The sequence below is a fragment of the Heyndrickxia acidicola genome, from assembly GCF_001636425.1.
Lineage (GTDB): Bacteria > Bacillota > Bacilli > Bacillales > Bacillaceae_C > Bacillus_AE > Bacillus_AE acidicola.
The window spans coordinates 549,204-1,010,576 of sequence record NZ_KV440953.1 but is presented as its reverse complement, the minus strand read 5'-3'; the positions used below and the strand labels follow the sequence as shown (position 1 = coordinate 1,010,576).

General features: G+C 37.8%; 436 protein-coding genes, 1 other RNA gene, 12 pseudogenes, 4 riboswitches and 1 other annotated feature (2 of these 454 running past the window's edge). Of the genes and pseudogenes, 125 read left to right on the top strand and 324 right to left on the bottom strand.

Translation table 11 applies throughout. The features are described from left to right. Positions 1-83 carry the 5' end (the start) of a DMT family transporter gene (locus A5N88_RS04715; RefSeq protein ID WP_066263655.1) on the bottom strand. It extends 886 nt beyond the left edge of the window, so 83 of the gene's 969 nt are visible here — the first part of the coding sequence; the start codon lies at positions 81-83; its stop codon lies off the left edge, out of view. 363 nt (positions 84-446) lie between these two features. On the opposite strand from A5N88_RS04715, the gene A5N88_RS04710 reads away from it, so the two are divergent. The 4 genes from A5N88_RS04710 to A5N88_RS04695 all read left to right on the top strand — a co-directional run bounded on the left by A5N88_RS04710 (position 447) and on the right by A5N88_RS04695 (position 4,031). Continuing rightward, positions 447-641 carry a hypothetical protein gene (locus A5N88_RS04710; protein ID WP_066263654.1) on the top strand — a complete coding sequence of 65 codons (195 nt, stop codon included), beginning with the start codon at positions 447-449 and terminating at the stop codon, positions 639-641. 24 nt (positions 642-665) lie between these two features. Next, positions 666-1,586 carry a Gfo/Idh/MocA family protein gene (locus A5N88_RS04705; RefSeq protein WP_232317523.1) on the top strand — a complete coding sequence of 307 codons (921 nt, stop codon included), beginning with the start codon at positions 666-668 and terminating at the stop codon, positions 1,584-1,586. 190 nt (positions 1,587-1,776) lie between these two features. Beyond that, positions 1,777-2,628 (top strand): pyrroline-5-carboxylate reductase, encoded by an 852-nt coding sequence (gene proC / locus A5N88_RS04700; RefSeq protein ID WP_066263647.1) that lies wholly within the window; start codon positions 1,777-1,779, stop codon positions 2,626-2,628. Positions 2,629-3,146: 518 nt separating this feature from the next. Next, positions 3,147-4,031: an NAD-dependent epimerase/dehydratase family protein gene (locus A5N88_RS04695; protein ID WP_066263644.1), complete on the top strand. Its 885-nt coding sequence runs from the start codon at positions 3,147-3,149 to the stop codon at positions 4,029-4,031. Between the two features lie 149 nt (positions 4,032-4,180). Here A5N88_RS04695 and A5N88_RS04690 read toward each other — a convergent pair whose 3' ends face one another. Both A5N88_RS04690 and A5N88_RS04685 read right to left on the bottom strand, forming a co-directional pair. Beyond that, positions 4,181-5,473 carry an Nramp family divalent metal transporter gene (locus A5N88_RS04690; protein ID WP_412733810.1) on the bottom strand — a complete coding sequence of 431 codons (1,293 nt, stop codon included), beginning with the start codon at positions 5,471-5,473 and terminating at the stop codon, positions 4,181-4,183. Between the two features lie 250 nt (positions 5,474-5,723). Then, on the bottom strand, positions 5,724-7,016 hold the full coding sequence (locus tag A5N88_RS04685) for an Nramp family divalent metal transporter (protein ID WP_412733811.1): 1,293 nt from the start codon (positions 7,014-7,016) through the stop codon (positions 5,724-5,726). Between the two features lie 266 nt (positions 7,017-7,282). Between A5N88_RS04685 and A5N88_RS04680 the strand changes: the two genes are divergently transcribed. Further along, entirely contained in the window at positions 7,283-8,827 is a 1,545-nt protein-coding gene (locus A5N88_RS04680; RefSeq protein WP_066263640.1) for a long-chain-fatty-acid--CoA ligase, read from the top strand. Positions 8,828-9,156: 329 nt separating this feature from the next. Here A5N88_RS04680 and A5N88_RS04675 read toward each other — a convergent pair whose 3' ends face one another. Next, complete coding sequence (locus tag A5N88_RS04675) at positions 9,157-10,131, bottom strand: S66 family peptidase (RefSeq protein ID WP_066263638.1); 975 nt, start codon at positions 10,129-10,131, stop codon at positions 9,157-9,159. 713 nt (positions 10,132-10,844) lie between these two features. On the opposite strand from A5N88_RS04675, the gene A5N88_RS04670 reads away from it, so the two are divergent. From A5N88_RS04670 to A5N88_RS04660, 3 genes are all read left to right on the top strand, one after another. After that, positions 10,845-11,312 carry a flavin reductase family protein gene (locus A5N88_RS04670; RefSeq protein ID WP_066263635.1) on the top strand — a complete coding sequence of 156 codons (468 nt, stop codon included), beginning with the start codon at positions 10,845-10,847 and terminating at the stop codon, positions 11,310-11,312. A gap of 56 nt (positions 11,313-11,368) precedes the next feature. Next, the gene (locus A5N88_RS04665) at positions 11,369-12,853 is read left to right on the top strand and encodes an AraC family transcriptional regulator (protein ID WP_066263634.1); all 1,485 of its coding nucleotides are present in this window, start codon (positions 11,369-11,371) and stop codon (positions 12,851-12,853) included. 423 nt (positions 12,854-13,276) lie between these two features. Further along, positions 13,277-13,945, top strand: a complete 669-nt coding sequence (locus A5N88_RS04660) for an MBL fold metallo-hydrolase (protein ID WP_066263633.1) — start codon at positions 13,277-13,279, stop codon at positions 13,943-13,945. 419 nt (positions 13,946-14,364) lie between these two features. Here the strand turns inward: A5N88_RS04660 and A5N88_RS04655 are convergent, their stop codons facing one another. Beyond that, positions 14,365-15,558: a class I SAM-dependent methyltransferase gene (locus tag A5N88_RS04655; RefSeq protein ID WP_232317522.1), complete on the bottom strand. Its 1,194-nt coding sequence runs from the start codon at positions 15,556-15,558 to the stop codon at positions 14,365-14,367. Positions 15,559-15,749: 191 nt separating this feature from the next. Between A5N88_RS04655 and A5N88_RS04650 the strand changes: the two genes are divergently transcribed. From A5N88_RS04650 to A5N88_RS04630, 5 genes are all read left to right on the top strand, one after another. Next, positions 15,750-16,292, top strand: a complete 543-nt coding sequence (locus tag A5N88_RS04650) for a GNAT family N-acetyltransferase (RefSeq protein WP_066263627.1) — start codon at positions 15,750-15,752, stop codon at positions 16,290-16,292. 265 nt (positions 16,293-16,557) lie between these two features. Further along, a complete protein-coding gene (gene hutU, locus A5N88_RS04645) occupies positions 16,558-18,228 on the top strand; it encodes a urocanate hydratase (RefSeq protein WP_066263625.1) in 1,671 nt (556 codons plus the stop codon). A 14-nt stretch (positions 18,229-18,242) separates the two neighbouring features. Continuing rightward, the gene (gene hutI / locus A5N88_RS04640) at positions 18,243-19,529 is read left to right on the top strand and encodes an imidazolonepropionase (RefSeq protein WP_066263623.1); all 1,287 of its coding nucleotides are present in this window, start codon (positions 18,243-18,245) and stop codon (positions 19,527-19,529) included. Further along, positions 19,514-20,518, top strand: coding sequence for an agmatinase family protein (locus A5N88_RS04635; protein ID WP_412733809.1), 1,005 nt, complete (start codon positions 19,514-19,516; stop codon positions 20,516-20,518). The genes hutI and A5N88_RS04635 overlap by 16 nt, the downstream gene beginning before the upstream one ends. 325 nt (positions 20,519-20,843) lie before the next feature. Then, a complete protein-coding gene (locus A5N88_RS04630; RefSeq protein ID WP_066263621.1) occupies positions 20,844-21,119 on the top strand; it encodes a hypothetical protein in 276 nt (91 codons plus the stop codon). Between the two features lie 228 nt (positions 21,120-21,347). Here A5N88_RS04630 and A5N88_RS04625 read toward each other — a convergent pair whose 3' ends face one another. Beyond that, positions 21,348-21,629 (bottom strand): alpha/beta-type small acid-soluble spore protein, encoded by a 282-nt coding sequence (locus A5N88_RS04625; protein ID WP_066263618.1) that lies wholly within the window; start codon positions 21,627-21,629, stop codon positions 21,348-21,350. Positions 21,630-21,799: 170 nt separating this feature from the next. Between A5N88_RS04625 and A5N88_RS04620 the strand changes: the two genes are divergently transcribed. From A5N88_RS04620 to A5N88_RS04590, 7 genes are all read left to right on the top strand, one after another. Continuing rightward, positions 21,800-25,033, top strand: coding sequence for an SNF2 helicase associated domain-containing protein (locus A5N88_RS04620; protein ID WP_412733808.1), 3,234 nt, complete (start codon positions 21,800-21,802; stop codon positions 25,031-25,033). 417 nt (positions 25,034-25,450) lie between these two features. After that, the gene (locus A5N88_RS04615; RefSeq protein ID WP_066263614.1) at positions 25,451-25,873 is read left to right on the top strand and encodes a general stress protein; all 423 of its coding nucleotides are present in this window, start codon (positions 25,451-25,453) and stop codon (positions 25,871-25,873) included. A 42-nt stretch (positions 25,874-25,915) separates the two neighbouring features. After that, the gene (locus A5N88_RS04610; protein ID WP_066263612.1) at positions 25,916-26,851 is read left to right on the top strand and encodes an NADP-dependent oxidoreductase; all 936 of its coding nucleotides are present in this window, start codon (positions 25,916-25,918) and stop codon (positions 26,849-26,851) included. 294 nt (positions 26,852-27,145) lie between these two features. After that, complete coding sequence (locus tag A5N88_RS04605) at positions 27,146-27,538, top strand: CidA/LrgA family protein (protein ID WP_066263610.1); 393 nt, start codon at positions 27,146-27,148, stop codon at positions 27,536-27,538. Beyond that, on the top strand, positions 27,513-28,190 hold the full coding sequence (locus A5N88_RS04600; RefSeq protein WP_066263608.1) for an LrgB family protein: 678 nt from the start codon (positions 27,513-27,515) through the stop codon (positions 28,188-28,190). The genes A5N88_RS04605 and A5N88_RS04600 overlap by 26 nt, the downstream gene beginning before the upstream one ends. Before the next feature lie 359 nt (positions 28,191-28,549). After that, on the top strand, positions 28,550-30,169 hold the full coding sequence (locus A5N88_RS04595) for a long-chain fatty acid--CoA ligase (RefSeq protein ID WP_083953023.1): 1,620 nt from the start codon (positions 28,550-28,552) through the stop codon (positions 30,167-30,169). 140 nt (positions 30,170-30,309) lie between these two features. After that, complete coding sequence (locus A5N88_RS04590; RefSeq protein WP_066263602.1) at positions 30,310-30,933, top strand: lytic transglycosylase domain-containing protein; 624 nt, start codon at positions 30,310-30,312, stop codon at positions 30,931-30,933. Between the two features lie 255 nt (positions 30,934-31,188). On the opposite strand, the gene A5N88_RS04585 is transcribed toward A5N88_RS04590, so the two are convergent. Together A5N88_RS04585 and A5N88_RS04580 are read right to left on the bottom strand one after the other, a co-directional pair. Next, positions 31,189-31,443, bottom strand: coding sequence for a GlsB/YeaQ/YmgE family stress response membrane protein (locus A5N88_RS04585; RefSeq protein ID WP_066263599.1), 255 nt, complete (start codon positions 31,441-31,443; stop codon positions 31,189-31,191). Positions 31,444-31,644: 201 nt separating this feature from the next. Continuing rightward, on the bottom strand, positions 31,645-31,791 hold the full coding sequence (locus A5N88_RS04580) for a small acid-soluble spore protein P (protein WP_066263595.1): 147 nt from the start codon (positions 31,789-31,791) through the stop codon (positions 31,645-31,647). Between the two features lie 114 nt (positions 31,792-31,905). Between A5N88_RS04580 and A5N88_RS04575 the strand changes: the two genes are divergently transcribed. Beyond that, positions 31,906-32,184 (top strand): hypothetical protein, encoded by a 279-nt coding sequence (locus A5N88_RS04575; RefSeq protein WP_066263593.1) that lies wholly within the window; start codon positions 31,906-31,908, stop codon positions 32,182-32,184. Between the two features lie 75 nt (positions 32,185-32,259). Here A5N88_RS04575 and sspO read toward each other — a convergent pair whose 3' ends face one another. Beyond that, positions 32,260-32,409 carry a small acid-soluble spore protein SspO gene (sspO, locus tag A5N88_RS04570; RefSeq protein WP_066263590.1) on the bottom strand — a complete coding sequence of 50 codons (150 nt, stop codon included), beginning with the start codon at positions 32,407-32,409 and terminating at the stop codon, positions 32,260-32,262. A gap of 303 nt (positions 32,410-32,712) precedes the next feature. On the opposite strand from sspO, the gene acnA reads away from it, so the two are divergent. From acnA to A5N88_RS04540, 7 genes are all read left to right on the top strand, one after another. Beyond that, positions 32,713-35,424, top strand: a complete 2,712-nt coding sequence (gene acnA, locus A5N88_RS04565; RefSeq protein ID WP_066263587.1) for an aconitate hydratase AcnA — start codon at positions 32,713-32,715, stop codon at positions 35,422-35,424. Positions 35,425-35,690: 266 nt separating this feature from the next. Then, positions 35,691-36,341: a TlpA family protein disulfide reductase gene (locus A5N88_RS04560; RefSeq protein ID WP_083953022.1), complete on the top strand. Its 651-nt coding sequence runs from the start codon at positions 35,691-35,693 to the stop codon at positions 36,339-36,341. A gap of 522 nt (positions 36,342-36,863) precedes the next feature. Continuing rightward, positions 36,864-36,998, top strand: a complete 135-nt coding sequence (locus A5N88_RS24100) for an FbpB family small basic protein (protein WP_083953021.1) — start codon at positions 36,864-36,866, stop codon at positions 36,996-36,998. 66 nt (positions 36,999-37,064) lie between these two features. Then, a complete protein-coding gene (locus tag A5N88_RS04555) occupies positions 37,065-37,208 on the top strand; it encodes an acid-soluble spore protein N (RefSeq protein ID WP_066263585.1) in 144 nt (47 codons plus the stop codon). Positions 37,209-37,268: 60 nt separating this feature from the next. Continuing rightward, positions 37,269-37,499 carry a small acid-soluble spore protein Tlp gene (tlp, locus tag A5N88_RS04550; RefSeq protein ID WP_066263584.1) on the top strand — a complete coding sequence of 77 codons (231 nt, stop codon included), beginning with the start codon at positions 37,269-37,271 and terminating at the stop codon, positions 37,497-37,499. 203 nt (positions 37,500-37,702) lie between these two features. Then, on the top strand, positions 37,703-38,119 hold the full coding sequence (locus A5N88_RS04545; RefSeq protein WP_066263582.1) for an acyl-CoA thioesterase: 417 nt from the start codon (positions 37,703-37,705) through the stop codon (positions 38,117-38,119). Positions 38,120-38,161: 42 nt separating this feature from the next. Further along, the gene (locus A5N88_RS04540) at positions 38,162-38,461 is read left to right on the top strand and encodes a hypothetical protein (RefSeq protein WP_066263580.1); all 300 of its coding nucleotides are present in this window, start codon (positions 38,162-38,164) and stop codon (positions 38,459-38,461) included. Positions 38,462-38,701: 240 nt separating this feature from the next. Here the strand turns inward: A5N88_RS04540 and plsY are convergent, their stop codons facing one another. Next, positions 38,702-39,301, bottom strand: a complete 600-nt coding sequence (gene plsY / locus A5N88_RS04535) for a glycerol-3-phosphate 1-O-acyltransferase PlsY (RefSeq protein WP_066263579.1) — start codon at positions 39,299-39,301, stop codon at positions 38,702-38,704. A 152-nt stretch (positions 39,302-39,453) separates the two neighbouring features. Between plsY and A5N88_RS04530 the strand changes: the two genes are divergently transcribed. From A5N88_RS04530 to A5N88_RS04500, 9 genes and pseudogenes are all read left to right on the top strand, one after another. Next, positions 39,454-41,166, top strand: a complete 1,713-nt coding sequence (locus A5N88_RS04530; RefSeq protein WP_066263578.1) for a glycosyl hydrolase family 18 protein — start codon at positions 39,454-39,456, stop codon at positions 41,164-41,166. A gap of 27 nt (positions 41,167-41,193) precedes the next feature. Then, complete coding sequence (locus A5N88_RS04525) at positions 41,194-41,607, top strand: CoA-binding protein (RefSeq protein WP_066263576.1); 414 nt, start codon at positions 41,194-41,196, stop codon at positions 41,605-41,607. A 257-nt stretch (positions 41,608-41,864) separates the two neighbouring features. Next, complete coding sequence (gene parE / locus A5N88_RS04520) at positions 41,865-43,841, top strand: DNA topoisomerase IV subunit B (RefSeq protein ID WP_066263574.1); 1,977 nt, start codon at positions 41,865-41,867, stop codon at positions 43,839-43,841. Further along, complete coding sequence (parC, locus tag A5N88_RS04515) at positions 43,841-46,288, top strand: DNA topoisomerase IV subunit A (protein ID WP_066263571.1); 2,448 nt, start codon at positions 43,841-43,843, stop codon at positions 46,286-46,288. The genes parE and parC overlap by 1 nt, the downstream gene beginning before the upstream one ends. A gap of 146 nt (positions 46,289-46,434) precedes the next feature. Next, positions 46,435-47,193: a YybI family spore inner coat protein gene (locus A5N88_RS04510; protein ID WP_157090599.1), complete on the top strand. Its 759-nt coding sequence runs from the start codon at positions 46,435-46,437 to the stop codon at positions 47,191-47,193. A gap of 69 nt (positions 47,194-47,262) precedes the next feature. Next, on the top strand, positions 47,263-47,736 hold the full coding sequence (locus A5N88_RS04505; RefSeq protein WP_066263569.1) for a staygreen family protein: 474 nt from the start codon (positions 47,263-47,265) through the stop codon (positions 47,734-47,736). Positions 47,737-48,637: 901 nt separating this feature from the next. Next, positions 48,638-48,910: pseudogene (locus A5N88_RS26355) on the top strand (site-specific integrase); the annotation flags it as partial. Beyond that, the gene (locus A5N88_RS25740) at positions 48,907-49,068 is read left to right on the top strand and encodes a tyrosine-type recombinase/integrase (RefSeq protein WP_083953018.1); all 162 of its coding nucleotides are present in this window, start codon (positions 48,907-48,909) and stop codon (positions 49,066-49,068) included. The pseudogene A5N88_RS26355 and the gene A5N88_RS25740, both read left to right, overlap by 4 nt. Before the next feature lie 181 nt (positions 49,069-49,249). Next, the gene (locus A5N88_RS04500) at positions 49,250-49,555 is read left to right on the top strand and encodes an MATE family efflux transporter (protein WP_496197086.1); all 306 of its coding nucleotides are present in this window, start codon (positions 49,250-49,252) and stop codon (positions 49,553-49,555) included. Between the two features lie 764 nt (positions 49,556-50,319). Here the strand turns inward: A5N88_RS04500 and ileS are convergent. The 4 genes from ileS to A5N88_RS04480 all read right to left on the bottom strand — a co-directional run bounded on the left by ileS (position 50,320) and on the right by A5N88_RS04480 (position 55,682). After that, entirely contained in the window at positions 50,320-53,409 is a 3,090-nt protein-coding gene (gene ileS / locus A5N88_RS04495; RefSeq protein WP_083953017.1) for an isoleucine--tRNA ligase, read from the bottom strand. Between the two features lie 57 nt (positions 53,410-53,466). Continuing rightward, positions 53,467-53,705: a binding site (T-box leader), on the bottom strand. Positions 53,706-53,846: 141 nt separating this feature from the next. Further along, positions 53,847-54,491 (bottom strand): hypothetical protein, encoded by a 645-nt coding sequence (locus A5N88_RS04490; RefSeq protein WP_066263565.1) that lies wholly within the window; start codon positions 54,489-54,491, stop codon positions 53,847-53,849. Between the two features lie 332 nt (positions 54,492-54,823). Beyond that, positions 54,824-55,315, bottom strand: a complete 492-nt coding sequence (locus A5N88_RS04485; protein WP_066263562.1) for an MltG/YceG/YrrL family protein — start codon at positions 55,313-55,315, stop codon at positions 54,824-54,826. Further along, positions 55,305-55,682, bottom strand: a complete 378-nt coding sequence (locus tag A5N88_RS04480; protein ID WP_066263559.1) for a hypothetical protein — start codon at positions 55,680-55,682, stop codon at positions 55,305-55,307. Before A5N88_RS04480 ends, A5N88_RS04485 begins: the two co-directional genes overlap by 11 nt. Before the next feature lie 496 nt (positions 55,683-56,178). Between A5N88_RS04480 and A5N88_RS04475 the strand changes: the two genes are divergently transcribed. From A5N88_RS04475 to A5N88_RS04465, 3 genes are all read left to right on the top strand, one after another. After that, on the top strand, positions 56,179-57,276 hold the full coding sequence (locus A5N88_RS04475; protein WP_066263557.1) for an SDR family oxidoreductase: 1,098 nt from the start codon (positions 56,179-56,181) through the stop codon (positions 57,274-57,276). Positions 57,277-57,357: 81 nt separating this feature from the next. Continuing rightward, complete coding sequence (locus tag A5N88_RS04470) at positions 57,358-58,728, top strand: aldehyde dehydrogenase (protein ID WP_066263555.1); 1,371 nt, start codon at positions 57,358-57,360, stop codon at positions 58,726-58,728. Positions 58,729-58,952: 224 nt separating this feature from the next. Continuing rightward, positions 58,953-59,792, top strand: a complete 840-nt coding sequence (locus A5N88_RS04465; protein WP_066263552.1) for an STAS domain-containing protein — start codon at positions 58,953-58,955, stop codon at positions 59,790-59,792. A gap of 114 nt (positions 59,793-59,906) precedes the next feature. Here the strand turns inward: A5N88_RS04465 and A5N88_RS04460 are convergent, their stop codons facing one another. The 7 genes and pseudogenes from A5N88_RS04460 to A5N88_RS25730 all read right to left on the bottom strand — a co-directional run. Next, a complete protein-coding gene (locus A5N88_RS04460; RefSeq protein ID WP_066263550.1) occupies positions 59,907-61,130 on the bottom strand; it encodes a threonine synthase in 1,224 nt (407 codons plus the stop codon). An 848-nt stretch (positions 61,131-61,978) separates the two neighbouring features. Further along, positions 61,979-63,172 carry an iron-containing alcohol dehydrogenase gene (locus A5N88_RS04455; protein ID WP_066263549.1) on the bottom strand — a complete coding sequence of 398 codons (1,194 nt, stop codon included), beginning with the start codon at positions 63,170-63,172 and terminating at the stop codon, positions 61,979-61,981. 172 nt (positions 63,173-63,344) lie between these two features. Then, the gene (locus tag A5N88_RS04450; RefSeq protein ID WP_066270239.1) at positions 63,345-64,232 is read right to left on the bottom strand and encodes a R2-like ligand-binding oxidase; all 888 of its coding nucleotides are present in this window, start codon (positions 64,230-64,232) and stop codon (positions 63,345-63,347) included. A gap of 260 nt (positions 64,233-64,492) precedes the next feature. After that, positions 64,493-65,428, bottom strand: coding sequence for a homoserine kinase (gene thrB, locus A5N88_RS04445; protein WP_232317521.1), 936 nt, complete (start codon positions 65,426-65,428; stop codon positions 64,493-64,495). Continuing rightward, positions 65,425-66,486 carry a threonine synthase gene (thrC, locus tag A5N88_RS04440; RefSeq protein ID WP_066263548.1) on the bottom strand — a complete coding sequence of 354 codons (1,062 nt, stop codon included), beginning with the start codon at positions 66,484-66,486 and terminating at the stop codon, positions 65,425-65,427. Before thrC ends, thrB begins: the two co-directional genes overlap by 4 nt. After that, positions 66,486-67,781: a homoserine dehydrogenase gene (locus tag A5N88_RS04435; RefSeq protein WP_066263546.1), complete on the bottom strand. Its 1,296-nt coding sequence runs from the start codon at positions 67,779-67,781 to the stop codon at positions 66,486-66,488. Before A5N88_RS04435 ends, thrC begins: the two co-directional genes overlap by 1 nt. Before the next feature lie 296 nt (positions 67,782-68,077). Next, positions 68,078-68,312 (bottom strand): annotated as a pseudogene (locus A5N88_RS25730) (Tn3 family transposase); the annotation flags it as partial. A 252-nt stretch (positions 68,313-68,564) separates the two neighbouring features. Between A5N88_RS25730 and A5N88_RS04430 the strand changes: the two are divergent. Both A5N88_RS04430 and A5N88_RS04425 read left to right on the top strand, forming a co-directional pair. Next, a complete protein-coding gene (locus tag A5N88_RS04430; RefSeq protein ID WP_066263544.1) occupies positions 68,565-68,795 on the top strand; it encodes a hypothetical protein in 231 nt (76 codons plus the stop codon). A gap of 184 nt (positions 68,796-68,979) precedes the next feature. After that, on the top strand, positions 68,980-69,636 hold the full coding sequence (locus A5N88_RS04425; RefSeq protein ID WP_066263543.1) for an HAD family hydrolase: 657 nt from the start codon (positions 68,980-68,982) through the stop codon (positions 69,634-69,636). 380 nt (positions 69,637-70,016) lie between these two features. On the opposite strand, the gene A5N88_RS04420 is transcribed toward A5N88_RS04425, so the two are convergent. The 3 genes from A5N88_RS04420 to A5N88_RS04410 are packed head-to-tail and all read right to left on the bottom strand — an operon-like array spanning position 70,017 to position 71,072. Next, a complete protein-coding gene (locus tag A5N88_RS04420) occupies positions 70,017-70,298 on the bottom strand; it encodes a hypothetical protein (RefSeq protein WP_066263540.1) in 282 nt (93 codons plus the stop codon). 11 nt (positions 70,299-70,309) lie between these two features. After that, positions 70,310-70,696 carry an SHOCT-like domain-containing protein gene (locus A5N88_RS04415; RefSeq protein ID WP_066263537.1) on the bottom strand — a complete coding sequence of 129 codons (387 nt, stop codon included), beginning with the start codon at positions 70,694-70,696 and terminating at the stop codon, positions 70,310-70,312. 10 nt (positions 70,697-70,706) lie between these two features. After that, a complete protein-coding gene (locus A5N88_RS04410) occupies positions 70,707-71,072 on the bottom strand; it encodes a DUF2089 domain-containing protein (RefSeq protein ID WP_066263534.1) in 366 nt (121 codons plus the stop codon). Positions 71,073-71,679: 607 nt separating this feature from the next. Here A5N88_RS04410 and A5N88_RS04405 point away from each other — a divergent pair. Next, positions 71,680-71,880 (top strand): cold-shock protein, encoded by a 201-nt coding sequence (locus tag A5N88_RS04405; protein WP_066263532.1) that lies wholly within the window; start codon positions 71,680-71,682, stop codon positions 71,878-71,880. A 419-nt stretch (positions 71,881-72,299) separates the two neighbouring features. Here the strand turns inward: A5N88_RS04405 and A5N88_RS04400 are convergent, their stop codons facing one another. From A5N88_RS04400 to A5N88_RS04340, 13 genes are all read right to left on the bottom strand, one after another. After that, entirely contained in the window at positions 72,300-72,797 is a 498-nt protein-coding gene (locus A5N88_RS04400) for a CarD family transcriptional regulator (protein ID WP_066263530.1), read from the bottom strand. Positions 72,798-73,101: 304 nt separating this feature from the next. Then, positions 73,102-73,404, bottom strand: a complete 303-nt coding sequence (locus tag A5N88_RS04395) for a hypothetical protein (RefSeq protein WP_066263528.1) — start codon at positions 73,402-73,404, stop codon at positions 73,102-73,104. Between the two features lie 272 nt (positions 73,405-73,676). Then, positions 73,677-74,561 carry a proline iminopeptidase-family hydrolase gene (locus A5N88_RS04390; protein ID WP_066263521.1) on the bottom strand — a complete coding sequence of 295 codons (885 nt, stop codon included), beginning with the start codon at positions 74,559-74,561 and terminating at the stop codon, positions 73,677-73,679. A 309-nt stretch (positions 74,562-74,870) separates the two neighbouring features. After that, on the bottom strand, positions 74,871-75,731 hold the full coding sequence (locus A5N88_RS04385; RefSeq protein ID WP_198160173.1) for a dimethylarginine dimethylaminohydrolase family protein: 861 nt from the start codon (positions 75,729-75,731) through the stop codon (positions 74,871-74,873). A gap of 206 nt (positions 75,732-75,937) precedes the next feature. Continuing rightward, complete coding sequence (locus A5N88_RS04380) at positions 75,938-76,162, bottom strand: hypothetical protein (protein WP_066263518.1); 225 nt, start codon at positions 76,160-76,162, stop codon at positions 75,938-75,940. A gap of 310 nt (positions 76,163-76,472) precedes the next feature. Further along, a complete protein-coding gene (locus A5N88_RS04375; protein WP_066263514.1) occupies positions 76,473-76,874 on the bottom strand; it encodes a MaoC/PaaZ C-terminal domain-containing protein in 402 nt (133 codons plus the stop codon). After that, a complete protein-coding gene (locus A5N88_RS04370; protein WP_066263512.1) occupies positions 76,871-77,320 on the bottom strand; it encodes a MaoC family dehydratase N-terminal domain-containing protein in 450 nt (149 codons plus the stop codon). Before A5N88_RS04370 ends, A5N88_RS04375 begins: the two co-directional genes overlap by 4 nt. A gap of 18 nt (positions 77,321-77,338) precedes the next feature. Further along, positions 77,339-78,103, bottom strand: a complete 765-nt coding sequence (fabG, locus tag A5N88_RS04365) for a 3-oxoacyl-ACP reductase FabG (protein ID WP_066263509.1) — start codon at positions 78,101-78,103, stop codon at positions 77,339-77,341. Between the two features lie 36 nt (positions 78,104-78,139). Continuing rightward, complete coding sequence (locus A5N88_RS04360; RefSeq protein WP_066263506.1) at positions 78,140-79,315, bottom strand: acyl-CoA dehydrogenase family protein; 1,176 nt, start codon at positions 79,313-79,315, stop codon at positions 78,140-78,142. Between the two features lie 99 nt (positions 79,316-79,414). Continuing rightward, positions 79,415-80,566, bottom strand: coding sequence for an acyl-CoA dehydrogenase family protein (locus tag A5N88_RS04355; RefSeq protein ID WP_066263503.1), 1,152 nt, complete (start codon positions 80,564-80,566; stop codon positions 79,415-79,417). Between the two features lie 29 nt (positions 80,567-80,595). Then, positions 80,596-81,762: a thiolase family protein gene (locus A5N88_RS04350; protein WP_066263500.1), complete on the bottom strand. Its 1,167-nt coding sequence runs from the start codon at positions 81,760-81,762 to the stop codon at positions 80,596-80,598. A gap of 203 nt (positions 81,763-81,965) precedes the next feature. Beyond that, positions 81,966-83,561, bottom strand: a complete 1,596-nt coding sequence (locus A5N88_RS04345; RefSeq protein ID WP_066263498.1) for a long-chain-fatty-acid--CoA ligase — start codon at positions 83,559-83,561, stop codon at positions 81,966-81,968. Positions 83,562-83,700: 139 nt separating this feature from the next. Further along, complete coding sequence (locus A5N88_RS04340) at positions 83,701-85,455, bottom strand: sigma-54 interaction domain-containing protein (RefSeq protein WP_232317520.1); 1,755 nt, start codon at positions 85,453-85,455, stop codon at positions 83,701-83,703. 256 nt (positions 85,456-85,711) lie between these two features. On the opposite strand from A5N88_RS04340, the gene A5N88_RS04335 reads away from it, so the two are divergent. Then, positions 85,712-86,572 carry a hypothetical protein gene (locus A5N88_RS04335; protein ID WP_066263493.1) on the top strand — a complete coding sequence of 287 codons (861 nt, stop codon included), beginning with the start codon at positions 85,712-85,714 and terminating at the stop codon, positions 86,570-86,572. A 17-nt stretch (positions 86,573-86,589) separates the two neighbouring features. After that, positions 86,590-87,495, top strand: coding sequence for a VanW family protein (locus A5N88_RS04330; protein WP_066263490.1), 906 nt, complete (start codon positions 86,590-86,592; stop codon positions 87,493-87,495). Positions 87,496-87,597: 102 nt separating this feature from the next. Here the strand turns inward: A5N88_RS04330 and A5N88_RS04325 are convergent, their stop codons facing one another. The 6 genes and pseudogenes from A5N88_RS04325 to A5N88_RS04305 form a co-directional block, all read right to left on the bottom strand. Further along, a complete protein-coding gene (locus A5N88_RS04325; protein WP_066263488.1) occupies positions 87,598-87,882 on the bottom strand; it encodes a DUF6509 family protein in 285 nt (94 codons plus the stop codon). 159 nt (positions 87,883-88,041) lie between these two features. Beyond that, a complete protein-coding gene (locus A5N88_RS04320; protein ID WP_066263486.1) occupies positions 88,042-88,839 on the bottom strand; it encodes a formate/nitrite transporter family protein in 798 nt (265 codons plus the stop codon). Between the two features lie 444 nt (positions 88,840-89,283). After that, positions 89,284-89,417, bottom strand: a pseudogene (locus A5N88_RS26495) (formate dehydrogenase accessory sulfurtransferase FdhD); the annotation flags it as partial. Positions 89,418-89,564: 147 nt separating this feature from the next. Continuing rightward, positions 89,565-89,939: a Na-translocating system protein MpsC family protein gene (locus A5N88_RS04315; RefSeq protein ID WP_066263485.1), complete on the bottom strand. Its 375-nt coding sequence runs from the start codon at positions 89,937-89,939 to the stop codon at positions 89,565-89,567. A 492-nt stretch (positions 89,940-90,431) separates the two neighbouring features. Beyond that, the gene (opuFB, locus tag A5N88_RS04310; protein ID WP_066263484.1) at positions 90,432-91,946 is read right to left on the bottom strand and encodes an osmoprotectant update ABC transporter permease/substrate-binding subunit OpuFB; all 1,515 of its coding nucleotides are present in this window, start codon (positions 91,944-91,946) and stop codon (positions 90,432-90,434) included. Further along, complete coding sequence (locus A5N88_RS04305; protein ID WP_066263483.1) at positions 91,939-92,904, bottom strand: ABC transporter ATP-binding protein; 966 nt, start codon at positions 92,902-92,904, stop codon at positions 91,939-91,941. The genes opuFB and A5N88_RS04305 overlap by 8 nt, the downstream gene beginning before the upstream one ends. A gap of 308 nt (positions 92,905-93,212) precedes the next feature. Between A5N88_RS04305 and A5N88_RS04300 the strand changes: the two genes are divergently transcribed. The 3 genes from A5N88_RS04300 (at position 93,213) to A5N88_RS04295 (ending at position 96,584) form a co-directional block, all read left to right on the top strand. Continuing rightward, positions 93,213-94,220, top strand: coding sequence for an aldehyde dehydrogenase family protein (locus A5N88_RS04300; RefSeq protein WP_412733807.1), 1,008 nt, complete (start codon positions 93,213-93,215; stop codon positions 94,218-94,220). 38 nt (positions 94,221-94,258) lie between these two features. Next, entirely contained in the window at positions 94,259-94,663 is a 405-nt protein-coding gene (locus A5N88_RS26490; protein ID WP_412733806.1) for an aldehyde dehydrogenase family protein, read from the top strand. Between the two features lie 676 nt (positions 94,664-95,339). Further along, positions 95,340-96,584: a DEAD/DEAH box helicase gene (locus A5N88_RS04295; RefSeq protein WP_066263478.1), complete on the top strand. Its 1,245-nt coding sequence runs from the start codon at positions 95,340-95,342 to the stop codon at positions 96,582-96,584. Between the two features lie 85 nt (positions 96,585-96,669). Here A5N88_RS04295 and A5N88_RS04290 read toward each other — a convergent pair whose 3' ends face one another. The 3 genes from A5N88_RS04290 to A5N88_RS04280 all read right to left on the bottom strand — a co-directional run bounded on the left by A5N88_RS04290 (position 96,670) and on the right by A5N88_RS04280 (position 99,197). Continuing rightward, a complete protein-coding gene (locus A5N88_RS04290; protein WP_066263476.1) occupies positions 96,670-97,152 on the bottom strand; it encodes a hypothetical protein in 483 nt (160 codons plus the stop codon). Positions 97,153-97,268: 116 nt separating this feature from the next. Beyond that, complete coding sequence (locus tag A5N88_RS04285; protein WP_066263475.1) at positions 97,269-98,477, bottom strand: MFS transporter; 1,209 nt, start codon at positions 98,475-98,477, stop codon at positions 97,269-97,271. 138 nt (positions 98,478-98,615) lie between these two features. Further along, positions 98,616-99,197, bottom strand: a complete 582-nt coding sequence (locus A5N88_RS04280; RefSeq protein WP_066263473.1) for a histidine phosphatase family protein — start codon at positions 99,195-99,197, stop codon at positions 98,616-98,618. Between the two features lie 330 nt (positions 99,198-99,527). Here A5N88_RS04280 and A5N88_RS04275 point away from each other — a divergent pair, with 330 nt between their 5' ends. Then, a complete protein-coding gene (locus A5N88_RS04275; RefSeq protein ID WP_066263472.1) occupies positions 99,528-99,812 on the top strand; it encodes a hypothetical protein in 285 nt (94 codons plus the stop codon). Positions 99,813-100,164: 352 nt separating this feature from the next. On the opposite strand, the gene A5N88_RS04270 is transcribed toward A5N88_RS04275, so the two are convergent. The 4 genes from A5N88_RS04270 to A5N88_RS04255 form a co-directional block, all read right to left on the bottom strand. Continuing rightward, on the bottom strand, positions 100,165-100,485 hold the full coding sequence (locus tag A5N88_RS04270) for a hypothetical protein (protein WP_066263469.1): 321 nt from the start codon (positions 100,483-100,485) through the stop codon (positions 100,165-100,167). 576 nt (positions 100,486-101,061) lie between these two features. Then, positions 101,062-101,292, bottom strand: a complete 231-nt coding sequence (gene brfA / locus A5N88_RS04265) for a ribosome rescue factor BrfA (RefSeq protein WP_066263468.1) — start codon at positions 101,290-101,292, stop codon at positions 101,062-101,064. Positions 101,293-101,567: 275 nt separating this feature from the next. Then, the gene (gene speD / locus A5N88_RS04260; protein WP_066263466.1) at positions 101,568-102,386 is read right to left on the bottom strand and encodes an adenosylmethionine decarboxylase; all 819 of its coding nucleotides are present in this window, start codon (positions 102,384-102,386) and stop codon (positions 101,568-101,570) included. A gap of 116 nt (positions 102,387-102,502) precedes the next feature. Beyond that, positions 102,503-103,033 (bottom strand): hypothetical protein, encoded by a 531-nt coding sequence (locus A5N88_RS04255; protein WP_066263463.1) that lies wholly within the window; start codon positions 103,031-103,033, stop codon positions 102,503-102,505. A 173-nt stretch (positions 103,034-103,206) separates the two neighbouring features. On the opposite strand from A5N88_RS04255, the gene A5N88_RS04250 reads away from it, so the two are divergent. Next, the gene (locus tag A5N88_RS04250; protein WP_066263461.1) at positions 103,207-103,482 is read left to right on the top strand and encodes a hypothetical protein; all 276 of its coding nucleotides are present in this window, start codon (positions 103,207-103,209) and stop codon (positions 103,480-103,482) included. Here the strand turns inward: A5N88_RS04250 and A5N88_RS04245 are convergent. From A5N88_RS04245 to A5N88_RS04225, 5 genes are all read right to left on the bottom strand, one after another. Continuing rightward, entirely contained in the window at positions 103,466-104,323 is an 858-nt protein-coding gene (locus A5N88_RS04245) for a deoxyribonuclease IV (protein ID WP_066263459.1), read from the bottom strand. The genes A5N88_RS04250 and A5N88_RS04245 overlap by 17 nt on opposite strands. Positions 104,324-104,873: 550 nt before the next feature. After that, positions 104,874-105,665, bottom strand: a complete 792-nt coding sequence (gene fdhD / locus A5N88_RS04240; RefSeq protein WP_066263456.1) for a formate dehydrogenase accessory sulfurtransferase FdhD — start codon at positions 105,663-105,665, stop codon at positions 104,874-104,876. Positions 105,666-105,769: 104 nt separating this feature from the next. Further along, positions 105,770-106,315 carry a helical membrane plugin domain-containing protein gene (locus A5N88_RS04235; protein ID WP_066263454.1) on the bottom strand — a complete coding sequence of 182 codons (546 nt, stop codon included), beginning with the start codon at positions 106,313-106,315 and terminating at the stop codon, positions 105,770-105,772. Beyond that, a complete protein-coding gene (gene fdhF, locus A5N88_RS04230) occupies positions 106,308-109,265 on the bottom strand; it encodes a formate dehydrogenase subunit alpha (protein ID WP_066263452.1) in 2,958 nt (985 codons plus the stop codon). Before fdhF ends, A5N88_RS04235 begins: the two co-directional genes overlap by 8 nt. A gap of 218 nt (positions 109,266-109,483) precedes the next feature. Beyond that, a complete protein-coding gene (locus tag A5N88_RS04225; RefSeq protein ID WP_083953016.1) occupies positions 109,484-110,053 on the bottom strand; it encodes a YdcF family protein in 570 nt (189 codons plus the stop codon). A gap of 442 nt (positions 110,054-110,495) precedes the next feature. On the opposite strand from A5N88_RS04225, the gene A5N88_RS26350 reads away from it, so the two are divergent. Together A5N88_RS26350 and A5N88_RS24075 are read left to right on the top strand one after the other, a co-directional pair. Then, positions 110,496-110,708, top strand: a complete 213-nt coding sequence (locus A5N88_RS26350) for an alpha/beta fold hydrolase (protein WP_367593433.1) — start codon at positions 110,496-110,498, stop codon at positions 110,706-110,708. A 12-nt stretch (positions 110,709-110,720) separates the two neighbouring features. Then, positions 110,721-111,281 carry an alpha/beta fold hydrolase gene (locus A5N88_RS24075; protein ID WP_083953015.1) on the top strand — a complete coding sequence of 187 codons (561 nt, stop codon included), beginning with the start codon at positions 110,721-110,723 and terminating at the stop codon, positions 111,279-111,281. A 230-nt stretch (positions 111,282-111,511) separates the two neighbouring features. Here the strand turns inward: A5N88_RS24075 and A5N88_RS04215 are convergent, their stop codons facing one another. The 13 genes from A5N88_RS04215 to A5N88_RS04155 all read right to left on the bottom strand — a co-directional run bounded on the left by A5N88_RS04215 (position 111,512) and on the right by A5N88_RS04155 (position 125,735). After that, positions 111,512-111,781 carry a hypothetical protein gene (locus tag A5N88_RS04215; RefSeq protein ID WP_066263451.1) on the bottom strand — a complete coding sequence of 90 codons (270 nt, stop codon included), beginning with the start codon at positions 111,779-111,781 and terminating at the stop codon, positions 111,512-111,514. A gap of 27 nt (positions 111,782-111,808) precedes the next feature. After that, a complete protein-coding gene (locus A5N88_RS04210; RefSeq protein ID WP_066263448.1) occupies positions 111,809-113,215 on the bottom strand; it encodes a radical SAM protein in 1,407 nt (468 codons plus the stop codon). Beyond that, positions 113,205-113,975: a prolipoprotein diacylglyceryl transferase gene (locus A5N88_RS04205; protein ID WP_066263445.1), complete on the bottom strand. Its 771-nt coding sequence runs from the start codon at positions 113,973-113,975 to the stop codon at positions 113,205-113,207. Before A5N88_RS04205 ends, A5N88_RS04210 begins: the two co-directional genes overlap by 11 nt. A gap of 114 nt (positions 113,976-114,089) precedes the next feature. Beyond that, entirely contained in the window at positions 114,090-114,590 is a 501-nt protein-coding gene (locus A5N88_RS04200) for a mismatch-specific DNA-glycosylase (protein WP_066263442.1), read from the bottom strand. Positions 114,591-114,882: 292 nt separating this feature from the next. Then, positions 114,883-115,125 carry a DUF2187 family protein gene (locus A5N88_RS04195; protein WP_066263439.1) on the bottom strand — a complete coding sequence of 81 codons (243 nt, stop codon included), beginning with the start codon at positions 115,123-115,125 and terminating at the stop codon, positions 114,883-114,885. Between the two features lie 461 nt (positions 115,126-115,586). Next, a complete protein-coding gene (locus A5N88_RS04190; protein ID WP_066263436.1) occupies positions 115,587-116,345 on the bottom strand; it encodes an exodeoxyribonuclease III in 759 nt (252 codons plus the stop codon). A gap of 465 nt (positions 116,346-116,810) precedes the next feature. Continuing rightward, on the bottom strand, positions 116,811-118,247 hold the full coding sequence (gene glgA, locus A5N88_RS04185) for a glycogen synthase GlgA (RefSeq protein WP_066263433.1): 1,437 nt from the start codon (positions 118,245-118,247) through the stop codon (positions 116,811-116,813). 13 nt (positions 118,248-118,260) lie between these two features. Continuing rightward, complete coding sequence (gene glgD, locus A5N88_RS04180; RefSeq protein ID WP_066263431.1) at positions 118,261-119,367, bottom strand: glucose-1-phosphate adenylyltransferase subunit GlgD; 1,107 nt, start codon at positions 119,365-119,367, stop codon at positions 118,261-118,263. Between the two features lie 26 nt (positions 119,368-119,393). Then, positions 119,394-120,536 (bottom strand): glucose-1-phosphate adenylyltransferase, encoded by a 1,143-nt coding sequence (locus A5N88_RS04175; RefSeq protein WP_066263429.1) that lies wholly within the window; start codon positions 120,534-120,536, stop codon positions 119,394-119,396. Further along, positions 120,536-122,476 (bottom strand): 1,4-alpha-glucan branching protein GlgB, encoded by a 1,941-nt coding sequence (gene glgB / locus A5N88_RS04170; protein WP_066263421.1) that lies wholly within the window; start codon positions 122,474-122,476, stop codon positions 120,536-120,538. Before glgB ends, A5N88_RS04175 begins: the two co-directional genes overlap by 1 nt. Positions 122,477-122,809: 333 nt before the next feature. After that, entirely contained in the window at positions 122,810-123,832 is a 1,023-nt protein-coding gene (locus A5N88_RS04165; RefSeq protein WP_066263418.1) for a glycoside hydrolase family 15 protein, read from the bottom strand. A gap of 709 nt (positions 123,833-124,541) precedes the next feature. Beyond that, positions 124,542-124,883, bottom strand: coding sequence for a hypothetical protein (locus tag A5N88_RS04160; RefSeq protein ID WP_066263415.1), 342 nt, complete (start codon positions 124,881-124,883; stop codon positions 124,542-124,544). 77 nt (positions 124,884-124,960) lie between these two features. Beyond that, positions 124,961-125,064: riboswitch (guanidine-I (ykkC/yxkD leader) on the bottom strand. A 242-nt stretch (positions 125,065-125,306) separates the two neighbouring features. Next, positions 125,307-125,735 (bottom strand): cell wall hydrolase, encoded by a 429-nt coding sequence (locus tag A5N88_RS04155; protein ID WP_066263413.1) that lies wholly within the window; start codon positions 125,733-125,735, stop codon positions 125,307-125,309. A 314-nt stretch (positions 125,736-126,049) separates the two neighbouring features. Here A5N88_RS04155 and A5N88_RS04150 point away from each other — a divergent pair, with 314 nt between their 5' ends. After that, positions 126,050-126,496 carry a GNAT family N-acetyltransferase gene (locus A5N88_RS04150; RefSeq protein WP_066263406.1) on the top strand — a complete coding sequence of 149 codons (447 nt, stop codon included), beginning with the start codon at positions 126,050-126,052 and terminating at the stop codon, positions 126,494-126,496. A 350-nt stretch (positions 126,497-126,846) separates the two neighbouring features. Here the strand turns inward: A5N88_RS04150 and A5N88_RS04145 are convergent, their stop codons facing one another. From A5N88_RS04145 to A5N88_RS04130, 4 genes are all read right to left on the bottom strand, one after another. Continuing rightward, entirely contained in the window at positions 126,847-129,087 is a 2,241-nt protein-coding gene (locus A5N88_RS04145; RefSeq protein WP_066263405.1) for a DEAD/DEAH box helicase, read from the bottom strand. Positions 129,088-129,226: 139 nt separating this feature from the next. Continuing rightward, on the bottom strand, positions 129,227-129,505 hold the full coding sequence (gene hlpB / locus A5N88_RS04140; protein WP_066263402.1) for an HNH nuclease-like protein HlpB: 279 nt from the start codon (positions 129,503-129,505) through the stop codon (positions 129,227-129,229). A 210-nt stretch (positions 129,506-129,715) separates the two neighbouring features. Next, positions 129,716-130,021 carry a hypothetical protein gene (locus A5N88_RS04135; protein WP_066263398.1) on the bottom strand — a complete coding sequence of 102 codons (306 nt, stop codon included), beginning with the start codon at positions 130,019-130,021 and terminating at the stop codon, positions 129,716-129,718. A 245-nt stretch (positions 130,022-130,266) separates the two neighbouring features. Further along, positions 130,267-130,890 (bottom strand): NUDIX hydrolase, encoded by a 624-nt coding sequence (locus A5N88_RS04130; protein ID WP_066263396.1) that lies wholly within the window; start codon positions 130,888-130,890, stop codon positions 130,267-130,269. Between the two features lie 417 nt (positions 130,891-131,307). On the opposite strand from A5N88_RS04130, the gene A5N88_RS04125 reads away from it, so the two are divergent. Together A5N88_RS04125 and A5N88_RS04120 are read left to right on the top strand one after the other, a co-directional pair. Beyond that, positions 131,308-131,928 carry a LysE/ArgO family amino acid transporter gene (locus tag A5N88_RS04125; RefSeq protein ID WP_328005976.1) on the top strand — a complete coding sequence of 207 codons (621 nt, stop codon included), beginning with the start codon at positions 131,308-131,310 and terminating at the stop codon, positions 131,926-131,928. A 499-nt stretch (positions 131,929-132,427) separates the two neighbouring features. Continuing rightward, positions 132,428-134,599: a serine hydrolase domain-containing protein gene (locus A5N88_RS04120; protein WP_066263394.1), complete on the top strand. Its 2,172-nt coding sequence runs from the start codon at positions 132,428-132,430 to the stop codon at positions 134,597-134,599. A 232-nt stretch (positions 134,600-134,831) separates the two neighbouring features. On the opposite strand, the gene A5N88_RS04115 is transcribed toward A5N88_RS04120, so the two are convergent. The 6 genes and pseudogenes from A5N88_RS04115 to ribE all read right to left on the bottom strand — a co-directional run bounded on the left by A5N88_RS04115 (position 134,832) and on the right by ribE (position 139,447). Continuing rightward, complete coding sequence (locus A5N88_RS04115) at positions 134,832-135,563, bottom strand: class I SAM-dependent methyltransferase (RefSeq protein WP_066263392.1); 732 nt, start codon at positions 135,561-135,563, stop codon at positions 134,832-134,834. 166 nt (positions 135,564-135,729) lie between these two features. Beyond that, positions 135,730-136,419, bottom strand: coding sequence for a CTP synthase C-terminal region-related (seleno)protein (locus A5N88_RS04110; RefSeq protein WP_066263389.1), 690 nt, complete (start codon positions 136,417-136,419; stop codon positions 135,730-135,732). A 299-nt stretch (positions 136,420-136,718) separates the two neighbouring features. After that, positions 136,719-137,234 carry a GNAT family N-acetyltransferase gene (locus tag A5N88_RS04105; protein ID WP_066263387.1) on the bottom strand — a complete coding sequence of 172 codons (516 nt, stop codon included), beginning with the start codon at positions 137,232-137,234 and terminating at the stop codon, positions 136,719-136,721. Positions 137,235-137,500: 266 nt separating this feature from the next. Further along, positions 137,501-137,971 carry a 6,7-dimethyl-8-ribityllumazine synthase gene (gene ribH, locus A5N88_RS04100; protein ID WP_066263385.1) on the bottom strand — a complete coding sequence of 157 codons (471 nt, stop codon included), beginning with the start codon at positions 137,969-137,971 and terminating at the stop codon, positions 137,501-137,503. A gap of 211 nt (positions 137,972-138,182) precedes the next feature. After that, positions 138,183-138,791: pseudogene (ribB, locus tag A5N88_RS04095) on the bottom strand (3,4-dihydroxy-2-butanone-4-phosphate synthase); the annotation flags it as partial. Positions 138,792-138,805: 14 nt separating this feature from the next. Continuing rightward, positions 138,806-139,447, bottom strand: coding sequence for a riboflavin synthase (gene ribE / locus A5N88_RS04090; protein WP_066263383.1), 642 nt, complete (start codon positions 139,445-139,447; stop codon positions 138,806-138,808). Between the two features lie 481 nt (positions 139,448-139,928). Next, positions 139,929-140,079: riboswitch (FMN riboswitch) on the bottom strand. A gap of 177 nt (positions 140,080-140,256) precedes the next feature. Here ribE and A5N88_RS04085 point away from each other — a divergent pair. The 4 genes from A5N88_RS04085 (at position 140,257) to A5N88_RS04070 (ending at position 144,286) form a co-directional block, all read left to right on the top strand. Beyond that, positions 140,257-141,069 carry a lipid II flippase Amj family protein gene (locus A5N88_RS04085; protein WP_066263381.1) on the top strand — a complete coding sequence of 271 codons (813 nt, stop codon included), beginning with the start codon at positions 140,257-140,259 and terminating at the stop codon, positions 141,067-141,069. A gap of 640 nt (positions 141,070-141,709) precedes the next feature. After that, the gene (locus A5N88_RS04080) at positions 141,710-142,162 is read left to right on the top strand and encodes a MarR family winged helix-turn-helix transcriptional regulator (protein WP_066263374.1); all 453 of its coding nucleotides are present in this window, start codon (positions 141,710-141,712) and stop codon (positions 142,160-142,162) included. A gap of 190 nt (positions 142,163-142,352) precedes the next feature. Then, the gene (locus A5N88_RS04075; protein ID WP_066263369.1) at positions 142,353-142,919 is read left to right on the top strand and encodes an isochorismatase family protein; all 567 of its coding nucleotides are present in this window, start codon (positions 142,353-142,355) and stop codon (positions 142,917-142,919) included. After that, complete coding sequence (locus A5N88_RS04070; RefSeq protein WP_066263367.1) at positions 142,919-144,286, top strand: MFS transporter; 1,368 nt, start codon at positions 142,919-142,921, stop codon at positions 144,284-144,286. Before A5N88_RS04075 ends, A5N88_RS04070 begins: the two co-directional genes overlap by 1 nt. 84 nt (positions 144,287-144,370) lie before the next feature. Here the strand turns inward: A5N88_RS04070 and A5N88_RS04065 are convergent, their stop codons facing one another. The 3 genes from A5N88_RS04065 to A5N88_RS04055 all read right to left on the bottom strand — a co-directional run bounded on the left by A5N88_RS04065 (position 144,371) and on the right by A5N88_RS04055 (position 145,410). Continuing rightward, a complete protein-coding gene (locus A5N88_RS04065) occupies positions 144,371-144,571 on the bottom strand; it encodes a YbxH family protein (protein WP_066263365.1) in 201 nt (66 codons plus the stop codon). A 17-nt stretch (positions 144,572-144,588) separates the two neighbouring features. Beyond that, positions 144,589-144,837, bottom strand: a complete 249-nt coding sequence (locus A5N88_RS04060) for a sigma-G-dependent sporulation-specific acid-soluble spore protein CsgA (RefSeq protein WP_066263363.1) — start codon at positions 144,835-144,837, stop codon at positions 144,589-144,591. 123 nt (positions 144,838-144,960) lie between these two features. Then, positions 144,961-145,410 carry an SRPBCC family protein gene (locus tag A5N88_RS04055; RefSeq protein WP_066263355.1) on the bottom strand — a complete coding sequence of 150 codons (450 nt, stop codon included), beginning with the start codon at positions 145,408-145,410 and terminating at the stop codon, positions 144,961-144,963. A 258-nt stretch (positions 145,411-145,668) separates the two neighbouring features. Here A5N88_RS04055 and msrA (A5N88_RS04050) point away from each other — a divergent pair, with 258 nt between their 5' ends. Next, positions 145,669-146,193, top strand: coding sequence for a peptide-methionine (S)-S-oxide reductase MsrA (msrA, locus tag A5N88_RS04050; protein WP_066263352.1), 525 nt, complete (start codon positions 145,669-145,671; stop codon positions 146,191-146,193). Between the two features lie 62 nt (positions 146,194-146,255). Here msrA (A5N88_RS04050) and A5N88_RS04045 read toward each other — a convergent pair whose 3' ends face one another. The 3 genes from A5N88_RS04045 to A5N88_RS04035 all read right to left on the bottom strand — a co-directional run bounded on the left by A5N88_RS04045 (position 146,256) and on the right by A5N88_RS04035 (position 147,825). Continuing rightward, a complete protein-coding gene (locus A5N88_RS04045) occupies positions 146,256-146,978 on the bottom strand; it encodes a DUF421 domain-containing protein (RefSeq protein WP_066263351.1) in 723 nt (240 codons plus the stop codon). Positions 146,979-147,114: 136 nt separating this feature from the next. Next, complete coding sequence (locus A5N88_RS04040; RefSeq protein ID WP_066263349.1) at positions 147,115-147,405, bottom strand: DUF2653 family protein; 291 nt, start codon at positions 147,403-147,405, stop codon at positions 147,115-147,117. Positions 147,406-147,417: 12 nt separating this feature from the next. Further along, positions 147,418-147,825, bottom strand: a complete 408-nt coding sequence (locus tag A5N88_RS04035; RefSeq protein ID WP_066263346.1) for a hypothetical protein — start codon at positions 147,823-147,825, stop codon at positions 147,418-147,420. 486 nt (positions 147,826-148,311) lie between these two features. Here A5N88_RS04035 and A5N88_RS04030 point away from each other — a divergent pair, with 486 nt between their 5' ends. Then, positions 148,312-149,082 (top strand): DUF1836 domain-containing protein, encoded by a 771-nt coding sequence (locus tag A5N88_RS04030; protein ID WP_066263343.1) that lies wholly within the window; start codon positions 148,312-148,314, stop codon positions 149,080-149,082. Between the two features lie 238 nt (positions 149,083-149,320). On the opposite strand, the gene hisIE is transcribed toward A5N88_RS04030, so the two are convergent. The 8 genes from hisIE to A5N88_RS03990 are packed head-to-tail and all read right to left on the bottom strand — an operon-like array spanning position 149,321 to position 155,687. Continuing rightward, positions 149,321-149,992, bottom strand: a complete 672-nt coding sequence (gene hisIE, locus A5N88_RS04025) for a bifunctional phosphoribosyl-AMP cyclohydrolase/phosphoribosyl-ATP diphosphatase HisIE (protein ID WP_066263340.1) — start codon at positions 149,990-149,992, stop codon at positions 149,321-149,323. After that, complete coding sequence (gene hisF, locus A5N88_RS04020; protein ID WP_066263337.1) at positions 149,982-150,743, bottom strand: imidazole glycerol phosphate synthase subunit HisF; 762 nt, start codon at positions 150,741-150,743, stop codon at positions 149,982-149,984. Before hisF ends, hisIE begins: the two co-directional genes overlap by 11 nt. Continuing rightward, the gene (gene hisA / locus A5N88_RS04015; RefSeq protein WP_066263335.1) at positions 150,740-151,444 is read right to left on the bottom strand and encodes a 1-(5-phosphoribosyl)-5-[(5-phosphoribosylamino)methylideneamino]imidazole-4-carboxamide isomerase; all 705 of its coding nucleotides are present in this window, start codon (positions 151,442-151,444) and stop codon (positions 150,740-150,742) included. The genes hisF and hisA overlap by 4 nt, the downstream gene beginning before the upstream one ends. 19 nt (positions 151,445-151,463) lie before the next feature. Beyond that, positions 151,464-152,060 (bottom strand): imidazole glycerol phosphate synthase subunit HisH, encoded by a 597-nt coding sequence (hisH, locus tag A5N88_RS04010; RefSeq protein WP_066263333.1) that lies wholly within the window; start codon positions 152,058-152,060, stop codon positions 151,464-151,466. Beyond that, positions 152,057-152,644, bottom strand: a complete 588-nt coding sequence (gene hisB, locus A5N88_RS04005; protein WP_066263331.1) for an imidazoleglycerol-phosphate dehydratase HisB — start codon at positions 152,642-152,644, stop codon at positions 152,057-152,059. The genes hisH and hisB overlap by 4 nt, the downstream gene beginning before the upstream one ends. A 3-nt stretch (positions 152,645-152,647) precedes the next feature. Beyond that, on the bottom strand, positions 152,648-153,949 hold the full coding sequence (gene hisD / locus A5N88_RS04000; RefSeq protein WP_066263328.1) for a histidinol dehydrogenase: 1,302 nt from the start codon (positions 153,947-153,949) through the stop codon (positions 152,648-152,650). Continuing rightward, a complete protein-coding gene (gene hisG, locus A5N88_RS03995) occupies positions 153,946-154,566 on the bottom strand; it encodes an ATP phosphoribosyltransferase (RefSeq protein ID WP_066263326.1) in 621 nt (206 codons plus the stop codon). Before hisG ends, hisD begins: the two co-directional genes overlap by 4 nt. After that, positions 154,563-155,687 carry an ATP phosphoribosyltransferase regulatory subunit gene (locus A5N88_RS03990; RefSeq protein WP_066263325.1) on the bottom strand — a complete coding sequence of 375 codons (1,125 nt, stop codon included), beginning with the start codon at positions 155,685-155,687 and terminating at the stop codon, positions 154,563-154,565. The genes hisG and A5N88_RS03990 overlap by 4 nt, the downstream gene beginning before the upstream one ends. 169 nt (positions 155,688-155,856) lie before the next feature. Here A5N88_RS03990 and hisJ point away from each other — a divergent pair, with 169 nt between their 5' ends. Next, entirely contained in the window at positions 155,857-156,681 is an 825-nt protein-coding gene (hisJ, locus tag A5N88_RS03985) for a histidinol-phosphatase HisJ (RefSeq protein ID WP_066263321.1), read from the top strand. Between the two features lie 345 nt (positions 156,682-157,026). Here hisJ and A5N88_RS03980 read toward each other — a convergent pair whose 3' ends face one another. The 6 genes from A5N88_RS03980 to A5N88_RS03955 form a co-directional block, all read right to left on the bottom strand. Then, a complete protein-coding gene (locus tag A5N88_RS03980) occupies positions 157,027-157,209 on the bottom strand; it encodes a hypothetical protein (protein ID WP_066263320.1) in 183 nt (60 codons plus the stop codon). Positions 157,210-157,292: 83 nt separating this feature from the next. Continuing rightward, the gene (locus A5N88_RS03975; protein WP_157090597.1) at positions 157,293-157,754 is read right to left on the bottom strand and encodes a (2Fe-2S)-binding protein; all 462 of its coding nucleotides are present in this window, start codon (positions 157,752-157,754) and stop codon (positions 157,293-157,295) included. A gap of 1 nt (position 157,755) precedes the next feature. After that, complete coding sequence (locus tag A5N88_RS03970) at positions 157,756-158,595, bottom strand: FAD binding domain-containing protein (protein ID WP_066263319.1); 840 nt, start codon at positions 158,593-158,595, stop codon at positions 157,756-157,758. After that, on the bottom strand, positions 158,592-160,910 hold the full coding sequence (locus tag A5N88_RS03965) for a xanthine dehydrogenase family protein molybdopterin-binding subunit (protein WP_066263318.1): 2,319 nt from the start codon (positions 160,908-160,910) through the stop codon (positions 158,592-158,594). Before A5N88_RS03965 ends, A5N88_RS03970 begins: the two co-directional genes overlap by 4 nt. A 62-nt stretch (positions 160,911-160,972) precedes the next feature. Beyond that, positions 160,973-161,584, bottom strand: a complete 612-nt coding sequence (locus A5N88_RS03960; RefSeq protein WP_066270229.1) for a nucleotidyltransferase family protein — start codon at positions 161,582-161,584, stop codon at positions 160,973-160,975. A 15-nt stretch (positions 161,585-161,599) separates the two neighbouring features. After that, on the bottom strand, positions 161,600-162,625 hold the full coding sequence (locus A5N88_RS03955) for an XdhC family protein (protein WP_066263315.1): 1,026 nt from the start codon (positions 162,623-162,625) through the stop codon (positions 161,600-161,602). Between the two features lie 471 nt (positions 162,626-163,096). Between A5N88_RS03955 and A5N88_RS03945 the strand changes: the two genes are divergently transcribed. Then, positions 163,097-163,600, top strand: a complete 504-nt coding sequence (locus tag A5N88_RS03945; protein WP_066263310.1) for an FUSC family protein — start codon at positions 163,097-163,099, stop codon at positions 163,598-163,600. Positions 163,601-164,222: 622 nt separating this feature from the next. On the opposite strand, the gene clpP is transcribed toward A5N88_RS03945, so the two are convergent. Both clpP and A5N88_RS03935 read right to left on the bottom strand, forming a co-directional pair. Beyond that, positions 164,223-164,798: an ATP-dependent Clp endopeptidase proteolytic subunit ClpP gene (gene clpP / locus A5N88_RS03940; protein WP_066263303.1), complete on the bottom strand. Its 576-nt coding sequence runs from the start codon at positions 164,796-164,798 to the stop codon at positions 164,223-164,225. A 31-nt stretch (positions 164,799-164,829) separates the two neighbouring features. After that, positions 164,830-165,510: a sigma-70 family RNA polymerase sigma factor gene (locus tag A5N88_RS03935; RefSeq protein WP_066263301.1), complete on the bottom strand. Its 681-nt coding sequence runs from the start codon at positions 165,508-165,510 to the stop codon at positions 164,830-164,832. Positions 165,511-165,790: 280 nt separating this feature from the next. Between A5N88_RS03935 and yhfH the strand changes: the two genes are divergently transcribed. Both yhfH and A5N88_RS03930 read left to right on the top strand, forming a co-directional pair. Next, positions 165,791-165,925, top strand: a complete 135-nt coding sequence (gene yhfH / locus A5N88_RS24070) for a protein YhfH (protein ID WP_083953011.1) — start codon at positions 165,791-165,793, stop codon at positions 165,923-165,925. A 277-nt stretch (positions 165,926-166,202) separates the two neighbouring features. Then, entirely contained in the window at positions 166,203-167,372 is a 1,170-nt protein-coding gene (locus A5N88_RS03930) for an alanyl-tRNA editing protein (RefSeq protein WP_066263299.1), read from the top strand. A 291-nt stretch (positions 167,373-167,663) separates the two neighbouring features. Here A5N88_RS03930 and A5N88_RS03925 read toward each other — a convergent pair whose 3' ends face one another. From A5N88_RS03925 to hpaI, 9 genes are all read right to left on the bottom strand, one after another. Beyond that, entirely contained in the window at positions 167,664-169,859 is a 2,196-nt protein-coding gene (locus A5N88_RS03925) for a type IA DNA topoisomerase (RefSeq protein WP_066263295.1), read from the bottom strand. A 457-nt stretch (positions 169,860-170,316) separates the two neighbouring features. Continuing rightward, the gene (locus A5N88_RS03920; RefSeq protein ID WP_066270226.1) at positions 170,317-170,775 is read right to left on the bottom strand and encodes a flavin reductase family protein; all 459 of its coding nucleotides are present in this window, start codon (positions 170,773-170,775) and stop codon (positions 170,317-170,319) included. A gap of 44 nt (positions 170,776-170,819) precedes the next feature. Then, entirely contained in the window at positions 170,820-171,209 is a 390-nt protein-coding gene (locus tag A5N88_RS03915; RefSeq protein WP_066263293.1) for a 5-carboxymethyl-2-hydroxymuconate Delta-isomerase, read from the bottom strand. 52 nt (positions 171,210-171,261) lie between these two features. Next, complete coding sequence (locus A5N88_RS03910) at positions 171,262-172,023, bottom strand: fumarylacetoacetate hydrolase family protein (protein WP_066263290.1); 762 nt, start codon at positions 172,021-172,023, stop codon at positions 171,262-171,264. Further along, positions 172,020-172,805 (bottom strand): fumarylacetoacetate hydrolase family protein, encoded by a 786-nt coding sequence (locus A5N88_RS03905; protein WP_066270224.1) that lies wholly within the window; start codon positions 172,803-172,805, stop codon positions 172,020-172,022. Before A5N88_RS03905 ends, A5N88_RS03910 begins: the two co-directional genes overlap by 4 nt. Before the next feature lie 241 nt (positions 172,806-173,046). Continuing rightward, positions 173,047-174,030: a 3,4-dihydroxyphenylacetate 2,3-dioxygenase gene (hpaD, locus tag A5N88_RS03900; protein WP_066263286.1), complete on the bottom strand. Its 984-nt coding sequence runs from the start codon at positions 174,028-174,030 to the stop codon at positions 173,047-173,049. A 12-nt stretch (positions 174,031-174,042) separates the two neighbouring features. Then, positions 174,043-175,518: a 4-hydroxyphenylacetate 3-monooxygenase, oxygenase component gene (gene hpaB, locus A5N88_RS03895; protein WP_066263284.1), complete on the bottom strand. Its 1,476-nt coding sequence runs from the start codon at positions 175,516-175,518 to the stop codon at positions 174,043-174,045. Between the two features lie 3 nt (positions 175,519-175,521). Further along, positions 175,522-177,018: a 5-carboxymethyl-2-hydroxymuconate semialdehyde dehydrogenase gene (gene hpaE / locus A5N88_RS03890; RefSeq protein WP_066263281.1), complete on the bottom strand. Its 1,497-nt coding sequence runs from the start codon at positions 177,016-177,018 to the stop codon at positions 175,522-175,524. Between the two features lie 64 nt (positions 177,019-177,082). After that, positions 177,083-178,015, bottom strand: coding sequence for a 2,4-dihydroxyhept-2-ene-1,7-dioic acid aldolase (gene hpaI, locus A5N88_RS03885; protein ID WP_066263279.1), 933 nt, complete (start codon positions 178,013-178,015; stop codon positions 177,083-177,085). A 160-nt stretch (positions 178,016-178,175) separates the two neighbouring features. On the opposite strand from hpaI, the gene A5N88_RS03880 reads away from it, so the two are divergent. Further along, positions 178,176-179,072 carry a LysR family transcriptional regulator gene (locus A5N88_RS03880; RefSeq protein WP_066263277.1) on the top strand — a complete coding sequence of 299 codons (897 nt, stop codon included), beginning with the start codon at positions 178,176-178,178 and terminating at the stop codon, positions 179,070-179,072. Positions 179,073-179,176: 104 nt separating this feature from the next. Here the strand turns inward: A5N88_RS03880 and A5N88_RS03875 are convergent, their stop codons facing one another. Both A5N88_RS03875 and A5N88_RS03860 read right to left on the bottom strand, forming a co-directional pair. Then, positions 179,177-179,968, bottom strand: a complete 792-nt coding sequence (locus A5N88_RS03875) for a 3D domain-containing protein (protein WP_066263275.1) — start codon at positions 179,966-179,968, stop codon at positions 179,177-179,179. A 717-nt stretch (positions 179,969-180,685) separates the two neighbouring features. Beyond that, positions 180,686-180,907: a hypothetical protein gene (locus A5N88_RS03860; protein ID WP_157090596.1), complete on the bottom strand. Its 222-nt coding sequence runs from the start codon at positions 180,905-180,907 to the stop codon at positions 180,686-180,688. Positions 180,908-181,626: 719 nt separating this feature from the next. Here A5N88_RS03860 and A5N88_RS03850 point away from each other — a divergent pair. After that, a complete protein-coding gene (locus tag A5N88_RS03850) occupies positions 181,627-181,806 on the top strand; it encodes a hypothetical protein (RefSeq protein ID WP_066263263.1) in 180 nt (59 codons plus the stop codon). 155 nt (positions 181,807-181,961) lie between these two features. Here the strand turns inward: A5N88_RS03850 and A5N88_RS24695 are convergent, their stop codons facing one another. Genes A5N88_RS24695 through A5N88_RS03840 form a run of 3 tightly spaced genes read right to left on the bottom strand, consistent with a single transcriptional unit; the run spans position 181,962 to position 183,153 of the window. Continuing rightward, positions 181,962-182,348, bottom strand: coding sequence for an IS3 family transposase (locus tag A5N88_RS24695; RefSeq protein ID WP_232317619.1), 387 nt, complete (start codon positions 182,346-182,348; stop codon positions 181,962-181,964). Further along, a complete protein-coding gene (locus A5N88_RS24690) occupies positions 182,312-182,788 on the bottom strand; it encodes an IS3 family transposase (protein WP_157090594.1) in 477 nt (158 codons plus the stop codon). Before A5N88_RS24690 ends, A5N88_RS24695 begins: the two co-directional genes overlap by 37 nt. A gap of 20 nt (positions 182,789-182,808) precedes the next feature. Then, positions 182,809-183,153, bottom strand: coding sequence for a transposase (locus A5N88_RS03840; protein ID WP_066263261.1), 345 nt, complete (start codon positions 183,151-183,153; stop codon positions 182,809-182,811). 367 nt (positions 183,154-183,520) lie between these two features. Between A5N88_RS03840 and A5N88_RS03835 the strand changes: the two genes are divergently transcribed. Both A5N88_RS03835 and hpaB (A5N88_RS03830) read left to right on the top strand, forming a co-directional pair. Next, positions 183,521-185,140 carry an ABC-F family ATP-binding cassette domain-containing protein gene (locus A5N88_RS03835; protein ID WP_066263259.1) on the top strand — a complete coding sequence of 540 codons (1,620 nt, stop codon included), beginning with the start codon at positions 183,521-183,523 and terminating at the stop codon, positions 185,138-185,140. A gap of 240 nt (positions 185,141-185,380) precedes the next feature. Beyond that, on the top strand, positions 185,381-186,817 hold the full coding sequence (gene hpaB / locus A5N88_RS03830) for a 4-hydroxyphenylacetate 3-monooxygenase, oxygenase component (protein ID WP_066263256.1): 1,437 nt from the start codon (positions 185,381-185,383) through the stop codon (positions 186,815-186,817). An 89-nt stretch (positions 186,818-186,906) separates the two neighbouring features. On the opposite strand, the gene A5N88_RS03825 is transcribed toward hpaB (A5N88_RS03830), so the two are convergent. From A5N88_RS03825 to A5N88_RS03815, 3 genes are all read right to left on the bottom strand, one after another. Then, a complete protein-coding gene (locus A5N88_RS03825) occupies positions 186,907-187,773 on the bottom strand; it encodes a DUF421 domain-containing protein (RefSeq protein ID WP_066263252.1) in 867 nt (288 codons plus the stop codon). Positions 187,774-187,788: 15 nt separating this feature from the next. Beyond that, entirely contained in the window at positions 187,789-187,992 is a 204-nt protein-coding gene (locus tag A5N88_RS03820; RefSeq protein ID WP_066263250.1) for a DUF1657 domain-containing protein, read from the bottom strand. A 74-nt stretch (positions 187,993-188,066) separates the two neighbouring features. After that, a complete protein-coding gene (locus A5N88_RS03815) occupies positions 188,067-188,273 on the bottom strand; it encodes a DUF1657 domain-containing protein (protein ID WP_066263248.1) in 207 nt (68 codons plus the stop codon). Between the two features lie 366 nt (positions 188,274-188,639). Here A5N88_RS03815 and pepF point away from each other — a divergent pair, with 366 nt between their 5' ends. Further along, positions 188,640-190,457 (top strand): oligoendopeptidase F, encoded by a 1,818-nt coding sequence (pepF, locus tag A5N88_RS03810; protein ID WP_066263245.1) that lies wholly within the window; start codon positions 188,640-188,642, stop codon positions 190,455-190,457. Between the two features lie 163 nt (positions 190,458-190,620). Here the strand turns inward: pepF and A5N88_RS24065 are convergent. The 3 genes from A5N88_RS24065 to trhO all read right to left on the bottom strand — a co-directional run bounded on the left by A5N88_RS24065 (position 190,621) and on the right by trhO (position 196,082). Further along, positions 190,621-191,966 (bottom strand): IS3 family transposase gene (locus A5N88_RS24065; RefSeq protein WP_157090593.1). Its coding sequence is split into 2 segments (ribosomal slippage): positions 190,621-191,525 and positions 191,525-191,966, totalling 1,347 coding nucleotides; the frame shifts between segments, so codons are not numbered across the junction. Between the two features lie 64 nt (positions 191,967-192,030). Beyond that, positions 192,031-194,598, bottom strand: a complete 2,568-nt coding sequence (gene mprF / locus A5N88_RS03795) for a bifunctional lysylphosphatidylglycerol flippase/synthetase MprF (protein ID WP_066263231.1) — start codon at positions 194,596-194,598, stop codon at positions 192,031-192,033. Between the two features lie 512 nt (positions 194,599-195,110). Continuing rightward, positions 195,111-196,082, bottom strand: a complete 972-nt coding sequence (gene trhO / locus A5N88_RS03785; RefSeq protein ID WP_066263226.1) for an oxygen-dependent tRNA uridine(34) hydroxylase TrhO — start codon at positions 196,080-196,082, stop codon at positions 195,111-195,113. Between the two features lie 530 nt (positions 196,083-196,612). Here trhO and A5N88_RS03780 point away from each other — a divergent pair. Further along, positions 196,613-197,221 (top strand): exonuclease domain-containing protein, encoded by a 609-nt coding sequence (locus A5N88_RS03780; RefSeq protein WP_066263224.1) that lies wholly within the window; start codon positions 196,613-196,615, stop codon positions 197,219-197,221. An 83-nt stretch (positions 197,222-197,304) separates the two neighbouring features. Here the strand turns inward: A5N88_RS03780 and A5N88_RS03775 are convergent, their stop codons facing one another. Beyond that, positions 197,305-199,494 (bottom strand): DNA topoisomerase III, encoded by a 2,190-nt coding sequence (locus A5N88_RS03775; RefSeq protein ID WP_066263222.1) that lies wholly within the window; start codon positions 199,492-199,494, stop codon positions 197,305-197,307. Positions 199,495-199,708: 214 nt separating this feature from the next. Between A5N88_RS03775 and A5N88_RS24060 the strand changes: the two genes are divergently transcribed. Both A5N88_RS24060 and A5N88_RS03770 read left to right on the top strand, forming a co-directional pair. Then, positions 199,709-199,837, top strand: a complete 129-nt coding sequence (locus A5N88_RS24060; protein ID WP_083953010.1) for a YuzL family protein — start codon at positions 199,709-199,711, stop codon at positions 199,835-199,837. A gap of 52 nt (positions 199,838-199,889) precedes the next feature. After that, the gene (locus A5N88_RS03770) at positions 199,890-200,135 is read left to right on the top strand and encodes a YkuS family protein (protein ID WP_066263218.1); all 246 of its coding nucleotides are present in this window, start codon (positions 199,890-199,892) and stop codon (positions 200,133-200,135) included. 53 nt (positions 200,136-200,188) lie between these two features. Here A5N88_RS03770 and mobB read toward each other — a convergent pair whose 3' ends face one another. The 5 genes from mobB to A5N88_RS03745 form a co-directional block, all read right to left on the bottom strand. Further along, positions 200,189-200,704, bottom strand: a complete 516-nt coding sequence (gene mobB / locus A5N88_RS03765) for a molybdopterin-guanine dinucleotide biosynthesis protein B (RefSeq protein ID WP_066263213.1) — start codon at positions 200,702-200,704, stop codon at positions 200,189-200,191. Continuing rightward, on the bottom strand, positions 200,671-201,963 hold the full coding sequence (locus A5N88_RS03760) for a molybdopterin molybdotransferase MoeA (protein ID WP_066270222.1): 1,293 nt from the start codon (positions 201,961-201,963) through the stop codon (positions 200,671-200,673). Before A5N88_RS03760 ends, mobB begins: the two co-directional genes overlap by 34 nt. Positions 201,964-202,027: 64 nt before the next feature. Then, entirely contained in the window at positions 202,028-203,041 is a 1,014-nt protein-coding gene (moaA, locus tag A5N88_RS03755; protein WP_066263211.1) for a GTP 3',8-cyclase MoaA, read from the bottom strand. Between the two features lie 478 nt (positions 203,042-203,519). Next, the gene (locus A5N88_RS03750; protein ID WP_066263209.1) at positions 203,520-205,436 is read right to left on the bottom strand and encodes a vWA domain-containing protein; all 1,917 of its coding nucleotides are present in this window, start codon (positions 205,434-205,436) and stop codon (positions 203,520-203,522) included. 16 nt (positions 205,437-205,452) lie between these two features. Then, on the bottom strand, positions 205,453-206,340 hold the full coding sequence (locus A5N88_RS03745; protein ID WP_066263206.1) for an ATP-binding protein: 888 nt from the start codon (positions 206,338-206,340) through the stop codon (positions 205,453-205,455). 227 nt (positions 206,341-206,567) lie between these two features. Between A5N88_RS03745 and A5N88_RS03740 the strand changes: the two genes are divergently transcribed. Next, positions 206,568-206,849, top strand: coding sequence for a hypothetical protein (locus A5N88_RS03740; protein ID WP_066263202.1), 282 nt, complete (start codon positions 206,568-206,570; stop codon positions 206,847-206,849). A gap of 29 nt (positions 206,850-206,878) precedes the next feature. Then, a complete protein-coding gene (gene yidC / locus A5N88_RS03735; protein ID WP_066263198.1) occupies positions 206,879-207,670 on the top strand; it encodes a membrane protein insertase YidC in 792 nt (263 codons plus the stop codon). Positions 207,671-207,730: 60 nt separating this feature from the next. Here the strand turns inward: yidC and A5N88_RS03730 are convergent, their stop codons facing one another. After that, positions 207,731-208,168 (bottom strand): Rok-like winged helix domain-containing protein, encoded by a 438-nt coding sequence (locus tag A5N88_RS03730; protein WP_157090592.1) that lies wholly within the window; start codon positions 208,166-208,168, stop codon positions 207,731-207,733. Between the two features lie 334 nt (positions 208,169-208,502). Here A5N88_RS03730 and A5N88_RS03725 point away from each other — a divergent pair, with 334 nt between their 5' ends. Next, entirely contained in the window at positions 208,503-209,987 is a 1,485-nt protein-coding gene (locus A5N88_RS03725; protein WP_066263193.1) for an aldehyde dehydrogenase family protein, read from the top strand. A 220-nt stretch (positions 209,988-210,207) separates the two neighbouring features. Here A5N88_RS03725 and A5N88_RS03720 read toward each other — a convergent pair whose 3' ends face one another. Next, positions 210,208-211,845, bottom strand: a complete 1,638-nt coding sequence (locus A5N88_RS03720) for an AMP-binding protein (RefSeq protein WP_066263190.1) — start codon at positions 211,843-211,845, stop codon at positions 210,208-210,210. Between the two features lie 233 nt (positions 211,846-212,078). On the opposite strand from A5N88_RS03720, the gene sda reads away from it, so the two are divergent. Then, the gene (gene sda, locus A5N88_RS03715) at positions 212,079-212,213 is read left to right on the top strand and encodes a sporulation histidine kinase inhibitor Sda (RefSeq protein WP_066263187.1); all 135 of its coding nucleotides are present in this window, start codon (positions 212,079-212,081) and stop codon (positions 212,211-212,213) included. Positions 212,214-212,381: 168 nt separating this feature from the next. Here sda and odhB read toward each other — a convergent pair whose 3' ends face one another. Beyond that, entirely contained in the window at positions 212,382-213,641 is a 1,260-nt protein-coding gene (odhB, locus tag A5N88_RS03710; protein WP_066263185.1) for a 2-oxoglutarate dehydrogenase complex dihydrolipoyllysine-residue succinyltransferase, read from the bottom strand. Positions 213,642-213,701: 60 nt separating this feature from the next. Then, complete coding sequence (locus A5N88_RS03705) at positions 213,702-216,539, bottom strand: 2-oxoglutarate dehydrogenase E1 component (protein ID WP_066263182.1); 2,838 nt, start codon at positions 216,537-216,539, stop codon at positions 213,702-213,704. Positions 216,540-217,341: 802 nt separating this feature from the next. Between A5N88_RS03705 and A5N88_RS03695 the strand changes: the two genes are divergently transcribed. Further along, complete coding sequence (locus A5N88_RS03695) at positions 217,342-217,851, top strand: Hsp20/alpha crystallin family protein (protein WP_066263177.1); 510 nt, start codon at positions 217,342-217,344, stop codon at positions 217,849-217,851. 132 nt (positions 217,852-217,983) lie between these two features. On the opposite strand, the gene A5N88_RS03690 is transcribed toward A5N88_RS03695, so the two are convergent. The 3 genes from A5N88_RS03690 to A5N88_RS03680 all read right to left on the bottom strand — a co-directional run bounded on the left by A5N88_RS03690 (position 217,984) and on the right by A5N88_RS03680 (position 221,422). Continuing rightward, entirely contained in the window at positions 217,984-219,381 is a 1,398-nt protein-coding gene (locus A5N88_RS03690) for a HAMP domain-containing histidine kinase (RefSeq protein ID WP_066263171.1), read from the bottom strand. Next, positions 219,378-220,058: a response regulator transcription factor gene (locus tag A5N88_RS03685; RefSeq protein ID WP_066263167.1), complete on the bottom strand. Its 681-nt coding sequence runs from the start codon at positions 220,056-220,058 to the stop codon at positions 219,378-219,380. The genes A5N88_RS03690 and A5N88_RS03685 overlap by 4 nt, the downstream gene beginning before the upstream one ends. Positions 220,059-220,783: 725 nt before the next feature. Next, complete coding sequence (locus tag A5N88_RS03680) at positions 220,784-221,422, bottom strand: MOSC domain-containing protein (RefSeq protein WP_066263166.1); 639 nt, start codon at positions 221,420-221,422, stop codon at positions 220,784-220,786. 91 nt (positions 221,423-221,513) lie between these two features. Between A5N88_RS03680 and A5N88_RS03675 the strand changes: the two genes are divergently transcribed. Then, the gene (locus A5N88_RS03675) at positions 221,514-222,785 is read left to right on the top strand and encodes an MFS transporter (protein ID WP_066263161.1); all 1,272 of its coding nucleotides are present in this window, start codon (positions 221,514-221,516) and stop codon (positions 222,783-222,785) included. 66 nt (positions 222,786-222,851) lie between these two features. Here A5N88_RS03675 and A5N88_RS03670 read toward each other — a convergent pair whose 3' ends face one another. The 4 genes from A5N88_RS03670 to cshA all read right to left on the bottom strand — a co-directional run bounded on the left by A5N88_RS03670 (position 222,852) and on the right by cshA (position 228,396). Then, the gene (locus A5N88_RS03670) at positions 222,852-223,634 is read right to left on the bottom strand and encodes an alpha/beta fold hydrolase (RefSeq protein ID WP_066263159.1); all 783 of its coding nucleotides are present in this window, start codon (positions 223,632-223,634) and stop codon (positions 222,852-222,854) included. Between the two features lie 72 nt (positions 223,635-223,706). Next, positions 223,707-225,578 carry a thioredoxin domain-containing protein gene (locus tag A5N88_RS03665; protein ID WP_083953009.1) on the bottom strand — a complete coding sequence of 624 codons (1,872 nt, stop codon included), beginning with the start codon at positions 225,576-225,578 and terminating at the stop codon, positions 223,707-223,709. 38 nt (positions 225,579-225,616) lie between these two features. Continuing rightward, a complete protein-coding gene (locus A5N88_RS26055) occupies positions 225,617-225,778 on the bottom strand; it encodes a DUF255 domain-containing protein (RefSeq protein WP_083953275.1) in 162 nt (53 codons plus the stop codon). 1,178 nt (positions 225,779-226,956) lie between these two features. Then, a complete protein-coding gene (gene cshA, locus A5N88_RS03660) occupies positions 226,957-228,396 on the bottom strand; it encodes a degradosome RNA helicase CshA (protein ID WP_066263157.1) in 1,440 nt (479 codons plus the stop codon). A gap of 1,271 nt (positions 228,397-229,667) precedes the next feature. Here cshA and A5N88_RS25410 point away from each other — a divergent pair. Continuing rightward, on the top strand, positions 229,668-229,835 hold the full coding sequence (locus A5N88_RS25410; RefSeq protein WP_198160171.1) for a hypothetical protein: 168 nt from the start codon (positions 229,668-229,670) through the stop codon (positions 229,833-229,835). A 232-nt stretch (positions 229,836-230,067) separates the two neighbouring features. Here A5N88_RS25410 and A5N88_RS03650 read toward each other — a convergent pair whose 3' ends face one another. Continuing rightward, on the bottom strand, positions 230,068-230,367 hold the full coding sequence (locus tag A5N88_RS03650) for a stage V sporulation protein S (RefSeq protein ID WP_066263152.1): 300 nt from the start codon (positions 230,365-230,367) through the stop codon (positions 230,068-230,070). A 1,654-nt stretch (positions 230,368-232,021) separates the two neighbouring features. Here A5N88_RS03650 and A5N88_RS03645 point away from each other — a divergent pair. Further along, positions 232,022-232,213, top strand: coding sequence for a hypothetical protein (locus tag A5N88_RS03645; RefSeq protein ID WP_066263151.1), 192 nt, complete (start codon positions 232,022-232,024; stop codon positions 232,211-232,213). 605 nt (positions 232,214-232,818) lie between these two features. Here A5N88_RS03645 and A5N88_RS03640 read toward each other — a convergent pair. The 5 genes and pseudogenes from A5N88_RS03640 to A5N88_RS03630 form a co-directional block, all read right to left on the bottom strand. Then, positions 232,819-234,113 (bottom strand): annotated as a pseudogene (locus A5N88_RS03640) (IS110 family RNA-guided transposase). Positions 234,114-234,410: 297 nt separating this feature from the next. Then, positions 234,411-234,953, bottom strand: coding sequence for a hypothetical protein (locus tag A5N88_RS03635; protein ID WP_066263149.1), 543 nt, complete (start codon positions 234,951-234,953; stop codon positions 234,411-234,413). Positions 234,954-235,113: 160 nt separating this feature from the next. Beyond that, complete coding sequence (locus tag A5N88_RS24050) at positions 235,114-235,419, bottom strand: GNAT family N-acetyltransferase (protein ID WP_083953008.1); 306 nt, start codon at positions 235,417-235,419, stop codon at positions 235,114-235,116. Beyond that, positions 235,419-235,532, bottom strand: a pseudogene (locus A5N88_RS26485) (DUF255 domain-containing protein); the annotation flags it as partial. The gene A5N88_RS24050 and the pseudogene A5N88_RS26485, both read right to left, overlap by 1 nt. Positions 235,533-235,593: 61 nt before the next feature. Continuing rightward, a complete protein-coding gene (locus A5N88_RS03630; protein ID WP_157090591.1) occupies positions 235,594-236,016 on the bottom strand; it encodes a hypothetical protein in 423 nt (140 codons plus the stop codon). Positions 236,017-236,234: 218 nt separating this feature from the next. On the opposite strand from A5N88_RS03630, the gene A5N88_RS26480 reads away from it, so the two are divergent. The 4 genes and pseudogenes from A5N88_RS26480 (at position 236,235) to A5N88_RS24685 (ending at position 238,184) form a co-directional block, all read left to right on the top strand. Continuing rightward, the gene (locus tag A5N88_RS26480; protein WP_437177131.1) at positions 236,235-236,381 is read left to right on the top strand and encodes a Rossmann-fold NAD(P)-binding domain-containing protein; all 147 of its coding nucleotides are present in this window, start codon (positions 236,235-236,237) and stop codon (positions 236,379-236,381) included. 49 nt (positions 236,382-236,430) lie between these two features. Continuing rightward, positions 236,431-236,568: pseudogene (locus tag A5N88_RS25720) on the top strand (SDR family oxidoreductase); the annotation flags it as partial. Positions 236,569-236,720: 152 nt separating this feature from the next. Continuing rightward, positions 236,721-237,620: an aldo/keto reductase gene (locus A5N88_RS03625; RefSeq protein WP_083953007.1), complete on the top strand. Its 900-nt coding sequence runs from the start codon at positions 236,721-236,723 to the stop codon at positions 237,618-237,620. Between the two features lie 426 nt (positions 237,621-238,046). Continuing rightward, positions 238,047-238,184 carry a hypothetical protein gene (locus A5N88_RS24685; protein ID WP_157090590.1) on the top strand — a complete coding sequence of 46 codons (138 nt, stop codon included), beginning with the start codon at positions 238,047-238,049 and terminating at the stop codon, positions 238,182-238,184. 81 nt (positions 238,185-238,265) lie between these two features. Here A5N88_RS24685 and A5N88_RS24035 read toward each other — a convergent pair. The 17 genes and pseudogenes from A5N88_RS24035 to A5N88_RS03560 form a co-directional block, all read right to left on the bottom strand. Next, positions 238,266-238,433: pseudogene (locus A5N88_RS24035) on the bottom strand (DUF255 domain-containing protein); the annotation flags it as partial. 449 nt (positions 238,434-238,882) lie between these two features. Further along, on the bottom strand, positions 238,883-238,996 hold the full coding sequence (locus A5N88_RS26475) for a PGN_0703 family putative restriction endonuclease (protein WP_412733850.1): 114 nt from the start codon (positions 238,994-238,996) through the stop codon (positions 238,883-238,885). 297 nt (positions 238,997-239,293) lie between these two features. Beyond that, positions 239,294-240,562 carry an MFS transporter gene (locus tag A5N88_RS03620; RefSeq protein ID WP_232317518.1) on the bottom strand — a complete coding sequence of 423 codons (1,269 nt, stop codon included), beginning with the start codon at positions 240,560-240,562 and terminating at the stop codon, positions 239,294-239,296. Between the two features lie 471 nt (positions 240,563-241,033). Further along, entirely contained in the window at positions 241,034-241,783 is a 750-nt protein-coding gene (locus A5N88_RS26345; RefSeq protein WP_328006989.1) for a (Fe-S)-binding protein, read from the bottom strand. Further along, complete coding sequence (locus A5N88_RS26340) at positions 241,780-242,364, bottom strand: (Fe-S)-binding protein (protein WP_328006991.1); 585 nt, start codon at positions 242,362-242,364, stop codon at positions 241,780-241,782. Before A5N88_RS26340 ends, A5N88_RS26345 begins: the two co-directional genes overlap by 4 nt. A gap of 29 nt (positions 242,365-242,393) precedes the next feature. Continuing rightward, positions 242,394-243,797 carry an FAD-binding oxidoreductase gene (locus tag A5N88_RS03610; protein ID WP_066263144.1) on the bottom strand — a complete coding sequence of 468 codons (1,404 nt, stop codon included), beginning with the start codon at positions 243,795-243,797 and terminating at the stop codon, positions 242,394-242,396. Positions 243,798-243,816: 19 nt separating this feature from the next. Next, entirely contained in the window at positions 243,817-245,106 is a 1,290-nt protein-coding gene (locus tag A5N88_RS03605) for a nickel pincer cofactor-dependent isomerase, group 22 (RefSeq protein WP_083953004.1), read from the bottom strand. Positions 245,107-245,127: 21 nt separating this feature from the next. After that, the gene (locus tag A5N88_RS25405) at positions 245,128-245,445 is read right to left on the bottom strand and encodes a FadR/GntR family transcriptional regulator (RefSeq protein ID WP_232317617.1); all 318 of its coding nucleotides are present in this window, start codon (positions 245,443-245,445) and stop codon (positions 245,128-245,130) included. Between the two features lie 25 nt (positions 245,446-245,470). Beyond that, entirely contained in the window at positions 245,471-245,818 is a 348-nt protein-coding gene (locus A5N88_RS03595; protein WP_066263140.1) for a FadR/GntR family transcriptional regulator, read from the bottom strand. 545 nt (positions 245,819-246,363) lie between these two features. Continuing rightward, positions 246,364-246,540 carry a hypothetical protein gene (locus A5N88_RS24680; RefSeq protein WP_157090589.1) on the bottom strand — a complete coding sequence of 59 codons (177 nt, stop codon included), beginning with the start codon at positions 246,538-246,540 and terminating at the stop codon, positions 246,364-246,366. A 13-nt stretch (positions 246,541-246,553) separates the two neighbouring features. Next, positions 246,554-247,351 (bottom strand): annotated as a pseudogene (locus A5N88_RS03590) (protease pro-enzyme activation domain-containing protein). 810 nt (positions 247,352-248,161) lie between these two features. Further along, the gene (locus A5N88_RS03585) at positions 248,162-249,232 is read right to left on the bottom strand and encodes an LLM class flavin-dependent oxidoreductase (RefSeq protein ID WP_066263135.1); all 1,071 of its coding nucleotides are present in this window, start codon (positions 249,230-249,232) and stop codon (positions 248,162-248,164) included. Positions 249,233-249,405: 173 nt separating this feature from the next. Then, a complete protein-coding gene (locus A5N88_RS03580; RefSeq protein ID WP_066263133.1) occupies positions 249,406-249,738 on the bottom strand; it encodes an FAD:protein FMN transferase in 333 nt (110 codons plus the stop codon). A 262-nt stretch (positions 249,739-250,000) separates the two neighbouring features. Then, on the bottom strand, positions 250,001-251,593 hold the full coding sequence (locus tag A5N88_RS03575) for a phosphodiester glycosidase family protein (protein ID WP_066263130.1): 1,593 nt from the start codon (positions 251,591-251,593) through the stop codon (positions 250,001-250,003). A 206-nt stretch (positions 251,594-251,799) separates the two neighbouring features. Continuing rightward, entirely contained in the window at positions 251,800-252,510 is a 711-nt protein-coding gene (locus A5N88_RS03570; protein WP_066263128.1) for a hypothetical protein, read from the bottom strand. A 992-nt stretch (positions 252,511-253,502) separates the two neighbouring features. Then, positions 253,503-254,348 carry a DUF7164 domain-containing protein gene (locus tag A5N88_RS03565; protein WP_066263126.1) on the bottom strand — a complete coding sequence of 282 codons (846 nt, stop codon included), beginning with the start codon at positions 254,346-254,348 and terminating at the stop codon, positions 253,503-253,505. A gap of 23 nt (positions 254,349-254,371) precedes the next feature. Further along, on the bottom strand, positions 254,372-255,016 hold the full coding sequence (locus A5N88_RS03560; protein ID WP_066263124.1) for a hypothetical protein: 645 nt from the start codon (positions 255,014-255,016) through the stop codon (positions 254,372-254,374). Between the two features lie 860 nt (positions 255,017-255,876). Here A5N88_RS03560 and A5N88_RS03555 point away from each other — a divergent pair. Then, positions 255,877-257,250 (top strand): APC family permease, encoded by a 1,374-nt coding sequence (locus A5N88_RS03555; RefSeq protein WP_066263121.1) that lies wholly within the window; start codon positions 255,877-255,879, stop codon positions 257,248-257,250. Between the two features lie 533 nt (positions 257,251-257,783). Here A5N88_RS03555 and A5N88_RS03550 read toward each other — a convergent pair. Next, the gene (locus A5N88_RS03550; RefSeq protein WP_066263119.1) at positions 257,784-258,380 is read right to left on the bottom strand and encodes a cell wall hydrolase; all 597 of its coding nucleotides are present in this window, start codon (positions 258,378-258,380) and stop codon (positions 257,784-257,786) included. 238 nt (positions 258,381-258,618) lie between these two features. Beyond that, positions 258,619-258,948, bottom strand: coding sequence for a hypothetical protein (locus A5N88_RS03545; protein ID WP_066263115.1), 330 nt, complete (start codon positions 258,946-258,948; stop codon positions 258,619-258,621). A gap of 642 nt (positions 258,949-259,590) precedes the next feature. On the opposite strand from A5N88_RS03545, the gene A5N88_RS03540 reads away from it, so the two are divergent. Further along, positions 259,591-260,955, top strand: coding sequence for a sugar porter family MFS transporter (locus tag A5N88_RS03540; protein WP_232317517.1), 1,365 nt, complete (start codon positions 259,591-259,593; stop codon positions 260,953-260,955). A gap of 229 nt (positions 260,956-261,184) precedes the next feature. Here A5N88_RS03540 and A5N88_RS03535 read toward each other — a convergent pair whose 3' ends face one another. Next, positions 261,185-261,946, bottom strand: coding sequence for a type 1 glutamine amidotransferase (locus tag A5N88_RS03535; protein ID WP_066263113.1), 762 nt, complete (start codon positions 261,944-261,946; stop codon positions 261,185-261,187). A gap of 17 nt (positions 261,947-261,963) precedes the next feature. Then, the gene (locus tag A5N88_RS03530; RefSeq protein ID WP_066263112.1) at positions 261,964-263,286 is read right to left on the bottom strand and encodes a MurT ligase domain-containing protein; all 1,323 of its coding nucleotides are present in this window, start codon (positions 263,284-263,286) and stop codon (positions 261,964-261,966) included. A gap of 1,224 nt (positions 263,287-264,510) precedes the next feature. Between A5N88_RS03530 and A5N88_RS03525 the strand changes: the two genes are divergently transcribed. Continuing rightward, positions 264,511-265,560 carry a phosphodiester glycosidase family protein gene (locus tag A5N88_RS03525; RefSeq protein WP_066263110.1) on the top strand — a complete coding sequence of 350 codons (1,050 nt, stop codon included), beginning with the start codon at positions 264,511-264,513 and terminating at the stop codon, positions 265,558-265,560. Between the two features lie 210 nt (positions 265,561-265,770). On the opposite strand, the gene A5N88_RS03520 is transcribed toward A5N88_RS03525, so the two are convergent. Beyond that, positions 265,771-267,180, bottom strand: a complete 1,410-nt coding sequence (locus tag A5N88_RS03520; protein ID WP_066263108.1) for an MFS transporter — start codon at positions 267,178-267,180, stop codon at positions 265,771-265,773. Between the two features lie 247 nt (positions 267,181-267,427). On the opposite strand from A5N88_RS03520, the gene A5N88_RS03515 reads away from it, so the two are divergent. The 4 genes and pseudogenes from A5N88_RS03515 (at position 267,428) to A5N88_RS03495 (ending at position 272,792) form a co-directional block, all read left to right on the top strand. Continuing rightward, a complete protein-coding gene (locus tag A5N88_RS03515; protein ID WP_066263106.1) occupies positions 267,428-269,035 on the top strand; it encodes an ATP-binding protein in 1,608 nt (535 codons plus the stop codon). Then, complete coding sequence (locus A5N88_RS03510; protein ID WP_198160167.1) at positions 269,019-269,747, top strand: response regulator; 729 nt, start codon at positions 269,019-269,021, stop codon at positions 269,745-269,747. The genes A5N88_RS03515 and A5N88_RS03510 overlap by 17 nt, the downstream gene beginning before the upstream one ends. Positions 269,748-270,616: 869 nt before the next feature. Next, the gene (locus A5N88_RS03505; RefSeq protein WP_066263104.1) at positions 270,617-271,534 is read left to right on the top strand and encodes an aldo/keto reductase; all 918 of its coding nucleotides are present in this window, start codon (positions 270,617-270,619) and stop codon (positions 271,532-271,534) included. A gap of 655 nt (positions 271,535-272,189) precedes the next feature. Beyond that, positions 272,190-272,792: pseudogene (locus A5N88_RS03495) on the top strand (MgtC/SapB family protein). A 928-nt stretch (positions 272,793-273,720) separates the two neighbouring features. Here A5N88_RS03495 and A5N88_RS03490 read toward each other — a convergent pair. The 3 genes and pseudogenes from A5N88_RS03490 to A5N88_RS03480 form a co-directional block, all read right to left on the bottom strand. Further along, entirely contained in the window at positions 273,721-274,455 is a 735-nt protein-coding gene (locus A5N88_RS03490; RefSeq protein WP_066263097.1) for a 3'-5' exonuclease, read from the bottom strand. A gap of 281 nt (positions 274,456-274,736) precedes the next feature. After that, entirely contained in the window at positions 274,737-275,264 is a 528-nt protein-coding gene (locus A5N88_RS03485) for a DinB family protein (protein WP_066263094.1), read from the bottom strand. Positions 275,265-275,457: 193 nt separating this feature from the next. Beyond that, a pseudogene (locus tag A5N88_RS03480) lies at positions 275,458-275,996 on the bottom strand (class I SAM-dependent methyltransferase). Between the two features lie 335 nt (positions 275,997-276,331). Here A5N88_RS03480 and A5N88_RS03475 point away from each other — a divergent pair. Continuing rightward, positions 276,332-276,526 (top strand): hypothetical protein, encoded by a 195-nt coding sequence (locus tag A5N88_RS03475; RefSeq protein WP_066263092.1) that lies wholly within the window; start codon positions 276,332-276,334, stop codon positions 276,524-276,526. Beyond that, positions 276,526-276,723 carry a YwbE family protein gene (locus A5N88_RS03470; protein WP_066263089.1) on the top strand — a complete coding sequence of 66 codons (198 nt, stop codon included), beginning with the start codon at positions 276,526-276,528 and terminating at the stop codon, positions 276,721-276,723. Before A5N88_RS03475 ends, A5N88_RS03470 begins: the two co-directional genes overlap by 1 nt. A 113-nt stretch (positions 276,724-276,836) precedes the next feature. Here the strand turns inward: A5N88_RS03470 and A5N88_RS03465 are convergent, their stop codons facing one another. Next, positions 276,837-277,484, bottom strand: a complete 648-nt coding sequence (locus tag A5N88_RS03465) for a DUF1345 domain-containing protein (protein WP_083952999.1) — start codon at positions 277,482-277,484, stop codon at positions 276,837-276,839. Positions 277,485-277,921: 437 nt separating this feature from the next. On the opposite strand from A5N88_RS03465, the gene A5N88_RS24025 reads away from it, so the two are divergent. Continuing rightward, positions 277,922-278,089, top strand: coding sequence for an aspartyl-phosphate phosphatase Spo0E family protein (locus A5N88_RS24025; RefSeq protein WP_083952998.1), 168 nt, complete (start codon positions 277,922-277,924; stop codon positions 278,087-278,089). Between the two features lie 67 nt (positions 278,090-278,156). Here the strand turns inward: A5N88_RS24025 and A5N88_RS03460 are convergent, their stop codons facing one another. The 4 genes from A5N88_RS03460 to A5N88_RS03445 form a co-directional block, all read right to left on the bottom strand. Next, the gene (locus tag A5N88_RS03460; RefSeq protein WP_066263086.1) at positions 278,157-278,612 is read right to left on the bottom strand and encodes a GNAT family N-acetyltransferase; all 456 of its coding nucleotides are present in this window, start codon (positions 278,610-278,612) and stop codon (positions 278,157-278,159) included. Between the two features lie 294 nt (positions 278,613-278,906). Further along, positions 278,907-280,283: a 23S rRNA (uracil(1939)-C(5))-methyltransferase RlmD gene (rlmD, locus tag A5N88_RS03455; RefSeq protein ID WP_083953274.1), complete on the bottom strand. Its 1,377-nt coding sequence runs from the start codon at positions 280,281-280,283 to the stop codon at positions 278,907-278,909. A gap of 307 nt (positions 280,284-280,590) precedes the next feature. Next, complete coding sequence (locus tag A5N88_RS03450; protein WP_066263080.1) at positions 280,591-281,331, bottom strand: YqcI/YcgG family protein; 741 nt, start codon at positions 281,329-281,331, stop codon at positions 280,591-280,593. Between the two features lie 235 nt (positions 281,332-281,566). Beyond that, on the bottom strand, positions 281,567-283,168 hold the full coding sequence (locus A5N88_RS03445; protein WP_066263079.1) for an APC family permease: 1,602 nt from the start codon (positions 283,166-283,168) through the stop codon (positions 281,567-281,569). 281 nt (positions 283,169-283,449) lie between these two features. Between A5N88_RS03445 and A5N88_RS03435 the strand changes: the two genes are divergently transcribed. Together A5N88_RS03435 and A5N88_RS03430 are read left to right on the top strand one after the other, a co-directional pair. Continuing rightward, positions 283,450-284,598: a histidine kinase N-terminal domain-containing protein gene (locus A5N88_RS03435; protein ID WP_232317516.1), complete on the top strand. Its 1,149-nt coding sequence runs from the start codon at positions 283,450-283,452 to the stop codon at positions 284,596-284,598. A 508-nt stretch (positions 284,599-285,106) separates the two neighbouring features. Further along, positions 285,107-285,730, top strand: coding sequence for a sterol desaturase family protein (locus A5N88_RS03430; protein WP_066263075.1), 624 nt, complete (start codon positions 285,107-285,109; stop codon positions 285,728-285,730). A gap of 66 nt (positions 285,731-285,796) precedes the next feature. Here A5N88_RS03430 and A5N88_RS03425 read toward each other — a convergent pair whose 3' ends face one another. The 13 genes from A5N88_RS03425 to ku all read right to left on the bottom strand — a co-directional run bounded on the left by A5N88_RS03425 (position 285,797) and on the right by ku (position 298,200). Next, on the bottom strand, positions 285,797-286,606 hold the full coding sequence (locus A5N88_RS03425; RefSeq protein ID WP_066263073.1) for a uroporphyrinogen-III synthase: 810 nt from the start codon (positions 286,604-286,606) through the stop codon (positions 285,797-285,799). Between the two features lies 1 nt (position 286,607). Beyond that, a complete protein-coding gene (locus tag A5N88_RS03420; RefSeq protein ID WP_066263070.1) occupies positions 286,608-287,228 on the bottom strand; it encodes an NAD(P)-binding protein in 621 nt (206 codons plus the stop codon). Positions 287,229-287,245: 17 nt separating this feature from the next. Further along, complete coding sequence (locus A5N88_RS03415; RefSeq protein WP_066263068.1) at positions 287,246-288,016, bottom strand: sirohydrochlorin chelatase; 771 nt, start codon at positions 288,014-288,016, stop codon at positions 287,246-287,248. Positions 288,017-288,031: 15 nt separating this feature from the next. Continuing rightward, a complete protein-coding gene (gene cobA / locus A5N88_RS03410; RefSeq protein WP_066263066.1) occupies positions 288,032-288,799 on the bottom strand; it encodes a uroporphyrinogen-III C-methyltransferase in 768 nt (255 codons plus the stop codon). A 158-nt stretch (positions 288,800-288,957) separates the two neighbouring features. Beyond that, the gene (cysC, locus tag A5N88_RS03405; protein WP_083952997.1) at positions 288,958-289,551 is read right to left on the bottom strand and encodes an adenylyl-sulfate kinase; all 594 of its coding nucleotides are present in this window, start codon (positions 289,549-289,551) and stop codon (positions 288,958-288,960) included. Positions 289,552-289,585: 34 nt separating this feature from the next. After that, complete coding sequence (sat, locus tag A5N88_RS03400) at positions 289,586-290,743, bottom strand: sulfate adenylyltransferase (RefSeq protein ID WP_066263063.1); 1,158 nt, start codon at positions 290,741-290,743, stop codon at positions 289,586-289,588. After that, positions 290,744-291,868, bottom strand: coding sequence for a sulfate permease (gene cysP, locus A5N88_RS03395; RefSeq protein WP_232317515.1), 1,125 nt, complete (start codon positions 291,866-291,868; stop codon positions 290,744-290,746). It lies immediately after the preceding gene. Next, positions 291,819-292,556: a phosphoadenylyl-sulfate reductase gene (locus tag A5N88_RS03390; RefSeq protein ID WP_066263061.1), complete on the bottom strand. Its 738-nt coding sequence runs from the start codon at positions 292,554-292,556 to the stop codon at positions 291,819-291,821. Before A5N88_RS03390 ends, cysP begins: the two co-directional genes overlap by 50 nt. A gap of 110 nt (positions 292,557-292,666) precedes the next feature. Then, positions 292,667-292,768: riboswitch (SAM riboswitch) on the bottom strand. Between the two features lie 208 nt (positions 292,769-292,976). Beyond that, positions 292,977-293,147 (bottom strand): hypothetical protein, encoded by a 171-nt coding sequence (locus tag A5N88_RS24675; protein ID WP_157090588.1) that lies wholly within the window; start codon positions 293,145-293,147, stop codon positions 292,977-292,979. A gap of 162 nt (positions 293,148-293,309) precedes the next feature. Continuing rightward, on the bottom strand, positions 293,310-295,322 hold the full coding sequence (ltaS, locus tag A5N88_RS03385) for a lipoteichoic acid synthase (protein ID WP_066263060.1): 2,013 nt from the start codon (positions 295,320-295,322) through the stop codon (positions 293,310-293,312). A gap of 467 nt (positions 295,323-295,789) precedes the next feature. Further along, complete coding sequence (locus A5N88_RS03380; protein ID WP_066263057.1) at positions 295,790-295,990, bottom strand: cold-shock protein; 201 nt, start codon at positions 295,988-295,990, stop codon at positions 295,790-295,792. Positions 295,991-296,614: 624 nt separating this feature from the next. Further along, complete coding sequence (locus A5N88_RS03375; protein WP_232317514.1) at positions 296,615-297,274, bottom strand: phosphatase PAP2 family protein; 660 nt, start codon at positions 297,272-297,274, stop codon at positions 296,615-296,617. A gap of 89 nt (positions 297,275-297,363) precedes the next feature. Next, positions 297,364-298,200, bottom strand: coding sequence for a non-homologous end joining protein Ku (gene ku / locus A5N88_RS03370; protein ID WP_066263055.1), 837 nt, complete (start codon positions 298,198-298,200; stop codon positions 297,364-297,366). A 228-nt stretch (positions 298,201-298,428) separates the two neighbouring features. Between ku and A5N88_RS03365 the strand changes: the two genes are divergently transcribed. Then, positions 298,429-300,267, top strand: a complete 1,839-nt coding sequence (locus A5N88_RS03365) for a DNA ligase D (RefSeq protein ID WP_066263053.1) — start codon at positions 298,429-298,431, stop codon at positions 300,265-300,267. Positions 300,268-300,499: 232 nt separating this feature from the next. Here A5N88_RS03365 and dapF read toward each other — a convergent pair whose 3' ends face one another. The 5 genes from dapF to A5N88_RS03340 form a co-directional block, all read right to left on the bottom strand. After that, positions 300,500-301,486, bottom strand: coding sequence for a diaminopimelate epimerase (gene dapF / locus A5N88_RS03360; protein WP_066263052.1), 987 nt, complete (start codon positions 301,484-301,486; stop codon positions 300,500-300,502). 100 nt (positions 301,487-301,586) lie between these two features. Further along, a complete protein-coding gene (locus A5N88_RS03355; RefSeq protein ID WP_066263050.1) occupies positions 301,587-302,834 on the bottom strand; it encodes an EAL and HDOD domain-containing protein in 1,248 nt (415 codons plus the stop codon). A gap of 305 nt (positions 302,835-303,139) precedes the next feature. After that, entirely contained in the window at positions 303,140-304,414 is a 1,275-nt protein-coding gene (locus A5N88_RS03350; RefSeq protein ID WP_066263049.1) for an NCS2 family permease, read from the bottom strand. A gap of 160 nt (positions 304,415-304,574) precedes the next feature. Then, a complete protein-coding gene (locus A5N88_RS26550; protein ID WP_066263047.1) occupies positions 304,575-304,901 on the bottom strand; it encodes a four-helix bundle copper-binding protein in 327 nt (108 codons plus the stop codon). A gap of 82 nt (positions 304,902-304,983) precedes the next feature. Then, a complete protein-coding gene (locus tag A5N88_RS03340; RefSeq protein WP_066263046.1) occupies positions 304,984-305,730 on the bottom strand; it encodes a hypothetical protein in 747 nt (248 codons plus the stop codon). Positions 305,731-306,038: 308 nt separating this feature from the next. Here A5N88_RS03340 and A5N88_RS03335 point away from each other — a divergent pair, with 308 nt between their 5' ends. The 4 genes from A5N88_RS03335 (at position 306,039) to A5N88_RS03320 (ending at position 310,030) form a co-directional block, all read left to right on the top strand. Then, positions 306,039-306,821 (top strand): undecaprenyl-diphosphate phosphatase, encoded by a 783-nt coding sequence (locus A5N88_RS03335; RefSeq protein ID WP_066263043.1) that lies wholly within the window; start codon positions 306,039-306,041, stop codon positions 306,819-306,821. Between the two features lie 14 nt (positions 306,822-306,835). Next, positions 306,836-307,432, top strand: coding sequence for an undecaprenyl phosphate transporter UptA (gene uptA / locus A5N88_RS03330; RefSeq protein ID WP_066263041.1), 597 nt, complete (start codon positions 306,836-306,838; stop codon positions 307,430-307,432). Positions 307,433-307,709: 277 nt separating this feature from the next. Beyond that, positions 307,710-308,273: a GNAT family N-acetyltransferase gene (locus A5N88_RS03325; RefSeq protein WP_066263039.1), complete on the top strand. Its 564-nt coding sequence runs from the start codon at positions 307,710-307,712 to the stop codon at positions 308,271-308,273. A gap of 401 nt (positions 308,274-308,674) precedes the next feature. Beyond that, the gene (locus A5N88_RS03320; protein ID WP_066263037.1) at positions 308,675-310,030 is read left to right on the top strand and encodes an MATE family efflux transporter; all 1,356 of its coding nucleotides are present in this window, start codon (positions 308,675-308,677) and stop codon (positions 310,028-310,030) included. A 191-nt stretch (positions 310,031-310,221) separates the two neighbouring features. Here the strand turns inward: A5N88_RS03320 and A5N88_RS03315 are convergent, their stop codons facing one another. Then, positions 310,222-310,914, bottom strand: a complete 693-nt coding sequence (locus A5N88_RS03315) for a CAP domain-containing protein (RefSeq protein WP_066263028.1) — start codon at positions 310,912-310,914, stop codon at positions 310,222-310,224. 477 nt (positions 310,915-311,391) lie between these two features. After that, complete coding sequence (yoyC, locus tag A5N88_RS03310; protein ID WP_066263026.1) at positions 311,392-311,673, bottom strand: protein YoyC; 282 nt, start codon at positions 311,671-311,673, stop codon at positions 311,392-311,394. Between the two features lie 84 nt (positions 311,674-311,757). On the opposite strand from yoyC, the gene A5N88_RS03305 reads away from it, so the two are divergent. Then, positions 311,758-312,003, top strand: a complete 246-nt coding sequence (locus tag A5N88_RS03305; RefSeq protein ID WP_066263023.1) for a DNA alkylation repair protein — start codon at positions 311,758-311,760, stop codon at positions 312,001-312,003. A gap of 68 nt (positions 312,004-312,071) precedes the next feature. Here A5N88_RS03305 and A5N88_RS03300 read toward each other — a convergent pair whose 3' ends face one another. The 4 genes from A5N88_RS03300 to deoD all read right to left on the bottom strand — a co-directional run bounded on the left by A5N88_RS03300 (position 312,072) and on the right by deoD (position 316,963). Further along, positions 312,072-312,494 carry a MarR family winged helix-turn-helix transcriptional regulator gene (locus tag A5N88_RS03300; RefSeq protein WP_232317513.1) on the bottom strand — a complete coding sequence of 141 codons (423 nt, stop codon included), beginning with the start codon at positions 312,492-312,494 and terminating at the stop codon, positions 312,072-312,074. A gap of 752 nt (positions 312,495-313,246) precedes the next feature. Continuing rightward, positions 313,247-314,734, bottom strand: a complete 1,488-nt coding sequence (locus A5N88_RS03295) for a lmo1851 family serine protease (protein WP_328006986.1) — start codon at positions 314,732-314,734, stop codon at positions 313,247-313,249. A gap of 507 nt (positions 314,735-315,241) precedes the next feature. Beyond that, positions 315,242-316,030: a M15 family metallopeptidase gene (locus A5N88_RS03290; protein WP_066263016.1), complete on the bottom strand. Its 789-nt coding sequence runs from the start codon at positions 316,028-316,030 to the stop codon at positions 315,242-315,244. A gap of 231 nt (positions 316,031-316,261) precedes the next feature. Beyond that, complete coding sequence (gene deoD, locus A5N88_RS03285) at positions 316,262-316,963, bottom strand: purine-nucleoside phosphorylase (protein ID WP_066263013.1); 702 nt, start codon at positions 316,961-316,963, stop codon at positions 316,262-316,264. Between the two features lie 190 nt (positions 316,964-317,153). Here deoD and yoyE point away from each other — a divergent pair, with 190 nt between their 5' ends. Beyond that, positions 317,154-317,276, top strand: coding sequence for a protein YoyE (gene yoyE, locus A5N88_RS26050; protein ID WP_260525540.1), 123 nt, complete (start codon positions 317,154-317,156; stop codon positions 317,274-317,276). A gap of 55 nt (positions 317,277-317,331) precedes the next feature. Here the strand turns inward: yoyE and A5N88_RS03280 are convergent, their stop codons facing one another. The 5 genes from A5N88_RS03280 to A5N88_RS03260 all read right to left on the bottom strand — a co-directional run bounded on the left by A5N88_RS03280 (position 317,332) and on the right by A5N88_RS03260 (position 321,621). Beyond that, the gene (locus tag A5N88_RS03280; RefSeq protein ID WP_066263011.1) at positions 317,332-317,652 is read right to left on the bottom strand and encodes a YodL domain-containing protein; all 321 of its coding nucleotides are present in this window, start codon (positions 317,650-317,652) and stop codon (positions 317,332-317,334) included. A 508-nt stretch (positions 317,653-318,160) separates the two neighbouring features. Continuing rightward, the gene (locus A5N88_RS03275; protein ID WP_066263009.1) at positions 318,161-318,340 is read right to left on the bottom strand and encodes a YozD family protein; all 180 of its coding nucleotides are present in this window, start codon (positions 318,338-318,340) and stop codon (positions 318,161-318,163) included. Positions 318,341-318,615: 275 nt separating this feature from the next. Next, positions 318,616-319,563: a germination protein YodN gene (gene yodN / locus A5N88_RS03270; protein WP_328006984.1), complete on the bottom strand. Its 948-nt coding sequence runs from the start codon at positions 319,561-319,563 to the stop codon at positions 318,616-318,618. A gap of 331 nt (positions 319,564-319,894) precedes the next feature. Continuing rightward, positions 319,895-320,122 carry a YozE family protein gene (locus tag A5N88_RS03265; RefSeq protein WP_066263007.1) on the bottom strand — a complete coding sequence of 76 codons (228 nt, stop codon included), beginning with the start codon at positions 320,120-320,122 and terminating at the stop codon, positions 319,895-319,897. A gap of 74 nt (positions 320,123-320,196) precedes the next feature. After that, on the bottom strand, positions 320,197-321,621 hold the full coding sequence (locus A5N88_RS03260) for an aldehyde dehydrogenase family protein (RefSeq protein ID WP_066263005.1): 1,425 nt from the start codon (positions 321,619-321,621) through the stop codon (positions 320,197-320,199). A gap of 209 nt (positions 321,622-321,830) precedes the next feature. Here A5N88_RS03260 and A5N88_RS03255 point away from each other — a divergent pair, with 209 nt between their 5' ends. Further along, entirely contained in the window at positions 321,831-323,636 is a 1,806-nt protein-coding gene (locus A5N88_RS03255; RefSeq protein WP_066263003.1) for a methyl-accepting chemotaxis protein, read from the top strand. A gap of 220 nt (positions 323,637-323,856) precedes the next feature. Here A5N88_RS03255 and A5N88_RS25710 read toward each other — a convergent pair whose 3' ends face one another. From A5N88_RS25710 to msrA (A5N88_RS03245), 3 genes are all read right to left on the bottom strand, one after another. Continuing rightward, the gene (locus A5N88_RS25710; RefSeq protein WP_083952996.1) at positions 323,857-324,015 is read right to left on the bottom strand and encodes a YjcZ family sporulation protein; all 159 of its coding nucleotides are present in this window, start codon (positions 324,013-324,015) and stop codon (positions 323,857-323,859) included. A gap of 133 nt (positions 324,016-324,148) precedes the next feature. Next, positions 324,149-324,586 carry a peptide-methionine (R)-S-oxide reductase MsrB gene (gene msrB / locus A5N88_RS03250; protein ID WP_066262996.1) on the bottom strand — a complete coding sequence of 146 codons (438 nt, stop codon included), beginning with the start codon at positions 324,584-324,586 and terminating at the stop codon, positions 324,149-324,151. Beyond that, positions 324,583-325,125 carry a peptide-methionine (S)-S-oxide reductase MsrA gene (gene msrA / locus A5N88_RS03245; protein WP_066262994.1) on the bottom strand — a complete coding sequence of 181 codons (543 nt, stop codon included), beginning with the start codon at positions 325,123-325,125 and terminating at the stop codon, positions 324,583-324,585. Before msrA (A5N88_RS03245) ends, msrB begins: the two co-directional genes overlap by 4 nt. A gap of 353 nt (positions 325,126-325,478) precedes the next feature. Between msrA (A5N88_RS03245) and A5N88_RS03240 the strand changes: the two genes are divergently transcribed. Further along, positions 325,479-326,192, top strand: coding sequence for a DUF4397 domain-containing protein (locus tag A5N88_RS03240; protein WP_066262991.1), 714 nt, complete (start codon positions 325,479-325,481; stop codon positions 326,190-326,192). A 120-nt stretch (positions 326,193-326,312) separates the two neighbouring features. Here the strand turns inward: A5N88_RS03240 and A5N88_RS03235 are convergent, their stop codons facing one another. The 14 genes from A5N88_RS03235 to A5N88_RS03170 form a co-directional block, all read right to left on the bottom strand. Continuing rightward, positions 326,313-326,897, bottom strand: coding sequence for a YpmS family protein (locus tag A5N88_RS03235; protein WP_083952994.1), 585 nt, complete (start codon positions 326,895-326,897; stop codon positions 326,313-326,315). A gap of 88 nt (positions 326,898-326,985) precedes the next feature. Further along, positions 326,986-327,717: an SGNH/GDSL hydrolase family protein gene (locus A5N88_RS03230; protein WP_232317512.1), complete on the bottom strand. Its 732-nt coding sequence runs from the start codon at positions 327,715-327,717 to the stop codon at positions 326,986-326,988. A gap of 156 nt (positions 327,718-327,873) precedes the next feature. Further along, positions 327,874-328,851, bottom strand: coding sequence for a nucleoside hydrolase (locus tag A5N88_RS03225; RefSeq protein WP_083953273.1), 978 nt, complete (start codon positions 328,849-328,851; stop codon positions 327,874-327,876). Positions 328,852-329,217: 366 nt separating this feature from the next. Then, on the bottom strand, positions 329,218-329,712 hold the full coding sequence (locus A5N88_RS03220) for a dihydrofolate reductase (RefSeq protein ID WP_066262982.1): 495 nt from the start codon (positions 329,710-329,712) through the stop codon (positions 329,218-329,220). Beyond that, on the bottom strand, positions 329,709-330,503 hold the full coding sequence (locus A5N88_RS03215; protein ID WP_066262979.1) for a thymidylate synthase: 795 nt from the start codon (positions 330,501-330,503) through the stop codon (positions 329,709-329,711). Before A5N88_RS03215 ends, A5N88_RS03220 begins: the two co-directional genes overlap by 4 nt. Positions 330,504-330,867: 364 nt before the next feature. Beyond that, positions 330,868-331,458 carry a YpjP family protein gene (locus A5N88_RS03210; RefSeq protein WP_066262977.1) on the bottom strand — a complete coding sequence of 197 codons (591 nt, stop codon included), beginning with the start codon at positions 331,456-331,458 and terminating at the stop codon, positions 330,868-330,870. Between the two features lie 760 nt (positions 331,459-332,218). Then, positions 332,219-332,995, bottom strand: a complete 777-nt coding sequence (locus A5N88_RS03205) for a class I SAM-dependent methyltransferase (protein WP_066262975.1) — start codon at positions 332,993-332,995, stop codon at positions 332,219-332,221. A 71-nt stretch (positions 332,996-333,066) separates the two neighbouring features. After that, on the bottom strand, positions 333,067-333,504 hold the full coding sequence (locus tag A5N88_RS03200; protein ID WP_066262973.1) for a BrxA/BrxB family bacilliredoxin: 438 nt from the start codon (positions 333,502-333,504) through the stop codon (positions 333,067-333,069). A gap of 117 nt (positions 333,505-333,621) precedes the next feature. Then, positions 333,622-334,758 carry a conserved virulence factor C family protein gene (locus A5N88_RS03195; protein ID WP_066262971.1) on the bottom strand — a complete coding sequence of 379 codons (1,137 nt, stop codon included), beginning with the start codon at positions 334,756-334,758 and terminating at the stop codon, positions 333,622-333,624. 37 nt (positions 334,759-334,795) lie between these two features. Continuing rightward, positions 334,796-336,682 (bottom strand): ABC-F family ATP-binding cassette domain-containing protein, encoded by a 1,887-nt coding sequence (locus A5N88_RS03190; protein WP_066262970.1) that lies wholly within the window; start codon positions 336,680-336,682, stop codon positions 334,796-334,798. Beyond that, positions 336,663-337,322 carry an HD domain-containing protein gene (locus A5N88_RS03185; RefSeq protein ID WP_066262965.1) on the bottom strand — a complete coding sequence of 220 codons (660 nt, stop codon included), beginning with the start codon at positions 337,320-337,322 and terminating at the stop codon, positions 336,663-336,665. The genes A5N88_RS03190 and A5N88_RS03185 overlap by 20 nt, the downstream gene beginning before the upstream one ends. An 86-nt stretch (positions 337,323-337,408) precedes the next feature. Further along, entirely contained in the window at positions 337,409-337,918 is a 510-nt protein-coding gene (locus A5N88_RS03180; protein ID WP_066262963.1) for a hypothetical protein, read from the bottom strand. A gap of 110 nt (positions 337,919-338,028) precedes the next feature. Next, positions 338,029-339,714, bottom strand: coding sequence for a formate--tetrahydrofolate ligase (locus A5N88_RS03175; protein WP_066262961.1), 1,686 nt, complete (start codon positions 339,712-339,714; stop codon positions 338,029-338,031). Positions 339,715-339,896: 182 nt separating this feature from the next. Continuing rightward, a complete protein-coding gene (locus A5N88_RS03170) occupies positions 339,897-340,583 on the bottom strand; it encodes a class I SAM-dependent methyltransferase (protein ID WP_066262958.1) in 687 nt (228 codons plus the stop codon). Between the two features lie 455 nt (positions 340,584-341,038). Between A5N88_RS03170 and A5N88_RS03165 the strand changes: the two genes are divergently transcribed. Continuing rightward, positions 341,039-341,257, top strand: coding sequence for a DUF3892 domain-containing protein (locus tag A5N88_RS03165; protein ID WP_066262956.1), 219 nt, complete (start codon positions 341,039-341,041; stop codon positions 341,255-341,257). A 219-nt stretch (positions 341,258-341,476) separates the two neighbouring features. Here the strand turns inward: A5N88_RS03165 and mntR are convergent, their stop codons facing one another. Then, positions 341,477-341,902: a transcriptional regulator MntR gene (gene mntR, locus A5N88_RS03160; protein ID WP_066262948.1), complete on the bottom strand. Its 426-nt coding sequence runs from the start codon at positions 341,900-341,902 to the stop codon at positions 341,477-341,479. A gap of 722 nt (positions 341,903-342,624) precedes the next feature. On the opposite strand from mntR, the gene cspD reads away from it, so the two are divergent. Then, positions 342,625-342,831: a cold-shock protein CspD gene (gene cspD / locus A5N88_RS03155; RefSeq protein WP_066262946.1), complete on the top strand. Its 207-nt coding sequence runs from the start codon at positions 342,625-342,627 to the stop codon at positions 342,829-342,831. A 178-nt stretch (positions 342,832-343,009) separates the two neighbouring features. Here the strand turns inward: cspD and A5N88_RS24015 are convergent, their stop codons facing one another. After that, positions 343,010-343,189, bottom strand: a complete 180-nt coding sequence (locus A5N88_RS24015; protein ID WP_083952993.1) for a zinc-finger domain-containing protein — start codon at positions 343,187-343,189, stop codon at positions 343,010-343,012. A 28-nt stretch (positions 343,190-343,217) separates the two neighbouring features. Beyond that, positions 343,218-343,877: a reverse transcriptase-like protein gene (locus A5N88_RS03150; protein ID WP_066262945.1), complete on the bottom strand. Its 660-nt coding sequence runs from the start codon at positions 343,875-343,877 to the stop codon at positions 343,218-343,220. A gap of 374 nt (positions 343,878-344,251) precedes the next feature. Between A5N88_RS03150 and A5N88_RS03145 the strand changes: the two genes are divergently transcribed. Together A5N88_RS03145 and A5N88_RS03140 are read left to right on the top strand one after the other, a co-directional pair. Continuing rightward, positions 344,252-344,653: a reverse transcriptase-like protein gene (locus tag A5N88_RS03145; RefSeq protein ID WP_066262943.1), complete on the top strand. Its 402-nt coding sequence runs from the start codon at positions 344,252-344,254 to the stop codon at positions 344,651-344,653. Continuing rightward, on the top strand, positions 344,646-345,569 hold the full coding sequence (locus A5N88_RS03140) for a DMT family transporter (RefSeq protein ID WP_066262941.1): 924 nt from the start codon (positions 344,646-344,648) through the stop codon (positions 345,567-345,569). Before A5N88_RS03145 ends, A5N88_RS03140 begins: the two co-directional genes overlap by 8 nt. Positions 345,570-345,958: 389 nt before the next feature. On the opposite strand, the gene A5N88_RS03135 is transcribed toward A5N88_RS03140, so the two are convergent. After that, entirely contained in the window at positions 345,959-346,240 is a 282-nt protein-coding gene (locus A5N88_RS03135) for a DUF6123 family protein (protein WP_232317511.1), read from the bottom strand. Between the two features lie 354 nt (positions 346,241-346,594). Here A5N88_RS03135 and A5N88_RS24665 point away from each other — a divergent pair, with 354 nt between their 5' ends. Next, on the top strand, positions 346,595-346,747 hold the full coding sequence (locus tag A5N88_RS24665) for a hypothetical protein (RefSeq protein ID WP_157090587.1): 153 nt from the start codon (positions 346,595-346,597) through the stop codon (positions 346,745-346,747). Between the two features lie 227 nt (positions 346,748-346,974). Here A5N88_RS24665 and A5N88_RS03130 read toward each other — a convergent pair whose 3' ends face one another. The 4 genes from A5N88_RS03130 to A5N88_RS03115 form a co-directional block, all read right to left on the bottom strand. Then, positions 346,975-347,841 (bottom strand): 5'-3' exonuclease, encoded by an 867-nt coding sequence (locus A5N88_RS03130; protein WP_066270189.1) that lies wholly within the window; start codon positions 347,839-347,841, stop codon positions 346,975-346,977. A gap of 138 nt (positions 347,842-347,979) precedes the next feature. Continuing rightward, positions 347,980-348,813, bottom strand: a complete 834-nt coding sequence (locus tag A5N88_RS03125; protein WP_066262938.1) for a sulfurtransferase — start codon at positions 348,811-348,813, stop codon at positions 347,980-347,982. Positions 348,814-348,815: 2 nt separating this feature from the next. Continuing rightward, on the bottom strand, positions 348,816-348,998 hold the full coding sequence (locus tag A5N88_RS03120) for a hypothetical protein (RefSeq protein ID WP_066262936.1): 183 nt from the start codon (positions 348,996-348,998) through the stop codon (positions 348,816-348,818). A gap of 2 nt (positions 348,999-349,000) precedes the next feature. After that, complete coding sequence (locus A5N88_RS03115; RefSeq protein ID WP_066270187.1) at positions 349,001-352,615, bottom strand: dynamin family protein; 3,615 nt, start codon at positions 352,613-352,615, stop codon at positions 349,001-349,003. A 908-nt stretch (positions 352,616-353,523) separates the two neighbouring features. On the opposite strand from A5N88_RS03115, the gene A5N88_RS03110 reads away from it, so the two are divergent. Then, the gene (locus A5N88_RS03110) at positions 353,524-353,976 is read left to right on the top strand and encodes a chemotaxis protein CheX (RefSeq protein ID WP_066262931.1); all 453 of its coding nucleotides are present in this window, start codon (positions 353,524-353,526) and stop codon (positions 353,974-353,976) included. Between the two features lie 339 nt (positions 353,977-354,315). Here A5N88_RS03110 and A5N88_RS03105 read toward each other — a convergent pair whose 3' ends face one another. Both A5N88_RS03105 and A5N88_RS25400 read right to left on the bottom strand, forming a co-directional pair. Next, a complete protein-coding gene (locus tag A5N88_RS03105; RefSeq protein WP_066262929.1) occupies positions 354,316-355,086 on the bottom strand; it encodes an SDR family NAD(P)-dependent oxidoreductase in 771 nt (256 codons plus the stop codon). Between the two features lie 263 nt (positions 355,087-355,349). Then, a complete protein-coding gene (locus A5N88_RS25400) occupies positions 355,350-355,493 on the bottom strand; it encodes a hypothetical protein (protein ID WP_198160165.1) in 144 nt (47 codons plus the stop codon). A 195-nt stretch (positions 355,494-355,688) separates the two neighbouring features. Between A5N88_RS25400 and A5N88_RS03100 the strand changes: the two genes are divergently transcribed. Both A5N88_RS03100 and A5N88_RS03095 read left to right on the top strand, forming a co-directional pair. Further along, on the top strand, positions 355,689-356,087 hold the full coding sequence (locus tag A5N88_RS03100; protein ID WP_066262927.1) for a VOC family protein: 399 nt from the start codon (positions 355,689-355,691) through the stop codon (positions 356,085-356,087). Positions 356,088-356,354: 267 nt separating this feature from the next. Beyond that, on the top strand, positions 356,355-356,576 hold the full coding sequence (locus A5N88_RS03095; protein ID WP_066262925.1) for a spore germination protein: 222 nt from the start codon (positions 356,355-356,357) through the stop codon (positions 356,574-356,576). A gap of 354 nt (positions 356,577-356,930) precedes the next feature. Here A5N88_RS03095 and A5N88_RS03090 read toward each other — a convergent pair. The 3 genes and pseudogenes from A5N88_RS03090 to A5N88_RS03080 all read right to left on the bottom strand — a co-directional run. Continuing rightward, positions 356,931-357,371, bottom strand: a pseudogene (locus A5N88_RS03090) (solute carrier family 23 protein); the annotation flags it as partial. 194 nt (positions 357,372-357,565) lie between these two features. Beyond that, positions 357,566-357,841, bottom strand: a complete 276-nt coding sequence (locus tag A5N88_RS03085; RefSeq protein ID WP_066262921.1) for a group-specific protein — start codon at positions 357,839-357,841, stop codon at positions 357,566-357,568. A gap of 176 nt (positions 357,842-358,017) precedes the next feature. Beyond that, positions 358,018-358,305, bottom strand: coding sequence for a hypothetical protein (locus A5N88_RS03080; RefSeq protein WP_066262919.1), 288 nt, complete (start codon positions 358,303-358,305; stop codon positions 358,018-358,020). Positions 358,306-358,503: 198 nt separating this feature from the next. Here A5N88_RS03080 and A5N88_RS03075 point away from each other — a divergent pair, with 198 nt between their 5' ends. After that, positions 358,504-358,656, top strand: a complete 153-nt coding sequence (locus A5N88_RS03075) for a YjcZ family sporulation protein (RefSeq protein ID WP_066262917.1) — start codon at positions 358,504-358,506, stop codon at positions 358,654-358,656. Between the two features lie 158 nt (positions 358,657-358,814). On the opposite strand, the gene A5N88_RS03070 is transcribed toward A5N88_RS03075, so the two are convergent. Genes A5N88_RS03070 through A5N88_RS03060 form a run of 3 tightly spaced genes read right to left on the bottom strand, consistent with a single transcriptional unit; the run spans position 358,815 to position 361,196 of the window. After that, entirely contained in the window at positions 358,815-359,300 is a 486-nt protein-coding gene (locus A5N88_RS03070) for a hypothetical protein (RefSeq protein ID WP_066262912.1), read from the bottom strand. Positions 359,301-359,311: 11 nt separating this feature from the next. After that, positions 359,312-359,917: a replication-relaxation family protein gene (locus A5N88_RS03065; protein ID WP_157090586.1), complete on the bottom strand. Its 606-nt coding sequence runs from the start codon at positions 359,915-359,917 to the stop codon at positions 359,312-359,314. Continuing rightward, positions 359,847-361,196, bottom strand: coding sequence for an FtsK/SpoIIIE domain-containing protein (locus tag A5N88_RS03060; protein ID WP_066262910.1), 1,350 nt, complete (start codon positions 361,194-361,196; stop codon positions 359,847-359,849). The genes A5N88_RS03065 and A5N88_RS03060 overlap by 71 nt, the downstream gene beginning before the upstream one ends. A 273-nt stretch (positions 361,197-361,469) precedes the next feature. Here A5N88_RS03060 and A5N88_RS03055 point away from each other — a divergent pair, with 273 nt between their 5' ends. The 3 genes from A5N88_RS03055 (at position 361,470) to A5N88_RS03045 (ending at position 362,265) form a co-directional block, all read left to right on the top strand. After that, on the top strand, positions 361,470-361,679 hold the full coding sequence (locus A5N88_RS03055; protein ID WP_066262908.1) for a helix-turn-helix transcriptional regulator: 210 nt from the start codon (positions 361,470-361,472) through the stop codon (positions 361,677-361,679). 68 nt (positions 361,680-361,747) lie between these two features. After that, entirely contained in the window at positions 361,748-362,008 is a 261-nt protein-coding gene (locus A5N88_RS03050; RefSeq protein ID WP_066262906.1) for a hypothetical protein, read from the top strand. Positions 362,009-362,022: 14 nt separating this feature from the next. Further along, complete coding sequence (locus A5N88_RS03045; protein WP_066262903.1) at positions 362,023-362,265, top strand: hypothetical protein; 243 nt, start codon at positions 362,023-362,025, stop codon at positions 362,263-362,265. Between the two features lie 99 nt (positions 362,266-362,364). Here A5N88_RS03045 and A5N88_RS03040 read toward each other — a convergent pair whose 3' ends face one another. From A5N88_RS03040 to A5N88_RS02935, 22 genes are all read right to left on the bottom strand, one after another. Next, positions 362,365-363,138 carry a DUF5776 domain-containing protein gene (locus A5N88_RS03040; RefSeq protein WP_066262899.1) on the bottom strand — a complete coding sequence of 258 codons (774 nt, stop codon included), beginning with the start codon at positions 363,136-363,138 and terminating at the stop codon, positions 362,365-362,367. A 17-nt stretch (positions 363,139-363,155) separates the two neighbouring features. Beyond that, the gene (locus tag A5N88_RS03035) at positions 363,156-363,518 is read right to left on the bottom strand and encodes an EMC3/TMCO1 family protein (RefSeq protein ID WP_066262896.1); all 363 of its coding nucleotides are present in this window, start codon (positions 363,516-363,518) and stop codon (positions 363,156-363,158) included. Between the two features lie 19 nt (positions 363,519-363,537). Further along, positions 363,538-363,786, bottom strand: coding sequence for a hypothetical protein (locus A5N88_RS03030; RefSeq protein ID WP_066262894.1), 249 nt, complete (start codon positions 363,784-363,786; stop codon positions 363,538-363,540). 55 nt (positions 363,787-363,841) lie between these two features. Then, complete coding sequence (locus A5N88_RS03025) at positions 363,842-364,138, bottom strand: type 2 periplasmic-binding domain-containing protein (protein ID WP_066262891.1); 297 nt, start codon at positions 364,136-364,138, stop codon at positions 363,842-363,844. A 15-nt stretch (positions 364,139-364,153) separates the two neighbouring features. Then, the gene (locus A5N88_RS03020; RefSeq protein WP_066262890.1) at positions 364,154-365,344 is read right to left on the bottom strand and encodes a hypothetical protein; all 1,191 of its coding nucleotides are present in this window, start codon (positions 365,342-365,344) and stop codon (positions 364,154-364,156) included. Positions 365,345-365,590: 246 nt separating this feature from the next. Beyond that, on the bottom strand, positions 365,591-365,986 hold the full coding sequence (locus A5N88_RS03010) for a hypothetical protein (RefSeq protein ID WP_066262886.1): 396 nt from the start codon (positions 365,984-365,986) through the stop codon (positions 365,591-365,593). Between the two features lie 94 nt (positions 365,987-366,080). Next, a complete protein-coding gene (locus tag A5N88_RS03005) occupies positions 366,081-366,311 on the bottom strand; it encodes a hypothetical protein (RefSeq protein ID WP_066262884.1) in 231 nt (76 codons plus the stop codon). Then, on the bottom strand, positions 366,308-366,484 hold the full coding sequence (locus tag A5N88_RS24660; RefSeq protein ID WP_157090585.1) for a hypothetical protein: 177 nt from the start codon (positions 366,482-366,484) through the stop codon (positions 366,308-366,310). Before A5N88_RS24660 ends, A5N88_RS03005 begins: the two co-directional genes overlap by 4 nt. Before the next feature lies 1 nt (position 366,485). After that, the gene (locus A5N88_RS03000; protein ID WP_066262882.1) at positions 366,486-369,533 is read right to left on the bottom strand and encodes a phage tail spike protein; all 3,048 of its coding nucleotides are present in this window, start codon (positions 369,531-369,533) and stop codon (positions 366,486-366,488) included. Between the two features lie 18 nt (positions 369,534-369,551). Further along, on the bottom strand, positions 369,552-371,258 hold the full coding sequence (locus tag A5N88_RS02995; RefSeq protein ID WP_066262880.1) for a distal tail protein Dit: 1,707 nt from the start codon (positions 371,256-371,258) through the stop codon (positions 369,552-369,554). Continuing rightward, entirely contained in the window at positions 371,255-376,531 is a 5,277-nt protein-coding gene (locus A5N88_RS02990) for a phage tail tape measure protein (RefSeq protein WP_066262879.1), read from the bottom strand. Before A5N88_RS02990 ends, A5N88_RS02995 begins: the two co-directional genes overlap by 4 nt. 192 nt (positions 376,532-376,723) lie before the next feature. Then, the gene (gene gpG, locus A5N88_RS02985; RefSeq protein WP_066262876.1) at positions 376,724-377,041 is read right to left on the bottom strand and encodes a phage tail assembly chaperone G; all 318 of its coding nucleotides are present in this window, start codon (positions 377,039-377,041) and stop codon (positions 376,724-376,726) included. A 99-nt stretch (positions 377,042-377,140) separates the two neighbouring features. Then, a complete protein-coding gene (locus A5N88_RS02980) occupies positions 377,141-377,713 on the bottom strand; it encodes a major tail protein (protein WP_066262873.1) in 573 nt (190 codons plus the stop codon). 26 nt (positions 377,714-377,739) lie between these two features. Beyond that, a complete protein-coding gene (locus A5N88_RS02975) occupies positions 377,740-378,126 on the bottom strand; it encodes a DUF806 family protein (RefSeq protein ID WP_066262871.1) in 387 nt (128 codons plus the stop codon). After that, a complete protein-coding gene (locus A5N88_RS02970) occupies positions 378,123-378,551 on the bottom strand; it encodes an HK97-gp10 family putative phage morphogenesis protein (RefSeq protein ID WP_066262868.1) in 429 nt (142 codons plus the stop codon). Before A5N88_RS02970 ends, A5N88_RS02975 begins: the two co-directional genes overlap by 4 nt. Next, positions 378,548-378,880, bottom strand: a complete 333-nt coding sequence (locus A5N88_RS02965; RefSeq protein ID WP_066262865.1) for a phage head closure protein — start codon at positions 378,878-378,880, stop codon at positions 378,548-378,550. The genes A5N88_RS02970 and A5N88_RS02965 overlap by 4 nt, the downstream gene beginning before the upstream one ends. Further along, positions 378,844-379,179 carry a head-tail connector protein gene (locus A5N88_RS02960; RefSeq protein WP_066262863.1) on the bottom strand — a complete coding sequence of 112 codons (336 nt, stop codon included), beginning with the start codon at positions 379,177-379,179 and terminating at the stop codon, positions 378,844-378,846. The genes A5N88_RS02965 and A5N88_RS02960 overlap by 37 nt, the downstream gene beginning before the upstream one ends. Positions 379,180-379,195: 16 nt before the next feature. Next, positions 379,196-380,398 carry a phage major capsid protein gene (locus A5N88_RS02955; RefSeq protein ID WP_157090584.1) on the bottom strand — a complete coding sequence of 401 codons (1,203 nt, stop codon included), beginning with the start codon at positions 380,396-380,398 and terminating at the stop codon, positions 379,196-379,198. Between the two features lie 2 nt (positions 380,399-380,400). Continuing rightward, positions 380,401-381,153, bottom strand: a complete 753-nt coding sequence (locus A5N88_RS02950; protein WP_232317509.1) for a head maturation protease, ClpP-related — start codon at positions 381,151-381,153, stop codon at positions 380,401-380,403. Then, the gene (locus A5N88_RS02945; RefSeq protein WP_066262858.1) at positions 381,125-382,357 is read right to left on the bottom strand and encodes a phage portal protein; all 1,233 of its coding nucleotides are present in this window, start codon (positions 382,355-382,357) and stop codon (positions 381,125-381,127) included. Before A5N88_RS02945 ends, A5N88_RS02950 begins: the two co-directional genes overlap by 29 nt. Positions 382,358-382,372: 15 nt before the next feature. Continuing rightward, positions 382,373-384,172 carry a terminase large subunit gene (locus tag A5N88_RS02940; protein WP_198160163.1) on the bottom strand — a complete coding sequence of 600 codons (1,800 nt, stop codon included), beginning with the start codon at positions 384,170-384,172 and terminating at the stop codon, positions 382,373-382,375. Then, positions 384,153-384,605 (bottom strand): phage terminase small subunit P27 family, encoded by a 453-nt coding sequence (locus A5N88_RS02935; protein ID WP_066262856.1) that lies wholly within the window; start codon positions 384,603-384,605, stop codon positions 384,153-384,155. The genes A5N88_RS02940 and A5N88_RS02935 overlap by 20 nt, the downstream gene beginning before the upstream one ends. A 262-nt stretch (positions 384,606-384,867) precedes the next feature. On the opposite strand from A5N88_RS02935, the gene A5N88_RS02930 reads away from it, so the two are divergent. Next, positions 384,868-385,764 carry an HD-GYP domain-containing protein gene (locus tag A5N88_RS02930; protein ID WP_066262853.1) on the top strand — a complete coding sequence of 299 codons (897 nt, stop codon included), beginning with the start codon at positions 384,868-384,870 and terminating at the stop codon, positions 385,762-385,764. Positions 385,765-385,914: 150 nt separating this feature from the next. Here A5N88_RS02930 and A5N88_RS02925 read toward each other — a convergent pair whose 3' ends face one another. After that, positions 385,915-386,229 (bottom strand): HNH endonuclease, encoded by a 315-nt coding sequence (locus A5N88_RS02925; RefSeq protein WP_066262851.1) that lies wholly within the window; start codon positions 386,227-386,229, stop codon positions 385,915-385,917. Between the two features lie 254 nt (positions 386,230-386,483). Between A5N88_RS02925 and A5N88_RS02920 the strand changes: the two genes are divergently transcribed. Then, a complete protein-coding gene (locus A5N88_RS02920; protein ID WP_066262849.1) occupies positions 386,484-386,669 on the top strand; it encodes a DUF8096 family protein in 186 nt (61 codons plus the stop codon). Positions 386,670-386,797: 128 nt separating this feature from the next. Here the strand turns inward: A5N88_RS02920 and A5N88_RS24655 are convergent, their stop codons facing one another. The 9 genes from A5N88_RS24655 to A5N88_RS02875 form a co-directional block, all read right to left on the bottom strand. Beyond that, the gene (locus A5N88_RS24655; protein WP_157090583.1) at positions 386,798-386,965 is read right to left on the bottom strand and encodes a hypothetical protein; all 168 of its coding nucleotides are present in this window, start codon (positions 386,963-386,965) and stop codon (positions 386,798-386,800) included. 396 nt (positions 386,966-387,361) lie between these two features. Beyond that, positions 387,362-388,177, bottom strand: coding sequence for an NPCBM/NEW2 domain-containing protein (locus A5N88_RS02910; protein ID WP_066262843.1), 816 nt, complete (start codon positions 388,175-388,177; stop codon positions 387,362-387,364). Positions 388,178-388,646: 469 nt separating this feature from the next. Next, on the bottom strand, positions 388,647-388,832 hold the full coding sequence (locus A5N88_RS02905) for a hypothetical protein (RefSeq protein WP_066262841.1): 186 nt from the start codon (positions 388,830-388,832) through the stop codon (positions 388,647-388,649). Beyond that, positions 388,829-389,038 carry a hypothetical protein gene (locus A5N88_RS02900; protein ID WP_066262840.1) on the bottom strand — a complete coding sequence of 70 codons (210 nt, stop codon included), beginning with the start codon at positions 389,036-389,038 and terminating at the stop codon, positions 388,829-388,831. The genes A5N88_RS02905 and A5N88_RS02900 overlap by 4 nt, the downstream gene beginning before the upstream one ends. A gap of 62 nt (positions 389,039-389,100) precedes the next feature. After that, the gene (locus tag A5N88_RS02895; protein ID WP_083952990.1) at positions 389,101-389,832 is read right to left on the bottom strand and encodes a hypothetical protein; all 732 of its coding nucleotides are present in this window, start codon (positions 389,830-389,832) and stop codon (positions 389,101-389,103) included. A 284-nt stretch (positions 389,833-390,116) separates the two neighbouring features. Then, on the bottom strand, positions 390,117-390,956 hold the full coding sequence (locus A5N88_RS02890) for a hypothetical protein (protein WP_083952989.1): 840 nt from the start codon (positions 390,954-390,956) through the stop codon (positions 390,117-390,119). A 410-nt stretch (positions 390,957-391,366) separates the two neighbouring features. Further along, positions 391,367-394,273, bottom strand: a complete 2,907-nt coding sequence (locus tag A5N88_RS02885; RefSeq protein WP_066262838.1) for a hypothetical protein — start codon at positions 394,271-394,273, stop codon at positions 391,367-391,369. 181 nt (positions 394,274-394,454) lie between these two features. Continuing rightward, positions 394,455-395,411 (bottom strand): hypothetical protein, encoded by a 957-nt coding sequence (locus A5N88_RS02880; protein ID WP_066262835.1) that lies wholly within the window; start codon positions 395,409-395,411, stop codon positions 394,455-394,457. Between the two features lie 545 nt (positions 395,412-395,956). Then, complete coding sequence (locus tag A5N88_RS02875; protein ID WP_066262833.1) at positions 395,957-396,349, bottom strand: hypothetical protein; 393 nt, start codon at positions 396,347-396,349, stop codon at positions 395,957-395,959. 292 nt (positions 396,350-396,641) lie between these two features. Here A5N88_RS02875 and A5N88_RS02870 point away from each other — a divergent pair, with 292 nt between their 5' ends. Next, positions 396,642-396,860, top strand: a complete 219-nt coding sequence (locus tag A5N88_RS02870; RefSeq protein WP_066262830.1) for a helix-turn-helix domain-containing protein — start codon at positions 396,642-396,644, stop codon at positions 396,858-396,860. A 26-nt stretch (positions 396,861-396,886) separates the two neighbouring features. Here the strand turns inward: A5N88_RS02870 and A5N88_RS02865 are convergent, their stop codons facing one another. The 14 genes from A5N88_RS02865 to A5N88_RS02805 all read right to left on the bottom strand — a co-directional run bounded on the left by A5N88_RS02865 (position 396,887) and on the right by A5N88_RS02805 (position 413,413). Beyond that, positions 396,887-397,699: a helix-turn-helix domain-containing protein gene (locus A5N88_RS02865; RefSeq protein WP_066262828.1), complete on the bottom strand. Its 813-nt coding sequence runs from the start codon at positions 397,697-397,699 to the stop codon at positions 396,887-396,889. Positions 397,700-398,047: 348 nt separating this feature from the next. After that, positions 398,048-399,061: a tyrosine-type recombinase/integrase gene (locus A5N88_RS02860; RefSeq protein ID WP_066262826.1), complete on the bottom strand. Its 1,014-nt coding sequence runs from the start codon at positions 399,059-399,061 to the stop codon at positions 398,048-398,050. Between the two features lie 107 nt (positions 399,062-399,168). Further along, entirely contained in the window at positions 399,169-400,470 is a 1,302-nt protein-coding gene (locus A5N88_RS02855; protein WP_066262824.1) for a nucleobase:cation symporter-2 family protein, read from the bottom strand. Continuing rightward, positions 400,467-401,057 carry a xanthine phosphoribosyltransferase gene (locus A5N88_RS02850; RefSeq protein ID WP_066262821.1) on the bottom strand — a complete coding sequence of 197 codons (591 nt, stop codon included), beginning with the start codon at positions 401,055-401,057 and terminating at the stop codon, positions 400,467-400,469. The genes A5N88_RS02855 and A5N88_RS02850 overlap by 4 nt, the downstream gene beginning before the upstream one ends. 143 nt (positions 401,058-401,200) lie before the next feature. Next, positions 401,201-401,302: riboswitch (purine riboswitch) on the bottom strand. Between the two features lie 54 nt (positions 401,303-401,356). After that, positions 401,357-402,874, bottom strand: a complete 1,518-nt coding sequence (locus A5N88_RS02845) for a carboxypeptidase M32 (protein WP_066262819.1) — start codon at positions 402,872-402,874, stop codon at positions 401,357-401,359. 406 nt (positions 402,875-403,280) lie between these two features. Continuing rightward, positions 403,281-405,209 carry an ATP-dependent DNA helicase gene (locus A5N88_RS02840; protein ID WP_066262813.1) on the bottom strand — a complete coding sequence of 643 codons (1,929 nt, stop codon included), beginning with the start codon at positions 405,207-405,209 and terminating at the stop codon, positions 403,281-403,283. Between the two features lie 352 nt (positions 405,210-405,561). Continuing rightward, positions 405,562-405,723, bottom strand: coding sequence for a hypothetical protein (locus A5N88_RS24650; protein WP_157090582.1), 162 nt, complete (start codon positions 405,721-405,723; stop codon positions 405,562-405,564). A 66-nt stretch (positions 405,724-405,789) separates the two neighbouring features. Continuing rightward, positions 405,790-406,929: a THUMP domain-containing class I SAM-dependent RNA methyltransferase gene (locus A5N88_RS02835; protein ID WP_066262811.1), complete on the bottom strand. Its 1,140-nt coding sequence runs from the start codon at positions 406,927-406,929 to the stop codon at positions 405,790-405,792. Positions 406,930-407,191: 262 nt separating this feature from the next. Continuing rightward, an RNA gene (gene rnpB / locus A5N88_RS02830) (RNase P RNA component class B) lies at positions 407,192-407,601 on the bottom strand. Positions 407,602-407,688: 87 nt separating this feature from the next. After that, positions 407,689-407,991, bottom strand: coding sequence for a cell division regulator GpsB (gpsB, locus tag A5N88_RS02825; protein WP_066262808.1), 303 nt, complete (start codon positions 407,989-407,991; stop codon positions 407,689-407,691). 77 nt (positions 407,992-408,068) lie between these two features. Continuing rightward, complete coding sequence (locus A5N88_RS02820) at positions 408,069-408,620, bottom strand: SLOG family protein (protein ID WP_066262806.1); 552 nt, start codon at positions 408,618-408,620, stop codon at positions 408,069-408,071. Between the two features lie 276 nt (positions 408,621-408,896). Further along, on the bottom strand, positions 408,897-409,175 hold the full coding sequence (locus tag A5N88_RS02815) for a CotD family spore coat protein (protein WP_066262803.1): 279 nt from the start codon (positions 409,173-409,175) through the stop codon (positions 408,897-408,899). A gap of 698 nt (positions 409,176-409,873) precedes the next feature. Further along, positions 409,874-411,130 (bottom strand): ribonuclease H-like domain-containing protein, encoded by a 1,257-nt coding sequence (locus A5N88_RS02810; protein WP_066262800.1) that lies wholly within the window; start codon positions 411,128-411,130, stop codon positions 409,874-409,876. Positions 411,131-411,142: 12 nt separating this feature from the next. After that, complete coding sequence (locus tag A5N88_RS02805; RefSeq protein WP_066262796.1) at positions 411,143-413,413, bottom strand: DEAD/DEAH box helicase; 2,271 nt, start codon at positions 413,411-413,413, stop codon at positions 411,143-411,145. 138 nt (positions 413,414-413,551) lie between these two features. Here A5N88_RS02805 and A5N88_RS02800 point away from each other — a divergent pair, with 138 nt between their 5' ends. Then, positions 413,552-414,022: an Hsp20/alpha crystallin family protein gene (locus A5N88_RS02800; protein ID WP_232317508.1), complete on the top strand. Its 471-nt coding sequence runs from the start codon at positions 413,552-413,554 to the stop codon at positions 414,020-414,022. Positions 414,023-414,189: 167 nt separating this feature from the next. Here the strand turns inward: A5N88_RS02800 and A5N88_RS02795 are convergent, their stop codons facing one another. The 5 genes from A5N88_RS02795 to A5N88_RS02775 all read right to left on the bottom strand — a co-directional run bounded on the left by A5N88_RS02795 (position 414,190) and on the right by A5N88_RS02775 (position 418,536). Next, positions 414,190-414,672, bottom strand: a complete 483-nt coding sequence (locus A5N88_RS02795; protein ID WP_066262785.1) for a C40 family peptidase — start codon at positions 414,670-414,672, stop codon at positions 414,190-414,192. A gap of 276 nt (positions 414,673-414,948) precedes the next feature. Beyond that, positions 414,949-415,467: a YppG family protein gene (locus tag A5N88_RS02790; protein ID WP_066262783.1), complete on the bottom strand. Its 519-nt coding sequence runs from the start codon at positions 415,465-415,467 to the stop codon at positions 414,949-414,951. Positions 415,468-416,059: 592 nt separating this feature from the next. Further along, positions 416,060-416,431, bottom strand: coding sequence for a YppE family protein (locus A5N88_RS02785; protein WP_232317507.1), 372 nt, complete (start codon positions 416,429-416,431; stop codon positions 416,060-416,062). A gap of 126 nt (positions 416,432-416,557) precedes the next feature. Next, on the bottom strand, positions 416,558-416,815 hold the full coding sequence (locus A5N88_RS02780; RefSeq protein ID WP_066262774.1) for a hypothetical protein: 258 nt from the start codon (positions 416,813-416,815) through the stop codon (positions 416,558-416,560). Between the two features lie 719 nt (positions 416,816-417,534). Beyond that, positions 417,535-418,536, bottom strand: a complete 1,002-nt coding sequence (locus tag A5N88_RS02775) for a DUF2515 family protein (RefSeq protein ID WP_066262772.1) — start codon at positions 418,534-418,536, stop codon at positions 417,535-417,537. A gap of 112 nt (positions 418,537-418,648) precedes the next feature. On the opposite strand from A5N88_RS02775, the gene recU reads away from it, so the two are divergent. Both recU and A5N88_RS02765 read left to right on the top strand, forming a co-directional pair. Then, the gene (gene recU, locus A5N88_RS02770; protein WP_066262771.1) at positions 418,649-419,260 is read left to right on the top strand and encodes a Holliday junction resolvase RecU; all 612 of its coding nucleotides are present in this window, start codon (positions 418,649-418,651) and stop codon (positions 419,258-419,260) included. A gap of 453 nt (positions 419,261-419,713) precedes the next feature. Continuing rightward, positions 419,714-422,545: a transglycosylase domain-containing protein gene (locus tag A5N88_RS02765; protein ID WP_066262769.1), complete on the top strand. Its 2,832-nt coding sequence runs from the start codon at positions 419,714-419,716 to the stop codon at positions 422,543-422,545. Between the two features lie 52 nt (positions 422,546-422,597). Here A5N88_RS02765 and A5N88_RS02760 read toward each other — a convergent pair whose 3' ends face one another. The 17 genes from A5N88_RS02760 to A5N88_RS02675 all read right to left on the bottom strand — a co-directional run bounded on the left by A5N88_RS02760 (position 422,598) and on the right by A5N88_RS02675 (position 438,660). Further along, on the bottom strand, positions 422,598-423,107 hold the full coding sequence (locus tag A5N88_RS02760) for a YpoC family protein (protein ID WP_066262767.1): 510 nt from the start codon (positions 423,105-423,107) through the stop codon (positions 422,598-422,600). A gap of 3 nt (positions 423,108-423,110) precedes the next feature. Continuing rightward, positions 423,111-423,761, bottom strand: coding sequence for an endonuclease III (nth, locus tag A5N88_RS02755; RefSeq protein WP_066262766.1), 651 nt, complete (start codon positions 423,759-423,761; stop codon positions 423,111-423,113). 309 nt (positions 423,762-424,070) lie between these two features. Beyond that, complete coding sequence (locus tag A5N88_RS02745; RefSeq protein ID WP_066270176.1) at positions 424,071-424,772, bottom strand: DnaD domain-containing protein; 702 nt, start codon at positions 424,770-424,772, stop codon at positions 424,071-424,073. Positions 424,773-425,013: 241 nt separating this feature from the next. After that, on the bottom strand, positions 425,014-426,192 hold the full coding sequence (locus tag A5N88_RS02740) for a pyridoxal phosphate-dependent aminotransferase (RefSeq protein WP_066270174.1): 1,179 nt from the start codon (positions 426,190-426,192) through the stop codon (positions 425,014-425,016). 37 nt (positions 426,193-426,229) lie between these two features. Further along, a complete protein-coding gene (locus tag A5N88_RS02735; protein WP_066262763.1) occupies positions 426,230-426,709 on the bottom strand; it encodes a cell wall elongation regulator TseB-like domain-containing protein in 480 nt (159 codons plus the stop codon). A gap of 12 nt (positions 426,710-426,721) precedes the next feature. Further along, the gene (locus tag A5N88_RS02730; protein ID WP_066262761.1) at positions 426,722-426,892 is read right to left on the bottom strand and encodes a YpmA family protein; all 171 of its coding nucleotides are present in this window, start codon (positions 426,890-426,892) and stop codon (positions 426,722-426,724) included. Positions 426,893-427,192: 300 nt separating this feature from the next. Continuing rightward, complete coding sequence (gene dinG / locus A5N88_RS02725) at positions 427,193-430,003, bottom strand: ATP-dependent DNA helicase DinG (protein ID WP_066262759.1); 2,811 nt, start codon at positions 430,001-430,003, stop codon at positions 427,193-427,195. A gap of 417 nt (positions 430,004-430,420) precedes the next feature. Beyond that, positions 430,421-430,807 carry an aspartate 1-decarboxylase gene (gene panD, locus A5N88_RS02720; RefSeq protein ID WP_066262757.1) on the bottom strand — a complete coding sequence of 129 codons (387 nt, stop codon included), beginning with the start codon at positions 430,805-430,807 and terminating at the stop codon, positions 430,421-430,423. A 12-nt stretch (positions 430,808-430,819) separates the two neighbouring features. Then, a complete protein-coding gene (panC, locus tag A5N88_RS02715; protein ID WP_066262754.1) occupies positions 430,820-431,677 on the bottom strand; it encodes a pantoate--beta-alanine ligase in 858 nt (285 codons plus the stop codon). Between the two features lies 1 nt (position 431,678). After that, positions 431,679-432,512 (bottom strand): 3-methyl-2-oxobutanoate hydroxymethyltransferase, encoded by an 834-nt coding sequence (panB, locus tag A5N88_RS02710; protein WP_066262752.1) that lies wholly within the window; start codon positions 432,510-432,512, stop codon positions 431,679-431,681. Between the two features lie 527 nt (positions 432,513-433,039). Beyond that, positions 433,040-434,023, bottom strand: a complete 984-nt coding sequence (locus A5N88_RS02705) for a biotin--[acetyl-CoA-carboxylase] ligase (RefSeq protein ID WP_066262750.1) — start codon at positions 434,021-434,023, stop codon at positions 433,040-433,042. Further along, positions 433,993-435,201, bottom strand: a complete 1,209-nt coding sequence (locus tag A5N88_RS02700) for a CCA tRNA nucleotidyltransferase (protein WP_066262745.1) — start codon at positions 435,199-435,201, stop codon at positions 433,993-433,995. Before A5N88_RS02700 ends, A5N88_RS02705 begins: the two co-directional genes overlap by 31 nt. After that, positions 435,194-436,354, bottom strand: a complete 1,161-nt coding sequence (bshA, locus tag A5N88_RS02695) for an N-acetyl-alpha-D-glucosaminyl L-malate synthase BshA (RefSeq protein WP_066262737.1) — start codon at positions 436,352-436,354, stop codon at positions 435,194-435,196. The genes A5N88_RS02700 and bshA overlap by 8 nt, the downstream gene beginning before the upstream one ends. After that, positions 436,339-437,058, bottom strand: coding sequence for a bacillithiol biosynthesis deacetylase BshB1 (gene bshB1 / locus A5N88_RS02690; protein WP_066262736.1), 720 nt, complete (start codon positions 437,056-437,058; stop codon positions 436,339-436,341). Before bshB1 ends, bshA begins: the two co-directional genes overlap by 16 nt. After that, positions 437,055-437,465: a methylglyoxal synthase gene (gene mgsA, locus A5N88_RS02685; RefSeq protein ID WP_066262733.1), complete on the bottom strand. Its 411-nt coding sequence runs from the start codon at positions 437,463-437,465 to the stop codon at positions 437,055-437,057. The genes bshB1 and mgsA overlap by 4 nt, the downstream gene beginning before the upstream one ends. A 36-nt stretch (positions 437,466-437,501) precedes the next feature. Next, positions 437,502-438,302 carry a 4-hydroxy-tetrahydrodipicolinate reductase gene (dapB, locus tag A5N88_RS02680; RefSeq protein WP_066262730.1) on the bottom strand — a complete coding sequence of 267 codons (801 nt, stop codon included), beginning with the start codon at positions 438,300-438,302 and terminating at the stop codon, positions 437,502-437,504. 19 nt (positions 438,303-438,321) lie between these two features. Next, a complete protein-coding gene (locus A5N88_RS02675) occupies positions 438,322-438,660 on the bottom strand; it encodes a nucleotide pyrophosphohydrolase (RefSeq protein WP_066262723.1) in 339 nt (112 codons plus the stop codon). A 995-nt stretch (positions 438,661-439,655) separates the two neighbouring features. Here A5N88_RS02675 and A5N88_RS02670 point away from each other — a divergent pair. Beyond that, positions 439,656-440,528 (top strand): YitT family protein, encoded by an 873-nt coding sequence (locus A5N88_RS02670; protein ID WP_066262720.1) that lies wholly within the window; start codon positions 439,656-439,658, stop codon positions 440,526-440,528. Positions 440,529-440,667: 139 nt separating this feature from the next. On the opposite strand, the gene A5N88_RS02665 is transcribed toward A5N88_RS02670, so the two are convergent. From A5N88_RS02665 to A5N88_RS02560, 21 genes are all read right to left on the bottom strand, one after another. Next, on the bottom strand, positions 440,668-441,855 hold the full coding sequence (locus A5N88_RS02665; protein WP_066262718.1) for a DHH family phosphoesterase: 1,188 nt from the start codon (positions 441,853-441,855) through the stop codon (positions 440,668-440,670). A 315-nt stretch (positions 441,856-442,170) separates the two neighbouring features. Further along, positions 442,171-442,857: a zinc metallopeptidase gene (locus A5N88_RS02655; protein WP_066262716.1), complete on the bottom strand. Its 687-nt coding sequence runs from the start codon at positions 442,855-442,857 to the stop codon at positions 442,171-442,173. Positions 442,858-442,912: 55 nt separating this feature from the next. Beyond that, positions 442,913-443,710, bottom strand: coding sequence for a sporulation protein YpjB (ypjB, locus tag A5N88_RS02650; RefSeq protein ID WP_066262714.1), 798 nt, complete (start codon positions 443,708-443,710; stop codon positions 442,913-442,915). An 86-nt stretch (positions 443,711-443,796) separates the two neighbouring features. Next, positions 443,797-444,393: a lipoprotein heptaprenylglyceryl N-acetyltransferase LhaT gene (lhaT, locus tag A5N88_RS02645; protein ID WP_066262712.1), complete on the bottom strand. Its 597-nt coding sequence runs from the start codon at positions 444,391-444,393 to the stop codon at positions 443,797-443,799. Positions 444,394-444,884: 491 nt separating this feature from the next. Next, positions 444,885-445,652, bottom strand: coding sequence for a menaquinol-cytochrome c reductase cytochrome b/c subunit (locus A5N88_RS02640; protein ID WP_066262709.1), 768 nt, complete (start codon positions 445,650-445,652; stop codon positions 444,885-444,887). 50 nt (positions 445,653-445,702) lie between these two features. After that, a complete protein-coding gene (qcrB, locus tag A5N88_RS02635) occupies positions 445,703-446,377 on the bottom strand; it encodes a menaquinol-cytochrome c reductase cytochrome b subunit (RefSeq protein WP_066262707.1) in 675 nt (224 codons plus the stop codon). A 13-nt stretch (positions 446,378-446,390) separates the two neighbouring features. After that, positions 446,391-446,900, bottom strand: coding sequence for a Rieske (2Fe-2S) protein (locus A5N88_RS02630; RefSeq protein WP_066262705.1), 510 nt, complete (start codon positions 446,898-446,900; stop codon positions 446,391-446,393). Between the two features lie 147 nt (positions 446,901-447,047). After that, complete coding sequence (locus A5N88_RS02625) at positions 447,048-447,512, bottom strand: YpiF family protein (RefSeq protein ID WP_066262702.1); 465 nt, start codon at positions 447,510-447,512, stop codon at positions 447,048-447,050. Positions 447,513-448,194: 682 nt separating this feature from the next. Further along, positions 448,195-448,737 (bottom strand): ReoY family proteolytic degradation factor, encoded by a 543-nt coding sequence (locus A5N88_RS02620; protein ID WP_232317506.1) that lies wholly within the window; start codon positions 448,735-448,737, stop codon positions 448,195-448,197. Positions 448,738-448,889: 152 nt separating this feature from the next. Further along, positions 448,890-450,149, bottom strand: a complete 1,260-nt coding sequence (locus tag A5N88_RS02615) for a tetratricopeptide repeat protein (RefSeq protein ID WP_066262697.1) — start codon at positions 450,147-450,149, stop codon at positions 448,890-448,892. A gap of 20 nt (positions 450,150-450,169) precedes the next feature. Next, on the bottom strand, positions 450,170-451,051 hold the full coding sequence (locus A5N88_RS02610) for a hypothetical protein (protein ID WP_066262695.1): 882 nt from the start codon (positions 451,049-451,051) through the stop codon (positions 450,170-450,172). An 81-nt stretch (positions 451,052-451,132) separates the two neighbouring features. Next, on the bottom strand, positions 451,133-452,422 hold the full coding sequence (aroA, locus tag A5N88_RS02605; protein ID WP_066262687.1) for a 3-phosphoshikimate 1-carboxyvinyltransferase: 1,290 nt from the start codon (positions 452,420-452,422) through the stop codon (positions 451,133-451,135). 35 nt (positions 452,423-452,457) lie between these two features. Further along, on the bottom strand, positions 452,458-453,561 hold the full coding sequence (locus A5N88_RS02600) for a prephenate dehydrogenase (RefSeq protein ID WP_066262684.1): 1,104 nt from the start codon (positions 453,559-453,561) through the stop codon (positions 452,458-452,460). A gap of 17 nt (positions 453,562-453,578) precedes the next feature. Beyond that, positions 453,579-454,667 carry a histidinol-phosphate transaminase gene (gene hisC, locus A5N88_RS02595; protein WP_066262681.1) on the bottom strand — a complete coding sequence of 363 codons (1,089 nt, stop codon included), beginning with the start codon at positions 454,665-454,667 and terminating at the stop codon, positions 453,579-453,581. Between the two features lie 342 nt (positions 454,668-455,009). After that, entirely contained in the window at positions 455,010-456,074 is a 1,065-nt protein-coding gene (gene aroB, locus A5N88_RS02590; protein ID WP_066262677.1) for a 3-dehydroquinate synthase, read from the bottom strand. Continuing rightward, the gene (gene aroC, locus A5N88_RS02585) at positions 456,074-457,243 is read right to left on the bottom strand and encodes a chorismate synthase (protein WP_066262675.1); all 1,170 of its coding nucleotides are present in this window, start codon (positions 457,241-457,243) and stop codon (positions 456,074-456,076) included. Before aroC ends, aroB begins: the two co-directional genes overlap by 1 nt. A 604-nt stretch (positions 457,244-457,847) precedes the next feature. Next, positions 457,848-458,624 (bottom strand): CheR family methyltransferase, encoded by a 777-nt coding sequence (locus A5N88_RS02580; protein ID WP_066262673.1) that lies wholly within the window; start codon positions 458,622-458,624, stop codon positions 457,848-457,850. A 382-nt stretch (positions 458,625-459,006) separates the two neighbouring features. After that, positions 459,007-459,453 carry a nucleoside-diphosphate kinase gene (gene ndk, locus A5N88_RS02575; RefSeq protein ID WP_066262668.1) on the bottom strand — a complete coding sequence of 149 codons (447 nt, stop codon included), beginning with the start codon at positions 459,451-459,453 and terminating at the stop codon, positions 459,007-459,009. 169 nt (positions 459,454-459,622) lie between these two features. Then, a complete protein-coding gene (hepT, locus tag A5N88_RS02570; RefSeq protein WP_066262666.1) occupies positions 459,623-460,585 on the bottom strand; it encodes a heptaprenyl diphosphate synthase component II in 963 nt (320 codons plus the stop codon). A gap of 16 nt (positions 460,586-460,601) precedes the next feature. Then, complete coding sequence (locus A5N88_RS02565; protein WP_066262664.1) at positions 460,602-461,309, bottom strand: demethylmenaquinone methyltransferase; 708 nt, start codon at positions 461,307-461,309, stop codon at positions 460,602-460,604. Between the two features lie 7 nt (positions 461,310-461,316). Further along, a protein-coding gene (locus A5N88_RS02560) for a heptaprenyl diphosphate synthase component 1 (RefSeq protein WP_066262661.1) crosses the window boundary here: on the bottom strand, positions 461,317-461,373 show its 3' portion. Its footprint extends 765 nt past the window's final position; the window shows 57 of its 822 coding nt (coding positions 766-822); its start codon lies off the right edge, out of view — the gene reads right to left on this strand; the stop codon is at positions 461,317-461,319.

The window sequence follows — 461,373 nt, the reverse complement described above, 5'->3', positions numbered from 1 at the left end:
CCGGATGATTCCATTGACCGATTTAGAATAAAGGTAAAGGCAAAAAATAATGCCGATGCCAATCCAAGTCCAATTGCCCTCAAACCCCATCTCTCCTTTACATTACTACTTCATTACATCGAAAAAAATAAAGAGCTTATGTACTAATCTACATTGCTGCAACATCTTAGGAATGTTTTTTTAATATTGATTTACGTTTAGCAACACTTGCATCCTATTCAGGTTTACTTGTCACAGTACTTAAATCCTGGCTTTATAAAAAAACGCTTTATGGGAAAACAAATATAAGGATGCTTGCATTGAACCTATATCAAAATGGTATCATGATTCGAATAAGAATGGATGTTTTTTGTTTTTCTCTTGATAACAAATTGGTAAAATAAAGAAAACTCACTTTGGTGTATCTTTAAAGTCAAACCATCCTGCTTAAAAAGGATAAAATAGAAGTGGGGAAGGAATTAATCCTTGAATTGGATCGAATAAGAGCCATAGAAAAAGCAATTATTCAGGCAAAGCAGGAGGATATCATATTGATTGCCGAAAAAGGGCATGAAACCTATCAAATACTAGGAAATACTACTATTCCCTTTGATGATCAAAAGGCAGCAAATTCAGGCAATCCAGAAGCTGTAAACCAGTGAGAATTGATTAAAAGAAGGGTGTTGATGAGCATGTTAAAGCTAGGAGTTATCGGAATAGGTGATATTGCACAAAAAGCCTATCTCCCTTTATACGCAGAACGGGAGAAGATAGAATTCCATTTTTTTACGCGATCAATGACGAAAAGACAGGAAATTAGTGAGAAATATCGTTTTCCTTATATTCACAGCAGCCTGGATTCTTTAATGGAATCAGGTGTCAAAGGGGCTTTTGTTCACTCTGCTACAATCTCGCATTATAGTGTGATAAAGCAGCTTTTAATGCAAGGTATTCATGTATTTGTAGATAAACCCATTACCTATGAAATTGAAACGGCTAAAGAGCTTTCCGAGCTTGCGCGTAGCAAAAAGCTTATATTAATGACTGGATTTAACCGAAGGTATGCTCCATCCTATCAAAGCCTAAAGGATTTGAAACAACCGAATATGATTATAATGCAAAAGAATCGGAAAAATCTCCCGGCCGATCCGAGGACCTTTATTTTTGATGATTGTATTCATGTTGTCGACACAATCCGTTACCTTTTTCCGTACGACATTGATGAAATCATTGTCCATGGTAAAATGAAGGAGAAATTATTATATCATGTTACCATTCAATTTTTATCAAAATATGGAACAGCGATTGGTATTATGAACAGAGACAGCGGGACAACAGATGAAAAACTAGAAATCATGAGTACACAAGAAAAAAGAGCAGTATTTGATGTTTCCGATGTGTATATCTACCAGGGCAGCAATGTAACGAGAGTTAAAAGCAGTGATTGGGAGCCAGCACTTCACAAAAGAGGATTTGACCAAATGGTAAGTGATTTCATTCAAGCAGTGAAAGAACAAACTAAGCCAATGATCTCCATACACGATTCTCTTGCCACTCATGAAATATGTGAAAAAATAGTAGAATCCCTTTTAAAAAAGCTTTGTTAATCCGGAACTGTTCTTCCCCGTTAAAGAGTAAACCAGTATAAGGATGAATTTAAAATAGATTTAAAAACTATTGCTGAGTATGTGAAATCCTATTTTTCAATCTCTTTTAACCTATTATCCTTGAATTCTTAATAAAACATGTTATGATAAACTACATTGTAAAAAAGACGGACAAGATAGGATGATTCCCATGTTAAAAGATAAGAAAATAGCCTTTTTAGGAGCTGGACCAATGGCAGAAGCAATGATTTCCGGCTTGGTTCAATCGAATAAAATTCCTTCTAATCAAATCTATGTTCAGAATTCAAGTAATCGGCAAAGGATTGAAGATTTAAAGAAAAAATATCAAATAAGCGGGGGAGAGGCAAATTCCATCGACCTTTCCAGTATGGATTTAATTGTACTTGCCATGCAGCCTTCCCATATTATAGATGCATTAAAAAATTTAAAAACCAGTATAACCAAAGATTCGTACATTATTTCAGTCGTGTCGAGTGTTTCGACCGAGTTCATGGAAGAGCATCTTCACGAAGGCCAAAAAGTGATACGTGTTATGCCCAATACCTCCAGTATGATTGGAGAATCCGCTACAGCTATTTCGCTCGGTAAATATGTTCAGGCTGACGAACTCCAGGATATTAAAGAAATGCTTGAAACAATTGGACAAGTTTATATTTTAGAAGAAAAGCAAATGGATCTGTTTACAGGCATTGCAGGAAGCGGCCCTGCCTATTTTTATTCATTAATGGAGCAAATGGAGAAAGCAGCTATTGAAAATGGTATTCCTGCAACCATGGTCAGGAGCATAGTTGCCCAAACGGTTTACGGTGCAGCAAAAATGGTGCTTGAAACAGGAGAAGACCCGGCTCAGTTAAGGGAAAATGTTTGTGCTCCCAATGGTCCTACAGAGCATGGGTTAAAAGAATTAGAGCTTTATGGAGGCAACCAGGCCATTGTGAAAGCAATGTTTGGCACTGCAAAACGTTCAAAAGAAATGGGAGAGCCATTTCAGACCAATAAAAAAACTAGTGTCCATCGATAATTTTTTCTGAAGAGGAGGGTGACTCAAAAAGCGGGAATATGCCGCTTTTTGAGTCACCCTTTTTTTACGACTGAATAAAAAAAGGTAAAAAGGTAGGGAGATTTTTCTATTTAGTTTTATACTAGGCTACCTGAAAATTACTTTATACGAGTTCAAAAATCAAACCTAATCGACCTATCGCAATCCATATTGCCTTAACGATTAGGAAGAAAGAACATATTGGATGGCCACTGAAAAAATCGATGCTGATCTTACACTCATTTTGATTTATGGAAGTGAACAGGCAGGACAAACAACAGTACACATATCTGAGTAATACCCAATGGTCGTTTTCAATTCATAGGTACTAAAATGTAATAATTTAAACTGTAATATGATTGTGTGATAAAAAGGTTTTTATCTGCAACTGTCGAATAATTATAAAGAACCTTGATATCAAAGTATTAATCAAGATTAATGTATATATTAAAGGCTTATTTAATTACAGCCTTTAGCCTTATAAAAAGGAGGTCTTTTAAATGAAGTCAGCTCTTGTCCTAGGTGGAACACGATTCTTTGGGGTTAAATTGGTACAGGCATTATTAGAAAAGGGTGTTAAAGTAACTGTGGCCACCCGCGGGAATACTGAAGTGCCGTTTTACGATCAAGTGGAAAAAATTCAATTCGACCGTTCGAATTCTGCATCCTTTCATTCTGCCTTTGAGGGCAGAAAATGGGATATAATCTATGATCAAATCTGTTACTCATCTAATGAGGCTAAGAATGCTATTTCGGTTTTTTCAAATAAAACAGACAAATATGTTTTTACTTCATCATTATCTGTTTACGAGTTGAAGGACAAGATTTTAGAGGAAAGCGATTTTGATCCTTATACTTATCCTGTCCGGTATACAGAATCTGACGAGGTAACATACAATGAAGGGAAGAGACTTGCCGAAGCTGTTTTCTTTCAGGAATCTCCTTTTCCAGTTACTGCAGTCAGATTTCCCATTGTACTTGGGGAACAGGATTATACAGAAAGAATGCTTTTTTATATTCGTAAAGCCCTTCATGATGAGGTGATCTACCTCAGAAACCCTGACGCCTCTATTTGCTTTATTTCTGAGGAAGAAGCAGGTGATTTTCTGGCTTGGATTGGATTACAATCTTATTCAGGACCTATTAACGCATGTACAAATGGAAGTGTACGGTTAAATGAATTTATTGAATATATAAACGAAACAACTCATAAAAGGGCTCACGTTCAACAAAGCAGTGATGATAGCCGCTCAACACCATACTCCATTCCAGGGAATTGGGTCATGTCAAATGAAAAGGCTAGATCTCTTGGATATCGTTTCAAGGAATTAAAAGAATACTTGCCAGACATTATACAAACTGAAGTCCAGAAGCTTAAAGGATAAGAAGAATATATGATTTCACCTAAAAAGAGGATGCCAGGCATCCTCTTTTTAGGTGAAAAACTTCAGGGAATTGTTGTGAGTCTAGCGTAGAGCTGCTTCAAGATGCAACAGTACTATTAAGATTAATGCTAAGTCTAAGTACATTACCCTCATGTAAATAGTGATTGGAAAAGAAGAAATATATTTAAGGAAATGACAAGGGCAGCCACAATCCATCCAAGAGCGGTAACCCATTTTTGATTCACAAGCGTTCCCATAATGTTTTCTTTACTTGTAAATAAAATTAATGGGACCAAAGCAAAAGAAATACCAAAAGATAAAACTACCTGGCTTAATACAAGTGCTTTCGTTGGATCGTACCCCGAAATAATAATTAAAAGCGGCGGAATCATGGTAATGGCACGCCGTACGTATAAATTAATACGTTTATTAATAAATCCCTGCATGACAACATCACCTGCCAGGGTTCCCACGCTGGAACTGGACAGTCCCGCAATTAAAAGTGCAAGACCAAAGGAAATGGCGGCAACAGGGCCTAAATACGTAAAAAATTTATGATAGGCTACCGGCAAATCCTGTACTAACATGCCTTTTTCGTAAAATATTGTTCCTGATACGACCAGGATTAGCATGTTAATGACACCTGCAATGATCATAGCTATCAAAATATCGATAAATTCAAATTTAAATATTCTCCTTTTTTCTTCTTCATTTTTAGCTTTAATCCGGCTTTGTGTTAAAGAAGAATGCAGATAGATGGCATGCGGCATGACCGTTGCTCCAAGGATACCTGCTGCAAGCAGGATACTGTTCACCCCTTTAAGCCTTGGGACAAATAGACCATGAAAAGCATTACTCCATTGAGGCTGTACAATGATTGTTTGTACGACAAAAGCTAATACCACTATGAATACCATGCAGGCAATGCCAATCTCAAGCGGGCGGTAGCCTCTTCGTTGCAGCTCCAATATTCCGAATGAGGCTGCTGCAGTAATGAGGGCAGCAGGGATCATAGACATTCCAAATAATAAATTTAACCCTAATGCAGCTCCGATAAATTCTGCCAGATCGGTCGCAATAATTACTAGTTCACTTTGAACCCAAAGAAAAATGGAAGTACCCTTACGGTAATTTTCTCTTGCCAGTTCGGGCAGATTTTTGCCTGTTGCAATACCAAGCTTTGCAGATAAGGATTGAATAAGTAATGCCATCAGGTTGGAAATAGCAATAACCCATAATAAAAGGTAGCCGTACTTTGAACCGGCCGTTATATTGGTAGCAAAATTTCCAGGATCGATATAGGCAACCGCTGCAATAAAAGCAGGTCCCAGAAAGGGAAGAATCTTTTTTATTCCTTTTACTTCTCCCTGCAATACCTGTTCTGGAGCAGATGATTGTTGGGACTGTTCTGAGATGCTACCTTCATCTGTGGTTTTAATCACGACAACAAGTTCCTCCTTAATTTTTATTCCTAATTATTACGATTGCTATAAGGAAGAAGACAAACATGAAATGATCTTTCTTTACTTATGCAAACCATATACCTCATTTTTCCCCAATTTGAGATAAACTAACTTCTGCGTTCGCTTGATTTACCAATATTTACTGTGAGAAACAACTTTAACAAACAAAAAAGGGACCGAAGCTCAAAAATCTGAATGAAGCGATTTTTGAGCTTTGGCTCCTTTTGTTTTAGTTAATTGAATTAATGACAAGAAAGATATTTAAACCTACGATTAAGATGGCAACACACCATCCGATAAAGGTCGTCAATCGATGGTTGACCAGTCCTCCCATAATCTTTTTATTGCTTGTAAAGACGACAAGCGGTATAAGAGCAAAGGCAATACCAAACGAAAGGATGACCTGGCTGATGACAAGAGCATCGGTAGCATTGACACCTGATATGATAATGGCAAGGGGCGGTATCATGGTAATGGCTCTTCGGACATATAGATTAATCTTTTTATTGATAAATCCCTGCATAACGACATCGCCTGATAAGGTGCCGACGGAAGAACTTGAAAGTCCAGCAATTAATAATCCCAGTCCGAATGACAAGGCAGCAAGAGGACCCAGATAATGTTTAAATTGGGTATAAGCAATGCCAAGGTCTTCAATAGTCATACCTCTTTGGAAAAACAACGCGGAGGCAACCAAAAGCATACAAACATTTATTGTACCGGCAATCAGCATAGCGATGATAATATCGATAAATTCGTATTTGAAAATTTTCTTTTTTTCTTGGATATTCTTTCCTACAATCCTCTTTTGTGTAAGAGACGAATGCAGATAAATTGCGTGCGGCATTACTGTTGCACCCAGTATGCCTGCTCCCAGCATAATGCTGTCGACTCCATTAAAACGGGGGAGAAGAAGGCCTTTTAAAGCCAATCCTCCATCAGGTTTAGCTAAAAAGGTCTGAAATGCAAAGGCTAACACTACCATGAGAACCATACCGGCAATAACTGCTTCCAAAACTCTATGGCCCCTCCGCTGGAGTTCCAGAATTAAAAAGGAAGCAACAGCGGTAATAACAGCAGAAGGAAGCATTGGAATACCAAAAATGAGATATAATCCAAGTGCCGCACCGATAAATTCAGCAAGGTCTGTAGCTATAATCACAATTTCACTTTGCAGCCAAAGAAAAATGGAAATTCCTTTTGGAAAACGATCCCTGGCAATCTCGGGCAAATTTTTTCCTGTTGCAATCCCAAGTTTTGCGGATAAAGACTGTATAAGCACTGCCATTAAATTGGATATCACAATTACCCAAATGAGCATATATCCATATTTTGAGCCTGCGGAAATATTTGTAGCAAAATTTCCTGGATCTATATAAGCGACTGCCGCAATAAAAGCCGGGCCGAGAAAGGGCAGAATCCTTTTGATTCCCTTTACCTCTCCTCTGAGGACAGCATGAGCAGAATTTTCTATTCGCGTTATTTTAGGAACTAATTCTTTTCTGTACGTTTTTTCAGTCAGCATTTCATTCCCTCCACTAATTTTAAACCTGCTTCAAAAAAGTTTCCTTAAGGAAAAGATTATTCGTTACTATTCTATTCTTACAATTAAAAAAAGTAAACCATTATTTTGCCTATACGCAACTTTATTTGTCTATTTAAAACATTTTTACCCATCATGCGTGCTTTGGCTAATTCAGCCATTCTTCTAACTAAGTTGTAGTTTCCTTGGTATGCAGGAAATCATACAAGCATATCTTGAATTAAAGATGAAAGGGGGCTTTGGACATGGGACTTACGATTTCTCATTTATTCGAACAAACTGTTTTAAAATACCCTGACAGGGAAGCATTGGTGGACTGCAGAAACAGCAAAAGATGGACTTATAAGGCATTCCAGGAAGATATTCATAAAACAGCAAACGCTTTTCTACGAAGGGGAATTCAAAAAGGGGACAAGGTTTCAACAATCCTTTACAATACAAGCGAATTAGCCATCATCCTATTTGCCTGCGCAAAAATAGGAGCAGTATTTAATCCTATAAATTTTAGGCTGAAATCAGCAGAAATTGCTTATATATTTAAGGATGCTCAGCCTAAAATAGTAATTTTTGAAAAAGCGGCGGCTGAGCAGGTGGCTGAAGCACGCAAGCAGTATGAATGCGGTGCAGAGTTTTGGTCAATTGATAATGAGTTGACAGATTATGCTTATTGCTACTCAGAAATCCTATCCTCAGAACATACTAACTTAGAAGACATAAACATAAAAGAAGATGATGTCTATGCCATCATGTATACTAGCGGTACCACAGGCCGCCCTAAGGGAGTGATGCACAGACATTTTGAGATGGTAGAGCAGGCACTGATTTGTTCAAGCATACTAAAATTGGGTCCGCTCGATCGCGGCCTCGTTTGCGCCCCCATGTTTCACTGTGCTGAACTACATTGCAGTTTTCTTCCTAGAATTCTTGTAGGTGCATGCAATATTATCCTCCATGAATTTCAAGCCCATCAGGTCCTTCAAACAATTGAAAAAGAAAAAATAACAACTTTTTTCTCGGCCCCTACAATGTGGAATATGCTTCTTCAGGAAGATTTCCTCTCATATAACCTCTTCTCACTGCGTATAGGCCTGTATGGAGCTGCTCCTATGGCACCAGTTTTAGTCAATAAAGTAAAGGATGCATTTGAAATAGAGCTGGTTCAAGCTTATGGCCAAACAGAAATGGGTCCAGCCGTGTCTTTTTTATTGGACCATGAGCAGCTGATAAAAGCAGGATCAGCAGGCCGAGCATGCTATGGACATGATATTCGGGTAGTAAGAAAAGGAGAAAACAATCCTTCAGAGCCTGAAGATATTCTGCCACCATTTTCGATAGGGGAAATTTTGACGAAAGGCCCTTGTATGATGGCAGGGTATTATCAATTGAAGGAAGCAACAGAACGAGCTATGTATAAAGGGTGGTATCACACAGGTGATTTAGGCTACATGGATGATGAGGGGTATCTTTATATTTCAGATAGAGCAGATGACATGATAATAAGCGGAGGAGAAAACATTTATCCGCGAGAAGTCGAAGATATTCTTTTTGAACACGAAGGAATATTAGAGGCTGCAGTTTTTGGATTGCCTCATGAGCACTGGGGAGAGCAGGTGGCGGCAGCAATTGTTAAGAAAAAGCCCCTTACCGAACAGGATATAGAGCAATTTTGCAAAGAAAGTCCGAAGCTGGCAGACTACAAAAGGCCAAGACGCTATTTCTTTCTGAAAGAATTGCCAAAAAATGCAAGTGGCAAAGTGCAAAAGTTTATTCTCCGCGAGCAATTTAAATAAGAAAAGCGGAAGCGCCTTGTTCATCGGCGTACGGATTTCGGAGTCTTCGACTGAGATAAAGGAAACTAGATGTTAACTTATCGCAGGGAGAAGACGGAGAAATACGCTAGCCGATAGGCGCTGGAGTTAGACAGTGGCCACAGTGGTTAATTAATTTATTTTTGGCTTTGTTAGAGGACGCTGTAGTTTTGTAGCGCATTCGTGTGAAGCAGCTGTTTCACACGCCTTTCAGCTCAGCTGAAAAACGAGCAGTTATTAACATAGAAATTTAACAAAGCCTTATTTTAAAAAAATTTATACTTTCCTTCAAAAAAGAACCATGAGTTTTTTCATGGTTCTACAACGATTTCAATCATTTCCTGGGTGGCGTTTACATAACCTTTAGCCCCTATTGGAATGGTTGCAGTCGGATCGGTGTGTCCAAAATTAACGTTAGCTACAATCGGAATGCCGCAAAGCTCTTTTTTGGTTTCAATCATTTTTATAAGGGCTTCTTCCGTCATATTTGACCCCTTTTGAAATCTGCCGATCAAGATTGCTTTTATGTATTTGGCGTCAGGGAGCTGAAGTACAGATTGCAGATCTCTGTCAAAGGTCAGAGGATGAGATTCTTCGTCATCTTCAATAAAAAGAATGCTATCTTTTAAGGAAGGAAAATAATCTGTACCCTGAAGTAAATTAAGTGTGCACAAATTACCTCCAATGAATGTCCCCTTTGCTTTTCCTTCGTTTATTAACAGATATCCATCCTGCTTATGATAGCTTCTGGCCTCCTGGTCCAAATACCACTTATCGTCACTCCAGGTTTCTGAAGGTTCCAGTTCATAGGGCGCATCATTGGTTAATGCCGCTAAAAAGGATTGGATGGTGTAATCAGATTGCTTTTTCATACCAAATGTTGAAAAATGAGGACCTGAATAAGTCACTAAGCCTGTTTTTCGATAAATGGCCAGTTGTAAAGCGGTGATATCACTATAGCCGCAAAGAATCTTCGGGTTTTGGCTGATTAATTGATAATTTAAATAGCTTAATAGCTGATTGGAATTATAGCCGCCTATCGCAGTAAGAATGGCTTTGACATTTGGATCCAAAAAGGCGGCATGCAAATCGTTAAGCCGATTCTCAATAGATGTTGAAAAAAAATCATTATGTTCATCAACATGCTGGCCAAATGTAACATGAAAGCCTAGAGCTTCTAATCTTTCGGTTGCTATTGCCAGCTGTTTTCCTTTAATGACAGCCATACTCGTAGATGGAGCAATTACTCTAATTTCATCACCCGGTTTTAAGCGTTTAGGTATCATAAGTATCCTCCTTTTGCAATGTTTTATCATAGACTTTTATTAAGGGATCTTGGTGTTTTTAGCTCATTGAAGGCCATTTCATATGTATGTTATAGCAGATTTTAGGCAGCGCGTATATAGAAAAAAAAAGGGAGGAAAGCATTCAGCATACTCACTAACAACCTGTTCCTGCAAGGGACTCGTGCCTTTCGTTTCTATCTCCTTATAATTCATTCCTGATTAAGAATGTAATTGAGATATGAGGTGTGCTCCTATTATCCTGATTTCCGCTTAAGGCACTCGCTTTCCGAGGCGGCTGTGGAGCCCTGCGCTCATCAAGCTTCAATCAATATGGGTGTAAAATCAACTACGAACCTATACAAAGCTAATATTTTAAATAGTATCAAAGGTTAGGGGAAGAGCCTAGATAAAAAAGACATCGGCTCAATATGCGTGATATAATTTACTTATAAATTAAGCACTGTTGACTTAACTCCAGAGCGGATCACGAGCCTTCATGGGCCTGTTAAGCATTTGGGGCTCCTTTGAAGTGTATCAATGGCATTGCCATTTGCTCAAAATATCGTCATTGAGCTGTAATAGAGCATATAAATAAATTATGACTTTGAAAATTTATTTATATGAAACACTGCTGTATAAACGCTGCAGATTTATTCTAGAGACAACGTAAAATAGAAAGTAAAAATTTTTATTAGCCAGAGGAGGAAATAAGAATGGAAAATAGGGTATTCCGGGATACAATGGGGAAATTTGCAACGGGTATAACGGTTGTTACAACAGAATCAGAGGGAAACATTCATGGCATGACAGTAAACTCGTTTATGTCTGTTTCCTTAGAACCAAAGCTTGTAGCGATCTCAATTGATGAAAAAGCGTCAATGCATACACTTCTCCCTCAAACAAGAAAATTTACAGTCAGTTTCTTAAAGGATGACCAGCAAAAGCTATCCATGATTTTTGCTAAACAGCTGATTGAGGAAACCTCTATCGAATTTGACCGCTTAGATGGCCAGCCTGTTCTAAAGGATGCACTTGCGGCTATCTCCTGTGAAGTCACAGATAGCTTAAAAGCCGGAGACCACACAATTTTTATAGGAGAAGTAACGGGTCTAACAAAAAAAGATGGTGACCCTTTGCTTTATTTTGGCGGAAAATATCGAAATCTGGAGAAAATCGAGTAAAAAATCGGAAGTTGCTTTTTATATGAAAATGTTCTTCAAAAGGGGTTCTTTTCTTCATGAAGATACTAATTGCCAGCCAGGATCAATTTGAAGCAAGGGGGATACAATGGTTATTAGAATCCTCGATAAGAGATATACAGGTGGAGGTTGCCCATCATGCAGGTGAAGCCATTATTACTCTCGAAAATAAATCTCCAAACCTGTTAATTTTAGAAATGAGTATGGGGCAGGAAGAAGAAGCTGAAAAGCTTTTTTCCACCATACGGATCATTAAACCAGTTATTTTTTCCTTAACAGCAGAGGCAACCTTTGAGGCTGCAAAAAAAGCTATTGATATTGGAAGCAGAGGACTTCTCGCTAAGCCGTATCTTCCCCAGGATTTAGTACAGAAGGTTCTGGCCCTTGTAAAGGAAATACGTGAGAAGAAAGGATCGAAAGAACAGGATCCTTTAATAAAATCTCCAATGATTGAATACAATAGCCTATTTTTGCCATCATACAAAGATCCAGCGCAATGTGTTTTAGCCATCATCCAGCCTGAAAATGCATCGGAGATATCAACATTGTTTCAGGTAACACAAGAATATCCTTTTCCTGTTAGGCCAAAGCTATATCCTCTCAGCAGCAAACTTATATGCCTGTTTGAATGGAAAGAGGAAGCGCAATGGCCGGACATATTTAAACGTTTTTTGCTTGATTGGGGAAATCATTCTTCTGAAAATTTATCTGTTTTTATTAACGTGGATATTCAATCTGGTAAATCCGTTCATCAACGATATTTAGACACGAATAAGACAGCCAAACTCACCTTTTTTACTGGTTACAGCCAGGTACATACAATTAGTGAGCCCATTGATTGGGAGTTTATTGATCCCTTTTTAACCCCTTCGGAACAGAAATTTTGGATACAGTCACTAAATGATGGGAACAAAGAGGAGATACAGGCCTTCTTATTTAAAGAATTTTTGCGTTTTTCGAGTCCGTATCCTGATCCTGAATTATTAAGAATAAGACTGACTTCCATCCTTGCTCAAATACGCCGTTACATGAAAACCTTTAAGCTTCAGGAGAACCAACATGAGAAGGAATATCTAAGGATATTTGATGCTATTTTAAAAGAAACTGTTATATATCGCATTGTTCAAAGGCTGTTTATTTTTATCACAAATATCATTGATGCTGTCCATACTGAAACCAATCAATTGCAGCATTTGGACATCATTGAACGATGCCTCCATTTTATTGATTTGAACTACTGGAACAAACAGCTTGATCTTCAGGCTGTTTCTGACTATGTGAAAAGGAATGCTTCTTATATTAGTCATCTCTTTACTGAAAAAAGAAACACAACCTTTCGGGATACACTTAACTCTGTAAGGGTCGAGCATGCCAAAAAGCATTTATTCGAATCAGACATGTCAATAAAAGAAATTGCTGCCATTACAGGTTTTCAAAATCAGCAATATTTTTCGAAGATTTTTTATAAGTGGACGGGACAGACCCCTACGCAATATCGTTCATCAGGCTTAAAAACTAAATGATTAGTTTGAAGAAAAATTAAACAATATATACGATAAATGGGAAAAGGATATAGTTATAGGTTTTAGCAGCGAGTCTATGCCAGGACTGTCCAATCTACCGCTGCAGTTTCACAGTATTATGAGAAGGGCAAAAGAGTCGATGAACCAAATCCTAATTCTGAGTTAAAAACAACACGAAATGAACTCTTTCGTGTTGTTTTTAGGCTTACCATTCAAGAAAGCTTTGAACAAGCAAAAATGAAGAGGTCATATTAACGTTTTCACGAATTTTTTTCTATACCTTGTATGGGATTACAGCAACCTATTCCAATTCTGATGAATCACCTGAGGAACTAATGAATCGGCTGCAGCCTGCATTTGATGAGGCAATTGAAATTTTAATAAGAGGTTTTAAAGTGAATATGAATCAGGGAGAAGAAAAGAATGAAAATTGAACAAATTTCGAAGCATATTTGGACCTTAAAGTCTTGGATGGGTTTTACAATTCAAGTATGGCTTGTAGCAGATGATAATGGACTGACGCTTATTGATGCCGGAGTTTCTTCTATGGCAAAAGGAATATTAAAGTCCATTAATGACATCCAGGCTGGTCCTCTTCAGCGGATAATATTAACTCATGGTCATGGTGATCATGTAGGTGCTGTAAAGACCATTTTAAGTAAAATAAACGTACCGGTATATGCACACTCCATTGAAATTCCCTATATTGAAGGGAATCTTCCCTATCCTGGCCGAAAAAAAGCAGTGGAACTCCTTGCGCCTTCTATCACTCAGCCTCTTTCAGCGGATAATGAAGGGCGTCTTCAGCCTATAGGCAGTTTGACTCCTTACTTTACACCAGGCCATTCACCAGGCCATGTGGCATATTATCATGAAGAGGATGAGGTATTGCTTGCAGGTGATCTTTTTACATCAAAAAAAGGGAAATTAAGAAAGCCTATACCGATGTTTACAGCTGATATGAGGGAAGCGCTAAAAAGCAGTGAAGTTCTAAGAGTCTTAAAGCCTAAACGTTTAGAAATATGCCATAGCAGCGCGGTATTGAATCCTGAAGCACAATTGGATGAGTATTTAGAAAAAAACCGCTCTTAGTTCAAAAAAATATTGGTAAGAGAATTTCAGTGAAGTGTTTATATGATGTAGAATGACTTGGAAACTGGGTATAAGCCATTCACCCTAAAAAGCCGCATTCAACTCATTGAATGCGGCTTTTTAGAAAAGGCTTTTTCATCCTGCTGGGTGATTTCCGCTGCAGGCTCTCCCTAAGCCTTCTTTTCCCGCAGGAGTCTCGTGCCTTATGCTTTAATTAAAAAAAGATTCAGTTTCTAAATTAGGCTTACACAAAGACTTAGGCATCGTCCTGGTCATCCTGCTGGGTTGAGTTCATTACATTTATCATAGTGTAAAATTAACCTGAATTTTCAACAAGCCTTAATGAAATGTATAAATTTCTCCATTAAATAGCTTATTAAACCAGTGTAATCTCTGGCCAGCTCCAGGGCCATTCTTAATCAGTCTTTTACAGCTAACAGTGTATAGGTTTTTGGGAGGCCGATATCATGGACTTTATGATTAGGTTCTTCTTCTAATTGAGTGATTCTCAGGCCAGACTGTCCTACAGAAGTTATAATTTCTCCTAAGGTCCATTTTCTTTGCCAAACCTTTTTTAATTCAGGCTGAATGCTTTCTTCCATATGCTTTGAAAAAGCAACTTCATGGCTTTCAAGTGCGGGATCAAAATAATTTCCCGTTACTTTATGCTTCTTGCCTGAAGATGTGATCAGCTTAGTCGATACAGGATGGAACTCATGCAGGAGAAATTGTCCTGCGGGCTTTAAATGGGTTTTGATAACCTTGCATAATGGCTGTAAATCGATAAAATAATGCAGAACACCCAATTCCATTATCACGATATCATACTCGTTTGTTTTAATAGAGTCTGGCAAATTTAGTACATCAGAAACGATATATTTTAGTTCAATCCCAGCACTAGCTGCAAGCTCATTTGCAAATTTTTCATTTTCCCTGGAAAAATCTACGATGGTTACTTCCGCTCCTAAACAGGCTAGAGCCGTGCCCTTTACTCCATTTGATCCCATTAGATGCAGAATTTTTTTTCCTTCAACTTTTCCCATATACTTATAAAATGGGTGAAGGCGCCATTCGGGGTTCTGTTTAATCTTTCTGGCAGCATCTGCAGGCTCCCCAAAGCGATTAATTAATGCAAGATAATTATGCTGGTTCCAGGCTCGATTATTGACTTCAGTTACTCCATTTTGCTGATCAAGCAGATAGGAATGAATCTTGTCTTTCATCTCTTCCTCTGTCAGGATATCAAACAAGTAATAATATAACGAAAGACACCAAATATCAGTCTCCTGATATGCAGCCATAATACGGTATGGATTTGTGCGAATGGTAGTATTAAATATACACTCAATGCTCACTTTTTCACTATTTAATTCGAAGGAGAATGAGGCTTTTTTTTCATCCTTATTGTTAACGGACGGCTTGTAATCACTTAATAGGGTATAGGCTGTTTCAAGCAAATCCCATTGTATTTCAAGGGTCCACTCGTTTAAATTCATTAATTTTACACCCTGTATAACAAGTGCAGCAGGACCTGTAAATTGGTAAGGGATGCCGGCTTTATTTAAAATAGAAGCCAGCACACTTGGTGTTTCCCATTTCTGTATTTCTATCAACTAATACCCCTCCGGAACATGTATTCTTTGAACAGTATAAACAATAACACCGCTAATTGCCAACAGACATTCCGAGTAGAGAGAAAAACACCTTATCATTTTTTCAAGTAAAGCTATGGGTTATCTACATTCGGAATTTAACGGAATCATTATAAAAGCTTATAATTAAGATGTGAAATGGAGGTAGAAACGTGATTAGAAGAGCAGGCAAGAAGGACGCAAGAGCAGCAGCTCTTCTTTTGTATGACTGTTTAGGGCCCATTGCTGAGAAAATGACCCACTCCCGTGATCCTAAAGATGTCCTAAAAACGTTAGAAGAATATATAAAAGAAGATGAAAATCGATTAAGCTACAGAAATGCCTTAGTAAAAGTAGCAAATGATGAAATAGCTGGAATTGCGATTCTTTACCATGGAAAAGATGCTGACAAACTGGACAGGCCGATCATTAAAAGAATTGGATATAAACTTGATCAGGAAGCAGATGCTGACGAATTTTATTTAGATACTCTATCTGTCTCTGCAGAATTTCAAAATCAAGGGTTTGGGACAGAACTTATCGAGGCAATGGAAGCAATTGCAATTGAAAAAGACTACTCAAAGCTCGCTTTAAATGTAGAGTATGAAAATAAAGGCGCTAAACGATTATACGAAAGAATGGGTTTTAAAACAGAAAAAACTACTTTTATCATTGAAAAACCATTTCATCATATGGTGAAAACAATTAATAGGTAGTTTTATTTTGATATAACATTATTTTCGCATTTTATTAAGTTATTAGGAGCGGCTTTTTAATCGCTCCTTTCTTTTTGAATAAATCTAAAATAAATCTAAAATAAATATAAAATAATAAAATAAATATAAATCCCTCAGATGAAACACTTTTTTGTTATCTGAAAATATAAAAATATTATAAAACAGCCAAAAATATTATGAAAATATTATAGGTATTCACCTTTTATAATGAGGATGTAGAAAGATTGCATTGGAGGAGTCCTATATGAAAACAAATCAAAAAAGAGTTATTCAACAATATACTGGTACTGAATTGCATGCAAAGGGTTGGGTCCAGGAAGCAGCACTGCGTATGCTCATGAACAATCTAGATCCGGAAGTGGCTGAAAGGCCGGAAGATTTAGTTGTATACGGAGGCATTGGAAAAGCTGCCCGCAACTGGGACTGTTATGATGCTATTGTGAAAACACTCCATGAACTCGAAACGGATGAAACGCTGCTTATTCAATCAGGAAAGCCAGTGGCAGTGTTTAAAACACATAAGGATGCCCCAAAAGTCCTGATTGCAAATTCAAACCTTGTTCCTGCGTGGGCGAATTGGGAAACCTTTCATGAGCTGGATCAAAAGGGATTGATGATGTATGGGCAAATGACAGCAGGAAGCTGGATTTATATTGGCAGCCAGGGAATTGTACAAGGAACATACGAAACCTTTGCTGAGCTTGCCAAACAACACTTTGGCGGGTCATTAAAACAAACGATTACGGTTACTGCTGGACTTGGGGGCATGGGTGGTGCACAGCCGCTTGCTGTTACAATGGCAAAAGGAGTGTGTATTGCAATAGAAGTGGATGAAACACGAATTGACCGAAGAATTGAAACCGGTTACTTGGATGTCAAGGTAGCGTCACTGGATGATGCCATCCGTATGGCATTAGAAGCGAAATTTGAGGGCAAGGCCTTATCGATTGGACTATTAGGAAATGCAGCAGAGCTTCTGCCGCAAATGCTGGAGCGCGGTTTTATTCCAGATGTCTTAACAGATCAAACATCTGCCCACGACCCTCTTAATGGCTATATCCCTGTCGGTTTTTCCCTTGAAGAAGCGTCTGTTTTGCGTAAAGAAAATCCGAAACAATACATTAAGTTGTCAAAAGCGAGTATGGCGAATCATGTAAAATCCATGCTTGAAATGCAGGAAAAAGGAGCTGTAACTTTTGACTACGGCAATAATATCCGACAGGTAGCAAGTGATGAAGGTGTTGCAGGCGCCTTTAATTTCCCTGGCTTCGTCCCTGCCTACATCCGCCCGCAATTTTGCGAAGGAAAAGGTCCTTTCCGATGGGTAGCTCTGTCCGGGGATCCAGAGGATATCTATAAAACAGACGAAGTAATTCTAAGAGAATTCAGCTACAATCAGCATCTTTGCGAATGGATCAAGATGGCAAGAGAAAAAATTCACTTCCAGGGTCTTCCTGCAAGAATTTGCTGGCTAGGGTATGGTGAGCGTGCTAGATTTGGAAAAATCATTAATGACATGGTGGCAAGCGGTGAATTAAAAGCTCCTATAGTCATTGGAAGAGATCATCTGGATTCCGGTTCTGTCGCCTCGCCTAATAGAGAAACCGAAGCAATGAAAGATGGAAGCGATGCTGTAGCAGATTGGCCAATCTTGAATGCCCTAATCAATGCGGTTGGAGGTGCCAGCTGGGTTTCTGTCCATCATGGTGGCGGCGTAGGAATGGGCTATTCCCTTCATGCCGGAATGGTCATCGTAGCAGACGGAACGAAAGAAGCAGAGGCAAGAATTGAACGAGTGCTCACAACAGACCCGGGCATGGGAGTGGTACGCCATGTGGATGCTGGCTATGACATAGCCGTTCAAACTGCCAAAAATAATGGAATGCTGATTCCGATGCTGCCATCTGAACAATAAGGGAGGAACCGCCAATGAATGCGAGACCCATTTTTATAAGGAATGCCAATCAAGTCATAACGGTAAGCGGGGGAACAGATGCTCCCTTATCAAAGGAAAGAATGAGAGAGCTGCATATCATTCCGCATGGAAGCGTGTGGATGGAAGATGGAAGAATTCAGGCAGTAGGGACGGATGAAGAATTGGCAGAAGCCTATTCTTCACGTCTTCAAGAAGCTAAACAAATAGATGCGTCCGGAAAGATCGTAATGCCTGGACTTGTAGATCCACACACACATCTTGTTCATGCCGGCACACGTGAAGACGAATTCAATATGAGGCTGAAGGGTTCAACCTATATGGAGATAATGAACAGCGGAGGAGGCATACATGCTTCCACATCTAAAACAAGAAGCGCTTCCCCTGATCACCTTTTTCATAAAGCAATGAAGCATCTTGACTCTTTCCTTCTTCATGGTGTGACAACAGTAGAAGCCAAAAGCGGCTACGGATTGGATTGGGAAAATGAAAGGAAACAGCTTCAGGTAGCCTTGCGTTTGCAGGAATCCCACCCGGTTGATGTGGTCAGTACATTTATGGGAGCGCATGCCATCCCGCTTCAATACAAAGAAAATCCCGATGCCTTTGTCGATTACATTATTCAGGAAATGCTGCCCAAGGTAAAAGAAGAAAATCTTGCTGAATTCAACGATGTTTTTTGCGAGGAAGGAGTCTTTACTCCTGAACAAACAAAAAGGATATTAGAGGCTGGCAAGAAATACGGTTTAATTCCCAAAATCCATGCTGATGAAATTGAACCCTATAAAGGAGCGGAATTAGCAGCCGAAACAGGAGCAATTTCAGCCGATCATTTATTAAAGGCATCAGATGAAGGTATAGCAAAAATGGCGGAAAAGAATATTGTGGGGGTTTTACTGCCTGGCACAGCCTTTTTTCTAATGGCCGAATTTGCAAGAGCCAGAAGAATGATCGATTCAGGGGTGCCCGTTGCCCTCGCTACAGATTTTAATCCGGGATCTTCACCGACCACTTCGCTGCCATTTATTATGAATCTTGCTTGTTTAAAAATGGGTATGAGTCCAGAGGAAGCAATTGCCGCATGTACGATAAATGCAGCACATGCATTGAATAGAGCTTCTGAAATTGGCAGTCTGGAAAAAGGAAAAAAAGCCGATGCGGTCATTTTAGATGTGCCGAATTATGTCATGCTGCAATATCATTATGGAATGAATCATACTCATACTGTTATTAAAGCCGGAAGAATAGTAGTGGATGGAGGCAGACTATGCGGAATGAACTAATGAGTTTACCGATTGATGCTCCCCCTTTTTCTTGGAGAAAGAAAGAATGGGAAAAGGATTTAAAGGTTCACGATTGGATAACCTCTTATCATCATGTTCAAGAATCAGATGAAAAGGCCTTTTTTGATGTCATTTTGTTAGGGGTTCCATTATCCCGTTCATCGATCAGTGCATCCGGAGCCTCTGAATTTCCTAATGCATTCCGGCGCTCCTGGGAAGGATTTACAACCTATAATTTAGAGGAGGAAGTGGATTTAAGGAATCTTTCTGTTCTGGATATCGGAAATGTAAAAATGCATGTAACAGACGTCGCTTTATGCCATCAACATATTAAAGAAGCTATGCAGGGCCTTTCAGCCTTGTATCCAGATTCTTTTATCGCCAGTATTGGAGGTGACCACTCTATCACAGCGATGCTGGTAAAAGGACTTAAAGCCGCTAACAGCAAGGAAACGATTGGAATTCTGCAGCTTGATACCCATTTAGATTTGCGGGATACCAAAACAGACGGCCCAACAAATGGAACACCTATTCGCCAGCTAATCGAAGCTGGAGCTGTAAAAGGAGAGAATGTTCATAATATTGGCCTTCACGGTTTTTTTAATGCTCCATCTCTTGTGGAGTATGCCAGGGATTGCGGCTTGAATTATACCACTTTAAAGAAGGCGCGTATGAAAGGGATAAAAGAAACGGTCCAAGACGCGTTAAAGGATCTTGAAAACAGAGTAGACCGTATCTATTTAACGGTGGACATGGATGTACTGGATATCGCATGTGCACCCGGAGTACCAGCATCCACACCGGGAGGAATGAGAACGGAAGAGCTGCTGGAGGCTGTTTTTGAGGCTGGGCTTCATCCAAAAGTAAAGGCAATGGATATCGTTTGTCTGGACCCTTTAAAGGATACGGCTGTACAGACAACGGTAAAAGCAGGTACCCATGTCTTTCTATCCTTTATGACAGGCCTTTTAAAGAGAATAAAACGGTAAGAGAATAAGTCATTATTATTCTGGAAAAAGTTTTTAGTGGGATTTTTTTGATAGGTTTAATCATTGAATAACGAAGCATATTTTTAAAAATATAATTTTTCAAAATAACGCTTCCAGAGGATATTATTCATTTTCAATGTAATATTATTCTTGATTACCACATTATGGTAAGTGAGAATAATAAAAGGAATGTGCCGATTAGACCACTAAATGCACCCGCGTCCAAGGAAGTTATTTTATCTTTCTTGGTACGGGTGCCTTTTTATTCATTTCATTTAAATTTAGAGAAAAAGCGACAGGACTCTATCAATAGGAGGGGGAAGAAATGATGAAAAAAATAGCATGGGCAGGGTTAATCGGTTTATTCATTGTTTTTCTTTCGGCATGCAGTACAAAAACGAGCAGTGGGGAGTCTAATAAAATTATCATTGATTCTCAGGGATCTGATGCACAAGTTTGGAACTTTATTGCAAAATCAAAAGCGGCTAAAAAAGCTGGTGTGGTGATTAAAGTGAATCCAATTAACGATGGAAGAAGATATAATAACACCACAAATAAAATTGGAGGAACCCTTAAATGCGATTCCTCCGTTAAGCTTTAAAAACCGTCCATATCCAGCCCATATTGAAAGCTTTTCAAATATCCCAAAAATAGTTTTATTCAAAAACAACATTAGAACTGAAGTATGATTAGTTTTTGCGATAAGAACAAATGTTTGGTATCGGCGTTTTCATCACTAAGCAGGAAATGACATTCATGTTTGTTAGCTTACTTTATTGTCTCTATCGCTTTCATATTGACAAGCAATTAATACATAAATTTCTCTGAGTTATTTTCTTTGCTTACTCAATTGCTCCTGGGCCATTCTAATCATTTCCTTTACCATGCTTCCCCCTATCGGTCCGCCGACCTTCCCTGCTTGTTCAGCGCTCAGATGTCCGTTATAGCCCTCTTTTAACGGGACTCCTTGTTCACTTGCAACTTCGTACTTTACTTTATTTGGCTCATTGGGATTTACTTTATACCCCTGTTTTGCCATTACCTGTCCTTTAAATTGGTCTAAAGCTTCTCTTGTTCCAGGAACAAGAGTACGTCTATTTCTTGAAGCCATATTTTTCGCCTCCTTTTTTATAGGTTATCCTTCACGTGTAAAAGTATTTATTGCCTGTTCTTCAAAACCAGGAAATAGGAATGAGAGGGAAATGCCCTATACTTTAATTTCTTCTTCAAAACGTTATATAATAGAAAAAGTTCAAAAAAACACATAGGAAGATGATGATTTTGCCTACTTCTTTTCTTTCAAAAGACGAGATTAAAATATACTATACAAATCAAATATTTAAGCGGGGCGAGTCTTATTTTTACGAAGGCCGGGTTGCTGATATTAAAGAAGAACCCGAGGAACATTCCTGGACTGTAAAGGTGAAAGGCAGTGAAATGTATATTGTTTCAATTACTTATCACCGTGGAAATCTCAGTACCTATTGTGAATGCATGGCTTATGAAAAATATGGAGAATGCAAACATGAGGTTGCTGCCCTGCTTGGCATCAGCCAATTGGAAATGGGATTAAAGAATGAATCAATCCTTCATTCTATGCAATATGAAAAAACGGACAAATTTATGGAGCTGTTTACAAACATTCAGCAAACTGCCATTGAAACAACACAAAAAACAGCGAAAAAACCTTTAACAGTAGAATTTATATGCACGCTGCAGCGGCGAGGCTTGTCTAACTCTTCTGCATTATTAGCCATACAAATGAAGGTAGGGGTTGACCGGCTGTATGTAGTGCGGAATATGAATGATTTTTTACAGAAAGTGGAAAATGGACAGGAGCATGAATTTACTAAAAAGTTTTCTTACGAGCCGGATGAGCATTATTTCATAAAAGAAGATAAAGAAATCCTCTCACTTTTACAGGGAATTCGTGAAAATGAAAACCTCTACAGCCAAACAAGCACCTTTTACTGGGCAAAGCAAAGTAATAATGACAAAGAAATGATTATTCCTCCCCTTGCCGCGGATACTTTATTCGCTAAGCTGATTGATAGGGGCTTTGTATTTGAGTATTTCCAGGAAACATTTGAGTCAATTAAATTTAAGGATGGAATGCTGCCTTTTTCTTTTGAAATACAAGCACTTGAAGGAGATGAGGACTTTCTTTTCAGCTTCGATGAATTGAAAGACATGACCTATCTTCATGCATATGGATGGCTGTTTTATAAGGGCAGCTTTTATCGTCCGGATTCAGAGAAGAAAGACCTGATTAAGGAACTGCTGGAATTCCAAACTCACACATACATTCCTGAGCTAAGGATCAATCGCAGCCAAATGGGCTCTTTTCTTTCAAATGTTTTGCCGGGCTTGCGTACGCTCGGAAAGGTGGAGCTTGATTCAAAAATGGCAGAACATATTCAGCAGCCTGCACTTCACACAAAAATTTTTATCGAAGAAAAGGAAAAAAAACTTTACTTGAGGCTCGAATATCATTATGGGGCATTTGCTTTTAATCCTTTTGATGAGGAGCAGAAGGATCCTGCCGGTAATGTCATCTTAATTAGGGATTCGGAAAAAGAACAGGAAATCATGTCTATAATTGAACACTCTTCCTTAAAATTTAATGGAAAGCAGCTGTATTTAGAAGATGACCCAGATTCCATTTATGAATTTATGTATTATATTCTTCCAGAACTCCAGGACAAAGCAGAGATTCTTATGGCCGGAGAAATTGAGTCCTATTTTAGGCAATCAGAATTCACTCCAACGACCACTATTGATGTGGGAACTCAAGGAAATTACTTGGAAGTCAATTTTGATATACAAGGAATTGATCGTAAAGAAATTGACCTGATTTTACGTTCGATTGTAGAAAAAAAACGTTATTACAGGCTTTCGGATGGACAATTTATATCCTTGGAGAACGAAGAATTTAGAAGCATCGATAAACTGATAGAGGAATTAAACATCAGAAAAAAAGAATTTAACAGCCAACAGATCTATGTACCACTCTACAGGGGACTGCAAGTAGATGACGTCCTGAATACTGGCAATAAGTATGCAGTTAAAATGGGCAAAGGTTTTCGTAAGCTCATTCATCATTTGAAAAATCCAGAGGATAATGAATACGATATACCGGATAGCCTTCAAGCCACTTTAAGGGAATACCAAAAAACAGGTTTTCAATGGTTAAAATCATTATCCCATTATCAATTTGGCGGAATTCTGGCAGATGATATGGGACTTGGGAAAACACTGCAAAGCATTTCCTTTATCCTGTCGTTAATGAAGCAAAACAACCATTCAGCATCCTTTCTTGTGGTGGCGCCCGCATCCCTTGTCTACAACTGGAAAAGCGAATTCAATAAATTCGCACCCGATATTAAGACAGAGGTCATTGCTGGCGGTCCAAAAGAAAGGCGCGCATTACTTGAGAAGAATGACAATGCAGATGTCCTGATTACTTCTTATCCAACTCTCAGACAGGATATTGATTTTTATGAACATCGAGTGTTTGATACTATTATTCTGGATGAAGCACAGGTGGTAAAAAATCCGATCACAAAAACCGCTGCAGCAGTTAGACAAATTCAGGCAAGACAGAAGTTTGCATTAAGCGGTACACCTATTGAGAATTCCCTTGATGAACTGTGGTCCATTTTTCAGATTGTGCTGCCCGGCTTTTTTCCGAGCCAGCTGGAATTCAGGCGAATGCCTCAAGAAAAAATCTCCCGAATGGTCCGTCCCTTTATTCTAAGAAGATTGAAGAAGGATGTTCTAAAGGAGCTTCCGCCGAAAATAGAAACTAACCATTATTCTGAACTGACAAAATCACAGAAAGAGCTCTATCTTGCTTATTTGGATAAAATTCAAAAAGAGGCTGTAGAGTCAATGGAATCAGACGGTTTTAATAAAAATAGAATTAGAATACTTGCAGGATTAACAAGACTTAGGCAATTGTGCTGCCATCCTTCGCTATTTATAGAAAACTACCAGAAGGAGTCCGGAAAACTAGAAGCACTTCTGGAAATTGTGAAAAATGCCATGGAAAGCGGCAAAAGACTTTTGATTTTCTCTCAATTTTCAAGCATGCTTAAACTCATTGATCAGCGATTGAAACAGGAAGGAATCGCTAATTTTTATTTAGATGGACAAACACCTTCTCAGGATCGCCTGCAGATGGCTGACCGATTTAATTCAGGTGAGAAAGACGTATTTTTAATTTCTTTAAAAGCAGGCGGAACAGGGCTTAATCTAACGGGAGCTGATACAGTGATCCTTTATGATTTATGGTGGAATCCCGCAGTGGAGGAGCAGGCTGCAGGACGGGCGCATCGCATTGGACAGAAAAATGTCGTTCAGGTCATCCGATTAATAGCGAGAGGCACGATTGAAGAAAAAATTTACGAGATTCAGCAAAAGAAAAAAGAATTAATTGAAAAAGTTGTACAGCCTGGTGACACGATGCTTTCCAGCTTATCTGAATCAGACATTAGAGAACTGCTGAGCATTTAGTCATGTTAAATGAATACAAGAGTACAAAACTAAAAACATACCACTTTGTTGTTTTTTAGCTATTCGGGCCTTTCAGCTGAGCTGAAAGGCCTGTGAAACGTTATTTTCATAAGTATGAGCTAAAAAACGAGCAGTTTACAACATAGATTTTGGCTTTTTTCTCATAGATTGTTGCTTTACGTACAAAGGATTATTCCGTATGTTGTCTGTCTTCATGGCATCTTTTCGTGTGCTTTTCACAAGTTTTAATACTGAATATATATAATGATGTTTTTGTGTCCAATAGCAACAAAGTTTACGAAAAGACCCTAGAATTTTATCAGATCATATTTTTTTAAACCGTTTCGTTAATCCTTAGTTTGATTCCACAGTTTAAGGGAATTCTGTACCTAAGTAACTAAAAATGGAGGGATAGAAATGACCAAGCAGGTTCTGGGAGTTTACAAAAACGAAAGTGAAGCCACTGAAGAAATTAACCGATATATTGAAGATGGCTATGATTCAAAGAGTTTTTCCATTTTGGCAAAGGATGAAGAGTCTATGGATCATGTGGCAAGCGAAACAAAAGTACAGGAAGAACATCCTGTCAATGAAAATGCATTTGGGATGTTTGGCCGCTTTTTGGCTGGCTTCGGAGGCGGAACAATTGTGCCTGGTCTTGTCACTCCAGGCATGGGAGCATTAATTGCGGCTGGCCCAATCTCTTCAATGGTTAATCATTATTCATATGAAGATGTAAAAGATCTTCTCCTTGCGTATGGAATCGGGAAAGAACAGGCGGATTCTTATACGGAAAGCTTTGAAAGCGGAAGCATTCTTGTCCTATATGAGAACAAATAAGAAGTGTTTCCTAAAGTAGAAGTTTAAGGAGGGGGCAAGTATATGAAGGCAGTAGTTATTGAACAATATGGCGGAAAAGAGAACCTCAAAGAAATGGAAGTGCCAGCTCCCAAGATACAGGATGACCAGGTATTAATTGAGATAAAAGCAACCTCGATTAATCCCATAGATTGGAAGTTGAGAGAGGGATATTTAAAGAACATACTGCCGTTTGACTTTCCGATTATTCTTGGATGGGATGCAGCAGGGATTATTCTTGAAACAGGTAAAAATGTGAAGGAATTTAAAAAAGGGGACAGGGTATTTGCAAGACCGGAAACAACACGGTTTGGAACATATGCAGAGCTCACCGCGGCTGATGAAAACCTCCTCGCAAAAATACCGGATAATATTTCTTTCGAAGAAGCAGCCTCGATTCCATTAGCAGGTCTCACAGCCTGGCAGGCATTATTTGACACTGCCCATTTACAGCAGGGAGAAAAAGTATTAATTCATGCAGGCTCCGGCGGGGTTGGCAGCCTTGCCATACAATTTGCCAAACATGCCGGAGCCTATATTGCTACAACAGCGAGCGAAAAAAATATCGATTTTCTAAAAGATCTAGGGGCTGATGAAGTCATTAATTATCGTACCACCGCATTTGAAGACGTTTTGTCTGATTATGATGTGGTTGTTGATACGATGGGTGGAGAGATACAATTCAAGAGCTTTCAAGTCTTGAAAAAAGGAGGCAGACTGGTTTCCATCGTTGAAGAACCGAATTCAGATTATGCAAAAAAACATTCTGTAAAAGCGGAGTCAATCTGGTTAAAGCCGAATGGACATCAGTTGAGTCAAATTGCACGCTTATTAGAAACGGGCGAAGTAAAAGCCATCATTGGCGAAACGTTTCCTTTTTCAGAAAAAGGAGTAAAGGATGCCCATGCCCTAAGCGAAAGCCACCATGCCAAAGGAAAAATTGTTATTCGATTTGAATAACGGAAAATAAACGGAGCCGTCCTTATTAGGTCGGCTTTTATCATTTTAGGCCGTGTTAAAGGACACTGTTGTTTTTTAGCTCATTCGAGTGAAACGGCCATTTCACACTCCTTTCAGCAAAGTTGTAATTTTACTGTAAAATGAGCTGAAAAACGAGCAGTTATTAACGTTGAAATTTACCACATCCTAATTTTAAGAAGCAATTATAGATGGGAGGAGTTTTGATGATGTTTAAAGAAATAGTGTAAAAACGACCTATCCTACTATTTTTTAATTAAGGGAGGGAATGGATACGTGAAAAAATGGCTTAAATTCATAGGACAATTTGCAATTCTTACGATAATTAATGAAGCAGGTGCACTGCTCATGGAACTTCTCCACCTTCCAATACCCGGAAGTGTAGCCGGAATTCTAATACTGTTTGTTTTACTGTCCGCGGGGTTAATACCGCTAGAATGGGTCGAAGGAGCAGGCAGTTTTTTATTAAGGCATTTATCTTTCTTTTTCATCCCGATTGCTGCTGGCCTTATGACCCTTGGGCAAGTTTTCTTGACAAGCGGGATAAAAATTATCATCACGTTGATGGTTAGCACGATGACAGGTATGGCAGCCGCAGGCATATCTTCACAAAGCATTGCCAGAATGAAGGAGCGGAAGAAAAATGAACAGCATCATCACCATTTATAGCATCGTTCTAACAATTATTCTCTACATGTTCTCTCTATATATAGCCAGAAAATTTCCTTCTCCGCTTACTGCGCCTGTGTTTATTAGCACGATTCTTCTAATTTCAGGATTAAAGACAAGCCACTTAACATACCATGATTTTTCCACAGCAAAACATTGGATTACTTCCATATTAGGACCAGCAACGATCGCTCTCGCCATTCCTCTTTATAAAAATAGGAGGTTAATAAATAGTTATCTATCTTCAATTGGAATTGGTATCGTACTGGGTACTTCCACTACCATAACTACAGCACTCCTGCTGGCATACTGCTTCCGGTTCCCTCTTTTTTTTATTAAATCCTTCAGTGTAAAATCCATTACTATTCCAGTTGCTTCAGCTGTTGCAAAGGAGATTGGAGCAGATCCTGTGTTGGTTGGTGCATTAGTAATGATTACAGGGATGATGGGAGCGATGTTTGGTCCTTTTTACTTAAAACTAATGAAGGTTACTCACCCGGTTGCAAGAGGACTCTCAATCGGAACGATCTCTCATGGTATTGGGACCAGTGCCGCTGTAAAAGAAGGAGACCTCCAGGGAGCTGTATCTGGAATTGGGATGGGGCTTTCGGCAATTTTAACTTCTATTCTTGTTCCTTTTCTTTTTCATTAAGACTGTGCTTTCGCTATTGTAAAAGTTAATCCGTATGTTCCACGTCTTGGCAGCATCTTTTCATAGGTATTCAAAACTTGTAATGTTCATCATTTTTTTGTGTCAAATGGCAATCAAGTTTGCAAAAAACATTAACAGGATTTTTTTATTATATTGGAGTTGATGCAGCAGGATTGTTAAGGAGGAACAGAGAAATAGGTATTAGGAACGATGAAAGGTTCAAGCATGTAGTTTTGGTATAAGCTTTGTTAAGAACTCTGCTGTTTTTTTAATCATTCGTTTGAAACAATCTTGCACACGCCTTTGAGCACAGATGTTAAGGAACTTGTGAAAGAATTTTGTTTAAGGAGGCTATTATGATGATGGATACACCGCTTTTGTTAACCCCTTTTTTGGAGAGAGCAGAGCGTTATTTCCCCAAAAAGGAGATTGTTTCCAGAACCCATTCCGGTATTCAAAGAATCAACTACCGTACTTGGGCTGGAAGAACGCGAAGCCTTGCAAGTGCTTTGGATAAACTCAACATGAAAAAAGGTGACAGGGTTGGGACACTGGCCTGGAACCATCATCGTCATTTAGAAGCTTACTTTGCAGTACCGTGCCGCGGAGGCGTTCTGCATATGGTCAATATCCGTTTGTCTCCGGAACACCTTGTGTATGTCATTAATCATGCAGAAGATCGCATTCTGTTAATCGACATTGACCTTCTTCCAGTTGTTGAAAGCATTAAAGATCAATTAACCACTGTTGAGCACTTTATTATTATGAGTGATGAAAGCGTTTTACCAGGAACGACGCTTTCTCCAGTATATTCGTATGAAAAATTAGTAGAAGAAGGAGACCATTCATACCCTTTACTGCACGATTTGGATGAGCAATCTCCTGCTGCTATGTGCTACACTTCTGCAACCACGGGCAATCCAAAAGGAGTGGTCTATACTCATAGAGGCATTTATCTTCACAGCATGGCACTTGGGATGGCTGACTCTCTGGGACTGCGCGAAGAAGATGTAGCAATGCCGGTTGTTCCTATGTTTCATGTAAATGCATGGGGAATGCCTTTTGCTGCTGTATGGTTTGGGACCACACAGGTTCTTCCTGGACCTTCTTTTACACCGAAAATTCTTGCTGAGTTAATTCAAAGTGAGAAGGTAACCATCACCGCAGGCGTTCCAACGATATGGATCGGATTATTAAAGGTATTAGAGGAATATAACATTTCTATTTCCAGTTTACGTGCATTAGTAAGCGGCGGTGCGGCTTCCCCCCGAGGGTTGATACAGGCCTATGAAGAAAAGTATGGTGTCCCTTTTATTCAGGGGTATGGCATGACAGAGACAAGTCCAATTGTCAGCCTGTCTAAATTGAAAAGCTCTATGAAAGAATTTGATCTTGCTGAAAAAATTAATATTCGAACCAAAACAGGGCTTGTTGTGCCTGGCTTAGAGGTCATGGTTGTAAATGAAAAGGGAGAGGTACCGTGGGATGGCAAAACAATGGGTGAGCTTATTGTAAAAGGTCCCTGGATTGCCAGCGAATACTATGATGATACGAGGACACAGGAAGCTTTTAAAAACGGATGGCTGTATACCGGTGATATTGCTGTAATGGATGAGGAAGGCTATATTAAAATTACGGACCGCACAAAGGACTTAATAAAAAGCGGCGGAGAGTGGATTTCATCCGTCGACCTTGAGAATGCTTTAATGTCGCATGAAGGAGTGCTGGAAGCTGCAGTGGTCGCCATTCCCCATGCAAGTTGGCAGGAAAGGCCATTAGCCTGTGTAACCCTTAAGGATGCTTATAAAAAACTTGTCACAGAACAAGAACTGAAGAATTTTTTGAAAACGCAATTCGCAAACTGGTGGATTCCTGATTCCATTGTTTTTATGGATGAAATCCCAAAAACCTCAGTAGGAAAGTTTTTAAAACGGGCACTTAGGGAACAGCTGCAGAATTACTTTATGGATACCGAATAAACAGGGGTTTTGTCTGACAACTTTACTTGCATTACTTGTATAGTCAACAAAAAAAAGCTTAGTATGGTATAATTCGTTCCAATTAGGAGATGATAAATAAACTAGTGCATCAGTGTCGTTAGGAAGGATATACGTTTTTTATGAGCAAAGGCAAAAAGAAATCAAACAAGAAGAAAAAAGCGCCTGTTTCTAAGCAATCACCCCTTATTATATTATCCATACCAATTATTATCCTGGCAATCTATGCAGGGCTTACTATGAAGAAACACGAAGAGGTAAAGCCTCCAGAAAAAAAGGGACCTGTTCCAGCGGAATATATCCCCATTTATAAAGCAGCAGCAAAGAAGTATGATATACCGTGGTATCTGCTTGCAGCCCACCATAGAGTAGAGACAAGATTTTCAAAAATGACTACCATGACTTCACCTGTAGGAGCTGAGGGGCCAATGCAATTTATGCCCTGTACTTTTGTAGGATGGAAGTATCCATCCTGTGAAGGACTTGGAAAGGGGAGTATACCCAAAGTAGACCTTGAAGATCCGAGTGTGATTAAAAAATATGGCGGTTATGGGGTGGACGCAAACGGGGATGGAAAGGCTGATCCATGGAACCTGGAGGATGCTGTGTTCAGCGCAGCTAAATTTTTATCAAAAAATGGTGCTTCTAAGGGGAATATAACACAGGCTGTTTATACCTATAATCACAGTGAACGATACGTTAAAGATGTTTTATATTACGCTGATCTATACAAAAAGCTTTACTAACAAATAGTAAAAGGTTTTTGTATAGATGACTGCCTTACACTGAGAGGATAAAGCCTTATACTGTCGGGGATTTCAAAAGCTTTTTATCATTAACTTGCGAGCGTTAATACAAAACGTGTTATTTAATTATTTTTGGAAACAAAAATTGCTGGATTATTATGCAAAACAAAGGAAAAGGAAGGCCCAGGCGCTATTTAAAGCTCCCGGAACCTCCCTTAATCCTGTTTAGACAATTCTTCAACATGTTTTAGATTTTCAAGCCCTATTGCTTACACTGCGAAGGATAATACTAAGAATAAACACTAAAATTATAGCTCCAATTAAGGCTGGCAGAATGGCTATGCTGGCAACAGTTGGTCCAAAGTTTCCAAAGATAGCGCCGCCCAGCCACGCTCCTACAATTCCTGCAATGATGTTACCAATAATACCTCCCGGAACGTCTCTTCCAATAATCATACCGGCTAACCAGCCAATGATTCCTCCTACAATTAAGTACATGATAAAACTCATTTAAAATTCCTCCAATCTATTTATTGTTTCTATCAATCTTGTTATTATTATTGCCATTATTCATTACGGTTAAACTACAAATTTAGCTAAAAGTAGAATCTGGCAAAATTTTTTTGGACATTATTTTAGACTTGAGTGATAGTCAAGCGGATCAGACCAACAGATGGAAATATTATCTGTTCGATCTGATCAAAAAGGGCTCTACATATCGTGCCCGGAATTATGTTTTTGTCGAGAATGGTTACGGTTTTTTACCTTTTTAGAACCACTTAAAGGCTCAGGCTGACCCGGATGCGAACCCTTTGGTGCGTTTTTTCTCATATCTTTGCCGTTATTTTTATTTGTCAACTTTCATCCCTCCTGGTTTTATGATGTGTGTTTCTAGAATATTTATACTGAATATTCTTCTGGAAATGGAGCATGCTATTCTTGCAGGAACCATAGAAGGGAGCATTAAAGCCAATGAATCCGACACCTTACCATAAGGATAAACAGCATGCGTTTCAAGCTGTTGAAAAGGGAATGAAGCAAACCAAAGATGCCTATAGGGATTTTCAAGTGGATGGAGAAGACGCCGGAGGACAGCTGAAGCGTCTAAGGGAAGAAATTAATGAAACCACTCAACAGATTGAAAACGCAATGGAAGTTGCGAGCGAGACGCAGCGCTTACAGCTGGAAACCTTTAGAAGTGATATTGAACAAATCGTTCATGAAGTCAAGGAGCTTTCCGATTTATCCTAAATGAGGATTATAAAAGCATAAAACATGTCAGCGCATGTATAGCAGGGAACCGCAAAAAGCGGTCCCCATTTTACATTACTGATTCTTTTTTCGTTTTTTATTATTTTGCCTCTGCGCTTCTGTCAGCGGTTCATTAGCAGTCTCTTCGTTATAGCCTGCGCCGCCTCCCTGTGACTTTGCAGCATTCATGCCTGGAATGACATGATTTGCTTTTCTTTTCGTCATCATTTTCACCCCCAGTAGTATGTTATGCCTTTTTGAGGAAACTACTCATAGTATCTTAAAATAATGATTTTTCTTGCTTGAAAATAAAAATGAACCAATTAGAATCAGGTTTAATCGTATTGAAAAGGTAAAAAATGCTGATTGATTTGCTATTGATAAGGAAAACTTATTGGAAACAATAACATTCTTGTTATTTACTTATATAAATTGTTGTATTAAGATTGAAATTGTGAGAAAAGTAAATTGCTATAATTCGAGCTTTTCGTCAAAAATCAATTGAGATGTTGTAGAGGGGGAATCGCAATGGCTAAACACGATGTATTTAACGCACGCTCTTCATTTGAGGTAAATGGCAAGCGTTATCATTACTATCGTCTTGCGGCTCTTGAGGAAGCTGGGGTAGCGAAATTATCTCGTCTGCCTTATTCCGTAAAAGTATTACTAGAATCTGTACTTCGCCAATTAGATGGCCGTGTAATTACTAAAGAGCATGTTGAAAATCTAGCGAAATTTGGATCTGAAGAAGTGAAGGATGCTGAAGTTCCATTTAAACCTTCACGTGTTATTTTACAGGACTTTACAGGAGTGCCAGCAGTGGTTGACTTAGCTTCCTTGCGTAAAGCAATGGCTGATATCGGCGGAAATCCTGATAAAATTAACCCTGAAATACCGGTAGATCTTGTAATTGATCACTCTGTTCAGGTAGACAAATACGGAACACCTGATTCCTTGCAAACTAACATGGACTTTGAATTTGAAAGAAATGCTGAACGCTACCAGTTTTTAAGCTGGGCTCAAAAAGCATTCGACAATTATCGTGCTGTTCCGCCAGCAACAGGTATCGTTCACCAGGTTAACCTTGAGTATCTTGCAAGCGTTGTCCATGCAGTTGAGAATGAAGATGGAGAATTTGAAGCTTTTCCTGACAGCTTAGTAGGAACAGATTCTCATACAACAATGATTAACGGCATTGGCGTTCTTGGATGGGGAGTTGGAGGTATTGAAGCAGAAGCAGGAATGCTTGGGCAGCCATCTTATTTCCCAATCCCTGAAGTAATCGGTGTTAAATTTACAGGTGAACTTCCAAATGGAGCGACTGCGACTGACCTTGCGCTTAAGGTAACTCAAGTCCTTCGTCAAAAAGGTGTAGTTGGCAAATTCGTTGAATACTTTGGACCTGGTGTAGCAACACTTCCGCTCGCTGACCGTGCTACAATTGCCAATATGGCGCCAGAATACGGAGCTACATGCGGTTTCTTCCCGGTAGATAATGAAGCACTTTCTTATTTGGAATTAACAGGACGCCCTGAAGAGCAAATTCAGCTTGTAGAAAAGTATCTTAAAGAAAATGATATGTTCTTTACGGTTGATAATGATGAGCCGGTTTATACAGATGTTGTTGAAATCAACCTTTCTGACATTGAAGCAAATCTTTCAGGACCTAAACGTCCACAGGACTTAATACCGCTTTCAGCTATGCAAAAAGCGTTCCAGGAAGCTGTAACTGCACCTGTTGGAAATCAAGGCTTTGGATTAAATGCTAAAGAAATCAATAAAGAAGCTACAGTTGATTTTAAAAACGGTGATTCTACTACAATGAAAACAGGCGCTGTTGCCATTGCAGCCATTACGAGCTGTACAAACACTTCTAACCCTTATGTCATGTTAGGTGCCGGCCTTATTGCTAAAAAAGCTGTAGAAAAAGGCTTAGAGGTTCCTAAATTTGTGAAAACTTCCTTGGCACCAGGTTCAAAAGTAGTAACTGGTTACCTGCGTGATTCAGGCCTTCTTCCATACCTTGAAACACTAGGTTTTAATCTAGTTGGTTATGGATGTACAACATGTATCGGTAACTCAGGTCCATTAAAGGATGAAATAGAGGAAGCGATTGCTAAGAATGATTTACTCGTTACATCTGTTCTTTCTGGAAACCGTAACTTTGAAGGACGTATTCACCCTCTTGTAAAAGCTAACTACTTGGCTTCTCCTACCTTAGTAGTCGCCTATGCTTTAGCTGGAACGGTTAATATCGATCTTGTTAAGGATCCAATTGGAAAAGACAGAGACGGAAACGATGTGTTCATGAAGGACATTTGGCCATCTACTGAAGAAGTAAATGCTGTCGTTAAACAAACGGTAACGCCTGAACTATTCAGAAAAGAATACGAAAATGTATTTAGCGACAATGAACGTTGGAATGAAATTAAAACGAGCAATGATCCGTTATATACATTTGATGATCAGTCAACTTATATTCAAAACCCGCCATTTTTTGAAAACTTGTCTCCAAATCCAGATGAGGTAAAACCACTAAAAGATTTACGTATCATTGCTAAATTTGGCGACTCCGTTACAACTGACCATATTTCACCAGCAGGCGCAATCGGAAAAGACACTCCTGCAGGAAAATATTTACGTGAGCATGGTGTAGAACCGCGCGAATTTAACTCTTACGGTTCACGCCGAGGCAACCACGAAGTTATGATGCGCGGTACTTTTGCAAACATTCGTATCCGTAATCAGGTTGCACCAGGGACAGAAGGAGGCTATACAACTTACTGGCCAACAAACGAAGTAACATCCATCTATGATGCTGCAATGAAGTATAAAGAGGATGGAACAGGACTTGTTGTTCTGGCCGGCAAGGATTATGGAATGGGTTCTTCTCGTGACTGGGCTGCAAAAGGTACAAATCTTTTGGGAATTAAAACGGTTATCGCTGAAAGCTTTGAGCGTATTCACCGTTCAAACCTTGTGTTAATGGGTGTACTTCCGCTTCAATTTAAAAAAGGTGAAAGTGCTGAAACACTTGGCTTAACTGGTAAAGAGACGATTGCTGTCCAACTGGATGAAAATGTTAAACCACGTGACATCCTTAAAGTTACTGCAACAGATGAAGATGGAAACAAAAAAGAATTTGATGTTCTTGTTCGTTTCGATTCAGATGTTGAAATAGATTATTACCGTCATGGCGGAATCCTGCAAATGGTTCTACGCGACAAACTTAAAGGATAATAATTATCCCTTGTAAAGCCCTCTTATTTTCAAGAGGGCTTTTTATATATGTTGCAAATTGTAAAAAGCATAACGTGTGTGTTTTTTTACTTGTCCTCCTTAAGGCTCCTTACGCTTTCCTTAATGCCAATTTTCTTTTTAACTTTACAGGCAATCCTGAATGGAACCTCCAGTTCTTACAAAAAAACTCCTTCTAAAACAAAAAGAAAAACATAAAATTACCATAAAAGTACAAAGTATTGTTAGAAATAATCGAGGAGGACAAGATGATAAAACGGAACATTGCTATTTTGCTCATCTTCTCACTCATTTCCATTATGGTTGTACAAGCTATTGAGAAAAAGCAAAAAGAGCAATCACAAGAGTACAGAAAATATATTCAAATGATGTCTAAACAATTCAATTCAAGTCCTCAGGATATTCCTGCACAGACACAAACACTCACGGATAAGCAAGTAGAAAGTTTATATATTCAATCTATGGAATCAGATGCGGATGAAGCTCCTGAAATTGAAATAGGATCATCTGCTCCAGACTTTCAATTAAGAGCATTAAATGGCAAAAGTGTTAGCCTAAAGGAGCTCAAAGGGAAAAGAATCCTTCTAAACTTTTTTGCAACCTGGTGCCCTCCCTGCAAAGCAGAAATGCCTGAGCTTGAAAGCTTTTATCGGCAGCACAAAAGAGATGTGGAAGTAGTAGCTGTCAATATCGATAGTCAATCAGATGTTAAAGGCTATGCCAAAAAATTAGGTATTACCTTTCCTATTCTTCTGGATAAAAAAAATGAAGTATCTAAAGATTATGGGGTCTTATCGATTCCGACTACCTACCTTCTCGATAAAGAGGGCAAAATTATCAGTCTCCATATAGGTTCCATGACAAAGAGGGAATTGGACAAGCTTTATAAGACGAAATAACAAAACACACGAGGACGATTCCGATGACTCAGGAAAGAGAGTGTATGGAGTAATATCCATCAGCAGGATGATCAGTCTACTACCCATGTCTCAATTACAGCCCATAAGAGATTTAATCCCTCAGTTGATTGAAGCGAAAGTCGAGAGACTCCTGCGAAAGCGTGTAAGGAGAGACCCCGCAGGAGCATGTGACGAGGAGACTCCACTACCGCCCGCGGAAAGCGAGTGCCTGCAGCGTAAATCAATCTGCAGGACGTATATAGCAATATCCATGTCTAAGTAAAAGCCCAATGTTAAATGGAACCTAATGTTGACTGAAGAGAAAAGAAAGATACTCATACGAAAAAAAGAGTTTTAGCGAGACCATACAAGAGCAAAGCAACCAAGAGGCTCACGTACTAAAATAAAAATCATCATTCATGAAATTCTCAAAAAAATGAAAAAAACAAAATATTTCATTATAATTTTTTCTTCGGTTGACCATACTGAACTTAAAATAGTCAGCTATGGAGGAAAAAACAAATGAGAAAATCACTAAAAAAATCGTTTTCTGAACTTGTAAATGAAAATAAACAAGAGCTATTAATGGATAAAGAAGCTCTTGAAAGAATTGAAAACAAGCTTGATTCGAAGCATGTCATGAAGTTAGCAGAATAAACCACTATGATTTGCTCATATTCTTTCTTTTTTCAGGTGAAACTGTTCATAAGGGGGGAGAAAGCATTGAGTAATCCAAAACGTGAAACAAGCCAATTTCAGCCAAACCATATTGGAACAAAGTCCCGTTCTTTTGGGGGAAACAAAGGCAAGACAATGCAGGATAAATCGGGTAAACACGCTCAGGTTATGCAAACAAAAGGAGAATAAACGATTTCTTCTTTTTTCTGTACAGCGTTTTGACACTTTTACATCAAGGAGGATATCATAATGGCATGGGATAAACCGAATCCGGATGATCGCAGTGATAACGTTCAAAAACTGCAGGAAATGGTGCAAAATACAATTGGAAATATGGAAAAAGCGGAAGCAACTGCTGAGCTTTCCACTGATGAGGAAAAAGCAAACATAGAAGCAAAAAATGAGCGCCGTCGAGAAAGCATTGAGGCAATGCGCAGTGAAATTAAAGATGAAGCTGCTTTTCAACGTGAAGAGCAATAAAAACATGAAGCCGGCAAATGCCGGCTTTTATAATGCTGTTCCCTGAAAAGAGGGTGTCTTCCACTTTCCTTTTGAGCAATCCCTTTTCCTATTATTTATATGAATGGTAATATAGATTAAACCAAAGGGATGCCAATCTAACACAAATCCTGCAGGCGTCTTTATCAGAAAATCTTTTTAACATATACAGAGGTGGAGTATGAATGCAAATTTCAGAGACTAGTGTTGATGTGCGATATGCAGAAACAGACCAAATGGGAGTCGTGTACCATGCCAATTATTTAGTATGGATGGAAATTGGACGAACAAGGCTTATTGAAGATTTGGGCTTTCGATATGCCGATATGGAGAAGGAAGGCATACTATCTCCCGTTATAGATATAGAAATATCGTACAAGATGCCTGTAAGGTATGGAGAAAAAGCGTATATCAAAACGTGGGTGGAAGAATATGATGGGATACGTGTTACATACGGCTATGAAATCACTACTGAACGGGGCGAGCTTTCTGTTAAGGCCCTGTCAAAGCATGCTTGTGTGAAAAAAACTAATTTCCGGCCAGTCTCGATTAAGAAGGTGTTTCCTGATTGGCATGAAGCCTATGAAAAGGCCAAAAAATAAGAACATACAGGAAGTGCTCATGGCAGTAAGGAGTGATGAGAAATGGCTTTTGGGATATCTAAAGAACAGGTTAGACAGTGGAAAGCTGCCATCGATCGAGGAGAAATTGCTTTTTTGACCCATTACTGGATTGATGACCGCTTTCCGGATTCAAAGTCTGTTACAAAGGCGGGCTGCAGGGATTTGGGGAAATTGGTAAATTGGGGAGCACAATACGGGCTTAAAAAAGAATGGATTCATCATCGAAAGGATGGGTATTCCCATTTCGATTTACTTGGTGCAAAACAAGAAGAAATTTTGAAAAAAGAAGGAATGGAGCACACTTTAAAATCCTTTTTATAAGATGAGATTTTTATCAAGGCAGAATGAGTATACAGGTACTCGTTCTGTTTTTTTATAGCTGCCTTCATAGCACGTTGTTTATGTCCTGCTGTCTTCTATATATCAAATAGTCCCCCTTACAAGGCTTTTGATAAGACTCCATTACATAAAGCTATGATTATGCTGATACTCTAAACATATCTGAATTCAAACGATGATCGGCCAAACAAAAAAGCGAATGGAGAGCATCCATTCACTTTTTTAAATCCATGTAACCTTAGGTTCTGTTTTATTTTTTATTCTTGTAATATTTGCCCGGTGCCTGTAAATCACAAATGACGCTAAGGCGAGGCCGACTATAAATAGTACCCAGTCCCCCGTGAAAATCATATTTACGAATGTGTAAACGGCTGTAAAAAGGCCAGCAATGATTGATGATAAGGATACGTATTTGGTCAGTTTAAGACATAATAAAAATACAAGAATCAATAGAATAAATAAGGGGTATGTATATCCGAGCAAGACTCCTGCAGACGTGGCAACGGCTTTTCCGCCGCGAAAACCTGCAAAAATTGGATACATATGGCCGATTACTGCAAAGAGGCCAGCTGCCAAAGGATGAAAGTGCGTGCTAAAGCTAAATATAGCAGGGAGAAGCGTAGCAAGCGTTCCTTTTAAAATATCAGCTGAAGTAACAACAATTCCTGCTTTTTTTCCGAGTACCCGAAAGCTGTTCGTACCACCTAAATTCCCGCTCCCATGCTGCCGAATATCGATACCATAAAAGAGCTTTCCAACAATCAATCCGAAAGGTATGGAGCCTATTAGATAGGCAAGAACAATAATAAGTGCATATACCATAAACAAATCTCCTTTAAAATCCCTTCATATCAGTAGGTTCTTTCATTGTATCATGCGAGAGAAAGTTTGCGTAAAGAATTTTTCTTTCCTATGGATAAATTCTTCTTTTCTTCCATCGCTACCTCCTGTACGATAGAAACAGGAGGAACAAAATGGCGAATATTCAATTAAATGAAACAGCTCCCCGATTTATCAGAGAACATCTTCTTCTTTTTGCTATCATTTTCTTTATAAGCATATTATGTGCTTCTCTATTGTTTCTATATCCTTTTGCCTCTAACAAGAAGGTTCCTTATTTTACAAAAAGTCATGAGATATTAGTGAATAGCAAACTTACAGGACAAAAAGCATTGCTTATAAAGGATCAGGTATATCTTCCTGTAATGGTTGTTCAAAACACTCTGGGGGGATGGCTTTACCCAGATTCAGGACAATTAATTATGACAACAAATCAGGATATCTTGCGTTTTCTTTATGATAAAAATGCATATTACATAAATGATCAAAAAATAAATCCTTCTTCTCCTTTAATTATTAAAAATCAACAAGGTATATTCCTATCCATTGATGTAATTAAAAAATATTATCCTTTTCGCTATCAAATCCTGAAATCGAATGGAGCGGTTTGGATTGAACAAAACGGGAATACATACTTTAAGGGCAAAATCACAACCAGGACTGCTAAAAGGGATTATTTACAGCTAAGAACAGACCCTTCACTCCAAGCTCCATATACAACCAATGTCATACCCGGAGAAAGCATCCGTATTGAAAAACAGGTGAGAGGATATGACTATATTCGGAGATCGAATGGAATCGGAGGTTATATTAAAGCTGACATTGTGGATAAGCTGCAAAAGACAGCAGTAAGGGTTTCGTTTCCAGAAGATAAATTTTCCCTGCCAAGCATTACATTGCCCATACAGTTATCATGGGAAGCCGTATACTCTAAGACTCCAGATACAAAAGAGCTTCCGAGGATGCCTGGTGTTACAATCGTTTCACCCACCTGGTTTCAATTGAAGAATGAAAATGGCGAACTTACAGACAAAGGGGATTCCGCTTATTGCATCTGGGCGAGAAAACAAGGGTATACCATCTGGCCGCTTTTTTCTAATGCTTTTAATCCGCAATTGACAAAGAATGCTTTTAATACATTTGTTAAAAGGCAGAAAATTATTACCTCACTGCTTGCTATGTTGGAAAAGTATCAATCAGAAGGACTAAATTTGGATATTGAAAATGTTAACAGAGAAGATGGCCCTCTTGTAACGGAATTTGTCAGAGAAGCAGCTGCCCGTCTGCACCGTGCTAATAAAATCGTTTCCATGAACATCACCTTTAAATCAAAAGGGAACTGGTCAGAATTTTATGAACGTCACGCGCTTTCTGAGTCTGCAGATTACCTGATTGTCATGGCCTATGATGAACATACGAAAACGATTGGAAGTGTCGCTAGTATTCCATGGGTCAGAGATAATGTAAAAGCTCTCCTAAAAGAGGTCCCGGGCGATCGGCTGATACTTGGAATTCCCCTGTATACACGGCTTTGGAAAGAGAATACGCGTAGTGGAGAGATATCATCTGCTGCTCTTACCATGAATCAGGCGAATCAGTGGGTGAAAAATCATAAGCTAAAACCTGATTTGGATAATGACACAGGACAGTATTATATTCAGTATATCGATAAAGCACATAACGAGAAATATAGTATGTGGCTTGAGGATGATTATTCTTTACGGGAGCGCGTCCAGATAGCAGAATTAAGCCATTTAGCAGGCATAGCAGTCTGGTCAAGATATTTTGCCAATGAACAAGCTTGGGCGTCTTTGAAGACATCGCTGGCTGCGTATCACCATCAGTAATTACTATACCAATAGGAGGGCTAATCAATGGCCATTCAAAATCCAGACAAAAATGAAATCAGAAACATCCTTAAGAAAGCCAAACGAATTGCTGTGGTGGGATTAACCAATAATCCAGAAAAAGCATCCTATTACGTTTCTGAAGCGATGCAGAATGCAGGGTACGAAATCATACCAGTCAATCCCAATGAGCAAGAAGTTTTAGGTGTTAAAGCTGTGGCATCTTTAAAAGAGATTGATGGGCACGTAGATATTGTGAATATTTTTAGGCTCCCTGAGTACCTGCCTGAGATTGCAAAAGAATTTGCAGAAATAAATGCAGACGTTTTTTGGGCACAGCTTGGGATAGAAAATGAAGAAGCATACCAATACTTAAAAGACAAGGGATATACCGTTGTCATGAATCACTGTATTAAAGTCGAACACGCTCTCTTGCTTTAAGGATTCAAGCAGTCGTTAAGAACTTTTGCGGCTGCTTTTTTTATGGTGAAACAAAGGATAAAATTGGAATGTAATGAAAAAGTCATTTGCTAAATCAAATTTTAAAGCTAAAATAGTGCATAGATGTTTGTTCGGGTTATGTTATAATAAAGTATTGATGTAACGAACGGATGTTTGTTATTCCTATCTCTAATCATACAAACTGTATTTTGGTTTGGATACAGAGAGAGTTGCGTATTGTTGAAAGGGGAATCTTTGTGGTCAAAAAACAGAACATAATTGAGTATAATGATGATGCTATACAAGTACTGGAAGGTCTGGAGGCTGTACGGAAACGGCCGGGCATGTATATCGGTTCCACGGATTCACGGGGGCTGCATCATCTTGTATATGAAATTGTCGATAATTCTGTTGACGAAGCATTAGCTGGATACGGAGATCATATTATCGTACGAATACATAAGGATAATAGCGTCAGTGTAGAAGATAAGGGGCGAGGAATGCCTACAGGAATGCATAAACTCGGAAAACCGACTACTGAAATCATTTTTACTGTGCTTCATGCCGGTGGTAAGTTCGGGCAAGGAGGATATAAAACAAGCGGGGGCTTGCATGGTGTTGGTGCTTCCGTAGTAAATGCACTTTCAGAATGGGTCGTTGTTACCATTAAACGTGATGGTTTTGTATATGAACAGCGTTTTATCAATGGAGGAAAACCTGAAACGACACTTGAAAAGGTTGGCAAATCAAAGCAAACCGGCACTGCAATTCATTTCAAGCCGGATCCGTCCATTTTTAGTACAACTACCTTTAATTATGATACCTTATGCGAGCGTTTGCGGGAGTCTGCCTTTCTTTTAAAGGGGCTAAAAATTGAAATCATAGATGATCGGAGCGGCGATTCCGAGATTTTTTATTATGAAAATGGCATTGAAGCCTTTGTTGGTTATTTAAACGAAGAAAAGGATGTTCTTCATCCGGTTGTGTTTGTTGAAGGTGAAGCGAATGAAATTGAAGTCGAATTTGCATTTCAATTTAATGACGGTTTTTCTGAAAATATTCTCTCCTTCGTTAATAACGTTCGGACAAAAGATGGCGGGACACATGAGGCAGGAGCAAAAACTGCGCTTACCCGCGTTATGAACGAATATGCACGTAAGGTGAGCTTATTGAAGGAACGGGATAAAAATCTAGAAGGGACAGATATTCGTGAAGGCCTATCGGCTGTAATATCCGTCCGTATTCCCGAAGAGCTTCTGCAGTTTGAAGGGCAGACAAAAGGAAAGCTCGGCACCAGCGAAGCACGTTCAGCTGTAGATGCCGTTATTTCAGAACATTTATCATACTTCCTGGAAGAAAATCCGGAAACAAGTACGTCTTTAATTAGAAAATCCATCAAGGCGGCTCAAGCACGTGAAGCTGCAAGGAAAGCGCGGGAAGAAGCGAGAAGCGGAAAGAAACGAAAAAAATCAGACAGCCTTCTTTCTGGAAAGCTCACCCCGGCGCAAACAAGAAATCCTCAAAAAAATGAGCTCTATCTTGTAGAGGGTGATTCTGCAGGCGGCTCTGCAAAACAAGGCCGTGACCGACGCTTCCAAGCAGTACTTCCGCTTCGTGGTAAAGTCATCAATACAGAAAAAGCAAAACTTCAGGATATTTTTAAAAATGAAGAAATTAATACAATTATTCATACGATAGGTGCTGGAGTAGGGCCGGATTTTAACCTTGAAGATGTGAACTATGACAAAATTATTATCATGACCGATGCCGACACAGATGGCGCCCATATCCAGGTCCTCCTGTTAACCTTCTTTTACCGGTATATGAAGCCGCTGGTTGAAGCCGGAAAAGTTTATATAGCTCTGCCTCCGCTTTATAAAGTAAGCAAAGGAACCGGAAAAAAAGAAACGGTGGAATATGCCTGGACAGAAAATGAATTGCAAGGTGCTATTAAAAAAGTTGGTAAAGGCTACATCCTCCAGCGATACAAAGGTCTTGGAGAAATGAATGCTGATCAATTATGGGAAACCACGATGAATCCCGAAACAAGGACATTGATTCGTGTACGTATAGATGATGCTGCAAGAGCTGAGCGAAGGATTACAACGTTAATGGGTGACAAGGTTGAACCACGGCGAAAATGGATTGAAAGCCATGTAGCTTTTGGTCTAGAGGATGATCAAAATATCCTTGAAAATGAAAACATTATTGTGGAAGAAGGGGGACTTGAATAGTGGAGAGTTTAGAACGTTATCAGGATCTTCCCTTGGAAGAAGTCTTAGGCGACCGTTTCGGCCGCTACAGTAAATACATTATCCAGGATCGTGCCTTGCCTGATGCACGTGACGGGCTAAAGCCTGTACAGCGAAGAATCCTTTATGCTATGCACGTAGAAGGAAATACAGCCGAAAAAAACTTCCGGAAATCAGCCAAAACAGTAGGAAATGTCATCGGTAATTACCACCCTCACGGTGATTCTTCGGTTTATGAAGCAATGGTTAGGATGAGTCAGGACTGGAAAGTGCGAAATGTGTTAATTGAAATGCATGGAAACAATGGAAGTATTGACGGGGATCCGGCTGCAGCAATGCGTTATACGGAAGCAAGACTATCTTCCATTGCATCTGAGCTTCTTCTTGACATTGATAAAGATACAGTTGATTTCATATCGAACTTTGATGATACTTCCAAAGAGCCTACCGTCCTGCCTGCCCGTTTTCCTAATCTTCTCGTAAATGGATCAACAGGAATTTCAGCCGGATATGCAACGGATATTCCTCCTCATCATTTAGGGGAAATCATTGATGGAACCATTATGCGAATGGACAATCCTGAGTGCAGCATTGAAGAATTAATGCAAGTCATTAAGGGGCCTGATTTTCCAACCGGCGGAATTATCCAAGGGGTAGATGGAATAAAAAAAGCCTACGAAACAGGAAAAGGCAAGATGGTTGTCCGTGGCAAAACGAGCATTGAAGATATGCGGGGCGGACGCCAGCAAATTGTCATTACTGAGATTCCATTTGAAGTGAACAAGGCAAATCTCGTCAAGAAAATGGACGAATACAGGCTTGACCGCAAGGTGGAAGGCATAGCTGAGGTTCGTGATGAAACCGACCGTACAGGCCTCCGTATTGTTGTAGAGCTTAAAAAAGATGCAGATGCTGTAGGAGTACTAAATTATTTATTCAAAAATACAGATCTCCAGGTCGCATACAATTTTAATATGGTAGCCATACATAACCGCCGTCCAAAGTTAATGGGTCTAAGTGAGCTATTGGACGCGTATATAGAGCACCAGAAAGAAGTTGTTACAAAACGATCTGAATTCAATTTGAAAAAAGCCGCTGAACGCCAGCATATAGTGGATGGCTTAATCAAAGCCCTCTCCATTCTGGATGAAGTAATTGCTGTCATCCGAGCCTCCAAGGATAAAAGAGATGCAAAGGATAACTTAATTGCAAATTTCCAGTTTACTGAGGCGCAGGCTGAAGCTATTGTGTCGTTACAGCTTTATCGTTTGACCAATACAGACATAACAGCCCTTCAAAAAGAGGCAGAAGAGCTCATGAAAAAAATTGAAGAGCTTACTGCCATATTAGAAAGCGAACGAAAACTAGTCGGCGTTATTAAAAAAGAACTTAAAGAAATTAAGAAAAAATATGCCGACCAGAGAAGAACAGACATTGAAGCAGAAATAGAAGAAATTAAAATCAACTTAGAGGTTATGATTCCAAATGAAGAAGTAATGGTGACAGTTACTAGAGATGGATACATAAAGAGAACGAGCCTTCGTTCCTATTCAGCCTCTAATGGGCAGGATCTTGCCATTAAGGAAACAGACAGGATCCTGTTCCAGCAGGAAGTCAACACTACCAATGTCATTCTGCTTTTCACCAACAAAGGCAATTATTTATATTGTCCTGTACATGAGCTTCCTGATATACGCTGGAAGGACTTAGGACAGCATATTGCCAACATTGTGCCGATTGAACGAAATGAACAAATAATAAAAGCCATCATGATAGAGGATTTTAATAATCCTGCATATCTTATGTTTGTGACGAAAAAGGGCATGGTTAAAAAATCAGAGCTTGCCAATTATAATGCACAGCGTTATTCCAAACCTCTTGTTGCTTTAAATGTAAAAAACGACGATGAAGTCGTAGACGTCCACCTAACGGATGGAAATAATGAAGTATTTATTGCTACTCAGATGGGGTATGGTTTATGGTTCCATGAAGAAGAAGTAAATGTAGTTGGCGCACGTGCAGCAGGTGTTAAAGGTGTTAATCTCAAAGAAGACGATTGCATAGTCGGTGGAAAGATTATTAAGGATATCAAGAAAGAAGCAATATTTATTGCCACTCAACGCGGTTCTGTGAAGAAGATGAAAATAACTGAGTTTGAAAAAACCACACGTGCCAAACGGGGTGTAGTCATGCTGCGGGAATTAAAGAAGAACCCTCACAGAGTGGTTGGGCTGGAAATTGTAAAGGATTCCGACGAAATAATCCTTAAAACCAGCAAGGATTATACCGAATTGGTTAAAATCTCAAACCTCAGATTAAATGACCGATATTCCAATGGTTCCTTCGTAGTCGATGAAAATGAAAATGGACCGATTGTGGAGGTTTGGAAAGAGATTACACCTTCACTTACTCCGGAAGATAATAAATAGCCATTTTACAAATGGATAAAAAAGTGTACCTAAGCAGGTACGCTTTTTTATTTTTGAATTATGCTGGAAGGTTCTCCAATTTTTACATAAATGAACGGAAATTGGTCATCCTAGTAACATATCATGGGAAAAGGAGAACATGTCAAATGAAAAAAGAACTTTTGCTCGGTCTTACGGCTTTTTTCTTTATGTCTCTTGGTTCGGTAGCCCTTACGCACGCAGTTGAAAAACCCTCTTCCGGGTTCATCACATTACATACTTACCATGAAGATGTCACAGGAGACGGAAAGCAGGATAAAATTATCCTTTACGCCAGTCCTTATGAAGAAGGCAGCCAGTATTTTAAACGTATTTGGGCAGATATTTTGACTTCTCATCATAAGAAAATCCGTCTGCAATTTGCTGCTGGCTATCAGCCGGAAATACGGTTTAAGGACTTAAATCATGACGGTGTAAAAGATTTATTGGAGTCCAGCAACACAGGAGGAAGCGGAGGGATTTATTCCTATTCACTTTCAACGGTTAAAGACCATAAGCCTCTTTCCTTGCCGCTACCGCCACAATTAAATATCGAAGGGCGGTTTACAAAAGGATTCAACGCAAGAATTGACATTCCAACTGTCCAGAATTCAGTTTTATTGAAACTTCAAAATCGAAAATCTGAATATATACGGCTTGGAATTTATCAGGAGAACGGAACTTTAAATGAACAAACCGAGCTAATGATTGATCCTGTTTCTATTTTAAAGCCTGTACGAATCCCAGGGAAACAAGGGTATGGATTAATAGCGTATCGGCAGGTTAGCGGTGCCTATCACGCTGATCGTCTTGGTACAGTAAAATCAACCTGGTACTGGGAAAAAGGAAAGTGGAATCTCTTAAATGCAAAATGGGTTACAAAGTAACAAATGATGGGCAAATATCATACAATGGAACCAGAAAGTGCTCTATACATTAAAAGGGGGCAGCCTCCTATGATGAAAATGGACTCTGAGGATTTCACAGTTGCCATTATTCCGCCTGCTTCTGCATTTTATCCACTAGAAGGCCGCAGATACACACTTTGTGAGCTTATCTCTACTGGAGAGTTAACATTAGCAATAGGGAACCAAAAATCATATTTTTCCACAAGCCCTCCATCACAGCTATTACTAACTGCAGAATGGATAACGAATCTAGGGGAATATAGACTTGATTGTCATGTATTTATTGATGAGGAAGAGGAAAATAAACATTTGGCAAAGGTGCGCTTTATGATTTTCCAAAGAGAATTAACTCGTTTGCTGACTGCGCTTATTAACGGAGATAAAGAGATTTACACGTATAATCCGCTTCTTTTAGATGCTTCTATTCACATTCAATATCATTCAAGTCATGAAAATTTAAAGCAATCTGCTGTTGTTGGGACACCCAGGTATTACTTAAAAACAAATAGTACGATCTCTTGAAACAGGCTCTCAGGCCTGTTTTTTTAAGAAACCTTCTGGCTTCAGATCGTATAGATGGTATAAACAGCAAGAATAAAGAAGAGGGAAGGGAAGAACAATGAGACAATCATATTTATAATGCATAACTGGATAATACCATTATGAGAGCACAGATTAATATCCACTAAACGCTATTCAGTCGATTAAAAAGTGCAGAAGACCAAACGTATATTGTGAAGTGCGGCGTTAATTTATGAACGGCATTAAAATTACCAAAATGAACGCTGAAATTATATTATTTATTTTACAAAAAGGAACGAAGAGTTTACAAAACAATGATAAAAATTAAATCCTCGAAAAAATAGATATGTATTATGTAAACAAAAAATGACCGGTTTGAGATTTAAAATATACCATTAAATCCATTTTTAAAGGCTATAAAAAAATTAAAAATTAAACGATTTAACATTTCATCAATTATTTTGTTGCTGTAAATTTACTGTGAATTTGAAATACGAAATATGTAGTGAATTTGAATTTAAAAATTATAAATTAATATGAAGAAATCAATTTCGTCTCAATATTTTAAGTATACTTTTGATATGAGATAAAGTTTCAATTCTCTATTCGACTTCCTATAATATATATTATGTAAACTAGAAAAGAACATAAGTGGTTCAAAACTTCCCCGCCCCAAGTTCTTTTAAGATTCATTATGGTCCACTAATTTACCTCAAGTTGACTATAATACTCCGTTGCTTTCCAATAAGTCGCCTAAAAAACATAGTTGATGGTTTCGAAACCTAACTCCCAGGGATTGACCGTATAATTTTTCGGAGGTCTTATAATGATGAAATCAGTTCAAGTTGTGGATGATTATCTAATGTATTTACAAATCGAAAAAAATTAGTCCGTAAACACGTTAACCAGTTATACATTTGATTTAAAACTTCATGGTGAGTATCTTAAAGAAAACGTTCGTTCCTTAGACCTAAATGACCTCACAGCGTCCAGTATACGCCGTTTCGTTCAAGATCAAGTCATTAACCATAAAATTAAGCCAAGAACTCTACAACGCCGGATTTCGTGCTTAAAATCATTCAGTCAATACTGTTTTAAAAAAAATTATACAAAAAACGATTTTACAGCAGGTATTCAAGCTCCAAAATCTGAAAAAAACTGCCGAGATACATGAAATTACAAGAATTAAATAAATTATTTTCGTTTTTAGAAAGTGATTCTCGACCGCTAGGATTAAATAATGAATTGATGTTTAAATTACTTGCTACGACTGGGATGAGACGCCAAGAATTAGTGGATCTGTTGTGGGAGCAAGTGAATCTAAATAATTAAAAGGGAAAAAAGAGCGTCTCCTCCCTCTTCATCCCATTGTAATCCCTTTATTGAACCAGCATATGAAGTCACTTTCTGAAAAACAAACACATTATAATGAACCTATTGTTAATGTTATCTTCTTTACTTAAACCAAGACCCTAATACAAATTCATGGCTAACCCAACAATTAATTGGCAGCATGATAAAATTTGTGATTCCTTCCACTTTAGAAAGATTAACAATGCGTTTAGGACAAGTCCTCTATTTTGGGTTATTTGTACGTATGGGCATGGTTGTATATGCAACACATAACATTCCGGGAACTTTAACAACATTTGCTTCCACCATTGGTGGCGTGTTCGCTGTTGCCTCCAGCACCTTAATCGGGCAAGCAATTGGGGAAAAGAAGGGGCAGGATATAAAGGAATATAGAAAATGGGGCTATATTTTGTCTGCGGTATTCATGACCTTTGTGACCGTTACTTTGGCAGTAACAAGTCCATGAGTTGGACTGTTATTTACACATAATGGTAGTGTCCTTCATTTACTCATGATTATTTTATTTATTATGAATGATTCAAGATTTTATATGTTAAGATTTTTTAAAGGTTGATATGAACCCTAAGATAATTACCGTGTTAGGAATACAACTTAGTCCATATGCCTTCTGTTTTTGTTTTTTTAATATAGTATATTCTGGTGGAAATGAAAAAAATTACGGGTTTAGACTTAGAATTTATTATTTCAATAAAATAATAATCGTATTTATCAAAGTATTATAGGAATCTTAGGAACTGGAGAACGAATTCCCTGCTCATGATAACATCCAGCCATGTTGAAGTGCTCCCTGTCAAGTATACTGGGTTTTATTATCTACAATATGATTCAATTGCTTAATGGCAAGAGGAAATCCTTAACCATAAATCGCTTTCTATGAACCTAAAGTTTTCCTGTTTGAAATTCTTCCAAAGAACTACATACAAGAAAATCATCAGATGCATGATGAGCTCAACCGGTTTTTTTAATCAAACGAATTGTGTTTATGGGTAAAAAGAGGAACGTTCATTGTCGCTACAACCGCTTCTTGTGAAATAAAACAAGGGCACAGTTCTAATTTTTCTTTATAACTGGACCTTTTCTTTATATATTAAACTTATTGTCATGTTTCTCTCCATTTGGTTTTCTATCTTCTTTCTTGACAAAAAGATAGATAGAGCAGGTTTTAGTCTGCTCCCCCTATCCTTCTTTTTGTGCTTTTAATACGTAAAACTAAAACTCTAATGAAACCAGAATGATTTCATTAGCGAATCTGATTTCAATTTGCTTTTCTGAATAGTTCAATTCTCCAAATAAAATGTCATTAACAAGTACATTTTCTGTTATTAGTTCTTCAAATCGCTTGATTTGATCCTTCGTGCCTTCTGAAGCAGATATATGGAGTGTAATATATTTTTCAATTGGGAGATCAAGTTTTTTTCGAGCATCCTGAATAGCTCTGATTAATTCTTTAACCTGACCTTCTTCTATAAGCTGAGGTGTTAACGATATATCTACTATCACCTTTAATTGCTCATCTCCAGCCATCTCAAAGCCTTCCGCCATTCGATATTCTGCTATAATGTGTTCCTTTTTAAGTGTTAGTGTTTGGCTTTTAACGTTAATTTGCAGCTGTCCGTTGTCTAATAACATCTTCTGGTCGCAGCCTGAGATTTGATCAACATATTCCTTTACATCGTTTACCAGCTTGCCGAATGCAGTGCCAGCCGTTTTAAAATTTATTTTTAAGGTCGTAGTCTGGTAAACAACTACATCATCCGTAAAAACAACATTTTTAAGATTTAGCTCATCTTTCATGATGCCTGAATAACTGTTCAAATCACGTTTTTTTTCACCTTGCCAGATGATTATTTGCTGCAAAGGCTGCTTCACCTTTAAATTTTTTACATTGCGGATACTGCGCCCAAGCTCCACTATTTTCAGAACGGTTTTCATATCCTCCTCTAATGAAGGATTTATCAATGAATCGTCAGATAGAGGGGAATCTTGTAAATGAACACTCTCCTGATGGAGCTTTAAATAGATATCTTCCGACGTATATGGAACAAAAGGAGCCAGCAAGCAGCATAGTGTAGAAAGCGTTTCGAACAGCGTTGAGTAAGCCGCCAGTTTATCTTCTGATAGTCCTGAAGCCCAAAAGCGACTTCTCGATCGCCGGACATACCAATTGCTTACTTCATCCAATAATGCCCCTATTTCTCTTGCTGCTTGTGTAAATTGATAACTGTCCATATAGGAATTAACCAGTTTGACCGTGCCATGCAGTCGCGAAAGGATCCACTGATCCAGGATGGTTCTCTTTCCTGTTTGATGTCTTTTGTATTTATATCCATCAATTTTTGCGTACATATCAAAGAATTTAAACGTATTATCTAAGGTGTCGACCAATTTTGATTTTGCATCCTGTACAACCTTTTTTGAAAAACGTTTTGGATTCCAGGGTGAACTATCGACTAGGAAAGCCCATCGAAGGGCATCTGCCCCGTATTCTCCGATTAAGTCAACAGGATCTAGAGCATTTCCTTTGCTCTTGGACATTTTTTGGCCGTTTTCATCGAGTACATGCCCAAGTGACAAGACGTTTTTATAGGGTGCTTTTCCTGTGAATAGAGTAGATACAGCGAGCAGGCTGTAGAAAAATCCCCTTGTTTGATCAATTCCTTCAATGACTGCATCTGCTGGGAATTGGGATGTAAATAGTTCATTATTTTCAAATGGATAGTGATACTGTGCAAATGGCATCGAACCGCTGTCAAACCAGACATCAATCACTTCTGGGGTACGTTTCATTTCACCATTACATTTCGGACATGTACAATGCACCTTATCTATATAAGGCTTATGGAGCTCCATGTCATCTGTTATTGGAGCTGCCGTAAGCTTTTGCAATTCCTTGATACTTCCAGGAGCTTCTTCATGATGGCAGGCAGAACAGATCCAAACGTTTAGAGGTGTACCCCAATAGCGGTTTCTGCTTATGTTCCAATCCATAAGATTCTCAAGAAAATGACCAAAACGCCCATCCTTAATATGGTCTGGATACCACTGAACGGCTGCGTTGTTCACAAGCATTTTATCCTTTAAAAAAGACATCTTAATAAACCAGCTGTCTGCAGCATAATAAAGTAATGGTGAGTCGCATCTCCAGCAATGAGGATAGCTGTGCTCATATTTTTCCTTATGAAAAAGCGTGCCTTGATCAGAAAGCATTTTAATAATATCCACATCACACTCCTTCACAAATCTTCCGGATAGTTCTGTAACCTCGTCAGTATAGCGTCCTTGTTGATCCACTAGATTAATAAAAGATAAATCATTATCCTTAACTGTTTTATAGTCATCCTCGCCATATGCCGGAGCTATATGGACAATTCCTGTACCGCTGCTTTCCGTGACATAATCCGCTGTTATGATATAATGTCCTTTCTCTACGGCCGCATAATGAAATGGCGGTGAATAACACACTCCTTGAAATTCACTGCCAAGATGCTCACTTAATACCTCAGTATGATCATCAAAGATGTTATCCAGTGAGGCTTTTGCAACAATATATACATCATTATCCTTTTGTACGCGAACATACGTGATTGCAGGATTCATAGCAAGAGCGACGTTTGCTGGCAGCGTCCAAGGCGTTGTGGTCCAGCCTAGGAAATATTCGTTATCTGCATCAACACGCTTGAATTTAACGGTTGCTGACAAATCTTTTACATCTTTATATCCTTGTGCCACCTCATGCGAACTTAGTGTCGTTTGGCAGCTGGGACAGTATGGTGATACCCGATGGCCTTTATGCAAAAGACCGTCTTTATGAACTTTGCTTAGAATGTTCCATACACTTTCAATATAATCGTTACTTAAAGTTAAATAAGGACTGTCCATATCTACCCAATAACCTAACTCTTCTGTGAATGAACGCCATTTCCTTTCATAGGTAAATACACTCTCTTTACATTTGTTAATAAACGCCTCCACACCGTATTGTTCAATCTCCTGCTTTCCTGAGATGCCAAGCTGCTTTTCAACACCCAGTTCAACAGGAAGACCATGTGTATCCCATCCGGCCTTTCTTTTCACGTAAAATCCCTTCATGGTTTTATAACGTGCTACAACATCTTTGATTGTTCGTCCGAAGGCATGGCCTACGTGTGGCAATCCATTTGCAGTGGGGGGCCCCTCATAAAAAACAAAGGGTGCTTTACCTTCTCTTAATTGAACAGATTGTTGGAAAATACTGTTTTCTTTCCAATATTGACGTACACGCTCCTCACGTTTGACAGCTGACTCCCTGTTCTTCTTCATCGATATCGCTCCCATACATAATAAAATGGATAAAAACATACAAAAACCCCGTCCCAAGAAAGGGACGGGGTAAACCGCGATACCACCCTAATTCTATTGATCCGGTCAATAGCACTTAGCAACGTACAATCATACGTGTTCTTTGTAACGGCAGACACCCGGCTGGACTTACTGAAGGATTCAGCCCAGCTTCTCAGAGAGGATTTTCACATAACACTTGAACACTGACTTGCACCAATTTGTCAGCTCTCTGGAGATCAAGAAGTAAGGCTACTCTTTCTCATCAACGAATTTGTATGCTTTTATTGGAATTTATTGTAACAGGCTGCATAGCCGCTGTCAATTCCCTAAATTTTTATTTTTTGGATTTAGGCTATTATGGAAAAATAAATCAAATCCAAAAAAGAAGCGGAGCCATTTCCGCTTCTTTTTTGCTATTAATCAATTTTAATGTTCGTTTTTGCTTCTGGATGCAATATTTTATTCGTAGAGGCATCTTTAACAGCGTCAAATACAAGAGTTACTTTATGAATGTCTTGCTTGCCGCCTCCCAGACAAATTCCGTAAATATCATCTTGAGTCCCTTTACCCGTAATATCATGATTGTAGTTGGACGGTAAAATGTTTAAATGCGTATCCAGATCTTCTCCTTGGTCCGTTTCAATTTGACTAAGCGAATTAAAGGTTAGATGCTTATTGGTCGTATTTTCAATGGATAACCGAACCTGCACATAATACACCGCACCTTTCACCCTGAGCTTGTCCGTCATGTTACTGATTTCCTCAAGCCATTGAGGATTAATATCGGTCAACTTAATGATTTTGATATCTTTAACGTTGACTTTGATAGGATTAAGGTCTACTGTTGAATTCACCTTTTTGTATTTCACTAATTCCTCTGTTCCTTGTTCGTTCTTCACCTTTTGGCCAATTTGATTTAAATCTTTATTTTCATCCTGTGATGACTGTCCAGCAGATGGATTTATATTCTTTGCTGCTCCACCCTGCTGACCATTTCCGCAGCCAGCCAGCAGTCCGCCTGCAAGCAATCCGGAGAATAAAACCTTAACAAGCTTATTCATTTTTTATCGTACCTTTCTTCTTCTGTTTTTATTTAATAATACTTCTAGTATGTACTAATCTAATATACTCCTTACAGAAAACTTTTCAATGACTAAGCTCAAACCGTCACGAATCCTTCACGAATCTACCTACACATAATACTACTTCCCTTTTTGCTTGAAATATTAGTATGACAAGTAAAGAGAACACTAAAAAAAGAACAAGTGTCTTTCTGTTAATTACGCATTGACAAATTAAATGAGATAAAAAACGAGCAGTTATCAAACAGCAAATAATAAAAGACACTTTCCAATGCGAAAGTGTCTTTTAATCGTCAAAACAGGTCATTAAATCAAGATCCAAAAATAGCCGATATCACTTGATCGTAGGACATTGAGCTATCCACTATGTAAGTACCTGGACGTAAATGATTTTCAATCCCTTTATTCTCAACATCTTTTGAAAATTTGAAAGCATCCGTAATGATATGTCCTCTTACAAGCCAATTGCCTACATCAATACTTGTCATACCTTGTGTTATACGTACGGGAACTCTGTACACAATTTTTTGGCCATTGGCAGGCGGTGTGCTTTTTGATCCGCTTTTTGCTTCTGCTATTGCTTTATCGTAATCGGATTTTGTTTGGACCACATAGCCTGCAGAAGAAAGCTCGCTTTGCATCTCTTTTTTAGTGGGCTGTACTTTTATTGCTGTTAGGCTTTGCTTTGTTTTGACAGGTGCTTTTGATGCATTGCTGCTTTTAGTTGCAAAGAATACCGCTCCGCTGATACTTGTAGCAATTAGAAGTCCGGCTGCAAAGCTGCCCAATAAATTAGATCTCATTTGCAACCTTTCCCCTTTCTTCTTTTGTTTCATAACGGGCAATTACCTGCCGTATATCGTTTTCTGACACTTGCTTTTGAGCTGCTATATTTTCAATAGAGTATTTTCGTTTATATAAATCCAGTACATCACGAATAAAAATTCTGTCATTCGTAGAAAGCTGGACTCCTGCTTCTCTTGAAATTACTTCTAAGTCAAGCTCCATATTTCGCAATGATTCTCGCATTTCATTGATATCAGTCATAACTGACATATGTACCATATCAATTTCCTTTTGCTCAGCTTTTGCAGCTTTACGAGTTCTTGCCATTGAAACAATAAGCAGTAAAGCAGATACTGCGAATAAAATGGCTAATGTCCATTCCATCAATAATTTACCTCCTTTATAAGAATAGATCTACCAAGTTATTATTATACATCTGAAATTGACATTTTTCGATTTAAATATTTTAAATATGTCAAAAGTCGTAGAAATTCTACAGAATCAGCCACTGCTTCATATGATAACCAGTTAGTTTAAGCTTTCCTATAAATATCCAATGTTATAAGGTGCTATAACTGCTCATAGAAATATAGAAAAAATAATTAAAATGCATGTGATGAATTACGAAAAGGGAAAATGGACAGGTACCTCGAAATAATTTAAAGATGGCACGGCTTTAATGTCGAATGAACATTTCGCTTTAAAAAAGGGTGTTTCGCATAGATTGCTGCTTTACATAGAAAGAATTATTCCGTATATCGTCGATCTTCGCGTCGTGTTTTGTAAGTTAGTCACAAGTTTTAATACTGAACCAGGATTTTCAATTATGTCAATTAGCAATAAAGATTACGAAAGAGCCTAAATAAAGGAGTGAATTTTTGTGGCTAACAGTTATTTTTTCACTGGTTTTCCGGGATTCATTGCTACCTCCCTAATAAAACAGATTATACGGGATCGTTATGAATGGGAACATATGTATTTGCTTGTATTACCTAGCCTGCTTGAAAAGGCGCGCTCGGAGATGAATCAAATTAAGGAGGAGTTTGCCCTATCGGAGGAATCATTCATTTTGATTTCAGGTGATATTACAAACAAAGACTTAGGTATACCACCTGAATTGAATGAACAACTTCAGCATCAAATCACACATATCTTTCACCTAGCAGCCATTTATGATCTGGCGGTTCCAAAAAATCTTGCCTTCCAGGTAAATGTAATTGGAACATCAAATATCAATAATTGGATCCTTACCTTGCATAATCCAGAAAGATATATTTACTTTAGCACCTCTTATGTAGCTGGAGACCGTGAAGGGCGTATACTGGAGACTGAGCTTGAAAAAGGCCAGGGATTTAAGAATCATTATGAACAAACCAAATATGAGGCTGAGATTTCAGTTCGAGCAATAATGAATTCAGTTCCAACCACTATTATCCGGCCTGGCATCGTTGTTGGAAACACCCAAACGGGCGAAACCATTAAATTTGACGGCCCTTATTTCATCTTGAATTTTTTTGATAAATTGAGATTTCTCCCTTTTTTGCCCTACCTCGGCAGCGGAAAAGCTGAGGGGAATTTTGTTCCAGTGGATTATATTTTTAAAGCAGCGAATTATCTGGGACATGCTAAAATTGGAATCGGAAAAACCTATCAATTAACGGACCCTAAACCCTACCCAATTAAAGAGGTATATCGGATGCTAATGGCCGAATTACTTGGACGAGAGCCTAGTGGGAGCATTCCCCTCTCTTTTTCAAAATGGCTGCTTTCTATTCCGGCGTTTAGAAAATGGACAAGAGTTGAAAAGGAAGCGCTTGATTACTTTACATGTATGGCGGAATATGACTGCTCCCGAGCACAGGAGGATTTAAGGGGCTCTGGTATCTCATGCCCAGACTTTAAGGAGGTCATTCCTGCTATGGTGGATTTTTATAAGAAGCATAAAGATGATCCTGAAAAGCAGCTGAAAATTCACTAATGTATAGTATAAATCTTCATAAACCTAGTAAAATACCTTTAATAATCATATTCGTTTTCTAAATGTAAACTGGAGGTCAGTATGGAAAACTACCATTCACTGGTTAAACGGCAAAAAGCCTTCTTCCAATCTAATCAAACAAAGGATCTTTCCTTTCGTATGGCTGCTTTGCAAAGCTTAAGGACGTCTATTCAAACGAATGAGTCCGAGCTTATGGCAGCGCTAAAATCAGATTTAAATAAGTCAGAGTTTGATGCTTATTCAACTGAAATTGGTGTTGTCCTGGAAGAAATCCGCTTTACACTGTCCCGGCTGCGTTCATGGGTTAAACCCAAAAAAGTCAGGACACCGCTTACTCACACTGGATCGAAAGGGTTTATTTATCCAGAACCATACGGAATAGCTTTCATTATTTCACCATGGAATTATCCTTTTCAGTTGGCTGCTGCTCCACTTATTGGTGCTATAGCAGCGGGAAATTGTGCAATTATAAAACCGTCGGAATTAACGCCGAATACCTCCGAAATTTTTGCAAAGCTGATTAAGGAAATATTTCCAGAGGATTATATTGCTGTAGTTGAAGGGGGTATCGATACAAGCGAAGCTTTGTTGCAGGAAGACATGGATTACATTTTTTTTACAGGGAGCGTCCCTGTAGGAAAAATCATTATGGAAGCAGCTTCTCGAAATTTAACACCCCTTACCCTTGAACTGGGTGGAAAAAGTCCATGTATTATACACGAGGATGCTAAAATAAAACTGGCTGCTAAGCGGATTGCCTGGGGGAAATTTATGAATGCAGGTCAAACCTGTATTGCCCCTGACTACTTATATCTCCACGGTAGGATCAAGGATGTGTTTTTACGCCATCTTAAGGAAGCGATTAAAGAATTATATGGTGTACGGCCTCTTGAAAATCCAAACTTCACCAGGATCGTTAGTGAAAAACATTTTCAAAGACTTTGTTCCTTTTTATCCAATGGGGACATCTATTCTGGCGGGAAAACAAAAAGGGACAAATTGCTGATAGAACCGACCGTTTTAACAGATATCACCTGGGACGACCCTGTCATGGAGGAAGAAATATTTGGCCCGATTCTTCCAGTTCTAGTTTATACAGAGCTTCCTGAGGTAATAGAAGGCATTCGTAATCATCCAAATCCGCTTTCTCTTTATTTATTTTCAGAAGACAAAAGGGTTCAAAAGGAAATTCTTGAGAGTGTTTCTTTTGGGGGAGGCTGCATGAATGATACGGTTTATCATTTTGCATCTCCATACCTGCCCTTTGGAGGCGTAGGGGCCAGCGGAATGGGAGCCTATCATGGGAAGGGTAGCTTCGATACCTTTTCCCATCAAAAAAGCGTCTTGAAGCAAACCACGTCGTTTGATATCCCCTTCCGATATCCAAATATAAAAAACGGTTTACAGAAAATCAAACGCTTCTTAAAATAATCATTCATTTATTTCCATCGTCTATAATACTCAGCTGTATTGAATGAAGTTTGGATCATCATTTCCATATAGGGATTTTTACTTTGCAAAAGAGTTTGTAGACTATCTTTTTACATTCTCTTTATCTGGTATATTTTTAAAGCATCATTGTATTAATCTGCATTTCTCCCTAAAATAATATGAAAAAGTTTCATCTACTAGTGGATTACGGAGGGAGATCATTCATGAGACAGGAGCTATTGTACATTGGGAAAAAAATAGTAGAAAATCAAGTTCAAATTGCCGGGAAGCTAATTGATTTTCAAAATGTACATTACAAGCACATTTTAGAACATTCAGATGAAAGCTATGAGCAGTTGATCGAATGGCGTGCGGAATTAATTCAGGCACTAGGAAAATCTCTGTTTGGCGACTCAGAAGAAGTTCGCAAGGAAATTCATCAATGGGCAGAAAAAACAGGAGACTTTTCTATCCGAAATCAAATCCCTTTAAGCGATACTCTTAGAGCATTAACCTGTTACCGCTCTGTCATTTGGGAAGTATTTACCGAGGAATTAGAAAAGCGTGCATTCCAAGCCATTACCATGCTTCACGTAGGGAAAATCATCGATCCACTGCTGGACGAGATCAGTAATATTTTTGGTTTGATGTGGGAGCAGCATACGAATAAATTGATGGATAATGCCTATTCAGCCTTGGATGAAATATCTGTTCCCCTTGTACCTGTGGATGAAGGCGTTGCTATCATTCCTGTTGTAGGAAACATAGATGAGCGGAGAGCACAGCTCATTTTGGAGAATTCTCTGGAAAAAAGCCAAAACTTTGAAGTAGATCACTTAATTATGGACATATCAGGAGTCCCGACAATAAATGAAGCAGTTGCTGATAAGCTTATTAACATAACAAAAGCTCTTTCATTAACAGGTATACAGGCTCATTTAACTGGAATTAGGCCAGAAATCGCACAGACCCTTGCCAGTCTGAACATTCCGTTCCATGACCTTAAAACCTCGGGCAGCTTAAGGCAGGCATTGCACAAAATTAGAAATAGACAGGGGCTCTAAAAAACAAAAAGCTGACCATTGAGTTCAGCTTTTTATTTTATATTTTTTTCTTATATTAAAAGCTTTCAGATTAAGTTATCACATATCTTTCTCCACACTTGGTTACACCCATATTTACAATTCAAGAGAAATTTGTATCCGGTCCTCTGGCTGGAGAATAGGAACCTGTCTCTGGACTGTATTGGGATATTTTATCCCGGCTCCCGTGTTAAGTGCTACAACGCAATCATCTTTTTTTATCCAGCCCGTTTCTCTTAGTCGTCTAGCAGCCACAAAGGCAGATGCTCCTTCAGGACAGATAAAAGCTCCTTCATAGGTTGCGATTTTCTTTTGTTCTTCCAGTATTTCTTCATCATCTATGGAAATCGCACAGCCTTTTGTTTGATATAAGGCTTCTAGTACCAGGAAATCTCCCAGTGCCTTGGGAACATTTATTCCGAAAGCAATCGTTTCAGAATCAGGCCAGAATTCTGAAGAAGCCTTACCTTCTTCCCAGGCCTTTACGATGGGGGCACAGCCTTTTGCTTGAACAGCCACCAGCCTTGGGAGCTCTCCCTCCACCCAACCAAGACTTTTTAATTCATTTAATGCTTTATATATACCGATAAGACCGACTCCTCCCCCAGTTGGATAAAGAATGACATCCGGCATTTTCCACCCCAATTGCTCAGCAATTTCAATACCCATGGTCTTCTTGCCTTCAATACGATATGGTTCTTTTAATGTCGAGGCATCATATAACCCTTTTTCCTCTATCACCCTGGCAACAATTTTTCCTGCGTCGCTTATGAGCCCGTCTACCAGATATAGCTTGGAGTCTGCTGCTATGCATTCATTCCTTGTGATGGCAGGAGCATCAACAGGCATGACGATAGTGCACTGTATACCAGCTCTGGCAGAATACAATGCCCATGCCGCACCAGCATTTCCGTTTGTTGGCATAGCCAGTTCTTTTACCCCAAGCTCCTTTGCTTTGGATACACCAACTGCAGCACCGCGAGCTTTAAATGTCCCTGTAGGTATAATTCCTTCATCCTTCATAAAAAGCTGAGGGATAAACATATCCTTGCCGATAAACGGCATGCTGACTAAGGGGGTCATTCCTTCTCCCAATGTTACGACATTGGAGGGGTTTTGAACCGGGAGCAATTCGTGGTATCTCCAAAGATCTGAGCTTCTTGTTAATAGATCTTCCCGTTTTATCTGTTTCTTCATTTTTTCAAGGTTATATTTCACCAACAGCGGAGAGCCGCAAGAACACAATTGGTGCTTTTCATCTGGAAAATATTCAGCTTGACACTTGGGACAGGCAAGGTGAGAAATAAAACTGTATGCCATTTAATACATCCTCCTTAATAGGAATACAATGATTTTTAATAGTATACCAAATTAATAGGAATAATAAGAATTAATTCGATCGAATAATCAGTTTTTTATTCAGGGAAAACGCTAATCGATAGGCGCTGGAGCCTTAATAATATTATTCAATAAAAAAACCTGCCATTTCAACAAGCAGGCTGTCCTAAGTATTTTTACACTTTAGCATATTCTTTTGTTACTTCTTATCCTTGGTCATCAATCGTATCTTTAATAATATCAACTGTAACGGTTTTTTCATTGTACATAACATCAACAAGTGGGTGTGATAAGTGGACGATTACTGATTCTACTCCCTCCCCCAGCAGATTTCATCTATTGCTTTTACACAATGACTGCAGAACATGCCGCTAACTTTGAATTAATATAAAAAGTACCGTGAAATTTTGTTAGCGGTGATTTCTGTGTGATCCAGACAGGCTCCAAAGTTAGCCCTTTACTTTCTATTATCAGTAAAGCAGAAAAAATGACTGAAATTACTTTAAAACTCCATTGCTCAGGGCCGAGGAAAAAACCACTGGAGGATTGGATATCTACAGATGATGGTCAATCGCAATATTGGATTAACGTTTGATACTCGGTTATAGTGAGTTGTTAATCTTTTAGAAGGCTTCTGGGATTCAGATAGGTTAGCTACCGTACGTGAACATGTCTGCAGCTTATTGAAAAGGCAGCTATGCAGCTGCCTTTTCATTCTAGCTTTTTGAATCTGTTTAACCTTAAATGCAAACTGTGTACGGAGCGGAGTTAAACTGCAGGATGAACGGAACACTCTTCCAGAAACAGCATTACCTTCCGTTTCTCACTTCCTATGAAGGGACAACCTTTTGTCCAATCGTTTCAATGAGCTGAGTGGACATTGGAAAATTGATCGCTGAAGGGTCTGCGGCTACTGCAGCGGATGCTTTTTTTAATGATTCTTCAGGGATTTTATAATTCGAAAAATCCTCCGGCAGCCCGGTTAAAAGCCTTAATTGGCGGATTTTTTCAATGGAACGATGAAGAAGCGTTTTCTGATCGGCTCCTGCTGTATGAATGGCTAATGCTTCTGCCAGCTGTCCTGCCTTTTTTATATACAAATCAGGTAAGTGCTCCATCACCACAGGCAGAAAGACGGCATTGGCCAATCCATGAGGAATCCGGAATAAGGCCCCATACGCATGGGCAAAATTATGAACTGGAATGGCATGTAATGCAAAGCTAAATGCTGTTATTCCCATTAAGCTTGCTTGGAGCATTTCCATTCTCGCCTCAAGATTTGTACCGTCATTTACCGCTATCACAAGATTCTTCTCAATTAATCGAATCGCTTGCAATGCATATGCATCAGTATGAGAAGTAGCATTTGGAGAAGCTAAAGCTTCGATTGCGTGAGTCAATGCATCCATCCCTGTAAATGCTGTTATGAAAGGCGGCAGGCCCACTGTTAATTCCGGATCCAAAACCGCTATATCTGAACTGATAAAAGGATTGATGATATTTGCCTTGACCTTAAGATCTTCATTATAGATAACTGCAATAGGCGATACCTCGGAACCCGTTCCTGCCGTTGTAGGAATGGAAATATGGGGTATGCCCATTGCCTTTGCATGTGGAAAGGTTTCTGCAAGAAATCCTCTTGAAATGGATTCCTTTATATCATCCAGTCCTTTGAACAATGAATATTTAACTCCCTTTACGGTATCCAGCACACTTCCTCCGCCTACAGCAAGAAGCGCATCAGCACCTTGTTTTCTTGCATATTGTACAGCAGCATTTACACAGCTGCTTTCTGCATCCTGAGAAATATCTAAATAAATCCCGGCAAGTTCTGGTCCGCTTCCCTCCTGCTTCATTGTAAAAGCCTCTTCAACCATTTGGACAATCCCTGCTTTGTCCAGTCCTCTGTCGCTAAAAAGGACAACTCTTGTTGCTCCCATGCCTCTAAATAGCTCTGGAATAAGCCCTCGTGAATTTACTCCTGCATGAATGGCTGTACGCAGCCAGAAACTTGATTGTTTCATTTTTGATTCAACCCTCTCCCTATTCGAATTGGACTTGAATTAGACAAAGGCTGCAAAAAAATTGTTGTTTTTCTTACAATGAATCAACCCGTTTTTTATTGTCGACTAAAATAACTAACGGATACGTTGGTGTTAGCAGGAATTTCACAATTCAAGCTAAGTGGTGAGTAGTTCAAACGATATCAAAATCCTTCATTTGCTGTTTATAGATTTCATCTATTTTTTTGCTTTTTGCTCTTGCCAAAATTTCCATGCGGACGGAGAGCTGTCTCATTGTAAAATTCATGGTTTGTTTAAAACCGTCTTCCTTGCCAAAAGGATTATCCTCTGTCTTGCCTTCTTGATTAAGCTTTATTGCAAGTGGTGCCAATTGTTCCATTTTCTTTGCCACTATATCAAAAATATGTGGATGTTCACTTATTAAACGCTGTAAAAGAAAGGTTCCATATGCGATATGGCGTGACTCGTCTCTTTTTAAATAGCCTATACCCTTTAATAAAGACGGCATCTTACCCGTTTCTTCAAGTGATTGATAGAATCCAAAGTATCCTGTCTCAGCAAGGACTCCTTCTACAAACATATTATATACAGTAGAAGCCTCAGCTATAGCCTCAGGCGAGTGGTCTTTTTCCAAACGCTCCATTGATGCCGGCAGTATTTCATTAAAAATAGTATTGTAGGTATCACTGTGATAGCGGGTAAGATCTCCATTTTCACCTAATGCATTCAAGACAATCCTGAAAAACTCCGTATGCTTTGCTTCTTCAAACAAGAATGTAGTCAAAAACATCTCCTCTTCAAGACGGCCTTCTTTTGCAATGACCATCATAAGAGGGAGCAAATCCCTGGTTACAGCTTCTTCGCCACCCTGGAATTGAGAAATCAGTTTCAATATTTGCTCCTTTTGCTCCTCGTTAAAGGTTTCCCAGTCCTTTACGTCCTGAGTAAAATCCAAATCAGCTGGATTCCACACACCCAACTTTTTTGCTTTTTGATAAAGCTTATAAGGGAGGCTCTCTTCAGCCAGTCCTTTACTGCTTGTCGTTTGAATCATTCTCATTTCCAATCATTTCCTCCTTTATTAGCAATTGGCCCGTACAGTATGCTAACAATCTATCAGAGGGAGTATTTGTAAGGGCTTCCAATATATTATATTATGAAAAAAATAAGATTAAAATGACTATAATGATAGGAAGGAATTATTAAGCTGCTGCTGTCTGCCTAAAATCGTAAAAAGTATCATAAAGACAAACACGTAAAAAGGAGAGGCAGCTATTTGCCCTCCCCTTCTTTTCATTCATTCTGGGAAAAATACGGATTTTATATGACGGCAGGACCGGATAACTGATATCCTTCCTTTACTACTCTTACACCATGATTGTCAATACTCAGCTTTAGAACATTAAAGCCGGAAAACGATGCCGTTAATCCATTAACAATTCCATCACATAAACCCTTTTCACTAAAGCATACAATGGTAGGTCCAGACCCGCTTAAGGCAGCACCAAAAGCACCCAGTCTCAAGGCTTCTTCCTGAACAATCGGGAAATGCGGTACAAGATTAGAGCGGTAAGGCTGGTGAAAACAATCGTTTTTCATCATTTTACCCGCTACTTCCCAGTTACCTGTCACGAGAGCTGCAACAAGTGTGTTGGAAACAGCAGATGCTTTGACAGCTTGCGAGAAATTCATCTGGGCAGGCAATACTCCTCTTGCACTTTGTGTAAATAGCTCGGTTTGAGGAACCACAGCAATCACTTCGAAATTAAGGTTCTCAACCTTTATGATGTCTACACTTTGTTCCAATTGGCTCCCCACCACAAGCCCTCCTAAAAGGGAAGCACCTGCATTATCCGGATGGCCCTCTAATTCAGTTGCCATTTCAAGCTTTTGCTTTGTGCTTAATTGAAGGTTAGCCATATGATTCGCTAGTTCAATTCCTGCAACAATGGCAGCAGCACTTGATCCTAACCCTTTGGCTAGTGGAATGTGACTGAGGATTTTAATGCTGCAAGGCGGCAAATCTCCATTAAATTGTTTGGCTGTACGAAAAGCCGTCTGACAGATAAAATGCTGTTCATCTGTTGGCAGATCCCCTAATTCCTTTTCAAATGAAATTACTTTCCATTTATCGCTTTTTTCCACCTCTATGGTCAAATACAAGTCCAGTGCGAGTCCCAGTGAATCGAAGCCTGGGCCAAGATTTGCAGTACTGGCAGGAACCTTAATAGTATATTTTTCACACCCATGCATCATATCCGAACCACATCCCTGATATAATCCGCTACAGCTCCTTCGCGATTAGGTAAAACAACGGGAGCGATTCGGCTGTTTTCGATTGCAGTTACCGGATCCTTTAAACCATTCCCTGTTAAAACGGCAACGATTTTGCTGCCCTGTCTTATTTCACCGCTCACAACCTGCTTGTAAATACCCGCGATTGGTGTACAAGAAGCAGGCTCTGCAAAGATTCCTTCGTTTCTTGCAATCATGCGGTATGCATCAAGAATTTCTTCATCGCTGACGGCTGCAATCCTTCCATTAGACTGTTCCAATGCCTCTACAGCCAGATTCCAGCTTGCAGGGTTTCCAATTCGTATAGCAGTTGCAATGGTCTCAGGGCACTCGAAAACTTTCCCTTTTACAAGAGGTGAAGCACCCTCCGCTTGAAAACCATGCATGGAGGGAAGGGCAGTCCCTTTATGTTTATGATATTCTTTAAATCCCATCCAATAAGCACTTATATTCCCTGCATTTCCAACAGGAAGAGCCACAATATCAGGAGCATCACCAAGTTCATCACAAATCTCAAAAGCAGCCGTTTTTTGACCTTGGAGACGGTATGGATTCACTGAGTTCACCAATGTAATAGGCTCCGTTTCGCTTAAGTTTCTTACCATTTGCAGAGCTTGGTCAAAATTCCCTTCAATTGAAAGAATGTTTGCACCATACATAGCTGCCTGGGCCAGTTTCCCAGCTGCAATTTTCCCTTCTGGTATAATGACAATTGACCGAATTCCTGAACGCGCTGCATATGCAGCTGCAGAGGCGGATGTATTGCCGGTTGATGCACAAATGATGGTCTGAGTCCCTGCTTCTAAAGCTTTTGCAACAGCCATTACCATTCCTCGATCTTTGAAAGACCCTGTAGGATTCACTCCCTCCGTTTTTACGTATAGCTCCACTCCCCATTCTTTTGAGAGCTTCTCTAACTTTATGAGAGGCGTATTTCCTTCATTTAGGGATAGTAAGGGAGTATGTTCATTTACAGGTAGATAGTTTCGATACTTTAACAGGATTCCTTTTGCAATCATTATCTTCCTCCTCCTTCTACCCGATAAATGCTTTTTATTTCCTTGATTTTTTCTAAACCTTCAAGATTCTTTATAATATCTTCATAGTCTTTTAGTGATGTTTGATGAGTAACAAGAATGATTTCAGCCAGACCGGACTCTTTTAGAGGTAGCTGGAGAATTTTTTCAAAGCTTGCTCTGTGCTGTGCAAATATTGCAGTTATATTTGAAAATACGCCTACTTCATCTTTCACGTGCAAACGAAAATAATATTTAGAATAAATAGATTCTTTCGGTTTTAACTGTTTCGTATATTGAGGAGTCAATAAATTTCTCCCGCTGACTCCAAGACGCATGTTTTTTAAGACACAGACCAAATCAGATACAACAGCGGTGGCTGTAGGCAAACTACCGGCACCTGGGCCATAGAACATCGTTTCGCCTACCGCTTCACCATAGACATAAACCGCATTAAATTCATTCTGAACAGAAGCCAGCGGATGAGAATCTATTAAAAGCGTTGGCTGAACACTTACTTCCACTTTTTCATTATCACGATGTGCTGTACCAATTAGTTTCATGGTGTATCCCAGCTGTTTTCCATACTTAATATCTTCCTCTGTGATGGAGGAGATTCCTTTAACCAAAACATCATCTAAATCTATGTTCATAGAAAAGCCCAGAGAAGCCAGGATGGCCATCTTTCTCGCAGCATCCAATCCTTCTACATCTGAGGTAGGGTCTGCTTCAGCAAAACCGAGGCTTTGAGCTTCTTTTAAGACCTGATCATAGGGAGAACCCTCCTGGCTCATTTTTGTCAGGATAAAATTTGTTGTACCGTTCACAATCCCCATAATTTTGGTTAGCTTATCTGAGGACAGCCCATCAGCAAGACTTCTAATAATAGGAATTCCTCCGCCTACACTTGCTTCGTAGTATAAGTCACAGCCATTTTCAGAAGCAGCTGCTAAAAGCTCTGACCCATAGAGAGCCATTAAATCTTTGTTAGCCGTTACAACATTTTTCCCTTTTCTTAATGCTTCCAATAAGTAGGCTTTTGTATCTTCTACTCCCCCCATGACTTCTATAATGACGTCAATGGTTGGATCATTAAGAATTTCTTCTGGATTTATCGTTAATGTAGCTGCATCCACTCCAACGTCTCTGCTTTTGGAAGGATTTTGTACAAGAATTTTCTTTACCTTTACTGGACAGCCTACTTGATGAATCAATGTGTCCTGATGATTTTCAATTATTTTTACAACCCCGGATCCCACTGTCCCTAAACCTAATAATCCAATTGATATGCTATCCACTAAAAGTCCCCCCGCCAGTTTGTATTCCCAGAAAGAACAACTGTACTTTCTTTGTAGACATTATATGGCTGTAATATCAATTATGCAATAGGCCTTTTAATAGATATAATGTTATGTAAACGCTTAATAGCTTGGTATAATTAAGTTTTTTTAGAAAAATTTTTTTCATTATTTTCTAAATTCATGAATGCTTCATTGGAAACTGCTCGTTTTTCACCTCAGTTTCAGCTGATCCGAAAGGGAGACCGCCAACTTTTGGTGAAATTTCTACGCTAAGGAATTTGGTAAGTTTTTTTTCAATCTTTATTTAACGATCTAAATTTATATTCTCCTAGGAAATTAATATGTTCCCATCTTAAGGAAGAGACGTGTAGAAGTAACTCTTCTTTTAAAACCCTTTTTTCTGAAACTCTTTTGTTACGTCACTTAAATATACAGTGTTCAATACCCTTATCGCATTATTTATAATATTTAATGTACTAGCTTTTGTAACTGATCTTGAATCCCGCGTTCTCTGAACTCACCACGTTTATCTTCCGATAAGATGCTAAACTAAGGCGAAGTTATAATTTACAAAAATGGGAAGTTTTCGGTTCTTTCTATTTAGAAGGGAATTGGATATTTATGTTAATGCAGAAGTAATATTAGTAGATTTACACTTAAACTAAAGATTCAGGTTAATGCAATAAGGATTTAATACCAAAAAAAGATAATATATCCAATAAAAAATCAAAATATGTTAATGTTTAGATATAGGTTTTATAAAGGGGGCTCTAACTAATAATGAAACGATTAATCACAATTATACTTACCTTATTTGTTTTATTAGGCTTAATTTACGGCATTACTCACTATACTCACACGAAATTTATTGATTATTCATTTTTTATTGGAATTGCAGTCACTGTTATTATTGGTTTTTTTACTTCAAAGGGAGGAGGGTTTTGGAGTAAAAATGTAGATATGATAGCCCAAGCAAACATCGGGATACAAGGTGGAAGAACAAAAATCTGAGTTTTTACCGAATGTTGCCTTTCTTACTTCCTTGGTTTATACAATTATTTGCCTTGCAGCATTGTTATTACAATACAGAAGTTATTTCTAAAGTTAAAATGATCCCCGTATTTGAAAGCTTGAAGGTGTGAACTAAAGATTAATGCAAGAGAGGCTGTGAAGTAGTTTGAGAGGTTATAAAGCAATGCTATTTGATTTAGATGATACCTTACTTAATAGGAATAAGGCAGTAGAGAAAATGTTTTTAATTATTTTAGAAAAGTGTTATGAGGATGTTAAACATTCAGTCAAAAAAGAAATGTTGCAAAAATTTAAGGAATACGATCATAGAAGCTATGGCTATAGTGATAAAATAAAGGTTTTGGAATCATTTTTTGATGAATTTCCACCAAAATATAGATTGCCACGTAATCACATTCAAGATTTTTGGAATAATAATTTTCCTCATTGTTTTTCTATAAACCAAAATACTATGAATATCGTAAATACTATAAAGATGAATGTTAAAGTTGCAATTATTACAAACGGCACAACTCAGAGACAAAAAGCTAAAATAATGAACACTAATTTAAATAGATGTTTTGATATAATAATTATTTCTGAAGAAGTGGGATTTAGTAAACCTGACAAACGCATATTTGAATTAGCATTAAATAAGCTAAATGTGCATCCGGAAGCGGCATTATTCGTTGGAGATGACATAGAAAAGGACATTGGTGGTTGTCAAAATGCAAATATAAAGGGCATATGGTTCAATCCTCATAAAATTAAGAATGATACCGAAATAATCCCCTATGCCGAGATCAATTCTTTTGATAGATTATTAAGTTATCTTACATAATAAGAATAATCAAAAATAGTTTTACTTCACAATATTTTTATAATGAGTAAAAACAATAATAACGATTATCGAAAAGAAGAAAAAAAATAGAACTTAATAATATTTTAAAAGATGTTTAATGACTAAATCGTTGTTGGATTAAAGAGCGTTAGTTTACCATAACATTATTTGGACATTAAAATTCGAAAACAATAAAGCTAAATACAACCCCTAATTCATTTTCTTAGCGTAGAACATCAGGGGTTGTAATCTTAGAAAATGGCTTATCGTACAAAATTTCCGATATCTTGGCGGTACCCCGAAAGTTGTGCAAAATCGCTGTTTCCCGAATGAGTCCTTCTAAAAATGCCTGCTGCTAATTAAAAACGAGAAGTTTAATTTTATAGCTTAATTTTGACTTCAGAACCATCTTTGGAGGTAATGTGTACCAACGTTAAACCTTTATGCCTTTTCAATTCTTTTAAAATGGGTTTAAGCGTTTTCTTATTTAAAGCTGGTAAAAGAAGAACTGTGGGATTGTCTTTCATTTTCATCTGTGTCCAAATGGTAAGCCTTCTTTGAAGTAATTTTGAGGAAAAAAGGGATATGCCCATTTCTAATATTAGATAGGGGACCGGAATTTTAACTCGCACATCCTTTGTTTTCACGTTAACATCCAGCACGGAAGTACCTCCTATTCGATTCTCACACTAACTGTATCCCCATCTGCAGACCGAACGTCTATAATTTGACCATCCAATTCATTTTCTATCGCTTCAATAATGAGGTCTACATCAATATTTTTTACATATTTTTCAGATTGAGGGATACTTGATGCAATATTATGTCCAGCGAGCAGGACAACTTTCACCAGCTTTATAGGCAGATTTACATTGACGTTATCATCCACAGAAGATTTCACCTGAATTTTTAGCATTTTGTCTGCGTACTTTGAGGATTTATTGATCACATGTTTTTCTGTATCCTTTTGTTTCAATACCTCAATTAATTCTGATGCTTTTTCCGAATCAATTTTTCCTTCCTGGACCATGGTCAACACTTTTTCAATTTCCGCTTTCATGTTCATCCCCCTAGTTTTCTTTTAATAGGCGGATGGCTTCATCAGGTGTAATCTCACCCGTTTCTACCATCGCAATAATCTTTTTTCCATCAGTTTCAGTTTTCTTTTTTTGTTCGTATCCCAGTACGGTTAGGAGTTCATTTAGCTTCCCCCGTACAGTAGGATAAGAAATGCCAAGTTCTTTCTCAACTTCTTTGATATTTCCTCTGCACATAAGAAATACTTCTACAAATTGAAGCTGTTCTTTCGAAAGCGAGGCTAATTTAGATACTTCAAATTCATTTTCAATGGTGGTCTGGCAGTGGGTGCAATGAAGCCTGGTAATTTTTAAAGTGTGGGTACAGACTGGGCAATTTGTTAATAATTCATATGGCATGTTGTTGACAATCCTCCCCTTCGATTAATGATATTATACTTAATATTTCTTAAAAAATATACACAAAAAATTAATTTTAATAAAATTTATTTTTGATTATTTAATTGGATGTTTAATTTTATTAATATTCAATTGCGATTTAAGTTTTCACTATGTGAAAGATCAAGATACAAGTGTTCATGACATTTTCAAATGTAGTATCCTTATACTATATTTAGCTCTGTTAATTTCCGCTGCAGTCACTCGCTTTCCACTGCATTCAACATAGGGAAAAATCATATCAATTTTCAATAGAGACCACCCTGCTAAATCATATTCCCACCATGGTGTATGAAAATGTGTACTCGTTCATAACTATAATGCAAGGATTATTATCAGAGGTCGGTTTAGATTGATGATTCGAACTCGTAATAGAAGTTCATTTCAGGGTAGCCTATAAAAACCCATTATTCTTTATTTGCAAACTTATTATCTTTACTGTTATAATAAGATAGAATTATTTTTGTTCGGTGTAAAGGATAGTATAAGTATTGACTTTTCGTCTTGATGATCACTTTGGGCAAGGATAGTAATACAATGTGTGGTTACACACTAGGAGGCAACAACAATGGAAAAAGGTACAGTTAAATGGTTTAATGCAGAAAAAGGTTTTGGCTTTATCGAACGTGAAAATGGAGACGACGTATTCGTTCACTTCTCTGCAATCCAAACTGAAGGCTTCAAATCATTAGACGAAGGTCAAAAAGTAACATTTGACGTTGAGCAAGGTGCTCGTGGTGCTCAAGCTGCTAACGTACAAAAAGCTTAATTAAACTAATAGATAAAAACAGGCTCTTTTCAAAAGAGCCTGTTTTTTTTGATCTGTTTTCGCATTAAAAAACCCTGCTTAGCGAAGGAGCAGGGTGTTGAGACAGGTACTATAAAATGATTACACACTTAAAAGGTTAATTTTAGTATACCATATAAATTTAATTATGCGGAGTTTATATCATTCATGATCTTATTATAGAAAATAAAAAATATGGATGAAAATTATTTATATTCGTCTTAAAAAACGTATTCCAAGACAATCTTCTATATCATAGGCTCTCAGTTCCCAAGTGTATGAAGAGGGATAGATCATAACTGATTTTCACATTACATTGGTCAAAATTAGTTAAATAGAGAATATTTCGCATTTAGCGACGAATATAAAGATGAGTATAAGAAGTTGGGTAAGGAGTAATTTTAACAGAAGCTTCTAAATTGTTGTTCTGAAATCCCTTCGATTAATTCCAATTCACTAATCAAAAACTCGCGTGCGTTAACCAGCATTTTTTTTTCACTTCCATTAAGTGCTTTTTCTTTCTGCATACGCATTAAATCGCGTACAACTTCAGCACCCTCTTGGATTTTTCCTGTTTTAATTTTTTCACTGTTTACTTTAAAACGTTGCTTCCAAACAAGTGACCGATCCGACTCTCCATGTTTAAAGATTTCTATAATATTTTCTAATGCCATCAAATCAGTTACTGGACGTAAACCGGAATTAATTATATTACCTGCAGGAATCATTAAATGCAAATTACTAATGGACATTTTTATTACATAATACTGTTGTTTTTTTCCTAAGACTTCCTTTTCTTCGATTGCTTTAATCTTACCTGCTCCATGCATCGGATAAACAATGTTATCACCTATCTGAAACAAAAAAACACCCCCATAAATGTTACCATACTTAATCATAACACTCCTGATGTTTTTTATCAAATTAACAATAATAACATAGGTATATTTTTGAGTCAATCTTTTTTGTGATTCTAAATGTAAAAAACATATTATTTATCCATAAAAAGGAAAGGCATCATCCGTTTCATATTTACCTTGTATTACTGAATGAGTATTTCTACACAAGGATTTTCCTCAGGCAGATAATCTGCAATCCCCTTGCTCTCGTTCCTGCACTATCCCCCTATATTTTCCCTACTACTCTATATAAGGGGATAGTAGCCCTCTCTTGGAACACGCAAATTAAATTTTTTCTTTTGTACTAAGACTTTATTACGTCTTTTTTTGTTCTCAATTCGTTGTTAATATACTTTCTATTCTTATATAAAAATCGAATTAATTCTTGGCCTTTTAATTCCACTTCATTATCATCACAATAGGCTGAACCTTTTCCGTGAATTGTCCACTTTGCTTTAGTTACATAATGCATTAATGTCCAATTCCCTGCTCGGATATAATCTTGAAATACAAAATAATGCTTATTTCCTTGTTTATCATATGTGGCTATGTCTAAGAAGTTATTTAGAAAATATTCAATATCTTTCTTGTAAACAATCAATTTCATATTTTCTACTCCTCATCTTATTGTTTTTGACATTTTAACATAATATGTTAATAGTCTGATAGAGTTTATTTTTTGTTTTCCCTATTTAATACTTGGTTTAAAAGCTTATAAGAAGTGGGATTGTTAGAATAGCTAAGGTAGGATTCTGGATGTGTTCTTTATTATTGCAAATTTAGAACATAGATATGATAGAACAAAAAGAACCATCATTCTTGACAAGGTCTACGGGTTAACCATTATCATTTCTCTTTATAGATTTCGGACAGTGGATGTCATTTCCCTGGAGGTTTATCCACACTGCTTAAAAATTCACGAACCACTCTTACGTACTCTTCTTGTTCCTCAAAATATGGCATATGAGCGCTATTTTCAAATACGTGAAACTGGCTTCCCGGCGTAAGGCTGCTAAAATATTCTGTTGATTCAGGAGTGGCTTCATCAAATCTCCCGCAGGTATATAGTGTCGGAACGTCAATTTCTTTTAATTTGGATGTACAATCAAACTCCTTTAAGTTGCCGGTAACGTGAAATTCTGATGGGCCCCACATGACATTATAAATCGTTGTATTTCTGTATTTAGCTCCTTTTTTTAAAAACTCTGGATCTGAATCAATCCTGCAAACGAACTGCTTATTAAATTCGGCAGTCGCTTCTTTATATTTCTTTGAATCTGTTGTTCCATTTTCTTCACATGCTTTTAATGTGGCTTGTACGTCCTCCGGTAATAGCTCTCTGTTCCGCCGCTGGTCTTCTGCCCAGAGAGGTGCACTTAAACATGGACTGGAGAAAATGACACTCTCTACACCATCTGGTTTGGTTAACATATAAGCTGCAGCAAGAGTGGTCCCCCAAGAGTGGCCTAGAATATGTATTTTCCCTAGGGATAATTCTTTTCTGATCTGCCCCAGCTCCTCCACGAAACGATTTAGCGTCCATAGTGACAAATCGTTTGGCCAATCTGATTTCCCGCACCCTAATTGGTCATAAAAGTAAACCGCACGATCTTCTGAAAGAAGCCTTAAGTCCTGAAGAGAATAGTGAGATGAACCAGGTCCTCCATGAACGATCATTAGCGGTGTTTTTTCCGGATCTCCCTCATGGTGCTGATACCATACTTTTCCGCCTGTAACCTCTACAAAACCTTCTTGTATCGCCATTCATATCCCTCTTTTCTGAATTCTCCTACTATTATCCTTTAAAATATCTTAAATGGAAAGATAATATAGAGGCTGTCCTATATTAATTGATGAACGGCTCTCAGATAGGCAGCGATTGTAACAGCAGCCAGCGCTCAATTTCCGCCTAAAAAGTACTGCCTTAACACTATTTTCATGGATAACAAAGGAAAAGAAGGACAACCTCTTTTCCATTATGCGTTTTTCTTATTAATACTGTTTTCCAAAACTATTTTCGGGTCAAACATCAAAGTGAATGATTGGAGATATCATTCGGAATCACTACCTTATCTAAACGGTATGCTGCCTAAATACAGGTAGAGTACAGCATCGGAAGGAACCGCCGCTTTTAATAATTTCAGTAATGTCCACTTCAATGACTTCAAAACCATGGTCTCTAATCTGTTGATTGACTATTTTGTTTATCGGGAGGCTCAAAATTTTATTATTTCCGATAGAAAGTACATTCGTTCCAAGCGTAAATTGCTCATCCTTAGTTACTTCAATTAAGTGATATCGTTTTGATAAAATATCAGCTTCCTGCTTTTGGAATGCTTCAGGGAAATACAGGGCGAGCTCCGGTGAAATAACATTGAACACACAATCCAGATGTAAGTATTTTTCTGTAAAAGGAACGGGAACGACTTCAAATTCTTTTAAAAGACTTTGCAAATGTTGGACAGCTCCAAGATTTGTCCGATTACTTAAGCCGACATAAACAGTATCACGGTCAACTATGACATCGCCTCCTTCAATAAAATGCCCAATCAGATTATAATACGAGATTTCTTCATCCTCGAGCCATTGCTTTAAGACATCCTGCTCTCCTCGCCTAACATCGCTGGCCATTTCTGCAACAAAGATCGTCTTACCCAATGTGAAGCCAATATCCCGTGTAAATACCTGCTCAGGATACTTTTTATGATATGGAAGCAATATCACTTCAATTCCGTGGTCACGTAAGACATTCACCATCTTCCCATGCTGTTCAAGCGCTTTCTCAATGTGTATCCCTTCATCCTTAAAATGCTCCTGTGTTTCGTTTATAACCTCTCTTATTGTCATATATTGAGGCTGGCAGACAACGACCCTTTTTAATACGTCAAACTCACTGTAACAAAGCGTTTTATGCTTTTCTTCTGGATTTGTCATACATTTCTCCATCCTATCAGTGTTTTAATGTATAGGTTGCCCTAAAGATACAGATAAAACACTAGGATTGAAAATGGAAGCTATCTTTCCATAAAATGAGAAATAGAGAAAAAAACAAAAGAGACTATTCCAAATGGCGCAATGAAATAAAGTGACTTTGGCTAGAACTGTTTTTTTGCTTGTTGGTTTCCACTGCAAGCATTTCTTTACTCTTCTATCTGATCCTCCTGCTGGGTTGATTTCAGCTGCAGGAGCTCGCTTTCCGCGGGCGGCCGGGATCCTCGTCGCAAGCTCCTGTTGGGTCTCCCAAAGGCCAGCTGATCAAGCAAGAGTCTCGCGTATCCGCTCCAATGAACCTTTGAAATAAATTCAAAATGGGATTGTACATGGACATAGGCAGCGCTCTGATCGTCCTGCAGGTTGATTTTCACCCCGAATATTCGATTTTCGTGGGTGGTTGTGGAACCACATCGGTTGCATGATTTTGCTGAATCCCCACAATAACTTGCAGGAGTTATTTGCCTTCCAATCTAATCAACGTTGAATCCATACAATCTTTGGGTATTACTAGACTCTGCGCTATTCGTCCTGCCTGTTGTTATCTGCTCAAATAAATTTTTAACAGATAGACACCATGCTATTATTCGCAACAATTGTTCTTCTCCTTATTCCTTTTTCTATAAAAAAGAGGTGGCTCAAAAGCACGCTTAGAATGCCTTTTGAGTCACCTTCTTTTTAAGTCTAATATAAAGTATATTGAATGGTTCCTGCTATTACATCCGTACCTTTTTGATTTTGAGCTGCTACTTCAAAATGAAGATTTCGTTCATTTTTTTTCTTAAGCCTTGCTTTTAAGGTAATGACATCGTCCAAAAAAACCATTTCTCTGAAACGGATGGAATAATCATTGATGAAGCCTTCCTCATAATAAGAGGTAAAAAGCTTGGACAGATTGCCCATTGTCCACATGCCATGGGCAATAATTCCCGGCAATCCCGCTTTTTTAGCCTCTTCATCAATTGTATGGATAGGATTATAATCCCCGGATGCACCAGCATATTTAATCAGCTCCAGCCTTGATACCGGTGGAAGTTCAATTTCCTGCAATGAATCCCCTGGAATAATTGAAGCTATTTTGCTCATACACTCATCACCTTTCGAACCGCTTCATTAATAATGACAACCTGTTCGTCTGTGAATATCAATTCACCCTTTGGCGTTTCACCATATCTTTTTATCACAAGAAAACCCATATAGCCCTGCTTTCCTTTTCTCTCATAATACTTTTTAACTTCCTGAAAACAATAGATTTCTTCCCCCACATAGAGCGGCCTTTCATAGTGAAAGGTTTGCTCTCCATGAATGAGTCCTTTTTCCGGCAAAGATAAGTCTTCGATTATACCGTAATCAAAGACACGAGGAAAAGTAGGAGGGGCAATATTTCGACCATATCTGGATTTGATGCCTGCTTCTTCATCAATATAAATAGGATGTACATCTCCGATAGATTCTGCAAACTTTTTGACAGCCCCGCGTTCCACTATACATTTCATTTTTTGTGAGCGCTTACCAATTACTTCAGAAAACATTTTTATCCCTCCTTTTAATCAGTTTTTTGGCCCCCCGGCTACATACATTACTTGCCCATTTACGAAAGAAGATTTTTCATCGGCGAAAAATGTAACAGCATTTGCGATATCAGCTGGTTTTCCGCTTCTGCCAACAGGAATTTGAGCTACACTTACCTGAATTAAGTCTTCGAATGAAATGCCAATCCTTTTTGCCGTATCCCTTGTCATCTCTGTTTCAATAAATCCAGGAGCAACCGAATTGGCCGTTATTCCGTATTTTCCAAGCTCAATAGCAAGCGTCTTAGTAAAGCCCTGTAAGCCTGCTTTCGCTGCGGCATAGTTAGCCTGTCCGCGATTACCAAGTGCTGAGGTAGAAGATATATTAATAATTCGACCATACTTATTATTAACCATGTGCTTTTGGGCGGCCCGAGCAGCATTAAATGAGCCTTTTAAATGGACATCCATAACCGTTTGCCAGTCGCTGTCTGTCATTTTAAAGAGCAGATTATCCCGTATTACCCCAGCATTATTGACAAGAATATCAAGTGAACCAAAGCTTGAGACTACTTCTTCCATGGCATTTTCCACTTCCTCGGCCACAGTGACATTTGCTGCTTTTGTATAAATGGCATATCCCTTTTCGCGTAATTCATGAGCCGTTTGGCTTAGTGCCTCCTCATTGACATCGATAATGGCTACCTTTGCTCCTTCCTCAGCGAACTGCTCCACAATCGCTCTGCCAATTCCTCTGCTTCCCCCAGTAACAAATGCTGTTCTTCCCTCAAATCGTAATGTCATTTTGTCTCCTCCTCTTTCTGTAATCTATTCTTCTATTTATATATATTGTCCAATCTTTACATGGCCTTTAAGAAGATTTCTTGAAATAATTAATCGCTGAATTTCATCGGTACCATCATAAATTCTCCAAAGTCTTGCTTCGCGGTACCAGCGTTCGATTGGAAGTTCTCTTGTATAGCCCATGCCGCCGTGAATTTGAAGTACTCTGTCCACCACTTTGTTTCCCATATTAGCTCCGTACAGCTTGGCCATAGAGGCAAGATGGCGGTTATCCTCGCCATGATCAAGTGTAAAAGCAGCATTTAAAACAAGCCATTTAGCTGCTTCTATTTCAACGGCTGAATCGGCAATCTGCCACTGTATTGCCTGTCTATCTGCAATTGGACGCCCGAAGGTTTCACGTTCTTTCGAATAATCTATGGCCATTTGCAGCAATCTTTCGGCAGCTCCAACAGCACGTGCGCCTACTACCCACCGGGCAAACCCAATCCATTCTAGCCCGAGTTTATACCCTCCGCCGACTTCGCCCAAAATATTTTTTTCAGGAACACGAACATTATCAAAAATTAATGACGCAGGACCCCATTCACCCATCGTATGAATATATTCTGATTTCCAGCCCATATCCCTGTCTACAATAAAGCATGTCACACCATCACGGCCTGTAGCTTCATGTTTTTCTTTGTCTGTTATGGCGATGACCATGACAAAGTCAGCTTCATTACCGCCTGTTATAAAAGTTTTTTCACCATTTAATATCCATTCGTCCCCATCTTTTACAGCAGTCATTTTAATATTTCTGGTATCTGATCCAGCACTGGGCTCCGTCATGGCAAAACAGGATTTTTTCTCCCCGTTAATAGTAGACAGCAAATATTTTTGCTTTTGTTCTTCGTTTCCGTAATATAAAATGTTGTCCGCAGAACCGCCAAAGGTAAAGGGAACGAATGTTTTGGAGACTTCCATAAGCACAATGGCCATCATCATTTGACCAAGCTCAGCTCCTCCATACTTCGCAGGTGTATTAATCCCCCAAAAACCCGCTTCCTTTGCCTTCAGCTGAAGCTCCTTCATTTTTTCGGCTGGGAGACTCGGTTTTCCTTCTCTTTCATTGCGGAGGACTTCGTTTTCAAGCGGCATCAATTCTTTTTCTACAAAACGGCGAATCGTTTTTTGAACCATCTTTTGTTCATCGGTTAAGCGCAGATACATGTCCTTCACTCCGTTCCATCAATTTAAGTTCAAAGCGGCTTTTATCTATTTCTCTCGATTCTCCACTGTATATAATTCTATTAATAGAGTATTTTCCCTCTACTTGCTGTATTCTTTTTTTAATTGGGCGGCAATAATATTTTTTTGAATTTCAGAGGTTCCTTCATAGATTCGTGTAATTCTGGCATCTCGGTAAAACCTTTCAATTGGATAGTCCATGATGTAGCCCAGGCCGCCGTGAATTTGTACAGCCTTATCTGCAACCCTGTTATACACCTCAGACCCAAAAAGCTTCAACATGGCAGCTTCTTTGACGACATTTTCTCTTTTGTCAACCATCCAGGCTACACGGTATGTGAAAGACCTTAATGCTTCAATGTCCAATGCCATTTCAGCAAGCATGTGGGCAATGGCCTGGTGTTCAATAATTGGAACATGAAATTGCTCCCGTTCTTGTACATAATCCATGCACATATCTAGCAGTTTTTGAGAGGAGCCCAGATTTCTTGCTGCCAGCCCTGCTCTTCCATTAGCCAGAATTTTAAGGGCATTTACATAGCCCTGGCCAACTTCACCCAGTATATTTTCTTCTGGAACCTCACAATTAGTGAAAATGCATTCGGCTGAATGTGAGCCTCTAAGTCCCATTTTCCTTTCTTCTTTTCCCACTTTAAATCCCGGGAAGCCTTTCTCTACTATAAATGAAGTGATTCCTTTTGCTCCCTTTTGAGGATCTGTTACAGCCATTACGGTAAAAATATCTGCGACCGTTGCGTTGGTAATGTAATGTTTCGTTCCATTTAGGATATATTTGTTCCCCTTTTTCACTGCGGTCGTTTTAAGATTTGTAGCATGTGAACCTGCCTGTGGTTCGGTAAGCGCAAAGGCACCCAAGCGTTTGCCGCTAGCCATATCAGGCAGATATTTTCTTTTTTGGGCTTCTGTCCCCATTTCTACAATCCCGACTGAACCGATTCCCGTATGTGCCCCAATCAAGGTAGTATATCCGTTATGTGTTTTACCGATTTCTTCATACAATGCACATTTCCCGACCATGCCAATTCCCAGACCGCCATATTCTTCCGGGATACTTAAGCTAAACAACCCCATTTCTCTTGTTTTTTCAATAAGTTCAATGGGAATATCATTTTCTTCTTCAATTTGCCTCGCATACGGTTCAACTTCATTCTTCACAAATTCCTTAATATTATTTTTTAATACTTTAATGTCCTCATCCAGCTGAAAATCCATTTTCTCATTTCCTTTCCTGTAAACCTGGATTACGCTCTTCTTTCAAGAGCTAGTGCGATTCCCTGGCCACCGCCAATACAAGCTGTAACAAGTCCTTTTCTTACTTTTCTCCGTTTCATTTCATAGGCAAGCTTTGTTACAAGCATGGCACCGGTTGCGGCAATTGGATGTCCGTGGGCTATGGCACCCCCGTTTACATTAACTTTATCCATATCAAGGGATAATTCACGGGTACATGCCAATACCTGTACCGCAAAGGCTTCATTTATTTCAATAAGATCAAAATCATTAAGCGTACTGCCAGACTGTTTTAAAAGCTTTTCAACGGCAGGTACAGGTCCGATGCCCATTAGATTCGGATCAACACCCGCAATGGCCCAATCAGTAATATAAACAAGCGGCTCCAAATCTCTCTTGATTGCTTCCTCTCTTGACATTAAAACAAGAGCTGCTGCTCCATCATTTATTCCTGAAGAATTACCGGCTGTTACACTTCCTCCATCTTTAAAGGCAGGCGTCAGCTGTGCAAGGCTTTCCATGGATACGTGGGGGCGCGGATGCTCATCCCTTGAAAAAAGCTCGTTCCCCTTTTTGGTTTGGATGGGAATTGGGACAATCTGTTCCTCAAAAAGATTACTCTCCATTGCTGCTGCCATTTTATGCTGGCTGCGAAGCGCAAATAAATCCTGTTCTTCTCTTGAAATTCCATACTTATCTACCAGATTTTCAGCTGTGATTCCCATGGGAGGATCTCCGATAAATTCTGGAGAAAGCTGCCTTTTAACGAATTTTGGCGGAAAGCGATCATATGCTTTTTCCTGGGGAGCCAGCAGATATGGGCTTCTCGACATGCTTTCTGTCCCCCCTGCCGCTACTACGGATGCATGACCAGCTATTATGGCTTGTGCAGCCAGGGCAACGCTATTAATCCCGGATCCGCATTGACGATCGATTGTGATACCTGGAATAGTATATGGCAAACCCGCTTCCAAAAGGGTTAAACGAGCAATATTCCCTCCGCCCGATAAGCAATTTCCAAAAATGACATCATCTATTTCCTTCCCCTTTAATCCAGCCCGTTTTATTGATTCCTTTAACACAATAGCACCGAAAACGGATGGATGCAGTGCAGATAATGCCCCCCCTTTTTTAGCAATCGGCGTCCTTACTGCAGATACGATAACGGCTTCCGTCAACCGTAAACACTTCCTTTCTATGAAACACGTAGTTTCCCATTCTTATTCCTTGCAAGTTTCATGCCAAAAAATTGGGAACGAAAAGTAAGACGTTTTTATTAATTGGACTCAAAAAAATACATATTTGAATCAAAAGTAATCCAGCCCGCAGTGAAACCTTAATACAAAAGTGAATTAGGGATTCATTTTTGTATCAACTTTGTTTAATTTCTGTTTTCGGGAGAATATAACTCTTTTAACTTTCTTTTAAGTATTTTTCCTACAGCTGTTTTTGGCAGTTCATCTACAAAGTCTATGGAGTTTGGAACCTTATATGCCGAAAGCCGATGACGGCAAAACTGAATAAGCTCCTCCTCATAAGCTTTATTAACTTCTCTTAAAACAACAAATGCCTTTACTGTTTCTCCTCTGTATTCATCTGGTATTCCAATAACTGCGGCTTCCAATACATTGGGGTGGCTGTATAAAATATCCTCCACCTCAATTGGATAAACATTGTAACCGCTCGCCAAAATCATTTCTTTTTTTCTTCCTACAATATAGAAAAAACCATCTGTATCCATAATGGCCAAATCTCCAGTAAACAGCCAGCCATCTCGTATCGTGCGGGCTGTTTCATGCGGCATTTGCCAATATCCTTTCATAATCTGGGGTCCGTTGATTACTAACTCTCCTACCTCTCCAGATGGAAGCTCCACTGTGCCAGTAGCAATATCCACTATTTTGGCATCAGTATTTGGCAATGGAATGCCGATGCTGCCGCGTTTTTGAAGTCCAGCTACGGGATTCCGGTGTGTCACCGGCGAAGCTTCAGATAGTCCGTAGCCCTCTGCCACTGAGGTGCCGCTAATTTCATTAAAACGATTGATTACTTCAACAGGCAAAGGAGCAGAACCGCTTGTACATGTGGTAAAGCAGCTAAGGTCAAACGGATGAGTATGATAATAATTCAAAAGAGCAATATACATGGTCGGCACACCAGGAAAGGATGTTGGCTTGGTCTTTTCTATAAGATTCACTACCTCGTCAACCTGGAATCTGGGAACAAGAATTAAATTTCCTCCTGTATAAAAGGTACAATTCATTGCGCTTGTCATCCCGTAAACATGGAACAATGGAGATATGGACAATACTCTTTCTTCCCCTAAACGAGTTTTTATGAGAGAAGTGGAAACACATTGCAGAGTATTGGCAACAAGGTTATAATGTGTCAGCATTGCCCCTTTTGCCCTCCCCGTCGTTCCACCTGTGTATTGAAGTACAGCAACATCCTCTTTTGGATTTATTTCCACATTGGGAACGTATCCATCGGACTCATTGAGCATTCTTTGGAATCTATTTTTATTTTCTGCAGAAACCGGAATGATCTCTGAGATAAAGGTTTCCCCGACTATATCTTGTACAATAGGGAGTAAATCCTCCAAAACAAACAAAATCTTTGTTTGGGAATCCTTTAAGACATGGAGCAATTCTAAGGATTTGTACATTGGATTAATTTGAACAATCACAGCTCCCAGGCTTAAAGCCGCATAATAAATCATTGGATATTCCGGACAGTTCGGAAGCATGATGGCTACTTTGTCTCCTTTGTCCGTTCCCAGCTTATAAAGCTCTACTGCGATTTTTTTTATGGCGCCAGCCAGTTCACTGTACGTAAAGGTACGATTATAAAAGGTCACTGCTATATGGTTATGATACTTCTCCGATGATTGGCAAAAAAGCTGGTTCAATGACATTTCAGGAATATGAATTTCAGTTGGATTTCCTTTTGCAACGTGTTTTAGCCAAGGTTTTTTCATCTAATATACCCTCCATGCAGAAAGAATCATTACATACAGAATAAAAGCAAGAAGTATACCAAAATCCGGGAATAACAAAGTTATTCCCGGATTTACATAATAAAAGTGTACATTTCCTAGTAGAAACAGAATGGTACACTTATTCCGTTAATTTGTATTTTTGAAGTTTTCGAACAATGGTAGCCTGACTTGTTTTAAGCTTTCTTGCTATTTCGTACGTCGTTCCATAGTGTACCAAGGCTTTTTCCAGCGCTTTTTTTTCAGCCTGCTCTGCTATCTCCTTCAGTGATAAATCAAGAGAGGGTTCATCTGCCAATTTGCAGAATGACTTATAATCATCTGGTAAATCATCCATTCCTAATATGTCTTTTGGGACCGTTAAGAGCATACGTTCCATAAGGTTGGACAGCTCCCTTACATTCCCGGGCCATTCATAGTGAAGGAGAAAGTCATGCAATTTTTGATCAAGCTTTTTTGATAAATAATATTTTTGGTTATAGGCATTTAATAAAAAGTAAACAAGCGGGAGAATATCATCTTTCCTTTCCCGTAAAGGAGGAATACATACAGGTACAACGCTGAGCCTATAATAAAGATCTTCTCGGAATTCTCCTTTTCTCACCATTTCCTTTAGGTTTCGATTGGTTGCAGAAACAATCCTTACGTCCACTTTCTTTGTTTTTGTTCCACCGACTCTTAAAATCTCTTTGTCCTGAACAGCACGGAGAAGCTTAACCTGTACGGATAGAGGCAATTCTCCAATCTCGTCCAAAAATAGAATACCTTTATGGGCAAGTTCAAACAACCCTGCCTTTCCAGTCCGGTTTGCACCGGAAAATGCCCCGCCTTCATACCCGAATAATTCAGACTCAATCAGTTCCTTAGGAATGGCGCCGCAATTGATCTTGACAAATTGCCCTTTTTCAAAACGGGAGCTTGTACGGTAAATATATCTAGCTAGTATGTCTTTTCCCACACCGGTTTCTCCCAGTATAAGAATTGAGGTATCAAAGCGAGCCATTCTCTGAGTCATTTGGTAAAGGTCCCTCATCTTTTCACTTTCAATAATGATATCGGGCTCAAGAGAGGAAATGGACTTGAGCCTGCTGATTTCCTTCTCATATTCCTTGTTAAGCAACATCGCTTTCTGTAATTCTTCATTGAGTTGATTTAACTCTGTCAAGTCTCTTATGTTCGTCACAATTTTATCTATTTCACCCTTTTCATCGAAAATGGGGCTTCCGGTCATTAAAGTTTCTTTATTATTGTAATTTTTCTGCACTAAGGAAACAGTCCTTTTTTGCTCTATTACATGTTGAGTGACAGATTCCTGCAGAATCCCTCTTTTTATTAAATGGGCAATATTTTTTCCTAGATAATAATGCTTAGGAATTCCTGTAATTCTTTCAATAGCGGAATTTGTTTTTAGGGTGTTTCCGTATTTATCCGTGATATAGATTCCATCATAAGAACTTTCGATAATGGCATCCAGCTCATGGTTCGCTGTATCCAGTTCCTTCACTCGTGCTTCTAGTTCAAAGTATTCCTCTCCAGGGCCAAACATGTATGCTTTTGCTTGTTCTTCATTATAAAAACATTTCTTCCAAAGAAGAATGTATTTTTCACTTCCCTTAGAAGCACAAACCATATTTTTTCTTTTTGATGACCAACGATCAAAAGCACCTTCCAAAGAATCACCTATGTTTAACGTATGAAAAACACCGCCTTGTTCTTTTTGATGGATCCCCATCCAGATAATCATATTTTTTTGATCTGTAATAATGATTGTAAATGGTACGTCTGCAATCCCATCTATCAATTCCTCACCCCATTTGTTCACCAGGCTGACAGAGCCATAAGTAAATACCAGCACCAGTACTAGAAGTGCTTTCATTTTTATTTTTATAATAGACTATTTATTTGTAAATAATCAAACTATTGCGTTTCAAAGCAATTATTAAATCTAATGCTTTGTTAAAGGGCCCTGTTTTTTTTAGCACATTCGTTTAAAACGGCAGTTTCATACGCCTTTCAGAACTGCTATAAAACGTACTGTTATCAAGTCTAAGTGAATTTCCAAATTTTATAAGCTATTCACTTGCCAATATTGTACATTCTAAAAATGAGGAACACGAACGGAGTTGATTACTATGCTTAAAAAAGGATGTAAATGGCTTTTGGTGATTGCTTTTTTATTTACTTTGTCACAACCAGCTTCTGCTTCTGAAGGAGAAAAAGACAAAACCTGTTCATCCGGCCGTATTAGAATTGAATTGCTGCAATGGAATGAAGTGGATAAAATCATTCCCCGTAATGCAATTTTTACGGTTATTGATATAGAAAGCAAAAAAAGCTTTCAGGTTCAAAGAAGAGCAGGAAGCAGGCATGCCGATGTTCAACCCTTAACTGTAAAAGATACAAAAATTATGAAAAGCATTTATGATGGAAAGTGGAGCTGGAAGCGGAGAGCTGTATTAATCTCTGTAGGTAATCGATTAATTACGGGGTCTATGCATGGAATGCCTCATGGAGCTGGAGCACTTCAAAATGATTTTCCCGGTCATTTTTGCATTCACTTTGCCGGAAGTACGACACATAAAACAAGAAAAGTGGATCTTTCTCATCAAATTATGATTTTAAAAGCCGCCGGGAAAGCGAATGATTATCTTAATTCCCTTTCCTCTTTTGATTTAACCAATGCAGCATTGATTTTAATTAAGAATCAAGAAAAAACCTTGACTCGCTCTTTAATCATTTCAAAAATTGAAGACAAAAGAGCCCTTTTTGAGCAGCTGCAAAAGATTGAAGCGATTCAATGGAAAATTCTGAATGAAACGGGTGATACACCAGACTCACTCGTTTCCCATACATCTGCAGATATTAAAATGATTGTAAAAGGCCATGGTAGGATTAATAAGGTTGTACCCTTTACCTTGTTAAGGACCTCTCCATTATCTCCTTGGAAAATAAATATTGACCCTTTATTGCAAATGATCAATCAAGATAAATAAGGAAGGAGGTAACGATCATGAAATCACTAGTCTCGTTATTGTTAGGCTTAGTTATCAGCCAGCCAGGAAATATGATCCTTCAGCATAACGGAGACGTTTTAGAAAATATACATCGTTCGGATTATGATAAGGTCCCTTTTGAACAAATGATGGTGGATACACATAAATTACAAACACTTTTAAATCGTTTGGAGAAAAAGGTTTATGTAAGTCCACTAAATGCCACTGTTGACTCCCAGGGAAAATTAATTAGTGAAAAAGCAGGGCAAAGACTTGATCGTAAAGAATTTATTCATCAATTTTATTCCTATTATTATCAAAAGGGACAAACCATTCTATCTGTACCACTAAAGACCATCTATCCAAAAGTGGACAGCGAGCTCCTTTCCAGTATACAAAGTAAACAGATTGGCCAGTATATAACATATTTCAATAGCCTTAATAAAGAAAGAACCCATAATATCCAATTAGCCGCCACCGCAATCAATGGACAAACCGTTTTACCTGGAGAAACTTTTTCTTTTAATAAGACAGTAGGAAAACGAACAAGTGCAAAAGGATATTTGAAAGCGCCTGTAATTGTAAGAGGAGAGCTGTCAGAGGGAATAGGAGGAGGTATCTGTCAGGTCTCCTCTACTCTTTTTAATGCGGTAGACCGAGTGGGAGTTACAATTGTGGAAAGGTTTTCTCATAGCCGAAGTGTTCCCTACGTTCCTCCTAAGAGAGATGCAACAGTCAGCTGGTATGGCGCTGACTTTGTTTTTAAAAATCCGTATAGCCAGCCTATTTTGATAAGGGCAAATGTTTATGGCGGCCAGCTTATTGTACGAATTTTATCTTCAGAAGAACTTGTCCATCACAGCAAGTCTCTTCCGGATGCTCCAAGCAAGCTGCCGGTTGAAATCCTTTCAGATAAACAGTAGGCTGAATGGATTGGTCGTTCTCATTATATATTGCTGCCTTTTATTAACGACGATAATGTAAAAGCTTAACCAAATACAAAGAGCAGGCTAAGCCTGCTCTCACTATCCTTCAAGATGGTTCTGGCAAAAATCAAGAATCATTGCTTCTTCATCTTCTTCCAATTCAAAATCCAATAATTGGTCTGATACTTCTTCATAAATATGATATTGTGCTATTCTGGCACCCTTTGTATCTACTGCAAAGATTACTTTTGCATAGATTCCATTTTCAGAATATAGCTCATCTTCTTCATCTACCTCTATGTAAAGATAGAATTCATAGCGGTCTCCTTCTAGAATTCCTGTAGGATCCTGCAGCTTATCTACTGAGTAGCGTGTAATTTCCATATTTAATCGTCCTTTCAATGAAACATGCTAATTATATCTTCATAATACTTCTTCATTATTATACACATCCTTTACGTTTTAAAAAGAAAAAGGCCAAATTAATTACCTGCATTCAGGACTATACAGGGATCATTCTGATTAAAGCTTTTTTAAAAGCAGTTAAGATTGAGTCATTTCCTTTTCTTTTAAATGATCGACATGGAAGCATTTGAAATAGATGAATCCAACAAAGACAGCACCGCCTACAATATTCCCTAAATAAACGGAAATAATGTTTTGTATGAATTCCAGCCAGCTAAAGTGACCTGCAAAAATGGCTGCAGAAATAATAAACATATTTGCAACTACTTGTTGAAATCCAATAGCGACAAACGTAAAAATTGGAAACCAAATAGCCACTATTTTACCGAAAATATCCTCAGAGCCTAAAGCAAGCCATATTGCAATGCATACGAGCCAATTGCAGCCAATAGCCGAAAGGAAATTTTGGAAAAAGGAGTGATGAATTTTATCGCTGGCAAAAGAAATTGTTTTTTCTAGATATGGCCCCTGCTCAGTGAGGCCTGTAATATGTCCAAAAACGAAAGCAACAAATAACGCTCCCAAAAGATTAGAAAACGTAACCCACATCCAATTGCTAGCCAAATGCTTAAACGTAATTTGTTTTGCGTATAGTGCCATGGCTATAGACAGCATATTGCCTGTAATAAGCTCTCCGCCTGTCAATACGACTAAAATTAGCCCTGACGGAAACACTGCTGCCCCCAGCAAATTGGATAAACTTCCCCAGCGTGCAGGCAAACCACTTACTACTCGGAGATCAAGCAAGTAACCAAATGAAATAAAAGCTCCACCTAAGAACCCAAGCATTAACGTAACCGGTAAATTTGCATTCACTTTTGTTGTTGCAGATTCAATTGCAACCTTTGCAATTGTGGCAGGTTTATGAAACACCATTTAAAACTCCTCCAAATACTCATACAGCTTTTTTAAAATTTTATAATACGGGTTCCTTAATACTCAATGTTAATATGAATTCAATTTTGAGTGTAGCGAGAGGCGCGAGACTCCTGATTAGAACACTGCGTCTGGGAGCCAAAAAAATAAAAAGCAGCATTGTAAAGCTCTCGCATAAGAACTTTAGAATGCTGCTTAACTTCCCCTTCCAAACCCAAGAAGAGAAAACAAATCATCATTTTATGTTATTGAATAGAGAATGCACAGACCTTGCCCATACTCCATTCGTCATTAAAAAACATTAATAATATTACCATGTGCCATTAAAAAATGCAATATTTTTTTGGACGTCACCAAGTACAACTTTGTGGACGCCGCCTGTTTACTGAAGTACATCAGCATTTTATTGCATTTTGTTCATAGGCTTAAATTAAGTTAATGAAAGTTCACAAAAACAAATCCTTGCCTGCTCACTTCACAGCAGGAGGTAATGTATCGATTGCTTTAAAAGCTCTGGTATAAGGATTCATTTTTTTGGTTTTCACATGAACATAGCCTTCCTTTTCCTGCATCCGTATTTTTCAAGAAAACCCATTCACCATATCCTCTTTGAATTAGAAGTACAGACCATCATAGCGAGTTACTGTTCGTTGACTTTAACTGTGATAGGCACCTTTGTTACACAATATAATCCTCTACTTCAATCATTCTGCCATCTTTATATTTCATAAATCGCCTTCATGGTTATCCTTTTCTCTTTCTATATTTTGATCGAAAACAAAAACAGATACAGCAATGTCCTCTTCAACCTTTATATCTGTGAAAAGATGAACCAATTTTGCTCCTACAACCTCTTCCAAATGGTGTGGAGGGTTTGAAGAATAAACTTCCTGAATCATTTTTGTCCTGGCAAGATGAACCATTTCCTTGCCATTCTCTGTTTTTGCAATGAATTTCTCCGTTGGTGTCAGATTGCCATATAATGTTGAGATGGCCATATTTTCAGCAAATTTTGTATGAATTCTTTCAGGCCCTTTTCCGAATTGTTCCTTCCTCAACTTTCGTATAAGGTCATTGAATTCATGTATTCTTTTTGCCATATTTATTGCCTCCATCCTTCAAGTTCCATCCAGTCTATTTTACCCTTTCCAATTTATTAATCATAGATTTGCCTGTGCTTTATATTTCAGGCGTTTACCATGGTGGTCTCTCATCCTTTTGCTTTTGCGTGGTCTCCTAGAGCTCGTTTTTCCCTCAGAAATCCTACACTACCTGCGTTTTAATTAACTTAGGATTCAGATCATCATCCGGATTTTCCAGAGATGCCGGTTGTGCTATTATGCTATTTGTAGCCATACATCCTATAATAAAATCCACTTTTTTGTTATCCATCTTTTCTATCATTTCCTTTTCTCATCATTACTTTTAGTATCCAAATAGAATATCCTCTTTATTGAATAGTCTGCCAGCATGTTGATTGATGAGATACAGAAGCCTTTTTAGTAAAATTTGTTTAGACAGTAAAAAATACGGGCCATGCCTTAAGGACCCGTGTTTTTTTGGTAATAAAATATAGATGAAATCAAAATTCACTAAAGTAATCCATGCTTTTTAAGATAATCTTTTGCAACCTTTGAAGCACTGATTCCTTTAACATTCACCTCATAATTCATTTCACGCATTTCGTCATCTGTAATTTTTCCGGCAAGCTTATCAAGCGCCTTTTTAATCTGAGGATATTTTTGTAAAGTTTCTTCTCTCATTAGTGGTGCCCCCTGGTAGGGTGGGAAAAGATGCTTATCATCCTGTAATACGTGTAAATGATATTGCCTAAGCTCGCTGTCTGTTGAATAAGCGTCCACTAAATTTATATCTCCTCTGTTGACGGCATCGTAGCGGAGCTTCGGCTGCATGGTTATCAGATTAGAGAACTGAATGCCGTATTTCTTTATAATTCCGCGATATCCGTCCACTCGATCTGAAAATTCAAAGGTAAATCCGGCCTTCATGGATCCTTCAACGGCTTTCAAATCCGAAATCTTATTTAAATGCTGCTTTGCTGCCAACTTTTCAGGTATAGCCAATGCATACGTGTTGTTATATTTCATAGGGTCTAGTAATTCCATTTGATATTTCTCAAGCATTCCCTTCCTCGCTTGCTCATACACCTGCTTTTTATTCGTACTGTCAGCAGTCTGCTTTAAGAATTCGGATATGGCAGTGCCTGTAAATTCAGGATAAATATCAATACTTCCCGATTTTAACGCATTAAAAACAAAGGAAGTCTGTCCAAGTCCCGGTTTTAATTGAACATGTAAGTCTGAATTCTTTTCAATTAATAATTTGTACATATTGATCAGAATTTCCGGCTCTGATCCCAATTTTCCTCCTATAACAATTTCCTTTTGATTAGATTGAAACGCTTGAGGAACTACCATCATCAGCAGGACAGCGGCCACTATGATTCCTGTAAAAACAGATGTTTTTTTAAAAGAAACTCGTTCAAGGCCTCTAAGCAGTACATCAAATAGTATTGCCAATAAGGCAGCTGGAACAGCCCCAAGAACAATAAGGGTGGAATCATTACGATCAATTCCAAGTAGAATAAGGTCTCCCAGCCCCCCTGCACCTATTAAAGCAGCAAGAGTGGCAGTGCCGATAATTAAAACCATCGCCGTACGGATACCTGCCATAATCACTGGCATAGCCAATGGCAGTTCAACTTTGATTAAGCGATGCTTAAAGTTCATTCCCATTGCTTTAGAGGCTTCTATTAAAGAAGGATCCACTCCCTTTATCCCTGTATAAGTGTTTCTAAGAATAGGAAGTAAAGCATAGATAACAAGAGCGATAATGGCAGGAACCTTTCCAATCCCGAATAATGGGATTAAAAGGCCCAGCAGTGCCAATGAAGGAATGGTTTGCAGGACAGCTGTAATCCCGATAATTCCTTCGGCAATTTTTTGTTTTCGGGTTAAATAGATCCCAATAGGTATTGATATGATAACTGCAAAAAACAAAGCGATAAATGAGATTTGTATATGCTGCAGCAAGGCGGTAAACAGCTCACTTTGCCTGTCTTTAAAAACGGCTGCAAAATTACTCATGGCTTTGCCCTCTTTTTTTCGTTTGATCAGCCATATATTCAATTACAGCCTGACGATTAATGGTGCCAACCTTCCTTCCATTTTTTTCAACCGATATGACCTCTTCAACAGACAAACGTTTTAAGGTTTCTGGCAGATTCGCATGAATTGATATCGTTCTGGTTTCTCCGGATACACCGTTCTGTTCTGATCTTCTTAACAAATCTTCTAAATTAAAAGGTGTTTCAGGGACTTCAGAGTGTACACCAATAAAATCTCTCACAAACTGATTTTTTGGATTTTGAATGATTTCCTCTGGTGTGCCCAGCTGAACCATTTCTCCTTCGTTCATTATACATATACGACTGCCAAGCTTTAGGGCTTCCTGCATATCGTGTGTAACAAACACAATCGTTTTCTTAATCCTTTTTTGAAGATCTGCCAAATCTCCTTGAAGCTTTTCTCTGCTGATTGGATCAAGGGCGCTAAAAGGCTCATCCATTAAAATAATCTCTGGATCTGCTGCGAGTGCCCTTACCACACCCACTCTTTGCTGCTGGCCGCCTGAAAGCTCGCCTGGTTTTCGGCTCCGATATTTATCAGGTTCAAGACCTACCATTTCAAGTAACTCACTAACTCTTTTTTCCACTTTATACCGTTTCCATTTTTTCAGTTCAGGGACGATTGATATATTCTCCTCAATGGTCATGTGCGGAAACAATGCAATTTGCTGAAGGACATAACCGATATTCCAACGGAGTTCATGGATATTATAATCACTTATTTTTTTTCCATTGATCGATATAGTCCCTTCTGTCAATCCTATTAGGCGGTTAATCATTTTTAGAGTGGTCGTTTTCCCGCAACCGCTAGGACCAATTAATACTAAAAATTCTCCCTCCTTTATTTTCATAGTAAGAGAGTTTACTGCTGTTGTTCCATCAGAATATTTTTTCGTTACATGATCAAATTCAATCATTCGTTTTCTCCTTCGTTCACCTTGTATCAATATTTTGTACATCATGAGTATTTTGTAAAATGTTAAATTTTCAGTTAAATTATGTATGTATTTTTATTTAGTATGTACCAAGAAATTGTTTAAATGAAAGCTTTAGCTATTTTTCCTCTGCCAAAATAAGTGGAGTAGGTAAGGTTTTATCCAAATACCCATAAAGAATCTCTTTAAACCTCTGACAAACTTTTTCCTAAAGGCTTAGTTCTATATATGAAGGATAAATAGAAAAAGGATGTAAAGTAATCGTTATTTCTTAATTGGAGGCATGAAAAATGGATCAGTTTAAAAATCAATTCATTAATGGCCAATGGAAAAAAGGATCAAGTGAAAAGGAATTAGAAGACTTTAATCCATTTACAGCAGAGATTCTCTTAAACATTTCATCTGCTAATGAAGAAGATTTGGACGAAGCGTATGAGGCTGCTAAAAACGCACAGAAGAAATGGGCACTTACCACTCCAGCTGAAAAACAGATGCTTTTCGTCAAGTTAGTACAAGTAATGCAAGAACAAAAAGAAGAAATCATTGACTGGCTGATTAAGGAATCAGGAAGCACGCGATTAAAGGCGGAATTGGAGTTTCAATCCTCCATCAGCATTATTACAGAATCCTCTTCCTTTCCTCATCGTATGGGAGGAACCATTATCCAATCCAATTACCCAAATAAAGAAAATAGAGTTTACCGCATGCCAAAGGGAGTAATAGGCGTGATTGGCCCTTGGAATTTCCCTCTTCATTTAACCATGAGATCAGTAGCACCTGCGCTGGCAACAGGAAATAGTGTTGTCATTAAACCAGCGTCGGATACTCCAGTCACTTCAGGTCTGCTTGTAGGAAAACTGTTTCATAATGCAGGGTTTCCTGATGGGCTTGTTAATGTGGTTGTCGGCAAAGGTTCTGAAATTGGAGATGCCTTTGTGGAGCACCCGACACCAAAACTCATCTCCTTTACTGGTTCTACCGAAGTAGGAAAAGGGATTGGAGAAAAAGCGGGCAAAACGCTGAAGGAAGTAGCACTTGAACTGGGCGGAAATAATGCAATGATTGTTCTAAAAGATGCCAATGTAAAAGAAGCTGCAAAAGCAGCTGTGTTCGGGAAATTCTTTCATCAGGGTCAAATTTGTATGGCATTAAATCGAATTATAGTAGTTCAAGAGGTCTACGATGAATTTGTCCAGAGCTTTATCGATTATACTAGCAAACTCAAAACAGGTAATCCTAATCAAAATGACACCTTTATCGGACCGCTTATTAACAAAAATGCTATTGAACGTATCTAAAAGGATGTAGAGGAAAGTGTGAAAAAGGTGCTGAAATTGTGCTAAATGGAGATGTTAAGGATTTAGTTATGGAACCGGTTGTACTGACAGCGGTAACCAACGAAATGCCTATCGCCAAAAATGAAATATTCGGGCCTGTAGCACCTATTATAAAAGCGAGGGATGTGGATCATGCCATCCAAATTGCAAATGATTCTCTAAATGGCTTGAGCGGCTCCATCTTCACGGAAGATCGCCATTTGGGATCAGAAGTGGCAAAGAAAATCGAAACCGGCATGATCCATGTAAATGATCAATCTGTTAATGATGAATCACATATTCCTTTCGGCGGTGAAAAAGAATCAGGGATTGGACGATTTAACGGAGAATGGGCGATAGAAAAATTCACGACTGTAAAATGGATTGGAATACAAAATGGATACAGAGACTTTCCAATCTTTTAATTAGATTCTAACCGAAAATCTTGTTGTAATGACTTAAAAAATGCAGAAAATTAGCATACTCTGTATTATAAGAAGGGACAAGCCTCTTAAAAAATGCCGTAATAACCGGTAAAATTGAGACTTTCGGTTCTCCATAATGCAACAAATCTATGTTTTATGATAGGCAAGAGAAATCCCTTCGAGTGGTATCAGGAGGGGCTTCTCTTTTTCTAAGGAAAGGATAATATTTTTTAAAATAAATTATGTAACCCATGTAATCTCTGTCAGTTCCTGCGTCTATCGACTAACGAATGTCTTACAAGCAGGATTCATTTTTGATGCCAATCATTTGAGAGTTTCTCTTCATTCTGCCAGTGAAATACTAAAATCCTATTCGTTTTCAACTTCTTCACTAATAGAAGGATAGGAAAATATGTTATTAAAGGGTATAATACAAAAACGCAAACCTTTTTTGCACTCTGATTACTTTAATCAGCTCTGTTAATATCTCTGTAACCATACAATTGTTGAAAGGCATGTAAAACAGCTTTTTCAATAGAATAAGCTAAAAATAACAGAGACCTATAACAAGACATTTTTCAATAAATACGTATCTATTCAATTAAATCTAAGGGTAATCTCAAGCCAATTTCCTTATTTGAAAAAGCCTTAGAAGTAAAGAAAGAAGTGAACCTAAATGACACAATTTACACAACTGGGTATCGGAAAAGATTTAAGCAAGAAACTTCAAAGCCAGGGTGTGCTTTCACCCACTCCTATCCAGAATCAAGCTATTCCCCCATTGCTTGAAGGCAAAGATATACTTGCACAGGCTAAGACAGGGACAGGGAAAACTCTTGCTTTCCTGCTTCCTATACTTGAAAGGATAGATGAGGGCTCAAATAAATTACAGGCACTTATATTAAGTCCTACACGAGAATTAGCCATCCAAATCACACATGAAATTAACAAAATAAAAGAAGAACAGATCTCTGTATTGGCTGTATATGGCGGACAGGATGTAGATAGGCAAATAAAAAAGCTGCAGGGAGCGGTCCACATTGCTGTTGCCACACCCGGAAGGCTGATAGACCATTTAAAACGCGGAACGATTGAGCTTACCGAAATAAAAATGCTTGTTCTGGATGAAGCAGACCAAATGCTCCACATCGGCTTCTTGCCTGAAGTAGAAACGATCCTTCATCAAGTTCCCCAAAACCGTCAAACCATGCTATTTTCTGCCACATTTAATGAAAAGGTCCAGTCTTTAGCAAAAAAATATATGGACAATCCCGTTTTAATTAAGGTAAAAGAAGAACAGATCACGGTCAAGAATATCAAACAGATTGTATATGAAACAACTGACAGGGCAAAGCAGGGAGATCTCTGTAAAGTACTTGAAGAAGAAAGACCTTTTCTAGCTGTAATTTTTTGCCGTACAAAAAGGAGGGTTTCAAAGTTAAATGATGCTCTCGTTTCGATGGGCTTGAATTCGGATGAGTTACATGGCGATCTTTCACAGGGCAAACGCGAAAAGGTTATGGAGCGCTTTAGAAAGGCTGAGTTACAGTATCTTGTGGCTACGGATGTAGCTGCCAGAGGCCTGGATGTTGAAGGTGTTACACATGTCTTTAATTATGATATTCCAGAGGATACTGACAGTTACGTCCACCGCATTGGAAGAACCGGCCGTGCAGGTGAAGCTGGTATTGCCATTACCTTTGCTGCACCTAAGGACATGAATGAATTACAGGCAATAGAAAAAGGAATTCAAATGAAATTGACAAGAAAAAGGATATCAGGAGAAGAATTGTCTGAGCGGAATACAGAAAAGGCTGTTAAAAAACACACTGCAAAGGCAAAGCCCGCTGTGGCAAATAAAAAGAAAAAAACAAATAAATTCTCTGAGCGATCAAACGGAAGAAAAAGCAGAAGCAGATAATGCTGTTCCCTATTCCTTTCTTTCATAAAATAAAAAAACTAAGCAGCTTGTCAGCAGCTTAGTTTTTTGTTTGAGAACCATGCCATTACTTTCTTAAAAGTGAAAAGCCTTCTTCCATAAGATATTGTTTTGCTTCATTATAGGATGGAAATGTACCGTCTAAATTCAATCCGGCATACACATTCCACATGTCGTCTTCTTCTAACAAAATCAAGGTATGGCCATCTTCATTCATCCAGCGTTCTTCTACATTGCCGTCAATAATAGCTGCTTCTTCCTTTGCATTTTCCTTGAGCGATGCTATGGATTTTGAAATCATATTCCTCAGTTCCTGCTCTGAGAATTCACGGATATTAATCATACCCTTACCGTCTGTCCGATAGCCATATTCATCAATTTTTTCAGCATATACAAATCCGTTGCCATTTGGATGAAGATGATAGATAACATTTTTTTTATCGGATACGCTGTCTTCATAATGATAATTAATACGTCCAAGTGAAACATTTTTCTTTTCTAATTCATGAAACGATTCGATGATCGCCATTTTTTGCTCGAAAGTTAACATATTTCCTCCATGCTATATAAATTAAATACTGTTCATTATATCATTTAGTCACGAGAACAACCAAACCATAATTTCAGAATAACCAAAAAGACCACATATCTACGAGGTCTTTTTGGTTATTTATGTTTCACCCTAGCCGCGAGTCTTACCCTGTCACTAGGTAAAAAGACTGCAAAAATAGCAGCAATGAAAGGAAGAAATGATAGAATGGTAAATACTGTTGAAACACCAAATGCATCTGAAATACTTCCCATTAATACTGAGCCGATTCCCCCAGCACCAACACCAAAGCCAATTGCGAGACCCGATGCTACTGCTACGTTTCTCGGCAGTAAAAGCTGCATGTACACAACCCCGACAGAAAACGAGGAAAGTACACAAAAACCAAAAAACAATAAGTCAAGTACAGAAAGAAAACCATGAAGATGCGGGAAAAGAAAGGCGAACGGAGTTGCTAGGAATAATGAAACGATAAGCAATTTCTTCATACCCAATCTATCCGACCAAATCCCTCCTAAAAATGTTCCAATTGCACCTGCCCCAACGAAAATGAAATTCAGCGTCTCCGAGGCCCCGATTGATAAGTGCTTTAAATAAAAAGGCAAAAATACGACTACACCTATTTGGCACCAGGAGCGCAGAATAATAACACCGCATAACAGTACAACCCCCAATATGTGGTTTTCGCCGGGAATTTCCTTTTTCTTTAATGCCGTTTCTTTTACCCTATCCCCCATCCAACGCAACAGTTGTACGGTTAAAGGAATGGACAGGAAAGCAAGCACAAGGAACCATATAAGACCATGCAGCCCGGTATGGACAAGAAATAGAGGGATCATTAATGGCCCGAAAGCCTGGCCGGCATTTCCTCCAACCTGGAATATTGCCTGAGCCGTTCCTTTTTTTTGTCCTGAAGCAAGATGTGTCCCACGCGAGGCTTCTGGATGGAAAGCTCCTGACCCTAGTCCCGAAAGAGCAATAAACACTAAGAGCCAGTTAAAGGACGGGGCAATACCTGTCAAAGCCAAGCCGGTTATGGATAGAAAAACACCTGCGCTAAACAACCATACCCGTGGCCTGCGGTCTGTTATGACACCAAAAAATGGCTGTGAAACTGAAGAGGTAAGATATGAAATAAGAACAATTAGAGTAGACTGAGTATAATTGAGATGAAGAGCATGTTTGTACAAAACAATTAAGGCAGGGACAATCCCTGTTGTTACTAAATCATTCAAAAAATGGGTTCCGCTAAACGTAAAAACAGCCCGGCGGTTTATAGGCTGCAGTTTAATCGAATCTGCTTGTGTACCTGAATCACTTGCCATTTCTTCACTTCCTAAATCTGAATTTACAAAAACATTACAAATCAAACTATATTAATATATTATTATCCTGTCAAGAATGTAATGGAGCATCTAGGAGAGACTCCTTCATTTTTTTGTCTAGGCTATGAAGTGACATGATTATTTTTCCGATGTAAATTCCAAATGTTCAATATTGTTGTACTCTATAATATTCCACTTGTTATCTCTATAATGAACATGACTAAAGCAAGCATTGTTTAGATGGCTGACTGTTTGAAAACGCCCTTCCGAAAGCTCAGTTAAAATTCGGTGGATTACTGCACCATGAGCGACAAGTAAAACTCTTTTATCCTTAAAGTTTTCGTTAATTTTATTCATTCCCTCTACAACTCTTTTTGAAAAAGACAGGCTATCTTCCTGATTTGGATACTCTCTTGTCGGATAATGGACCATTCTTTCTTGGAGTGTCATTCCCTCTGCATCCCCAAAATAGCGTTCCGCAAAGTATTCCATCTCTACAATCTCCATACCCAAAGCCTCATTTATGATTGTTGCTGTCTGCTTTGCCCTGGTCAAAGGACTTGTAATGATTACATCCCATTCGCCTGCTTTCAAAGCATCCCGGCATTTTCCCGCTTGTTCCATCCCTTTTTCATTAAGAGGAATGTCAGTACTCCCCTGTATCCTTCCAGTTGCATTCCATTCTGTTTCGCCATGGCGAATTAAGCAAATCTTTGTCATTCTTCCGTCTCCCCTTTCATTTATCTCTCTATATTTTTATTATACTCTCTTTTTTCACATTTTCATGAGGATGTAACAGCTTCGCAGGTTTGAATGTATTCCATCTTTTATGAATGTGAGAAATAAAGACTAAGTGATTCCAAAAGGGGCACAACATATTTGGATTATTATGAAGTCTGTCAAGCTCATTAGCTGCAATCATAGTATGTAAATTATGGTACCTGTTTTAAGATCCTGCACTTAAAAAGATGAAAAACATACACTATAGTCCAAACCTTTCCCTAGTGGCCACATACACTATCCTGAAAATAAAAATTAGGAGTGAGTCAATTGGCAGATTCCAGACAAATGCAAGGCGGACATCAGTCTCATCACCATACTCATCATCACCATTACCATCACCACCATCATCATCATGGCCACACAGGCTATCATCACACTGGCCATACAGGCTACCACACTGGGCATATGGGCCATACTGGGCATATGGGCCATACTGGGCATATGGGCCATACTGGGCCTATGGGCCATACTGGGCATACAGGATATCATACCGGACATACAGGTTATGGTACTCATACAGGTTATGGTACTCATCCTGGAACTCATCAGTAATGAAATGATATTTTTTAGCATGCTAACCCCCGAATGGCGGGGGTTAGTTAATTGGTAGACATTATAGCATGACTTCTGGCTTTGATCCTAATTTCAAAGGTTTGTTAAATTTAGATGTTAATAACTGTTCGGTTTATAGCTCCTTAGTTTAAGTTGACCATCAAGGCGTGTGAAAAGGAAGTGGCAAAATTTGAGATAAAAAAACAGAATTCATTAACTACAAATATTTAAAAATGACCTGGGAGACTATGTGTTATAAGGCCTTCGTCTTTTCTTCTACTATAAGCTTTTAAAAAAATGGTTATATTATTGCATACATAGTATTTACTATCGTTATTTATAGGATGTTTGTTCATTTATTGTTTTCTTTAATTTGATTCCTGATTTTTTCTAGGTCTTTAAGAGGCAATTCACTCAAAGATTCTTTAATTTCTTTTTCAATTAATTTTCTATTGCTTTCCCTATACTCTTCCCACCATTCTCGCAATCCTTCTGTATGATCGAGTAAATATTCCATGTCTATTTCTTCTACGTCGTCATCTGATATGTAGTCCAACACAGAAGCTAGCATACGATTCAAGTCGCCGATTGAATTTTTGTTTTCTTTATTTGGTGTAGAATGATTTTTTTCTTTGTCTGTTAACTCATTAATGGGAATGGCTTTCCTTGGCATTGGTATTACTCCTTTCATTGCAGGTTTATGATTACTAGCTTTTAGTATTCCCTAAAAAATGTGTCAGCTATCTACCTAAGCTTTTAGGAAAATATGCTCACTGTACCAGGTTTTTAAATTGTTCTTTTCTTCCTGCTGGTTGATTTAATTGCAGGTACTCGCTTTCCGCGGGGCTGTAGGGAAGCCTCCTCGTCGCAAGCTCCTGCGGGGTCTTCCCTTACACGCTGATCCCGCAGGAGTCTTGTGCCTTCACTGCAATCAACTTTGGATTCACACCACCATTGGGCTTGTACTATGACTGGGATATCAATCTGTCATGCGCTAGTTGTAACAATGTATCTAAGATGCACAGGAATTAGCTTGCAAACTAAATGACTTTAGACGAAAAGATGCCACGATGACTCACTTTATAGGGATATAACACTTTTGCGAAAGCAACTCTATGCAAAAACAGCCTACAAGAATGAATTAAAATACGAGCAGTTAGCAATATAGAAAATTAACGGTACCATGCAAGAAAAGAGCAAGGCTCCTGCTTATTGGCGACAAGAACTGGACAAGAAAAAATCCCCAGGTTTAGCATTTTATCATTTCCTGGTAAACGATAAAAAAAGGGCTATTTGATCCATCACCTGAATGATCAAATAGCCGGTTTTTGTATTTAATTTGGTTCATTTTGTCTTTTTTTGTTTTTGTAGTCCGGGTCCTCATATCTGCCATTGCAAATATGCCTCGATTTAACTCGGGATTTCTTACTCCTTCACGTTCTAACTTGTTTCGACTTTTTTTCACTTTGCTTTTTGCCATCTTTACTCACCTCTTATACATATTGTCTAATCATTTTAACACATTTCGTAATCTTTCTTAATCTTTCGTAATCTTTCTTAATGTATCATAAACCCATTTCTAAGAGCGGTTCTAGTTTGTATTATTTAATGGCTTTGTTCGTTCCCATTTGGCTTTTGCTTTTCACTGGCAGGTTAAACATCACAATACACTTTTAAAATCAATATTGGGTTTTAACAAAAGAAACACAAAAATAAGCATGACAAAAGCGCTTCTCTAGAGAAACGCTATTTGAATTATTCCTTATCATTTCGTATATTCTTCCCATAAAAAATTTCGTCCATCTCCATTTGAAGCCTTTCTGTAATTTGTTCCTGCTCGTCCTCGTTTAGTATGTTCTTTGAGTAGCCAAAAAGATAATTATTTAAATCAAATTCCTTCAATTTACACTTTGTATGGAATATATGTTCTTGATAAATATTTACATCAATCATGTCATAAGCTTCTTTTATATTTTCAGGGATATAGTTTTGAATAGAATGAATATCATGGTCGATGAAAAGCTTTCTTCCTTTGATATCCCGTGTAAAGCCGCGTACTCGGTAATCTATCGTCATGATATCCGTATCAAAGGAATGGATAAGATAATTTAAAGCTTTTAGTGGTGAAATTTCACCACATGTAGAAACGTCAATATCCGCCCTGAATGTGCTTATTCCTTCATAAGGATGATATTCAGGATAAGTATGAACTGTAATATGGCTTTTATCCAGCTGCATGACCACAGAATCCGGAAGAGGCCCTGGGGATTCTGTAAATGATTCTGTAGGAACTTCTACAACTGGCCCCTCAGATACAAGTACGGTGACACTGGCACCTTGAGGCACATAGTCTTGCTTAGCAATATTTAATACATGTGCACCAATAATATCGGATACATCCGTTAAGATTTTTGTCAAACGCTCAGCGTTGTACCGATCATCTATGTATTCAATATAGGCTTCCCTTTCCTCTTTTGTTTTTGTATAACAAATATCAAACATATTAAAGCTAAGGGATTTTGTCAGATTGTTAAAACCATGCAATTCAATTCTTTCTTCGTGTGTCAGTTTCATTTCAGCATTTCCCCTTGTATCGAATTACTATTATTCTTCCCTAATGAAGAATCAAAAAAACCATCTCATGATGCTGTCATGAGATGGAAATGACTGCTAAAGCATTAAAATAGTGATTAATGCTTTTTGCTGGTAGAAGATTTTGTCTTTGGAGAGCCCGTAATTTCTTCTGCCATTTCTGCTAATTTCGGGTCCTTATCCAGCATTTCCTTTACATTCGGTTCGTTATTTCTTGCTTGATGAGACGGAGCTGTGGATTTGGTTGTAATCCCCAATTCTTTTGAAAGCTCTGGCATATCTGCCATTTTTGACAACTGTGGAATGTTTTTGAACATATTGGCCAGATTTTCACCGGCATTTGTATTTTTTTTAGGAGCTACATGACCTTGTTCATTTCCTGGCTCCTTTGTTGCCTGGGAGGTACTTCTTTTCATATTTGCCATTTGAGGAATTTTGTTTAGCATATTGGAAATTCCTGTAGCTTGTGAAGTTCTCTTTTCACTGCGATTTTTATTACCGAACAGAAAAGCCCCAATCATCATGCCTGCAATGGATGCCCATACCATTCCGCTGGTATTGTTTTTTTTCTTTTGAAAAAGGCTTAAAAAGGGGTTTCTATTGCTAAACATCGATAACCATTTATCCATTTTCAGCACATCCTTTTAGCAATTAGGAGAACTTTAGTCCTGCCCACTTATAATTTTTACCTTTTAGCTCTTCTTTATGTTCATTAAAAGTTTCATCTCTCTCCAAGAAAAGGCACCTATTCTATTCTGCAAGTAGGAAAGAATAAAAATAAACTGGAAGGAGGTTAAGATTAATGAATAATGTAACCCAGACTTCTTTGGAATCAATTTTAGAACAAAATTGGAAACGTGCATGCGGATCATGGAGTAGCTGTAATGCGCAATCCATTGAATCCTTTTTAAATCTCTGTTTAGAACAAAACGTGGATCCTCAATTTTGCATGAGCTGGGTAGAAAAACATAAAGATAAAATAAAGGATTGGAATGAGGTTTCCAAAACATCATTGGAATGGATAGATGCTCATACTTCCGGCGGTTCAGCGGTTGCTTTTTCTACGGAAGATCAGTAGAAGATGTAGAATTCCACCAACTAATAAGCTCGGCGATTTCTTCTTTATGGGAAACGCCCTGCTTAGTCGGAGTTTCTAAGATAAAAGGTACTTGTCTAAGCTCTTTTGTTTGAAGGATATCGTTAAATTGATCTTTTTGAATACATCCTTCTTTAAAGATATTGGCATGCCGGTCCTTGCCAAGACCTGACTGATATTTAGAATTATTAAGATGAATGGCTTTTACATAATCAAAATATCCAAGCCGTTTTCCTTTTAGTAAAACTTCTTCCCAGTTTTCTCCACTCCATAATCCTGATGCAAATGCGTGGCAGGTATCCAAACAAAACCCAATTTTTTCTGAATATGAGCATAAATTTCTTACTTGAACAAGCTCCTCAAAAGTGGTTCCCATGGTTCCAGGTACTCCTGCATGGTTTTCAAGAAGTATTTTGGAGTTTCCATCCCATTGGCTAAGTATGTTATTAAGCGTCTCTATCATTAACTCATAAGCGTTCAATGGATTAGTAAAGCCTTTCCTGCTTCCGAAATGCACAACCACGCCCTTGGAACCACAGGCATCCGCTATTTCTAAGTCATTAAGCAGCGAGTATATTACAGCCTGTTTTTGTTCATTTGCCGGTGTCAGATCGGTAGGATATGGAGTGTGGGCGATGGATACCATCCCGTATTTTTCACAAAACACTTTGCACCTAGCTGTATCGACAGGATCATAATCTTTTATAGAAAGGCTTCGCGGATTTTTGGTGAAATATTGAAATGTGTTTGCTTTAATGTTTAAAGCCTCTTCAGCAGCGCCTAAATAACCATTTTTAATACTGATATGACATCCAAAAAACATATGGGTTTCCTCTTTCTATTTTTTTCTGTTGGCCTTCAAAAAATGCTGATTTCCCCCATGTTAGTAAAAAATAAGTGATTTTTACAAAGTGCCCAAAAGACAGAACGCACTGTGACCTAAAACATGTTTTTGCCTGGTAATTGAACAAGAAAAAATATATCAGTGAATTGCAAGATTCTCTTTAAGTAGAAAACACTTTCTTTGCATATTTTAATCATTTACTTAGGCAGTTTTTTGCATAGATGTTGCTATATGTACAAAAATTCACTCCGTATGTTGTCTGCATTCGTGGCTTTTTTTCGTAGGCTGTTCACAAGTTTTAATTCTAACCTGAATTTTTAATCATTTTTTTGTGACAATTAGCAAAAAAGTTTACGAAAGGAGCTATTACTTATTTCCATTATGTTATTGTATCTAATCTGCTTATTTTTAGTATGTAAAGCTTTGTATTTCACAAAAAGAACCTGCATATGCAGGCTCTTTTTGTGATAGCTTTGAAAGACTCTTTGTTGAGAAACAAAAAATGTCCCTCAAATATGTTTTACTTAGTTTAGCTGATTATTCTCTCGATATGCGTGTACACATTCATAGACTCACTCCGTATAAAGCCGACAGTGGTTATACCCAGTTCTTCCGCTAAGCTTAGTGCCAATTCAGTAGGAGCTGATTTGGAGAGAACAATAGGGCACCCAATTTTTGAAACTTTAGAGAGTATTTCAGAGGAAATTCTGCCGCTGAACACAATGATTTTATCACTCATGGAAATATTATGTTTTAGACAATGTCCGTATATTTTATCCAATGCATTATGTCGTCCTATATCCATCCTGCTTATTATTATGCCGTTAACATCGCATAAAGCTGCATTATGAACGCCGCCTGTTCTTTGAAATAAATGTGCACTCTTTTGCATTTCTTCCATTAGGCGATAGCAATCATCTGCAGATAGAGAAAGCTTTATGCCATTCATTTTTTTTGCAGTCAATGCATCATTTGCAAAAACAAAACCATGTCGGCTCATACCGCAGCAGGAAGTAATATACCGTTTTCCCTGTAATTTTGAATAAAAAGGATTAACTTTTTTTGTATGAATATGAAAAAAGCCTTCTTTTTCTTGAAACCAAATTTTTTCAATATCATTAAAGTTTGTGATTACCCCTTCAGAAGCAAGGAATCCGACCACCATCTCCTCAATATACTCAGGAGAACAAACCATCGTAACAAATTCTTGCCCATTTAATTTAATGGTTACAGTATACTCCGTCACAATGTTATCTTCTATTCTTTCGGCTTTTCCATTTCGAAAACGCACTATTTCCCTTTTAACTTGTACTGCTCTCATTTTTTCACCTGCATTCTTGAAATAACTGAAAGAGTGCCACGATAATAGACGAACAGCATACCTAAATGGCATGCTATTTGCACATACTATACAATCAATCGTTTTTATTCAGGATGTCCGTGTATTTTTTGGCGGTGAGGCTCTTGTGTATTCCGTTCATTGTGAGCAGTATCCTGCCCCATTCCTTTCAGAAATGTCAGCAGCATGGTGATAGAGCGATTCACATCGGGATCTTTGATAGAACGGATAAGATCAAAATAGCCGGTTTGTTCATTTCTATTTTCATCCTCATTTCTTTTTTCTGCCAGTCTCGCTATTCCGGAATTGACTTTGAGAATGACGGGCTCCAGCTGTTTCACATCAACCGTTCCTAAAGTTCCAGCCATCAATAAGATATTTTTTATAAAATTTGTAGTTTCTGGATGGTTCATTTTTTTTACAATAACATCCAATACTTGTTCACCTTGGCCAAACAATCCTCTTAAAATGGCTAATATACCTTTATCCTGCATATGCTGAACAATTTGGAGAACTTCTAGAACTGCATCCTTATGGCTTAAAAGAGCATCTTCAATTTGCTTTATTTCATTCTTTCGAATTTCTTCTTCTGTCAGTTCGATCCGCTTGATGGTTTTAACTGCTTTAGCCATGCTGCTTCCTCTCCTTTTCAACTATTTCTGCTGGGAAGGTATAGTCCGTGCGCGACCATTTATCCTGAACCTGTACACCCATTTGAGGCTGCGGATTCCCGTAACGGAAATTGATTCTTGGTAATGGGTTGACACCCTCCTCTTTCAGAATTTCAAGCTTAGCCTGTGTTTCCTTATAGGCAGGGGTATCCGTGTCCTTATCCGCAAAACTGCTTGTAAGCTTATTAATGGCGCCTTCATCTGAATCATTCATTGGAAGATAAACTTCTTTGCCTTTAACTCTGTCTGTAATGACACATTTTACTTTGACGTTTCCATATGGGGATGTAAGCCGTACAAGAGTACCGTCCTTAATTCCTCTCTCCGCGGCAAGTTCTCTGGAAACCTCAAGGAATACGCTTGGAGTCTTTTCAGATATGCCTTTTGATTTATAAGTCAAATTGCCTTCATGGAAGTGTTCAAGCAAACGGCCATTATTCACGTGGATATCATATTCTTCACCAAAGTCCAGAGGAATGGTCCATTTCACAGGGTGAAGCCTCGCTTTGCCGTCCGGAAAATGGAATCCATCCAAATATAATAGCGGCTGATCCTTTCCGTCCTTTGAAACTGGCCACTGAAGGCTTTTATATCCTTCAAGACGTTCGTAAGTAACACCTGCATAAATAGAGGAAAGCATCGCCGCTTCATCCATAATATCAGAAGGATGACGGTAATCCCAATTTGCACCAAGCCGGTTCGCAATTTCAGTAATAATTTCCCAATCAGGCTTTGATTCACCCAGCGGCTCAAATACTTGATATAGACGCTGAATTCTCCGTTCAGTATTGGTAAATGTACCTTCTTTTTCAAAACTTGGACATGCCGGAAGAACGACATCTGCATACTCTGCTGTACGTGAGAAAAAAATGTCTTGGACAACTAAAAATTCCAATTTTTCATATGCATTGTGGACAACATTAATATTTGAATCCACTAATCCCATTTCTTCTCCCTTGATATACATAGCCTTTAAGCTTCCGCCATGAATGCTTTCAATCATTTCATGGTTATTTAAACCTTTTTCCTTCGTCAGCTTGACTCCCCATGCTTTTTCAAATTTAGCCCTTGCTTTATCGTCATACACCTTTTCGTAACCAGGAAAACTATCTGGTGCACTTCCGAAGTCTCCCGCTCCCTGTACATTATTATGTCCTCGAAGCGGATATGCTCCCGCGGCAGGTCTTCCGTAATTTCCTGTAACAAGCAGCAAGTTTGAGATGGCTGTACTTGTATCCGATCCGCCCATATGCTGTGTGACACCCATGGCCCATAATATACATACACCGTCAGATTCATGAATGTTTTTAGCTATCTGTATTAATTGTTCCTGTGGTATACCTGTTGTTTCTTCAGCATATTCCAAAGTGAAATCCTTTAAGCTTTTCGCATACAGATCAAAGCCATTCACTTTATCTGCAAGAAAGCTTTCATTAGCCCATCCCTGGTCGATGATATATTTCGTAATGGCCGAGAGCCATACTAAGTCTGTTCCCGGTTTCGGGTGTATAAACAAATCTGCCCTTGCTGCCATTTCATGCTCCCTGAGATCTGCTACAATCAGCTTTTGGCCATTTAATTTTTGCGCCCTTTTTACTCTTGTTGCGAGAACCGGATGGGCTTCTGCAGTATTGGATCCAATGATGATAACAAGTCCCGCGTTTCCAATATCTTCGATCGAGCCGGCATCACCTCCGTATCCAACTGTTCGGAATAGTCCCATCGTTGCAGGTGTCTGGCAGTAACGAGAGCAGTTATCTACATTGTTTGTGCCAATTACCGCTCTAGCAAGCTTTTGCATAACATAGGATTCTTCATTCGTACATTTAGAAGAAGTAATGAAGCCCATCGAATCTGGTCCATACTGATCCTTTAACTCTTTAAATTTACTAGCTACTAATTGAATGGCTTCTTCCCATTCTGCTTCCCTAAAATAGTCCCCTTCACGAATAAGCGGTTTCGTTAATCTTTCTTCACTATTTACAAAATCCCAGCCGAATTTACCTTTTACACAGGTGGAAATTCCATTTGCAGGCGATTCTTTTTGAGGATCCACTTTTAAAATATGACGTCCTTTTGTCCATACATCAAAGGTGCATCCTACACCGCAAAAAGTACAAACCGTTTTGGTTTTCTTAATTCTTTCACCGCGCATGGCTGATTCGACATCTGAAATTGTAAGGATAGAACCATAACCTGTTTCTACACCCTTTGTCACTTCTATCATTGGTTTCAGTGTTTGGTCAGGAATGCCCGTCATATAGCCAGCTTCACCAATCATGCCTTTTTCCATCATCGCATTACAAGGACATACGGTTGAACAATGTCCGCATGAAACACAGGAGGACTCATTTATGGGGACATCATTATCCCAAATCACCCTCGGCCTTTCCAATGTCCAATCAATGGAAAGCGTTTCAGTAACTTGTACATCCTGACATGCTTCTACGCATCTTCCGCATAAGATACACTGGTCAGGATCATATCGGTAAAATGGATTAGATAAATCCTTCTGATAAGGCTTGGATTCCCAGGGGATACTCTGGTGATTAATGTTCATTTGCTTAACGGTATTATGTATTTCGCATTCGCCGTTGTTGTAATCACAAACTGTACAATAAAGCTCATGGTTGTGCAGAATTTTATCCATTGCCACAGTTTGAGCTTTTTTCACTTCATCTGAACTTGTAATAATATCATCCCCATCTTTTAAAAAAGTGGAGCAGGATCTCACCATTTCTCCATTTACTTTTACAAGACATGTATCACAAGTTTCAATAGGGCCTAAATTTTCATGGTAACAGATATGAGGGATCTTTATGGAGCTATTGCTTAAATAATTCAGAATGGTTGAACCGGCTTCCGCCACAGCTTCTACTCCATTTATTTTTACGTTTATCTTTTCCTGCACATTGGGGCACCCTTTCTCTATAAAGTTTTTTATAACAAAAAAACTAGCAGATTTATCATTCCGTACCCTTTAACTAAAAAAGCCAAACGATTATTTTAAAAAAAGGCCATTATTAAAAAGATCTTTTAATGGATGATTTTGTTATTTATATATGAAGAAATTGGCCTAATCATACTCTCAATACTTCATCCTGCATGAATGTAAGAAACCCCACAAGATCATCTTCCTGTAATTTTCCATTTAATAATTGCAAGAAATTCTCTTGCATACAGCTTGGTTTTAATAGAAGATGGTGTTTTTGCTCCCAACGGATACGCTTTTATCCCTTGTGCTCTCGCAACCTGGACGGCACGAAACACATGAAAATCATTACTGACAATGATGGCTTCCTGAATATTGAAGTTCTTTTTGGAAAAAGCTATATTTTCAAAGGTAGTTTCAGATTTATTTTCAATTAATATTCTATTTTGATTAATACCATTCTTCATAAGGAAGAGAGCAAGCGCCTCCCCTTCTGATATTGACTCATCAGGGCCTTTTCCTCCTGAAACTACAGCTTTTGTATTTGGATTTTGCTTTAGGTAATCAAGTCCTTTTACCGCTCTCTGATATAAAGAGTTTGATAATTTGTATCCATTCACCTTTGCACCGAGAACAATTATAAACGGTACATTACTCGGTGGCCTTTTAATCGCAGCCAATTTCATTTTTCTATATAAGATTAATAGAGTCATAATGAACCCAGCTAAGATAAAACCAGTACCCCATAATACTATTTCTGTTAACATATATATGTTTCCTCCAAAAAAATTTTTTTTAATCAATTTTATACTGTATGTGGATTTTTGTTCTCATCACTTTTTGATTAAAATCCACATGAAACAGAAATCATTTTTTAATTGTATTGATAATATTTAAAGGAAATCATCGCTCTTTGTGGAAATATAATATAGATTCTTATTGTTATTAAAATGTATTTTTCCTTGCCTGGGAAGATCAAAATATGCATTTGTTAAAGAACTCAGTTGATTGTTAGGTCTAAAACGGCCGTTTTTCACACGCCTTTTTGCTTATAAAAACAGGTTTTTATCAAAATATATATTTAACAGAGCTTAAAATATATAAATTGGATGTGAAAAAATGAGTTTACAAGTTCGTAAATCAATGTTTATAAACATCGACGAGAAGGAATTACATGTTTCCCAATGGGGATAAAAAGGAAACCCAGCGATTATTTGTTTACACGGCCTTACCCGAAATGGGCGAGATTTTAACTGCCTTGCTGAGTCGCTGGCACATAGCTATCAAATCTTTTGTCCAGATTTAATCGGCAGGGGATTAAGCCAATGGAGTCAAAATGCCGATATTGAATATTGCTCTGACTATTATCACAAACTTCTAATGGAGTTTGTTGATACACTGCAGCTGACTGAAATGATCTGACTGGGCCCTTCAATGGACGGGGCGTTAGGAATAAAACTGGCGGGAGGCAGTTTAAAAAATCGAATTACTCATTTAATTTCAAATGATATTGGACCTGGCCCATCCAAAAGTGCAATAGAAAATGTACGCTCAGAATCCGCAGAAGCTATTCAGCACATCATTAAATTTACAGGTAATCCTCCCGCCTATCCTGCTTTAACTGATTTAAAAACCTATTATAAAAATATTTATCAAAGCTTTGGCCTTACAAACGAGGAGGAATGGGACTTTTTCACTGAGAATTCTGCCCGTAGAACGGACATTGGATTTTTTTCTCCTGATTATGACCCTGCCATCGTTCAGCAATTTAATCATGTGAATGATTTGCTACTGTGGGACTATTGGGACAACATACAAGCGAACGTTCTGGTGCTAAGGGGAGAAGCTTCAGGAGTTCTTCCTCGTGAAACGCTGGACGAGATGAAGCATCGGGGGCCTAAATTTATGTGTAAAGAAATAACAGGGCTTGGCCATGCTCCTGCTTTAAACACGAAAGAGCAGCTTGATTTAATAGGCAGCTTCATTCAAAAGTGATGGCGCAGGGAAATAAAAACAAGGCTTACGTCTAGCAAGCCTTGTTTTTTATAGGCTGTTTTTCCATAGATTGCTGCTTTACGTACAAAGGATCATTCCGTATGTTGTCTGAATCCGCGGCAATCTTTCATAAGCTAGTCACAAGTTTAAAACCAAACATGGGTTTAAATCATTTTTTGTGTCAACTACGTTTACGAAAAGAGCCTTTATAGGTTTCCATCCTATTTGAATCAGCGGAAACTTAAGATTAAGCCATAACAGGCAGCAATCAGCAATAGCGCTATACCAGCAAAGATTAAGAGGCCAATCCCCGTAAACTTATACTTTCTTATAAAAGCGAAAATTATAGCACAGATATGGACAAGAGGAGCTAAAAAGATAAAACGGTACATGCCAGGAAACTGGGACACTATGATAAACATTATAAGATAAATGAAAAACCCTATAGAGATGCCTAACCACACACTGCCTTCTTTCCTTTTGTCGTTTTCGTTTGTCATTCTCATCTCCCCTTCAAGCGCCTCTATCTATCTGGTAACTAAAATCTCTTCTCTTATTTTTATTAACTCTTTTTCCAAAACGTCGCGATAAAACAGATTATAGGTATCAAATGGAATGATCCTTCCATCCGGATGAGCAATGTGTACACATGATTTTTTTACAGAGCGGATATCAAAATTATGAGCATCCTGGAATTGCATTATAATCACTCGAAAAACATTATCATAACCGATATAACCAGGCAAATTGACTTTTGGAAGGCAGCAAAGCAAATCTTTCAGAGACAGTGCAGATGAATCGGGAGAATGATTTAAGGAAAATAATTTAAAAATCATTTGACGTATATTCTCATCCTGTTCAAAAACTATTGTATTTCTATCACCTTCCAGTAAAATTGCTGGATCAATCATACCAGTTAAAGGAGTAATGGATTCTTCCTGCTTAAAGGCATACCCCATTGCAAGTGAATCAGGATGGCAAGGAACAGGCACAATATCCTTTTCTCCAAAGATTTGTGACTGTTCAATAATCATTTTGCGAACCTCACTTAAGGTCAAGCGATCCGTTTCCGGATTAAAGTCTTCAAGTCTTCCCGCACTTTGTATTGGCTGGAGTGTAACACCCCGGACACACTTTTGTTTCGTACCAAATCGAATAATATCACCCACTTCATGATCGTTCAGCCCTTTTTTGAGAGTCACAACCAATGTAGTGGATATATTGTATTCATTTAAATGTTCAATCGCTTTTCTTCGAATATGAGTGAGGTCCACTCCACGCAGTTCTTTCAAAGCATCGCCATTGAAACTGTCAAACTGCAAATAGATTTCGAACCCCGGGAGATAAGTGGCCAAACGTTTTACGAATTCCTTGTCATTTGCTATCCTGAGACCATTTGTATTCACCATAATGTGTTTAACCGGCCTTGTTTTCACCAAATCCAGGATATCAAAAAAATGGGGGTGGATAGTTGGTTCACCGCCGCTTATTTGAATGATATCAGGTTCCTTTTCGTTAGCCACAATCGCATCCAGCATGAATTCTATTTCTTCCATCGACCGGTATGTACCTTTATGGGGTGACGACTCAGCATAACAAATAGGACATTTGAGATTGCATCGCTCGGTAATTTCAAGCAGCGTGAGGCAGCTATGCTGTTCGTGATCGGGACATAGACCGCAATCATAAGGGCATCCGTATTTAATCGGTGTGTTCCACTGATGAGGCATTTCGGAAGGTTTAATAAAATCTCTGCACCACTTATAATATTCGATGTCATTTGAAATCAAAACCTTTTCTCTTCCGTGTTTCATACAGGTTTTGACCATATAAACATTCCCATTTTCAAAGATAATTTTTGCTTCGACCTTTCTTAAACAAACAGAACAAATGCTAAGGGTTAGATCGTAATAGGTATATGGCCTATTCGGCATACAGGCTCCCCGTTTCTTTAATAGAATTGATAAATTGGTGCCTTTTTTTAAACATTAATTGTACATAATAAACAATACCTGCAATACATGCGAGCTGAATGTTGTTTAAATAAAAATAAGGGTGAGGAGTTGGCTTGATAAAGTCAATTAGCAGTCTGAAAGATAGATAGCCCAGCATAAATAATTGAAATAGGTATCCTTCCCACAACATTTTTGAGGGCGCTGTTCTTATTCTTAATAAAACGATTCCAAGAAGAAACAAAAATGCAATTTCATAAAGCTGAGTCGGATGCCGTTTTATACCATCCCCAAAATCAACTCCTGTAATCCAGTTTGTAGGAGTACCATATGTATGATCGCTAAGACCAGTAAGAAAGCAGCCAACCCTTCCGATCATCATGCCTACAATAAGCGGAAACACAAAATCATCCCCAGTGGAATGCTCCCATCCGATGATTTTTTTTGCCGTTTCTACACCGATTAGTCCTCCCAGCAAACCGCCAACTATTGTTTTTCCCTCTAATAAATACGTCAGTCTGTTCCATTCATAGATTGTTTTAAGCGGGTTTTCAAACCAGTATACCGCCTTTGACCCAATATCAGCTCCAAAAATTGCTCCTACCACAATCCATAATGCCTTTTCGACGGGTATTCTTTCTTTTCTCCGTGTCCATAGATAAACCCGAAAGCCTATAAAGTACGCAAGTGATTCAAACAAAAGATGCGGATGGATTCCAAAAATATACACAGGGAATTTCATATCAGCCTCCAGATTGGTATTTATTTGTAACTTATTCTCTGAACGTGCTCAAATTCCCTTCTTAAGCAGCTGATTGATTCATTTAATTTAACCTGTTCAGTTTTTCCTTCTGGATTATTTAAGGCTGTTTAGCTGCTTGTATATATCGACCACTTCATTTATTTTCATTCTTACCAGGCCGCTGGAAGAAGGAGCAACAAAATCAATTGTACCCGGAACAACAGGTTCGGTCTGTTTCCCCCAGGGTATCTGTTTTCGTCTGCTAAATTCCTTATAAACTCCCTTTCCTACATAACAAATAATATTCGGTTTAAAGTACTGTATCTTCTGTTTTAATACTTCGCTTCCCTCTCTGTAATCTTGTTTTGTGATTTGATCTGCGGCTTTTGTAGGTCTTTCAACTATATTAGTAAGCCCATATCCAAATCCAAGCAACCGATAATCTTCCGAAGGATCAAGTATGCATGGAGTAAGGCCGGACTTATATAAAATTTTCCAGAAACGATTATGGGGATTAGCATAATGATGGCCGGTCTCGCTGGAGCGCATACTGGGGTTAAAACCCACAAATAAAATATCTAACCCGCTCACTATATGGTCTGGAATAGATTTCACAAAAAACCTCCCATTATCCTATATTCTGAAAAGCCTTACCATTAAAATACTGGGATGCATTAGAATTAAACATAAGCTGTCCATGTATAATTATTTCCATGTTTTAAATAAGATATAGCAAAAATAGGCTTACTCTATGTATTGTCAGGAATTTAACCCAAAAATATTATACTTTTATTAACACTTAGATATGTTGTAATAATGGTCTTCTTTTATTAGCTCACTCAAGAGAAAAGAGGTATTTTTATAATCCTTTCGGTTCAGCTGAAAATAAGCTTAAAACAAGCAGTTATCATTTTAGAAATTTACTTGAGTCAATGATTAAGTAGTTTCGATGCGATACAACGGTTAAATTATTATCATATCCCAGCAACATCCCCATTTTGGGAGAAAGTTCAACAATTACCGAGTTTTCACGTATCGTAATGACCGTCCCTGTAAACGTTTTATCCTTTCGAATGAATCGAACAACATCTCCTATTCTAGCTTTTTGTTGTGTGGTAACTTTTGCGTTTTCTTTTACTGCTGCATTCACGTCGAATGCCTCCTTTAAAATGGATATTTTATGCAAGTAGTTTTCTAGTAATGTTTCCTATTAGTCTCTTCTCGTAAATGTTGCAAAGGGATGTCTAAAATTGTTGACCGAAAAAAGAAATGAAGATTTAAAATGATTATGGTATCCATCATGTATTAGAGTCCTTTTCATGCGAGAATACGCCTTGTTTTTACTTACTTGCTAAATTTTTAAATAAAATACCCTATTTGTTGTTTAATAAACCTAGCACAAATATAAAAAGTCCCCTGTATCAACAGAGGACTTTCGGATTTCTATCCATTTTCATTTTTAATAAGACTCTTTTCGTAAACTTTGTTGCTATTAGACACAAAAAATGATTAAAAACTCATGTTCAGTATTCAAATTTTTGAATAGCTTACGAAAAGATGCCACGAAGGCAGGCAAAATACGGGATAATCCTTTGTACATAAAGCAACAATTTATGCGAAAGCAGCCTTTAATAAAACGGGGCAATGGTCACTGCCTAAAACATGGCTGTGAATTTCAGCATCTTCAATTAAAGAGCACAACTTGCTTGAAACGATAAAATAATCTATTCTCCATCCTATATTCCGTTCTCGAACTTTATTCATATAAGACCACCAGCTGTACGCTTCCGCCCTTTCTGGATAAATCCAACGGAAAGAATCAACGAAACCTGATTTTAGCAAATCCGTCATTTTGCCGCGTTCTTCTATTGTAAAGCCGGAATTGCCTAAATTCGATTTTGCGTTTCTCAAGTCGATTTCCTGATGAGCCACATTCAGGTCACCGCATAATATGACGGGTTTTATGTTATCCAGGGTACTTAAGTATTCCCTCAAACGATCTTCCCACTCCAGCCTATAGCTTAACCGTGCAAGATCTCTTTGTGAATTTGGTGTATACACATTGACTAAATAGTAAGATTCAAATTCAAGAGTGATAATCCTTCCTTCAGGCTCTTCTTGAAATTCTCCTACGCCATAGCTTACGGAAAGCGGCTTAATTTTTGTAAAAATGGCAGTTCCTGAATAGCCCTTTTTATGAGCATAATTCCAAAACTGATAATACCCGTTCAGTTCTAATTCAATTTGTCCTTCTTGGAGCTTTGTTTCCTGAATACAAAATATGTCTGCATCCATTTCACGAAAATAATCCAAAAATCCTTTTTTCACACAGGCTCTTATACCATTGACATTCCAGGAAATTAACTTCATAAAACCTTTTTTCTCCTTACTATTCTATTACTTTTATTTTTCGATTTGTTAAACCGAATAAATTGCAAGCGAACACTTATCCATCTTGTTTGACCCTCATTCAGATCAATCGTTTTCCCCCTCAGTAATGAAGATTCCAGCATATTTTTATGTAAATCAGCATGGAACTATAACAAAGTTTATCTCTATAGCTTAACTATACAGGATGGCATCCTTCAATTCACTCATTTGGCTCGTTTTGCAAAAGAAAAGACTCTTTTCATAACCTTTGTTTTGATACAAAATAACGATTGAAATCCAAGTTCAGTAATAAAAAGCGTATTAGCATACGAAATGATGTCGCATAGACATACAACTCACGGAATCATTCTTTGTACGTAAAGCAACAATCTATTCGAAAACAGCCTATGCCAAAAACAAGTCAACAAAAAACATGTATCTCTTACAGAGATACATGTTTTTTCGTCAAGAATGAAAATAAAGCAGCTTTTCATATAACTTTTTGTATTCTTTAGAGGATTGGTTCCAGCTGAAATCTAATTGTAAAGCCTTTTCCACGAGCATGTTCCACTTATTTGGCTGAAAACGATAAAACCAAACAGCTCTTTCTATTGTATACAGCATATCGTGAGCATTGTAATTTGTGAAGGAAAAACCGTTGCCCTCATTGGTAAATTCATTAAATGGCTTTACAGTATCTCTTAAACCACCGGTCTCTCTCACAATCGGTATTGTTCCGTATCTGAACGCTAGAAGCTGGCCGATTCCACAGGGTTCAAACTGTGATGGCATAAGAAATAAATCGGAGCCAGCATATATTTTTCTAGCGAGTTCATCATTAAATAACGTCTTAATTATGACTTTTCCAGGATATTGAGCAGCCAATTCATGAAAGGCATTTTCATATTTTTCATCTCCAGTGCCCAATACGATGAATTGGACATTTTGCTTCATGATTTCATGGAATACATGCAGAACTAAATCCATTCCTTTTTGGTCTACCAGTCTTGTTACCATTGAGATAACAGGAATATCATCCTGCACAGAAAGCCCAAATTCTTCCTGGAGGCTTTTTTTGTTCTGTTTTTTCCCCGTAACATCCTGATATGGTGTATAAATTGATGAATCCGTATGCGGGTTATAAAGGTCTATGTCAATTCCGTTCACAATTCCTAATAGCTGGTTTTGTCTCTTCCTTAAAAATCCATCCAAATTCTCCCCATAATAAGGTGTTTGGATTTCATTAGCATATGTAGGGCTGACGGTAGTCAGGAAATCAGAAAATGCCAATCCGCCTTTTAGGTAGCTGACATTCCCATAATATTCAAGTCCATCTTGACTAAAATATAATTCACTCAAATCAAGTAGATCATATAAAACCGATTTTGAATAAACTCCCTGATATCTCAAATTATGAATGGTAAAGACGGTCTTAATATCCCGATAAAAAGGATGATTCTTATAATGGGCTTTTAATAATGCAGGAATCGGACCAGTTTGCCAGTCATGACAGTGAATGATGTCGGGCTTGTTTTCCAGGAAGGGCAACGCCTCTAAAACAGCCCTTGAAAAAAATGCAAAACGTTCGCCATCATCATAAAAACCGTAGCTCCCATGACGTTTAAAATAATATTCATTGTCTAAAAAATAATAATTAATATTGTCACGAGTTATCTTTTCAATTCCACAATACTGCGTTCTCCAGCCGACCGGGACAGTCAAACTGCCAACATGATTCATTTCTTCCTTAATCGATGATGATAAATCACCAAATTTGGGAAGGATGACATTTACTGACACATCCTGTTCAAGCAGTGCTACGGGCAAAGCACCTATCACATCGCCAAGCCCGCCTGTTTTAATGAAAGGTGCACATTCCGATGCTGCAAATAAAATATTCATGAGGGTTCCTCCGTTAAATAATCTCCTCTTTTCTGACAACTTCAGGCTGGCTATGCCCAATGATCATTTTATCCTTAGTAATTTTAACCTGTTTATCCGTTATGACATTTTCGACATAGGCTCCTTCCTCAATTTCTCCTTTTTGCATGATAATACTGTTTTTAACAACTGCGCCTTTTTTTATTTTCACTCCGCGGAAAATAATGCTGTTTTCAACAATCCCTTGAATATCGCATCCATTAGCGACTAAAGAATTGCTGACACTGGATGATGCAGCATATTTAGCAGGTGCTTCATGTTTTTTCTTTGTATAAACATTCCATTTTTCATTAAAAACAGAACTTAGTACTTCTGGATTAAGGAACTCCATATTGCTCTCATAAAAGCTTTCCACAGAGTGAATAAATGGCAGTCTGCCCTTGAAGTGAAAACCTTTCACTTTGTAGGTTGACAAATGGGCTTTTAATGCATCCTTTAAAAAATCATATTCGTCATTTGCACGGCAATTTAAAATCAAATCAATGAGAAGCTGTTTATCTATAACAAAAGTTTCAAGGGAAACGTGATCCCCTTCTTTAGGGGAAGTATACAGCCCAATGTCCGTAACATTTTCATTTTCATCCAGCTGGCATGTATGGTAAACCAGTTTTTCAACAGGCTTTCCTTCATAATCCTTATACACCATTGTAATATCTGCACCAGATTTACGGTGATAATCGACAATTTCATTGTAATCCATTTTGCATACATGATGTCCAGGTGAAATAAGAACCGTATCCTCATGCGATCTGCGAAACAGCTCTAAATGATCATAGAATTGCTGAAGGTCCCCCTGAAGCTTTTCGTCGGGATGAATCGGAGGCAAAAAGAATAGCCCTCCAATACTTCGATCCAGGTCCCATTCCTTCCCTGAGCCGATATGGTCCATTACCGAGCGATATTTCTCTTTTGTAAATACGGCCACTTTTGTGATATTGGCATGTACAAAGTTTGATAAAGTAAAATCAATTAATCGATAGCGTCCGGCAAACGGAACGGATGCCAGCACCCTGTGTTGTGTAAGTTCCTTTAAAAAAGGTTTTTCATTAATTAAATTGATTACGCCCAGGACATTTTCCATACTCTCCGCCTCATCTCATTTTTCTATTAATTATGAAGGTATTGCTGATTACCGCAATAAAGGACTATATTCTCGTTTGGATCAGAGGATCCTATGACCGCACCATCTTCAATGATCGAATTTGGTGGAATAATTGCCCTCTCAATTTTCACATTCTTTCCAATTCGAACATCCGGCATTATGACCGAATCCTTTATCGAGCTGCCTGAATCTACATGTACATTATAAGAGAGAACCGAATTGTTGATAGTTCCATTAATCATGCACCCTTCATTCACAAGAGATTGTGTTATTTGAGCGCTGGAGGAAATATATTGCGGCGGATGATTGGCATTACCGGCAAAGATTCTCCAATCGGCATCATTTAGGTCAAATGCAGGTTCCTCTTGAAGAAGATCCATATTGGCCTCCCACAGACTTTGAATTGTTCCGACATCTTTCCAATAGCCGTCAAAACGGTAGGCATACATTTCATTGCCATCCTGAAGCATTTTAGGAATGATATCCTTGCCAAAATCATTTGTTGACATAGGATCTTTCTCATCTTCAACTAAATATTCTTTTAACTTTTTCCAATTAAAAAGATATACTCCCATTGAAGCTAGATTGCTTTTAGGCTTAGCCGGTTTTTCATCAAATTCGACTACTCTGTCTTCTGAGTCGGTATTCATAATTCCAAAACGGCTCGCTTCTTCCCATGGAACCTGAATTACCGCAATCGTAGCAGCAGCGTCTTTTTTTACATGAAATTGAAGCAGGCGGTTATAGTCCATTTTATAAATATGATCACCAGATATCACAAGAACATATTCAGGATCATATTGTTCAGCGAAATGAATATTCTGATAGACAGCATTTGCTGTACCTTTATACCATTTCCCGCCTCCATTGCTTTGATAAGGAGGGAGAACAGAAACACCGCCGAAATTACGGTCTAAATCCCATGCTCTTCCATTGCCGACATAATCATTTAATGCATGCGGCTGGTACTGGGTTAAAACTCCTACTGTGTCTATACCTGAGTGAGTGCAATTGCTTAATGTAAAATCAATAATTCTGTATTTTCCTCCGAATGGGACAGCTGGTTTTGCCAATGCCTTTGTCAAATCTCCCAATCTCGTTCCCTGTCCGCCTGCAAGCAGCATTGCAATCCATTTTTTAGATGCCATTATTCCGTTTTCCTCCCTTGTCTTTTTTTCGTTTGCTTCTTAAAAATTACAATCCCCAGTGGAGGGACTGTGACTTCTATACTAAAGTCCTGATTATGGTATGCAAGATTGTCGGCCTTAATTGGTTTGGAATTTCCTTGTCCTGAACCGCCAAAAGCTTTTTCATCACTATTAAAAATTTCAATATAATTTCCCCGTGCCGGGGCACCTATACGGTATTGCTGATGAACAGCAGCTGAGAAATTGCATACGATTATGGCATAGTCGCCTTTTCTCTTGCCTTTTCTGATAAAAGCAAGAATACTATCTTTTGAATTGTCGGGATCAATCCATTCAAACCCATCCTGTTCATGATCCAATCTCCATAAAAAAGAGGATTCCTGGTATAACTTATTCATCGCTTTTGAGTATTCGTAAAATTTTTTATGGTATTCCAATCCGGCTACATCCCAGTCCAACTGTGAAAGATCCTTCCACTCATCAAACTGGCCAAACTCTCCTCCCATAAACAAAAGCTTTTTCCCCGGATGAGTCATAAAATAGGCATATAAAACTCTTAGATTAGCAAACTTTTGCCAATAATCACCGGGCATCTTGTTCAGAAGTGATTTTTTCCCATACACAACTTCATCATGCGAAAAGGGAAGAATGAAGTTTTCTGAGAAAGCATAGAAAAAGGAAAAGGTTAATAAATTATGGTGGTAAGGCCGTTCGAATGTTTCCAGCTGCATATATTTGAGGACATCATTCGCCCATCCCATATTCCACTTATAATTAAATCCCAGTCCACCTGAATCTGTAGGTGCTGTGACAAGGGGCCAGTCTGTCGCTTCCTCAGCAATCATCAGAACTCCTGGATACCGCTTAAATATTTCTTCATTCAATTTTTTGAGAAAGGAGATTGCCTGAAGGTTCTCTTCTCCTCCATATTCATTTTTAATATGAATATGGGAACTATTGTCATGGTTAAGAAAAATTAGATACGATACGGCATCGGTCCGAAAACCATCGATGTGATATTCTTCAAGCCAAAATAAAGCATTAGAGGTCAGGAAGCTTCTTACTTCAGGTTTACCAAAATCAAAATTATAGGTTCCCCAATTCTCCCTTTCAGCTTTAAGGGGATCGGACGGCTCGTAAAGTGCAGATCCATCAAATTTCCCAAGTCCATGACTGTCCTTGCAAAAATGGACTGGCACCCAATCAAGCAGGACACCCAGCCCCTTTTGATGACATTGATCAACAAAATACTTGAAGTCATCTGGTGATCCAAACCGGCTGGTTACAGAAAAATACCCAGTAATTTGATACCCCCATGATCGATCAAAGGGGTGTTCCATTATTGGCATTAACTCGATATGGGTAAATCCGCTGTCTAACACGTAATCAATCAATTCATCAGCAAGCTCACGATACGTAAACAGACTCCCGTCTTCTTTCTTTTTCCAAGTGCCCATATGAAGTTCATAGATCAACATAGGCTTGTGATAAACATCACTTTTTTCTCTTGCATTCATCCATTTTTGGTCATTCCATTGGTAATTGTTAAGAAAATGTACCACAGATGCCGTTTTAGGACGTTTTTCAGAATAAAATGCATATGGATCTGCTTTGAGAATTACTTCATTTGACTGCGTATGTATTTCGTACTTATAAAGCTCACCTGGTCCAAGTCCTTCTATAAATGACACCCAAATCCCGGAAGCATTAACCCTTTTCATTGGATGAAGAGAACCATTCCAGTCATTAAAATTGCCTACAACCGAGACGCTTGCGGCATTCGGCGCCCACACGGCAAACCGTATTCCATCCGTGCCTTTGTATTGAACTGGATGTGCTCCAAGCGTTTTGTAGCTTTCGAATAATGTTCCCTCATGAAAAAGGTAAAGCTCAAAATCACTTGGAAGGAATTTTTTCTCGCTTTCTAACAATGCCTTCAATTTCTCCACCTCCAACCTAAGCTTTAATCTGTCTTTCGAATAAAAGTATTCTAAAATATTATTCGATATAAAATAAAAAATTCCTCCTATGTAAACTGAATATTCTGCAGGCAGTAAAAATTATTTTTCATTTTCATCTAGACAGTTCTTTATACCCTGTTTAAGGAAACATTAATCCTAAAAAGAGCGCCTATTCCTTGTAGAATAAGCGCTCTTTATCAAACCTGCATTTTGAGTACTGGTTTAAGTTTATATCCTATTGATAAATTATTATTGATTTTCAACAAATAGGATGTATGAAATTAAATAATATTTTTTGATTTAATCAATTTTTCAACCAAGTTTTGTTATTTTCAACCATTCACTGTCTTTCATTCGGTCTAATAAAAGATAAGACATAGACACAGCCCAGGCAAGAGGAGTATTCCCGTTTGGCACATTGCTTCCTCCTATGAATAACTCTGGTATTTCCCAATTATCAGGAACGATTTTATGTGTTTTTTCTGCATATTCTTTTGCCTTTTCATGCATACCTAAATTTGAATAGCATAATCCAAGCCATGGAAATCCGAAGCACCATTCAGCCTCGCTTCCTTCGTTATAATACAGGTCATTTTTATAGCGGATGCATCCATAGGTTCTTTCCAATTTTCCTGTAACATCATCTAAAATCCGTTGGGCATTTTCATGATCTACAACCATAAATGGATAAATTAGGGATAATAAAGCAAGATCTGTTTCCTTCGTTTGACTTTCGCGCGGAAGGAGAAAGCGAAGAGTTTCCTGCCCATGCTTAATGATTTCATCCTTTACATTAACAAGGGGCTTAACGGACAAAAGACCTGCAACACAAGCACCAACACTAGAGGCGTGAACTTCCATGTTTTCTTCCCACATTCCATTGTCCTTAGAATCCCAATATTCCAAGCATTCCAGATAATCGACAAGTTTTTGAACAATTTTTAAGTCTTCCTGATTTCTAATCATTTTTTTCCCATGCTTAATTCCCTCTCCCACTCCCCATAAGAAAACACCGACTGCATCATTTTGAGCGTGGCCCCATTCCTGATTTATTTCTTTTAATTCTTTTGAATACCTGGCATGGATATATTCATACAGATAAACTGGTTTTTTCTCCGTATGGATGGTCAACTTCCACTCATATTCCTTAAAGAGATCAAATAGTGCATAATAAGCTTTTTCGTATTGATCAGAAGATGTATGCAAATAAGGGAGAACGGTATAACAAACATCTCTAATCCATACAAAATCGTAGTCTTTAGATAAGCTGGCTGTATAGGCTCCGTTTGGGAGTCTCATCCGTTCAATTACTTCAAGCGCTTTTTCAATATTCATCTTTTAATCCCTCCCATAGGTTTCATTTAGCTTCATCCTTAACAAAACTAATGGATTTTAAAACAACTCAATAATTTAAAGCGTTTACAAATCTAATTTCTTTCCCGCTTTTCCTTCTTCCCAGTCTTTATATAGATATATACTATGTCTGTAAGCATGATTTTGATAATCAAGCAGTCATTTTCAATCAAAGACGCCTGCTGCAATTTAAAATCTTAATGGCAAATGGATATTTAAAATAAACTAAGGTGCAGGAAATTATTTTTGTAAAGGCTTTGTAAAAGATAGGCTCTGTTAATCTTGCCTGATGATTCCGCTCCATGAGCCAGCTTTTTAGCTCTCCTCGGCGCTTCTAAGCCTGCATAGTCTTCTTAGCTTTTCCCACTCGAGATAGACAGAGACTACATAGGTTAAATAATTTATTAAAAAAAGATGAAAATAACAGGTTGTGCATAATAGCTTGTAAATAAATGACGAAATGATACTACGAAGACAGACAACATACGGAATGATGCCTTGTACGTTAACAAACTATGCGAAAACAGCCTTTATAAATGAATAAATAAATCTGAATATTTTTGTGAAAAAAGGAAAGTTAATTTTACTTTATTATATGCCCATGGTGTTATCGTAATCTCTGATGCTTGTTTTTGAGGGGAACGATTTAAAAAATCCCCCCTCAACAAGTATTTCTGATAACCAGGACTTTTCATTTTTTTTGCTTATCCACATCATTGCCCTTATTTAAAAATATGCGCTGCATCCATACATCCAATTTTTCAACCTGTTTTTTCCCAAACGTAAAGCCATAAAGGAGTAATAGCACAATGACAAAAGTATAGATATCCAGTTTTCCTGACACTGCAAAACTAATGATTCCCATCGTAATCTGGGGAAAAACTCCCGTAATAGCCAAAAGAATTGCAGCGGCTTTAAACCAAAAGGACGACTTCATTGCATATCGGGCATAAAAAACAAAGAAGGTTGAAAGCCAAGCGAGAACTTCCAGTCCAGCTAATATAACCCATTTATGTTCCAATAAGAAATTCATATCCATCACTCCCTAACTTTTCAGCCTTCCTTCATGAAAAAAAGCCAGTGAAATACACCGCTGCCCTGCAGCGACATATCTCCCAGGCTTTTCTCCCTCCGTGTTACACAAACGATTGTGCGTTTTCCCTCGGACCAGCAAAATGGCTCATTCCATTCACGGAACCCTAGAAAACTGAAATTCTATTCATTAATTAATCGTATCAGACTCATCCCTTTATCACAAGATTATTGAGGTGAAAAAACGCTGTTTTCCCATTGATCGCTTACTTTTAGTATAATGGACAAATCCTTATTTAATCAGGCATCGAGGCATCTCTTCATCTATTATTCATTCGCTTGCATATTGATCCAAGTGTTACATCTGTTTTTGTGCACAAATAGCAACAAAGTTGAGCCTAAATAAAAACAACGAAAAGCTTCTTTAAAAGGTATTATAAACATTTTGACACGTTTCCGCAGTTGGCTGAAAAAAGCAATGAAGTTTATAGCGTCCGACAAAGGGCTGATTATACCATTTTGAAGGGCAATTTCCCGGCGGTTTAAAATACCAAAGGCTGTATTTGGCTGGCCAGTGATAATATCCATTTACAGCCTTGCGTGCCAGCCTTTTTTCACTCTCTCTCGCTCTTTGATAAAAATACCCATGGATTACTGCTTCAAAAGCATGTGGTTGAAAAACCATTTGAGGAATGGTCCGAAGCCCTTTAAAGTCAGAACAATTTGCCCTTATCCGATTTATTCCAACATTTCCGACAAGCTGCATGCCTAATGTTCCTTCACCTTCTGCTTCTGCCCGGAGCAGTCTTGCTAAAAGCGCGATATCTGATTGCCTAGCTTGAACAACCGCCATGAGGTCACCTCCATTTACTTTCACCTATATAATATGCGGTTATTCCATTTAACATGATGAAAAGAAAACAGCTGAAAATAGTACCCACAAAATAACATAAAAATAAAGGAGAAAAATTGATTTCAGGGAATTGTACAGTAATTTAAATGTGTATTTTTACATAATATATTTTATTGTAAGTTCATAAAAATTATCTAAAAATAATAGATACTGTAATTCTATGTAATTAAACTATTGTATTCTATATTAAAAGGACAAATGGTTTATTCAATAAAAACTATAGCAGAATATTTATAGAGTAAGGGAGTGGTAATATGGAGTTGCAATTTAAAAAAGCTACTGAGATAGAAATTAAAGAAATATATGAATTTGCAGGTATAAACCGTAAAGAAGCAACTAATTACTATTCAGAAGATAATAAGCAAAAAATGATTGAAGCCTATCAACATTCCGCAAAATATAATGCTTATTTTATTTGTTTAATGAATGGAAACATACTAATTGGGTGGGTACAAATTGACAAAGCAATTGATTTCTTATCTGGAAAAGAAATTGGCTGGATAAATGATGTATATGTGAAAGCACAATACAGAGGCAGGGGGTACTCCAAATTATTGATGGAGGAAGCTTTAAAAGAATATAGAAATAAAGGGTATAGTGCTGTAAGACTGAATGTATATTCACATAATCAAAAAGCAATGAATTTATATAAAAGAATGGGTTTTAAAGAGATTAGCAAATTTATGGAAATCTCTCTATAAAAGAAATTTTTTTATTCAATTAAAAGATGCTTTCGGAAAAGAATGATCAAAAGAATAAAAATGGTCCAGAGAAAAACTCCAGGCCATTTTTATTTGATGATAATTAAAAATAGGGCTTTGTTAGAGAACTCTGTTGTTTTTTAGCTCATTCGTGTAAAACAGCTGTTTCACACGCCTTTTTAGCACAGCTGAAATAATGAGCTGAAAAAAGAGCAGTTATCAACATAGAAATTTAACAAGTCCTAAATTAAAAAATACACGCTTTAAGTCAGCGATCCAAAAGATTTTGAGATGATGTGAATGATAATATAAAGATGAAATGCGTAGCGTATTTCAAAACTCCTATTCTTTTATATAGGAAGTTCCTTTAAGAAGCCTTCCATGAATGCAGGAGCCTCTAGTCTTAAAGTGACAAAAGGCGGCTCCAGCCTTATGATGCCTTCAAAATACACTCCCAGCCACATTATTTTACTGTCAATCACTACAAAGCTGAAAGGCAAAGAAGCTTCCATCCAGCTTGAATGGGGTACACCCAAGGGTCTCGATGGAGTGATAAATGTTATGTCTGCAAGATGACTTTTTTTATTTAAAAAAATATGCCATTCATCCGAAAGTATTGCCCCAGCAGGAATTGATACCAGAATGGAAGTCTTGGCATTTTCCATATCCTTAAACATTCTCTCAAGTTTTTTAGCATGCATCCACTGAAGGTTCGGATGCTGATGTTGTATCCATTTTCCGATTTCATGTATTTCGAGAGCTTGGTCATTGGCAATCTGGTAATCTGTCAGCTGCCTAAGCGTTTTATCTGCTTTTATTTTGCACCTAATGTATTCAGCATTCGCTACATGGACAAACTTCCCTTTGGTTCTAGTTATAGCAACATTTACCAGTCTTTCACTATCCCTTCCTGCAAGAAGCATTCCTGGCCTTTCCATTGGATATCCATCCACAGAATCAAAAACCATGATATCCCTTTCACTTCCTTGAAAACGGTGGACGGTAGCTGAAATAATGTCTGCGTTCAGAAGTTCCTTTCCATATAGCTCCCTTAATAATGTCTCCATTAACATAGCCTGTGCTCTATAGGGAGTGACAAATCCAATCGAACGGAAGCCACCAATATAGGCTTCGTGTATGACTTGAAAAGAAAGAAGCAATTGCCAAATATTCATCTTTGATTTTGTAGAACGCTGAGTTGTACAAAAGTCACCTGATAGTTGTGTATCTAGGAGAACGGAAGCACGATTAGCAAAAGGCTTCTTTTTTGCAAGATCCTTTCTGCTTTCTCTAACACTTTCATGGTCACTGACAAGAGAATGATAGATATATTGATTTGTAAAAGAAGAGATATCAGGATGCATTCTTCTTTGTTCATTTAATAAAAACAAATGTGGATGTAGATGGCCATTTGCTACTGAATTTATAATACCTGCACTATGGAATATATCTTCCCGAAGCCATTGATTTACAAGAGGATGGTTGGAAGAAGCAATGGGAGAAAGCTGTTTAAAGTCACCACATATAATCGTATGCTTTCCAAGAGAAGCAGCAAAAGCAGCCTGAGGTACATATGCCATACTTGCCTCATCCAGGATGACAATATCAAACTGGCTTTCGTATATGGCAGGATCACTTGCTGCCTTTGCCAATGTCGCCCCTACCACAAGGGCATTTTTTACGAATTTAAGCTCCTTCTGCCTGACTTTCTCCATCACACTTGTCAGCTTTCCTTCTACCTCCAATAGTTCTTCGGTATCTCTTCTGCTAAAAGAAAGAGATAAATCCTTTTTCAAAAGCTGTCTCTCATACTCCAATATCTTTTTATTTTTTGAAAGTGATGGATGCTGGTGTTCGATTAATTGGGTGATTGTAATATCTTCATGATGAACCAGGCCTTCTCCACCTGTAAATCCATAACGAAGGATATCACCTTCTATGAATCTCTTTTTTCGTTTTAAGAATCCTGCCAATTCAGCCATTAAAACATCCACCGCCTGATTGCTATGAGACAGGATAAGTACCTTTTTGTGAAGAAAATAATGATTGGCTGCTGCCCTTGCCAGCGTATAGGTTTTTCCCGTTCCAGGAGGGCCCCATACATAAGTGATTGGATTATACTTTGATCTAACACGCAATTCGTGTGCCGCACTTTTGAAAGCAATAGTTGGATGTTTTGGTTCCATAGTAGGATACATTAGCCTTTTGACTCTTATTCTCTTTTGCTTGCTTTTTTTTATTTCATCCAACCGCATAATTAATTGTTCAAGCAGCTCCCATGGATCATGAAGAATAAATGCCTGAGAAACCTTATCCCCCAACGTTTGGTTAATGGAGAGAATGACGCCATCTCCTTCTGAAGATAGTATTCGCCCGGCTATATTTGCTGAGCCCCATTCCACACGAATAGCAGAGCCAGCAGGAATCCGCACAGGAAAATTCGATTCAAAATAATAGGTAAAAACTTCGTCATTCGCTGCCAGCCTGCCATTTTTAACAAGATATTTTGTACTTCCTTTTGTTTTTAAATGCATAATTTCAAGTTGGAGGGATTTTTGCCAATCTTTTATATAATTAATTTTCCTATTCATTTTAATACATTCCTTACATAGATCTCTAATTATGATAAACCCTGATACAAAAAACTCAATCCCTTAATGAGATTGAGCTGCTGCTTAATTGTTATATAAATATAGCACTAATCTTTTAGTGTTTCCAGTAATCTGAAGGTTATTTTCTGCGCTTCTTCTTAGTTCTCACTGTTTTACTTGAAGGCTGTTTTTTTATCCATTTTAAATATCCCTTCATTTCTTCATCATCTTTTAAAAGAGGGATGGAATACAAACGCAAAGCAATTTCTTTATTTGAATACAAGGTATGAATTTGTTTATGACATGCCTTACATAGGAGGGCTGTTTTCAGAAACGCTCCCCCCTCCTCTTTTGGGATTAAATGATGAACCGTCAGCTCAATTTCTTTTCTCTCACAAAGCTTACAAGTGCCCAATATTACAGCATCCCCCTAACAGAATTCTTCAGGCTGCGTGAATCTCTTCTATATATTGCACTATTAAAGTGTGCGTATTCTATACTTTCAATTAACTTTTGACACAAAAAAAAGATTAAAAATCGAGGTTCGGTTTTAACTCACCTAAAAGTAAAATGAGCTAACTAACATTAATTTACAATCAGAATCTTTTTAGAAAGACGGCCTTCTCCCTTATTTCGCACCATCATAACTATTTAATATTCCCATCCTAGCAATATGTTTTTTTGACTCTTTATTTCCAAGCTCGTACAGCATCTTGTAAATCTCTCTCAGTTTATCGTCGTATTCATCATTTTGGGGATCATGATGGTATTCAAGAAATGGAACTTGTGCCCGGCCGTAAGTTTTCCAATCCGCTTTATTTACTTCATGAAAAAGCTCATTTAACTGTCTTAATTCTTTATCCGTAGCCTGAATTTGATAATGCCCTTCTGCTTCCTTGCCAGCTTCTGCCGAAAGTATTTCCCTGCTTTCCATGTCAGCGAAATACAGATTTTTCCATCACTCATGCTATCACATCCACGCCGTTTTTATCTATTTACCACTAGTAAATTCACTTCAATCCTAAGCTGGTATTTCGTATTCATTCACCTGTTACAACAGGTTATCCAAACTAGCTGATGCAAACCCAAAACTGTAATTACCCAGGGAAGCGCAGGATGTGACATCTTTCTTTAGTGTATGAGCTAAAAATACCAGAGCCCTTTAACAAAGCTATTCATTTAAGTGGTTTTCACTAAATCCAGGAAATGCTTTAATAAACTAGCTGTAAGTCCCCATATTACCCGATTTTCCCATTGATAAAACAACTCATCAACCTGACGTATTTGCCAGTTGTACTCTTTTCCCCCGTTAATTAAATGGAAAGGAAAGTTTTCCTCAGGTTTAATTTGAAAGCCAATTTTATATACCTTTGGTGTCATTTCCATTAGCTTTTCTACAGGAATGGTAAAAACCTCTTCAACCTCTTCTGGATTTGGTTGAATCTCCGCAGTCTTTTTAATCATTCCAGCGCAAGGATAAATCAATCTTGATCCAAATGCAGACAGCATATGGTCCAACGGAATAACATTAGTAATATCCTGACTTAAAATCCCCAACTCTTCACTAGTTTCTCTAATGGCTGCATCAATTGGGGTTGGATCAGTTTCCTCTATCCTGCCTCCTGGAAAACATATTTCACCCGGCTGCCTTCTCAGATGGGAGGATCTGACTTCAAACAAAACATGATCCTCCCCGTTTTTATTTATTAGAGGAATTAGAATGCCAAACTTTGAAAAGTCTTCAATCCCTAGAATATCCGGTTTTCTTTTGCTAAGTTTTTTCATTTGTTGGTTAATATCCAATCAAAACACTCCCAGATTTATAGTTTTATTTTTTAAAAATTCAAATAGCAATCACAATCTATCAATATACGTGTTCTGTATGATTAAAATGGTTTTTTAAATAGGCTCTTTTCGTAAACTTTCTTGTAATGGGACACAGAAATATCATTTTATATATATACAGTATTAAAACTTGTGAAGGGCATACGAAAAGATGCCACTAACACAGACAATACACGGAATAATCCTTTGTACGTAAAGGACCAATCTATGCGAAAACAGCCTTTAAACAAACTTACCTTAACTATTTTTTCCTGATATCTTTTTAGTAACCCTTCTTTTTATAAAGTAATCAAATGCAAACCTAATAAAAGTTCTATCTCTCCTATATAATTTATGGATAGTAAATTAACATTCATTACAATCGGGGGTATCAGCTTGATATTATCGGTAATCATTCATGGGGTTATTTTATCCATTGGTCTAATACTCCCCTTGGGAGCGCAAAATACTTTTATTTTTCAACAGGGAATCTGTCAAAAAAGATTCAAAGATATACTGCCTGCTATTTTAACAGCTTCTCTTTCCGATACACTTCTTATTATTATTTCCGTTACTGGTTTTTCTGTCCTTGTACTTGCTTCTCATTGGATTATGTTCTTACTTATGTCAACAGGTGTTTTGTTTCTTATTTATATGGGTGCTTTAGCCTGGAGAGCCAATACCGGAAAACAACAAGATGTTATGAAAAAATATTCTTATAAAAAACAAATCCTTTATGCTGCATCAGTATCAATATTAAATCCGCATGCACTATTGGATACAGCAGGAGTAATTCGTACAAATTCCATTGAACACATAGGAATTTTAAAATATATTTTTACTTTAAGCTGTATTTTCATCTCATGGAGCTGGTTTTTTCTTTTAGCTTTTTTGGGAAGGTCATTGGGAAGAGTAGGTAATTCAGAGAGTTTTCTTCGATTACTAAATAAGATTTCTGCCGTAATTATGTGGGGTGTTGCTGTATACTTATTCCTTCTTTTACTTAAACTATCATAGCATTCTATAGCTGTTCACATCAGCAAATATGTCAAAATGTCTCAAACCATATCTTCCCTTACTCTGTTTAATGAATATAATGGCTCTTTTCGTAAACTTTGTTGCTATTGGACACAAAAATATCATTTTACATATATGTTCAGTATTATATCATGTGAACATATATGAAAAGATCCCACAAAGACAGACAACTCACGGAATAATCCTTTGTACGTAAAGCAACAATCTATGCGAAAATAACCAATATAATATACTAAAAATGCATTGGGCTGCCAACCTGCTATTTATTTGAACGCCAGACTTATTATTAGTTGCTCATTATAAATGTATGTCCTCTTACAAGTTCTTTTACCCAATAAATCAATGCTTTTTTATTTAACTGGACGCATTACCATAAGAAAATTAATAAAAAATTAATTGTTTTTAATCATTGTTTAATACTTGGTTATGATTTTACCTATATAATTAAGGTCAGATAAAAACGTAAAGGACTGTCGATATGATGAATAAAAAACAACCACAACATACACCTAAAAAACGATTATCGCCATTGTTTACCATTAGTTTTATCATGTTGGCAATAGCAGCTGTATTTATTTATAAATTGTTTAATCCAAATTTCCTTTCCAACACCCATTCTGCAGAAGCAGATGCTCACAATGGGAGTGTGTCTCTGAGAAAGGTAGGGACTACCAATTGGCTGGACCAATATTTAAAACAATCTGGTTTTAAAGGGACGGCTTTAATTGTTAAAGATGGAAAAGTCCTCTTGAATAACGGCTATGGATATGCAAACAGAAATAACAAAATCAACAACACTGTTAACTCAAAATATTTAATTGGCTCCATTACCAAAATATTTACGTCAACAGCCTTTATGCAGCTGGAAGAAAAAGGTGTTGTGCACCTCAATGATCCAGTTTCAAAGTATATACCATCGTTTCCTCATGGGCACGAAATTACTTTATACAACTTACTGACGCATACTTCCGGAATACCAGTTAGAGTTGAGACAAAAGCAAAATTAACTCCTGAACAACTCATTCGTGAAATTGAAAAAAATTCGAAGACCCTTGCTTTTCAGCCGGGAACAAATTGGCTATATAATGATGCAAACTACTGTGTACTTGGTTATATTATTGAGAAAGAAACGAAAGAGCCCCTTTCAAAATATATCCAAAAGCACATCTTTAAACCTGCAGGCATGACGGGAGCCGGATTTGGCGCCAGCTTCTATAAAAATGTCTACCATTCTATAGGTTATAAGCCATCAAACAACGGCAACATTTATGCAGCCTCTCATCCAAGCTTTTCACAGCTTTTAGGCTGTGGGGATATCTACATGACAACCGAGGATATGTACAAATTTGATCGAGCGCTGATGGAAGGAAAGCTAATGTCAGCAAAAAATCGTCAGATCGTATTTAAACCATTCCTTCATTACTACGGAATGGGCTGGTACCAAACATCAAAAGGAGTGTATTCTCACGGCGTTCTGGCCGGTTTCGATACACTGAACAGTATGGCTCCTAAGAAGAAAGAATATGTCATTTTAATGTCCAACTTTTATTCCAGAAGCATTGATACCAGAAAAATGAAAGATGATATCTATACCTATCTTGATCAGGTTCCAAACGTTAGTAAGCAAGCATCAGTTAAAACCTTAGCTATGAGTGACCAATTTACTCCAACACAAGTGGACTCAAGGCTGGAGCAATATTTAAAAACAAGCGGCTTTAGCGGTACAGCGCTTATTATGAAAAACGGAAAATCCTTGATTAATCAGGGATTTGGGTTGCAAAATCGCAATGAATACATTCCTAATTCAGTGAACACGCAATACTTTATTGGTTCCATTACTAAGTCGTTTGTTTCCACTGCCTTTATGCAGCTGGAGGAAAAAGGTCTTGTTAAGGTAAACGATCCCGTTTCAAAATATATCCCTTCTTTTCCTTTTGGCAAAAAGATAACAATAGATGATTTGCTGACACATTCCTCCGGTATTCCTTTAAGGGATGAAACGTCTGTCAACATGACACCTAACCAGCTCGTGAAAGCTATTGAAAAAAACACGAAGCACTTGATGTTTAAGCCGGGCACCGGATGGTTTTATAATGATGTGAATTACGCTCTCGTAGGATATATTGTTGAAAAAGTATCAGGACAGCCGCTTCATCAATATATTCAGGAACACATCTTCAATCCAGCTAACATGACTGGTGCTGGATTCGGCGATAGCTTTTATCAAAGCCCTGATCATTCTGTTGGTTACAAGCAAAATAGCAAAGGTATATGGAAAAAGCCGGGATTGCCAAGCTTTACTCAATTTTATGGCTGTGGAGATATTTACGTAACAGCAGAAGATATGATGAAATTTGATGAAGCAATGAAGGATGGAAAACTGGTTTCTTCCAAAAGCCGTGCTATGATTTTTACGCCTAAATTCAATTCTTATGGAATGGGATGGTATGTTACAGATCAATTCGTTTTCTCCCACGGGGTAGTTCCTGGCTGGAACGGAATTAACAGTTATTCACCTAAAAATGATGAATATGTGATCCTTCTTTCCAACTACCAAAATGCCATGAATATTAAACAAATTAAGGATGATATTTACACTCTTTTAAGCGAAGAAAAGCAAACACCTGCAAATGAAGTCAAGGGTTCTTGAGGCAATAGTCCGATATATAAACCTGAATGAAGTCATTCAAGCACAAAGCTGAATAAAGGCAAGAATTCATGCAATAGACCGGAATTCTTGCCTTTTCTTTTTGACTTGATTTTTTGTTGTTAGCCTTGATCAAAATAGATAAGCTGGATTCCTTCTAAAGTATCAAGGTTCAAGATACTATACTTATCTATTTAAAAAGGCTTTGTTGTTTTTTATCTCTAAGTTCATCTATTCATTTCTTACATGAGAAAGCTAGGACGAGCGGAATTCTTTGTCTTCTTAAGAATTCTTCCTCACTGGTGAAATGTTCTCGTTGTGGTGCTCCTTCCCGTAAATCTGTAACTGAAAAACCAGATCCAGTAAGCGCATGAAAGTAATGTTCTATTGTTCGATGATATTTTACTACGATTTGTTCAATCCAAGGTTCCTTTCTTTCTCCCTCAAAAAAATAGTCATCAACTATCCAGTTCCCGCGCTTATCTCCTGTTTTTTTGCTAATAAAAGAGGATGTTGTAAGGGGGTGTTGAACGCTGAACACAAACTTACCTTGTTCTTTTAAGGTATTATACACATTCTTAAACAATAATTGAATATCAGATACATAATGTATTGCAAAACGTGAAGTAACAATATCAAAATTCTCTATTGGATAATGATAAGATTCTATGGTCACATTACTAATTTTCCCATTTTCGCTTTTAATATTATGCTGTGCTGCTGCTGCCATTTGTTTTGAGCCTTCTATACCACTATAAAATCCTGCACCTCGATTTAGTAATTCCTTTCCAAATGAAGCATCACCACAACCTAAATCCAAAATAATCTTATTTTGAAAATCACCAATCAGTTCATCTATGATTGGATTTTCGATTGCATTATTTGGACTATCTTTTCTGTTCCTTCTCTCATTATACTGTGTAAGAAAATCCTCATGATCATAAGCACTTGCCCCTCTGAATTCCATACTAATTCGATTCAACCCTTTCGCACTTCTGTCGATATTTGTGTAATTAAGTGTATAGCCTTAAATATTTATAAAAGAAAAGCGGAATATTCAAAATTTTATGTAGTCAATATTTACAATGGGCTTATCTGAGCCTTTCTTTAATCTTATCTAATATTTATTCAATTCATTCACTAATTAATAATGCCCTAATTAATGGGTGTACACTTTTTTTAAAGGCAGAACGCTCAGGTTGAAAAAGTGTACCAATGAAAAATGGGTGGCTGGTAAGTTCCAATATTCGTGGTTCACCATTTGTATCAGTTCCTGAAATTCTCATACCATTTTTTTGCAGCAAAGTTGCAAATTTTGTATTTAAACCATAATTACAAATACCATACTGTTCGGTAATTTCAATATCGTTGTATATTTCCGCAGCTTTGGATCCTTGTTTAAGAGTAAAAACATGTGTCATTTCACTGACTGAACATCTAAGCGGAGTTACCAGAAGCTTGGAGGAAGCCGGGTTTTCTTCTGCATGGTCTGCATTTGAAATTCCCAGAACATTTCTGGAAAATTCAATAATCATGTGCTGGAATCCTCCACAAGTTCCTAAAAAAGGAACACCATGTTCTCGAGCAAATCGGATTCCATTTAAGGCACCCTGCATACTTGTATATGGACTGGCTGGCACTGCCCATAGAGCATGAAATTTTGCCAGCTTTTGCTCGAATTCTAACTCTAAGGAAGATGTAGGAACCCACTCAATATCGACATTAACATTTAGCTCAGCCGAAGCTAATTTTATAGCTTGTGGGATAGCTCTATGTGCTGCAGCCTTTTCTTTAAAATCTCCAATTAAACCTATGATTCTCAAATTTACCACCTCCAACAAGGTATGCACGTTCCTTATTAAAGCATGCCTTTTTTTAATCCCTGCTTAAACCTAATAGTATCATTCATTAATATTCACTATTCCTTTAAGAATCCCCTTTAGGCCTATAATTCTAATACGATTGAAACTTTCAAGAAGGCTGTTTACCCATAGATTGTTAGTATTTGTATAAAGGAATCTAGGATACATAGGGTTCAGGCTTGTAACAAAATGACTGAGGACGAAAAACTGCCCCGATGCCTTACTTATAACGGATTATCACTTTTGCGAAAAGCAACAATCTATGAAAAACAGTCAATGTTTAAAACCATTAGGTCTTCATCGAAGTACTGCCCGTTAAATTTTAGAGCATTTCTCTCTAAGCCATATACCTGAAAGCCAACGGATTTGTAAAGTTTCTTTGCTGTTTCATTGATAGACACAACTGTTAAATTTATTTGCTCCAAGCCTGGGCATTTTTTTGCCATTCTTATTAGTTCAATTAACAGTAATTTTCCCACACCTTTGCTGCGCGCCTCAGGAGCGATAAACATCCCGTAAACATTCCCTTTATGAGCAGTTTTAAGACTTCTTTCGCGTACAAAAACAGCCATCCCAATTAATCGTTTTCCCTCCTCAAAAGCCCCTAGAACAAATTTATCTTCAGATGGCTTAATACGGTCTTTTACGGCTTCTGGTGTAAAGCTCGCTTCTCTTTCATACGTAGAACCAAATGCTTCCGGATTAATTTTTAAAGCTCTTAATCTTAATTCCTGGTATAGAATTGCATCAGACTCATTTAAAATACGAATATTCATCGGTATCTCCTCTTCCTTTATTTGCAGCACACAGACTTCATTCATAAACTAAACATCACATTGATTAAGCACTCGTTATAAAGTTTGTGATTTAACACTTTTCTTAATTGTACAATATTTATTGTTCGTTTCTTAGAAAATTTTGTTAAGATTCTTGCTACTATTTAGGCGTTTAAAATTTATAAACAAAAAGAAAGAACGTGTGCTAATAAACACATGTCCTTTCTTTACTGTATATTGACCCTATATCAAATTTCACTTTTGGTTTATCGGGAAATTTCTCTGCATAGGTTAGCCATTTCAATAGCTGATACAGCTGCTTCATACCCTTTATTTCCTGCCTTCGTCCCTGCACGTTCAATTGCCTGTTCGATCGAATCTGTTGTCAAAACGCCGAAAATGGCGGGAACACCCGTTTTCAGTCCTATGGAAGCAACTCCTTTTGCTGCTTCATTACATACATAATCAAAATGCGGTGTTGCCCCTCTTATGACAGTACCCAATGTAATAACAGCATCATATTTGCCGCTATCAGCCATCTTTTGAGCAATTAAAGGAATTTCAAATGCTCCAGGCACCCATGCAACATCTATATCATTTTCGTTCACGCCATGTCTTATCAATGCATCTTCTGCTCCGCTTAAAAGTTTTCCTGTTATAAATTCATTAAACCTTCCAACAACCATTCCAATTTTCAAACCAGTTCCAACTAAATTACCTTCAAATGTTTTTGTCATTGCCCTTCACTCCCACGAAATTTATTGTTTTCTTTTTATATAAATTGGCTATTGATTTCCGCTCTAGGTACTCGCTTTCCACTCCAATCATCAGAGTAAAAACATAAGTTCAACCTATCTAGTCACCTGTTTCTTCTTTTCAAAAGAGGAACAGCCTAATAGAAAAAACCGAATTTTATCAAAAAATAGAACTTTACTTATTGGCAGTTTGCAAGCTCTGTCTTTGTTTTCGGTACATTTGCAAATCTTTTATTGTTACCATTTTTAATGAGAACTTTTTTGCCAGCTCCTCAAGTTCTGGAAGCCGTGCCATGGTACCGTCTTCTTTAAGAATTTCACATATCACTCCAGCTGGCTGAACGCCGCATAATTTTGCAAGATCTACAGCAGCTTCCGTATGTCCTGGTCGCTCCAGTACACCGCCTTCCCGGGCAATCAATGGAAAAATATGTCCCGGTCTTTTAAAATCTTCCTCCTTTGATTGGGGGTCAGCCAGTTTTTTGATGGTTTCTGACCGTTCATATGCGGAAATTCCCGTAGTAGTGCTTTGATGATCAACACTGACAGTGAATGCAGTACCTAATTGATCTGTATTCTTTGCAACCATTGGAGTCAATCCTAATTTCTTTGCCAGTTCAGCCTCAAGAGGAACACAGACTAATCCCCTGCCGTATGTAATCATAAAATTAATACTTTCAGGCTCGGCCTTCTCTGCTAATAAGATAAAATCACCTTCATTCTCCCGGTCTTCATCATCGCAAACAATAATGATTCTACCTTGCTGCAGCTCAAGTAAAGCTTCCTCTATTTCTTGAAACATGTGTACGTCCTCCCTTATAAAAATCCCGCATTTTCCAATAAACCTTTGGAAATGCCGCCTTCATTCTTTTGCTGCTTTACAAAATGTTCAACGTACTTTCCAATCATGTCACATTCAATGGACACAATGTCACCAGTCCCTTTTTCACCTAAAATCGTTTGGGAAGCTGTATGAGGAATCAACGAAATAGTAAAACGGCTGGGAGTAACTCCGAATACAGTCAGGCTTGTTCCATCAACCGCTACTGAGCCTTTTAGCAATACATATGAAAGAACTTTCCTGGAAGTCTCGATTTCATAATATATGGCATTTTCTACAGCTTTTTTACTTTTAATAATTCCTACATCATCAACATGGCCCGTTACATAATGACCGCCATATCTGCCTCCTGCTGCCATCGCCCTTTCCAAATTCACCCGGGACGAAGGAGCTAACCGTCTCAGTCCTGTAGAACGAAAGGTTTCAGGCATCACATCCACCGTAAAAGATTTGGAAGTAAAGCTTGTAACAGTTAAACAAATACCATTTACTGCAATACTGTCACCGAGTTTAATATCCTCCAATATTTTTTTTGCCTGAATGGTTAGGAGTTGAGAAGCACCCGACGTCTGAATACTTTGTATAGATCCTATCTCTTCAACGATTCCAGTAAACAATTTTGCACCTCCTGCAGCTGTATAGTTAGACCTGGATGGAAAAAAGGAATTGATCGGGGGGATTTATTTTTTAATTTTAGTTCTGATAATCCTGCCTGTTAATATCCTCTCCAGGGGTTCGTATTTCGAACAATTACGGGAGCCTTTTCGTCGCTTTTAAGGCTGCAGGTCCCTTAACCCCGCTTTTCTGGAGTCCCGCATATCCGCAGCAATCCCCATCTGGTTGGTATCAACATTGAACGATAACAGAGCTTTAAAATTAAAGTCATAAATGAGTATGAATACCAGCAAATTTCACTAATTAGCCTTACCCTCTGCTAGACATTTAAATAATATATCACAATTCTAATAAATGATTCTGGCAAGAATACAAAAAGCCCCTGAATGTAAAAGCACTCAGGGGCAAAAAATGGCAATGCAAATAAAAGGTCAAAAAAGGCATAGTAATCCCTTTAAATCAACCCATTCTTTCAAAAAAATACTCTTCCTTCTCCCATCCAGACTTTCACTGTCGGCTCTGGATTTGCACCAGATCCACCGTTTAGCACATCTATTGCTAAACGGGTCACGGACTAAGAAGCCTCTGCTTCATCACCGCCGGTAGGGAATTTCACCCGCCCCCGAAGGAATATTCAATTTATTCACTATGTTACCCTATAAAAGTGTTTTATGCAATCATTCTGTTTTCTAATGTCATTCATTTATGAAAAATACAGGTAAAAGATTGACTAGCAGTGATGGCTGAATAATAATAGTCACAAGCAGGTGAACAGGATGCCTGTACTTTTAAACAAATCGGGTGAAAAATGATGCATTTTATAACAGATAAACTTATAGTTATATCTCTTTTTCTTTTGCTGATCAGCACTATTGAAACTCTTGCTTATGCCACGAGGCTTTCAGGTGTGAGAGTAGGCTTAATTGCTTCCGCATTATCCCTCTTCAATACCATCGTTCTTGTTTCCAGATTCTCCACAATGTTTCAGCAGCCAATGACGGGGAAGCTCATTCAGGAAGCTCCACATCATGACAAGCTCCACTTTTTAGCAGATCAATACCGTATTTTAATTGGAACCTCTTCCATCGGAACATTAATTGGGATACTGCTTCTTCCAACCTTTATTGCTTTGTTTTCCCGGGCCATCATTCAATTATCCGCTGAAAAAGGCTCCGTTCTGAACCTAACGAAAAAGTGGGGAAACGTAAAAGGCTTAAAAAGAGCTGTTTTCTATTTCCGATTTCCTCGCTTCCATTATCTGAAGGGCTTGAAATTGAAACTCTTTCCAAGAAGGCTGTTTATTTTTAATGTTTTGATCACAGCAATCTATACAGTTGGCGTGTTGTCTTCCTTGTATGCCTCCGTTCTTTCTCCGGAGAACGAAGCTGCAGCCATTATGTCATCCGGAATTATAAATGGAGTAGCTACGATACTTTTGTCTTTGTTTGTAGATCCGAAAGCCTCGGTTTTAGCAGATTCTGTAGCAAAAAAACAAATAAGCTATGTTTACTTGAAGAATTATTCTGTTGCTATGGTAAGCTCAAAATTTCTCGGCACGCTATTGGCCCAGCTCTTGTTTGTACCTGCAGCCTACTATATTGTCTGGTTTTCTAGTTATATCTAATATCTTTTTTTCATTAATGGCAGCTTTGGCTGCTTTTTTTAAAGGATAAGTATAAACTTTTTATTAAATATTTATTTAGCTAGTTAATCATTGTCTGTGTTTAGCGCCTATCGGCTTCTGCGTCTCCTCCCTGCGATTAGTCAACATCTAGTTTCTTTTATCCATGTCGGAGACTACGAAATTCGTTCCCAGATGTGACAGGCGCTTCGCATTTCTTATGCTGTAAAATGGCTTCAGCTAAGACTTCTGCTTAATACTTGCATTATGCAATTAAATATTTGTATAATGATTTTGCTTTTCTATGTTTCAAATCTGTTAAGGCTCGATGAACGAAGCAGGAAGCATAAATGTTATTTCTTTACAGAGGATTCTTTAATCGCAAAAGCATTGAAAATAAGCAACACGTCTTTTTATAAGATGGCTCTGTTAGTTTTGCTTGTTCATTTACTGCAATCAACGTTGAATTCAAAAGACATTGGGTATTACTCAAATATACGCAGCCCTGTTTGTTTGTCCTGCCCGATAAGTTCTGCTCAATCAATATGCGTGAAAAATCTACTTAGAGTTTTAACAGTGTCCAGAAGATAAAAAAACAGCAAGATTTATGATGTATGAAGGATCGCAGAAAAGGATGGATAAAATGGCCAAGAATGAAAAAGATAGCATTGAGACAATAGAGCTTGAAATTGTGATGCTTCTGAGAAGAGCTGACTTTAAAAAAACACTTGATGGAAATAAAAACAGTCTTGACCGTTCTGGTTATCTTCTTTTAACGTTACTTGCAAATGAAGGCCCGCTATCGATCCGAGTTATGGCTGATCGGTTTCAGCTTAATATGTCCACCATTTCCAGACAAGTACATGCCCTTGAAGTGAACGGCCTTATCCAAAGAAAAGAAGATGAACTGGATGCCAGGGTAAGTTTAATTTACATTTCCGAAAAAGGCCAAACTGCTTTAAACGCTTCTAAAAAATATCGAATAGAAAGCTATGAAAATATACTTGAAGGCTGGACAAATGATGAGAAGGGAATTTTTGCGGATCTATTAACCCGCTTAAACAGAGCTATTGAAAAACGCAGAAAACTTCAATAAAAAGTTAATTTATCTAGGATTCCCCTATCTTAGTTTGCTATTTTGAGCAGCGTAGAAAATTTTTCGTTTTCAGTTCCAGCGATTTTTTAAAAGCTGATTATGAGATTGTTTTCTGGTCATTTTAATGCATTATTTTTAGCAGAAATTGCAGAAATAAAAAGATTTATCAAATATTTGAGGAGGAATTAATATGACAGATTTAAATATTAATTTTAACAAAACAGCTCTTGTATTAATTGATTTGCAAAAAGGAATTGTGGCCATGCCTGGCGGAAATGAAGTTGTGGAAAAAGCAGAAAAACTTGTTACTCTATTTAGAGAAAACAACGCCTTTATCAGCTTTGTTAAGGTAGATTTTCTTGATGGAAAAGATGCCTTGAAGCCAAGCCTGGATGATCAGGCAGGAAGCAGCTCAGCAGAACGACCAAAGGATTGGGCAGTATTGGATCCCCGTTTAAAGGTTCAGGAAAATGATTATGTTGTAACAAAACGGCAATGGGGGGCTTTCTTTGGTACGGATTTGGACATTCAGCTTAGAAGACGCGGAATTGATACCATTGTGCTTTGCGGTATTGCAACAAATATCGGTGTTGAAAGCACTGCCAGGGAAGCGTTCCAGCACGGGTATAACCAAATTTTTATTACAGATGCAATGACAACCTTCAGCAAGCAAGAACATGAAATGACATTGCGCTTTATATTTCCGAGGATCGGTAAATTACGCACAACAGAAGAATTTCTTGAACAGGTGAAATAATGAAGGATTGGAGAAAAAACCGGGGGCTATTCTTAACAGCAGTTGCAACTGGAACGATGCTTAACCCGCTGAATTCATCCATGATTTCTCTTGCCCTCCACAGTATTCAAAGGGATTTTCATCTGTCTTTTACAACGGTATCCTGGCTCATTTCTTCCTTTTACCTGGCAAGTGCAATAGGACAGCCTGTTACTGGAAAGTTGGGTGATTTGCTTGGCCGCAAAAGCATGTTTCTCATCGGCTTAATTTTAGTTGCTGTTTCCGCAGTGGGAGCCCCACTTTCTCCTACTTTTTTCGTTTTATTGATAATGAGACTGTTTCAGTCAATTGGAAGCAGCGCCATTTACCCATCTGGAATTGCTCTTGTCCGCACACATATACACGAAAAACAAGCTGGAGCGCTTGCCGTGCTCTCCATTTTTGCTTCAGCTATGACGGCTTTAGGGCCGACACTCGGAGGAGTTTTAATTGTTTGGGGCGGCTGGACATCAATCTTTACTGTTAACTTTCCTTTCATCCTTTTAAGCTTTTTGCTTGGATGGTTCATGTTTCCGAAGGATTCGAATGAAAAACGGACAGAGTTTAAAATGCTTCTAAAACAGCTTGATTTATTAGGAATACTTCTCTTTGGCACGGGGATGGTCTTGTTGCTTTGGTTTTTACTATCATTTAAAACATCTGTACATTATTTATCAGGAATACTTGGTATTGTATTTATCGGGCTTTTTATTTGGAGAGAACTAAAGGCAGCCATCCCGTTTATAGATGTTCGTCTCTTTAAATCTGAACCAATTTTGACAAGGGTTTACCTGCAATTTATTGTTTTAAACCTTTTTAATTATTGCTTGTTTTTTGGACTTCCTACCTACTTTCAGGACGAAATGCATCTGAGCGTAAAAATGAGCGGGCTTCTTATGTTATTTATGTCAGGTGTAAGTATTATCATCTCTCCCATTACCGGTAAATGGGTAGATAAATACGGTCCGAAACAGCCGATTGTCTGGGGTTCTGTGTTCATGCTTTTAGGAGCTGTTTTCTTAACCATATTCTTCGTGCACGTTCCTATTTTATTAATGGGCTTAATTTTATCATTATTAGGCGTAAGCTATGGGATTGGCAATGTTGCCTTGCAGGCAGCTATGCTTGATGCTTCTCCGCCAGAAATCGCAGGAACCACATCAGGTCTGTTTCAAACCTGCCGTTACCTGGGCTCAATTTTGTCTTCTGTAGTACTTGGATTGGTATTCGGCAAGGAAATCACCTCCGGACATCTTCAAATACTTGGTTCTATCTTGATAGGCGTTAGCATTATCAGTGTAATGATGAATGCAGGACCCTTCAAAAAGCAAACAAAAGTGAGCTCTTAAAAGCTCACTTTTGTTGTCTTTCAATAGTTGAATAACCCGAGAAGTTAATCCCCAAATTATAGTTTACATAATATTTTTATAGTATCATTCAGTTTTAAAGGAATGTCCATTGCAATAATGATTGACTAATTCTTCGATCAAATTATGTTCTGGAAAAGGGCCACGAAACTCAAATGGGATTTCTTCCAGAAAAACACCATCTGTATACACATGAATAGCCCCTTTTTGACTTATAGCACTGAATTCAGGTTCAAAAACCTTTCCGTCCCTTTCAATGGCTCCCATCTCACTTCCTCCTCTGGCTAAAATAAAAGCTCATATACTTCATTTAGCTCTTTTGTTCGTTTTTCATCCTGCTCTTCCATCGCATAACGGATTTCCTTTTTAAGAACTTTATTTAAAAAGGTAATTTCTAATTCATCCAAATCTCTCACAAATTCTTCTTCGTTTTCATAATGATTGACCAGCATTTTTTTGTAGATGCTTTTACCGTATTGGTCTTCAAGATGATTGGAAAGAGACTCTCTTAAGTAACCTAACGTATAATCCATTGCTGCACCATCCTTGCTCATAAATTTTCATTTATACTGTTAGGTTGCTAAGAATTCAATTTAACATGCGCAAAATAGAAAATTATCTTTAAAACTCCCTACATGAAAGATTCGGCACAAATTTTATGTTCGAGTGAGCTCCAGAATTTTATTGGCTACAGCTTCAGTAAATTCTTTAGAGATTATAGGAAGCCTGGAATGTAAAAATGCATTTATCATAGGGCCTTTTGCACCTTTAGCATTCATTTCCAAGCACCCTGTCATAATTGTCTTGTTCGGTTCTGCATCGTATGCTTCAAAAAAACCCGTCCCCATCAGCTTTTCACTTTTATCCTTTAATGAAAACCGGACTGTGTTAGGTGCCGAAAGGCTCGTAATAAAGACATTCAAATCTATTTTTTTTCGTATAAGTCCAAATTCCCCTGTAAAGAGCCACCTGGACTCTTTCTCGCTCACAACTTCGTGTGCAATATATCCGGGAACTAAAGGAGCCCAATTATCCATTGATTCAATAAACCTCCAAATTGTATCTATAGGTGCCTCAACTTCAATTTGGGTTATGCTGTCTGCCATCTGTGCAATTCCCCCTTACTAACATAATTAAAAAAATATACATTTTCCTCATCAAAAATTTGAATTAAAAAACAATTGGCTTATTAGGATAAATTTATAGGTTTAAGGATATTCACATAATCTTCAAATATGTTTGGCACAATACGAATAGCTAATTTACACTATATAATTATAGTAAAGCAGAAACGTGAAAATTGTCGAATTGATAATCACATGTTACTATCGAATATATCATTTAAATAAATGGAGGATTACAAAATGGCAGGAAAATTAGAAAAAGCTACCTTTGCGGGTGGATGCTTTTGGTGCATGGTAAAACCCTTTGATCAGTGGGAAGGTATTCATAAGGTTGTTTCAGGATACGCTGGAGGCCACATTGAGAATCCAACCTATGAGCAGGTTAAGACAGGAAAAACTGGCCACTACGAAGTCGTTCAAATAACATTTGATTCTGAAATATTTAAATATGAGGATTTATTGGAAATATACTGGAGACAAATTGATCCTACGGATGAAGGCGGGCAGTTCCAGGACCGCGGTGATCAATACAGGACTGCTGTCTTTTATCATTCCGATGAACAACGAGAAAAAGCTGAAGCTGCAAAAAAAGCTCTTGCTGAAAGTGGCAAATTTAAAAAACCGATCGTTACTAAAATTTTGCCGGAAGCTCCTTTTTATGAAGCAGAGAATTACCATCAAGACTTCTACAAGAAAAGTCCTGTTGAATACAAAGAAGATAGGGAAAAGTCAGGTCGCGACGAATTTATTAAAAATACGTGGTAAACAGAGCAAAATTTGCTCTGTTTTTTGTTTGACATTTTTAAAGGTCTTTATAACATCCTTCGTTAAAAATCCTTGTATGTATCAATAAAAAGCTTTCCTTTTGAATTTAAAACAGCATAGTTGACATCTTTTACTTTAAGTCCTCTATCCTTTAATTGTCCTGTGATCCATTCTTCTCCGTTATTTATCCTACCCAGGTTAGATAATAGAATTTCCCCATCCACAATAATTTCAATTGGCATCTGAAAGCTTTCTGGCGATATGTAACCAAATTGGTGGTTGACTGGAATTCGATAGGGAAATTTTTTTAAGGCTGACAATTTTCCGTCATTCTCGAGAAAGGCATACTCAACCTCCTCTATATCAAAGATGCCATTCTCTCTCAGAAATTGGTTCAGCATCTCCGTTGTTAAAAAAGCCTTCGCAAGATTCCCCTCCAATATTTTACCTTTTTCAACCAGCTTTACAGGTTTTCCTGCCACCCATTTCCTGATACGTCTATTTTTTAAAGAAACATAAGAGGTAACTAAGGCAATGGCAACCAACGTTATTAAGGAGGAAAGCATAGAGAAAAAGTTTATATTTAAATCAAAGCTCATATTAGCAATAACCGAGCCTAAGGTAATGGCAACTGCAAAATGGGAGTGTGTCATTTTAGAGTTAATAAGCTTGCCAAGGGTATAGGTAATTACCATTAACAAAGAGAAGGAAAGTGCCGTTCGAAAAACTGTTTCCATTATTCCACCTAAATGTATGTACAAACCATCATCTCCCAAGCCACTCATTTCCTGCCTCTTGAATCCAAGAAACAACCATGATAACAGTTTTTACAATCGTTCCTTGATTTATAAGGGAGATTGCCTAATAAAAAATATCGAAAAATCTCAGAGTAGATTAACTACCCTGAGGCATTAGCAATCATTATTTTACATATGCAACGATACCTTCCTGATCGTCCAGTTCCAGTTGTAAACCCGCCGAAAAAGGATCAAGGCCATGCTGGAATTGCACCCATTTTCTTAAAGCCTGTATCATAACAGGCTCTTTTAAAAATTGGCGCTGCTGCCGGAACTCTGCCTCCACACTAAAGCCTGTATCATCATCGAATAATAGCTCTACCATGACTTCCTCAGGAGATATACTCTCCTTTCGGCTGATATAAACACAAAGCGCATTTATAACTTCTTGTTCAAAAAGCTTAACAGTAGTCATTTTTTCTCCTTTCTAGTACCTTCTTCTAAAACGGAAAATTCTGCTGATAATGGCTATGATCACTGCAATAACAAGTAGATTAATGAACAGTGAAAAAATGATGCTCAAGAATCCGAATCCATAGCCTGCGCCGCCGAATAAGTGGCTAAAAAGCATACCTCCTAATCCTCCAAGAAACAGTCCTTTCAAAAATCCGCCATTGTTTCGTTGAATATTTTTATTTCCAAATAGTGATTTGGAATTAGTTGGATTATTCATAGTCGAATGTTGATTGTAATTGGATTTTTGCTGATAGTGAGGCGTAAAAGAACGCGGTGTAGATCTATAGGATTTAGCAGAGACATTTTCTGCTGTACCATTTCCCATTGCAATGAACACCAGCATTACAGCAATGATAGCTGACGTGATTTTTTTAATCATTTACGAATCTCCTTTTATATTTTTATTATTTCAAGTTCTTATGAACCTATTATATGAACCTGAAACAATTTTATCAAGTGTTTTTTCGTAATCTTTGCTGTTAATGGATACAGAAAAATATTAAAAATAGCTTAATTTTTAATAAGCCTTGTAAACTCCGTACAAAAAGCTACCATAAAGACATTCAACATGTAGATTTATTTTTTGTACGGACAGCAGCAATTTACCGGAATACACTCTTTTAAAAAGGCTCTTTACGTAAAATTTGTTGCTATTGGACACAAAAAATCATTTTAAATATATGTTCGGTATTAAAACTTGTGAAGAGCTTACGAAAAGATGCCACGAAGACAGACAACTCACGGAATCATTCTTTGTACGTAAAGCAACGATCTATGCGAAAACAGCCTTTAAAAATGATTTGACAATCCGTCAGGCTCTTCATAAGATTAGGTCATATAAATTGTTTAGAATGAGGCCATATTAATGAAAATATTTCAATTAACCAGGAAAGAAATGTCGGAAATTCTCCTTGCATTAAAAGGGTGGGAATCCAAGCTACCCGTTCAGATACTTCAGGAAGCATGGATGATGCGCAACCCGGACGCAGAAGGGATGGAAAAGCAGTTAAGTGCTCTCATCACTACTTCTTTGCCACCTATTTTTATAAAAATAATGAAAACCACAAAAAAAGAGAATGGTTTTTCATTAAATGAAATCGTACAGCTTGGGATGCAAATTGAGAACACAAACTTCTCATTAAGCGCTATTCAAAATTGGGTGAAACGTGATATTAAAGATATAGTGGTTTCGCCGCATCAGGGAAAAAAGTATTCTCTTGAACAAACTGCATTGCTCTTTTTAGTAGAGGATTTAAAAACAGCCTTGGATTTTGAATCCATCCGCAAATTACTCAAACTTATTATTAATGATCCGGAAGATGCAGATGATGATCTAATCAATCCTGTTTATTTATACGCAGCTTATTCCACATTATTTGAAGACCTTAATAAAAAAGGCATCGGTTTTACGGCTTCATACAAAGAATTGCCTTCCATCGAGCTTGTTGAACAAATGATTAGAGAACGGGCAGAAGGTATTATTGATCGGTATCCTTCCCTGCCTGTCCAAAAGCGCGAAGCCATTCGAAATGCCATAGTCATTGCCACATTATCTGTGTTTACGGCCTATTTTCAAATGCTTGCACGGCGCTATTTATCTGCAACACTATTTTTAAAAGATATAACGAATGAATAACCCGATTCGCACAACGCTCTTTTCTTGAATCGTGAAATCATTTTTTCTGGACGGGTAAAACATCCTTTTCATCTATAAGCCATATATACAGCAGGCTAATGAGGGGGTATCTTGTATAGAAATTACAGTCCCAAAGCCGCTAGCCGCTAGCCGAAAGGTGCTGGAGCAAGACAGAGACTACATTGGTTAATGTATTTAATCTAATAAAATTTTATATCTTCATCAAAAAAGGTGGCCGTCACCACTCTTCAATAGTTGGACGGTCACCCTTGTTATTTCCCTTTTTTATTGAACGCTTTCTTAATTCTTTTTCCACTTCCTGCAGTGGAATATTTTGTTCTGATAGGAGCACTAAGCAATGATATACAAGATCGCTTAGTTCACTTACAATTTCATCTTTATTTTGGTTCTTAGCAGCAATAATCACTTCTCCTGCTTCTTCTATAACCTTTTTCGCTATTTTATCTATTCCTTTTTCAAATAAATAATTGGTATATGAATTCTCTTGAGGCTTTAATTTCCTTTCTTCTATTTCTTCTATGAGCTCATAAAGAACATAGTCCTTTTTTATATTTAAATTTCTCTTTATTGGTTGAGAATCAGCGAACTCAATGGAGCGATAGAAACAGGATTTTTCTCCAGTATGACACGCAGGCCCATTCGGATTTACCCGAATAAGAAGACTGTCTTCATCACAGTCGACCTGTATGGACACTACCATTTGTTTATTGCCTGATGTTGCTCCTTTATTCCACAACTCTTTTCTTGAGCGTGAGTAAAACCATGTTTCTTTTGTTTCAATGGTTCTTTGATATGCTTCTTCGTTCATATAGGCAAGCATTAATACCTCATTCGTTTGATCGTCTACCACAATTGCAGGGACCAAGCCCTTTGTAAAATTAACATTCACGAATGTTCACTCCCCGATTTAAACAGTCTGCTTTTACCTCTTTAATGGTAAAGGCTCCTTCATGAAAAATAGATGCAGCCAATCCTGCCGAGACTCCTGTTTCTTTGAATACATCTGCAAAATGCTCTGGCTTTCCACAGCCGCCAGAAGCAATTACTGGAATGTCAACAACGTCCACTATTGCTTTCGTCAATGCAAGGTCGAATCCGTCCTTACAGCCGTCCGTGTCCACACTTGTAAGGAGAATTTCCCCGGCACCTAATTTTTCGGCCTTTTTTGCCCATTCTACCGCATTTATCTGAGTGTCCTTTCGTCCGCCATGTGTCATGACATGCCAGGTACTATCCTCCGACTTTTTAGCATCGATGGCAACGACAATACATTGTGAGCCAAAACGTGAGGCAGACTCTGTAATTAAGGAAGGATTTCTTACTGCTGCAGAATTCATTGCCACTTTATCTGCACCTGCTTTCAATAGCCGTGTTACATCATCAATAGTGCTGACACCGCCTCCAACGGTAAATGGAACAAAAACATGCTTGGCTGTATTCTCGACCATTTCTACAACGGTATTTCTTCCTTCATTTGTTGCCGAAATATCCAAAAATACGAGTTCATCAGCACCATTTTGTGAATAAAGAGTCGCCATCTCTACAGGATTCCCCATGCTTCGTAAACCAACAAAATTAGTCCCCTTTACAACCTCCCCATTTTTGACATCCAGACAGGGAATAATTCTTTTTGCAATCATCGGTTATCCTCCTGCAGAGATACTCTTCCCTCGTAAATGGCCTTTCCTACAATGGCTTCCGTTATTCCTATATTCTCTAAGGTTTTAATATCCTCGTTGCTGCTTATTCCTCCAGATGCAACAATATGGCAGTCAACTTTTTTCAAAAGCTGCACCAATTGTTCAACATTTGGACCGGACATGGTTCCGTCTCTTGAAATATCTGTAAAAACAATCGTTTTTGCCCCCTTATCTGCTAATTGTTTTGCGAATTCCAAGAAATCAATTTTTGAAACAGTTTCCCAGCCCCGTACAGCTACTTTACCATCCTTTGCATCAATGCCAATCACAATATGTTCAGGGTATCTTGAAAGAGCTTCTTCTACAAAATTCATATTCTCAAGCGCAGCGGTACCCAGTACAATTCTTGACACTCCAGCATTTACATACTTTTCAACTGAATTGATATTTCGAATTCCCCCTCCAACTTCAACAGGGATACTGGATTGGGAGCACAGCCGGCTGATTAACTCGTACTGGACCGGCTCTCCAATCCTTGCACCATCAAGGTCCACGATATGAATAAGCTCTGCTCCGTCTTGAATAAACCTTTTTAATTGGGATTCAGGATCTTCCCCCACCTGAGTCGACTGTTTGAAATCTCCCTGATATAGCCTAACGCATTTTCCATCTATTAAATCAATTGCCGGTACAATTCTCATTTTTATTCCTCCATAACTGCTATTTGAACTGCTGGATAAACGTTTGTATTAATCCAAGCCCTGTATCCCCGCTTTTTTCTGGATGAAACTGCATGCCTACTACTTTACCATTCTGCACCACGGCAGGAATATCTGATCCATACTCAGTGGAAGCCACTATATATTCTTTTGGAGTATTCGCTCTATAGGAATGCACAAAATATACATGCTTAGATTGAAAGCCTTTAAACACATTCTGTTCACCCATTATTTCCAGCGTGTTCCATCCAATATGGGGCAATATTAAATCTGTCTCTATTTTTTCAACTGAACCTGGAATGAGGGACAGCCCGCTGCTGTTTCCTCCCTCGTTTCCTTTTTCAAATAACAACTGCATTCCTAAACAAATACCGAGAAACGGTTTATCTTTTGATAATCTGCTCAGTATTGGCCTTAGCCCTCTCGTGTCGATTTCTTCTACAGCTGCCTGAAAGGATCCGACACCGGGTAAAATAATATGTGTAGCCTCTTCGAGCACTGAAGCCTGATCAGTTATACAGTTTTCATACCCCAGTGATGTAAGTGCATTAGAAACACTCGCAATATTCCCCATTCCGTAATCTACAATTGCAATCATTCCAGCAGCCCCTTTGTGGAGTTTACACCTTTAATAGCAGGATCAATAGTGACGGCCTGTGCAAGAGCACGTCCCAATGCTTTAAAGAGAGCTTCAATTTTGTGATGTGTGTTCTGCCCGTATAGAACTCGTGCATGAAGCGTTAATCCCGCCTGGAAGGCAAATGCAGTGAAAAATTCCCTCACAAGCTCAGTATCAAAATTTCCTAACGAAGGGTTATCAAAAGCCGCATCAAAATGCAGAAATGGACGACCGCTAATATCCACTGCCACAAAGCCAAGGGATTCGTCCATTGGAACATAGGCAGAGCCGTACCGTGTTATTCCCTGCTTATCGCCTAGAGCCTCCTTCACTAATTGACCTAAAACAATCCCTGTATCTTCTACAGTGTGATGGCTGTCGATATGCAAATCTCCTTCTGTTTTTACCGTCAGCCCAATCCGTCCGTGTCGGGCAAACAACTCCAGCATGTGATCAAAAAAACCTACTCCAGTATCAATACTGACTTGAGATGGATCGTCTAAATCGCAGGTAATAGCAATAAACGTTTCATTTGTTTTTCTTGTTTTTGAGGCACTTCTCATGGTCTACATTCCCCTTTCTGTATGCTGCTTCATTCTGATTCCAACTGCTCGTGCATGCCCGTCCAACTGTTCTGACTCAGCGAGATTCATAACATGTGGTGCTGCCTTTTCCAATGCTTGCTTAGAATAATAGATATAGGTTGTTTTTTTCACAAAATCATCAACAGATAATCCAGATGAAAATCTGGCTGTATTGTTTGTCGGCAGTACGTGGTTAGGTCCGGCAAAATAGTCTCCCAAAGCCTCCGGTGTATGATGACCTAAGAAAACTGACCCCGCATTTTGGACCTTCCCCAAGTATTCTAACGGATGATCCAGCTGAATCTCTAAGTGCTCAGGAGCTAATTGATTGGAAAGGTAAAATGCTTCATCAATCGTAGCCACTTTCACTGCAGCACTTTGAAGTTTTAACGACTTTTCTGCTATTTCTCTGCGGGGAAGTACGGCACATTGCTTTTCAAGTTCCAGCCTGGTCTCTTGAATGATATTTTCTGATATAGAAAATAAAAAAGTCCGGGCATTTGTATCATGCTCTGCCTGAGCAATTAAATCAGCAGCAATGAAGCACGGATTTGCCGAATCATCTGCAATGATGACAACCTCAGAAGGTCCTGCAATCATATCTATTCCAACATCGCCATAAACAATGGACTTTGCTGCTGCAACATATGCATTTCCTGGTCCCACAATCTTATGCACAGCATTAATTTTTTCGGTACCATATGCAAGTGCGGCGATAGCCTGAATCCCCCCAATTTTAAGGATTTTATGAACTCCGGCAATATCAGCTGCAACCGACAGGATGGGTGCAATTTGAACAGCATTTCTTGCGGGGGTTACCATGACAACCTCTTCTACTCCGGCCAATACAGCAGGTATCGCATTCATTAACACAGTAGAAGGATAGCAGGCTGTCCCACCAGGTACATAAATCCCTACACTCTTTAAAGGACGGAAAAGCTGGCCTGTCATGATATCAGAAGACACTTCCATCATTCTTGATTGCTGCAGCTGTTTAGAGTGAAAACCTTTGATATTGTCAGCAGCCTTTTTAAGAGAAAGGATTAATGATTCCGGTACCTGATTCCATGCCTCTTCACGTTCTTTACTAGTTACTTCCCATTCCTCCGGTACAACTCCGTCAAATTTCTCCACATATTCTTTTAGTGCTTCTTCTCCTCTGACCCTAATGGAATCTATCACTTCGTTTGCTGCCTTTACTATGCTTTCATCCAGGGCTTTTCCTTTCTTCGTCCCATTTAGAAAAGTATTGATAAATTCTCTTGATGAGAAAGATCGGATCATTTTATTTCCTCCTTAGACTGAAAAGCTTGTATTATAGGCATCAATTCATTTCTTTTTATCTTTAAGGCAGAACGATTTGCAATACAACGGGCAGAAATCCGATGAAGTTCTTCATAGATAACAAGGCCGTTTTCTTTTAGTGTGGTTCCGGTTTCCACTAAATCGACGATTGCATCTGCCAAGCCTAAAATAGGAGCAAGCTCCACAGAACCTTCTAGTTTAACCACATCAACGGATTCGCCTTTTTTCCGAAAATAAGCTGTTGTAATGTTCGGATATTTGGACGCAATTCTTCTTTTCTTATCTGCCGGTTGTTGATTTTTTTCAGCTGCTAAAGCAAAACGGCAGTATCCGAATGGAAGAGGGAGCAAATCAAATACGTCCGGCTGATATTCCAGAAGAATATCTTCCCCAATAATTCCGAGATCTGCAATTCCATATTCCACGTATGTAGCAACATCTACACCCTTTGCGAAAATGAATTCAAAAGGGCCGGATTGCACGGTTAGCTTTCTTCCTTTATTGACCAATGGTTCTATATCAAAGGAAAGTGAGTGGAAAAAATCCAGGAACTGCTTTTCAAGCCTCCCTTTTGTTAATGCAATGCATACTGTCATTGTTCAATCACCTCGTAGTCTTCCGATGTCTTTTGGATTATTATTACTTTGTCGTAGACTGCTTCCGAATTCTGTTCATATCGCACATCTACAATGTAATCTCCATATTGTTTTCTCAGTTTCTCTGCATACGCCAGACTGTCATCTGAAGCAATGACCAGAAGCTTTTTTGGGGAATCTTTAAACTCCAGCTGTTCAGCCAGAATATCAACATCAAAGGCTAAGCCCACAGCAGACACATTTTTTTGAAATTGATCATACAGGTGATCATAACGTCCTCCGGAAAAACATATCGCACCGCTCTCCTTAAAATACCCTCTAAACATGGTTCCTGAATAATACGGCAGATTTTTCACTCTTCCTAAATCAATTAATAAATCGTTAATACCCGATTCTTTTAGAATATGAGCCAGTTTCTTTAAATGCTGAATTACATTGAGCAGTAATGGCCGGTCTTTCCATCGTTTTTCATACTGATTAATCATTTCAAAAGGTCCATATGCGTGGACAAGTTCTGAGAGCTCTTCAGCTGCTTCCTTGGAGTTATTTTCCATTACAATCCTGTATACTTCATCCCTGCGTTTATCATGCATCGCCAATCGAAGACTCTCAGCTTTTTCCTCAGATAATACTAAAGAGCGGGATAACTCTTCAAAAATCTCTGTATGCCCAAGCTCTATAATAAAATCTTTTGCTTTAAGCCTGCTAAGAAAATGATTGGCCATCAGCAGGCATTCACTTTCTCCTAATAAAGATGAAGTACGGATTAATTCAATACCTACCTGCCTGCTTTCTATTCCAGGCTTTTCTCTCCGAAAAACCGATCCCTGGTAGGCCCATTTTTGCTGATCGCCTTTATGATTTCTCAAGGCTCTAGATATAGCAGTAGTCCAATCTGGCCTAAGAACTTCTATTTCGCCGTCTCCATTAAACCATTTCAGCATTTCTTGAAGCTTCATTCCGACGTAAGGATTGGTAAAAGTATTTGCATATTCCACTACCGGTGTTGAAATTTCTTTATATCCACGCATTGTGGCCACATTGCGAAAAATCTCATACACTGTATTTCTGCTGCTGACCACTCTGCCGATATCATCCTGGCTTCCTGATGGTAAAAACACTTGACTTCACATCCTATCTTTTCTATCCTTTAGTATATTAATACTCTACTAAACTAAAGTATTTTGAATTGATAATACAATAACATAACCGAAAAGAATCCGTCAACTTTGTAATTTTTAAAGTGAGATGTCCTGACGAGATGAATCTTATAAAAAGGAGCAAACACTAATGTTGGTTAATGGTGACTTTCATGTCCATACACAATACTGTCCACATGGTTCAAAGGATGCAATGGAGTTATATGTGCAAGCAGCCTTAAAAAAGGAGCTCAATTGTCTTTCTTTTACCGAACATGCGCCGCTTCCTTCCGGCTTTAGAGACCCGGTTCCCAATAATGACAGCACTATGCAATGGGAAGATGTTCCAGCCTATTTAGCTGAGGCAAACCTTTTGCGTAAAAAATATAAAAAAGAGATCGAGGTAAATACCGGATACGAGGTAGATTATGTCTTGGGTTACGAAAATGAAACAATAAAATTGCTGAAGCTGCTTAAGGCAAATCCTGTTTATTCAATTTTATCTGTACATATGCTTAGAGCACCTGGAGGTGAGTATGTATGTATAGATTACAGTCCTGAAGAGTTTTCAAGAATTATTCAGTTATTTGGTTCTGTTGAAAAAGTGTATGAAGAATATTTTCAAACATTAAAACGAGCCATTCAAATGGATCTAGGCCCTTATAAACCGAAAAGAATTGGACATATTACCCTGATTGATAAGTTTTCTGCCCTATTTAAATCAAATTATGATTACTCAAGTGATATAAATGAAATCTTATCGTTAATAAAAGAAAATAATTATTCATTGGATGCCAATACTGCCGGTTTTTTTAAGGAATACTGCGGGATATGCTATCCTCCGCCCTCTATCCTCGAAAAGGCCGCCAGTCTGGATATTCCCTTAATACCTGGTTCTGACAGTCATGCTGCAAATGATATTGCAAAGGGCTTCGGCCTTCTGCCTGCTAATCTCACGTACAGCAAGCCGCTATAGAAAAGCACCAGCGCCTATCCGCTAGCCGAGAGGCGCTGGTGCTAGGCTGAAAGTGCAAATATTTCTTACCGCTTCAATTAACCTTTAAGTTAAATCAAATTGGAGTTTGTACATAGATATAGGCAGCGTTCTGTTCATCCTGCTGGGTTGATTTCCGTTACAGGCGCTCGCTTTCCGCGGCCGGCCGGGAGCCTCATCATAGCAAGCTCCTGCGGGGTCTCTCTAAGGTCAGTTGATCCCGCAGGAGTCCCTTTTTTGTCCAAAAATATAAAAAAGGTGACTCAAAAGGCCGCTTATAACCACCTTTTGAGTCAGCCTCTTTCATATTTGAGCTCTGATAAATTTTTAATCATGATTTTTTAATCTGGATTTGTTCGTATCGCTGTAAACAGAGGTTCCCCTGCCGCCAGTTGTTTGAGCAAGCCATTCTTTTACTTCATTATAAGACATACCTGATTGTGCATTTTTCATTTTCACATCATCAATATTTGTTCCGGCAATGGTATATTTACTCTTGTTATGATTCATAGTGTATTCCCTTCATAATTTTTTTTAGTGTTTGTCAACTCACTGCTTTTATACTATGAAAGGGGCTTCGCTGGCAGACTTTTTTATCGATTTTCCTGATATTGAGCTAGTACTGATTTTACGGCAGCTTTTATTTCCTCATATCCTGTACATCTGCAAATATTGGATTCAAGCCATTCTTCTATCTTATAATCTGAAGCTTGCGGATGATGCGAGATTAACGAATGGCAATTCATAATAAACCCAGGTGTGCAGTATCCACACTGAAAAGCAAACTTTTCAACAAACGCCTGTTGGATGGGTGCATTATTGAGCCCTTCGATTGTTGTGATTTCTTTATTCATTGCTTCTACTGCCAATATTAAACAAGATTTTATAGGAATCTTGTTCATAATGACTGTACAGGCACCACAATCACCGTTCAAGCAGCCGGGTTTGGCTCCTGTCAATCCAAATTGTCGCAGAATACCCAGTAACGTATCTGCCGGCCTCGCTGCCAGTTCGTGAATCTCATCATTCACCTTTAGGGTTATCATTTTTTTCACATTATCCACCCTTACCTTCTAGTTTTCCCACCATATCCAGCAATGTATTTTTTAATACAAAAATTCGATAATCAGAACTGCCTTCAGTATCATCTAAGATTGGACGTGGAAGTTTCTTTATGGCATTTTCAATTCTCTCTTCAGCAGGGACATTTCGCTTATTCAGTTCATATTCAATTTCCAGAAGCCTGAAAGGAAATGGACAGACGCCGCTAAAAGCAGCCCTGATCTTTTGGTTATCCACTAACATAGCGATTGTTGCAAGTGGATATCCCGTCTTCCATTGTCTTCTTTTTTTGACAGTTTGGTGAGGAGCAGATAAAAATTTCTTGGGCGTTATCATTTGATAAAGAAATTCACCCTCATGCATTTGAAGCTGTTTGTTGAATATTTGATTGAGTGGAACCGTTCGATATCCATGGGGTCCAGCCAAAGCAGCAGTGGTTTCAGCCAGCAAAAAGGGCAAAACGGCTTCCCTGTAATAGATTTTCCCGCAAATATTACCGCCAAGAGTAATTTTATTGCGGGCAGTATGATCCGCAATTTGACTGGCCGTTTTAGTCAGAAGCGGAAACAAATTAGCCTCTTCTATAGTTGTCAAAGTAAGAGCAGATCCAAGGACAAGCTGTTCTTCTTGAAATTCCATTATATTGCACTCAGGAATTGCTTTGATATCAATTACAGCTCCAGGTTTTTCAATATTCAATCTTCCCATAGTTATAATTTCAGTACCCCCAGAATATATGGCGGGCCTTTTTCCCTGGTGTATGAGTTTCCGGTATAGCATGACAGCCTCAGGAAGTAAGGACGGCATATAGTAATCAAAATCGAAAGGAATCATCCCATTCCTCCCTTCGTTCGCCAAATGAGTTCAGGTGTTAGCGGCAAATGATGGAGAGAGACTTCTGCAGCAATGGATAAACCATTGCCTAGTGCTGCAGGCATCCCGAGAATCCCATGTTCTCCCACTCCCCTGGCACCATAAGGGGCATCTTTCTGAGGTGTTTCCACAAAATCAATCAAATAGTGCGGGTTTTCTCCATAATGAATGGGACGATAGGTTCGAAGCTGTGGATTTAATACTCTTCCCTGCTGGTCAAAGATAAACGACTCACGTCCTGCATATGCAAGGCCCATGCTCATAGCTCCCATAACTTGGCCTCTTGCGGCTTTTTCATTTAGAATTCTTCCGATATCTATAACTGAAGCAGCCTTAATAATCCTATAGGTATAATCTCTCCTATCAAACTCAATTTCTATGGCATGTGCACTGACTGTCCATTCTGGGCCAGGTTTGCCTGCTCCTGTTTCAGGGTCCAAGTGGGTAAGCCCTCTTAAAATATAATGGCCCTTGCCAATTATTTGTCCCCCGATTGAATTTCCATTGGGATACTGATATCCGTATACTATTCTTTCAAAGCCAATTCCAATAGCAGGGTCATCTCTTAGATAAACTCTGCTATCTGCCACTTCTAAATCAGATGTTGGTGCTTTTAGAACAACAGCAGCAATGTCCTTTAGCTGTGTAATTACATCTTCTGCAGCCTGAAGAACAGCATTGCCAGCCATAAAGGTTCCCCTAGAAGCCACCGTTTTCCAATGTTCCGGTGTGGTTTGAGTATCTATCTGCATCCTGACATGGATTTTTTCGATATCCATTTGCAATCTTTCAGCGAGAATTTGGGCAAGGACAGTTTTGGTCCCTGTGCCAATTTCAATTACACCAGACATGAGATTAATGCTGCCGTCTGAATTAAAGGTCAAAATAACCCCTGATGAGGCATCTGTTTCGATTGTGGATGTCTTCCAGCTGCAGCTAACACCCTTCACTCTCACTTTTCTCTCATCTACTTTCACAATCTGGCCTTCATCCCATTGGATAAGAGCTTTAAGCTTATTGATGCATTCTCTAAGATTTCCTAAATTACTTTGATTAAATACTACTTGGGTAGGTGAGGTATGGCCAGGCAATATTGCATTTCGATACCGGAGTTCGAGAGGATCCATTTTTAGTTTCTGAGCTAGAATATCAAGTGTCCGTTCGATGGCAAAAGAAAGCTCTGAATGGGAAAACCCTCGAAAGGGCCCAGCATAAGGATGGTTTGTATACATACAATAGGAATCGCACCATACATGGTCGATCTGATATGGACCAGTACAATCTACTGCTGCTGCACGGCTAAGGTCGACCGATTTATCTGAGTAGGCTCCGCCATCAAAAAGAAATAAAATTTCTGCAGCTCTAAGCTTGCCATCACGGGTACAGCCAAATTTTACATTTGCATGCAATCCAATGTGGCAGGAAGCCGTTACCAAATCCTCTTCTCGTGAATACAAAAGTTTTACAGGTTTCCCGCCAACAGCTTTCGAAGCAAGATAAGCAAGGATCTCCTGCTGTACAGAAGCTTTTCCGCCATATCCTCCTCCAACTAGGGGCGTTTCCACAATGATATTGCCGAGCGGCTCTCCAAAATACTCATTGATCAGATTTTTCACCATATAGGGCGCCTGGGAAGAAGTTATAATAACAATCTCGCCATTAGGACGTATCTCAGCAATTGCACATCTAGTTTCCATTGCGGCATGATCAGACGGTCCAAAAGAAAAGCTGGCTTCTGCCGTTACCTCACTCGCTTTCCAACCTTCTTCCATGCTGCCCTTGCGAATTTTTGATCGGTGAGCGACATTTGTTCCCGGAATCGGATAAATTCTTTCTTTCCTTTGATAAGAATCCAATTTTTCATGTACTAATACAGATCCATCCTGAAAAGCGTCAAAAGCTGAATTCACAACAGGGAGAGGTTCATATTGAATCTTTATTTGATTAGCTGCTTTTTTTGCTGTTACTGGGGTATCTGCTACAACTAATGCCACAACCTCTCCATAATGCCTTACCCTTTCTACGGCGATAGGAGGCCGGTCTCTAATTTCCTCTCCGACTAGAGGAAATTCCTCTCCTGCCAGAATAGCTCTAACTCCTTTTATTTTCCAGGCAGCTGATACATCAAAATCAAGTATTCTTGCATGAGCATAAGGACTCGTTAATATAGCAGCGTGAAGCATACCTGGAGCTTGAAAATCTGCCGTGTATTTAGCAGCCCCTGTTACCTTGCTGTATGCTTCTTTTCTTATGACGCTTTTTCCAATGGTCCCCATCTTCCTCCGCTCCATTCCTGAAAAGATTGACCGGTATCATGGTGCCGGCAGATTACAGGCAATTATTTGAATTGCATATAATCTTCCATGGTATCAATATCAACAAATAAAGAAAAATCATTAAAATAAATTAAGTTCCCTTTAATACCGGCTCCTTTTCTAATCAGTTTCCTTGCACCTTCGTCCCCCTCCAAATCTAATAATCGGTCAAATGTTGACTTCGTGAAGAGAACTGGGGGCCTGGGAATCTCTTTAAAAACGGCTGAAATAAATCCATCTTCAGTACTGGACAAATACTTTTCAATAAATCGATTAATCATTTCTGAAGTGACAAATGGCTGGTCTGCAAGAAGGATAAGAACTGCTTCATAGCCAAGATGAATGGCTTTTCTTAAACCTGATTTCAAAGAGCAGCTTTGTCCTTTATAAGCATCCCCGCATGTAACCAGCTCCCATCTATGGGCATAATCCTTTTTTAGCAATTCGGAAATCCATTTTGGACAGTCTGCCTCCTTTGTAACTACAATCGTACTATCAAGCTCTGATTCTACAGCTGCTGTAAGACCCATATTGCCTACTGTACTGCCTTTAAAGGGCAAGTTGAGTTTCTCCATTCCCATCCGCTTACTATTTCCAGCAGCCAGGTAAATACCTAATACTTTATTTCTATTCATATCCAGCTCCATTCTCTAGACTTCTTCTCGAATTTGTTTAATTAGCTCTGCAACTATACTGACAGCAATCTCTTGAGGCCCTTTTGCTCCAATGGAAAGTCCAACGGGAGAATGTACCCAATCCGGTATTTCTTTTTCTTCAAAAAGTTGCCTGGTTCTCTTCCTTGATCCCAAAATACCGAGATACTTGATTTTTAGTGTCAGGATGGCATTCAAAATTTCTTTATCTTTTTGAAAATGATGAGACATAATGACCACAAAATCGGATGAATTCAATTGGAGTTTCCCGAACCATTCACCTGGAGCTGTCAAAATACATTGTGATACTTCTGGAAACAGGTGCATATTACAAAGAGCAGGTCTCCAATCTAAAAGTATTATAGTAAAACCCACATTGGCGGCGAGTGAAACCAGCGGCTTCGCATCCTCACCGGCTCCAAAGATTACCAGCCTGGGCTTTGGAGAAATGAGTTGTGCAAAAACTGGCTCCTGAACGTTCTTTAGTATGTATAGCCCTGGTTTCCTTGTCGAAGGTGAAACTTCTTCTAACATGTGATGATACGTTAATTGCCGTCCCTCTATCCACGTGCCAAATCTTTTTTCATCTTCAGATAAAAAAATGTAAGGAGTGCTAGAACAATGAGAAGAAAGATGTTTTAAAATTAAAACAGATTGACCATTTTCCAAGAGCTCTTTTAATGCATGCAGATCTTTTTCTTGTTCCTCAGAAACAGGCTCTAAAAGAATGGTGATAGTGCCTGTACAGCCATTCTCCATGCCAAAGGGATCATCTTCTTCATCCCCCATATTGTAATGGAGCAAGAGAGATTCGTTTTTTTGGCAAATCTCCTCTACACGCGCTCGAAGATCTTCTTCTAAGCAGCCACCGCTTAAAAGACCTATTTGTTCTCCGTCTTCTAAAAATAGCATGCAGGATCCTTCTTTTTTATAGGCAGAACCTTCCACATTGATAATTGTAGCCAATACTTTCGTGCCTCTCGTTGTTTCGATGGCCTTAAGGATCGGAATAATATCTTCCATTAAACTCTGGCCTCCCTTAAGGAAATAGTAAGAAAAATTCAAAGTGCCTTGCTCAACGGCTTATAGATTTCGTAGTCTTAGACTGAGATAAAGGAAACTAGACGTTGACTTATCGCATGGAGGAGACAAAGAACTCCACTAGCCGATAAGTGCTGGAGCTAGACAGAGAAACAGTGGTTAAATAATTTTTTAATGAAGAATTTTATACTTTCCTATAAAACTGAATCCTCGGAAAAAGAGACAGTTCCTATACATACATACTCCGAAATAATAAGTTTGATTCCATTATCTGAATTGCTGTTAATAAGTGATGCATCTTTAAAGGACACATGAAAAGAAAAAGAAAAGCTGGCAATAATATAGGCAACAAGAAAAAACTTTTGAAGCTGAGTTCTGACAGGTGACCACTGAAACCATTCTCGAAACGCAAAGACAACCATATTTACAATCTTATTTATGCAGAGGTACTATATGAAAACTTTAGAACAAAAAGAATTAAATAATAACATTGCCATTTTAATTTGGAATATGGCTGCTGGATCTGCTTTAGCCTGGTATGTCTCAAATGGATTAGGCTCTGCTCATCCTTACCTGGCTCCCCTTTCGGTCATACTATGTCTTCAATCAACGTTTTCTAAAACTTTTTTACTCTCCCTTAAACGTATTATTGGAACGGTAATTGGCATTTTGGTCTCCGTTTTAATTGCAAGCTATTTAACCTTTAATGGGTGGGAGCTTGGACTCCTAATTCTAATTGGCTGCTACATCACAAAATGGTTCCGTTTTGACAGAATCGTCCTTCACCAGGTTGCCCTTACTATCCTATTTGTTTTTGCTTTCGAACATAAGACCAGCCACTATGCGACCGATAGAATGAGAGATACAATCGTCGGTGTAGCCGTTGCAATTATCATCCAATACATTTGGTCACGAGTACGTTGGAAGAACCAATTAAGAACGAATAAATTGCCTTAGTTTTTTAATTTTAATCTATATGGAAAGTTATCATATAAAAATGGTCTGTTCATCCAGCCTGTTGACTTCCACAGTAGCGACTCACTTTCCGCGGTCAGCAGGAAAGCCCCCTCTAGGCAGTTTCTGCAAGATTTCTACTGACCGCTTTTCTAAGCAGAAAACTCGTATACGCTCTAATCAACATGGAGAAAATCAATATTGTTCTTTAACAAAGGCTCTTTTCGTATACTTTTGCTATTGGGCACAGTATTATCTTTATAAATATGTGTTCAGTATTAAAACTAGTGAAGAGCTTACGAAAAGATGCCACGAAGACAGACAACTCACGGAATAGTCCTTTGTACGTAAAGTAACAATCTATGCGAAAACAGCCTTATCAAACAATAAATAAGTCCTTCCCTTTAACTAAAGAGAAAGACTTATTGAAGGTAATAGGTGTAGGCTCTTTTCGTAAACTTTATTGCCATTGGTAACAAAAATAGCATTTTAAATATGCGTTCAGTATTAAAACTTGTGAATAGCATTCGAAAAGATGCCACGAAGACAGAAACACCGGAATAATCCATTGTACGTAAAGCAACAATCTATGCGATAACAGCCTAGGTGAAACTACCTGAATGTTTTAGGCAAAAAGTTTGTCAATAATACCGTATTCTTTTGCTTCACTTGCGGACATAAAATAGTCTCTTTCCGTATCACGAGCTACCTTTTCAAGTGGCTGCCCTGTCTTTTCAGAAATAATGCGGTTTATATCTTCTCTAAGCTTTAAGATCCTTTTTGCCGAGATATCAATATCAGTTGCCTGCCCCTTAGCGCCCCCCAAAGGCTGATGAATCATTATTTCACTGTTCGGAAGGGCAAACCGTTTGCCTTTTTGTCCTGATAATAGCAGCATAGCCCCCATGGAAGCTGCCATTCCAATGCAAATGGTTTGGACATCTGGCTTAATATGCTGCATTGTATCTATAATGGCAAAGCCTGCTGTTGTTGAGCCACCTGGACTGTTTATATAAAGAGAAATATCCTTTTCCGGATCTTCAGCAGCCAGAAATAAAAGCTGTGCCACTACACTGCTTGCAATTTGATCATTTATCTCATCACAAAGCATGATAATTCGGTCCTTTAATAATCTTGAATATATATCATAGGACCTTTCCCCTTTTGGAGTTTGTTCAATAACATACGGAACTGTTGTCATTATTAAATCCCTTCTTTCAACAATTTGAATTCTACGCTGCTTTTGCCTGCATGTTCATCATTGGAGCCTGGAATGGAGAAGATTGACCTTTAAGTCTGTGGCTCTTCAGCACTTTTAATAAAATTAGCGGTTCATCCAATTGCAATGATTCTATAAAGGAATGAAGAATAGAGGAATCATTTAAATTATTTTTCTTCCCTTCTTCTTCCATCGCGAGAATGTCCCTCAGCCGATTGCGAGTGCGAAACAATGAGGATTTTACTGCTCCCTCTGATATTCCCAATTCCTCGGATATTTCCGAAAGACTAAAGAAAAAAATATCCTTCAGGAGAAAAATAGCTGCCTGATTTATTGTTAAATGAGCAAGAAGCGTTTCAATCATTGCTGAAGTCTCAGCAAAATGCTTAAACGGTTCATAAGAGGGACTTTTCTTACTTTCTTCCTTTTCCCTCTTCATCTTTCTTACATGGTCTAACCATTGATTTTTGGCCATTCTATACAAAAGCGCCATACTAATCTCTTGTTGTTTGTACCCTGGTTTTAAATAATGCCGAAACACTTTTGCAACGATCTCCTGTGCAAGATCCTCTCCATCCCATTGGCTCCGAGTTAGATAGCAGCAATAGCTTTTTAACCCAGGATATAATCCGAGGACTGCTTCCATCCCCTTTTTTCTACTGTATTCAGATTCAATACCAAGCTTGGTTTTCAAAGTGATCACTCCTTTTGAACCTCTACTTATTAAACGAATTAGCGCTTTAGAAAGTTACGGGCCATTTAAAAATTTGTTTTGCAAAAGGACATTGATATTTTAGTTTATTCATGAAAAAGTCCGGTTCAACGCCCTCAACTCAACTTAAAAAAGGAATGCCTATATTCAAGAATAGGATGGTTTTTATTAACACATAAATTATTTCAACTCATATACTGTACCATAACAGAATACAATTGTATTAACTGTATTACAAAAAAAGTAAAGGGAGATGTTCATCATGCTGCAAAGCCCAGTCGAGTTTTTTAGAAATATGCCAGAAAAAATTTGCCCAGAGTGTGGAGAATGTATTGAAGATCAGGCAGAATCTTACCTTTTGGAATGTGACCGATGTTTATCTAAAAGGTATGAATGATTTAACAAGATCTGGCTTTCTCTGTCCTGCTTTTAGCCTTTACAGTCAAAGTCTATTTTTCCATCTTTTTTATGTGTCTGTTAAATTTCCATGTTGATAACATCTCATTATTTAGATGTGCTGAAGGGCGTGTGAAACAGCCCTTGCACACGAATAGGCTAAAAAACAACAGACTCCTTTAACAAAGCCTTTTTTATAACAGGGTATATATATTTCTTTTATCTCCATCCCGCATTCACTATAATTTAACTATTGACTCAAAAAAGGTGGAATGATGGTGACTGAGAAATTATATTATACTTCTCCTGACATATCCGAATGGAGAACAGACATTACCAAAATTATCGAACAGGATAGTACTATACTCGTTACTTTAAAAGAAACGGCTTTTTACCCAGAAGGCGGAGGACAGCCATGGGATTTGGGAACAATTGATGGGATTGATGTCCTGGAGGTTTTTGAAGCGGATGAAGAAGTTTTCCATAAAATCGCCAAGAAGCCATTACAGACTTCTGTAAAATGCCAAATTGATTCCTTTAGAAGGCTAGAACACACCCAGCATCATACAGGTCAGCATTTACTTTCTGCTGTTTGCAGCGAATTATACGATGTCGAGACTGCGAGCTTCCATCTTGGCAGCGAGTATTGTTCCATTGACTTGACTGTGCCTTTTCTTCACGAGGAACAATTAAACAGAATTGAACAGCGTGTAAATTACCTCATTTATCAAGATAACAAGGTTAAGACCTATTTTGTAGATAAAGAGAAGCTCCATGCCATTCCTTTAAAAAAATGGCCAAAAGCAGAAAGCAATATAAGGATTGTTGAAATTCAAGGAATTGATTTTTCTGCCTGCTGCGGTACACATGTGAAAAGCATTGGCGGGATAGGTCTCATAAAGCTTTTAAAAACAGAAAAACACAAAGGAAATATCCGTCTTTATTTTACATGCGGGAGGCGGGCTCTTGCGGATTACAAAGAAAAGCACGACACTCTCACGAAACTGTCTGCTGCATTATCAACGTCCTATTCAGAAGTGGAATCCCGCGTAGCAAGACTTGAAAAAGAAAAGAAGGATTTACAAAAACAATTGGAAGAAATAGAGGTATTGAATGCGAGGTTTCATGCAAAGCAATTGCTAGAGAATAGCCCGGAAACGCTTGTCGCTTTTGTATTTCAGGATAAAAATTATAAAGAATGTGAACGTATTGCCAAAGAGGCGGCAGCCATAACCAATCAGGTAATTTTAGCTGCGACTGAAATAGAAAAACGCATAATCCTTACCCATAAAGGGAATTCTCCATTTGATTGTGGTGGGTTCTTCAAGGAACATTTGAAAAAGTATTATGGCAAAGGTGGAGGAAACGGTTTAAGCGCTCAGGCTGCCTTTCCTTCACTAGAGAATATGCAAAACTTTATACAATTTACGGTAGGCCAATTGAATTAAGGTTTAATTTTATAGTCAAAAGATGCTGTACCAAAAAGGGCCAATGATATCAGGTAACCTTGGATACAGCATCTTTTTTCCTGCTTTTTAAAGGAGTCATTCTCATTTTGTATGGCGGCAGAGAAGAAATTAGAAAAAGCTTTCACGATGAAACAATTAAAGTATGGAAAAATAGCTTTATATGCTATTCCATATTCCTTTCGGCAGCCCTTCCTCTGAAGAAGATTTCCTTGGCATTAAGCTTTAATGGATTATTTAGGATATCTTAAAGTATCTATGATGTTTGTTTCTTCAATTTAAATGATCCGCTGAATGTGCTGCTTTCTGCTTTTGATTAGGGGCAAATTCCATTTTCCAACTAAAAAATTCATTATCAGGATTTTTTTCGTACCGTAAATAAGCCTCAAATTTATTGCCCTTTTTGCTCGTAAGTCCTTTGACCAATGCTACTCCATTTTTCAACAATGCTTTCACCATTGTTTTTGTAGGTTTTTTCTTAAGAGCACTCAGGAACTTATCATTTTTCCATACGACAAACTTGCATCCGCTTTTCCAGTTGCTGCAGCCAAATCCCTTCTGCCCTTCTATAACATCATGACCGCATACAGGACATTTTCCTAAGACCTCATTCGATTTTTTTCCCCTTGTTACTTCGTGAATGGTAATGTCTTTTTCACTTTTTATTGTAGTGACAGATTTTGCAGTAAACTCAAAAATCAAATTAAGAAAGCCTTCCTTCGTATATTTTTGCTTTTCAATATCTGCAAGTGTTTTTTCCAGCCGTCCCGTAAATTCCAAGTCAAATAATTCCTTTACCGGAAAGGTCTCAACCAGTCTTCTCCCAAGGTCCGTGCAAAGTAAATATTTATTTTGAGTGGTGATGTATCCAACCATCTTTAACTTTTTAATCGTCTCTGCCCTTGTAGCAGGTGTACCAATACTGTACCCGCTCAGTACAGCCTCCATCATCTCTTCTCCCTCTTCTTTCTCAATGCCCTTTCCCGCTGTCTCCATTACTTTTAATAACGTTTTTTCGGTATGGTGCTTTGGAGGCTTTGTTACATGTGAAGTCAGACTGCAGCTGACAATTTGTACAGGATCACTTATATTTACGAAGGGCAGCAGAGTATCTTTGGATTCCTGCTTTTCAACCTTTTTCCAGCCCTCTACTAATTGCACTTTACCTTTAGAAACAAATAGTCCTTTAATTTCTGAACTTGATATTTTGGTTAATATCTTGGTTTCTTCATGCTCAGCAACCGGCATAAATTGCATGATAAATCGGTTTTTTATAGCAGTATAAACCAATTGTTCATCAGGCGTCAGAGATTTGGGAATTAAATAGGTTGGAATAATAGCACTATGGCTTTCAACTTTTGAATTATCAAACACTCTTTTAGATTTTGTAAACCTTATTTCACTTTCGTAAGGCAGCCCTTTCTTGATTTTTTCCAGAACATTTGCCGCTTTGCCTGCAAGACTTTCTTCCAATACACTGCTGGCTGTTCTTGGGTAGGTAATATACTTCTTTTCATATATGGACTGAGCGATCTTTAAAACTTTATCAGATGTCCATCCTTTATATTTGCTAGTGATATATCCCTGAAGGTTTGAAAGGTTAAACAAATAGGGAGGGTACTCTCTTTTTCTTTCAACCTGCTTATCTAATATGCTTGCATGTTTTTCTTTTAATTCCTGTTCAATTTGTTCAAGGCAGGCTTTATCTTTAAATTGAGACTCACCGTTTTCCGAATACATTCCTTCATATTCATTTCCATCCTGTGTTTTGAATTGAGCAGCTAATTTAAAATAATCTTCAGGCACAAACCTTTCAATTTCCTTATCCCGGTCATAAATAATTTTTAAAGTAGGAAGCAAAACTCTTCCAATATTTAAAGCCTGTCCTTTCCCCTTTTGATATTTTAGCGTTGCGACGGAAGTTAAATTTATGCCTATTACCCAATCAGCCCACTGCCTGCCTATACCCGCATCCTGGAGAGGCTTCATTTCAGTATTAGGCTTTATATTATCAAGACCCTTTAAAACTTCTTCTGGTGTCCACTCATTTAGCAATAATCTGTACACCTTTTTTCCAGTTTTCAAATTATAGATGATCGTGTCGCCAATAAGCTGACCTTCACGATCATAATCACAGGCAGATATAATGGCATCCACATCCTGCCTTTTTAATAAAGTGTATATAATCTTTAATTGTTTTTTTGCCCCCAGATCTTCCTTCCCCTTCTTGCGCGGGTCACTTTTAACTTTGTATCGAAACTGGTGTGGTATAAAAGGGAAATTTTCCATATTCCATTTTGCCATTTTATCATCGTAATCCTTTGCATCAAAAAGTTGCAGCAGATGGCCGAAAGCCCAGGTGATAAGATAACCGTTCCCTTCAAAATATCCATCTTTCTTTCCTTTTATTTTCAGAGCATCCGCAATATTTTTAGCTACAGATGGCTTTTCGGCAATAATCACTTTCATGTACTATGCTCCTTATCTAAAAAACTGGCTTATAAACTATTATAACGTTAGATGCAGGATGTTTTAACCGATTTTACTTAATTCCGGCACACTCCCTCCTTTCCTCCTAAAATCTATTACAGTGTTAAAGTAATGCTTGATTTCCTTCATTGCATTTATCATAATGCGTCCTAACTGCATATATATTTTGCTATTGCAGATTTGGAACATAGTTTTAGATGAAAAAATTGATTTTGTGTACAGTTGGTTATAACTGGTTAGGTTATTATTTATTGTTGAAGATTTGGAACATAGTATATGAATTACACCGTTTTCGAAAATAAAGAATACCGCCTTAATTGCTGGTTTATTCAATTCATTCCAACTTTAACGCAATAAAGGGGTCAGACCCCTTTATTGCGTTAAAGTTTTAAAAAAAAAAAATCACCCGTATTTGGGTGTTTTTTTATCATAATGTTCAACAAATATCAACGTACTTTCCATTATAATAGGTCAGTGGAGTCCCTTCTGCTATTTGCAGGTTATTAACTTTTCCAATGAATAATGTATGATCTCCTGCCTCAGAGACTGAATCTACACTACACGAAAGATGAACGAGAGAATTCTCAAGAACAGGTATGCCATCATACCAATGAAAATCAATGTTCTTTTTTTCCTTTAATTGACCGGCAAAATGCATGGACATTTCTTTTTGGGATTTAGATAAAATGTTGACAGCAAAGGCACCGGCTTGCTTAATATATTGATTCATATGTGCTTTATTTGCCACTGATATTAGAATTAAATGTGGATTTAGCGAGAGTGACATAAAGGCGTTAGCCGTCATTCCATAAGGGTTTCCATCCACCGAAGTTGTGATCACAGTGACCCCGGTTGGAAACTTTGCCATCGCTTTGCGAAATAGATGATCTTCCATTTTCATTATTCCTCCTTATTTCACTTAACAGACAGACCATATCATTATTCCTGCTTAAAACGTGCATGAATATTATTATGTTTAAGACTGTATTTTTCGGGAAACTCATATAGCTCAAGCGATAATGCCAGATACCTGCTTTGAAATAAGGGCTCAAAGACGACGCTAATAGTTTTAAAGATTTCCTCTGTTATTTCCTTTTTTATTTCTTCAGAACGCCCCGCCCCAATTTTCAATGTTGTATGGACGAAGGCATCATTTTCCTTTCCGTCTGCAACCCGGTAATGATTCAGTTCGATCGCTCTGGACCGGATTCCACCTACAGGAAAAATTTCAGAGTGACGAATAAGACAAGAATGGATTTTCTCCATTAGCTCCTGTAAATTAAATTCATCTTTCAGATTATCCGTGTACTCAATAATAACGTGGGGCATGCATTGAAACCTCCAGACCACTGTGCTATTTCAATCACTTTATTACACGCTTTTATACTGTCCGATAAAAACAGGCATCGTCTATTATTGTATTCACAAGCTTTCCAATTCCTACAATCTCTGTTGTCACAACATCTCCCGGTTTTGTATCAACCGCACCTTTTGGAGTTCCTGTTAGAATCAAGTCACCGGGCTGAAGAGTCATAAAGCTGCTTAAGTACTCAATGAGAAAAGGAACGCTGAATATCATATCCCTTGTCGTTCCTTCTTGCTTTTTTTCTCCATTAATATAGGTTCTGAGTACCAAATCCGAAGGATCTGGTATTTCGGATATATCTGCAAGCCATGGTCCAATTGGTGTACTGCCATCGCGGTTCTTTACGCGCAAATTCGGGCGATAATAATTTTCCAAATAGTCTCGAAAGGCATAATCATTGGCAATGGTATAACCGCTGATATAATGGTATGCGTCTTGCGATTTCACCTTTTTCGCCTGTTTGCCAATTACAACAGCCAATTCACATTCATAATGCATAAAGGTAATATCTTTTGGTCTTCTTGTTTCTGCACGGTGGCCAATCAGTGTATTAGGGCCTTTTAAAAAAACAAGAGGCTCTTCTGGTGCTTTAAAAGATAATTCCTCCGCATGATCAGCGTAATTTAATCCTAAGGCAAATATGGTACCTGCTTCCACTGGAGGAAGCCACACTGCATCTTCTTCCTTTATCCGTCGGCCATCCGTCAGTCTTAAGTATCCATCCTCTTCATGCGCTTCATGAACTGCCCCCTTATAGGCAACCCTCGCTTTTTTCATCCTTTTACACCTGCCATCCACTCAAGCTCTGGAACAAGCTTGTTTTCCAGCTCTCCAATTTCTTCTATTTTTATCGTAACAGTATCGCCAATTTTTGCGAGAGGCGGATTTGACGATACACCCACAAGTACTACGTCCCCTTCATTCAAGGTCATAAATTCACTTATTTCAGCTATCAGTCCGCTCACCGAACGAACCATTTGATTAAGATATGTCTTTTGCTTGAGTTCATTATTAATAAAGACGGAAACCGTTAATGAATGAACATCATTAACAGCATCCTTTTCAAGAATCCATGGCCCCATTGGACAAAACCCATCCCTGGCTTTTTTGTTTACTGCAGGCCGGTAAAAATCTTTATGAGGAATACTTACATCATTTACAATGGTATATCCCGCAACATAATTCATCGCCTGCACTTCTGCAACATTGGATGCTTTCTTAGATATGACCACTCCAAGTGCCCCGCCCATTGACAGTTCCTCTGCCTTTTCAGGCACAGGGATGCCAAAGAGATGTCCGCTATAAGTATTTCGAGGTTTAATATACAGGACTGGTGCCTTGGGTGGAGCATCGTACGGCTTCTCATTAAAGGAGATTTTATAGGCATCCAAATCTTCGTTATTATTTAAAAGGACACCGTAGACGGTTCCTTTCACAGGGGCGGCTAAATCCAGCTCCTTTACAGGTCTCACCTTGCCCAATGATAAAATTGTTTGGTCCTCTGGATTTACTGAGACATTTAGCATGTTGGAACTGCCATTAAGCTTTAAACCACCCATGTACACATTTCCCACTCCTTTTACCAAAAAGCAATTTGTATATGACTCTGTTTTTATATACATTGTGGCTTTTCGTAGAATAGATAAATTCCATTTTCGCAGCATCTTTTCGTAAACTCATTACAAGTTTTAATACTCATAGAAACAAAGTTTACGAAAAGAGCCTCACTTTGTATATATTGAAGCCATCAATATCAGATATTTTAAAATCCATTAACAATCAGATTCAAAAGCAGATATACTAGATAATAAAAGTAGGTTTTCTCTTTTCAAGTACGGGTGAAGCAGAAACAACTACCTCTCCTGTTTGAATATCCAATACACTTGACGCCTCGTTAAACCAGCGGTCTGGTGCAGCATTTCCCCAAAACGTCTGCCTTCTTGGATCATCAAGATCCCAGCGTATCGGTTCAAAATCAGGGTCGCATGTTAAATAATCCCCGTTATAAAGCTCAATTCTATGTCCGTCCGGATCCCTTAAATAAAGGAAAAAAGCATTGGATAGTCCATGGCGCCCGGGCCCTCTCTCGATACTTGATGCATAGCCGAGGGATGCCAGAACATCGCACGTATGAATGACGCTCATAGGATCACTGAGCCAGAACGCCACATGATGCAGCCTTGGGCCTTCGCTATTCATAAAGGCAACATCGTGAACGTTTCCTTTTCGGTGAATCCACGCTGCCCAAACCTTTCCGTTTTCTGTTGTGGTATATTCAGAACACCGAAATCCAAGCTCTTTTTTATAAAATTCAAAGGTTTTTTCTGTATCAGATACGGCACAATTAAAATGGTCTATGCGCTGAATGGCTGCGCCTCTGTATAAATCATAGCGCTGAAGATACCTTTCCACCTTATCCATTTTAAAGAAAAACTCTATTGGAAACCCGGCAGGATCCTGTACACGGAGAGCCCGGCCCAGCGCTAATTGCGTACCCGCCTCCATCCATTTCGTTTTAAGCCCCCTGCTTTGGAAAAGCTTTTCCAATCCCTCAAGATCCTTTTCGGATTGAACTTTGTAGCTAATGACTTCCAAAGCGGGCTTCTCACTCTTTTTTAATACAAGACTATGATGGCAATGTTCTTCCAGTCCCCGCAAATAGATGGATTCACTATCTGAATATGTTTCAATAAAACCAAGCGCATCGACATAAAAACGCCTTGACGCTTCCAGGCTAGTAACATGCAAAACCGCACGGGCAGATCGAATAATATTGAAATCCATGCTATTATCCTCCTAAACATTTAAATATGCAGGGTTCCCCTTGCTTGATTTACCTAAAAAATCTTTTACAAATTCTTTATACGTATCTTTTTCATAGGAATCAAAATAGGCCATTCCCATGCGAATTGGATCACCAAAGAAATAATATTCATAATGCATTTGTCTGCTCCCAAAGGAACTCATGGTCATGTCCCATGCAAGGCGGAACAACTGGACTCTCTCATAACCATGCAGATTTTTCCCTTGAAGTGCCCGGTGAAGAATGGGTCCCAGCTCTTGATGGTGGAAATCGGCTTCAGTGGGAATCCCCATCAGGCCTGATGCTCCCAGTATTCTTAAAATCTCCACCATTCTTGGATAAATTCTAGGATACCAATTTCGCGCAGCATCCAGTGCTTTGAAATCAGGGGTCATTGTCCCCCATTTATCCGTTTTTGCATTATGCTCTGCACGGAAAAGATGGGAACGCATCGTTTCAAGAGCAAGCATGATTTCCGCTCCTTTTTCCTGTACATGCTGAAACTGATCAATTCCAATGGAGTCCATTATACAGAGAGCAATCCCGAGCAAGAATTCAGTTTTGACAATATTTTTTGCTACTACTTGATGGGACATATGAACCACTGCATTGGTTTCTCTAAAGGTTCTGTTACAGATAGAGGAGTTTCCGCAAACAAAAACTCGTTCCCATGGAACAAACACATTTTCAAAAGAAACAATGGCGTCCCCTTCCTCAAATCGGGAAGACAATGGATGATCCCAATGATTTTTCCCGTAATCGAAGGATTCTCTGCTGATAAATTTTAATCCTTCTGTATTGTTTGGCAATGCAAAGGCTATAGAATATGGATCATCAAGTTCTCCAGCTTTTTTAACGGTAGAAGGAAATACCAGAATTTCATCGGTTATTCCTCCCTGTGTTGCCAGCAGCCTTACTCCGTCAACAATGATTCCGTCTTTGTTTTTCTCTACCAGATGAAGAGCTACATTGGCATCCTTTTGCTCACTCTGTGCCTTTGCCCGATTCACCTGTGGATGAATGAGGGTATGTGTTAGGCTGATATCATTTTCCCGGGCATATTCATAATATTTTCTGGCATTTTCAGCAAACATGGGATCCGCTTCTGCAAATAATTCATTGGATACCCCCATGGCCATTACCTCAGCATTTAAGTAATCCGGAGATCTTCCCATTAAACCGCCTGAAAGCTTCGCCCATTCCGTAATAGCCTCGCGCCTTTTTATTAAATCGTCTATTGTTTTAGGCTGCAGAAAGGTCATACCGACTTTATCTCCCGTTGAAGGGGAGGAATAAAGCATTTTGTCTGGAATCTCATGCTGCCGGTCATAGAGCATGGCCATGGATTGAACCACATTTTTAAACGCGGGATGTGAAGTCACATCATCCACTTTGCTTCCATCAATATAAACATTGTTGTGTGCTTTTTTCAGTCTTTGCATGTATTGCTCTCCTGTTTTTGCGGGCATCTATTATTCCTCCTTTTCTTTCATACCGGCTTTTCCAAACTGTGGGATCGGATGCTGATTCAGCGCAAGATGTATGACTTGTGTTTCTGTATAAAATTCAAACGCATAGTGGCCGCCCTCCCTGCCTATTCCGCTTTGTTTGGATCCGCCAAACGGAATGCGCAAATCCCTGACATTTTGGGAGTTAATCCAAAGCATGCCGCTCTCCAGCGCTTGTGCAACCCGGTGTCCGCGCTGAATATTATTCGTCCATACATATCCAGCTAGTCCGTATCTGCAATCATTTGCCTTTTCGATAACCTCTTCTTCCGTTTTAAATTTCATGACTGTCAGGACAGGGCCAAAAATTTCTTCCTGGGCAATCCTCATATGATTTCTGGCTGAAAGAAGCAGGGTCGGCGAAATATAATGTCCATCTTTACATTCATCCGGCAAGGCGGCACTAAATACTTCGGCACCTTCTTCCTTCGCGATTTTTATGTAGCGTTTCACATTTTCATAATGTTTCAAATGAATAAGCGGCCCGACTTCCGTCTTTTTATCAAGCGGGTTTCCAACGACAATTTGGCTGACTCTTTTTTTAAGAGCTTCGACAAATTGATCATAAATATTTTCATGAAGAAATAATCTTGAATTCGCGGTACAGCGTTCCCCATTAAAAGAAAAAATCCCCCAAATGCATGCGTCAAGAGCACGTTCCATCTCTGCATCCTCAAATACAATGATCGGGCTTTTTCCCCCAAGCTCCATGGAAACCCGTTTCAAAGAAGCAGCTCCATTTCTCATAATTTCTGAGCCTGTCGTGGTTTCCCCTGTAAAGGAAATCAGTTGGACATCAGGATGTGCAACGAGTGAAGCACCAGCTGTTTCACCATAGCCGTGCACTACATTAAAGACTCCATTGGGGAGCCCTGCCTTATGAATGATTTCAGCAAGTTTATTCGCTGTGATGGGTGACCATTCCGCCGGCTTTAAAATCACAGCGTTCCCAGTAGCCAGTGCAGGAGCAATTTTCCAGGTTTCCAGCATAAAAGGAGCGTTCCACGGAGTAATTAAGCCAGCAATCCCTACCGGCTTATGAATGGTATAATTTAAAAAATCACCATCTGCCTGATATGCTTCGCCAATAAGGCGTGTCTCCACCATCCTTGCATAGAAGCGGAAATTTTCTGCTGCCCTCGCCACCATATTTTTGGTTTGACTGATTGGAAGTCCTGTATCAAGAGATTCCAAAGGCGCAATTTCATCAATATGTTCATCAATTAGTTCTGCAATTTTATAAATATATCTTAATCGTTCACTTACCTTGATTCCTGCCCATTCTTCCTTAAAGGCACGCTTTGCAGCAGAAACTGCCCTATCAATATCCTCTTTTGTTCCTTCCGCTACCAGATTGATGGTTTTACCCGAAAAAGGATTAACATTTTCAAAGGTTTTTCCCTCTGCAGCATTCACGAACTCTCCGTTTATATACAGCTGTATATCTTTCTGTTTCTCCACCCGCTACTCCTCCTTTACTGGTTTTATCTAATGTTGAACAGTTTTCAGGAAAAATGTTAACCTGTTAATTTGAACTGGTTTGCATTTGTTCAGGAAGAGGCACATATTTGCTTATTACTTCTCTGATCTCATTCTGAAGCTCGGCTTTGGGCAAATCCATTGGAAGCCTTAAAACTGGCTTTATTTTCCCCATCATCCCCAATGCCGCTTTTAAAGGCGCAGGATTTGTATCTTTAAACAAGACATCATTCAATTCCATAAGTTCGTAATGAAGATTTTGAGCCTTTAAGTAGTCCCCTTTACTCCACTCATCGTAAATCTGAGCCACTTTTTTGGGAGCTATATTTGCCGTTGCACTAATATAGCCTGCCCCGCCAATCGCCAGCATGGGATAGCAAAGCAATTCAATCCCTGAATAAAGAAGAAAATCTCTTCCGCACTTTAACAGAACACGGTTTACGTGTTCAAAGTCCTTATTTGATTCTTTAACTCCGATAATTGTTGGATAATCCCTGTGGAGTTTTGCAAGGGTTTCAACCTCTAAATTTACAGCTGTTCTGCCGGGTATGTTGTAAACAATAATAGGAATATTCACTGACTCAGCCAAAATGCTGAAATGTTTATACAGGGCATGCTGAGAAGGCTTGTTGTAATAAGGGACTATGACAAGTGCTGCATCAGCCCCTATCTCCTCTGCTTTCTTTGTGAGCAAAAGGGTTTCATTATGGTTGGCTGAACCTGTTCCAGGAACAAACGGTACCCTTTTATTGACCGTCTTAGCTGCAAACTCCATTACCTTAATTCTTTCTTCAATTGTTAAAGAACTGGGTTCACCCGTTGTACCTGTAACGGAAATTCCATGGGTACCGCTCTCAATGTGCCAGTTAATCAGCTGGCCAAGTGCAGGAAAATCAATCGATTCATCTTCATTAAATGGTGTAACAATGGGAGCGATGGAACCGCGAAGCTTTTTTTTAAGACTGTTTAAATATTCCATATTTAAAACTCCTCCACTTAAACATTTTAAAAATTATGAAAACCCTTTCAATAAAAATATACCATGTGGTAACATATAGGAAAAATATTATTAAAATTGGTTATCCATACAAATTTAATATGGATTTTTATGTTACTACATTGAATTCTGGAGGGTTTTTGTGGATATTAAACAGCTCCGTTACTTTACAGCGATTGTACAGGAAGGCCAAATTACGAGGGCAGCCAAAAAATTGCATATGGCTCAACCGCCTTTAAGCCAGCAGTTGAAATTAATGGAACAAGAGCTGGGTGTACCATTAATTGAAAGAAAAGGAAAACGATTAGAACTGACAAAACCGGGTAAAGTTTTATATGATCGGACAATTCCTCTTCTCCAATCACTTGAAGATGTGCTGACAGAAGTAAAAGAAACACACGATGGTCTAAGAGGAGCACTTACATTTGGAGCTGTTAAATCGTGTTTTGCGAATTTGCTGGAACCCATCCGATTGTATAAAAAACAACATCCCGCTGTATCTTTTCAAATAAGGGAAGGAGACTCTTTTCTATTGGGGGAATATTTAAAAAATAGAGAAATTGAATTTGCGGTCATCCGCTTGCCGATAGATATGAATCATTTTTCTTCCATACACTTACAATCGGAGCCATTCGTAGCCGTAATACCGGAAAGCTGGATTTCAAACAAGTTGAATAAGTCTTCTATTCCATTAAATGAGCTTCAGTCAATGCCGCTGCTATTGCTGCACAGGCTGTCTGGAGTTGGACAATTCGAAATGATTGTTGAGGAATTTAAAAAACAGGGTGTTGATCCTATCATCGCCTGTGAATGTCCTGATGTAAATATACTGCTTTCACTAGCATCCATTGGCATAGGTGCAGCTATTGTTCCTCAGTCTACCTTGCGCTCTCTTAAAATATCAAATGTAAAAATGATGGAGATCACAGACTTTCATGTAAAGGCTGAATCTGCAGTCATTTGGCTGAAGGATCGTTATTTGAGCAGGTCTGCTGAGGAGATGATCAAACAAATTAAAAGCAGCGCTGGAGTAATATGAAAATAATTGATTTAAATAGCTGAACTCACTTTATATGGCAGGGATGCTCATCCAAGCTACAAACAAAAAGCCTGGAGCTATTAAAAGTCCAGGCCTTGTCTCTATTAATTTATAATGGTTACTTTAATATGGCGTACGCCCCATTGCATTGCTTTATCATTGCTTGAAACTAATACGTCAATGCGGTTTCCTTTGATAGCACCGCCAGTGTCGCCAGCAATCGCATATCCATAGCCCTCAACATAAACTTTTGATCCAAGAGGAATAACCTTCGGATCTACAGCAATGACTTTTGCATTACTGTTATCTTTTACGTCCATTCCAGTCGCAGTGGTGCCAGAGCAGCCGGCACAATCGGCTGTATAAGCAGTGGCTTTAACGGAAATCTCTTTGCCAGAAACGGATTGTTGTTCAGGAGCTGCTTTTTGCTCAGGCTGAGTTGCTGGTGCAGCAGCCTTTTCTTCTCCAGCTTTATCTGAAATGGATGCACTTGTTACTTGAGCTGCAGCGTGTTCATCTCTATCATCCACTTTAGATACAGAAGAGTAGATATCTAATTTGTCGCCTTTTTGGATAAGATCTGTCTGAAGATGATTCCATTGTTTTAATTGGTCAACAGTAACATGATAGTTCTTAGCAATACCCCAAAGAGTATCATTATCCTGTACTGTATATGTATCTTTAGGCGATACGACCAATTTTTCATTTGGGAATATCATATCGGAATATAAATGGTTCCATTGTTTTAAGTTATTGACAGTGGTCTTATTGTCATGTGAGATTTTCCAAAGTGTATCCCCTTGCTTAACCTCGTATTTTTCTGCTGCGAAAGCATTTCCAGTCATGACCGTCGATAATGTTACTGCGGTTGCCATTGCTGTTACTACTTTTTTCATCAGTAAATACCTCCTTTGGTTAGCTCTTTTTGCTAACAAAACAAATAGTAACATATAAAAATAACAGCCATATAACTAAAACATGTTGGTTTCGTTACAATGTACCTATTCGGATTGTAACATTCCGTTACATTGTAATAATTTGTGTTGAAGGAATATTCCCAAAACTCTTGAATACGGAATCTTTAAAACAAGGCTTTCTTGCCTCGTTCATTTCTCTAATTGCACCGAAAATTTCATTTCAGTTTGATAACAATTATATCCGTCCACAAAAATAGGGCCTTTTAAAAAAGACCCTGACCTATTTTTATTTATTTACTCAAAACCCCCTTTTCATTCTTTTTAAAGGCTTTACAGCCGGCCCATCGACAACTTCTTCTTAATAGGAGAAACGTGATCCATGACATGCGCAATCCCATGTTTTCTCCCCTGAATTCCATTTCATAGCCTAAATGAGTACAGGTTATGTCTGCGATGTGTAATATACCATCCGTATCCTTATAAGCACCTGCCCGTTTCCCTTTCAAGGTAAACACTGCCCCTTCATCGTTTCGTAGATCTTCCGAGGATTTGTCGGGTTTTTGTAATTTTCCCTTAAAAAATGTTTGGCTACATTCATATTTTCCATAATAAAATTTTTAACCATAAGATCACTTTCAAACCTTGATGGTGAATACACGCTCTCATACGGGCTCTCTCCGGTTAAAATGAGGTCCTTTAGCAAGCATGGCGGCTTGAGTCCCATTTGTCATTCCCCCCCCATTTCTTAAAGCCCGTTGCAACGAATACGTTTGGATGCGCGCTTGTAATCCAGCTCACATAAGGCACTTTATCTAATGTTGACAGATCCTGAGCAGACCATTGATAAAGGTATTTTTTAACCCACAAGGTTTCTTCTGCATAGGTTTTTAATGCCTCGTAATGTCTATCGTTGGACATCCCTTGTCCTGTTTTGTGGTTTTCCCCGCACCTTTTCACCATTTAGGAATGCATTTCTTAAAGAGCGGGCCCTTTGATAAAGCATCTCCGGAAATGGGTATTCCTTGGCCACAGACAGCAAGAGCAGAATTTAAAGAAGCCAGTTTCTCTACAGAAACTTTCGCTGCCTCCCAATCCGTTTTTAAATAACAAGGCGGTCCATTTACCTCCTGTGTTTGGGAAAGCACTTTAAAGAAGGAATCCTGCCTTACCTTTATAAAAGCATCGCAACGACCCAATATGCTCAAAATGGGCATGTGTAAGGTGGATAGCCTTGGGGTGCATCCAGTGCAATAACGTTCTTCTGTATGAGAAAGTATGGTTCGCATAATGAGGCATCCCGGCATTGACTAGTACCCAATCAAATTTTTTTCGGGATTTCCCACAAAACATACATTGACTATTTGTATGGGCAAGTAATAAACATCTTGCAAACAAGCCTTTCCAATTCCGCTGGTAATAGACGTTATGGGAATGAATTTATCTTCCATTGAATTTTTCATTTTATCCCTTCTTTCAACGGTTTTATTCTTTAGTATCTCATTCCCATCCTTCTATATGCCTTGCCATCTCGAATGTATAATATCTGCGGAGTGAGAAATGCTAATCGGGATTTTAGGATGTATTACTACTCCCCTCTTTCATTAAAAAATAAACCATAAATTGTAAAGGAGATTACAATGAAACCGAGAAAAGAAGTGCTGACAAATGCACCAATCCAAAAAAACATCGTCATCGAATCAGCGTTAAATGAGAAAAAGCCCTTCCCGGGTGATTCTGTCGATGGACATAAAGAATTGGAAGAAGTGAACCATTTTATTACAGGTGAAGAAATTAAGCAGCAAAATAATAATTTATAAAAGCACCTTTGTCGCACTCTCATTGTGTAAACATTTCACGGCTTTCGGCTGGATTAAAGCAAACGGCGCCGAGGGATTAACGACTCTAAGGTATTATAATTGGAAAAAGACTGGGCCTGGACTTACCCCTGTCAAGTAGACAGACTTAAAAAAGCCTATGCAGCCATCGTGATTCGGAATTCTACTGGTGCACGATGGTTAAGTCTTTTTTGGAACCTTTTGTAGTTATATGTATACATGTAAGTTTCGATGGCTTGTATTAGTTCTTCTTCTGTTTTACAATCGGATTGATACAACATTTCCGTTTTAAAGTGGGAAAAGAACGACTCCACGCAAGCATTATCTAGGCAGTTTCCTTTGCGAGAGTGGCTGCCTAGTATACCGTATTTGTTAAGTCGTTTGTTGTATTTTTTGGACGTGTACTGGAACCCTTGATCCGAATGGAGGATGGTTCCATGCACGTTTCTTTTATGATTTAAATCTTCAATGGTATCGAGAACCAATTTCATGTTGTTTCTGTCTGAGACTTTCCAAGAAACGATCTCGTTATTATAGAGGTCCTGAATAACTGACAGGAATAAAATTGATTCTGGAAGGGTATGTAAGTAATATCTGTTACCAGGACTTCGTTTTTCTTTCTCTCTTTAAACTCCCTATTGACCAGATTCGGAAATACTTTGGAACCCTTCTTGCCAAAGTATCTCCACTTCTTTCTGATAACCGACTGGATTTCCATTGCCTTCATTAATCTGTAAACTTTTTTATGGTTCACTACAAACCCTTCTTCTTTCAGAGCCACCACCATTCTTGGATAGCCATACTCTTTATGCTGGGTGTGAATGGAAAGAATCTGATCCATTAACCCTTTATCCTGTTTCTTTCTCTGCTCACGAACTCTGATTGCTGTTATCCATTTGTAATAACCTGAGCGTTGCACCTCTGCTATTTCGGTCAGCCAGGTAACAGGGTATGACCCTTTCATTTCATGAATGATCTCAAACCTTATTTCTTTTTTGATTTCACCTCCCCGTGTAGATTTGGATAACGCTTTTTTAAGTATTCTATCTGCGCTTTATAATAATCTCTCTCTTCCTCAGCACTTTGAAATCTTGTCCTTGGTCGGCTCTGCAGAGGACTATTATGAGGTGAAGAGGTTCTTCCTCTTTGATCAACAAGCGTCTGGTTTTCTTCATATTTTTTCACCCAGTTCTTTAACTGAGTTGAACTTCGTATGACAGGCTTGTCAGAAATCTTTTTATAACTGCCCTCTTTATTCAGGTACATATTGATTGCTTTTAACTTAAATTCTTCTGAATAAGATTGAAATGTATCCCCTTTTTTAACCATAGAAAATCCCCTCCAAGTAAAGTGTACCATCCAATTATCTCAATTGGGCTTTTTAACACTGTCTACTTAAAGGGGATAATATCAGCCATTATTTTGACCGGTCTTTTTTGGTTTCTTTTATAACCTTTCTTTTAATTTACGACCTTTTTTCCTTAGTCCTTGTACAATCTATGCTGCTTTAAAATTATAGGTATGAGGTCTTCTGATGCCATGATGAGGGAGAACTATCGATAGTCAATAAGATCATATCAACATGAACGAACAATGTAACGTCTGTAAAAAAAATTCTTGTACATGGAAATTCGCCCTTTTTTGTTATTACATGATATAATTTATTGCATATTATTGTTTGGAGGTATCTATATCATTGATTACAGTAAATAATGTAGGTTTACGATATGGTGAACGTAAGCTATTTGAAGATATTAATATTAAATTTACACCTGGAAATTGCTACGGCCTGATTGGTGCAAACGGAGCAGGAAAATCCACCTTCCTCAAAATCCTTTCCGGTGAAATAGAAGCACAAACAGGAGATATCCATATCACCCCCGGTGAACGATTGGCCGTCCTTAAACAAAACCATTTTGAATATGAAGAAGAAGAAGTATTAAAAGTCGTTATTAGAGGACATGCTCGCCTTTATGAAGTAATGCTTGAAAAAGATGCTATATATATGAAGGAAAATTTCAGTGATGAGGATGGCATTAAAGCGGCTGAGTTGGAAGGTGAATTTGCAGAGCTGAATGGCTGGGAAGCAGAGCCTGAAGCAGCTATATTGTTAAAGGGTCTTGGAATTGGCGAAGAGCTTCACACCAAAAAAATGGCTGAATTAACTGGTTCAGAAAAAGTGAAGGTTCTTCTCGCACAGGCTCTATTCGGAAAACCGGATATTCTTTTATTGGATGAGCCTACTAACCACTTGGACTTAAAAGCAATACAATGGCTGGAAGAATTCTTAATCAATTTTGAGAATACTGTTATCGTCGTATCCCATGACAGGCATTTTTTAAATAAAGTTTGTACACATATTGCCGATCTTGACTTCAGCAGAATCCAGCTTTTTGTAGGAAACTATGATTTCTGGTATGAATCCAGTCAGTTGGCTCAAAAATTGGCACAGGAAGCAAACAAGAAAAAAGAAGAAAAAATCAAGGAGCTGCAAGGATTTATTGCCCGCTTTAGTGCGAATGCTTCCAAATCCAAACAAGCTACCTCAAGAAAAAAACTTCTTGATAAAATCACATTGGATGACATTAAACCATCATCAAGAAAATATCCGTATGTTCATTTTACTCCGGAAAGAGAGATAGGAAATGATCTATTAAGAGTAGAAGGTTTGACGAAAACCATTGATGGTGTCAAAGTTTTGGACAATATAAGTTTCATAATGAATAAAGATGATAAAATCGCATTAGTGGGGCATGATGAGCTAGCTAAAACCATCCTTTTCCGCCTGTTAGCTGGTGAAATAGAACCAGACAGCGGAACGATTAAATGGGGAATAACCACAAGCCAGGCATATTTCCCAAAAGATAACTCAAGCTACTTTGAAAATGGCGATCTTACTCTTGTAGACTGGCTCCGCCAGTATTCCCCTGTTGATCAGAGCGAAAGCTTCTTACGAGGCTTTTTGGGAAGAATGCTTTTCTCTGGAGAAGAGGTTATGAAAAAAGCGAATGTACTCTCCGGCGGTGAGAAGGTACGCTGTATGTTATCGAAAATGATGCTCAGCGGTTCAAATATATTACTTCTGGACGAACCAACCAACCACTTGGATCTTGAATCCATTACTGCTCTGAACAATGGATTAATCCGCTTTAAAGGTTCTATGATCTTTGCATCACATGACCATCAATTTATCGAAACGATTGCCAACCGTATTATTGAAATTACACCTAAAGGTTTAATTGATAAGCAAATGTCTTATGATGAATATCTAGAAAATGAATCCATCCAAAAACAAGTAAACGAAATGTATGCATAATGGTAAAGGAGCTAAAACAATAAGTTTTAGCTCCTTTTTCTTTCTCGTTTAAATTGCAGTTTTTAAAAATTAGGCTTATAAAAGGAACCTGTTGTTTTTAGCTTATTTTGGCTAACCTGAAAATTAGCTAAAAAACGAGCAGCCCAACATAGAAATTTATCAAAGACAAAAATCAAGTAAATGTTCGCCTATATTTGCATAAAATGAAAGGAATAGAAAAAATACAAAGGTGTGAGGAAGATGACCATTTCGGGAAAGGACTATATTGACCGGATAGACCAATTAAAGAATGAAGTCTGGATAAATGGTAAAAAAATTCAAGGCAAGATCTCCAGACACGATGCCTTTAAAGGGGTTTTAAAAAGCAAAGCAGCCTTATATGACCTGCAGCTCCAGCCTGAATACGAGGATATTCTTACATATCCTTGCACTGAAACCAATTCCCGGATCGGATTTTCCTTTCAGCAGCCTGTTGATTTAAACGGACTTGAAATAAGAGAAAAAGCCACTAAAATCTGGGCTAGAACGAATGCTGGCTTATTGGGCCGTTCACCTGATTATGTCAATACAGGAATAATGGCACTTGGTACGGCCAGTGCCTTATTTGGAGAAACAGAATCGAAATACGGAAATCAAATGGCTGCCATTTATGAATCGGCAAAATTAAAGGATATATCTTTTACGCACACCTTGATTAATCCTCAAGTCAACCGATCTATTACATATTTTGAAGATTCCAGCAAAAAAGTAATTGCTGCCAAGATAATTGAAGAGAAAAAAGAAGGGATTATTATTCATGGAGCAAGGCTTCTAGCTACACAGGGCGGAATAACAGATGAAGTATTAGTCCTGCCTGCAGGAGGAAATTTCATAGACGACTCCTATATTTACGCTTTTACTATTGCCTCTAATACACCAGGTATAAAATTTATTTGCCGAGAATCCTTTGTCCTGGGTGATTCATCCTTTGATTATCCTCTTAGTTCACGATTTGAAGAAATGGATACCATTGTCGTTTTTGATCACGTACTTGTTCCTTGGGAAAGAGTTTTTCTTTATAAGGATATGAATATTGCCGTCAAAATGTTTGGAGAAACCAATCTCAATTCCCTCCTCTTGTATCAGGCCGTCTCCCGTATGATTGTAAAAACAGAATTTATTCTAGGCCTGGCAGAAAAAATAGTGGATGCTATTCAAATTGGAGATTATCAGCATGTTAAAGACAAAGTCAGCGAAATCATTGTGTCATTGGAGATCTTAAAAGGGCTGCAGCTTTTGTCGCGTCATAATGCAAAACCCAATAAATGGGGTACTATGATTCCGGATACGAAAGCTTTAAATTCTGCAATTCTATTTTTCCCTAAAATGTATCCCCGCTTCGTGGAAATCCTTCAGTTGATTTCAGGCAGCGGTCTTATTACACTGCCTTCAAGCGAGGATTTCTCGTCATCGATTAGAGGATATTTGGATTCATATCTTCAGGGAGCAAATATTGAAGCAAAAGACCGAGTACAATTATTTAGATTGGCTTGGGATTTAACAATGAGCCCTTTCGGCACACGGCAGACACAATATGAAAGGTTCTTTTTCGGAGATCCGGTTCGTTTATCCATGAGCCTTTATAATTCTTACCCTAAGGAGGAGTTTTTAAAGCAAGTGGAAAGTCTCTTATTTTAATATATATTGGCTTAAAAGGCTTGGAATGGCTAAGATGAGACATCGTCTTAGAGCTTTATTCGCTTTCTTCCTCCCTCCACCTTTTTATATTATTCCTGCAAAAAAGGACCTGCTTTTCTTATCATTTGTGCAACCTTTTTTGCATTGCGTTCATACATTGGTTTGGCATCAGCCGACCGCGTTGCTAATGAATACAGTTCAAGATCAGCCTGACACTTTTTTAGGGTTGCTAAAAGAAGAGATTTCTCTTGCGGCTGAGGCAGCTGTATTTTATCATCATAAATATCGATTGCCAGCTTGCCAAAAGAATCCACTTGTCCAATAAACACATTTGCCAATGATACATTCAGTTTTTCCAGCTCTGTCAATAGCCAAGCCCGGTTATAACCGGTCAGCCCGAGTGGTTCATCCAAAATTTTTCCTTCAAGAATGACTGTATGGGGCTCCTTTTCTGGAGCTACCCTTAAATGAATATCCTTTGGGGTAAGCGGCTGTTTTTCTCTTTTCATCATAACGTTTAAATCTCCGCTTGCTTCCAAGATGGCAAATTCCACATCCGCAATATTAAAAGCATTTTTTTGCCTGAGAAGCTCCATTAAATCATCTGCAGAATATTTTTCCTTTGTCAGGTTATCCTCCTGAATTTTCCCATCTTTAATCACAACAGTCGGTTTTCCTTCAATAAAATCCCTGAATTTTTTATTTTTTAACGAAATCATTGTAATTCCAAAGGGAACAAGAGTCCATACGAACAAACTAAGAAGCCCCTGAACTAAATTACGTTCAAGACCTGTAGAAATTTCCGCTGCAATACTGCCAAAAGTAATTCCTACAACATATTCAAATAGTGTAAGCTGTGAAACCTGCTTCTTTCCCAATAGTTTGGCTAAGAAAAATAAAATAATTAACATTGCAAACGATCGAATAATAATGTCCATCCAGGAAGGCAAGTTCATTGTTTCTATTCCTTTCTACCCTTTATATTGCGGCTCTTCTCTTTCTAAAACCGCCAATCTCTTCTGAAGCTCACTAATAATTTCTTCTGTTTCCATCATGCATTCATGAAACACTTTTTGAGCACTATCATCCCTTGACATAAGAGCAAAACGGCTAAAATTTTGCTGAGCCCCTTTAAGGCTGGCTATACAGGTTTTCACATCTGATGCAATGGTCATTTTTCCAGCTCCTTACTCTTTACTCTATAGGGGAAGGATGATATGAAATATATCATCCTTCTCCCTGGATATAACTATTGTTGAGTATATTGTGGCTCTTCTTGCTCAACTTCATTCATTCTTGGTGTTAAGGTGTTAACGATTGCTTGAGTCTGCTGAGCAGCATCCTGGTATAACTGTTTTGCTTGTTTATTATCCGTTGCTAAAGCAAAGCCTTCTAAGCTTGCTTGAGCACTTTTCAAACCTGCAACTGTTTGCTTTATATTGTTAATAACTGTCATAAGAAACCCTCCGCTTCGTGTAAGTAAGTTCATTTAATGAACGAGTTTATTTTATGAAGTATAAAATGAATTATAGGTGGTAAAAAAAGCTAATTCACAAAAAGCTTCTCTCATCCAAAACCATTCTACTTTTAGAAATTCCACTATAGCTTCATCATATAATTTAATACCAACCTCTGCACTCAGTTTTTTGCGTCTTTTCATATCTTGCTAGCTAAAAGGTTATTCCCTGAAGAGCTAAACGATGAAAACCGTCAACTCCTCCAAAATATATTAAAAATTAAGAATTTTGGTTTCAAAAGAAAAGAAAATCTTATATAATTGCTTTGTTCGGGTTGCTAAATAAATGACTGGGAGTGAAAAGTATTGGAGAAAATTATTGAAAAACGCTTTGCTCGTTCTGAAGTGCCCGCTGAACAAACCTGGAAGCTTGAAGACTTATTTCATACACCGGAAGAATGGGAATCTGAGCTGTATGCTTTGGACAAGGATTTAGGGACTGTTACTTCTTTCAAGGGAAAGCTTGGCAATGGCCCAAAGGTCTTATTAGAATGCTTTAACGCCTTGGAAGCATACTATACACGAATCATCCGTGTCGCAACCTATGCATCTTTGCGTTCCTCCGAGGATGGCACTAATCCACAAAACCAGGCTGATTCATCAAAAGTTGGAGCTTCTCTTGCTGCCATTGAAGCATCCCTGTCTTTTTTCGAATCTGAAGTACTCGGGCTGCCAGAAGGAACAATTGAACAATACATACAAGAGGAGAAAGGTCTCAAAACCTACCAAAAGGAATTAAAAGTTCTGCTAGATAAAAAAGCTCACATCCTGTCTCCTGAAGCAGAAGCGGCTCTGGCATCACTTGGACATATCCATGACGCTCCTTATATGATTTATCAGCGAAGCAAGTCATCAGACATGGAGTTTTCAGCAATAGAGGATTCTGATGGAAACGAGCTCCCTTTGTCATTCGCTCTTTTTGAAGACCGGTATGAATTTTCTTCTGATACAGAAATCCGGAGAAAAGCCTATTCATCCTTTACCAACGGGCTGAAACAATATAAAAATACATTTGCTGCTGCTTATTCTACAGAAATCTCCAAGCAGGCAGCACTCTCTAAGCTAAGAAATTATTCTTCTATAACTGAAATGCTTCTTAAACCCCAGCAGGTGACTACGGATATGTATATCAATCAGCTGGATGTTATTCAAAAGGAATTAGCCCCTCATATGCAGAGATTCGCTAAATTAAAGAAACGTGAGCTTGGTCTTGATAAAATGCTATTCTGTGATTTAAAAGCTCCCCTTGATGCTGATTTCAACCCCAAAACAACCTATGAAGATGCATGTAAACTCATTATAGATTCATTGGAAATTATGGGGCCGGAATACAGCCAAATGATAAAAACCGCTTTATCAGAACGCTGGGTTGATATGGCAGACAATGTTGGAAAATCCACTGGTGCTTTTTGTTCAAGCCCTTATGGTGTACATCCCTATATTTTGATCACATGGACAGATACAATGCGAGGAGCTTTTGTTCTTGCGCATGAGCTTGGGCATGCCGGCCATTTCTATCTCGCCAATAAGCACCAAACCGTGCTCAATACTCGTCCGTCCACTTACTTTGTTGAGGCTCCCTCAACATTAAATGAACTTTTGCTTGCAAATCATGTACTGAAAACGAATTCAGACAAGAGGATAAGAAGATGGGTCATTTCCCAGCTCCTTGGTACTTATTATCATAACTTTGTTACTCATTTGCTCGAAGGTGAGCTTCAAAGAAGAGTGTATAATCTTGCTGAAAAGGGCACACCGATAACAGCTTTAATTCTCTGTGAACAAAAGCTGGAGATTTTAAAAGACTTCTGGGGTGATGCCGTGGAGATTGATGAAGGTGCCGGATTAACGTGGATGCGCCAGCCTCATTATTATATGGGTCTTTATCCATATACGTATTCAGCTGGACTTACGGTCTCTACTGCGGTTTCCCGCATGATTTTGGATGAAGGACAGCCAGCTGTGGACCGCTGGCTTGATGTGCTAAAAGCAGGCGGTACTTTAACACCTCTTGAATTAATTAAGAAAGCCGGACTTGATATGTCCAAACCTGATGCCATTCACACGGCAGTTGCTTACGTTGGAGAACTCATAGATGAACTTGAAAGAAGCTACGAATCTTAAGAAAAGCGCAAGCGCCTTGTTCATCCATTTATACTTTACTTTCTTATTCTTTGGCTGCCCTAAAAATAACTTTATTACAAGTTTTTAAACATTAAGCCACCTTTAAGAAAGTAAAAAACGCCCGTAATGAAGTGACCCCATAAAGTTAGACACGGTTATTCCCTTAGGCAACTTGTTGGGCATGAACTCGGTATTGTACCGGGCTCATGCCTTTTAGTTTTGTCTTAATCCGTTTGTTATTGTAGTAATTTATATACTTATCTAGTTCTAGCTTTAAGTGTCCCACACTGTCGAATTCTTTTAGATAAAGAAATTCTGATTTCTTAATGCCAAAGAATTTTTCTATTACAGCGTTATCGTAACAGTTACCCTTGCGAGACATACTTTGCGTAATCCCATGTTGTTTCAGGGCATGTCTATACTGTTTCATTTGATAGTGCCAACCTTGATCAGAGTGAATTAGAAGCTTAGCTTTATCTGTTACTTTTTCAATTGCTTGATCAAGCATTGTAGAAACAAGTGAATAAACAGGCCTTGAACCAATTGTGTATGTAATGATTTCACCATTATATAAATCTAAAATTGGCGATAAATACAATTTCTCTCCAAACAATTTAAACTCCGTAATATCAGTTATCCATTTCTCATTTGGTTTTTGAGCCTTAAAGTTACGATTTAAAATATTAGGGACAATTTTCCCCATAGTTCCTTTATACGAACGGTATTTTTTCATACGGACTAAGGATTTTAATCCAAGTTCTTCCATTAAACGCTGCACTTTTTTATGATTCACTTTATGTCCGCGATTTGTGAGTTCATCACGAATACGGCGATAGCCATACCGACCTTCATGTTCGTCATAAATTGATTGAATTAACTTTTTAAACTCAATATCTCGATCAGGACGATTGCGGTTTTTCACCCAATAATAATAGGTACTGCGCGGGATATTTGCGAGTTGAAGAAGTGCGATCACCGGGAATTCTGTCCTTAGTTCATAGACTACTTTCGTTTTATCTTGTTTGGTGATTTTTCCCTGTTTTGAACTAAGGTATTCAACTTTTTTAAGTAAGCATTCTCCATTCGCAGACGCTCTACCTCTTCTTTCAAAGCTTCAACTGATCCGTCAACTGGCTTCTTTCGATTGTCTTTTTCCATGGATGAACGCCCCTTTTTCTTCATTTTCAGGCCATCTAATCCTTCCATTTCTAATTGCTTTCTCCAATTGGTAAGTGTAGAAGGAGCTGGAATGTTAAAAATCGCAGCTGTTTCTCTTATAGACGTCCCGTGCTCATTCATATAATTAAGTACGTCTAGTTTATACTCCCAAGTGTAGGTTGCATAGACTTTTTCAAAAGCTTTTTCTCCATGATATCGGTATTGTTGAGCCCAGTTTAGAAAAACCGATTTATTAACCCTAATAGAATCAGCGATAGTCTGTAGACTTTCTTTTCCACTTAGATAGCGTTTTACTGCGTTTATTTTATCTATGTCTGTAAATTTAGTCATAAGAAAAGCACCTCCAATTGTTAGACTGGTGTCTAACAATTGGGGTGCATTTCATAATTCCCTTTCAGGAATTGGGGCGTTTCTTTGAAATAAGCAATAATATTTGAATCATTGTGATCGGCAAGGAAGTTTTCTTCCTGTATGCTAAAAATTTGGCCTCCCAGGAATCTGCATATTTTTCCATGAATTTCTTCAAGCCTTGGAATTGATTCAGATAGTCTCCATGTGTAAAAATTTGAGAAGCTATTTTTTCTCCTAAGAACGAATATTTCGATAACCCTACATTGGCCAGCGGTGCCATTCCAAGATTGAAATATTCGTACCCTTTTTTATTTGCTGCCTCAAAAAGCTGTAATAGCAAAAAGTCCGTTACACCCTCCGGTGACTCCGGAGAAAACCTCAGTAAATCAACCGATATCGTTTTATTCTGATCATATTTAGGCATTAGGCTGGCAAAGGCTATTATTTTTCCATTATGATCTCTCACAAGACTAAGAGGAGATAAATTCAAATAATGTTCATTAAAAAAACCAAGAGAAAAACCTTTTTCACTCTTCCCTTCAAGCCATTGGTCAGAAATTTCGCGCAGCTGATCCATAAGACCTTTGGAAAAAGGCGGCTGATGCAGGGAAAAATCATACCCTGATTTCTTCATTTGGCTATTGAGTTCCCTGGAGTTGTTCATTCTTTTGCCAAAAAGAGAAAATTCTTTTAGATGAACAAATCCTTCCTCCCCTAATTTAAAAAAGTCATAGCCGTTCTCATGCAAAATAGGCAGCAGGTTCCCATTCACCTGATAATAAACCGGAGTGTATCCATAACGGTCAGCAAGATTTTGAAACTCTTCAAAAGCCTTTCCAAAAAGTTCTTCATTGCCTATCGGGTCTCCCAGCACAACCAGCTTATCCGCATATTTTTCAAAAATAAATAAAACTTGTCTTTCCTGCCCCCAATAAACATGCTTATCATGAAGGAAAACAAGATGGGATAAAACTGTTCCTCCGTAGCGCTCCAGGTGCTGCTTTATATCTTTTACCTGAGTGTAGGACGACTGAAACCGAATGGAGTATGGCCTTCTCATTAAATAGACAAACAGCATGACAACCAATGCCAATATGAGTCCGATAAACGCACTTCTAAACAAATCGTGGGATTCATAAATCATATACTGGCGGAAAAAACTCGGTATTTTAACATTTGCCATTGGTAAATTTGCATAACCGATGACTAAATAGATGATCACGAAAAGAAGAATAACCGTTATGTCAAAAGCTGCCTTCCCCCATGTAATGACAAAATTCACCCTGTAAAATCTCTTCTTGGAGAGCCATAGCATGACCGCTACAAAAAACAGGAAAATGGCTTCTTCATAATCCAGTCCCTTTGCAAGCGACAATATTCCCGCTAGAATAAGGACAAAAATGGTGGCATGATAAGCCCATTTTACCTTGTACTCTATTCCTCTTGATAATAAGATCAGCAAAAGTCCTGCTGTAATCGATAGCTGTAGGGATAACTGCATGATGGGCAGTGACAGAAATCCTTTCAGAAATTTAAGTCTGTCAAGGACACCAGGCAGAGCAGCCGACACAAGTAGAATAAACCCTGCCGAAAAGACTAAGATGGTTAAGATCCAGTGGCTGACAGTTGTCGCTAAATCAAAGATAATCTGCTGGTATTTCCTGCCGATTTTTGTCCACAAAGTCTTTAATAGTATCACTGTTCCCAAGAGAAAAGGGATAAGATAGTAGCTAATTCTGTATAGTAGAAGAACCAGGAGAATTTTCTCTGATGAATGGTGATAGTATTCCAAACCCATAATCAAGACCAGGTCAAAAGAGCCCAAGCCTCCCGGTATCATGCTGATAATTCCTGCACAGGCCCCTACTATGAATATCGGGAATAAATGCAAATAGGTAATATGTAAATGAAGCAAATGGCAAATAATATAGAACAAGATTGACGCAAACGTCCATTCAAAGATAGAAATGACCACTAGTGACAATAAATGCTTAGAGCCAAAATGCAGGGAATCTTTTTTCTTTTTTTTGCTTATATAAAAGCTGATCAAGAGAAAAGGGATATACAGGGAAAGTCCCCACACAGCAAAGCGCAGCCATACAAGTCCTGAAAGAAAATCCGTCCTGAATAATCCGAACGAAACCAGCCAGCTTAATACCGATAAACCCGCTAAGTAAAAGACAGATACTTTAGCTATATTTTTTATTAACTGTCCTTTATCTCTGTATAAATCCTTTAAAAAAAAGGTTCTCAGGCTTAGACCTGCAACGCCGCCAAAACCAATGAAATTTGAGTATGTATTCGTTGTAATGGAGTACAGAATAATATCCTTGTATTTCATCTTTATATTTAATATACGATCTAAAACGATATCATAAAACACCATTGGGGAGGTAGCAAGAACTCCAGCTGCAATTATAAAGGTGCTGTTACGCCAGTTTAGCTCGTCCAAATGCTTTTTTAATAAATGAAAATTAAAATCCTTTACAACACTTTTGGATTCAAAATAAATAAATATAAGTAATGCAATGGGAATCACAATTTTTAAATAGGATAGATATTTTTTGTTCAGCTTAAACTTCACTTTTTGCACCGTCTTTCTAAAGCTCATCGCAAAGGTCCTTTAGTCCTGCCCTCTCTTAAAAGAACTTTCCATTTTGGCTGAAGTTCTAATTAATTACATTTAGATTTACACTTAGTCTCTAGAGAACCATTTATTCCACAACTGGTGGAAAACTGGATTTAGCTTAATTGTGTACGCCCAGCCAAATGCAAGGATAACAATAGACACTGGCTTGATGGGTACGTGCAGAATCAAATTGGCTCCCATAATGTAGGTGAGAGTGAAGGTAAAACAAATGCCCAGGATGTGAAGGTATAATATGATTTTTTGAATGTCCATAAAATTCCTCCTTTCTATAAGCATAACAAATTTAAAATAGACTTAACATCATTTTTTGCTGCCGAGTAGTTATTATTCCTTGGCATAGATAATGAATAAAGGCTGCTTAGGAATGAACAAAGCTATTTCTTGATAAAACCATACATCTCTTTCTCATTACCCCTTATGGTGTATATTTTATCCAATTTAACAAAAAAAGATAGCCTGAGGCTACCTTTTTTTTATTGCTGAACGAGTCTCTCTTCTTCTAATTTGCTGATTCGATCTGCAATTTCTTGTTCAGTTAAACCATGTTCTTTCACATACATGTTTCTTGGATGAACACGGCATTCGTCTGTACAGCTTCTCATATATTTATGTTCATTATCTTCAGAACATAATATTTGCTTATTACACTCTGGATTAGCGCAATTAACATATCTTTCACAAGGCTCGCCAGTGAAGTAATCCTTCCCTACAATCACGTGATCCTTGCGATTAATTGGGACAGCAATTCTGGAATCAAATACATAACACTGTCCGTCCCAAAGCTCACCCTGCACTTCGGCATCCTTGCCATAAGTTACAATACCGCCGTGAAGCTGAGAAACATCCTCAAAGCCTTCTTCTAAAAGCCAGCCTGAAAATTTTTCACAACGGATGCCGCCTGTGCAATAGGTTAGAATTTTCTTTCCTTGAAATTCTTCTTTGTTTTCTCTAATCCAATCAGGAAGATCCCGGAAGGTTTTTATGTCAGGTCTTACCGCATTGCGGAAATGACCTAAGTCATATTCGTAATCATTTCGTGCATCTATAATAACTGTATCTTCTTTCTGCATTGCCTCAAAAAACTCTTTTGGACTTAAATACTTTCCTGTTACTTCATGCGGATTAATATCATCTTCCAAGCGCAAAGTAACGAGTTCATTTCTAGGTCTGACATGCATCTTTTTAAAAGCATGAGCATCTGATTCATCTATTTTAAATACCATATCGGCAAATTTAGGATCACTTTTCATTGTATCCATGTACATTTGCGTTTGCTCTTCCGTGCCAGAAACAGTACCGTTAATTCCTTCTTTTGCCACTAAAATACGGCCCTTTAATCCAATTTCTTTACAAAAAGCAAGGTGTTGCGCTGCAAATTCCTCTGGATTATCAATCGTTACATAATTATAATACAATAATACTCTGAATGGTTTTGTTTCTTCCATATTGTTTACCACCTATCAATTTATATTTGCAAGATATAAATGTACGAAGGAAGTATATGTGATACACTTTTTCTCTTACAAACAAATATTTTACAAACTTTAAGGAAAAAAATCAAGTATAAATCTTTACAAAGGGCTCTTTCTGTAAATTTTGACGCTATATAAATTTCTTATAAATTGGATTTTGATTTCTGCTCCAGGCACGCGCTTTCCGCGGGGTTAAGGGAATTTTATCGGCGCAAATTCCGCCTGCAGGGTCTCCCTTTGCCGGCTTGTCCCGCATGAGCCTCGGCCCTTCCGCTCCTGTCATCAAAAAAACTTAAATAAAACATATTTAGACCATAAAAAATAATAATAGAAACTTGTGAAAAGGTTACGAAAAGTACCGGGAATACGGATCCATTTTGGGAAAAAAGCAGCAATCCATGCAATAATAGTCATACTCAAATAACAATAAAATCATTCCACTAGGGAATTCACACTTAATTCGCTATACTGTTTATAAAAGCATTTAGGAGGTTTTTAACAAAATGACCATCGCTACAGGTGCCGTAGTTGATATCGAGACAACCGGCTTATCACCTGCAACCCATGAAATCATCGAGATATCCATAATAAAATTTTTATTTCATCAAGATTCAGGAAGGGTAATTGAGGAACTGGGAGAATACCATGCTTTCAACGAGCCGTCTTTTCCACTCCCATCTTTTATTGCAAATCTCACTGGGATAACAGACGGCATGCTGAAGAATAAAACGTTTGACCTGACAGAACTTCGTACATACTGTTTTGATATTGATTATTTCATAGCCCACAACGCTTCTTTTGACCGCAGCTTTTTAATTGAACTGATGCCCGAGCTCACAGAAAGAAAATGGTATTGTTCTATGCGGAATATTAAATGGAAGGAGTACGGATATGCTAATAAAAAACTAAATACTTTGCTTCATGGCCATGGTATACACAATGTACACGCCCATAGAGCAGACAGTGATACAAGATCCACCTTTGAGTTATTGCAAAAGCATAATCCTGACGGTTCTCCTTATTTGCTTGAAATGTTATCAAAAAAACCAATGAGGAAGCCGCAGCATAAGAAAACATATTACCCAAAAAGCAAGAATGTTCCATTCTCCTGATAGTATTACGAATAAAAGCTATCGCTTAAGCTTTTATGCCTTATTTTTTCACACAAAAGGAGCCTGTTCGGCTCCTTTTTACATTAGTCTAATTTTAAATTTTTAAATGCTTCAGCAAATGCATTATTTAATGGTTCTTCCTTATTTTGCTGCTTATTTAAATACTTTTGAACCTCTCGTTTCGATACTTTTCCATTTGATTCGCTTTTTCGGCGTTTTTCAAAGGCAGACAGCTTCTCGCGATACCCGCACTTACAGGCAAAAATTTGGCCTTCCCCTTCTCCACGGAGCTCCAGCTTTTTCATGCATTGAGGACAGCGGGCATTGGTAAGGCGGGCCACATTTTTTCGATAACCGCATTCACGATCTTGACAAACAAGCATCTTGCCTTTTTTTCCGTTTACCTCAAGCATTGGTTTTCCGCATTCAGGACAACACTTTGTTGACAGGTTATCATGCTTATACTTTTTATCGCTTGATTTTATTTCGGAAACAATTTCTATTGTATACTGCTTTATTTCATTGATAAATACTTCTTTTTTAAGCTTCCCTTTTGCTATCAATTCAAGCTTCTGTTCCCATTCGGCTGTGAGCATAGGGGATTTCAACTCTTCTGGTACTAAATCAAGCAATTGTCTGCCTTTTGACGTAATATGAATGTCTTTTCCTCGTTTTTCGATCAAAAAAGAATTAAACAGCTTATCAATGATGTCTGCACGCGTTGCTACAGTGCCCAGCCCCCCTGTAGATTTTAATGTATCTGCAAGCTGTTTATTTTGTGTATTCATATACTTCGTTGGATTTTCCATTGCAGAAAGCAATGTGGCTTCATTAAATCGAGCAGGAGGATTTGTTTGACCGGTTGTTTGCGCAATGAGCTTTACCTGTAAGCTATCTCCTTTTTCAATTCGGGGCAGAATTTGTTCTTTTAGATCATCTGCTGTATCGTCATCGTCAAATCGATTTTCATAAACTTCCTTCCAGCCCATAGACAAAATATTTTTTCCTCTGGCAACAAAGGTTTCCTCCCCAATTTTCGCATGAAGGGTCAATTGATCATATTCGAATGCAGGGAATAATACGGATAGGAACCGTTTTACCACCAAATCATATATTTTCCTTTCCCTATCAGTAAATGCAGATACATTCACATAGCTTTCTGTTGGAATGATAGCGTGATGGTCAGAAACTTTTGTATCATCAACGAACCCTTTTGTGATTTTAAGAGGCTTTTTCAAAATCTTATTTACCAAAGATCGATATTCACCCGCTCCGCACGCTTTTAAGCGCTCTTGTAACGTACCAACGATATCTGAGGAAATGAACCTTGAATCGGTACGCGGATACGTTAAAACTTTATGCTGTTCGTAAAGCTTTTGCATGATGTTCAACGTTTCTTTCGCAGAATAGCCAAAAATGTTATTGGCATCACGTTGAAGCTCTGTTAAATCATAAAGACCCGGAGAAACGGTTTTCTTTGTTTTTTTCTCAATTTCTTCAACGGCTGCATTTTGTGTTCCCAATTTCTTTATGATAGCTTCGATCTTGTCTTTATTAAAACTTCGTCTATTGCCGTTAGAATCAATCCAGGCCAAGGTTAGGTTATTTGTTGTTTTAGCCTCAATTCCATAATAGGTTTGCGGTTTGAAATGCTTAATTTCGTCTTCTCTCGAAGCAATAATTGCAACGGTAGGTGTCTGTACACGTCCACAGTTAAGCTGTGCATTAAATCGAGTTGTGAGGGCGCGCGTTGCATTAAGACCGATATACCAATCCGCTTCTGAACGAGCTACAGCGGAGGCATACAAGTTTTCATAAGCTTTTCCGTTTTTTAATTGTGAGAAGCCTTCTTTAATCGCTTTATCTGTAACAGAAGAAATCCACAGCCTTTTCATCGGCTTTTGGACTTTCGCTTTATCTATAATCCAGCGTGCGACTAATTCTCCCTCTCTCCCGGCATCAGTAGCCACAATAATTTCATGTACGTCCTTTCTTGACAACTGGCTTTTAACCGTATTGAATTGTTTTCCTGTCTGCTTGATTACGGTTAATTTCAAATGCTCCGGCATCATAGGCAGATCTTCTAATTTCCACGTTTTATATTTGATATCGTAACTTTCAGGGTCCGCTAATGTGACTAAGTGCCCAAGCGCCCATGTTACAATATACTTATCTCCTTCAAAATATCCATTTCCATTTTTATTGCAATTCAGTACACGCGCTATATCACGTGCTACTGAAGGTTTTTCAGCAATTACTACACTTTTTGCCATACGTAAAACATCCTTTCCAATTTCCATATGTTAAATATAACATAAGATTCCCTAGTATTCATTTGTGCTTAAATGGCTTATACAAACTAAAGATAAAAGCAATTTACTCAAAGATACATACTTTCAAGGTAAAAACAAAAAGATAAGATTAGCTTTTTAAGTTTCTCCAGTGCAACACTTTCTTTTAAATAGTCAAGTAAAAGGAGGCCCCTAAATGGCAAAAGTAAAAAAAGATCCATCCAAAACTGGTTTAAGTGCTTCTAAAGTAAAAGGACAAGGTACAACAACAAAAGAAACGGGTACCATTGAAGCGGATGCATCCAGACAAAAACACGGAAGATAAGGGCATATTATTAAGCGATTAAGGCATGATAATGAAGAGGAGGTGTTAAAGAATGGCAAAAATTGGTGTAGAACAATCTTTAACAAATGTCCAGGAAGTACTTCGTGAAAAAGGATACGAAATTAAAGAATTAAAAAATGAAAATGATGCAAAAGGCTGTGATTGCTGTGTCGTGACAGGCGGAGACGAGAATGTCATGGGTATTCAAACAATTACTACCGAAGGCTCAGTCATTGATGCAAGCGGTCTTTCTGCAGAGGAAATCTGCCATCAGGTCGAAAGCAAATTGCAGCACTAATACGCAAAAGGCTAGAGGAAAAATTTCCTCTAGCCTTTTCATTATCATTTGTATTATAAACTTTCCAGCATATCCTCATAAAACCAGTTCAAAATCTTTTCCTCTTCTTTTATGAAGAAAATAGGATATGCCCCTTTAGATATAAGCGGATACCATGAAATAACAGCCTTTATATTGTTCAATGCCGACAGAAGCACCTCATCCTCATGCTCCCGAATCAGTACCACTTTAGGAAGCGCTGCATTTTTATACCCTTCAATTAAAATAATATCAAGATTAAATTGGGCATAAACATCCAGAATTTTATCTATTGTCCAGTTATCTTTTCCCCATGAAAGCATAAGATCTCCATTTCCTTCGACTGCTGTTAGCATAGCTCCTGCCTCCTGATGCCTTTGTGTATCTTTTTTTGAAACTGCGGTATCAGGAGCTCCTCCATGTCCATGGTGTTTGATAGTGCCCATTTGAAAGCCGATCCGGCTGCCCATTTGAAGGATTTTTTGAATTAAGGTAGTTTTTCCGCTATTTTGGTAGCCTACAATCTGGAGGATCTTGGTTTTTCCTTCCACGGTTCCTCACTTCCTGTCTGGTCATCTAAAAAGAGGACATCCACTAAATCCCCTTTTCTGTAACCCCGTGTTCCCCCAGGGAGTACCATTAAACAGTCCGCAAGAGAAAGCGAAGTAACAACACTCGATTTGTCCAACCCAACTGGATGTACGTGTATTGTACCTCCTTCAAAGGTTGTTTTACTGCGGACAAAGCGGTTAAAAGGGTTAGATTTCGGAAAATCACTTTTTAGAAATGCTTGTCCGGCCCTTAAAAACGGCCTTGAGCTATGAAGCCAGTACCGAATTACAGGCCGAACGTACAGCTCAAATCCGACATAACAGGCAGAGGGATTTCCAGAAAGACCAAAAAGCAGCTTTTCATTTGATACAGCAACTGAGGTCACGCTGCCCGGTCTCATCGCTATCTTGTTGAAAAGGATATCTGCCTTTAACCGTCTATAGACCTCAGGAAGATAATCAAAATCACCTACTGATACCCCTCCTGTTGTAATTACAGCATCACATTCGTCCATTGCTTTTTGTACGGCTGTATGTAGAGATTCCAGATCATCTGCACAGTTTTGGTATTTTATTACGCTTCCTCCGGCACGCTTGATCTGCGCTTCAATCATATAACCATTACTGTTCCGTATTTTTCCGGGAAGCAGAGGTTCATCTATTTTCAAAAGCTCGCTCCCTGTCGCGATAATGCCAATAACAGGCTTTTTAGAGACGGGTACACGATGATAGCCAAAGGTGGCAAGAAGGGCTTTAACTCCAGGGTTTATGTACGTACCTTTTTTTAAAAGGACCTCCCCTTTTTGAGCATCTTCCCCCTGAAAAGATACATTTTCATCTTTATCCACTCTTCTTTTAATCCAAATAAAATTGTGATTCTCTAATCTTTCTTCCTTTACCAATTCAAGCATGATAACAGCATCCGTTCCAGCTGGCAAAGCTGCTCCTGTCATAATGCGGACAGCCTGGTTTTCGCCCACAATCTTGCGGCTCACCTGGCCGGCTCCTATTTCATCAATCACGCTCAATTTCAAAGGCTGCTCTCTGGATGCTGTTTGAGTATCCTCAGATCGAATGGCAAAGCCATCATAAGGAGAACGGTTAAATGGAGGTACATCATGATCTGCGTTTAGCGGCTCAGCCAAAAACAAGCCTTCACAGTCATCAATTGAAATCCATTCAACCTCCCCTCTTTTCTTCCACTGCATTACTTTATCAACTGCATCCTTCACCCATATCGGCTGACGGCGTTCTACCATTTTCATAACCCCATCTCTTTTTTACTCGCTTTCCTTTTTGGATTCCAAACATTGCTGATTGAAGTCAGCCTCCAATATAAGACATTTCAATTTTATTGCGTCTTGGAGACCCCTTTACGGCTCTTTCATCTGAATAACGGTCATTTCTGTTTTCCCAAACCTGCTTTAGTGCCTGTTTACATTCATCATAGGTTAGATTTGCACGCAAAAGGGATTTCACATCAAATCCCTGGCTTGCGAATAAGCAGGTATAGAATTTCCCATCGGCAGAAATCCTGGCTCTTGTGCAGCTGGAACAGAAGGATTCTGATACAGACGTTATAAATCCGATTTCTGCATTGCTTCCTTTATAGCGATATCGTTTTGCTACCTCCCCATAATAAGCAGCATCTATAGGCTCCAAATCAAAATGTTCGGTTAACATGCCAAACATTTGTTTCTTGGTCAGCACCCTTTCCCAATTCCATCCATTCGAATTTCCTACATCCATAAATTCTATAAATCGCAGCGGAACCCCAAGCTCTTTAAAATACTCTGCCATGGGCAGGATTTCCTGTTCATTTACACCCTTTTGGACAACCATATTTACCTTTATTTCAAATCCCGTTTCAAGAGCAGTGTCAATTCCCTTTAGCACCGTTTTCGAACTGATTCCTTTTCCATTCAATTTTTTAAAGACTTCATCATTTAAAGCATCCAGACTAATATTTAATCGCCTTAGCCCCGCTTCATATAATAAAGGCGCCTGTTTTGTTAACAGCACTCCATTTGTCGTAAGCCCAATATCCTCTATTCCATCTATCGCGGTTAATCTGCCTATTAAAACAGGTAAATCTCTCCTTAAAAGTGGTTCTCCTCCTGTTAAACGCAGCTTTCTGACACCCAAGTCCGCAAATACACTGGCTACCATCTCAATCTCTTCAAAAGAAAGGACCTTGTCCTTAGGAAGAAATTGAAAATCAGGTCCAAAAATTTCTGCTGGCATACAATACGCACAACGGAAATTACATCGATCGGTAACAGAAATTCTTAAATCCTGCAATGGCCTTTTTAACTGGTCAACTACTCTATCAGCCACAATCTCATCCCCTTTCTCCTTACTCTAGCTCTCATTTTATGCATATAGGCTGACCTGAAAATAACTTTATTACGAGTGCAAAGCATCAAGTCAACACCAAGCTCTGGTGATAACGATTGCCTTATCGTTATGGGAGAAAGAACACCTTTTCAAGTGCCATAATGCAAATTTTATTAGAATGGTGGTCTCTGTCAAAAATCAGGTTGATTTAACTCATATTGATTGTGCAAGAATTCAACAGGCAAGAAAAACAGAAGACATACACTAATAAAAAATGTTCAAAGTAAATTAGATTATCCCGCATTATTACCTTTTTCATATGTATTAGTTCACAATTTTATTGGAAAAGGAGAGTGTTACACTCTCCTTTTCCATATCCTATTAATCATATTTTAAACCTATTTTCTAAATATACAAAACAAACTGGTTTAAATGGCATACGTTACAATCGGTTATCCTATCGGCTGTAGGCAACGATTTAAATACTTCTATAAAGAAGCCTTTTTAATAAAGGAAACAATATCTCCGGAAGTTCTTCAATTTCAGGTACCAGCATGCTGAAATGACCATATATATTCTTTAAGGTATTCCTTTGGCTTTCCTCGATATGGCTATTTGAAAGAAAAATATTGATGACTTCAATTCCATTTTTCCTTGCTTCAAGTACAGCCTCATGGGTATCCACGATTCCATTTTGGTTGTAACCAAAAGCCGCAGGCTCACCATCCGAAAAAACGAGCAAAAATTTCTGCGTCTCCTGCCGCGCTTTTAATCGTTCAGCCATGTGCCTAATGGCAAACCCATCTCGATTGTCCTCTTCCGGTTCAAGCTGCAAAATTTCAGGACCTGTCTGTTTTTTTAATGAAGAATGAAAGTCGATGACCGTTTTAAAATAATTTGGCTGCCTTACTTTGGTCGCCTCACTGGTATCCTCCCAAAACCCTACCACTTCGTGAGCTACCTTGACGGATTTAAGCGATTCATGGAATAACGTAATTCCTCGTTTCGTTTCATCCATTTTATCGTACATAGAAGCAGAACAATCAACCAGTAATGAAAAAACCGCGTTGATTTCTTTTGAAGGCTCCTGTTTTTTATGAAACAATCTTGGATTTTCCTCAGTAAAAAAAGGTATTAACCTTTTATTCAGTCTTCCAAATTGAATATTTGTCCGTGGTGCATTTCTCTTGTGTTCAAGTGTTTTCTCAATAAGCTTTGTCAGCTTTCTCTGAAGGGCCTCAATTTCAGAGCGGTAAAGTGAATATTTCTTGATCTCATCTGCAAGTGGAGAAGCAGGCTTTAATTGAATAGAAACAGCATATTTATTTTCTTTTCCATATTCTGTTCTGTCCGTTCCGGTATCGTCCTTCTTTTGCTTTTGCGCCTCCATTTTAGAATAATCATTTTTGGCGGTTTTTTGCATAGAACCCTGAACGATGGCAAGCGCCTGGTCTCCCGCTTCCCCCTCTCGTACTCCTTCTCCCAGCAAATCGGTCTGAGTCCCCTGGTCGAGATCAAACTGAAGAAAGCTTTTGCTCATATCACTGGTTTCTCTATGCCAGGTTCTCATTTCCTCTTCAAAAATTTCTTCTTCACCGCTTTTTTCTTTAGATGAAACATCCTTATTTTGCAGCGGATCCTTTCTTTTTAAATCATCAAAATCCAATCCATTCTCCTTATCCTCCGCTGTTAAATCTGGAAAATGAAAATATTCATTCAGCATATCAGGGCTTATGATATCTGAAAGCACTTCAACAAGCTCTAAGCAGATTTTTGCGATGCTGTTTGTTGATTTCGCATCGTAATATTTGTATACCTGGCTTTTAATATAAGGCATAGCCATGTCAACAGAAGGCAGGATGGATGGCACTTCCTCAAGTGGAGACTCAGAAAATAACATCAAATAAATCGTATTAAAAAGGGCGTCTGTATGAATACTTTTTACTAGGTTTGTATTTCGTTGTGATGCAAAATAGTTTCGGTAAACCGTCCGGCGGATGCTGAAGCTTTTCTTGATTCCGGGTCTTTCCTTTTTGCTCAGTTCTTCCACACGGGCATCTTCCATCATCATAAACAGCTGTTTTGCAAAGCGCTTTAAATGCGTTTTTTCTATTTGATGTAAATAGCGTTTGGATTCCTCGGTATCGGAATAACCGAAATTCCCTATTGCTCTTAGAAACACATCGCTTTTCAAGCCTGCTCTCATAATTTCTTCTGGCCTATGATTCCAGAAGTGGCTGATATAGATATTCTTTTCCTTTTTGTCCAAATACGAATGAACACTAAAACGGACTTCATATTCCTTGTCACGGGTTAAGGTTTTAGCCAAGTCCTCGAGCTCCATGAGCAGCATGGAGTCAATTTTATCATCATTAAATTGTATAAATCGCTCCATATAAATCCCTAGCCTCCTACTCAAACAGCGTTTCAGCAATGTTTTTTACGGCGGCTTTTTCACGGTTATCTTCAAGCTTGTCAATAATTCCCCTTTGGATTGCTCGAAGAGGCGGCAAGTAGACTGCAAGATCACATGTATCAAGCAATGCCCTTATAGAAGCCGCTTCCTCCGATATTTGTCCATTTTGCACCTGTGTAATTAAATCATGTGATAGCAAGAGGAATGTATCAAGTAATGAATCATCCTTTAATGCACTTTGTGTTTGTAAAACCGTTTTTAATGTAGGGCCTTGAATATATGGAACTTCAATGACTACAAATCTATTTTTCAACGCTTCATTCAACGGCACTGTCCCCACGTAGCCTTCATTTACTGCTGCAATGACACCAAAATTGGGATCTGCATGGACAACTTCACCTGTAAAAGGATTTGTAATCATTCTTCTATAGTCCAAAACACCATTTAATATAGGCAATGTTTCTGGTTTCGCCATATTAATTTCATCTATATATAGGAGATGTCCATTATCCATTGCTTTCACAACTGGACCAGGAACAAATTCAATGGCACTCTTGCCATCTGACTGATGGATTGTTTTGAACCCTAAAAGCCCTTCAGCGTCTAAATCCACTGAACAATTAATGCTGTGCATAGGCTGGTCAAGAGTTGCAGAAAGTGTTTCAGCAAGCTTTGTTTTACCGGATCCCGTCGGCCCTTTTAGCAGCACATTCTTTCCTAAAAGAAGCGCTGTCAATGCATCACTAAATATAGAATCATCAGAAGGAATGTAGCCACCCTTGCCTATTAAGCTCTTGTCTTCCTTCGTAACATTTTCTTTTGAAGTGCGTTTAAATATCAGTTCTTTTATTGCTGGAGATAAATCAATTTTAAGATCTTCCATAAATGAATATTCTCTTCCCTTCCTTGCAGTTAATTCTGAAGTATTGGTTTATTATACTAAATTGTTTATATTCTGTATCATTGTGATGCGTCAAATAATATAAAGAAATCTGAAACCATGGATTGCTTCATAAGTATATGATAAAATAGTAACAATGCATTGTAAAATGTAAGAAAATACGGTATACTTCTTTTCTAATGTGTACATAAGGTGTGTGAAGTAATTCAATGCAATATATTCTTGATTTCACAAATGATCCGCTGATTTGTTCCTTTTATGTCAGTATTATTCTGGCAATTGGACTTGCTTATATTTGCAATCGATTTATTTTCAAGCCATCATCCTATCTGTATACAAATCCCAGCTCGTTAATGATTAATGGCGAAAAGAAAAAAGATCTGCAGAAAAGTCCAAATCACCATCCCATTATTCTGTGGATTATACAGTGTGTAAGGCGTAAGGATTGCCCTCAGGAAGATCCAGCCCATCTTGTATCCATTATCATCTAAACTATTTATCATTCTAAGGGGGATATTTGATGAAACGTTTTACACGATTATCTTTTTTGTTAGCAGTAGTCCTGCTGCTTCTTTCTGCTTGCACGCAAAGTAAACCGACTAGCACTTCCAACAACAATGGATTCTTTCACCATTACTTTGTAAACCCATTTGCTTCTGCTATCCATTATACAGCCCATGTCCTTGGCGGGAATTATGGTTTTGCAATTGTGGTTGTTACGCTGATTATCCGTTTGATTTTAATGCCGCTTACATTAAAAACATTTAAAAATCAGCAGCAAATGAAAGAAAAGATGGACAAAGTAAAACCGGAAATGGATGCTATTCAAGCAAAAATCAAAAAAGCAAAATCCAAAGAAGAGCAAATGAAACTTCAACAAGAAATGATGGGCTTATATCGTAAACACGGTGTAAATCCTCTTAACATGGGATGTCTTCCTGTTGTCATTCAAATGCCGATTTTAATGGGATTTTATTATGCTATTCGTGGTTCGAGTGAAATTGCAAGCCATTCCTTCCTATGGTTCAGTCTTGGAAAAGCAGACATTGCTATGGCGATTATTGCCGGAATCATCTACTTCTTCCAATTCAGAATTTCATTGCTTGGAATGCCTGAAGAACAGCAAAAACAAATGAAATTTATTGGTTTATTATCTCCAATTATGATTTTATTTGTTTCATTTAGTGCCCCTGCTGCCCTGCCGCTTTACTGGACTGTAAGTGGAGGATTTCTGGTTATCCAAACCTACATTTCAAAAAAATTCTACCAGACACAACCTGCTGCCCAAGTAAAAGGTTCGAAAAATAAGTAGGAAGTTTGAATTAAAAAGACAAAAAAATCCGGATAATGATTCCGGATTTTTTTTGTCTTTTTATCTTTGCGCCATGTACTGATACAACCCACGGTAAGGCTTTTGAATATTTGCATCTGCCTTTTCCACGGTTTTCATAAAAGTAGTCATATTAGCGATTTTTAAACCTGTTGTTTCTTCGATCATTTTTTGCAGCTGAGAGCCTTTTAACGGTTCGCGATGTTCTTTTAAAATACGGATAGCAGCTTCTCTCATCTTACTGGATTTACTTCTTCGTGATGGCCGTCCAATGCGCAACTTTCTTTCTCTTAGCTGGCTATCTTCCGTTTTTGTTTCTTCTTTAGCAGCCTCTTTTTCTTTTGTCAGATCCTCTAATTTGATAACAAAATCTGAATTCGTTTCATCAAGTTCACGCAATCTCTTAAATATGCTTTGCCTTTCCAGGTGAAATTCTTTAATGACTTGAATCTCTGCACCATTTAATTGTTCTAATCTCATTTTCAAGGCCATTCTCTCATTAATCATCTAATTCCCCTCGTTTTTTCCCTTTTTATATCAGAACTATACCTATCCACCTACATTATAATATGCCAGAAAAAAAATAAAAAGCTAAAAAGCACTTCTTTTTACCTATTGAAAATAATTAAAGAATAAAACTATGTCGAAGAAACAAAAAATTCCCCGAAAAATTTTCATAATATTTAAGACAATTATGTTGAATTCAAGAACATTAACCTGTAGGATATTGTTGTAAGCGTTATCAATACAGGATTGTTACATATCCTGTTAATGCTGCTTTTGTTCCATTACTTTTTCTTAAGGGGGATATTTGATGAATCAAGCAACTGCTCAAATCAACGAGAAAGTAGAAAAGTTTTTACAGGGAACGAAAAAACTCTTTATTAATGGTGAATTTGTCGAAAGTGTCTCCGGAAAAACCTTTCAAACACCTAATCCGGCAACTGGAGAAGTTTTAGCCACCCTCTACGAAGCTGGCAAAGAAGATATTGACCTTGCGGTTAAAGCAGCACGGAAAGCATTCGATGAAGGAAAATGGTCAAAAATGAGTGCTGCCTCACGGAGCAGATTGATGTATAAGCTGGCAGACCTTATGGAAGAACATAAGGAAGCACTCGCACAGTTGGAAACGCTGGATAACGGAAAGCCAATTCGTGAAACAGCCAATGCAGATATTCCTCTGGCTATCGAACATATGAGGTATTATGCAGGCTGGACTACAAAAATCACCGGTCAAACCATTCCTGTAAGCGGACCATTTTTTAACTACACACGCCATGAAGCGGTGGGAGTTGTTGGTCAAATTATACCATGGAATTTTCCATTATTAATGGCTATGTGGAAGATGGGTGCCGCTCTTGCAACAGGCTGCACAATCGTCTTAAAGCCTGCCGAACAAACCCCTCTTTCCGTTTTATACTTAGCAGAATTAGTAAACGAAGTGGGATTCCCTCCTGGGGTCATCAACATCGTTCCTGGATTTGGAGAATCAGCCGGCCAGCCGCTGGTTGACCATCCTCTTGTAGATAAAATTGCCTTTACCGGCTCAACTGAAGTAGGAAAACTGATTATGGAACGTTCTTCCAAAACACTGAAAAGGGTTACCTTGGAATTAGGGGGAAAATCACCAAATATTATTTTGCCAGATGCTGATTTAACGAAAGCCATTCCTGGAGCATTAAATGGTGTTATGTTCAACCAAGGCCAAGTATGCTGTGCAGGGTCTCGTGTCTTTATCCAGAAAAAGCATTTTGATAATGTTGTTGCGGACATGGCATCTCATGCTAAAAACATAAAGCAGGGTACCGGCCTGGACTCTGGTACCGAAATGGGGCCGCTTGTTTCGAGCGAACAGCAAAACCGTGTACTTCATTATATTGAAAAAGGGTTAAGTGAAGGGGCTGAGCTACTAGCAGGCGGAAAGAGACCTAGAGAAGAAGGGTATTTCGTAGAACCGACTATTTTTGCTGATGTTCGGGATGAAATGACGATTGCAAAAGAAGAAATTTTTGGGCCCGTAATAGCTGCCCTTCCATATGATGATATAAATGAGGTCATTGACCGTGCTAACAACAGTGAATACGGATTAGCTGCGGGTCTGTGGACCAGAGATGTTGCTAACGCTCACTATATTGCTAACCGCCTTCGTGCCGGTACAGTTTGGGTAAACTGCTATAATGTCTTTGATGCCGGTTCTCCATTTGGCGGTTATAAGCAATCTGGTATTGGACGTGAAATGGGCTCGTATGCATTAGACAATTATACAGAAGTAAAGAGTGTCTGGATTTCTATGAAATAAAAACAACAAAAAATAGTCTGGTTAAAATACCAGACTATTTTTTATTATTCTCTTTAATGTCAGTAAATTGTTTTCTTCTAAATACCAACTGGAAATGGAATTTCCAAATTTATATCACTTTAAATAGGTACTCTTCATCAGTTTTTTTGTAATCCACTCCGGCAGTCCTTGTTGGCATCTTCCATCCTTAAATTAATATTTCTGCTGGTTATTAAACCTATTATCTTGCCAAAACCTTTTTTGATTCCACTCTTAATTTAAACTTTTGAACTTTCCCAGAAGCTGTCATAGGATAAGAATCTATAAATTCTATGAATCGTGGAATCTTATGTCTAGAAATTCTTCCAGCACAATACTCCCGAATATCCTGGACCGAAAGAATTTCACCCTGCTTCGGAATAATCCAAGCCATTACCTCTTCTCCATACACTTCATCCGGAACACCAATTACCTGTACATCGAGTACCTTTGGATGCTGATAGATAAACTCCTCTATTTCACGCGGATAAATATTCTCACCCCCTCGAATAATCATATCTTTTAATCTTCCGGTAATTCTGCAGTAACCGTTTTCATCCATGACCGCAAGATCTCCCGTATGAAGCCAGCCTTCCTCGTCAATTGCCTCTTTTGTGGCTTGGGGGTTATTATAATAACCTTTCATCACATGGTACCCTCTCGTACAGAGCTCTCCTTGTACGCCATAAAGCACTTCTCTATTGGTGCCGGGTTCACAAATTTTTACTTCTACCAACGGCAAGGCACGCCCCACTGTTTCCACTTTTATTTCAATAGAATCATCCGTCCGTGTTTGGGTAATGCCGGGAGAAGATTCCGTTTGACCATATACAATAGTTATTTCATTTGCCCCCATTTTATTCATTACATCTTTCATTACTTCTATTGGACAATTAGAACCTGCCATTATGCCCGTTCTGAGGGAAGAAAGATTATAGCTATTAAAATCTGGCAGATTAAGCTCTGCAATAAACATAGTAGGAACACCGTGCAATGCTGTACATTTTTCATCCTGTATCACCTGCAGCACTTCTTTAGGGCTGAACTCTTGAATAGGTACCATGGCAGCTCCGACAGATACACAGGCCATCGTTCCGAGAACACAGCCAAAACAGTGGAAAAATGGGACCGGTATACAAAGTCGGTCGATTTCCGTTAACTTCATGCACTCTGCTATGTTAAAGCCGTTGTTTACAATGTTATAATGAGTGAGCATGACTCCTTTAGGAAATCCTGTGGTTCCGGAGGTATATTGCATATTGATCACATCTTCAGGTTTTAAGTCATTAAGTCTTTTATCCAGCTCGCTATCTTCTACTAATTGACCAAGATGAATAATATCGTTCCAGCAATATGTTCCTGGATATGCATGCTCACCAAGTATAATGATATTTTTTAATAAAGGCAGTCTCTCAGACGATAATTCCCCTGGTTTACTTGTCCTTATTTCCGGACAAATTTCATAGAGCATTTCAATATATGACACGTTCCGAAACTGCTCCATTAATATAATGGTAGTCGCATCAGATTGCCGTAGGAGGTACTCTAATTCAGCTGTACGGTAATCCGTATTAACTGTGACTAAAACAGCTCCCATCTTGCCTGTTCCGAATTGGCATTCGAGCCATTCGGGTTTATTTGAAGACCATATTGCAATATGCTCACCTTTTTTTATCCCTAATCCCATTAACCCTTTTGCCACCGTACGGCAAATTTGATTGAATTCTTTATAGCTCCATCTAAGATTCCGATCTGCATAAACTACCGCTTCGCGATCACCGTGTTGTTCAGCCCTCTCCTCCAGAAGCTGCCCAATTGTTTTATTTAATAGTACCGGCATATGTAAATCTCCTTTTCAACATTACTCACTGTCTCAAACAACAGCATACCCTAGAATTAAGTTAACATATATTTCCGAATATTCAAATACAATTTCATTACGTTTTTTCTATTTTTTTCGACAATATTAATATTTTTTTGATTTTTTTGCAAAAAACCCTTTTCTTTTTTCAATAAACAATGTATTATTATTTAAAAATATAGAAAATATTAATTCCACTAGGAGGTTGTAACATGAAAATTATGAGTAATGAAATGTTGGTAGCAGCCTATCGAGACGCGAAAAATAAAGGTCAAGATCATGAGTGGATTGAAGTGTTAAAATCTGAAATTCGGAAGCGCGGTTTAAATCCTATTGTTATTCGATGATGAGTTGAATTAAAGTAAATAGAAAAAACGTGTACTTCCAAAAGTACACGTTTTTTTTTGAAGTTAGCAGTCTTGCTCATAGATCAAAGGGAAGAATTCTTTCCCTTATGTAAAAGGCAGGAAAAAAGCAGTCTCTGAAACCAGAAACTGCTTTTATCTTTCTAATCCTTAAGATTCCAACAATAGATCTTCTGGATTTTCAAGTAGCTTTTTAACCGTGACTAAGAAACCAACAGCATCTTTTCCATCAATCACTCGGTGGTCATAGGACAAGGCAACATACATCATTGGGCGATTTTCCATACGCTCTGCATCTATTGCAACAGGACGTGTTTGAATGGTATGCATACCTAAAATTCCTACTTGCGTGCCATTTATGATTGGAGTAGAAAATAATGATCCAAATACTCCACCGTTCGTGATCGTGAAAGTTCCGCCTTGAAGATCGCTCAAAGCCAGTTTATTATCACGTGCTTTCTTAGCAAGTTCTCCGATTTCACCTTCAATTTCAGCGAAATTTTTGCGATCGCAATCACGGACAACTGGTACGATTAATCCTTCCTCAGTTGAGACAGCAACACCGATATCATAATACTTTTTAAGGATTAATTCGTTATCCTGAATTTCTGAGTTTACATAAGGATACTTCTTCAATGCAGCTACGACTGCTTTTGTAAAGAAGGACATAAATCCTAACCGAACATCATGATCTTCGTAGAATTTATCTTTTTTGCGTTTACGCAGAGCCATAACGTTGGTCATATCAATTTCATTAAATGTTGTCAGCATCGCTGTATTGTGCTGCACTTCAACTAAACGCTTTGCAATTGTTTGGCGTCTGCGAGACATGCGGATACGTTCAACAGGCTTACCATCTTCCACTGAAGCCGCAACTGGAGCTTTTGACTGGCCAGCAGATTTGGATTCTTGTTTTGGCTGATTTTGATAAGCATCTACATCTTGTTTTCTTACACGGCCTAAAGGATCTATAGTTGGAACTTGTCCTAAATCAATGCCTTTTTCTCTAGCAAGCTTGCGTGCTGCCGGAGAAGCAACCGGACGATTCTTTTTGTCTGTTTCGGGAGCTATTTCTTCCTTGTCAAACTTAGCATCCTGTTTCACTTCCACAGGCCGGCTTTCTTGTTTTGGTTCTTCCGATTTTGGCTCCTGAGCCACAGGTGCTGGTGCAGCTCCCCCCTCGGAAACAACAGCAATTACATCTCCTACCTGAACAGTATCGCCTTCTTCAAACTTAAGCTCTTGCACTACCCCTGCTTCTTCAGAAATCACTTCAACATTTACCTTGTCGGTTTCTAGCTCGACAATGTATTCCCCTTTTTCGACTTGATCGCCTGGTTGTTTTAACCATTGAGCAATGGTACCTTCTGTAATAGATTCTGCTAGTTCAGGCACTTTTATTTGAGCCACGATGATATCCTCCCTTAATTCAAAAGCCTTTATATTTATCAATTTATTTTACAATGAGTGTTACCTCGCCAATGCATCATTCAACAGTTTAGCTTGCTCTTTCTTATGGACAAGCGGATCTCCTACAGAAGGGCTTGATCTTCTTGGACGTCCGGCATAATTGAGGGTCACACCTGATGGAGCCATATCACGAAGATAAGGATCCACAAATGTCCAAGCACCCATATTTTGCGGTTCTTCCTGCATCCAAACAAGCTCCTTGAGGTTTGGATATTGTGAAAGAATGCCTTTAATTTCTTCCTCTGGGAATGGATATAATTCTTCTACCCTTAATACATGAAGCCAATCCAATTCAGCTTTTTGATCTTGAATTTTTTCTTCAAGATCAATGGCTACCTTTCCACTGCAAAGGACAATTTTCTCTACCTTATTCTTCTTCAAGCCTAAGCCCGATTCTTCAACCACCGGCAAGAATTTTCCTTCTGTTAAGGCTTCTGGTTCAACAGATGCTAAGCGATGGCGCAGAAGGCTTTTTGGTGTCATGATTACGAGCGGACGAATTCCTTCTTCCTTAAGCATGGAAGCCTGCCTGCGCAGGATATGGAAATACTGTCCTGCAGTTGAAACATTTGCAACTGTCCAGTTGTTTTCAGCAGATAATTGTAGGAACCTTTCCAGCCTTGCACTTGAATGTTCTGGTCCCTGTCCTTCGTATCCGTGTGGAAGCAGCATAACAAGACCTGATTTTTGCCCCCATTTTGCACGGCCGGCAGAAATGAACTGATCGAACATTACTTGAGCCACGTTGGCAAAGTCTCCGAATTGCGCTTCCCAAAGGACCAATGTTTCAGGCGAAAAAACATTGTATCCATACTCAAAACCTACAACTGCAGTCTCAGTCAATGGACTGTTATAAATGGCAAAAGAAGCACATGCATCTTTAATATGATGTAGCGGAATATATTCTTCCCCTGTTTTCTCATCATGAAGAACGAGGTTGCGCTGAGCAAAAGTTCCACGCTGCGTATCCTGTCCTGTAAAACGGATTGGGGTGCCGCTCTGCAGAATAGCTCCAAAAGCTAGTGCTTCTGCGTGTGCCCATTCAATCTTCATTTCTCCGTTAAAGATGTTTTCTCTGCGTTTTAAGATTCTTCCCAACTTTTTAAATACATTAAAGTCCTCTGGCCAATTGACCAATTCTGAATTTAACTGACGCAATTCTTCTTCCGAAATGGATGTTTTCATTTCAGGGAAGCCATTCACGACATATTCTGGAGGATTCATGGTGATATCTGGATCTTCTTCCTTACCAGGTACCAAATCATACGCTTTTTGCAATGAATCGACAATATCCTGGTCAATCTGTTTCAACACATCCTGGCTTATAACTCCCTCGCTGATCAGTTTCTCAGCATAGAGAGATTTAACCGTTAAATGCTTATGAATACGGTTATACATGGTTGGATTTGTCGTCATCGGTTCATCTGTTTCGTTATGGCCAAAACGGCGGTAACCTATTAAGTCAATCATAAAATGCTTATTAAATCTCTTACGGTACTCATAGGCAAACATGGCAGCTGATATACAAGCCTCGGGATCATCCGCGTTTACATGAACTATTGGAATTTCAAATCCTTTTGCCGTATCAGAAGCATATTTGGTAGATCGTGAATCATAGCTTTCTGTAGTAAATCCAATCATATTATTGGAAATGATATGAACAGAACCACCAGTGCTATAGCCTTCCAACTGATCAAGGTTAAGGGTTTCAGCGACTACTCCCTCTCCAGGAAAAGCAGCATCTCCATGCACACTGATTGAAAAAGCCTTTTCTGTATCCTGTTCAGGGTAACCAGCTTTTGTACGATCATCCTGGGCAGCGCGAGTATAACCTTCGACAATAGGGCTGGCAACCTCCAAATGACTAGGATTATTAGCCAATACGATTCTAGCATTCAAAGTGCTTTCCTGATTTGAACGCCTATCAGCACCTAAGTGGTATTTTACATCGCCTGTCCAGCCATACGTAATGCCAATCGAACCCTCTGAAGGAATCAAATCTTTATTTGGTGCATGCTGGAATTCAGCAAAAATGAGTTCATAAGGTTTTTCCAGGATATGTGCAAGCACATTCAGACGTCCTCTGTGTGCCATGCCGATATTCACTGTTTTTGTACCCGCTTGCACAGCAGAGCTCACTAATTCTTCCATTAAAGGAACGAGAGTATCAAGACCTTCAATGGAGAAACGTTTTTGCCCTACAAACGTCCGGTGGACAAACTTCTCAAAACCTTCCACTTGTGCCAGCCTTTTTAAAATCTTCAGCTTCTGGTCTTTGTTAAAGGAAGGGCTTACTTTTCCAGATTCAACAGTACGAAGAAGCCAGTGTTTTTCTTCAATGTTATGAACATGGTCGAATTCAAACGCGAGCTTCTTTGTATAGATTTCTTTCAAGTAATTAATCGCATCCAATCCATTTGTCACTTCAGCAGGTGCATCTGGACAGATAAAGGAAGGAGATATTTGTTTTAAATCATCTTCAGTCAGGTCAAATTCACTTAATTCAATCCGCCTGGTATCCTTTTCACGATCATTCAAAGGATAAATATCCGCGGCTAAATGACCGTATGCACGGATATTGTCGGCCAGCTTGACTGCAGCAACAATTTTGCTGGTCATCGTTGGATTTGCAGGCAGTTGGAAAGATACATCTGCTTGCCCGTGTGTCGATTCAGACGAGTTTGAAACTACTGGTGCTCCCCATTGTTCAAAAAGCGCCCTCATTTCAGGATCTACACTATCAGGACTATTTAAATAATTTTCGTAAACCTCCATGACATACCCAAGGTTGGGGCCTGAAAATCGGTCCCAGAATCCTCTTGATGCTTGTTGATTCATCTTGAAAAACCTCCAGCCATTAAGCCTTAATATTTTTCTGCAATATAATTGTCGAAAAAAGATTAGCGATTGCAGAAAAGAAAATTATGTAATGATAATAAAAAGGATAAGCTATAACGCTTACAATGACAATTTTATCACTGTAATGTAATAAGTTAAAGGTGTAAAACTTATTTTTTTAAAAAATGAATGAACAGCTGCTCATTTCCCTTATTTCCACATCCATGAGAATATATTTGGACAAAATAGTCGAAAAATGAACCGCTTACTCTCTGCCTTCTTAGATCATTAAAAATTTCCATATTTATCTTACTACTTATTCCAGCAAAATCAAAATCTTTTGCTGATAAATTTCTCTTTTTTCTAATGGCTACCCTAAAATAATCATTTCTGCGAGTTTGAAACATCAAGCCAAACTGACCTCTGTTAATAATAATTACCTTCTCGTTATGGGAGTAAGGACAAATTTTCATGAGTAATGGTGCGGATTTTATTATGATGGTGGTCTTTGTTAAAATAACCTGTTGATTTCAACAAAGAAATTTAACTGAGCCGTTCTCATCATATCATCTTTTCCCGTCTTACAACTTTACCGTTATGATATTCCACATGCTGTTATTTGTTACTTTCCCTTATCAACTGTGCTCTTTTCTTTCTATAGCCCGGTCTAATTGAACACTCCGTTTTCATGAAGCATATACTGAAATGATTAATAGCGGCAATTCTAAATTGCGCATTTATTGAATCGGAATTTTCTAACACTATTTTAAATGTTTATATGCATTAAGAAGGGAGGATTCACATGTTTCCTTGGAATATGTTCCCGTTTAATAAGGAATCATCCAACTGGATGGGTCAAATCAAACCTCAAGATATTGAAAAACATGTGCAAAACATGCTCTCCCAAGTGATGCCTGATCAATGGCAGGGCCTTTTTAATCAGGATGGTCTAATGAAAAATGCCTCGTCCATGTTTCAACAGCAGCCTCAAGGTGAACAGCAAATGGAGGACACTAGAGGAGTTCAGCAGCAAACAATTCAAGCCGCTGTTTTTGAAACGTTTGATGATATTTTTGTCCGTGTTCCATTAAAAGAGGAAGAATGGGCAAAACAGATTCGAATCTTCCACACTTCAAATCAGGCAATTCTTGAAAATATACCTTCCCAGGGTGAACGGCAAATTATTACTTTGCCGTGCCTTGTAAAGAAAAAAGGTACCACTGCACAATTTAGGGATGGTATATTGGAAATCAAAATGCCTAAAAATACAGATATGCAATACACAGAAGTAGATGTATCGGAAAGACGATAACAGACAAACCAATATTTAGGGGCCTGACCCATTTTTTGCTTTAAAGCACAAAAATCCCTTTTTTTCAGCCATGGCCTGACTTACTTACCTTTTAAGATGCACAAAAAAGCCGATGATTGTTCATCATCGGCTTTATCGTATTTTCGGCAATATAAAGGTAATTGTGGTTCCTTCCCCTACCTTGCTCCTAGCGTAAACCTTGCCTGAATAACTCTCAATAATTTGCTTGGCAATGGCAAGGCCCAGTCCATTCCCTCCTTTTTCCCTGCTTCTAGCTTTATCAACCCTGTAGAAACGATGGAAAATATTAGGTAAATCCACACTAGGAATACCGACTCCATAATCTTGAATATCAATATGAAGGAATTGATTTTCCTCTTTAAGCGTTATATTAACCTTCTGAACATCATCTGAATATTTAACGGCATTATCCAGAACGATAATCATAATTTGTTCAAAATGGTTTTCATTTATTTTTACATCCGTATCCATTTTGGGATCACAATGCAAATTAAAAATAAAATCTTCATGAATAAGTTCAAAGTTTTTTATGATTTGCTGCAATTTGTGCAATGCATTAGTATTTTGATCCCTTATAATCTGGTTCGGCTGCTCTGCCCTCGATAAGTCCAATAGCTCCTGTACAAGTTTTTTCATACGATCCAATTCCTGCAAGGAGGCGGATAAGGATTCTTCCAGTATATCTGGATTATTTTTGCCCCATCGATTCAATAGGTTCAAATGCCCTTCCATAATCTGAACGGGTGTACGCAATTCATGTGATGCATCTTCAACGAATTGTTTCTGCTGGATAAAGGACAGTTCGATTTTATCCATCATTTCATTAAAGATATTCGTTAAGTCCCCCAGCTCATCGTTTGAACCGTTTGGCTCCATTCTGGCTTGAAACCCTTTTTTCCGTATGCTTTGCATGGCAGAAGCAAGCTTCTGCAAAGGCTTTAAAAAATTTTTAGCCATGATAAATCCAAAAAGGCCGCTCAATACAAGAGAGATGGCACCAAAAAATGCCATGACAACTAATAAATTGCGCATGAGGCGGTGGTAGGTATATAAAGGATAGACCACTTCTACATAACCGCTGAATTTCCTCGTATGAATAGGTCCACGTCCTACATAAATCTCATCTTTATCGGTTTTAATTAAAACGGTGGTATTCTTTGAAACAGGCTGAAATGGGATATAAAATGGGGAAGAATCCTTGCTTTTTACAGACAGAAGCTCCTTTCCAGATTTATCCAGAATTCGAATGGTTTGGTCCTTCTCCATTACCTGCTTAATGATATCCTTGCTGTCCAATAAATCATCCATTGTGATAAATGGTCCCCTGTTTTCCAATTCATCCAGTACTTCATTCACACTGGTTTGTTCCTCATGAAGAAGCCATTTACTGATAAAATTGTATTGAAGGCAGCTAAATAAGAAGAATGTGATAAAGATGGCAGAACTTGCACCAATGGACCATTTAACTTTTAAAGAACTTCTTTTAACCCATTTTTGTATATGACTCATTCGCGCATCACGTACCCGGTTCCGCGAACCGTTTGAATATAGCTGTCTTCACCCTGTGTATCAATCTTATTCCGCAAATACCTTATATACACATCTACTACATTTGTTTCAACTTCGGTCTCATAACCCCACACTTTATTCAACAATGCTTCCCTCGTCATCACGATATTTTTGTTTTCAAGCAATGTGAGCAAAAGATCGTATTCCCTTTTTGTTACTTCTATAATCTCATTTCCTTTTCTCACAACCCTGCTTTCTTTTTCAACTACAAGATCACGGAAAGTAAAAGTGGTGAAGCTTGTCTTTACATCCTTGCTTTCAATCCTTCTGAAAATCGCTCTCAGCCTCGCCAATAATTCCTCTATAGCAAAAGGCTTAACGATATAATCATCTGCACCGTGGTCAAGTCCGGATACCCTGTCCATTACGCTGTCTCTGGCTGTAAGCATAATAATAGGAGTTTCTTTTTCAGCCCTTATCCTTCTGCATACTTCAAGTCCATTAAGGCTTGGAAGCATTAAGTCCAATAGGATAACATCCCATTGTTCATTAATACCAGCTTCTAATCCTTCACGTCCATCGTAGGCCACTTTGATTTCGTAACCCTCATGCTTTAATTCCAATTCAATAAATCTTGCCAGATTTTTTTCATCCTCAACTAAAAGTATCTTTTTCATTATCTATCACCTGCTTAGAACCAAGTTTAACTAAAATCGGGAATCATCCCCTTCAGTTATTTTTATTTTAAGGGTTAATGAGACATTTTAAAAATTTTATGGCATTATATTTTAAACAGAAAATGGAGTTTTTATAGCATGGTTTACAATTGCATTTTCAAAATGATATCAACGGCAAATGAGAATTGGATTAAAAACCTATAAAAACAGGCTAAAAAAAAACCGGCTCCATGGCCGATTTAAAAAAGGAACTTTATAATGAGTAATATAAAAAGGGGGTAAAGGTTGGGGCCAACGATAAAATCGTTCTTACCAGCCATTTCCATATTACTTCAGGTTTCCTAAATCCTCATGAAAATAAGATGAGAATTCCATTAAAAATGAAAAATTTCTCAATTTTCAAGATCTTCCGCCATGTTTAAGGTTGTTTTTGAATAGAATATACTGTATGTACAAAAAGATACCTATATAATATGTGTTCACAAAATAATACACAAGTTTTATTACAATGCATCTTTGTGTCGTTAGCAACAAAGTTTACGAATAAGCCTTTTGTTGAAAAATTGGCACTCGTATACGTCTTTTTAAAAATAATAGAGTCCTTTAACAGAGTAAAAAAGAAATGCTTACATACTTTGTGTGATTCATTAAATTTTGTATTTGCTTTTAAATGAGCATTCCCGCTAGTGCCAATGAAACAATAATGATGAGTAAACATTTTGTAATTAGCTGGATGGAGTACGTTTTTTTTCTAGCATTTGCCGCATTGCAGGTGCAAGCGTATCTACCTCGAGGATCGAGTCAACGGCTTCCTTGTTTCTTGCATCATGCATATACGTATGGAGGACATTAAAAACAGTGATTTTCTTAGGTGATTCTTCCAGTTTAACAACCTTAGAATCCGAAAAAATGATTCCTTCCTGCAACACCCTTGTAAAATATCCAGTAAAACAGGTATGAACCAATCTTTTTAATAAAAGAGTATTTTTATTTTGCCAGGATATTGTGGAGCATGGCACACGAGGCTGTGTAATTTGCAATATGGTTTCTCCCACCTGAAGAATGTCACCAATATAAAGATCCTGTTCCACCATGCCTGTAACCGTCAGATTTTCGCCAAAAGCAGGTGGATGAAATGGAACATTGAATTCTCTCTCCCACTGTTTATAGTGTTCAAACGGATAAAAGCACACAGCTCGATCGGGCCCACCATGAAAATTTGTATTCGCTACCCCGTCCTCATTAAATCCATCCACTGTTAGAACTGCTTCTTGAACAGTCTTCTTTTGAATCCCTGTAGTTACCATAAGGCCGTTATAGTCAACTTCTTTTGGCATTCCAATACTTAAGCTTATAATTTCCATTCCATAGCCTCCAAAAAAATAAATTTTTTAATAAAAAATTAAAACCAGCAAATATTAAAATGTAGACACAACACAGAAAGGAAAAAGGACAATGAAACAAAATGACTCCCAGATAGAGACAAACGGCAGCGGAGAATCAGAAATCCATCAAAAGCGCTGGGCAATTGTTGCTTTATCCTCCATTCCATTAATTATGACATTGGGGAATTCCATGCTCATTCCCGTCCTGCCCCTAATGGAAAAAAAGCTTGATATTTCCAGACTGCAATCAAGCTATATTATAACTGTTTTTTCTGTCGTTGCCATATTCCTTATTCCAGTTGCGGGTTATCTTTCCGATAGGTTCGGAAGAAAAATTGTCATCATTCCTTCATTAATTATCGCAGGATTGGGAGGCCTTCTTTCCGGATGGGCGTCATGGAAGATGGATAGCCCGTATGGTTTGATTTTGACTGGACGAATTTTACAGGGAATTGGCGCCGCTGGAGGGGCACCGATTGTTCTTCCGTTAGTAGGCGATATGTTCAAAAAAGATAAAGATGTTAGTTCTACACTCGGAATTATTGAAACCTCTAACACCTTCGGAAAAGTCCTAAGTCCGATATTGGGATCTTTTTTGGCAGGATTTATTTGGTTCCTACCCTTCTTCGGGTTTCCTGTATTTTGCCTTATCTCCGTTTTGTCAATTATTTTTTTGGTCAAAAAACCTTCGAAAGAAGAAAAAGGTACAACCTTTAAAGAATTTTTAAAGAATACAAAGGAAGTTTTTCATGTTGAAAGCAAGTGGCTTTTATCGGTATTTGCCATTGGAGCGATTTTAATGCTTATTTTATTTGCCGTCCTTTTCTATTTGTCCAATGTTCTTGAGGACAATTATCATTTCCACGGGGTGAAAAAAGGCTTTTTGTTAGCCATCCCTCTTGCTGCATTATGCCTTGCCTCGTTTATCGCCGGAAAAGTCATAAACGACAACATGGTTGTAATGAAATGGATTACGTTTTCAAGCATTATACTGACTGGAATTTCTACACTGGCTGTCAGTTTTTCAGACCAATTCATTTATCTTTTAATTGTCTTTTTAATATGCGGGATAGGCATAGGGGCAAGCCTGCCATGCCTGGATGCCTTAATTAATCAAGCCATTGAAAAGGAAGTCAGGGGAACCATATCCTCCCTTTACAGCTCGATGAGATATATCGGTGTAGCAGCAGGCCCTCCTTTAATGGCTTATTTCATGAATCATAACCCCACCCTTTTGTTTATCATCTTTGCTGTACTATGCTTAATTGCGGGCGGCCTAACCTTCAAAGCGGTAAGACCGGAAACAGATCCTAACAAAAAAACAACTGCTACTTCCAGTTGAATGCTTTAGCTGCCATAAAAAAACAGTGTATCCTGCATACACTGTTTTTCATTTTGTTCATTTGGTTTACATAATATTTTTATCGTTAAATAATTCTTGGTTTTTAATAAACTGGTCAATAAACTGGTTGACCTGCAATGATTTTCTTGTTGGCAGCTGATGTTCTGCATGTGGAATAAAAATGATTTCCGTATCGATGATATTCGGATAGAATCGAGCATGATAATTAACGGAGTCTGCTTGTGTGCCATATAAAAGCATCATTCGTGCCTTGATGCTGCTGATTCTGTCAAGGCAATCATACTGAAGCGAAATTTGATAAAATTGCATCCATACTTGCGGATCGGTTTTCAGCATTTGCTGAAAGATTTCTTTTTGCCGTTCCTTTTCACTAAAATGGCTGTATGATAACAGTCGTGATAGCCATACAGGATGCTTTTCGGCCATCCAAATTCCGATATGATGCTCTGCTTCCAGACGTTTTGACATGACTTTTGGATAACCTCCTGATAACATCAGCCCCTTGACTCTATTCCTAAATTGAATTGCATATTCCTGAGCTACTATTCCTCCGGCAGAATATGCAAACAAATAAAAGTTCTCTATATTTAGGTGGCTCCTTATTGCTTCAACATCATCAATAAAGGTTTGCAAAGTCAGCCGTTGAGGACACGAGCTTTCCCCATGCCCGCTCAAATCCATAAAAATCAACCGATAAAACGCTTGCAGGCTTTCTTGTTTTTGAAAGGTTTTCCTTCCCATGCCAGGCGGGTGAATAAACAGTATAGGGACTCCGCTTCCCATTATTTCATAAAATAGCCGCCGGTCATCATGCTGTACATAAGGCATCCGTTTCACTCCTTTAAAAAAGCGAAGCTTCCAGCTTCGCTTTTCCTAGGATGCACTTTTCATTCATTTTTATTAAGGTGCCAGTGTTTTAAGGCCTTCTTCTAAAGAAGTGAGAGGAAACTGACAAGCATAATTTTCACAAATATATAATGCAAATTCTTCTTTTGGATTCATTTTATCTTTCCAAGCACTAATAACAATATTTGCTTTTGGATCTACTTCAACGCAACTGTCAAAAGGAAAAAAAAAGGATTTGAATTCATTCAAGAATTGCTCCCTTTTAACAGGATCATTGCCTGACACAAAAATCTCTTTGCCGCCCCCAAACATGGAAAGTGGTGCTTGCAGCATATAGACCATTCCGCCAGGATAGCTTTCCATTTCCTTTTGGAAAGCTGAGAGCAGATTTTCTACTTTTCTGAGCAGATCTTCATCCCCTATCAGCTTCGAAAGCTTCCACAGCTGCAATGCAGCTACGCTGTTGCCTGAAGGCAAAGCTCCGTCATATCCCTGTTTTTCTCGGGATATGAGTGTTTCCGAGGTATCATCTGTAAAATAAAAACCGCCTTCTTTTGCATCCCAGAAACGATCGAACATTATTTCCTTCAGCTGTATCGCTTTTTCCAGAAAACAGGCATCACCAGCTGCCTCATAAAGATCAAGATACCCCCACAATAAGTAAGCATGATCATCCAGATAGGCTGCATACTTGACCTCCCCATCCCGGAAACGGGCATATAATTGTGTTCCTGTCCACAAATTTGATTCAATAAATGCAGCTGCTTTGCTTGCTTTGAGAATATAGGATTTTTCCTGAAAAACCGCACCGGCCTTTGCCAAAGCAGCCATCATGAGACCATTCCAGGAGGTTAACACTTTATCATCCAAATGCGGGTAAACACGCTTTTCTCTTTCCTTTAATAGCTGCTTTTTGGCATTTTCCAATTTTTCTTCTAGTTGCTGAATCGGTTCATTTCTAGCTGCCGCTATTTTTTCTATCCTCGAGCTGATTTTATTTGGGATGCTCTTGCCTTCAAAGTTTCCTTCTGGTGAAATATCATAAACCTCACAAAATAACTCAGCCAAAGTATTATCCAAAATAGCAAAAATATCGTGTTCATCCCACACATAATACTTGCCCTCTATTCCTTCACTATCGGCATCAAGTGCAGAGTAAAAGGAACCGTTTGGAGATGTCATCTCTCTCTCAATAAAAGCGACCAGTTCAGTAGCCGTTTTTTTCAAGCGGGGATCCCTTGTAATCTGGTACGTTTCTGAAAGAGTATAAAGTAGCAATGCATTGTCATAGAGCATTTTTTCAAAATGAGGAACTAGCCACATCATATCCGTCGAATAACGTGAAAACCCGCCTCCGATTTGATCATAAATGCCGCCATTCATCATCGAGTCAAGCGTCCTTTCTACCATAGTCAATGCAAGCTCCGTCCCTGTCCATTTAAAATAGCGAAGCAAAAACATCAGTTGATGGGGCATTGGGAATTTAGGTGCTGGCCCAAATCCGCCGTATATTGTATCAAAGCTTTGAGCTATTTGCTGATAGGCCTGATGAATTGTCTCCTCTGCAACATCTGTCCCTGGCTGGAGCATAGAGCGCTCATTTAAAGCATTCGTAATCTTATCAGCAATTCGGACAATGTCCAGTAGATCATTTTGGTACCTTTCCGATAATTGAGGTAGGACATCCATTAATCCGGGACGGCCATATTTGCTTTCCTTTGGAAAATAAGTCCCGGCATAAAAAGGCTTCTGATCGGGTGTCAGAAATACATTTAACGGCCATCCTCCCTGCCCGGTCAACATCTGGCAAACGTTCATGTATATCGAATCAACATCCGGACGTTCCTCTCTGTCTACCTTTATCGAAATATAATGTTCATTTAATACATCTGCTACTTCCTGGTCCTCGAAGGACTCCTTTTCCATCACATGGCACCAATGACATGTAGCTTTGTGATACCAAACTAGGAATACCCAATAGATACGAAAACTGGCTTGTTCTCGCGTTTAGCTTTATCAAAAGCCTCTTCTCCCCACGGATACCAGTCAACGGGATTATGTGCGTGTTGAAGTAAGTAAGGAGATTTTTCAGCGATTAATCTATTGGGTTTATTGTTAGTTGGCATTTCATCACCTTCTTCCTTTTTCATATAGTTTTTCATTATATAAGAGAATAACTCCATACTTTTTTACCTTACCACATTTTACATAAATAATTCTTTATTCGTTTGCCTAAACGTAAAGTAGGAAGCCATCGAAAAATTTGTGAGCAAATGTGAGCAAACCATCTTTTAAGCGATCAATGGAGTAAATCACAAAAAAAATAAAAAAAGCCTGCACCCCTTGATACTCAAGCACTACAGGCCTTTCATTCGGCATGATTCTGACTGGGCTCGAACCAGCGACCCCCACCCTGTCAATTTTGTGTCACAGAATCAAACTAGTTCAGTTAAATTAAATGAGAGTAAGAAAGCTTGATTTAATAAGGTTTTTCAGGGGTGAGAAAACCAACTTAGTTAAATAAAATAAGCTCAGGAAAATAATTATGTGAGCAAACGTGTTAGCAAATTGGTGAGCAGGTGGTCTGTTATAGTATCCAGAGCTAATACAGTTAGAACAGTGACACTAAAGTACGTTGCCAATTGTAACTTTCTTATTTAACTATAGCACCCGTTCGTTTATGAAAAAATTATTAGTTCTGATATGTCCGCTCATGTAAAGTTTCTCAAATTATCTACTCTAATAGCAGAAATAGAAAGGAGATACCAATTTTCAAGCTTAACTGAAGAAGAAAAAAGAGAAAAAACATCTATCATAGCCTTATACGAGAAAATTAATCTAAGTAAAAAATCGTTATAAGGTCCTTTACCTTTTTTTGTTTTCGGGTGGGAGAGGGTTAGGGATTTTAGCGTATAAAGCATATAAAATTTTTAAACGCTCTTATTACATTTTCTATAAATATACTCGTAAAAAATGCCTTGTTTTTCCCCTTCTACATAGGTGTCTAGAGTATAAGCACCCATTTCCCAGTCTCTAGCAGCATATTTGAAATCCTACGAATAAGACAACAACTATCGATCCTGGCAGTGAACTAAATATTAACATTAAAATAAAGCAGCAAGTGGAGTAGCAGATGGAGTTTTTTGGAACAGTGAGCCTCCATTTCTCCTTATGTGACCCTGGCTATTAAAAATAATAGGGCCTATATAAAAAGGGCAACCAGTAGATTGGTTAACCCTATAATACGAAGCATTAATTATATCTGCGACTGTTTACTTCCTTTATTAACTCCATCATTGTATCATCATGATTTCTTTTTTCGAGAGGACCTGGAAGTTGATTTAGATTTACCATTTCCTCCCTTTCGTTCATTCCCTTTATAGTTTCTCTTCGATTTCTCTTGTATCCTTTTTTTAGGTTTGGCATGTTGCGGTGTCTCAGAAGTTAACTGAACGGGAATTCCCTTCTGTTCCTTTGATAACAATTTCAAGGCAACGGATACTAATGCTACGGAATCGTATTGATCGAGCAATTCGATTGCTGCTTGTTTAAATTGTATGTGCTCCTCCCCTTCAACCAATTGAATCATCTTTTCTAGTGCTGCTCTCTGTATAGACTCCATTGCTTCTGCTATAGTTGGAATTGATTTGCGCTGGATCTTTCCTTTCGAGGCTCTTTCAATACTGTGAATCTGTCCGGTTTCTCTCGGTGTAACAAATGTAATAGCTAACCCCGTTTTCCCCGCCCGCCCCGTTCTGCCGATTCGGTGAACATAGCTTTCCGGGTCTTGAGGAATGTCAAAATTGTAGACGTGGGTAACTCCTGAAACATCAATTCCTCTTGCAGCTACATCGGTCGCAACCAAAATATCAGTATTTCCCTCACGAAATTTATTCATCACAATATCTCGCTGTCGTTGATTTAAATCACCGTGCAACCCATCAGCAAGATACCCTCTTTTATTCAAGGCATCACTTAATTCATCCACTCGTCTTTTGGTTCTTCCAAAGATCACAGCTAATTCTGGATTATCCACATCCAGCAAACGGCAAAGTACTTCAAATTTATCTCGTTCTTTAACCTCATAATAAATTTGTTTTACTGTTGGTGAGGTAACTTCCTTCGCTTTCATCTTTACTAACTCTGGATCATGCATAAACCTTTCCGCAAGATTTTGGATCGGTTTAGGCATGGTTGCAGAGAACAACAAGGTTTGTTTTTCCTCAGGGGTCTCTTTGAGAATTCGTTCGATATCCTCCACAAAGCCCATATCTAACATTTCATCAGCTTCATCCAAAACCACCACTGAAATGTGATTTAACTTAAGCGTTTTTCTTTGAATGTGGTCCAAAAGTCTTCCAGGTGTTCCCGTAATGATGTGAGGGCCCTTTTTCAAGGCCTTGATTTGACGATCTATAGACTGCCCCCCATAAATCGGAAGAGATGTTATACCCATGTATTTCGACAGCCGATTGATCTCTTCTGAGACCTGAATAGCTAATTCTCTTGTCGGTGCAATTGCGATAGCCTGAACATATTTTTTGCTCGTATCCACTTTCTCCAAGATCGGTATGGCAAAAGCAGCCGTCTTTCCTGTACCTGTTTGTGCTTGACCGATTATGTCCTTCCCCGTTAGAGCTACAGGTATGGCTTTCTCTTGTATCGGGGATGCCTCTTCAAATCCCATATCGGTTATTGCTCTTTGAATGGGTTCACTTATGCCCATTTCATGAAATGTTGTCATAATCATATCTCCCTTATTTGATTATAATTTTTTATATTGGACAAAATCCTTGATGAAATGCATAGATTATAAAATTTTTTATAAGTTAATTTTGAAATGATGCAATCCCCATTTATTTTGCAAGTGATGAATTATTGTTAACGTTTGGATGTCTACCAGTAAATAAGCAATAGGTAAGAGAACGTTCAAGGCAACCGCTTGGGGCTTAATCCTCCATTCGCGGCTCCCCATTTCCACGTACTCGTAAATTAATCTCCATTATAATGAATTCGGGTTTTAACATTGGGCTTTGATCGGGTTTGCCCCGAATTCTGATTTTTGTATCAAGTGGAAGGGATTACCTTAAACTTAAGTTAACTGCATTTGTGACATACTCACACGGAAAACAGGGACTCTGCAAGCTTTAATTATGATTCCCCTCCATTTAAAGGTCGATACGAGTAAGAGCTTCCCGTTCACAAAATTCACACTAAATCCTAAAAGTGAAATAGAATCTACTCTAACTAATATTGTAATTACTTTGAATACAACCTTCGCAGCTGATTCTGCACCTTTTGTAGAAATCATTGATTTAGCTGATAGTGCATTTTATACCTCGAATTTATATCAAAAAAACTTTATTCCCTCAAAAAGACAAAATAGAGAAATACGTCAATCTAACACTTACTTTTAAAAGGGTTATGTTTACCATTATTACAGCTAAACAAGGGTGGGAATTTAATAAATACTGGCATTTGCAAATCGCACCATTTCTTATAGCCGCATACTATTCCAAGAAAAGTCCATCTCTTTCCCATGAAAATGGAACAAACAGATGCATGGTTGTACAAAAAAGTTGTAAAACTAAATATTTGGTTTTTTGTTTCTATATTAGAGTCAACAAAGTAATAATTAAAAGTACTAATGACCTCTATACTAAAAACTATTCCATGTGTCATGAACATTAGCAATTTATTTTCCTTCAAAACACTGCCTGGTAATGGTTTCAGGGTCATGAGCAATTTTTTTAATTCCTGCTTTACATATCCCTGCCACGTGATGAACAGTGGTACATTCGCAAACCAATACGTGAGCGTTCAACTACTTGATCACGGATGAAGTAGAAAGATTGTGCAGAAGTAACAGTAAAATTTAACTTTTGTGTCCAAGATATTGAGCTTTTATCACTTATATTGATCAAAAACAGCTAATTCAACCTAAATAACTGGATAATATTGAAAAGCACTGCCAAAATTATATTATAAAGTATGGATTAAAGAGAGGGTGAGAGAATGAGGGAAAGTGGTTTTACTATTGGGGAAGAAGTGAAAATTAAATCGTCCGGCGAAGCAGTAACAATCTATAAATGCCAGTATGTTAAAAATATGAAAAGGTACTCTTACATTGTGAAAGAATATCCAAATACCTTTTTCTTTGAAGAAGAATTAAATAGGGTATAAAAAGAGAAAAAATGACAACAAATTCCATGAAGATGGTTGAATATATTTACCACAGCATAATGGAACATAAAAAAGTGGGATTACTGAGTTTATGCAAAGTTGAGTCGTTTGCTTAGACAGGAAATATAGACAGGAAGCATAAAGATATATTTTTAAAGCAAAGCATCGTACCATTGCTTTTTACTTTACACCCGTTGTACAACAAGCTAACAAATTTAGAGGAATTTCCGAATTATCGTTTATATGGTTTCATCGCATAACTATCTTTTTTTCTAGGACCAATCAATAATTTGATTCCTGTTCTATTTTCATAATTGATTACTACGTCTGTAAATGCAGGAATTAGTACCAGATTCAGACCACTAGGAGCTAGGAATCCTCTTGCAATCGCAATGGCTTTAATCGCTTGATTTAAAGCACCTGCTCCGATAACTTGAATTTCTGTATTTCCGTTTTCTCTTATTACGCCTGCAATTGCACCTGCAATAGAATTCGGGTTTGATTTTGATGATACTCTTATTACATTATTCATAAGTTCCCCCTGTTTTTTAAATTGCTTTACTTGATGAACACTGGCAAAGATGAATGCAATCTTAGCCTTACTTCAATAATATTCACATTAAAGCCATACAGAACTTTTGAGCTTATTATACTTTTTTGTGCAATTAAACTTACTTTTGTCATAAGCCTCCAAATATTCATCCGTATCTTTGGCTCTTACACCCGTTCGTAAGAAAAAAGCTGCCAACAATGATAGTGGAATTCTTAGTTTTTGGTCCTACTAAAGTACATAGTCCCACAAACTTAATGCCCTTTAGTGAGATAAATAAAAAGAAGCCTGAAGCTAGATACTCTAATTTATAATTTTTTATATTTATCAGTCGTATCAAGATCGGCACATTCAACGTTCGTTTTACAACTATCTGGCGTTAATACAATTCAAATGTTTGTGAAAATGGTTGAATGATGGATCGAATTAAATGATAATGAAGTCCACTATGGTATTTATGAGCTAATCTTATTATTCGTTTCCAAGCCCTAAGTGTCCATCTCTGCTTAATTGGAGTTGTACCATATAGTGAGAGGAATTCAACACTTTATTTCTTTGATATCTAATAAAATTACTCTCACAGGTTATTTGTCTGCCTTTTCTAAGTCCTCTAAATCATCAAAATCAGGAGGTTAACAAGTATATTCATCCACACCGAGTTCTACTTTTAACACTAATACATATCCTCAGGACAATATTTCATTATACTGAAAAAAATACCTCTTCTTGTGCTAACCTACCTCGTTACTGCTTATAGGCTGGATACGAAGTAGAGACAAATACGTAGTTCCCAATTCAAAAACATCTTTTAATTGATTTGTTATTCTCACCAATAGTATTACCCTTAACCTGCATGAGTGTTTAGTCCTATCTGAAGTAGGCTACAGCACTATGATGAGTAAATGGGAATATTTACTCATTGCAAGAGATAAGTATTTTGTAGCGATATCCTGGTCAAGCACAACATTCATCAAGATATTCTTCTACTCCTTGATGCTCATTAACATTGACTGCTATTTTAATTTAGCAGTTTTTTTAAAGACAAAAAATGTTCTACAAGTGCAATTCGTATAGTAATATACATCTTGTGGTGCTTGGTGCAATATAAAGGTTCGAGTCCTTTTCCTGCAGGTAGCAGTATAAGTTTCGGGCAAAAGCCCTTATGTGGGTTCGATTCCCACCGCCACATTACAAAGTTTGTTCTACTATTAAAAACTTCAACTACATAATTGTAAAACTCTCCTATAGAGAGGGGGGATTACCACCCTATAGTTTAAGTACAATATTTCACAATCTCAGGAGATATTGTACTAAGCACCTGTTAGCCACCTATGAACCACACAAATCAGCGATTCACCACAGAGAATGAAAATGGTTAGGCGTGTCAATACTGATACTGACCTTAATACAGTCCACCCAATCCATAGGATTATTAAATTAACGCTCTCCTCTATTTTTTGAAGATTGAGCAGAGTCTTCTTAGTCATTGCCTTTTTTCCAATATAGAGGAAAAACTATTTTCATGGTTGAAGAAGATGTGTAGTTTGCCGGAGAAACAGGACTAAATTTAGATTACCTGATAATGTTAATGCTATACTTGATAGCATATATGGGATTGAAAGGAGTTAAATATCACTTGAAGTACATTAAATCGCAAATGAAACAGCTCATCAAAGAAAATAAAGAATTGCAAAACCGTTTAAAAGAAATGATGGAACAACTCGACCTTGAGAAAAACTTTGCCCTTAAGGCTTTGTACCATGCAGAAGTTGCTGAGGGAGGAAAATATCAGTTAGCATACCAAGCACTTGACTTGCCTAAGGGGTAGGTCTTTTTTTATACACTTCAAGCGCAATCTGCCCGACCCCTTCTTGGCTTCAAGCACCCGCAATAACCCCCTTGTGCTTCTTATTCGATCTTTATTTACTTGTTAAAAGTGTAATTTCCGTTAAAGTTCTTCCATTAGGAGTTAGGTCAATCTTCTGACATACTTTTTTGATGTTGAACTAACCTCCCTCAATAAAAGAAGCGAAAACGCCGATTTACTCATGTTTTCTTAGAATTTCATAGTTGTTTACCAAACGGTAAATGCCTTTATAGCTGGAGGATCTTCACTTGAAAGGATATTTTTGGACAGAGTGAGAAAAAAGAGCTATAATCCATTAACCAATCCATTACAGAAAATGGTGGATGAGTGAAAAAATAACTGCACTGGTGGATGTCCACATTTACTCATGGAGGTCAACCCTCCCATGCCTCACAGAGTCTTCGCTCTCAAATTCCTTCGTCCAACCTTTCCATGAGGTGGATGTCAGCCATGCTGCCCCACAGGGTCCAAGCCCGTAATTTAGTTGCTTTGCCGACTAATCCGTGCTTCAAATGTCTCCAAAATCTATAAAACAAGAACTATTAGTTTTCTACACTAAACCAGAGTCATGCTGCCATTTCCGTCTTCCCGGGTAATGCCAAATGAGGAATGTCCTTTAACATCTTATCTTCATTAAATTCAAATTGCTTTTTACCAATACTGAAGAGAATCCGGATTAGTTTGTTACACAAAGCGATCAGGGACTGCATCTTCTTTAATGGATTATCTGGACGTTGAGTATAGTACGCATGTAATGCCTTGAATGCGGAATTTTTGGCAACGAGAATCATACAAACCCTGAATAACAGGGCCCTCAGTTTCTTCCGGCCTCTTTTTGTGATGGTCGTTTTTCCTTTGTGCTTACCGGATGTATTTTCTTTTAGGCTTAAGCCGGCCAGCTTGATAATTTGCCGGGGATGATTGTATTCGCCTAAATCCCCTACTTCAGCTAAGAAGCCGGCAATTGTATCCCTGCCCACACCTTTTATCGCCAACATTTGTTGTACGCCTAGTATTTCATCAAGCAGACCATCTATTTTTGCATCCAATTCTTCGAATTGAGATTGGATTAATTCGTACTTAGCCAAAATGGTTTTTAGCTCAAGCCTGGCCATTTCAGCACCTTGTCGAAGTCCGATGGACTTACTGGCTGCCTGCTTTAACTCCCGGATCTTGTTTAATCCAACACTACGGGATACGGATTTTCTTAAATGAACGAGCAATTCATCTTCGGTAAATTCAACTATTTCATGTGGTAAGGCATAAAGCTTTAAGAATTGTAACGCGGCCTTGCCTTCCCACTTCTTGAACACCTTCAGAAACTCCGGAAAGTACCTGTCAATCCAGTTGTGTACCTGTCCTTGGACCGTTTGAAGGTCTTCAGTTAAAAGATCGCGTATTTTCTTTGCCACACGGAGTTCTGCAAAAACCCTTGCGGTATCGTAGGTTCGGCGTATCTTCCGTCCTTGACCAACTGGGCTATGACCCTTGCATCTTTCACATCATTCTTGGTAGGTGAGTTATCATCCAACTCCTTGCTTTTCTTGACGTGCAAGGGGTTTACAGCGACGAATTTAATCCTGTTTTCTTTTAACATATGAGCGAGATTAAACCAGTAGTGACCCGTTGGCTCCATGCCAACCATAACTTTTTCCATTCGCTGTTCTTTTTTGATTTCCATAATCCATTTTAGAAAACACTCAAAACCTTCCTTTGTATTTTCAAATTGAAAAGGAGATCCAAACTCTATTCCCCTGAAGTCCTGGGCACGTGCTACGTGCTTGAACTTCGCAATATCGACTCCTATAATAAGAGTTTGAGAAGTGATTTGAGCAATCTTCTTATTCTGGTTATAATTCATCTTAAAGCCTCCTGGTGTTTGAGAAATTGTCCTTTTTGCTTGCCGGCGTCAGGACTCTCTCATTCTACCAAGAGGTTATTTTTTTGTTCAAACTCCATTTTCCTTCATTACAGGAATGCTGCCCCTTTAGTTCAAAAAGAAAAAACGCTGCCTCAGCAACGCTTAATTGAGCTCTTGCACCCTTTAGTTGAAGAACGATAATGAAAAAAGGACTGCCGAAAAACAGCCCCGTTTTTGTGAAATTATAGCCCGTAAAAATAAGGGGCAATACTGAAAACTATTAACGCAATAGGTTTTTTATTTTATTTTGAAAAAATAGTAACCATTTTCATCTGTAAGATTAATCAATCTTTTATCGTTCTTACTAACTTTTAGAAAACGTACATATATTTTGTCCCCCTCTTTAATCTGGTCATATATGTAGGAATCGATTAAATATCCTTTTTTATCGTTGTTTAGATAAATATAATAATCAACCCCTTTTCCTGCTGTGTCTTTATGTTTCATTGTAATCGTAGCATGCACCACTTCAATGTTTTTTTCGTTGTAATGACTATATTCATTCCAACCCGAAATAGCACAGAAAATTGTTAAACATATAGATATTACTAATGCTAGTACCAACAGTATAACTGCAACTTTCTTTTTAATTTTAACAAAAAGAAAAATAAAAATACTGCAAGTGACAGTTAAACCTAATCCTGACAATAATGGAAAAAATGCTTCGTTTAGAACCATAGAAAACTCAGTTCCTTGACGGTGCATGTAAATATTAAACCATGCAATAAAAATCCATAAAATAAAAGTTGTGCAGAAATATTTCCAAATTTTTACTTTCATTTTATTCCCTCTTTTACATTCCCTTTATAAAAATAATTCTAGACAATCTGTCACTTCCCCTCTTTCACTAAACTGCTCCGTTAGCGACATAAGAAAAAAAGCTCCCAGTTGTGGCAGCCGATTTACTCTTGGCATTGAATAATGGTTATCTAAATATGTATTAGAACAAATTTGGATTTTCCCACTCATAGATAATTAAATTCAGTTCTTCCCCCTGTATAACAACAGTTGTTTTTCCCGAAAAAATTGCATTCATTTTTTCATAAAAGAACCGGGATTTATTATCCTCTAATATCTCTACAAAAACTTTTTGGAATCCTCTCTCCTGAAAATGAGCAACTAATTTATCTACAAGTTTTTTCCCTATTCCTTGTCCTTGGTATTCTTCAAGAACGTAAATAGAGGTTAAATCACCTGAATTTTTGACTTGATTTGTTTCTCTTTTTCCTCCATCAGCGAATCCAATTCAAAAGCCTCAGTTCCCCAAGGGAACCAATTTACCGGGTTGTATGCATGTTGTAAGAGATATGGAGATTATTCATGTATAAGTCTATTGGCTATTTTATTATTCTTAGTCATGGTGGCATCACCTTCTTTCAATTGAATTTTTTAGGTTGATTTTTATTGGCTTCAATAGGGCTTAAAGAAAATTTTGTCCTTCATCTTCATTTGACACTCTCGACAGTTCCACATGACTTATTATAGATTTGAACAGTTTGTTTATATCCTGCTCTTCCACAATTTTATTAAAGTTATTTAAAACCAAATCCAATATTTTAACTTTGTCTTTATCAGCGATAGAATCTTGATTTTTGAATTGCTTCCGTAAAATTAGCAACTCACTTTCAATATCTTTTTGTTTGTTTTTTAGCTTTTCTTTCCTTTCAATATACTCCTCTCTAGAGTATACTCCGTCTTCTAAAAGGTCGAATATCCTATCAAACTTGATATGAATCCCTTTTAGTTCTTTCTCTAATAATGTTATACTTTTCTGAAGTGCAATCTTCTTCTTATCATTCCCCACTTCCTTATTAATCAAAGCAGCTAATTCATTTCTATACATTCTAATCTCATTAAGTATACTATCAATAATTTTACTTTCTGAAATCCCTTTATTTTCACACTTATTCCCGTAAGGGTCTCTATACCAACAGTTTCTGATAATATTTTTATTATTGCAGGGGAAGGTGCAATGGGTCATTTTAGTGACTTACCTGTTGCGGATGTTAGAGAAGCGTTTGATAGTAAGTTTTTGGGGCAGTACTAGCGGTTCGTGCTGCTATTTCGTACTTAAATGATACCAGTTCTATCACATTGACCTCTGGTGTTTATGGAGTCCGTCCACCACAGGAGGCAACAACACTTGCTTCGATCAATTCAGCGATCCATGGATTGGTTAGAGGGCTTTCAGTAGACCTGGTATCGTAGACACTCCACTCTATGGAGGATTGCCTGACGAGCAAAGACAAATTTATACAGCAACATTGCACAGCAGTTACCTGTTAATCGCGTGGCACAGCCTGAAGACATTGCTGAGGCCTACGTGTACTTAGTGAAAAATGGTTTTACAACTGGTACTGTTCTTCTTATTGATGGCGGGGCTCACTTGGTGTAAGTGAGCATTATAATGTTATTTTTGTGGCTATACTACAACAATGTATAGCCACATTTATTTTTTAAATAACAATCCAATTTTTCAATAAATGTTAATAATTGAAGAATTGCAGTGCATGAAAAACAAGCTGAGATATGAAAGGAATGATGAAAATGAGTTTACGTGACCATGAAAAAATATTGAGAATTAAGCATTCAATTGAAAAACGTGTAGTAACTTTACCTGATGGAACCTTTCTTCCAAGTATTGGCCAAGGAACATGGTACATGGGTGAAAATCCTCAATCGAAAAACAAAGAAATCAAAGCTTTGCAACTTGGAATAGAACTAGGCATGAAGCTGATCGATACGGCTGAAATGTACGGAAATGGCGATTCCGAACGTTTAGTTGGTGAGGCAATCAAGGGGCGTAGAGATAAAGTTTTTATAGTATCGAAAGTATATCCTCATCATTCCGGGTTAAATTTGATTGAAAGCGCATGTGAAAATAGTCTAAAACGACTAGGAACAGATCATCTTGATTTGTATCTTTTACACTGGAGAGGTCGTGTTCCTTTGGCAGAAACGATTGAAGGAATGGAGAGACTGCGCAAGGATGGTAAAATTGTAAGATGGGGAGTTTCTAATTTTGATACGGATGATATGTTAGAGTTGTGGGATACCGCTAACGGAAAAAAGTGTGTGGCAAATCAAGTGTTATATCATCTAGGCTCTAGAGGAATTGATTATGATCTCCTACCATGGCATCATGAACATAACATGCCAATTATGGCCTATAGTCCCCTGGCTCAGGGAGGGAGCTTAAGAAGACAATTACTAAGCGATCCAATCATCATTGAGATTGCAGAAAAATACAATGTGGAGCCATTACAAATTGCTCTTGCATGGGTCATTCGTTCAAACAACGTAATTGCTATCCCAAAAGCTGTTAAGGAAGAACATGTTTTAGCCAATGCTCAAGCTGCTACTATTCAATTGACCATAGAAGATCTGAACAGGCTTGACGAGGTATTTCCAAAACCAACAAGAAAAATACCTTTGGATATTATATAAAATGAATGGGGACAAAGGATCTGTACTCTTTGCCTAAGAAAACCTGTCAATGTCCCTTCTCAAACTCTGATTTGTCAACAGAGTCCTAAAGTTATCATGAACGAAACTAGCTCCTTACTCGTAACACCGTAGGTTTATTTGGTTACACTGTTTACTGGAAAAAACAAACCAAATCAGAGCTACATTACGAAAGGAGCTAGCTATTATGAATGATACCATAAAACATATCAAGTATTTCTTCATCTCTGTGTGTAAGATACATATTGTCTTCCTCCTGTCTCTTTTCTTTTAAATTTCTTAAGGATTGATTAGTCCCATGACTTAGCATTAAGTAACTTAAGCAATCTCCTGTGTTCTAGGCAGCTGCTCTTTCTCAAGGATTTGTGTCAAATCAAATACTTGTTAGCACATAGGTGCGGTAGTGGTATGGCTGCTGGGCACGCAGTTCTTAATGGTATAGCAGGTGCTGGTACAATAATAGGCGGAATAGAAGGAGCCACATCAATATCATCTGGCAAACACAAAGAAAAAGTAGTATTAAAAGGTTTTCAAGCCACTAATTAATTTTATTTTTAAAGGGATCTTGTTGAATGGTCCCTTTTTTTAAATGGTTTAATTAAAGTGTCCCTAGGTTACGTGCCATCAGTGGCAAGTTGAGTACCCGATACTCACAAAAACGGGCCTGTTTTCCTGTCTTGCTTTTTCAAAGGCTTCTTCTCCCCAAGGAAACCAGTCAACTGGATTGTGTGCGTGTTGTAATAAATATGGGGATTTTTCATCGATTAATCGATTGGCTTTATTGTTCGTTGGCATTGGATCACCTACTTTTAGTTATAGTTTGTGATATGGATAAGTTTACCCTAAAAAAGAAAAAGACACTAAATAAATTAGGGTCAAAATTTGAAATCAGTTCTGTTTGTTATTTTCTTACAACTATTACTCAAAATCTTCTTCTATGTCATAATCCCGAATTTTATCCATAAAAAGTCAAAAATGCTCTTTGCGTTTTTGATCTACACAGTCAAAAAGCTCTCTATCAACTGTAAAGTTCAAATCATTGTCTTTCTTTTTTACCCAATAACTTATCAATATGTAAAAGACGATATTTCAAGGGCAAATTTCACCATTTCACTTGTTAATTTTCTATCGTACTTTGCCATTTGAATTTGTTTCTTAGCGGCAAAGAGCAATACACGCGACCATTCCTAAAAAGCGATTTTTATATATTTTTGTATACTTTTCTCGTTAGGTTTCACTATCCGTTACTTTACTTTTCCAAATTTATCTTCCATATATTTAATTTCAAAAAAGATTTCCTTCCCAGAATTAAATTTAAAATAAAAATCAAAGTTAGTACCTTCTTCCTTATTAACCACTTTTTTAAAATTCACAACTCACATGAATTTCATTCTCAAACATTCAAAAACCCTTGAAATCAAGGGTTTATAAGATGTATTTTACAAAGACAATGAAAGGGCTCAACCTTTTTTCTATTTTTTAAATCTTTAATTGAGTCCAGAATACCAATCTAAAGGTGGTGCGTTATCTTTCCATAATTGCCAGTACAACACAATTAATTAACTCAAAATATTTTGCTTTTGTAGAACCGTGGTAAAGGGGAAGTAAACATATTTAACTCTCACATGTTCACTACCCCAATGTTTTTACAAAAATCAATATCCCTTTTTAGCAAGAATTAACCCGCTAATCCCGCCAACAAAGGCAAAAATAATTAGGTAAGGGAATCCAATGTTAAAGGAAATACCTAAAATATAAGTTCCAACTGCGGCGATAATATTTTCAAGACCATTTAATAAACCAGCACCTGCCCCAACATTTCGGCTTGGGAACATTTTTTGAAGGGAGCTCCAAACAGTTGGTAGAACGACTCCATTCATTGCACTTGAAATAGAGATTAAGATCATGGCTATTACCAAATTATTCGTATGCGTTCCTAATAATAAACCAATTCCAGCGACAAACGTTCCTATAGATGCAAAGATCGATCTTTTCATAAATCGGTCACTAGCAAAGGCCGTTAAGATAATACACACTGTCATCATTATATAAGGAAGCATATACCAAATTCCAGTCATTTTAACTGAAAGATGTCGAACTTCTTGAAGATATGAAGGAAGCCAGAATAATATACCGTAAAAGATTGTTGCCATACCAGACCAGTTTAATAACAACAGCCAAAAGTCACCTTTTTTAAGTATACTTCCAACGGTGACTTTCTCTGGATTATTATCGTCATCTTTTTCTTTATCAGCATTAATATATTCAAGTTCGGCTGATGACACATATTTGCTTTGTTCAGGACGGTCTTTTATAAAAAAGAGTATAATAGGAATCATTACGATTAAACCAACTAAAGCCATAACAATAAAAGGAGTTTTCCAAGTACCAGAAGAAACAATTAAATAAGTTATAAATGGTCCGGCAATAATTGGACCCATCGTTAATCCAAACTCCCAGAACATATTGGCCCTAGCCCGTTCATGCTGTGGAAACCATGCTTTCACCCATTTTGAATTTAGCGGCCAATGCATTCCCTCTCCTAACCCAAGTAGAACTCGTGAAAATACTAGGGCAAGCGAACTCCAGATTATACCAGTAAATAACGTCATAACAGACCACCAGGTTAAAGCAAAAATCGCTATTTTTTTTGCCCCAAATTTATCACTTAAATATCCACCAAAGATGTTAGATAAACCGTACATGAAAAGAAACAAACTATTTGCAAGCGCTAACATCGCTGGGGTTACAACACCCGATTTAATCATAAAAGGTCCCGCAATAGAAATGTTAGTTCTATCGATGTACGAGACAAGTAATAAGAACCACAATACGACAGCAAACCACCAACGAAAGTTTGTCTTGGTACCTGTATCAAGTTTCACATTATATTGATTACTTTCTTTCTTGTTTATAGCATTCAATTCAGCCACCCCATTGTTTTGAAATGAAAATCCCAAAATATTTCTTAGACTAAAAATGCCAAAAATCACAAACATGATTAATATGATTAGAAAAATATTTTATAACAACCTTTTTAATAATCGGTGAATCAACCTCTAAATTAGTCCATTTTAAATTACCCAGATTCTTTCTAGTTCCGTTTAATTCCAGTAATTTATCAAACTTAAGATTTTACTATTAAATAGGGTGATATCTAGGAATCTGTTCTAGGAGAAAAAATTTATCCGCTGCTGTATGCACCCATTAAAGCCTTATATACCCTACTAAATCCACCTGACAATATTTATTCTTGTCAGTCTTGGATAAAACCACATGGTTTGGGAAATAAGATTACCATTTGTTCTCCTTTTCTTTTATAAGTCCCACCTCCTTAACATAAAAATGTAATGATTGTAACTACCCCTTTTACCAGACCATTTATTTGAAAATATCTATGAAATACCAGCCGCTTCAGCCAGATATTCAACAAGATGGAGTGTTCTCACTTTGTCGGATAGCCCTTCCCTTTCAATACCTAATTTCATCTGAAGAAGACATCCTGGATTTGTAGTAATGATCGTGGTTGCCTTTGTTTCTTTTACATTTTCCATCTTTCGATCCAGAATTGCCATTGAAACATCATAATGGACAATGTTGTAAACTCCAGCGGAGCCACAACACATTCCCGCTTCATTCATTTCAATTAATTCCACATTTGGGATACTTCGAATAATTTGTACTGGTTCTTTAGTTACTTTTTGAACATTGGTCATATGACACGACGGTTGATACGTGACCCGCTCAGGTGAATGGTTCATACCGCGAATACCGCCGCATAACACTAAAATTTCTGATATATCCTTCGATTTTTTTACAAATCTTTTTGCACGTTCTGCCCACTCAGGTTCATCCTCAAGAAGGTGGTCATACTCCTTGAGCATAGCACCGCACCCACCCGCATTATTTACAATAAAGTCCACATTCTCCTTTTCAAAGGCATCAATATTTTGCTTTGCAAGGACTTTGCTTTGAACAGGATCCCCGGTATGAGCATGAAGTGCTCCACAACATGTCTGATTATCTGCCACCACTATCTCACACCCTACTTCAGTTAGGAGTTTTATACTCAATTGGTTAATGCGCCGAAACATTACATCCATAATGCAGCCCGTAAAAAAGGCAACTGTATACTTTTTAGTCATAGTTTCAGACTCTCCTCGCTGTTATGTTTAGGGGTTCTATCCCTCTCGTTGTCAAAGGTCCCCTTTACCTTTACCCGCTTAGGCAGCTTTGCACGTTCCCTAGGTGATACTGCTGATGGGATAATAGATTCAAAGGTACCAAGGTGAGCAGGAAGTTTTTTCAGGATTCCAGACTTTCGAATCATTTTCTGTAATCCGCTTTTCTCATATATCCACAGAGCATTTCCAATCTGGTTCATGATATTATGGCTTGGTATAACCCTTTTCAAAAGGGTATTTTTTAAAATTTTGGTAGAGAAAGAGTCCTTTCTTGTCTTAGCGAGTACTGCACGGGCAGCTTCCAGAATTTGTCCGTACTCAACTCCAGTTGGACATGCCGTTTCACATGCTCGGCAAGCAAGGCACAAATTCATTGGTTCTTCAAGAACAGACAAATCTGTAATCCTTCCTTCGCCGACCATCTTGACCAAATTAATTCTTCCTCTTGGGGAGTGAGTTTCCTTACTTATTGTGACATATGTTGGACAAACAGGCAGACAGTAACCACATTGGACACAATTCAATGTTTTTTCATATTTCATTTCTTTTTTAAGTTGTTCCAGGTCTTTTATCATTCACTTAACACCAGCTTTTGCCCCGGTTCAGGGAAAATTTCCCCAGGATTAAGTATATTATTTGGATCCCAAGCTTCCTTAATCCGCTTCATCATTTCTAAACCGATTTCACCTAATTCCATCTTCATAAAAGGGGATTTCATTGTCCCAATACCATGCTCGCCAGATAGTGTCCCCCCGAGGTCTATTGCAGATTGAAAAATTTCCGTTACTGCCTGTTCAACCCGTTTCATTTCTTCTTTATCTGATTTATTAGCTATAATATTTGGATGTAAATTACCGTCACCCGCATGGCCAAAAATGACTAGATGTATATTATATTTTTTCTTAATCTCTTGGAGACGCCGACACATCTCTGGAATCTTACTGCGAGGAACGGTTGCATCCTCGGATATTTTGGTCGGTTTGATTCGTACAATAGCTGGGGAAACCAGCTTTCTCGCTTTCCATACTTCATCCTTTTCACTTTGTGACTGCGGAATTTTTACTTCTCTTGCACCTACATCCATGCAAACTTTGGATACATGTTTAGCTTCATCACGAACAGCTACAGGATGTCCGTCCAACTCAATTAATATCATCGCTTCAGCATTAATTGGTAAGCCTAATGGTTCATAATCTTCTACTGCTTGCATGGATGCTTGGTCCATTAACTCCAATTTTGAGGGCAAAATCCCCGATATTAAAATCTTTGAAATAGCTGCTCCAGCATCAACTAGACTATCAAAGATAGCCATTACTGTTTCTGATGCAGGTGGTTTGGGAATTAAGCGTAATATGGCTTTCGTAATAATGCCAAGAGTGCCTTCAGATCCTACAATGAGTTTTGTTAAATCATATCCAGTCACGTTTTTGACAGTTCTACCCCCAGTTTTAATAATTGCTCCTTGGGGTGTAACAACCTCTAAGCCAATTACATAATCTTTTGTGACACCGTATTTTAATCCACGGGGACCGCCAGAGTTCTCGGCGAGGTTACCCCCAATTGTTGACACATGTGAACTACTAGGGTCCGGTGGGTACATCAATCCAAATTTCTCAGCAGCCTTATGAATGTTTGAAGTAAGAACTCCTGGTGAAACAATTGCCACTAAATCTTCAGCATCAATTTCCAAGAGATCCTTCATCGTTGACATATCTAGAACAATCCCTCCTCTTACAGGTAAAGGGCCACCACTTAGACATGTTGCTTGCCCCCTTGGAGTAATCGGAATAAGTTCATGATTTGCAAATTTAACTAACTGTGCTATCTCCTGCACATCTTTTGCTTGAACAACGACATCTGGAATATATGTACCAAAAGAACCATCAAAAGAGTAACTATAAAGATCACTGGAATCCGTTAAAACTCTTCCCTTTGCAATTATCTTCTTTATTTCTTGGATCTGCCGTTTTTCCATTTCACTGTACGCCTCTTTTCTATTCCATCAAAACCAAGTTACCCTCTGAATCAAACGGGATAGAGGGTAATTCCTCTACAAACTCTATTGTTTCATCCACTTTTAGTTCATCAAAGATTGCCTTTGTTACCCACAACTCATCTATATTCAAAGTATTTTTTATAATAATTAACCTTAGACTGATAACCCCATCGTACTTTAATGCTTGCAAGGCACCTTGCACCAATTCCCGATCAGTTTCAAAGTTCATTGGTACAGATGCCCGGATTACAAATCCACTAGTTAAACAGTTCAGATAAGTAGATTTCGAATCGATTGCTTTAGCCAGTTTTTTGGTTGTGAAATCGGCCAGCCCAATTCCTGTTGCGTTTCCATGTGAAGGTTCCGAAAGTCTGAGGACTCCTAGATATGTAAAATGTGGTGCTGTTGGTTCAGGTATTCCTTGAATCCTTAGGCGGCCGATAATATTTGTATCCATACCCGTTCCACTAAAATTTTTACCCATCTCACAAACTATACATATATCAGCTTTTTCTATGGGTAGTTTTGGCATTTGTTTTTTTGCCTCAATTAACAGTTGCTTTTCCTCTTCAAAAATCCGTTCAATTGGTATTCCACTAATGATAGCCGTTTGTTCATTGGCATTTTCTACGATACCAATTCCCCCGATAACCGGAGCTAGTTTTAAAATACGGCTGCCAATAAGAGGAACAGCTTCAGCAAGGTATTCAGCTCCTAAACTATGAAAAACGTCAGCTCCTTTAGCACGGCCCATACCCACGGTCATCATCTTCAATAACCCACTCTCATAGTCGCCATGAAAAGATGTATGGGGCTTAATCCGGTTAACAACAAGGATTCCATCTGCTTCCATTGCTTCCTTTGCACAGTAGACTGGAATTTTCTTACCCAATCTATCAAATTCCTCCAACAACCTTACCTCACCTGAACAAGATACAGGACAACCCATTGTACTTGGAGTAATCCCTAGGCTTTGTAATATTTTCTCTTGACCCTCTCCGGTTCCTCCTCCGTGACTCCCCATTGCCGAGAAGAGGAATGGCTGAAACCCCAGATCTCGTAAAGCTGCAATAATTGATTTCAATAAAGTAACATTATTTGCCATACCTCTGCTTCCTGCCGTGACGGCAATAGAGGCCCCACGCCTCAGGTTTCGAAACCGTTTACCATCGGTCAATTGAGTAAGCGCAGACTTTGCTTTTGATGGAATATCATATTTATTGATAAAAGTAGCTTTTCTGTGCACTCTAATACGATATAAGGAGATATTTTCATAATCTATTGACACTTTTTTCGCCTTCTTATTATTTTATTTATTTTGAATCTTTACATTTTCAAGGTGTTCAAACATTAATTTACTGGCCAGATCTGCATTTTTATCGATGATTGCTTTCATAATTTCTCTATGTTCTACAAGAACCAGTTTAGCTCGTCTTGGTTGTCTTAAGGATTTACTTCTACTTTCTTGAATACCAACTAGTAACCGATCTGACAATAAACGGATTAATTCCATAAGTGTTTCATTTTTACTTGCCTGAAAAATAGCTTCATGAAAGGAAAAATCTTCTTGTGCAGCTACTCTTTCTTCACTTACAGCTTCCGCAAGGGATGTGAATGCATCTTCTATTTTTTTAATATCGGTCGGTGTAGACCTAAGAGCAGCTAGATACGCCGCTTGGCACTCTAGGTCTGACTTCTAATAACTCTTGTAAACTAGCCACATCCTTTTTAAGCGCTCGATCCATCCTTCGAACTAAGCTTGACTCGTCATCGGCAGCAATAAAGACGCCAATTCCAGGCCTTATATTAAGAACACCACTTGCTTTTAACACTGTCATAGCTTCTCGGATTACACTACGGGAAACATTGAACAATACAGCCAATTCCCGCTCTGAAGGGAGTTTATCTCCTGCCCTTAATTGCCCAATTTCCAAAAGATATTTAACCTGCTCAATAACTTGTTCATAAACACGATTTTTTTTGATTTCATTAAAATTCATGAGAAAAAAGCCTTTCCGATTATTATCCTGGTATCCAGGTGGTCTGGACAGTTCCTAATTAATTTAAATTTAACTAAAATTCTGTAAAATGTCAACGCTTACATAAATGAAATACTGGACTGATGACAAAAAGATATTGATGATCAAAAAGACACTATTGAAGCGGTAGGAAACGGAGTCGGTACTGATATAGGTGGTGGTACACTTGGTTCTATTTTTGGTCCAATCGGTATGGTTACAGATGCAATTACTGGTGGCGCGCTTGGCGACAAGGAGGTAGAAAGTAACAAACAATAGGGATTCCCGCGAAGAGTAGAACTAAATTACTCAGCATTAAAACGAGCCTAGAACGTAAGTCCCACTCATTAGTACATTATATGTATCACCTAAAACTACATTTGTCCCGGTTGGTGGTGGAAACAGACATTACTGATGTTGCTACTTTTGCTTCCAAAGATGTACGTGAACTTTTCTTTATATCAGGTGTCCGGTGAAAAATCCCATTCAAAATTGGTGTCTTTCTCTACTCGTCGTGTTCGAAATGTTTAAGGGGATAATGACGTCTCTCCTGGAACACCAGATGATTCTCCAAACGCACGGGCCGCATCATAGGCCCCTTCGGCAAACATGCTGATTCCTTGAGAAACCGCCTGCATGAACAGCTGATTGAACACTTCCGCATACTGAGGAGCTTCTTCCTTCAATTGGCTAAAATAATTCACCTCAGTCTCGCTTTCACCCAGCTAACCGAGATCTGCTTTGCCTGGTTTTCATCGATTGCCGTTGCAAATGCATCGGCAAATCCTGTATCCGTGTTCGGCCTATAAACACATGGATATCTGCCTGAGGCGCCAGAGCACCAGACTGCTCCACGTCTAAGCTTGTTTCATCGTATCCATCCCATCCAGAACCACCATCAACATTCGTTTTGGTAATACGGTTTTTTTTCACATTTATACCTGCCTTTTGCCAGTAAGTGTAGGCATCATCTGTGTTAAAGTCCGCAAGCGTCACGATACCGATCGTCTGTCCTGCACCCGCTGCCCCTTTGTCATAAAGAGGCTGTACGTGGTATTGGTTCACGAGATCCTTGGTTCCGAGGCTAAGCGGCCCGTTTGGAACGCTGCTGTCCGTTAAGGGCTGTTTCACAGAATGAGCAGTGAAACTGGAATAATCGGAAAGCCCCAAGATACAGAGCAGTTCATTTCCGATGGATGCCGGAAGGGTCTGATTATCTTTGGTTCCATGAAATACCTTTCCCTTGTAGCTTTCTTTTTTCAAGGTCACATTAAAGGCTTTGTTGAACGCATCCGCTGTTCCGTTTGCTGTTACGATGAGATTATTTGATGCTTTGCTTGTGGTAATTCAAAAGCTCTGCAGATACTGGGTTAGCTTATTAATGCTTTCATCATTAGCTCCATATTGCTGGCGGAAATCGTTAACAGTTAGATATCTCCGATAATTCTTATTGCCGTGCGTGGTCGAATCCTGGATGAAACGCTGGAGCTTGTCCTTGTTGTGAATTTTAAACACAAAATCCACGGATTCGAATTAGATCCTTTTTTTTAAATAGATTATTTTCTTTCTACTCAGGGTGAGCTTGAATTTTAAAAGCAGCTGGAACAAACGGTTATGTTCCCAAATCATATTCCTTTGCTTACTCCCCCATCCTCTGAAGATTAAAACCACCAATCATAGTATATTAATATTTTTGTTTTTAGTTAATCTCTATTTTGATCCAGTCTCAACTTTACAGTATTTAATAGGATTATTGGCATGTGGGAGAAGATAGGGAGATTGAGGTTAATCTATTGGGTCTATTATTGTTGGCATATACTTACCTTATTTCATGAAACACGATCTTTTTGTTAATTTTTATACTTTTAAAAAAAGAAACCACTCAATAGTATGTGTCTACATCAAAATTTAAAAACCACATGCAAAATACGTTCATGTTTGGATTGTAGGAAGGAAGGAAAAAGTTATAGAGATTTGAGGATTGAGAATCAAGGTAAAAGTTAAGTATCTTTTAGAGGCGATGAAGGTCAACCCACAGAGAAAAGCGAGTGACCTGTCCTTCACAGAGAAGATTTCCGCTGTATAACAAGGCTGTTTTCGATAGATTGTTTTTTAAAATAAAAATGTTAAATCTGTATATAGTAAGTCATCGTGGCATCTTTACGTCTTAATTCACTAAGTTTGCATGCTTAAACCTTGTGTTTCCTATATTTCTTTTACACTAACAGCAACACAGTTTACCGAAAAAAGCTTATCAAAAAACCTTCCGCGTTTTCTAATGCTATTCACATTTCTTCTATTGAAAACATAACTTTGGAGTAATAATCACTTACTTGTTTCTTTCCGAACAATTGGAGCAATTTCAGCCCCCAAGAGTTCAATGCACTCGGCTACTTTCTTAAATGGTACACCGCCTATGTCTATCTGAGCCAGGAAACGCTGGTGCCCAAAGAGCTCATGCTGCTGGAGAATTTTCTCAACAATCTGCTGCGGACTGCCTACGAATAAAGCGGTTTCCGGGCCGGTCATTTGGTCGAATTCTGATCTTGTTAAGTGAAAGCTCATACCATGTTGCCGTTTAACATATGCCCAATAATTTGAATAATAGGGATAGAATTCATCTCTCGCTTGTTGGGTTGTCCTTGAGAAAAAACCATGTCCCGTAACTCCAACTTTTAAATCCTTTAAATCGTGCCCAGCTTCCATACCGGCTCTAAGGTATAGATCAACCAACGGCTTATATTTTACGGGATCACCACTGAGAATAGCTATGGCCATCCCAACCCCCAGCCTTCCTGCACGGATTGCACTTTCTGACGTGCCTCCCACACCGATCCATAATGGCAGCTCCTTTTGCAGGGGGCGGGGTGCTATTTCGGCATTTATTAATGAAGGGCGAAATTGTCCATCCCAGGTCAATCGCTCGTTTTTGTTTAGTTTTAAGAATAATTCCATGTTTTCCATGAATAATTCGTCATAATCGTTTAAGTCATATCCAAAAAGGGGAAAGGATTCAAGGAACGCACCACGGCCTGCCATTATTTCTGCCCGGCCATCGGAAAGCAAATCCAGGGTAGCGAAATCTTCGAAAAGCCTAACGGGATCTACCGTGCTTAACACTGTGGTGGTACTTGTCAATTTTATTCGTTTGGTAGCTTGGGCAATGGAAGCCAAAACAACTGGCGGTGCAGAAGTAGCATAATCTAATCGGTGATGTTCGCCTATTCCAAACACATCAAGTCCAGCATCATCAGCAAGTTTAGCTGCTTCAATGATCTCCTTTATTCTTTGTGCAGCACTAATCTTTTTTCCCGTATGTGGATCTTCCGCTATCTCCCCCAGTGTATATAGACCTATTTCTATTCCACTATTTTTAAACCCATTCTTATTTTGCATAGGTGTATATCCTTTCATCTATGATGTAAAATTAACCCGCAAGCAATGGAATTGTCACTAATATTTGGAGATAACAAAATGAGATATCTTTATGAAAATGCACATCATTAACTCAGCGTGTCTTTTTTCATAATATGTATCTGGAGTTTTTCTGGTGTTTCATAATATTTATATTAAGGCTTCTTTAGATGGAGTAAAGAGGAAGATTCGGTTCTAGCCCTGCTGCTCCAATGATTTTTTAAATACGGAGAAAACCTGTCATTAGTAAGAATTCGGTATTGGTCGACTGCCAGCAACACATCATATAAAGGCGGCGAAAGGATAAGTTCTGTTCCTTTCGGTGCTTGATTAATTTGATTAAGTTCATTCCTTTTTTGAAATCTTGACCATTGAGAATCCACATAATAAAACCATTCTTTTACGTGCTTCTTCCAATCTTCACCGGTTTGATCGGAAACCTCTATATAAAATTGAGTGTTCATAAATTCTGCAGCATAAGACGTCATACCCTTGTCCCCCTTTTTTTCCGAAAATAGAATGAATGTGCTGCAATAAAATAGTCGGTTGGCAGCAATATCTTTCGTTTATCACTACCTTGAAATGAAATACGTTTTCATGATTTTTGTAATCCAAATGTTATAGCTTTAATGTTGATTTGATTATAGAAAGGAATTTACAAGGAATTATCAAGCTAATGTGTGAAAATTATGTGATAGAAAAAATCAAAAAAGCTGCCTGATTGCTAAAAATTCAGGCAGCTTTTTTCCATTATGGCATAATTAATATGGCATCTCCGACCGGGCGTTCCCCCTTTGGATCGGATGGATGCATGACGAGCTTTGAACCGATTGTCATGGTAGTTGAGCCCCCGCCGTCAAGATTAACCGCATCAACAGCACCCAAGAATTTCATTATTTCTGCACTTTCCTCTAATGTTGTCCCGATACTATTTCCAGGATAGCGGCCGTCAACCGTAACGAGAAGGATACTTCCATCCGCTTTCACTCCCATCATGGTGCGAGGATGCCGGCGGATTCCAAACCGGTAATAGGACTCTGGATTCTTTCGCCAAAAGAATCCTTCAGCAAATGCAGGGATATCAATTGAACCATTTCGAAGCAAACGAGGACCTCCATTAATAATTCCTGTGGTTTGGTCAATTGGAAGCTCCTTTCCGTCGGCTAAAATGGTCGTGTTTACAGCCAGTTTCATTCCAGCCTTTGCATGAGACTTCAGCCAATCAGATGCATCCTTTGTCCCTGAAAGGACTGTCCCGTTTCTTGGAATAGCTCCACCGCGGCGATTCCTTAATTCCGTTACCATTCCTTTAGAATTCAGTACTGCCTCTGTTCCTTCTCCAGCTTCTGTGAATTGTCCAAACACAGGAGTAAACTGTATGAGTTCATTGGTATTTGTACAAGGGATATGTTGATAACCCAGATTTGAACTTATTGTATTCCCATCATTTCCGCTGCGTCTATGGCGTAGTTTTCTGTTTAAACCATCAATACACGTTTTTGATCCATCTGAAGAAACGACAGTTAACTCCGTCTTAACACCTGAAATTTGAACATTTCTTCCTAACCCTTTCAAAATAACGCTTGTTCTGCCCTTAAACGCCTCGCTGATTAAATTTCCCTTTATCATAGAAACGCCTGCTAGGTCTCCAACCGTCCCTGCCGAGGCTCCCATTACAAAATAGCCGCCATTAATTGCTGCAATGGCCTTCGATCGTGCTGCTATACTGCTCACTCTTTCCCGCCCAGGCACAATTCCTGTACCCAGTATTGGGACAATTTTACCTTTGAATATTTTAGGGGTTACTTCGAGAACATTTACAATCCATGGCCCGGTAGTGTTTCCTCCATCCTCTTCAGAATTTACAACAATTAAATTTTTATATCCTTTAGTAGAAAGCTTTTTCCGAAGTGTTTCTGCGTCCTTTTCTAACGGAAAAGCTCCCATACGGACAAGATATCCCAGCGGCCTTCGATCCGGGTCATCATTTGCTCTTTTCGTTATAGTTTCTATTGTTGGATTAAATCCATCAGATTTCAAACGTCTAGCAATGGCGTCGGCTTCGCTTCTTTCAGATCGAAATGCAATATCCACTATGTAAACTGCTTTGTCTGATTGTTTCCCGTGCACAATGTGAGTATAAATCAGTCCCTTCGCAATCCTTTTTTTCACTATTTTTCCATTAAGGTCCAATTTTCCAAGTGGCAGGGATTTTACCGTGGCTTCCGAGGCTTTTACATTTAATTCAAATATCTTTGGAGATACTTTTGGAGCTGATGAGGTTGAAAGTAATGCTGTTAGGGCAAACACAATAAGAATGGATTTAGAAGTGTCTTTGTTCATATACCTTACCCCTTTCTTATTTTTGGATTGTGGAACTAGAAAGTGACACCATTGGCATATCCCTATTTTCATGTTCCTTCTTCTTTAACAGTTAGTTTGTGCAATAAAAAAGAAAAGACACAAAATAAATTCGTGTCTTTTCTTCTGATAGTTTTGCCATTTAAGTTCGTTTACAAGTCTGCCTTTAAGGGATTGTCCGCCAATTATTATCCTAATGTTTTGGCTTTATTGGTTAACCGTATTAACGGCACAGCAGCAAATATCCCGACTACGGCACCCACGATACCCAATAAAAGCGGCCCTGGAAGATGGAGTCTAAAATGTCCCCAGCCTTCTGCATATAGTGGAAGCAATACAATGGCAGCAATTGTTCCTGCTGCTAGAGCAGTTAGATTGACTATAATACGTCCTTTATTTCCATTGTTTTGGTTTTTCGTTTGATTTCTCCAATCGGATGCGATGAGACGCGGAACTCTGCGAATATATACATATGCATGGATAGCTGTCAGTGGAATCCATAACGTCACACTAACCGAGTGAATTTTACCGAACAAACGATCATCATGTCCAAAAGCCAGCCCAAACCCACTGATAAAGACCAATATGGTTGATAATACAAGAAAAGGTGCTAATATCCTTAGGATAAAATTTGGCGGACCATTTTGTACAAACTCATTTGATTTTGTATAATACCGAAAAAAACGATAGCCTGTGCTGTAGATCTTAATAAGAAGGGGCCCTGATAAAAGAATACCAACAAAAATATGTTCTGTAATCAGTCCATGCAAGCTGGCCGTAATCAGCAGCTCTGCTATGATAAAAACAAAAAGGACTGCGCCGGCCCACGCTGTCATTTTCTCATTTCTATCAATCGCTGAGTATTTGTTTTTGTCATAGATTTCTTTTGGATTCATCATTTTACTTCATTCCAATCTGCCATAACTACATTCTCCTTTAATGTCAAGATCATTGATGATTATTTTGCTGCATCTTTTTATGATAAAGGCCCTAAAGATTTCTTTATTACTATCTGCTCACATGATGAACCTATAAACAATAGAGTCCTTTAATAATGCCATTATAAAAAAGAAAAATTAGAATTTATTTTGAAATGCAAAACAAACTTTATACACCAATGATAACGTCGGTGAATTTTATTAAGAAATCCAATTTTCACATCAAAAACTACCTTCTTTTGCCTCATGATTCGGGTTACCTCTCCTTTAAAAACTATCACCGTAAGTAGTTAGATATTATAAAGGATCTTAAACATTACCATTAAACTCCAAAGTTCAACCTTTTTAAATTTAATTCTGATTAAATGTTTGTTGTTTACCCCTATTTCTATAATTAACTTCTATGCAAAAACAGCTTATACAAACAAGATTAATCCGAAACACAACCAGGGCAAGTTATTTTATTTTATCTGGTTGACTAACAAGAGCTAATAGAGTTGTGTTGTTCTATGTAGTTATAAAAGGGTACTGGAAACTGCACTCCAATTTTTAAAAGGAAAGGCTCTTTTCGTAAACTTGGTTGCAATTTAATACAAAAAATAAGGAAATTCACAAGCTTTGTTGTAAATCTGTGAATTGCTTACGAAGAGATGCCACGAAGACTCACATCACACTAATTTAACACTTTTGCGAAAAACAACAATCTATACGAAAACAGCCAAAGGAAAAAACCCCTACTGAAAAAATGGTAAGACAGGGGGCTTAATGGCTTGATCAAATTATTCATTTTCATCCGAATTTTTTTACGGAGCTCTTTGGAGTAGGCCCTAAAAATAAGAGGCGTACTGTTCTTATAATTATTCAATCATAACATTGAATGGAGGATATACGGGATTCAAATTTCTCCTTCCGGAATAAATAGTCATCCATAACGAACAGCTATATTGTCTTTGCTAGATATACAAACCAGGTAAACTTCTCTTTGCCTTAAGGGCCATTCTAAGGCAATACTGCCTGACCTCAATGGAATGGATATCGTCCAGCATGGAGTCATATTTTCCATCTCCGTATTGAAACTTTGAAAATAAGTTATCAGTGTGCCAGCAATGGATATGGGGATGATGATAAAAAGAATTCGTCGAGGTACTCGGAAAATCAAGGATATCTGGTTCTATATTCAACCTATCCACCAAGTGATTGACAGCTATTTCAGTACTATACATCGAAGTAACCCCACAAAACCAATCCGGCCAGTCCCCTCCATCCTGTGCAAATTCCTCAGTTAGTAAATAATAAGCAATTTGTTCACTTAGCTTACAAACCTCCATCACTTTAATGGCACCACCATAATGAGTAGAGCCAATATTATGAAGGCCCTGATGTCTTAACCCAAATTTCTCCGATACACGTTTAATATTCTTTAATACATTTTCTGTGTTGCAATACGCTCCTATTCCCACTGTATAAAAATTTGGCAAGTACGGATTCCATGCTGGTGTTAGGAATGTATCAACGTCAGTCCTTAATAAGTAATCATACTCAGCAAGGAATTCTGATTTATCACTGCTAATGCAATGCAAAGAATTGATAAACCGGTAGCTTTTCCATATACCTTCAAGTGGATTCAGTTCGACCTTAATACAATCATTGGGGACCAGATCTAAAGATGCTTTTGGTCCAAAAACAACCAAGTCCGTGTTATCACTGCAGTCAACATATTTAAAGGATGTATATAAGCATGCAAATTGCTGAAGTAATCCACGAGTGTAGTCCAAGTAAACAACGATAGCTCTTTTCACTTTAATCACCTTTTTTTATATTGTTATAATGAAATAAAGCTGCCGGAATGGGACTCCCAGCCGCTGACCCCAATTTGATCTTTATAGTATAAAGGCTTTTCCATTGTGGTTGGCTGGATAATCTCAAGTGATTCTCCTTGTTTAAGGACAGGAAAGCTTGTTTTCAATGAATCTCTCCAATTACTATATAATCTTTTGGGAAAACCATACAAAACAGTGAACAATCCTCCATAATAATCTCTTCCGGTGTAACCGTCCGCAGTCCACTCATTTTCATTAAAGTGTTCGTTTAGATAATACCTACCGCTTAACTTGTAAAAGTAATCTGCTTCAAAGGATTGAATGGCACGATTAGCTAAGTAAAGTCCAAGAGCTTCCCCAAACCCTTTAAAGGGTCCATCTGCAGCCTCTCTTATCATTCTTTTGTTGCCCAAGTACAAATATTTATCTGCCATTTTTTCTATGTCATAAGGAAGATCTTTTTTCAGCCCCATTTCTATCAAAAGAATTTGGGCTTCCGGCATGGATGTTTTAATCGATTGGATGGTTTTTAAGGTTTGACGAGCCCGCTCATCATCATTAAAGGCAGAACGTGTGGCAGTGTAGCTCAAGGGGTTGGAGGTAATGTACACCGCAGAGGATATAATAAATAAAGACTTTCTATTCAAATCAAACAACACCTTTCTGTTAAAATTAACATGCAAGTATCGTGCTCGATTTTTCTGCGTCCATTCTTTTCATTCCGGTCTCAAAGATTGGCAATCCTGAACTTCAAAAAAATCAACTCTAGCAATCACTAGCTTTTTCTAATTCACTATTTACATGAATAACAAGTTTCTTCCCTATCGCTTTCGTTATTTCATCCCCCTTTAATAGAAGGATCCAATTCACACAATCTTTGAATGTTCGTCTAATGCGCTTAATATACTATGGCTTGAGGATGATGAACGTATGGGTACTTATCTTTAAATCAGCAAAAAAGGCAGTGAATTTTAAAGATTATGTATTCCATTACCCTCGTTTAAAAAAGGGGAATTATTATTAAAATTTAAGGAAGAAAGTGATACAACATAACGAATGATATATAGATAAACTGCCACTTCCAAATCATATCCTTGGAACCCGACTTACACCAAACATGCAGAAGAGCGCTGGACTCTCTATATTATTTTCCAAGGATTTTTAATGCTGATCATTCCTTTACTAACTCCAACTGCCATAGTCATTAAGGGTAAAAAAGGGACCTTCCACCCTATTCAGTGTTGTTGCCCCTTTTTTAACTTTAGGCTCTGTTGATTTCCAGTCAAGATTCTCGCTTTCCGCGGTCGGTCGGAAACCTTTGATCCCCATTATTTTTCCACATGGCCTTTTGTACATTTTTCAGAACACTTATATCTTTTAGTTTCTCTTTTTACATCAACTGAAAAATACTTTAAAACTTTTGAGTCGCAAAATTTTTTTAAAATTAAACCTTTAATGTATATCGAAAATTCGGTATATTAAAAACAAAAAAGCGAGGAGATTATTCATGGCTAAAAGCAACGAAAAAGGCACATTTAAACCTGTAATAGGTCTGCGCCAAGTGCTGGGAATATCCATTGCTGCGATTTCCCCTACAACTTCAGTTTTTCTTGTTTATGGCGATGGTTTACATGCTGCTGGAACAGGTGTGTTTTGGGCATTTATCATCGGGGCTTGTATTGCCATCTCCATGGCATTCTGCTATGCGGAATTAGGTTCTATGTATCCTGGGGCGGGCGGTGCCTATACCATTATTCGAAAAAGTTTAGGAAAACCAACAGGGTTTATTGCTGTTCTGTTATTTCTATTGCTGGGGATTGTTGTGACAGCAAGTATTCTCGTTTCATCTGCCACTTATTTGAATTCACTTGTTCCACAAATTCCCGTAAATTTGGCGGCTGTAGCCATGATGGCATTGATCACCTGGTTCTCTCTTGAACGAATTGGAACTGCAAGTTGGATCGCCATTGCTATGCTCATCATTGAGCTTGCCGTCATTCTTTTATTTATCGTTATCTCTTTTACAAACATGAGCCACCCTATTCGTTTTATCCTTCAACCGGTAAATATCCATTCGCACAGCGTAATGAGTGGGATTAATTGGAGTGCCATGATGGCGGCCGTCGTACCCGCTTTGTTTGCATTTAATGGGTATGATTGGCCACTCTATTTTTCAGAGGAAACACGTGATCCGCGCCGTGTCTTGCCTAAGGCCGTTATGATTTCAGTATTTACAGCCGTCGTAGTGGAAGTGCTTGCAGTTGTTTCTGCTACCCTTGCGATTCCAGATTTCGGTACAGCAATGAAATCAAGTGCACCGCTGACCTATATTATTCAATCAGCAGCGGGAAATGTTGGAGCATCCATTTTAATTATCGGTGTCATTATTGCTATGTTTGATACAGGGTTAAGCGGAAATCTTGCGTATGCACGTATATATTTAGATGCAGCGCGTAATGACAGCTGGCCTTCTCCCATCAATAAGTTCTTCAAAAGTATGAATCAACACAACGTACCAAAATGGGGATTTGTGTTCCTTGGCATTGGAAATGCGTTTTTTTGCTACTTCACCTCTCTTAACAGCCTCATTACGTTTACAGGTGTTATTATCGTAACCATTTATCTGCTGATCGCCATCTCGGCCATCGTAAGTCGGTTTCGGAGTGAAGCCAATCGGCCATTTACAATGCCTATTTGGCCTCTTCCTCCCATCATCGCCATCATTGGAGTAATCATTGCTCTAACTCAACAAGCTGCAGGAGATATTATTAAGACGGGTGTAGTGATTATCGCAGGCATTATATACTGGCTTGCGTATTTGCGGACGAAGGAATTGAAAAAACAAGTTTCAGAAAAATCCCAAAGTGACTATACATTATGAACAGGGGGCTGCAACGAATCTTTTGAAATGCTGGATTCGCATAGGCTGTTGCTTTACAAACAAAGAGGCATTCCGTATATTGTCTTTCTTCGAGACATCCTTTCGTTCATTTTTCATACAATATATACGTGCCTGTCGCTTTTCCGCTTTGTTAAATGACTCTGTTGTTTTTTATCTCATACGTGTGAAATGGGAGTTTCACACGCCTTTCAGATCAACTGAAAATGAACTAAATAACGAGCAGTATTCAACATAGAAATTTTATAAAACAAAATAAAATAGTAATAAAGATTTTAAAAAGAGCCTTCTCAAACCATTTTTCATACCAAAATTCATTCAATTACTTTAGATGAATATTTGATTCAAAAAACAAAAGGGAAGGAGCATTTCACTTATTACCTATCAAAGACATGTGTGGTTTGAAAATTGCTTCCTTTCCTGTAAAGAATGATAAAGTAAGGTTGTAAAAACGCTATATTAGCGTTCATATAAAAAACACCTTCATTATTAAATGAACGGTGCTGTAAAATTCCTTATTTAGCAAATACATGATTTCCAATTCTTTTTAATACAGTTCTTGAAAAAATCCAGGAGCTAGTTGAAGTTTTAGGATTAAAAAAATATAATGATCCATTCCCCTTCCCCATTAAAGCAAGAGCTTCATTTACAGCCTTCTTGGAATCTGAATCTGCCGGCTGATTAATTCGGCCATTTTGTACAGGCTGGAAGGCATAATGGCCATCCGTATTCTGGAAGATGACACCAGGTACTGAATGAGGAAATTGTGAACTGCTCATTCGGTTTAAAACCACCGCTGCTACTGCCACTTTGCCTGCGTATGGTTCACCGCCTGCTTCTGCATGAACAAGCCGGGCCATTAATGATTTATCAGCAGAAGAAATAGGAGAATTGGGAATCACAATATTCTTACCTGGATAAACATGTGACCAATGATTTACTGCTTCAAGGCTCTTTAATGGGACCCCGAAATTTTTGGCAATACTCCAATAGTTTTGCCCATTTGACACTTTATGAGTAAAGGCGGCTGCTTCAGACTTTGTATTTAAAGTTAAGGCTGACATTGATATAAGCAGTCCGCCTGCAATGATTAATTTTTTTAGTTTTTTCATACTTATAAAACTCCTTTATTCTACTTGTATGCCCTACTGATAAGCTACCAGATGTAATATTTCTTTTCATTGTCCAATACCTGGAAAACGTATAGAGCGGCATAGAATCCTATAATAATAGCGGATAAAGCGATTTAGTTAAAAAATGTAAATATCATATCATTTCCAATTTTAACACCAGGAGGAAATTTAATGTTCAATTTTTACAATAGCTTGTCAGAGATGTAACAATGCTTCTTTATTCTTGAAAATGTTCTACCTCTTTCAACAGCCATTTATTTTGCCCTGTTTTATCATACACGGCTATATAATTTCTATTTACCTCAATTAAATTCCACGCATTCAAATCATCAATATCAATTTTGAACGCCATACTTTGAGTCTGTTCATTAGGGTCATATGCTTTTATATAATACTCCTTATAGTCCTTTGAGTGACCTTTCCCAATGACCTTAAGATCTGATGTAGTGCTTGAACTCCTTCCATTATTTACAACTATATTGAAAACTATAGGAGTGATTGCTAGTATCAGAAAAGCAGTAAAAGTAAGCCATCTTTTTTTGGACATGTTCGCATCCCCTTTTATCAAATTAATCTGATTAAAAAATACTTGATTCTTATTTATATTAATTAAGCATGTGAACAATGAATGTAACTGAGTTTTTAACCCATAATAAACAAAATAGCTGCTTTTTAAATTATATTTAAAGCTTCTGGCTGATGGTGATTTGTGCGAAAAACAAAAGGTAGGTAGAACAAGGCTGCACAGGTCGGCGTTATAGCCCTATGCTGATTTAAATCCAACGTTGATTGCAGCGAAAGGAGCGATACTCGTGCGGGGTAAGCGAGTTTGGGATGACCTAGCAGGAGCTTGCTATGATGAGACTCCACTACCGCCCGCGGAAAGCGAGTGCCTGCAGCGGAAAACAACTGGCAGGATGATAAGTAACCTATAGAAAAATCAGAATAATGCCCCGATATCTAAAATAAATATTCCATTTCAGCATAAAAAATGACGGACCTTACAGGATCAACTCATAAACAGATCCACTACTGAACTTTCACTATTAAATTATCTATTTTTATTTAATTTTCAATATAAACTTAAAACAAAAAAATCGTAATTTAAATTTGGAAAACCTCCGCTAAACTGATATATTAAAATTTGTCTTGTTTTTTTATGGCTTTTTTATTGAAAGGAGAAAACGCAATGGAGAAATCTTCAAATGGAAACGTTGGATTTGTAACATTAGTTTCCATTGTTGCCGCAGTCGGCGGTTTATTATTTGGTTATGATACATCTGTGATTTCCGGCGCTATCGGTTTTATTCAAACCAAATTTGGATTCGGTAACGCCATGCAAGGATGGGTTGTATCATGCTTAATGATCGGTGCAATTATTGGAGCTGCTTTCGCTGGATTCTTAAGCGACCGCTTGGGAAGGAAAAAAATGCTGATTGCAGCTGGATTATTATTTACAATAGGTTCAATTTCCTCAGCTGTTGCATCAAACATAACTATTTTTGTAACCGCTCGTATTATTGGTGGGATCGGAATTGGTGTGTCTTCCACCCTTGTCCCGCTTTACATTGCAGAAATAGCCCCTTCTAAGCATAGAGGGCGTTTAGTTTCATTAAACCAATTAGCAGTGGTCATTGGTATTTCAGCTATTTACTTCGTGAATAGAGCGATTGTTAACGCTGGCAGCCAGACTTGGGATATAAATTATTCATGGAGATGGATGTTTGGCTGTGGTTTAATCCCTGGAATCCTCTTTGTCATTTTGCTTTTTCTAGTACCTGAAAGTCCAAGATGGCTACATAAAAAAGGTTTAGAAAAAAAATCCTTTACCATTCTAGAAAAAATCAACGGTACTCAGCAAGCCAAAAAAGAATTAGAAGATATGAAAAAATCCATTCAAAAAGAAACTTCTGGTTCTCTTAGTCTATTATTTAAATCAGGTTACCGTACTGCTCTTCTTATCGGTGTTGTTCTTGCCATCCTGCAACAGGTAACAGGTATTAATGCCATCATGTATTATGCACCTGAAATATTTAAAAAGGTTGGCGTCGGAACAAATGCTTCTTTTACGGAAACTATTATCGTGGGGCTAGTGAACTTTGTTTTTACAATCGTTTCGCTATGGCTGATTGATAAGGCAGGAAGAAAGACCCTGCTAGTCATCGGAGCTGCGGTTATGACTGTCAGTCTTGCTGTAGTAGGCTTTGAATTTAACGCCGCCCATCCGAATGGAACATTAATTTTGATTTTCATTTTACTTTTCGTAGCAGCATTTGCCGTTTCTTTTGGCCCTATTGTATGGCTTGTCATTGCAGAAATCTTCCCAACAAGTATTCGCGGGCGTGCTACTGCCATTGCATCTGTTGCCCTTTGGCTGGCAGATTACGTTGTTTCTCAATTTTTCCCTGTTCTTCTTGGAAAAACAGGAGCTTCGATGACATTTTATATTTTCGCCATTCTCGGAGTAGTGGCATTTATTTTCTCCCTAACAGTTGTGAGAGAAACAAAAGGAAAGACACTCGAAGAAATAGAAACAGATTGGCTTAAATCATAGAATTAAATTAATTTAATCTAAGCAAAAAAGTCCCAGCAGAGAATTCTCCTCTTGGGACTTTTTCTTTCTAAGTGTTTTTTCAAAGCAGGATAACATACTGGAAAGAATTTAAATGACAGATCGAATTTGAGGAAAAAAGGAGGAACTCGAAGAAATTATTGGCTCTTTAAAATAGTTGGTATTTAAGCTGCTCATAAAAGCTTCATTTTATTTGTTGCCAAAAAAAGCTTTATTTAGCATGTATGGAATATTCAGCTTCATTTTTATATTTTTTTCTTTTACTGCTTATAAACCTATCCCAAACCGTCCGGTTCGCTTCCATTTCCATTGTATCATCAAGCGGATCCAGTTTTCTTCCAGTTTTTCGTTCATACGCCTTTTCAATTAGATAATCAGCAATGCGGGGATTTTTAGGAAGTATAGGACCGTGTAAATACGTTCCAATCAGGTTATTGTAATGAAGTCCCTCTTCTCCGCTCTCACTATTGTTCCCAAAACCATTAATTACCTTTCCTAGGGTATTATTGTCATGATAGGTTTGTCCGCTATGGTTTTCAAAGCCAACAATATTCCCAAATTGCTCTGATTGAACAAGAAGATTCGTCATAAGCCTGTCTTTCCCGGCTTTTGTGTAAAACGGAAAAATACCCATTCCTTTTAGTTTATCACCATTTTTCAATTCATAATAATCTCCTAAAAATTGATAACCCCCGCAAATCGTCAGAGCGGATACCCCATCTTCAATCCATGCTTTAATTTCCGGGATCATCGGGCTAAGCCTTTCTGTGGCGATAAATTGCTCCCGATCGCTCCCTCCCCCGATCATGAACATATCACAGCCCGAACTGATGGCATCATCCTGTTTTTTAATCTCTTCTATTCGAACTGGAATCCCTCTCCTTTCGCAGCGATTTTTTAAGCAAATGATATTACCGCTGTCCCCATAAAGATTAAGGGTATCTGGACAAAAATGGTAAATTAAGAGTTCCATATTCCGCCTCCTTCCTTTTATTTTTTTGTTTCCCTTGAAAGGATGCTGATCATAGGTGAAAGACAAGTGTAGGTAGCCATTATATAAGAAGGATATCCCTTCTGTTTGGCGAAGAGAAACGCTTCTTTCAAATCATCCAAAATAGTGATTTTTTCTTCTGGGATCCCTGCATACTTTAATCTTAGTGCTGCATCATGGGCCCTTTTTCCACTTGCAATAAAAGACTCTATTTCTTCTCGATTGGCTGCTTCCATATCGATATCCCATATCCATGAAACATCTTCACCATCCGCAAGACAATCATTTAAGCAAAAGATCAGCTGTTTTTTTTCATCGGTCTGCAAAAACTCCGATAATGTTACATTTGCTCCAGCTGGATTTTTTACCAAATTGAGTTTCCAAACCTCTTCTCCAATAAGAAAATCCTGCATTCTTCCATCCGTTTTTTGAAAGGACAACAAGCCCTGTCGAATCTGATTTGTATTAAGACCTAATTCTTTACATATAGAAATGGCTAATACTGCATTATAAGCATTATACATCCCTTTTAAATTCGTAGAGTAGTTCTCTCCATTTACAGTAAGACGAATTCCTTTTTCCTCCTGGTAAATGTTTTGGACTGAAATGTTTGTAATCGGCCGGGTAAACCCACAGGTGCATTCGTAATGGCCTAAATGACCAAAATGGACAGCTTTATATGTGAATTCTTGCTGGCAGATTGGACAATATTTAGATTCATTCATCCTGTAAGTCGGAAATCTGCCTGCTTTTTCATCTAAACCAGCATAAATCATTTCTGTTGGAAGATCTGAGAAACGATGAACAAAAGGATCATCCGCATTTAAAATTAATTTAGCCTCTATTGTTTTTAAACTGTTCTTCATTTTTTCAATGAGTACATCCAATTCTCCATACCTGTCCAATTGATCGCGAAAAAAATTAGTTATAATAAGGTAATCAGGCTGACACTCTGCTACTACTTTTGGAAGGCTGGCTTCGTCTACTTCAATTACGGCTGTATCATATTCGTTCCATCCCACCATAGGGGTGCTTTGAACCAAAGTAGCCGTTATGCCAGTGACCAGGTTAGAACCCTCCCGATTGGCGATCACCTTCGACCCGGCAGTTTCTAATAAACATGATATCAAGTTTGTTAGTGTAGTTTTCCCATTTGTACCGGTAATATATATTATGGTCTTGGAAATTCGCCTTAGATGCTGTAAAAATTGGGAATCCATATTTCTTGCTACAACCCCCGGAATTGTACTTCCGCCGTAGCCTAGCATACGGCTTAGTTTTCCCGCTGTCTTTCCAGCCCATATAGCCAGTTGTGATTTCATACTAATTCCTCCATGATCGTTCAGAAGTCATTATTTAATTCCCAGATAGATAAAAAATTAATCCAATACACCCGCCCGGAAACAATTATAGTATGCACTTAAATAAAATTCTTTTGTAGCTAATAGAAAATTTATATTTGTGTTGATAACCCTCATTTTTTGTACCGTAAAAAGCAAATTATTTATAGTCTAATTTCTTTCCGTAAACTTTGTTGATATTTGTGACACGAAAAAATGTTTAAATTAAATTCAGTATTAATACTTGTGGATAGTTTACGAAAAAGATGCCGAGATATAGACAATTTACGGAATTATTCATCATGCGTAAAGCAACAATCAATGCAATAATAGCCTTAGTCTAAGATTATTTCTGGAATCACTATAATAAAAAGACACACTGTAACTGTTTTTAGTTCTTCGGCAATAATTTCCCAAAATGCAGTTTTCTATTTCCGCTTCTATTCATTGCATTTGTTGTAAAAAACTGATAACTATCCAACCAAATGTAAAAATATGTATAATTAAGCTAAACAATTCTTCAAATACCGACATTTTCACATTGAAATAATTCGAATATCTGTTTAAACTAAAGGTCTGTTAGATTTCTATGTTGATATCTGATTTTTTTAGCTCATTTTCATAAACAAACTTAGCTGATGGGCTGACAACAGGGTAAATTTAGCACTGCCTATAATAAAAAGTATTTTATACAGATATCATTAGAACCATGAAGAGATGTAAAAAATTTGTACTCGGTTCTAAAATTTCTAGCGTCCTACACACTTTACAATCATTTTTTAGGAAGATCATGAGCCCCTCGTTCAAATGCCTATTAGGTTAATCTCAGCATTAGCTTAAACAAAACTCATATTTTACAGCAGCTGCAGCTTTAATTCACCTTTTAAAAAACTCTCCTTTCTTTTTAAGTAGATACTAAACAATTAAAAAATCATCTGACTAAATTTATCATGCTCTTTTCGTAAAAAAAGAGATAAAGCACCAGGTTCCAGGCTGACTTTTTAGTAATAGACGAAAAGATACCACGGCAACAGACAAAATAAGCTTTTTGTCCCTTGTCTAAAAGCACAATCTATGAGTAAACACAGCCTTTTATAAATATAACAATACACTTGTAAGAAAATAAAAAAATATCTTGTCAATCAATTTACTTTCACTGTAAAATTAATTCAGTTTATATAAAACTAGTAAATAAGGAGCATTCATATGAATTTACACACAAAAGACTCCGCCAATATGTCCCGAATGAATAACAAAAAATTCCATAAGAAATCAAAGCGCAGAAAATCCAGTAGAATATTCTTGGTTTCCCTTTTGCTTTTATTCCTAGGCGGCGGAAGTTTTCTATATGGTACGAATATGGGGCTGCAGTTCCGGAAGATGATGGTTGGTTCCGTACTTTCCTCACAGCACCCGCAATATGTTAAATATATGGGGTTTTTGCTTCCTCAATCCGAAATTAATGCATTGTATGCTGCATGGAAGCATCCTCCAACTGTCCAAACTACTATTAATCCCCAATTATTGGCCCACACAAAGTCGAGCGAAGGGATTCGTGTAGATACAGTTGAGACACAGAATTATACGGCAAAAATTATGGTAATTCCTGATCCAACAACGGTTCATCTAGTTGCATCACAATTCACAACAAAGGGACAGGCTTTATCCGATTTAATAAAAGAAAATAATGGAGTTGCCGGTATTAATGCGGGCGGCTTTGTGGATAAAGGAGGAGACGGTTCAGGAGGCCAGGTAATTGGTATTGTTATCAGCAATGGCCGGCTCTTGTCAGTTCCAAGTGCAGGCAGAAACTCCAAGCAGTTGGTAGGAGGTTTTTTAAATGACGGCCAGTTTATTACAGGACGCTATTCAGTTAATGAATTACTCAATTTGGGTGTAACAGAAGCTGTAAGCTTTGGGCCGCAGTTGATTGTAAACGGCGTAAACCGGGTAACACCTGAAATTGATGGTGCGTGGGGCTGGGCTCCTCGGACTGCCATCGGGCAAGAGAAAGACGGCAGTGTTGTCATGATTATTACTGATGGACGCTTTTACTGGAATAAGACCCATCGTGGCGCCTCAATGTCGGACATGGCAAAATTATTTGAATCCTACCATGTTACAAATGCCATTGCAATGGATGGCGGTGGTTCTACGACTATGATCAAAGACGGTCAGCTTCAATTAAAACCTGCAACCAATACTGCAGTCGGCATGCGATACTTGCCAAATGGATGGGTTGTTATTCCAAAATAAAGAAGGCTTAACTTATGCGAAAACTGCCATAAAATAAAACACATCTTCCAGTATTTTGGGAGATGTGTTTTATTATTAGATGAAACAATCTTTATTTTTATCATTATTAAAATATTAATTTACCAATCACAGCAAAAGATACAGAGCCTTCTTCTGGTTAATACTAAATTATTAAACTGGTTATCTGCTTTTTGAAAGGTTCAACACACATCAAGGGTGATCATGAATCGTTGTTTCATTAACATTTTCAAGAGCTAAGCCCGTCGTTTTTGGACCAAAGAAACCAATATCAATCATGATAAGAACCATTGCACACGCAACTATCTCAAACATTTCAGCTGCTCCATGCAGCTTCAAAACCGGAAGCAGAATAAATGGCATTAACCCACTCATAAGTCGGCTTAGACTATACGCACTTCCCGTTGCTGTTGCACGAATAGACGTTGGAAAAATTTCTGCTTGGAATACATGGTAAGCATTTGAGAAAATGTTACTGACTAGAGTATATAGAAAACCAAGAATGAGAATGGATGCAGGAGATACCGATAATCCAAAAAGAATACCAAATACAGCCATACCAAAAGCAGCGCCAACAATCAGCCATTTTCGGTGCACACGTTCAATAATCGGAATAGAAATTAAAGATCCTATAGGATAACCAAGAAAAGAAATGGTTGTATATTCAAGCGAATGAATAACAGTTATCCCCTTTGCAGCTAACACAATAGGAATTAATGTCCCAAAACCATAATATCCAATTGTTTGCAATATTTGAAATACCCATAACATTGCAGTCCGCCCAATAAATTCTTTTCTAAATAATGCTACTGAGGGTAATTTTGCCGGATTCGAATTTGGCAGCACTTTTGTGTTGGAATTGGGCTTACCGGCAGAAGGATGTCCCGCCTGTTTTTCGAACATTTGAACCACTTGTTCCGATTCCTTTACTTTTCCTATACTCATCAGCCAACGGGGAGACTCAGGCAAATATTTTTGCAAAAATAAAGCTGTAAAACCTCCAACCGCACCGATAATAAATACCCATCTCCACCCTGCCATTCCTGGATGTAACGGTACAAGCCAGCGTGCCAGAAAACCCTCAACCGGTACAGCACAAACCTGAATAGTATACGCCCAAGCTGTAAGCCGGCCGCGTTTGCTGTTAGGCAATAGCTCGCTTAAATACGTATCACATAACGCCGGTTGAGAACCAATACCAACACCTGCTAAAAATCTGAAAATAATAAGTGTTGTTATGTTATTACTAAAGGCTCCAAGCAGTGTGAAGACTGAATAAATGATGAGGTTTACAATGAATGCTTTCTTTCTTCCGATGCGATCCGCCAGATTCCCGATTATTAAGGCACCCAAAAACATCCCAAGAAATGCCGATCCTAACAGTAAAGGCTGCACCGCGCTTGAAACGTGGAATTGCTGCGTCAGCACCGTACCTAAAACACCCGAAAGAAACACATCAAAAAATTCAAAGAATAGAGCAAATCCGATTATAAGGATTACCTTTTTGTGAAGACTTGTCACGGGCAGCCTATTTAATCTATCCGTGATGGATGCATTAGATAAAGGCAGTATCCCCTTTTCGCTAGTTTCATAACTTCCCATGGATGAACCTCCCCTTTTAATACAATTATGTTTTTTGTTAACGCTTTCATTTTAACGTGGTTTTCACCACACGTATACTTTGTGTAAATAAACTATATAAAATACATAAAGTTTATTTTGTGCATTTTGTTCACGAAACATGCAATACTCCCCTTTTGATTTTTTGATTTATTAATTGCTGATATTATGTAGTTTGCTATAAACTGTTATTAAAACATTTAAAAACAGAGTCATCTGAGGGATAATCATGCGCTTTCAATTTAAATTAATCGTATTTATCGGCATCCTGCTCCTTTCTGTTATTGCTATTTTGGTTTTGTCATTTCAATATATGGCTGCTTCTACCTTAAAACAACAAATCGGTGAAAGGGCTTTAAATATTGCAGAAACCGTTGCCATTAGTCCAGATATTATTGAAGGTTTTCAGCAGCAGGATCCTGCCAAAACAATTCAGCCCATAGCCGAAGACATTCGCAAGAAGACAGGTGCACAATTTGTGGTTGTGGGAAACCGGCAAGGTATTCGATATTCTCATCCAGATCCTGACCGTATTGGGGAAGAAATGGAGGGCGGCAACAACCAAGCTGTTTTAAAAGGTCATACTATTCTCGAAGAAGCTGTCGGTACCCTCGGGCTTTCTTTAAGAGGAAAAGCACCGATTATTGATCAAGAAGGCAAGGTAATTGGCATTGTTTCAGTTGGATTTTTGACAAAAGAAATAGATACAACAATTTCTACTTACCTAAAGCGAATTATTTATTTAGGGATCGTGGCTTTTATCATAGGTGTTTTAGGCACCCTGTTCATTTCGAGCAGAGTGAAGAATGCAATTCTCGGACTTGAACCGGAAGAGATTGGGCGTTTGTATCAAGAGAAAAAAGCTATACTTGAATCCATTCGGGAAGGAATTGTTTCAATTGATTCAAAAGGGCTGATTACAATGGCAAATCAAACAGCCTGCAAAATGTTTGGGTATTTGAGTGAAAAGGAATTATTAGGAAAAGCCATACAAATAGTCTATCCAAATTCCAGTTTGTTGAAGGTGCTACAAACCGGTATACCTGAATTCGATCAGCAATCGAGAGTAGAGGATCAAGTTATTATCATAAATTCCCTCCCCGTCTTTAATTATCAAGGCAAAATATTAGGTGCAGTATCCAGTTTTCGTAATAAGTCAGAATTGTATCATCTGATTGAGGAATTATCTCATGTAAAACAATATGCAGAAGCACTCCGGGCACAAACTCATGAATATTCAAACAAACTGTACATGATTTCCGGCTTATTGCAATTAGAATCTTATCAGGAAGCCATTGATTTTATTACACGTGAATCTGATGTCCATCAAAATCTTATCCATTTCATTATGGAACAAATTCCCGATCCCATGATTGGGGGCCTACTGATAGGTAAATTCAATAGAGCTAGAGAATTGAAGGTAGATTTGGAAATTGATCGGGAAAGCAGTTTTTCTGATGTACCCGAATCCATCGATCGTAACGAATTAATTACTATAATTGGAAATTTAATTGATAATGGCATTGAGGCCGTACTCCCTTCTTTTGTCACTAGAAAATTGGTACAAGTGTCTTTAATTGACTTAGGAAAGGATTTAATTATCGAAATTGAGGATTACGGAATGGGAATTCCAGATGAAATTTCTGATAAAATATTTGATTTGGGATTCTCTACAAAACTGGAAAAATCCCATGGGATTGGTCTTTCATTAGTCAAATACTCAATAAAAGAATTACATGGGTACCTCACATTTACAATCAAGCCTTCGGGAGGCACTATTTTCACTGTGATGATTCCTAAAAGAAAGGAGTTTGGAGTAATTGAGCAAAAAGTTTAATCCATTAGAAAATATACAAGTACTAATCATAGATGACGATGTGCGAATTTCTGAGATTAACCGCAGATTTGTTGAAAAAATCGAAGGTTATACAGTAATAGGAATTGCCACAAATAAACAGGAAGCAAAGGAACAGCTAGAAGTTCTTTGTCCTGACCTTGTCCTTTTAGATATTTATTTTCCTGACATGAGCGGATTGGATTTTCTTCGTTTTATTAAGGAAGTCCAACCTGATACAGATGTAATCATGATAACAGCGGCTAAGGAAGTTAGAGCTGTAAAGAATGCCATTAGAAGCGGTGTGTATGATTTTATCGTGAAGCCAGTAATTTTTGAAAGATTTCAAACTACACTATTAAATTATAAAAAATTTCGAAATAGATTAAATAAGTTGGCACAGGAAAACCAGAAGATTAATCAACATGAAATTGACGAACTGTTTATTAACACTGATGCCTCGGCCTTTAAACGAAAGGACAACTATCATTTTCCTAAGGGAATTGATCAGCTGACATTAGAAAAAGTTAAAGCTGCCGCTCAGGAAATGAATTACGGTTCCTCTGCAGAACAAATTGGCAGTAAAATAGGAATAAGCCGCACAACTGCCCGTCGTTATTTAGAGTACTTAGTTTCGCAAGGTGAAGTAGAAGCCACCCTTTCTTATGGTGATGTAGGACGTCCGGAAAGAATTTACCAAAGTTTTAACAAATGAATGAGTAAATATCTTAAAGGACTCCTTCGCCTTTGAGAGTATTACGTGAAAAACCGGTTTCTCTTTCATTACTGAAACTATTAAGCCATAACTCAGAATCATCCGTATAATCGATCTGAGTGTACACATTCATTACTTTAATTCATTGATTTTTCGTTCGAAAAAGATCGATTCAGGAAACAGAGGCAAATTTAGTTCCTTTATCTGTATGTATCCAGCCTGGATGTATTATTGTATGTCCCTTCTCCAACAACTACTTTTATTTCCTCTTGCTTTCCCGCTTTTCCCCTTTTAAACAAATGGATTTTTTTACCGAAGGTTAAAGAACACTGTTGTTTTTTAGCTCCCTCATGTGAAACGGCGGTTTCACACGCCTTTCAGCAAAGCTGAAAGGTTACAGTAAAGAAAGAGCAGTTATCAACATTTAAATTTAGCACAACCAAAATATTTATAGCAATGGGTGAAGATAAAAAGTAGAGTTACTGTGTAATGATATTATGTAAATACCTCTTGAATTCTTTGATTGACAAACACTCATTAAGGTACCTGTGGGGATCCGCCCTGCCACTTTTCTCATCAGGAGTCTCATGCTTATCGGTGCAAAGAATGTTAAACCTAATAAATAGTAATGTTAACTTATATGAGCACCACTATTTGTCCTGCATGTTATTCTTGTACATATAATCCCAGTTGAATGATGAATGGTTATCTATGTAGAACGATTAGGAGAATGGTTCAAAAAAGTTGAAGATTTAATTGGTTATGTGTCACAATGAAAGTGGATACATATTAAATCCTGTAAAGCTATTCGCCAGTTGATTGCATCCAAGAAAAAAGGTAATCAAGAATGCAAGGGGAGGAAACAACACATGAGAACTATGAAACTTGGAAAAAGTAATTTAGAAGTACCCGTCGTTGCTGTCGGCTGCATGCGTATTAATTCATTGGAAAAAAACGCGGCTGAAAAATTTGTACAGACCGCACTGGAACATGGTGCAAATTTCTTTGACCATGCAGACATTTATGGCCGCGGTGAATGTGAGAAGATTTTTGCGGATGCTATCCATATGACTGATTCCGTTCGAGAAAACATTGTTTTGCAATCGAAATGCGGTATTCGGCAAGGGATGTTTGACTTTTCTAAAGAGCATATTTTGAATTCAGTCGATGGCATACTAAAGCGTTTAAATACTGATTATCTGGATGTTCTTCTCTTGCATCGTCCCGATACATTGGTCGAACCTGAAGAAGTCGCAGAGGCGTTTGACATTCTTGAAAGCTCAGGTAAAGTTTTACATTTTGGTGTATCAAATCAAAATCCCATGCAGATTGAGCTTTTAAAGAAATCAGTAAAGCAAGAAATAGTTGCCAATCAGCTTCAATTAAGCATTACAAATTCCACCATGATATCAAATGGTATCAATGTGAATATGGAAAATGACTCTGCCGTAAACAGAGATGGGAGCATCCTGGATTATTGCAGACTAAATGATATCACCATTCAGCCCTGGTCACCATTCCAATACGGATTCTTCGAAGGAGTATTTATAGGTTCTGATAAATTCCCTGAGCTTAATCAAAAATTAGAAGAAATCGCTGAAAAATATGGTGTAACAAGCACAACAATCGCCATTGCCTGGCTTTTGCGCCATCCTGCAAAGATGCAGCCAGTTATCGGGACAATGAATGAAGAGCGGTTAAAAGATTGTATAAAAGCCAGCCAAGTTCAGCTCGATCGCGAAGAGTGGTATGCTATTTACCGGGCAGCAGGAAATATCCTTCCTTAAGAATACACATTGAATTTTGTTGCACCCTGGTCCGTATTGGCCTAGGGTGCTTTGTTATAATGGCTAATTATTTTTCATTTATCGCTTCGATTAATTGTCTTTACGGTTTACTTCTTCTCAGTTTATTTGCCAATACGATATTGGTTCTCCCTCCTTTTTTTCTGCATCTGCATTATGTAATAGGAACTGATGCTCAATTAAAAGAAAAAAGGGAAATAGTAAATAATGCTCAAAATTCTCGGTATTAAAGGAGAAATTCGAGAAAATATTGATGTTGTTGTAATTATACGCCTATAGAAAACTTAAACTAATGTAATAAGCTTTACTGCAAAAAAATTAAGACCATTTATTAAAAGCTGTTTTACTAAGGATTCTCAACAGATCCCTTTAAGTGTGGTGTCTCCCCTTTTTGTGCCTACCATGAAGGAGTCACATGCCTCCCATTTCAAATAACTATGTATGGAATTAACTGAGACATGGCGCGTATTCTGGCCTTCCTACTGATTGATTTCCTCCCGGTGCCTGAGAGTCTCTTCTTCCTTGAGCTCCTGCTGGGTTTCCCTCAGGGTTCCCGTGCTTTCCGCTTCAATCATTTAGCAATCAATATTAAAATTGAGCTTTTAGTAAAGAAAATATAGAATAAGGGGGTGTCTAAATGATAGAAATGGAACTTATTGCAAGATTTTTAATTGCTGGCATTCTAGGAGCATTAGTCGGTTTTGAGAGGGAAAAACGTTTTAAAGAAGCTGGCCTTCGTACACATTTTTTAGTTGCTGTCGGCAGTGCCCTTGCGATGGTCGTATCTAAGTATGCATTCGATGATGTTGTGAATAATCGTACGATTGAATTGGATCCCAGCCGAATTGCTGCAGGTGTTGTAAGCGGAATTGGCTTTTTAGGAGCCGGTACAATCCTTGTCCAAAGACAGTCTGTGCGAGGACTAACGACTGCTGCTGGCCTTTGGGCTACTGCTTGTATTGGGCTTGCAATTTGAACAGGTATGTATATAATCAGCATTTGCGGCACAGCCCTTGTCCTTTTATGTCTGGAAGCACTAAGCCGATTATTTAAACCGGTCTTTAGCAAATATCATAAATTATCCGTTCATGTTCCTTCAAATCAAATTATTTCAGAAATCATAGACATATTAACCATACATCAACTTAATGTCATCACCTATCAAGTGAAACTAAAAACTAGCGATGAAGTTTCGTTCTATAAACTGGATTTTCAGCTTCAAGCAAATGGTTCCTTGTAGCAAAATGACATTATCAAAGCACTTCAGTCAGTGCATTCAATCGAAAGGATAAAATTTGATTGATCAAGCTTTCTTGCTTTATATGCTGGTCCTATCTTTGAGAAAGAATTTATATGATAATGAGATCATTGTGAACAAAGCCCCTAAATTTACCCCATGTTAATAAAAATCATACTGAACGGCAAACGATATCCTTCATAATATCACTTATATAGAAATATAAGAGATGATACTTATTGTGTTTATTTTTCGATAAATCAGCAATTGATTAATTAAATGGAGGTAATTTGATGATAAGAAAGGATATGACCATTTTTTTCTTGTTGCCGGGCTTGCTGACTTCAGTTACATGTTTTTGCGCACGCATAGGCTTGGACCTACACTATACTTCCTAGACATTATTTTATTCCTGGCAGCCCCATTATTACCTTCCTTATGCCGAAGGGCAAAGCTAAGTATTTTTACAATGACCCTATCATTTGTTTGTTTGCTCTGTTTTGCAGGATTTACCGCATGGGTTATACATGCACTTAATCATATTGGACCAAAATAAACTGCGATGTAATAATAAGCTGCCAGTTTTGAATGGATACAGACTACTGCCTTCAAGGAGTGTCTTTTTTTATTTGCTTTGATAACCTTATTGTTGATATTGAACAAATGAGGATTGGAGTGGAAGAAAGGAGACTCCGAGGGGAAAATGTGCTTTAAACCTACCAGACTCAAAGCGCCGAGGGAAAGCTCATTAACCGGACATGGAAAATGAGCGCCTGGATAGGAAATCAACAAGCAAGATTAACAGAGCTTTGCATTTGCAATTTCCATAATTTACCTATACGTGATTTTATCTGCCATTCGAATTGTTATAAAAAGGTGTAATGGTTGTATAATCCGTTCAACACCCATCGAAGGATAAAGGCTTAATACTTCAAATCTTGGATTCAGACTTCTTGCTTAGCAAAAGCTGCTTCCTTTCAGAATGTAGTTTCTTTTCCGTTTCACATGGAATGCAAATATTCATTTTACTATTAAATTGATTATGATATTTCGTTTCTCCACATACTCTGCAGGTTTTAAATAGCGGACAATGGAAGATGGAAAAAACCTCAAAAATAGACTTCTGCTGCAGCAGAACATTCTCTTTGTATTTAATAAGCAGTCTTGCCGTATTAATTGCGTCTGATAATCCGCTGTGCCATTTCCCTTCTATTGGAATTCCCCCTAATTCTATTGCTTTTTTCAGCCCTAAGACACCATCCATTCCTGTCAATGCTTTAGAAATAGGCAATTGAATATCATTATAATTCTTAATCCAGCTCACGTTAAATCTGTTAACATCATAATTATGCTGAATGATATCTAAATCTGACCTGCTCCATGTACACAAATAGTAGTCATCATTCTCCAGCCATTTTATGAATTTTTTAATTGCTTGCTGTAAAGGGATAGATTTATACATATCTTCCTTTTCCATCCCAATCATTTTTCGGGAGCTTTTAGGAATATATTTAGTTGGAGGAATAATATATTGTTGAAAAGTATCAATTACACTTGGTTTTTCATCATTTAAGTCTACTTTTACTGCGCCAATTTCAATAATATGTCTTTCTTGTCCCTTTTGATGTGTCCTAATGGTTTCTAAATCAAAAACAATCGCTAGCATCATTACAAACTCCTCATATATGCAGATAAAAGCCTTACGGCAAAATAAATTAATAGTTGAATTTAACTATACTATACCATACCAATTGCATTTGTTATCCATTCTTCTTACGATCTCATGTGGCACAAACACAAAAAATGAACTCATTTCCATTTTGATTGGCCATCTCTTTCTTGCACTTTTCTATATGATTAGGGAACAGAAACATGTTATTTTTATTTATTTTAGAGTTACAAAAAAATCCAAAGCTGTTTTAGCTGTGGATGTAAGAAATGTTCCCTTCAAATTTTTTTCAAGATTCCCAAATAGTTGCTCCATTCCCCAACGTCTTCCCGATATCTTTCAGCCATGACCCTTACAATTTGAGCCATGTGGGTTAAATCATGTACTACCCAAGTTGAAAGGAGCTCCCTTGCACTAACAGAACCAAATTCAGGATGCTGCCCTGTTAACTTAAGCTGCACTTCATCTGTAATTAGTTCCTTCAGCTTTATAAGGTTTTGTTTTCTAACCGATTTAAAAACAAATAATTTTTGCTGCATGGACATTTTCAGATCATCATTTAAGTGAGAAAACCGGTTAAAAGGTGGAAATGGTGTATTTTCACCTTTCTGAAGAATAATTTCCAGCCTTGGAATCCAGTTGTATTTTTCTGCGTCTATCAGGTGCCCAATAACTTCTGTCACATTCCAGGTGCCCTGCCCCTCATTGCAAAGAAGCCAATCTTCTGATAGTCCAGATAAAAAATAATCCAACGTTTGTGGTGTCCGTTCAAGAATCTCTATAGCTTCCTTCAGATTAAATTGCATATAACGACTCCCTTATACTAAGTTTAATAATAATCTCGCTTCCTTGATGCTGCTGCTTTTAAAAAAGCAGGATAAATATTTCCATACCTTTACATCCGGAAATGAGTTAATCAAAAAAATATTATGTAAGCGCCACCTAAATCTGTTTAACTTCTCTTTCCCAAAATTCAGCTGTCCCTATGTAAATATAATTCTAACCTTTAATCGCATCGATCATTAATGACGGGAATAACGGTTTCTCACCTTGATTTCTTGGATCGATTTTTTTAGAACGATAGATAACTCCATCATCAATATCCCAGTCATTAAAGTGAAAAATCCCTTTTTCATCACAAAACTCGATTAATCGGATTTGAAATCCGGCAGCTTCGAACATGTCTGATAATATTTTATAGGTAAACACGATTTTATGATCCGAAGCAGGATGGTCTTTCGGGCCCGGCCCCCCTATTTTAACATTGTTTTGATAGTCTAAATCCGGAAAATAACCATCAGGAACAGCACAGCGAACGTATCCATTTGGTTTTAAATACTTGTAGCATAACTTTGCAGCTTTTAATCCTTCTTGATAAGTAAGGTGTTCCCAGACGTGTTCTGCTAAAATAGCAGTTAAAGAATTAGGCTCAAATTTGTTTTCCAGGTATTCAGATCCAATAGATTCAAATCCTCTTCCTGTGTGTGTATCCAGCCTGGATTATTATTGTATTCCCCCGCTCCAACAACTACTTTCATTTTTTAAAACTTCCTCCCCTTTTTCATAAACATGTCTAAAATGCTTTTTTATTCATTTCGATATACTCATCTAGATTACCTTCTTACTTCCTTTTCACAAAAGTTCAGCTTCTCCATTCATTATTCGAATTGAGAAAAAAACAGGATTATTCCCTTTTGATTTCCAATTATATAAATTACAATTCTTAAAAATGGCTATTGATTTACGTTGCATGCACTCTCTTTCCGCTCCAATCATCAGGTGAAAACTTAAATTCAACATATATAGTTCTTTTATAAATCACGTAAATAGATTATACTAAGTTAACGATTAAAATAATAAAGGAGCCCTATTAATGACTGTAAATAATGAGTCTGAAGCACAAAAAAAGAAAATGAGCCTTCAAGAGGCAATGAAACTGCACCTCGAAAATAAAAAGAAACAAGCTTCTTCTCCTAAAGGAAAAGCGGATCCTACTCATTCCGCCAAGAAAATGAAAAGTCAGCAAACGAAAAAAGCAAGTAATACGCGAAGAAAAATGGGAGTCTAATGAACGGAAATAATCGGAAAGACATAACTCCCGGGATATCTGTAGAAATTGTTTTGAAAGCTGATCAAAAAACGGGCAATCTGACCAAGGGAATCGTGAAAGATATCCTTACCAACTCAGCTACACATCCGCATGGAATCAAGGTCAGATTAACTGACGGACAAATCGGCCGTGTACAGAAAATATATCCAAAATAGCAGAATGAAAAGCGAAAAGCATTCAGGTTGTATCCATGAATGCTTTTCGTTTTTCATTCAAGCCTTCTTTTTCGCTTATTCCAATAAGAAACCATATATTAAGGAATGCCTAATTAAGCAATATTAACCGCCCGTGCAGCGACCACAGCTACAATAAGAAGAGAGATAGAGGACTGTACCATCATAAAAATTTTCGCCTTTTTGGACAGTACCAGCGTATCCGTAGGGCTGAAGGCTGTATTTGTATTGTAAGCCAAATAAAAATAATCCAGAAAAACAGGGGTCCATTCTTCAATCTCTTTTATGTCAAACGTCATTTGAGGAAATAAAAAATCAGGTGCTTCACCTTTTCCACTATGCCTTTTTAATGGACCTCCCCGATCCATTTCCCAGTACCACACAGCAAATACTCCTATATTGATAATCCAAAGCAAACAGGCACTACGGAATAAGCTGGCAGCACTCGCAGAATGATGGAATAATGCATGAATGAGAAATGCCACACTTGTGATAAGGCCTGCTGTAACCACACCTGCTAAGCTAAGAGACAATATCCGAGTCCTATCGTGATTGCCCCTTACCACACTTATCTCCATTGGCACAAGCAAAATTGCAATGGCAAAAAGAATGGTCCATCTTGGTCCAACTGTTAACTTGTCCGATAAAATACTCAGTAAAACTCCTATAATAATCAAAGTAAGGATTGATGCTCCCCTGGGAACATGCATTTTTTTCTTTGCTCCTATGTGAACATTCCGCAAAACAATTATTCCTCCCTGAAAACAGTTAGTGTGCGCTTTTGATACCTATACCCTATTTTCCCCTCATTTGCTATCTAAGGATAACGAGATTCTATATTTTTTTATCTGTCTATTCTATATGCAGATGAATATCTTTTTTAGACTCTGTTAATCATTCTGTGTTGTTAACTGCTCGTTTTGCAGCTCATTACTTCAGCTGTACTGAAATAATGAGCTGCAAAACAATACAGTCCTTTAAAAAACCTTTTAATGAGTTGTTCAAAATCAAGTATAATGCATTAAAGCATTTTTGTTTTTTGTCGGTTGCTAAGATTTATTCGAAAATTTTTCAAGTGAAAATTGACAAAACTGTGAACTTTAATCCTTTTTTATTTTTCTTAAAGTATGACATGCAATAATGAACATCTAATAACTTTTTGTAATTAGGAGAATTTTACATGGCTATTTTATTCGAAGCAATCAAACTAAACAGTCAAATTAACCAATTAAGGCAGAAGCTAATAAAGGTTGGTAAAAAGAAGGGATTCACACACCCGGAAACAATAAAGTATAGTCAGGATTTAGACAAGCTAATTATTGAATTTCAAACGATTACTCTGCAGTAAGCATGAGAAAAGAAGCGCCATTTTTAATCGCTTCTTTTCCCATGTTGCTATCGATACAAACGCCCCTTTACAAATCTTTTTTCATAAAGACACTATTTGGATCTAGTTTGTAATCTGAAAAAGGCCCGCAATATTGAAAACCAAAGCTTTCATACAGCCTTCTGGCAGGCTCAAAAGCCTTCATCGAGCCCGTTTCCAAACTCAGGCTTTTATATCCCCTTTGCTTAGCTTCATTCAAAATATGACGAAGGATCCTGCCTGCTACACCTTTTCTTAGGTGCTTCTTTGATGTACGCATGGATTTAACTTCTCCGTGCTGGCAATCAAGCTCTTTAAGTGCTCCGCACCCAACTAATTCCTTTCCCTCCCATGCACTCCAGAAAGTGATGTCAGGATTTTGCAGTTCTTTAGTGTTTAATGCATGAATACTTTCCGGCGGTGAATGAACTGCCATGCCATGAAGATGCTCTTTTACTAACTCTGCCACTTCAGAGCTTGTTAAATCATCAATTTTTATTTCCAACCACCCTTGCCTCCCTCTTTTTCAAACCACTTCTGTTACCAATCATTTTAGTAAATCGCCAATGTTTCATCTTCCATTAGATTAAAATAAAATAAGCTGCTCGCTGGTTTTTAAATTTACATTATTACTTTGACTAGGAGCCTCTTATTATCATTTTATTTATAACGTTGTAGTACGTAAATCTTTTTTTAAATAAGAATTTCCGCATAATAAATAACCTGAGTCCCTCTTTATTGGACTCAGGCTTTCTTTAATTGCCTATAACTTCATACTTTTACACAATAGCGTAAGCTTTTAATTATTTTCTTTTAACGTTAGCTGGGCTACACACTCCACATGAACCGTGTGAGGGAATAAGTCTACTGGCTGTACAACATTCAAGGAATAGCCAAATGCTTCAAGCTCTTTTACATCCGTCGCAAATGTATCTGGATTACAGGAAACGTAGATGATACGTTCAGGCTTTGAACGCCCGATTCTTCTCATCACTTTCCCTCCAGCTCCTGATCGAGGCGGATCAAGCAAAAGCAACTCTGGCTTTCCGAAGCTTTCCAAAACCTCATCAATCCCTTTCCTGGCATCTTTCGCCAGGAAATAAGTGTTGGTAATTCCGTTATCTTTCGCATTTCGTTTTGCCGATTCTATCGAGGTTTCAACTATTTCAATACCCGCAAGCCTTCCTACTTTATTTGCAAATGGAAGCGAAAACGTTCCTACACCGCAAAATAGATCAATCATACTTTCTGTTTCCTTAGGCTTGGCCATTTCTATAGCAATATCAACAAGCTTTTGTGCCTGTATCGGATTTGTCTGGAAAAAGGTATCAAACCATAGGCGGAAACGATAACCGGACATTTCATCATAGATATAATCACGGCCTGAAAGAACATGTTTTTTTTCTGATTGAGCCCGATCTGCCCAATCTGTATTTTCAAGCCACAGCAAGCTTTTAACATTGACAAAATTCTGTTCAATCCTCTTTATTAAATCCTGCACTGCTTTTTCAAGCTCACCAACAGGTGCTTCAGTAGCAAAAATCCCCAGCATCATTTCACCGGTAGCAAATGACTGCCTTACCATTAAATGTCTTAGTAATCCTTCATGAGTATCCTTGTCATAACCGCGTAACTGATAATCACTCACCCAGCGTGCTACTTCCATGGCAGCTTCAACCATTTCTTTTCCTGCAATAAGGCAGGTTTCCAATGAAATGATTTTACGGAAATTCCCTTGTTCATGCAGACCAAGGGAGCCATCAGGTGAAAAAGTAAACTCCATTTTATTTCTGTAATGCCAGGGATTTTCCATTCCGATTGTATCCTGAACCAGATCTGGGCTAAATCCTTGTTCTTTTATAGCTTTTTTCACGTGGTCCGTCTTTTCACTTAATTGGCCTTCGTATTGCCAATGCTGCCATACACATCCTCCACACCGGTCAAAATGTGGACATAGAGCCTCCACTCTCTCAGGATGAGCTTCCACTATTTCTTCTGGCATTGCTTTTCTTCTTTTACGTTCTGGCCGGTCAACTATTACTCTTACCTTTTCTCCTTTTAATGTCTGTGGAATGGTAAGTTTTAATTTTTTGGGGTTACCCAGTTCATTATCTCTCCAAACTGCAGCCTGACCTGATCCTTTTTCATCAAGAAAATCTATCTCAGCGGTAAACATTTCTCCTGTTGTATTTGTCAATTCTTGTTCCTCCTTCAACAACTTAACTACTTCTTTATACAAATCCCTTTAAATGGATTTAGAATTCTCAATTCAATAAATAAAGATTTCTGCATACTTACTAAGTATAAATGAGGATAGACAAAATGGGAATCATCATCTCATAATAGATAGTAGCAAGCTTATTTAAACAGTCACAATACTCGCATGGAACAGCTAGTAAGAACTTTAACATACTTAAGAAGTCAATGATAATAACATAAAACGCATGACCCAGTCATGCGCTTAATACTTTGTTGTCATTCAACTATTTTTCAAGGCTATAGAAAGGGCACTTGGATAAAGTAGAATCATCATCCCGTAAGAAGTATTGCCTCCACTCAAAATTATCATCATTTCCATAGCTGTTTAAATCAGGATGGATCGGTATTGCATCATAATTGCTTAATCTCCTGCGAACCTGAGATTTTATCCTCGCTGCATGACTTTGGGAACGATTAAATTCGTTTAATACCCAGCGTGGTGTCACAGCAAGCATAAAACAATCAAAGTGCCTGCTTTTTCTATTTAAATGGGAAGGGGTAGCACAGTACATAAAATAAGGTTCTCCATTAAAGCAAAATTCCCAGGCAGGACTATGCGGATCTCCCGGAATATTATACGGCCATTCTCTTTCGTCCATTTTTGCGAGTACTCTTAATTGCTGCCAAAACATCCCTTCAAAATTTTCCACAGTATAAGTGTCCATTACAGAATCAGGCAGCTGATAAAAAATTATGAGAGAAGTATAAGGACCAAACTCTCTGCAATGAATTGTAAACTCCCTCAGCATTTCATTTACTTCCTCTTGCGTTGTAATCTCACTGGGATCACCTGTAAATCCATAGCGAAATTGATTCAAATTGAATCCTATTGTAGCTGGTATGCATGGGAATGGTTTTACTTTGTCATTCATTATTGCTTCAAATTTTTCCAGCACATTCCTTTTCCATGCGTGAAGACATTTTCGATTGTGTGGACTATCCGTATACAATGATTTAATCTTCATCCCCTCCTCATGACTTCTATACTATATTCACCTTTTTTATTAATGGGTGAATGTCCATCATAAAGTGGGCTCAAAATTAAGTATCACGCTTCCAGTTTGGAATAATTGACACAAGAAAAGCGAAATGGCCAGTAGCAGGAAAAAAATAATTCACAAGTTAAGCCTTTTATATTTTACTAGTAAACACTAAAAAAAGACCTCTGCAAAACATTTCGCAAAGGTCTTCTTTCCTTAATTAAAGATTTGCTGCTTTCAATTCTTCATCCGACTCGTCGTCTGCATCAATTTCAGGCTGTGCCATTGCACTGTTCACACCCCAGTAGTAGAAAATGAGAGCTCCAACAGCCACTATTACACTGTCCCAAGGAGAAGCAATAATCGGCTTGGCTCCTGCAGGAAGCTGATAGTTGCCCAAACGGGATACAATCAGCATAAAGACGAAATATACTACCAGCCAGCTTCCAGTTTTCCAATCAGAACGAAGACGTTGACGCAAGCCATCCTTATCCATAAAGGCAAAATAAAGAACTAAGGAAACTAATGTCATACCTAAAATTTCAAGGTTTGTTGTCCAACCGCTCCAGAAAATAATTAGTGAAGCTGCGATAAACGCCAACGGTGATAAAAAGCTCATCGCTTTTAAACGGAATGGCCTCTCCAATTCAGGAGATGTTTTTCGCAAGGATGCAAGTGAAATAGGACCGATCATATAGGTTAAAACTGTAGCCGAAGTAACATTTCCAACAAGTCCCTGCCAAAAGCTTAAGTGTGCAGGAAGGATCCAAATAACCGACAACACAAGTGATAGCCATAGCGCGCCTCTAGGAATACCTGTACGGGCATCAACCTTTTGGAACCATGAGTAGAAAAGTCCTGTCTTTGCCCAGGCAAATAGTACACGAGTCGTTCCAGATAGATAAATATTTCCTGTTCCAGATGGAGAAATAACTGCATCAACAAAGATGATATTCATTAACCATAAAATGCCAAGTGATTTTGCCAAGTCAGCATATGGCGCCTGTACGAATGACAGATTCGCCCAGCCTTTTGCCAGTGCAGCTGCAGGAACCGCACCAAGGAACGCAAACTGCAGCAACAGGTACATAACAGTTCCAAGCAGAATAGCAAAAATAATGGCAAGAGGAATATCCCTTTGCGGACGTTTTGCTTCGGCCCCAAAATCAACTGCCTGCCGAAAGCCCAGGAATGCAAATGCAATACCGGATAACGACACTGCCTCAAAGATTCCGGATGCTCCGCCTGGATTTGCCCCTTTAACAGATAGGTTTGCAGGATGAAAATGAGTAAATAAAACAATAACAGCAATAATCGGTACCAGGAATTTAATCGTTGTGATAACTGTATTAAACTTGCCGAAAACATTAACACTCCAATAGTTCAATAAAAGGAAGAGTACTAAAAGTGCAATTTCAAACACATAGCCAATGAAAGTAGGCCCTGCCGTCTTGGTGCCAAGTGCTGTCCACCACGTTGCAGCATAGCCGCGAACTGCTTCTACTTCAATACCTGCTACACTTGAGTAAGCAAGCATTGCGATAAACCCAATCAGATAACCTACCAGAGATCCATGTGTGTATTGCGGATAACGAACAAACCCTCCAGAACGCGGCATCATGGAACCTAACTCCGCATACACAAGACCGATTAAAATGAAAGCAAATGCACCGATAAGCCAGGAAACCCAGGCGTAGCTGCCGGCAAAGGCCGCTGCATTGGCTGCTGCAAAAAGCCAGCCTGACCCGATAATCGATCCAAGCCCCAAAAATGTAAGATCCAGCAAATTCAAAGACTTTTTAAAACCTCCAGGTCGTCCCATATTCTATCCCCTTTCTTTTCTAAAAAATTATAATATTATGACACTAAGTATAGATTATCATAAAAATCTGAAAAGTAAAATAAAATTTTCTTATTTCTACTATGTTTAGAATAAAAATTAATTTTTTATAAAAAATAGATTGCTTTTTCATCCTATTTACAAAGAAAATATTACATTTAGGATTTTTCCAAACACTTTCAAAGGGATATTGAGGCATAATGTCGAATAATACCATTAATTATCCTGTGTTTTAATCAACATGAAAGAGGTGCAAAAGGAAAGTGGATATCTCGTCCCAAATTGATTCAAATAAAGCTGCTTTAATTGAATTTTTAGATCTCCATAAATCAAAGTTTTTAAACGAATGGCTTAAATCCATTATTGTAAATGGGATAGATGTATATAATGAGAGAATCTTCGTGAATGGCGGTCTTATGTATTCTTTAATAGAAAAAGCAATAGTTGGATCATTATCCGAATTAGAGCTCCAGCAGCTGGCTTATAAAATTGCAAAAGAACGTTTAGAGGCGGACATTAATATTGGAGATTTTGTATACAACGTAAACTTAGGGCGCAGTATTTTAGTGAAACATGTGCTGCAGTCTGAGCTCCCATTAAAGAACCTTCAGGTCATAATAGAGGATATAAATAATCACTTTGACCAGTTTTGTTTTCATGCTGTATCCCAATATACTAATTTAAAAAATCAGGAGCTTGAAGATCAAAAATTGTTTATCAGCGAGAATCACAAAGATAAGTTAGCTATTTTGGGACAAATCTCTTCAAGCTTTGTTCATGAGTTTAGAAACCCATTAACTGCTGTCATTGGTTTTAATAAATTATTGAGAAATGAATACCCTGACCTTAAATATATTGATATAATCGAGCATGAGCTTCAACAACTGAATTTCAGGATTACTCAATTTCTTCATACCTCTAAAGCAGAAATCAATCTAAAACAAAATGAAGAATTTTCTATCAAGAGCTTATTTCATGAATTACAGCCCCTCATATATCCAAGTATTGTTGATATTGATGTTAATTTAACATCTAAAATAGATGACGATCTGATCATCTCATCGAATAAAGATGAAATAAAACAGGTTCTCCTTAATTTGCTCATTAATTCAATTGATGCCTTGAAAGAAAAAGATAAACCGAGAAATATGATTATAGAATCATTTTGTTCACAGAAAGGAATTTTCATCAATATTTCCAATAACGGACCTGCCATTGCAGCTGAATTTCTTAAAACCATTTTTGAGCCGTTTTTTACGACAAAAGAGCTTGGCACTGGAATAGGACTTTTTGTTTGCAAAAAAATTATTGAAAAACAAGGCGGTTACATAACTTGCCAATCCTTGGAGGAACTAACCACTTTTAGCATACATTTGCCTAACAATCTTGTATGTATAAAAACGGGATCCTGAAAGGTAAAACATTACTTAATTATTAAACAGCCCTGAACTATTTTTGGGCCTGTTCATTCTGCCTTTTTATAAACGCAGCAGGCTTTTTAACGGGCGGTTCGAAAAATCCTTTGCCGTTCTAAGCCTGCGTTCCTCCCTTAACCCGCTTTTCTTGACAAGTGTCCCACACTTTACTCTTCTATCAACCGTGTGTCCATATGAACCTTTGCTTTAAGAAAATATTGGCAGCGTCTTGGACATCCTTCCGGTTGATTTTACTCTCAAGAAGCTCGCTTTCCGCGGGCCTCCGGGAGCTTCCTGGAATTTGCCCTGCACTCTTTTCCTACAGAGACAATCCTCTCTATAGTAGAGTCAATCAACTTTAAGCTTAACAGAGACATTATTTATTAAAGGCTGTTTAGAAATGAGGGTAATCGAAAGTCATACTATGTCCAGAAGAGTACTTTTACTCGTCATATTTTCCTCATAGCAATGTATATATGGTATAAACGAATGTGGAGGTATATGGATGAAGAAAACCTCGATGAATGAATTTTATCGTTTTCCTGATATTCAAATTACATTGGTCATATTTTTTTGTGCATTAGGCTATACTTTCATATCTTTTTCCGGCTACTGGACCATTCTTTCAGTATTCATTGGGATGATTGTTTTTATCATAAGCGAATATATGACTCACCGCTTCGTTTTCCATCAGAAGCCTCCAAAGAATCCTTTTCTGTTAAAACTGATGAAACGGCTTCACTATGACCACCATACATACCCGAATGATCTTCATCTTTTGTTTCTGCCTCTTTGGTACAGCATTCCCAATTTTCTGGTTGTCACTTTGATTTATTTTTTGATATTTGGAAGTTTAAAACTTTCCGCTGCCTTTTTCACAGGTGTGTTAGGTTATCATCTTTTTTATGAATGGAAACATTTTAGAGCCCACCGTCCAATACAGCCAAAAACGAAATTAGGTAAAAAAATGAAAAAAATTCATCTCTGGCACCATTACAAAAACGAAAATTATTGGTATGGCGTAACTACATCCGTGATGGACAAAACACTGGGAACCTTTAAAGATGTTACACTTGTTGAAAAAAGTGAAACGGCTAAGCAATTGGAAAAGAAAAAAAACATGCTCTAATGATAAAATAAAACAAAAAAACCATCCAAAAGTCTATTTCGGACGATTTTTCAACTAAGTCATGGTTTATTCAGTACATAATGTATTATAATGCTCACTAAGCCTTACAATCATTTCTCCCATCTTTGCATTTTGTGGCTGCAGGCAGGTTTTAACACCGTTTTTCTCTACCTCGTATGCTGTGATTTTCCCGATGGCTGCGGCTACTACCCTCCCATTAAACGCTGAAGTCAGCGAAAGTGCGTGCTCTTGCTTCTGAAACAAATTTTTAACCTGCGTTTTGCTGGTAAACACTACTGCGTCCACTTTTTCCGATTTTATTTTTTCAATCAATTCATTTAGTATGCCTTGCTTTGGCTCTTCATACCAATAAGGCTTTGATAGATAAACATTAAACCCTGCATTTGCCAGTGAGCTTTCCAGAAGAAGATCATCCTGGTCAAAAAGCTGCATGAAAAGAGTCTTCCCTTGTGGATAAGATTGTTTGGCAAGCAGATAGATTAAAGATTCCATCGTTCCGTCATCGGATATTAGTTCGGGTATTAACCCAGACTCTTTAAGCCAGTTTAACGTCTTGCTCCCTCTTACCGCAATTTTAGTTTTACTCAATGCTGCAAAAAATTCATTTCTCATATCCAATTCTATTGATGCCTCTTCCAGACTTTTGGCCCCTATTCCTGTAGTAAGCACCACCCAATCGAAAGCCCCCTTGATTAAGGCAAGCACATTTTCTTTGCAAATAACCTTGTTTAATTGCCATTTTCCTTGTATGGGATATATGAGTGGAGAGCCGCCCTGTTTCGATACCAGCACGGAAATCGCTTCTGATTGGCGGTCTGCAGCAATAGCAATTTTTTTATTTAAAAGACCTTTCATCTCATGGCTCCTTTTGTAAAGTTAGTATCTTCGCAAGTATTTCCTTCTGTTTTTCAATGCTTTTATAATCGTCCTTAAGAATTTCTTTTAATAAAATTGTCTTTTCAGCAGAAGAAATAGTCGTTTTCTTCAATAATTGCCTGCACTCATATAAAAAATCAACATACACACCATATTGCTCATCAAACGTTTTTTCAACTTGATTCTTTATTTTTGCGGCAAGATAAGGGCTTGCTCCTCCTGTCGATACACTTACAGTAAGTCTTCCTCGTTGAAAAGAAGCGGGAAAATGAAAGTTTCCCCGCTCTGCACTTTCTGTATGATTTACAAAAGCTGATTTTGGTGCCGATTCCCTAACGTATTGATTAACAAAGGGATTATTCGTGGCAATAATGATGAATTGTGCATTCACTGCATCCTCGGCCTGGTACTTTTTCTTTTTCCAGTTGAAGAGTTTGCGCTGTTGCATTTCTTGAAGCTCCGGAAGCAGTTTAGGGCTTACAATCGTAATCTGTGCACCTGTGTTTGTAAAAAGCTTCAGTCTCCTTTTCGCAATCTCTCCTCCTCCGACTATAACTATTTCTTTATTTTGAAAATCCATCATGATTGGAATTGACCCCATAAATTGTCTTCCCTTTCTTATACTCCTTGGTAAAAATATTCATTTACGTTGAATTCTGCCGTTTCCATGACACGATTGATCAGTGCAGCCACAATGGCAGGATGATTACCAATTTGGCGGCATAGAATGACCTCTTTCCCATCACTATTCAACGAATCAATTTTTTTCTGCATTGACTGCATTAAAATACCAGTAAACCAAAGATAAGGTACGACAATGACAGGCGAATTAGTTTCACTTAAAAGTTTATGCAATGCTTGTTCAAAACGCGGCTCAAGTGCCGCCAAATACCCTGTATCAATAGACTGCACCTGGAGCTTTCTTTTCAGTTTATCAGCAATACTTTCAATATCTCTTCGTGTTTCGTCATTCCTGCTGCCTCGTCCAACCAACAAAATCCTTATATCTGGAGAAACCGTTGTTTGCTTTTCATGTATTCTTTCTGCCAATATATCAATCAATTGATCCTGTACACCGATTGGTTTGCCTAAGCAAAAATATATATTAGGAAAGCGCTCCTTCGCCTTTTCCAATTCATATGGTATGTCTTTGTAATAATGCCCTGCACTTAAAAGAAGGACAGGCACAACCGCTATTCTCAAAGCCCCCTGGCTTACCAGCAATTCAATTCCTTCTTCAATAGATGGCTTTGAGATTTCTATGTACACAATCTCCTGTAACGGAATATCTATTTTCTTCATTGCTAGCTGGATGCATTCCATCGCTTCCTTTGTCGCTTCCGGGACACGGCTTCCATGGCTGATATATAAAACTCCCTGTCTTTCCATGTGTGAACCCTCCCTTTAAACATGCACAACATGAGCTACTTCATTTTTTTGAACATCTTCAAACCATTTTAATTGACTTCTTAACCGGACTACTTCACCTACTATGATCATCGCTGGGTTTTTTATTCCTTCAGCCACATTGCAAATCGTTTCCAATGTGCCTGTGACAGTCATTTGATTTACAGTTGTTCCCCAATGAATTAAAGCAACAGGCGTTTCAGGACTTTTTCCATGCTTCATCAATTGGCTGCAAATAACAGGTAGGTTCTTTACGCCCATATAAATGCATAAGGTGTCTATTCCTTTAAAGCGTGACCAGTACTGATCAATATCATCCTCACTTTGTGTCATCCCCGCAATAAAGGCAACATTCGAGCTGTATTCCCTGTATGTCAGCGGAATTCCCGCATAGGCAGGAGCTGCTGCACCTGACGTAATACCTGGGATAATCTCAAATGGAATCATCCTGGCACCCAGCTCTTTTGCTTCTTCGCCGCCCCTTCCAAAAATGAAAGGATCTCCGCCTTTTAATCTTGTCACTACTTTCCCCTGAATTGCATACTTGCAGATTAATTGATTGATCTTTTCCTGAGTATAGGCATGGTGCTGAGGGCTTTTACCACAATAAATCATTTCCGCATCTTTTTTTGCGTATTCTAAAATTTCAGGATTCACTAGACGGTCATATAGTATCACATCTGAATGTTTAATTGCTTTTAACCCTTTTACTGTGATTAGTTCAGGATCACCGGGCCCTGCACCCACAAGGTATACTTTACTCATTATCCCACCTCATTTTGGAGTTCTGATTTACCACAGCTGCCATCTCCTAGCCTTTTTACTGTTCTATTATACTATGTCTTTTCTTTGAACCCATTTATTTTCTATATCAAGCTTTATACATAACGCCCTGGTAAACACTAAATTATCATGATTAAGTTTTATATCCACTTCCTTTCTAATAATAACTCAATAATCTGATCTGCACATTGCTCAGCAGTATACTGCCCGGAATGTAAAACTAACTCCGGTGAAACCGGTTCTTCATATGGTGAATCAATCCCAGTAAAAGACTGTATTTCACCTTTGCGTGCTTTTTCGTATAATCCCTTAGGATCTCTTGCTTCACATTCAGAGATTGGACATTCAACATATATCTCTAAAAATTCGTTTGTTTCAAGCGACTCCCGAACAAGATCTCTGTCTGCCTTGAATGGTGATATAAGTGCAACAAGCACAATCGTTCCGCTGTCGACAAAAAGCTTTGCAACTTCACCAGTTCTGCGGATATTCTCTTTTCTGTCGTCTTCGCTAAAGCCAAGACCTTTATTTAATCCATGTCGAAGATTATCGCCATCTAAAAGATAATTTCGAACTTGTTGATGATATAGTTTTTTATTTAATATGTTTGCAATCGTGGATTTCCCGGCACCTGAAAGGCCCGTAAACCAGATAACTCCACTTGAATGCCCTGCTTGAAGGCGATAGTTCTGTTTTGTAATTGTCATATCATGCCAAACAATATTTGCTGTCAAGTTTTATTCCTCCAATACTCCAAATTGCATCCTATTATTTTTTTAATAATTCCTCTTCATGTTTCTTAAGCCCTGAGATTAATACATCGACCACCTCTGGTCTGCTAAAGGTAGCCGGAGGCCTTTTTCCGCTTCTTAACAACTCACGCACCTTTGTACCCGAAAGAATAACATGGTGTTCACTGCTGTGAGGACATGTTTTGTGAGATGCCATCCCTCCGCATGCTTCACAATAAAAGCTGTGTTCAAAGAACAGTGGCTTAATTTCCAATTCACTTTCTTTAAAACGGCTAAAGATTTTTTGGGCATCATACGTGCCATAATAGCTTCCAACACCCGCATGGTCCCGGCCTACTATAAAATGAGTGCATCCAAAATTTTTGCGTACAAGAGCATGGAAAATGGCTTCCCGAGGGCCGGCATAGCGCATAGCTGCATTAAATACCGATAAGAATACTCTGTCTTCGGGATAATAGTTTTTAAGCAGAACCTGGTAGCTTTCCATTCGGACATCACCCGAAATGTCATCACTTTTGGTTTCGCCAACAAGAGGATTTAAAAATAGTCCATCAACAATCTCAAGTGCTGATTTTTGGATATATTCGTGAGCACGATGTACGGGATTCCTTGTTTGAAATCCTACAACCGTTTTCCATCCCTTTTCTGCAAATTTGGCCCTTGTTTCTTTGGGATCAAGAAAAAATTCATTGCTATGGTCCCTCTCAGGACGCCTTACAAGCTTCACTTCGCCGCCTGCATAATATTCATGCCTGCTGAATAGTTTTCTTACGCCTGGATGGGCTATATCTGAAGTTAAATAAACGTTGGCTGCCTCTTTTTCTTTATCCGGTTTATACACCTCATTTATTTCGATATAGCCATAGATAATTCCATCCTTTTTCAAAACAGCGGTATCACCCGGCTTTAAAGCCCTGGCTTTTCCTTCTGCAACAGGAAGGGTGACAGGAATACTCCAAGCAAGCCCTGATGCTAAGTGCATCGACTCAACTACAGCCTCGTAGTCATCCTTGTTCATAAATCCCTTTAATGGGCTGTAGGCTCCATTTGAAATTAGCTCCAAGTCACTTAAAGCCATTGAATCAAGCTCAATGTCATGCTGTGCGAATGGACTGTAGCTTTCCTCTGCAATCTGGTTAACTAATTTTCCGCCATGTGGTTTGATAAATGTCATTTATAATGCCTCCCTTTTTTTCATATCGCTTTTCAATTGCTTTGAACCGGTTTTTGCAAGGCTTGCTGTGAATAGAGTAGCCAGGATAACGGATAGGACAACAACTGTTGTATAAAAATTATGCCGTAAACAAAGCTGTATCAGAAAATATGCAGTAACCATCGATAATACTGGAGATACGACCCAGATTCTTACAATTAAAAACACAATGGGCTGCTTCCAAATCTCCTTTCCATTTTTAGCAGCACTTACTCCTGCTATAGCTGATGTGGTGACCTGTGTAATCGGAATAGGCAAACCATAGAGTGAAGCAAATGTGACCATAATGCCTGAAACACCTGAAATGGCAATTCCATTAGGGACTGATATCTTGACAATTTTTTTGGCGCTGGTTTCAATCACACGACCTCCAAGAGATAATACTCCTAAGACCATAAAGATGGCTCCTGTAAAAATCCCTGTTTTAATCGGTACAAGGCCTGCCCCAACTAAAGGACCAATCGCATTTCCGACATTATTCATTCCTGCTGCATATGCTTCAAGGCTCCCAGCCAGTATTAAAAGAATAGAACCAGCTCTTCTCCACTTTGGATTGACTTCCTTTGGGATATTTATAAACCTCCCGCCTTTTACAAGTAAGTATGTGACAAGCATTGCTGAAACAGGTACTGCAATCCAGAAAAAAACAATCGTCAATAGCTTTTCTGCGTGAAGAGATTGAAACGCCAGTCCCGCACCCACAATTGCCCCTACTGTTACTTCACTGGTTGACAGAGGGATACTTAACAGGTTTGCGATAAATAGGGTTCCAGCTGAAGAAATTAAGATGATTAAAACAACTTCCGGTGTAATAACTTTCTCCGGAATGATAGACTTGCTCAGCGTTTTTACAACCGCACCGCTGCCAAAAATCGCTCCCGCAAACAGTGCAAGAGAACATACAAGCAGAGCAATCATCTTCCGCTTAATCACCCCAGAACCATAGGATACACTCATAGAGGCTGCAGAGCCGCTTGCTCCAATGTTATAAGCAAAGAAGTAAGCCATCACGAAAGACAATATCACCACAAGCATTTTATTGTCCCTCAATAGGTGCTGTATGTAAGCCGCATTCCGTTTTGCCAATCCCAGCCCATCTTCCTTCACGGGTATTTTCACCGGAACTCACTGCACGAGTGCATGGAAAACAGCCGATACTTGGATAGCCGTTATCATGCAATTCATTGTAAGGCAAGTTGTTTTCTCGGATATATTTCCATACATCACCCCATGACCAATGAATCAAAGGACATACCTTGATAGAGTGAAAACGTTCATCCTTATTTACAAAATTCGTTTTGCCTCTGCTAACGGATTGATCTCTTCTTAGTCCCGAAATCCAAGCGGCAGCGCCCTGCAGGGTTTCTTCCAACGGTTTAATCTTACGAATGTTACAGCATTGATCAGGATCCCTAAGCCATAAAGCAGAACCATACTGCTGGGCTTGCTGATCGAGAGTCAAATGAGGTTTTTTTAACTGGATATTGAGCTCTGGGTACTTTCCTTTCACCTTTTCAATTAGGGCATAGGTTTCTGAAAAATGTACATCTGTATCCAGGAATACAATTTTGGCATCTTTCTTTACCTTTGAAATAAGATCAATCAGAACCATCCCTTCAGCACCAAAACTGCATGAATAAATAATGGATTCACCAAATTCCTTATAAGCCCAGTTTAAAACCCTTAAGGCTCCTTTTGTAGCATCTGTCGGTTCCAACTCTTGGAAGGGGTCTTCAAGAAACCTGTCATAAGTTAACGCTTGTTCATTTCTCAATGCATTTTAACCTCTCTTTCATATTTGTTTACTAGGATTTTGATAAATAAAAACGTCTTCTCACCCAACAGTAAGAAGACGTCATCCACATTTTAACAGTGATTTTCATCCGCTTATCTCTCAGGAAAACCTGTAGGAATTGGCACAGTTTTCAACAAGAATCTGTTGCCGAGGTTTCGCAGGGCCTATCCCTCCACCTCTCTAGATAAGGTATATATTTTATTCAACTTGTTGATATTTTATATCCTTCTGTCAATTCAGTCAATAATAAATTTGTATTATCTTCATTTTTGCCTAATTCAGTTAATTATACGTTTATAAGAATAAATAAATGCAGCACAATAAATTTATTTCCATGCTTACTCGTTACTAGTCCAAGTCGTTATCTACCACCAGCTTTTAACCTAAAAGACTGAACTTTTATCGTTCAGTCTTTTGCTGTGTATTGCTAGATAATGAATGGTTTGACTTTTCACCTTGATGACCAAGCCTTTCAACTTCCTCCAAATCATCCATGAAGTGCCCTTCCTGAGTTGGATTCCATAAACTGTTTAAACTTTCCTGCCTTATCTTTCGTTTGTTTTTACCCACGATGGATCCCCCCTTTCTTGTCCTATGTTTTGCTTTATGGTTTATCCTTAAACTCTCGAACCTCCCATTACCCTCTAAAATCTTGGGAAAAGGGATTCGATTTATATATTTTTATTCATGTACTAAATTCAAAAAAGCAGCTGCCAGTGCAGCTGCTTTAACTTATTTTTTTGTAGTCGAATGTGGCGAATTGTTTTTATTAGGAACTATTGTTTTTTTAGAATTTATTTGTCCTGGCACAGGATTTATCCTTTGATCAGAAGTGTAATCATAATCTTCCCGGTTTATCGGAGTGAATCCCGGCGGCGTATAAAAACGAAGCAAGTCATCGTTTACAACTTTATCAGACATATTAAGCTTTGTTTTGATAATGTTGTCATTTTTCAAACATTGATTCGGATCCACACTGGCTCCGGTCGAATTACTATAGCAAATTCCTTTTACCTGTGTATAATTCGGTGAAACATAGTCACCATTCCTAAAAGGTACAACCTGGTCATGATCTTTTGATAATAAATCGGAGCCAAAGTCGATGTAATTCTTCGTATCTATTCCAAGTAAATGTAAGATTGTAGAACGTACGTCCACTTCTCCGCCATAGGTATGTTCAATTTTTCCCTTTACTCCAGGAACATGAATGAATAATGGTACACGCTGGAGCTGTGCACTATCAAAAGGACTAATGGTTTTCTTGCCCAATACCTTTGCCAAAGCAGCATCATGGCTGTCAGATAAACCATAATGGTCACCATACATGACAATGACGGTATGGTCATACAAGCCTGATTGCTTTAAATACGTAAAGAATTGTTCCAAAGACTGATCCATATAGTTGGCAGTTTTGAAATAATTATCAACAATTGAATCACCTGTATTGGCAGAAGGGAAAGATGATTTATCCCTTAATTCAAACGGAAAATGATTCGAAAGTGTAATGAATTTTGTATAGAATGGCTGAGGGAAGTTTTTTAAATAAGGCATAGCCTCTTTGAAGAATGGCTTATCTTCCATGCCATAATTAATCGTATTTTTTGTGCTCATATCAAAGTAGCTTGCATCAAAGAAACGGTCGTATCCAAGCGATTTGTACATTTCATCCCGATTCCAGAATGTTTTATAATTCCCATGAAATACAGCAGAGGAATATCCCTTTGTATTGAGTATGGCAGGAGTCGCCTGGTACGTATTCATCGCTTTCAAAGTGAAAACAGCACCGTTTGATAATGGAAACAAGCCATTTTCCATCATGAATTCAGCATCAGATGTTTTACCCTGTCCGGTCTGATGGAAAAAGTTATCAAAATAAAATGTATTTGGGTCATGAGTCAATTTATTTAAAAAAGGAGTTACCTCTTGTCCCCCTATTTTTTGGTTTATCACAAAGTTTTGAAAGGATTCCATTGATACAAAAATCACATTCATTCCTTTTGCTTTTCCGAACAATTTGGGATTTGGATCGGTCTTATTTGCTTTCAAATAATTTTGCACATCTACAATATCGCTGCTGTCCGCAAAAGCCCTTTGAGCGGACGTCATTGTCGTCTGAGCAGCATCATAAATTGTATAGTTGTACAGCCCTAGATACTTTACAATGTAGTTACGGTCAAACGTTCTTGATAAAAGCTCTGGACGATTAATTTCGGCAATGCCTAAATTAACGATAAAAATAGAAATAGCTGCAGCAAAAACTCCAGTAATCATACGACGATTCAGTTTCCCAGTATAATTTTCAACTTTTTTAAATATCAATAAAACCAAAAGGATAATGGTATCTAAAAAGTATAATATGTCGTATGGTTTCATTAATGCTACTGCACTGCCGCCAACATCTCCATAGTTCTTGGATTGTGCAAGAACCGGCAATGTAATAAAATCGTTAAAAAAACGATAATAACATACATTTGCGTAAAGAATAATGGATAAAAATAAATTAATGACTATAATAGCAACCGTACGCTTTCTCCCTTTAAATAGAAGCGCAATCCCCAGAAAGAATAATGCCGAGCTGATTGGATTTACGAATAAGAGAAAAGTCTGTACAATATCCGTAATGCCAAGATTAAATTCTGCCAAATAGACGGCATAGGTCTTTAGCCAAAACAGTATAACTGCTAAAAAGAAGAACGACAGCTTCTTATTTAGCAAACTTTGAATCTTAAAAAAAATGTCTTTCATAGTACTGCCTCCTATTCGTCATAAAAGACGCTAAGGTTTCAAGTTGTTCGCTTCTAGTTATAAATAAATTCGAAGATCTGATACATACTGAACCATTTTAATACTTTACGGTGAAAAATCAAGTTTCACACGAAAGACTCAGGTTGTCAACCCGTCCTTGCATAATATGTATATTCCTGCCTGCTATGTATCTCCTCAAGATAACTCCAAGCGACTATCCTTATCTCCCCGAACAGGTTTTAGCTTTAAACCATTATATCCATAAAACAGAAGAAATATAATTTTATGTTTCCACATATCCTAATTATAATACGATTAAATACGATTAAGAAAAAAATATAAATCGGACAGTCCAGAAATGTTTACCAGTTAGAGAACCTATTTAATATTACCATAGATCCATTAAAACTTGTTTAAATTATGCACAAAAAAGCTGCCTTTTTAAAGGGCAGCTTTACATCAAATAATTAAAGTTTTACTACATTGTCCGCTTGAGGTCCGCGTTGGCCTTCAACAATATTAAATTCCACGCGTTGGCCTTCTTCAAGTGTTTTGTACCCTTCTCCAGTAATGGAGCTATAGTGTACAAACACATCATTTCCACCTTCGACTTCAATAAAGCCAAAGCCTTTTTCGCTGTTAAACCATTTAACTGTACCTTGAGTCATGAATAGACAACCTCCAAAAATTTTTTAATATGGAACTAATATCTACTGAGTAAATAAAAATTCACATATTATAGAGAGCATCCACATAGGAGTAGAGACTCTTTATAATATGTGAACGATTCCTCCTTTTCCTGTCACTCAGGAAGAAATAAATATAGTAGATTGCATAACTCATTTTTTCATTTATCAAGTTATTGCAAACGCTTTATATTGCTTTATCTGTATTTTAATTAAATTAAGGAAAAAAATCAAGGTTTTTGACTAATATTGTCTACACAATTATGACAAGAATGAAAATAGTTAAATAAATACAGGAACAGTAAAAAACAGGGCTGTGTTAAATTTAATGTTGTTAACTGCTCGTTTTTTAGCTCATTCGTGTGAAACGGTCGTTTCACACGCCTTTCAACATAGCTGGAGGGTTCCTTTCTTTACTGTAAAATGAACTAAAAAGCAATAGTGTCCATTAACAATCCCAACAAGAAAAAAGATGAGCCAAGTATAAACTGACTCTTCCTTTGATCATCAATCATTCTCTAATTCCTCTCTCGAGGATATTAATCGAATGACTTAAAGATATGAAAAATTAACGCAAGACTAACCGGCCTATCCTAAAAAAAATTTTCATCTATGGTTCTGCCTTTTTTCAAAAAAGATGAAAGCGACAATTGATATGATAACCCAAACGGCACCTGCAGAATAACCCCCAACAACATCACTTGGGTAATGAACCCCTAAATAAATTCTGCTTATTCCAATACAAATTATAAGTAGGAGAGCTATTACTGCTCCTAAGATTTTTGCCCAGAGATGTTTGTACAGCTTAAACAGGATAAAAGCCAGGCTACCGTATAATATCATCGAACCCATGGAATGCCCGCTTGGAAAGCTGTAGCCCTGCTCTTGAATGACACGATGTATATCTGGTCTGGCACGCTTAAAAATATATTTCAAGACCTGATTAAATAATCCGGCACCTATAGCAACCGTAAGCGCTAAATAAATACTGAGAAGCTTGTGGCGCATAATAAATAAAAGGATAACCATCAGCAATGTAATAATAGCAACCCATTTTGTAGAGCCCAAAAACGTAATCCACAGCATCACTGTTGTAATTGGAGCCGATATGTATCCCTGTACATAGCCAATGATTACATTATCAAAATGATGAATTTGGCTTGAATTAAAATTATCGGCAATATCAAAAAATCCCCACGTACAAATAATAATGATGATTAAAAGCAGTATTGAGTACCATAAAGAACGTTTTTCCAATTTTTCCATCCCTCCCCTCTCTTTATGCTAACACAGAAAAAGAAAAAGACAATTCCAAAAGAAATGTCTTTCTTACATTCAAATTATAAGGTTTGCCTTTACTGTGCCTTTTTAGCTGCAGTAGATCTTTTTCTTTTAGCTGGGGGTTTTTTGTCTTGTACCGGTTTGGTGCGGTCAATCGAAGCCTGAAGCGCGGCCATAAGATCCGTAACATTCACTGTGCGGTCTTTCGCTTTAGGAGTAACTAGTTCTTTTCCTGTGCGCTTTGATTCGATAAGATTCATTAATTGAGTACGGTAGTCATCTGTATACTTTTCGGGTTTAAAATCCGTGGTGAGTTGGTCTATCAACATGATGGCCGTATCAATTTCTTTCTGAGTCACTTCATTTTCAAGCGGGACATTCGGAACATCCGCTGCCTTTCGAACTTCGTCAGGATAATGGATGGTTTCCATAACAAGTGTGTTCTCAAAAACACGAAGGACTGCCAGCTGTTCCTTTGAACGCATAACGATTTTAGCAAGGCCGACCTTGTTTGACTCCAATAAGGCTTTTCTAAGTAAACCGTATGCTTTTAAGCCGCCCTCATTAGGAGACATATAGTAGCTCCGATTAAAGTAAATCGGATCTATTTCTTCCATTTTAATGAAATCTATGATTTCTACTGCTTTTTCCTCTGATGCTTTTTTAAGCTCTTCAAGTTCGGAATCCTCAAGTATGACGAATTTCCCTTTAGCTATCTCATACCCCTTTACAATCTCATCCATAGCCAGTTCCTTTTCGCAAATTGGACATATCTTTTCATATTTAATTGGGGTATGACATTCCTTGTGAAGCGAACGCAGCTTTATATCCTTGTCTTCAGTTGCTGCATGGAGCTTTATTGGTATGTTGACTAAACCAAAGCTTATACTGCCTTTCCATATTGTATGCATTTCAATCACCCTTTCTTACTATTCATGTTTCGAATAAAGATGGACTTTCATGCAATTAAAGTTATGGAAAATTAACAGCAGGATTGGCCATAATAAAATAGAGAATGTGTTTGAAAAACACTATTCCAACCAATAGCTTTTACTGAAGCCTTCAAAAAGGATCTAGAGTTAACCCTCTTCGGTAAAGCTGTTCATCATTGCAAAGGGCAAAGTGTGGTGGATATTCAGATGAAGCCTATGCTTCCTACATTAAAATCAGCAATCCCACCTAATAAAGAGTGGGCATATGAAGTAAAGTATGACGGATTTAGAGCCTTGCTTGAATGGAAACAGAATTCGCTTCACCTATGGAGCCGTAATGAAAAGGACTTATTGCCGCAATTTCCCGAAATTGAATCCTTTTTACTTTCTATTAGAGAGAAAATTGGTCCGTATCTTCCTTTAACATTAGACGGTGAGCTTGTTCTGCTTGAAAATCCTTTGAAAGCTAATTTTGGCCAGCTGCAAATAAGAGGGCGAATGAAATCCGCTTCCCGTATTAAAGAGGCTTCAGCTGCAAGGCCATGCCGCTATCTGGTCTTCGATCTTTTGGAAAAAACTGGACAAGATGTAAGAAACCAGCCCTATATAAAAAGGAAAAAAGACTTGCATCAGCTTTTTCAATCCGCGGGACTGCCTTTGTCACCGAAAATAGGAACAAATGAGCTTCTTCAATATATCCCCTTCAGCCGAGAATGCTCAAAGCTATGGAGAAATATTGAAGACTTTGAAAGTGAAGGTATCGTAGCAAAACAAGTTCAAAGCAAATGGGAAACCGGGAGAAGGACAGAAAGCTGGTTAAAAACAAAAAACTGGAAAAAGGCTTTTTGCTTTATTACCGCTTTTGATTCTGAAAATGGTTATTATGATGTAGGTGTGTACAGAGGGGACAGTATCTTTTCTATAGGACTTTTTCTTTTTAGTATTCAGGCAGAACAAAAGCAGGCATTAACGAAGGTAATTAAAGACAACTCTTATCGTACCGATAAAAACAAGCTCTATATTAAGCCATCTATCTGTGTAGAAATCGATTATTTAGAATGGTACGAAGATAAGATGCGAGAGGCACATTTCCATTCCTTCCGGTTTGATCTTTCTCCAGAAGACTGTACATATGTGCAATTTCTGTTAAATCAGGCAGATATACCAACAGAAATAGATATTACTCATCCGAATAAGCCATTATGGGAACGCCCCCCTATAGAGAAGCTGGATTTTATTTTGTATATGCGCAAGGTTTTTCCATTCATGCATTCATTTTTAGAAAATCGCACCTTGACCGTCATTCGTTTTCCCCATGGTACATTTGGCGATCCTTTTTATCAAAAAAATTGTCCTGAATATGCACCTGATTATGTACAGACAGTACGAAAAGATAATATAGATTATATCGTTTGTAATGATTTAAATACCTATATATGGCTGGCGAATCAATTGGCTGTAGAGTTTCACATCCCCTTTCACACCATTACCAGCAAGAGCCAGTATGCCAGTGAAATTGTGTTCGATTTAGATCCTCCTTCACGGCAGGAATTTTATTTAGCTATAGAGGCCTCATTGATAATGAAGGAAGTTTTTGATCAGTTAAATTTAATAAGCTTTATAAAAACATCAGGAAATAAAGGGCTTCAAGTCTATATTCCTCTGCCGGAAGAAACATTTACATGGGAAGAGACAAGATTATTTACTGAATTTGTCGCTGACTATTTGATTACAAAGGAGCCTGATAAATTTACGGTTGAAAGGTTAAAAAAGAATCGGGAAGGCAGATTATATATAGACATTGTTCAGCATGCCGAAGGAAAAACAATTATTGCCCCCTACTCGATGAGAGGAAATGATGAAGCGTTAATTGCCACACCTTTATTTTGGGAGGAAGTAACGGAAAGCTTACATCCAGAGAAATTTACTATATCGGTTGTTAAAGATCGGTTAAACGTTATGGGTTGTCCTTTTGCTTTTTATTTTGACTCCAAAAATATTCAGCCATTTGCACCCGTTTTATCGTTTTTAATGAAAGAATTTTAATTAATGATGTTACTTGATCATGGCTGTTTTTGGATGAAGAGCTGCTTTTCGTATCGTTAATAAATCAATATAGACAGATATCTTTGCATCTTTTCGTCCCTTATTTAAAAATTGCCTGAAAGCAATAATCTTTACGATAAAAACGTAATAAAGAACCGGTATCTTGACCGGTTCTTCAACCCAAAAAAGGTAATGATATTAGCATGTTGTTTAAGCAGCTCATAAACATGAATTAAGAAAACACTTTTGTCACAACTTCTTTTGAATGTTCTTCCAGCTTTTTATACAATTCTTGCTCCTCTAAATCATGCTTTGATTTAATAATGAACTCTTGAGGTCGATCAACGTTGACATTAATAGACGCATTGTATAAATAAGTGGCATTACCTATTAAATCAATAGTATAGTGTTGTTCTGCATGCTGATGAACGATGCACCGGACTTTCCCGCCGTTATTGAAAACATCAATCGGTTTTTCAATTTCATTAATATCCAGCAAACAAGTGACAAGGCTCGAGGCTGACATGGCAGTCCCGCAAGCATTGGTAAATCCAACTCCACGCTCATACGTTCGAACATATATGGCCCGATCCTCTAATATATGGACAAAACTTACATTGACCCCATCTGGAAAAAGAGGATTTTCACCGTTCACATATTCCGAAATTCGTTCCTGTTCATTGGATTGAATTTGCTCAGGGCTTACCAGTGTGATTAGATGCGGATTTGGCACTGCAAGAGCTGTAAAATTCAACTCACTTGATAACTCCTCAATTTTCTCATTAACCAGGGTTTCTTTTCCGATATACATTGGCAATTTATCTGCCATGAAAATAACAGGAGAGATTTCAACTCGGTAAGTGGGGATATTATCATAAATAGACTCTGTTTTTTTCGCATAAAGATTGGCTTTCATGGTTTCGATAATCATATTATCTTTTCCCGTTAACTCGTTTACATATCTTGCAACACATCTCAGTCCATTTCCACACATTGAAGCTTCTGAACCATCCGCGTTAAATACACGCATTTTTGCATCTGAATGTTCGCTTGACATTACAAATAGAATGCCGTCTGCCCCCAGCTGGGTAGAACGGTCACATAAAGCGATTGCCAACGCTTTTCTTTCTGTTTCGCTAAAGTTATATGAATTGGAAATCTCATCTATAATTAAAAAGTCGTTGCCTGAACCATGGCATTTTGTCACATCTATATTCATGTAATCCACTCCTTGCTGTATATCTATTGGCACATCTACTTTAGCTGAAGTCTTAAAAGGGGTTCCGTTCTTATGTTAGACCGGTAAAAACAGTTTGCTTTCAGCCCTGAATTAACTCTACTTCCTCTGATAGAATTTTTTCAGACCAGCTGCAGGCATCATAATAAATCCTATGAAGACTGTTCAATGGAAGGCCCAGCTTAAGCATCAGCGCATCTGTCTTATCCCAATCTGCTCTTTCAACCGATATGATTAAAAGAAGAACAGAATGCATGATACTCTCTTTGCCGCATAGAGCATCACAAATATCATCCTCTAATGAAAGTTTATTCAATATCTTTTCCATTGGCACAGAAAGTATGGTTTCCATCAGAGAAAACATGCCGGCTAAAAAGTAATTAGGAGCTGGACCGCCTGTCAGTTTTTCTCCAAGAGATTCCGCCATTTTTGCACGAATTAAAGTTAATTTAATTACTTCATCCTTGATACGATAAACAGGTCCTGTATTTTCTCTTAATGATAATATATATATCCATTTTTGTATTTCTTTCAATCCTAACAGAATAATTGCCTGCCGAATAGATTGTATCTTGCGTTTCGGCCTGAATGCTGGTGAATTGATCAACTTAAGTAATTTGTAGGAAAGTGACAAATCGTTTTCTATACGCTCTGATATTAATCTAAAGTTTGGTTCTTTTTCAAAAAGCGCCCTTAAAATTTGATAATAGGAAATAAAAAAAGACGGAACATCCTCAGACGCTATCGTGACGGGCTGACTAAAGAAGAATCCTTGAAATAGAGAATAGCCAAGCTTTCTTGCTTCTAAATATTCTTCTCTTGTTTCAATTTTTTCAGCAACAAGCGTAAGATTAAACTCTTTTGATATGGTTTCAATGCGTTTCCTATTGAGTGCACTTGTATTAACAAAGTCCACTTTAATCATATCAACATATTTAAAAAGTTCATAAGAATATGGATTATGTTCCTGGAAGTCAAAATCATCCAATGCCATTTTGTAACCCTGACGTTTCAATTCCTTGCATATAGCTACCAGTTCGCTGGAGGGTTCAATTGTTTCCAAAATCTCTACAACAATTTCGCCGGGATGAAAATAACCGGGAATTTTTTTTTGCAATAAGCTGAAGGTGAAATTTATGAAACAGGGATGCCCGCTAGACAATTCTTCTATACCTATGTTTAAAAAACTGTTGATGAGCACATCTACAGTTGCTTGGTCGCCATTAAACTGGCTGTATGTACTTATGCTCTTCTCTCGATAAAGCAGTTCATATGCTGCCACTTCTTCCCTTCGATTAAAAATTGGCTGGCGGGCTACAAAAACCTCCATTCCTTTCACCTCCATGATTTCCCTTTTTTCTATCCTTCCTTAACAATACCAAACTGTAAAGTTAAAAGTCTACCATATTATGAAAGCAAATTCATTATTTTGACATGGAATGGCGCATGGATGGAGGTATTTGGCATATCCGAGAATCATTCGGAATTATTTCCTCTTTTATTGTCCTTTATTTAAAATTCTGCACTATTGAGCTTCTTTGCTGCTGGTTTTTAGCTCATTTTAACGAATGAGCTAAAAAACCACAATGTTGCTTTAAAATCGGTATAAAAAATGACGGCACGAATGCCGCCATTTTAAAGCAAAAAGTACAGTAAAAACAATAAAGCAATCAAATATAATAAAGCTGAAACTTCCTTCAGCCTTCCTGTGAATGCTTTTAATATCGGATAAAGAATAAACCCCATTGCCATCCCATCCGCAATACTAAATGTAAAGGGAATCATTCCAATAATTATAATAGCAGGAAGCGCCTCAGTCAGATCGCTAAGGTCCATCTTTGCCATGTTCTGAATCATAAGTCCGCCAATCAGTATCAAAATAGGTGCAATGGCATTATCGGGAATGTACTGAATATAAGGAATAAAAATAAGTGACACCAAAAATAGACAGCCTGTAAAACAAGCAGTAAGCCCTGTTCTTCCTCCTGCAGCAATTGCAGCAGTAGTCTCAACCGTCGATACCGTTGGACTCGAACCGAACAATCCGGATAAACAAGCGGAAAGGCTGTTTGCCTGCAGGGAACGCCTAAATTTTTCCGGCTGCTTTAATAACGCAGTATGACCATGTACTAATCCAATATTTTCAAATACAATGACCATCGTCACAGAAAAAACTGCCATCCAAAAAGGAACTTCCGTCATTTTCCCAAAACGTAAACCACTAAAAACAGAAGTATAGGAATGAAACGAAAAATTCGGACTGCTTCCTTTTGGCAGCACTCCCATTAAAGCCCCTATTCCTGTCCCCAAAAGAATGCTCCATAAAAAGTTCCCAGGAACATTTTTTATAAACAGCCCTATCGTAATCAGAAGGGTGAGAATGGTGGCTAACATCTTGGGATCGCTTAAATCGCCTAAAGTCATTAAGGATGCTGAACCTTTTACAACAAGCCCTCCCTTTTCAAGGCCAATCAGCAAAAGGAAAAAACCTAAGCCAACTGTAATGGCGTCTTTTAAAGAATGAGGAATGGCCTTATTTATTGCCTCCGACAGTTTAGTAAAAGCAATTATGGATAATATTATTCCCGAAATAAAAACGACAGCCAAGGCATCCTGCCATGACAATTTCATTGAATGGACCAATGTATACGTAAATAATGCATTGATTCCCATTCCAGGCACTAATAAAATGGGTGCATTTGCCCATAAACCCATTAAAAGGCAGCCCGCAAAGGATGTAAGTACTGTTGCAATGACGGCACCTTCAATTGGTATCCCTGCCTCCGATAAAATAGAGGAGTTAACGGCTATAATGTAGATAACCGTCAGGAAGCCAACCATCCCTGACACAAACTCTCTCTGTACGGTGGTACCATGCTCTTGAAGTTTAAAAACCTTAAAAATATTCATGTTAACCCTTGTTTTTAAATGTCCCTCTCCCTACCCGCTTCTCCCTGTTTTAGATGCCCAATTTAGAATGGACAATGTTAAAACAAGTAAGCCACAAAATCATATTATAACTAATAATTACCTGGCTGGCAATTTTATGAAGCGAGTTAAAATACAGAGATTAACAGGACACCTTTCCACATTCTTCTGCAAAACGAAGGCAGGCATCTGCACATTTTTTACAATGAGTATATCCATGTTTGGTACACTCGGCAGCGCAATGATCACAAATCTTTCTGCAAAGCTCCAGGATTTTTTTTGAAAATTGGCTGCTTCTTTGTATCATTTGAATGGCGAAACTGCACGTATCAGCACATTCTCTAACTAGTTCAATGCACTTCGTCAGCTTTTCTGAATGTTCTTCTTTCAGGCATGCATGATAACAAATATTACACGCTTCCATACATAATAAGCCTTTTTGGATACTGCTTTTAAAATCAGCATTCATCTCTCATACCTCCGCTTCAGCTCCAGATGCTTTTATTTTGTAATGTATTAATAGTGTTTGTATTGGAGTGAGCAGCCATACATTATCCTTCTTGCTTAAGTTTCCCAATAAGCAGTGTGAAAATTACAAGCAGATCTTTTAGCTGGCTTGTATTTACATGTAGTATGGGAGTATTTGGCGAAAAATTTTGCTGCCAGCTAAAGGGCATCCAACCTTTTTCATAGCAAGCAAGCTCGATACTGTTTTTGTAAATTCTGGTAGATTTCCCGCTTCGCATAACCGTAAATTCATCCTTTCCGCAAAAAAAACAGCTTTTACTCTTTTCCATCGATTGGAGTTCTATACGTGCCAATTCTTTTTGGCCCGTTTGAACAACCGCATAATTAGATGCAGCATTACTGCAAAAAGCTGCTTCTGCTTGAATGGGACGGTTTTGATTGCTGATGGTGTAGATATCAGATTTCACAGCATTGTTTTTTTGTTTGGATTGTACACGATGAATTGACCATTCACTGATCCCATTACTCATAAAAAGCTGAATTCGATCCTCTTCTGAAGGCATTGCCATTACCATAAAGGAGTGAGGTTCCTTATAATCACTTTTATACGGCATTTTATAGGATGATTGATTCTTTCGATAATGATAATACAAATATCTGGATAAAAAATACAATACAATAACGAAGACTGCAAGAAGAACCCATATCATATAAAAAAGACGTCCTATGGCCGAAAGCACAGTCAAAAACACGGACAAAAAGAGGCAGATCCAAATTAGCTGCTGAAGATAGACTGCAGACATTTCATCATAATACTCTCTTATGTTCATTTCACTTCACCCTATTCTAGCAGTTTCACTACAATATATGAGAATAAATAGATTTCATGATTCTAAATGCAAGAATAGAGAAAAATATTAATAATAAAAAAAGAGATTTCTAAACTGTCCTTTACTACGTTCAAATAGAACCACAATTCTTCGATTAGACACAACACTATTAAAAGAAATGAACATAAATTCAAGGTGATTCATAATTTATTTATTTTAGTCAAGCCTTTCCTTTTCTTCGCATATGCTTGTATAAACTGATCCTTTATTGGCAGTTTTCTTAAACATAAGAATAGAAGGTGAGTATCATGTTATCCAACTTACAGGCGTTCATACTTGGCATCATTCAGGGGCTTACTGAATTTCTGCCCATTTCCAGCACTGGACACCTATATATAGGAAGACATTTATTTGGATTAGACGAGGCTGGACTATTTCTGGATACCATGCTCCATGTTGGAACATTTTTAGCGGTGCTTGTCGTCTATAAAGATGAACTGCTTGGAATGATCATCAAACCCTTTGGTAAAAGAACCCTTCTGATGATTATCGGGACCATTCCTGCTGTTGCAGCTGGCCTCCTATTTAAAGACTTCTTTGATGAAATTTCAAAAACAGGTATAACAATTGGCTGGGAGTTTCTTGCAACTGGCTTTATTTTATGGTTTGCGGAAAGCGTTAAAAAAGGTGCGAAGAAAATAGAGGATATAACCTATACCGACGCTCTTATAATAGGGACATTTCAGGCTGCAGCCATCTTTCCGGCACTTTCACGTTCTGGATTGACCATTGCGGCGGCACTTTTTCGAAAAATTGATCGGGAAACAGCTGCGTATTTTTCATTTCTTCTTTCCACTCCTGCCATGTTAGGTGGAATTATTCTTCAGGGTAAGGACCTTTTTACAGGGCATACAGAAGCTGTTACGTTAACAAGCCTGCTATTCGGCACAATTGCTTCAGCTCTTTTTGGGTATTTTGCTATTGTAGGAATGATTAATTTCTTAAAAAGAAAATCCCTGAAAATTTTTGCCTACTATGTTTGGATATTGGGAGCCTCCATACTGGCATTACAGCTTACAGGCCGTTTTTAAGGATGGTCAAAATAATGGAAGCTAATACGATTTTGAATATTTTAGAATTCCTCGGTCATTACGGTTTCATTGGCATTGCTATTGCCCTAATGATAGAAGTCATTCCAAGTGAAATTGTCCTTGCGTATGCCGGTTTTCTTGTCGCATCCGGCAGGATCTCTTTCTTTTCCGCCTTAACTGCAGGTGTGATAGGCGGAACACTTGCCCAGGTATTTCTTTATTTACTTGGTAAATATGCTGGAAGAACTTTTTTTGAAAATTATGGAAAGTATATACTCATTCATCCAAAACACTTAAATAAAGCGGATAAATGGTTTCAAAGTTATGGTCCTGCTACGTTATTTACTGCCCGATTTATTCCTATAGTAAGACATGCCATCTCTGTACCTGCAGGAATTGTAAAAATGCCGTTTGTACCTTTTATTGTTTACACTTCTGCAGCAATATTGCCTTGGTCCCTTCTATTTCTATTAATTGGTATTCAGTTAAATCAACACTGGAACCGCATTGGCCAGGTTTCCGGACCCTATATAAAGCCTATTATAATCATTGCCTGTACAGCTTTGCTGATTTATGTCCTGTACAAACACTTTTTAAACAAAAAACGATAAAGAAATTTGTCGAATTGGCAAGAATTGAGTCATAAAATATTCGTATAAATCCTATTTTCTTTTTTACTTTTTTATTGTAAGATACAAAAAGAAACGTTTGTTTAAACTTTATAAAAAAGCAATTTAGGGAAGGCAAATGGTGCGCCACCAGCTCGTTTCTTGACTGGTCCTAGTGGGTTCGATTCCCACCCCGGAATTTTTTACGCAACTTTAAAAAATTTCGAGGGTGGCAGGTTCTATTTCTTATGGAATCATTACCCTCATGGAGGGATGAGAAATGCTCAAGAAACGTGATCTAACAGGGCAAGAAAGCCATGTTTTATATGATCTTATGGTACACCCGGATGTCTTCCCTTTCGTGCGCCATAAAGCCTACTCTGCGGATGAGTATTTGTTTTTAACTAAGCAGACGATTGAAGCAGAGGAACGGAACGAGCTAATATCAAGAACAATATTGGATGAATGGGGAAACCCTATTGGCACAATAAATCTTTATGATATTGAAAACGGTGCAGGATTTTTGGGTACCTGGCTTGGGAAGCCATATCATGGCAAAGGCTATAACAGCATTGCAAAAGAAGCTTTCTTTCAGGAATTATTTTTTGAACTTAATATTGAGACAGTCTTCATGAGAATTAGAAGAGTCAATCTCCGTTCACAAAAAGCCGCAGAAAAATTACCATACGTTATTAAAGCGAACGACACCCGAAAAGAACTCTTCAAAAAAATTAATTCAACCGAATATATATACGATTTATATGAAGTTTCAAAGGACTTATATTCCTTGCATTACCTGAGACAGCAAAATGCTGAAGATAGTGCTCAAGCTCTTGAAGCATAAAAACTCGCCATTTTGGCGAGTTTTTTTATTTTATCCGTTCGTCGTTTTCTTTACCATAAAAACCTTAAGCTTAGGCTTACACAGAAATTCTTTCGTGTTTTCTGTTTTTTCATAGTGATTAAGACGAATTAGCAAGAAGCTATACATAACAATACGGCTTATATTAATGTATTCATCTGCAAGTTCATATATGCTATTTCATAATATTTTCAAACGAATATTAAGTTTGTCTAAATATAGTCTGTTTCAAATAGATTGGTGAATCTGGTATTTTATCATTTTTTATATTCATAGCAACAAAGTTTACTAACAGAGGCTAAAATAAAAGCAGCTAAAAATGCAAATCAATAAACCATATGGTATAATTTCAGGAGCTTTCAGATTGGATATGGGGTAAAAAAATGAGAAAAACAGAAACTATGAAACAAAAATTACGCCAGTTGTTCGTAATATTGATCCCGATTCTTATTACACAGCTGGCTATGTATTCAATGAATTTTTTTGACACTATGATGTCTGGTAATTATGCACGTGCAGATTTAGCAGGTGTGGCTATCGGATCTTCATTATGGGTGCCTGTCTCCACAGGACTGGCGGGAATACTCATCGCCCTTACCCCTATAACGGCCCACTTAATAGGAGCAAAAAAGAAAGACGAGGTTCCATTCTCCGTAATTCAGGGAATCTACGTGGCCATAACCATGGCAATTATTGTCATGGCTGCAGGGAAACTGTTGTTAAATACGATATTGAATCATATGAACCTGGAACACCATGTCGAATTGGTTGCAAAACATTACCTTTATTTTCTTGCTATCGGTATAATTCCATTGTTTATTTATAATGTATTAAGATCCTTCATTGATTCTCTTGGTATGACGAGGATATCCATGGTCATAACCCTTAGCTCCCTCCCTGTTAATGTTTTTTTAAATTATATTTTCATCTTCGGCCATCTGGGATGCCCTGCTTTCGGAGGTGCAGGTTCTGGACTGGCAACGGCTATTACCTATTGGCTCATCACCATATTTGCAGCAGTTGTGATCCACTTTCGCCATCCTTTTTCAGCATACAGGATATTTACAAAATGGACTGCGCCATCCTACACAAAGTGGAAAGAGATCTTTTCACTCGGTATTCCAATGGGGTTATCGATCTTCTTTGAAACCAGTATTTTTTCTGCTGTTACCTTGTTAATGAGCAGCTTTGGAACAGTTGTCATTGCTGCTCATCAGGCTGCTATGAACTTTGCTTCTTTTTTATATATGCTGCCACTTAGTATGTCAATGGCAATGACCATTGTAGTCGGCTTTGAAACAGGTGCATCCCGTTTTAAAGATGCCAAAGATTACAGCAAAATCGGGATTGCTTTTGCCCTGCTTCTTTCTGCTTTTGCAGGATTCATGCTGTTTCTTTTTCGAATTCAGGTGGCGGGTATGTACAGTACTGACCATCAGGTAATAAAACTAACTGCCCGGTTTCTCCTTTTTGCTGTTTTCTTTCAATTATCCGATGCTATTCAGGCTCCTGTACAGGGAGCACTAAGGGGGTACAAGGATGTGAATGTAACCTTTTTAATGGCTTTAATTTCGTACTGGGCTATTGGCCTTCCCCTTGGCTGTTTGCTTGCGAATGAAACATCTCTCGGAGCATACGGCTATTGGATCGGCCTAATTACCGGTCTCGCTGCAGGGGCAATTACCCTCAGCAGCAGGCTATATATCATTCAAAACCGTACTTTACAAAAAAGTATATAGTGCGCTGCATTTTGCCCGTGGACGTATAATGAAATTGGAATTTATATCCAGCGTAGCGTATCACCAAAATCCTGCAAATTAGTAAAGGGCTGAAGCTAGACAAGAAAAATATTCCACAGGTTTAGCATTTTATCATTTCCTAACCAAAAACCCGGACAGGCCTCTGCCTTTGTCCGGGTTTTTAGGGCTATTTATTTTCCAATAAATTCTTGAGTCCAGTAGTTGCCTGTTGCATCGTAGCCTACTCCAATGCTTGTATAGCTCTTATTTAAGATGTTTGCACGGTGTCCAGGGCTATTCATCCATGCATTCATTACTTGTTCTGGTGAAGTTTGGCCCATTGCAATATTTTCACCAGCAGAAGAATAAGTTATGCCAAATTTCTTCATCATATCAAATGGTGAACCGTACGTTGGGCTGGTGTGGTCAAAATAGTGATTTTTTTGCATATCTTCTGATTTTGTTCTTGCCATTTTGCTAAGCTGAGGATCAATTTTTAAAGCTGGAAGACCATTTTTTGCGCGTTCCTCATTAACTAATGCTACTACTTTTTTTTCTGCAGCATTTAATTGAGAGCTAGTTTGGTTAGATGCAGAAGATGTCTTACTGGCATCTTTATTGGCTGTTGCAGTTTGCTGTTTTGGCGCTGATTGAACTGGAGCTTTAGCTTGTTCATTTCCAGCAGCAGGGTTGTTCAAGGAAATGTGATATTTTGAAGAAAATTGATTTATGAATGATTGTAAGTCTTGCATATTATTAAACTGATAATATTTTACATCAGAATTTTGAGGAGTATTTTGCACAGTATCTGCCTTAGCGCCATGAAGCATTGGGACTGCCATTAATGCGAATGCTGTTGCTGTTGTGATAATAGTTTTTTTCATGAATTTCGTCCTCCTTTTATCTATTAAACTGACATAACGTTCGCTGTTGTGTCTTGCAAACTCATAGTAACATACGTTTTTTTGTCATATTTGTGGATTAATAATCCAGTTCAAGTTATTTAGATATTTAATCCATAAATTTCATGTTACTGGAAAAGAATCGCTTAAATTTCGACCATTTTTTTATTCAGTTTCCATATCTATTCATTTATCAGTTCCATTTCAATGCTTGATTTCCAGCTTTTTCAGTTAAAAATTCATTGACAGGTTTTTGAAATCCATTTACTTTGACATTTTTTGCTCCAATATTACAATTGTGAAAATATATGAAGAAGAATTTTTTATAAAAGTACAAGTGCCTTACTCATCGTAAAAGGTTAGCTCATTTGTGTAAAACGAGTAATTTCACACGAATGAGCTAAAAAACGAGCACATTTCAATATAAAAAAATATTACAAATCAAAAAACCTGAGGCTGCTAATTTGCCTCAGGTTTTTTTAATTCTTCCATTATTTTTACAAACTCATGAATAAGCTCCAGTTTTTCTATTTGGGATAAGTCTGTGTTTATTATTCTTTTGACAGCTTGATAAAATTTGGTCTCTGGGACAACCCTTAACCTTGGATGAGTAAGCTTATCGAGGAGCTCTTTCATAATTAATTGAGTAAGCTGATCACCATTTTCATCATTTGTTCCTGCATTCATTGAACGATTATTCCATATGGAAAGATAAGCTTCTAATAACTGAGTTTTGTTCATAAATAAACCCCATAGTAATAATTTTTCGCCGGCAATTGGAAACACTATATATGCATAACAAGCAGTATATAAGGAGGAAAAAAAATGACCGGTCCTTACCGATGCCCCAATTGCAAAACGAACCGAACACGCTTTAATCGAATTCTCCAACAGCCTGAGGCAGTTAAGCTGGATCCAAAAACGGGCGATGTTGTTGAATCATATACAAATTCAACCCCCGACCCGTTTCACATCCTATACAAAGGTCCAGAATACCGAATCCAATGTGCAACATGCGGTTTAATTGAAGAGGAAAAGACTTTCCTGAAATTTGGAGAAAACGATTATTGAAACTTCTTGGCATATGGAGGAGAAAGAAGCTTCCCCGCAGACTATGCATAGCTTCAGTCTCCTCCCTCTTATTTGGTTAATTCGTTATCCAGCTTTTTAAATAAATCGATTAAAATTTGAATTTCATCATGGGAAAATACTTTGAACGTTTCTTTAAAAAGATCTGATTTCACCTTTATCAGGTCATGTACTAAAGCTTTTCCCTTTTCATTAATCATCAAGTCAACTACCCTTCTGTCCTGTGTTGACCTGCTTCTTTCAATCAGTTCTTTTTCTACCAATGAATCGGTAACGGTAGTGATATGGCTTGCAGATACTTGCAGCTTTTTTGAAAGTTCTGATGCCCTCATTGGTCCCTCTAATAAATATTTTAAAACGATAAATTCATTGGGAGACACATGGCTCCTCATTGATTTTTGTACTTTGTCTTTTAGTTTCCTATACACCTGGCGAAATACCATTTCTAGCTCTGATAATTCTTGTACATCCACTTCTATCAGCCCTTTCAAACCTTTCCAGTCACTAATGACATTATTACTATTATAGCACGAAAATTGTTGGAGTTTTTATTAATGTGATAGTGTTTTCCAAGAGTTATCACTGGGGAAAATATTGTTGTGGATGAGTGAAGAAGAAATCGTGCTGCTACATCCAGGGAAACGTCCTTCATGAGCGTGATGAAGGACAATTCGTGCTGCTATATCCGGGGATACGTCCTTCATCAGCGTGTTGAAGGACTTTTCGAGCTGTTATATCCAGTAAAAAGTCCTTCATGAGAGCAATGAAGAACAATTTGAGCTGCTATATCCAGGGATACGTCCTTCATCAGCGTGTTGAAAGACTTTTCGAGCTGTTATATCCAGTAAAAAGTCCTCCATGAGCGTGATGAAGGACAATTCGTGCTGCTATATCCAGGGATACGTCCTTCATGAAAGCAATGAAAGACAATTTGAGCTGTAATATTCAGTGGAACATCCTTCATGAGAGCAATGAAGGACAATTTGAGCTGAAATATTCAGTGGAACATCCTTCATGAGAGCAATGAAGGACAATTCGTGCTGCTATATCCAGGGAAACGTCCTTCATGAGCGTGATGAAGGACAATTTGTGCTGCTATATCCAGGGAAACGTCCTTCAGTAGAGTATTGAAGCAAGTTCGAGAAGGAAAAATCAGTAGAGTCCTTCACGATGGGAGAATGATATTAAAAAAACCTCCATAAAAGGAGGATTTTTTTAATGATTTTTATCTTTGATCATTTTTCAATACTTCTACAGCTTTATTCAATTGAGTATCATTGTTCGCAATCAGATTCTGCAATTTACTCATCAAGAGAAGTGTTGTCTGCCCCTCTAAGACACCTGTAGGTTTTTGCTTTTGATCCCTTTGGAATTTTATAACCGCATTTTCTGTAGCTTGATCAAAATAACCGTCTACATGACCGGGGTTATAGCCAAGCGCTTTTAGCATTTCCTCTGCTGTCTTTACGTCTGAAGAGATGGAATAAAGCTTTAATGCTTCGGATGGATCAATGACAGGCAGATTTGCGTAGGCTGGCAAATCAACCTTATATTCTGGCTGAATTCCTTTCTTATGAATCCATTCGCCTTTAGGCGTGAGCCATTTATCTGTTGTAAATTTTAAGTCAGAGCCATCATCAAAGGTCGTTGACGTTTGTACGGTACCTTTTCCGAATGATTTTTCCCCAATTAGAGGCACATCATCTGATTCACTTAATGCTGCTGAAAGAATTTCAGATGCACTGGCACTGCCATCATCGATTAATACTGCAGCAGGTATGTGGAGTTTGTTTCCCCCATCCGCAGTAATCTGGTCACGCTTGCCATTCCGGTCCTCTACCTGAACAATCATTTTTCCTTCTGGAACAAATAAATTAGCTATAGCGATTGCCTGGTCAAGGAGACCGCCCGGGTTTTGCCTTAAATCAAGAATCATCGATTTCATGCCCTGCTTTTTCATATTATTAATAGCAGCAACCAATTCTTTTGAGGTATTGGTTGAAAAAGTAGTGATTTGAAAATCTGCTACACCATTTTTTAGCATTTTTGCATATACAGTATCGACTGGAATCGTATCACGCTGAATTTTCACATCTCTTGGGTTGGTCGATCCAGGACTTAAAATCGATAAGGTAACACTCGTTCCTTTTTTGCCTCGAATTAACAGTACGACATCATTCGCACTCATTCCATGAACGCTTTTTCCATTAACAGCCAGTACCTTATCATTTGGCTTCAGCCCTGCTTTATCAGCAGGAGATCCCTTTATTGGGGATACGATTGTTATGTATCCATTTTTCTCCTGCACTTCTGCCCCTATCCCTTCAAAAGAAGAAGAAATCGTTTGGTTAAATTTTGAGGCTTCATCCGGAGGCATATATACTGAATATGGATCTCCAAGTGCTTGCACCATTCCATCAATGGCTCCATTTACCAGCTTATTTGTGTCAATTTTCTCATAATAGTTTTGCTTTAGATCATCATACGTATTAAACAATTTAGTAAATTCTTTTCTTTGGGGTACACCTGCTACATTGGCAGCTTTGTCATCACCAAAAGCCATTACAAGTGTTGTAATGCCGGCTGAAGCGAATATTAAAAAGAATATCAACATGATAAACCGGAATTTTTTAATTTTTATATATCCATTCGTCTCGTGATCGAGATCATTTTCTTCAAGCTTCTTTTGATCATCATTATCCAAGGCGCTCACCACTTTCGTTCCCTATAAACTTTCTTGTTCTCTCTCTATTCTCGCATGTAACTTCTCTATTCTATCAGTTTTTTTCGAAATTAGAAAGAAAAGCTTTTCTCATAATATATTGATTTTTCTAATCAAAATCTAATCATTTTGACAATCATTGCCTTTTATGGATGTCTTCAGCCTCATACAAATTGTAGTAATGAGCCAGGCTTCCTTTGATTTTTAGGCTGTGATATTTATGCTTAATCTTGTCATTAAAATCGCTTTTCTTCAGTGAAGTCCCCTTTTGCATAATGGTCTTTACCTTTGACTTTAGCTGAGCTCTGGCCTTACTGTTGGTGGATCTGCAATTGTGACACTCGCTTTCCGTGGATCTTGGGAAATTTCATCGTCGCATCCTGAGGGAGGTTTCCTTTGACTGTGCCTTACACTTCAATTATCAGCGAATTATTATATTAGGTATAAAAAGGTTCAACCTAAAAAGGCTTGTTTTCTGTAACAAGCCTTTTTGGTTCATTAGATTTTCTTAACATGCTCAAAATATTCTTCAAGCGTCCAATCATGCTGGTACATTACATTAGCTGCTTTCGTTCCCACATAACGATAGTGCCATGGCTCGTACTCATAATGGGTAATATTTATTTTATTCTTTGGATACCTAAGAATAAAGCCATACTTGTGAGCGTTGTCCATTAGCCACTTGCCTTCTTTATCTTCACCAAAGTGGTCTGTCAGCAAAAATTGTTCTGATTGGCAGGTAATGTCCATTGCTAATCCTGTCTGATGTTCACTTGAGCCCGGAATGGCAACGGCCTGATCTGCTTGTTTTTGGCCTGAGTTGTCAACCTCATCTTTAAATACAGACATTTGGCGGGTATAAGAGCGGTAGCCTGAGGCAGCATAAAGAATGATTCCATCCTTTTTTGCATCGTTAAACATTTTAGCCAAAGCAACCGCTGCTTCTTTTCTCATATGGGCTTTTTCAACATCCGCATTCCCAAAAGAAAAGGCTACATTTGGCCTAACAAGATCTTTTGGAGCATAATCACTAGGCAAATAATTATCTTTATTAACCAGGGCAAGGATGTTTGCTGGATTTTCGATGGTGTTATGGCCTTTCCCTTTCTGAACTTTATTAAAATATTGGGACTGTAGGGTTAGTCCGTTATCACCATTATTTGCTGTTGATTGAATTGTATTCGACTGATTCCCGGTTTTAGGCTTCTCAGTCTGATTGTGGTGTTGGGCAAAGCTGCAGCCGCCTAATAAAAAAGCAATGGCTGATATTGATAGAACCTTTTTCATGGTCTCACCTTTCTTTAATCAAAATCACGTTAGAGCATGGCGATGCAAGGGTAAAATGCTAACCTTTGTATTGTCTGCACCTTTGCAAGTTTACCAAAAACCGACGCAATACGATAGTGAAAAGATGAATTTCCAATGAAACTTATGGTAATGAAAAAATATGTCATACAGGGGAAAAAAAATACCCATTTTAGTCATATAAAAAGTCCCGTTCATGACGGGACATTAGCTTTATTGTACAGAAGCAGAAAGGGCTACTTCAATCATATCATTAAATGTCGTTTGACGTTCTTCAGATGTAGTTTCTTCACCCGTTAAAATATGATCGCTTACTGTTAACACTGAAAGAGCATTGCGATTAAATTTAGCTGCTAATGTATAAAGAGCGGCTGTTTCCATTTCAATGGCCAATATACCATAGTCAGCCCATTTTTTATGATCCGCATTGTCATTATAAAACATATCGGCTGTGAAGACATTTCCTACTTTTAAATTCAATCCCTTTTCAATTCCACTGTCATAGGCTTTTTTAAGCAACTCGAAATTGGCTGTCGGGGCATAATCAATCCCATTAAAAGTAAGGCGGTTCATTTGGGAATCAGTTGAAGCTGTCATAGCCAAAATAACGTCACGGACTTTAACATCTTTTTGGATGGCACCGCATGTTCCCACCCGGATAAGGTTTTGGACATTATAGCTTTGCATTAGTTCGTTGATGTATATAGAAATTGATGGGACTCCCATACCCGTTCCTTGTACGGAAACTCTCTTGCCTTTATAAGTCCCTGTATAGCCAAACATGTTACGGACTTCATTATAACAGGTGACATCATCAAGAAATGTTTCTGCTATGTATTTGGCTCTTAACGGATCACCGGGAAGGAGCACTGTTTCAGCAATGTCATTTTCTTTTGCATTAATATGTATACTCATAAAAAGCCTCCTATTGCTTGTTAGTGTTAAGAATGCAGCCATTTTGCCGCATTTCCGGAATATTGCCAGATTTTCTTAGCATGTCCATTTTAATGCTTATCAGGACAAGATGCAATCACTAACATGTTCTTTTTCTTTTCGGAAATACTATCTATGAGCGATACTATTCACTTGAAAGGAGAAGGAGCTTATGGGTAAAAAGCACCGAAATAGAGTAAAGGGACAAAAGAAAAATAACCATATTCCTGCAGAACAAATTGTCGCGGAGCATGAAGCACACGCAAAAGAAAACTCTGCACAAAATCGAAAATAATTTGCAGCTTGCTGTATAGCCAGGCATCAGGGGATTGCCCCCGGTACCTGGTATTTTAATGGAGCAAAATCCTGTTGATGCTTTTCCATCCTCCTGACTTTAATTGGTAATAAAAATGCCCTTTCCTTCCTTCGTCAATAAAAATAATGTCTCCTGTAGACACAAACCGTGCTTTACAATCCTTAGGCATGCTGTCAGGATGATTGAATAAAACAAAAAGCTCATTCAAGGCTTCCATATGGTTTTTGGCCGGTACATCCAGCCTATAGACCTTCTCAAACCCCCTCTTGCCACCGTAGGCGGGTGTCTGGAAAAGCGTTGCGTCATATATGTTGTATTCCTTTTTTATATGCTTTATTAGCTGCATAAACTGCATGATACATCACTCCTTACAAAGCTCTTATTATATATTTCATGACAAAATTGACAAATCCTTCTTAAATAGGCCACTAATTTTTCATTTTATATGGGTTTGTTTTTGTTAAGCTCCCGTTCAACTAACAAATAAAAATGTATTTGGTATATTCCTTGCAGATTTGCGTCTTACCATAACTGTATTTATTTGACATAAGCGTACATTAGCCTTGTAACAAAGGCTGTTTTCGCATAGATTGATGCTTTACGTACAAGGCATCATTCCGTATGTTGTCTGTCTTCGTGGCATCTTTACGTAAGTAATTCACATATTTTAATACTAAATCTTGATATTAAATCATTTCTTTGTGTCAATTAGCAACAAAGTTTACGAAAAGAGCTTTAACAAAAGTTCAGGCTCCATATCTTTCGTTAGCAGCCTATTTGTATAATTGGCCATAAAAAAGAAGCCGTCCGTCTCGGATAGCTTCCATTTATGTTGATTAGTATCTGCCTATACTTATATACCCTTAATAGGAGTCCTCCTCCCACTCTTCATCGATTATACATTTCGCTATTAAATAATCAAATGTAATGTCGGCGATTTCCTCAAGTTCTTCTTCACCGGGGACGTACCCGCGTTTAATTAACTCCTGATAGAAAAATTCAGCAATTTCTTCAGTGTCAATATAGACTTCAATTTCTCTCATTTAAAATCGCCTCCTTTTTTTAAAAAATGTATGTTTGGAACCGTAAGATATGCAAGTTCTTTTATCCAGCTGGCATTTTTTTAAAAGACAAGCATAAGCATGAAATATACGTTGAATGAGGTGATGAAAAATTGAATTCTGTACAATTTGAAGATCAAGATACAGCAATAGAGCAATCGCCTTTTGAAGAAGCGTTTCTTCGGTTTATGCAAATTACTTTAAAATGTGTGTTCGGTTTATTTTCATTTTTCGCTATTGTGCTGATCATAACTAACTTATTTTTCTAATCTTTCTTTTCTAGAATTTGATAAATCTACAAGCTGTTTTGTGATGGTTTGAAGGGTTGAAACGTAAAATTCATCCTTAAAGGTTTCATACAGAATTTTATAATCATTATATGCATCAAGAAGACGGTCAATTTTTAAAGACAGGTTATCCCTTGGAGGGGGCAGTGAAAGTGAAGGTTGTTGATGTTTTGAAAAAGAATATCCATATTTTTTCAAAAAAACATCAGCCTGGTCTGCATCTGCAATGAGGAGAAGCTCTTCTTCATCAGCCTCCAGCCACTCTCCATCGGTAACCCTTGTCAGTTCATAAATGATATCTTCCCAGGCATCATCCTGATATCTCCATATTTCAGTACGAAAACCCACCACTTTAAACAATTCTCCTTTGTATCCATTTACTTGGACTAGATCACCGAAAAAGAACTTGTATTCTATATCAATTTGTTCCTTGTCCGGCATTTCCCCCCGATATTCTGCCAGCAATACCAAACAATTCTCATTATATAAACCGTGGCTTTCATTTACTTCGTATAAATATTGTTCATCTATATGCTTAATTTTAGTAATTTTCCCAACTGTGCCATACAAAGTAATGACAACGGTATCTCCAATGTTAAACTTTGGTTTATCGTTATACTTCATTTCCTCCCGTCTCCTTGAAATATAAGAGTTGTTTTCTTTTAGTATATGCAAAACATTTTTAAAGGTATCGAATAAAGGCAGTTGTTTACTTTGGTGGTTTTCATATTGATATCCTGCAGGCAGCTGGTATTTTATCAAGCGGTTTTTCATACACCATGGTAGCATTTGCACAATTTGAGATTTTTTCATATAGATTGTATTTGAGGTTTTCTTATAAATTGGCTTTTGATTCCCGCTCCAGGCACTCACTTTCCGCGCTACAAACAGGAAGCCTCCTCTTCGCAAATCGCGCATGTAGGATCTTCCTTTGCCAGCAGAACTTTCCTTTATCCATTCCAACCATCAAAGTAAAAAGTTTGAACTAATATTTACCAAAAACGAGCAAAAACTTATGGTATGAAAATAAAAAACCCTCAGCAAGCAAACGCTTGTCCAGAGGGTAAAAGACGGATCTTTATTATTGGCTGTTTTCGCATAAATTGTTGCTTTACGTATAAAGGATTATTCCGTATGTTGTCTGTCTTCGTGGCATCTTTACGTAAGTTATTAAAAGTTTTAATACTGAGCCTTGGTTTATACCCCTTTTTTGTATCAAGTAGCAACAAAGTTTACGAAAAGAGCCTTATTATTTTTGATTTTTCTCAGAAATATATAAATCCCACGCCTGATCAAAAATAGCCATTGAGGGCAGATAAGGTCCGTTTAATTCAAGGTAATTGCTGATTTCGTGATACTCTGAAGACATTTTTGGAAAGCTGTGATCATCATAGGCTGCATTTGCAAAAAAAGTTAAATCGTCTTTCAGCTTTGGATCACGATATTTCATTAAATAATGATAAAAAGATTTTTCCATATACTTCGCCTTTCTTTACATTTAGACTAATGGCCAGGACTCTCTGCAAGCAGAAGCTGCGGCAGTTCATCGGATTACTGCTCAAGTTTAAAGCTGATAAATTTCAACTCTGTCATTTCGTCCACCGCATACTTAATTCCTTCCCGTCCCATTCCGCTCATTTTAACACCGCCATATGGCATATTGTCAACTCTGAATGTAGGTATTTCATTTATCATAACCCCTCCGACATGGAGCTCCTGTGCTGCTTTAAATGCTTTATTCACGTCTTTTGTAAAGATTCCTGCCTGTAATCCATACTTAGATTGGTTTACCATGCTGATCGCCTCGGAAAATTCTCCGAATGGATTTACGTGAACGACAGGAGCAAAAACCTCCTCGCACGAAACCTCTTGATTTAAGGGGGTATGTAACAATATGGAGGGCTCTAGCGCACCTTCCTTTACTTTTCCGCCCACAGCCAAAGCAGATCCATTTTCAATTGCCTTGTTAATCCATGAAAGGGCCCTTTTTGTATCTTTTTCAGATATCATTGGGGAAACATCTGTATCCATGGAAAAAGGGTCTCCAATGGTTAGTTTTTTGGTTTCTTCAACCATCGCTTTCACAAAGGCATGAAAAATAGATTCTTGGACAAATATTCTTTGAATGGAAATACAAACTTGACCCTGGTATGAAAAAGCTCCAGTTATGACTCTAGGTACAACAGATTCTAAGTCAGAATCCTTGTCCACAATAACGGCCGAGTTAGAGCCAAGCTCAAGGGTAACTCGTTTTAATCCGGCATGATTTCTTATCGATTCACCCACAGATGGGCTTCCTGTAAAAGTAATCATTTTTACTCTGTCATCCTTTGTAAGGATTTCCCCTATTTCGCTTCCGCTTCCAGAAATGACATTCAATGCCCCAGCAGGCAATCCCGCCATATGAAAGTATTCTGCTATTTTAAAGGAGGAAAGGGGCGTCTGGCTGGCGGGCTTAATGACAATGGTATTTCCACTTGCAATAGCAGGTCCAATCTTATGAGCGACTAAATTCATTGGGAAATTAAAAGGAGTAATACCTGTTATAACACCGAGAGGTTCCTTGACAGTATAGGAAACTCTTCCCTCGCCTCCAGGAGCTGCATCAAGGGGCACTGTCTCACCATACAGCCTCCTAGCCTCTTCTGATGCAAATTTATACGTCATGATGGTTCGGTCCACTTCGGCTAAGGCATATTTTAGCGGCTTGCCGGCTTCTTTTGCTATCAATTCTGCACATTCTTTTCGATCTTGTTTAATGAAATCAGCAACTTTTTCCAATATATCAGCACGTTGATGGGCAGGCATTTTCCTTGTGATTTCAAATGCCCGGCTTGCAGATTCAATCGCTGCATGAACCTGTTTTACATCAGCCCTTGCCACCTCCGCAATCTTTGTATGTTTATAAGGAGAAAACAAATCCGTATAGCCTGCTCCCTCCACCCATTCACCATCAACCCATAATAATTGCTTCATCCAATAATTCCCTCCTAAACAAATGAATCTTTTCTTAACTATTACCCTTTAAATCTATCTTAACTCTCCAAACAAAAAAGAATTATTATGAACAGCTGCATGTGACTTTTTTCTCACTAAAAAGATTAAAATTTTAGGAAAAACTAGATAATTCAGTCTAAATTTATTACTATTAGAGTAGGTCGAATTATGTACCAGGGGGTCGGATTATGACAAAAAAAACAAAATACAAAGAAACCAGAAAGCCATTCTTTAAGAAAAAGGAGAAAAAATCAAAAAACAATGTGATGAGCAAGCAAAAGATTGTGATCGGCTACTCAAGAACAATAAGAGGGAAAATTACTATATCCTTTGGTCTGCTGACAATTCTGTTAATGGGTCTCACGATTACCTATTATGTGAATATGAACAGCCTGGAAAATGAGATTACTCATATCACCAGCCACGATCTGGTTATCCATGACAATGTTCAGCAGCTCCTCACAGCTTCTGTCAGCCTGGAAAATGCAGAACGTGGTTATGTAATTTCAAATGATACCGATTCACTTAATGAATATAACTCCAGCAAAGGAAAAGTTGAAGCTTACATAGCTAATTTAAAGAAAATGCTTGCATCTGAACCAACAGAACAAAAACAAATGGATAATGTGGAGTCAGCCTACAATTTTTGGAATGGCTATATTGAAAATGTTGTTCAATCAAGAGAATATTCTTCTTTTCAGGAAGCTGCGGATGCAGTAAAATCTGCGCAGGGAAAAAAATATATGAGTCAGGTCCAAGAAAATCTGCAACAGCTTTTGGCGGCTGAAACATCCGTCACAAATAAAAGGATTGAAAATCTGCATACACAAGTGATGATTTCAAAAGTGGCAACAATTTCCCTCTCTACACTGGCATTGGTATTATCAATCGTATTAAGCTTGATGCTTTCAAGAAGCATTAAATCCAATGTTAGAAGAATAAGCCGTTCCATTCTAGAGATTGCAAGTGCAGGCGGTGATTTGACAAAGCGAATTAAGATAAAAAGCCACGATGAGCTTGGAAGTCTGGCAAAGGATACCAACATGCTTATTGAAGGAATTGCCAATTTAATCAAAGAAATTTCTTTGATGGCTGAAAATGTATCCATCAGCAGTGAAGAGCTCCTGGCATCCGCTGAGGAAACAAGCAAAACCATTATGTCCATAGCTGAAACAACAAGTGAAATAGCTTCAGGGAGCGAAGAGGCGTCCATTCAGATGGACAGCTCCATGAAAAAAATGAGTTTATTGGAGAACGTTATTATCCAATTACACTCACAGGCAGAGACAGTTAAATCTTCAGCCATAGCTATGAAAGCAGCTGCAGAGGAAGGAAGCCGATCTGTCAAACTTTCCTCCAACAAAGTTTTGAATATCAAGGATATTATGGCACGCACCACTGACACAATCGCTTCATTAGGCCAAAAATCCAGTGAAATCACAAACATTATTAATACCATTACCGCTATTTCTGAACAGACCAATCTATTGGCTTTAAATGCTGCCATTGAAGCAGCAAGAGCAGGAGAACAAGGCCGTGGATTCGCTGTTGTAGCAGATGAAGTACGTAAATTGGCAGAGCAATCACGAGTGGCTGCAAAAGAAGTCACGCATATTATTCATGCTATCCAAAGTGAAGTTTCAGCTATTATCAGTCAAAATCGACAAGGAGCAGAAGAAGTCATTACAGGAGTGGAAATATCGAATAAAACCAATGCTTCCCTTCAAAAAATTATGGAACACACGAATGAAACCACAACTGTAATTGAAGGAATGGCTGATCAGATTAACCATACCTTTGTATTGAGCAAGGATGTCACTCAAGCCTTCAGCCATGTCAATGGAATATCTGAGAATACTGCTTCTCATACGGAAACCACGGCTGCCGCTTCAGAGCAAGGGTCAGCTGCCATGGAAGAAGTTACAGCTGCAGCTTCCGAATTGTCACAGCAGGCTGAAAAATTAAGAGCTCTTATCAGTAATTTTAAAATTTAATCGGCTTTTTAAGACCCCAGACATTAAGAATAGCTCAAGCAGTTAGGTGCTCGGCCTTGGAAGATAATACATTGTTCAAATACTTTTTTTAATAGGCTTTTTTATCATTCTCGGTCAAAACAACAAAGTCCTTAAACAAAGCCATTTTAAAAAATGTTTTACTTTGTGTACCCGCAAAAAAGAGGATCCATTTATTGGATCCTCTTTTTTGTATTCATATTTAGTTAATCCAACAAGCACCTATAATAATAAGCAAAATAAACAGGACAACAATTAAAGCAAAGCAGTTCCTGTTTCCGCCGACAAAGCCGCCGTAACCACAGCCTCCATAATTGTATGTTGGGTAACAGCCGCAGCCATCATATCCTCCGTAGTACATACCTTTCACTCCTCAAAGTTGTTTTATCTTTACAGCATAAGATATGTAAACGTCTAATAGGCTGTATGTGCATTAGCCCAAATTTCAGATAATTTTTTCCGCAGCTGCCCAGCTCTATCTTGAGAGATGTGCTTTAACCTTCAAAATGTTTAACCCAGTCCTCGTAGCCTTCAGATGCTAATTTTTCTTTCGGAATAAATCGCAAGGCTGCTGAATTGATACAATAGCGCAGCCTTGTTGGGCCTGGTCCATCATCAAAGACATGTCCCAAATGAGAATCTGCTTTCTTGCTTCTAACCTCAGTCCGCAGCATTCCATAACTTGTATCTGTTTTTTCAATTACTTCGTCTTCAATTAAAGGTTTGGTGAAACTTGGCCAGCCGCACCCAGCATCAAATTTATCTTTCGAACTGAATAAAGGCTTTCCGGAAACGATATCTACATACAGTCCCTCTTCCGTATAATTCCAAAATTCATTTCGGAAAGGAGGTTCTGTTCCGTTCTTTTGGGTCACTTCATATTGCATTGGATTTAATTTTTTCTTAGCCTCTTCAATATTTACTTTAGTCATCTGCTCTCATCTCCCCAATGATTCTGCTTAAAAGCATTTCGGCCGGATCCTTCCTGGTAGGCGTGATAACGAAGAGTATTCTTTTTATAGTAATCCTGATGGTAATCTTCAGCAGCGTAAAATTCGCTTGCCGGTTCAATTTCGACAACAATGGGTTTTTTAAAACGTCTGCTTGCTTGAAGGTTTTCCTTAGATTCTAAAGCAATCTTTTTTTGCTCATTATTATGATAAAAAATGGCTGGACGGTAGGATCTCCCTCTGTCAAAAAACTGACCTCCTGCATCTGTCGGATCAATTTGCTGCCAAAAAATTTCTACAAGCTTTTTATATGGAAAAACAGCGGGATCAAAGGTTATTTGAACAGCCTCCGTATGGCCGGTTCCTCCCCCGCAAACCTCCTCATAGGTTGGGTTCTTGGTTATTCCGCCTGTGTAGCCTGATATAATGCTTTTAATCCCGGGAAGCTCATCGAACGGCTTCACCATACACCAGAAACAACCGCCTGCGAAAGTAGCTTTCTCAAAATGATTATGGTCCATTACAGCCTCCTAAAATTCATTTTCATAATCCCTTTAAAGCATTTTAACTCTTTTTATTCTGGATGTATACTAAACGGCTTCACCTATGAGGCAATCAAACGTGGGGTGGATAGTGTGAGTCTTAGTTTAGGCGAGCAGACTCCCCTATTGCCCGCCGAAAGCGAAAGCCTGCAGAGGAAATGAACAGCCAGAATTCAAGCATTCCCTTTAATTGCTGTAATTCCCTCTAAAAATGCTGTCCCTATGTGAACTGGTCATTGCAAAATCAACCATTTATGCTAAAACATTCTCAACCATCACCTCCTATGTAACATGGGCATATTTTATAAAACTAACTGATGAGGAGGAGAAAGATGTTCCCTGATAAATTGCCGCTTGATACCACTGCTGTATTTAATAGTTGGTCGCGACATTATCCCTATATAAGCTCCTATGAATATCCGTATGATTACCTGCAGCATGCATTCTTTGTAAATCAGATGCAAAAAGAAAGGCGACAATCATCTAAACAGCCATTGTTTTATTATGTACGATTCTTTCATGCAGCTTCAGGGCATGAAAATGTAGATATATATATAAATGGAAAAATGATATTTAAGGCTTTCTCCTTCAAACAGTTAAGTCCATATTTAACATTTGCAGCTGGACTCTACCGAATTGAAATATACCCTGCAGGAACACAAGAGTTCCCTCTGATTATAAAAGAAATACGGCTGCAAAATGGAGCCTACATTACCGTGGCTTTATCGGGCATAAAAGAGGAAATACAGCTGAATTCCTATGTCGATCAGGCTCAATTCATTCTTCCCATCAGCGTTATTCGCTTTCTTCATCTCTCAAAGGGCTCCCCTGCCATCGATGTAAACATTAAAGGAGGAGTCACCTTATTTAACAGAATCTCTTACCAAAATGCCTCGAATTTTCTCAGCTTTGTCCCCATGACCGCCACATTGGAATTGAGAGAGTCAAATACAAAGCGATTAATATCCGCTTTTCCCAATATTACTTTTAAGCCTGATCAATCCCATACCATCGCATGGGTAGAGAATGATCTTAAAATGCTTTGAAACCGCCGATTTTGCTTTAGCTCACTAAAGGGGTCAGACCCCTTTAGTGCATTAATTTATTAAAGTTATTCATTTAAAAAATCAGCGGCTCATAGATTGCCGCTGTTTGGGATTTTTGCTTTATTTTCCTGGAAAGAGCAAAGTAAAAGCTATCTTATCATCATTTAAATTAAACTCATCAACTTTTACTCTGGCATTGTTTGAAAGCTTCATACGTGTTAAAGCAACATAAATGGATTCCGCATTTGGATTAACACTTACCCAGTCCGGTAAATCATAGGAACTGCTGACAAATTTCAAAATATAGGATGCAGGCAGATTCATATTCCCAAAGGATAAGGACTTTTCTTTCAGAATTAAGTCGCCGTTTCTGAGTGATTTTGGTTCAAAGGTCATTTTCAGTTGAATATTTTCGGTAAACACATGGACAGTACCATACAATTCCACATCATGATTTAAAACCACATTATAATGAACAGGTCCTTTTTGGCCTTTTTGCTTTAAATAATGTGCAATGACCTGGTTTAAATCTTCTTTATTAGTATGCACATGGAATGGAACATACTCTCCATTATTTGTCGGCAATTTGGGTATAGATTTTTGAGAAGAAGGGAATAAAACGAATCCGATTAATCCTGCTGCCACGCATAATTCCACAATCACAAGTACAAAAAAAGCACGCTTCCAACCATTTTTTATAGTCATTTTATCACTTTCCTTTTACGTTCCCTAGAGCATCAAAGCTGCATATCGTTGGCAGGATATGAGCGTTTCTGATAGACCGCTGGAAAATTTATTTTGTCAGAACATCAATTTGTTTATTCTGCATATATCGAAAAACCCTGTTAGCTATTAGCTTATACCCTTTATCGTTTGGATGAAAATAATCAGTGTATAGAAGATCTTTCTCATGATGATTGAAAATGTCATATACCGGAACAAACTCTGCATTTTTGTATCCGGCAACTACCTGCATGCTGACATTATTCCAGTTAGCTACAATTTCATCAAGCTCCTGAACATTGGAAAACCACTCCATAAAAGGATTATAAATTCCAATGAGAATGATACTGGCATGCGGGTTCAGTGTACGAATTGTCTTCATTAACTCCTGAAGGCGGTGTTCATACCCGAATATGGCTGTTTGAAATTCACCAACCTTAAGATCACTAATATGGTCTTCGAACACCTTCATCACATCATTTCCGCCTATTGTAATGATGACCGCGTCAGAATGAGAAATACTTTTTCTCAAGCTCGATTGACTTTGGAGTCTTGACAGCAGCTGATCCGTTCTATTCCCCTGTATTCCGTAATTTGAAAAAGATGCTGTACCCACACCTTTCAGGCTTTGCAAGTCCTTTTTCAAATAGGGTATATACCCTCCGCTTTTAGTACTGTCACCCACTCCCTGCGTAAGTGAATCCCCTGCAGCCGTAATGGTAATATTTTTAGGAATAAAATCACTTGGAGGATGCGGTTTTTTCTCAACCTGAATCCTGCTTTGAGAAAATTGTTTTATCACTTGAGAACATCCGGATTCGCATATTATTAGGATACAAGCTAAAAGTAAGGGGACGATTTTTTTCAAAGTAGTCACCCCGCTTTACAATTCCTTTTATTATATCATGTTATAAAGCAACTAAAAAATTTTGTGATTTTTTAAGATTTATAGACATATTTAATGTTCATGATTTATAGGAATCGATTTAAATGTTTGAATCACTTGAGAAATAAACTGAGAATAATCAAACTCTTTGGCAACATAGTGAACAGGCCAAGACGCTTTCATTAATATATTCCGAAAATCCCCCAGGCTTTGGCCAAACCCTTCCCCTTCTTCAACCAAAATACGTACGGGCACAGGTTCAAATACAATTTTCTCGCGATTCTCGAGTGACCATAGTGCTAGTAAATCGTGCATCGGACTGCCTTCTATTTGAGGTGACCTGCTTTTATAAAACCGATAATAAAAGTCAACCATTGGCTTAATAATCATCCCAACCTGATTATTTGTAAGCCTATAATAACGATCTAAATCATTTACCATTTGCGGAGTCAAAATGGCATGACTGGTTACATCGAGAGGCACGATATGGGTTTTAATTGGAGATTGTTCCAGTATCAGATTTACTGCATAAGGATCACTATAAAAATTTGCTTCAGCCTTAGGTGTTACATTCCCTGGGGAGTGAAACGCACCTCCCATTATGTAGATATCTTTAACCTTTTTCATCATTTCCGGATACAGTATAAACATGGTAGCAAGGGATGACAGCCTGCCAGAACAAAAAAGGATGATCTCATTTTCATACTTTTTAATAAGAGAATTAATCTCATAAAAATTTTCAAAGTCAAAGGTGAACATATCAGGGCTAGGCACAATGGGGCCTAATCCTGCAGGTCCGTGAATATCAGGATAATAAGTAGGACTCTTACCTGTCAAAGGAACCGCTGCACCTCCAAAGGCAGGAATATTCTCTTTCCCAGTCAATTTTTTTAGAAACCGCACATTGCGGAGAGCATTTTCCTTTGAGATATTCCCATAATCTACCACAATGCCCACCATGTCAATTTTGGTGCTGAAAAACGCATATAGAACGGCTAATATATCATCAACTCCAAAATCACTAAAGAATAGCAGCTTTTTTTTGCCCAAACCGCTCAATCCTTCCGAATTCAAATAATAGGGTTTTAAAATAGAGAACATCCTTGGAAATAAATTCCTATACCCTAATAAATATGAATAATTTTTTAAAAAATGCAGTAATGATGAATAGTGATTCTCTATAATGAAGCGGTTCAATCATACTAATTTCTCCTGAATGCTGCCTTAATAAAAAAGTCTCTTTTCGTTGTTAATTGACACAACTAAAATGATGTATTATCAAGATAGGATTAAAAGATGTGAATAGCTTTGGAAAAAATCCCACGAAGACAGACAACATAAGAAATGATGTGTTGTACGTAAAACAACCTTCTATGCGAAAACAGCGTAAAAAAAAAACGGATCTAAAAGATCCGTTTACGGGTTAGAAACTCGTTCATATACTTGAAAAAAGTAATCATATGGATTTTCTGCATTGCGCGTTCCTTTTTCATTTGAAATCAACGTCCAATCTGTCCAATCAAGAATTGGGAAATAAGTATCTCCTTCAAATGTTTCTTCAATTTTTGTCACATACAAGCGGTCTGCTTCAGAAATAAAAAGACCAAATATCTCAGCTCCGCCTGTTATAAAAACTTCTTGCCGAGTTTCTTCTGCCCATGCTAACAAATCATTTTTTGTATGTAAGACAAGGCATTCTTCTGCATGAAAATCAAGGTCTCTCGTTAAAATAATATTTTTTCTTCCAGGGAGAGGTCTGCCGATCGATTCATATGTCTTCCTTCCCATTACAACCGCATGGCCCATTGTAGTGTTTTTAAAATACTTCAAATCTTCAGGCAGTCTCCATGGAAGGTGATTGTTCAATCCAATTACTCCCTTTTTGTCCTGAGCCCATAAAAACGATATCATACACTTACGACCCCCTTAATATGCGGATGAGGATCATAGTTCTCAAGTTGGAAATCCTCAAAGTTAAATTCAAGTATGTTTTTAATATCCTCATTTATTTTCATCTTAGGAAGCTTCCTTGGTTCTCTTGTTAGCTGCTCCTTTACTTGCTCCAAATGATTCAAATAAATATGGGCATCACCTAAAGTATGTATAAATTCTCCAGGCTGAAGACCGCACGCCTGTGCCATCATCATTGTTAAAAGGGCGTAAGAAGCAATATTAAAGGGAACTCCAAGAAAAATGTCTGCAGATCTTTGATACAATTGGCAGGAAAGCTTTCCATCTGCAACGTAAAACTGAAAAAAGCAATGACATGGAGGCAGAGCCATTTGATCAATTTCACCGACATTCCATGAGCTTACTATTAAACGTCTGGAATCAGGATTACTCTTTATCTGCTCCACGACATCCTTAATTTGGTCAACATTGCTTCCATCAGATACAGACCATGATCTCCACTGATGTCCATAAACTGGCCCCAGTTCACCTTTATCGTCAGCCCACTCATTCCAAATACGTACACCGTTTTCCTGAAGGTAACGGACATTTGTGTCCCCCTTCAGCATCCAAAGCAATTCATGAATAATGGATTTCAAGTGAAGTTTTTTTGTCGTTACCAGTGGAAAACCCTTTTGTAAATCAAACCTCATTTGATATCCAAATACACTGATCGTTCCAGTTCCTGTCCGATCTCCTTTCTTTATTCCGTTTTCTAGCACATGATGACAAAGGTCTAAATATTGTTTCACCTTCTATCCCCCTTATTTTTCTTATGTGTAAATATAAAGCATATACGTTATTTTAACATATCAAGCTTTATATATGTTTTCTCGTTTCATTTTCATTTACATAAAAAATTGGATAATAAGAAGAAGACTGTGCGAAAAAATCTTAGATTTGACTTTTTCCTTAGGAGAAAGAAATAGGTTTTGTTAAAAGTCTCTGCTGCTTTTTAGCTCATTACTTTTAAGGTGAGCAGAAAAAAGGGAATGAACTAAAAAAAGCACAGCAAAAGATACTGCTTCATGCTCACCCCTTTGCCGCACTTGTTTTTTGCTCTTTAACTCTTACCTGTTGTATTGCCCTCCAATTGCCCATATGCAAAATTAAATTTTATACGCTCATCCACTTTGGAGGTGTATTTTTATCCCAATATATCGACCCTAAATGATTATGGGCTTGATACTGATCGAATTTAGTATGGTAGTGAAAATTAAAATAGTACCCATCTAACGGAGGATGATCCCTTCTCACATGAAAACGAATGACATCATTCCCATTTTCACGATCATAAATATGAAAGATTTTTTCTCCATTTCCGCCGCTTGGATGTTCTGTTATCTCAAGAGAAGCCAGCTTTTCTGTCGGATATTGCTTTATGGTTTGGTTAATCGCCTTCTGAATATTAGGTAAAATCATTTCCCTGAACTCATCTTCTATAACAGGTTTAATCTTCGGGCCAAATTTATCATATGATTGTTTTTCAGCAGCGGTCATCATTTTGTCCAATAATTCTCGATGGTCTAATGTGTTTTCCTTCGCCGTTTGAATGGCACTATACTGATCATTATTAAAGTAACGATTATAGTTTTGCTGGTCTGCTTGTTCATGTTTTTGGTTCCATATCGCATGTGAAGGTGTCACTATTCCAAAAGATAAAATGGAAACTAATACAACCAGCGATTTTTTTGCCCATTTTTTCATGTGAATCCCCTCAAATCCCTTGAATACTTCCAACTTTTCCGAAATTAAAAATTTCTTTTATCCCCAAAAAAATTTACAATATAGATTGGATATAAGCTTTTTATAAATTGGCTATTCATTCCCGCTCCAGGCACTCACTTTCCGAGGTGCAAACAGGGAGCCACCACTGCATAAATCATTTGCGGGGTCTCCTTTTTCCTGCTTGTCCTGCCGGAGTCTAGTGCCTTCCCCTCCAATAATTAGAGCGAAAACCACAAATAACCATTTTTTAAATCAATATATATTTTTATTAATTGTACACTTGTCTTTATGAATTTTAAATTAAAAGGTTTCATAATCTATAAATAAGGTAAAAAAGTAATAGAATTGCTACAATATCATAAAAAATCATTCAAGATGGAATACTTATTATACAGGGTGAAATTTTGTATAAAATAGTTCTTTAAGCCTGCCAGCAGCGGAAATTAACTTGGGGGAACAACATTAACTTTGATTTTTGTTGTAGGCATAAAAAAAGAAAGTTAAAGAAGTATAACAGGAGGTTCCAAATGGTATCCATTCTTATTCTCATAGGAATAGTTATATTACTGGGATATTTCACCTATTTAACAATCACTGATTAATTAGAAAGCCAAGCATTATGGCATTCGATGACCAAAAACCAAAATCTATCTTTCTGCTTCTTTCACCAAGGCTCTTTTTCAATTTATGCGAAAACAGTCTTCACCAAAAAAGGAGGAAGCACATTGCATTCCTCCTGCTATACATCCATATATCCAAAATGGAACTTAGAGCTTTTCCTTTTCATAACATGAAAACCGAGTTCAGCAAATCGTTCAGATTTAAAATGATCCTTAAGTACAATTCGTTTTTTAGCAACCCTCTTGGCTTCCATAATAACATCATTCGTTAGCCCGCCATATAAAGCGAGCTCCCTTATCCCCTCGATCCCTTTTGATTCTGTGATGGTCTCTTCAAACATAGGATCAAGATAAACAACATCCACTGAATTTTCCGGCAGCGTTTTTAACAACTCCTGATAGGTAATGTGAAGTGGTTCTATCCTTTTCATGGCCTCATTCATTTCCATTAAATCTGAATTCCAGCTCTGCAGTCCCTTTTTCACAATAAAGTGGAGATACTTATTTCCTTCTGCTGCTAGAATTCTTCCTTTTTCCCCAACAATAAATGAAGCTACAATACTATCAGAGGCAAGTCCCATTGTACAGTCGAGCAGACTCATCCCGTTCGTCAATCCTGCTGCCTCAATAAATGGGTCCTTTTCCCCCATTAAGAGCCTTTTAATTCTAAAACTGGCTGAGTTGGGGTGAAAAAAGAAAGGATATTCTTTATTTTTAAAATAAAGCTCTATCCTTTCCTTTCCTACCACCATACTTGAACTGGAAGATGCTTTTACCATCAACTTCTCAATAGAAATGCCGTTCCTAGGCTGAAAAGGAATGCCTAACTCACCAGCTGCCTTTATTGCTTCATTAATTAGGCGGGTGTTAAACCTGCCTGCAGTCGTAACAAACATCCTATTTCATCACCTTAAAATATAGGCTGACACCCTTTTAAAGCTTTCGGGCTGCCAGCCAGTGGTTGTTATTATTTACAATATTTATTTAATGCACCTGTTATATTCTCAACAATTTCCTCAACATCATGGCCTTCAATTTCATCTCTTGGAATAAAATGCAGCACTTCTTTTCCTCTCACCATTGCCATAGAGGGCGATGAAGGTTCATAACCCGTAAAATATTCTCTCATTTTAGCCGTCGCTTCTTTATCCTGACCTGCAAATACAGTCACTAAATGATCCGGTTTTTTCTCATTTTCAGTCGCAGCCATTACGGCAGCAGGTCTAGCAAGGCCGGCTGCACACCCGCATACAGAATTCACCACAACAAAGGTAATACCTTCAGTAGACTCCATGAAGGATTCTACTTCATCCGGTGTAAGCAGTTCTTTAAAGCCTGATTGAGCAAGCTCCTCTCTCATTGGTTTGACTATTTGTTTCATATACTCTTCATATGCCATTGACATTTTATTTTCCTCCAGTTCATTTTATTATTTTGGCTTTGCTCATTACATTTGATATCATGCACATTTGGCATGATTGAGTATTGGCAAAGCTCCATTTCAACAGGCTATTTCAGTAGTTTAAATTTTCTCTTCTGACAATTTATTTCGAGCCTGTGTCATTTGTTTCCAAACAGATCCTTTTGCTTCTTCTCCTCCTTTAATTCTTTCTATAGCCATTTTGACTTGAAGCTGTACTTCAAACTCAGAATCGCTTTCAGCAGCTTCTAACGCAGGCAAAACAGATTCATCGCCTTCTTCGTAGAGAAACATGGCAGCTCTCCACCTGACAATTTTGCTTTTATCTTTTAATGCGTCTGCCATCGGTTCCATCGCTTCTTTAAAACCAAGGTCAGAAAGAGCATCACCAGCTGTTCTCCGGACTGTTACCACTTTGTCCTTCAGTCCGTAATATAATAATGGGAGCACTCTTTTATCTTTTATCATTCCAAGATAGACAACAGCCAATCTGCGGATGGATGACTTTTGATCCGTGATGGCCTTTTCCAGTACAGGCAGATCTTCAATAGAAGGATCCTCCATTTGTTCAAGAAGCTGATATCTCTTTCTCCAATCCTCTTCCTCTAGCATTTCAGGAGTAACCTTCAGCAATTTCTTTCTAGTCATACTGGCATTGGAATGTTTTGCTGTGTCAATGATTGCAGCCAGACGCTTTTCAGGATAAGCGGCAATAAGCTCCTCTGTAACCTCCTTGCCAATTTGATCTAAATCACCGTATCTTACCCCGAGTTCTTTCCATTTTCTTAGTAAAACATAATTGTCACCTTCCAGCTGGGCGTCCTGCATGGCTGCTGTAAAATACACGGGGAGCCCGAATCGGCGTTCTTGCTCTCCATCTGATAGCTTAATTTGTAAAGGAATACCTTTGAACAGCTGTACAAAAACGTTTACCTCACCAAAGTGCTCATTTACTTTGTGAGCATTCCTGTCGTCTTGTTCCTCTTCGCCAAATGCACTTCGAACTTTGGGCAGAATTTCCTGCCAGTCAAATTTTCCGTTCCGTTCAACCGCAAGAAAATCAGCTACATGGTATACTCCTTTTACACCTTCAATCTGCAATATTGCCTGAATAATGCCGGGTGCACCAGATGCTGTCTCTTTTTTATAATTGGAGCTTTTTCCCGGAGGCAATTCCTCCGTCAAAATTACTTTCATTGTATTGGGACTTGGAGTAGGTTCAATTGCCTTTATATTCACATTTTATCCACCTTTCTCTAAGGTCTGGCTGATTAGCTTATCCCTCTGCTACTTCAGAAAGATAGCTCCACCTCTCTATTAACTCTTCTAAAAGTTCATTTTGCTGATTCATTTCTTCCATTATGGATTGAGCCCTTTCAAAGTCACTGCCAATCGAATTCAACTCATTTTGAAGGGCCTCAATCTTCTCTTCCGTTTCCAGAATTTTGTCATCAATGCTTTCCCACTCAAGCTTTTCCTTATACGTCATTCTTTTCTTCTTAGGTTCTTCCTGTTTGGAAAGAGAATCAGCAGGCTTGATTTTTTCTTTTTTCGGTTCCTGCTGAAGAGCTGTTTCCGTTAAATAATCACTATATGAACCGTAGTAATGGTCAATGATGCTGTTTCCTTTAAAAATGATCAGCTGCTCAGTGGATTTATCCAAAAAGTAACGATCGTGAGATACCGAAATGACGACTCCCGGAAATGTTTCTAAATAATCCTCAAGAACGGTTAATGTTTCTGTATCCAAATCATTGGTTGGTTCATCCAATAGCAGAACATTTGGCTTACCCATTAAAAGCTTCAATAAATAAAGTCTTCTCTTCTCGCCGCCTGAAAGCTTGCGGATCGGGGTGCCGTGTGCTGATGCTTCAAATAAAAAACGCTCCAGCATCTGGGTGGCAGAAATGGTTTCCCCTTCCTTCGTAGTCACTACTTCCCCGAATTCACGAATATACTCAATCATTCGTTTGTTTTCATCCAGTTCTTCATTCTCTTGTTTATAATAAGCAATTTTAACCGTTTGTCCAATAATCAGCTCTCCTTGGTCAAGAGTTAAATTACCTGCTAATAAATTCATAAGCGTAGATTTTCCGCTGCCGTTTTTCCCTACAATTCCAATTCTGTCTCCAGGCTTGATGAGCCAGTTAAAATCAGAGAGTATCGGTCGTTCATCGAATGACTTATAAGCGTGCTTAAATTCAAAAACCTGTTTCCCGAGGCGGCTGCCTTGAAGCGAAATATCCACATTTTCTCTTTGTGCAAGATTACCCAGATTTGATTCTAAATTATTAAATCGCTGAATTCTTGCTTTTTGTTTTGTCGACCTTGCTTTCGCTCCTCTGCGTATCCAGGCAAGCTCACGCCTGTACAAATTTTCCCGCTTTGCTTCAGCCTTCGTTTCCTCTTCTATTCTAAGAGCCTTTCCTTCCATAAAAGCTTGATAATTCCCCTTATAGGAATAAAGCCTTCCATGATCCAATTCAAATATCCTGTTTGTCACATGATCCAAGAAATACCGGTCATGCGTTACAAGAAGTACTGCACCAGCATATTTTCCAAGGTAATCCTCAAGCCACTTAATGGTTTCATAATCAAGGTGGTTAGTAGGTTCATCCAGTATTAAAAGCTCTGGTGTCTCAATCAACACCTGGGCTAATGCCACACGTTTCTTTTGCCCTCCTGATAATTCAGCTATTCTTTTGGAGAATTCCTGAATTCCCAGCTTCGACAAAATCGTTTTGGCATTAGAGCTGGCATCCCATGCATTTGCAGCATCCATTTGCCGTTGTATGTTAAAATAGTTTTCCTGAAGACCGGTGTTTGAAGGGTCCTTTTCTAGCTGTATGAGAGCCTCTTCATATTGCTTTAATAATGTAATGACAGGTGCTTTACTTTGGAATACCTGTTCTAATATGGTTAAATCCAAATTCAGATTTGGATTTTGTGATAAATAAGCAATTGCATAATCATTAGGGTGAATCATTTGACCGGAGTCCGGGTCATCGATCTTGGCAATGATTTTTAACAGGCTGGATTTTCCGGTTCCATTCACACCGATTAAACCAATTCGTTCTTTTTCTTCTATGTGAAATGAAATTCCTTTAAACAGTTGTTTTTCACCGTATGATTTTGTTACATCTTCAACTGTCAGAGACCTCATATTGACCATTCCATTCTTTATAAAATTGCGATAAAAAATCTCCCATAAATTGATGCCGCTGCTCAGCAAGCTCCTTTGCCGTTTTGGTATGCATGCGGTCTTTTAACAAAAGCAGTTTTTCATAAAAGTGGTGAATGGAAGAGGATTTTCCATTTCGATATTCCTCAACACTCATCCGTACTCTTACACCAGCTTCCGGATTATATACGGGGCTTCCTGCTTTCCCTCCATAAGCAAAGGTTCTTGCAATCCCTATTGCACCAATAGCATCAAGCCGATCTGCGTCTCGAACAATTCTTGCCTCAATCGACTGAAGCTCTGATTCATTGCCTCCCTTAAAGGAGATTGTCTGGATAATCTCTTCAATATGCTTCCGTTGAATTTCCGTAAGCGGTATTGACAACAGGAAATCATGAAGCTTTTGTTCCCCTATTTCCCTTGTGTCATTCAGCTTTTCATCTGTGATATCATGGAGGAGAGCAGCCATTTCAATGATAAAAGCGTCACCAGCATCTTCTTTTTGACGTATGTAATTCGCCAGCTTTCTGACACGGTCAATGTGGAACCAATCATGACCGCTTGAATCCTTTCCAAGCTCGTTATGTACAAATTCCTCTGCTTTCTGAATCAATAATTCCATAAGAGTCTCCCCCTCCCTTTCATTTTAACATGAATCCTCGTGGGAAAGTTTGGACATGTATATTTATCATAAGGGTCTATTATCTTTCAGTCAAAAAATCGGTAATCCAACTTTTGAAGGGTTTTGACTACATGATGAAGCACATCCAGCAGGTCATCCATCATAGCTTCTGTAAATAATCGGTTAAAAGAAACAATGAGAGCCTTGCTTTCTCCATTGTGAGAAGATACTCTTTCAATTTCTTCATAGATTCTCTCCGGTCCCCACAGCTGTTTTATTAATTGGCTGTATGAGAGGGACTGATTTTGATTTACATGCCAGGAGAATTCAATTGTAACATAAGCCCCTTGGTCCAAATGACCAACTGCAGGGAGAAGCTCTGCAGCAATATGTTCCAGAGTTGAATCGACCCGAATCTCTGCCGAAACATTGGAAAAGTGAGTGAGGGCGATTCTTATGCTAAAATTCCTTGACATCGTGGCAAGATCAATCAGATCTTTCCTGCCCTTTACAACCGCTTCACCGCTCATATCCAAATCATACGCAGCTCCATCCAAAACGACTTTCATATTATCGAACGCAGTAGGATCATACATCCATATTTACCTCCTGTCTCTTTTTTGGTCTTCATTCTAATAATCAAGAAAACAGGGAGAATGATGCAGCCCCCTGTTTTCTCGTATCTTTCCAATCAATGCATATGACCTTAAAATAAACCTATTGCTTTACCTTCTTCTGACACATCCATTTGATATGCTGCAGGTTTTTTCGGCAAGCCAGGCATTGTCATAACTTCGCCGGTTAGAACCACAATAAACCCTGCTCCAAGCTTGGGTTTCATTTCCCTTACGTGAATTGTAAAATCACAAGGCCGCCCCAGCTTTACAGGATCATCAGAAAGGGAATATTGGGTTTTCGCCATACAAACTGGTAAATGGCTCCACCCTATATCGTTAAATTGTTTCAGCTGCTGTGAGGCCTTTACAGAAAATTCAACATGCCTGCCTCCGTATACCTTTTGTACAATTGTTCTTATTTTTTCATCCAAAGGTAGATCTTCATCGTATAAGAAGGAAAACGTGCCTGAATTATTTTGAATTGCCTCAAGAACCTTTTCCCCCAAATCCAATCCCCCTTTTCCGCCTTTTCCCCATACTTCTGTGAGAGAAACAGAAATGGAATGCTTTTGGCACCATTCCTTTAACAAAGTAATTTCCGAATCCTTGTCACTAGAGAAGCGGTTGATTGCAACTACAAAAGGCAGATTGAAGTGGCCGATTGTTTCAGTATGCTTCTTAAGATTCTCCAGGCCTTTTTCCAACGCGGATACATTCTCTTTTTGAAGCTCGTCTTTAGCAACTCCCCCATGCATTTTTAATGCACGAATCGTTGCCACAATGACTACGGCTGAAGGAGAAAGCCCCGCGGCCCTTGACTTAATGTCTAAAAACTTCTCGGCACCTAAATCTGCTCCGAAACCCGCCTCTGTTACAACATAATCGGCAAGCTTTAAAGCGGTCTTAGTAGCGATAACACTGTTGCAGCCATGAGCGATGTTGGCAAATGGGCCGCCATGCACAAAAGCTGGAGTATGTTCAATCGATTGGACAAGATTAGGTTTAAGCGCATCTTTCAAAAGGAGCGTAAGAGCACCTTCCACTCCCAGATCTTTAACCGTAATAGGTTGTTTATGTATGTTATAGGCAATGACCATTCTTGACAATCTCTTTTTTAAATCCTGTAAATCAGCCGCTAAGCATAAAACTGCCATTATTTCAGAAGCAACAGTGATATCAAATCCGTCTTCACGTGGGACTCCCTGGCCTGGTCCTCCAAGTCCTACCACAATTTGGCGAAGGGCACGGTCGTTTAAATCCACTGCCCGTTTCCACAATATTCTGCGCTGATCCACTTGCAGCTCATTCCCCTGATGAATATGGTTATCTAATAAAGCAGATAATGCATTGTTAGCAGTTGTGATCGCATGAATGTCACCTGTAAAATGCAGATTTATTTCTTCCATAGGTACGACCTGGGAGTACCCTCCGCCAGCTGCTCCGCCCTTCATTCCCATGGTTGGTCCAAGAGAAGGCTCCCTTAGAGCAATCATCGTTTTTTTTCCAAGTTGCTGAAGTGCATCTCCTAATCCGATGGTGACTGTTGACTTCCCTTCACCGGCGGGAGTAGGATTAATTGAAGTAACAAGAATAAGTTTTCCTTCAGGCTGAGATTCAACCTCTTTCATTTTTTCGAATGATATCTTTGCTTTATATTTTCCGTAAAACTCAATATCGTCTTCGCTTAAACCAAGCTTTGCAGCAATTGCACCAACTGGCAGCAATGCAGCCTTTTGGGCAATTTCAATATCCGATATTACTTTTTCATTTGACATTTTCTTCCCTCCAAAAATGACCGCCATGCTAACTATATAAATGATTTCATTATATACAAAAAAAGTGCAAAAGGGTATCCTTCACTACGTGATTCCTACACGAAAATTCGAAAATAACACCCCTTATGAATGAGGAAAAAGCATATCCTATGAAGAAATATGCCAATAAACTGTTGTATCAGTTATATTCTTTTAAACATAAAAATCGTCAAAAAAGTTAGGGCCTGCTTTAATTCATTCGAGAGGTCCTTCAGCATCTGAGGATCAACCCCTCTTTTAAAAACATGCTTTTCCGCTGTTTTCTCCCATCCTGTCTCCGTTGCCAGTCTTTCAAATTCCCATGGCATCATGGTATTGCAGATAACATCGGTGCCCACTAATCTTTTATAGCTATTGATCCTTGGCATAGCTGTAGGTCCCAGTATGGCAAAGCACCCAAATCCTCCTTTCCTTACAATTCTTTTCATTTCATTAAGCCCATCTAAAGGAAATTCAATCCACTCTAATGAATTTATCGCCATTACAGCGTCAAATGACTCTTCAGGAAAGGACGTATTTGTGAAAGAGCCTTCTAAAAACATTGGATGGTTTGACTGCATTTGTTTTTCGTACAGCCTTGCTTTGTCAATCATTTCCTTTGAGAGATCTATTCCGGTAACCTTATATCCTTCCCGGCTAAGCAAAAGTGAACCGTAGCCATCACCACACCCCATATCTGCTACAGACCCCACTGGAATGTACTGTTTTATAAAAGGGACAATTTCTTTTCGGCTGCCCTTTGTCCAATTGTTTTTGCTTGCTGCATGCCAGTCATCTGCCTTTTCATCCCATTGTGTTTTTGCTGCTTCACTCCAGGAAAAACGATTCATACATATCCTCCCAATTCAATTTTTGTTTCTTACTGTAACTCTTGAAAAATGGCACTGTTTATCTGCCTTATGATTTTGGCTACCTACTTTCAAAGGATTATTCCGTGTGTTGTCTGCCTTCACGGCAACAGAGCAAAAATTTAACATTACATGTTTGTTTTTTACTCAGATGTAGAAAACTAATGAAATATTATTTTTTGGCTTTGTTAATCTTGTGTGTTGATTTCTGCTGCAGGCACTCGCTTTCATCGGGTGGCAGGGGAGCCTCCTCGCCGCATGCTCCTGCGGGGTCACTCCCACTATACTTAGCAGAAGTTTTGCGTATCTGCTCAAATCAACATAGGTTTAAAACTCGCATTGCTTTTTAACAGAGCTATTTTTTAAAAAAGGATCTGCTAAACCTCCATGATTTTGATTGGAGTGGAATTAAGTCTGAGAAAAAGGAGAATAAAAGAATGGAAAGCATTGAAAAAGTACAAAGAAACCTTCATGGAGATATTGTTAGCTTCCAGACGTCACAGGGACGAATCATCTCTTACCAAAAAGCCTTAATTGAAGCAGAAAACAGACTATTAAGCGGAATAACAATAGAGAAAGATTCCAACGGTGCCGTGCATCTGGCTAATGCGCAGGATGGAGATGAGGACTTTTTGGAATATCCTCCAATTTTTTAGATTGTCTTTGTCAAAATATATAGTAATAACTGCTTTTTTTAGTTCATTTCCTTTTTGAAAGGGTGTGAAACGGCCGTTTCAAAGGAATGAACTAACATGAAAAAAAATCCTTTAGCCGATACTCGCTGGAGCTAGACAGAGCCTACAACGATAAGTAACATATAATAAAAAATTTTATACTTTTTCCTTCAAAAAAGAACCGTTTCATAACGGTTCTTTCTATATTCCTTCTTCATTTCTTTGCTGTATCAGCTTCAATGTTTTAATTTGATCTGGATTTTCCTCGAAAAATTGCAATAAATCACCGATGCGGTCAATAGAATTCCAGCTTAAGTGATGCTCAATTCCTTCAACATCCTGATAGATATTTTCTTCAGCAACCCCAATCATATTGAGAAATTGCTCCAATAAATCATGGCGGTCCACTAAACGCTTACCAACCTTTTTCCCTTTTGACGTCAGCACCAATCCTCTATACTTTTCATAAACAAGATAATCATCTTTATCCAGTTTCTGTACCATTTTTGTAACGGAAGAGGGATGGACAGACAGCGCTTCAGCTATATCTGAAACCCGCGCATATCCTTTATTCTCAATTAATAAATAAATTTGTTCAATATAATCTTCCATACTTGGTGTTGGCATCCCTTAACCCCCATTAAACCTTAAAACATTAATAAGTACCGGCTTTCTAGCCAAAAAACTTTTCAGTATTCATGTGTAAATAAATGCTTTATAACAAAAAGTACCTAAGCTGGTTATGTAACTGAACCCCTTACATACAATCATCATAGTAAAGTTTACTATAATTGCCCGATTTGTACAAGAATACTCGAAAACAGGGTGAATTTTAAACCTATAGTCTCTATTTTACAACAATAGATTTTGTATTAGAATTTGTACATCTTAGGAAAAGATGATGCGATGACTGACAACATAAAGTTTTATCTTATAGGCTCTGTTATAGGACGCTGTTGTTTTTTAGCTCATTCGTGTGAAACGCCGTTTCACACGAATGAGCTAAAAAACGAGCAGTTATCAACATTAAACGTTAACACAGCATCTTATAAAGATAAAGCAGCAAATTCTTGCGGAAACACTCTTATGCCAAACTGCACACCTTTCACTCAATTTAAATTATTATTTAATTCTAAAAATTAAAAAATATTGATGCTGAATTCTTGACTCACCGTATGGGATATTGTATGCTATTTCTAACATTAATCTATCTGAATTGTTTTCTTATTTCTTTAAAAAACCCGATTTAGGATGGCCTTACTAAAATAACAGATCAACCAGAAAACATTCACGATTAATGTCAATTTAGACGGACAATTTGTCCTTTTGATTTAGGAGGATTAAGAAACATGCAAAACGGTAAAGTAAAATGGTTTAACAACGAAAAAGGCTATGGCTTTATTGAAGTTGAGGGTGGAGACGATGTATTTGTTCATTTCTCAGCTATTCAGGGAGAAGGCTTCAAAACCTTAGAAGAAGGCCAGGAGGTTTCTTTTGAAATTGTCGAAGGAAATCGCGGACCTCAAGCAGCTAATGTAACAAAACTTCCGCAATGATAATATGAACAAGGCTGACTTTGATGTCAGCCTTTTTTTATTAGGCTGTGTTAAATTTCAATGTTGATAAATGCTCGTTTTTTGAAAATAGCCATAACCTTCTGGGGCATTAAATTTTTATCGTTGAGATGCAAAATAAAGAAAAATGTCTGTCAGCAAAAATCTATGAAAACAGCCTTTATGATTTTAATTTTTCTCCATAATCCTTTAATTTAGATCCCACTGTACATTGCGAAATGCAAAAACGGTGTGCAAATTTCTTCCCATTCTCCTTGCGAAAATGAGCTTTTAACAGACAGTCTTCACAATATGTTGTAAGTACCTCATCCAATTCTTTTATTATTTCTTTTCGATTCATTTAATCAGACCTTTCATCTTTAACACGGTTATTCGGTTATAGTAGCATGACTATGAATGATTTTATTATTTAATGCCTGAGAGGCCAATTGATCCGCTTCTTTATTTTCTTTTCTTGAAATGGGTGTATAGGAGGCCTTTAACCCCAGCTCCTTTATTTTTTTCTCAATTCGGTCCAGCCAGCGGTTTAAATTCTCCTCAAGACACGGCCATTCTCCCTCAAGCTGTTTTAACACACCAAGTGAATCTCCTTTAATCGAACAAGGAGTATGTTTAACACCAAGTTCCTCCAGCAACAAGATGGCATTGTACAGAGCTGCATATTCTGCTTCGTTATTTGAATCCAGTTCTTGCAGGATGGAATTGCTTCTAATTCTATATGTTTTTTGACCTTTTTGATAGTATATTACCATTCCAAGCCCTGCTTTTCCTTGTTCAAGATCATAACCGCCATCAAAAAAAACGACAATATCATGAGGCTCTTCTTCAAGAACTACCTTTAATTTTAAAAATTCTTTTCGATTCCACTCATTCCCCATTTCATCTATTACCGTCAAATTTGCAGCTCTTCCGGTACGCAAGAGATCCTCCAAAATGCGTTCCATTGCATTTTGTGACGTCCATTCCGATTCAAAAACCAATGCCTCTGTTTTAGGGCCTTTATAGATCCATTTAAGCTTAACTCTCATACACTTTCCTCCTTCTCTTTCTATTTCCAGCATTTTTGTTTGCGTAGTCAAAAACAGCTAAGCTTATGCAGACCTGTCAGTTCATTGTCCGTTTATTATTTATCATTCCACTTCTTGGCTTTTTATAAGCTTGCTTCCTTCATATTTTTGCACTGTGTTTTTCTTCTGAATATCGTGTTGAACTCAGCTCCAATCAACACTTTATTAAGGAGCTCCGTTTTTTAGCTTTTCACAACAATGTGCTGTAATTGAACTGTGATCAACATAAAAAGAGCCTTTTCAAAGAACACAATTGTTGAAGAAACGCATTTTTTAAAAATATATCAATTCCATGTGGTAAACTCTTCATATAACATTCTAAGGAGTTGTCAGCTTTGGCAGAACTTTATATTGACGGGGCAAGCGCGGGTGATCCGGGTCCAAGCGGTGCTGGAATATTTATAAAGAACAATGGGCAGGTTCAGCGATACTCCATTCCACTTGGTTTGATGGAAAATCATGAAGCTGAATTTACGGCATTGATAAAGGGGCTTGAAATTTGCCTGGAACAAAACTTTACTTTTGTTTCTGTCCGCTCTGATTCATCAGCTGTTGTAAATGCGGTTGAAAAGGGATTTGCAAAAAAAGAAAAATATCGAGCCTTACTTGAACGCACATTGCATTTAACTGAAGCGTTCGAATTGTTTTTCATTAAATGGATTCCAGGAAAAGAAAATAAAACAGCCGACGAGCTGGCTAAAAAAGCTGTCCGAATGAATGAGGTGGGGCATGAATAAAGGAAAGATTTATGAATGCTTATTACTATTTATTGCATTCGTTTGGGGCGCTACCTTTGTGATTGTTCAAAAGGTTGTGGCAGCCATTCCCCCGCTCACCTTTAATTCAATCAGATTTTTTCTTGCCGGGCTTGCTATGCTTCTAATTTATTCACTCTATGAAAAAAACAAACCGCCATTTTCCTGGAAATCTCTGTTATCAGGTATCATTCTTGGCTTTTGCTTATTTATAGGATATTCTTTTCAAACCATCGGACTTTTGTATACAACTCCAGCCAAAGCTGGCTTTATTACAGGTCTGAGTGTTGTCATGGTCCCATTAATCAGCTTCCTTTTATTTAAAAGGCGTCCATCGGGCATAGCCGTTTTGGGATCAATCCTTGCTGCCGGTGGACTTTATTTACTAACCGCAGCCAATGTATCTCTGTTCTCTCTGGGGAATTTTCTGATGCTAATATGTGCCATTGGGTTTGCCTTTCATATTGCATTAACGGATCGCGCCGCAAAGAATAATAACGTATATTTTATCACAACAGTACAAATATTTACCGTTTCGTTTTTATGCGGGATTGGAGCCATCTCTTTTGAAAAATGGCAGCATGCTTTTCATTATGAAAATATTAGTACATTGGAAGTACTATTTGCATTTGCAACCACTGCCTTCATCGGAACAGCAGCTGCTTTTCTCATTCAAACCATTTCTCAACGGCATACTTCACCCACCAGAGTCGGAATTATTTTAACAATGGAGCCTGTATTTGCTGCTATTACTTCCTACCTTTGTATCGGGGAGACATTGACGCTGTCAGGATTACTGGGCTGTATCATGATATTCCTGGGAATGATGATTTCAGAATTACAAGGCTTTATTAAAAAGAGCAGGAAGAAGGCAATAAATGAGAAGAAAGCTGTATAAACGTCCGTGTTTTTCGTAAAGTGGATAAATTTATAATGATCCGTTTTCATGACATATTTCGGTATGTTATTTACATAGCTTATGTTTAATCTTATATACAATAGCAACAAGGGTAACGAAAAGATCCTATCAGAATAATTCTAAAAATAAGACTTTGATATAGGACTCTGTTGTTTTTTGCTCATTTTACAGTAAAGAAAGGAAAACAACGCAAACAAGTTTGCGTTGTTTTCCTTTCTTTACTGAAACCTATCAGCTGAGCTGATAGGCGAGTGAAACTAATGTTTCACTCGAATGAGCTAAAAACGAGCAGTTTTCAATATAGAATTTTAACAGAGCAAAAAGTAAAACAAAGAGATTCTACTTTTGAATGCTCGTTTCCTTCCTAACTAAGCAGGCAATAACCCTTTTTCACGAACAAAGCGGTATGCCTGTTTTTTATTTTCGACATGATTCTGCTGAAAAAATTCTAAAAGCGACATATAAAAGCTTCCGTCAAAGGTCTTCTGGGTCTTTAGCGTAATCTCAATTGCTGCCTTAATCAGTGAATCCTGAGCCTGAGTATACTGTTTCCCAAAATAAATAAATCCGATGACATCCTCTTGAAATTTAAAGCCTTTTTCACGAAGATAGAGTAAATAATCATCCAGTGACAATTCCCCGTTGCTCAATTACATTCCTCCGCTCCCTTGAACTCAATTTTATTTTACACTAGTATCAGTCTTATTGCCAAATAGTTGAAACTACAGCCGGTATTTTAAATTGGCTCTTTTAATAAACTTGGGTGCTATTTGGCACTAAAAATGTTAAAAAATTCATGTTCAGTATTAAAACCTGTGAATTGTTTACGAAATAATGCCGCGAAGACAGACAATATCCGAAAAATTCTTTGTACGTAAAGCAGCAACTATTTCAAACTGCTTTTTACAATTTTCTTAAACCAGCCATTAAATAACATTTCTTAAAATAAGGGCTATTAATTTTTGCAAATGGGGAATATAGTAAGGATAATGGAGGTGAAAAATATGGCTATAGGAAAACGCCGAACCTACGGCAGCATTTCGCCTGGTGCCCACCCGGAAGGATGGGGGCAAGATACTGAGTTTGCTGAATTATATGAAGCAATTAAAAATGATTCGGAATCGTCCGCAGCTCCTGAGGAACCACTAGAAAAATAAAAGTCATATTTTTCACTCAAAAAAGCAATCGGCCTCGCCGATTGCTTTTCTCTACTGCATAAACAAATAAATTTTGTTAACCAATGCAGTTTGTGATCATCTCCAGCGCCTCTCGGTAAACGGATTTCTATGTCTCCTCTCTGCAATAAGTCAACATCTTGTTTTCTTTATCTCAGTCGAAGACTCCGCAATCCGTACGCCGATGAGCAATGCGCTTGCGCTTTTCTTTATGCCCGTCCCATGGTAAGAAAATAATTGGATTGAATCATGTGCCTGCGTATACTCCTTAATTCCATATCATGAAGATAATCATCAAATGTATCTGGTACATTCGACCAAACAGCATGTTCAAGTGAATACACAAGCGGAACCTCACAATTGATTTCTGCCAATTTCCTTGACAAATGAAGCATGTCCATATCATCTTCTATTTTCTTACGCTGGGAAGGGGATAAACCAGTAAGATTCAAAAGCAAGCCATCTATATGCTCATATTGTTGAATGAGCTTTAAAGCGGTCTTTTCTCCAATTCCTTTTACACCTGGATATCCGTCGCTTGTATCCCCCATCAGTGCTTTTACATCTATAAATTGCTTAGGTGTTACGCCAAGCTCTTCTATAAAGAGATCATGAGTATAAGACTTGTAGTTGCCAAACCCCTTTTGAAGAATTCGCACTTCAATTTGTTCATCCAATAGCTGCAATAAATCCCTGTCACCTGTAACAATAATAACATTTATGTCGCGATGTACCGCTTTGGCAATCGTTCCGATACAATCATCTGCCTCAAAACCAGCGATACCAATATTTTGAATTTCACATGCATCGACGACTTCTTTTACAAAGTCAAATTGTGGAATCAGCTCGATTGGAGGGGCTTCCCTATTCGACTTATACCCTTCAAACAATTCATTTCTGAAGGTTTTGCTGCCCATATCCCAGCACACCATTACATGTGTAGGCTCTGTATCTTCGATTGCCAGAAAAAGGTGCTTCATAAAGCCCTGGACCGCATTTGTCGGCATTCCTTTTGTATTCACCATGAATTGGCCGGTAACAGCAGTCGCATAAAAGGCACGAAACAATAAAGCCATTCCATCTATCAATAATAAACGCTGATTTGCAGATTGCACACAATCACCCCAAAAGATTTTGCCTAATCCAATAGAAAGAAGGATTAGGTCATTTATATCATCTATTATACCATGATAGATGGGTTTATGTTCGTTATTCTATGATTCACTGCTTTCAACAGGGTTTTCATGGTAGGAAATCCAATCAGAGTAACTGCCGGGATACAGCTTTACATGATCATATCCTAATTCAGTAAGGGTTAAAACATTGGGAGTTGCTGTAACCCCTGACCCGCAGTATACAATAATGGTATCCGAAGGCTTTAAATCCCTAAACCGTTCTTTTTGTTCCTCAATACTTTTCCAGTATCCATTTCTCAGGTTCTCAGTCCATACTTTATTAATAGCCCCGGGTATATGTCCGGGTTTTTTATCAATCGGTTCTGTTAGGCCCATAAACCTGGCAGATTCACGTGAATCCACAAGCACTGCTTCCCCTGCTACCACTGCTTTTTTTACTTCTTCATAAGTAGCTGCTAAATCAGGCTGAAGGTTTAACGTATAGGATTCCGTTTTAAATTCAGGAAGGTCTTTTGTTACAGCAAAATTTTTATTTTGCCATTCTTTAAAACCACCGTCCAATACATAAACCTTATCATGTCCCAGATATCTTAGGATCCACCAAAGCCTGGCCGCAAATGAACCTTCTCCTGAGTCATACGCAATGACGGTGGATTTATTATTAATTCCCGCTCGTTCAAGTTTTTCCTTTATTATCTCCGTATCCGGCAGCGGGTGCCGGCCTCCATGCTCCGTTACTTTTCCCGAGAGATCTCTTTCCAGGTCAAAATGAATGGCACCTGGAATATGTACTTCATTATAAAGTTTTTGTCCGAGCAATGAATCACTTAATGCAAAACGGCAATCAGCAATACGAATGTTATCGTTATATAACTGATTATTCAGCCATTCCGCCTGCTTCACAAACTTCATGTTCATCTCCCCTTTTCTTTTTCCATTAATTTCTTTACTTTCTCCTTGGGCTCCCAGCAGTTAAATTTATATTCCGGCCGTGTTTCATATCCAAGGCGGGTGCACTTATACAGCATTCCTGCATCGGTTTTTTCTGTAAAGAAATGAATACAGGAAGCGCAGGCTTGAAAACGATTTTCGTTCATTTTCATCCTCCTTGATTTAAAGAATTTCCCAATTGAGCTTTGATTTCTGTCCAGGCATTAAGATCTATGGTTTGGGTCAGCGCACTTAGCCAGCCTTGGAATTGGTCATAAATGTCCGCTTCCATTTCTCCTAGCATTCTAGAAAACTCCTGATGAATAAATGTTTCAAAGTGATTTGAAAGCACGAATGTCTGTTCTTCAAGATACTTATCTGACATCGGCTTCAGCAATGATTCCAATTCATTCTGCATCAATTGCTTTTCATTTTTTTCGAAAAAGGCCCGTGCGTTTTTAAAGTACTTAAACGTACTTTCAAGATTTCCCCTTGGTTGATTTTCAAATGCCTTTGGAAAGTCCGGCGTTGCCAGTGCTGCTGTTTTAAATTCAGATAACGTAATATCCTCGTTCAGTTTAGAGAATTCTCCGCTCAATTGATTGAAAGACTCCTGAAAAAGCTTATTCACATGATTTTCAAGTCTGACAGTCGTCGCTCTCAGCTCCTGGGAAAAATCAAAGCCGAGGCTGTCAAGAAGCTCCTCCAATGCTTGTTTCAAGCTGCTTTTATCATTTTTTTGCAATGTTGCAGGATTAAATGCCTCTTTAAAAAAGTCAGAGAATCGATAAAACACACGCTGCTTCACATAGAATAAAAGCTCCTTTAATTCCTGTTGAAAACCTGCAGCTAACCATTCAGGTTCTGCCTTATGAAGTATTTTTTGCATTTCCATTTGCTGTGATTCCAGCAAGGAAGCCTTTCTTTCCTTTTCCTCCCGGCTTTCTTTTCCCGATTCAATAATGGCCGTTACCATCTGTAATGCCCTTTGCAGCTCCACCTCAGCTGACTTTACTGCCATTTGAGTTAAGTCCTGTTCAAGAAAATCATGAAATGCCTCTTTAAAGTCCTTCATTCCAGGAGCCCTATCAGGATGCTCGAGTGCCAGTAAGCTTGAAACGCCAAAAAGTCTCGGAAAGCGAATGCCGTACTGCGATAATTGTGCACGAACGTAGGATAGAACATCGTTCAATTCTTCCTCTGATTCCGCCAAATCCACTGCATTTACAAGAAAAAACATTTTATCCAGTTCAAAGGCATCCTTTACCCTGCCAAGCTGTATTAAAAATTCACGGTCAGCCTTTGAAAAAGCATGATTATAATAGGTTACAAAAAGAATGGCGTCCGAGTTTTTAATATATTCAAATGCTACGCCGGTATGCCTGGCATTAATGGAATCTGCACCAGGAGTGTCAACAAGCGTAATGCCCTGTCTTGCCAGCAATGAATCAAAATAGAGGTCAATCGATTCTACAAAACAAGACTTGGACTCATTTGCAACAAATTCCTGAAACCCCTGAATATCCGTTTCTACATTGGTTCCCATCACAGATTCAAAAACAGAAAATCCTTTCGCAAATGCATTTAAGAAGGATAAATGGACTTTTGACCTCCCGTCTCCCTCCTCGCTTCCAGCCAGTTCTTGAATAAGTGGAAGAGAAGATGCAAGATCTCCGCATTCCTTGCCAAATACTTTTAATGAATGCTTTACATCGGCCATCATCTGTTCTCTGGATTTCAAATGAACTACCGCTGTCCTATGTTTATGAACACTGTTGGGAGGACAGATTCGATTAATTGCAGCAGTTGTAGGATTAGGTGAGACTGGCAGGACTTTTTCTCCCATAAGCGCATTAGCAAAGGAAGACTTTCCTGCGCTAAACGCCCCGAACAAGGCGATAGTAAAGTCTCTGCTTTCTAATCGTGCAGCCTTTTCCAAGAGGTTTGCAGCAAAACGCTGAAAACCATGCTTATCCTTTAATAATTGTACTGCTGATTGAAGATTAGCAGCCATTTTGTCTGGCGGAATTAAATTAAAAACCTGATCTCTTTTTTCACCAGGTGCAAGAGGGCTCTCATTCTTGTCTTCAGACAATTGGGCCGACATCGATTCTGAATAAATCACGCGATTTTCTTCTTGATCCTGCCATTTATCTATGTACTTTTGCATTAGATTATGAGAGTCCATTAAAGGATCATGCAGATTCTCTTCTTTCTTTTCCCTGATTAAACGAATATGGTCCAATTCGCGTAAAGCTTTAGACCCCTCACTAACCAATTTAAGTTCACGTTCAAGCTCCTGCTTTTCCTTACTGTCCCTTGCTTTTATTTGATTAGCTGCCGCCTGCTTTATTTCTTCGCAAGCTTTTTTAGCTGAGAATTTCAATTGATTTGCTATTTCATCGCAATAATGTAAAATGTATTCCCCAGTTACCATGGCATTCTGCTTTACAGTTGATGTAACCATCTCACGATTAAAAGGCACTGAAAGCGTTTGTGCCTCTTTAAGAAGCTGGCTGTTTGTATTATTTGCGGTACGCAGTGCTTTTTGCGCAAATTCTCGTAAATGCCAGTCCAGCTGTGACTCCACCAGTGTTTTTACATTATGATAAAAAGCATCCAGACGTTCTTTTCTCTCCAGCTCTGTTTTCTTTTTGCCAAACAACAGCCCCACTTTAAATTCAGGCTGTACAGATTGTAGAAAGGCCTCTGCCAGTTCCCTAGTCTGATAAGGCATAAGATAAGCACTTTCGACCAATTTATCCAGCTCATCCGTAAATTGTTTTGTCCATTTCTCTTCCCGTATATCAATTTTATCTAATTGCAGCTTTATCTGTTCTTCTTTTTCTGTAATCTCGGCTATTTCTTCCTCATTATAACCAGATAGCACTTCTTCGAATGGAATGGAGTCCATTTCAAGCTGTTCATCCAACCATTTTAGATGTTCCTTTAATAATAGATTGCCAGCAGCCCGTGCAGACTCAATTATTCGCTCTTCCTTCTCCATTAAAGCAGTCAGCATAAGCTTCTTTACGGCATCAAATTGATTGCTGTGATGAACCGGGTTCTTCAGGCTTGTATAGTAAATCCCTTTTGGATAAACATTCCAGGATGCGAAGGATTCAGAAACAGAAGATTCGAAATCCTCAAAGGATAGCTCCTCTTCTTTGTGTTTATCTATTTGGTTAATGATTAAATACAGTTCCACACCGTGCTGAAGTAGGTCCTTTGTATACATGAAATTCAATTCAGACTGGACGTGGTTGTAATCCATTACATAAAAGACGATATCCGCTAAATGGATAGCAGATTCTGTTGCAATCCGGTGAGCGTCATCTGTAGAATCTACCCCAGGTGTATCCATAACGGTAACGCCTTCAGGCAAATCCGTTTGACTTTTGCCAATTTCAATTTCCTTTACATTTCCATTTTTACAAAAGTCTTTTACCGTTTTAAAATCATAGGGAGCCTTAAACAAAAGCTGCTCCTTATCATAACGGATCACCGCATAATTATTATTAGATTTTGTGACCTTTACAAGATTTGCACTTGTTGGAATAGGACTGGATGGAAGTACATTTTCTCCCAAAAGCTTGTTAATCATTGTTGACTTGCCGGCTGAAAAGTGTCCGCAAAAAGCCACAATAAACTCTCCATGATGCAGTTTTTTTAATAGACTTTCAGCTTTTTCTGCCCGTTCTGTATCTCCATTTTCTTTAAAGTGCTGTACTAATTGTAAAACATAACTGATTGTTTCTTTTTGAGTTGTTGATTCCTTAATCATGTCAGCCATGGTGAACTAGCTCCCTAATTTTTATCATTTTTACTCATTGTAACGGATTTTTTCATTTTTTCATACTCTTTATGATCGATGTATAAGAGCGCTATCATAAATTCTTTTTAAAACGTTCCCGTCATCCTGCCTGTTAATTTCCAAGCACAGGCACTCGCTTTTTCGCGTGCCGCTGGGTGCCTCCTTGTCGCTGTACTCCTGCGGGATTCTCCTATTGCCTGATTTTACCGCAGAAGTCTCGTACCTTATGCTCCAATCAGCTTTGGATTCAAATTAACCTTAGGTTTAACTAGTACATTGGTATTGTTCTGTCCATCCTGGGATTTGTCTGCTTCAACATCAATTTCTAAGAAGGAGTATCGTCTCTTACAATCAACATGAGGTTAAAAAACTATAAAAACCCTTTTAAATTTACTATTAACACTTTTGTTTAAAAAGTGGCTCATATACTATTCAAATGCTTACATATCCTTCTCAATGACGTTTCTACTATTTTAGGTGGTTTCGCATAAATTGCTGCTTTTCGTAGAATGGACAAACCCGTCTTTGTTCGTCTTTTTGCTTACGGAGAAAAGAAAAAAGCTCCAAAAATATTTTGGAGCAAGTAACGTTTTGAAGGTGTTGCTGTGCTTCTTTATTATAACGAGTTTAATCAAAAGTTTGGATATCAATTATTACCATTTTGTTTATCCCTTACATTAAAGGAGGCATCCGCACCAGATTCTGCAGGCAATTAATCTTTCAAACCCTTTTCTAAACAAAGAATAACATTGAATCATATTCATACATCGGCCTTTTCTATCGGAATTCAGATAAGATTCATATATTTCTTAATAAAAGGATGACAGAAGGAATCTTTATGCTAATATAAATTTATATACTTCCAGGAGGAACGAACCATGACTTTTAACTCTTCCATCAATACACTTTTGGATAGTACCATGGAAGCCATTACATCTGTCATACCACTTAAAACCGTTATAAAAACTCCCGTTCTAAAAAATCCATCCAGTTCTTATCAATGCTTCGGAGTTCAAATTACCATAACTGGCGACTTTACAGGAAAAATGCTCATTGAATCTGACAAAGATGTATTCTCGAAATTAGGAATGTCTATGTTTGGAATGCCTCTTCCTGATGAAATGCTTGCATCCTTTGCAGGTGAAATAGGGAATATGATAGCAGGAAACCTTTCAACCAATTGTTCAAGAAAAGCTTTTATAATTGATATATCTACCCCTACAGTTTTTGAGAACGCACCTGTCTATTCTGCCTTTGCTCATGTCGTATCCCTTCCCGTAGAGCTGCACGAAACTGGAAGGCTATCCATCATACTGGCAGCCGAACAGTAATAAGAAAGCCCAAAGCCTTTCTTTACTGTAACATGAGCTAAAAAACAAGCAGTTACCAGCAATAAAATTTAACACATTAAATAAAGTATTTTAAATGATGTAATTTCTGTCTAGCTCCAGCGATCGGCTAGAGAATTACTATGTGTCATCCCAACAATAATTATACAAAAGGAACCAAAAGCAATCTTGTTTGCTTTTGGTTCCTTTCTTTACTGTAACCTTTCAGCTTTGCTGAAAAGGGGTGTGAAACAGACGTTTCACTAAAAAACAATTGTGTCCGTTAACACAGCCTATTTAATAAAAAATTTTATACTTTCCGAATTAATTTGCTTAAAAGCTTTAAAATCCATGAATGGTCATCCCGCCATCCACGAATAAGGTCTGGCCGGTGATATATTTGGAAGCATCTGACGCAAAAAATACTGCAGGTCCTACTAATTCTTCCAATTCTCCAATTCTTTTTAAAGGGGTAACCGCTAGAATATCATTTACATACTCTTCATCCTCTAATAATGCTTTTGTTAAAGGAGTCCTAAAATACCATGGTCCGATTGCATTAATATTCACATTATACTGCCCCCATTCCAGGGCAAGCACTTTTGTCATTTGAATCAGTGCAGCCTTTGTTGCCGCGTATACAACACCGGTTCTTAAGGCAACATGTCCTCCTACTGATGTAATGTTGATGATCCTGCCGCCACTCTGTTCTTTGAAATACATTCCTGCTTCCTGTGATGCCATAAAAGCTGATTTTAAATTGGTATCCATTATGGTTTGCCATTCTTCATCTGTTGCTTCCAAAGCTCTTGACCGGATATTCATCCCAGCATTATTCACAAGAATATCAATCTTGCCTGCCTCTTCTGCAACAAGAGCTATGGCATTTTTCACTTCATCTCTTTTGGTTACATCACAAGGAATTATGTATGCTTTTCTCCCAAAGCGTTCCACTTCAGCGGCTGTTTTTTTCAGATCCACTTCCGTTCTAGAAAGCAATGCCACGTCTGCGCCGGCTTCAGCAAATCCAATGGCAATTGCCTGTCCAATTCCTCTTCCTGCACCTGTTACTATGGCGATCTTTCCGTCTAAACTAAATGAAGGTAAATACACCATTACTCCTCCTTCGTCTAAATATTCATTATTATTTTATCACATTGGATTAATATAGTAAGAAAAGAGAAAGCGCCTTACTCATCGGCGTACAGATTTTAGAGTCTTCGCCTGAGGTAAAGGAAACACAGCGAGGCACGAGCTGATGCTGACTTATCTTAGTGAGGGGACGCAGAAATCCGCTAGCCGATAGGCGCTGGAGTTGAGCAGAGACAACATTAATTAATAAAAAAAATTTATAGTTCCCTTTATAAAAAAGCGGATCAATCCTCCTCGGAAGTTGTTCCATTGTTTACTTGATATTGAACCTGAATAAGAATCTTCCGTTCAACGTGATGGCCGCAATGCTCACATTTTCCAGCTTTATCCGTTAAAGTTCTGCAGTGTTCGCAATAAAATTTTTCCATATTTTTTCACTCTTTTCGTATATGCTTTCTAATAGTCTATGAATGATATTCTAATTTGTGCTAGTTATTTCATGGAAATATTTCATTATTCACTTTTAGTAGTTATAAAACACAGATTATGCTTAATAGCATTATGCCTGCTTTATGGTAAAATTAGTATACTTCAAATAGTTTTCAATTAAGGAGTTGTTAAAAATGATAGAAATAGAGTCATTGCATCATGTAAGCTTGACGGTAAGAAATCTTGAGAAAGCAAAACAATTTTATAGCAGCATTCTCTGTTTAAAAGAAATTAAGCGGCCCAATTTTGACATTTCTGGGGCTTGGTACGAGGTTACCCCTAATCAGCAGCTTCACCTTATTGTCTATCCTAACGCAGAAACATTTCGTGAAGACAAAAGCCTTAACAGTGATGAAGGCCACTTTGCGCTGCGGGTAAAAGATTATCATAAGACCCTAGAGTGGCTTAAAATGCATGGAATTGAAACATTGGAAAAGCCTAACAGTATCAGTGGGTTCGCTCAAATATACTGTGCTGATCCCGATGGCAATTTAATAGAACTCAACGTAGATCAAAAGGATTTAAAAGCATAATTCATGCATACCTTTAAGGGCAATTTTCAGCCTTCAGATCCTCAACAGGCTTAAAAACACCTCAGCTATGCACCTAAAAAAAGATACCATAAGCTTCTATTTTTTTTATTAAGGAAACAATTGTTTTTTATAAATCTCTTTTTGTCAAAATTGTTGCTATTTAACATTAATGAATAGCAACAATCTATTTTAACAGGCTTTTTTGCCCTTCACATTTCATTATTATAAACATACATTAGCGTATGACTGATTGGGAGGCTGATAAGGATGCCGTCATTTATTAAATCCGTACAAATATTGCAGGCAAGCGGAACTGCGGGGGTTCATTTTGGTAATTCATCTTTCCTTTCACCTAAAGAGGTGTTTAAATTCTCTTACGGTGCCGGAGGAATAAACGTTGGTGCATTTGTGACTGCAAATACAATTAAAAGTGAAAATCCATTAATAGATACTGCGGATTTGCAGCAGCCTATTATTAAAAATCGTTAGCATCTAGCTGACTTTTCTAAAGCAAAAAGGGCAGGATAGATGCAATAAAAAGCCTGCATTATTTCTCACTGAAACAAAGCAGGCTCCATTTATTTTATTTATTTTGGCTTTGTTAAAGGACTCATTTGTTTTTCAACATAGAATTTTAACATAGCCTTTATTTTATCCTTGGGTGTTTTCGCATAGATTGTTACTTTACGTACAAAGGATTATTTCGTGAGTTGGCTGTCTTCGTGGCATCTTTTCGTAAGCTTTTCGCAAGTTTTAATACTAAACATATATTTACAATGATATCTTAGTGTCCAATAGCAACAAAGTTTACGTAAGCAGCCTAATCCATTGTTGTTTTAAACACTAAGATGCCTTGCTGGTTAATGAGCTGGCTTTTTCTTTTTGTTTAGCTGCAGCATTAAATACCAGATTTAATAGGATTGCTGTTAAGCTTCCTATTACGATTCCGTTGCTCGTCAAGATTTGAACGCTTTGAGGAAGGTGGGCAAAAAGATTTGGCACGACCGTCACACCAAGTCCCATCCCTACTGAACAAGCTATAATCAGTAAATTTTCATTTGAAGTAAAATCGACCCTGCTTAGCATCTTGATCCCGGATGCAATAACCATTCCAAACATGGCAATCATGGCTCCGCCCAGAACGGCTGAAGGAATGATGGTAGTCATAGCACCTATTTTCGGGATCAGGCCTAATATGAGCAAAAAGCCGCCAACCAAATAAATAATTTGGTTTTTCTTAATGCCGGATAATTGAACAAGCCCGACATTTTGAGAAAAAGCCGAAGAAATTCAATTATCTAAGAAGCTTGGTATTATCACGTTTTGATACAATTAATACTCCCACATATTAATTAGTCATCAACATTTTATGAACTTACTTTGAATTATAAGGGCTATTTCTAAAATTTACAACATATAATGTATATTTAAACTTTATTAACCTTTAAAAACGTACTCTGTATCGTATTTTTTCTATATCATCTTCTCTTCTGTTCCTCAATCCACATCAATAAAAACTCTCTTGTCTTCTTAGCTGGAAACATCCATTTACGTCCCAACTTATATTTAGGAAAACGCTCATCATAAAAAAATTCATTCTGAATAGTGCTCCAACTTAACATTGTTTGTCGTTGCAGTTCCTTTGTATCCCAAAAGGTGCGTTCTTTATCGATTTTCTCAATATGCTCGTCTAGTTTTTCAAGATATAATCTTCTTATTTCTTTTTCATCAACTTTCAATTCAATATCAAGCATAACTAACCTCCCGTTCACATTTAACTCTAAGCACTAATTATATCTATATATCTTTATTTGTCAAATAATTCAGATTAATTATATTAAATAAGTTAGTATAAGCTTTTTTCAATATAATTTGTTTAATAAATAGAAAAAGATACAGGGAATACCCTATACCTTACGTTTATATAACCTTATCCTTGTGAATTAACATTGTATTTCTTATCAATTTTATCTGCAATAATACTTAAAAATTCCGAGACAGTCATTTTCTCCACTTCCTGTGTATACCATGAAAGTTTTGCTTCCTTAAACTCTCCGTCATAATATACTTTTAATGGCTTGTAGCTTTTCATTGGAGAAGTTTGTGTATAATCAAACAATATTATTAGATATTTCCCTTCAGGACTTTCAAGTTTTACTTTGTACCTTGGATAGGTATATTCTGGTAAGTACTTTACACCCTTTATTTTAGATAACAATTTAAATCCCTCCAATATCTATATAAGTATATTATCGGAATGATTTGAATATGATTCAGCTATACCTTTTATACTGTTTTCCCTACCTGCTCCACCATCTTAATAAACATGGGAGATAGCTGGATTAATACGGAGCCCATACCATTTCAGTCAATTCAGCATAATGTACACTATCCCAACCAAAAGGTGGTGAAATGTATGTTTGGTGGAGGCTTCGGCGGCTATGGTGGCTGTGGCTGTGGCGGCGGTTATGGCTACGGCGGCGGCTACGGTGGTGGTGGCCAATGGTTCGCTTTAATCATCGTTCTTTTCATTCTGTTGATTATTATTGGTGCAACAATTTGCTTTTAACTGACCGTTAGTAAACGTATTTCTGTTGATTATCCGCCATTAATCAATAGACCGCCTAAAAATCCGTACGTGTCACCTTTTACCTTTTTGAACGTATACCTAGAGCGCTATAATAAGCGCTTTTTTTATTTCTCCACTTCTTGCATTTACCACACGGATTATACTGCTTTCCCTACTTGTTCCAGTACCTTGATAAACAACGGACTCAACTGAATCAATACATAACCTAATCCTGCATTCTGAATTGCCTGCCATGCCTTCTCTGGTTTACCTAATAAGAAGTAAAAACAACCACCAATCATTACAACTGATGCAACTGGAAGGGATATTGCAACAAGGATATCAATAAGAGGATCTAAAGCGTGTGCTAACGTTCTGATTGTATTTTCACCTAAGTATTCATTGACACCAACTGGAACAGCTACAGCTCCATTTACAGTTACTGAGTTTGTTGTAGCAGCGACTGTTTTTACTCCAGCCATTACTAATCCAACTGCACCAACTCCACCAGTAAGCAGAAGGGGAATTGTGACTGAACTTGCAATGCTAACTGTATTTTTAATGATTTTATTTCTACGTGCTTTCTTTTTGGCCTTATAATCTCCACTCATAAAATCATGAAATTTAATTGTATGCGCCGTCATTGTAATTCCCCCTATTTAATGTCATTGATTGTATACACACTAACTTTTATAGGAAAGTCCTTACATAGTTCTCTTAGTTGTTGTCTTCTTAATTCTGTAGTTGTAATCCAAATTAAGCCTGGATTATGACTAAATAAATTCTTTAATGAATCACTTCTGTAAAGCCCTAAATACTGCTTTACCTTTTCACGGTTAATTTTCATCTTCTGTGTAGAATCAACTTCAAGAAAATATTTACGGTTAAGCTTTGTAAATAAGGAATCACAAATAACTGAATGTTCCTCATCTTTTACTTTAATTTCATTTTCCCAATGTACAGGACACTTCATGTAAATGTAAAAGTCATTCCTCATTAATACATGGTTAACAAATTGATTCTTCCTTCTTACTTTTTCTGAACCAACATAATCACGACCAAGAGCATTGAGATAATAAACTGTGGAATATTCTTCTCTGTAGGATGATAGGAAGATGGATAAGTCTTTGAGGATTCTGTTAGTATTTCTTACTTTGCCTAAATTGTGAATTGTGGCTATTTGATCCCTACTAAGAAAGTCGAGTTCTTTCAAGGACAGCAATATTTTTTCTTCTCTCTCCGTCAGTCTTATTGTTTGCAATCTTATTAACCCCTTTCTTTACAATGTGAGGTTTGATTGTATCTTGAATTGTCTTATCATCAATTTTTGGAACTTGAATAATAACTCTTTTTTCAGCCATTTGATAAATAGCCCTACCTCTAATTGGTGGAAGGTCTTCTGCTCCTGTTTCATCTAAAACAACTTTTGAAGCTGTTCCAGATTGAACACGGAAACATAATTTTGCATCGCTATTTTGTTTACATTGCCGTGGGACAATATCACCAGTTGGATATTGAGTAGCAAGTATAAGCCTAAAACCTAACCCTGAACCTAACCTTGCAATTTGACTCATTAACTTTTTACATTCAAGTTTAAGAGTCTTTTCACTCATTTTAATTATGTTTCCAGCAGTATCTTTCTCATCTTTTTTATCAACAGCTTCCTCAGGATTTAACTCTCCCACTTCATCAATAATAATAAAATGCCTTTCCTGAATATTAGTATCCTGTATTTTCTTTTTACCAAGCTTTCTTATCCTAGTTTGCATTTTTTTCATTTCATCATAAGCATTTGATAACACTTTATAAGCTTCTTCTGGCTCATAGGCAATGTTTACACACTGTTTTATATTTGCATAATCACAAAGTTCAATCCCACCTTTTAAATCAATTAGATGCAATTTAACGCTGTTTCGCTTCTGTTGAATTAAAGATGTAATTATGACGTTGATAAGATTAGACTTACCATATCTTGCAGTGCCACCTTCTACAAAGTTAGGAAACTCTTCAAAATCGTGATATATTATTTTATTTTTCTCCCTTGTCATTCCAAAGGCTACTTTCCATCCAGTACCTTTAATAAATGGAATTTCTGTTGGTAATGGCTCATTGTATACACGAATATTCAACATACCATCCCAAGACAATTCAATTTCCTTATTATCAGTCATTTCTTTGACGTATAGATCCTTAATATTTTCAATTATGTTCTTATCAAACTTCAAATCCTTTAACTGCTTAAGATTGAATTTATACCCTTTAGTGTTTAATCCTGCTTTAAGCACGTTTATCTTTGCTTCATAGTCCTCAAAACTTCTTCCTCTTGGTATTCGATATTTGTACTCTGTTCCCCAATCATGATTTATCTTCCTTATCAATTGTGATGTGTAGGTTTGGTTTCCGTCTTTTACATTCAATCCAGAAACAGAAAATAATTTTTGAATTTTTTGTGAGTCATTTCCTCCTATCCCCTCTTTCTTCAAATGAGCTTTCAAAGCCAAGCCCCCAAAAATAGCACTAGTCAATGCTTCAAAAATCATAATGCAAATTCTCCTCCCTTCAACGCCACCTCATTAGAACTTATAGAATAAGTTATCTCTGTAAATTAGCATTTGAAAACAGCTTAAACATCTATTGATAGGAAAGGATCTGGCATATTCCCGAACAAGCTACTAGGTTAGCAAGTGATTTGGTATTTGATATAGCATACTAACAGGTATGATTGTCTTATAACATTTTTATGTGATATTTCCAAATTAAATTGTGAAAGGGAATAATTATGTTTATCTAGAATATTAATATCAGGTGATGATATGAGAAAATTGAAGAGTAATATTGGATGGCTTGTCCATAAATCAGATTACAATAGGGAGTATTTAAGAAAGAGGTATAATAAGACTGCCAATACAATATCTAATTGGTGTACAGGTAAATCTTATCCTTCTCCTCCTGAGTTATGGGATTTAGCTGAATTATTAGAAGTCAAAGTAGATGATTTATATGAGTGGTCAGAAAACACTTGATAACGTAATGTATTCAGCCTAATGTAGTATTCACCAAATTATCCAGGTAAATCAAAGGAGAGGATTAATTGGGAACGCTATTATTAATTGTCTTAATTGGAATTGGGATAGCATTTGCAGTGTATTCCATAGGAATTGCAATTGTCTTATTGCCATTCTTCTTAATGTTTATGGGATGGTTTTCTGGTGAATGGTGGATTTTTTGGGTAGGTTTAATAACATTACCTTTTTGGTTCTGGTTAATGAAGAAACTTGGTGACGCTAAAGAAGAAAGAGAAGCTAAAGCTGCAGCACGTAAAGCACAAAAAATGAATAAATACATGAAATAAATAAGGTTATTTTAATGGTTAAATGTCTGTACTGTGCTCGTAAAGAAGGAACATACCCTGTTAAAAAGTGGAATAAAGATGAGATTCTTTATTTCTGTGAAGACCATTATAAAGAAGCAGCTAAGTATGAGCATGATAATAAAATGCAGTTTTATAATCATTACTCGAATGAGGTTGCCAGAAAGACACTTCCTGAAGAATCCTTGCAGAAGTGGAATAAAATACATGAAGAAATAAAAAATAGCCCCTCTCATTAGAGAAGGGCTTTACATCTTGTAAAAAATGAGTAATAAAGTAAAGAACAGAGTTACCATTATATTACCATGTAAATTTTTCCTAGTAAACTCTCTTTATTTCTAATTTGTATATTTTACGTATTGTGGATTTGCAGTTATGTAATTGCCTGATTTTAATTTATACATTTTGCTGCCATTTACTGTCACTGTATCAACAACTGTAAAGGCTTCTCCTTTTGTTACAGTACCTGCTTTTGCGTTCCAATCTGGCTTATTATAATAATAAAGCGAAGAAGCTAATACTGTAACCAAACCAGATGCTGATGAGTTAGAATTACTTGAAGGTGCTTTCTGTGGAACTGTAGCTATGCTAACATCCATAGCATTATATTGTGCCTTAACATCAGAGACTAATTGGCTAACTGAAACACCATGACTTTGTAGATATTCAACTGGATCAGTATGTGTTGTATCTTGTGGCCATGTGGCGTGTACATCTGCATGAGTCCAAAATGATGCTTTTTCTGATACTCCTAATTTCCTATCATGAAGAATTTTAGCAAGAATCCATACATAACGGCTGTATGATTCTTTGAATTTGTCAGGATCATTCGTTTCACATAATTCCACATGAACAAAGCGCTGATTTGCATTATAACCTGCGCCATACGCTCCGTAATTCGTGTCTGCAAATTGTATTATACATGTCCAATCTACAGCAAATTGAACAAAAGCATTGTTATATGTTCTCGCTTCAAAATCATGGATATTTTGTGCTGTAGCATTTAAATCATCTGTAGAATGAGCTACTACCCCTTCATAAGCTCCTACACCATTTCTATATGGATTTTTAGGCAATCCTGGAATAAAACTTTGTGTAATTGGATAACTCATTTATAATACCTCCTTTATTATGCTTGTGGATTTTCCACTTTAGCTTCTTTTTCAGCTTGTATTTGTGCTACTGCTTCTTTGATTTTGTCAATTTCCGCTTGTTCTGCTGCTAGTTGTTTAGATACATAGTCATCAGCAATAGCTTTTGCTTCTTGTTTACTACGATCAGTCAAGTATGTATTGATAAGAGTCGCCAAACATCCTACAAAGAAGACACCGAAAGCACCGATAATTGAAACTACAGCATTTATTGAATTTGCAGTGAGCCATTCGAAATGAATATTCAATAAACTTAAAGCACCCAATACTGAAGTTAAAAAGCCACCAACTTTTAGACTAGTTTGTTTCCACCAATTTGTATCTGATAAATATTTCATCATTTTTAACACTCCCGTCAATTTATCTTAATTTAAGTATTGTTAATCCGATTGTTACTAAAATTGTTATAATGCTCATAATTAAAGCTCCATTAGCACGCTTATTGTCCTTTGCGTCACTCATGTCTTTTTCAATTGATTTAAACCTAAGTTCTGCCTCATTTCTCGGTAAAAATGTACCAGTCAAGTTGTCTAATTTTGATTCAATTCGAGTAAGCGTATCTAACTTGCTTTCTAATACTGCAATACGCTCTGTATCCTTTGGTTCCACGTGCTCACCTCCTTCAGAAATTAAAAAGACTCGGAAATAGAGTCCGAGTCCAAATTTAAATCTTTTCACCAATTTTTATATAAACAATATCGCTGATAAATAGGCTTCCTGATGCTTCATAAACTGTTCCTTGCAACTCATATACTCCTTCTTCTGAAAGATCATCGGAAGTTAACGTTACCTGGCAAATTCCGTTCACATCATCTGTTATTTGAGCTTGTTTTTCAAACCTTCTTTTGCTAGTTTTAAATACTACTGTAACCGTAGATCCAGTAAGAAGTACAATTTCTCCATCACAGGTAATTGGATGTTCGAGTATAACTCCGTTACTACCAGCTTTAATTTCAGACATAGAATATCACCTTCTTTATACCTTCAATGGTACAGATACTTTTTTAGTAATAGATAATGGTACAGATATTTTTTTAGTAATGGACAATGGTATTTTAATGATCTTCTTAAAGATAAGATAATCAGCAGAAATGTTTTGCAATGTGTTAAAACTGGCTACATCCAATTTGAAAACAGACTGCTTTGTCTGATTATTAATAGAAAATGTTTTATAAGTGATTTGAAGGGTATTTATAGGGATTTTATTAGTCTTATAGACTATTTGCTTTGTATTGAATAAAAGCACCTTTCCAGAAATAATATTTTGCTTTGTGGTAAAGAAATAATTTGTTTGTTTGAAAACGGACTGTTTTGTACTACAGAATAATAATCCCTCTTTATAAATAACCTGTTTTGTACTCACTGCAAATGAGTTAGATTTATGAATTATCTGCTTCGTATATTCATTTTTAATCCCAAAACGGTATAGTACTTGCTTTGTATTGAAACAGGATTGTTTGCTACTATAGATTGCTTGTTTTGTGTTTTCAAGGAGTGTACTCAATCTAAAAATAGTCTGTTTTGCAATATTTGAGATCGTTCCCTGTTTATAGATACTTTGTTTAGTATTATATGTTTTAGTTCCAGGTGTTCCGGTGGTTAGCGATTCAACTTGAAAATCCTCAAAGGCTGTATTTGCATAGTACCCCATTACTCCATAACCTGTAGCCGTTTGGTTAAATGTATCTGTAACAGTACCTTGTGAAACTCCATTAACAGACCAGGTGATTGAATTGCCATTTAGGCTAACAGAAGCTATATCTCCATTAGCTGTAATTCCGCCACTGGCGATAGTTGAAGATGCTCCATTTGCTACTTTCCAAAGTTGCCATTGTCCCGAATAATTGACTATCATCCAGTAATTAGAATTATCTTGATATCGGAAATAAAGACGATCATACCCTTGCAAAGTAACAAATGTTAACTTTACCGTACCATCAGAATTTCCACTCAGGTATTGAATAGCTGATGCTCTAGGATTGTTCGCTACTAACGTATTTCCTTTGATATAAAAAACATCCAAAGAGTTATTACTAAGGGAAGATGATGGCGTTATATTCTTTCCTCCGCCATTTTGTCCAATCAACCATTTACTGCCTATATCCGGAGTATGGTTATTTAAGTCTGTGTTATTATCTGTGAATGAGTCTTTAAACACTACTGTCACTAGCTACCACCTACCCGCTACAATGCCAAGATTGAACATCTTCTATATTTAGATTTCGCTCATTACAGGCTTGTTGTAAGTCTGGAACAGGAGTTAAAGATGAGGAAAAAACAGGAATAGCCATTAAAAATAATCCCATATATCCGTCATCAGGATTCCAAACATAGGAACCGATATAATTCGGCCTGAATGGATCAGTATCCGTTCCACTGCCGATTTTAGAAACAAGATAATAAAACATAGGCATTAAACCGCAAATTCTGTAAAGGATACATTTAATTGAATATCAGTTTTATTCTGTGAGTCTGTAAGAGTAGGCGTGGTACATTGATACCAGAAAGCATGCGCTACATTTGAATCATTAATATCTGCCATTGATAAAGCAGCACTTCCAGCTAAATAAGTACCTGCATTACCAGCATTGTCAGGAGCAAGCGCAATCCATGAACTTTCATCTGAACCTGTTGTGTCAACTGGATCAATTGTAATTCCAGTGTATTTCTTTGTAGCATCATCATTCCATAGATAAAGCGTGAGAGGGACTGTAGAACCAGATACTGGATGTGTTGTTGATATTGGATTGGTGGAACTGACTTTTGTTGTTGATAAATTGTTTTTATCCGTTGATATTTGTAATGCCATGAATGATTCACTCCTTTTATTTAAAAAAGCGACCTTATAGATCGCCATTAATGTTTTATATTTTTCCAGTGTTTTTAAGCATAAAAAAAACACCTTATGCTGTAGGTGTTGTGCTGTTCAAGTTAGTAATAATTTGTTGCTTAATTAAATCCGTAAGTTTTGCGGAATCTCCGTCTGCAGTTGCGTATTGATCATTCGTAACAGTAATGTAACCATTTAAATTGTAAGTTGTACCCGAGCTATTGAAATTAAGATTTACTCCTGTATAAGCAGCGTTCAAGCCATTAGCGTAATTAAAATTAATACCTGTTAAAATAATATTCATTCTTTATTTTCCCCTTTCTTATTACCTTCCAGTTCCTTTATTCGCTCTTGAAGCTTAGTAATCTCATTTTGTTTCATGATATTCAAAGCCACTTGTACGGCTTTTTGATCTGACAATAGGGCTAGTTGTTCTTTTAAATCAGTAATAACTAATTCATAAAATTCATTTCCCACTTTAAGCACCTCCTGAAGTTTGTTCTAAAGTAGCTATTCTATTTTCTAGATTAGCATTTTTTGTAATTAATGAGTTATTTTGCTCTAAAACATTGTCCATATTTTGTTTAAGTTCTTTCACAATAGGAATTAACAATGTCCATAAACGGTCATACTGTACACCTTCAATTTCACGATTGCCATTTGCATCAGGATCATTATAAACAACATACTGAGAAAGTCCTGCTGCTTCTACATCTTCCGCTACAACTCCTGGTATTCTTTCGATGAATGGAACATTATCCCACTCTTCTTGTGTTACAGTTTCAGGTGTAGTAGTTGTTCCATCAGGATTTACGCCCATTTCTTTGTTCAACAAAGCAGTATATTGTTCTGATGCATTTCGATCAAACCAAGTTTTTGGAACAACATCTAATATTTTATAAGCTATTGAATTGTCAACTGGTTGCTCATCTAATTTATATTTCCTAGCTGATGTTGATTTAGCAAAGTTACCAGATACAGTTATGTACATGTTTGCGCTTGATGTTGTGGTATTGTTGACTGTTCCAGTACTATTCATTACACCACTAAAACTACTTGTTCCACTGACTGATAAACTACCAGTAGAAGTATTGCCACCAGTTGAAAAACTACTACCATATACAGTACTGTTAGAACTAATAGTGCTTGTAGTGGTTAAACTTCCAGTTATAGCCGTATTTGAACCGCCTACATTTAAAACGGCACTACCACTGGTATCCGTTATTTGAACACCACCATAACCATTTGCATATAGTTTGGTAGATGTATTTGTAATAGTATTGTTGTTTATGTTTACATTTCCAATTCCAACCTGAGAACTGAAAAAGTGACCATTTGCACCTTGAAAGTCAATCGGGCCCAGTGAAGCCCCGAAAATCATTCCATAATCACAATACATTGAAATTCCAGAAGTGCCATTCATGTTCAAATTAAAGTTTGAGTGATAATTTGAAGGGTCAGCATAAGAAATACCTTGTGCGCTAATCGTCATTCCTTTATTCGCACCCCAAGAAGTCATCGAAACATTGACAGAACCCGCATTCAATGTACTTATCATTCCATTTGAAGATTGACTTGTAAAAGAACCAGATGCCGTAACCCCATTCAATGAACTAATGGAACTTGCAGTAAGGTTTTTTACTGTTACATAATTAGCATCTATTGTTCCTGTAATAAGACTGTTTGCATTCAAACTTCCAATGATTCCGTTATATGCAGTTATTGAACCAGTTTTTAATACACTTGCATCAATACTATTTGCTAAAAATCTTGATGCTGACAGGTATCCAGTTGTTATAGAACCAGCATCAATATTACCAACTGCAAGACCTTGGAATTGTGATAATTGCCAAGTTGAACCATCCCACACGCTTGCACGATTTCCATTAGATGTATCAAACCATATATCTCCTGTTGTAAATGTTCCTGTAGGTTGATTGGATTGACGATATACTGTATTTTTCCCATTCGCACTTGTTTGTGCATCACTTGCTGTCTTACTAGCATCTGAAGCTGCCTTTTGTGCATCTAATATGCCTTGGTCTATATTACTCTTCCACTCTGTACCATCATATTGTAAGATGGTTACTCCTCCACCACTAGTCGGTTGAAACCATAAGTCACCAGATATTGGATTTTCAGGGGTATCAGCACCATAAAAGTTAGTGTTTTTTCCATTAGCAGAAGTAAGTGCATCAGTAGCCTTTTGTTTAGCATCACTTGCATCTGAAGCAGCTTGATTAGCCGTACTTTGAGCACTACTTGCCGTACTTGCAGCACCATCTGCAGTGGACTGCGCTTGGTCTATCCTGCCTATTAAACCGTCAATTTGAGAAGGTGTATCACCAAGAGAAAGTTCAATATAATCACCTAATACAACCTTGTTTTGTGAAGGGTCACTATAACTGATATCCATTTCAATAACTCTGGCTTCTAATACAAGAGGTGGATTCATAGACAAGTCTAATACCCTTACATTGTCTCCAAGTCTTACTTGTTCAGCAGTAAATCCATAATCTTCTAACATAACAACATCTACAGTATAGGTATATTGTGGATGGTTAAATTGCTTTAATTTGTTATTTCCCCAATTCAATAAAGCTTGAGGTTCAGTAATTGTACTGTTTGTTGCAATTCCCATTAGATAACCAGTACCACCAGGATTATAAAGCTCATTTGCCACATCATCATAAACATAATCAAGATGATTGTTAACTGAACGTACTGTAATTGTAGTTGGGTTTCCGTCTGCATCTAAAACATCTGTGTCAGTATATTTTTTATCAATATCAGTACCACCAACAAGTTTGAGAGCTGTATAAAGATTGCTAATATCTTCTGTTCGAGTTACACCCGCAATGTCTTTTGTATATTCAAATCGCTTTCCTGTATCTTCACCGCGTTGAACAAATAAATCAACACAATAATCTGTGATTTGTCCACCAGCCATTTTAATGTAGAACTTAGGCTCACACACAAAGTTTGTTATGTCTGTAGCATCTAAACCACTATTCGGGTCTGATGCTGTGGAACTTCTTACAAAAGCTTGCATAGCAGCCTGTGCAGTTGTATTTTCCTCAATGGTAAAAGTACTTATAGCCCCAATATACTCTTCTCTATTTACAACCCATCCTGTACCTTCAAGGATATGGTTAAAAATATCTCTACCTAGTCCATTAGTGAAAGTCTGTGGACTGACAAAGGTATTAACTAGGTCAAAAATATACTGGTCAAGACAGGTTACTATTTTTGTATGTGCCCCACTAGTCGAGTCTAATATCCCATCTTCAACTTGTGTAATTCGGTAAAGAATTAAGTCATCATCTAAATCAGGAATAACGATCATGTTACCTGCTATAAGTAGGTTGCTTTCTTCATGATTACAAGGAACTGTAAATGTGTAACTACTGTCAAAGTCAGTTAACTTTTGTATTTGTAAATCATTCCAAAATGGACAACTTAATGTTGAGTCGTTAGATAATGAACCGATAACTTCTTTCTTAGGATTAAGTATCCATATATTCAATAGTCCTCACCTCCTTTTTTATAACATTTTAGGTCGATAAGATAAATTCCAAGAAGCACTATCAAATGGTGTTACACTAACTGTGGATGTATCTCCACCTTGAAGCTTCAACCATTGTGAGTTTAGAGATAATGGAGTCATAAAACGTGCTCCATTTTTAAACACTACTCCACTTTCACAATCAATTTGAATTTCATCCCCTGCATGAGCGATAACAGGTGGATTGTTATTCGTGTTTCCTGAGTTCTCTCTATACACTTTTAAATCTGTCCATTTCATCCAATTGGTTGGTGGAATTGTAGCATTCGCTGCAGTCCATATTGCTACACCTGCTAATTTACTGGTGTATTGATTATTTGTGTCATTAAATACCCATCTATAAGACTTCTGTTCTGTTAAATCTTGATTAAGCCATACAAATCCTGCTGTAAATTTTGTACCTACTTTTTGAAGTTTCATAACTCCGTAAACATTAGCGTATGAAGAGACAGCAGGTATTAAGTTACCGCCTTGTGGATTGTTATCGGTTACTATTTCATAGTAAGGATCATTGACATAATAAGTATCCGTTGTGTAATAAACGTCTGGAACAGTTTCCCACTTCCCACGTACTTTCTTTTTAACATAGGTTGTATGCTTTACTTTTTCTGTTTTAGCTACTTTTCTATACTTTAATACTTGATGAGTATACTGAGCATCTGAAGAACCACCTGAGTAAATTATTTGTCCTTGACCATTTGAGCCACCAATACTAATGGCAAGATTAACATCTTCCCTCATATCAGCATCTTTAATTTCAAGTAAACCAATAGCTTGAGCATTCTCCCCAAGTAATATCAAACTCATTTTTCCTTGTTCAGTTGCTGCAGATGGAACAAAGTTTATTCGTGCTTCAATACTCCAATCATCTACAGATTGGCTTAACATTCGTCTAATACATGGGCCATGCCAACGTGAACCTGAACCATAACCTACAGAACCTGTTGCGTTTTTATCTACATAGATAACATCTGTGGTTTGACTAAATCCCCCATCAATAGTTCCATTAATGGTAACAAAAGTTTTATCATTTTCAGTAATAACATCCCATAGTGCTAAATTGTTCATAGCATCATTAATTAAAACTGTTTCTGCTGCAAATGGAGTTTGAGCTGCATCCAAATCTATATTCTGACCTAGATAAACATAACGGTCAGCAGTAGAAACACCTAAAAACGTAATATCCTGATTAACAACAGCAGAAATAACTGGTTCTGTAGGTTGAGTACCTTGAACATCAATATTTGTACTGGTAGCTGTCAATGGCATGTCAACCTGTGGTAAATAAGCGTAAGGATCATTGGCAATGAAAGTTAGTGTGAAGGTAGCTCTTGCGTCTATACGTGCCCATTGTGGTGGAGTTGTAAATTGTCCATAATAAGTAACTTCAGGGTCATCATCAAAGACTAGTTCACCGTCACCGTCCGAAGGGGTAAATAAAGCATCTGCAACAATACTTCTAAAATCATAACGTTCAGCATCCGTTGTAGACATTAACGTAACATCTAAATCTATTTGTCTATAAGTCATTTTGTTTTGTAATTTGTAACGTCCAACCATAGCAGGTATTTCTTGTGTAACTTGCTCTGAAGTTGGAGCAACGTACATTTTTACTTCATTAACAACCAAATGAAGGTCTGAATAAGCATCCAGACCCGCAAAGGTAAAATTATTAGGTATTATCAAGTTGTTCTCACTCCCATAACCATGTTACTGCGTGAAGTATTCTTTGCTTGCTCTTGTGTTACTACAGGTGTAATCATTTTACCGACTGGAATTTTATCCATTATAATCTGTGCATTCCCCCATTGATTAACAAGAGTCATAAGTAATTGATTTTGTTGAAGTTGAGCTTCTAACTGTTGTTGTTGTATTGCATTGTTATCAGTATTAGTACTTTTTGGCTGAACATGATTAGCACCACTATTAGGAGTTGATACAACTTTATATAAGCCATTTATAGCATCCGTATTTGTCACTGGAACAATATTCCTTGTAATATGCCCAGCAATGATTTTAGAGGCTGTAACAACCCGGTGTGCATTATCTATTAAACCAGTAGTTATTCCATCAATAGTAAATCCAGCTAAAGTTTTCATTACTCTTGAAGGTGAATGGATTCCTAGCGTTTTCTTTATGGTATTTATCAATGTATGTCCTATGCTTGTAGTAGCAGACTGTAAAGCTCCACCCATAGCATCAAAACCACTTACAATCCCTGAAACAGTGTATTTACCAATGGAAAAACCACTTTGATAATACTTAGATGCATCAGCCTTTAAATTAGCTTTAAATGTTGCTGTTGCTGTATCCATTTGAGACTTTGCAGAAGCAATATCAGCATGTGACATATCAGTTGCAATTGTGTTGGATACATCATTCTTTTTCTTCCACAAGCTAACATAATTACTTAATGCTGATTGATTCATTCCAGCAATAGCAGAAGCTTGAGGTAAATTTTGAGCACCCATTTGTTCAATTTCATCAACAAGTGCAGATGACATACCTTTTCTTTTTCTTAACTTAGCAATAACAGAGTTAAATTGGCTCAATTGTTGATCCTGTTGCATAAGGTTGTCAGTAAGGTTAGTTCCAGATGCCATAGGATTAGCTTGAACAGAATCAAATAAACCGTATGTACCATATACACTGGATTTATTACTTGCAATTGTTGATTTTAAATTATCAGATATGGATTTAATGCTGTTGTAATATGTGGTAGCTGCACTCTTGATTCCATTATTAAAATGGTTAAGTTTAGCTTGTGTAGCTCTTGAAGCAACTCCAATTGCTGAAACAATACTATTCCTTTGTTGTGTGGAAAGGTTATGATTCTTTTGAATAGCATCCAATCTTGCCTTTTCCGTTTTAGCATTAATTTTCCCTGCTCTGTAATCCGTGATAACAGTTGCAATCATATCTGATACTTTCTTACTTTCTGCAGCCGCTTTCTTACGTTCTGCTGTAGCTTGTGCAGATGATGAACCTTTTTCAGCAGAATAGATATTATTCTTAATCGTATTTCGAGTTGTATCAGTAGAACCGTGTGCATTTCTAAGTGAATTTAATTGAGATACATAACTTTTTAGACTAATAGCACCTATACGGTAATCTGTCTTTAAATCTGCAATACGTTGTTTAAGTGCGGTAGTTGCATCATTTGCTGCTTTCTTACGTGCAGCCTCTGCCTTTTTACTTGCTTCTTCTTCTTTCTTACGTTCTTCCTGTGCTTTCTTTAACGCATCTGAAGATGTACCATTTGCAAAGAAAGGAATATCCTCTTTCATTTTTGTAAGTGATGACCATACTTTTGTTCCAGCAGGTAAGTTTTTGAATAATGTTGGTACATTAGGACTGATACCAAACTTTCCTTGTGGAGTTAAATAAGGCTCATATTGTCCACCATCACCTAGAATTGCATCTCCACCTGTATGATATGGAGTTCCAGTTGCGTAACCAACATACTTTCCACCCTTAGATAGAGATTTAAGACCAGGAACATTATTTATAGAACCATAGCGTGATTTAATGTAACCAATATCAGAAGCTACTTGGTCAATTGGATTCATCCAACTTGTATGACCTTTTACAGCATAAGACATGAATGTAGATTTAATCATCTGCATTAAACCAGCAGAAGGATGTCCTGCTTTTGCATTAGAATCCCATAAATTTATAGCGTTTGGATTACCACCACTTTCTTTCATAGCAATAGTACTTAATCCATTAGCCCAATTTGAACCACTAACACCAGCAATGCTCATACCGTTTGCAATCCATGATTTTACATTCCCAGGTACATTTACACTACCTTGAAATAAACCAGTTATACCCTTTTTAGCACCATTGATGACTAATTTTGTAACTCCTTTAGCCATATCTAGGAATGTTCCACTTAATTTAGCAATTGAACTTCCTGCAAACTTTGCAACAACTGTATTCAAAAGTTTAGTTGGGTCTACTAAATAAGAACCAATATCCTTAATTTTATTAATACCACCTGCAATAAAATCTTTTGCAGAACCTAGCCAAGTACCTAAAGAAAACTTAGGAACTGAACCAGATTTAAACAATTGTTCTGTTTTATCTCCACCTAATATAGATGTACCATGAGGCAAATTAACTAAAGTGTCTTTATTTGGAGATACAGCATATTGTCCATTAGGGAATCTAATTAATTCATGTTTTCCACCATCTCCAACATGAGCCAATCCACCTGTAAACGCATATGGATCTCCTGCCCATGTACCTTTTGCAAAGTAGGGAATATGTGGCATATTAACACTTGGAATTGTAGGCATATCCACTTTTTTCAGTATCCAGTTGACTCCACTGATTACACCATTTGAAACACCCTGAACACCATCAATGAGTTTATTTCCTATAAATATTCCTGCATTACCTAAATCTTTAGCTCCTGCTCTAATTCCATCTGCCATTTTTCCAGGTAGAGTTTTGAAATAGTTAATAACTTTCCCACCAATACCAGAAACACTATTCCACATTTTACCTAATGTTCCACCAGTTAAATCATTGAGGTAGTCAAATTCAGTTTTAAAGATGGATTTAATAAGTTTCCAACCATTCGAGAAGATTGTTTTAATATCCCCAAACAATTTACTCCATTTTCCAGTGAAAAGATCTTTCCAAAAATTAAATTCACTTCCGAAAAAGCCTAAGACATTCTTGAAAACATTCTTCATGTCATTCCATACATTGCTAAAGTAGTTACCTAACTCTTTTAATGCTTTTGTGCAGTATTCAACAGCAACTGAAAATGCCTTTTTAATACCACCCCATACCTCATTCACTATATTACGGAATGTCTTAGAATGATTGTAGGCAATAACAATAGCTGTTACTAATGCTCCTAGAGCTACTACAGCAATTCCAATTGGATTTGCATCCATCGCAGCATTAAATAGCCATTGAACTCCTGTCCATACTTTTGTAGCTGCAGCAACTAATTTTTCAGAAGTAGCAAGCCTTATTATTCCACTGCTTAATGCCCTAACCCCTGAGATAGTGAGGTTAACTGCTTTAAACACCGAACCTACACCTATTGCAAGTGGGGCAAATGCTGCTGCTCCTAGTGCAAATCCTGCAAATACCTTTTTCGTTGTAGGACTTAATTTATCAAACTTAACCATTAATGAATTTAACTTTTGAACTACACCTGTAAGTGTTGGAAGCATAGTTGCTGATATATCCATGGAAAAGTTCTTTAACGATTCTCTGAATTTGTTCAATTGGTTTTGTCCAGATTGCATCATACGTTTAGTAACAGTACCTGCATAATCCGTTGATTCAGCCTTTTTAATCTTTGCTGAAAATTCATCCAACTGCTTACCAGATTGTGTCATTAAAGCTGTTATCGTAGGAAGAGATGTACGTCCAAACATTTTTGAAACCAGTTTGGCACTATCTGCATCTAAAGATATATTTCCATTTTTATCTTTAGTGAATTTAAGCTTTTCCCTTAATTGTTCAACAATACCCGATAGCTTCATAAGATGACCAGTTGAGTCTTTTGTTTTTAATCCAATATCAGCCATTGCTTCTGCAGATTGTTTAGATGGTTTAACTAGACTTGCCATTACTCCCCTTAAACCTTCACCTGCACTAGTACCTTCAACTCCACGCCTAGACATAACTTCTAAATAAGCAGACATATCTTCCATGGAGTAACCAACAGCTTTTGCATAGTCACCAACATAGTTCATGGAATAACCTAATTCAACAAACTTAGCTGAACCATGATCAGCAGCATAAGCCATTGCGTTTGTAACTTTTGTTGTATTTTCAGCAGTTTTAGAAGCTGATTTAGTTTTGTCAAAGAATTGTTCCATGACGTTCATTGATACTGTTGTAGTTTCTTTAAAGTCAGATCCTGCAGCAGTAGATGCTTTAATCATCTTTTCAACTGCTGCCATTGCTTGTCTACCTGTATCGCCTTTACGCACCATTGTTTCATAGGCATCACCAATAGATTGTATAGATACACCATATTTATTTGATAATTCTTTGGCTTGAGTTGTCATATCTTTAGTGATTTTTGTAGCTTCCTTAGTGGATTCACCATCCGAAATCATTAAAGACTTAATATCATTCAATTTCTTTTCAAATTCAACAGCTTGTTTAGTACCATACACAAATCCAGCACCGATACCCAATGTAGCCATTGTCATAGAGTGTCCAGCATTAGTTATTTTATCACCCATGCTAGATATAGAGGATTGAAGTTTATTTATATTCTGTCTAAAGGCTAGACTCAAATCTGAAGATGATCCTACTTCACGTTTAAGTGTGTTATAACGTGAAAGTGCGCTTGATTGTGCCGCTTCTAACTCCAAAATAGCCACACGTTGATTTTTTGTTGCAAGGCTATCTGCACCTTTTTTATCAATCAACTCTTGAAGCTTCAATTTTTCTGCATCAATAAGTCGAGTACGTTCTTTCATCTGAGCACTAAGACCAATATACTCCTGCTTATTGGCTCTTAATGACTTACCTTGTGCAGTTAACTTATCAATCATTGCATTAGTTTCCCGTGTAGCAAGAGATAAACTGTCTCTGATTCCATTAGTACCACGTTTAAAATCATTCATCGCAATTTCAGTATCTTGTAGTTGCTTTTTAAATGATTCCTGCTTTGCTCTGGCACTGTTAATCTGGTTTGCATATTTCATTGTAGCTTCAGTATTACCATTTGCCTGTTCTTTGGCTTTTTTATATGATTCAACTAATTTTTCAATTTGTATATCCTGAGCTTTAATGGTACGTGTTAATCCTTCATGTTTAGCAGATAGACTACCTAGCTCATCGCCAGCATTTTTAAATATCTGCATTTCTGCTTTCATCTGGCTAGTACTAGCTGCCACTGTTGCTTTTAGGGCTTTTAAACTTTGAGTTACCTTAGAACCATCTAAGCCAACTCGAATAATTACGCCTTCTGACATATGCTATATTCCTCCTTTCTTAGATAGTTTTGAAGAACTCTGCACCTGTCATAACGTCTTGTTTTTCATTTGATGATAATAAATCAATAAGACCATAATAGTCGGCTTCATCAATATCGTTAAACGACATAGTACCTGACTCAATTAAATCCATATACATTTTATTCAAGTCCTTTAAAGCCTGACCAGCAGTTATTTTTGGGCTTTCTTTGCCACTTCCTTCAAGCCCTGTTCCTCGTTTCCCATTACTTGAGCTACTACTTTTGCTAATGTATCCATAAGTTCAGGCGCAGCAATACCGTCTAAAATAGCGTCAGTTGTTACTTTTTCTCCAAAACAACCAGCAACAAATTCTAACATTTTATCAAGTGTTTCAGTTTGTGTTATTTCAATATTTCTTTCAAATTCATCCTGCATTTTAAGGGCTTCACGTACTCTTCTCCCTGAAATAAACGGTTGTTCATGTACTACTTTTTCGCCTTTTTCATTAAATAATTCAATTCTTAACATTTGTCATATCTCCTTCGATTTAAGTTTTAGTTGTTTTTTTGTAAAAATCATAAAAAAAGACTAGGAGATTATTCCCCTAGCCTTATGAGTTATTAGTTATTATGCACCCGCAACTGGACGTACAAAGGTTTCCCAAATTTCAGCTTTGAAGTCTGTATCTGCTTCATTAGCTTTACCATATACATTACCATCTGAGAAACGAGAAATAAATTCACCTGAAATTTTATCTTGAGCAGTTTGAACGTTAGCATCATTTGATTTCAAATCTGAATCAGGAGCACCAAACATTCCTTTAAGAAGTGCAATGTGAAGTACGTTACCATCTACATCTGAAGTAATGAATTCAGCAGATACATAAGGTGCTTGGTTATCTTTACCCATTTGATAAATTCCATTTACTTTTTGCATTCCAGTAATAGCTGCCATACAATCATCAGGCAAGTTGAAAACTGATAAATCAACTTTAACGTCACCAGTACCTTTTGCAGAAACGTCAATAGCCATGTTTGAAGCATAAGATTTAGTCATGGTTGGAGCTAGACCTGTAATAGCTGCTTCAACAACACCATTCTTGCTGTTCTTACCATCTAAAGTAAATTGTTTTGCTGGAACTGCTTTTTCATTTTCATCTAAAACTGTTAGAATTACTTTATCAAAACCTACTGTTGCCATTTTATAATCATCCTTTTCTTTTTAAATTAAAATTTTGTTTTCCTAAACTTTGCGGTTAAATATAATTTTTCAACATCTGGATCTTTAGCTATGTAGCTTGCATCTGTAGAGTAAAAACTATTGTTTTCCATATAGTCGTTAAGAAGGTTATCATAAGAATCTGCTAATGCATCATCAACGTTATACCAAACCTGTATCTGAACTTGTGTTGAAAGGGAATTACTATGGTTACTTGCAAAATTGCTACGTGCATTTTGAAGATGTGTTATTTTTACCAAGATTGGAGCATCCTCACTTTTTGTATCATCTTCCATGATTTCAGGAACAGAATGTAAAAAGACAAAGTTTTCTTGGAAACCCATTGGATTATTTGGAGCACAAATAAGGTTATAAGCATCCGTTAAAATACTCATAACCCATTCACTTCCTTATTAATAATCTCTTGCATGGCAACTCTCACTGGTTCATGTGTTTCAGTAACCGTTTTTTCAGCAAAATGTTGTCCATCCTGCTTAATTGTTCCATCATTTACGAACCTAGAACGCCATGCAGTATCTTTACCATATTTAACTTCAATCTCACCCAATTCATTAGGAGCAGAAAGGGTAATATCATCCTTCATGTGTTTAAACTCATGGGTTACACCGTTTTCAGTTTCCCATTTACGTTGGGCTTTCCATTTACGGTCTGATGTATACTCAATTGGTGTATTTTCTTTGAGTTTTTCAGCTACAATAGCTGCACCAACACTAGAAGCTTTTTTACCTCCGCTTTCAGTCTGGTAAGCTAGTTTTCTAAACATAGCATCTAAACCACTCATGTCCACTTCTACACTCATAGCTTACTCACCTCACAAATGATGGTCATCCACTTTTTATGTACATCATGGTTAACATCTTTTATTTCGTAAGTTAAGCCGTTATAAGAAATTGTCATATCGTTTGTAACATCAAAGTCCTGATCTTCACGAATAATAAAAGTAACGGCATGTGCTGTACCGTTACCTATATTCGTAATTCTATCTTTAACGCTTTGTGTCCAAACTGCAGCATATATACCTGAAGCAACTGGAACATAATTTGTCTTAGCAACACCATTGATTTTTGTTGATACTTTCTTATTAAAGTTAATTAACTCGTTGAGTTGGCCTGTGTTTGTAATTGCCATGCATAACTCCCCTTTAACTGAAGAATAAGGGATTTTACCCCAAAGGGAATTTCCACAACTTGCATCTTATTAGATGCATCAGTTACAGCAGTACGATATTTGTAATAATGGTCTGTCAGCATGATTACTACAGTGTCAAATCTAGGATTCTCATCATAGAACCCTGGAAGATTGTCTTCACTTCCTACAGCACCTTTTACATAATCAGATGCAGCTTGCATAAATGTAAGAAGCATAAAATCATCTACAGAAGTATTAATACGCAATGCTGTTTTAATATCATTTAATTGTAAGGTCATACCTCATCATTCCTTATTATGCAGATGGTTTTTCATCAGCGATAGCACCAAATTGAGCAAATACAACAGCTTCTGAATCAGCAAGTGCAACATCAAAACGGTCAATAACACGGACAATAGTTTGATCCTTTTCAAATGCACCTGCACCTTCCATAGTTGTTGCAAGAGACATTTGTTCTCTGTCAAATAGAGTAACAGCTTCATTCAAGTCACCAATGAAAAGTGGATACAATGGAGCTTGTGCTGTTCCAGCAGGTGCTAACCATTTGTCAGAAATTACTTTTACAGGTTTACCAAACAATAATTTTTGAGTTGGTGCAGATGGATCTGGTTGAAGCAAATATCTTCCGTATGCATCTTTAACTTTATCTAAAATGTTGAATCCAGATTGAGAAGTGATGAAGATAGAGCTTACTTGAATAGCAGGGTCTAATTGAACATTGTAGATATCTTTAATGTCATCTACAGACGTAATAGGTTTCTTTTGTGCTGCTGGTAATGAATTAATTACACTAAGAATTTTAGCGTTTCTTGTTACAGTGGATTTCTTAGCAATCCATTGTGTGATATAAGCAACGATATTTTCAGCAGTATCTTTCAATAAGCTGTTTGTGATAGTGGAAAGTCCACCATAACGAGAAATAAGGTATTTGATAACAGTTAGTTGAGGATCATCATTGTTTCCAAGAACTTCATCTTCATTATCCAAGTTTTGTAATGCTGTTACGTCTGTCCATTTTTCTATAACCCTAGATCCCGAAAGTGTAGTTACTGGTTCTACCCGTACATACTGCTCAAGAGCATCATATTGACGCTTTAAGTTACGAATAGCAGTTTGGATATCTTGTGGAATAGTTAAGCCAATACCATTTCCGTTAGAATCAAGTTCAGAGCTAACTAATGCTTTAACAGCAGGATCACCTTTAATTAGACCTTTGAAATCAGCGATAAATTTAGCTTTTTGATCTTGTTCTTTATTTGTTAACGGTTTAACTTCAGTGTTCATTACCAAAGTTGCTTGTGCATTTAATTGAGCTTCTTCCATTTGTTCTTTAGCAACATCACGTTTAAGTTTTGCAGATTCCAATTTAGATTGTAGTGCTTTAACTTCCTCTGCAGTTACTTCGTCATTCATAACAGCCATAGAAAGTTCATTTTGTACGTCAGATACTTTTTGTCCTGCAGAAATCCATGCGTTTTTCATTGTTTCGATATTCATAATTAGTTTAACTCCTTCAAAAGTTTTAGTTTTTGTTGTATTAGATTTGGTTTTTCTTCTTGCTTTTTGTTGCTAACTTCGTTATGTGTAATAACAGGTTCTTCTTTATGTAGTAATGACTTAGGTACATTACTGTATCTGGCAAACAAATCTTCAGAAATGCTTGCTGCTACTTGATTTGCTGGTAAAATTTCATCTGCTAAACCGTAATTAATACAATCCTGAGCAGATAACCAAGTTTCATTGTTTAGTAGCGTGTCTAATGTTTCTTCATTCAACTTGTCACCAGCTTTAAATAAGTAAGTTTGCTTCATAGATGCACTAATTTTATCCAGTGTATCTGCTTGTTTTCTCATTTCTTCTGCACTTCCGATTACCATCGACCACGGCTGGTGCACCATCATCATTGCGTTTGAAGGCATAAAAATAGTGTCACCGCTCATAGCGATCACACTGGCAATTGAAGCTGCAAGTCCATCAATATAGACGTTAACTTGAGCACTATTTTGTTTTAACATTGCTCCAATAGCCATTCCATCAAATACGCTTCCACCTGGACTGTTCAAATGTAAATTGATTGTACTGACACTACCTAAAGCATCTAAATCATTCTTAAAAGTCATTGCTGATACATCTGAATCTGCATATTCATAGCCACTTGATACAACTTCACCGAAAATGTAAACATCGGCTTCATTATTACTTGTAAGTTGCATGTTCCAAAATTTAGTTGGTGTTTTGTGTTGTGCTTTCACTCTGTTTCTCACCTCCTTTACGGTCTGCAATAGGAGTATCTATAGGATATAAATCCCCACTCATAAGCAATGTATTGGCAATTGGACTTGGAAATGGTGTGTTTCCTTCTAACATCCTAACTTCATTTTGAGTCATCCATCCATTTCTTATAGCCGCCTGATAGTACGCTGTGCTTGTTGCAAGATCAGCTTTCAGCAGACTACGATAATTAACCCTAAAATGATACCCTTTTGCCCTTTGTGCATCTGTTAGACATTTCCTACTAAGCTCTTGTTCGTATTGTGTAAGGGTAGGTCTAAGGTTTCCAGTTAGAAATTCCAAGTTTAATTGTTCAAGAGAAGCATAATTTGAATTAGCATCACCTAAGAAATGTTCCGGAAGATTATAGACCATGGCGACTTTAGATCTAGTAACCTTATCCACGTTAATTAAGTTAGTATCAACTAATTCACGTTCAATACGTTTAATTGTAGTACCATTCTCTTCAATGAGAATTCCACCATTTTCTTTATAAAAGCTTGCTATATTCTGAACTAATGCTTTCTTTGCATCATCATCCATTTGGGTTTCAAAGTTAACAATAAATCCTTCATTATTACCAATAAGCTGATCCAAAGAGATTTTACGTATTTGTTGGTCATAATCTAATGTACCCTGTAATAGTTTAATTGGATTAATACCCTTCACTCCATTAAAACGCATGTGTTTAAAGTGAAGAATTTCGCTACAATGTACATACATAGTTTGTTGAAATAAACGATTATCAACAGCAGAAATTGAGTACCATAATTCACCACTATTTAAATCTATTAATGGCTCACATGCATCTGAGCGAATTACCCCCCAATCCACGACTTGTCCATTAACATTTCTAAATTTCATCATGTATGCATTTCCAGTTAGATTCCTCATAGTTTCTACATCTTTTAGCCAATCAAATTGAGTAAAATAACGAAATCCATTACTAAGTAAATTATATTCAGGGCAATCAGTAGGCTTATTATAGTTACCGTCATAAAGTTCTATTGGAAGACTCGCTAACATATTTGACATTTTATTTACAGCACTAAATATTGATTCATGCATTTCTGCAGCCGAACCGAAAAAGTAACTCCCTTGTAAATTAGTGAAATCCAACCTATTTACAGGACTTTTTATAAAATTCTTAAAGATTCTTTGCTTCATTTTGCTCCACATACTCATTTAATCACCTCCTTTTCATCGCATATTTCTTAAATCTGATACAGATATAAAGGTTACTTTTGGTTTTCCAAGAGGTTTAATGAGCATAGGAATAACGAAAACATGACTGTTTAAACTAGCTGCAAAACCATCAATTTTCCTGTTTTTACCTTGTTTTTTAGGCAACCAGTTACGATTTCTATCTTCAACAAGCTTTACATTGTTCAAATACCATCTGAACATCTTGTTATTGTTAAAAACAACCTTTCCATCAAGCATCAATTCCTTAAAATTTTGAACCGCTCCCCCTAAAGTAACAAATCCCTGAACGACTTGTTCAGTTACAAATCCATGTTTTTCAAGATGACCATTTAGGAATAAGGCTTTAGCTCTGTCATATGCAATTTTTCTAATGTTATATATCTTTGATTTCTCTTTAAACCATTCAAGAATTGGCTCATAATCAACATAAGCGCCTGGAAGAACAGTTAAATATCCATCTTGTATCCACTCATCTAATCTTTGTTGGTTATTATCACGGTCATAACGTGCCTGTGGTATCCACGAATGAGACAATATAAAAATAGAGCCATCATCAAGTGGAAACTCTAAACATGCGCTACTGAAGTCCTCGGTTTCTCCAAGATCGTAGCCCCCTACTGCTTCTCGTCCAACTAATGTTTCAATATCAATAACACGGTTGTTCTTATTAATTGTTGCTATGTCTACAAAGGACATTTCACTAATATCACTCATAATATTGAACTGTTTTGTTAACCAATCCGCTTTAGATTGAGGTACTTTTTTATCTTGCTTCCAATCCATTACCAGTGATACAAATTGCATCAAACCAATATTAGGATTTGCTTTAATCCACATCTCAGGATCATCAGCTTCTTTAGGGTCATCCAATTTTGCTACATAATAAAATGTACGTTCATCTGTATCTTCTTCAATATTATCTAAGCATTCTTTAGCGTTTTCTAAGTATTGCATAAGAGGCCCATCTAAAACGTAACCACACGTTGTTATATACATGATTAAAGGCTGTTTTCTTGTACCACGTGATTTCTTTATTACTTCAATTAGTTTGTAATCTCTAAACTCATTTATTTCATCGAAGATTGCAAAGTGTGTATTCAATCCATCAAGTTTTCTAGAATCTGATGCACGTGATTCAATCTTTGAAAAGGTTGCTGGATGCTCAATAGCTGACCTTTTGTTCTTAAACTGCTTTAATACTTTTGGTGATGACTTTAACATTTCACCAGCTTTATTAAATAGTAAGTTTGCCTGATCCTTTGCATTTGCTAAAATATATACATTTGCACCTTTTTCACCATCAAATCCAGCCATGTATATAGATAATCCAGATTGCATTGTTGTCTTACCATTCTTCCTGCCTACAATTTCTACTGCTTGACGATATAACCTTTCTTTTGTAGTTGGATTGATCCATCCAAACAGTGAACCAATGATAAAGTGCTGCCAAGGTTGAAGTACAATCGTGTCATATTCGCCTTCAGGTGGTTTACAGTAAGTTTCTATAAATCTAATAGGTCTATGTCCTAATTCCTCATCAAATACCCAAGGAAAGGCTTCTGTACCTTGTCTAGATAGGTTAAACATGTGCCGTTTAGCAGCTTGAATGTTTTCTTTAGAAGCTGGAATAGTACCATCAATTAACCTTTCTGCATACCAAGTTGTCAGTAATTCAGGATAAGGTTCAACTAATATTCCGCCCCAAGATTTTTGTTCTTTCTTATAATCCTCCCACCATTGAGTTAATTCGGTAAAATTCATTTCTAAGATTGGTTTAGATGTCAATTTCATCATCTTCTTCTGTGCTCAAGTTGATTGCTAATCTAGCTCTTGCAGAAGGTGAAAGTCCTAAATCAGCAGATAATACCCTCATTTGAGCTGCAGCATCTTTCTTCCGTAAATAAAAAGGACTTGGCTTATTGTCGATCCATTTTCCTTTAGCTTTAATTTCACGTTTACAAGCAAGATATTCTGATAAAGCATCGCAATATAAAGCAAGTGTATTTATGTCTGCTTCATTGATCAATTCAATTCCGATTAACAATTTAGCTAGTCGATTGAATTCCTTTTTAGCTGTTGCATCTAGCCAACTTGGAGGAACAACATTTTCAGCACTCATTTTTAGCTTTTCTTCATTTGCAGCGCGTTTTTCAAGCTCTTCTACATTTTTCTTTGCTGGATTACCTTGTATAAGTTGAAGTTTAGCCGGCTTTGCTGGCGTTGGCATATTATCACCACCCTAAAAAAATAGATTTTTTAGAATAATATTTCTAGATTGATATTTCCTAATAATTTTAAATATATTACTTTTTAGATGTTTATTTCCTGCTCACAGTAATTATGGTAATTTACAATAAGGTGCTATTTTCACTGTAATTACCATATATACAAAATTGAGAGAGGATATGGTGAATATTTCATACCAATGGTTAAGTAACCCCTTATACTATCGCTACGGATTTTTTATAATTTTATTAGGAAGTATTTTATTGAACAATTTTTTTCTGCAACACGAAAATTTCTTTATACTCTATGTTTTGTCAACAATATTTTTAGGTATTGGCTTCTACAAGAAACCTACTTGGTTTTTAATTTTTTTCACATTAATTATTGTTATATGCAGATTTTATCCTCTACTAGATTCCTCTTATAGCTTAGTAACTTTTTTTATTTTTTTATTAACTTATCTATTAATTACCTTTATAACTGTTGGTCTAGTCACTAATATTCAAAAAGTTAAACAAGATAATTTAGAGTTAGTTACTGCTCTTTCTAATGCTTTGGATTCTAGAGACTCATACACAATGAATCATTCAGAAAATGTTGCTAAATATGCGGTTGAAACAGCAAATAAAATGAGACTACCAAAAGCCATTTGTAACAATATTCAAATAGGTGCATTATTACATGACATTGGCAAAATTGGGATTTCGGAACGAATTTTAACAAAGCCCGATCAATTAACTAATGAGGAATACAATTATATAAAGTCTCATCCAACTATTGGTTTTGAAATGCTTAAACATGTATCAAGTTTTAAAGATAATGGAATTCTGGATATTATTTTATTCCATCATGAAAGGTATGATGGCAAAGGATACCCATTACAAATAAAGGGAGATCAAATACCGTTAGCAGCAAGAATTGTTGCAGTTGCAGATACTTTTGATGCTATGACTTCTAAACGTGTTTATAGAAATGATCTAGACTTACAAGATGCTTTAAACGAGATACGTAATAATAAAGGAACTCAATTTGATCCTGAAATCGTAGATGTTTTTCTGAGCCTTTTTGAAAAAGAAAATAATACAAAAAATTTTTCCGGTGATTTAAATCTTCAAAGAGTTTTTCATCCTTTACAAACTGATAACTCCAGTGTAGGATAAACCTTACAGCACCAAGACTTTAAGCCGTGGTGTTTTTTTTATTTTCAAGATGTCAAAAATATTGATCGGCGGTATTATTATAAAGGAATGTCCCCACCGTTTTTCAAACGAATAGTTTTAGATATTTTAAAGGTAGGGGCGGTATATTTTTCAAAATTCATCGTTATTCCCATAAAATTTGTAAACTTCTGGAGAATTTTTAACTTTCTTCTTTCCACCAGACTTCTCAGGATGTTCCCTGTTATGACATTCCATACAGATTGTTTCTAAGTTATCCAATTCAAATGCTTTACTGAAGTCCTCACGCAATGGAATGATATGATGAACTGTATTACCTTGAGTAATCAATCCTCTTCTTAGACATTCCTGACACAAGTAGTTATCCCTAACCAATGCAGTCTTACGTGCTTTTTTCCATCTTGCAGTATTATATATCTTATCTAATTCATCACGTTCTCTTGCCATTATGAATCACCTTAAATGATTTAATATATTTTATTTATTTAATTTGTTATTTACATTATATATATTGCTTTATCTTATATATAGATAAGTACATACTTGATTTCGTCAGGTAGATCATGCTGCTTCGTTTAGATATGATACTCAATCAGTTTTGCATGTCGCTCAACTAATGGATCGTTCATTTCCTTCGCTTCTCCCTATTTCGATTCCATTCTGTTAAAATATAAAAGTTGAATCAAAAGAGGTGAACAACATTGGCAGAAGAAACTAAAGAAGAATTCAATGGTTATGACACAACTATTGTTTATGACTTTAAAGAATATCCAGATGTATCTCCTGGACGTTGTGATAATTGCGGAAATGCCCACTTTCAAAGTAAAGTTGGCCCTGAAGGATTTCTTCGTAAGTGTCGTAAATGTGGTATGACAAAAAGTATTTAGTCCTAATGATTTAGGGCTTTTTTTATTTCCTTCTCACAGTTCCATACCTACGCTTATAAGTGTCACGATTCATTCCCGTCTTTTTATGGAATGAAAAAAGCACCCAATAATGGATGCTTAATTTCAATTCAATTATTTAATAACCTTCTATATTCTTCTTCTGAGACATTTAAAGCAATTTCATGGTTATCACATTTTTGTTCAAACAATTTTTCATTTGTAATTCTATGTCTGATTACTCCATAAATGCCATCTGGACGTTTTTCAGATTTAGGACGATACTCTTTAAGATCCATTCTTATCACCTCACATTCATCTACACAATTCGATAATATGAGTGATAATTCCTTTATTCATTGCCTCCATATTTCTTTTCCTTAACGTAATTCTCCAAAACAAATGAACCGAAAAGTATTAACACAAAGAATGTTAATGACAGATATATACTTATCTTTAATGCCAATATAAATATTGTTGCCAATAAGATTATAAAAAATAATTGGACTACCAACTGTACTAATGACTTAGTAAATAACTTTAACCATTTCATCTTAGACATCCCCTTATGATGTTTTTATTTTTGATAAAAAAGAAAAATAAAAAAGCACCCCATAAAGAGGTACTTTATAAATAATTATTATCTTTTTTTGGTTTAAAACTATAATTTATCTGCTACTCTTATAAGAAACAACTTAATTAACAATTATATTTGCAAAGTCAATTTGCCCAGCATCAACAGATGTAATTTTTAGGTTTTTTACCCCTGCTATATTTAAATCAATTCCAACAGGTAATTCATCTTTATTTAAATCGAATGTCCCCAGTAATTTGTCGTCACCATAAATACTAATTTTTGTATCATAATTTTCTGCATTGTCTTCAAATCCTAATGTTCCAGTAAGATGTGAGTATTTATTATTTAAATTGAGCGAATATCCGGTATCATCTCCACCAAAATACATACTATATCCCTTAGTATAATTTTGACCACCCATTGTCATTTTTTGATTTACAGCCATTGTGTTCCAAGACTCATAAGGACTTATTAGGTCAGACAAATAACTTCCACTTGGAACAGCTCCAAAGAATACTGTATCACTTGATCCATTATAACTTGCACTATCTCCCAGTAAATTCCCTACTAGATTGACCGGTGCATAGCGAACTCCATTATAGCTGAATAATGCAGGTACAGATGAATTCCCTACTTGATAATTACCGCTTAATACATTTCCTTGATAAGCAACCTTTGTTTTTAAAGGTGTAACAGCATAGGACTTATAATAATTAACATCCTTATCCTTTGAAGCAATTTGATTTTTATAATCATTAATTTGCTTCTTATAGCTGCTAATTTGCTTATCTTTCGATGCATTTGAAGCTTGTAAAGTTTTAATTTGTTGTTCCAAAGACTTTACGGACACACTTGCTCCAGCACCTACAGCAGAAAATAATGAACCTGCAATAATTGCTCCTGTTAACCCTAATGCTACTTTTCTCTTTTTCATCCCTTTAACCTCCTAGATGTATTCACCTAGTTTATCGGCAAAATCTGGAGATTTTTTAGTAAATGATACCAATTATTTTCTTCTATAGTTATAAAATGATTTTTGACTTTGCTGGTTTAATGACTTATACTCTAATCTTAATGATTTAATATGAGTTTTAAACAAGCGAATTATAATATGTAACAATATTGTAATTCCTAAAAGTATTAATAAAAAAGCACTTATTTTTATAGGTGGTATTAATGATCTTATAAAGACTGGAACGGTTACAATCCAACTCAAAACTAGAAAAACTAATAAAATTCTGCATATTTTTACTATACGGATAATTTTATTGCTAAGTTGACTTAAGCGATTATATTTCATATTATCCCTCCAGAGGATAATTATATATAACCTTCTATAATCTGCAACTATTTTACTATTTGACAAACAAGAAAGCACCCTTTTACTGGGCGCAGCGATTAATTTATTTAATAAATACTTTCATAGTAAAATCACGATAAATCACTTCAATTTCTTTGAAGCAATCTTCTTTTGTATATCCATTCTTACCAATTTTCAAAAATTTTGTGAAGACTGCACCTAAAGCCTCTTTTGCCTCCATATTATCCATTTGATTTACATATTTTATTACTTCTTTTTCAAAACTCATTTAATCCCCTCCTCAATTTCTTTCTTTTGAGGAGAAACAATTTTCTGCTTATAAATTGAACGCAGTTGTTTGAACTGGTCACTTTCACTTTTTCCACCTATACCCACATGTGCTATGTTAGAAAACAATTCAAAAAGTAAATCTCGTACTTCTTGTTCATTCATTAATTCTATATTTTTGAGTATGCTGTTATCAATGTTATTCATCAAAATCACTCCTATCCAAATATTTACCATTTACAATATTCTTCAAGGAAGGCAAAAGTCCTTTAATTGTTAAATCGTTCTTGGACTTTAAAAGTTAACTCACTCTTCTTTTGATTTAATATTTCCAACTCAATCAGAGCATCTTTATGAATATCCATTTGTCGTTTTTTAAACCAATTATGAAAATCTTGTACAAGTCTTGAATAATCATCTACAAGTGTTATTAGACTAATTTTATCATCTTGTTTTTGTAAAAATTCTTTACCCCCACTTTTCCAGCCATCCCAATCTAGAAGAGTACTTTTAAGTAAGTAAATAGTATGTGACGGATTTTTGTCTCGGCTATATGTCAAAGTAGCTCCTGTAATAGGTAGTGCTCTGTGAACACTATAATTCCTAATATCTTTTATAAAACCGGCTAAAGAATTTTCAACAAATGTCTTGTTTTTCATTTCATTATACTCTTCATCAAAATGCTCACCCTGGTATTCATCTTGATAAAATTTTCTTGTATGATCAACAAGAGTCATAGATGCAGCAAGATAGTTATGAAAAAGCCTAGAAACTTCATCTAAAGTAGTCTCAAATTTGCCATCCCTCTTTGGAGCGGACATTAACTCCATCGCAAAGGCTGTATCTTTTTCAAATCGATTTAATATCGCCAACAATTCAGCACCATTCTTATTAAAAGTATATAAACTAACACCCAATAATCTAATTTTCATATGAATCCTTTGGCCTTCACTCTTTTTAATTTTATTTAAAATATATCTAATTTCTTCTCCTATGTTCATAAACACCATCTCCAATTTATTGTATACTCTAATTATACAATAAATTGGAATAATTTTGATTTAACAGAGAGGATTTTCTGAATACAGATACTAATTTATTTTGCTAGGTTCACCCTAAACCCTACAAACAGAAGTTCATTGTGAACCATCGTTTTGTAATAAAGTAATTTTCAAGTTATGTAGGCGTTTCCAACTCTTCATTTGTTTTCTTACTTATACTTGTCTTTGATATTTATACGTGTTATTATGTATTTGAATTAGGACTAATATCTATTGGCGTAGGATTAGTCGTTTATTGAAATTTTGTATGAAATCATTGCACGATAGAGGTTTTCAGGAATCCGACTCCTGTAAGCCTCGGCTACTTCTTTAATACGCTTTTCTTTGTATGATTTATATGCTTTAAATGCTTCTGCAGGAGTTTCAAAAAGACCTATATACCCTCTTTTATTATTCCCTTCTCTACATTGCGCTTCAAATTTATTACCTTTTCTTTTTACTCCAATTGGTAACGAACCCCTTAAAGATTCACGTCTAACGAAAAGTAAATTTATGTCATGCGGAACAAAAACACATGTATCTGGGCTATATATTCTATTATGTTTATGTAGAATATCTTTGTCTAAATCCATTCTTTTTTGACCTTCAATAGCGTAATAATTCTCATCGTACCAAGCCGCGAAGTTTTGAAAATTATGCCACTCATCAGTAACTCTACAATCTTTATATGTAGGTTGTTTTTCTTTGACTCTCTCACTATAGCATCTAGTCATCATTGCATGCCAAGTTATATAGGTAGATGTAGGCTTTCCATTTTCGGAGATCTTATATTTTCCTCCCCCGATAAATCCAACATTAAAAACACTCTTATCCCATACATTCTTTACATTCCCTGATAAAAACTGTTGCCAAGTTGACTTAACCAAATTTCCTTGTGGGAATCTTATCCATACATCAGTAGAACTGTTATATTCGTCAACTACCATCAAACTTCCCATGTTATTCATTCTAACTTGCCCTGTACGCTCGATAGCTTGCTGTTTAAATATTTGCCTTCTTTCTTTCTTGTCTGGTTCAAGGATTGGTAATAACCCTAATTCCTCAGTTAATTGTATTGTTTCCATATAGTCTCCTTCGCTTTTTCGGGAAGCTTAACCTCTGTATTTTTTATAAATTGGACGCTACATTTCACAACGTTGCTGTTTAAATCTCCAGAAAACATAAACCAAAATTTTTACGCTTTATGCAAATTTAAACTTGCAAAATTAAACAACACTAGTTATACTTATGTTAAGTAGGATAGTGGAGGTCACTTGATGGTCTTTTTTTAGAATAAAAAACAAAAATAAGAGACCAGGCTTGAGTACCCGATCTCTTACTCTTATAAAATAGGAGAGAATAATAATGAAAAAAGGGAAAAAGTCACTTACTTCACCTATGTGTTCAGTGCCACGACTATGCATGCTTCGTGTTCCAGTTCCCCCTCATATAGCCACTTGTAAAATCCTAACAAAACCTTGATATTACTAGCTTTCTAGACTGCTTGGTGTACGTTTTTTGTATTACTTTTAAAAGTTGACAAGAATAAGTCTGGATATGCCTTATAAAGGTGTAACATGATGCGTAGGTTAGGATATGTTGTTCCATCTTTACGAACGTTACTTTCTTCCCCTTCCGTACGTTTGCTTATTTTAGCTAATAAGGCATACATTGTATTTCTATCCATCTTAATTTTACTTATTTTTCTATCGTACTTTTCCATAATGAATTCAGCTTCTCTAACTTGTTCTTCTTCCTCAAGACTCAGTACATAAAGTTGATTTTTTTCTTGTTGAGATTCAGATGCTAATTCCTCAATGATATGCTGTTTTCTTCTATCTCCGTCTTTAATCCGACCATCAACGAGTAAAGCAATCAACTGTTTCGGCTCATCTACACCATTTCCTCGTTTGATTTTAGACATTTGAAAAACTAACCAATCCATCGGAGTGTTGTAGTATTCCTCTTTAGATGGATCTCTCCAAACTACTCCATCCACTTCTTTTTTCTTTTTCTTCTTGTCTTCTTCCTTAACAAACTTCCAAAACTTCGGTTTAAATTTGATTACTCTCTTTTTAATTTCCTTAACAGTTTTAGTTTTGTCTTTTTTATCTTTAACCTCTCCTTCTTGTTCCATTTCATAAGTAAGCAACATGCCATTTAAAATTTTATTAAAATGTCTTATTTGTTTATCCAAATCCAAATCATACTCACGTTTTGCTCCATCAATAGCAAGCCCAGAACAAACAGCCAATGCATTAACGATATTCAATAACCTATTTACTTTTTTTCCGTCTTTTTTATGTTTTTCATTCCACATAATCGAAGCAGCTAATTGCCCATTGTTAGTAATTTTCCCTATTCTCCTTTGACTAAGGCTTAGTTTACAATCAATTCTTGCTTTATCTTTATTATTTAAACGATACTTCACTTCAGGGCTATTTGGTTTTAATGGAATATTGTTAACTGGAACAAGGTATTTATTTTTATTTTTCATAATTATTTCTGTTAATACTTTATCGTTTGTGAAAAGACAGGTATCCGAGTCATAATCACAACCATTTAACGTATCATTTATTGCAAATGCAATTGAATTAACAATTGCTATGTTATCTGTAACTCTGAAAAACTTTATGTATTTAAATCTTTCATCAGGATTTTCTTCTAAGTCAGGACGAACATTAACAACATGTAAGCAGTTTGCAGGAGATACGTGCGGGTTACGGAATCCAATTACATCCCCAGCAGGTAATAATGTAGTGAATATTTCATTATCTTTCAATGCAAGAGGATCATTAATTTCTCCTTTAACTTCCCCAACTGTCGCAAGTAGGTACTCAACTAAGTTACCGCCCATCACACAGTAATCACCAGGAACTCTAATTTTTCCTGATTGTAATTGTTCACGATATTTACGAATAACTTCTTTTTTGAAGTTACGGAAAATCATGGTGTCAACAATGTTTGGTTCTATATTATAAATATCAACAAACATTTTATTTGAATTTGTGTTATTTTGAGTTCTTTCTAGGTATTGCATTAACTTTTCAGGATTATTTTTAAGTTGACTTATATAATCCTTCTCGAATGTAGTTAACTTTTCTATTTGCTTAAAAGACGCTGGTAATGAGTTAATCATCTGGTATGAAAGTTGCTGATATTTAATTCCATTTTTCTTATCATCTTCATCCATACGTTTTGATTCCTTCTCATATTTACATACACCAAACAAACTGCGCATTTCATCTTTAACAAACTTCTTCCAACACCCCCACATAGCTTCTTTCCCGCCAGTGGCATAGTCAAACTTAAGACATTTTAAATCACTTGGATTTATTACTAACTTAATTGATTTAACTGGTACATCGTTATTCCACATATCTTTAACTGTTGCGGTTTCATACGCATCATCACCATAATACTCCTTAAAGAAACCTTGTAAGTCCGTATTAAAAGCTGCAGTTTTGAAAAACGCATTTCTCAATAATAAGAACCCTTTATCTACAAATTCACCTTCAAATAGGCTGGAATCCATTAATGAGCTGCCGTCAAATAATTCATTTTCAATTGTATGTCGTTTCGGTTCACTATGTAGCATTCCATCTTTAAGACCAATAACATTTACCTTTTTCTCAAATTTACTAACCACTTTATCAATAATTAAAATTGAATCTGGATCAATCTCAATCGTATCAATCAAACTACTGGTGACTAAGCTTTCATAGGCCATTAAACCACTTAAATCAAGATTTTCTTTATCAAAATCTAATCTCATATTTGACCAAGTAGACATTTCTTCAAATAATTCTTCTCGGATAAACCATGCTTCACCTTTGCGACTTTTAGAGGTGCTTCTTTTATAAAATTTAAAGTGTACTAATTTATTTGCTTTAGTCTTCTTATCAAATATTTCAAGGTTAAAACCATTCTCATATAAATCATATCTTAGAGTATCTAATTTCACTTCATTCCACTCTTCAGATAAATTAGGTTTCTTTAATTCTTCTTTTAGTTGAATCAATGAAGACAATTCATTTTTTAGATCTACTAATTTATTTTTCAAATTAACTCTTGTTTTAACTTTCTTCTCTTTATTTAGTTTTAATTCAATTGCTTTAATGCTGTTCTCTTTATTTGCAATCCATGTGTCAACATTATTTTTTATTTCCTCACCAGGCCTTACCTTACTTTCAAATTTAACATTGACAACATCATAACTGATTTTTCTATTTTCATTTAAAGGTAACACATGCATTCCAGTCTGCTTAAGTTTAATTGATTCTAAACTGTAAGGTATCATTCCCTTAAATTCCGTTTCTCTAATAGGACGGTTTTTTCTATGATTAGCTTCCCAAATATCACTTGCTTGTAAACTTTTAATATATACTGAATAATTCGTCATTATATCTACTCCATTTCTGTATATGATAAATTTGATTATCCAAAACCCCCTTTTTTTGCGGTATATATAACATAGATATATAGATTAGTTATTACTTATATAATACTTAGACGTTACATTTAAAGTTTTATATTATATGTTATATGTACCGCAATTTTTGGGGGTTTTATGTCTTTAAATCTTACGCAAATAGTTCATCTAAGTTATCCAGGGCATCTTCAACTTGTTGCTCTAACTCAAGTTCCTTTTCCTTTTTAAGTTGTATAGCTGCCATATTTGTTACTTTTCGTTTTTCGTATGTAATCTCTATATCAGAGAAAGATGTAAATTTATTCGTTATGTATGTGTTAGCCTTTCCTTCACCTTCAAAATCAATAATGAACTCTTGGTTAACTATTCCTTTAATCATTCTGTGTCTTCTGAGGGCATCTAAATAGTTATCAAGTGTTCTAGGTTTAATTCCTGTTTCTGCTGCTAATTTAGGTAAAGAAACATCATATCCATTGCTAAATAGTTGATTTTTGCATTTTAAGTATCCATATAAATAAAATCCTGTGCAGCCTATATCCTGATTCGTCATGCTAAATAAGAACACTTCAAATGGTATGTGATGGGTATTAGAAACATCATAAAACACTCCATCTTCATAACCATCCTCATTTGATTCAACGCTTCTATGTACGTGTTTGACTGGTATCTTAACTTTATAATTAGCTCCCAGACATTCTCCAAGTGATTTGACTTCTGCGTCTAATTCACTAAGGAGAACAAACTTTAAATTCTCCCATTCATCAAATTCCCAATAAGCTGGGTAGTTTGTTGTTGTCTCTGTATAACTAGCATTGTCAAGGAGCCCATTTTTCTTTATTATGTAATCAATTTTTTCATAATCAGGCTTATAACCCAGTACTTCTTTTATGTTTCGAGTAAGTATTTTGGTATGCTCAAACTTAGTGTATCTGTATAACCAAGTAATGAAGTAATAATATGTATAGGTAAATGCCAGGTGTGGAGTTGGCTTTATGTTGAGACTCTTTAAATCATCAAATATTTCATTCGGCATATACAGATTGGTTTCTTCGTCATTAAACTTTAGGTAATCAACCAATTCACTGTAGGTATAACTTTTTTTCTTCATTATTACTCCCTTCTGTATATTTGCATATTTGGATACTATTTATGATTACTCATGATCTGTTGGACTTGTGGTGTACGTTGGTAAAGCCAGAACTTTTTATTTTGTAGGCTTACGGCTTCTGTGAGTAGTGGCAAGTTTAAACTCTGAAGTTTTCTATGTAGGGTGACATCGTATATAAATGCTAAATCAAGTACTAATTTCCATTTGTTTCACCTCCCTTCAAAAATTTATAAATTAGTACTTGATTTTTAAATATCCACTAAGTATAATAGGGACATAGATTAACTGTTATCTAACCGAAATTAGATACTAGATAAGCAGTCATAAATTGTAAAATAACATAGTTTTTAAAAATAAGGCATAGATAATGCCTGTTTTGTGATTTGTAAATTTGTTTCTTATTTCCATATTATCCGTTATGTCAAAGATAGTCAATGTTTTTTTGACATTTATTTGTTAATTTTACATAATTATATTTATAACATGGTGATTTTTATGAGCATCCGCCCGCCAAAGCAATGCTTATAAAAATCACCATTTTTTATTTAGATAAAGAATGATTCCCATTCAATTTTAGCTTGATCAGGAACTTCGCATAGTGTTAGATTTCCAATGATATCAGTTAGTACAATATAAGGTAATCTTATATTCAAATCATTTAGTTTTGAATTTGCCTCAAATAATGCCGCACTCTCATCTAAGCTTTCCACTGGTAATGATATTGATAAACTTACCTCTGCCTCACTCACATTCGCTTTGGCCTCTATGAACAAGTCTTCAACATTTACCATAAATGATTGCTTTGAAGTATTCGAGATTAACATATTAGGTTCCACTGACAAGAAGTAATCATCTATAAAAGATAAATTCGATACTGATTTAACATCCAACTTTAATTGACCATAAACTACACCATTAGTTGCTGTTTGAGTATTCATTTTATATTCTCCCCTATTCCGTTTCCGTATTTTAAAATATAAATTTTAAATCAGCCTCCTATTGTGTAGGACGGTCAATTAAAGGCTGGATGTTGTATGTACCTGAAGTTGCAGACTTTCCTTTTTATGTTCCAATTAAGGCTCTAGCAATGCTTGTAACACTATTTCTATTTAATAACACTTTACCTTTTACTTCCTAATTCAATAATACGATGACTAAATAACGTAGTCAATAACTTTTTGAAATATTTATGGTATTATTATTTTATCTTGGAAATAAGGGTGGATTTTAATGGGGAAACGTGTGAAATCAGAATTAAAAAGGCTCTTAGATGAAAAAGGCATGTCGATAAGAGCTTTGTCTGCTCAGACAGAAATACCGTTCGAAACGCTAAGAAGATTATATAACGACACTACAATTAGATATGAGAGAAGTACACTTGGTAAAGTTTGCGAAACACTTAATATTGAATTAAGTGAATTACTGGTGCTGGTTGATGGAGGAGAATGACTGCACAAAGCTGCGGTCATTTTTTATTAATTATTTAGCAACTGACTACGAATATATATCCCCTTCATTTTCTTCTGCAAAATTCTTGTATAGAATCCAAAAGGATTATTTATAGTGGACCTCTTCATTTTACGGATGAGCTGCCTAAATGAATCCAATGCAATATTGATACAGTAACTTTCTTGTTGATTGTATTTATCACAGACCAGCATGTAACATTTGTAGAATTCATCAATCTGAAAAGCCTTATTGAAATAATAGCTCATCAATTTTACAAACTCTTTTGGTATTCGATCAGAACAAAATTCTACAGGTAGATCATTGAATGAATTTTTATCGTTATGTTGTATAACAGTTTCGTATGTACGTAATCTATTAATCTTTTGTTTTAGAGTAGTAGTTTTTGTTTTAAATAAGGTAGGACACTTATCTCCCTTTTCAACAGTATCCTTGTTGGACACTTCTTCTTGGATAGGTTGAATGATGATTGCGTTAGACGTTTGCAGCATACTTTTTTTCCGTTTCATAGCTATTTGACGGATAATGCCAAGTTCTTCAAGCTTCTTCATTAACCGTTGTACAGTTTTATAAGACAGTTCCATTATGTTTGCTATTGTGTTCTTACACATATAGCTCACACCAATTTGCTTACAACTGTGGCGTTTTAAAAGTTCCAGTAAGATTATGAGTCTACCCTTTAAATCAGAACGCTTTACAGAAGCTTTAATGAGATCACGATATTTTCTAACAGTCTTATTAAGATCCTCTATACAATCGAAAGATGACAAATTTTCATAACTACTGGTATCTGCTATTACTTTTATTGCTTTTTTAGACATAAGAAAACCTCCTACAATTTTTCCTGTAGAAGGCCATACTCAAATAAGCCTATCACTTGAAATTTCTAAAAAATGTGTTAGACTATGTTTAGGGTTGTATGGGCCTTCTATAGGTTTATACAAAGAGAGGTTCTGTGTTACAGCACAGGCCTCTTTTTTATTTTCTTGTTTTATGAATCTCCTTATAAACGATGTTTAATAAAGCTCTACTTAATTCAATCTCTGAGTCATCGGGACACCCTTTAAGACTTATTACCGACTGACAATGTTTAATTACCTTACTCAAAGCAATGGATTTCCTGGTAAGCTTGTCTAAGTTGTTTAAGTACACCTTCATCTCTCCCCTTGTTATTTCCTTTTGTTGTTAATACGCATTTTAACCACTGGACTATATAGTTCATGCTGGTTCTTGATTGTCTGTTCATCGAAATGTACGTATTTCTTGGTTGTAGTAATCTGGCTATGGCCACAAATAGATTGAACAGCCCATATCGAAGCTCCATTCTTTAACATTTCAGTTATCGACTGTCTTCTAAAGTCATGACAGGAGAATTGTTTATCGATATTAGCCTTATTTAAATACCTCTTCAAATTTCTTCTAAAGGTATCTTCATTCAATTGCTCACCGTACCAGTTCAAAAAGATACTCTTATTTTCAAAGTTAGCTTCATTTTCACTTATCAGTTCAATTAACAGTTTGATTACATGGTTCGAAAGAGGAATAATTCTTGTCTTCCTTCCCTTAGTTATTTCAGCAGGCAAAAGAATTCTTCTGCCTTTTAAATCGAGATCATCAACAGTTATGTGAACTGCCTCAAAAATCCTCATCGCTGTATCGTATAAAAGATTCATCAAAACGAAATCTCGAAATTGAGGATATTGTTTTTTGTCAGGAATACTCATTAAACGAACCATTTCTTCTTCTGTTAAGGGCGTGAACTTTCGCTCATCCATTCTAATTAATTTGATTTTTTCCGCTGGATTTTCAGAAACGATATCCTCTTTGTGAAGAAAGTTATAAAATGTTTTTAAAAATCTTAACCTAGCATTCAGGGTTTGATCAGACAATCCATATTCTTTAGTTTTTAGGTTAAACCTTTCTTCTTTTAAGTAATTTAGATATTCACGAATGATTGGAGTCGTTAAATCATTTGCTTTTGTATAATCAGGATATTCATTTCTAAACCACTTGCTAAATATCCCAAAGTTTTCATAATATATTCGAACCGTATTTTTTCTTGTACCCTCTGCTTTTTTAGCTGATACAAAATAGTCAAATGCCTGTTCAAGTGTAAAATTATACTGTAAATTTTCATCCTCATTAGTACCTGTATTTCTGAGTGTTATTCTTTTTTTCTTCATAAAAAAAGTCACCACCATCTTCAAAAATTGCATGAAAATGCTGATGACATTCTTACATTCTTATTCAATTAAAATGTGGGAGTTGTATTACTTAAAAGTTTTAAACACTAAGATGCCTTGCTGGTTAATGAGCTGGCTTTTTCTTTTTGTTTAGCTGCAGCATTAAATACCAGATTTAATAGGATTGCTGTTAAGCTTCCTATTACGATTCCGTTGCTCGTCAAGATTTGAACGCTTTGAGGAAGGTGGGCAAAAAGATTTGGCACGACCGTCACACCAAGTCCCATCCCTACTGAACAAGCTATAATCAGTAAATTTTCATTTGAAGTAAAATCGACCCTGCTTAGCATCTTGATCCCGGATGCAATAACCATTCCAAACATGGCAATCATGGCTCCGCCCAGAACGGCTGAAGGAATGATGGTAGTCATAGCACCTATTTTCGGGATCAGGCCTAATATGAGCAAAAAGCCGCCAACCAAATAAATAATTTGGTTTTTCTTAATGCCGGATAATTGAACAAGCCCGACATTTTGAGAAAAAGCCGTGTAAGGGAAGGCATTAAAAAGTCCTCCCAGAATAATGGCAAGCCCTTCCGCTCTATAGCCCCTTATGATATCTTCTTCGCTTAACCTCTTGCCTGTAATGTCGCTTAAAGCAAAGTAAACGCCAGTGGATTCAACAAGGCTGACCATCGCAACGAGGATCATTGTTAAAATTCCTGTCCATTGAAACGAAGGTACTGCAAGAAATAGAGGCACCGGAATATGGAACCAACTGGCACTTGCTACCGGAGAAAAATTAACTTTTCCTAATAATTCTGCAGCAGCAGTTCCTGCAATGAGCCCAAGTAATATTGAAACGGCTCGAATAAAACCAGTGGAAAACCGTTGAATAAGAATGATAACAATCAATGTCCCGAATGCAAGGGAGATGTTGGATACGGAACCGAAATCCTTGCTTCCTTGTCCCCCAGCCATATTACTCATGGCCACAGGGATTAATGTAATGCCAATTATCGTCACAACAGAGCCTGTTACAACAGGAGGGAAAAACCGGACCAATTTACCAAAATACTTGCTGATTAATATGACAAACAGTCCTGAAGCCAGAATGGAACCATAGATGGAAGAAATACCATACTCATGACCAATGGCGATCATTGGACCTACAGCAGTGAAAGTACAACCCAAAACAACCGGCAGCCCCACTCCAAAAAATCGATTTTTCCAGACCTGTAAAATAGTTGCGATACCGCACATAAAAATATCAATAGATACAAGATAGGTTAACTGCATGGGCGAAAGTCCAATTCCGCCGCCTACAACTAGGGGAACGACTACAGCACCCGCATACATCGCCAGTACATGCTGAAACCCCAGTGCAACGGACTGAAATGACTTTTTCATATACCGACAGCCTCCTCTTCAAGAAAAACGACTTTCCCATTTTCAAGAGACTTTACTCGAGCGAGTGATTCTACACGAATATTCATTTCTTCCAAGAGCATTCTACCGTTTTGGAAAGATTTCTCAATGACAATACCAATACCAGAAAGTGAAGAGCCAGCCTGCTGAACAATATTGATCAGCCCCAATACAGCCTGTCCGTTTGCAAGAAAGTCATCAATCACCAACACCCGGTCTCTTTCAGTAAGATAGTGCTTTGATACAGCTATCTTATTTGTTTCATTTTTTGTAAAAGAATGAACTTCTGCAGTCCATAAGTCATTGATTAGTGTTAAAGAGGTTTTCTTACGGGCAAATATAACAGGAGTCTCCAAATATAATCCTGCCATTAACGCAGGTGAAATCCCAGACGATTCAATGGTTAAGATTTTTGTAATCCCTTCATTGGCAAATCTGTATGCAAATTCCTTGCCAATCTCTTTCATTAATTGCGGATCTATCTGATGATTTAAAAAGGCATCAACCTTTAAAACATTCGATGATAATACAATTCCTTCTTCTTCAATTTTTTTTTGCAGCAGTTTCATTCCTATTTCCTCCTCTAATTCCTTGGTGAGACCTGAAAGGAAAAATAAATAAGCCCTCAGGTCATTGCATTCATCATTAAAAAAATGAGTGAAGCAATGCCTTTAGGCTTTATGCATAAAGGAATAATGAAATGGGATGAACCAATTCGCCATTGCTCACTCATAGTCAGACTATTTACGGCAGTCTGGTAGATACTTGCAGGCCATATCCCCGCGATTATATGAGTGAATGCTATCTTGTTGTATCATCGATGTTATCATGCGTTCAGCGATTTTGTAAAGAGAATATTGGAAAAAGATTATTCTTGCAGTTGATAAACATTTGTATATTTTTCCTGCAGATACTCGATTAAGTATTTTGCGTTTAGTCCTTCACCGGTCACATCCTTTAGGATTTCAAGCGGCTTTTTCAGTTTTCCATATTGGTGAACTTTTGCAGTCAACCACTCTCGGATCGGTTCCAAGTTGCCATTGGCCAGATGCTCATCAAAGCCAGGAACATCCTTCAGCATCGCGTGTTTAAGCTGCGCTGCATACATATAGCCAAGTGCATAGGAAGGAAAATAACCAAAATCTCCGCCTGCCCAATGGACATCCTGCAAGATTCCTTCAGCATCATTAGACGGCCTGATTCCTAAATATTCTTCATATTTATCATCCCAAATCTTAGGCAGATCTTTTACTTGAATTTCATCGTTAAAAATTCCTTTTTCAATTTCATAGCGAATGATAATATGCAGGGGATACGTCAGCATATCGGCTTCTATTCGAATGAATGACGGCCGTGATTCGTTTATTGCATGATAAAATTCTTCAAGAGATACCGAGTCAAACTGGCCGTTTGCATATTCCTTCAGTTTAGAATAATTCTTCTTCCAGAATGAGTAATCCCTTCCAACCAGATTTTCATAAAACAAGGACTGGGATTCATGGATACCCATTGATGTACCGCCGCATAGAGGAGACCCTATGAGCTCTTTTGATATATTTTGTTCATAAAGTGCGTGGCCGCCTTCATGAATCGTACCAAAAACAGCTGTTCTAAAATCGTTTTCATCATAACGTGTTGTAACCCTTACATCCCCTGGATTCAATCCTGTTGCAAAAGGATGTATAGTTTCATCCAACCTGCCCGAAGCAAAGTCGTAACCCATTTGACTCAGAATTTCCAAACTGAAATCGCGTTGGTTGTCCTTAGGAAAGTGGCTGTAAAGGAACTCTGTATCCGGCTTATTTGGAGATTGCTCAATTTGATTTAATAACGCAACAATGGACTTTCTCAAATCATCAAAAACCTGATCCAGTATGGTAACTGTCATACCCGGTTCGTACATATCCAAAAGGGTGTCATATTTATTTTCACCGCTCCCCCAGTATCCAATAAATTTTTTCTTATAATCGATTATTTTCTCAAGGTAAGGCTCAAACAATGAAAAATCTGCTTTTGATTTTGCCTCTTCCCATACACTTTCTGCTTTAGATTGAAGAATGACATATTCCTTAAATTCATTTACAGGTATTTTTTTATTGCGTTCATAGTTTTTCTGGCATTCTTCCAATGTCTTCTGAGTAATTTCTGATAGTTGCTGTTGCTCAGTTGAAAGACTTGCTATGTATGCTGCCATTTCCTCTGAAGTTGACATATGGAAAACCTCAGAAGATAAAATGCCGATCACTTCAGCTCTTTGCTCTACACCATTTTTAGGAGCACCAGTACGCAGATCCCAATAAATCAAACCAAGCGCTTCGGTATAAGCCTGTATTTTTTTTACATAACTAAGGAACTCCCGTTCTATCTCTTGTATTTGTGCTGTCATCGCTTCGCCCCCCTAAATTAGTCACTATGCTTCATTTTATCATACTGTTCTGAAAAAAGTGAAGAAAAGCATAAGCTCCTTGCTCATCGGCGTAAGGATTTTATTGTCTTCGACTGAGATAAAGGAAACATAGCGAGAGGTATTTCTCGAACTGATGTTGACTTATTTTAGTGAGGAGACTAAAAAAACCGATAGCCAATAGGTGCTGGAACTAGACAGAACCTTAGTCCCCTAATTTATTTAATAAAACATTTTATGCTTTCTTATACATGAAGAAAGGCCAATCCCAGAGAATGGCCTTCTTTCCTTAAAAATATCCGAGTTGTACAGTATTTTACGCTTTTTACACTAAAACTGATAGTGCATTATGATTGAATAGTAATTCGCTTGTGTCCTTTAACTAAACCTACTTTACAAAAGTTGGTTGAACAGGAAAACTGTCTAGAACAGCATTTGAAACTTCTATAGGCTGATTTTTTTCAGTCCAAATATGGACTTCCCCCCTGTCGGCTGAAGTGCGGATTAATCTTCCAATCCCCTGTTTGAGTCTCAAAAGCATGTATGGAATGTCCACTTCTTCAAAAGGGGAAACACTGTTCTTCCTCCTTGCTTCGAAAACAGGATCATGGGGAGGAAATGGAAGACTATATATCAGAACATTAGACAAAGATTCACCTGGTATATCGAGCCCTTCCCATAAATGATAAGAGCACAAAACCGTCTCTTTCTCCCGTTGAAACTTTTCTACTAATCGGCTGATCTCCGAATCTCCTTCAAATAAAACGCTAAAAGGCAGATTCCCTGCAGCAGCTACATATTCCTTGAATTGCTGCATGGCTTGTTTAGTATGGAACAGAATAAGACTTTTGCCACCAGCAGAATTTAATTGACTTAGTATCGCATTCCATTTTTCTTCCAAATTAGCTTTTTCATGGATAAAGATTGACATATTCTCCTCATAATCAAATGGGGAATCAACCGTAAATGAGACATAATTATCAATGCCCAAGCTTTTGCTTATATAAGAGAAATCTCCCTTATTTGATAAAGTGGCAGAAGAAAAAACAAATGGAATGTTTTTAGTAAAGACCTCTTCTCTCAAAATATCTGCCACGAGTCTTGGCATGATCACTAGCGTCTGGCTTGAAGAGTTTTGTTCATACCAAACAATTCCCTTATTATCCTCAATGAAAAGCTTTAAAGAGTATAAAATTTGATCAAGATACTCATCTACAATTTTGAGATCGTATTCGTTTAAGACAAATAATTCACTTTCATACACCAATTGATTTGTAAGAGAATCAATTGTTTTGCGCAATGAATTAGCGACTTCTAAAAGGTGCTTCGATTTGCCCAGTTCAAACCGGTCGGATCCCTTAATTTCTTTCGCTTCGTATGACATTTGCCGGAAAAAATCCTCGTTTAGCTGCAGGGCGTCTTCAATTAAGTACAATGTTTCATCCCGTACTTCATTTCCTGTCAATCGATTTAAAAGCCTGTCCAGCATTTCAGAAGATATTCGATATGTGAGTGCTTTTTGGCTGGCAATTTCCAACAAATGTCCTTCATCAAAGACCACACAGCTGGCCTCAGGCAATAACGGAAGCTGGCCCTCCCGTTTTCTGGCCTCTTTTGTCCAAACATTCTCCATATAAAAATCATGAGAGCATACTATAATATCCGCAGATTTACGATAATGTTCCCGGTGAAGTGTTTGGCCGCAACGATGTCTTAGTTCACAGGAGAAACAATCCTGCAGCGGATCCCATGCGACAGCGTTCCAATCATTTTCGGTAAGCTCAGGATAATCTCTGCGATCCCCGTAACGATCAAATGACAGCATTGACGCCTGTCCATAAACAAATTTAGGCAAGCCGCGCTGTATATCCTTGAATTTTTCTTCTTGAGATTTTCCCGCTGCATGCTCCAATTTTTTCAAGCACAAGTATTGATCTCTTGATTTTGCCAGACGGACATCCATTTTAATGTCAAGCGCTCTCTCAAGCTTTTCAATGTCCCCTTCTTTTTTAACAAGCTGTTCTATCAGCGTTTCATCAGCACAGGCAATTACTGCAGGCATTCCTTTATATCTGGCATAACAATAAGCATATAAGAGATAAGATATGGTTTTTCCTGTCCCTACACCTGCTTCAGCGAAAATAACTTTTTTCTCTTTAAACGCTTTTTCTAATTGAAAGGCCATATAGACCTGTTCATCTCTAAGTTCAAAACCTTTTTCTGGAAGGATGTCGTAAAATACATCCCCAATCCAATCTCCTAAACGTTCATAAAATGATTCATTTTTTGATATAGTAAATGGTAAATTCCGATTCATGATGTTCCCCCAACAAATTACTCATGGCATTATATAAACTGGTGATAATGGAAACATTCCAAAACTATATATGTTGAACTTAAAATTGGATGGTTTGTGGTTTTTGTTCTATTGATTAGAACGGATATCAATAGCCAGTTTATAAAAAAACCATAAGTTCAATCTATACTCATTATGAATGTTTCATTAACCCACAATCTTTAGTTCATATGTTTATTGCCACATCATTCTATACTCATACTTTGTTATTGTGTAACCTTTATTTGATCCTCTAACATGTTAAAAGCAATCCTGACAATCAACATAAAAACGCAAGTGTGGATTCATCACTTGCGTTTTTAGAGGAAGCAGCTTAGTTTCTTATACTCACATATTTTATTGCAGCCCTCAAGCTCTGTTCCGCTTCAAGAATGGATGCTCTGGCTTCAGCTGATACCGTTTCATCCTCACTGAGAATTTCATAAGCGGACTGCAGAGCTTTTGATATTCTGTTGTAATCAAAATACGTTTCCACGTTAAACACTCCTGACATTTTCAAATATGTCATAGTATACTCAGGAGCATAATTAATTATGCAGCGCTATTGAAGTTTAGGCGGTCTTTTTCCCCAATATTGATATAAATCTGTACGAATAAAGCCATTAAATAATTTTCGTTTCTTAGTAGCCTTTTTTCCATACAATTCTTCAAATTTTTCATTTGAAGTTAGAATATAGAAGGACCAGGTATCGAATGGTTCAAAAGCTTTTCCCATTGCTTGATACATTTTTTCGACTTGCATTCGGTCACCGAGCCTTTCTCCGTAGGGCGGATTTCCAACAAGAACGCCATATTCGTCTTTCGTTGTAAAATCGGTCACCTGCATTTGCTTAAATTCAATCATGTCTCCAAAACCAGCTTCTACAGCATTTCCTTTTGCCGTTTCAACCATTCTGTGATCAATATCTGTTCCAACGATATTTAAGGGCTGATCATATTTCGCAAGGTCTTCCACTTCCTGCCGGGCACGATTCCAAACTGAATTGTCAATCCAGTTCCAGGCTTCAGAGACAAAATCACGATTAAAGCCTGGGGCAATGTTTTGGCCAATTAATGCTGCCTCAATCGGAATGGTTCCTGAACCGCAAAAAGGATCGAAAAAAGGACGGTCAGGATGCCAATTAGTCAGCTGAACAAGCGCTGCGGCAAGAGTTTCTTTTAAAGGTGCCTCCCCCTGACCGACACGGTATCCGCGCTTATGCAAACCTGTCCCGCTTGTATCTAACGTAATCGTAGCAATATCCTTTAAAATGGATACTTCTATCTTAAATAATGGTCCAGACTCTTCAAACCAGGAAACTCTTTTATAATGAGATTTCAGCCTTTCTACAACTGCCTTTTTAACAATGGCCTGGCAGTCCGGGACACTGTAAAGCTTTGACTTAACTGACTTCCCCTGAACAGGGAACTCCGCATTTTCGGGTAAAAACTGTTCCCAATTCAATGCTTTTGTTTTTTCAAATAGCTCATCAAATGTCGAAACCCTAAATTCACCGACCTTAATTTTTACTCGGTCAGCCGTTCTGAGCCACAGATTGCTGCGGGCTATCGCTGCGTGGTCACCTTGGTAGATAACCTTCCCATTCTCAACCTGGCATTCATATCCCAGTGCCTTTACTTCCTTGGCAACAAGAGACTCCAAACCCATTGCAGCTGTAGCAATTAATGTATATGTAGACATGTTTTCCACCCTAACTTTGTCCTGATTCAATGCGTATACCATTCAACTATTTTTTATCATCACCCAGTTTTTAAGGGTGTATACTTTATAAACATAGCGTTTTTTAACGAATAGCTCTGTTAATTTTACCTGTTGCTCCAATCACCAGAGCAAAAACTTACATTCAACATATATAATTGAAACTAAATTAAAGACAATAATAAATGCCCCCCTAAAAGGAAGGAGAGCATTTTCGATTTGTATACTTGTACCCAAAATAACGTTCTGTAAGCCATGTTTTGTTCCATTGTATTACAAACGACCAGGTACGGTCTCATACTCCGGTGGTAACCATCTATCTACAAGCCAAAGGCTTGTCCCTCTCTCCGTTCAAATTCCATCAAGAGGATGCCCCTACCATTATTTGGGTTGCTCACTCGCGGGGTTTACCTCGTTCCACCTTTATGATTTCTCATAAAGCTACGTCACTGTGGCACTTTAAAGGTAGTCACACCATATCAAAATGACTTAGGTGTTTTCCCTGCCGTCAATCCAGTAGAAATAGAGTCAATCTATTCAAACCAGAATGCCCTAGCTTATGAATTCGCTAGGCACGAACACTACGGGCATCTCAGCACCGTGTGAGCATGGACTTTCCTCTACAGCGCGAAGCTGCAGCGATTACCCGAACGTTATTAATTAACTTAACCGCTTATATATTATATATAACTTTCCTTTTAATTTCAACTTGAAATTTTTTCAACCATTTCCATTCAAATATCAGTCATTTAATTTGCTGCCGAAAACATGTTTTTCAAGATTGGACAACCTTTTTAAAATATCAAAATTGGTTGTGCCTGTCATTGGCTGTGATGGCTGTCTTCTCATCGGTTCATCAGCTTGTTTTTTCAAACGCATATTCTCTTGCTGCAAATCCTCAATCAGTTGATGAAATGTTTCATAATCTTTAATTACTAAATCCAAAAATTTGTCTACATCTTCCTGCCTATAACCGCGGACAGCCGTTTTAAACTCTTTTTCCAAAATGTCCTTTGCTGTCAGCTTCACTTTATCCGATAACATATTCAGTTCACCTCAACTTCACAAGACATCATTCTTTATTTTTCCATAAAATAAATTTGTTTGTCAATATGTATAGTTTACATATTCCATTGGTCTTCTTCCATTATGACCTGTAATTCATAAAAGTCAATTATCCTAATATCATATTGGATAGTATCCTTATACTTTCTTGCTTCCTCCAAGAAATATTTTGGGGATCCCTCCTGCTGTTCATCATACATCATAATTAGGCAATCGCTTTTATGTAGAAACAGCCTGTTTTTCACTTGAAATTGACTGGGACTTTGATAAGGCTGCCTTGAAATGGATTCATAGAAATCAGCCTGGGCTGAAATCATTTCATAATACTCCTTGTTTTGATCGCTCCATTTTTCCTCCTGCTCTAAAAATGGAGTTAATATAGCCAGTTTTAAATCGGGATATTCATCCTGAAGCTCAAGCACTACCTCGGCAGACCAGCACTCTACACCTAATTGCCCCGATATTAATACCCATTCTAAGCCCTCGTCAAGCAAATTCAACAAATGGCGTTTAATCGCTGTTTTGATATATTTCACTGCAGGATGGTCGTTTTTATAAATTCCCAGTTCAAAGGGCTTGTAACCAGAAATCGCTGTTACCTTTGCCAACTTTTATACTCTCCCATGCCAGTTATATATTAATGTTTCTTAGAGACATCTTTTTTATCCTGCTAATGCTGTAACTTTAATTAAAACAGTTTCTGTTTTCTCTTCTATATTATAGCCTTTTCATTAAAAAAGCATTAAAACACTTTTTCTGGCTTCTCTCGTTATTTTAAAAGATGTTTTATAAAGGCTCTTTTCGTAAACTTTTCAAAGCCTAATAAAAAAATTTATTCATTCCAATAAAATACAAGGATGGAGACCCATCCTTGCTAAACTTTACTATCCTCTTGGAAATCCTCCTGGAAATCCACCTGGATAACCGCCAGGGAAAAATCCAGGACCTGCCATAGGAGGCGCCGCTACTTGATTTACCTCATTTACAAAAGAATCTGTATGAGGAAAATAGTTTTGATGCTGAATGACTTGATGGTTCACATGTGTTGTGTGAGATGGATAAATATGAGGCTGGATAAAAGTCTCTTGAGAGTGCGTCACACAGCACTTTGTAGGATGAACAACCGCCGGCAATACTTTTGCTCCGCAATGATGAGGGAACATGAAACAAGCTCCTTTCAAGTTAATAGTCTTTTGTCTTTCTACACTAATAACCTATGTGAAAAGGAGGGAACATGTACTAATTAAAATACCTATTTTTGCAGAGATTCTTGTTTCTTTTAAAACATAGTAGTGACACTAGTACGTAAACTTGTAAAAATAATGGCAGTCAATCCAATTAATAAAAAGAAGAGAAAAAATAACGCACGGTACATTTACTCAGCCCACCCAAATAAAATAATATATTTCAGAAAATTGGTTGTAAAATGATCGTGACCGCGAAAAGCGCAGGGCGACGTTTAACGGCGTACAGACTTTTTAGGGCTTCGACTGAGATAAAGGATACACGAAAAGCGATATATTTTGATGGAGACTTATCTCAGGGAGAAGACCGGAAGTCTACTAGGCAGCGGAGAAGGAAGAATTGATTTTTTTATCTTTCCAACCCGAGCTGGACAAGAAAATATCCAGATTTAGTATTTTTTAACTTTTTAAACGAGAAACCAAAGACTTTTCAGCTAATTTTTCAAAGCGACCTTTACAAACATTACTGATTCCTTCATATTACTACAGATTAAATCATACTTAAACAATTGCCAATTTGAAAATAAATATTAATTTTTAATGACAATTCAGTGAAAAATTAACAGTATTTTGTTTTGCGAAAGTCGAATACTGCGCTTACCCAGGAAATACAAAGATCATTTCCCCTTTCTTTGAAGCCTTGCCTTCCTCTTTTCAGCGTCTTTTTTAAAGCGCAGCCTTGGTTTTAGAGGTTCATTGATTTCTGCATCGTTTATGGCCAATGCCAGGCTCGTGTAATCAAGGGCTTTTTTTAACTCTTTAAATTGGTGCTCATATAGCTTCGCAAGCTCAATGCAGGCTTCTTTTTGGATTGGTCTTTCGCCGCTTTCTGAGACTTCCAGCCAAAGCTTTCCTGCTTCTTCATACTGCCCCGCTCTTTTTAAATGGAAAGCAAGATCATGCTTTGCAGGTAGATCCTGTTCATCTGCTGCTTCCTTTAATGCGGCAACCGCGGTTTCTTCTTCCCCAATGTAATGAAACCATTTGCCTATCAGTCTTTTTTCCACCGTTGTTTGTCCGGGGTCTTTTTGCAAAATTTGAAAAGTCAAATGAGTATATAAAGTAATGAGGGAAAGAATATCATGCTCATTATGCTTTATAACTCCCAATAAACCCTCAGGATCCTTCCGTTCGACGAAGTCAAAATAGATAATGGGAGCCAAAAAACCGGGAATATCTCCATCCCTTTCAAACTTCAAAATTTCCTTTTCCACATTGGAGAGTTTTACCGACTTCATGCGGTCTTTCCAGAGCCTTCTGGAAGCGTGAAATAAATCAAAATGACCAAACTGAGGGAGTCTGGGTACATGCTCTCTTACAAGGGTGTGCCTGGTTTTAACCTGAGGCCAGTCAAACGCTTTGCCATTATAGGTCACAAGCGTGGTGTAGTTTATGTTCTCAAGAAAGCTTTGGTACAATGGCACCTCCGAACCCGGCTCGTAGAGAATATGCTGTTTCAAAATAATTTTGTCCTGCCTAAAAAAAGCGTATCCGAGTAGAAAAATAGTATTTCCGGCTCCGCCCCCTAATCCTGTTGTCTCTGTATCAAAGAAAAACAAATCAGAGGGTTTAAAGCCTTTTGCAGATAGTGGATGGCTGCCGGAAAAGGCCTGCCAATGACTCATAGCTTCCAAAAAAGCCTTAAACGAATATCTTCCATGCTGATGAGTAATAGGATAGTGTACTTCTCTGACCAGGCAAAAATTATCATCAAAATAATATGGCTGGACACCTTCCTTTTCCCAAACACTTAAAAAAGGAATCTCTTTTTTTTGATTGGCTGGTATTAAAGATACTTCCCCCTCAGGCAGTGAATCCATTTTTCCCCTGGCTATGTGCGGCTTTAAACGACTTAGTTTATTCTTTAATGACAATTTTTATCACCTTTACTCCTTTGCAGCATCTTTCATCCATTCCAGAAGCTCAGATGCAGCCACCTTTGCCTGATTTCCGTTTGCTTCCAGGCCAATACAGGATGGACAGCCATCTGTACATGGACAGCTATCAATCATTTCCTTTGCCCTAGACCCAATTTCAGATAAATTTTCATATACTTTTTGGCTTAAGCCTATTCCTCCCGGGTAGCGGTCATACAGAAAAATCGTAGGCGCTTCGTTATGTGTCGCCTTTACTTGCGGAACGACATGAATGTCGTGAGGATCACACATAACAAAAAGAGGAACAATCGCCTTTAATGCATGTGCTGCTCCCATCAAACCCTGTTCAAGATGCTCCTTTGGCATCTCCTTTTTCAGTGAGAACCATGTTCCATTGGTATGAAGCTCTTGTTCAGGAAGATGAATGGGACCGGATCCGATATTTTCGTGGGTATTAAATTTAATTTTTTTAAAAATGGTTGCCATAGCCCGTACCATTACGTCTCCATACCCAATATCAGAGAAGGAGGAGCTTGCTTGTTTATCAATTTCCAGTACACTTAGATTCACCGCAAGATTGGCATCGGTATAATAATCCGTATCGATTTCCCTGACAAATGCTTTTTTTTCTTCCCAATCAAGCTCTTCAACCTGATATTGTATTCCCTGATGAAGATAGATGGCTTCATCATGAAGCAGAGTCATCGCGCTGAATTGATCCATTTCTCCTATTACTTTCACATTGGCTGTTTCAGAAATATCCACAATCACAACATTTTCCTGTGAGGCAGAACGCAAACTGATGTTGTGTGCGGGGAAGGCATCATTCATCCAATGCCATTTAGTACCATTTCGATGAAGCACTCTTTCCTCTGTTAAAAACTCCAGTATATCCTCCAATTCCACATCACCAAAACGGTCCCCTTCCTTAAAAGGCAATTCATATGCCGCACACTTTACATGATCCACTAAGATGACAAGATTATCAGGGTTGATTCTGGCCGTTTCAGGTGTTTGTTCAAAGAAGAATTCAGGATGGTCAATAATATACTGATCAAGAGGAGAAGAGCTTGCGACCATTAAAACAAGTGATTCACCGTGGCGCCGTCCCGCTCTTCCTGCCTGCTGCCAGGCGCTCGCAATTGTTCCGGGATAACCCGTCATGATACATACCTGAAGCTGGCCAATATCCACTCCGAGCTCCAGTGCATTCGTGCTGACTACTCCGTAAATATCCCCGTTTCTTAAGCCTTCTTCTATTCTCCTCCTTTGGGTAGGAAGGTATCCGCCGCGGTATCCCATGATGGACTTTGCGCCCAGTTTATTTTTAATTAATTCCTGAAGATATGTCAGGATAATTTCCACTCTCACTCTGCTTCTTGCGAATACAATGGTCTGTATTTTATTTTTTAAAAGTTCTCCTGCAAGGTCCCTTACCTCTAAAGTTGCACTTCGCCGGATGTTTAAAGGCTTATTGACTACAGGAGGATTATAAAAAACAAAATGCTTACGCCCGCTCGGAGCCCCATTATTATCGACCAATAACATAGGCTTTCCGGTCAGTTTTTCCGCGAGCTCCAGTGGATTCGCTATTGTTGCGGAAGTACAAATAAAAATGGGATTGCTTCCATAATAATGGCAAATTCTTTTTAGACGCCGAATTACATTCGATACATGGCTCCCAAACACTCCTCTGTATATATGGAGTTCATCTATAATGACATATTTTAGATTTTCAAAAAAAGCCACCCATTTGGTATGATGCGGTAAAATTGCCGAATGAAGCATGTCCGGGTTTGTAATAACAATTTGGCCTGATTTCCGGACTTTTTGCCGGATGTTTGAAGCTGTGTCTCCATCGTATGTATAGCTGTTGATTGGGACTCCCGCTTCTTCAATGATTTCATTCACTTCACTTTTTTGATCCTGTGCCAGAGCCTTTGTTGGAAACATATATAAGGCACGGGCGTAGGGATCTTCCATAATGGATTGAAGGACCGGTAAATTGTAGCAAAGTGTTTTTCCAGAAGCGGTTGGAGTAACGGCTACAAAACTCTTCCCTTCCATTGCATAACGAAAGGCCGTTTCCTGATGGGTATAAAGACTGTCGATGCCTCGGTGCATCAGGGCATTTTTTATTTTATCATGGATAAAATCTGGCAATTTAACTGTTTGAGAAGGTCTCTCTTCAATCGTTTGCCAATGCCGAATTTTATTTTTAAAAGCTGAATCTTCTTTAAGAAAACGCAGCATTTCCTGAAGGTTTTTTTTCTTCATCATTCCTTCACCTCATATCATCCATTTTAACGAATAAACGTTCGTTGTTAAAGAGAAAATATTGGAATCTGTAAAAACACCTTTCCGCCTATTTCCTCATAGAATAGAGTGTAAATGCCCAAACGGAGAGGAGAATTAAATGTGACAGATAAATTGCCTGATGAGCAAAAGAAATCTTCTATACAGCAGCCTTTTCAGGATTTTATACGCAGTATGAATTATTTATTTCAAGAAAAACCTGTAAAGGGATTATTTCAAAACATGGACGATTTTTTTTCTTCCCCTTATCCTTTCAATGGTTTCCCTATTCAGATGGATGAAAATGAGAAAGAATACATTATTTCAGCTAAATTGAGCGGGGTAAAAAAAGATCATATAGATATTGATGTATTCCAGCAATATATTACTATTACCGTTCAAAATACTGAAACCGAGGTAAACGAGGATACTGAAGAAAAATTTATTTTCAAGAAAAACTCTTTACAAAAAACATCGAGGACCATTACGTTAGCCAAACCCATTGACGAACAAAAGGTAAAGGCTCACTATGAAGATGGTTTATTAACCATTCGCGTAGGAAAAGAAAAAGGGAAACGATTGCGTATAGAATAAATTCTTAATTTCGTCTTGGACAAAGAGGTTAAACTGCTCCAGAATGCATATAATCCCATGTCTTATTAAGAAGAGGGCATAACCATTCATGCCCTCTTTTTATATAACGAAAGGCTGCTGTCCTATATTTTTTTACCTTAAATTTATTCAGTTCAGTAGAACAATAATCATAAAGGAGCAATTTTAATCAAGCTTTTAGATACAGCCAGATCGGCAGGTGACGGGTACTTTATTCCTGGACATAAATCAATCCCTGCTGCTAAATAAGCATCCGACCAGAGCGTGGAACAAATACGGCTTTTCATTTCTTTATACGGCAATAAAACATGAGTCACATAACGAACAGCTTCCCACAGTATCAATAAGTAGTCATAACGGCCGCCCACTTGTTGTATGGCGTAGTCCACTATGATTCCGCGCTGTTCATCTGTTATAGAAGGACAGATAAAAATATCCGCCATCCCCTGATAATAATCCAACCCCTGATATCCTGTTTTCCTAAAGCCTGCTGCTTCAATGAGTTCATTGGGTTTAACTACCCCTGCAACGTGGGAGTATTCGCTTTTTGTAATACTTTCAATTTCTATTCCTATCCACGTCAATCCCTTTACAACAATTAAATCGCCTAAGCGCGGAACATAGCTGACCACTGCTCTCCCTCCACCCATCATTTTGCTAAGGATGTTATTTATCCATTAATATCACTTGAAGATCAAGCTGCATGCTTTTTTATTAATACTGCTCCTCTCACCTTTTTTTGCAAATAAAAGCAAAGAGTTTACGAAAAGATTCTTAATAAAAAGTATACAGGATAAACCTGCGCTTTTGATGTTTATTTATTTCTATAGTAGCAAAGAATGGAAAAAAATGATGCTAGAGTATGGGAACACATGTGGATATCGTTCCATAAAAACAGGCCCGAAAGCCTATGTTTTAAACAGACCTCCGAGCCCTTTGAACATGGATGAAAACTGATTGACGGCATTCATCATCTGTCCTGCAGTGTTCATCATTTTATTAAAATCAAGTGAACCATCCTGAGACTTAAAAGAGTTCATGACATTGCTAAATCCTCCTTGAGGAGGCCGCGGACTATAATTCCCTTTTGGATAGGGATTGGCTGATTGGCTTACATAGCCAGAGCTTGGATTGCTATCGGCTATTGGGTGCAAAGGATTGTCAAAAATAGGCGGCATGTATTGATTGTTAAACCCCTGATCCGGTGTCTGCTGATAATAAGGAAACTGTCCATGTCCCGCCTGATTACCAGGCATCATTTGATAAGGCTGCTGCATGGAAGGATGCGAATAGGGGTTTGGGGGCATGGGCTGCTGATACGGCTGATATGGTGGCTGTGGATATCGATGATAGCCGGTTTGTTCGCCTCGAAGAGAGTAACCATTATGATTTATTTGTGTATTATTAGTATGATTTTGTCCTCTCATACTCATTTCCTCCATCTAAACAAGTCATCATTACTTATACATTATGTTCTATTTAAAAAATGGTGAAATGTCTAGCATCACTTAGTAAACTCCATTGATTAAATATTTTTTTATGTTCAGTTGATCTTGCCTATTGAAACACTTGCAGAGTCTTGTGCCTTTCGCTTCAATTAACTTGGATTCATTTCTGCTTTAGGCTTTATATGAGGTATGGATAGTATCCTGATCCTCCTGCTGCTTGATTTCCTCTTCAGGCACTCGCTTTCCGCGGGCGGCCGGGAGCCTTCTCGGCGCAAGCTCCTGTGGGGTCTACCTTTGGCCAGATTTCCCGCTTAACCAAGACCACCATGCTAATCAATTTCTCACAGAGTGCATGAAAAAGTGTTCTTTCACCCATTACGATAAATCAATAATTATTATCAGAGGTCGTTTTGCCTGATGTTTCAAGCTCATAACAGAGTTATTTCCAGAGTAGCCTTCCTAATAAAAAATTATATTCTTGGCTATAGGAAAGTACTTTTGGCTCTTTAAGCTCCCTTTTGTTGTGGTAATGAACATTCTGAAGCCTGCATAACGCTGCCGATTTACTCTTTTACTGTTTTGAATAAGCCTTCACCTCTTCAAGAAACCTTGTTAAGACATAGCGAATGGACCCTGTATGGCTGTTGAATTGTTTTAAACTAGTTTCTGCATAGAAACAGCGTATAGAGACCATTTGAATATTTTCCGCCGTATTTTTCAATTGTATTGTATGCAAATGCTTGGGTCTTACAGAATCAACCCAGCTAATGGCTGCGGGAAGCCACTCTTTGCACAGTTTTTGTACTCTATCCGCAAATGGTTTTACATCTGCAAAAAAGTCAGATGAATTTCCTTGCTCTCTTGCTTTTTGATACGTTTCAATAGCAAAATCATTACATGCAAGCAGTTTTTCGGTTGTGTCAATTACATTAGTATATTCCAAAGACATAAGCCTCCATATTTGTTAGTGTCTTTTTATGAAAATTGATCTTCCAGGAGTACAAAAAAGAAAAAACCTCCTTGGCGGAAGTTATACTTTAATGTATATAAATTCATTTTAAGTAGTCCTTTAGTTCAATTCAAGTGTTAAGCTTGAAAAAGCTGGTAATCTTGGATTTAAATTTTCTTGCGAAGAAATTCTCTGGATTTCCTTTACTTTCATTTCCAGCATGCTAAGTTTGGCATCGACTAATAAATGATGTTTAATTGCTTGTTTTTCTCCGCTTTGTATTTCTGCATTTATTCGACTGGCCAGAGTTGAATCAAGTTTTTCCAATTTCCTTTCCATTTCCATCAACTTCAATAAAACATCACTTTTTCCATACATCCACATCATCCTCCCGCCATTTTGCTTACTAGTATATTCTTTGGTTGATTGCTACTTCCTTCTCATATGACAAAACTAGAAGAAATTCGGCAAAGTAACAATCCTTATCCTGCAACCTGCTCATTTTCGACAGAATGAATGAGATACATTGCTTTGTAAATACTATGATAAGCGGCTGGATTTGACCATTTCATTCCTGCAAGCTAATTGTTCCAGTAGGAGGCGAAGAGAATGGACAGCAAAGAAAAAAAACATCAGGAACAAGAGAACAAAGGGAAAAATAAAGAAAATCAAGCAGGTCAGGGCAACCCTAAAATATCTGGGCCTAACCGCCCCTCCATCTAACCCTTTTTAAATTCCTTCGTGTGAAGATTGAAGAATTACTTCACACGTTTTTTTATGCATGTATTATGGCTTTGTTAAAACTCTGTTGTTTTTAAGCTAGGCTGTTTTCGCATAGATTGTGCTTTACGTACAAAAGATTATTCCTTATGTTGTCTGTCTTCGTGACATCTTTTCGTGTGCTATTCACAAGTTTTAATACTGAATATATATTTATAATATATTTTTGTTTACAATAGCAACAAAGTTTACGAAAAAAGCCTTAAGCTAATTCTTTTGAATCGGCTGTTTCAAAAGCCTATTAGCACAGCTGAAAAATGATCTAAAAACGAATGATTATCAGCATAGAACATAAACAGAGCCTTTATAATAGTCCCTTAACAATCCCCTAATATTCCTCTCTTTAACAAAACCATTCTTCTCATTTTCTTTTGTTTTTCTAAAAACCAGTCTGTTACCTGAATCGGATGCAATACAGATATGGGAGGCAGTTTTTGTTCTTCAGTGTTTTTCTTTAATGACCAATCCATCTGCTCATGCAGGTGATGTTCGATAATTGGATAAACCGTGCGCAAATAGGGTGTGTCCCTTTTCTTTATTTCCATATACTTTTCATAATCAAAGCGGGAGCCTGTATGTTCAGTGTGGAACGCAAAATCATAAAAATAAGGATAGAGATCTGGATGAAATAAAATGGAAGCCAGTCTTCGTCCAAGGTGAATTCTTTCTTCTAACTTCCTGAATTTATCCACACTTGCGCCATATAAACAGCCGTTTCTTGTAGGAAACAAAACACAGCTAAAATGAAATAATTCTTGTAATTTGAACAATTTCGTACTGAATACCCTCTTTTTAAAAGTAGAATGGTTGATAACAGGTAAGTGAATGATATTTTGTTCATTTATAATCAACGCTGTCATCAGTTTGTCCTCATCTTTGGAGCATAGGAATGACTTCCATTCCTCCACCATAAAATCAGACACAAAAAAATCTTTTAATAAATGAAGCAATGGACGTTTCAGGAGCTTTGAATAATGATAAAGAAGAAGCTGAGGATATGCATCGTGAAAAATAAGCCAATTTGCTCGTTCATAGGTTAAAAACAAGTCGGTTCTGCATTTTTTGCTAATTAGAGAAGGCAGGAAATCCCCTTCTAAATCCCCCATATTCCATCCAGCATTGCGGGATACCATTGAAGCTAGAAAAGACCACTTAATTTCAGGATGAAGTAAATAAAAGTTTTGATACTCTTTTGTTCGTGATATATTATCAAGATTAGCCTTATAGGTCTGCTTCCTTATTTTTTGAATAATTTGCTGATCTGACAAATTAAACGAGATATTCGGAAAAATAGTTTGAAAAAGAGGGTTTTCCTTCATAAATTGAGCTCCATTTCTTGTTGTAGGTTTATCTTGACGGGAAATCAAACTTTTTATTCACTCATCCTTTGTCTTTTTCTGCTATGATATAATTTAGTTTGGGGTGAGATAAATGTACTTACGTTATCCGAATGGCAAGCAATTCGACCTAAAGGAAACCGTCATAAAGAAGGCTGAAAGCACGAAAAGTATTTCATACAGCAATAGAGGGATGACGTTGGAATCCGATTTGAATATTACCAATCAATACTATTTAGAAAATGGTATAGCCGTTATACATAAAAAGCCTACACCTGTTCAAATAGTTAATGTGGATTACCAGTCACGAAGCACAGCTGTTATTAAGGAAGCCTATTTTAAACAGCCCTCTACAACGGATTATAATGGAGTTTATAAAGGGAGATATATTGATTTTGAAGCAAAGGAAACGCAAAACTCAACCTCATTTCCCCTGAAGAACTTTCATGAGCATCAAATAACTCATATGAGGCAAGTAGCAGCGCAAAAGGGAATCAGCTTCGTCATTCTCCGCTTTTCTAAAACGGATGATCTTTTCCTCCTTGAATGCCATCATTTATTTACCTTTTGGGAAAGAATGACGGCAGGAGGCAGAAAGTCCATTACCAGAAAAGAAATTGAACAATTGGGGCATGCCATTTCAATCGGATTGAACCCCAGAATTCCTTATCTTTATATTGTTGATCAGCTATTTTTTAAAATATAGCTGATTGCTTCCGGTTTCTTAAAAGACATATGTCCGGGTCAGGCAGAAACTACAGACGTGTGTAAAGAAAGGACTTTTTCACTGCAATCATTATACTATTTAAATCTTATTAAAGTCTCTTTTCGTCCACGATGACCGGCAAATAGGATCTGACCACTGACTATTAAAAAGGCAGCTATCAATGCGGTAACAGCCTTTTAACAGAAAAATTAGTGCTCATTTTAGACGTATAAGAGAAAAAGATTTACAATATTATAAATGGTTATTTGTTACCTCTAATAGAAATTACCTAATCACATAGGAAACAATAGAGATTTTTCTCTCTCTGAGTTAAGATAAAACAAATGCATAAGCATTAACATGCTTATGCATTTGACCTGCAAAAAAACGAATGGTAATCTTTTCTTTGTTTTTCCTCTTAAACTCCTGATTAGGTAAGAAAGGAAGTATTATATGCCAGAAAAATATCAAACACGTGAGGAGCGCCGAAAACAAAATCATCAATCGGCGAATAAAAAACCAAAGGCTAAACGCAAAAAATGGACATTCTTCAAGCGTTTGGTCCTTGCAGTGTTTCTCCTAGGACTTATAGGATTAATTGCAGGCATTTCGACTTTTGCCTATTATGTGAGCAGCACTCCAAAATTGAGCTCCATTGTATTAAAGGATCCCATTCCGTCCCAGGTATATGATGAAAACGATAAACTGATCACAACCATTGGATCAGTGAATCGCAAGTATATAACCTATAATCATATCCCTAAATTATTGGAAAATGCTGTTCTTTCAACAGAGGATGCACGTTTTTATGAGCACCATGGAATAGACCCTATCCGTCTTGGAGGTGCAATCCTGGCCAATTTCAGAAGCGGTTTTGGATCAGAGGGCGCAAGTACGCTTACCCAGCAGGTCATAAAAATGTCCACTAAATCCAGTGAAAAGACCCTTAAACGTAAGGCACAGGAAGCTTGGCTTTCCCTTCAGCTTGAAAAGCATTATACCAAGCACGAAATCTTTGAAATGTATGTAAACAAGGTGTATATGTCTGATGGAGTTAATGGCATGGAAACAGCTTCTGAACACTATTTCGGTAAAACCTTAAATCAGATTGATTTGCCTGAAGCAGCTTTACTTGCAGGTATGCCGCAGAGCCCTAACAATTACAATCCATTCCTGCATCCGGACTATGCAAAGAAAAGAAGGGACATTGTCTTATCCCTAATGCTTCGCAATAAAAAGATTACCAAAGAACAAATGCTTAAGGCGCAAGCTGTTCCTATTACTCACGGACTTGTAAGCAAAGATCAGCGTCAAACACCTCATAATAAGTACGATGCATTTATTAATCTTGTCATAAATGAAGTGGAAAAAATGGGAGATTACAACGTTTATTCTGACGGTTTGAAAATTTACACAACGCTGGATCCAAAAGCTCAGGCTTACACAGAAAAAATGCTCGATACCAATGATGTGGTCGATTTCCCGGATAAAAAATTCCAGGCTGGTATAACCCTTTTAGACACTAAAACGGGGGAAATCAAAGCTGTGGGGGGCGGACGTAATGCCCAGGTTCAAAGAGGATTTAGTTACGCATCAGATATTCAGCGTTCTCCTGGATCCACAATCAAACCGATTCTAGATTATGGTCCAGCCATTGAATACTTAAAATGGTCTACGTACCAACAGACACAGGATACACCTATGAGCTATTCGACAGGACAAAAGCTTAATGACTGGAATAAACAGTTCATGGGGCAAATGTCAATTCGTAAAGCATTGTATTTATCAAGAAATATTCCGGCTGTACGAACTTACCAAGAAGTTGGAGCTGATCATGCCAAGGAGTTTTCAAGTAATCTTGGTTTCAATTTTAATACGCTGCAATATGAATCATCTGCTATCGGCGGAGGACTTGGTGTCTCACCACTTCAAATGGCAGGAGCTTATGCTGCTTTTGGCAATAATGGAATTTATAATACACCACATGCAGTCAGAAAAATTGTCCTTCGGGATGGCGATACCGTTGTGAAAAACAATCCGGATCCTAAAATTGCCATGAAAGACTATACTGCCTACATGATTACCGATATGCTTAAAGATGTGCTTACGAAAGGAACTGGGATACAAGCCAATGTTCCTGGCCTTCACATTGCAGGTAAAACAGGGACAACCAATTTCTCTGATGCTGATGTACAAAAATACAATATTCCTGAGGGAGCTGTAGAAGACTCCTGGTTTACAGGATATACAACAAATTATACGATATCCGTCTGGACCGGATATCCAGATAACCATTATATACCAGCAGGAAGTGAACAAAAGATATCACAGGTACTATTTAGAAATTTGATGTCCTATGTTTCTGAAGGCAAAGATACACCTGACTTTAAAATGCCAAGCAGCGTGGTAAGTGAACCGATTGTAGATGGATCCAACCCGGCTCAATTAGCAGGCCCTAATACCCCAAAAGACAAAATTGTCAATGAATTATTTGTAAGGGGGCAGGAACCAACTCAAGTATCTCAACAATATTCTCAGCCGGATGCCCCTCAAATCAGTGGACAATATGATAAGAATAAAAATGAAATAGATGTAAAATGGAGCTACTCGAAATCGGGTGCACAATTCAATTTATCTGGAAGCATTGATGGTTCGAGCCAATCGTTTGGCACAACTAGCAATACATCCTTTACCATACCAAATCCTAAGCCTGGTTCTACCTATACCATTTCCGTCACAGCGGATGTAAATGGCAGCGAAAGCAAACCAGGGAGCGTAACGGTAAAAGTACCAGATCCAAATGCAACTAAAAATAATAGCCAAGGCAATAACAGCGGTCAAGGCAATAACAGCGGTCAAGGCAATAACAGCGGTCAGGGCAATGGCAATGGTCAAGGCAATAACAGCGGTCAGGGCAATGGCAATGGTCAAGGCAATGGCAATGGTCAAGGCAATGGCAGCGGTCAAGGCAATGGCAGCGGTCAAGGCAATGGCAGCGGTCAAGGCAATGGCAGCGGTCAAGGCAGTGGCAACGGCACTGGCAACGGCCCTGGCACTGGCAACGGCACTGGCAACGGCACTGGCACTGGCAACGGCACTGGCAACGGCCCTGGCACTGGCAGCGGTCAAGGCAATGGCAGCGGTCAAGGCAATGGCAGCGGCCCTGCCACTGGCCCTGGCAGTGGCAGCGGTCAAGGAGATGGCAAAACTCCAAAACCTCCTAAAAATGACGGCAAAACAAGCCAGCCAGACCAGCCTGCAAATGTTAATGGTCAAAACGGCTGATATTTATTAGAAAACCAAATAAAAAGACATCTTCTTGAAAGAAGATGTCTTTTTACTTGGTTAAGTTTCTTTTTCTCATTACTTTCTTTTTGGCACATTGCTTTAATTGTTCTACAATTAATTCATTTAATTGAATAAACGCTGTAAATGATTGGGCATTCTCAAAGATAAAACCCAGCCTTTCCTCCATATTTACTGCCTTCCACTGAAATCCTTTTATTTTTTCTCTCCAGCTTAATGGAGTTACCGGTTCAGCATTATACCAAAACAAAATGGTCAAAAGGAAAGCCATTCCGCATCTCATTCCTTCATATGTATCCTGCCGACGGGATCGAAAGGATACCTTAAGCTCTTCTCTTATAGCATTCCACTCATTTATAAGAGGTTCGATCCAAGGCTCTTCATCTTTCCAGGGCTGAGAAAATTTCATGTTATGAAAAAACATCAACTCATGAGGAAAATATCCTCTTTCCTTCAGTCCTTTTCCTTGAATTTGAATATCCACATAATCATTAGGAAAGAAAAAGGAATTCTGAAGTTGGCTTGGTACTTTTGCCTTCATCTCCTATATTCCTTTCTTCATCCGTTTTTTACCTTCCCTGCAAAGGTCTAAAAGAGGACAAGACGGACATTGAGGAGATTGCGCCTTGCAATGATAACGTCCAAAAAAAATAAGCCGATGATGCGATACAGCCCACTCTTCCTTGGGAAGCTTTTTCATCAGAGCATTCTCTACCTCCAAAACACTATCTTTCCACCTGCATATCCCAAGACGCTTACTTACACGTTCTACATGGGTATCTACTGCTATCGCCGGTTCACCATATGCAACAGATACTACTACATTGGCTGTCTTCCTGCCTACCCCGGGAAGGTTTATGAGTTCATCTCTGTCCGCAGGTACGTGACCGCCATATTTATCAAGAATCATAGCACTCAATTTTTGTATATTCTTCGCTTTATTTCTAAACAGTCCAATGGACCGAATATCATTTTGCAGCTCTTCCAATGGGACTGCAAGATAATCCTCAGGTTTTTTATATTTCTGAAATAGACTGACTGTCACTTTGTTAACGAGCGCATCCGTGCATTGTGCAGATAGCAAAACAGCTATAACCAATTCAAATGGGTTGGAATGATTAAGTTCACAATGTGCATCTGGGAACATTTCTCCCATTTTTCCCAGACAGTATTGTACTTGCTTTTGATTTAGCATGCGGCCCCTCCTTATTGAAGATTTTTACCAGTTTCTTAGGAAAAATTAATTAAGCTATATAGATGGAACTTGCGTTTTTCTTATAAATGGATTCAGGCACTTGCTTTGCGCGGGGCAAACGGGAAGCCTCCTTGAAGCAAATTGCGCCTGTGAGGTCTCCCAATACCTGCTTGTCCCGCAGGAGTCTCGTTTACCCGTTGCCATCACCAGAGCATACACCACGACTATTGCAAATTCAAACCATAAAAGTAAGAAAAATGTTCTTGAAACAGGTTCAAGAACAAGTAAAGCTAAAAATAAAAAAAGTGCCTATTGTTCCAGCCAATTGTAGAACGGCACAGTTGCAGAGCTTCTTTGAGCTTGATTTGATTTTGACCGTTTTTGCCTAAAGTTTTCTCCGTAATTACGGGCTTGGTCCAGTGTTTTGATCCCGTTCTTTTTCCATTCAAATAGGATTCGATCTATATAACGAAAATTCAGTTTACCAGAAATAACAGCTTCTTTTAACGCTGCTTTAATAATGGACGAATCATGTTGGTCTTGATCAAGCCACATTGACAATGTTTCACATTCAAGCGGTGATAATGGCCGTCCAAATTCTTGCTCAAATGTTGTGTACAGATTAGATTCCTGTGTAAGACTTTTTTCCAGCTCATCCTGTTTGCTTTCGTAGATCAGCTCGTCTACAAGTTTTAACCAGAGAGGTTTAAGTGTATATTTCTCAAAGCCTATCGAATCCTGCTGTACCCCCTCATCTATACCAATAAATTGATTCTGTACTAATTTTTTAAGTATGGATACACAAGTATTGCCTGAAACGGTCATTCGCTCTGCAAGTTGTTCAGGAGTTGGAAAAAAGACTCCTTTTTCCATAAAGGAATGGACATGAAGCAGCAGAACCAGTTCAGTCTCATCAAGCCCTATCTGTTTATATTTTGACATAAGCAACTGAGGAACCTGTATCGTTCCTTCCTCTATCCATGTCATCATAATTTCTTTTTCTTTCACCATATTGGACACCTCGTACTCAGTATACCATTTTAAAACTCCAAAAAGGAACGAAATTTGATTTCCATATATCAACATTCTTTTTCTCTCTCAAAGTCCCCTAAACAGATATTTCATTAAACAAAGAGCTTGAAATTTGAGTTTCAAGCTCTTTGTTATTGGGTTTATGCATATAAAAGGCTTTACGCTAAAATTTTAAAAGTAATCATTCGGGAATAGATTAGTATTCGCAGCTTCTCTTTTTTTAACGTCCGCTTACAAATACAGCCATCCGGTCAATTGCTTTTTCTAAAAGCTCAAGCGATGTTGCATAGGATAAACGAATGTAGTCAGATGCACCAAAGCCGGATCCTGGTACGACTGCTACTTTTGCTTCCTCTAATAGTGCAGCTGAAAAATCATCAACTGAATCATACCCCAATGTTACAGCTGCCTCCTTAACATTCGGGAACAAATAAAATGCTCCCTGAGGCTTTATACAAGTAAAGCCGGGAATGCTGATGAGCTTATTGTAAATAGTATTCAACCGGTCTTCAAAAGCTCTTCTCATCTCTTCAACAGGCTCTTGTGATCCATTATAAGCAGCCAAAGCCGCATACTGAGAGGACGTAGTTGGATTAGACGTAGAATGACTGGCTAAATCCGTCATTGCTTTAATAATATCTTTATTTCCAGCTGCATATCCTATTCTCCAGCCAGTCATGGAATGGGACTTGGAAACCCCATTAATAATAATGGTGAGTTCTTTCAGTTTATCAGATAGTTGAGCTATGGAAATATGCTTGTTTTCCCCATAGATTAATTTTTCATAAATTTCATCTGAAACGATTAATAATTCCTTCTCAACACAAATTGCTCCAATCGCTGCAAGTTCATCTTCGGAATAAATCATGCCCGTAGGATTGCTAGGAGAATTAATGATAATGGCCTTTGTTTTTTCAGAACATGCTTCTTTCAATTGTTCAGGCGTGATTTTAAAGTTATTGTCCTCTTTACCCTCTACAAAAACCGGTACTCCACCAGCCAGCTTTACTTGTTCCGGATAGCTTACCCAGTAAGGAGTAGGAATAATGACTTCGTCTCCTTCATTCAACAATACCTGAAAAAGAGTGTATAATGCATGCTTGGCTCCATTTGTAATGATTACTTCGGGCTTAGTATAATCGATTCCCTGGTCATGTTTAAATTTTGCAATAACAGCTTCCTTTAGAGAATCCAATCCACCAGCAGGCGTATATTTCGTTTGTCCCTGTTTCATGCTTATATAAGATGCCTCAATAATGTGGGATGGAGTATTAAAATCAGGTTCACCTGCACCAAGACCAATCACATCAATACCAGATGCCTTCATTGCTTTTGCTTTAGCAGTAATAGCCAATGTTGTGGAGGGTGTTAAAGTGCTTACCCTCTTTGCCAGTTTAATCGCCACTTAAATCATCCTTTCATTATGCTTGGAGTTTTTAAATGTTCTCAATTAATTTTGTATAGTTGCCGGTTTTCAAAAAGCTTATATAAAAATAATTTAACTGTGAGGAGCTATCCAAAAAGGAGATTTCCCATACTGGTTCATTATTATCCAAACCAAGGCTTACTCCCATTATTTTTTTAGGGTGTTTTTGTGACTGCAATGCCTGTAAAGCAGCCTTCTCTGATATCCCATCTGACCATTTATAAACGACAGGATTGGAAGGCTGCTGTCTTGGAATCATGACCGCCACTTTCTGCCCGCTTTTTTGTTTACCAACAACGGTTAAATAAGAATTAGTACCATTATATAAATAAAATTGTTCGATGTCTTTTAAATCCGCTTTGGATTTTGCTATTTCTTCTGCCTTTTTCTCAGCGGCATTGTAAGGTTTTCTCGCCTGGATATAAACATTAATGAAAAATCCCAAAATAATTAAAAACACCACAATTAGACTCAAAATCCATTTTTTCATCACTATACCTCATTATGTACGATAAATTGTAAAGATAGCTTTTGTTTTATCCTGTTGATCCAGTGCCAATCCAAACATAAGATTGTTCCGCTTCAGAGTCCTGTTTAGTACATCGACAACTTTATACAGGTTTTCTTGGTAATCCACTGTAATAGTCGATAAAATTTCGATATCACTTTCCATGTTTATCCCCCTTTATAAACAAATTTTGTTACTAATATAGCCTAATTTGAAGGCTACACTATTATTAAAGAAACATTCTTTTTCATTATAACAGTAAAAATACCATTCAATATGTGCTATGGCATACAAAAATCAACGATTTCTAGTCCACACTTCTTTGCGCTCTTTTTAAGAGCGCATTTTTTAGAAAGACTGTTGTCAGTTGTTGCATTCTATACAAAGGATAACTCCTTATGTTGTCTGTCCTTCGCGGCATCTTTTCGTAAGACTCTCTTTAGTTCTAATACTGAACCTGGTGAATTAAAGCCAGGTATCGACAATTTCCAGAATTTCATTTAATGACGAATGATGTATGGAAACAGGAGGAATGGAGCGAATAAATTCCTTTCCATATGCAGTGGTTTCAATTCTTCTGTCAAAAACAATCACTAGGCCTTTATCTGATTCAGTTCTAATAAGTCGGCCGAAGCCCTGTTTAAACCTTAGGACCGCCTCAGGCAAAGCGTATGCCGAAAATGGATTTTTCCCCAATTGCTTCATATATTCATTTTTAGCTTCAGTAAGAGGTTCATCCGGAGGGGAAAACGGCAGCCGTACCATAACAAGGCAGGATAAATCTTCTCCTGGAATATCAATCCCCTCCCAAAAACTGTTCATCCCAAAAAGAATGGACTTTTCAAATCGCTGAAAGTTTTTAGTCAATTTCGTTCTGCTTCCTGCAGAGATTCCCTGTGCAATCAACAAATAATCATCCAAAAGGCCGCTTTGCTTCATCAAATCATACGTCAGCCTCAAAAGGTCATACGCAGTAAATAAAACAAGCATTCTGCCTTTTGTTGCCTGAGCAATCGGGATTAAATGACTGGCCATTGCTTCCGCATATTCTAAGGTCGATACCTTCCTGATTTCAGGAATATCATTCGGTATGATCAGCTTGGCATTTTTTTTATAATTAAATGGTGAGTCAATTTGTTTGATTATAACATTTTGAAAAGAAGCCAGGCCTATTTCGTCCATAAAGTAACGAAAAGAATGGTTGATAGTCAATGTAGCCGAAGTTAATACGGTACTTTTCATTTTACCGAAAAATTTTTCTGCCAAAGTATCTTGGACTGTAACCGGCTGTGATCGAATATAAAGACTATTGGGAAGAGAACGCGTATCTCCTTCCAGCCATATCACGGTCCCTTTTTCCGGCATTACAAATAGGTGGCGTACATTCTCCTCAAGCTTTGTCCATTCCTCCATAAACGTGTATGCTTCTTCAATGAGCGACTGATGCTTCTCGCTTAACGTTTTGTTATTTTTCTCGGCCTTCTTTATCCTTTCGTAAATGACACCCCGTGAAGATTTTAGTGAAGACACCACTCTTTCAGCACACATTTGTACTGCCTTCCAACGCGGTTCCTGCTGTCTGATGGAATCAAGGCGAATCTGAAGCTTTTGAAATTGTTTTTGTTTTGCTTTAGTTGATTTTAGAAACAGCTGTGAAAGCAACTGGAATAAAACATCCAAATCCTCTTCAAGGGAAATTAGAATTGAATTCAGGTGAGCCGCTTCAACCTCCTCTATGCTTTCACTTTTACTCAATAAGGAGTACAATCTTGGAAGCAATGATTGGTTATCAGATGATTTTGCTTTTGATAATAAAAATTTGCATGCCACATACTTTAAAGACAATCCAAAATACTGCCTGGCTGACCTTTCAAAATGATGTGCCTCATCAATTACCGCATACTCATAATCAGGAAGGATTCTATTATCCTTTTCGATATCTGCAAGAAGCATGGAGTGATTGGTTATGATGATATTGGCTTGTTCTGCATTTTGTCTTGCCTGGAGATAAAAATCCTTATGCGCCCAAGGATCACGCGTATGAGAAAGGTGCCAGCCATCTTGTTTAATGCGATTCCAATATATTTTTCCACCGCTGGACAAATTCAGTTCATCCATATCGCCCGTATTGGTTTTGGTAAACCATACCAAAAGTTGCATCTTGGTCAATACAGAATCATACTGCAGATCTTCCTCCTTCAAAGATTGTTCGAACTTAAACATATTGGGATAATGGTTTCTCCCTTTTAACAAAGCCGCTTCAAAGGGGAGAGAAACCATCTTTTTCACTGCATTTATTTCATTTTGAAGCAGCTGCTCCTGCAGTTGAGTCGTATAGGTGCTTATAATGACTTTTTTCTGCCTTTGGACAGCAAAAAAGATGCAGGGAATCAAATATGCCAAAGACTTTCCTACTCCTGTTCCTGCCTCTATTACTGAATGCGTGGATTTCTCAAATGAATCATGTACAGCATCCATCATTTCAAACTGTCCATTACGTTTCTGGTAATTTTTTATGTACTTTGAAATGACTTTTTCCTTATCTTCAGGTGTGTAAGGATAAGAAGAGTTAACACGGTATTCGTGGGGAGCAGCTTTTAATGAGTCTTTACGTATTGCTATACCCCGGAAAACCTCCAAATCAAGCGGAAGGTCAGATATTTGATGCCTTTTTTCCTTCAATATTTCCCGAAAAAACATGTCAACATTGCTTTTTAATGCAGGAGAAAGTTCAGTAAGCTTTTCAAGTGTAACTAACGGAAGAGAGCGGGCTAATTCTGTAAACTTCAGCAAAATTTCTGCTGTCACATAAGCGTCGCTGTCGGCTTGGTGAGGTCTGTCATGAACAAAAGAAAAGTACTCTGCCAGGTCTATCAGTTTGTAACTATAAGCAGTTGGGAGAAGTATTTTAGCCATTTCAACTGTATCAAGCGCGGAAACATGGAAAGCCGGATATCCTGCATTTTCAAACTCACCTTTTAGGAAATTGAGATCAAACAGCACATTATGTGCCACAAAGATCCTGTCATGTAATAATGAGTATATTTCAGCAGCTACTTCCTTGAAAGTAGGAGCATCGTTAACCATTTCATCATGAATCCCCGTTAATTCCTCAATAAAAGCTGGTATGGGTATTTCCGGATTTATAAATGTAGAATATTGGTCTATAATTTTTCCCTCATCAATAATGACTGCCGAGAATTGTATAATTCTTTCTCCGCTTTTTGGGGAATTCCCTGTTGTTTCTAAGTCTACTACTGCAAATTGATGTGTCATCTCTATCACCTGTTTTAATTAAGGCTGTTTTCGTTTTTTAATTAAGGCTGTTTTCGTTTAAATCATATGTATCCTTGGCAATTTTTTAAAATAACCGCTTTATTTGCAGGCGAACCATTCCCAAAAAGTTTTTTCTATGAAATCAGGTGAATGAGGGTGAACGTTATGTCATTGATCTATAGAAATTTTTGATTTAAGGTACTCTGCCTTTTTATATTTATTTAGTTTATCACACACTATACATTAACATCTACTTTACCACACAGAAGTATAATGCCGAAAAATCATTTTTCAAAAGTACTGCGTGCTGAAATATTTTTATTCAATGAACTTATCGTAGTATTAAGCTGTTTAACCCTTTATAAAAACTGTAAAAACAGCTCCTAACCATTTATTAGGAGCTGCACATCATCATATTTACACCAAAACAGTGGATTCAGGCTCGTATGATATCATTTCTTTAATCGAGTTGTTCTGATCCAATAAGGCAATCCGTGGTTTATGTTCACTAACTTTTTCTTCTGGTACGAGTGCATATGAAATGATTATCACTGTATCACCAACCTGAACCAACCTTGCTGCAGCACCGTTCAGGCAAATGACTCCGCTTCCACGTTCACCAGAAATGATATAGGTCTCTAATCTCGCTCCATTATTATTATTTACAATTTGCACTTTTTCATTAGCAACCATTCCAACAGCATCTAAAATATCCTGATCGATCGTAATGCTGCCGATATAATTTAAATTTGCTTCCGTAACAGTAGCTCTATGAATTTTTCCATTCATCATTGTGCGAAACATTGGTGTGTCCTCCTAAAAGTCCATATTTAAAATCAAATTATCGATTAATCTTGCTTTTTCAAATTGAACAGCTATTGCTATAATGGCTTTTCCTCTTATATCAAAAAAGTCAATGGGTTTAAGTGATGGATATGCATATATTTCAACGTAATCGATTTTTCCGTTAGTCGACATGGAAATATGACTTTTCACGAGTTCTTCAATCTTCGCTGTAGACTTTTCCCCTTCGGCTACGGCTTCCTGTGCCTTTTTAAGAGCCTGGTAAAGCTCAGATGCATCTTTCCTTTCCTTTTCGCTTAAACGTACATTTCTTGAGCTTTTGGCTAATCCATCCTCTTCACGGACAGTCGGGATTTCTACAATTTCAATAGGAAAGAATAAATCATCAACAATTCCATGTATCACTGCAACCTGTTGAGCGTCCTTTAAACCAAAGTAAGCACGGTTTGGCATAACCAGATTGAAAAGTTTGATTAGGACAGCTGCCACGCCATCAAAATGTCCTGGCCTTTTTTTCCCGCAAAGTACATCCACTCGTTCTATCACTTTTATATCAAGAGATAAGGGATTCGGATACATTTCTTCAACGCTTGGAATAAATAAACAATCTACACCTGCTGATTCCGCTAAAGCTGTATCCCTCTCTGTATCACGGGGATAGGATTCAAAATCTTCTCCTGGACCAAATTGCAGAGGATTCACAAATATACTCATGACAACAAGGTCATTTTGCTCACGCGCTGCTTTTGCGAGTGTCAAATGTCCTTCATGCAAATATCCCATTGTAGGTACAAATCCAATGCTTTTTCCCTGTTTCTTATTTTCAAATACAAGAGATGCCAATTCCCTTCGAGATGTAACAACGTTCATGTTATTTCCCTCCATACAAAGCAGTCAATTCTTCTTCTTTCATTGTGTAGGTATGTTGTTGTTCCGGAAAAAGGCAAGCTTTTACTTCCATTACATATTGTTCAATTCCGGCAAGCATTATTTCATTTGCATTGCTGTACTGCTTCACAAATTTGGCAACCCTGTCCACACCATATGCCAGAAAATCATGATAGACGAGAACCTGGCCGTCTACACTGCTTCCTGCGCCAATTCCAATTGTTGGAATGTCGAGTTGGTTCGTTATTCTTTCAGCCAGCTGTCTTGGCACGCATTCCAAAACCACTGCAAATGCTCCAGCCTCCTGGCATAATATAGCATCATCTAGCAATTGATTGGCTGCCTCAGCTGTCTTTCCCTGAACCTTATACCCGCCCAAGACACCTGCCTTTTGAGGTGTTAATCCAAGATGAGCCATAACGGGAATACCTGATGAAGTTAAGGCCCTTATCATGTCTACCACTTCTCCAGCACCTTCCACTTTTACAGCATGGGCTCCGCCATCCTGGACAAGCTTCGCTGCAGATTTCAGGGTTTCCTCACGATTCAGGTTGTAAGTCATAAAAGGCATATCTGTTACGATAAACGTATTTTGGCTGCCTCTTTTTACAGCTTTTGTATGGTGTACCATGTCTTCAATTGTAACTGGGACAGTGGATTCGTAACCCAATACCACCATTCCGAGTGAATCGCCAACAAGAATCATATCCACGCCTGCTTGTTCTGCAAGCTTAGCAGAAGGAAAATCATAAGCAGTAATCATAGCAATTTTTTCACCGGACAATTTCATTTTCAAAAAATCTGTCGTTTGTTTCAATTCGTTTATCCTCCATTCTTTCCTCTTAGAAAAAATATTTTTCGTTTTTCCAAGATTCATAATTTCAGAGGAAACCGAAACAAAAACTCATACAGAAAAGGAGCACTTCCACAAAGGCAGAAGGCTCCTGAATAGTTGCACATTTTGTTTCGACCCTCTGTCCCCGTCCTTAGCGGATCAAGGCAGAACTATTTAATTAATTTCATACATTGCAAGGTGCAGTTCCATGTGGATACTACCCAAAGAGAGTATAACAAATATTCATATATCCCGCCATTATTATTTATTAGCTCTGTTAATTTTCTATGTTGAAAACTGCTCGTTTTTTAGCTCATTCTTTTACCTGCGCTAAAAAGGCGTGTGAAACGTAGGTTTCACACGAATGAGAAAAATACAACAGAGTTCTTTAACATTAGCCTATTTATTAAAAATGAGTCCGAAAAATGTGTGATGCTGCTCATTGGGAAAATCGCTTTAATGGCGAAAACATCCTGCAAATCAAGATTGAAAAACTCTTCATATTTTTTTTAGGGCATCATTTCAATATCCGCAGAATAAATATCATGTATTTGTCCGTTCCCATCCTCTACTTTAAGGACGCCTTCATCAGATATACCTACAGCACGCCCAGATATTTTTCCAGTCAGAGTGTGGGCAATAATGTTTTTCCCTAAGCTTAGTGCGTAGCTTTCCCAAAGTATTTTTAAAGGAGCAAAGCCTCTATCCATATATATTTGATAATATTTTTCAAGCTTTAATAAGATGCACTGGACAAGTCCGGCTCTTGAGATTTTCTCTCCTTTTTCTACAAATAAAGAAGTCGCAATGTGGCGAAGCTCTTCTGGAAAATCTTCTTTTTCCTGATTTACGTTGATGCCGATCCCAATGATGATTGCGTTAATGCGGTCAGAATCTGCCTGAAGCTCTGTAAGAATACCGGTTACCTTTCGGCCGCCCATAAGGATGTCATTCGGCCATTTGATACCAGGATAAAGTCCGCATACTTCTTCAATAGCCTGCACCACCGCTACTGCTGCAATAAGTGTGAACTGAGGAGCCATAATGGGAGGAAGTTTGGGCCGCAGCACAAGGCTCATCCATATTCCTGTGTACTTTGGAGAATACCATGTCCTGGTTAATCTGCCCCTTCCGTTCACTTGTTCCTCTGCAATGACAAGCGTTCCTTCCGGGCACCCTTCCATTGCAAGCTGATGGGCAATTTTTTGGGTGGATTCTGTGGACTCCAAATAGTGAATAGACTGTCCAAGAACTTTTGTTTGCAGGCCAAGCCTGATTTCATTTTCATTTACTTTTTCAGGTGTTGTAATAATTCTGTATCCCTTCCTACGAACGGCTTCGAGTTCAAAACCATCTTTTCTTAACTCTTCGATATGCTTCCAAATCGCTGTTCTTGAACATCCGATAATTTCTGCCAAGGCCTGTCCAGACAAAAATTCGCCATCTGCCGCAGAGAAAGCCTCTAATAATCGCTTTCTGGTGGTTGACTGCATGTTTGAAGCCACTCCTTTATTGCACCTTTATCGTTTTTTACTTTTTTCAAAAGAATGCTCCTTTGAATTTCATGTAACGCTTTTTTTATCCAAGGACCTGCAGGCTTATTGTACCAATCCATCAAATCAGTCCCAGTTACTGTAATTTCACTTTTATCCTTAATGACCATTTGATTAAACAATTTCTCAATACTGGGCAGCAATTCTTCAGGAGATTTTTTCTGAAGGATTGCATAGACAGCCTCAATATCCATTGCGGCTTCCCTTTTAACTTCAAACAACGCTGGTATCGTCCACTCTTTTTTCATGCGCAGTTTTAACCCTCTTGCCAAACTGGAAAGATACTTTATCTTCTTAGACGGAAGCTTCCACTTCTTTAAAAAATCCATTGGATCCTTGGGATTCATTTCAAAAAGCAGCAGCAGCCAAAGCTGGTTTTCATTTAATAGATCCATTTGATAGGCAGTACATGTTTCCAGAGCTGTTTTGCCCTCTTCCATACCAGGAAGCATTGTGGACAATCCAGTTTTTGCCAAGATTTCATATGCCTGCTTTTTATGGGGGCCTTTAAGAAGCTTTTGAAATTCTGCAGTAATCCGTTCTATTGATATGTTCTTTAATAGCCAGGCATTTTTGCAAAGTGCCGCTTCCGTTTGAGGATCGAGTATAAAGCCCAGCTGGCTTACGAATCGGACTGCTCTCATCATTCGTAAGGCGTCCTCGTTAAACCGTTCATCAGCAGGTCCCACTGTTTGAATACGCCTTTTTTCAAGATCTGCCTGTCCATTAAATGGATCTTGTATTTCGCCAAAACGATTCATGGCGATGGCATTCATGGTAAAATCCCTGCGTCTTAAATCCTCTTCCAAAGAGCGGATAAATCGAACCTCACCAGGGTGTCTAAAATCCTGATAATCAGATTCAGAGCGGAATGTTGTCACTTCATAGGTTTCTCCATTTTCCTGTATCATGATGGTCCCATGCTCTATCCCCACATCGATGGTTTTCGGAAAAATGGACTTTATTTCAACTGGAGTTGCAGACGTAGCGATATCCACATCTGCTATGGGCCTATCTAAAAGATAATCCCGAATGGAACCTCCTACAAAAAAGGCTTCATAGCCTGCCTCTTCCACTTTTTTTAAAATAGGAATTGCTTTTTTAAACTGTTCATGCATAAGGATGCCTCACCTTTGGTTCACTTTTTAATAAACGATTATAAATATCTTCATACTGATTGATTATTTTATCTGAGCGGAATCGTTGGTGAACCATTTCCATAGCGTTTTGCGAGAACTGTTTATGGATAGCGTCATCCTGTAAGAGGTAAAGTGCCTTTTCATAAAAATGATCAATATCTCCCAGGTCACAAACAAAGCCATTTTTTCCATTCTCAATAACTTCAGGTATTCCCCCAATATTCGTACCAATGCAGGGTACTCCGCATGCCATGGCTTCAAGTGCCACCAGTCCAAAGCTTTCCTTTTGAGATAACAGAAGCATAAGATCACTCATAGAATATAATTCTTCCAGTTTGTCCTGCTTTCCTAAAAGCAATACATATGGTTCAAGATTGAGCTCTTTCACCAGGCGGCAGACCACCGTCATTTCCGGTCCGTCCCCAACAAGAAGAAGCTTTGAAGGAACCTTTTGTATAACTTTCGCAAACGTTTTTACAACATCCTGTACTCTTTTCACAGCTCTAAAATTTGAAACATGAATCAATACTTTTTCATGAGGCAGGATTCCATATTCCTCACGCAAATGCTCGGAGTCCACCTTTTTGAATACCCGCTCGTCAATAAAGTTATAGACCGTTTCAATATCCTTATCAGGATTAATCAATTCACGTGTCTGTTCAATCAGGGCATTTGAAACAGCTGTTACTGCATCCGATTTCTCAATCCCAAAACGGATTGATTCGGTTAAAGATGGATCATAGCCAAGTACGGTAATATCCGTTCCGTGAAGCGTCGTCACAATTTTAAGATCTGTTCCGGCCATTTGTTTGCCCAGTATGGCACATATGGCATGCGGGATTGCATAGTGAACATGCAAAATATCCAGTTTTTCCCTTTTGACAACTTCTGCCATTTTACTTGCAAGTGCAATGTCATATGGAGGATATTGAAAAACAGAATAGTGATTGACTTCTACTTGATGATAGTAAATATTATGATACATTCGGTTCAGTCTAAATGGCATACTGGAAGTAATAAAATGAATTTCATGTCCTCTTTCAGCCAGAATCTTTCCGAGTTCTGTCGCGATTACCCCTGAACCTCCGACTGTTGGATAGCAGGTAATCCCGATTCTTAGTTTCTTTTCCATTCGTTAATCACATCCAGATCGACTAATAATGGCTTTTTAGAAAGAAAGCCTTCTGCGTATTTTACATTCACTTCTTTTCCAAATAACCTTTCGCGTGCTTTGACCGATTCTATATACCCATCTGTAAGCGGCGTTTTCACCCCATTTTCAGCGAGTTGAAATTGGCTTTCATAAGCGTTCAGGCTATTAATTTTTATATCCATATAATTTGTTACGTCCACAACAAAATCAGGATGGTGAAAGCCATTTATCATATAGTAATAAAGGCTTTGCGGTCTGTAATATTCATAATTTTGTTCGGGAGCATATTTGCGGATCCCACTTGAGAAAAAGGCTTCTTCTACTAACCGGCCGCAATGGCCGTGATCAGGGTGCCTGTCTTCAAAAAAAGGGGCAAACACCGTTAAAGGTCTGTACTTTCTTATTATTTCAACAATCTCTCTTATGTACTCATCCCTCAGAAAAAGACCTCGATCCGGAATGGTAAGGCCAATGCGTTCTTTGACGCCAAGCAGTTCGGCTGCTTTCTTCGCCTCGTCTTTCCTTGAATCGACTGTGCCGTTTGAGGATAACTCTGCCTCTGTTAAATCACAGATCACCACCTCTTTCCCCATTGCTGCCCATTTAGCAATGGAACCGCCCATGCCGATTTCGACGTCATCAGCATGGGCTCCAAAAGCCAAAATATCAATTGAAGGCTTCATTCCTTTTTTTCACCTCTTGCCACCTTGCGCCAATCCAAATCACCTTTTTCAAGTCCTCTTATCAGTACTTCTGCTGTACCCAAATTAGTTGCGAGAGGAACACTATATACGTCACATAAACGAAGAAGAGCGGATACATCAGGTTCATGCGGCTGTGCTGTAAGCGGATCTCTCAGAAAGATAATCAGATCCATTTCATTTTTAGCAATTAACGCCCCAATTTCCTGGTCTCCCCCATAAGGGCCGGATTGAAAACGATGAACTTGAAGACCTGTTGCATCCATTATTTTTTTACCGGTTGTGCCAGTTGCAAAAAGCGTATGTTTGCTGAAGATTTGTTTATATGCTGTCGAAAAACGGATTATATCATCCTTTTTTTTATCGTGGGCAATTAGTGCAATATTCAAGTGGATCACTCCTTTAATTTCTTTTGGTCCTGCGTTTTAATCTAATATATTCTCTAATCCATACACTAAAGTATCCAATTTCATTACTGTTTCAACACATACGCTAACGCCTGACATAAAGGAATCGCGATTATATGAATCATGGCGAATGGTTAACGTCTGTCCATCAGCGCCAAACAACACCTGTTGATGGGCGATTAATCCCGGCAGCCTTACACTGTGAATATGCATGCCATCGACATTTGCTCCTCTTGCTCCTTTTATCGTTTCTTTTTCATTAGGATGGCCCTGCTCCTTATTTCGGCGTGCTTCTGAGATCATTTCAGCCGTCTTCACTGCGGTTCCTGATGGAGCATCTAATTTTTGATCATGATGAAGTTCAATAATTTCTATATCTTGGAAATACTTTGCCGCCATTTTTGAAAATTTCATCATTAAGACGGCACCAATGGCGAAATTAGGGGCTATGATGCAGCCAATTTTCTTCTCTTCCGCTATTTCTTTCAGCTCATTTAGTTGGTGGCCAGTAAAACCGGTTGTTCCGACGACAGGACGAACGCCATATTGTAATGCTGTTTTTGTATGTAAATAACCCACTTCAGGAGTAGTAAGATCAATCAGTACATCTGCATTGCTTTTTTGCAGACATTCTTCTAAATTGGTATAAATAGGTACATTTGCGTATGCATTTTCGTCTACCTCAGAAAGAAGCTTGCCTTCATGCTTGTGATCAAGTACGCTTATTAATTCAAACCCTTCTGCTGCCATGACCATTTTTACAGCTTCTTTTCCCATTCTTCCACGCGGCCCTGCAATAATTACCTTCGTAAGATTCATTTCAATTCCTCCTGCTCCATTATAACTGTGTATCTTTTTTCGTCCATCTATCCTTATCTCTTGTGCTAAATTTGTGCATAACCCGGTCGTGGGCCTTTTGCATGTCAATATCCAGCGAATTCGCCAGGCACATTAGAACAAATTGGACATCACCAAGTTCTTCTTCAATCGTTTTTTCTTTTTCAGTTGATTTTTTGGTTTTTTCTCCATAGTAATGGTTAATTTCCCTGGCAAGCTCGCCCAATTCTTCAGTCAGTCTTGCCATCATGGCAAGCGGGCTAAAGTAGCCTTCTTTAAATTGACCTATGTATTGATCCACTTCCAATTGCATTTGCCGGATGGATTTATTCTCTTCCATGTCATACACCTCACACTAATGTTAGCTAAATACTACAGGAAAAACAAATGGTAGCTCTTAAGAAAAGCACAAGTGCCTTGCTCATCGGCGTACGGATTTCAGAGTCTTCGACTGAGATAAAGGATACACAGCGAGGTCACTCACGAGCTGATGTTGACTTATCGCAGGGAGAAGACGTAGAAATCCGCTAGCCGATAGGCGCTGGAGCTAGACAGAAGAAAAGCACAAGCGCCTTGCTCATCGGCGTACGGATTTCAGAGTCTTCGACTGAGATAAAGGACGACACAGCGAGGTCACTCACGAGCTGATGTTGACTTATCGCAGGGAGAAGACGTAGAAATCCGCTAGCCGATAGGCGCTGGAGCTAGACAGAAGAAAAGCACAAGCGCCTTGCTCATCGGCGTACGGATTTCAGAGTCTTCGACTGAGATAAAGGACGACACAGCGAGGTCACTCACGAGCTGATGTTGACTTATCGCAGGGAGAAGACGTAGAAATCCGCTAGCCGATAGGCGCTGGAGCTAGACAGAAGAAAAGCACAAGCGCCTTGCTCATCGGCGTACGGATTTCAGAGTCTTCGACTGAGATAAAGGACGACACAGCGAGGTCACTCACGAGCTGATGTTGACTTATCGCAGGGAGAAGACGTAGAAATCCGCTAGCCGATAGGCGCTGGAGCTAGACAGAAGAAAAGCACAAGTGCCTTGCTCATCGGCGTCGGATTTCAGAATCTTCGAGTATGATAAAGGAAACACAGCGAGTATACTTTCTGGTCCTTCAAAAAACAGGAATCCTCCTTATTGCCACTGCTCTTTTCTTCTTATATAATAGGACCCTGTGATAAACACCGCAATATTAACACGAGTTAAGTATATACTAAGTACCACAAAAGAGTGAAATCTGATATCCTTTAAATGAGAGGACTTAAATATACACATTTAATGAAGAGAATGTTTTATACAACAGATAAAGAAATTCACACAGGGGGACAACATATGTTATCAGGATTAAAATTGAAAAACATCTTTTTTATTTTATTGGGGGCAGCAATCTTTGCATTTGGTGTTGTTCACTTTAATATTCAAAATAAATTAGCAGAAGGCGGTTTTACCGGTATCACACTTCTTCTTTTGAATTTATTTCATATAGATCCTTCATACTCCAATCTTGTACTCAATATTCCTGTCTTTATAATTGGCTGGAAGCTTCTTGGCAGAAAGTCATTTCTTTATACAATCATTGGAACAGTAGGAACTTCTCTTTTCTTATGGATCTTTGAACGCTATCATTTTCATATTCCTTTAAGTGACGATATGTTCCTGGCCGCTTTATTTGCAGGGGTTTTTATCGGTATTGGACTCGGAATTATCTTTCGATTTGGAGGTACTTCAGGTGGAGTAGACATCATTGCGAGGGTAGCCTTTAAATATAAAGGATGGGCAATGGGCAGAACAATGTTTATGTTTGATGCATGTGTAATTATCCTTTCCCTTCTGACTTACTTAAATTATAGACAAGCAATGTACACACTGGTTGCTGTTTTTGTTGGAGCCCGTGTAATTGATTTTATGCAGGAAGGGGCCTATACCGCTAGAGGAGCCTTTATCATTTCTGAAAAACATGATGAAATTGCTACCCAAATACATCAGATTATGGACAGAGGCGTAACCATTTTAAGAGGTCATGGCTCTTTCAGCAAACAAGACAGAGATGTTCTTTATTGTGTAGTCGGCAAAAACGAAATTGTCCGTTTAAAAGGCATCATCAGTTCAATTGATCCGCATGCTTTCGTTTCCGTTACTGAAGTTCATGACGTACTGGGTGAAGGCTTTACCCTTGATGAGAATAAAAAACCGATTGAGGTATAATTAGTCATACCATGGTTCAGCCGACTAAAAATAGGCACTGCATAAATTGCAGTGCCTATTTTCTGGAGTTAGACGAAGACTTCATTGGTTGATGAACGGAAACCTATATTTATGAAGAAAATGTCTTTATAATTAATTCTTATTCATGGATCCCTATCTTTGCTTTAATCCCAAGCAAGTAGCTTACAAACTTATCATCTGTAACCAGGAAAGCAGCATGATGAAGCTTTATATCCTTTTCCGCTTCATAAAAGGATGTATACCAAGAGATTTCCTTATGTTTCTTTTCAATTCCCCAACCCTTTTCTTCCTGATAAAAAATAAAAAAGGATTCACCTGAAGGATTGCTGTACAGGCTTCCTGATTCATTTTCTTTTATATTAAACCGATTTTTATGCGCATCTTGTCTTAAAGGCTCTGAATGAAAGGTCTTATCCACGAAAGAAACAAATGCTTCCGGTGTTAATTGGCAGCCTGATGCCTTTTTATGGCCCCCGCCTCCATATTCCCCTGCAATCTCAGAGACGTCTACGTGGTCATGAATTGTCCTAAAGCTTATCTTTTTCCTTCCAGCCATAATAATGGCGATATAATCCAGATGAGGAAATTCCTTCGAAAGCTCATTCCCCAGTTCCGAATGATAGGATTCAGCATGTACGACTCCGGCATTATAATTGTGGATTAGAGCCTGGTACACTTCTCTTTTCTTCCCTCTTATGTAGCGCTCAACTCTATTTTCCTCAATATCCAGAAGTTTTGTTTCCAATTCATCAAAACAAAACTCTCCCTGCATACGAAGCTTATTCAGCATTTTTTCTTCGAATTCCTCTATTGAAAACATATAAAATAAGTCATTCAGTCTTTTGGCTTCCAGGTTTTGATTCTTTTCCCATTCCCACGTATCATATAACCTGACCAATTCAACAAATTGGAACAGTGCAGATGTGAAATGTATATTATGCTTTTCTTTTAAATAATGTAAAAATAAAGAAGTGGCAGAAGCGAGTTTTCCCTCTTCCTCCTGTGTCTGAACATGCGCCCAATCATGGCGGTTAAGGTGCTCAGCCGTTTTATGATGATCAATCAATACTGCGTTTCCTCCAGCCTGGACAAAAGCAGAAATTTTTTCTTCATTTTTTTCGCTTACAGATAAATCTGTCACGATTAACGTGTTCTCTTGATTTTCCTGTTCCAAGAACATCTCCACGCGGGAATTCAGATTGGAAATAGAACAATAATAGACATGAATCTGTTCCCCAAAGGCCAGTTTAGCAAGAATACCGCATCCTATACCGTCTAAATCATTGTGTGTAAAAAGCGTGTACATATATAAATCCCTCCATCACTATGTATAAACATAACATTCCCTTTTTGTTTATGATATAAATACTAAAAATAATTTACCCATTCTTAACCTAGTTCAATGGCTGGTATTCCGATGCACAGTCTGCTTTCAGATTCATTGCTGCTTATGAACTATTTAATAAAATCCTTCCTTTTTTCAGTCTGCGCTGCATTTTTTCGTAAACAAATCACTTGCTTTTATACTAATACTTTAATCATTTATTTATGGCAACAAAGCGAGAAAAAAGGTCCGATTCAAAAAGGAAGGGATGATTCTAAAATCATCCCTTTTCCAGAACTATTGTCTATTATTATTGGACATATTTGAGAATATGAAAAGCAGCCTTAAAAGCTCTAATACAGCAACTGCAGCAGCAGCAACATATGTCAGGGCAGCTGCATTTAATACTTTCCGCGCCTCATGCTCTTCGCGGTTATTAATAATCCCAAGTGTCACAATTTGGTCCATAGCTCTGGATGAAGCATTGAATTCTACTGGCAGTGTAATAAGCTGAAAGAGCACTCCCAGAGACATAAGAATGATTCCCAGGAGGAGCATTCCCGACAAATGGGAGAACAGGCCAATCATAATGAAGATCCAAGAAGCATTTGTCCCTATATTGGCAACAGGCACTAGAGAATGGCGAAAACGAAGAGCGGCATAGCCTTGTTTATCCTGTATTGCATGGCCAACCTCATGAGCAGCAACCGCTGTTCCTGATATTGAACCTCCAAAGTAGTTATCTGTTGACAGATTTACCGTTTTATTTGCCGGGTTATAGTGATCACTTAAAAATCCATTATGTTCTAATACTCTGACATCATATAATCCGTTCTCGTCAAGGATTCTTCTCGCCACTTCTGCGCCGGTCATCCCTGAGGTAGATTGCACCTTTGTATACTTATTAAACGTGTTTTTAACTTTAAACTGAGCCCAAATTGGTATGATTAATATGATAATATAGTAAATCAAATATGCTCCCATTTCAGCCTCCGTGTTCATGTTAATACAACCATTTTATTAGAAAGATCGAAAATGGTCAATCATTTCGATTCTTCTGATGGCGATCTAGTTTTTGTCCTAAATATTTTCTCCATCCGACATAAGATAAAGTCAGAATGATGATTCCTCCAGTGGTGAAAATTACCCACCATAAAGAAGGATCCGTTTGATCTTGCGACATCTGGTTAAACACATCTTTAAGATCAGTCCCAAGCTGATTCATTTGTTTCAGCTGTCTGTCCGTACCTTCACTAGTTCTATAGTTGTCAAGATAGTTAACTTCCGCATCCAGCCTTTGAACAGTTTCAAACGGAATATCCACTTTCAAGGATGGTTCAATAATATTGTATTGAACCAGAAATTGATTTAGCCGAAAATAGTATGCCTCTATATCTCCTTTTTTAGCCGCAGCCTTCGCTTCATCAAAAGCGGACATGACCGGTGATTCCATATCCGTCCAGAGAGGCTGATATCTGGAGTTTAAGGCATCTGTAACGAGACGGAAAGTAGTGACTTTATTGAGCTTATCCTCAGGGGAAGACTGCATACTCGTTACAGATCGTAAAGCCGAATCGTGCGAAAGAGTCAAAACACGCAATTCATCCATTGAAAACTGGCGCGCCTTAATCGTTTCACTTGTAAAAATGGAAGAAAAGTAATCCAGAAGCTGTTTTGCTTCGTCGTACCTTCCCAGCTTTGTCATTTGCAGTGCTTCATCAGCTACATCATCAAGCTTTGTAAGCGGCGGCGACTGAACACTTGTATTCGCAGCATATACATTTCCGAACGCCAGCAAGAAAATGGCACACAGAAGAAAAACGACCTTTACTTTCATTCTTGTCCCCCCTCAAACTACTAGTAAAGTGTATGATAAGTAGGACAAGAGTAGACCACTTTTGTCTAATCAAAAAGAACCCCTTTTTAAGGTAATAAGGACCATTTTAGGCGTCCTTTTCTGATAGTCAAATAATACGTAATTCCAATAGAAGCAATACTTAGCCAGAAGGTAAAATATCCTATCTCCCTTATGTACAAATACAGACTTTCATATCTTGGAAACTGCATATAAACATAGTCAATAATATCATTATGTAAAGTCCAAACAGCAGCTACTGCTAAATGTCTTAATCTCAACCTATAAAAAGGAGAATAGAGCAGACCTTCTAAAGACATACAGGCATGCGAAAAGATAAGCATATAACCCTGCCAGGCTAAGCTGCCGTCAACTATACGTGTCAATATATTCATTGCAACCGCCCATACCCCATATTTAAATAAAGTCACAATAGCCAGAGCTTCAATATATGGCACGTTTTTTTTCAGAAGAAAAGAAACAAGAACAATTACAAAAAACAAACTTGCTGTTGGACTGTCTGGTACAAAAGCCAGAAATTGGACAGGAGTGTCTGCCAGCTGCCAGCCGTACCAGTAAAACCCATAGGCTGTTCCCAATATATTAACGATTAATAAAACTAAGATGACTAAGCGATTGGAAAGCAGATAATATAAATAGTTCATAAATACCTTTCACCTCAAACCTAAGTATGCAATGGATTAACCTCATTAGTAAGGATTGCCTCTTTTCCCATAAAATCAAACATATGAGTAAAGCTTTTTATGTGCATATCCGTTCCAACCAATTTTTATTTTTAATTAACTTGGGACTTTACCGAGAGATCGATATTTTCTCTATTCTTCCTTTCGGTTGTTTTCCACTACAGTTGTTCTCTTTACGGAAGGGAACGGTGGGGGTTTTCCATGCTGTTTTCCTTCTTAATGCAGCTTCCTCGAGACGTTTTTCCCTCAGATGTCTTTGCCCTTCCCCTCAAATCATTAGGGGGGTAAAACTTCACACTGAATCCTAGAAAGCCCCAAAGCGAAAAAAAACTGGCACCATGGCCAGCTTTATTGAGAACGTCTTTATTTACATATATTGAAGCAGGTATATACCTAACAGGGCTATCATGCATGGCAAAAATAGCGGAAATAGAAAATAATAAAAGCTTTTATTATTTATTACTTTTTAAACCTGCAATAAAGTCTGCCAGCTTTTTAAGATCGGCCTTGGACCCTTTAAATTGGTTAGGAGGCATTTTTTGATATCCATGCTGAGCAATATCCTCAATTTTTGCCGCATTAAATGGTACATTTGTGAGGGCTGGAGCAACTGCACCTCCCTGAAGATTATCTCCATGACAAGTTATACAGGTTTGCTTCGAGAAAATTTTATAGCCATCCGAATTTTTGTCGATCGTAACCTGGGGCCTGATTGCTCCTTGCTCTGCTGCTTTCTTCCAGTCATGGTGCGCTGCCGCCTCCCATGTTAAATAAAATACTGCACTTACAGCCAACAGCATAAAGCCCGTTGCGAGCGGCCTTTTTAACGGGCGGCGTTCCGGACCGCGATCAATAAAAGGAGCCAGAAGCAAGCCTACGAAAGCGATACCCGGAATAACAAGGCCGATTAAATTATAAGGTCCAGAGGCATATGAATACTTTAACATTTCATATAAGAACAGAAAGTACCAGTCCGGCATTGGGATATACCCTGTATCAGTCGGATCCGCGATCCTTTCCAACGGTGATGGATGTGCAATAGTTAAGCAAAGAAAACCTACTAGAAAGACCGCACCCACCATCCATTCTTTTAGCAGAAAGTTTGGCCAGAACGCTTCTGTTTTGCCGGGATATTCCGAGTAATCTTTTGGAATATTTGGCTTTCGATTGGCTGGAACACGTGAGTCCCCAACAAATTTCATTCCCTTGCCACGATGCATGTCGTCCCCTCCTTTTGGTTAAATTCGTCATCATTTCCTCAGCTAAAACATTATAGCGGACCGGAAATCCCCTGTTTACGAATCATTAAGAAGTGAGCTGCCATTAAGGCGAGCAATACAGCCGGAAGGAAAAATACATGGATAGCAAAAAATCTCGCTAATGTCTGTGCCCCTACAATATCAGGGCTTCCAGCCAACAATGTTTTTACATAAGGTCCAATTAATGGAACAGAATCAGCAATCTGAAGACTTACTTTTGTAGCAAATAGCGCTTTCATATCCCATGGCAGCAAGTAGCCTGTCAAGCCAAGACCAAGCATAACAAAGAAAATGAGAACTCCAACAATCCAGTTTAATTCACGTGGTTTTTTATAGGCGCCCTGGAAGAAAACACGCAATGTATGTAAAAATAACATTACAATGACTAAACTTGCCCCCCAATGGTGCATGCCGCGGACGATTTGGCCAAACGCAACTTCATTTTGGAGATAATATACCGACTCCCAGGCATTTTTAATATCAGGCACATAGTACATAGTCAAAAACATACCCGATAAAATTTGGATGACTGTAATGAAAAACGTCAATCCTCCAAAACAGTAAACAAAAGCTGAAAAATGATGTGCAGGGTTTACATGTTCCGGTACTTCATGATCAGCAATATCCCGCCACAAAGGCGTAATATCCAAACGCTCATCAACCCAATCATATAGTTTATTAAGCATACTTACGCCCCCTTTACTTTACGTATGGATTTGGAATCGGCTTGCCTAAATACACGAAACCGTCTTTAATCTTGGTTGGATAGGCATCCAAAGGTTTAGGAGGCGGTGTGCCCGGAATATTTTTTCCATTTTTCTGATAACGGCCTCCGTGACAAGGACAATAAAACTGATTAGGGAAACTCTTGTTGTCATTCCAGCCGACTGTACATCCTAAGTGCTTGCATGTTGGTGAAAGTGCTACAATCTCCCCTTTGTCATCTTTGTAAACCCATGCAGTTTGTGTCACATTGGATTTGTACCAGCCATCGGCCTCTTCATAGGTAAAGTTTACGCGCACTGGATCATTCGTTAATTTTGAAGCTTCTTGCTGTGTCGCATGAAATTGGCCGGATGCCTCGACCTTTAAAGCAGGATCAACCGCAAACCGCAGCATCGGCATAAGAATTCCGGCAGCCATAAATCCACCAACACCCGTCAGCGTATAGCTAAGAAATTGTCTTCTTGTTACAGGATCTTTGCTCATTCCATTCCCCCCTATGGCAGTTACCCACCTTAAATGGACAAAATATTCACAAAAAACAGACTAGGACATTTCAATAATATATCAATCTTCCAATTAGGTCAATATCTTCCTTTTCCTGTACTTTACTGTGTTTTTACTATGAAAATCCTAAACACCTCTCTGCCATTTTTTCGCAATAATATTTATTAGCTGCTTCACCTGGTCTTCCATTATCGAAAACTTGTAATTCTCTTCCATATGCTCCAATGGAATGGACGGAAGCCAAAATACATCTCCTTTATACATATGTTCACATGTTTTCCAATAATGATCAGAAGTTAGATAAAACAAATGTGCAGCATCACTCTCCAATATTTCTTTTTCCCAGTCAAGCAAATTCAATTGTTTCCTTTGCTCATCCTGCTGTGCTAAATATGTATAGGGCGGGAGCAAAAACATTCTGCCTCTGAACTGTGTTTCGAGCATGTTTGTTAACAACTGAATAAACTCTCCCTGGGATGCCAAGAGTTTGATGTTTGTTCCAACCGAAACCGGCACCAGGGGGACGATAATCGTATCGATATACTTCTTTTGTTTTAAAAAAACATCAGCATCTTTTGCAGTCCAACGCATTTTGTCACACCTTCATACTTTTTATTTTATCTTATCATGTTAACGAAAGCACAGCCATCCTACCAAATAACGGGTTATGAGTGAACTCTTGTAATTTCCTTAAAACTCCTGACTGCGACTTTTATATAGCAACCTTTTTTTAGAGAACTGCAAGCGCCTTGCTCATCGGCGTAAGGATTTTGCAGTCTTCAACTCGAGATAAGGGAACTAGATGTTGACTTATCGCAGCGAGGAGACCAGATATCCGCTAGCCGCTGTACTTTATCTAATAAACTATTTTAAACTTCCCTTTGGCTCTGATAATCTTTCTTGTTGATTTCAAATCAACATAGGGTATTACTACGATATGCATAACTGTGTTTGCCCTGCCTGGTAATTTTCTCGCCAATCCAATATGGATGTAAAAACAACTAAATTGGTAACAGACTTTAACAATGAACTGCAGTCCTCCTTGTTGTCTGTTTACTTAGGCTCTTTTCGTACCCGCCATAAAGAATGATTCATACAGCAGGTCTTATATGAATATTTATGATTTGCTTACGAAATGATACCGCGAAGAACGCATCCGGATAAATCCATTGTAAATAAAGAAGCAACCTATACGAAAAAATACGTTTGTCTATGTCGGCACTAACAAATAGGTGCCGCATTTTGAAAGAAAAAACACCTTAAAGAGGTGTTCTTAATTCAGACTATTTAGTTGGTCAGTCAGCAGTTGAAATGTTTTTTGATCCTGTCTGTCCAAGGCATCATCAATTGCTTTTAAAAGCTTTTCTCGCTGAAAGGTATCTATGCTGTGTTTTAGAAATTTTTCAACGGTCAGCCTGTCTTTATCATTCATATATAAATCTTCCGGCATAAATGGATTTTCCTCAAGTACAGCCGCATATTGATACGATAAATTTGATGACTTAAAGTTTAATTGAATATATATATCCTCTTCCCGATTCAATCGAATATCATGAAACGATTTTTCTGCATCGGTTGTCATTATGTTTTCTTTATAAAAACGGAACGGTACATTTTCCACACAATGTGTCGACATGATCAGCCCTCTTGGACAATAATGAGCTTCTTCAACGAAGTGAACTTTCCCCATTAATTGGTCATGGCTCATAAGATAGTTTAAAATCCACACAGATTCTCTTCTTTTTAACTGATAGTGATTTAAAAACCAGCGAATAAATTCCTTTTTCTCGTTGACAGAAACAGGGGTGGCAGCCAATGTAAATCCCTCCTCAGCCCACATTTTGAAAGACTTGCATGCCTTCCTTTTTTGATAAATGATCAACCATTAATAAAAAAAGGCTTTCTTCCTTCATCCATTAAAATACTATTATGACTTGTTTGGTTATTACAGGGAAGTATTTGGATTCCCTAATCGTTAAGACGCTCCAGAATAAGAGACCATTCTTCATTTGCAGGTTGTTCTTGAAGCAGTTTGCCAAAGATCTGAGCTGCTTTTTTTCTATCCCCTTCCTCAATCAGGAAGTATCCATAATCCGACATAAACTCTTGGTTGTTCTTTAAATCATTATATGCTAACTCATAATGTTTTAATGCATTTGAATAATTTTCTGATTTCTGATTTGCGACTGCGCAATCCCAATGAAGTTCGGGATCCAGATCCCCTTCTTGCTCCATTAGTTGTATAATTTCCTGAACGTCTTCATATCTTTCCTGATGCAATAATAGCTTATTCAAGGCTAATGCTGCATCCAAATAGCCTGGATCTAATGTTAAAGCTGTCCTGAAATATTCTTCTGCCTGTTCCTCATCCCCTGCCTTTAAGGCAAGTTTTCCACCAAATTGGTACAACTCCTTATTAAAGTCGTCCAGTTTAATTCCTTCCTTAACAGCAGAAAGCGCATGATCAAGGTTTTCCTCTTGTTCATATGCTTTTCCCAAATACAAGTACAAGGAATGATAGTCCGGGTCGAGCTCCTTTAACTGGTTAAACAATTGAATGGCCTTTGCATAGAAGCCTGCCTGGTAAGCTGTTAATGCATAGCCGAATAAAGTATTTATTTCCACCTGGTCCTCTATAGCTTGTTCGTAATAAGCAAGCGCTTCTTCAAAAGATCCTGCGGCACTATATACCTCTGCCAGGCGGCTATTAATATTTACTCCTTGAATTTCCTCTTCTTTGGCTTGTTTCACTGCCTCGTAGCATTTTGCCGCTTCATAGTAACGGGCTATAGATGCATATAGTTCTCCAAGAGCAAAATCAATGACAGGCTCTTCGGGCATTAGTTCCTTTGCTTCCAACAGTTTTTTTTCGCTTACTTCAAATAGTCCCTGCATTTGATAAAGATCTGCTAAAAGAAGAAGCGCACGGGGATATTCAGGATCCGTCTCCGCAATAGAGTCAAGTAAAAGAATAGACTCCTCTTCCTTATCCATATCAATATATATTTCTGCAAGAGCAATGAGAATTTCACCTTCATCAGGATAGCTTTCAAGCAATAGTTCGTAAAGTTCTCTTGCTTCCGGCATAAACCCGAGCCTGACGAGCTCTTCTGCTAACATATATTTCTCTTCATCAGAACCATATGTTTTGATTTTTTTGTATTCTTTTTCTGCCTCGGTTAAGTTACCGCTCTCTAAATGCTCTATCACACGTTCTAGCTGTTCCATAAGATGTTCCCTTCCCTATACTAGATAAATAATGCTGGCTTATGAATGACAATTTCTTCCCCATATCCAGGCCTGAAAAACGTCTGTTTTCCTGCTGCTGCTACCTGTCCTTTATGAACCATCACTGCAAGGCTTAATTCGTCAGGCTGCATTTCTCCTAACCCCCCTGAATGTTCGTCTTTTAGATATAAGTTATAATTAATTTCTCCTCCTATATGCAAATCTCCTCTTTTTGGATACAGCCCAAATTTCTTCAAATTATGTAGGGGTATTGGCGAACTGTCAGGAATTTCGTCAAAACACGAAGGAAGCTTTTCGGCATCCATCACTTTTTTCCACTCTTTGATAATTCTTTGCTTATGGATCTCGTTCACTTTAGAGACAAAAGGGACAAGAACTGGATTATAAGGAAACATAGATTCCTTTATCCATCCCCAGGGTATCAGATGAAGGTCGGCCCCATCTTCAAGTCGCAAAAAAATACAAGGTATTTTAAACTTTTTACATTTACGGATGAAAGTTGTCGAAATTCTTTTTAGAGGAATTTTTACACCGAGAACATAATCTATGGGGCAATTTAATAAGGATTGTCTTTTTTGGGCTAATGCTTCTTCGAATTGTGTCTCACTATTCATTTCTACTACAGATACTACTGTTGAGCATCCTTTAAGCATAAAATTTTCTGCAAAGTGCTGCTTGAACTGTTGAAATGTACCGCCTGGTGTGTTCATATCAAGCATAACAAGCGTGGGGCCGATTATAAAAGAAGAAACATCCATTCTCATATGTTTGTCCCTTCTATAATGAGGCCTCATTCCGTAAATCATATTTTCCTTGATAAATATAGAAGATTTTTTCAAATGTTCTTCTACTATAATATCTGCTTCTTCAATAATATACAAACCTTACCCCTCCTAAAGCCTGTTTACTTTTTTAACAAGCTATGAGGGGAAGGCTGGAAAAATGCCAAAGGAATTGAGCTGTTACTTAGTTAATGTCTCCAGATCTTGAAAAAATTCCGGATAGGACACCTTAATGGCTTCCGGTCCTTCCAAATAAATGGTATCACTGCTGATCAGCGAAGCAATAACTAACATCATTCCCATTCGATGGTCACCGTAGCTTTTAACCTTTCCGCCAAGAATGGTAGATTTACCGTGAATGATCATGCCATCCTCCGTTGCTTCAATATCAGCTCCCAAAGAGGTAAGCTCATTTACCACTGCGTCAATTCGGTTTGTTTCTTTTACCTTTAACTCTGCAGCATCTTTAATAATGGTGGTTCCTGATGCTTGGGTAGCAAGCAAGGCGATAATGGGGAGTTCGTCAATCAGCCTTGGAATAAGCGAGCCCGATATTTCAATCCCCTTAAGATCGGAGGATTTAACTACAATCGATCCCTTTTGCTCGCTTTCTCCTGTATTATCAGGTTCAACCTGTATGTAAGCGCCCATCCTTTCAAGAACTTCAATGATACCTGTCCTGGTAGGATTTAAGCCAACACTTTCAATAGTTACCTCACTATTCGGTGTAATCGCTGCGGCAACCATAAAAAAAGCAGCTGATGAGATATCGCCAGGGACATCGACGGACGCATTTGAGAGATTTTGCCTGCCTCTTAGTAGAATTGCACTTTCATTTCTATCTACTTCACCCTCAAATTGGCGTATCATTCTCTCTGTATGATCACGTGTTGGTACAGGCTCCATTATGGTCGTTATGCCATCGGTTTGCAAACCCGCAAATAACAACGCTGATTTTACCTGTGCACTCGCTACTTTCATAGTGAAATCTATCGCTTGCAGCTTCCCTCCCCGAATTGATAAAGGGGTATATTGTCCATTTTCTCTGCCATCAATAATTGCCCCCATGTTCCTTAAAGGATCTGCTACCCTGCTCATAGGCCTCTTGGCAATTGAACTGTCACCAATAAGGATAGAATGAAACGGCCTTCCTGCGAGAACCCCCAGCAGCAATCTTGTTGTTGTTCCAGAGTTCCCTACATCTAGGATGGAAGCTGGCTCTTTTAAACCGTCCCATCCCTTCCCGTTTACAATAATTTCTTCCTTCTTTTCTTCAATTTCAACTCCAAGCTTTTTGAAACAAGAAATTGTGCTCAAACAATCTGCACCCTTAAGGAAATTCCGAATAACCGTTTTTCCATTTCCAATGGCTCCGAACATAATAGCCCGATGAGAGATGGATTTATCGCCAGGTACTCGAAGCCTCCCTCTAATGGATGGCTGCTTTGCATCAAGCTGAATGGTGTTCATTGATTTACCTCCATTATCAAACCATTTGCATTTTTTCAATCTCTGTAAAGTTCGTAAGTGGTTTTTTGCTTTAGGCAATGAAAGGCCCGCTCACGGTCTTCTTCCGTTTGAAAGCTTACCCTGAGAACTCCGTAGATATCTTCCCTGGTTTCAAGGATTCTAATATTCGTAATGCTGATTTTTTCGTCTGCAAAATGCCCCGTTATTTCCGAAATGACACCCGGATAATCCGGAACATCAATAAATAAATCATAAAAGGAGCGAATAGCGCCAGGCTCACTCGATGGCAACTGATCTCGGTACTCTTTGGCCAGAGAAAAAAAGGTATGCAGACCATTATAGTCCTCTGAATGAAGAAGCGCTGTTATTTTTTCCATTTCCTCCATCCATTTGTCCATTAATTCTAATAGGACTTCTTTATTCCTCAGGCTGATATCAGACCACATCACTGGGCTCGAAGATGCAATTCTTGTAATATCGCGAAAACCGCCTGCAGCCATTCTTTGAAGCAAAGGAAATTTGTCTTGATTCTCTTTTGCCTGGCCAACTAAAGAAGCAGCAATAAGATGAGGGAAATGGCTGATAATTCCGGTTATGCCATCGTGTTCTTTTGCAGAAAGCGTAATAAACTTAGCGTGTGTACCGCTTAGCCATTTCTTCAATTTGTCAACTTCAACTGATTGCTCACTGTGAAGAGGGGTAAGAATATAAAAAGCATTTTCAAATAACCTTTCTTTTGCAGCAGCCACCCCGCTTTTATGGGAACCAGCCATCGGGTGTCCGCCAATAAAACAAATGTCTTTTTCCACTAAAAGAGCTGCCTGATCCACTACACTTTTTTTAGTGCTTCCTGTATCAGTGATTAAGACATCCTTCTTTAAATTCATAAGGGCAAGTCTTTCGATCCATTTTTCTGTTTCTATTATCGGCGCTGCCAATATCACCAAGTCAGCTCTTTCCGCATCAGACTGAAAGTTTTCCGAGCACTCATCGATCACTCCCAGTATTTTTGCCAGCTCCATTTCATTTTTTTTTACATCATATCCGATAATGGTGGCTTTTGGATGCTGCCTTTTAATTGTCAGAGCTAACGATCCGCCTATTAATCCAAGACCAACAATAAAAACATTTCCTTGCATCAATACTCCCCCTGTACTCACTGTTTCTCTATAAATTCCGTCATTGCAGCAATTAAATCGTCATTTTGCTGTTCAGTACCCACCGTAATCCGCACGCTTGTCGGTGCTCCCAAAGCTTTACCAGAGCGGACAATAAAACCTTTTGTTAAAAGGTACTGAAAGACTTCATCCCCATCCCGTTCAAAATCAATTAAAATGAAGTTCGTTTGAGAAGGATAGTAATTGAGGCCCTTTTCCTCACAAAAAGCATAAAATTTCTCTAGGGCTTCTCTCGTTTTAGTACGGCACTCTTCTACAAAAGCTTGATCCTGAATGGCGGCAGCTGCTGCTATTTGTCCAAGTACATTTGTATTAAACGGAGGCCTTGCAGGCTCTAATGCATTAATAATGTCGGGAGATGCAATACCGTATCCTACCCGGAAGCTCGCAAGTCCGTATATCTTAGAAAATGTTCTCGTAACAATGACATTGTTATAGTCTTTCACCAAGTCAATGGATCCATAGAAATCCTCTGCCACGACATATTCAAAATAAGCTTCATCCAAAACAACCAGTATATCTTTGCTTATTTGTTCGAGGAAATTTCGTAATTTCTTTTCAGGTGTATACGTTCCAGTTGGATTATTCGGATTGCATATCCAAACGACCGTTGTTTGCTCATCAACCTGGTCGAGCATTGCCATAAGATCATGTTCACCATTGACCAGCGGGACTTCCCTCACTTCTGCCCCATCCAATATTGCATTGTGTCGGTATTGTGAAAAGGTTGGAGTAGCCATAACTGTATTCTTTCCTGGTTCTAACAGAGCCCTTGATATTATTTGAATTAATTCATCTGTTCCATTCGTAAAAATCAATTGATCTTCTGAAACGCCTAGGGCGGAAGCTGTTGCCTTTCTTAACTCTGTCGCATAACCATCCGGATAGATCGTATAAGATTTTTGTGGTTTTTCAAGAATTTCAGTGACATATTTTGAATGCCCAAAAGGATTTTCATTTGAAGCCATTTTAACAATGGATTCAAGACCAAACATTTTTTTCACTTCTTCTGTAGATTTACCCGGCTGATATGCGGGCAATCCAATCACTTGGCTCTTCCATTTCATCTCCATTCCACTCCCATTCAATTATGACTATTTTTTGTAAGGCTCTGTTAAAAATCTAGGTTGATATTAAACCAAGATCGATTAAGCTGAAATTAACAGTCAGGACCAACAGCGCTATGCATATCAGAATATTACCCAATATTCATTTGAATTCAGCGTAGGATTGCAGCGGAAGGCACGAGAGACTCCTGCTTAGAAAAGCATGTAAGAGGAAACCCCGCAGGAGCTTGCGACGAGGTGCTCGACTATCTCGCGCTGAAAGCGAGTGCCTGCAGCTATATCAACAAGAATGATTAACAGAGCCTTTTGCCTTTTGTAAAGATATTTTTCTCTATTTGTTTTCTACATCAATTGATAAAAGCATTCTCTTAAAAGCTTTTCATCTGCCTCTTCCATTACTGGTTTGCCAATTTCCTTCAATAAAACAAACATTGGCTTCTGGGCAATCGCTTTTTTGTCCCGCTTCATCCATTGAAGGAGTTCTTCAAAGCCCGCTTCCTTAGGAATTCTCCATTCATAACCAAGCTTTTCAATCCATTGAATAAATTCATCCAAAGGAAATTGTAACCCTAATTGCTTCCGGCTTATACTAAGTGCAAAGATCATCCCTGTCATGACAGCTTCTCCATGCGTCAAAACACCATAGCCTGCATTTGCCTCAAGAGCATGGCCAAGTGTGTGCCCAAAGTTCAAAAAGGCACGGATCCCCATTTCTTTTTCATCCTCCTGAACCACTGCTGCTTTTACTTCCATTCCTTTTTTTAAGTAAAAAGGTAAATTAGGCATAGAGGTTAAATCAACTGCTTCTTTCATTAGCTGTTTTAAAAACAGAGGATCCGCAATCAAGGCTTCTTTTACCACTTCAGCAAATCCGCTTCGTATCTGGCGGGGAGGCAAAGTGGACAAAAAAGGAGTATAGTAAATAACTGCTTCAGGATGGTGAAACACCCCCACCAGATTTTTTCCCAGAGGATGATTTATAGCGACTTTTCCACCCACGGCACTATCGTGTGCAAGAATAGTGGTTGGAATTTGGATATAGTGAATCCCTCTCATAAACGTGGCGGCTACAAACCCGGAAAGATCTCCTACCGCACCGCCTCCAAGCGCAAGAATACAGGCTTTACGGTCCAGTCCAGCTTCTATTGCAAATGATAAGCACTTTTCATAAACAGAAAATGTCTTGGCTTTCTCACCGCTTGGTGCTGAATAAACGACTGGAGAAGTACTTTCCGGCAAGCTATTGAGTAATGTTTGTAAATGTAATTTGCCTACCGTTTCATCTGTAACAATCATTATTTTGGAATATGTTCTTTCCGATAATATTGCTCTCAATTCCTGCAGAGCATTTTCTCCCACAAAAGCTGGATATTTTTTTCCCGGTACCTTAATATCTATTATTTGCATTAGAATAACCTTCCGTACTCTTTTTGTTCTTTGACAGCTTGAACTAAAGTACCTAATCGATCTCCGTTAAATTGATCAACAAGAGCAGCTGCCAGTTCCCATGCTACTGCAGCTTCCGCCACTACGCTTGCCGCAGGAACTGCACAGCTGTCGGAGCGTTCTATGCTTGCAGTAAATGGTTCTTTCGTGTCGATATCAACACTTTGAAGCGGTTTATAAAGGGTCGGAATAGGTTTCATTACACCACGGACAATAATGGGCATTCCTGTTGTCATCCCGCCTTCAAATCCGCCAAGACGGTTGGTTTTCCTAGAATAGCCTTCTTCCTCCGACCATACAATCTCATCATGAACACGGCTTCCTGGGATTCGGGCCATTTCAAATCCAAGACCGAATTCTACACCTTTAAATGCATTAATACTCATAATGGCAGCAGCAATTTTCGCATCGAGTTTCCGATCATAGTGGACATAGCTCCCTACGCCTGGAGGCATACCTTCTACTATAACTTCCACAATTCCACCTATGGAGTCCCCATTTTCCTTTGCCTGGTCAATGGCTTCCATCATTGCTTTTTCTGCTGTTTCATCAAAACATCTCACAGGAGATTGTTCTGTCCTTTCCTTTAATTCCTTAAGTGTAGAATAGTTTGGAGTATTTGCTCTAACTCCTCCAATCTCTAAAACGTGTGAAGCAACTTCTATGCCCAGTTCCTTTAACAATGTTTTTGCAACGGCGCCAGCTGCCACTCTAACCGTTGTTTCCCTTGCTGATGATCTCTCCAGGACATTTCTTAAATCACGATGCCCATATTTTATACCTCCAATTAAATCGGCATGTCCAGGACGTGGTCTGGTCACTTTACGTTTAATTTCCGATTGCTCTTCCTCAAGGGGCTCAATCCCCATGATATTTGTCCAATGGGTCCAATCTTTATTTTCAACTATAAGGGCAACGGGTGAACCAAGTGTATAGCCATGCCGGACTCCGCCTGTAATTTGAACGCGATCCTTTTCAATTTGCATTCTTCTTCCGCGTCCATAGCCTTTTTGACGACGTGCCAGATCAGCATTAATATTCTCTTCTGTCAGAGTCAATCCGCTTGGCAGCCCTTCAATAATGGCTGTTAACTGCGGACCATGTGACTCACCTGCTGTTAAATATCTCACAAACTCCCCACTCCTTTATCACTTTAAAGTATGTATGTATCACTATATCATAATAGCAGCTTTTTTACATAAAAAATCAACATATAATAGCCTTCTAAAAAAGGACCTGTTAATCCTGGCTGTTAATTTAGCTGAGGTGCGAGTTTTTCGCAAGAGGATGTGAAGGATCCTTTCTGCTGTGCTCGTGCTGGGCAGCCCTTTTATTATCATGAATCTCACATATCCGTTCCAATTACCAGGGGACATGATCAACTTGCAGCCTAATAATGAAATAAGAATAACGTACTTTTTAAGTTCTGCTAATTGAAAGCTACTATTTGCAGCTTTTCATCCTTCTCAAAAAAATATTCTTATTAGATTTTTTATAAGGCTATTCTAAAATGATCATTTCTGCGAGGTCGAAGCATCTAACCTTCTCGTTATGGGAGAAAGGAACATTTTCATTCGCTATGGTGCGAATTTGATTACCATGGTGGTCTCTATTAAAGAACAATGTTGATTTTAACCTATGTTGATTGGCGCTGATACGCGAGACTCCTTTATAGCTAAGTCTGTTAGGGGAGCCCGCCCACAGAAGTGAGTGCCTGCAGCAGAAATCACAGGATTAACAAAGCCTTTTATAAAAAAAGGTATCTTCTATCTCTAAATTGTATTCCCTTGGTGTGAAAATCTGTTCGGTACTTCCTACAAACAAAGAGCCGCCAGGACGAAGAGACTCGCTAAATTTACGATACAATAGCGTCTTTGCTTCTTCTGTAAAATAAATCAGTACATTTCGGCAAATAATTAAATCGAAAGGATAATCAAATGGCTCCGCAAGCAAGTTATGCTGTTTGAAAGTTACAAGTCTTTTAATTTCTGGAGAAATTCGGTACAAGGAACCATCCTGTTGAAAATATTTTTTTTTCATTCCTACGGGGACCTCCGATAAAGAACGTTCTTGATAAACACCTTCCCTCGCTCGCTGGATGGCCAAGTTGTCAATATCCGTGGCCAAAATGGAAAATTGGGAACCCGGAAGATAGTTGGATAAAATCATTGCGAGTGTATAAGGTTCTTCCCCCGTGGAAGATGCTGCGCTCCATATTTTCAATGGTTTATTTTCAGCTATTAGCCGGGGCAGTATTTTGTTTTCCAATACACTCCAGCGCTGGGCATTCCGAAAAAATTCCGTCACATTAATTGTGATTCTATCTAAAAATTCATTTAAAAGCAGCGTACTGCTATTCATTTCTTTAAAATACTCTTGAAAAGAATCAAATCCTCTTTTTTCATAGAGAGTTGCCAGCCTTCTTTTCATTTGTCCTTCCTTATATAGGGATAAATCAATTCCCGTTTTCTTCAAGACTTGGACACTAAATTGCTGATAATCTTGATCCATTATTTCTACCTCAATCATTTATAATTTGAATATTTCAAGTATACAGGACAGTTTGTTCCAATGGTAGAAAATAAATCAAAGGAGAAAAAAATTACTAGCCAAACTGAGAAAAGGTAAAGTCTTCGGTTGATAAAAGAAAAAAATGTTTAGGTATCTCAGGAAGGAGAACGAGAAATGCGCTAGCCGAAAGGCGCTAAGAGCTAAACAGAGACTACATTGGCTTAATAACTTTTTTAATAAAGAACTTTATACTTTTGGCTTTGTTAATGGACATCGTTGTTTTTAACTCATTCGTCTGAAATAGCCGTTTCACACTCCTTTCAGTACAGCCATACTTTTAAAAAACAAAAAGAACTGGCACAAAGCCAGTTCTTTTTGTTTTTTAATAGATCCACTCGTTAATCAGTCTTGTATATTCGATTAATTCTTCCTGTGAGAAAAATAAACCGATTTCTCTTTCTGCACTTTCAGGTGAGTCAGAGCCATGAATAATGTTTTTGCTAACAGTTGCCGCATACTCTCCACGAATCGTTCCTGGAGCAGAATCCTTAGGATTTGTAGCGCCCATCATTTGGCGTGCAGTAGCGATTACATTTTCACCTTGCCAAACCATAGCAAATACCGGGCCGGAAGTAATAAAGCTAACCAGTTCACCAAAGAATGGACGCTCTTTATGCTCTCCATAGTGCTTTTCAGCTAATTCAGTTGATATTTGCATTAATTTTGCTCCTACAAGCTGAAAACCTTTTTTCTCAAAGCGGGATACGATATCTCCGATTAATTGTCTTTGTACGCCATCGGGCTTTACCATTAAGAACGTTTTTTCCACTGTTACCACCCCTATTATGTATATGGATCATGATTATATGACCCACGAAAAATAGTAACATTATTATACTCATTTGGCAACAAAAACTGCAAGCGCTTGCTACGCCTTTATTATAGGATGCCAAAAAGTTTTTTTTCTTTTTAAAATACTTTTTGGCATAATTTTCACCCTAAAACTTTCTTTTTCCAATATAGTGGGCGATATCAAGCAAGGACTTTTTAACTCTGTTGGATGGAAGTTCATGAAGGATAGAAATGGCTTTATCCAGATATCTCTTGCTAATGGCATAGGATTCTTCAATGGCACCCGTTTCTTTAATTCTGGTAATAATACGCTTCATTTCTTCCCTTGAGGTCTGCTCATTTACCTTTTGGATTTCGGAAATAATGCTGCTATCCCTCATGGCAAACAAAACAGGCAGTGTGATATTCCCCTGACGCAAGTCATCACCTGATGGTTTTCCTAATTCCTTTTCGGTTGAAGTAAAATCCAAAATATCATCAATAATTTGATATGACATTCCTACGTAATAGCCAAATCGAAACAGTTTGCGATGAATTTGCTCCTCTGCTCCTGCCGCAACAGCTCCTAATTCACAGCTTGCAGCTATTAACAATGCAGTCTTTCTTTTTATTCTTCTAAGGTAATCTCTTAAGTTCTGGTCAAAACGATACTTATCCTTTATTTGTTCAATTTCACCCAGACATACCTCTACAATGGTGTTAGCCAAAATGCGATGGGCTTCCGCGTTTTCAATGTTCGTCATGTACTCAAGTGAACAGGCAAGAATATAGTCACCAGTATACATCGCTATTCGATTATCCCATTTAGCCTTAACAGTAGGCTTTCCCCTACGGAGCTCGGCATCATCAATCACATCATCATGGACAAGCGACGCCATGTGAATTAATTCCAGAGCCACAGCAACGTTTTTTACCGCCTCAATATCGTAGTCGCCATATTTTGCACCCAATAGAACAAATACAGGACGAAGACGCTTCCCACCAGCATGCAATAAGCTGGTGGATGCTTCCTGCAAAAGCAGGGAATTTGATTTAATCGCCGTTTCCAGCTCTTTTTCTATTAGTGCAATATCCGCCTTTAAGTACGAATACATCATTTGTAATTTCATATTGTATCCACCCAGCTTACTGTTTCTCTTTAAAGCCTATATGTGCAGCTGCCGCGCCTCCACTGTATGGCTTGTATTTCACTTCCATAAACCCGGCCTTTACAAACATATTAGCAAGTTCCTCAAAACCAGGAAAATCTCTGGCAGACTCCTGCAGCCAGGAATATTCCTTATAGCTTTTCGCAAAAACCTTTCCGATTAACGGCATGATAAATTGAAAATAAAGATAATAAAGCTGGCGATAACCAATCATAGTAGGCTGTGAGGTTTCTAAGCACGCAGCCATACCTCCAGGCTTTAACACTCTTAGCATCTCTTTCAGAACCTGCATATAATCTGGAACATTCCTTAGGCCAAAACCAATCGTGACATAATCAAAAGTATTGTCGTCAAACGGAAGCTCCATGGCGTTCCCGTGCAGGAGTGTTACCTGATCCAAGTGTAATTTACCAGCTTTCTCTTTAGCAATTTCAAGCATATTTTTACTGAAATCAAGACCGTACACTTGTCCTTCTTTTCCGACTGCATCTGCAAGGGAGATTGTCCAGTCTCCTGTACCGCAGCACAAATCGAGCGCTTTTTTTCCTTTTTCAACAGCCATTTTCTTCATAACATCGTTCCGCCATTTTTTATGCTGTTGAAAACTGATAATAGAGTTCATCTTATCATAGCTGCCATATATATTTTCAAAAACTTTATGTACTCTTTCTTCTTTTGATTGCATCGCTTACTTACCCTTCTTCCGCATATAAATTCGATGGCGCTGGATAGCGGCTCATTATAGCATC

What these genes read in the sequence shown, in the direction of transcription:
- A5N88_RS24075 (WP_083953015.1), top strand. Translation starts at nt 110,721, where the DNA reads ATGGACGGGGCGTTAGGAATAAAACTGGCGGGAGGCAGTTTAAAAAAT.
- hisH (WP_066263333.1), bottom strand. Translation starts at nt 152,060, where the DNA reads ATGATTGCAATTGTAGATTACGGAATGGGGAATATTGCGAGTGTTTCT.
- A5N88_RS02665 (WP_066262718.1), bottom strand. Translation starts at nt 441,855, where the DNA reads ATGTACACGCTTTTTACACACAATGATTTAGACGGTATAGGATGCGGT.
- A5N88_RS03340 (WP_066263046.1), bottom strand. Translation starts at nt 305,730, where the DNA reads ATGAACATAAGAGAGTATTATGATGAAATGTCTGCAGTCTATCTTCAG.
- A5N88_RS04355 (WP_066263503.1), bottom strand. Translation starts at nt 80,566, where the DNA reads ATGGATTTTCAGCTGGATGAGGACATTAAAGTATTAAAAAATAATATT.
- A5N88_RS04085 (WP_066263381.1), top strand. Translation starts at nt 140,257, where the DNA reads ATGCATTTTATAACAGATAAACTTATAGTTATATCTCTTTTTCTTTTG.
- A5N88_RS03240 (WP_066262991.1), top strand. Translation starts at nt 325,479, where the DNA reads ATGTTCCCTGATAAATTGCCGCTTGATACCACTGCTGTATTTAATAGT.
- hisJ (WP_066263321.1), top strand. Translation starts at nt 155,857, where the DNA reads ATGTTGGTTAATGGTGACTTTCATGTCCATACACAATACTGTCCACAT.
- bshB1 (WP_066262736.1), bottom strand. Translation starts at nt 437,058, where the DNA reads ATGAAGCCTTCAATTGATATTTTGGCTTTTGGAGCCCATGCTGATGAC.
- A5N88_RS02630 (WP_066262705.1), bottom strand. Translation starts at nt 446,900, where the DNA reads ATGAGCAAAGATCCTGTAACAAGAAGACAATTTCTTAGCTATACGCTG.
- A5N88_RS25740 (WP_083953018.1), top strand. Translation starts at nt 48,907, where the DNA reads ATGAAATTACAAGAATTAAATAAATTATTTTCGTTTTTAGAAAGTGAT.
- sda (WP_066263187.1), top strand. Translation starts at nt 212,079, where the DNA reads ATGAAAATTATGAGTAATGAAATGTTGGTAGCAGCCTATCGAGACGCG.
- A5N88_RS02845 (WP_066262819.1), bottom strand. Translation starts at nt 402,874, where the DNA reads ATGACAGCACAAATACAAGAGATAGAACGGGAGTTCCTTAGTTATGTA.
- A5N88_RS02970 (WP_066262868.1), bottom strand. Translation starts at nt 378,551, where the DNA reads ATGAGTGTAGAAGTGGACATGAGTGGTTTAGATGCTATGTTTAGAAAA.
- A5N88_RS03915 (WP_066263293.1), bottom strand. Translation starts at nt 171,209, where the DNA reads ATGCCCCACGTTATTATTGAGTACACGGATAATCTGAAAGATGAATTT.
- A5N88_RS02805 (WP_066262796.1), bottom strand. Translation starts at nt 413,413, where the DNA reads ATGATGAAGAAAAAAAACCTTCAGGAAATGCTGCGTTTTCTTAAAGAA.
- A5N88_RS26340 (WP_328006991.1), bottom strand. Translation starts at nt 242,364, where the DNA reads ATGAAATATGAAAAAACATTGAATTGTGTCCAATGTGGTTACTGTCTG.
- A5N88_RS04500 (WP_496197086.1), top strand. Translation starts at nt 49,250, where the DNA reads ATGATAAAATTTGTGATTCCTTCCACTTTAGAAAGATTAACAATGCGT.
- A5N88_RS03610 (WP_066263144.1), bottom strand. Translation starts at nt 243,797, where the DNA reads ATGGAAAAACGGCAGATCCAAGAAATAAAGAAGATAATTGCAAAGGGA.
- A5N88_RS04235 (WP_066263454.1), bottom strand. Translation starts at nt 106,315, where the DNA reads ATGGCTAAAGCAGTTAAAACCATCAAGCGGATCGAACTGACAGAAGAA.
- A5N88_RS02600 (WP_066262684.1), bottom strand. Translation starts at nt 453,561, where the DNA reads ATGCAAGGAAATGTTTTTATTGTTGGTCTTGGATTAATAGGCGGATCG.
- A5N88_RS03520 (WP_066263108.1), bottom strand. Translation starts at nt 267,180, where the DNA reads ATGGGAAGTTATGAAACTAGCGAAAAGGGGATACTGCCTTTATCTAAT.
- brfA (WP_066263468.1), bottom strand. Translation starts at nt 101,292, where the DNA reads ATGGCAAAAAGCAAAGTGAAAAAAAGTCGAAACAAGTTAGAACGTGAA.
- A5N88_RS03025 (WP_066262891.1), bottom strand. Translation starts at nt 364,138, where the DNA reads ATGTCTGAAATTAAAGCTGGTAGTAACGGAGTTATACTCGAACATCCA.
- msrA (WP_066263352.1), top strand. Translation starts at nt 145,669, where the DNA reads ATGGCAGGAAAATTAGAAAAAGCTACCTTTGCGGGTGGATGCTTTTGG.
- A5N88_RS03515 (WP_066263106.1), top strand. Translation starts at nt 267,428, where the DNA reads ATGCGCTTTCAATTTAAATTAATCGTATTTATCGGCATCCTGCTCCTT.
- A5N88_RS04410 (WP_066263534.1), bottom strand. Translation starts at nt 71,072, where the DNA reads ATGCCATATGAATTATTAACAAATTGCCCAGTCTGTACCCACACTTTA.
- ypjB (WP_066262714.1), bottom strand. Translation starts at nt 443,710, where the DNA reads ATGAAAGTAAAGGTCGTTTTTCTTCTGTGTGCCATTTTCTTGCTGGCG.
- A5N88_RS04245 (WP_066263459.1), bottom strand. Translation starts at nt 104,323, where the DNA reads ATGTTTTTTGGATGTCATATCAGTATTAAAAATGGTTATTTAGGCGCT.
- A5N88_RS24685 (WP_157090590.1), top strand. Translation starts at nt 238,047, where the DNA reads ATGGCTGCTGGGCACGCAGTTCTTAATGGTATAGCAGGTGCTGGTACA.
- A5N88_RS04045 (WP_066263351.1), bottom strand. Translation starts at nt 146,978, where the DNA reads ATGAGTGGCTTGGGAGATGATGGTTTGTACATACATTTAGGTGGAATA.
- yidC (WP_066263198.1), top strand. Translation starts at nt 206,879, where the DNA reads ATGAAACGTTTTACACGATTATCTTTTTTGTTAGCAGTAGTCCTGCTG.
- A5N88_RS04305 (WP_066263483.1), bottom strand. Translation starts at nt 92,904, where the DNA reads ATGATTGAATTTGATCATGTAACGAAAAAATATTCTGATGGAACAACA.
- fabG (WP_066263509.1), bottom strand. Translation starts at nt 78,103, where the DNA reads ATGACATTACGATTTGAGGGAAGAACAGCATTTGTTACTGGGGGAAGC.
- glgD (WP_066263431.1), bottom strand. Translation starts at nt 119,367, where the DNA reads ATGGAAAATGTCCTGGGCGTAATCAATTTAATTAATGAAAAACCTTTT.
- A5N88_RS04600 (WP_066263608.1), top strand. Translation starts at nt 27,513, where the DNA reads ATGAACAGCATCATCACCATTTATAGCATCGTTCTAACAATTATTCTC.
- A5N88_RS04120 (WP_066263394.1), top strand. Translation starts at nt 132,428, where the DNA reads ATGATGAATAAAAAACAACCACAACATACACCTAAAAAACGATTATCG.
- A5N88_RS02960 (WP_066262863.1), bottom strand. Translation starts at nt 379,179, where the DNA reads ATGACCTTACAATTAAATGATATTAAAACAGCATTGCGTATTAATACT.
- A5N88_RS25400 (WP_198160165.1), bottom strand. Translation starts at nt 355,493, where the DNA reads ATGGAAAAATTTTATTGCGAACACTGCAGAACTTTAACGGATAAAGCT.
- A5N88_RS04450 (WP_066270239.1), bottom strand. Translation starts at nt 64,232, where the DNA reads ATGAGAATGATTCAAACGACAAGCAGTAAAGGACTGGCTGAAGAGAGC.
- A5N88_RS03110 (WP_066262931.1), top strand. Translation starts at nt 353,524, where the DNA reads ATGACTTTTAACTCTTCCATCAATACACTTTTGGATAGTACCATGGAA.
- A5N88_RS03920 (WP_066270226.1), bottom strand. Translation starts at nt 170,775, where the DNA reads ATGGAAGATCATCTATTTCGCAAAGCGATGGCAAAGTTTCCAACCGGG.
- A5N88_RS24100 (WP_083953021.1), top strand. Translation starts at nt 36,864, where the DNA reads ATGAGAAAATCACTAAAAAAATCGTTTTCTGAACTTGTAAATGAAAAT.
- A5N88_RS03550 (WP_066263119.1), bottom strand. Translation starts at nt 258,380, where the DNA reads ATGAAAAAACTAAAAAAATTAATCATTGCAGGCGGACTGCTTATATCA.
- hpaB (WP_066263284.1), bottom strand. Translation starts at nt 175,518, where the DNA reads ATGCCCGCAAAAACAGGAGAGCAATACATGCAAAGACTGAAAAAAGCA.
- A5N88_RS03005 (WP_066262884.1), bottom strand. Translation starts at nt 366,311, where the DNA reads ATGAATATTATTTTAACAGGTATTAATTTTAATTACGCTAATGGCTTG.
- A5N88_RS03290 (WP_066263016.1), bottom strand. Translation starts at nt 316,030, where the DNA reads ATGAAAAAGGTTCTATCAATATCAGCCATTGCTTTTTTATTAGGCGGC.
- A5N88_RS03595 (WP_066263140.1), bottom strand. Translation starts at nt 245,818, where the DNA reads ATGAATTTTAATGAAATCAAAAAAAATCGTGTTTATGAACAAGTTATT.
- A5N88_RS04250 (WP_066263461.1), top strand. Translation starts at nt 103,207, where the DNA reads ATGAATAATGTAACCCAGACTTCTTTGGAATCAATTTTAGAACAAAAT.
- A5N88_RS03505 (WP_066263104.1), top strand. Translation starts at nt 270,617, where the DNA reads ATGAGAACTATGAAACTTGGAAAAAGTAATTTAGAAGTACCCGTCGTT.
- A5N88_RS24015 (WP_083952993.1), bottom strand. Translation starts at nt 343,189, where the DNA reads ATGAATCGAAAAGAAATAATAAAAGAATTGGATGAGGTACTTACAACA.
- A5N88_RS02955 (WP_157090584.1), bottom strand. Translation starts at nt 380,398, where the DNA reads ATGAATATCGAAACAATGAAAAACGCATGGATTTCTGCAGGACAAAAA.
- A5N88_RS02640 (WP_066262709.1), bottom strand. Translation starts at nt 445,652, where the DNA reads ATGCATCGTGGCAAGGGAATGAAATTTGTTGGGGACTCACGTGTTCCA.
- A5N88_RS03580 (WP_066263133.1), bottom strand. Translation starts at nt 249,738, where the DNA reads ATGACGTCTTATGCTGCAGAATTTATGAACACTCAATTTTATATAGAG.
- A5N88_RS02940 (WP_198160163.1), bottom strand. Translation starts at nt 384,172, where the DNA reads ATGATGAAATTGACATCTAAACCAATCTTAGAAATGAATTTTACCGAA.
- A5N88_RS03280 (WP_066263011.1), bottom strand. Translation starts at nt 317,652, where the DNA reads ATGCAGTTTATGCAGCTAATAAAGCATATAAAAAAGGAATACAACATA.
- lhaT (WP_066262712.1), bottom strand. Translation starts at nt 444,393, where the DNA reads ATGAACTATTTATATTATCTGCTTTCCAATCGCTTAGTCATCTTAGTT.
- A5N88_RS24655 (WP_157090583.1), bottom strand. Translation starts at nt 386,965, where the DNA reads ATGGATCTTAAAGAGTATCGTCCTAAATCTGAAAAACGTCCAGATGGC.
- A5N88_RS03470 (WP_066263089.1), top strand. Translation starts at nt 276,526, where the DNA reads ATGAACGGAAATAATCGGAAAGACATAACTCCCGGGATATCTGTAGAA.
- A5N88_RS04190 (WP_066263436.1), bottom strand. Translation starts at nt 116,345, where the DNA reads ATGAAGTTAATTTCCTGGAATGTCAATGGTATAAGAGCCTGTGTGAAA.
- A5N88_RS02945 (WP_066262858.1), bottom strand. Translation starts at nt 382,357, where the DNA reads ATGAGTATGTGGAGCAAAATGAAGCAAAGAATCTTTAAGAATTTTATA.
- speD (WP_066263466.1), bottom strand. Translation starts at nt 102,386, where the DNA reads ATGAAACTGACACACGAAGAAAGAATTGAATTGCATGGTTTTAACAAT.
- A5N88_RS04575 (WP_066263593.1), top strand. Translation starts at nt 31,906, where the DNA reads ATGAATCCGACACCTTACCATAAGGATAAACAGCATGCGTTTCAAGCT.
- A5N88_RS03115 (WP_066270187.1), bottom strand. Translation starts at nt 352,615, where the DNA reads ATGATTAAGGAATCAACAACTCAAAAAGAAACAATCAGTTATGTTTTA.
- A5N88_RS04215 (WP_066263451.1), bottom strand. Translation starts at nt 111,781, where the DNA reads ATGACAAACGAAAACGACAAAAGGAAAGAAGGCAGTGTGTGGTTAGGC.
- A5N88_RS26055 (WP_083953275.1), bottom strand. Translation starts at nt 225,778, where the DNA reads ATGCCAACTAACAATAAACCCAATAGATTAATCGCTGAAAAATCTCCT.
- A5N88_RS02735 (WP_066262763.1), bottom strand. Translation starts at nt 426,709, where the DNA reads ATGAAAAAATGGATTTTGAGTCTAATTGTGGTGTTTTTAATTATTTTG.
- A5N88_RS02760 (WP_066262767.1), bottom strand. Translation starts at nt 423,107, where the DNA reads ATGAAGGCAAAAGTACCAAGCCAACTTCAGAATTCCTTTTTCTTTCCT.
- A5N88_RS02700 (WP_066262745.1), bottom strand. Translation starts at nt 435,201, where the DNA reads ATGCATGAACAGTTTAAAAAAGCAATTCCTATTTTAAAAAAAGTGGAA.
- A5N88_RS03670 (WP_066263159.1), bottom strand. Translation starts at nt 223,634, where the DNA reads ATGCCTTATGTACAGCATGATGACCGGCGGCTATTTTATGAAATAATG.
- gpG (WP_066262876.1), bottom strand. Translation starts at nt 377,041, where the DNA reads ATGTTAAGAATTGAATTATTTAATGAAAAAGGCGAAAAAGTAGTACAT.
- opuFB (WP_066263484.1), bottom strand. Translation starts at nt 91,946, where the DNA reads ATGAGTAATTTTGCAGCCGTTTTTAAAGACAGGCAAAGTGAGCTGTTT.
- msrA (WP_066262994.1), bottom strand. Translation starts at nt 325,125, where the DNA reads ATGGACCATAATCATTTTGAGAAAGCTACTTTCGCAGGCGGTTGTTTC.
- A5N88_RS03540 (WP_232317517.1), top strand. Translation starts at nt 259,591, where the DNA reads ATGGAGAAATCTTCAAATGGAAACGTTGGATTTGTAACATTAGTTTCC.
- A5N88_RS02815 (WP_066262803.1), bottom strand. Translation starts at nt 409,175, where the DNA reads ATGTTCCCTCATCATTGCGGAGCAAAAGTATTGCCGGCGGTTGTTCAT.
- A5N88_RS02965 (WP_066262865.1), bottom strand. Translation starts at nt 378,880, where the DNA reads ATGGCAATTACAAACACAGGCCAACTCAACGAGTTAATTAACTTTAAT.
- A5N88_RS03450 (WP_066263080.1), bottom strand. Translation starts at nt 281,331, where the DNA reads ATGAAGATTAAATCATTGTATACGGATAGTCCACACAATCGAAAATGT.
- A5N88_RS02910 (WP_066262843.1), bottom strand. Translation starts at nt 388,177, where the DNA reads ATGAAAAAGAGAAAAGTAGCATTAGGGTTAACAGGAGCAATTATTGCA.
- A5N88_RS02565 (WP_066262664.1), bottom strand. Translation starts at nt 461,309, where the DNA reads ATGCAATCAAAAGAAGAAAGAGTACATAAAGTTTTTGAAAATATATAT.
- A5N88_RS04705 (WP_232317523.1), top strand. Translation starts at nt 666, where the DNA reads ATGAGCATGTTAAAGCTAGGAGTTATCGGAATAGGTGATATTGCACAA.
- A5N88_RS04680 (WP_066263640.1), top strand. Translation starts at nt 7,283, where the DNA reads ATGGGACTTACGATTTCTCATTTATTCGAACAAACTGTTTTAAAATAC.
- A5N88_RS03695 (WP_066263177.1), top strand. Translation starts at nt 217,342, where the DNA reads ATGTTTCCTTGGAATATGTTCCCGTTTAATAAGGAATCATCCAACTGG.
- A5N88_RS03910 (WP_066263290.1), bottom strand. Translation starts at nt 172,023, where the DNA reads ATGAAAAAAGCGAGGGTTGCCTATAAGGGGGCAGTTCATGAAGCGCAT.
- A5N88_RS26345 (WP_328006989.1), bottom strand. Translation starts at nt 241,783, where the DNA reads ATGACTAAAAAGTATACAGTTGCCTTTTTTACGGGCTGCATTATGGAT.
- A5N88_RS04330 (WP_066263490.1), top strand. Translation starts at nt 86,590, where the DNA reads ATGAAATCACTAGTCTCGTTATTGTTAGGCTTAGTTATCAGCCAGCCA.
- sspO (WP_066263590.1), bottom strand. Translation starts at nt 32,409, where the DNA reads ATGACGAAAAGAAAAGCAAATCATGTCATTCCAGGCATGAATGCTGCA.
- deoD (WP_066263013.1), bottom strand. Translation starts at nt 316,963, where the DNA reads ATGAGTATACATATTAATGCAAAAGAAAATGACATTGCTGAAACAGTG.
- clpP (WP_066263303.1), bottom strand. Translation starts at nt 164,798, where the DNA reads ATGACAACAGTTCCGTATGTTATTGAACAAACTCCAAAAGGGGAAAGG.
- A5N88_RS02880 (WP_066262835.1), bottom strand. Translation starts at nt 395,411, where the DNA reads ATGAAGAAAAAAAGTTATACCTACAGTGAATTGGTTGATTACCTAAAG.
- A5N88_RS03130 (WP_066270189.1), bottom strand. Translation starts at nt 347,841, where the DNA reads ATGGCTTTATTGTTTCGTGCCTTTTATGCGACTGCTGTTACCGGCCAA.
- A5N88_RS04415 (WP_066263537.1), bottom strand. Translation starts at nt 70,696, where the DNA reads ATGAAAGCGGAAATTGAAAAAGTGTTGACCATGGTCCAGGAAGGAAAA.
- A5N88_RS04530 (WP_066263578.1), top strand. Translation starts at nt 39,454, where the DNA reads ATGGCGAATATTCAATTAAATGAAACAGCTCCCCGATTTATCAGAGAA.
- A5N88_RS04035 (WP_066263346.1), bottom strand. Translation starts at nt 147,825, where the DNA reads ATGATTAAAAAAATCACGTCAGCTATCATTGCTGTAATGCTGGTGTTC.
- A5N88_RS04670 (WP_066263635.1), top strand. Translation starts at nt 10,845, where the DNA reads ATGGAAAATAGGGTATTCCGGGATACAATGGGGAAATTTGCAACGGGT.
- fdhD (WP_066263456.1), bottom strand. Translation starts at nt 105,665, where the DNA reads ATGAGAGCAGTACAAGTTAAAAGGGAAATAGTGCGTTTTCGAAATGGA.
- A5N88_RS03490 (WP_066263097.1), bottom strand. Translation starts at nt 274,455, where the DNA reads ATGCTAGCGATTGTTTTTGATTTAGAAACCATTAGGACACATCAAAAG.
- A5N88_RS03380 (WP_066263057.1), bottom strand. Translation starts at nt 295,990, where the DNA reads ATGACTCAAGGTACAGTTAAATGGTTTAACAGCGAAAAAGGCTTTGGC.
- A5N88_RS03045 (WP_066262903.1), top strand. Translation starts at nt 362,023, where the DNA reads ATGGTTAAATGTCTGTACTGTGCTCGTAAAGAAGGAACATACCCTGTT.
- A5N88_RS04065 (WP_066263365.1), bottom strand. Translation starts at nt 144,571, where the DNA reads ATGGGAGCCATTGAAAGGGACGGAAAGGTTTTTGAACCTGAATTCAGT.
- A5N88_RS25710 (WP_083952996.1), bottom strand. Translation starts at nt 324,015, where the DNA reads ATGTACTACGGAGGATATGATGGCTGCGGCTGTTACCCAACATACAAT.
- A5N88_RS02745 (WP_066270176.1), bottom strand. Translation starts at nt 424,772, where the DNA reads ATGGTGAAAGAAAAAGAAATTATGATGACATGGATAGAGGAAGGAACG.
- A5N88_RS03970 (WP_066263319.1), bottom strand. Translation starts at nt 158,595, where the DNA reads ATGATTCCTTTCGATTTTGATTACTATATGCCGTCCTTACTTCCTGAG.
- panD (WP_066262757.1), bottom strand. Translation starts at nt 430,807, where the DNA reads ATGTTTCGCACAATGATGAATGGAAAAATTCATAGAGCTACTGTTACG.
- A5N88_RS02580 (WP_066262673.1), bottom strand. Translation starts at nt 458,624, where the DNA reads ATGGATCAAGATTATCAGCAATTTAGTGTCCAAGTCTTGAAGAAAACG.
- A5N88_RS02835 (WP_066262811.1), bottom strand. Translation starts at nt 406,929, where the DNA reads ATGTCTACATATACATTAATTGCTACAGCTGCAATGGGTTTGGAGTCT.
- A5N88_RS03630 (WP_157090591.1), bottom strand. Translation starts at nt 236,016, where the DNA reads ATGTATAGAAATGAATTAGCTGCTTTGATTAATAAGGAAGTGGGGAAT.
- A5N88_RS04385 (WP_198160173.1), bottom strand. Translation starts at nt 75,731, where the DNA reads ATGACAAATCCAGAAGAAAAGCATAAAACGCTTTGTTACAGTGAGTTT.
- A5N88_RS02905 (WP_066262841.1), bottom strand. Translation starts at nt 388,832, where the DNA reads ATGAGTTTTGAAAAAGAAGTAATAAAATATGTAAATCAAATGGATAAT.
- A5N88_RS04175 (WP_066263429.1), bottom strand. Translation starts at nt 120,536, where the DNA reads ATGGCATCTAAAAAATGGATTGCAATGCTGCTTGCAGGCGGACAGGGA.
- aroA (WP_066262687.1), bottom strand. Translation starts at nt 452,422, where the DNA reads ATGAACACCATTCAGCTTGATGCAAAGCAGCCATCCATTAGAGGGAGG.
- ileS (WP_083953017.1), bottom strand. Translation starts at nt 53,409, where the DNA reads ATGAAGAAGAACAGGGAGTCAGCTGTCAAACGTGAGGAGCGTGTACGT.
- cspD (WP_066262946.1), top strand. Translation starts at nt 342,625, where the DNA reads ATGCAAAACGGTAAAGTAAAATGGTTTAACAACGAAAAAGGCTATGGC.
- A5N88_RS04525 (WP_066263576.1), top strand. Translation starts at nt 41,194, where the DNA reads ATGGCCATTCAAAATCCAGACAAAAATGAAATCAGAAACATCCTTAAG.
- A5N88_RS04505 (WP_066263569.1), top strand. Translation starts at nt 47,263, where the DNA reads ATGATGAAAATGGACTCTGAGGATTTCACAGTTGCCATTATTCCGCCT.
- A5N88_RS03625 (WP_083953007.1), top strand. Translation starts at nt 236,721, where the DNA reads ATGAGTTTACGTGACCATGAAAAAATATTGAGAATTAAGCATTCAATT.
- A5N88_RS04070 (WP_066263367.1), top strand. Translation starts at nt 142,919, where the DNA reads ATGAAGGATTGGAGAAAAAACCGGGGGCTATTCTTAACAGCAGTTGCA.
- A5N88_RS03350 (WP_066263049.1), bottom strand. Translation starts at nt 304,414, where the DNA reads ATGAATATTTTTAAGGTTTTTAAACTTCAAGAGCATGGTACCACCGTA.
- A5N88_RS03150 (WP_066262945.1), bottom strand. Translation starts at nt 343,877, where the DNA reads ATGAGAGTTAAGCTTAAATGGATCTATAAAGGCCCTAAAACAGAGGCA.
- A5N88_RS03125 (WP_066262938.1), bottom strand. Translation starts at nt 348,813, where the DNA reads ATGAAGTTTGTGAAGCAGGCGGAATGGCTGAATAATCAGTTATATAAC.
- A5N88_RS03075 (WP_066262917.1), top strand. Translation starts at nt 358,504, where the DNA reads ATGTTTGGTGGAGGCTTCGGCGGCTATGGTGGCTGTGGCTGTGGCGGC.
- A5N88_RS04695 (WP_066263644.1), top strand. Translation starts at nt 3,147, where the DNA reads ATGAAGTCAGCTCTTGTCCTAGGTGGAACACGATTCTTTGGGGTTAAA.
- mntR (WP_066262948.1), bottom strand. Translation starts at nt 341,902, where the DNA reads ATGCCAACACCAAGTATGGAAGATTATATTGAACAAATTTATTTATTA.
- A5N88_RS04335 (WP_066263493.1), top strand. Translation starts at nt 85,712, where the DNA reads ATGCTTAAAAAAGGATGTAAATGGCTTTTGGTGATTGCTTTTTTATTT.
- A5N88_RS04080 (WP_066263374.1), top strand. Translation starts at nt 141,710, where the DNA reads ATGGCCAAGAATGAAAAAGATAGCATTGAGACAATAGAGCTTGAAATT.
- A5N88_RS03325 (WP_066263039.1), top strand. Translation starts at nt 307,710, where the DNA reads ATGCTCAAGAAACGTGATCTAACAGGGCAAGAAAGCCATGTTTTATAT.
- A5N88_RS03680 (WP_066263166.1), bottom strand. Translation starts at nt 221,422, where the DNA reads ATGGAAATTATAAGCTTAAGTATTGGAATGCCAAAAGAAGTTGACTAT.
- A5N88_RS03445 (WP_066263079.1), bottom strand. Translation starts at nt 283,168, where the DNA reads ATGGGACGACCTGGAGGTTTTAAAAAGTCTTTGAATTTGCTGGATCTT.
- A5N88_RS04540 (WP_066263580.1), top strand. Translation starts at nt 38,162, where the DNA reads ATGGCTTTTGGGATATCTAAAGAACAGGTTAGACAGTGGAAAGCTGCC.
- A5N88_RS03690 (WP_066263171.1), bottom strand. Translation starts at nt 219,381, where the DNA reads ATGAGTCATATACAAAAATGGGTTAAAAGAAGTTCTTTAAAAGTTAAA.
- A5N88_RS03165 (WP_066262956.1), top strand. Translation starts at nt 341,039, where the DNA reads ATGGAAAGCATTGAAAAAGTACAAAGAAACCTTCATGGAGATATTGTT.
- A5N88_RS03415 (WP_066263068.1), bottom strand. Translation starts at nt 288,016, where the DNA reads ATGGAAAGACAGGGAGTTTTATATATCAGCCATGGAAGCCGTGTCCCG.
- hisG (WP_066263326.1), bottom strand. Translation starts at nt 154,566, where the DNA reads ATGACAGTATGCATTGCATTAACAAAAGGGAGGCTTGAAAAGCAGTTC.
- A5N88_RS02765 (WP_066262769.1), top strand. Translation starts at nt 419,714, where the DNA reads ATGCCAGAAAAATATCAAACACGTGAGGAGCGCCGAAAACAAAATCAT.
- A5N88_RS03085 (WP_066262921.1), bottom strand. Translation starts at nt 357,841, where the DNA reads ATGCTTGATATTGAATTGAAAGTTGATGAAAAAGAAATAAGAAGATTA.
- A5N88_RS03685 (WP_066263167.1), bottom strand. Translation starts at nt 220,058, where the DNA reads ATGAAAAAGATACTTTTAGTTGAGGATGAAAAAAATCTGGCAAGATTT.
- A5N88_RS03905 (WP_066270224.1), bottom strand. Translation starts at nt 172,805, where the DNA reads ATGGGTGGTTTAAAGCTTAATGGCAGTTCCAACATGCTAAATGTCTCA.
- A5N88_RS04285 (WP_066263475.1), bottom strand. Translation starts at nt 98,477, where the DNA reads ATGGCAAGTGATTCAGGTACACAAGCAGATTCGATTAAACTGCAGCCT.
- cobA (WP_066263066.1), bottom strand. Translation starts at nt 288,799, where the DNA reads ATGAGTAAAGTATACCTTGTGGGTGCAGGGCCCGGTGATCCTGAACTA.
- A5N88_RS04460 (WP_066263550.1), bottom strand. Translation starts at nt 61,130, where the DNA reads ATGGCATACAGTTTTATTTCTCACCTTGCCTGTCCCAAGTGTCAAGCT.
- A5N88_RS03730 (WP_157090592.1), bottom strand. Translation starts at nt 208,168, where the DNA reads ATGAGATTAGAACAATTAAATGGTGCAGAGATTCAAGTCATTAAAGAA.
- A5N88_RS02925 (WP_066262851.1), bottom strand. Translation starts at nt 386,229, where the DNA reads ATGGCAAGAGAACGTGATGAATTAGATAAGATATATAATACTGCAAGA.
- A5N88_RS02625 (WP_066262702.1), bottom strand. Translation starts at nt 447,512, where the DNA reads ATGCGTTGGACTGCAAAAGATGCTGATGTTTTTTTAAAACAAAAGAAG.
- A5N88_RS04060 (WP_066263363.1), bottom strand. Translation starts at nt 144,837, where the DNA reads ATGGATTATACGTTAGGTTACTTAAGAGAGTCTCTTTCCAATCATCTT.
- A5N88_RS03095 (WP_066262925.1), top strand. Translation starts at nt 356,355, where the DNA reads ATGCCGTCATTTATTAAATCCGTACAAATATTGCAGGCAAGCGGAACT.
- hisA (WP_066263335.1), bottom strand. Translation starts at nt 151,444, where the DNA reads ATGAGAATTGTACCGGCAATTGATTTAATAGATGGAAAATGCGTTAGG.
- A5N88_RS04490 (WP_066263565.1), bottom strand. Translation starts at nt 54,491, where the DNA reads ATGAATAAGCTTGTTAAGGTTTTATTCTCCGGATTGCTTGCAGGCGGA.
- A5N88_RS03320 (WP_066263037.1), top strand. Translation starts at nt 308,675, where the DNA reads ATGAGAAAAACAGAAACTATGAAACAAAAATTACGCCAGTTGTTCGTA.
- A5N88_RS03635 (WP_066263149.1), bottom strand. Translation starts at nt 234,953, where the DNA reads ATGAAAGTAAAAATTTGGAAATATTTCTGCACAACTTTTATTTTATGG.
- A5N88_RS24060 (WP_083953010.1), top strand. Translation starts at nt 199,709, where the DNA reads ATGGCAAAAGTAAAAAAAGATCCATCCAAAACTGGTTTAAGTGCTTCT.
- A5N88_RS04270 (WP_066263469.1), bottom strand. Translation starts at nt 100,485, where the DNA reads ATGCCAAGGAAAGCCATTCCCATTAATGAGTTAACAGACAAAGAAAAA.
- A5N88_RS04425 (WP_066263543.1), top strand. Translation starts at nt 68,980, where the DNA reads ATGCTATTTGATTTAGATGATACCTTACTTAATAGGAATAAGGCAGTA.
- hutU (WP_066263625.1), top strand. Translation starts at nt 16,558, where the DNA reads ATGAAAACAAATCAAAAAAGAGTTATTCAACAATATACTGGTACTGAA.
- A5N88_RS03180 (WP_066262963.1), bottom strand. Translation starts at nt 337,918, where the DNA reads ATGTATGATCCTACTGCGTTCGATAATATGAAAGTCGTTTTGGATGGA.
- A5N88_RS04510 (WP_157090599.1), top strand. Translation starts at nt 46,435, where the DNA reads ATGAAAAAAGAACTTTTGCTCGGTCTTACGGCTTTTTTCTTTATGTCT.
- A5N88_RS03220 (WP_066262982.1), bottom strand. Translation starts at nt 329,712, where the DNA reads ATGATATCGTTTTTATGGGCTCAGGACAAAAAGGGAGTAATTGGATTG.
- A5N88_RS04635 (WP_412733809.1), top strand. Translation starts at nt 19,514, where the DNA reads ATGCGGAATGAACTAATGAGTTTACCGATTGATGCTCCCCCTTTTTCT.
- A5N88_RS03205 (WP_066262975.1), bottom strand. Translation starts at nt 332,995, where the DNA reads ATGTTTGTTACGACTGCAGGCAGGTTTAACACCCGCCTAATTAATGAA.
- A5N88_RS03760 (WP_066270222.1), bottom strand. Translation starts at nt 201,963, where the DNA reads ATGGTAGAACGCCGTCAGCCGATATGGGTGAAGGATGCAGTTGATAAA.
- tlp (WP_066263584.1), top strand. Translation starts at nt 37,269, where the DNA reads ATGGCATGGGATAAACCGAATCCGGATGATCGCAGTGATAACGTTCAA.
- ku (WP_066263055.1), bottom strand. Translation starts at nt 298,200, where the DNA reads ATGCATACAATATGGAAAGGCAGTATAAGCTTTGGTTTAGTCAACATA.
- A5N88_RS03485 (WP_066263094.1), bottom strand. Translation starts at nt 275,264, where the DNA reads ATGCAATTTAATCTGAAGGAAGCTATAGAGATTCTTGAACGGACACCA.
- A5N88_RS25410 (WP_198160171.1), top strand. Translation starts at nt 229,668, where the DNA reads ATGAGGGAAAGTGGTTTTACTATTGGGGAAGAAGTGAAAATTAAATCG.
- bshA (WP_066262737.1), bottom strand. Translation starts at nt 436,354, where the DNA reads ATGGAAAAGAAACTAAGAATCGGGATTACCTGCTATCCAACAGTCGGA.
- A5N88_RS04470 (WP_066263555.1), top strand. Translation starts at nt 57,358, where the DNA reads ATGGAAAACTACCATTCACTGGTTAAACGGCAAAAAGCCTTCTTCCAA.
- A5N88_RS04630 (WP_066263621.1), top strand. Translation starts at nt 20,844, where the DNA reads ATGATGAAAAAAATAGCATGGGCAGGGTTAATCGGTTTATTCATTGTT.
- A5N88_RS03235 (WP_083952994.1), bottom strand. Translation starts at nt 326,897, where the DNA reads ATGACTATAAAAAATGGTTGGAAGCGTGCTTTTTTTGTACTTGTGATT.
- A5N88_RS03530 (WP_066263112.1), bottom strand. Translation starts at nt 263,286, where the DNA reads ATGAAATCACAACTGGCTATATGGGCTGGAAAGACAGCGGGAAAACTA.
- glgA (WP_066263433.1), bottom strand. Translation starts at nt 118,247, where the DNA reads ATGAATATTTTATTTGCAGCATCGGAATGTGCACCTTTCATTAAAACA.
- A5N88_RS03210 (WP_066262977.1), bottom strand. Translation starts at nt 331,458, where the DNA reads ATGAAAAAATGGGCAAAAAAATCGCTGGTTGTATTAGTTTCCATTTTA.
- thrB (WP_232317521.1), bottom strand. Translation starts at nt 65,428, where the DNA reads ATGATGCATGGGTGTGAAAAATATACTATTAAGGTTCCTGCCAGTACT.
- A5N88_RS02670 (WP_066262720.1), top strand. Translation starts at nt 439,656, where the DNA reads ATGTTATCAGGATTAAAATTGAAAAACATCTTTTTTATTTTATTGGGG.
- A5N88_RS02895 (WP_083952990.1), bottom strand. Translation starts at nt 389,832, where the DNA reads ATGAACATAGGAGAAGAAATTAGATATATTTTAAATAAAATTAAAAAG.
- A5N88_RS04665 (WP_066263634.1), top strand. Translation starts at nt 11,369, where the DNA reads ATGAAGATACTAATTGCCAGCCAGGATCAATTTGAAGCAAGGGGGATA.
- A5N88_RS02790 (WP_066262783.1), bottom strand. Translation starts at nt 415,467, where the DNA reads ATGAGAGGACAAAATCATACTAATAATACACAAATAAATCATAATGGT.
- A5N88_RS03555 (WP_066263121.1), top strand. Translation starts at nt 255,877, where the DNA reads ATGGCTAAAAGCAACGAAAAAGGCACATTTAAACCTGTAATAGGTCTG.
- A5N88_RS04145 (WP_066263405.1), bottom strand. Translation starts at nt 129,087, where the DNA reads ATGAATAGGAAAATTAATTATATAAAAGATTGGCAAAAATCCCTCCAA.
- A5N88_RS03475 (WP_066263092.1), top strand. Translation starts at nt 276,332, where the DNA reads ATGACTGTAAATAATGAGTCTGAAGCACAAAAAAAGAAAATGAGCCTT.
- A5N88_RS02875 (WP_066262833.1), bottom strand. Translation starts at nt 396,349, where the DNA reads ATGAATACTCAAACAGCAACTAATGGTGTAGTTTATGGTCAATTAAAG.
- A5N88_RS03815 (WP_066263248.1), bottom strand. Translation starts at nt 188,273, where the DNA reads ATGACAGTTATTAACAATATAAAGCAAACAGTTGCAGGTTTGAAAAGT.
- hpaB (WP_066263256.1), top strand. Translation starts at nt 185,381, where the DNA reads ATGACCATTTCGGGAAAGGACTATATTGACCGGATAGACCAATTAAAG.
- A5N88_RS03820 (WP_066263250.1), bottom strand. Translation starts at nt 187,992, where the DNA reads ATGACCATTGCATCAGATGTGAAAACCTGTATAGCCAGCCTTAAAGGG.
- A5N88_RS02775 (WP_066262772.1), bottom strand. Translation starts at nt 418,536, where the DNA reads ATGAAGGAAAACCCTCTTTTTCAAACTATTTTTCCGAATATCTCGTTT.
- A5N88_RS04325 (WP_066263488.1), bottom strand. Translation starts at nt 87,882, where the DNA reads ATGGAAATTACACGCTACTCAGTAGATAAGCTGCAGGATCCTACAGGA.
- A5N88_RS04370 (WP_066263512.1), bottom strand. Translation starts at nt 77,320, where the DNA reads ATGTTTTCTGAAGTAATTGGTAAGCGCTCACAAAAAATGAAATGTATA.
- A5N88_RS03705 (WP_066263182.1), bottom strand. Translation starts at nt 216,539, where the DNA reads ATGAATCAACAAGCATCAAGAGGATTCTGGGACCGATTTTCAGGCCCC.
- A5N88_RS03335 (WP_066263043.1), top strand. Translation starts at nt 306,039, where the DNA reads ATGTTATCCAACTTACAGGCGTTCATACTTGGCATCATTCAGGGGCTT.
- hisD (WP_066263328.1), bottom strand. Translation starts at nt 153,949, where the DNA reads ATGATCCGATCTTTCTCATCAAGAGAATTTATCAATACTTTTCTAAAT.
- A5N88_RS04210 (WP_066263448.1), bottom strand. Translation starts at nt 113,215, where the DNA reads ATGCCGAATAGGCCATATACCTATTACGATCTAACCCTTAGCATTTGT.
- A5N88_RS04300 (WP_412733807.1), top strand. Translation starts at nt 93,213, where the DNA reads ATGGATCAGTTTAAAAATCAATTCATTAATGGCCAATGGAAAAAAGGA.
- A5N88_RS02655 (WP_066262716.1), bottom strand. Translation starts at nt 442,857, where the DNA reads ATGGGAGCATATTTGATTTACTATATTATCATATTAATCATACCAATT.
- A5N88_RS04465 (WP_066263552.1), top strand. Translation starts at nt 58,953, where the DNA reads ATGAGACAGGAGCTATTGTACATTGGGAAAAAAATAGTAGAAAATCAA.
- mprF (WP_066263231.1), bottom strand. Translation starts at nt 194,598, where the DNA reads ATGAGCTTTAGAAAGACGGTGCAAAAAGTGAAGTTTAAGCTGAACAAA.
- A5N88_RS03955 (WP_066263315.1), bottom strand. Translation starts at nt 162,625, where the DNA reads ATGGAAGATATTATTCCGATCCTTAAGGCCATCGAAACAACGAGAGGC.
- acnA (WP_066263587.1), top strand. Translation starts at nt 32,713, where the DNA reads ATGGCTAAACACGATGTATTTAACGCACGCTCTTCATTTGAGGTAAAT.
- A5N88_RS04545 (WP_066263582.1), top strand. Translation starts at nt 37,703, where the DNA reads ATGCAAATTTCAGAGACTAGTGTTGATGTGCGATATGCAGAAACAGAC.
- A5N88_RS03040 (WP_066262899.1), bottom strand. Translation starts at nt 363,138, where the DNA reads ATGAGTTATCCAATTACACAAAGTTTTATTCCAGGATTGCCTAAAAAT.
- A5N88_RS04625 (WP_066263618.1), bottom strand. Translation starts at nt 21,629, where the DNA reads ATGGCTTCAAGAAATAGACGTACTCTTGTTCCTGGAACAAGAGAAGCT.
- A5N88_RS02975 (WP_066262871.1), bottom strand. Translation starts at nt 378,126, where the DNA reads ATGAGTATTTTAACGGATGCTTATAACCTTATTTGTGCTCCAAATAAT.
- A5N88_RS02865 (WP_066262828.1), bottom strand. Translation starts at nt 397,699, where the DNA reads ATGTCTAAAAAAGCAATAAAAGTAATAGCAGATACCAGTAGTTATGAA.
- A5N88_RS03200 (WP_066262973.1), bottom strand. Translation starts at nt 333,504, where the DNA reads ATGTCAATGGCATATGAAGAGTATATGAAACAAATAGTCAAACCAATG.
- A5N88_RS03420 (WP_066263070.1), bottom strand. Translation starts at nt 287,228, where the DNA reads ATGGGGTCAATTCCAATCATGATGGATTTTCAAAATAAAGAAATAGTT.
- A5N88_RS04400 (WP_066263530.1), bottom strand. Translation starts at nt 72,797, where the DNA reads ATGATTAAGTATGGTAACATTTATGGGGGTGTTTTTTTGTTTCAGATA.
- A5N88_RS03355 (WP_066263050.1), bottom strand. Translation starts at nt 302,834, where the DNA reads ATGGAGGTTTTTGTAGCCCGCCAGCCAATTTTTAATCGAAGGGAAGAA.
- A5N88_RS04610 (WP_066263612.1), top strand. Translation starts at nt 25,916, where the DNA reads ATGAAGGCAGTAGTTATTGAACAATATGGCGGAAAAGAGAACCTCAAA.
- A5N88_RS03010 (WP_066262886.1), bottom strand. Translation starts at nt 365,986, where the DNA reads ATGGCATTACAAATATCAACGGATAAAAACAATTTATCAACAACAAAA.
- A5N88_RS04055 (WP_066263355.1), bottom strand. Translation starts at nt 145,410, where the DNA reads ATGGCAGACAGCATAACCCAAATTGAAGTTGAGGCACCTATAGATACA.
- A5N88_RS02990 (WP_066262879.1), bottom strand. Translation starts at nt 376,531, where the DNA reads ATGTCAGAAGGCGTAATTATTCGAGTTGGCTTAGATGGTTCTAAGGTA.
- yoyC (WP_066263026.1), bottom strand. Translation starts at nt 311,673, where the DNA reads ATGAACAAAACTCAGTTATTAGAAGCTTATCTTTCCATATGGAATAAT.
- rlmD (WP_083953274.1), bottom strand. Translation starts at nt 280,283, where the DNA reads ATGTTTACCGCTGAGATAGATTTTCTTGATGAAAAAGGATCAGGTCAG.
- A5N88_RS03275 (WP_066263009.1), bottom strand. Translation starts at nt 318,340, where the DNA reads ATGAGAGAAATTGAAGTCTATATTGACACTGAAGAAATTGCTGAATTT.
- A5N88_RS03365 (WP_066263053.1), top strand. Translation starts at nt 298,429, where the DNA reads ATGAAGCCTATGCTTCCTACATTAAAATCAGCAATCCCACCTAATAAA.
- A5N88_RS04075 (WP_066263369.1), top strand. Translation starts at nt 142,353, where the DNA reads ATGACAGATTTAAATATTAATTTTAACAAAACAGCTCTTGTATTAATT.
- A5N88_RS03945 (WP_066263310.1), top strand. Translation starts at nt 163,097, where the DNA reads ATGAAAACTTTAGAACAAAAAGAATTAAATAATAACATTGCCATTTTA.
- ltaS (WP_066263060.1), bottom strand. Translation starts at nt 295,322, where the DNA reads ATGAAAGACATTTTTTTTAAGATTCAAAGTTTGCTAAATAAGAAGCTG.
- A5N88_RS02850 (WP_066262821.1), bottom strand. Translation starts at nt 401,057, where the DNA reads ATGAAACTGCTGCAAAAAAAAATTGAAGAAGAAGGAATTGTATTATCA.
- A5N88_RS04205 (WP_066263445.1), bottom strand. Translation starts at nt 113,975, where the DNA reads ATGAAATTCCCTGTGTATATTTTTGGAATCCATCCGCATCTTTTGTTT.
- plsY (WP_066263579.1), bottom strand. Translation starts at nt 39,301, where the DNA reads ATGGTATATGCACTTATTATTGTTCTTGCCTATCTAATAGGCTCCATA.
- yhfH (WP_083953011.1), top strand. Translation starts at nt 165,791, where the DNA reads ATGCTGCAAAGCCCAGTCGAGTTTTTTAGAAATATGCCAGAAAAAATT.
- A5N88_RS03120 (WP_066262936.1), bottom strand. Translation starts at nt 348,998, where the DNA reads ATGAACGAAAATCGTTTTCAAGCCTGCGCTTCCTGTATTCATTTCTTT.
- A5N88_RS03570 (WP_066263128.1), bottom strand. Translation starts at nt 252,510, where the DNA reads ATGATGAATCCAAAAGAAATCTATGACAAAAACAAATACTCAGCGATT.
- A5N88_RS04135 (WP_066263398.1), bottom strand. Translation starts at nt 130,021, where the DNA reads ATGGAAAGCAGGGAAATACTTTCGGCAGAAGCTGGCAAGGAAGCAGAA.
- cshA (WP_066263157.1), bottom strand. Translation starts at nt 228,396, where the DNA reads ATGACAACATTTCATGAAATGGGCATAAGTGAACCCATTCAAAGAGCA.
- ribH (WP_066263385.1), bottom strand. Translation starts at nt 137,971, where the DNA reads ATGACAAAAACATTTGAAGGTAATTTAGTTGGAACTGGTTTGAAAATT.
- A5N88_RS02840 (WP_066262813.1), bottom strand. Translation starts at nt 405,209, where the DNA reads ATGAATCGGAATTTACCATTTACTATATCAAAAAATGAATCATTTTAT.
- A5N88_RS04150 (WP_066263406.1), top strand. Translation starts at nt 126,050, where the DNA reads ATGGAGTTGCAATTTAAAAAAGCTACTGAGATAGAAATTAAAGAAATA.
- A5N88_RS03060 (WP_066262910.1), bottom strand. Translation starts at nt 361,196, where the DNA reads ATGATTTTTGAAGCATTGACTAGTGCTATTTTTGGGGGCTTGGCTTTG.
- A5N88_RS03770 (WP_066263218.1), top strand. Translation starts at nt 199,890, where the DNA reads ATGGCAAAAATTGGTGTAGAACAATCTTTAACAAATGTCCAGGAAGTA.
- A5N88_RS04315 (WP_066263485.1), bottom strand. Translation starts at nt 89,939, where the DNA reads ATGGCAAAAAGAATACATGAATTCAATGACCTTATACGAAAGTTGAGG.
- A5N88_RS04480 (WP_066263559.1), bottom strand. Translation starts at nt 55,682, where the DNA reads ATGGAATGGACATTAGCCATTTTATTCGCAGTATCTGCTTTACTGCTT.
- A5N88_RS04345 (WP_066263498.1), bottom strand. Translation starts at nt 83,561, where the DNA reads ATGAAAAAACCTTGGCTAAAACACGTTGCAAAAGGAAATCCAACTGAA.
- A5N88_RS24025 (WP_083952998.1), top strand. Translation starts at nt 277,922, where the DNA reads ATGGCTATTTTATTCGAAGCAATCAAACTAAACAGTCAAATTAACCAA.
- A5N88_RS03925 (WP_066263295.1), bottom strand. Translation starts at nt 169,859, where the DNA reads ATGAAAGTGATTATTGCCGAAAAGCCATCTGTAGCTAAAAATATTGCG.
- A5N88_RS02980 (WP_066262873.1), bottom strand. Translation starts at nt 377,713, where the DNA reads ATGGCAACAGTAGGTTTTGATAAAGTAATTCTAACAGTTTTAGATGAA.
- A5N88_RS03260 (WP_066263005.1), bottom strand. Translation starts at nt 321,621, where the DNA reads ATGAAGCAATTATTATGGGTTGATGGTGAATGGGTGGAGGGAGCAGGC.
- A5N88_RS24690 (WP_157090594.1), bottom strand. Translation starts at nt 182,788, where the DNA reads ATGAAAGGGTCATACCCTGTTACCTGGCTGACCGAAATAGCAGAGGTG.
- A5N88_RS04395 (WP_066263528.1), bottom strand. Translation starts at nt 73,404, where the DNA reads ATGAAATTGATTGTTTACAAGAAAGATATTGAATATTTTCTAAATAAC.
- A5N88_RS24665 (WP_157090587.1), top strand. Translation starts at nt 346,595, where the DNA reads ATGGCTATAGGAAAACGCCGAACCTACGGCAGCATTTCGCCTGGTGCC.
- A5N88_RS02890 (WP_083952989.1), bottom strand. Translation starts at nt 390,956, where the DNA reads ATGGAAACAATACAATTAACTGAGGAATTAGGGTTATTACCAATCCTT.
- A5N88_RS04255 (WP_066263463.1), bottom strand. Translation starts at nt 103,033, where the DNA reads ATGGATAAATGGTTATCGATGTTTAGCAATAGAAACCCCTTTTTAAGC.
- A5N88_RS03980 (WP_066263320.1), bottom strand. Translation starts at nt 157,209, where the DNA reads ATGAATCATAACAAGAGTAAATATACCATTGCCGGAACAAATATTGAT.
- A5N88_RS02870 (WP_066262830.1), top strand. Translation starts at nt 396,642, where the DNA reads ATGGGGAAACGTGTGAAATCAGAATTAAAAAGGCTCTTAGATGAAAAA.
- A5N88_RS03425 (WP_066263073.1), bottom strand. Translation starts at nt 286,606, where the DNA reads ATGAAAGGTCTTTTAAATAAAAAAATTGCTATTGCTGCAGACCGCCAA.
- sat (WP_066263063.1), bottom strand. Translation starts at nt 290,743, where the DNA reads ATGACATTTATCAAACCACATGGCGGAAAATTAGTTAACCAGATTGCA.
- A5N88_RS04290 (WP_066263476.1), bottom strand. Translation starts at nt 97,152, where the DNA reads ATGTTAACTTTCGAGCAAAAAATGGCGATCATCGAATCGTTTCATGAA.
- panC (WP_066262754.1), bottom strand. Translation starts at nt 431,677, where the DNA reads ATGAACGTTGTTACATCTCGAAGGGAATTGGCATCTCTTGTATTTGAA.
- A5N88_RS04375 (WP_066263514.1), bottom strand. Translation starts at nt 76,874, where the DNA reads ATGAGCAAAATAGCTTCAATTATTCCAGGGGATTCATTGCAGGAAATT.
- A5N88_RS03960 (WP_066270229.1), bottom strand. Translation starts at nt 161,584, where the DNA reads ATGAATAGAAATAAAGTATTAGGTATTTACCTGGCTGCTGGAAATAGT.
- A5N88_RS03840 (WP_066263261.1), bottom strand. Translation starts at nt 183,153, where the DNA reads ATGGTTAAAAAAGGGGATACATTTCAATCTTATTCAGAAGAATTTAAG.
- A5N88_RS03745 (WP_066263206.1), bottom strand. Translation starts at nt 206,340, where the DNA reads ATGGAAGATCTTAAAATTGATTTATCTCCAGCAATAAAAGAACTGATA.
- A5N88_RS04155 (WP_066263413.1), bottom strand. Translation starts at nt 125,735, where the DNA reads ATGGCGGTTGTTCAAGCTAGGCAATCAGATATCGCGCTTTTAGCAAGA.
- hutI (WP_066263623.1), top strand. Translation starts at nt 18,243, where the DNA reads ATGAATGCGAGACCCATTTTTATAAGGAATGCCAATCAAGTCATAACG.
- trhO (WP_066263226.1), bottom strand. Translation starts at nt 196,082, where the DNA reads ATGGAAGAAACAAAACCATTCAGAGTATTATTGTATTATAATTATGTA.
- A5N88_RS03825 (WP_066263252.1), bottom strand. Translation starts at nt 187,773, where the DNA reads ATGAACTTGCCTTCCTGGATGGACATTATTATTCGATCGTTTGCAATG.
- A5N88_RS04675 (WP_066263638.1), bottom strand. Translation starts at nt 10,131, where the DNA reads ATGATACCTAAACGCTTAAAACCGGGTGATGAAATTAGAGTAATTGCT.
- A5N88_RS02885 (WP_066262838.1), bottom strand. Translation starts at nt 394,273, where the DNA reads ATGACGAATTATTCAGTATATATTAAAAGTTTACAAGCAAGTGATATT.
- A5N88_RS04390 (WP_066263521.1), bottom strand. Translation starts at nt 74,561, where the DNA reads ATGGCGATACAAGAAGGTTTTGTAGAGGTTACAGGCGGAAAAGTATGG.
- hpaI (WP_066263279.1), bottom strand. Translation starts at nt 178,015, where the DNA reads ATGGAATATTTAAACAGTCTTAAAAAAAAGCTTCGCGGTTCCATCGCT.
- A5N88_RS04030 (WP_066263343.1), top strand. Translation starts at nt 148,312, where the DNA reads ATGAAAATATTTCAATTAACCAGGAAAGAAATGTCGGAAATTCTCCTT.
- uptA (WP_066263041.1), top strand. Translation starts at nt 306,836, where the DNA reads ATGGAAGCTAATACGATTTTGAATATTTTAGAATTCCTCGGTCATTAC.
- A5N88_RS03545 (WP_066263115.1), bottom strand. Translation starts at nt 258,948, where the DNA reads ATGTCCAAAAAAAGATGGCTTACTTTTACTGCTTTTCTGATACTAGCA.
- A5N88_RS04040 (WP_066263349.1), bottom strand. Translation starts at nt 147,405, where the DNA reads ATGACTACTGTTAAGCTTTTTGAACAAGAAGTTATAAATGCGCTTTGT.
- A5N88_RS04660 (WP_066263633.1), top strand. Translation starts at nt 13,277, where the DNA reads ATGAAAATTGAACAAATTTCGAAGCATATTTGGACCTTAAAGTCTTGG.
- A5N88_RS04585 (WP_066263599.1), bottom strand. Translation starts at nt 31,443, where the DNA reads ATGAGTTTTATCATGTACTTAATTGTAGGAGGAATCATTGGCTGGTTA.
- dinG (WP_066262759.1), bottom strand. Translation starts at nt 430,003, where the DNA reads ATGACACATCAATTTGCAGTAGTAGACTTAGAAACAACAGGGAATTCC.
- A5N88_RS03875 (WP_066263275.1), bottom strand. Translation starts at nt 179,968, where the DNA reads ATGAAAAAAGTAGTAACAGCAATGGCAACCGCAGTAACATTATCGACG.
- A5N88_RS03750 (WP_066263209.1), bottom strand. Translation starts at nt 205,436, where the DNA reads ATGGAGCGATTTATACAATTTAATGATGATAAAATTGACTCCATGCTG.
- yodN (WP_328006984.1), bottom strand. Translation starts at nt 319,563, where the DNA reads ATGCGCGATTTGCGAAGAGGAGGCTTCCTGTTTGTAGCGCGGAAAGTG.
- yoyE (WP_260525540.1), top strand. Translation starts at nt 317,154, where the DNA reads ATGGGTAAAAAGCACCGAAATAGAGTAAAGGGACAAAAGAAAAATAAC.
- A5N88_RS03780 (WP_066263224.1), top strand. Translation starts at nt 196,613, where the DNA reads ATGACCATCGCTACAGGTGCCGTAGTTGATATCGAGACAACCGGCTTA.
- hpaD (WP_066263286.1), bottom strand. Translation starts at nt 174,030, where the DNA reads ATGGATTTCAATATTATTCGATCTGCCCGTGCGGTTTTGCATGTTACT.
- A5N88_RS03535 (WP_066263113.1), bottom strand. Translation starts at nt 261,946, where the DNA reads ATGGAACTCTTAATTTACCATTTTTGTCCAGATACCCTTAATCTTTAT.
- A5N88_RS03070 (WP_066262912.1), bottom strand. Translation starts at nt 359,300, where the DNA reads ATGACGGCGCATACAATTAAATTTCATGATTTTATGAGTGGAGATTAT.
- qcrB (WP_066262707.1), bottom strand. Translation starts at nt 446,377, where the DNA reads ATGCTTAATAAACTATATGATTGGGTTGATGAGCGTTTGGATATTACG.
- A5N88_RS03140 (WP_066262941.1), top strand. Translation starts at nt 344,646, where the DNA reads ATGAATAAAGGAAAGATTTATGAATGCTTATTACTATTTATTGCATTC.
- A5N88_RS03035 (WP_066262896.1), bottom strand. Translation starts at nt 363,518, where the DNA reads ATGATGAAATATTTATCAGATACAAATTGGTGGAAACAAACTAGTCTA.
- A5N88_RS02860 (WP_066262826.1), bottom strand. Translation starts at nt 399,061, where the DNA reads ATGAAGAAAAAAAGAATAACACTCAGAAATACAGGTACTAATGAGGAT.
- hisB (WP_066263331.1), bottom strand. Translation starts at nt 152,644, where the DNA reads ATGAGAAGTGCCTCAAAAACAAGAAAAACAAATGAAACGTTTATTGCT.
- A5N88_RS03675 (WP_066263161.1), top strand. Translation starts at nt 221,514, where the DNA reads ATGAAACAAAATGACTCCCAGATAGAGACAAACGGCAGCGGAGAATCA.
- recU (WP_066262771.1), top strand. Translation starts at nt 418,649, where the DNA reads ATGTACTTACGTTATCCGAATGGCAAGCAATTCGACCTAAAGGAAACC.
- A5N88_RS02855 (WP_066262824.1), bottom strand. Translation starts at nt 400,470, where the DNA reads ATGAAAAAGTCATTTCAGTCCGTTGCACTGGGGTTTCAGCATGTACTG.
- A5N88_RS03185 (WP_066262965.1), bottom strand. Translation starts at nt 337,322, where the DNA reads ATGGAATTATTGATTCAGAAAGCAGAGGAATTTGTACATAACGAGCTT.
- A5N88_RS04295 (WP_066263478.1), top strand. Translation starts at nt 95,340, where the DNA reads ATGACACAATTTACACAACTGGGTATCGGAAAAGATTTAAGCAAGAAA.
- A5N88_RS03175 (WP_066262961.1), bottom strand. Translation starts at nt 339,714, where the DNA reads ATGTCAAATGAAAAAGTAATATCGGATATTGAAATTGCCCAAAAGGCT.
- A5N88_RS04615 (WP_066263614.1), top strand. Translation starts at nt 25,451, where the DNA reads ATGACCAAGCAGGTTCTGGGAGTTTACAAAAACGAAAGTGAAGCCACT.
- A5N88_RS04430 (WP_066263544.1), top strand. Translation starts at nt 68,565, where the DNA reads ATGAAACGATTAATCACAATTATACTTACCTTATTTGTTTTATTAGGC.
- A5N88_RS04590 (WP_066263602.1), top strand. Translation starts at nt 30,310, where the DNA reads ATGAGCAAAGGCAAAAAGAAATCAAACAAGAAGAAAAAAGCGCCTGTT.
- A5N88_RS03850 (WP_066263263.1), top strand. Translation starts at nt 181,627, where the DNA reads ATGAAACCGAGAAAAGAAGTGCTGACAAATGCACCAATCCAAAAAAAC.
- dapB (WP_066262730.1), bottom strand. Translation starts at nt 438,302, where the DNA reads ATGAATCTTACGAAGGTAATTATTGCAGGGCCGCGTGGAAGAATGGGA.
- A5N88_RS04560 (WP_083953022.1), top strand. Translation starts at nt 35,691, where the DNA reads ATGATAAAACGGAACATTGCTATTTTGCTCATCTTCTCACTCATTTCC.
- A5N88_RS04320 (WP_066263486.1), bottom strand. Translation starts at nt 88,839, where the DNA reads ATGGTGTTTCATAAACCTGCCACAATTGCAAAGGTTGCAATTGAATCT.
- A5N88_RS02615 (WP_066262697.1), bottom strand. Translation starts at nt 450,149, where the DNA reads ATGGAACAGCTAGAACGTGTGATAGAGCATTTAGAGAGCGGTAACTTA.
- A5N88_RS03650 (WP_066263152.1), bottom strand. Translation starts at nt 230,367, where the DNA reads ATGAATAATGTAATAAGAGTATCATCAAAATCAAACCCGAATTCTATT.
- A5N88_RS04340 (WP_232317520.1), bottom strand. Translation starts at nt 85,455, where the DNA reads ATGAAAGCACTTCTAGTACTGGTGCTGGTATTTACTTATGGCTCTGTC.
- A5N88_RS03575 (WP_066263130.1), bottom strand. Translation starts at nt 251,593, where the DNA reads ATGAACAAAGACACTTCTAAATCCATTCTTATTGTGTTTGCCCTAACA.
- proC (WP_066263647.1), top strand. Translation starts at nt 1,777, where the DNA reads ATGTTAAAAGATAAGAAAATAGCCTTTTTAGGAGCTGGACCAATGGCA.
- A5N88_RS04115 (WP_066263392.1), bottom strand. Translation starts at nt 135,563, where the DNA reads ATGGAATTCAGAGGGGCAAGTGCTTATGATCATGAGGATTTTCTTACA.
- A5N88_RS04360 (WP_066263506.1), bottom strand. Translation starts at nt 79,315, where the DNA reads ATGTATCTGCGCTTAACCGATGAACAAAAGATGGTTCAAAAAACGATT.
- A5N88_RS04225 (WP_083953016.1), bottom strand. Translation starts at nt 110,053, where the DNA reads ATGTTAACAGAAATAGTATTATGGGGTACTGGTTTTATCTTAGCTGGG.
- A5N88_RS03375 (WP_232317514.1), bottom strand. Translation starts at nt 297,274, where the DNA reads ATGGAAAAATTGGAAAAACGTTCTTTATGGTACTCAATACTGCTTTTA.
- A5N88_RS04160 (WP_066263415.1), bottom strand. Translation starts at nt 124,883, where the DNA reads ATGAATTTCTTATTGGAACATAAATGGGTTATATTAGCTGGACTGGAA.
- A5N88_RS04105 (WP_066263387.1), bottom strand. Translation starts at nt 137,234, where the DNA reads ATGAATATTCGTATTTTAAATGAGTCTGATGCAATTCTATACCAGGAA.
- A5N88_RS03775 (WP_066263222.1), bottom strand. Translation starts at nt 199,494, where the DNA reads ATGGCAAAAAGTGTAGTAATTGCTGAAAAACCTTCAGTAGCACGTGAT.
- msrB (WP_066262996.1), bottom strand. Translation starts at nt 324,586, where the DNA reads ATGACTAAAGTAAATATTGAAGAGGCTAAGAAAAAATTAAATCCAATG.
- aroB (WP_066262677.1), bottom strand. Translation starts at nt 456,074, where the DNA reads ATGCAAATAATAGATATTAAGGTACCGGGAAAAAAATATCCAGCTTTT.
- A5N88_RS02780 (WP_066262774.1), bottom strand. Translation starts at nt 416,815, where the DNA reads ATGTATGGAAAAAGTGATGTTTTATTGAAGTTGATGGAAATGGAAAGG.
- A5N88_RS03585 (WP_066263135.1), bottom strand. Translation starts at nt 249,232, where the DNA reads ATGCAAAATAAGAATGGGTTTAAAAATAGTGGAATAGAAATAGGTCTA.
- A5N88_RS03265 (WP_066263007.1), bottom strand. Translation starts at nt 320,122, where the DNA reads ATGGAAAAATCTTTTTATCATTATTTAATGAAATATCGTGATCCAAAG.
- A5N88_RS26550 (WP_066263047.1), bottom strand. Translation starts at nt 304,901, where the DNA reads ATGAATGCTGATTTTAAAAGCAGTATCCAAAAAGGCTTATTATGTATG.
- A5N88_RS04405 (WP_066263532.1), top strand. Translation starts at nt 71,680, where the DNA reads ATGGAAAAAGGTACAGTTAAATGGTTTAATGCAGAAAAAGGTTTTGGC.
- A5N88_RS03315 (WP_066263028.1), bottom strand. Translation starts at nt 310,914, where the DNA reads ATGAAAAAAACTATTATCACAACAGCAACAGCATTCGCATTAATGGCA.
- A5N88_RS02730 (WP_066262761.1), bottom strand. Translation starts at nt 426,892, where the DNA reads ATGGAAAGTGATATCGAAATTTTATCGACTATTACAGTGGATTACCAA.
- A5N88_RS03665 (WP_083953009.1), bottom strand. Translation starts at nt 225,578, where the DNA reads ATGGAAAAGGAGTCCTTCGAGGACCAGGAAGTAGCAGATGTATTAAAT.
- A5N88_RS03430 (WP_066263075.1), top strand. Translation starts at nt 285,107, where the DNA reads ATGAAGAAAACCTCGATGAATGAATTTTATCGTTTTCCTGATATTCAA.
- A5N88_RS03525 (WP_066263110.1), top strand. Translation starts at nt 264,511, where the DNA reads ATGAATTTACACACAAAAGACTCCGCCAATATGTCCCGAATGAATAAC.
- nth (WP_066262766.1), bottom strand. Translation starts at nt 423,761, where the DNA reads ATGCTAAATCAAAAGCAAGTACAATACTGTCTGGGAAAAATGGGAGAA.
- A5N88_RS04595 (WP_083953023.1), top strand. Translation starts at nt 28,550, where the DNA reads ATGATGGATACACCGCTTTTGTTAACCCCTTTTTTGGAGAGAGCAGAG.
- A5N88_RS03720 (WP_066263190.1), bottom strand. Translation starts at nt 211,845, where the DNA reads ATGCCGGTACTATTAAATAAAACAATTGGGCAGCTTCTGGAGGAGAGG.
- A5N88_RS02935 (WP_066262856.1), bottom strand. Translation starts at nt 384,605, where the DNA reads ATGCCAACGCCAGCAAAGCCGGCTAAACTTCAACTTATACAAGGTAAT.
- gpsB (WP_066262808.1), bottom strand. Translation starts at nt 407,991, where the DNA reads ATGTTATCGGATAAAGTGAAGCTGACAGCAAAGGACATTTTGGAAAAA.
- hisC (WP_066262681.1), bottom strand. Translation starts at nt 454,667, where the DNA reads ATGAAATGGAAGAGCCAAGTGATTGGATTGCCCGCATATCAGCCGGGT.
- A5N88_RS04455 (WP_066263549.1), bottom strand. Translation starts at nt 63,172, where the DNA reads ATGAAACAATCAAGTTTCTGGCTGCGTACAGCCATTCATGCAGGAGTA.
- dapF (WP_066263052.1), bottom strand. Translation starts at nt 301,486, where the DNA reads ATGAATATAGATGTGACAAAATGCCATGGTTCAGGCAACGACTTTTTA.
- A5N88_RS03740 (WP_066263202.1), top strand. Translation starts at nt 206,568, where the DNA reads ATGCAATATATTCTTGATTTCACAAATGATCCGCTGATTTGTTCCTTT.
- hisF (WP_066263337.1), bottom strand. Translation starts at nt 150,743, where the DNA reads ATGATTGCAAAAAGAATTATTCCCTGTCTGGATGTCAAAAATGGGGAG.
- A5N88_RS03255 (WP_066263003.1), top strand. Translation starts at nt 321,831, where the DNA reads ATGACAAAAAAAACAAAATACAAAGAAACCAGAAAGCCATTCTTTAAG.
- A5N88_RS03860 (WP_157090596.1), bottom strand. Translation starts at nt 180,907, where the DNA reads ATGTCCAACGATAGACATTACGAGGCATTAAAAACCTATGCAGAAGAA.
- A5N88_RS02675 (WP_066262723.1), bottom strand. Translation starts at nt 438,660, where the DNA reads ATGGAAGAGAATAAATCCATCCGGCAAATGCAATTGGAAGTGGATCAA.
- A5N88_RS03055 (WP_066262908.1), top strand. Translation starts at nt 361,470, where the DNA reads ATGAGAAAATTGAAGAGTAATATTGGATGGCTTGTCCATAAATCAGAT.
- hepT (WP_066262666.1), bottom strand. Translation starts at nt 460,585, where the DNA reads ATGAAATTACAAATGATGTATTCGTACTTAAAGGCGGATATTGCACTA.
- thrC (WP_066263548.1), bottom strand. Translation starts at nt 66,486, where the DNA reads ATGATTGCAAAAGGAATCCTGTTAAAGTATCGAAACTATCTACCTGTA.
- A5N88_RS02900 (WP_066262840.1), bottom strand. Translation starts at nt 389,038, where the DNA reads ATGAATAACATTGATAACAGCATACTCAAAAATATAGAATTAATGAAT.
- A5N88_RS03100 (WP_066262927.1), top strand. Translation starts at nt 355,689, where the DNA reads ATGATAGAAATAGAGTCATTGCATCATGTAAGCTTGACGGTAAGAAAT.
- A5N88_RS02705 (WP_066262750.1), bottom strand. Translation starts at nt 434,023, where the DNA reads ATGCAGTCAACCACCAGAAAGCGATTATTAGAGGCTTTCTCTGCGGCA.
- A5N88_RS04165 (WP_066263418.1), bottom strand. Translation starts at nt 123,832, where the DNA reads ATGAATATTGAAAAAGCGCTTGAAGTAATTGAACGGATGAGACTCCCA.
- A5N88_RS03725 (WP_066263193.1), top strand. Translation starts at nt 208,503, where the DNA reads ATGAATCAAGCAACTGCTCAAATCAACGAGAAAGTAGAAAAGTTTTTA.
- A5N88_RS03305 (WP_066263023.1), top strand. Translation starts at nt 311,758, where the DNA reads ATGACCGGTCCTTACCGATGCCCCAATTGCAAAACGAACCGAACACGC.
- A5N88_RS03170 (WP_066262958.1), bottom strand. Translation starts at nt 340,583, where the DNA reads ATGAATCGTTTTTCCTGGAGTGAAGCAGCAAAAACACAATGGGATGAA.
- A5N88_RS03190 (WP_066262970.1), bottom strand. Translation starts at nt 336,682, where the DNA reads ATGAGGTCTCTGACAGTTGAAGATGTAACAAAATCATACGGTGAAAAA.
- A5N88_RS04485 (WP_066263562.1), bottom strand. Translation starts at nt 55,315, where the DNA reads ATGAGATCTAATTTATTGGGCAGCTTTGCAGCCGGACTTCTAATTGCT.
- A5N88_RS03965 (WP_066263318.1), bottom strand. Translation starts at nt 160,910, where the DNA reads ATGGGGACCATTGGAAAAAGCGTCATAAGAAAAGAAGCATACAGCAAG.
- A5N88_RS04280 (WP_066263473.1), bottom strand. Translation starts at nt 99,197, where the DNA reads ATGACAAAGATTTGCTTAATTCGCCATGGCGAAACAGAATGGAATGCA.